The sequence below is a fragment of the Erythrobacter sp. S158 genome (genome assembly GCF_057364915.1).
Map to the genome: position 1 here is coordinate 1,232,587 of NZ_CP200279.1, position 455,517 is coordinate 1,688,103.

A 455,517-nucleotide genomic window follows, 5' to 3' on the forward strand; every position below is an offset into this window, starting at 1 on the left:
ACGTTCAACTTCGCGATGCAGGCAATCGACCACATCGTGAACTCGGCAGCCAAGACCAATTATATGTCAGGCGGCCAGATGCGCTGTCCGATCGTGTTCCGCGGTCCGAACGGCGCTGCAAGCCGCGTCGCGGCGCAGCACTCGCAAAACTACGGCCCCTGGTATGCGAGCGTACCGGGCCTGATCGTGATTGCCCCCTATGACAGCTCGGATGCCAAGGGCCTCATGAAGGCCGCGATCCTTTCAGAGGATCCTGTTGTCTTCCTCGAGAACGAGCTTGTTTACGGGCGCTCATTCGAAGTTCCCGACCTCGACGACCACGTCCTACCGATCGGCAAGGCGCGGATCGTGCGCAAGGGCAAGGATGCGACGATCGTGACCTATTCGATTGGCGTGGGTCTCGCCTTGGACGCAGCGGAAGAGTTGGCAGGGCAGGGGATCGATGCCGAGGTTATCGACCTTCGCACGCTGCGCCCGCTCGACAAGGAGACGGTTCTCAAATCTCTCGCCAAGACAAACCGCCTGGTTGTTGCCGAAGAGGGCTGGCCGACTTGCTCCATCGCGAGCGAGATCATTTCGATCTGCATGGAGGAAGGCTTCGACGATCTCGACGCGCCAGTTCTCCGGGTCTGCAACGAAGACGTGCCGCTTCCCTATGCCGCGAACCTTGAAAAGCTCGCGCTGATTGACGCGCCTCGCATAGTCGAGGCGGTCAAGAAGGTTTGCTACGTTTGAAAGTGATGTGGGGAGGGCGCCTGAAGCGCCCTCTCACCCTCAGCTTGGGCGGTTAGCCGAATAGACGTTGCAACGAGCAACCGGCGCGGGGTCGTCTTCCCGATTATAGATTTGGCTGATGTCGCGCTTGTCGCGGACATTGAACGCAGCCGAATACTCGAGCTCCGTTCCGTCGAACATCTCGAACGGCGTCACAGACTCGTAGGTGTAATACACCTCAACGAAAATCACGGCAGTGCCGGATTCGGCCTTGATCTTGTCACGACGACGCGGACCGCCGCCCATGCCGGGGAAGCTGTTGTCGTCAGCGCCGATGCCCTCTTCGCCATACTGCGAATCGATCACTTTCGCGCCGCGACAGCGTTGCCAGCGGATGGTCTGACCATTCGGGCTGCTGCCGTCGTTCAGTTCATTGTCCTGAAGGCTCGAGATGATGATCCGGCCGTTCTCGTAAATCGAGTAGCGCGCACCCAGTTTTTCCGCGCCGACAAGCGTGCCGTTGATGTCATCCTCAAACACCTTGCGCGCAACGAGCACGTCGTTCTCACCGACGCGCGAGGCGTTATCAGCCACCTGCATGGCGATCTGGCTGACCTGCATATGCGTGATGGTGAAGTATGCGGTTTCGGTACCCATCATGCCGAGACCCAGAACGAGCGGCGCGGTGAAGGCAAACTCGACCATGGCGACAGCCGAATTGTCCTTCCACAAAGAGCGCATGCGGTTCGCGAAGGTCTTGGCGGGTTTCTCAGGGTTCTTTGTCATCACAGGCAATTCCCGGATTCTACACTGGTGTCTTGTTGGTCGTAGGGCTGGTTGCGCAGCACAGTGGAGGCGGTGACCTGCACTTCCTGCGGCAGGCCAGCGAGGCCATACATCGGAAAGACGCGCGGATAGGTCACAATGGCGGTGTAAAGAACCGCATCGCGAGCGCCGCCGATACCTTCCTCACCGCGATCAGCATCCCACTGACCGTTGCGGTTGGCATCGATGAAGACCTCGTTGTTGTCGCAAACGCCGTTGAGGTTGATGTCGTCGTACTCTTCTTCTTCACCGATATCTTCGAAGTCGAAGTGCGACAGCTTGTTGAGTTCGATCGTGGCGGTCGAAGGCACAACGTTGCTGATCTGGGAGATCACGTAGCCGTCAATCGTGCTCTCCTGGCTGCCTGCCGTCTCGAGCGTCAGGTCACGGCCTGCTTTCTGAAGCGCTCCGTTGACGAGCGACGTCGTGTACTGCGTATGCGCGAGGTCGAAGATACCCATGATCATGAGGATCAGGATCGGTGCGACGAGCCCGAACTCGGTCAGCGTCGCACCTGTCTGATCATCACGCAGGTGTCGTGTGAATTTGCTGCGGATCATTGCGTGAGCCTCAGTGCAGCGATTTCCTGCGCGATCTGTTCGAAGCGGGTTTCGAGCGCTGCCGTGTCATTGGCCTGGAAGGCACGGCCCGGCGTTGCACAGTCGATCAGGTTCTGCGTGAGGGTGGTACCAAAGGCGATTACCCATACCGAGATGTTCTCCTGGCGAGCAGCGCGGCAGGCAACCTGGAAACGCGTTGCGTGACGATCGCTTGCCTGGCCGCCAGAGCCGTCATTCGTGATGCGGCGATCCCACCACTCGATACCGTACATCGAGTAAATCTCTTGGTTCGGGACAAGCAGACCGTCGGTCATGAAGACAATGTGACGCGAGATTGCATCGCCGTTCGGAGCCGCTGCGTTCGAAGCAGCGAAAATCCCGTTGGGCGAGACGAAACGCGCACCCCAGATCATACCGAAGTCATGATAGGTGTTGCTGCGCGGCGTCAAGCCATCGACATAAGTCTCCAGATCAGTCCGGGAAATGTCGGTCAGTTTGAAGGCTGCTGCCGGGCAGCTGTAGCCGGGACGGTTTTCGTCGCCCGTCTGAGTGATGTTGCCGAGCACATTTCCGCTGCTGTCTTCACGCTTCCAGGTGGCGTTGCGAAGAACCGGCTTCCAAAACTCGTTTACGTTGGTGGGTGTCAGGTTGATCTTCAGGTCATGTGCGCCCTCAGGGACGGGATCGAAATCTGCGGTCGCAACAGTGTTCGCTTCCTCGACGCAGCCGTCCCATGTGACGTTGGTGTTCGTGCCATTGGTTCCGATTGGGAGGCTGATAACATTGTCATCATAAAGCGACGCAAGGTTGTAGGTAACTGGCTTGTAGGTCCAGTTCTGGAACGTCTCGGATTCGCCTTCTCTGTCTTCGACAATGTCGAAAAACACGTCGCCGCGCAATTCGTAAACCAGCCAGCCATAGCGACAGCGACCGTCCGAAGAACGGTATCCGCGACCACCCTGAAGGCGCCAGAGGATCTCATTACCATCGCGGTAGCGGGTACGCCGCTCGTCGCCGTTGACCGACTGACCGCTTTGGCCTTCGTGTGTACCAAGGTCGCTTCGCACGTCGAATTCGATGTCGTCGGGCTGCAATGCGGCACACTGAGATGAACTCAGTCCATACTGAGTACCATCGATGATGACGCCGAGATATTCCTCGTCGTCGTAATCGTAATCTTCGAAGCGAACGACCTCGACGCGTTCATTGCCCCATTCAGCCGTCGTCTCAAAGTTGGCTTCGCGCGACTGATAGGTGTGCGTCTGCGCCATCCAAGCCGGTTCGGTTGCCATCAGTGCAGCGCCGACATTCACGTTCGACGCATAGGGCACCATACCGTAGCGCACCTGAGCGCTCGGCGAAGTCGAAGTTTCGACCGTGTCGTAGAACTTAAGCACGGCACTACGCAGGCCTTTGATCTTTGCGCCTGGATCTTCGGTGTTGCCGCAGCTACCGCCGCCGGGGTTGTCGGGAGCACAATTCATCGAACCGGTAACGTCGACCACGAACAGCACGTCGGTGTTCGAGATGTTGACGTCGGCCTCGCATGTCACCGAGAGTGAAAACTCATCATACCCGAACGGCGCCATGATCGCGGTCGGCAAGGTTCCCGAGGCCTCGCCATTCACCTGCCCTGACTCAGTAGCTGTGTAGCTACGTTCAAGGTCTTCGAGGCCGAACGTACCGTCGGGATAGTTCTCATCGAAGAATTTCTCGCCGGTTATCCTGTCGGCGCGGCTGAAGTTATCATCGGCCATTGCACGGCGCGCGGCGAGCGCACCGGCGTCACATGCAGCCTGGAGTCGCGTTTCCGCCATGTAGTAGCGGCTAGCATCGACGCCGCCACCGACCATTGCCATCAATGGCACCAGCGAAGCCGCTGATATAACGATGGTATTCGCCGTGACATCCTTCGCCAACCGGCGGAAGAAAGTGGGGTGGGTTTGTGTATACTGGCCCATAGGTTGCGCGTCCTTCAGGTCAATCGAGCACGGGAATAGTGCGGGATTTCTGATATCTTCCCGAAGGTTTAGCGCATCGGTGGTAATCGATTTCCAAAGTGGCGTGGTAAATGAAACCCTAATTCTCGTGCGGAGGTTTAACCCATATCGGTGACCGCGGGCGGGTGGTTCCCCGTGCTTGACAATCCTCGAAAAACTGCGCCTAGCAGCGCCGCAAATGACCCCTCAATCGACCGAAAATCTGCCAGATGAAGCGCAACTTGCGATCGCTCATACCGCGCCAGCGATGCGCCGACCGTTAACCGTGTTTCTTGAACTAGATGCGCGCCTTGCCCGCATTGTAGCGGCCACAAATGAGCCCATGCTCGGACAAATGCGGCTAGCGTGGTGGCGTGATATGCTGGCCAAACCGCGCGAAGAGCGTCCGCAAGGTGATGCTGTTTTGGATGGGATTGGCGATCACTGGGCCGGGCATGAAGCTGCCCTGTCCGCTCTGGTCGATGCTTGGGAGATCATGCTCGCAGAAAATCTTGACGCTGCGGCAGCGCTGGAATTCGGGACCAATCGCGCACGTCCTGCGGAGGCCCTCGCAGAGATGGCTAGCTCCAACGCCGAACAATCGCACGCGGCGGGGCGGGGCATGATCCGCTGGGCATTGGCAGAAGCGGCAGTGAATATCAGCAATTCGGAAGAGCGGGAGATCCTGCTTCAACAGGCAACTGCGCAATTGCGGGAACGTGCGAGCTATCCCAGATCGCTAAAAGGGCTACGTATCCTTTCAGCCTTGGCAGAACGTTCGGTTCGCAAGGGTGGACGCCCACTCATGGAAGGTCGCGGCGCTGCGCTCACCGCCATAAGAGCCGCTATGCTCGGGTGATGAATATGTGTTATCCTCCCGGCACTTATGGGTCGCGGGAAATGACATGCGTCAGACAGTAATCGGGGTTTTCGTCGGTTTGATCCTTGCAGGGGTCGGGGTGTTCTGGTGGCAGGGCCGTGCCCAAGTTGAGCTCTATGCGCCGCCTCCGCCGGAGCCTGAGGAGCTCGTAGAAATGGATCCGAACGAGCTACCCGAAAGCGATCCGGGCGACATGGTTGGTCCCGCACCTCCCGAAGCGAGCGAACTCACACGCGAAGAGAGGCGCTTTTTCCGTTACGACCGCAACCGTGATCGGATCATTACGCGGCAGGAAATGCTCTCAAGTCGCAGCGATGCATTTCGCGCGCTCGATGTCGACGGCAATAATCTGCTCACTTTCGAAGAGTGGGCCGTGACGACGTCCGAGCGGTTTGAGAAGATGGACGAGAACAAAGACCTGGAACTCACGCAGGCCGAATTCGCAACCTCCGCTCCGCGGCGCAGACCGCGAAGAGCGTCGTGCGATTGCTAGGCTGGAACGGCTTCTTCGCTCGCATCTAGCCATTCGCGCAGATCGACCTTGGCGCGCGAGGTGTACGCTTCCTTCCTCTGCTTCTTCTTGACCTCGTGAAGAGGCGGGAAGAGGCCGAAATTGACATTCATTGGCTGGAATGTGTCTGCATCTGCATCGCCAGTAATGTGGCTGAGTAGCGCGCCCAGCGCGGTCGATGGTGGCAGCGGGCGCCAATCGCGGCCAGAGAGTTCTGCTGCCGTCATCATTCCCGAGACAAGACCAATAGCCGCGCTTTCAACATACCCCTCGCAGCCAGTGACCTGCCCGGCGAACCGGATATGCGGTGCAGCACGAAGGCGCAGCTGACGATCCAGAACGCGGGGAGAGTTCAGGAAAGTGTTGCGGTGAAGCCCGCCAAGCCGCGCAAATTCGGCATTCTCAAGGCCAGGAATGGTGCGGAACAGCTCAACCTGTGCGCCATATTTGAGCTTGGTCTGAAAGCCGACCATGTTCCACAGCGTGCCGAGCTTGTTGTCCTGACGCAGCTGGACCACCGCGTATGGCCAACGGCCCTGCGGATGCTCTTCCGTCGTATCGTAAGGGTTATCGAGCCCGACACCTTTCATCGGACCATAGCGCAGCGTTTCGACCCCGCGAGCAGCCATGACTTCGATTGGCATACAGCCGTCGAAATAGGGGGTGTCCTTTTCCCATTCCTTGAACTCGGTTTTTTCACCTTCGACCAAGCCCTTGTGAAAGGCGAGGTACTGCTCTTTGGTCATCGGGCAGTTTATGTAATCGCCATCTTCATTCGATGCCTCGGTCCGTTTGTTCCAGCGAGACTGGATCCAGCATTTCGACATGTCGATGCTGTCGCGGTGGACGATCGGTGCGATCGCGTCGAAGAAGGCAAGGCGTTCTTCGCCGGTTGCTCCCACGATGCTTTGTGCAAGCAACTGCGCGGTTAGGGGGCCGGTGGCGACAATCGTCAGCCCCGCTTCGGGCAACGTATCGACACGCTCGCGGACGATTTCGACATTGGGGTGCTCGCTGAGTGTTTTCTCAACCTCGGCGCTGAACACATCGCGGTCCACGGCCATTGCGCTCCCAGCAGGAACGCGAGCGACTTCACCGGCGCGCATGACGATGGAGTCGAGCTCACGCATTTCGTGGTGAAGCAGCCCGACAGCGTTTTTGGTATCATCGTCCGAGCGGAAGGAATTTGAACACACCAGCTCTGCCAGCCCATCGGTCTGGTGGGCAGGAGTCATCTCCCCGCTGCCGCGCATTTCGGACAGGCGGACTTTTGCGCCGCGACGGGCAAGCTGCCACGCGGCCTCGCTCCCGGCGAGCCCGCCGCCGATAATGTGGACATCATAATTCGAAGTGGTCTTGGTCATGGTCACGCGAGGTAGCCCTGTGCTAGCTCACCTTCAAGGCCGCAAAGGGGGAAGGGAGCACACGATGTCGAAGCGCGCATTGGTGAACCATCGTCCCTGGCTGCTTGCAGGCGTGATTGCGGCGCTGGCTTACTACTTCCTCTGGAACAACCCGATCGGCGGTATCTGGTTGATACTTCTGAAAGGTTCGGCGGTCGGGCTCCTCGCCATCTACGCGTGGCGCCGCGCGCCAGGCCTGGACGGGACGATCCTTACCATTACCCTCGTCCTTTCCGCGGCGGCGGATATGGCCCTGGAATTGTGGTTCGAAATTGGCGGGGCGCTGTTTGCCGCGTCGCATCTGGCAGCGATTGTTCTCTACCTGCGAAACCGCCGTGATCAGACCGCAGGGAGCCAGCGCTTGCTCGCAATCGTATTGCTGATCGGCGTTCCAGCCGTCTCCTATCTGCTGAGCTCAAGAGCAGATATCGCGGCTTACGCGGCGATTCTTGGCGTGATGGCAGCAAGCGCTTGGATGAGCCGTTTCCCGCGTTATCGCGTGGGTCTTGGCGCTGTGCTTTTCGTGTTGAGCGACTGGTTGATCTTTAGCCGTGAAGGCGCATTCAACCTGGCCCCGTTGCCCGACACGCTTATCTGGCCGCTCTATTTCGCAGGCCAGTTGATGATCGCAACCGGGGTCGTCCAGACCTTGCGCGGCGAGCATCCCGTCAGATAGAGCGCCTAGACTGCGGCAATTGTTGAACGGTGCAATTCGCGCCTGTGGCCTTCGTAGCCACCGGTCGCCTTGTGATTGACGCTTCGATTATCCCAGATGACCAGCATGCCGGGTTCCCACTTGTGGCGATAGACAAAGCGGTCCTGCTCGCACCACTGGTGCAATTCCATGATGAGTTGGAGGGCGTCCATGTCGTCCATGCCCTCGATCCCGACCGTATAGCTGATCGAGCAGAAGAGCGCTTCTTCGCCAGTTTCGGGGTGCAGTTTTACGAGCGGGTGTGATTGCCGGGCGAGGGCAGCTTCGCCGGGTCGGATCGACATTGAGCGTCCTTCGTCGTTGTCGCCATACAACCCATCGGGCGCGTAGCCGCGGCTAGCCGAATGGACCGCAGTTACTGCGCGAAGCTCGTCCTTGCGCTTGTCAGGAAGCGCAGCGAATGCAGCAACCTGATCCGAGAAAAGAGTGTCTCCTCCGACGGGCGGAATTTCGACTGCCATCAAGCAAGTGCCGGATGGTGGTTTGCGCAGAAAGCTCCAGTCGCTGTGCCAGTTTTCGGCAAAGAGTGTCGACGTCTCGTCCGCTTCGCGCTTGATCGCGGCGATGTGTTCGTGACCGTAAATTGGATCGAAGAACGGATCTTCGCCAAACCCACCCATTGCTAAGGTGAATCGCTCCAGCGCATCGTCGTCCATCTGCTGATCGGCAATTGCGAGGACCTTGTGCTCAAGCCACGCAGACCGAATGGCAGAAATGTCTGCATCGTCTAGCGCGACTGACAAGTCGATGCCGCTGACCCGCGCCCCGCAGGCCGCACCTGATGCTTCGATATGCATTCCCGACCTCTCCCAAAGTCTGTCTTCCAAACATACTGGAGAGGTCGGGTATGGCAAGTTTCACAACGGTGCTTACTCGGGCGGGTTTTCGCCCAGATTGTCGTCGGAATGGACCGTGGTGTCAGGCGTGGTCTCGTCGCCGCCACCGCGACGTTCGACCATCTCCTCGACAATGGCTTCTTCAGCCTCGTTCTCGGGTTCCTCGGTCTCGTCGATCTTGACGGCGCTGACAACGTGCTCGTTCTTACCGACAGTGAACAGGCGAACACCGGCGGTGTTGCGACCCATTACTCGCAGGGATTCGAGCCCGATGCGGATGAGCTTGGCCTGATCGGTGACGAGCATGAGCTGCTCGCCTTTTTGAACAACGAAACTCGCGACGACTGAGCCGTTGCGGTCGATATTGTCGATATTGACCACACCCTGACCGCCGCGTCCGGTCTTGCGGTATTCGTAAGAGCTTGAAACCTTGCCGTAGCCATTGGCGCAAACGGTGAGGATGAACTGCTCCTTCTCCTTGAGCGCGTCGTAGCGTTCAGGCGTAAGGTCTGGATCGCCTTCCTTCTCACCCTTCCACGGAGCAAACTTGATGTATTGCTCGCGCTCTTCGGGGGTGGTGCCGGTAGCGCCCAGCGTAGAGAGCGAAACGACTTCGTCTCCGTCGGCGAGTTTCATGCCGCGTACGCCGGTCGAAGTGCGGGAGGTGAATTCACGGACATCCTCGGCCGCAAAGCGGATCGCCTTGCCCGACTTGGATGCGAGCATGACATCGTCGCTAGGTGCAACAAGGCGAACGCCGATCAAGCGATCTTCGCTCTCTTCGTCGAACTTCATCGCGAACTTCCCGTTCGACGGGATGTTGGTGAAGGCGTCCATCGAGTTGCGACGCACATTGCCTTTCGCGGTCGCAAATACGACCGACAGTGCGCCCCATTCGTCCTCATCCTCGGGGAGGGGAAGCACGGTCTGGATCGTTTCGTCGGTATCCAAGGCGGGAAGCAGATTGATGATCGGACGACCACGCGTTGCCGGACCGCCTTCTGGGAGCTTCCAGACCTTCAGGCGGTAAACCTTGCCCGCGGTCGAGAAGAACAGCACCGGGTTGTGCGTCGAGGTGACGAACATTTCAGCGATGGCGTCCTCGTCCTTCGTACTCATCCCTGCGCGGCCCTTGCCGCCGCGGTTTTGCGCGCGGAAGGTCGAGAGCGGGGTTCGCTTGATGTAGCCGTCGAGCGTAACCGTCACGACCATGTCGTCGCGTTCAATCAGGTCTTCGTCGTCGAGGCCGTCCCATGCGGGTGCGATTTCGGAGATACGCGGCGTCGCATAGGTCGCACGAATTTCTTCGAGCTCCTCGCGCATGACCTCGTAAAGCTTCACGCGGTCGGCGAGGATGGCGAGGAATTCCTCGATCTTCTCGGCGAGCTCCTTCAGCTCATCACCAATCTCGTCGCGGCCCAGCGCGGTAAGACGGTGGAGGCGCAGGTCGAGAATGGCTTTCACCTGGCGGGTCGAAAGCCGGTAGGTGCCGCCCTCCTGATCCGAGCTCGGCTCGATCGCTTCGATCAGCCGGATATACTGGGCGATGTCGCCGATCGGCCATTCCTTGGTGAGCAGGCGCTCACGAGCGGTGGCCGGGTTGGGTGCGCCGCGAATGATCGCGACCACTTCATCGAGGTTCGATACCGCGACCACGAGGCCGAGCAAGATGTGCGCGCGTTCGCGGGCCTTGTTGAGCTCGAATTTGGTGCGGCGCGTGATGACTTCTTCGCGGAAGGAGATGAAGGCCTGGATGAAGTCACGCAGCATGAGCGTTTCAGGCCGTCCGCCGCGAATGGCGAGCATGTTTGCCGGGAAACCAGATTGCGCTGGCGTGTGCCGCCAGATCTGGTTGAGCACGACTTCGGCGGTGGCATCACGCTTAAGGTCGATGACGATGCGCGTGCCGTCGCGGTTGCTCTCGTCGCGGATGTCGGAAATGCCTTCGATCCGCTTGTCCTTGGCGGCCTCAGCGATCTTCTCGACCAGGCCGGCACGGCCGACTTGGTAGGGGATCGAGGTGAAGACGATGCTTTCGCGGTCGCCGCGTAGCGGCTCGATCTCGTGACGGCAACGCATCAGGATTGAACCGCGCCCGGTAGTGTAAGCAGCTTTCGCGCCGCTCGTGCCGAGGATCAGCGGAGCAGTGGGGAAGTCGGGTCCGGGGATGTATTCAATCAGCTCTTCCGACGTGATCGCCGGGTTTTCCATGAAGGCCAGGCAACCGTCAATCACTTCGCCCAGATTGTGCGGGGGCACATTGGTGGCCATGCCGACAGCGATACCCCCTGCACCGTTGACCAGCAGGTTGGGGAAGCGCGCTGGGAGCACCGAAGGCTCTTGCTTTCGGCCATCGTAATTGTCGACGAAATCGACAGTGTCCTTATCGAGGTCGTCGAGCAGCGTGTCTGACACACGCGCAAGCCGCGCCTCTGTGTAGCGCATCGAGGCGGGCGGATCGGGATCGGGAGAGCCGAAGTTCCCCTGACCGTCGACCAGCGGCACACGCATCGACCATGGCTGCGTCAAGCGAGCGAGCGCATCGTAGATTGCGCCGTCGCCGTGAGGGTGAAAATCACCCATCACGTCGCCGACGATCTTCGCGCTCTTCACGTAAGGCCGTCCGGCGACAAAGTTGCCGAGCTTGGACGCATAAAGGATGCGGCGGTGAACCGGTTTCAAGCCGTCGCGCACATCGGGAAGCGCGCGGCTGACGATCACGCTCATCGCGTAATCGAGGTAGCTGGTCTTCATTTCATCGACGATGTCGATGCGGTCATATCCGTCTGCGGGGGCAGGGGATGCAGGGTCGATAATGTCGGTTTCGTCGCTCAAAGCGAAAGCCCGTTTCTAGTTGTTGTTTTCGGAAAGAAGTTCTGTTGGTCAGATGTAGGTGCTGGGGCGCGGTTTCGCCATGGCCACAGCGGAACACAAAGGGTACAGACACACCTTTTTCCACACTTGGTGACCGACACGCGGTAGCCTGCGCTCACCTTACCGCTTGCTGAACGATTGTTGCGCGCTTCTTTTCTATTCGTGCGATCCATTCAATCGCCGTTCAGCCCGGTTCGTCTAGTTAGAATTGCAAATGTCGAGGCTCTCGCTAAATGAGCGGCGCAGACATTCATAAAGACCGCGACGACTGGAAGCCGCGCGGCAACAACATCACTCGCTGGAGGAACCCCCCAATGCTTACACTTATTTCGCGCAAGCGTGCTTCGTCGTTCGCACTCGCGATTTCGCTTGCGACTGGCACGGCTGTCATCGCAACTGCCGTATTCCCGACCGAAGCAAGCGCTCAGCGCCGCGACCGTGACCGGGATCGCGACCAGCAGCAGGAATCTGATGGTGGCGGCTACAGCGACGCATTCCGCGCTGCCTACGTACCGCTCGACGAAGCCATGAAGGCTGAGGGCGGCGACATCACCAGCATGCGCGCCCAGTTCCAGCAGCTCGCTGGCGTGCTGAATACCAACGACGAGAAGATCGCCGGCGGTGGCCTGATCTTTAACGCAGGCATCCGTCTGCAGGATCGCCCGCTGCAGCTGCTCGGCATGGAAAACATGCTGGCAAGCGGCAAGGTCCCGGCTGAGCAGGTTGGTCGCTACAACTTCATCGCTTATCAGCTTTCGAATGAAGCACGCGACTACGCCAAGGCGCGCCGCTATCTTCAGGGTGCGATTGACAACAACTTCACCACTGAAACGATCAGTGCGTCCTCGCTGCGTATTGCGATGGCCGAGAGCTTCTTTGCCGACAACGATCTGACTTCAGGATTCGATTACCTTCAGCAGGCGATTGCCGATCAGAAGGCGTCGGGCCAGCCGGTCGATGAACAGTGGTATCGTCGCGGTGTCACCGTCGCCTACGAGAATGAAGTCGTGCCGACCGTCTACGATTTTGTCACGATGTGGATTAGCGATTATCCGTCGGCCACAAACTGGCGTGATGCGATCAATGTGGCTCGCAATCTCAATACCTATGAAGGTCCCGAGATTCTCGACCTCTTCCGTCTCAGCCGCCGCGTCGGTGCGCTTAGTGACGCATCGGACTACGACTATTACGTGGAAGCAGCCGACGCACGGCGTCTGCCGCGTGAGGTCAAGGATGTGATCGACGAGGGTATGGCCGCTGGCATCGTCAGCTCGGGCAACCTCTTCATCACCGAGGCTCTTGAAACCGCCACAGGGCGCATTGAAAGCGACCGCGCCGATCTTCCGGCTCTTGAGCGCGATGCACTGGCATCCGATGCTGGCCTTCGCACCGTTGTTGCGGCCGGTAGTGCGTTCCTGAGCTACGATGAATTTGGCAAGGCAGAGACCTTTTACGAAAAGGCGCTCGGTATGGCTGGCGTCAACACCAACGAAGCGCTGACCCGACTGGGCATCGCGAAGCTTGGTCTTGGCAAGTATGACGAGGCACGCAGCACCTTTGCTCGCGTGTCGGGCAACCGCGCATCGATCGCCAAGCTCTGGATCGCTTATGCGAACGAGCTTGAGAAGAACACTGGCGGTGCTGCGGCTCAGTCGGCAGCATCTGTCGAAACGATGTAAGCACCCAAAAACGGGAAAAGAAAAGGGCGCCGGGAGCTGATCCCGGCGCCCTTTTTCGTTCGGCCCTAAGCGCGACAATCAGCGCAGGCGTTTCACATACACCTGGTTGTCATCGCGGTGTTCGAGCACGAAGTTGTCGAAGCTTTCGAACATCTCCTTGAGGCTCTTGAAACCGTGGTTGCGCACATCGAAACTCGAACGGTTGCCGGCAATCTGGCCAACCTGTGAGAGGCGGGCAAAACCGCCGTCTTTCTTGGCCTCGGAATAGGCGGCAAGGATCAGGTCATCGAGTTCATCGTCGACAGAAGATGCGTCTTTCTTGCTGCTCTTTCTTGCATTGGGTGTGTCCGCTGCGTTTGTCGCGATCAGCTGCTTGATATCGATGAAGCGGGTGCACACTGACTTGAATGCTTGCGGAGTTTTCGCCTCGCCGAAGCCATAGACGATGATTCCATCCTGCCGAAGCCGAGTAACGAGCGGAGTGAAGTCGCTGTCCGAGGTCATGATGCCAAAGCCGTCGACCTTGCCCTGATACAGGAGGTCAATCGCGTCGATCGTCATCGCCATGTCTGTCGCGTTCTTGCCTTTGGAGACGTCGAACTGCTGCTGTGGGCGAATGCCGAAACGGTTGGTGATCTTATCCCAACGCGCAAGATTGTCCTTCGCGAAGTTCCCGTAAGCGCGGCGAATATTCACCTGTCCGAGCTCCGCCATCACGGTAAGGACGGGGTCGATACCTTCGGGCGTCGTGTTGTCCGCGTCTATCAGAAGGGCGATATTCTTGAGTTCTGCGTCAGGCATGCAGCGCTCAATGACGGTGCGGCCAAACTAGGGCAAGCGAATATTCTTGCGCTGGATCAGTCTTCAGGCAGGAACTCGCCCGTTTCCTCGTCGAGCGAGTAGAGCACACCTTCCTTGATCGAGAAGTGAGCGCCCCGCAGCTTTATCTCGCCCACTGCTTCCTTGTCCGCGACCCACGGAAAGGTGCGCAAGTTCGCAAGGCTTTGGCGTATCGCGGCAAACTCCATGGCCAACTCAGCCTTGCGGCCCGTCGTTCCGTGTTTGCGCTCTACGGGTAACCGCGCTTCGCTGAGCAGGTCAATCCAGTTGGCGATAAAGCCGCCTTCGCCAGGCTCCTTCTCGAGATAACTGCCGCTCAGCGCCGCCTTGCATCCGCCGCAGCGACCATGCCCCATGACGAGGATCTGCTTCACCTCGAGCATCTGAACCGCAAATTCGACCGCTGCAGAAACGCCGTGAAGACCGGGCTTCTGTTCAAATGGAGGGACGAGCGCAGCCACATTGCGGACAACAAAGATCTCGCCCGGATCAACGTCGAAAATCTGTGCAGGATCGACGCGGCTGTCCGAGCAGCCGATAATCATGAGCTTTGGGTGCTGACCTTCAGCTACGGTCTCATCGAAACGAGCTTTCTGGCGCGGATACGTATCCTCGCGAAAGCGACGATAGCCCTTCAAGAGCTCAGCAAATTCAGGCAACGATGCCTCCCTACGCGTCGGCGCTTTTCTCCCTTAGAAACGCTCGCCGCGGATAACCTGCACGTCCCACATACTCAGGACGAAGCCGAGATGTGTAAGCATGGGAGCAAGCTCTTCTGCAAGCGCCATCGCCTTGTCTTCCGCAGCAATTGTCAGCACCAGCACCTTGTCTGTGCCCATCACGCTCTCTTCGCGCCAGACACCTTCACGGCCTTTGCCGCTCGTGACGGGAACGATTGTCCAACCGGTAATCCCGATCCGGTCGATTGCGTTAGTAACCCGGCGCTGCAGCGCCTTGTCGGCGAGGATTTCTATGCGCTTGCGCGTAACGGTTTCAATCATGGCATCGCTCCATTGGCGCCGGTCAAAGATGCCGCGAGCGCGCTTATCAGGCCGATATTGATCAGCACATTGAACGGAAAGGTGATGCTGAGCGACATGGTGAGGTAGATGCCCGGATCAGCTTCGGGGAGGGCTAGCCTCATCGCGGCAGGGACCGCGATGTAGCTTGCGCTGGCACACAAAACGCCCAGCGCCGCAGCAGAGCCTGCATCGAGTCCAATAACCACGCCAAGAGTCGTGCCGACTGCGCCATTCACGATAGGCAGAAATATGGCGATGGCACCGAGCCTCCATGTGATCGAGCGCGACTCCATGATCCGCCGCATCGCGATCAGGCCCATGTCGAGAAGGAAGATACACAGCACGCCCTTGAACCCTGCCTCGAAGAACGGGCTGACAGGTGCAAAACCTACTTCTCCTCCAACCATCCCAATCACGAAAGCGCCCAGCAGCAACATGATCGAGGAGTTCGTGAAGACTTCATGCAGCATCTCGCCTGTCGACTGGGTGCCCGCCTTGCTCCCCATGCCACGCGCGAGCAGGAGGCCGCTAAGGATTGCTGGCGCTTCCATCGCGGCCATGACAGCAACCATATAGCCTCCGGGCTCGCGCGATTGTCCGGTCAGGATCTCAACCGCTGTGACAAAGGTGACGACGCTGATCGATCCATAGTGCGCTGCGACCGCGCCTGAATTGATGCGGTCCAGCTTGCCGAATGTCTTGAGAACGCCATAGGCAAAGAATGGCAGGATGAAGCCTGCAGCAATGCCTGCTCCGAGTGCGGAGACGACGGTAACATCAACGCCCGACTTCGAAACCGCAACACCGCCTTTCAGGCCGATTGCCGCCATGAGGTAGAGCGACATTGCTTTCGCAATCGGTTCCGGGATCGCAAGGTCGGAGCGCGCGAATGCCGCAAACAGGCCAAGCACGAAGAACAGCACGACCGGCGAAGTGAAGGTCTGAATTGCTGTCTCGAACATGGCGTTGGAGGTAACGGCTTTTCGGTTTTCTGCAAGTCACGCCCGCTCAACGAACTAAGCCGATTGGCTACGCTTGCAGCATCGCCGCGTGGGGCCTAAATGGACCCGCATGAACGACCTGTCCAATCCGCCTGAGGCAGCCAAGAGCGAAGAGCGCCCACAACGTCAGCGCAAGCCTGACTGGATTCGCGTCCGCGCGCCGGTGAGCCAAGGCTACAATGAGACGCGCAAACTCATGCGCGAGCTCAACCTCAACACGGTTTGTGAAGAGGCCGCTTGCCCCAACATTGGTGAGTGCTGGTCGAAGAAGCACGCGACGGTCATGATCCTCGGAGATGTGTGCACCCGCGCCTGCGCGTTCTGCAACGTCAAGACCGGCATGCCACGCCCCGTCGACCCGATGGAGCCCGAGAATACGGCCGCGGCTGCGGCAAAGATGGGCCTTGAACACATCGTCATCACCAGCGTCGATCGCGATGACCTTCCCGACGGAGGGGCAGGGCAGTTCGTTAAAGTGATCGAGGCGCTGCGTCGCAATACGCCCGACACCACCATTGAAATTCTGACACCGGACTTTCGCGGCAAGATGCGCCCTGCAGTTGAGGCAATCTGTGAAGCTGGGCCCGATGTCTACAACCACAACCTCGAAACGGTCCCGAGGCTTTATCCGACGATTAGGCCCGGAGCGCGCTATTACGCATCACTTCGCCTTCTCGAAGAGGTAAAGGCGCACAACCCGCTGATCTTTACAAAGTCAGGCATCATGCTCGGCCTTGGTGAGGAGCGCCTTGAAGTGCACCAGGTTATGGATGACATGCGCAGCGCCGATGTCGATTTCATCACGATGGGCCAGTACCTGCAGCCAACGCCCAGACATGCGAAGGTGGAAGAATTCGTCACGCCAAAGGCGTTCGGAGCGTACGGTTCTATCGCTCGAGCCAAAGGCTTTTTGCAGGTTGCTTCCAGTCCCCTGACGCGTTCGAGCTACCATGCTGGCGATGACTTTGCTCAGATGCGAAAGGCGCGCGAGGAAAAGCTCCGCAAAAAGGATCGGCTGAGCGTCTGATGGTCGGTATCCGCGAAACCCGCAGGTTGCCGTATAGCGCCGAGCAGATGTTCGATCTGGTCGCCGATGTCGCTCGCTATCGTGAGTTCCTGCCATGGGTCATCGCGACACGCGTCCGCTCGAATAGCGAGACCGAAATGGTTGCGGACATGGTGGTCGGCTTCAAATCAATCCGTGAGACATTCACGTCGCGCGTATCCAAGGATCGCCCTCGCGAGATCGCGGTCCACTACGTCGATGGCCCCTTGTCCGATCTCGACAACGTCTGGACCTTCAGGCCGATTGACGAAAACACGTGCGAGATCGACTTTTGCGTTGATTTTGAATTCAAGAACCGGGTGTTTCAGGCGCTTGCTGGCCAGTATTTCGACCGTGCTTTCCGCAAGATGGTCGCGGCTTTCGAAGCGCGCGCGCACGAGCTTTACGGTAACAACAACTCGAGCGCGCAGATCGTCGCCTGATGCCGGATCGCGGCGCGGCCGCCTGGTCCTTCGCCGCCTTCGAAGTGCTTGAGTTCACCCTCGGGCTCACCGTCCTGGTTGCGATAGGCTCTGGCAAAGACCACCGTTCCAACCGGCTTTAGCTGGGTTCCACCGCCGGGGCCTGCTACCCCGCTGATTGCGACCGCGACATCGGCATTTGAGCGTTCCAGCGCGCCGGTGGCCATAGCCCAAACGCATGCAATCGAAACGGCGCCAAAGGTTTCGATGATATCCTGGGCCACACCCAGCGATTCCATTTTCGCTTCGTTCGAATAGGTGATGAAGGCACGGTCGAGCACGGCGGAAGAGCCCGCAATCTCTGTGATCGCGCCAGAGACGAGACCTCCAGTGCAGCTTTCTGCGGTGACGACCTTGCGCCCAGCGGCTTCATTCTCTGCGACCACCCGTGCGGCGAGGTCGGTGATGTCTTCTGGGAGGATGTAATTGCTCACTCTGCCGTGCTTTCGCTCGCAGCCTGTTCTTCATCCTCGCGCGCACCCAGCTCTACGATCAGGCCCACCATCTGTGCGATATTGTCTGCCGGAAGCGGATCAAGGATCTCCAGGCCGCGCTCGATAACCTCGCAGTCGTCCGTCTTGATTTCCTGACCAATCAATCCGCCGACCAGCCCGTCGACGAATGGACGCAGTTCGTCATCTCCCAGCATGGCGAAGACGGCGGTCATCTCACGCGCATCCTCATCACCGCTTGCCATCATGATCATCGCGTCTTTTGCGGCAGGCCACGCATCATCCATTCCATCGGAAAACTTGGCCATAAGCCGGTCAGAATTGCTGAGCGCGTAACCGCCCTGGTCAAGACTGGCCGAGCACTTGGTCACGAAGCTGTCGAACGCAATCGGGAGCGCATAGCGCGATGCCGCCGCAACTGCTGCGGGGTCGAGATTGCTTGGCTGCGCAGCGGCAGGTGAAACGCTGAGAGTGGCGGCTGCGGCGAGCGATACAAAAGCGAGTTTTGTAGCGTTGATGGTGTGTTTCATGTCGAAAGGTCCGTCCTTTTCTCTTCTCAGTTTGCCGCGTGAAGCGCGACAATCGCCTGTGCAGCGATACCTTCACCTCGGCCGGTAAAACCCAGCCTTTCTGTCGTCGTTGCCTTGATACTAACAGCATCTTCACCAAGGCCGGTAATCCTTGCCACTTCAGCCCTCATGGCGGGGCGATGGGGGCCGATCTTCGGGGCCTCACAGATAAGCGTGAGGTCGATGTTTCCGAGCGCGTAACCTGCTTCTTCGGCAAGCTTAACAGCATGTTCTAGGAATTGACCTGAGCGTGCTCCTGCCCATTGGTCATCGCTTGGTGGAAAATGCGTTCCGATATCGCCCTTGCCGATGGCGCCCAGCACCGCATCGGTTATCGCATGAAGCGCCACGTCGGCATCGGAATGGCCAGCCAAGCCATGGGTGTGTTCGAGCTTTACACCGCACAACCACAGCTCTTCGCCTTCTGCCAGGCGGTGGACGTCATATCCTTGTCCGATGCGGAATGGCGCAATACTGGCTGTGTCCATCAGGTCTTCTTCAAAAGTGATCTTCTTGAGGCGTTCATCACCCTGAACCAGTGCGACTGAACCTTGCATGGCTGCGAGGACCTGCGCGTCATCTCCGGCATCGGTTTGTGAATTCCATTCGCGGTGAGCAGCGAGAATGTCCTCAAACCGGAATGCCTGCGGTGTCTGCACTCTTCGAAGCGTCTCCCGATCGGCCTTGCCCGCCATGGTGCTGGCGTCACCGGCGACCGCGAGGCTGTCGACGACGGGAAGGGTCGGGATCGCACCTTGATGCTCATCCAGAGCTGCCAGGAGCCGCTGGATCACTTCCAAGGGCAGGTCCGGGCGAGCTGCATCATGGATGAGGACTTTTGCCGGCGGTTCTTCCGCCAATGCTTCAAGCCCGGCTCGCACGGAATCCTGTCGTGATGCGCCGCCTTCCACAAATCGAAACCCGGTAAGACCCTTCAAAGCGTCTTCGGCATCAACCTCGGCTCCAGCTGCGATCACCACCAAAAGAGGATCCGCACCAGCGGCGCGAAGTGTCTCGACTGAATGGCGGATAAGAGGCTTGCCGCGCCAGCTGCGATATTGCTTGGGAGTGTCTCCGCCGACCCTCAATCCTTTTCCCGCAGCAACGACGATAGCGGCAAATGAGGGGAGGGTGGTGACTTGGTCCATGGTGGCGCCAGCGCTTAAGGTCTGGACGCAAGTTTCGCAATCCACTATGCGGCTGCCCAATATTTAGGCATACTCTCTCCAACCCATGACAGATATACCCACTCCTCCGGCGCTGAAGCCGATCGATATTGGTCCCGTGACGATCGCAGAGCCTGTGCTGCTCGCGCCAATGACTGGTGTGACCGACATGCCGTTTCGCACCTTGGTGCGCCGCTATGGGTCGGGCCTCAACGTTACAGAGATGATCGCGAGCGAGGCCGCGATTCGCGAGACGCGGCAGTCTGTCCAGAAGGCGGAATGGGACAAGATCGAAGAACCCGTTTCCATGCAGCTGGTCGGCTGCGATCCTTCAAGCATGGCTGAGGCAGCCAAGCTTCAGGAAGGCAACGGCGCTGCAATCATCGACATCAATTTCGGCTGTCCGGTGCGCAAGGTTGTCGGCCAGTTCGCCGGTAGCGCGCTGATGCGAGAAGTGCCGCTTGCGACCAAATTGATGGAGGCCACGGTCAAGGCCGTCGATGTGCCCGTGACCGTCAAAATGCGTATGGGCTGGGACCACCAGAGCCTCAACGCACCCGAAATGGCACGCATCGCCGAGGACCTTGGCGTCAAGATGATCACTGTTCACGGGCGCACCCGTAACCAGATGTACAAGGGCAGTGCGGACTGGTCCTTTATCCGGAAGGTGAAAGAGGCGGTAAACATCCCGGTGATCGTCAACGGCGATATCTGCACCATTCAGGATGCGGCCACCGCGCTTGAGCAGTCTGGCGCAGACGGCTTGATGATCGGACGCGGCGCGTACGGCAAGCCATGGCTTCTCGGTCAGGTTATGCATTGGTGGCGCACGGGCGAAAGGATTCCGACGCCCAGCTTTGACGAGCAATATTCGGTCCTGGTTGAACACTATCACCGCATGCTCGATCATTATGGTCGCAATGTTGGCACCAAGATCGCTCGCAAGCATCTTGGCTGGTATACCAAGGGCATGCACGGCTCGGCTGAATTTAGAAACCGTGCAAACTTTATCGATGATCCCGACGAAGTACTGGGCGAGATCGAACGGTTCTACGAGCCCTTCCTTGGCCGCACTGCCAAAGCTGCCTGACATGTCGGTCAAACCTGAGGCGGGCAGGTCCGATATAGCGAGTTTCGATCCTTCCAGGCCTGATGCTCGTGATCAGCTTTCTGGCCTCTTGTTTGCGCTCGTCCTGATCGATCCGACTTCGGCGATTGCCGAGGTCAATCATGCAGCCGAGAACTTGCTTGGCCGCAGCGCCAAGCGTCTAGTGGGCAAACCATTGCTTGAGGCCATTGGGCCGCTTGATCCAAGGGTCGAAAATCGCCTGACAAACACCGACGAGGCGCTTGTTGCTCGCGATATCCTGATCAATGCGAGCGAGGCCGAAAAGCGCGTCAATTTGACCGTCAGTCCGCTTGGCGGCTTTCAGGGCTGGAGAGTGGTGACATTCTCCGAAATTGGCCACGAAGAGACGGGAAGCGACGACGATCTTGGCTCATCGCTCGGTGCGCCTTCTATTTTGGCCCACGAGATCAAGAACCCTCTCGCGGCTATCCGGGGTGCAGGGCAGCTGGCGGCTCGCAAGCTTCCGCTGAAGGACAAAAAGCTGGCGCGGATGATTACGGATGAGGTCGACCGGATCGCGAGGCTGATTGACCGGATGCAGCAGCTCGGCTCGCGCACGGCAGAGGTGGCAGAGGCCTGCAATCCGCACGAGGCGATCCGTTCGGCGATTGCCACGGTCCGCGCAGCTGGCGGCGCGAAGCCGGTGGAAATCAAGGAAGAGTTCGATCCCTCAATTCCACCGGCATACGCCAATCGCGACGCTTTGGAGCAGGTACTGATCAACCTCATCTCGAATGCGCGAGATGCCGCCTGCTCTGGTGCACGCGGCGAGATCACAGTGAGAACCCGGTTCGTATCCGGCCTTGCCTTCAGCGCGATCCGGTTGGGACGAGCGGTGCGCCTGCCGGTTGAGATCACCGTTTCCGACAACGGGCCCGGCATCGATCCGGCTATGCGCGACCATGTGTTCGAGCCGTTTGTATCGTCAAAACAGTCCGGCCAGGGGCTGGGGCTGGCTCTCGTGCGAAAACTTGTTCGCGACATGAACGGATCGATCTCGCATGAGCGTGACGCGAAGCGCGGCCTTACGCATTTCCGGCTTCATCTGCCCTTGGCCAAGACACCACAGGAATAGGAATCCTCTAAAGCAATGTCAGGTACGCTCCTCCTCGTCGAAGATGACAGCGCAATTGCCACGGTGATTACGGCTGCGCTGGAGGATGAAGGCTTCGAAATCCAGCGGTGCTCTTCCATCCGGGAAAGAGATCAGCAGTTGGCGGCGCGCTCTTTCGACCTAATGCTGACCGATGTGATGCTCACCGACGGGGATGGCCTTGCGAGCCTTTCTTCGGTGCGTGAAGCCGCGCCCGACATGCCTGTCATCGTGCTGTCTGCACAGAACACGCTCGATACCGCCGTGCGTGCAAGTGACAGCGATGCCTTCGAATATTTCCCCAAGCCCTTCGACCTCGATGAACTGGTGCGCGCTGTGCTCCAGGCGGTTGGGACCGGAACAAATGTCGCAACCGCGATACCGGATAGCGAAGGCGACGGCATGCCCCTGGTTGGACGCAGCCCTGCCATGCAAGGCGTCTACCGGATGATCACCCGCGTCCTTCGCAATGATCTGACCGTCCTGGTGACCGGCGAGAGCGGGACCGGCAAGGAGCTGGTCGCAGAAGCAATCCACCAGCTCGGAAGCCGTCGAACCGGACCGTTCGTGGCGGTGAACACCGCAGCCATCCCGCATGACCTCGTTGAAAGCGAGCTTTTCGGTCACGAGAAGGGCGCTTTTACCGGGGCAGTTGCGCAAGCCATCGGCAAGTTTGAGCAGGCCAATGGCGGAACTTTGTTTCTCGATGAGATCGGCGACATGCCGGCTGAAGCACAGACCCGGCTTTTGCGCGCGCTCCAGTCGGGAAGAATTCGCCGGGTCGGCGGTCGCCAGGAGATCGCGGTTGACGTTCGCATCATCGCGGCAACCAATCGTGACCTTGCCCCGATGATCACCGCGGGCAAATTTCGAGAGGACCTTTTTTACAGACTCAATGTGGTGCCAATCGAATTGCCGCCGCTGCGTGAAAGGCGTGAGGACGTCGAAGTGCTTTCGCAGCACTTCCTTTCTCAGGCCGTAGAAGATGGCTTGCCTCGTCGCCAGCTCACCACTTCCGCGATCGAGCGGCTTGAAGCGCGAAACTGGCGCGGGAACGTCCGCGAACTTCGCAACGTGATCTACCGGCTTGCCCTTATGAGCCGCGAGGATGCGATCGACGCATCGAGTTTGAGCGACATTCTGGGTGAGGAGGCTCCGTTCTATCCTGCAGAGAGCGCTGGAAGGGGAGGCATTGCCGCGGCCCTCGACGTCTGGCTTGCTCAGGAGGAGCCTGCGCCGGGCTCTGTATACTCCAGTGCGATTGCGGCATTTGAGAAGCCTCTCATCGAGCATGCTCTGGGTGAAACGGGCGGCAACCAGTTACGCGCGGCCAAACTTCTCGGGATCAATCGAAACACTCTGCGCAAGCGTATCAGCGAGCTAGAGATAGAGTCTGATCGCTTCGCAAGACCGCTTTAACGCAGTTATGCGACCAAAATGTCACTTTGGGCTTGCGCAGATACAACACTAGCGTTGTAACTGCGCAACTATGGAAGGCTCAGTCGCCAATCCTGTTGATGATGGCACCGCGCAAGATCGCGCGGCCACCCGCTTGCAACCGCGGCAATCCCCGCGGTGGTGGCGCCAATTCGTGGTGAGTTCGCGGCGAGCCAATGTCTTCCGCTGGTTAGAAGCATTGGCGGTCATCGCGCTGATCATCGCGATTATTGCCAATTACCTCGCGTATTCGAACCAGCCTTCCGACTCAGGCGGGCTCCCATCGCTGCAAGTATCCTTGCTGTTGGTGGCAGTGTTGGTGCCCGCAATGGCACTGTTGGTCATGATCGGGCGCCGAATGGCGTTGAGCCGAGCTGCAGGCAGCACAGCGCGGCTTCACGTGAGGCTCGTGTTCTTCTTCTCGATGGTCGCAGCTGTCCCTACGCTACTCGTGGCCGGATTTGCAGCGTTCCTGTTTCAAACAGGTGTCACGTTCTGGTTCTCTGACGAATCTCGCGGCCTGTTGGAGAATGCAAACGAGCTTGCTCAAAGCTACTACGATTCCAATCAGAGAGACGTCGAACAACAGACCATCACGATGGCGACAGACATGCGGGAAATCCTCTTGCGTGTGCCTATCCCCGATCCCGATTTCCCCGAGCTCTACTTCTACCAGATGCAGGCGCGTGAAATTTCGGAAAGCGTGATCCTGCAGAGAATGGACGACGATTCGCTGCGCACAGCCGCCGCGCTCAACGTAGTGGAAGGCAATGACCCCAGCGTTTTCAGTGAAGCTGCGCTGCCAACGCTGGACACCGGTGAACTGGTGGTGGTGGAGGGGAGCGCAGAGAGGATCGCTGCGGTCGCACCGATTGATCGTGAGGCAGGCATCTACCTCTACAATGCTCGCACCACTGAAGAGACTATGTTCAATGCCTGGTCGCGCGCGCAGGCCATTTCGACCGCTTATGACACGCTGACCAGCGATGCGCGCACGCTGCAACTTCGCTTCAACATCGCTCTGGTTGCAATGAGTCTTTTGCTGGTAGGCATCGCGGTCTGGTTCGCCCTGCGATTTGCAGATCGCCAGGTTGAGCCGCTCACAGACCTCGTAGGCGCCGCGCGAAAAGTGGGGCAGGGCAACTTCGCTCTTAGAGTTGAAGGCAGAACGGGGGCGGATGAAATTGGCCTGCTCAACCGGGCATTCAACCGAATGACGGCGCAACTCGAAAAACAGACCGATGCCTTGGTGAGTGCAAACCGCCAAATCGATGACCGGCGCGCCTTCATGGAAGCTGTGCTGGAATCAGTCACCGCAGGTGTGATTTCAGTCGACGAGAGCAGCCGCGTTCTGCTGATGAACGAGTCTGCATACAGCCTACTGTCAGAAGACAGTGCCGAGAGCGCGGAAGAGGGGCCGGCTGCGCTCGTTGGGAAATCCCTCGACGAATTGTCCCCTGAAATCTGTCAGATGGTGCGAGAAGGTAAGGAGCGCGCAATTGTCACTCAGCCGCGTGGCACTGACCTTTTGACCCTCGCCGTGAAAGTAGCGCCCGGTTCCAGCGGTCACGTCATCACTTTCGAGGACATCACGCGCCAACTGATTGACCAAAGACAAGCGGCTTGGTCCGACGTCGCTCGCCGTATCGCGCATGAAATCAAAAATCCGCTCACCCCGATCCAGCTCGCGACAGAGCGTCTCAAGCGTCGCTATCGCAAACAGGTCGAGGGTGGCGATGCAGAATTGTTCGACGAATTGACCAGTACGATTGTCAGGCAGGTTGGCGATCTGAGGAAGATGGTCGACGAATTTTCATCCTTCGCCCGTTTGCCCAAGCCTGTTTTTCGATCAGAAGACGCGCTTGATCTCGTGCGGCAGGCGGTCTTCCTGCAAGAGGTCGCTCATTCCGATATCGCGTTCGCTGTTTCTGCCGATGATCTTAGCGAGCGCGAAATCCAGTGTGACCGGCATCAGATGGGCCAAGCCCTGACCAACGTGCTCAAGAACGCTGTCGAAGCGGTCGAAGCGCGCGCCTCCAACGCGGACGAGGCGTTTTCAGGACGCATTGGCGTGACGATGGCCGATCAAGGTGAATGGGTCGCGATCGTGGTCGAAGATAACGGGATCGGCCTTCCGACGGACCGCGATCGTATCGTCGAGCCATATGTAACAACCCGCGAGAAAGGCACAGGTCTCGGCCTCGCAATCGTGAACAAGATTGTTGACGAGCACGGCGGGGACATGAGTTTTGCCAACGGCGAGGATGGCGGGACGCGCGTCACGCTGCGTTTCGCGCGTCACCCCGATCCAGATGCGAGCGAGGCCGTATGATGATCTCGCACACACCCCAGTTTCAATCCCCGATGACTACCCCCGTGAGGAGAAGCGCATGGCGCTCGATATCCTGATTGTCGATGATGAACGCGATATTCGCGACCTTGTTGCCGGCGTACTTGGCGATGAAGGCTATGAATGCCGAACCGCTGCCGATTCCACCAGCGCGCTCGCTGCCATAGACGAGCGCCGGCCCAGTCTCGTCCTGCTTGATGTCTGGTTGCACGGAAGCGAGTTGGACGGGCTCGAAACACTGGACGCGATAAAACAGCGGGAACCTGACGTGCCCGTGATCATCTTCTCGGGCCATGGCAACATCGACACCGCAGTCTCGGCGGTCGGTCGCGGGGCAATGGACTTCATCGAAAAGCCGTTTGAAGCTGAGCGATTGCTCCTCCTGGTCGAGCGTGCAACGGAAACCGAGCGTTTGCGCCGCGAGAACACCAATCTTCGCGACGCAAGCTGGGGCGGCACGGACTTCACAGGCAATTCGAGCGCAATCAATGCTGTCCGCGCAACTCTCAAGCGTGTCGCGAACACCGGTAGCCGGGTGCTCATCACTGGCCCGGCGGGAGCTGGCAAGGAAGTCGCGGCGCGCATGCTCCATGCCTGGAGCAGCCGTTCGGACAATGCCTTTGTGCTCGTCAACTCCGCGCGAATTACGCCCGAGCGCTTTGAGCAAGAGCTCTTTGGCGAGGAATCCGACGGAAAGCAGGTCCGACCCGGTCTCCTCGAATTGGCCGATGGTGGCACGCTCTATCTCGACGAAGTCGCAGATATGCCGCTTTCGACACAGGCCCGTATTCTTCGCGTGTTGACAGAGCAGAGCTTCGTCCGGGTCGGGGGCACGCGTCAGATTGGCGTCGATGTACGGGTGGTTTCTTCAACCACGCGCGATCTGGCAGTCGAAATGGAGGAGAAGCGGTTCCGCGAAGACCTGTTCTATCGATTGAACGTTGTGCCAGTATCTATCCCTTCGCTTGCCGACCGGCGCGATGACATTCCTGCACTCGCCGAGCATTTCTTTACGCGTTATTCGACCGATCAGGGACTGCCTCCGCCCGAAATCAGTGAAGAAGCAATGGCTGCCCTCCAGGCGTATGATTGGCCTGGTAACGTGCGCCAGCTTCGCAACGTCGTCGAGCGAACGATCATCATGACGCCGCGTGAACGCCTCAATGTCGTCGAGACTGATATGCTTCCTGGTGAGATCACCGGCGGGAGGCTCGCTGGGTCGGGCCCGGGTCTATCGACCATGATGGGTGTGCCCTTGCGCGAAGCGCGCGAGAGCTTTGAGCGCGAATATCTTGCAATCCAGATACGCCGCTTTTCGGGGAACATCTCGAAAACCGCCACCTTCATCGGGATGGAACGATCTGCGCTCCATCGCAAACTCAAGCTTCTGGGAATGGCGGACCGGCGCGATGCTGAGCGCAAGGGGTAGGGCTGACCACCCGACCCCAAGAACGGCCAGATTTGCGATGTGATGAAATATCCCATTGCGGCAAGGCATTGCAGTCGCCATTATATGAGTTGAGCTGCAAATCAGTCCGGGGGGGCTGGCGGCGTCATGCGGACTGAATGAACGGCCGCCAACAACAGGAGCATAACATGTCCACCGGGCGAACCCTCTCTCCGCGCCCTTCTGCGAGATCCTCCGAGACAAGCGATAGTCAGTCGCGTTCGACTGCAAGCGGGTCTCGTCAAGGCAACCTGCAAGATGCCTTTCTCAACCTGCTGCGCAAGAACAAGACACCGGTCACAATGTTTCTTGTAAAAGGCGTTAAACTTCAAGGGATTGTCACGTGGTTCGATAATTTCTCGATCCTTTTGCGCCGTGATGGCCAATCGCAATTGGTCTATAAGCACGCCATTTCCACGATTATGCCATCGGGCGCGGTTGATGCTGAACAGTTCAGCAATCGCGGTGCCGGCGGCAAGCAGCGCATGCTGCAGGATGTGTTCCTCAGCCGTGTGAGTGATGCCGGCGTTCAGGTGACGATGTTCCTCGTCAATGGCGTGATGCTTCAGGGACGGATCGCGGCATACGATCTGTTCTGCATGCTGCTGGAGCGGGAAGGGGCCGTGCAACTCGCCTATAAGCACGCGGTTTCAACAATCCAGCCTGCAAGCCCAGTCGACCTCTCCGATGATGCCGGCGAGGAAGATGATTACGGGGACGATTACTGAGTTTCGACGATGACCTGATGGATGAAGTCACCCGCGGTGCGCGGGCCCTTGTCTTGTGCCCGGATATCAGGAGTTTCAGCTACGACCTTGACGCCGCCGAGCGTCTCGCGGAGGCCGAAGGCCTTGCGCTGGCAATTGGCGTCGTGATCGAGCATTCGGAAATCTTCCCCGTCCGTCAGATGCAACCCAACACGCTTTTCGGCTCCGGTCAGGTCGAGAACATCAAGATCTTGTGCGAACAGCACGAATGCGAGCTCGTGATTGTTGATGGTGCATTGACGCCGATCCAGCAGCGCAATCTTGAAGACAAGCTCAAGCGCAAGGTAATTGATCGAACGGGATTGATCCTCGAGATCTTCGGTGAGCGTGCTGCGACGGCTGAAGGGCGGCTCCAGGTTGAGCTGGCACACCTCGACTATCAGCAGAGCCGGCTTGTCCGCAGCTGGACCCACCTTGAACGGCAGCGAGGTGGTTTCGGCTTCCTTGGCGGCCCCGGTGAAACCCAGATCGAAGCAGACCGCCGGATGATCCGCCAGCGTATGGGACGATTGCGCCGAGAGCTTGAGCAGGTGCGCAAGACCCGTACGCTTCACCGTGAAAGGCGGGGAAGGGCGCCTTGGCCGGTCATTGCCCTCGTAGGATACACCAATGCCGGGAAATCGACCCTCTTCAATCGCCTCACCGGTGCGGAGGTCATGGCTGAAGACCTCCTTTTCGCCACGCTGGATCCAACGATGCGGGCTATCAGCTTGCCCGGCGTGGAAAAAGCCATCCTTTCTGACACTGTCGGTTTCATTTCAGATCTTCCCACGCAGTTGGTCGCCGCTTTCCGTGCCACCCTCGAAGAGGTGACTGGCGCGGACATCATTTGTCATGTTCGCGACATGGCGAACCCGGCGCATTCCGCGCAGAAAAAACAGGTCATGGAGGTCCTTTCGGATCTGGGTGTCGTCGACGCGGAGAGCGGAGAGAGCGAAATCCCGATCCTTGAAGTGTGGAATAAGGCGGACCTGCTTTCTGAAGACACCCTCACGGAACTGCGCGAGGCAGCAACAGGACAGGACGCGGTACTGCTTTCAGCGTCGAGCGGCGAAGGCGTTGAAGCTTTCGCAGACAAGATCGCCGATATGCTGACCGCGTCGGCCAAAGAAGTGACGATCACGTTGCCTGCATCGGACGGCCGGCGACTTGCATGGCTGCATGCGCACGGAGACGTCCTCGAGGATTGCGATGCCGGGGAAGGGGAGCACGGTCCAGAACGCCGGTTGACGGTTAGGCTCAACCCTAAGGAACTGGGTCAGTACGCATCCTTATAGCGTTGATTTCTCAGCACGTTTGACCTTCTGCCAATACGATTCCTGCTGTTCGAGAGAAAGCTGGTCGAATGCGTGGCCATCGGCTGCTGAAAGCTCTTCCATCTGCCTGAAACGACGCTCAAACTTGGCGTTTGACGCTTTCAACGCGGCTTCCGCATCAACGCCATATCGCCGAATGATGTTCACTGCGACGAAGAGGACATCTCCGGCTTCAACGAGACGCTCATCCTCGCTCGCTTCCTCCAACTCGCGCAGTTCCTCATCGAGCTTTTCCTGAGGACCTTTGATGTCATGCCACTCGAAACCGACGCGAGCGGCTCGCTTCTGCAGTTTTTCGCTGCGCAGCAATGCAGGAAGTGCATTGGCGACGCCGTCCATGGCGCTCTGCATGCCGATATCTTCGCGTTCAGCAGCTTTGAGGTCCTCCCAGCGGGCTGATGTCATAGCGCCGCCTTCGTTTCCGAAGATGTGAGGATGGCGGGCTTCCATCTTGTCGCTGATCGAACGCGCGACATCCTCGAACGTGAAATGTCCGGATTCTTCCGCCATGCGCGCATGAAAGACAACTTGAAGAAGGAGATCGCCAAGTTCTCCTTTGAGGTCAGGCATGTTCTTGCGTTCGATTGCGTCGGCCACTTCGTACGCTTCTTCGATTGTGTACGGAGCGATGGTTTCGAAGTTCTGGGCAAGGTCCCATTCGCATCCGCGCTCTGGATCGCGCAGGCGCGCCATGATCGAGAGAAGGCGGTCGATTTCGGTCGAATTGGGGGCCTTGGTCATTCAGCAAATGGCCTCAATGTCAGAATGATAATATATATTATGTTAAATATGTGATGGTGGCGTTAGGTGGGCAATCGAGCCCCCAACAGATCGGCTGCGACGAACAACCCCGCAAAAATGGCGAGCCACACCAGTGCAAGCTGAGCAATCTTTGCCCAACCCAGCCTGAAACTCGCGATCGCACTCCCGGCTAGGATCAGCCATCCAAGCAAAGCAACAATTGAGATAATGGAACCTTCGCTCATGCCCTCATCTCCAATCCGTCAAAGCCAACGACTACGCCTTCGGGCACTTCGTCGACCAATGTCCGGTAATCCATACTCTTGTCGAGATGGCTTAGCACAAGCTGTCCGGCACCAGAACGTTCGGCCAATTCGATAGCCATTGCTAGGTGAGCATGAGTTGGATGAGGCTCACGCCGCAAACAATCGCTCACCAGGATGTCGACGCCGTCATAAAGCTCAACCATCTCTGTCGAAATGGAACTGAAGTCTGTCGCGTAAGCAATTGATTTACCGTCAGCTTCGAACCGATATCCGGTCGTCTCACCAGGTCCATGTTCCATCTGGCACCATTCGACCCCGAAGCCGGCCACGATCCTCAGCCTGTCTAGCGTTTCCAGCGAGCAAATGGTCGGATAGCCGTCCTGACCGGCAAAAACATATCCAAACCGCTGGCGCAGACGCCTGACGGTTTCCGTACTGGCATAGGCCGGAATTGGGCCACCGCGCCCATATCGGAGCACTCTGAGATCGTCGATGCCGTGGCAGTGGTCCGCGTGGTCGTGCGTCCAGAACACCGCGTCGATCTTGTTGATGCGGTTTGCGAGAAGTTGAGCACGGCAATCAGAGGACGTGTCGATAAGCAGACGCCTGCCTTCATCGCTTTCCACCAGGATCGATACGCGCGTGCGGCGATTGCGTGGTTCGGTCGGGTCGCAGTCGCCCCAGTCGCCCTCGCCATCTTCGCCGCCGATCCGCGGAACGCCGGTGGACGTGCCTGAGCCGAGCATGATGAACTTCACGCCTGTTGCCTCACAGGTCAGCCTTGCTGAACAGTTTCGTGAAGTTGGCGGTGGTTTGCTGCGCCAATTGCTCAGCTTCTATTCCGCGGAGTTCAGCCACGAAACGCGCTGTGTCGGCGACAAATGCAGGTTCACAAACCCTGCCGCGATTGGGCACAGGCGCCAAGAAAGGGCTGTCCGTTTCAACCAGCAGCCGGTCTTCTGGAACTTCGCGAGCTGTGGCCTGCAAGTCCTTGGCATTCTTGAATGTTACGATTCCTGACAGCGAGATCGTCAGACCCAGGTCGAGGACCTTGCGCCCGAATTCTGATGAAGCGGTGAAACAGTGGATGAGCGCCGGAAAAGCCCCCTTTCCCAGCTCGTCTTCGAGAATTTCAAGCGTGTCGCCTTCTGCATCGCGCGTGTGAATGATGACCGGCAGTCCCGTCTCACGTGCCACGTCGATATGCATTCGAAACAGCTTAGCCTGCGTCACCCGATCCGAGTGCTTGTAGAAGTAATCGAGCCCAGTCTCACCGATCCCGATAACCTTGGCATTCTCGGTCGCTTTAAGCAGCACCTCGCGGCCCAAGTCCTCATGACCGTCTGCCTCGTGAGGATGGATGCCCACGCTGGCATAAACATCTGCCTCGCGGTTCGCAGTGCCGACGACCTGCTCCCACTCGCGCTGTTTGGTCGAGATGTTGAGAAAGGCGCCTACGCCAGCCTCACGAGCGCGAGATAGGACGCCTACCTGATCCTCAACCAGTCCTTTGTACTCAAGATGGCAGTGGCTATCGACGAGCATCACGATTTCTCCTCGGCCGCCTCTGGCAATTCAAGGCGTGGGAAGATCGGGGTGGGTTTGCCCACCAAATGACCGCTTGTCGCCAGCCGGTCGAACCACGAACGGTCATTAAGGTGTTCAAACTGGCGCTCGTTTTCCGACACACCGAGTTGGTCGAGAACTGCAGAGGCCTTTTCAGGCACGATGGGCTGAATTGCGATGGCAAGATCGCGAATGGCGCAAAAAAGCGTCTGGAGCACCGCTTTCATGCGCTCCGGATCGGTTTTCTTGAGCGTCCAGGGTGCCTGCTCGTCGACATACTGATTGCAGGCATACACCGCCTTGATCCAAGCCTCGATCCCGACCGAAAAGGCCAGCTGCTCGAATTCTCTCGGAAGATCGGTAGCACAAGCGGTTTTCACGGCGGCGAGCAAAGCGGTGTCAACCTCTGCACGCTCGAACGGTTCAAGCACCCCATCCATATTCTTTGCAATCATCGAGAGCGTGCGCTGCGCGAGGTTGCCAAAGCTGTTGGCCAGTTCCGCATTTGTGCGCGTCACAATCGCTTCAGGTGAATAGGAACCGTCCTGGCCGAACGCGACTTCGCGCATGAGGAAATAGCGCAGGTTGTCGACACCGAACTGTTCCGCAAGCTCAAGCGGATCCGTGACATTGCCAAGCGACTTCAATTCTTTCTGTCCGCGATTGAGAAGGAAGCCGTGGCCGAACACTTTCTGGGGTACAGGAAGGTTCGCGCTCATCAAGAATGCCGGCCAGTAGATCGTGTGGAAGCGCACGATATCCTTGCCGATCAGATGCAAGCTGGCCGGCCAGAACTTCTCCATCTCGGGCGTTTCGTCTGGGAAACCAAGACCGGTGAGGTAATTTGTCAGCGCATCGACCCAGACATACATCACGTGATTGTCAGAACCCGGCACCTTCACGCCCCAGTCGAAGCTGGTTCGGCTTACCGAAAGATCGCGCAGGCCCTGTTCGACGAAAGCGATCATTTCGTTGCGGCGGCTTGCAGGCTCAAGGAAACCGGGCGTCTTGAGCAGCTCCAGAAGCGGTTTTTCGTATTTCGACAGGCGGAAGAACCAGCTTTCTTCAACGGTCCACTCGACCGGAGTACCTTGCGGGGAGAGCTTCTGCTCGCCCTCACCTTCAACCAGTTCACTCTCGTCATAGTACGCTTCGTCGCGCACCGAGTACCAGCCTTCGTAACGATCGAGGTAAAGATCGCCGGCGGCTTCCATCCGCTCCCAGATCGCTTGGCTCGCGCGGTGATGCTCGGGTTCTACTGTGCGGATGAAGCGATCGAAATCGATGTTCAGCGCTTCATCCATCTCGCGGAAGTAGCCGGACATTTCGTCTGCCAGATCACGCGGGGTGCGGCCTTGCTCTTGCGCTTTTCGCGCCATCTTGAGCCCGTGTTCATCCGTACCGGTCTGGAACCGGACCTCGCGCCCTTTGAGACGTTGGAATCGTGCGATGACGTCAGCAGCGATACCCTCGTATGCGTGACCGATATGCGGACGGCCGTTGGGGTAGTTGATCGCAGTGGTGATGTAGTAGGGTGCGTTTTCAGTATCGGACATGGGCGTGCTCGCTAGCCGGGGCAGCGCGTGTGAGCAAGCTGCCGATTTCGACTGACAGCAATCCCGTGTCAAAATTGTAGGTCGGGGCCTTCGCAGCCAGCTTCACCAGATCGCGATGTGTGTCGACGAGCTTTGCGCGCTGAGCGGGATTATCCGAGCTGCGGGCAAGGTCGGCAACCATTGCCTGTGCGAGCTCAAACACCGCATCCAATCGCACCCGATCTGCCCTACCCCCGATGAGACGTGTCAGTTCGGCGCGCCCCGTCATCTGCGGATCGCCCTTCGTAAGCAAGGTACTGATCGCGTTGGCCAGAGGACCAAGATTCTGCTCGGCGAAGCGCAAAGCTGCACCATACGAACCCTCGGCAGCGCGAATTGCCGCAAGGCGCGCATCGCCCCCGCTAGCTATGCCTGAGGCGTCGAGCATTTCTTCCAGCTGGACATCTTTCAGGATCGGAAAGCGCAAGATGCGACAGCGCGACCGGATGGTTGGGAGGAGCCGTGAAGGGCGATGCGTGACAAGCATGAAGAACGTACCTTGCGGAGGCTCCTCAAGACTTTTGAGCAACGCGTTTGCAGCTGCGACTTCCATGTCATCGGCGGGATCGATGATAACGACACGCCGCGAACCAAGGGTTGGCCGTGTGTTCAGTCGCCGCTGCATGGCGCGGACTTGATCAACGCGGATCGATCGCGCTCGTTCGAAATCCTTTCCATCGGCGGCGACGCGCGCTTCCTTGTCGTTCTTGGGACCGTAGGTAAGCACTATGATGTCAGGGTGGTCGCCGGGTGGTTGCGGAATACCTTCCTCCGCCACGAGTTCGCGCGCTGCAGCCGTGGCGAAATCGTGTTTGCCCAGACCACTCTTCCCCGCGAGAAGCCACCCGTGATGCATCCGTGCGCCGGACATGGCGCCTCGCCATTCACGCCATGGCCCCTCGTGATTAGGCCAATTCGTCATTTGCCATCCTGACCGAGCAAGTCGGCCAATGCATCGAGAACGCGATTGTGGACCTCGTCCGGTGTTCCTGTGCCGTCGACTATGCGAAATCCATTCGGGTCGGCTTCGGCGAGCTTTCGAAAACGCGCAGCAACCGCACGATGATAATCGGGGCTTCGCCCGCCGATAGCATCGCTGGTTCCACCGTCACGCTCGGCAAGCCTTTGAGTGAGACGATCCTCGTCAACTTCGAGCAGGAACGTGAGATCAGGCCTCAGGCCATCGCTCCCGAACGCATGAAGCGCAGTAATCGCCTCGTCGCCAAGCCCCCCCGCCCCGCCCTGATAAGCGCGGCTCGAATCGACAAAACGGTCGGTCACGACCCATACACCCTTTTCGAGCGATGGCCTTATGTGCTGCGCCACGTGGTCGCTGCGTGCTGCGGCAAATAGCAGGGCTTCTGCCTGTGCGCCCCATCCATCGCCCGGAGGGTGCAAGAGCAACTGCCGAATGGCCTCGGCACCTGGAGTGCCGCCCGGTTCCCGCGTTACCTCGACCACTTTCCCGCGCGCACGTAGGGCGTCCGCCAGTTTGAGTGTCTGAGTCGATTTTCCAGTGCCTTCACCGCCTTCAAAGGCGATGAATAGCCCCCTAGTCTCGCCTCTCATGAGAACCACCCCGCAATCCCGTTATAGATCCGGGAGAAGAAACCCGCCTCACCCACGCTCTCGGCGGCAAGGAGCGGAAGATGCGCCGGCTCCATACCCGGAACGTCGACGACCAACGTTGCGACTTGGTCTCCGGAGTCAAACGGAGCACGAAGAGGCCCATCATATTCGACGCGCAGGGAAAGCTCGCTCAATCGGCCTTTGGGCACATTCACGAAGACATTGCGCTCTGTCTGCAGAGCAACGGAACGCGAATTGCCGCCCTGCACTCTCGCGCGAGCAACCACGTCGCCGTTTGCGTAAAGTCGCTCGCGGTCGAAAGCGTCGAAACCCCATTCAATCAGATCGCGTGCAGCTCTGGCTCTGATTGACCCGCGCGAGATGCCAGCGACCACCACGACAAGCCGTTGACCATCGCGCTTTGCAGAGCCGACATAGCCGAGACCGGATTCGTTCGTGTAACCAGTTTTGATGCCATCGGCTCCGGCAACGCGACCAATCATCGGGTCGCGGTTGAATTGCTCGATATCGTTGTAGCGGAAGCCGGGCTTCCCGACATAACGCGCATATTTTTGCGGATGACGACTAATCAACGCCTGCGCCAGCTTCACGAGGTCGCTCGCCGTCGTGAAGGTATGCCCTTCGTCTGGCCAGCCATTGGGCGTTCCGAAGTGGCTATTGACCATCTCCAGGCTGCGAGCCCTCAGGTTCATGCCATCGAGCCAGACCGAGATCGATCCGGCCTGTCCTTCGGCGAGCATCGCTGACCCGTCATTGGCAGAGATATTGGCGATACCTGTCAGCAAGTCATCAACGGCCACGCGGTCGCCAGCGTTGATCCACATGGTCGATCCTTCTCCGCCCCATTCTTCCCAGACTTCGTCACTCATTACGAGCGTCTGGCGCGGATCGAGGTCGCCCTCCTCAATTAACTCGAAAGCGTGGAACAAGGTCATGACCTTGGTGATGGATGCAGGCACAAACCGGCGGTCAGCGTTGCGCGAATAGAGCACCTGCCCGCTGGTAACATCCACCAGAAGCGCGATTGGTAATTCAGTCTGTGCCGGAACGGGAGGAGGACCTTGCGCTCGGCTAGCAGGCGAGGCCGCGGCCAATGCAAGGATGACCAGCGACGCTACCGCGCGTTGGATTTTCATAATGTGGTTTCTAGCAAACACGGTGCTGCCATAATCGTGCCCGCTCACCATTGCGAGGGAGCGAAGCGTGCTAGTTCACGATTTCGTCAGCGAGCAGGCCGACGCTCATCGCATAATAGTTCGAGCAATTGTATTCGAGGATCACTCGGTAGTTGCTCGTGAGCAGATAGGCAGGCGCGCCGGGCCCATCGGGCTGAAAGAGTGACGTCAAAGTGTCGTCAGGAAGAAAACGCTGCGGCTGCACACCGAGAGCGCGCCATTCGCCAACTGTTTTCCATTGACTGTGGCGCTCGTGAACACGCGGACACACGGGGGCCACTAGCTCGGTTTTGTAGGCATCGACGTCGAAACCGCGTGGCACTGCGGCCCTTACGCCCCATGGCTGTCCCGATCGCCATCCTGCATCGCGGAAGTAATTTGCGATAGAGGCAAACGTATCGGCGCGGTTATCGAAGATGTCGGCGCGGCCATCGCCATCTCCGTCAGTTGCAAGGCGAAGGTAGACCGAGGGCAAGAACTGCGGATTGCCGAATGCACCAGCATAGCTTCCCACCAAAGTGCTTCGCGAATATCCTTTGTCGGCAACCTTCATCAAGGCGACCCACTCGCCTTCGAAAAGCTCGCGCCTGCGCCCTTCCCATGCAAGCGTCGCAAGGCTCCGTGAAAGATCGAAATTCCCTGTGATCGCGCCGTATGAGGTTTCATGCCCGAAGATCGCGACGATGATTTCGCCGGGGACACCATATTCACGCTCAATCGCACGCAGCTGGCCGCTGTGAGCGCGATAGACACGCTGTCCGCCTGCTATCCGTGTCGGGTTTACATGAGTGCGGATGTAGGGCGCCATGGCCGGATAGCCGCGGCGTGTCGGTGTACCGGGCTGCCCCTGATCAAGCCGGATAACGCGCGGATTGGGAGTAAGGCCGGCGGTCATGCGGTCGATCGTTGACTGACTCACGCCTTCACCGCGTGCGCGCGCCTTGATCCGCTCAAGGTAAGCGTCAAAGTCGATCCCGTCGCGTGCGACTTGAGCCTGGGCAGGTGTAGGGGCACTCGTGCTCGAAAGGCCGAAAGATGCAGCGATCAAAATCGCAAGGGAAGTGAGGTGCTTGAAGGTCATTGCGTAAGGTATCTCACTTTCGAGATTAATCGGGGGTGATTGCGCAGCGATGTCCGCTGCCAAAATCCTGTTCACTCAATCGCATATTTGCGCATGAACTCATAGTCTTCGCGGCACGCATCGGCTGTTTTGCGATACTCTCCGTCGAGACCGGGCAAATCTCCTCGGGGCGCCCCGAAGCCTGTCGACGCATTCACCTTGTCGTACCAATGCTCGCCCCAGACGCCGTCTTCTGGATGAGGGCCTTTTTCCCAGCTGAGCATGGCAGGGTCCCAAGCTATCCCAATTGCGTCGCACAGCGCTTCTAATGTCCGGGAAGGATTGGCGAGGATTGCATCGGAATCGACAACCGGAGGTACCTTGCCAGTCCGGTCTGCCTCGCGTTCGAAGTAGGAACGCACCTGAGCGAACCCCAGCATTTCGGGCGTTCTCAGCTCATTCTTATTGCGGTAGCTCGCGACCACCCGCTCAGGGGCCCGGATCAGAAAGGCGTGAGTATGATCGGGCATGTCGCCGATATCGACGTGTGCGATCATATGATGCGGCATGTGCTTTTGGTACCAGAAAGACTTTCCGTCAGGTGCTTCGCCGGATTGAGAAGCGAGCACGCTGTCCCAATCGCAATCCATGTCGGCGATGGTTTCCGCCGCCATCGGATGAGGTTCGCCGCTATCCTTGAGGAAGGCTCCGTAGAAGGGCTCATCGCTAACCGCGCAATCGGAGCGCGCACCAAAGCTTCGCATCATCGCAGTCGAAATATTGCGAGGCCCACTCCACATGGCGATGCGGATCGTCATTCTTGGGTATCCCTGTCCATGAGACCGCGGTAAAGTCCTTGGAGCCGCTCCACAATGGGGCCGCGCGAAGGCGTGAGAGCTCTTCCGTCCACTTCCGTTACGGGCACTACGCCGGCGAAAGTGCCTGTCACAAAGGCCTCCTGTGCTCCGTAAACATCGGTAAGGGAGAAGTTCTTCTCGAAAACCGGAATGCCCTCCTCGCGGCAAACCTGGATGACGTTCGAGCGCGTGATCCCGCCAAGGCAGTAATCGCCGCTCGATGTCCAGACCTCGCCATTGCGGACGATGAAAAAGTGAGTGGAATTGCAGGTCGCAACGAAGCCATGTGGATCAAGCATCAACGCTTCGTCGGCCCCCGCCTGTGTCGCCTGAATGCATGCAGTGATGCAGTTGAGTTTGCTGTGCGAATTGAGCTTCTGGTCCTGCACGGCAGGATCGCCGCGCCTCACATGGACGGTGAACAGCTTTATGCCGGTCTCGATAGTGGAAGGGAGCGGCGCCTTGAATTCCGGGATGATCACGATCGTCGCGGGAGAGATGACAACGCGCGGGTCTTGATACGGTGTTGAACGTATGCCGCGTGTCACCATCAAACGGATATGAACACCTTCAGCATCGCGCATGGTATTTCCGTCGATGGTTTCATCCAGACGCTGAACAAGTTTATCTCTGGTAAGCCCAATGTCCATCGCGATGGCTTTCGCGCCTTCGTAGAGCCGGTCCAGATGCGCGTTCAGGAACGCGACCTTCCCGCGGTGCACCCTGAGGCCCTCCCAGACGCCATCACCCAGCATGAAACCACTGTCGAAAACCGAGACACTTGCCTCAGCGCGCGGCACCATTTGACCGTTGACGTTGATCAGGATCCGCTCGTTGCGTGGGTCCGGTGCGAAGTCATGAGTGCCTTGAGCCATGAATATCGTTCTTAGCCGCAAGCAAAGGCGTGACAATAGGCGCGCACGTCGCTAGCGAGCATTTCCGCGCGGACAGGTGGCAGAGCGGTTGAATGCACCGGTCTTGAAAACCGGCAAGGGTGCAAGCCCTTCGTGGGTTCGAATCCCACCCTGTCCGCCACTCTTTGCAAGGAGTGTATCATGAGCAAGCAGGTCGTCCTGATGGGTCTTCACCCCGATGTGGTGGACTGGGACAAGTGGCCTGATCTCTCGCCGGAGAAGCTCATGGAAGGGACCGAAAAGACCCGCGAGGCGCTGGAAACAGAAGGCTTCGACATGACTGTCGGCTTCATCAGGACCGGCGACGAAGGCGCTGAAGAGGCTGCCGAAATCCTGGCCAGCAAGCCTTTCGATCTTGTCCTGATCGGCGCGGGGGTTCGCAAGGATGATGACCAGTTCCTCCTGTTCGAGAAACTGATCAACCTCATCCTCGAACACGCCCCGCAAGCCAAGGTCGCCTTCAACTCCTCCCCTTCCGATACAGTCGAGGCGGTCAAGCGCTGGCTCTAGATGTGCAGCGCCTTGCTGTAGGCGCCGAGGACGCTTTCGTGCATCATCTCTGAAAGCGTCGGGTGCGGGAAGACGGTCTGCATAAGCTCTTCCTCGGTGGTTTCCAGCGTCATGCCGACCGTGTAGCCCTGGATCAGTTCGGTGACTTCTGCACCGATCATGTGAGCGCCGAGCAGCTCCCCGGTCTTCGCGTCGAAAACGGTCTTGATGAAGCCTTCCGCTTCTCCGAGCGCGATCGCCTTGCCGTTGCCGATGAAGGGGAAGTTGCCGACCCTCACCTCGTAGCCCGCTTCCTTCGCCTTGGCTTCGGTCATTCCGACGCTGGCGATCTGCGGGTGACAGTAGGTGCAGCCCGGGATCGCATCGCGGTTGAGCGGATGCGGATGGACGTCCGTGTTGCCAAGCTCCTGAGCGATCGTCTCGGCAGCGGTCACCCCTTCATGGCTCGCCTTGTGAGCAAGCCACGGGCCCGGAGTGCAGTCTCCGATCGCCCATAGCCCAGCCGACTTGGTCCGGCCGTAATCGTCGATCTGGATGAAGCCGCGGTCCATCTCGGCAAGACCGTCGAGGCCGATATCCTCGGTGTTGGGCACGATCCCGATAGCGGTGATGCAGTGGCTGAATTCGGTCGTCTCGGTCTTGCCCGCCTTGTCCTTGATCGTCGCGGTAACGCCCTTGTCGGTTACCTTGAGATCTTCGACCCCTGCCCCGGTCATGACCGTGATGCCCTGCTTGGTCAGGCTCTTTTCGAGGAAGGCGGAGACCTCTTCGTCCTCAACCGGGACGATGCGGTCCAGCATCTCGACCACGGTCACATCGACGCCGATGTCGTTGTAGAAGCTCGCGAACTCAATCCCGATGGCTCCCGAACCGATCACCAGCAGCTTGGTCGGCTGTTCGGGCGGAGTCATCGCGTGGCGGTATGTCCAGACGCGCTTTCCGTCAGCGGGAGCGAACGGCAGGTCGCGGGCGCGCGCGCCGGTGGCGACGATGACGTGCTTGGCTGTCAGCTTCTCCTCTGCCCCAGAACCATCGGCGCCGCCTTTCACCGTCAGCGAGGTTGGGCCGGTCAAAACGCCCTCGCCCATGTGGACGGTGATCTTGTTCTTCTTCATCAGGTGCGTGACGCCATGGTTGAGCTGTTTCGCGACCCCCCGGCTACGCTTTACGATGGCGGCAAGGTCAGCCTCGATCTCGCCCGCCACTTTGAGCCCGTACTCGCTGGCGCGGTGCATCTGGTGATAGACCTCCGCCGAACGGAGCATCGCCTTTGTCGGTATGCAGCCCCAGTTGAGGCATATCCCGCCGAGCAGTTCGCGCTCCACGATCGCGGTCTTCAGGCCCAGTTGCGATGCGCGAATTGCCGCCACATAGCCGCCCGGTCCCGAGCCAAGCACGATCACATCGTAGTCTGTATCCGCCATCGATCCCTCATGTAACTGTGTAACATGGACCGCATGTTACACGGTCCAAGAGCAAATATGTGTAGCGTCCCTACACGCTCTGAAAACCGCACAAAAGCGGGAAAAGAAGAGGTTTGAACTCGCCGTATTCATGGCACTCGCGATGCCACAGGACGCCATATGTAGGACAGCCTTTTGTCATTTGGTGCGATCCACTTTGCGCGGGCGGTCATTCTCGTCGAGCAGCACGAATTTGAAGGTCCCGGCGCTCACCTTGGTGGTCGCCTCCGCATCGCGTTCGCGCCCGATCCCTTCAGCCTCGATGGTCAGTGACGTGGTCCCGCGCGCCGTAATCTCGCAATAGACGCTGAGTTCATCGCCCACCACCATTGCGCCCGGAAAGGTGAAGTCGGTTGCGTGGACCACCACCGCCTTGCCCTTCCCCACGCGGCTCGCCAGCGCGCCCGCGCCCAAGGCCATCTGCGCCATCAGCCAGCCGCCGAACACCCCGCCGTACGGATTGAGATCGGTCGGCATTGCGGTGGCGCGGATCATGAGTTCGCGGTCAGCCATGGGCAGCCTCGTTGATGATCGCCTCGCGCTTGGGTTTGAGGATCCAGCACCAGCCCAGAACCGCGAAGGTGATCGCGGCGATTAGGGCGGGCACGCCCAACATGACAATTCCCGCCTCCCCGCCGAGCACAAAGCTTGCAAGGACAAGCATCACGCCGGAGAGCAATCCGGTGATCATCACGGTCGTGGGCGAGTAGATCAGGTGGCGCGATGAGAGGAAATAGGTGAGCAATGCTGTTGGAAGACCGATTGCAAAGCTTCCGAGCAGCGAGAAGCCGAATGTCGCCAATGCCGCCTCTGTGCTGAATTGCTGTTCGCCTGTCATCATGGTGTGCACAAGACCCAGCAAGGCGACATAGCCCCACGCTGCTACCGCAGCGCAAAGTGCAATGATCACCGCCTTGCCGATCAGGGCAAGAACCTTTGCATGGTCTCTATGCATCCTTTCTCTTCCGCCACGCAGGCCGAATGTCCCAAGGTAATACGTCCTCTCCTCCAACACGGAACCTGTTGCCAGCAGCTGTCTGAATTCCCACCCAAACGCATGATCGACTCAGGCGGCCAAGCCACTTTTTGGCCGCGCTGGCCTTTTGGTATTGAGTTCGAACTCTATAGTGATCGAGCTTGAACTTGCGAACTTTTCCCGGTTCCACGACATACGGAAATTGGATGTCGATCGGATCCTCGTAATCTAGCAGTGTACCGTGGACTGGCTCAGGTCTCACCACTCCAACTAGACAATCTATGTCAGTGATGCCGACAGGATGCTCCGATTTGTTCAATACGTGCAAAAAGGGAGCAGAATCCTCTCTGTAACCATTAGGCGGGAACTCGCGCCATTGGATGGTGAGATCAAGAAACTCGCGGTCCTCTCTTCTAAATCTCCAAAACGCGATGAATGGGCTAGCAATTGCAGCGAAAGATGCAGCGGCTAGAGTAAACCAGTCAACGATATTTGGTTCGCCAGCCATCCGATCTCACACCACCAGCCCCATCGGGTTTTCAACCAGCTGCTTGATCGCTTCCATCAGCTGAGCGCCCTCTGCGCCGTCGATGGCGCGGTGGTCGAAGCTGCCGCTTGCGTGGAGCACAGTCGCAGGCTTGATCTCGCCGTCAATTACGTATGGGACTTGCTGGCCTGCACCCACGGCAAGGATCATGCCCTGCGGCGGGTTGATGACCGCATCGAACTGCTTGATCCCGAACATGCCGAGGTTCGACAGGCTTGCTGTGCCTCCCTGGTATTCGTGCGGTTGCAGCTTGCCGTCGCGGGCCTTGCCGGCGAGTTCCTTCATCTCCTTGGATATCTGTGCGAGGCCCTTCGTATCGGCCTCGGTGATGACCGGGGTGATGAGACCCGAAGGCGCTGCCACCGCGACCGAGATATCGGCGCGCGAGTATTTGCGCATCGTATCGCCGTGATAGCTGACATTGCACTGCGGCACGCGGATGAGCGCGCGGGCGAGCGCCTTGATCAGCAGGTCGTTGACCGACAGCTTGACCCCATCGGGTTCGAGACTGGCGTTCAGTTCCTTGCGCAGCTTGAGCAGTGGATCGAGCACGATATCCATGGTGAGATAGTAGTGCGGGACGGTCTGCTTGCTCTCGGTCAGGCGGCGCGCAATGACCTTGCGCACGTTGGAGAGCTTCTCTTCCTCAAACGGAGCACCGTGTTCGGGCACCTGCGGCGCGGGTTTCGCAGTTTTTTCTTCGCTCGCAGCGGGCGCGGGAGCTGGTGCAGCTGCGGGAGCAGGCTCGTAATTGTCGATATCGGCCTTGATGATCCGACCACCCGGACCTGTACCCGACACATCGCCAAGATCGATGCCCTGCTCGCCCGCCATCTTTTTCGCAAGCGGCGAGGCAATGACGCGGTCGCCCGAACGTGGCTGCGATGAAGAACCGCCAGCGGCAGCCTCGACATCGGCTTTCACTATGCGACCCTTGGGGCCAGAGCCTTCGACGGATGCAAGGTCCACGCCTTCGTTGGCAGCAATGCGCTTGGCCAACGGGCTTGCCCTGACGCCTTCACTGGATGCGGGAGCCGGTGTGGGTGCTGGAGCTGGCGCCGGGGCGGGCGTGGGCGCTGGTGCCGCATCGCCGGAGGGCGCGCTGACATCGCTCACGTCTTCGCCTTCTTCAGCAAGCAATGCGATGACCGTGCCGACCGCCACATTCTCTGTGCCTTCCTCGACGAGGATAGCCGCCAGCGTGCCTTCATCGACGGCTTCGAACTCCATCGTCGCCTTGTCGGTCTCGATCTCGGCCATGATATCGCCCGACGCGATCTCGTCTCCGACCTTGACCAACCAGCGGGCAAGCGTCCCCTCCTCCATCGTGGGGGAAAGGGCGGGCATTTTCAGTTCGATTGCCATGTGTGCGTTTTGACTCCCATGCGCCGCGCACGGCCAGCGGTGCCGTAGGGGCGTTCGACCCGTTTAGTGCCTCATGCGCAGGTCGCAAGCCCTGCATGCTCCAGATGCCCCGACTTGCAAATCTGATCGATTGGCCGGATACCACGCCACTTGGAGAGGGTGGGCTTGAGACACGAATGCGTACATTCCTGATCGTGATGGACGAAAGCGACGAAGCGCGCGCGGCGATGCGGTTTGCAGCCCGGCGCGCTGTCCAGGTTGACGGCGCGGTTCATATTCTTGCGCTGGTGGCACAGCAAAACTTCAGCGCCTTCGGAGGCGTTCAGGCAACGATCGAGCAAGAAGCACGCGACCGCGCAGAGGTGCTCGCACACGGTGTAGCGGGCAACCTGCTCGCCGAGAGCGGGATCATGCCGACAATCTCAGTGAAAATCGGCAAGGGCACGCAGATCGTCAGCGAGTTCCTCGAACGACACCGCGAAGTCGCGGCCTTGGTGTTGGGAGCAGCCGCAAACGGAGCGCCGGGTCCGCTGGTGACACACTTCGCAGCCAATGCGGGATCACTCCCCTGCCCCCTTTATGTAATCCCTGAGGGCTATGACGAAACAAAGGCCGATCACGAAGCGTGACCGGCCTTTAGTGATGTTCGATTGAGAGCCTCGCTCAGGTCAGCGTGCCTCGCGTCGGATAATCGTTCTTGGTGATGTAATCGATGCCCTGCAGCAGATCGTCGAGCGGCGGACGGGTGAACGGGGCGTTCTGGATGCTGGCGAAGTAAAGCGTGCCATCGGGCCGCACCAAGAACATTCCGGGTTCTGAGAACTTGTCAGGCTCATCGCTGCCTTCGCGCTTCTCCGAGATATAGAGCCCCCATTCGCGCGCGGTCTCCTCGCTCATATCATAGGCGAGCGGGACATCGCCCGTATCCCATTCCTCGTCGACAACCATCGCGCGCTCCTTCGAATCCATCGAGACGGCGACCACGTTGATGCCGCGCTTGGTGAATTCGTCGAGCTTCGAGGCGAGGTCCTTCAGCTGCCCTTTGCAGATCGGGCAGTGCTTGCCGCGATACATCACGACGAGAGTGAAATGGTCAGGATGTTGCTTCGACAGGTCATAGCGCGCACCGATGGTGAGCGGCAGGTCGATAGCTGGGACTTGGGTTCCGGGCTTGATCATGATGGTTCTCCTTTGCTTCGCTTACGTTTGAACGAGGCAAAGGTTTCGCCATTCATTTCCGCTTTCTTCCCTGATGGCGAATGTTTCCGGGCCTTCCGCGTTTCCCGACCTGGAACTTGCCCGCCTTCTTGGGTGGCTTGCCAGGACGGCCGTAACGCGGTGCGGGCCTGCTCCCCCGCGCTTCGATGACATTGCCATCCTCATCCACCGGCACGAATTTGAGCGCGCCTGTGAGCGGGTTGGCTTCCGCCAGTTGCAGTGTCAGCCGGTCGCCGGCCGAATAGGTCGTGCCGGTCTGCTCTCCGACGAGAGTCTGTGCGGCTTCGTCATGGCGGAAGTGTTCTGCGCCCAGTGTCGAGACGGGCACCAGCCCGTCGCCGCCCAGCCCCACGATTGTCGCGAAGAAGCCGAAGCCCTGCACACCTGTAATCCGGGTCTCGAAGTTCTCGCCCACACGTCCCGATAGCCACGCTGCCACATAGCGGTCGATCGTGTCGCGCTCTGCCTCCATCGCGCGGCGTTCGGTCTGGCTGATCGCGTCGGAGACCTCTTGCAGGCTCTTACGATCCTTGTCCGAAAGCCCCGTCGTATCAGGCAGCGAACCGGGCGGTTTGGGCTGCTCCAGCTTGTAGGCATCGACGAGAGCGCGGTGCACTAGAAGGTCGGCATAGCGTCGGATCGGCGAGGTAAAGTGCGCATAGGACCCAAGCGACAGACCGAAATGCCCCGTATTGGCCGGTCCGTAGTAGGCCTGCATCTGGCTGCGCAGCACCGCTTCCATCACCTGCGCCTTCTCGCTCTCGTCGGTGACGTCCTTGAGCATGCGATTGAACAGACCCGGCGTCACCACCTGCCCCAGAGCCAGCTTCTTGCCCATCGTCGCCATGTAATCACGCAGCGCAATCAGCTTCTCACGGCTCGGCGGTTCGTGGACGCGGTAGACAACGGGTGAGGTCTTCGCCTCCAGCGCCTTTGCAGCAGCGACATTGGCCGCGATCATGAAATCCTCGACAACGCGGTGCGCATCGAGCCTTTCGCGCACGGCGATCTCGGCAATCTGGCCCTCGTCGTTGAGGACCACGCGGCGCTCGGGCAGTTCAAGTTCGAGCGGATCGCGCGCTGCTCGCGCCTTGGCGAGCAACTCCCATGCGCCCCAGAGGTTGGTGAGGAATGCGGGCGCATCCCCAGCGTCCACCGTCGCCTGCGCTTCCTCGTACGGGATCACATGAGCAATCCGCACGAGCGCGCGGGAGAAGCGGACATTTTCGACCCTGCCCTCTCCATCGATGTGGAAGTGGCAGACCATCGCCGCACGGTCTTCGCCTTCGCGCAAAGAGCAGACATCGGCGGACAGAATTTCGGGCAGCATCGGGACCACGCGATCGGGGAAATAAACCGAATTGCCGCGCTTCCTCGCTTCCTTGTCCAGCGCGGAGCCAGGGCGGACATAGAAACTCACATCGGCAATCGCGACCTTCGCGTCAAAACCGCCCCTGCCGTCGGGCTCGGCCCAGATTGCGTCGTCATGATCGCGCGCATCAGCAGGGTCGATGGCGACGATTGGCAGATCGCGCAGGTCCTCGCGATGCTTGTCCGACAGCTTAAGGTTGGCTGCGCGTTGGGCTTCCTCGTGAACGCCTTCCTGAAAGACATGCGGGATGCCGTGTTTGGCAATCGCAATGAGGCTGAAACTCTTGGGTGCGAGCGGATCGCCGATCACCTCGACCACGCGCACGCCAGCGCGCTCCGATCGCCCTGCCCGTTCAGCGAGCACAAGCTGCCCCTCTTCCGCGCCGCCCAGATCGCTGATCGGAGTGGAGCGGCGAATGCGCTTGTCGACGGGCGCGAGCCATGGCTTGCCGGTGCCATCCAATTCGACCACGCCCATTAGGCCTTCGGTCCGAGCAGGCAATTTCTTGATCGGAAAGGCGACCCAGCCCCGCTCGGTTTCTTCGGTGCGCGAGAGCACCCGATCACCGCGTTTGAGCGCCGCAGCACGTTTTCCGCCCCGCCCTTTCAACTCGCGCACGGTAAGGCGCGGAGGCTTGTCCGGCGCATCGGGCGACCAATTGTCCGGTATCGCAATCGCTTCGCCATCCTCGATCTCGACAACGCGCAGAACAGTGACCTTTGGCACGCCTCCCATGCGGTGGTAAGCGGTCTTCTTGCCGTCGATCAGGCCTTCCTCGGCCATGTCCTTAAGCAATTTCTTGAGCGCGATCTTCTCCTGACCCTTGAGCCCGAAAGCGCGCGCAATTTCGCGCTTTCCGGCGGGCGTATCAGAAGTTTGGACGAATTCGAGAACCTGCTTCTTTGTCGGAAGGCCGGGTGCGAATTTAGGGGAGCGTTTTGCCATATGCGCCCCATATGGAGACGCGACTAGTCGCTGTCACCCTCAGGCTGCTCCACGGGCTCGAATGCACCGCCCGGAACCGCGCTCGCTACGGGCGAGCAATAGGGGCCGTTGCAAGCCTGAACCCCGAAGATCCAGTCGTCTCCGCGAAGGTTTTCTATGTGGCTGAAGCGGCGTGCCTCATCAGCAGCCGCTGCGTTCGCTTCGACGGGGCCATCAGCATAGACCAAGGCAGTCTCATCAGAATCCCAGTACGGTTCATCCGTGCGGCGCCTATGAACCACATAGAGTTTTGCCCCCGGCACAGCCTGCCATGATATCTCCGTATCGGTCCTGACCGCCGCATCAGCGGACGCCCTGGGCGGCATCGGAGCCATGGCGAGATTGTGAAGCGCGCGCAAGTTTAGCTGCGCGGCTCTGGTCAGGTAATCGAAGTCCAGCTCGTCCACCGTATCGCCGTATTTGATACCGTCTTCCGTTCGCAGGTCCTGATGCTGATGTTCGTAATCCTCGACTGCGACGGTGATGCGGACAGCCGGGTAGCCCTTGTCGAGGAACGGGATTTGATCCCCGCCCCGACCCATGCGGTCGGTGCGCCAGATTTGCCTGACCTGCATCCCGTCCGGATTGCTTGAGGCGACTTCGCCGAGCCAGCGCGAAAGGTTGCGGCCGGGAGAATCGTTTTCGCCGCCGAACCGGCGTTGCCGAGCGCGCAGGCGAGCGGTGGAGTCGGCGCGCAGCCCCTCGGAAAAGACACGCACATGCTCTGGATCGCAATAGCCATCCGAGCCGCATGAGTTTCCGATCATGTCATTATTGAGGACAGCCTTGACCGTCATGCCCTCGCTCTCGACCCAGTCGGCAAGGATCCGGGCGCCGAACAGCCCCTGTTCCTCGCCGGTGAGCAGCGCGTAGATGATGGTCGAGGGATGCTCGCGCTGGCTCAGGATGCGAGCAGCTTCGAGCACCATGACGCTTCCTGAGCCATCGTCGTTTGCGCCCGGCGCATCCTCGGTCGCGTTGAGGGCATTACTCACGCGGCTGTCGTAATGCGCCTGCACGATGATGACTTCATCGGGCCGCTCGGTGCCTCGCTGGATGGCAACGGCATTGCGAACAAGTGTCGGTGTGGGAATACGGTCGCCCGTTACGGTGTCGCTGACGGCCAAGACTTCAAGACAGTCGTTGCAGGCACTGGAGATGCGGCGGAATTCGTCGAGCGCCCAGTTTACCGCAGCCCCGATTCCGCGCTCCGGATCAGTCTGGGTCGAAAGCGTATGGCGCGTGCCGAAGCCGACGATGGTGTCCATGTCAGCGCGCATGCGATCTTCCGAAACCTGCTCGGCCAGGTGATCTTCCCACTCGACGAGTTCGTCGGCGGTGATTGATGTCGCCGCTGCGGGCGCGGCGAGAACGAGGGCGATTGCGAGGCTGGGCTTGATCATGTGCGAGCTTGTGCCGCGCACGGGCCCGCAGATCAACCGGAAGCGGTCAATAGGCGCGGGCGACCAGCACGCGCTCAACCGCAGGCTCACCGGTGAAGATGCAGATACCATCTGCTGCATCGGCGTCGCGCGGGACGTTGCGAAGCGTGAGCTTTTCGGCCTTCAACTGCTCAACGACCTTTTCAAGCGCAGCGCCGGTAGGCTTGGCCCACTCGACCTCGACCCAGCCCGGATACTTGCCGTTCGACTTGAAGAAGTCCTGCACCTCGCCCCACTGGGTTAGGCCGCGCGTGATGTTGGCATCGCGGCGCTCGCGGGCTTCGGTGAAAAGGCTGTTCTGGATGTCTTCCAAGAGAGCGGCGGCACCGTCGATAAATTCGCCCTTGGGAGTGAAGGCCATGGCGGGTTTGCCGTTGTCCATGTTCCACAGCGCATCGCGGCGCAGAACGGCGACCTTGCCTTCGTCCATGTCACGAGGGCCAACCTCGACGATGACGGGTGCACCCTTGCGCACCCAACTCCAGCGTTTTGCGGCCGCCTTGCCCGGCGTCTTGTCGACCAACACGCGAACGGGCTCACCCATTGACCACTGAGTTGCAAGAGCCGCGCGAACTTCCTCGCAATAGGCCAGCACTGCCTCGTCCTCAGGCTTTTCACGAAGCATCGGCAGAATGATGATCTGGTGCGGTGCGATCCGCGGCGGAACGCGCAGGCCATCGTCGTCGCCGTGGGTCATGACAACGCCGCCGATCATGCGGGTGGAGGTCCCCCAGCTGGTCGTGTGGCACAGCTGCTGCGTGCCTTCCTTGTCCTGATACTGGATGCCAGCAGCGCTGGCGAAACTGGTTCCGAGATAGTGCGACGTGCCGGCTTGCAGTGCCTTGCCGTCCTGCATCATGGCCTCGATCGACCAGGTTTCATCCGCGCCGGGGAAGCGTTCGTTCTCGGGCTTCTCACCTGCGATTACCGGCATGGCGAGGTCTTCCTCGACACAAGCGCGGTACATTTCGAGAGCGCGGTGCGTTTCTTCGAGAGCCTCTTCGCGAGTGGCGTGTGCCGTGTGGCCTTCCTGCCAGAGAAACTCCGAAGTGCGCAGGAACATGCGAGTGCGCATTTCCCAGCGCACCACGTTCGCCCACTGGTTCAGCATCAACGGAAGATCACGCCACGACTGGATCCAGCGCGCCATCGCATCGCCGATAATCGTCTCAGACGTGGGGCGAACCACCAACGGCTCTTCAAGCTTGGCTTCGGGATCGGGGATCAACCCGCCCTTCCCGTCCGCGATCAGGCGGTGATGCGTGACGACGGCCATTTCCTTGGCGAAGCCATCGACGTGGTCAGCCTCACGCTCGAAATTGGCGAGCGGGATGAACAGCGGGAAATAGGCATTGGCGATACCGGCCGCCTTGATCCGGTCATCCATGAGGCGCTGAACACGCTCCCAGATGCCGTAGCCCCACGGCTTGATCACCATGCAGCCGCGCACGCCCGATTCCTCGGCGAGATCGGCTGCCGAAATCACTTCCTGATACCATTTGGCAAAGTCGTCTTCGCGCTTCACGTTGAGCGCGTGCCTGATGTTAGCCACTGATTTTCCTGCTTAGACTTGTACTTTTATAGCCCATGCGGGCTTGTCGCCGGATTGGTGGCCTTATTTGGCGAGATCGTCCAGCTTCTTTTGCATCGCTGCCATCTGCTCGCGCAGCGCGGCGATTTCCTCGGTCGAGCCGTCGTTGGCGGGCTGCTCTGGCTTGGCGGTCTTGCCGAGGCCCTTGGCACCCGGGATCAGCGTTTCGGCCGCTGCGCGCATCATCGCCATATTGGTTTCGTGGATCGCGGTAAGCGGATTGTTGGCCATACCCTTTTCAAACGCTTCGCGGATCTTGGTCTGATTGTCGCGAAAGTTTTGCATGCTCGCTTCGAGATAAGACGGCATCATCGACTGCATCGAATTGCCGTACATCCCGATCAGCTGGCGCAGGAAACTGACCGGCAGCATCTGACCGCCATTCGATTCCTCTTCCATGATGATCTGGGTGAGGATCGAGCGGGTGATGTCCTCTCCGCTCTTCGCATCGAAGACTGCAAAGTCGACATTGTCGCGCACCATTTTGGCTAGGTCATCGAGCGTGATGTAGCTCGAACTCGCCGTGTTGTAGAGGCGGCGGTTTGCGTATTTCTTGATGACGATTGCGCCATCCGCGTTAGCGGCGGCGTCTTCGGTTGCCTTGCGAGCCATATCTCTCAAATCCCAATGCGACGTCTCGTGAAGTCCTCGCCTTAGCATCTGCACAATGTGCAGCGCAATAACAGCGCAAGGAATGTTCGCAGTTGCGAAGAACGCCTACGACCAGTGTCGCAGGCGGCGTCCGAGAACGGTGAGCAATTCATATTGAGAAACAGAGCTTTGCTGCGCAGCATTCGCAAGGTCGAAAGGCACGTCTAGCCAGTCGCCATCTTTCACCTCGGGAGCGTCGCCGAGGTCAACGACGACCATGTCCATCGACACCTTTCCCAGCAGCGGCAGGCGCTTCCCTTCGAACATAAACGCTTCACCAGGCCCGCGAGCGCGCAGGAACCCGTCTGCGTAGCCGATCGAGATCGTACCGACCCGCATCGGCTCGCTCGCTACGAACTCGCCGTTATAGCCCACCGCGTCGCCGGCCTTGAGCGAGCGGGTCTGCAGAACGCATGCTCTGAGGTAAGCGACCTGCTTGATCCTTCCTTCGAGCTCCGGTCGAGCGATACCTCCATAAAGAGCGAGGCCGGGTCGGGTCAGATCGAACGCGTAATCCATGCCGAGGGCGATGCCTGCACTGTTGGCAAGGCTCTCACGCTTGTGTCGCACCGAGCCGAGGCATTCGCGATAGAGCGCAAGTTGCCGTGCATTCATCGGGCCGTCCTCGTCGGCACTCGCCAGATGGCTCATGGCGACGTCGATATCGAGCGCAGTAATCGCGGGATCGGAAATGTCGGATGGAGCGATGCCAAGACGATTGATCCCGGTGTCGATCATCAGATGGCAGGTGCCGCCCCCTGCCTTGGTCCAGAGCTTCGCCTGATGGATCGAGTTTATGACGGGCAAGATGCCCGAGGCTTTCGCAAAACTTGCTTCCTGCAACGTCACCGGGCCTTGCAGGACCGCAATTTGCTCAGGTGCGACATAATGCGAAAGCTCCTCCGCCTCGTCCCAATTGGCAACGAAGAAGCTGCGGCACCCCGCCTCAATGAGTGCGGGGACGCAGATGCTCACGCCGAGACCATAGCAATCAGCTTTGACCGCAGCCCCCGCGCCGGCATCGCCCGACATTTCATCGAGCATGCGCCAATTGTCCTTCAAAGCCTCAGTATCGACCCTGAGCTCATTGCTGCTTGGCGGAAGGCTAGACCTGTCGGCCTTGTCAGGCTGCATTATCTTCAAAGTCCGTGGGTGGTCCGCCCTTCAGCCCGAACCACGCGACTACCAGGCCGAACGCGACAACCACCCAGGTGTACCAAAGGCCCGAATAGACGTTGCCGGTGCTCGCAACGATGATCCCTGAGATCAAGGGCAGGAAGCCGCCGAGATACCCCGCTCCGATGTGATACGGGATCGACATCGAAGAGTAGCGGATCTTGGGCGGAAACATCTCGGAAAGCAGCGCGGCAACCGAACCGTATGTCAGCGCCGACAAAACGCCGAGGCCAAGCAGGATCGCGATGATGCCGATCAGGTTTGCAATCGGTGGCTGTTGCGGAGTGAAGTCGAAACCGTACTGGCTAAGCGCCTCGCGAATACCGGCGCTGCGCGCCGTGCCGCTTTCGATCCACTCATCGGCGATAGGAATATCGTTGCCCGCCGCCGAGAGGCTGAGTTCACCACCCTCGCTGAGAGTGTAAGGCACGCCCGAAGCCGTCAGCGTCTCAAGCACCTTGCCGCAATCGGTCTGCTCGCGGTCGAACAGTTCAGCGAAGGGATCGGTGACACAGCCCGGCCCGCTCACCACCACGGGCGAGCGCTCGGCAGCATCCGAGAGCCCCGGATTAGCGAGAGCGCCCAGGCCCCAGAACGCAGGGAATAGCGCAAGCAAGGTAATCGCAGCGCCAACGGTAATCGGTAGCTTCCGACCAATCGTGTCGGACCATTTACCCACGACGATGTAGAATGACATCGAGATTGCGCCCGCGATCAGCAGCACCCAGTTTACGGTCAGCGGGTCCATGTTCATTGGCCCGCGAAGGAAGCTGAGCGACGAGAAGAACGCGGTGTACCAGATCGTCGTCAGGATGCCGGTCACACCGAACAACGCAATGAAGATACGGCTCTTGTTGCCGGGATAAGTAAAGCTCTCGACAAACGGATTGGAAGAGGTCTCCCCCGCCTCCTTCATCGCCTGGAAGACCGGGCTCTCGGAAAGCATCAAGCGCATCCAAAGCGAGATCGCGAGGAGCGCAATCGAGAGCAGGAAGGGTATGCGCCAGCCCCATGCCTCGAAGCTTTCGGTATCCATCAGCGCGCTCGTTGAAAGCACCACAATGATGGAAAGCACAAAGCCACCAACAACGCTCGCCTGAATGAAGCTGGTGTAGAACCCGCGCTTGTCGGGCGGGGCGTGCTCGGCAACATAGATCGCTGCGCCGCCATATTCTCCGCCAAGCGCGAGGCCCTGCAGGATGCGCAGGAAGATCACGATCAACGGCGCAATCACGACGTAGGATTCGCCGTAATTATCTTCGAGATAACTGACCGTCGGGATGAACCCGACGCCTGCCGTCGCGATCCCCATCAGGGTAACCGTGACAAGAAACGTGTATTTGCGCCCCAGCCTGTCGCCGAGAAAACCGAACAGGATCGCTCCGATTGGCCGGAACGCGAAACCCACTGCAAAGGTGGACCAGACCAGCAGCAGACCGAGCGTGGGGTCATCCACGTCATAGAACGCATCTTTCAGAATGTAAGCCAGCGTTCCATAGATGAAGAAATCGTACCATTCGAAGATCGTACCGGCGCTCGATGCGCCGACGACAAGCCGGATTTCCTTTGCGCTCGGTTCGCGATCCGCAAGTGCGCCGGCTTCGCTGGTGGCGGTGGTTGCTGACATGGTTCCCCGTATTGTTATGTCTGTCGCATCTGCTCCGGCCCCCTCAGACCGGGAAGAAGCTCTGCCTTAGCTTGGGGTTGGTGCTGAGGAAAGCGCATCGACCATAGCCTTCCACGGCAGCAGCAGCGCTCCATGACGCCCCTTGTAATCGAGCGCTGGCTCCAGCGCATCGAAACCAGGCCAAGTTGGGAGCCCGCCCTCGCCAGCAAGCCAAGCCTCTATTTCGTCGAGGGCGGTCGTAAACGCGTCTGCTGTAACTCGCTCAGCAGAAAGAGCCATGATCGCAGCAGAGCTTTGACCCACGGCGCATGCCGTTACCTGCATGCCAGTGTTTGCGACACGTCCGGTTGCGTCCAGATTGGCCCCTACTTCGATGGTGCTCCCGCAAGTGCGCGAACGCGCTTCTGCTTGGTAATCAAATGCCCCCGAAAGCGGAAAGCGCGCAAGCTCAGCCGACAATGCGAGAAGGCGCGGTGTGTAAAGCTTGGTCGAAGAACTCGCCATCACTCGGCGGACGCTTCGTCCTCAGCCTCTTCTTCGCCCAGCAGTTGCGCACGACGATCAGCAATCATCTGGACAAGCTCGCGCGAGAAAGCGTCGGCGGCAGGGTAAGTCCGGGCCTGCGTGATCCAGTCGGGACGGCCTTTGTATCCCCAGACGGTATCGAACCCGAGAACCAGAACCGAGAAAGCAAAAATCACGATGATTGCGCCCTTCAGCGCACCGAACCCGAAGCCGAGCACGCGGTCAATCGGGCCAAGGATTGACCCTCGCGAGGCCTCGCCCACATTGCTCGCAATCACTTTCATCGCTGCGTACGGGATGAGCAGCAACAGTACGAATGCAAGCAGCGGCGTCGCTGGTTCTGCGTCGAGATACTGACGCATCTGTTCGGTGACCGGGGTGTGGAGGTAGTAGACCGAGAAGGCCGCGAGGATCCATGCCGCAAGGCTGAGCACTTCCTGCACAAGCCCGCGCATGAAGCCACCGATCGCCGCAACAGCGACCATAATAAGCACGATGATATCGAACAGCGTCATGGGAAAGACGAGTTATTGGCTGCCCATCACCTGGTCAACGAGGTTCGCGAGTTGTCCCAACCCGGTATATTGCACCGTCGATGAACCGGTCTTAGCGTCCGATGGGCCGTATCCACGAGCAAATCCGAGCTTGCCAGCCTCACGCAATCTAAGTTCGGAGTGAGCAACCGGGCGAATCTCACCGGACAGTGAAACTTCGCCAAACCAGGCGCTCTTGTCGGGCAATGGCTTGTCGGCGAGCGCGGAAACAAGCGCAGCGGCCACCGCCAGATCGGCGGCGGGATCGGACAAGCGATATCCACCTGCGATGTTGAGATAGACTTCGGCACTGGAGAAGTTCAGCCCGCAGCGCAATTCAAGCACGGCAAGCAGCATGGCCATTCGCCCATTATCCCAACCGACGACGGCGCGCCTTGGCGTCGCGCCGGACTGAAGCCGCACAATGAGCGCCTGTATCTCGACCAGCACCGGCCGCGTCCCTTCAAGTGCGGGGAAGACCGAACTGCCGGCCAGAGGCGCGTCGCGACCGGAAAGAAACAGCATCGAGGGGTTGGAAACTTCGTCCAGCCCACTAGTGGCCATTGCAAAGACGCCGATCTCGTCGACTGCACCAAAGCGGTTCTTGAGAGCGCGCAGAATGCGATACTGATGGCTGCGCTCGCCCTCGAAACTCATCACGACATCGACCATGTGTTCGAGCACGCGCGGCCCGGCGATGTTGCCATCTTTCGTGACGTGTCCGACCAACACCAGAGCAGCGCCTGATGACTTCGCATAGCGGATCAATTCGAGCGCGCAGCCACGAACCTGGCTAACCGTGCCCGGCGCGCCTTCGATCGTGTCGGAGTGCATGGTCTGGATCGAATCGATTATCAAAAGCGCAGGTGGATCGCCCTGCCCCAGCGTCGTCAGGATATCGCGGACCGATGTTTCCGAAGCGAGACGGATCGGCGCGTCGGCGACGCCCAACCTTTGAGCGCGCAGCCGGACCTGGCCGGCCGCTTCTTCGCCGCTGACATAGACGACATCATTGCCACCGCGTGCAATGGTTGCCGCAGTTTGAAGTAGCAGAGTGGACTTCCCGATCCCTGGATCGCCGCCCATCAGCACAGCTGAGCCTGGAACGATCCCCCCGCCCAGCGCACGATCGAATTCTGCCAGTCCAGTTGATTTGCGAACCGGCAATTCGGCAGGGCGGTTTAGCGGAACAAACTCGATGCCCCTGCCCCCACTCGATAAGTCATGCTTTTGCGAGAAGACCGTCGCTGGTGCGTCTTCGGTGAGGGTGTTCCACTCCCCGCAATCGGCGCATTGCCCCTGCCAACGCGGGCTCACCGCACCACAATTTGCGCATACATATCGGCGCTTTGTCTTAGCCATGGTGCAATCTGTAACCAGAACATTTGTGGAACGCAATTGCCTTTGTCCGCTATCCACGGCATCAATTAGGCCATGCGGCAAAAGGAACTTCGCCTCGCTCTGGTCTGCTATGGAGGCGTCAGCCTTGCAGTGTACATGCACGGCGTCACGAAGGAGATCTGGCATCTCGCCAGGGCGAGCCGCGCTCATCACTCGAAAGGCGAATTCGAGCAGCCTGACGGTGTCGCGGCTGTCTATCGCGACTTCCTCCAGCAAATCGAAGGCGAACACCAACTGCGCCTGCGCGTTTTGCCCGACATTCTCACCGGGGCGAGCGCTGGCGGGATCAACGCGATTTTTCTCGCGCAGGCGATGCATTCTGGCCATTCGCTTGAGCCGCTTACCGACCTCTGGCTCGAAAATGCCGATGTAAGCGAGCTGACCGATCCTGATGCTCAACCCATGTGGCGCTATGCCAAGTTCTGGGCACAACCGATTGCAAACTGGTTCCTTTCGCGCCCCGGCAACGCGGTCAGCGAAAGTGTTTCGCCTGAAACCCGCGACGAGGTGCGCGACAAGGTTTCCAAACTTGTGCGAGGACGCTGGTTCAGCCCTCCGTTCTCAGGCGACCGGTTCTCCGCGATGCTTTTCGAAGCATTCGAGAGCATGGCGAATCAGGCACCGGGACCGCCATTGCTCCCGCCGGGTCATCCGATCGACCTGCTCGTCACGGCAACCGACTTTCGGGGCCATCCTGAAATGCTCCGGCTCAATTCACCACCGCTGGTCGAAGAGACGGAGCACCGCATGCCGATCGATTTCCGCGCGCTCGCGGTCGAGCATAGCGGTGACGAACTTGCCAATCCGCTTGAGCTTGTTTTCGCTGCCAGAGCGACTGCCAGCTTTCCCGGCGCTTTCCCGCCGCTGATCCTTGATGAGATCGACCGGCTTGCCCTTCAGGAAGGGCGCATGTGGGAAAGCCGTGGCAGCTTCCTTTCTCGGATCATGCCAACGCATGTGCGGCAAAACACCGTCGATAACGTCGCGCTGATCGATGGAGCCGTTCTGGTCAACGCGCCCTTTGGCGCAGCCTTCGAAGCGCTATCAGCGAGGACGTCTCAACGTGAGGTGGACCGCCGTTTCGTTTACATCGAACCGCGTCCCGACCGCCGCAAACCAAGCGCGGCAGACGAACCCCAGCCCATTGGGTGGTTCAGCTCCATCTTCGGCTCGCTTTCAACAATCCCTCGCGAGCAACCAATTCGCGATGACCTTGAACGCATCGAACTGCAGTCCAAGGACGCGGCCAGATTGCGGCGCATTGTCATGGGGCTGCGTCCTGAAATCGATCGCGCGGTCGAAAAGCTATTCGGCCGCACCTTCTTCCTCGATTCCCCGACACCCAAGCGGCTCGGCAACTGGCGGTCAAAGGCGCAGCAGGCTGCAGCCGAGAATGCGGGCTATGCGTTTGGTGCCTATGCGCAGACCAAGTTCAGCGCCATCGTCGACCGCCTTGCACATCTAGCCCATGCAGCTGCCCTCAACCTTGCGCTTCCAGACTGCGGTCCCATCGCCACCGCATTACGGGATGAATTGGCGCGGCGCGGACTGGAAGAACTGACGCAGGAACATGGCGGAGCGCGCGAGGAAGCCATTCGTTTCTTCCGAGCGCACGATATCGGGTTTCGCATCCGGCGGCTGCAATTGCTCGCTAGGCGCCTGTCACGCGATTGGGAGATCGATCCTGAAATCCCGGACGATGCGCTCGATCTGGCGCGAGAGAAAATTTACGACATTCTCGCGCTTTATCGCGCGGCCGACGACAACTCGATGCTGGGCGACCATTTCGAGGAACTGGCAATGGACGTGCTCGAGAAGCCCGGTGCAGTGCTCGATTTCCTCGAAACGCAGCGCTTGCTTCCCGAGACGGATCTGATGGCCGAACACAAGTTCGCCGATGCTCTTACAGAGATGCCGAAGAACCTGAAGCGGCGCATGCTGCTCACCTATTTAGGCTTCCCGTTCTATGATGTTGCGACGCTACCCTTACTCCAGAGTGAGGGGCTGGACGAATACAATCCAGTCAAGATCGATCGCATCTCGCCCGATGATGCGACCTCGATCCGCGACGGCGGCACGCGCGCGACCCTTCGCGGGATCGAGTTCTACAATTTCGGAGCCTTCTTCAGCCGCGCCTATCGCGAAAACGATTACCTTTGGGGGCGCCTGCACGGGGCAGAGCGCATGATCGACCTTGTCGCTTCAACCGTCGATGGCGGTCTGCAGAACAGCACGATCCAGCATGCCAAGCGCGCCGCATTCCTCGCGGTCCTCGACGAGGAGGTCGCGGCCGGTCGATGCCGGGGTCACATGATCGCGAAGATACGCAGCGAGATCGAAGAGCGAATGGGGCCCGCAACCTGATCTGCTTTAGCTGTCGCTGTTCCAGATAGCTGTCACAAAGCCGTCGGCGTCGATGAAACCCTCACCGCGCTCGAAATCGTCAAGCAAGCGTGCGGCAATCGTCTCTTCAAGCGAGTTGCCTTCCTCACGCGAGGCTTCGACACGGGTCACCGCTTCGCCGATCATGGCGCGGTAGGCAGCCAGTTCAACCTTGTTAGACATGGGGCCGTGACCGGGAATGACCTTTGTTTCGTCGTCGATCATCATGATGACGAGGTCGAGCGTGCGCATCGCATTGTGGACGTTTCCGCCAGAGGCCACGTCAATGAAGGGAAAGCCGGGGATCTTGAAATAAAGGTCGCCCATGTGGACGACATTATCCTCCTCCCAGAACACAACGCTGTCGCCGTCGGTGTGGCCGCCGCCGAAATACATGACGTTGATCGTGTCGCCATTGAGGTGGAAGCGCATGCCTTGGGGATAGGTGACGACGGGCAGAGCCTCCTTTGGAGACGGGCCAATCGTGCGCTCACCGCGCTGCTGTGGTTCGGCTAGACGGATGCGGACATTGTCATGGGCGAAGATAGTCGCGCCGGTTTCACCGAAATGCTCGTTTCCGCCGGTATGGTCGCCGTGCCAGTGGGTGTTGACGACGTAGCGCACAGGGCTCGCGCCGAGGCCTTCAATTGCGGCTTCGATCCTTTCGCTGAGCGGTGCGTATTGATCGTCGATGATCAGCGTCGCATCCTCGCCATGGCTGACGCCGATATTGCCGCCTCGCCCGAACAGCACCGCGATACCGGGTGCGACTTCTTCAGCGGTGACTTCGACGCTGTCCCAGTTGGTCTGCGCGGTAAGCGGCGATGCGAGGATGGTGCCAGCGCCGAGTGCGGCGGCGATACGGCCGAGTTTTGTCATGGCATGTCTCCCAATTCCGAGAGAATGCCTAGGCCTGACAGACCTTTGTGTCGAGCGTCAACGACAGCTCGGCAGCATCAGCCGCCGAACGCTTCCTTGATCTTCGAGAAGAAACTGCGGCTTTCAGGACATTCCTCGCCGGTTTCCGTATCACGGAATTGCTCGAGGATCTCGCGCTGCTTGCGGCTCAGCTTGGTTGGAGTTTCGACCTTCACCTCGACCACAAGATCGCCGCGACCTCGCCCTTGCAGGACCGGCATACCGGCACCGCGAACGCGCAGCTGTTTGCCCGACTGAATGCCGACCGGGATGTCGACCGTGTTTGTCGAACCGTCGAGGTCGGGAATATCGACGCTGCCGCCGAGGGCCGCCGTGGTGAAGCTGATCGGCACACGCGTGGCGAGCGTCGTCCCTTCGCGCTCGAAAAGCGGGTGCTCTTTCACATGCACGAAGATGTAGAGATCACCCGGAGGCGCACCGCGCTGGCCTGCCTCTCCCTTGCCGGAAAGGCGGATGCGTGTCCCGGTGTCGACGCCCGGCGGGATATCGACCTGAAGCGCCTGCGCCTTGTCGACGCGACCTTCGCCGCGGCAATCGCCGCACGGATCTTCGATGACCTGGCCGCGCCCGCCGCAGGTTGGACATGGGCGTTCAACGACGAACAGGCCCTGCTTTGCGCGGACCGAACCCTGACCATGGCAAAGGTTGCAGGTGCGCTCGCTCGTGCCGGGAGCCGCGCCTGAACCGTCGCAGGTGTCGCAGCTTTGCGAGACTTCGATCTCTATCTCGGTCGACTTGCCGTGGAAGGCCTCATCGAGCGTGACCTGCATGTCGTAACGCAGGTCTGCGCCGCGACGCTGGCGTTGGCGCTGTGCGCCCATCCCGCCGCCGCCAAAGGCGCTGCCGAAGATCGTTTCAAATATGTCGCCGATATCGGCAAAGCCATCAGGCCCGTGCCCACCGCCGGGGCCGCCACCGCCATTCATGCCTTGCGTGAAGGCTTCATGGCCGAAGCGGTCATAGGCCGCGCGCTTTTGAGGGTCCTTGAGGCATTCATAGGCCTCGTTGCAGGCCTTGAACTTTGCTTCAGCCTCAGCATTGCCCGGATTGCGGTCCGGGTGCCATTTCATCGCGAGCTTGCGGTAGGCGGACTTGATCGTCGAGCCGTCGGCGTCTCGCGATACTTCGAGCAGGGAGTAATAATCTGTTTGGGTAGCCATTAGTTTGCCTTCCAACCGCCCTCGCCCGGCCCGCGCATGGCAGGCTGAGCGAGGGGGTCTAGCGGGTTAATCGCCCAAGGAACTAACTTAGCCCTTCTTGTCTTCGTCGACTTCCGAGAACTCGGCGTCGACGACGTCTTCGTCGCTCTCTTCTTCAGCAGCGGCCTCTTCGCCAGCATCGCCACCTTCAGGTGCAGCGTTTTCCTGCTCCTGCTTGTAGATCTGCTCGCCCATCTTCATCGCAGCTTGCGTCAGTTCCTGGGCCTTGGCGTTGATTTCGTCGGCATCGTCGCCTTCGAGAGCGGTCTTGGTTGCAGCAATCGCTTCCTCAACGGCAGTCTTGGTTTCGGCGTCGATCTTGTCGCCGTTTTCTTCGAGCTGCTTCTCGGTTGCGTGCACAAGGCTGTCGGCCTGGTTGCGGGCCTCGGCGCCAGCGCGGCGCTTCTTGTCTTCTTCGGCAAACTTCTCGGCATCCTGGACCATCTGATCAATGTCGCTGTCGGACAGACCGCCCGAAGCCTGGATCTTGATCGTTTGCTCCTTGCCAGTGCCCTTGTCCTTCGCGCTGACGGACACGATGCCGTTCGCGTCGATGTCGAAGGTCACTTCGATCTGAGGCACGCCGCGCGGTGCAGGCGGGATGCCGACGAGGTCGAAATTGCCGAGCAGCTTGTTGTCTGCTGCCATCTCGCGCTCGCCCTGGAAGACCTTGATCGTCACAGCGTTCTGGTTGTCTTCGGCGGTCGAGTAGGTCTGGGTCTTCTTGGTCGGGATCGTCGTGTTACGATCGATCATCCGAGTGAAGACACCGCCCAGCGTCTCGATACCCAGCGAAAGCGGGGTCACGTCGAGCAGCAGCACGTCCTTGACGTCGCCCTGAAGAACGCCTGCCTGAATGGCAGCACCCATCGCAACAACCTCGTCCGGGTTCACGCCGGTGTGCGGCTTGGCTTCGAAGAATTTCTCGACCACTTCGCGAACCTTGGGCATGCGGGTCATGCCGCCAACCAAGATCACTTCGTCGATCTCGTCCTTCGACACGCCTGCATCGGCAAGCGCCTTCTTGCACGGATCGAGAGTGCGGTTGATCAGGTCGCCGACCATCTTTTCGAGGTCAGCGCGGCTGATCGTCTCGACGAGGTGCAGCGGGGTGGACGAACCACCTTCCATACGAGCGGTGATGAAGGGCAGATTGACTTCGGTCGTGGCCGAGCTCGAAAGCTCGATCTTGGCCTTTTCTGCCGCTTCCTTGAGGCGCTGAAGAGCGAGCTTGTCGGTCTTCAGGTCCATGTTTTCCTTCTTCTTGAAGGCTTCGGCGAGGTGCTCGACAATCGCATTGTCGAAGTCTTCACCGCCAAGGAAGGTGTCACCGTTGGTCGACTTCACTTCGAAGACGCCGTCGCCGATCTCGAGGATCGAGACGTCGAACGTACCGCCGCCAAGGTCGTACACGGCGATGGTCTTGCCGTCTTCCTTGTCCATGCCGTAGGCGAGCGCAGCCGCCGTCGGCTCGTTGATAATGCGGAGGACTTCAAGGCCGGCAATTTGCCCTGCATCCTTGGTTGCCTGACGTTGAGCGTCGTTGAAGTAGGCAGGGACCGTGATGACGGCCTGCTCGACTGTTTCGCCGAGATAGCTTTCAGCGGTTTCCTTCATCTTCTGGAGGATGAAAGCCGAAATCTGCGAAGGCGAATATTCTTCGCCGCCTGCCGAAACCCATGCATCGCCGTTCTTGCCCTTGACGATGTTGTAGGGGACGATGTCCATATCCTTCTTGGTGGTAGGATCGTCAAAGCGGCGGCCGATGAGGCGCTTGATCGCGAAAAGCGTGTTGTCGGGGTTGGTGACGGCCTGGCGCTTCGCAGGCTGGCCAATCAGACGTTCGCCATCCTTTGTGAAGGCGACGATCGAAGGCGTCGTGCGAGCGCCTTCCGAATTCTCGATAACCTTGGGCTTACCGCCATCCATGACAGCAACGCAGCTGTTGGTGGTGCCGAGGTCGATACCGATTACTTTACCCATGTTGTTCCCATCTCTTAGGTCTTGTTGGACACCGCGCCTTGCGCCTCCCAAAAGCGGCGAGACTGCTCGGCGGCTCGAATTATGCTGGCGATATAGGTGCGGTTTCGCTTGGCACAAGAACCGCACCGCTCTAGTTTTTGCACCATCCACAAGGTGGAACAGTTTCACGGGGTATTACAATAATGAGCAATAATATGACGGGAGTAGCGATGAAACGGGCAGCATTCGGGCTTGTACTGGCAGGAAGCATGGCCCTTGCGGCTTGCGGCGGAGAAGCCGAAGTCGTCGAAGAAACCGCGCCCGAAGGCGTTATCGAAGGCGTCACGATTGAAAATCCGCGCATGGTTCTCGCCCCTGTTTCGGGCAATCCTGCAGCGATCTATTTCGATTTTTCCTATGACGGCGACCGTGCCTTCTCGCTTGGTCGCGTGTCGGTCGAAGGGGCCGAAAGCGCAGTCATGCACCAGTTCGGCGAATATGATTTCGAAGTTCAGATGATGGAAGCGCTGCCGATCCCGGTGAAGAACGGGACCACGGTCGAATTCAAACCGGGCGACTATCACGTCATGGCAATGGGCGTATCGCCTGATCTTCAGCCGGGTGACACCACTGAAGTCACTCTTACGGTTTCGGGCGGCAAGACCCATAAGTTCGACGCAGAAGTTCGCGCCGCCGGGGAAGAGCGCTGAACGAACAGCCCTCGCTGGATAACGGAGACGCTCTGCTACCCGCCTGCCCGGTGGGCGGCGAGCGTCACCTGACTTCCGGCGAAGTCGAGATTGCGCGCACCGTTTTTGGTGACGCTATCGACTACGGCTCTGTCCAGATCAGGCGGCGCAAGTGGTTTCCGTTCCAGCCCAGGAAGGTGACGATGGCACCGCGCGGGCACGTGCACTTCCATCCGGAAGGCAGCGCCTATTGCGACGACTTTTCGAGGGTGAACATTCTGCGGCAGGGCCTACTGATCCATGAACTTACGCATGTCTGGCAGACACAGATGCGCGGCGACTGGTACCTGATCCTCAACCGGCACCCGTTTTGCCGCTACGACTACAGTCTGAAGCCAGGACAGCCTTTCAAGAAGTACGGCATCGAACAACAGGCAGAGATTGTGAAGCACGCTTTTTGGCTGCGCCACGGAGTCAAGGTGGCGGGCGTTGCCGACAAGGAAGCTTACGACGTCCTTGTCAAGTTCGATGGGGCTACGCTGCCGAGATAGCAAGTGGCCAACCCCCATTAATCGGGCTAAGATGAACAGGATGACGCTGCGCCCGATTGGCGCGGCTTTGGAGGGGTAATTTCATGAAACGCATTTCCATCGCTCTTGCGACTGTTGCACTTGGCGTGTCCGGCACGGCTCTCGCCCAGAACATCTTCGGCGATCCTAACTCGGGCACGGTCACCTTGTCGGCAAACTTTGAGGACGACCCTCGCACGGTCAGCGTCACGTCGGGCGGCGACATCGACGCAAGCGAAGCGATTGACGGATGCGTCGGTTACATTTCCGAAGATCCCGATGTACGCCTCAGCTTTACCGCAGATGAGAGCCCCAACGCCTTTCCACTCTACATTTCGGCGACTTCCGATGAGGACACCGTCCTCGTGATCAATGCGCCGGACGGCAACTGGTACTGCAACGACGATGGCAGCGAAGGGCAAAACCCCTCGGTCGTCTTCGGACCAGCACAGAGCGGCGATTATGAAATCTGGATCGGCTCATACGAGCAGGGCCAATATCATGATGCGCAGCTCAATATCTCCGAGCTAGGTGGCCAGTAAGCCGTCTGCGCAATAACACGCAGTCAGAACGCAAAACTGAAAATTCTAGCGATGAACGACTTCGAGTTCGTCTTTGTGCTCTACGCGCTCGTGCTTGGCCTCTCGATGGTCGAGTTGCTCGCAGGGCTTGGCCGGGCGATGGAGTACAAGTTTGCGCGGGATGCGGCGCATGAGCGGTTCACTATAGGCTGGCTGACTCCGCTTTTTGCGGTGTTTGTTATGCTCGGCCTCATGAGTTTCTGGATGTTCGCTTGGGCGATCCGCGAACTCATCGATGTCTCGCCGGAAACGATCGTCGGCGTAACGGCTTTTGCATCGTCCTATTATCTTGCAGCGCGGCTCGTCTTCCCCTCGGACCCTGAGGCCTTCACCGACCTCGACGATCACTTTTACCGGGTGCGCCGTGTGGTCCTAGGCATCCTGATCGCGCTGGTCATCGTGCAATGGGCATACATAACCTCACAGACGGGCCTCGCAGCAATTGCTGGCAACCCCGTGAGCATCGTCCTGACTGTAATCCTGCTCGTCCTGATGGCAGCCGGAATATTCTGCAAGAAAGACTGGCAAAACATCGCAATTCTCAGCGCACTCAACATTCGGTACCTGGCGCTTTATCTCGTATTCTGAGCAAATCAAAACCCGCCTCGGCGCCACCTAACGACACGCAGAAAGCACACAGACATGATCACCCATTCCACTCTTGATGGCTCGCACGTCCTGACCATGGACGATGGCAAGGTGAATGCGCTCAACAAGGAAAAGCTTGACGCCCTCGTTGAGGCGCTGGCCGAGTGTGCGCAGGATCAGGCACCGGTTGCCATTCGCGGGCGCGTAGGGATTTTTTCCGCAGGCTTCGACCTGAAGGGTTTCGCTGCTGGACCGGAAGCGGCAACCGCGCAGCTTCAGGCGGGCAAGGACGCTCTGCTTGCGATCTTGCGGCACCCTGCCCCGGTCGTCACCCTTTGCGAGGGGCATGCCTATCCGATGGGCGCCTTCCTGATGCTCGCAAGCGATCGCGCCATCGGGACCGAAGGCGATTTCGTGACCGGCATGAACGAGAGTGCGATCGGGATGGCGCTCCCAATCTATCCGATGATCCTTGGTGCCGCGCGACTGAATTCGACCGGGCGCAAGGCGGTGGCCACATCGCAGATGTTCTCGCCTTCCGAAGCGCGCGAAGTCGGTTACTTCGACCTTGTGGTCGGCCCGGACGAAGTCGAAGAGACCCTCGCCAAAACATTGGCCGAACTGAAAAAGCTCAATCCCGGCGCATTCCACGCCAACAAGTCCGCCATGAACAAGCAGTTGATTGCCGATATCGAGGCAAGCCCGCTGCCGGACTTCGGGTGAGCGAGCCTGCCATCCTGATCCGCGAGTTTCGCTCCACAGATGTTGGAGCGTTTGCGTCGCTCAATCTACGCTGGATTGAGGCGGACTTCGGCGTCGAGGACGAGGATCGTCGCCAGCTGGAGCGTCCGCAAGGAACAATCATCGATCCGGGCGGCGCGATCGCGGTCGCAGAATGCGATGGGAGAGTTGTCGGCACAGGAGCGCTAATTCCCGCGCATCATCCGCCATCCGGCGAGGGCAGTTGGGGAGAAATCATCAAGATGGCGACAGACCCCGACCATCAGGGACGCGGGATTGCCAGCGCGATTATCGACCATCTGATCGAAGCCGCTCGTGAGAGAGGCATGAACCACCTGTGGCTCGAAACGAACGATAAGCTTCAGGCCGCGACCGCGCTGTACAAACGCAAGGGTTTCACCCCGCTTTCGAGCGAGGACAAATGGTCCACGCCCTACTCACGGTGCAATTTGCAGATGGTATTGACGATCTGAGTATCGATCAGTCCGCCTTTTTGGCGACGCCTACCATTGCGGGTCGCAGCAGGCGGTCCTTGATCATCCAACCCGACTGCATTTCCTGGATCACCGTCCCCGGCTCATGGTCAGCCGAGGGGATTTCCATCATCGCCTGATGCTGGTTGGGATCGAGCGGAAGGCCAACAGCGGCAACGCGCTCAACGCCGTGCTGCTTGAAAACCTTTTCAAGCTCGCGCTGAGTCGCCTCGATGCCGGTGACAAGACCCTTCATCTTGCCGTCTTCGCGCAAGCTGTCAGGTATCGCGTCGACCGCGCGGCTTAGATTGTCCCAGACGCTCAGGATATCGCGGGCAAAGCCTGTCGCCGCATAGTTGCGCGCATCGGCAATGTCCTTCTCAGCCCGGCGGCGAACATTCTGCGTTTCAGCGCGCGCGTAAAGGACATCCTGCTTGGCGGCCTCGAGGTCGCCGCGAAGCGCCTCAAGCGCCTCACCCAGAGCGCCCTCGCCCTCGCTCTCATCCTCGCTGCCATCATCGAGGAATTCCTCGGGCACACCCTTCAATTCTTCTTCAGCTGCCGCATCCACCTGCGGCTTATCGTTGTCCATCATGTCTTTTGGTTTTCCTGATTAGGCGATCAGTTTGCCCAGTGAACGGGCCGTTAGGTCCACCATGGGGACCACGCGCGCGTAATTCAAGCGCGTGGGCCCAATCACACCGAGCACGCCGACCACGCGACCTTCCATGTCGCGATAGGGCGAAGCGATGACGGAAGAGCCCGATAGACCAAACAAGCGATTCTCTGCACCAATAAAAATGCGGGTCGCGTCCGCCTCGCGGGCGCTCTCAAGGAGCTGTGCGACCGATTGCTTGTTTTCAAGGTCATCAAGGAGCGAGCGGACACGCTCGATATCACCCATCGCGGCCTCGTCAAGGAGATTGGCTGCGCCGCGAACGATCAATACGGGCCGTTCGTCTGCATCTTCGCTCCACACGGCCAGACCGCGCTCGACCAGGTCGCGGCTGGCGTCATCGAGTTGCGATTTCCCTGACTTGATCTCGGCTCGCATCGCCTGCGCCGCTTCGGCGAGCGTGCGACCGGCAAGGCGTGAAGTAATGTAGTTGCTCGCCGCTTCGAGCGAGCCTGTCGCTGTCGGATCGAGGTCGAGCACACGGTTCTCGACCCCGCCATCCTCGCCCACCAGCACTGCGAGCGCTCTGCCCTGTCCAAGGCTGACGAGGCTGAATTGGGCAAGCCGCTGCTCGCGGGTCGGGACCATCACCATGCCTGCGGCTCCGGACAATTCCGATAGGAGCGCGCTCGTTTTTTGCAGCGCCTGTTCAACCGGCCCGCTTTCGGAGAGGCGGGCTTCGATCTGGGCGCGTTCCTCAGCGCTCGGTTCTGCTACCCGCATCATCCCATCGACAAAGATGCGAAGTCCCGCATCGGTCGGCATCCTGCCCGCACTGGTATGAGGCGCGGCGAGCAAACCTAGCCCCTCAAGCTCGGCCAGCACCGAGCGGATAGAGGCTGGCGACAAGTTGAGCGCTCCATCGCTTGCGAGCGTCTTCGAGCCCACCGGCTGCCCGCTGTCGATGTATCCTTCGACCACGCGCCTGAAAATCTCGCGTGCTCTTTGCGTCAATTCGGTGATCGGTGGGGATGCCATAGGGGTAATCTTAGTCTTTGCGCTTGCGGCGACAAGCCTGCGGTGCCACTTGGCCCGCAACACAGACATACGGAGTACCTAATGCGCCCTTCAGGACGTAGCGCAGACGAAATGCGCACTATCACGATCGAGACCGGCTACACCAAGCATGCGGAAGGATCGTGCCTCATCAGCTTCGGCGACACTAAGGTGCTGTGCACCGCGAGCGTCGAAGAACGGATCCCGCCATGGCTGCGCGGCAAGGGCGAAGGCTGGGTTACGGGCGAGTATTCGATGCTGCCACGCGCCACGCACACCCGCGGATCGCGCGAGGCGGCACGCGGAAAGCAATCGGGCCGCACGCAGGAAATCCAGCGCCTAATCGGACGGAGCTTGCGCGCAGTGGTCGACCTGCAGAAGCTCGGCGAGCGTCAGATCACTCTCGATTGTGACGTGATCCAGGCCGATGGCGGCACGCGCACGGCCTCGATCTCGGGCGCTTGGGTGGCCCTTCGCCTCGCAGTCAGCAAGCTTATGGCTGAAGGTGCGATCAAGGAAGACCCGATCACCGGGCAGGTCGCTGCTATCTCCTGCGGCATCTTCGAAGGCACCCCGGTGCTCGACCTCGATTATGACGAAGACTCGAGCGCCGACGCAGACGCCAACTTCGTACTCATCGATGGCGGCCAGATCGCCGAAGTTCAGGCCACCGCTGAAGGCGCGACCTATGATGAGGAAGGCCTGCTGCGCCTCTTGCGTCTTGCCAATATCGGTTGCGATGCGATCTTCAAGGCGCAGTTGGACGCGGTGAAGTGAGCCGCAAGCTCGGAGGTGGATCGCTCGTCATCGCGACGCACAATTCGGGCAAGCTGAAAGAGATTTCGGCGTTGCTCGATCCGTACGGGATGAAGTGCATATCGGCAGGCTCACTGGGTCTGCCGGAGCCGCCTGAGACGGGCACCACCTTCGCCCAGAACGCGCTGATCAAGGCGCGCTCAGCTGCCGAAGCCTCCGGGCTCGCGGCCTTGGCAGACGACAGCGGCCTCAGCGTCGATGCACTCGGCGGACGCCCCGGCGTTTACACCGCCGATTGGGCCGAGAAGCAATGGTTCGAGGGCGATCCAGGCCGCGACTGGTACATGGCGATGGGGAAGGTCGAGGGAATGTTGCAGCAGCTTGGCCCCGACACAGATCGCACAGCCGCATTCCACTGCGTTTTAGCGGTTGCTTGGCCGGACGGTGAGCATGCTGTCTATGAGGGCAAATGCCCCGGCTCGCTTACTTGGCCTCCGCGCGGCGAAATGGGCTTTGGCTACGATCCGGTCTTCGTTCCGTCGGCACGCGATGGCGATAATACCTTCGCTGAGATCGATCCTTCGGAAAAGCACGCGATCTCTCACCGCGCCGACGCGTTTGCCAAGCTGGTTGCGGATCAGTTCGGCGTCTAGCGCCGGGCAACGTTGCCGCGCGGCACAATACGGGCACCCATCACATTTCCAGCTGGCCAATAGCGGCAAACAAGCACATCGAAACGCGCGCCGCGTGCGGTGGCACAGCCGACCTCGCGCGTGGTGGCCCAGACGATTTGGGTATAGTGCCCTACATCGGCCCAGTTTCCCGTCCGCGAGACCTGCGGGAAGTCGCCCGCCCGGAAATGCTGCTTCTCCGCCGCAAAATGAGCGATCATCTGCTGCGGGGTGAAGTAGCCCGCCGTTCCCATCCAGAGATTCTCGCCTGCGCCGCCCCTCTTGTCCGAAGACGAATGCCGAATCCGCCCTTCTCTTGCGAGCGTTCGAGCCCATTCGAGCGCTTCGCCTTCTAGCCTGCGTGACCATTCGAGCGGCGCGACGCCAAATTCGGCTCGTTCAGCGTTGTGAGCGTCCAGCCAACTGCGTTCATCCGCTTGGGCGGGCACAGAGGCGATAATGCCAAGGCTACTTGCAAGACCGATAATTGTCGCATGAACTCTCATAGCCTAAAGAATGCCCTGCAAGCGTTACGGAAAGACTGACAACACCCTTGGCCCGCGCCCTTTATATCCACTGGCCCTTCTGCGCGAAGAAATGCCCCTATTGCGACTTCAACTCGCATGTTCGCGAGAGCGTGGACATAGACCTGTGGGAACGCGCGCTCATTGCCGACTTGCGCGCTGAGGCGCGTGAAGCAGGCCATGAGACCCTGACTTCGATCTTTTTCGGAGGCGGGACCCCGTCGCTGATGCCGCCAAAGCTTGTCGCAGCTTTGCTGAACGAGGCAGAGAAAATCTGGGGCTTTTCGCCAGAGATTGAGATTACGCTCGAAGCCAACCCCTCATCGGTAGAGGCGGCAAACTTCGCCGCGCTTGCGTCGGCTGGCATCAATCGCGTGTCGCTTGGAGTGCAGTCGCTTGACGACCGGACCCTAAGCTGGCTTGGGCGATTGCATGGCGCGCAGGAGGCGCTCGGCGCGCTTGACGTTGCGCAGGCTCATTTTGCGCGTGTCAGTTTTGACCTGATCTATGCCCTGCCCGATCAATCGGCAAAGCAATGGGAAGCGCAGCTCACGAGGGCACTATCGTTCGGCACCTCGCATATGTCGCTTTATCAGCTCACGATTGAACCCGGCACGCGTTTCGAAACTGACGTTCGCCTTGGGCGATTTGCTCCGCTGGACAATGACGAGGCAGCTGAGCTGTTTATACTCACGCAGTCCCTCACATCGGCTGCAGGATTGCCGGCTTACGAAACCAGCAATCACGCGCGCCCAGGTGACGAAAGCCGCCACAATCTCACTTATTGGCGGTACCAGGATTACGCAGGCGTTGGTCCAGGTGCCCATGGCCGACGTGGCGGGTTCGCAACCGTGAGGCACAAAAAGCCGGAGAATTTTCTCAAGGCGGTGAACGAAAGAGCGCACGGCATTTCGGAGCAGCGTCTTCTGGACCCGAAGGAAGCGGCGTCCGAGGCCTTGATGATGGGGCTAAGGCTCGTTGAAGGGGTCGACCTGTCGGCGTTGGAGGCGCGTTTTCGGCAGGATCGCGGCAAAATAGTCGATGCAGGCAAACTCAAGCACCTGAAGGACATCGGCCTGATCTGGCAGGAAGACGAGCGCATTGGCCTTACCGATGCCGGGCGCCCGGTTCTCGACGCGGTGCTGGGCGAATTGCTTGCCGACGCGCTGGTGCAGGCGTGAGCGAGGCAGATCTAATCGGTCAGTGGCACTCGCACCTTGCTGATGCGAGGCGCAGAAGTCCTCATACTGTGCGAGCTTACGTCAGCGCCGCGCGGCGGTTGCTCAGAGCGAGAGACCTTACCACTTGGCACGACGTCGCGGCGATTGAGGCGCATGACCTGCGCAGCCACCTTGCTAGCCGGCGCGCGCAGGGGCTCTCCAATTCGAGCACAGCGCGAGAACTGTCGGCCCTGAAGGCGCTGATCGCATACGCGCGCTCCGAAGCCGGTGATCCCGACCCTTCGGCACCGCGCCTTCGCGGGCCGCGCCTTAAGAAAGGGCTCCCTCGCCCCGTAACGCCGGATGAAGCGGTCAACATCGCTGATCTCATTGACGGAACCGCTAGTGAAGACTGGATCGGAGCACGCGACCGCGCGGTCCTGCTCCTAATGTATGGAAGCGGCCTGCGCATTGCCGAGGCGTTGTCATTGGAAGGCCGCGATGCTTTGCTGGGCAAAACGTTGCAAGTCACCGGCAAGGGCGGCAAGCAGCGCTTGGTCCCGATCCTACCAATCACGCGTGAGGCGGTGGCAGAGTATGCAAAAGCGTGCCCTTGGCCCCTACCCACGGACGAGCCGCTGTTTCGTGGAGCGAAGGGCGGACCGCTTTCCGCAGGAATGGTGCAGAAAGCGATGGCAAGAGCACGGCGCGCTCTCGGCCTGCCCGACACAGCAACTCCGCACGCGCTACGTCACTCCTTCGCCACCCATCTTTTGGGAGCTGGTGCGGATCTTCGAAGCCTGCAGGAATTGCTCGGCCATGCCTCGCTAGGTTCGACCCAAATCTATACTAAGGTTGACGCGGCCAGCCTGCTGGAAACCTATCGCGGCGCGCACCCGCGCGCGAAAAAAGGCTAGGTGCGCCGGGCCGCCAAGCGCGCTTCAATCGCGTCCCAGATCATTCCGGCGAGATCGGTCCCATCAAAGTTGGAAATTGCGACGATCCCGGTGGGTGAAGTGACGTTGATCTCAGTGAGATACTTGCCGCCGATCACGTCAATGCCAACAAACGTCAGGCCAAGTCGCTTGAGTTCGGGCCCCATGGCTTCGCAAATCTCGACCTCTCGGTCGGTGAGCGTTGTTGCTTCCGCGCTTCCACCCATTGCGAGATTCGAACGGAACTCACCTTCCCCCGGTATCCTGTTGATTGCGCCGGCAATTTCGCCATCGATCAAGACGATACGCTTGTCCCCTTCTGCCACTTCGGGAAGGAAGGGTTGGACCATGTGCGGTTCGGGCCAGGTCTGATTGAAAACTTCGAACAATGCGGTGACATTGTCGCCGCTCTCCGGAACGCGGAAAATGGCCTTGCCGCCATTACCGTGGATTGGCTTCACCACGACCGCTCCGTGTTCCTTCATGAAGCGCTTCACTTCGTCGACTGAGCGAGTGACCAGCGTTGGCGGCATGAAGCGGCGATAGTTGAGGACCATCACCTTTTCGGGGGCGTTGCGAACATTGGCAGGGTCGTTAACGACCAGTGTCTCTGCCTGAATGCGCTCGAGCATGTGTGTCGCGGTGATATAGCCCATGTGGAAGGGCGGATCCTGCCGCATCAGCACCACGTCGATGTCGCGCCCGAGATCAAGGCGCTGGGCCTCGCCCTTTTCGAAGTGGTCGCCTTCGACGCGTTGCACCTTCACAGGAAAGCCTTCAGCGATAAGGCGGTCATTCGCATCAAGCGTCAGGCTTTCGACATGATACTCGAAAACCTCGTACCCGCGCTCCTGTGCCGCAAGCATCAGGGCAAACGAGCTGTCGCCCTTGATGTTGATGTTTTCGATTGGGTCCATCTGGACTGCGATTTTGAGGCTCATAAAACTTCCTAAGGCATCCAGGCGTTTTCGATGTGGCGGGGCTTGCTTCCGGGCGCAAGCAGGATCACGTCAATGCGGATATCGTCTTCTGGCATTGCGTATTCGTGTGCGACCATCTCGACCGCCGCGGCGACCCGCGCGAGGCGGCGTTCATCGATGGCGGTGTCGAGATCACTGCTGCGCTTTCGCCACTTTACCTCGACAAACGCAACCAAGCCCTTCTTTCGGGCGATCAAGTCAATCTCGCCGAGCTTGGTCTTGCGCCTTTCGGCGAGCACTTCGAAGCCTTGCTGCATCAGCCATTGCGCGGCCTGTGCTTCCGCCTCACGCCCCTTTCGGTCGGCAACTACGCGCTTTTCATTCATTCGCCGCGGAGCTCCACAGCGCGGGCGTATAGCGATTGGCGATCAATCCCTGTCGACTTCGAAACCATACCGGCAGCTTTGCTGGCGCTCATGGTCTTCAATGCGTCGCGCAAGAGCTGGTCGGGGTCAGCATCGCTGAGTGTCTCACCGGGCGGCCCCACCAGCAGCACAATTTCGCCCTTCGGAGGATGCGCTTCGTAGTGCTCGGCCAATTCGCCCGAAGTGCCGCTCCGGCATTCTTCATGCAGCTTGGTAAGTTCGCGAGCCACCACCACCTCGCGCGTTGGCCAGACCTCGGCAATCGCACGCAACGACCGCTCAAGCCGAGGCCCGGTTTCATAGAAGATCAAAGTTGCGCTTACGCTTGCGAGGTCTGCAAGCACATCACCCCGCGCTTTCTCTTTGACGGGCAGGAAACCGGCGAAAAGGAAGCGATCGTTAGGCAATCCCGAAAGCGTAAGCCCGGCAATGGCAGCGCAGGCCCCTGGCAGCGTTGTGACCTCGATCTCAGCTTCGCGAGCTTCACGCACAAGCCGATAACCCGGGTCGGAGACCAGAGGCGTTCCCGCATCGCTTACAAGCGCAATCGGTTCACTTCGCGCCAGTTCGATTAATCGCTCCCGCACCTCGGCTGAGGCGTGGTCATCATAGCGCTGCATGCGGGTCTTGATGTCATACGCCTTGAGCAATTTTCCGGTCACCCGCGTGTCTTCGCAGGCGATCACGGCTACCCGGCGCAACACGTCGAGCGCACGCATCGTTATATCGCCAAGATTGCCAATCGGGGTCGCGACTATATAGAGACCGGGATCAAGCAATTCGGTTTTGGCTGATTCAGGATTATGCGTGCTCATGTGGGCCGCATCCTTGGAGAAGCGATGAGGGGTCGGCAAGAATGAAGCGTATGTTTGGCACCAATTTCCTTGCGGATGGATCACGCAAGGTCCTGAAGGCGTTCAACCGTCGCAATGCCGCGATGGTGGCTACAGCGATGCTGCTTGCAGGCTGTCAGGTCATTCCCAAGACCGAGACGGTTTCAACAACGCCATCGACAACTCCGACCCCGCAGCCAAGCCAGACCGCGCTGCCAACCGACGCAACCCGTCACCGTGTCGCTTTGCTGGTGCCAATGGGCGGGTCCGCCTCGGAAGTCGGACAGTCGCTTGCCAACGCAACCACGATGGCTCTGATCGATACCAACGCAAACAATTTGCGCATCACCACGTACGACACCTCTGGCGGTGCGGCAGCCGCTGCGCGCCAGGCGATCGCCGATGGCAATCGCTTGATCCTCGGGCCTCTTCTCGCGGACAACGTGCCCGCAGTCCAGTCTGCAGCGCGGCCAGCCAATGTCCCCGCTATCGCGTTCTCGAACGATTCGAGCGTTGCCAGCGCAGATGTTTTCGTGATGGGACATATTCCCGAACAATCGATCCGTCGCTCGGTTGAATATGCGCGCCGCAATGGATCAAACAGCTTCGCAGCTCTGTTGCCCGAGGGCGATTATGGGCAACGTTCCTACAATGCCTTGCAGAACTCCCTGCGCGAGTACGGCGGCAATCTGGTCAGGTTTGAACGCTATGCTCGCGGTAACACCTCAATTGTCGGCGCTGCACAGCGCCTGCGACAGTCGGGTGGATACGACACCGTCCTGATCGCCGATGGTGCGCGCCTCGCCATTCAGGCCGCAGGTCAGATCCGCAGCCAGGGCGCCGAAGGCACCCGCCTGCTCGGAACTGAATTGTGGAGCGGTGAAGCCGCGATCACTCAGTCATCGACCGTGAACGGAGCCCTATTTTCTGCCGTTTCCGACACGCGGTTCCGCCGATTTGCGGACAGCTACGAAGCGCGCTTCGGGGCAAAACCCTATCGCATCGCGACGCTCGGCTATGATGCCGTGCTGCTTACGCTGCGCATCGCTCAGGATTGGGAAGTGGGCGACGATTTCCCCACCAATCGCCTCTATGATCGCGGTGGCTTCCTCGGCGTCGACGGCCCTTTCCGCTTCGCTCGTAGCGGTGTTGCACAGCGCGCGCTCGAGGTTCGAGAAGTGCGCGGCAACCAGGTTATCGCTGTCGATGCGGCTCCGCGCAGCTTTGGGAACTAAAAGCGGCGCAAAACGGGTGTGCCCCTGCTTGTGAGCGGTGGGCACTCGTCCCTATATCGGAAGCATGTCCGACGACCTGTTTGAAAACACGCCGACCACCTCTGGCGATTACGACTCTTCCTCCATCGAAGTCCTTGAGGGACTGGAGCCCGTGCGGCGCCGTCCTGGCATGTATATCGGCGGCACTGACGACCGCGCCCTGCACCACCTGGCGGCAGAAGTCCTCGACAACTCGATGGACGAAGCGGTCGCAGGCCATGCCTCGCGGATCGAGGTGCGGCTTGAGGAAGGCAATCGCCTCAGCATTTCGGACAATGGTCGCGGTATTCCGGTCGACGAGCACCCCAAGTATCCGGGCAAATCGACCCTCGAAGTGATCCTGACGACCCTTCACTCAGGGGGCAAATTCTCGGGAAAGGCCTACGCCACCAGTGGCGGCCTTCACGGTGTGGGCGTCAGTGTGGTCAACGCGCTGTCCTCACACACCCGCGTCGAAGTCGCCCGCGACAAGCAACTGTACGCCCAGGAATTCGCAAAGGGTCACACGCAAGGTCCCATCGAGGTAGTCGGCGCAGCACCGAACCGCCGCGGGACGACAGTCATATTTACGCCAGACACCGAGATTTTCGGCGACCGCCAGTTCAAACCGCACCGCCTTTTCAAACTCGCTCGCTCCAAGGCATATCTGTTTGCTGGGGTGGAAATCCGTTGGAAATGCGCAGAAAGCCTTACCAGCGACGATGTACCGGCAGAGGCCACCTTCAAGTTTCCTGGCGGGCTCGCCGACCACCTTGCCGAACAGGTCGGACAGCGCGAATGCGTCACCTCCCAGCCCTTTACTGGAAAACAGGAGTTTCCCGAAAAGGACGGCATCAGTCAGGGCAGCGTCGAGTGGGCCATTGCGTGGCCGCTCTACTCGGATGGCTCGACCAGCTGGTATTGTAATACGGTCCCGACGCCTGATGGCGGAACGCATGAGCAGGGCGTTCGCGGGGCCCTGACCAAGGGCCTGCGGGCTTTCGGAGAGCTGACCGGCACCAAGAAAGCCAAGGACATTACGGCTGACGACGTGATGACCGGCGCCGAGGTGATGCTGAGCGTCTTCATCCGCGATCCGCAGTTTCAGTCGCAGACAAAGGACCGCCTGACATCGCCCGAAGCCTCTCGCCTCGTCGAAGCGGCGGTGCGCGATCACTTTGATCACTTCCTCACCGACAATATGGATCGGGGTAAGGCGCTGCTGGGCGAGGTGATGGAGCGCATGGATGAGCGTCTCAAGCGCAAGCAAGAGCGCGAAATCAAGCGCAAGACCGCGACCAATGCGAAGAAGCTGCGCCTGCCCGGAAAGCTAACCGATTGCTCGGGCGAAGGGGAGCGCGAGACCGAACTCTTCATCGTCGAAGGGGACTCGGCAGGCGGCAGCGCCAAGCAAGCACGCGACCGCAAAACGCAGGCGATTCTCCCAATCCGCGGCAAGATCCTGAATGTCGCTTCCGCAACCGCCGACAAGATCCGCGCGAACTCTGAAATCGCCGATCTGACGCTCGCCATGGGATGCGGCACCCGCAAGGACTGCGATGCGGAAAGCCTGCGGTATGACCGTATCATCATCATGACCGACGCCGATGTCGATGGCGCGCATATCGCGACGCTCTTGATGACGTTCTTCTTCCAGGAGATGCCCGAAGTCGTTCGCAAGGGGCACCTTTTCCTCGCTCAGCCTCCGCTTTACCGCCTCACCGCAGGCAAGGAGAGCCGCTACGCTCGCGACGATGCGCACCGCGCGGAGTTGGAAGAGACGGTGTTCAAAGGCAAGAAAGTCGATGTCGCGCGCTTCAAGGGTCTTGGCGAAATGAACCCACAGCAATTGCGCGAAACCACCATGCATCCAGAGACGCGCAGCCTCGTCCGAATCACGCTCCCGCAGGAGTTTGAGGACAGAGCGGGCGTCAAAGTGCTCGTCGACCAACTGATGGGTAAGAACCCCGAACACCGCTTCAATTTCATCCAGAACCGCGCGGGCGAGATGGACCGCGACATGATCGATGCGTGATGGCGGATAAGGGTAAGTATCCCAATCCTCGAGAAGAGGACATTTACGCGGGCGACAGGCGCGTCTCTCGCCCGGATAGCGCCCTTCCCGACTGGCATATTCCCGACGCGAAATATCGGCCAATACCCATCGCTTGGTTCGCGGCCGCATTCTTGATCCAGCTGTTGCTGCTCACAATGGTTTTCGTGGTGCTCGCAGGGCAATCGGGTTGGATCACGATCGCGGTATCTAGCCTGATCACCGGCGCGCTTGGCATGTGGACTTGGGAGCGCGGGATGAAGGATGCGGGCACGGGCTGGAAGGTGGCGACAATCCACGTGCTGGTGGGGCAATTGGCATTCGTTTGCCTGGGGGCAAGCGCGCGGCTCTGACCGGCAATCAGCCAAATCTGCCCCCGGCATGTAAGAAATCCGCGTGCCGCAGGACTAAGGGGGTATGACACAAGACGCAGACACTCTTTACCGGAAAGCAGGCGAAGAATTTGCGCCAGCGCTTGCCCGCCTCGCTCGCGCTGTCGAACGCAATGCGGACAAGGCGCGCGATCTCGAACAAGAGATGCACTGCGCCTTGTGGTCGAGCCTTGCCCGGTTCAATGGCGACTGTACCCTCAAGACCTGGGTCTACCGCGTCGCGCACAATGTCGCTGCCGATCATGTCGCAAAGGCGATGCGCGGACCGACGAAAATCCCGCTCGACGAAATCGACGCTCTCCCGGACGCGGCCAACCCTGAAGCCGATGCCGCTCAAAACCTCGTTCTGGTGCAAGTCGCGGAACTGATCCGGCGGCTCCCTGCGCTTGATGCCCAGGTTATCGTCCTGTGGCTCGAAGGCGAGAGCGCTTCAGACATTTCCGAAATCACCGGCCTGTCCTCAGGCGCGGTCGCAACACGCGTGCATCGCATCAAGACGCTGCTTGCAGGCCATTTTGAACTGGGAGATCCTTCATGACCCGACCACCAATGCCCGGCTGGGACAGCCAGAATAGCGACGCATCTTTCAGCGCGCCTTCCGATTGCGCTGCTCGCATCGGCAAGTTTGAGCGCCGGATCCGGTTTCGCAACATCACCGAATACGCTGCAGGCACGCTGGTGATCCTGCTGTTCGCAGGAATGGCAATCGGCGCATTCATGCGCGATGAATTGCTGATCACGCTTTCAGCCCTACTCACAGTCGGCGGCGCAATCGTGGTTATGGTCGGCCTTACGCGCCGCGCGAGCAATCTGGATCGCCGTCCGGAAGATGCGTGCCTCGTGCACCTGCGCCGCCAGTATCAGCGTCAGTATGAAGCACTACGCGATGTGCCGCGCTGGTATCTCGCGCCACTGATGCCTGGAGTTATCCTGTTCTACTATGCCGTGACATCAAGGGTTGCCGAAGTGACGGGCTGGCTCCGCGCTATCGAAGGGGCTGCGGGACCTGCAGCCATCACCTTCGGGATCTTTGCTCTTGTTGCTCTCGCCAACTGGATCGGCGCACGCGCGCTCAAGAAGAAAGTCGATGAAATAGAGGCGCTAGCCTGACCACTCGATACCGGATGCGTGGACTGCTCGCTGGGCCTGGCAGTCCCCTTCCCCCCTTGCGCGCCGAGGCCACGTCTCTTATCGCGGCGCACAAATAAATGCGTTTTGAAGGGAAACCGATGACCGAAGAGAGCACCGAGCAGCAGCGTTTTGAAGGCACCAGCGACTATATCGCGACCCAAGATCTGAAGGTTGCCGTCAACGCCGCAGTGACGCTGCGCCGTCCGCTGCTGGTCAAAGGTGAACCGGGAACCGGCAAGACCGTTCTCGCGCATGAGATCTCAAAGGCCATCGGTGCCCCGCTTATTGAGTGGAACATCAAGTCGACCACCAAGGCGCAGCAGGGTCTCTACGAATATGATGCGGTTGCACGCCTGCGCGACGGCCAGCTCGGCGAAGAGCGTGTTCACGATATCCGCAACTACATCAAAAAGGGCAAACTCTGGGAAGCCTTCACCTCAGAGGAGCTGCCCGTCCTGCTGATCGACGAGATCGACAAGGCCGACATCGAGTTTCCGAATGACCTTCTACAGGAGCTCGATCGCATGAGCTTCGACGTTTACGAAACGCAGGAACGGATCGAGGCCAAGGAACGCCCGATCGTCGTGATCACTTCGAACAACGAGAAGGAACTGCCCGACGCATTCCTGCGCCGCTGCTTCTTCCACTATATCAAGTTTCCCGATCGCGAGACGATGCAGTCGATCATCGACGTGCACTATCCCGGCATCCAGAAGACGTTGGTCAAGAAGGCGATGGATATCTTCTACGAACTGCGCGAAGTGCCAGGTCTGAAGAAGAAGCCCTCGACCAGCGAGCTGCTCGACTGGCTCAAACTTCTGTTGAACGAAGACATGCCGCTGGAAGTCCTTCAGGACGCGAACCCGAACAGCGCGATCCCGCCGCTGCACGGTGCCCTCCTCAAGAACGAACAGGACGTGATGCTGTTCGAACGCCTTGCATTCATGGCGCGCCGTAACCCGAGCTAAGCTCGGGCCGGAGCTTTACCGAAAACTGTAAGCGACCTCGAAATCGCCCCAGCGGCGGCCGTTGATGATCAGCGGCACATAGACGTTGCGGACCACCTGATATTCACGTCCGTCGCCTTCCTGGCGATAGACAGCCATCATATATGGCGCAGTGCTGACCTTCGCCTTGCGGTCGATCGGGTACATCATCAGGCGCCCGTTGCGGCAGTACTTGGTGTCGTGAACGACATCGCCGGTGGGCTCGCGCGACATTTCGCTTAGGTGCGTCGGAAGATAGCCCTTGGTGTCAGTGCAGGCTGCCGCGATGATGTCGCCGTGCGATGCCTTGGTAGCGTCGAGCTTGGGCTGCCAGTGGCGCATCGCCCAATCAGTGAGGCCGGTGCGGTAGCGCTTGGGATTGCTTCCTTCGATAAGTTCGTAATCCTGGTCAAAGACTTGCGCCATGCTGATTTCGCCAGTGGCGATGGCGTCTTCGGTCGACTTCGCCACCTCGCGCGCGATTTCTTGCGCACGCTCAACCATGATGCTGTCCTGCGGGCTCAGACCGGCCTGAACCAGGCTGTCGAACATATCGCTGGCGGTCATTTCCAGATCTTCCATGCGCTTGTGCGCGCCCTGGAGCTGGCTTTCATTTTCGCGAGCTGCGGTGTCGAAGCTGGTCAGCACCTGCTGCACTGCATCCACGTGGCTCGAAATCGTCCCCGTCGAACGGGCGATGACATCGTTCTGTTTGTCCACCTCTTCAACAAGGTCGCCAACGCTCGAAATCGTGCTCTCGATGCGGGCCACGGAAGCCTTTGCTTCGGAGCTGGCTTTCGAGCCTTCTTCGATGCGCCCGATGACCTGCGATGCTTCATCGCCAAGCGCGTCGATCGTATGCGCGATTTCCTCGGTTGCCTTACGGGTGTCGTTTGCAAGGCTTTTCACTTCGCTCGCAACGACGGCAAATGTACGCCCTGCATCGCCCGCACGCATCGCCTCGATCGTCGCGTTGAGCGCGAGGATGTTGGTGGTCTCGGCGATATCGTCGATATCCTGAGCGCTGCGGCGCACCTGCTCCATTGCGGCCGAAAAGCTGGTCACGTGTTGGCCCAGCGCATCGACAAGGTCGAGGAGCGAACCGATCTGTCCCAGCGACGACTGGATCAACCTAGTACCCTCGCCCAGACGCTCAATCGCACGTTCGGACAGAAGCCGCGCTTCATCGCTTGCTTCGGCAACCTTGGTTTGGTCCGCTTCAAGCGCAGTCACCGTCCCGCGCAAAGCCTCATGCTCGGCGCGAAGAGTTTCAGACGATGTGATGACCTTTTCGACAATGCCTGCAACGTCGGTGCATCCGACGGTGACAGCCCCGCATTTCTCCGGAATCTTGTCCAGCGCAGATGCGGTTGCGGTGTCGAGTTCTACTGGCTTCATAGTGGTGCGGTCCCCTGTATGGACCCGACCTAACTCCCATATGGTTAGCGAAGGTTTAAGGGATCGGCCGAGGATGGCATTCATGGGACTGGAAACGCGGAAAAATCGCGTTTAGACCACGGCCATGTTTTTCAACTTCATGGACGAACTGCGCGAAGCCGGGATCGGCGCGAGCTTCAAGGAACACCTCACGCTGCTTGAGGCGCTCGACAAAGACGTGATTGAGCAGACGCCTGAGGCTTTCTATTACCTGTCGCGCGCAACCTTCGTGAAGGACGAAGGGATGCTCGATAAGTTCGACCAAGTGTTCCACAAAGTCTTCAAGGGCATCATGACCGACTATGGTCAGAACCCTGTCGATGTGCCCGAGGATTGGCTGAAAGCCGTCGCTGAGAAATTCCTGTCCGAGGAAGAGATGGCCGAGATCGAAAAGCTCGGCGACTGGGACGAGCTGATGGAGACGCTGAAAAAGCGGCTCGAGGAACAGGAAAAGCGCCACGAGGGTGGCAACAAGTGGATCGGCACAGGCGGCACGTCACCCTTCGGCAATTCAGGCTACAACCCGGAAGGTGTGCGGATTGGCGGCGAGAGCCGGCATAAGCGCGCGGTCAAGGTCTGGGAAAAGCGCGAGTTCAAGAACCTCGACAACACCAAGGAGCTTGGCACCCGCAACATCAAGATGGCGCTCCGCCGCCTGCGCCGTTTCGCGCGTGAGGGAGCTCAAGATCAACTCGATCTTGATGCGACCATCGAAGGAACCGCAAAGCAGGGCTGGCTCGACATTCATATGCGAGCAGAACGCCGCAACGCGGTAAAGCTGCTGCTGTTTCTCGATGTTGGCGGATCGATGGACCCGTTCATCAAGCTGGTCGAAGAGCTCTTCAGCGCTGCGACGGCGGAGTTCAAGAACCTTGAGTTCTTCTACTTCCACAATTGCCTCTACGAGGGCGTCTGGAAGGACAACAAGCGCCGCTGGCAGGAGCGTACGAAGACCTGGGACGTGCTTCACAAATATGGCCACGATTACAAGGTCGTCTTCGTCGGCGATGCCGCGATGAGCCCATATGAAATCACACATGCCGGTGGCAGCGTTGAGCACATGAACGAGGAAGCTGGCGGCATCTGGATGAAGCGTGTGACCGACACCTATCCGGCGACCGTCTGGCTCAACCCGGTGCCCGAAAAGCAGTGGGGCTATTCGCAGTCGACCAAGATCCTCAAAGAGCTGGTCAACGATCGCATGTTCCCGCTGACGCTTGAGGGGCTGGACGGTGCGATGCGCGAACTCAGCCGCAAGCAGGGTCATTGAGTCGCACTCGCGAGAACGGCTCTTTTCTGCTACAGCACTGGCAGGACAGGGAGATTTGTGATGCGCATCGTGCTTGTTCCGATGGTAGCGGTCGCCTTGATAGGTGCTGGTCAACCCGAATTTGCGGCTCCCAGACCGGCTGCGCTCGACAATCCAGCCTACACAACTCCGCCTGAGCGTTGGCGCACAATTGAGGATGCGCTTGAGGAGGATAACAACCTCGCGCAGATCCTCCAGCGCTCGCAGCGTGACGAAAGCTGCAACGACCGCGTCATTCAGGCGCGTGAGGCTTCGGGGCAGTCGCCATTCTTTTCACGTGAACCTGCGTCCCCTGAAAAACCACTCGCAATCTATGCATTGCACAGGCAGCAGGATGGGTGCTCCGTTATGGTCATGATGGGCGATCCGGACGATATCCGGCCGCTTCCGAAGCCTCAGGACGGCCCCCTCCTTCAGCAAATCCCGGCAAGAGCCGATCAATAAAGCAAGTGTCCGCGCACGGTCTGCACCCATGCCGCTTCATCGTGTGAGGCTGCATTGTCGAGATCGTGCGGCGAGGCGTCGGGGTTGTCGACCCATTCGCGCAAGGCTGGGCCGCCATTGATCACGTCAATTGCTAGACGGTCGAGCTCGTACTCATAGGGGAAATCACGCCATAGGTCGTAGTCGGGGTACAACCGCCGAATGGCTTTGAAGGCGAGTGCCTGCATACGCCAGGGCTTGAAGGCGTCGTGATCGTAGTCAGGCCCTTCGGCGTGCAGCATCAGCGCATTGCACAGCTTGCCCGCATGCTTGTGAAAAGTCGGCTCGAACCAGCAATCGCGCATCCTGACGCCAGTGCACCAGTCAGGCGCGAAGGCGAGCATCTCAGCCGCCACGGCTCTTGCGTCGACGTCCGGCGCTCCAAACAGGACCTCAAGTGGCCGGGTTGTGCCTCGTCCTTCCGACAGCGTCGTGCCTTCAAGCATGACAGTTCCCGCGTAGCAGCGCGCCATATTGACGCTTGCCGCATTGGGAGACGGATTGATCCAGATGCGTGAAGCCGGCCAGCCAAAGCCGCTTGCTACCGAGCAATCGCCGGCGTCAGGCTGCCAGCCTTCCATGGCGATCACCTTGTACGCGACGTCGAGGTTGTAATGCTCCACGAACCAAAGACCCATCTCACCCAGGGTGAGACCATGGCGCATGGGCATGGGTGCGGCACCGACAAAGCTTTCTTGCCCCGGCACCAGCAACGTGCCCTCGACCGGACGGCCCGCTGGATTGGGGCGGTCGAGAACCCACACTTCCTTGCCGTGTCTTTCCGCTTCTTCAAGGAGGTAGAGCAGCGTTGTGACAAAAGTGTAGATGCGGCAGCCAAGGTCCTGAAGATCAAACAGAAATACATCCGCGCTCGACATCATCTGCCCTGTGGGGCGGCGCACTTCTCCGTAAAGGCTGAAGATGGGGATGCCGTATTGTGCATCCATCTCATCGGCAGTCTCGACCATGTTGTCCTGTTTGTCGCCTTTCAGCCCATGCTGCGGCCCGAAGGCGCTGCTGACATTCACTCCTGCCGCTATAAGCGCATCCAGACTGTGCGTGAGATCAGCGGTGACGCTCGCCGGATGTGCGACGAGTGCGACCCGGCGGTCGCCGAGTTGGGCGATCAGGTCAGGAGATGCGAGCAAACGGTCGATGCCGAATTGGACTGAATTGGCCATGGCGAAAGCGTTGGAACAGGCTTCTGTCAAAGGCAAGCGCTCGTAACTCGCTTTGTCTGCGCGGAACGTATCGTCTATCGAAACGCTTGTATCATCATGGACTACACCGCCCTCACCTTCGCAATCCTCTACGGCCTTGGCCTGAACATAGCAGGCGGCCTGCTCACCGAGCTGAGCGAGTGGTATCACAATCTTGACAAGCCTTGGTTTCAGCCACCCGGTTGGGCATTTGGTCCTGCCTGGACGATCATCCTGGGATTAGCCGGTTGGGCGCTGTACATCGGGCTCACCGAAGCGGATAGCGCAGGACAGTATTATACGGTCGCAGCCGCGTTTTCGGTCAACGCGATGCTGCATTTCCTGTGGTCACCGCTTTTCTTCAAGTTCAAGCGTCCCGATTGGTCCTTCTACGAGAACTGGCTGCTGATCGCCTCGTGCATCGCGCTGGCCTTCGTACTACAACCGGTATCGAGTTTCGCTGCCTGGCTGATCCTGCCCTACATCATCTGGACCTGTTTCGCGCAGGCGATCAATTACGAAGTCGTCCGACTGAACGGCCCCTTTGGTGGGCGCGCGGAAGAAGCCTAGTCTCTGTCCACGATCAGTTGGCGACAGGCTTCTGAATGAAACTCGGCCTTCCCAGGTGGGAATGCCAGTGCCCAGAATTGCAATGCGCCATCCTCGTGCTCGACGATAGCGTTAAGTGCCACTTGGGCAGGTGTGGGAAGGTCGCTCGCAATACTCGCTTTGAGTACAAGCTCCCCTACTCCATTTGCGCTTGTCCTCGCATGGCTCAATGAAATCGCATCGACGGGTGCATCTCGCATCCCTTCGCGGAATGCATCGAAGTCATAGGCAGCCCAGCGGCTCGACGGCGACAGGTTGAACTCGCGGTAGTATGTTCCGCCAATTGGCTGCCAGAAGATCTCAAAGCAGGTCGTCTTCCATAGATCATCGGTGCGCACTGACGGCCCCGGTTCAGGAAGACGGATGGCGTCGACGTTCCCTTCGAGCCGGAATTCGGCCTCGCAGCCAACACTGGTCGGCTTGAGATCGGCGGTCACAGCCCGGATCGGGCCAAGGTCGCAGGTACGGTGGAGCATGAGTGGTCGCATGGCTTTTCCATGGCTCACTGCAACCATGCGAGCAAGCCACTTCCAAGCAACCCTCCCCACTGTTAAGCGCGGCGCATGACTTACGAATCCGACCTTCTGCGCCTGCTCGAAGAGCGCGGCCACCTTCATCAGATCACCGATCCCGGCGCGCTGGATCAGCTCGCCACCAAGAAGGTCGTGACGGGGTACGTCGGCTTCGACCCGACGGCATCGTCACTGCATATCGGCAACCTCGCCTCGATCATGCTTTTGAAGCGTCTTCAGCAGGCAGGCCACCGCCCCATCGTCATCATGGGCGGCGGGACTGCGAAGGTCGGTGATCCCTCAGGCAAGGATCAAACCCGGACGATGCTGACCGAGGAACGCCTCGCGAGCAATATCGAGGGGATCAAGGGCAGCTTTGAACGGATCCTCGATTTCGATGACAGCAAGACCGGCGCACTTCTGATCAACAATGACGATTGGCTGAGCGAGCTTGGCTACATTGAAATGCTGCGAGACGTGGGACCGCACTTCACGATCAACCGGATGCTTACATTCAACTCGGTGAAGCTGCGGCTCGATCGCGAGCAGCCCCTCAGCTTCCTCGAATTCAACTACATGATCATGCAGGCTTACGACTTTCTGGTGCTGGCGCGTGACTACGATTGCCAGCTGCAGCTTGGCGGCAGCGATCAGTGGGGCAACATCGTCAATGGAATCGAACTCAATCGCCGGATCGACCAGCGCGAAGTCTACGGTGTCACCGCCCCGCTCATTACGCGCGCTGATGGCGCGAAGATGGGCAAGTCGGTGGATGGCGCGATCTGGCTGAATGAGGACGCGCTGCCCGCCTACGATTTCTGGCAATATTGGCGCAACACCGACGATCGCGACGTTGGTAAATTCCTGCGGCTGTTCACCGATATCTCGCTCGATGAGATCGCACGCCTTGAAAAGCTTGAGGGCGCGGAAATCAACGACGCCAAGGTCGTTCTGGCCAATGCCGTGACCGCGATGATTCGCGGAGATGACGCGGCCAGAACTGCGGAAGAAACGGCGAAGGCAACCTTCGCTGGCGGCGGCGCGGGTGAAGACTTGCCTACCCTCAGCGTCGGCGACGATGGCATGCGCATTGGAGCGATCCTGACGCAGATTGGCTTCACTGCCAGCAATGGCGAAGCCAAGCGCAAGATCGCGGAGGGCGCGGTCAAACTCGATGGCGAGCCAGTCAGCGATCCGGGCTCTCTGATTGAGATAGCCGATGGCGCAAGCGTCAAGCTCAGCCTTGGCAAGAAGAAGCACGGGCTACTCAGCCGCTAACCATCGCTTTGTCAGCCTTCGTTAGTCGCTTTGACAAACCAGAGTTCGACCGCCTTTACCAAATGTCAGCCTTTACCCAGCATTAGGGGTGATGGCTCACGCAGGGTGAGCAGTTGAGAATATGGAGGGCGCCGACTGTGACGGCAGGAGCTAATCTGAGTGTGACTGATCTGCGCCGGGCGGCGCGGCACCCTGTCGACTTTCCAGTCATTGTCGAACATTTCTCAAGCGGCGACCTCAACCTTCATGTCTGCAACATCTCTGCGCACGGCTTTATGGTCGACGATGCGCATTCGCTCAGCCGCGGCGACCGCGTGATAATCCGCCTTCCAGTGGTTGGACGGATTGAGGCCTATGTCATCTGGACTCGCGACGAGCGCGCCGGTTTTCAGTTCGAACGGATCATCCGCCTCGACGATTTTGTCGCGATCATCGACACGCTTCAGCCCAATCCGCGGCTTCGTCGGGGACGTTGAGCTAAACCGCTTCTTCGCGAAACAATAGCAGCCCTCGCTTGGCAGCGAGCGGTGCGCCTGTCATTGGGCGCTTCGTGACTACCGCCGAAACATCGAGCCAGACGCACCCGTTCAAGGTGCACAATTTCCGTTGTTACTGGCTCAGCCGCCTTGCGATGACGCTCGCGCAGTACGCGATGCTGCTCATCATCGGTTGGCAGACGTACAATATTGCACGCGATGGCGGCATGAGCATTGCCGAGGCGTCGGGGCAACTCGCGCTGATTGGCCTGCTGCAATTCCTGCCGCTGTTTGTCCTAACGCCCTTTTCCGGCTTGGCCGCCGACCGGTTTGACCGTCGATCGCTGGCGAGGTTGACGGTGTTCCTGCAGTTGCTCTGTGCCGCGGCGCTTGGCTGGACGACGTGGACGGGAGAGATCGGCCTTCCAGTCCTCTATGGTATTGCCATCGTCCTCGGTGTCGCGCGTGGATTTGCTGGTCCTGCTCTTTCGGCGCTCGCCCCCAATCTCGTGCCCAAGGCGATCCTGCCGACCGCCATCGCCCTGTCATCCATCGCCTGGCAGGTCGGCATGATCGGCGGGCCAGCACTCGGTGGGTACCTCTACGCAATCGAGCCTGCCCTTCCCTATGCCGTTGCAACCGGCCTGTTCGTAATCTCGATGATCGCGCTCACCATGATCGGCAAGGTGCCGCAACCTGCCGTTCGGAAAGACCAGAGACCCATCGGAGCAATCGTTGATGGGATCCGCTACGTGGTGAAGAACAAGATGGTTCTGGGCGCCATTACGCTCGATCTGTTCGCAGTTTTCCTCGCCGGAGCGACTGCGCTTTTTCCAGTTTATGCCCGCGATATCTTGCAAGTTGGCGAAACGGGCCTGAGCCAGCTTGCCATGGCGCCAGCGGTAGGCGCTGCACTTACGGCAGCGTGGTTCTCCTTTCGACCGATTGAGAGCAATGTCGGCCCCAAGATGCTCTGGGCGGTCGCCATCTTTGGGGTCGCCACGATAGTCTTTGGTCTGTCGACCTCCATGCCGCTCAGTCTCGCGATGCTGTTTATCGTGGGCGCGGCTGACATGTTCAGCGTCTATATCCGCCAGTCTCTGATCCAATTGCACACGCCAGACGACAAGCGCGGACGCGTTTCTTCAGTATCGCTCCTCACTATAAGCGCGTCCAATGAAGGCGGTGACTTTTTCTCGGGCACGCTCGCCTTTCTTGTCGGTCCCGTCGCGGCCGTGGTCGCAGGCGGAGTGGGCGCAATTGTAACCGTTGCAGCGTGGAGCCGAATATTCCCCGTACTCAGAACTACGAAAACCTTTGATCCGCCAAATGATCTGACAGACAATTCCGATCTGCTAGAAGAACAAACAGAACAGAAATCCGCAGGAGGCCAGACGACATGAAAGCCACGAGCATTCTCGAGACCATCGGCAACACCCCGCACATTCGCCTGTCGCGCATGTTCCCCGATCACGAAGTCTGGTTGAAATCAGAGCGCGCCAATCCCGGCGGCTCGATCAAGGATCGCATTGCGCTTGCCATGGTGGAGGATGCAGAGGCTTCGGGAGCACTCAAGCCAGGTGGCACCATCGTCGAACCGACCAGCGGCAACACAGGCATCGGTCTTGCGATGGTGGCGGCGGTCAAGGGATACACACTCGTACTCGTCATGCCCGAATCCATGTCGATCGAGCGTCGCCGCCTGATGCTCGCATACGGAGCGACCTTCGACCTCACGCCCAAGGAAAAGGGCATGAAGGGCGCAATCGAGCGCGCGACCGAGATCGTCGAGACAACCGATGGCGCATGGATGCCGAGCCAGTTCGATAACGGCTCGAACCCCGCGGTTCATGCGCGCACAACGGCCAAGGAAATCCTTGGCGACTTCGCCGAAAACCCCATCGATGTGATGATCACCGGGGTCGGAACTGGCGGCCACCTCACCGGCTGCGCAGAGGAGCTCAAGAAAAGCTGGTCCGACTTCAAGGCCTACGCGGTCGAGCCCGTCGGCTCTCCCGTCATCAGCGGCGGAGAGCCTGGCCCCCACCCGATCCAGGGCATTGGCGCTGGCTTCATCCCCGGCAACCTCCACACCAACGCAATCGACGGCGCGATCAAGGTCGATCCCGAAGACGCCAAGGAGATGGCCCGCAGGGCAGCGCGCGAAGAAGGAATGCTGATCGGGATCTCTAGCGGTGCCACGCTCGCGGCAATTGCACAGAAACTGCCTGACCTCGCCGCTGGCACCCGGATCATGGGCTTCAACTACGACACGGGCGAGCGTTACCTGTCCGTACCGGACTTCCTGCCGGTGGAGTAAGTCGAGAAGACTCGCGCCAGCAAGGCCGTCCTATGGGCGTCGTTTCCATATCATAAGAGTCTCGGCATCGCCTGCTGCGGAAGTCTTGCACGGGCCGGCGATGTAGTCGGTCTGGGTCAGATGCCAGTTTCCTAGCACGTCATCATAAGGGTGCAGTGCGTGGCAGACAGTCGGTCTGCTTTCATCGACTTCGAGCACGCCGATACCCCAACGACTGTTCACCACGATCTGATGCTTGTCGTTTCCGCGCATTCGTACCGCGGCGCGAGAATAGTTCTGCGCAGGATTGAATCGCCATCCGCCATAACGCTCGCCCTCGGAAAGCTTCGCAGCCACCGTCAGCCGATCGTTGGACAGTTTCAGGATGAACCAGGCATCGTTCTGTGCGAGGACCATTGCATCCTGGTTTCCGCCAAGAAAACGTCCTGTGTGACGGAACTGGCTTCGGTTGCTCAGGATGCAACCATTTCCAAGATCACTATCCCAAGCATGCATGGCGATGGATTTGAGGCCGCCATTTGCGTGTTTCAGAATGCCGATACCCCAGTCGCTCCGGATCATGATTTCGTCGCTGCCATCCCCGTCGAAATCCGCGATGCTAACGACCCGGTTGCGCGAGCTGTCGAGCACCCATGATCCCAATCGGTCACCCGTTTTGTGCATGGCAATGTCGCGATTGTGTTCGAGCGAAAGCAAGCCGATGCCCCAACCGCTTGAGACGAGCACCTCGTCATGACCATCACCGTCGAAATCTCCGATGCCTCGATGAACAGTTTTCGCGACATCATAAACCCAGCCTCCGATCCGAGTGCCCGATTCATAGGTCCGGGTCGACGTCATACTATTACCAGACTGGCTTAAGACGCCCATGCCCCACGAACTCGTCACAAGCAGTTGGTCGCGCCGCCTGTCGGTCAGATGACCGGTAGCTCTGATCGAATCGCGCCCCCGGTTTACTGTCGCATCCCAGCGCCACTGGCCGAACCAAGTATCTCTTTCGGCAACTGTGAGAGCGGTCCATCGCGTGCCATCGTGCTTGACTATCGCTATGCCCCAGTCACTCTGTACGGCTATGCTATCCTGGCCCGAGCCGTCGTAGTTACCTGTGCCTTTGTGGCGATCACGTGAGGAATCGAAGTTCCAGGCACCGATCCACGCCTGAGTCGGGTGGATCACCTCGTCCCTGATCTCGCTTCCTTCGAGAGAAAGTAGACCGAGACCGTTCTTGTTGCTGAGCCGCAAGGTCCAATCGCCCGTGATGCTCCAGAAATACGCGCGCTTATTCTGGACGACCACAGGTGCCAGCGCCGCATCGCCCGCTTGCAAATCGTAATAATGCCGCCAGGCGTTGCCGAAGTTTGCCCGTGTTCCCGTACCAAGCCCGGCGCCCATACCTCTCGGTGCGTCGTTGAAGGTTTTTGCGCGCGACAAAAGCGCAACCGCGCTCGATCCGAACAGGATTCCTTCGGCATTCTGCCACGGCGCGTAATTCTTGCTATAGTGAGTGTGGCTGTGCGTGCCTTCTACGGTATTCACGTCGCAGCCGCCGTAAATCATGAGGCAGCCCGGAGCATCCTTGTTTGTTCCATGTTGGAACAAAGTGCGGTGGATCGTCCAATCGACGATCTTACCCTGGCCTTCGAAGCTGGGTCGAAAAGCGCCGCTTTCGTATTTCCAACGAAAGGGAGTGCCGCCGCATGCGGATTGCAACTCATCAGGTTCGTAGTCCCCATCGAACTCTGATATTTGCCAGTTCGAGTGGGCGATGATGTACTTGAACGCAGGAGGTGTCTTGAGGAAATCGACATAATCCTTGGGACTTGCCTGATCGACCGTAACATCGCGACCGAAGTTTGTTGCCGCCTCTTTAAGAACGCCGAGATAGTTCGCCGCCGAAAAGTCGGAAGTCCCTGAGATGACACCAGCCTGCAATTCATGATGTGACCAACCGCCAATTCGGAAGCGGTGATTTCGATCAAAGTATTGATTGTACAGACGGCGCTCGAGCAATGGATTGAACGAAGTGAACATGGCGCGCTGGTTTGCTGGCACCAAATTGGGATCTGTGCTTGGAACCACATTCGGATCGCCCTGAGGGTCGACGAAACGTTCCCCGTTGGTGCCTTGCTTCTGCTCATTAGGATCATAGGCAATGTTGCTCGCATCGATCCTCGACACGCTGATATCCGGCCTCGCTGTAACATTGACCGAGCTGCGATCCTCGGGCGCCACTTCGGGATGAGGCAGCGGAGTGCGCACTCTCACAATAAGCTGCGGATTGGCATTGTCGTCACGCCTGAGCACCGTGAAGTTCGCATCGTCGACGTAGAAGCAATCCTTGAACGTCAGCTTGCCGGTCTTGTAGTCGTTCGAGGTAAAGGTGCAGTCCAGGATCGTCTCTCCGTTGCGCCAACCGTCTCCCATGTCGCTGGTGGCATTGGCCAGCCAGGCCTCGATCTCAACTTCCTTGTGATACAGCCGCTCCCACTGACCTGTCAGATCCGCAAGAACGATCTCGGAGCGACGCGAAACCAATTCCGGCACGATCGTCAGGTGGGGCGTACCTCCGGTCCAAGGAGGACTGGCATTTCCGTGCGGAGAGGCCCAGGACCACCGGCGGACAAGCGATGCTTCGGGGAAAGAACCAACAAGCACCACGCCCTCAAACCTCGGGAATGCTTCCCGAATATCGATCAGGAAACGGCGCAAGGCGAGAAGTGTCAGACCATCTTCATGATCGTCACCATCGTAGAGATCGGCACGGATGAAGCGGGTATGCATTCCTTCCGCTCGAAGGTCTCCTTTAAACCTTTCGAGCCGCGAGAGCAGATCTTGATCCGGCGTCTCTCCGTCGATCGCATCGAGGATGCGCGATTCCACTAAGACCAGAACAAGACGGCCGCCAGTAGGCGGCTGATCTTCAGGTTCCTCGAAATCAAGATAGCTGAGGGAATTGATGTCAGCATCATCGCCGGGCTTCAAAGAAAAGCCAGCATAGCGGTCCATAATCTGCTTGACGATATCAGCCATAGGTTCCTCCCATCGACCGCAATCGTCGTTTCAAATAGTTTTTCAGTATTGGACGGAGGCGACAACAATTTTGGCAGTCATAATACAGACTTATTAGCCAAATTCATTTGCGAATGGAGCCATTTTTAGCCGTTCTTAACTTACTTGTCTGTTCATAGCCTTTGAATTCATGGCCCTCGGCCTATCACTTGCTAAGGTTAAATCGGTCCTAGAACCCTCGACTCAGCTTCGAGTATTTCGTTCTGCCGACGAGAGCCCGACTATCCTCGCGGTCAGCAACGGACTCGCCAAATCTAGTGGAAGCTCGCCTGCTCAGCGGACAAAAGAAGAGGTCCGGTTCCCCCCAGAACCGGACCTCGGTGACGACTTCAGTAATCCGTCAAGCTGCGGTAGCAAATGCCTCTTCCGGGAGCGCCATCATATTGTCGCTGCCGGCTTCAAGCTTGCGCCGCAGAGCCCCTGCATCGGGCAAAAAGCGCTCTGCGTAATAGGACGCAGACGTCATTTTTGCCTCATAGAACGCTTTATCTTCGGTCCCACCTTCCAAAGTCGCCTGTGCGACCTTGGCCATCTTGAGCCAGAAGAAGCCGAGCGTCACGATGCCCATGATGTGCATGTAGTGGTGCGCGCCCGCGCCGAGGTGGTTCGGGTTCGCCATCGCATTCTGCATGAACCACATGGTCGCCTGCTTCTGCTCACCCAATGCCTTTTCGAGCTTTTCGGCGAGCGGAGCGAGGGCCTCATTGCCCTTGGCTTCCGAAATCTCGTCGTCGAGCATCTTGAAGAAGGCCTGGATTGCGCGGCCACCCTTGCTCGCAAGCTTGCGACCGCAAAGGTCCATCGCCTGCACGCCGTTGGTGCCTTCGTAGATCATCGCGATACGCGCGTCGCGCACGAACTGCTCCATGCCCCACTCGCTAATGTAGCCGTGGCCGCCATAGACTTGTTGCATGTTGTTGGCGATATCGTAGCCCTTGTCGGTGCCGTAGCCTTTGATGACCGGGGTCATCAGGCCGATGAGGTCATCGGCGAGCTGGCGCTCTTCTTCGGTCTGGGCCTTATGCGTCAGGTCAACCTGAAGCGCGCCCCACAGGCACAGTGCACGCATGCCTTCGTTGAATACCTTGGCGTCCATCAGCATCCGGCGAACGTCAGGGTGTACGAAGATCGGGTCGGCTTTTGCATCCTTGTCAGCCGGACCGGTAAGAGCACGGCCCTGACGACGGTCGAGAGCGTAGTTGACGCCGTTCTGATACGAAACCTCTGCCTGCGCGAGACCCTGAATGCCGACGCCGAGGCGCGCGGCGTTCATCATCACGAACATCGCGGCAAGGCCTTTGTTCTCCTCGCCGACCATGTAGCCGGTGGCTTCGTCGTAGTTGAGGACGCAGGTCGAGTTGCCGTGGATGCCCATCTTCTTCTCGATGGAGCCGCAGACAACACCATTACGCTCGCCCGGTTCGCCGTTCTCGTCGAGAATGTACTTCGGCACGATGAAGAGCGAGATGCCCTTTGCACTGTCCGGAGCGCCCGGGGTCTTTGCGAGAACGAGGTGAATGATGTTGCTGGTGAGGTCGTGTTCACCAGCGGAAATGAAGATCTTGGTGCCGGTGATCTTGAAGCTGCCATCGGCCTGCGGTTCGGCCTTGGTGCGGATCATGCCGAGGTCGGTCCCGCAATGCGGCTCGGTCAGGTTCATCGTGCCCGACCACTCGCCCGAGATCATCTTGGGAAGGTAGGTTTCCTTCTGCTCCTGCGAACCGGCAGCTTCGATCGCGGCAGTCGCACCATTGGTTAGGCCGGGATACATGCCGAAAGCCTGGTTGGCAGCAGCTGTGAACTCTTCGACTACAAAGCCAAGCACGTGAGGCAGGTTCTGGCCGCCGAATTCTTCGGGTTTCGCCAGTGTGCCCCAACCCGCTTCGACATAGGCGTCGTAGGCTTCCTTGAAGCCCGGAGGGGTAGTAACGCTGCCGTCCTCGTGACGAGTGCAACCGTGCTCATCCCCAGCCTGGTTGATCGGAGCGAGGACTTCCGAACAGAACTTGCCCGCTTCGTTGACCACGGTGTCGATCATGTCGGTGGTCGCGTTTTCGAAGCCCGGAAGGTTTCCGTAGCTTGCAAGGTCGAGCATTTCATTGACGACGAAGCGCGTGTCGCGAGTGGGTGCTGTATAGGTTGGCATCAGTTGATCCCTTGTGCTGAGCGGTTTTAAAGTAGAAGCGAAGTGTCAGCGAGGTCAGCCTAGATTGAGCTGTTCAATCTCGCTGACGAAGCCGGTGAGTTCCTTGATCGAGCTGTCGATGTCGGCGCGCTGCGCTTTGAGCTTGGCGATGTGCGCCTTGCACTTCTCGACCGTGACACGGCGCTGTTCGACGCGCCCGTCATCAAGGTCATATAGGTCGATCATCTCGCGAATTTCGGTGAGGCTGAACCCCACGTTCTTCGCGCGCATGATCCAAGCGAGGCGTGCGCGGTCCCGCTTTGAATAGACGCGGGTCAAGCCGACGCGTGCAGGACTGATAAGCCCCTCATCCTCGTAAAAGCGGAGAGCGCGTGCTGTGCAGCCAAATTCCGATGTGAGGTCCGAGATCGAGAACTGTTCGCGCTCAAGTTTGTCGGGCCGTTCGAGATGCGCGCCGTTGCGACGCTGCCCCTCGCTCGCGGAATTCGACGAAGCCCCCTTTGAGGTGGCGGCGGTCTTTTGTTCAGGTGCAGAAGCCATTACCGATGGCTACTTTACCTTTACGTGAACGTCAAGACCTCACGCTGACGGGAAGTCACTTCCTAAGCGAGCCGGGACAGAGCAGACTCGTCCGGCGCCGACAAATCGAGCTTTCGGTAAAAGCAGCTGGCCTCACCCGTATGACAGGTCGGACCAGCAGGCGTCGCGTAAATGACCAGCGCGTCCTGATCGCAATCGACCCGAATTTCATCAACCGACAGAACATGCCCTGACGTCTCGCCCTTCATCCAAAGCGAAGATCTCGATCTCGACCAGAAGTGCACTTTGCCGGTCTCCCTCGTCTTTTGAAGCGCATCGGCATTCATGAAGGCGATCACCAACACCTCTTGAGTGCGCGAATCGATGACGACCGAAGCGAGCAATCCTGAGGCGTCGAACTTGGGTGCAAAGCGGCTACCTTGCTCGATCTGCTGGGTGGATAATGCGTCGGGGTCAGGCAAGAATCGTCTCCGAGAAAGTTGGAATGTGCCCATAGCAGCGACAGGCGGTTCGTCCCATGCGACAGAATGTTGCACGATAACAACATAAGCGGATCAAAATAGGACGAAGCTCAGGTTTCGACTTCCGAAAGATGAACTTGAGTGGAACAACGAGGTCATTGAGCGTTTCGGCGCTCTTCCACCGAACACCGGCGCGTAAGTGCCAGGTTCAGGGGGTGGTCGATCAAAGCCAACAGCGGGGTGTTGGACTGGTCGATTGAACGATGAGGGACAAGGTCCTGATAGCGAAGTTAGGGGGTCGCTATCTGAGCTCCTTAGAGCGGATCTGAACCATTTCGTCACGTGGCGCCCGGGGTCTTTATGGCCTCGGGCGTTTCGCTTTTTTGCTCCGGGTTGCGATTCCGGTCTTGCCCCAACCCGCTGCCATCAACCACGCGTGCGAAGCAGCCGATGCGGACCGAAACAGCGCCCGCATCGAGCAGCGCCTTCGTGCAGGCATCGCTCGTCGCTCCGCTTGTTAGGACATCGTCGACCAAGATCACATTCCGACCCCTGATTGATCCTTTCGCGTTTGCACGCACTTCGATGGCCCCACGCAATGCATCGGCGCGTTCCTCGATACCCAGCCCTCCAAGGCTTGGTGTCCGCTTGGAGCGGTTGAGGCCATCTACGAGCAACTCGCCCTTCCCGCGCCTCGACAACTCGGTTGCGAGCAGCGCCGCCTGGTTGAAACCGCGTGACCAGAGTCGCCAGCGATGGAGCGGCACCGGGACAAGTAATGGCAGTTCCCCGTCATTAGGCGCCATCCTCGCTGCGATAAGGCCCGCCAGTAACGGCGCGAGCGCGATCTTGCCGCCGTGTTTGAATGCGAGGATTAGTTTGCGCGAGGCATCATTGTAGAGGCTGGCGGCGATGATCCCGTCGTGCAGCGGAGGCTCGCTAACACAGGCGAAGCAGTGGTCCGACGCACCCGCCGCAGCAGAGCCCATCGGGCGCTGGCAGGCAGAGCAAGCAGGCTCGCCCGGTACCTCGATATCGGCCCAGCATTCGCTGCAGAGCCCACCTTGCGAGGCAAGCGCCGTACCACACAGCGGACATCGCGGCGGGTAGACGAGGTCGACCACCGGGCTCAGCCCTTCTTTCAGACTGGTGCTGAGTTGCGACCTCCACCCCATCGCGATCAGATTGCACCTCTTGCGCACCGGACACAAGCGCGGCAGGGGTCGCGCGATGACTTCGACACAAGTTCCCCGCATCTTCGACCGCAGACAAGCCGCCGCCAAGTGGGCTCGCGCAAGGTCACGTCAGCGCGGCGCGGAGCCGGCCAGTTACATCCTCGACGCGATGTGCGAAGACATTGAGGACCGCCTTGCTTTCATGCGCTTCGAGGCGCAGCGGGCTCTTTTGGTGGGCGACATGACGGGCAGTCTTGCGAGTGCACTCCAAGCTGCAGGGACCAAATGCAAGCTGGCCCTCCTTGGCCAGTACGACGAAGAACGTCCGAGCGCATTTGAAGCCCACGACCTCATCGTCCACTTGCTTGGCCTTGGCACCGTAAACGACCTTCCCGGCGCGCTGATCCATTCGCGCAATGCACTTGCCGACGGCGGCCTTTTGCTCGCTGCCCTCCCTGGAGCTGGCTCTCTAACTTCATTGCGCCGCATTGCCCTTGCAGCTGATGGTGACCGGCCCGCTGCTCGCACGCACCCGCTTGTCGACTTGCGTGGGGCAACCGGCCTGATGGAGCGCGCCATGTTCAAGCGGCAGGTGGTGGACAGCTATCCTCTCAAGGTCCGCTTCGGATCGCTTGAGCGGATGATTGAGGACCTGCGAGACCACGGCCTTACCCGCTCGCTCACGACCCCCGCCCCGCCCCTGACCCGTGACTGGCTGGCCCGTGCAAGGGCGGAGTTCGACGTGATGCGTGACGAGGATGGCAAGGTCACCGAGACCTTCGAAATCCTCGTTCTGACGGGTTGGCGCTAGGCTTTCAGCGCAGCCTGAGCCGCCGCGAGACGAGCAATCGGCACGCGGTATGGTGAGGCGCTGACATAGTCGAGACCGACCTTTTCGCAGAACGCAATCGAAGCCGGGTCGCCGCCATGCTCGCCGCAGATGCCAAGCTTGATGTCGGCCCGGGTCGCCCTGCCCCGCTCTGCCGCAAGCTCGACCAACTGACCAACACCGTCGATGTCGAGACTGACGAACGGATCGCGCGGGAAGATGCCCTTCTCGACATAGGGAGCGAGGAAGCGCGCCGAATCGTCGCGGCTAACGCCCAGCGTGGTTTGGGTCAGATCGTTCGTGCCAAAGCTGAAGAACGCGCCTTCTTCTGCGATCTCGCCAGCCATCAGGGCTGCGCGCGGAAGTTCGATCATGGTGCCCACAAGATACTCAACGCTCGCGCCCTTCTCCTCGAACACCTCGGCCGCAACCTTGTCGACCAGAGCGCGCAGAAGCTGAAGTTCGCGCTTGGTCGCGACCAGCGGGATCATCACTTCGGGGATCGGAGCTTCGCCGCTTGAAGCAGCAACGTCGCATGCCGCCTCGAAGATGGCGCGCGCCTGCATCTCGTAAATCTCGGGATAGGTGATCCCCAAGCGGCACCCGCGGTGGCCGAGCATCGGGTTGAACTCGTGCAGCTCCCCTGCGCGGCGCTTGAGGTGATCGACGCCCAGCCCCGTTGCATCGGCAAGCTCTTCAAACTCAGCGTCCTGCGTCGGCAGGAACTCGTGAAGCGGCGGATCGAGCAGGCGGATCGTACAGGGAAGCCCTGCCATCGCCTCGAAAATCGCGGTGAAGTCCGCGCGCTGTTCGGGCAGCAGCAAGTCGAGCGCCTTGCGACGCCCCCGCTCGTCCTCAGCAAGGATCATCTGGCGCACCGCGCTGATACGCGAAGCGTCGAAGAACATGTGCTCGGTCCGGCACAGGCCAATGCCTTCCGCGCCGAACTGCCGCGCCATCGCGCAGTCGGCGGGCGTTTCGGCGTTGGTGCGCACCTTCATCCGGCGCAGCGCGTCGGCCCATTCCATGAGAGTACCGAAGTCGCCAGCAAGCTCGGGCTCGACGGTGGGGACGATTCCCATCATTACTTGGCCGTTCGCGCCATCAAGGGTGATCTCGTCACCCTCTTTCATCTCGGAATTGCCGATCCGAAGCGTGCGACTCTTGCGGTCGATCGATACGCCGCTCGCGCCTGAAACGCACGGACGGCCCATTCCGCGCGCGACAACCGCAGCGTGTGATGTCATGCCACCGCGCGCCGTCAGGATGCCTTGTGCCGCGTGCATGCCGTGGATGTCTTCGGGGCTGGTCTCGACGCGCACGAGGATGACCTTGTCACCGCGGTTTGCCCACTGCTCCGCCGTGTCAGCGTCGAGCACGATCTTGCCGGCAGCAGCGCCCGGCGACGCAGGCAGGCCGGTGACGAGCACATCGCGCGGTGCTTCGGGGTCAAGCGTTGGGTGGAGCAGTTGATCCAGCGCCATCGGGTCGACGCGCCGCACTGCTTCTTCTCGGTCGATCAGGCCTTCGCCTTCCATATCGACCGCCATCTTTAGGGCTGCTTTCGCCGTGCGTTTGCCCGAGCGAGTTTGAAGCATCCAGAGCTTGCCGCGTTCCACGGTGAACTCGATGTCCTGCATGTCCTTGTAGTGACCCTCAAGCAGGTCGAACACGCGGGCAAGCTCGCCATAAGCGTCTGGCATTGCCTCTTCCATCGACAGCGGCTTTGCCCCTGCCGCATCGCGCGCAGCCTTGGTCAGGTATTGCGGCGTGCGGATGCCGGCGACGACGTCCTCGCCCTGTGCGTTGATGAGGTACTCGCCGTAATAGGCACGCTCGCCGGTTGCCGGGTCGCGTGTGAAGGCAACGCCGGTGGCGCTCGTTTCGCCCATATTGCCGAACACCATCGCCTGCACGTTTACCGCCGTGCCCCAGTCGGCTGGAATGTCGTTCAGGCGGCGATAGACCTTGGCGCGGTCGCTGTCCCAGCTGTCGAACACCGCCCGGATTGCGCCCCAAAGCTGTTCGGTCACATCTTGAGGGAACGGCTTGCCGAGTTCCTCGTCGACGATGCCCTTGAACTGACTCACGATCCCGCGCCAGTCATCGGCGCTCAGTTCGGTGTCGTTGTAGAAGCCGTTGTCTTCCTTGACGATCTCCAGCGCCTCTTCGAACAGGCCGTGATCAAGGCCCAGCACGACGTCCGAGTACATCTGGATGAAGCGGCGATAGCTGTCCCAGGCGAAGCGTTCGTCTTCGCTGGTCTTCGCAAGGCCTTCGACCGTTTCGTCGTTGAGGCCAAGGTTCAACACGGTGTCCATCATCCCCGGCATCGACACACGCGCGCCCGATCGGACCGAGACCAGCAGCGGGTCGGCCGCATTGCCGAAGGTCTTACCCACCGATGCCTCGATATGAGCGAGCGCGTTCGTGACTTCGCCCCGCAGTTCGTCGCGGAACTCCTCACCGCCCTGAAGGTAGCGCACGCTTTCCTCGGTGGTGATTGTAAAACCGGGTGGGACCGGCAGACCGATCGAGGCCATCTCCGCGAGGTTCGCACCCTTGCCTCCCGTGATCGTCTTGTCTCGCTGGCGAGGGTCATCGTGAGCGGCGGCTCCGCCGAAGGGGTACACGGTGGTGGTCATAGAGAGGCCCTTTGTGGGGTCGTGTTACAGGGTAACATGGACCGCATGTTACACGGTCCTGAAGGAAAAACCGGCAGCTTCGCTAAAAGGTCCGAAACCGCCATGGGCTCAGCCTTCAATCCGGCTGAAATCGGCAACTTGGCCAACGGCGGAAGTGAACCGCGCGAGCAAGTCGAGACGAGCGGCGCGCTTGTTCTCGTCATCGTCATTGACCGTCACCTCGTCGAAAAAAGCGTCAATTGGCGCGCGCAGAGTAGCAAGCGCGGCCATGGCATCCTCGAAACGCTCTTCATTGACTGCGGCAGCGGCTTTGGGCGCTGCAGCATCGAGCGCATCGATGAGAGCCTTTTCGGCAGGTTCGGGCATGTAGGAAACCTCTTTCGTCTCCCACTCTTCTTTCTTGAGGATGTTCGCTGCGCGTTTGTAGCCGGCGAGGAGGTTGGTGCCATCGTCGCTGCCCAGGAATCGGGTCAGCGCCCTAGCCCGCGCTTCTACGCGGTCGATGCGCATGTCGATGCTGCCCGACCAGTCACCCGATGCTCGAATGAAGTCGTGCCGCACCCCTTCATCGCGAAGCTGCACCGCGAGGCGGTCGTGCAGGAACTCGGTCAGCTTTTCAGCAAGAGACTGGTTCGGCTGGCTGTCCCAAGCGTGGACCACCTGGTCCAGAGACAGCTTCAAGCCGTTGGCCTGCACAAGCCGGATGTATCCGAGCGCGGCGCGGCGAAGCGCGAAGGGATCCTTCGAACCAGTCGGAAGAATGTCGATCTTAAAAAAGCTCAGCAGGTTGTCGAGCTTATCCGCGAGACTTACCGCGACGGTCGTGGGGGCGGTCGGTACATCGTCGCCCTGCCCTACCGGCTTGTAGTGATCGCGAACAGCGTCTGCGACTTCCTGTGGTTGGCCTTCCTTCTGAGCGTAATAGCCACCCATGAGCCCCTGCAACTCAGGGAATTCGCCGACCATCTCGGTCACGAGATCTGCCTTGCTCAGCTCTGCGGCAGTCCGGGTGAGCTGGTGATCGCCATTCGGCTCCTTAGCGTCGAAAACGAGCCATGAGGCCAGCTTCGCGATCCGGTCCACCTTGTCGGCCACCGTGCCCAGTCTTTCATGGAAGGTGATCCGCTCCAGCCCCTTGGCGTGTTCGGCGAGGGCTTTCTTCTGGTCCAATTCCCAGAAGAACCGCGCATCCGCCAACCGCGCGGCGAGGACCTTGCGGTTGCCGTCGACCACCACCGCAGGATCGACCGAAGCGATATTCGCGGTGCAGATGAAAGCGTTTGCGAGTTTGCCCTCCGCATCCTCGCACACGAAATACTTCTGGTTCACGCGTGCGGTCAGTTGGATGACCTCGGGCGGCACGTCGAGGAAAGCCTCGTCGAAACGGCCCAGCAGCGGAACCGGCCATTCGGTGAGGCCAGCGTTCTCGACCACCAGACCTTCATCCTCGACCAGATTGAGGCCAGCGTCCGCAGCCGCCTTACTCGCGCCATCGCGGATGATGCTCGCGCGCTCTTCGTGGTCGACGATCACGTATTCGTCGCGAAGACGCGGTGCATAGTCGTCGGCGTCGTCGATGGTGATGCCGCCGTCCGAGTGGAAGCGGTGGCCCATCGTGACCCGGCCGCTGGCCATGCCATCGGTGACGCAAGGCACAACCTCGCCATCGAGCAGCGCAACGATGCCGGAAAGCGGGCGGACCCAGCGCGTGCTTTCGCTGCTGATCGAGGCATCGCCCCACCGCATCGACTTGGGCCATGAAAAATCGCCGATGATCGTAGGGATCGCTGCGGCGAGGAGGTCTGCAACCGCCTGACCCGGTTTCTCGATCACCGCGAACCACGTCGCGCGGCCCTTGACCTCGCGTTCTTCGAGGCTCTCGCGGGTGACGCCGTTCTTGCGGCAGAACCCGTCGACGGCTTGATCGGGAGCGCCGACCGGAGGGCCCTTGGCCTCCTCGCGAACGGCTTCGGTTTCTTTCGGTAAGTCCCGCGCAATCAGCGCAAGGCGGCGCGGCGTCGAGAAGATGGTGAGGTCACCAACCGCGACACCGGCGGCTTCCATCTCGCGGCGGAACAGCTTGTCGAGTTCCTTGCGCGCACCGGCTTGCATGCGCGCAGGAATTTCTTCGCAGCGCAATTCGAGCAGGAAATCGGCCATCAGACGAGGCTCCAATCCGGATATTGCGCTTCCCACCGGGGCCGCATGAGTTCGGCGTATTTCTCGCATGAAGAGCGAGCCAGATCGCGTACGCGGCCCATATAGCTCGCGCGCTCCTGAACACTGATCACGCCGCGTGCCTGCAACAGGTTGAAGACGTGGCTCGCCTCGATCGCTTGCTCGTAAGCGGCAATAGGCACGTCATTGTCGAGCGCATTGCGGCACTCAGCCTCGGCCTTGGCAAAGAGATCGAAAAGTCCGTCGGTGTCGGCGACTTCGAAGTTCCACTTCGACATCTGCTTTTCATTTTCGAGGAACACCTCGCCATACGATGTGCCGCGGCCGTTGAAGTTCAGCTCGTACACGTTGTCGACGCCCTGGATGTACATCGCGAGGCGTTCGAGCCCGTAAGTAAGCTCGCCAGCGACCGGTTTGCAGTCAAAACCGCCCATCTGCTGAAAATAGGTGAACTGGGTGACTTCCATCCCGTCGCACCAAACTTCCCAGCCCAGCCCCCAGGCGCCGAGCGTGGGCGATTCCCAGTCGTCCTCGACAAAGCGGATATCATGTTTGAGCGGGTCGATCCCGATTGCCTTGAGGCTGTCGAGATAGAGTTCCTGAATGTCGCTGGGCGATGGCTTCAGGATCACCTGATACTGATAATAGTGCTGGAGCCGATTGGGATTTTCACCGTAGCGCCCGTCGGTCGGGCGGCGACAAGGCTGTACGAAAGCGGCATTCCACGGCTCTGGACCAAGCGCGCGCAGCGTGGTCGCGGTGTGAAACGTGCCCGCCCCCATGCGCATGTCGTAGGGCTGCAAAATGACGCAGCCATTGGCCGACCAGAAGTCGTGCAGCGTCAAGATCATGTCCTGAAAGGACGTGCGCGGATCGCGGGTTCGCGAACCCGATTCGTCCAGCGCCATTTTGGTCTCCGATTCCATGGCGCGGCCATGGCTTAAGGCCCATGCGGGGTCAATGCCGCAGCGCAGCATCAGCCAGTTTTGCACACGTCAAAACCGCTCATTTCTGCGGGTTTCGTAAGGTCAGCATGACCAAATGTAAGGTCATGTTGACATGGTCAGCGAATCGCGACATAAAGTAAGGGCAACCTGACATTCCGGAAGGTTGTTGTGACAAACCAGTTCAACATTTCCTCCCCAGGAGAACATCAAAATGCGCAATTCCATCATCTTCGCCGCCGCTGCTGCAGCTCTCGCCAACCCCGCCGCTGCATCGGCTACCCCTGTCAACTCGACCGAGTTCGAAGAGGTCATCGATCACAAGGATCTCGACCTCACGACCCGCGACGGCGTTACCCGCCTCGACGACCGTGTTCGCACCAAAATCAACCAGATGTGCCGGAACGGTGGCCGCGACAGCGCCTCGATCCGCCTTGAGCGCGAATGCCGCAGCAGCGCTCTCGCCGCAGCTCAAACCGAAGTCCGCGTCGCGGTTGCTCAGGCCAATGCAGAGCGCGCTCGCTTCGCGGCCAACACCTCCAACCCAGCATCGGAAGCGGCAACTCCAGGCGCATGATGCTGGCTAGGCCGCTCTCGCGAAATCCGGGTCGAACCCCGAATTACCGGACGAGCGAGAGCGGCCACCCCCTTTCTCCTCCCCAAACATTCCAATCTTTCCATCAGGATTCGTAAGCAATGAAATCGCTAAACGACACGATCTGCATCAAGCGCTGGCAGGCCTATGCCTTGCTTGCCCTCGCAGGATTTGCCGTTGGCAATATCCTCGCCAAGATCGCGAACACAATCGGAGCCTGATGCACAATGACCGACCGTCAGAAGCAAGTCGATCGATACCTAACTGTCACCAATTTTGGAACGGCAGCGGTCTTGCTCTCCTTTCTTGTCTTCCTACCAATCGGAGGAAATGACACCGACTGGATCGAGCAATTAGACTCCCCAATGCTCTTCCTTCTCTTTTTCGTGATGCTCGCTGTATTTTTGACCGAGGCGTTTGCGGTCTTCTTTGTCTTCTTGCGGCGCAAGACAGACGAATACACCCTTTCGATGTGGCACACGGGCACGTCTTTCGCCTTCTTCGCTGCCATGATCTGGCTGATAGTTGCGCCGTGGATTGAGGCCACTTTCGTTGGCATCGAAGTTTATGAATTGGCATCGGCTGATCCTGAAGTGGATGTTGAAGCGCTCGACATCACCAAGGAATGGGGCTTCGAAAATGGCGTGGTGAACACGCTCGCGACCCCGATCATCTTGAGTGCTTTCTTCCTCGGAATGCAGATCAAGCGTTTCAAGGGGGGCCTGTGATGAACAAAGCAAATATCTTTATTTCGGCAGGCTGGTCCGGGCTCGTTTCGCTGCTTGCCACCATCGCCCTCAGTCTTGCGGGTGCGGCTGATGCGCTCATAACCATTACGGGATCCGTCACGGTCGCGTGTTGCTGGGCGATGCTCTTCACCCGCAATGCCGATGAGTACACGCGCGGTCTGTGGACCTCGGCCGCCAGCCTTGCCTTTGCCGCGCTGCTCTTGCTCGTCTTCGGCCTCCCGTTTTTGGAGGGAGCCTATGACGGCCTCACCGCTGGCGAACGCCACCAGGACTTCGAGCCAATCATGGCTGTCGGCCTCGCAATCGTCGCCTTTTACGTCGGTCTTTTCTGGAAACGCGCGGTGGGAGGTATCTGATGCCCTACGATCCTTATGCAATCGACGAACATCAGCGCAGCTACCAGTACAAGGTGATCTGGTTCGGAGCCGCCTGCTCGATCGTCAATTTCGCGAATGCGTTTATCGGTAGCGACTCCATCGTGTTCGCGTGGGCACTTGGCGGCGCTGTTGGCGGGCTTATTGCCGGTCTGTGGGCGCACCGGGTCGACGACTATTTCCATGGGATGGTCACGGTCGGCTATCGCTGGGCGCTCGCAAGCCTCGCCGTCTACCTTTTTGCGGCTTTCCTGCTCGACATATTAGATGTGTCCTATTCGGCCGGCTTCGCGCTGAGCAACCCCGAGGGTGAGCCTACCCGCGGCACCTTCTCGCTGTTCTTCACCGATGCCCGCACGCTTGCATCCTTCACCGCGCTGGCTTTCCACGCAGGCTACGCCTTCGCTTGGATCACCGACGCAATCGAGGCGCGCCGCGCATGAAGAACCGCCTCAAAGTTCTGCGCGCTGAGCGCGATTGGTCCCAGGCCGAACTTGCCGGTCGTCTCGACGTGTCTCGCCAGGCGGTGAACGCGATCGAGACCGGTAAGCACGACCCTTCCCTGCCCCTGGCATTCCGTATCGCTCGTCTGTTCGAGATGGGCATCGAGGAGATTTTCGATGACGAAGCCTGATGAGATCGAAGACAACGGAGCCGCGCGCCCGTTTCTGGGTCAGGTCCTGTTCTACCTTGGTGTTTGCATCGCCGTTGGTGGCGCTGGCGCTGGAGTCGTCGTCTTCGCCGAACGCGGGATCGACCTTCGCGGAGCGGCCGTCATAGGAACAACGGTTGCTGTTGGTCTTGCGGCGTTGATCTGGTCGCTGCGGATCGGAAACTTCGATCCTCCCTCATTATCAAGCAAAACCGGCAGGTCGCAGCTCGTACTCCTATTATGTGTGATTTTGGGAGCAGCGACGAGCTTCTATTTCGTCACCAACGGAGTGACCGACCGCTTCTTCGAAGGCGACTTTTCGCTGACCCGCTTCGAGGCAGGATTGCTGCTGTTCGTCACCGTCGGCTTGGGTCTTCCGCTGGGCATTCTTCGTGAGCGCGACATCGACGATTTCGAGCGCAAGTCGACCAGAGATGCGGCCTACTGGGCGTTCAACCTGTACATTTATGGGTATCTTGCCTGGGCAATCGCCGCCGCAGGATCGCTCTTGCCGCCTGTCAATCACTTCGCGCTGTTCCTCGTCGTGATGTTCACATTCCTAGGAGTGTGGGCCGCAAAGCGCGCCGGATGAGCAAGCGGCCTCATTCATCCCCGACAGTTGCAATCGCAAATCCCAATGAGAGTTTTTCAATGAACAACCCCGACCAATTCGAAGAAGAAGCGGAATTCTCGCACTCGCGATACTGGCTGCATCTGATTGGCTGGTCAGTCCTTTTGACCGTCGTCTTGATCGGCGGAATTCTGGTCGGCGTAGGGTTGAAAAACCTTTTCAACGGGGGCGACACAAGCGACATCCTCTTCGTCGTCATTGGCACTCCAATCGTCGCGGTTTCGGGCTATCTCTGCTGGCGCTGGGCTCCAGATTTCACGATGGGCGAGCCGCACACCGCTCGGGGCAACCGCATCCGATGGTTGTCGGTCGCTGTCGTCGGAGTGGGCATCGCAACCGCATTTCCGATCATCCTGTCCGACAGCGAACAACGGGCGACGGAGATCCTCTTCAGCAACGGGCCAATGCCCTTCTGGCCCGCCATCACCGCAATTTCGATCTGGGCGATCGCCATGCCTTTCATCATCCTTTTCGGACGCCGCAACTCTGACGAGCATGGCCGTGCTGCTGGTGACTTTGGAATGATGGTCGGTTTTCAGGTCTTCGGCTACGCCGCGCCGATCTGGTGGATGGGCTGGCGCGCCGAAGTCTTCCCGCAGCCCGACGTGATGATCCTCTTTATCGTCACTGGCGTGATTTCCTCCATCGCAACCCTTTGGAAGCGCTCATCATGAATGACAAAACCGAACACAACGCAGATGCTACGCTCGGCCTGCTCACGATACTCAAGCAACAGCTCGGCACTGCCATGATTGCGGGGGCTGGGATTGGCCTTCTTTATGGCGGGCTTGTGGGCCTTGGGGTCGTACTGTTGCGAGAGACGCTTTCGATCCCTGCCTTGCTGGTCTGCATTGTCTGCATCGGTGGCGGCATCCCGATCCTGATTTACGCCTACCGTCGCTCACCAAGCCTGCGCGATGGCGATCCCGACACGCCTCGCGCGCGTCGAATGGGCAAGCTCATGTTTTTCCTCATGACTTTCGTAGTCGTGATCATGCTGCCTTTCGTCATTCGCGGAGACAGCCTTGAGGGGATCGAGTTCTGGTCGAACGGCCCTATCCCGCAATGGATCGCCCTGTTCCTGGGCGCGGTCTGGCTGATTGGAATGCCCGCGCTGGTCTATTTCAACCGCGTCAACATGGACGAGCTTGAGCGCGGCGAGATGGAGTTCGGGGAGACGATCGGCTTCCAGTTCTTCGGCCTTGGCGCACCCCTCTGGTGGATCGCTAACCGCGGCGGTTTCGCGCCCGAGCCTGACCTTATGATCATGTTTGTCGCTACTGTGGCCGTCTCGGTCGCAGCAAACATGTACAGGAAGGTATCATGACGCTGGTAGCTCTGAGCCGCGACGAACCCCTATCACATTCTATCAATTGATAATGCTTCAACTTACCCCACTGAAAGGATCGCATACATGAAACTTGCACATCTCCTACCCACCGCCGCAGCAAGCCTTGCCCTCATCGCCGCATCACCGGCGCTGGCTGATGCTCACATGGAAACCGCGCAAGCGGAGGCTGAAACTGTTCTCCCCGCCGGACCCGAGGGGCCCGCGCTCTGGAAAGTCAGCGACGAAGACACCACGATCTACCTCTTCGGCACGGTCCACATCCTGCCCAAGGAGCTGCAGTGGTACGACGCCGAAATCGACGCAGCGCTTTCTTCGTCGGATCTCGTCGTTACCGAACTGATGGAGTCGCCTGAGAACGAGGCGAGGTCTCAGCAGCTTGCCATGCAGATGGGCATGCTCGAACCGGGCACGACGCTGCGCTCGCTTCTCAATGAAGAGCAAACCGCGCAGTATGAGGCCGCACTCGCGGGGCTCGGCGTTCCCGAGGCGGCGTTCGATCCGTTCAAGCCCTGGATGGCAAGCGTCACGCTCACATTCCTGCCGCTGATGGCGAACGGCTATGACCCCGCTTCCGGTGTCGATAAGGTGATCATCGCCAAGGCGGGTGACACGTCGAAGGACGCCCTCGAAACGGTCGAATTCCAGCTCGGCATTTTCAACTCTCTGCCACAAGACGAACAGCTCAAGCTCCTGATGTCGACCGTTGAAGGCGTCGATGAGGTCAAGACCATGATCGACACCATGGTGGATTCGTGGATCAAAGGTGATGCGGACGGGCTTGCCGAGACCATGAACGAGAGCATGAGCGAAAGCCCGGAGCTTACCGAAGCGCTTTTGTACGAGCGCAACGCCAACTGGGCCGAGTGGATTGACGCACGTATGGACGAGCCCGGTACGGTTTTTGTTGCAGTCGGAGCAGGCCATCTTGCGGGGGAGATGAGTGTGCAGGACTACCTCACCAAATATGACCTGACGGCAGAGCGCATCCAGTAATGCTCTCGCGCATGTTCGCCGCCTTCGCGCTCGGTTTCGCGCTGTCCCTGACAGCGTGTGCCGAGAGCGAAGAAGCGGTCGATTATCCCAGCGTCAATCCGCTGGTTTACGAAATCGCCAATACCGACGGGGAGGTCGAGGGATGGATGCTGGGCACCATTCACGCCCTCCCCGATGGCGTCGCATGGCGTACGCAGACAATTGAACGCCTCGTCGCAGAGGCAGAGTTTCTCTGGGTGGAAGTGGCAGAGCTCGAAAATCGAGCGCAGATTGCGCTCGCGTTTGGGGAGCTCGCTGGCACTGAAGGGCTCGGCCCATTGAGCGACCGAGTGGAAGAGGACCTGCGCGAACCGCTCGCCACGATGATAGCGCGCTCGGATTTCCCTGCTGGCGATTTCGCAGACACCGAGAGCTGGGCTGCCGCTATCATGCTTTCGCGCGTCGATGCACAAGGTGACCCCGGCAATGGCGTGGATCGCGCACTAATCCGTGATTTCGCGCAGCGCGAAGTCCGCGGGTTCGAGACCGCCTCCGGCCAGCTCGGCGTGTTCGACCAGCTTGCCGAAGAGGATCAGCGCGACCTTCTCGAAGGGACCGTGCGTGAATGGGCTGCGAGCCGCGAAGAGCCGGGCAAGCTGATGCGCGCCTGGATCGCGGGTGATCTTGCGGTGCTTGAGGAAGCCACAACCACCGGCATCATGGCAGATCCTGAATTGCGAGACGCCCTGCTGGTGGGCCGCAATGAAGACTGGATCGAACCTCTGGTACAAAGCCTTCAGGCTGACGAAAGGCCGCTGGTTGCAGTTGGCACGGCTCATCTCATTGGTCCTGACGGTCTTGCCGCGATGCTCGAAGCGCGCGGTTACACAGTGACACGCCTTAGCAACTAGGCATTTGGGCTTGTGTTTTGGCCCGCAACCTGTATTTGCGCGGCCTTCGGCGTTCTGGTCATCCCTGGAGGCGGCGCGCCGTAAGACACTTAATCAAACACGTATTCGAAAGGCACTGCTATGAGCGACGCTCTCACATTGCCCGCCGAAGCGCGCGAACGGGCAGGCAAGGGAGCCTCCCGTGCACTTCGCCGCGAAGGTCGGGTCCCCGCTGTTATTTACGGCGGCAAGGAAGAACCAACGACGATCCACGTCGAGGAAAAGGAACTGGTCAAGCAACTGATGACCGGTCACTTCATGAACTCCATCGTGAAGATCGAAGTCGGCGGTGAAACCATCCGCACGCTTCCCAAGGATGTCGCTCTGCATCCCGTCACCGATCGCCCGACGCATGCGGACTTCTTCCGCCTTTCGCGCGACGCGAAGGTCGAGGTTCAGATCCCAGTCGTATTCGTTGGCGAAGAACAGTCGCCGGGCCTCAAGAAGGGCGGCGTGCTCAACGTTGTCCGTCACGAGCTCGACCTGATCTGCGAAGCTGACAAGATCCCTGGCGAGATCGAAATCTCGGTCGAAGGCAAGGAAGTCGGCGACTCGATCCACATCAGCGAAGTCAACCTGCCCGAAGGCAGCGTGAGCGCGATCACCGATCGTGACTTCACCATCGCAACTCTCGTCGCACCGTCGGCTCTCAAGAAGAGCGAAGAAGAAGGTGCCGAGAGCGAAGACGTCGAAGCAGATGCAGTCCCCGCTACCGAGCAGGGTGAAGATGCAGACGCTGCTCAGGAACAGGAAGACAAGAGCGAATAAGCTCCGGTCGAATGAACCAGATCACCAAGGCGCCGGGCTGGGAAACCAGTCCGGCGTTTTGCTTTTTGGGTCAGATGTGCGGGTCAGTCAGTCGCGGCAGACAGATGGGCATCGCACTCGTCCACCCCGGCCTTTACCCCGTTGATGTCGTAAATATCGCGTGCTTCTTCCCAATACGGGCGGGCCTCATGTGACCTTTCCATTCCCTCCATCGCAAGCGCGATCAAACGGGCGGTGTTGGCGAAATTGAGGCTCTTGTCGGTCTCGGTCTGTTCGTAAACCGACATTGCTTCCTCGGCAGCGTCAAGCGCCAGTCGCAATTGGTCATTCTCGATCGAATGTTGCGCGCCGTGCCTGAGGCAGAAAGCCAATTCACCCAGAAGCTCCACGCTGCGAGCCTTGTCGGCGGCTTCGTAATAGCCACGTGCAGCTGCGCGGTGATCTCCCGCTTCACTGGCCGAGCGTGCCCTGGCCAACATGGGTCGAAGACGTTCAGGCATGACGCTGAGATGATTAGCATACAATTTTCGTTTGCCTAGAGGGGTACCCTCCCCTCGCCAAGCCGACGCGAGGGCGCTAGAGGCGCTGACCATGCAGATCTGGACAGGCCTTGGAAATCCCGGACCCAAATACGCGCTCCACCGCCACAATGTCGGCTTCATGGTGCTCGACGTCATCGCGGACATGTACGACTTCGGCCCCATCCAGAAGAAGTTCTCTGGCTGGGTACAGGAAGGCCGTATCGGAACGCAGAAGGTTCTGCTGCTTAAGCCAGCGACTTTCATGAACGAAAGCGGTCGCAGCGTGGGTGAAGCGATCCGCTTCTACAAACTCGACCTCGACGCGCTCACCGTGTTTCATGACGAGCTCGACCTTGCGCCATTCAAGGTCAAGGTCAAACAAGGCGGCGGGACGGCGGGCCACAATGGCCTTCGCTCAATCGACAAGCATCTCGGCCCCGATTTTCGCCGCGTGCGTATCGGGATTGGCCATCCGGGTCACAAGGACCGGGTAAGCGGTTATGTGCTGGGCAATTATGCAAAATCCGAGCAGGACGATCTCGCAGCCATGCTAGGTGCTATCGGAGCCGAGGCTGAATGGCTGGCAAAGGGCGATGACCCCCGCTTCATGAGCGATGTTGCGTTGAGACTTCAGGACTAAGAGGGCGAGAAGACGATAATGGAAGGCTTCGACTATGTCGTCCTGTTCCTAGCGATCCCGGTTGGACTGGCGCTGGCAGACATGGCGCAGGGTCTCTCGGTCGCGATGCGGCGCAGGGGAGAATTCACCATCGGATGGCTGACCCCGCTGCTGGTGCTCTTCATCCTGGTTCTTACCTCGATCTTGCTAGAAAGCTTTTATGAGGTCCGTGACATCGTCGGAGCTGATGCTCCGGTGCTGTTCATCGGATTGGTCTACACCTTTGCGTTTTACGTCGCGGCGTCCTTCGTCTTTCCGGAGAGCTTCGAACCGGGAATATCACTCGACGACTGGTTCATGGAAAAGCGGCGCTACTCGCTCGGCGTTACGTCCGTTCTGGTGCTCATCACATTTTTCCTGTTCCTCATGGGAAGAAGCGGCTCGGTCGCTACGCAACCGGTCGTCTTTGCGATCGTGCTTGCCGCATTCTTGCTGATCTTCTTTCTCCCGATCTTCCTCGCGCTTCGGGCAAAGACCAAGCCGGGCGCGCTAATCGCAATGATCGGTCTTAATGGGCTCTATCTTCTTGCTGCTGCATCAATCGTGATCTCCCGATAAGTCTTGCAGGGCGTCGCGGCGGCAGCCTATCGTCGCGAGACAAAGCTTCGGAGAGGACCCCATGACCAATATCAACCGCCGCACCCTTCTTGCCGGAGCCGCCGCAACCGGCGCGCTCACTGCAACAGCCTCTCTGGCGCTTGATGACGTAGTCGAAGGAACGACCGACATGAGCGGCAAGAGTGTGCTCATCACAGGCTGTTCGAGCGGCTTCGGGCGCCTTGCCGCAGAGGATTATGCTCGCAAGGGCGCCAAGGTGTTCGCAACCATGCGCAACCTTCCTCGTGCTGAAGCGGCTGAACTCACGGCGCTCGCCGAAGCGGAGGGCCTCGATCTGCATGTCATCGAGATCGACGTCACCTCCGATGAGCAGGTGGCAGCAGGCGTGGCAGAAGCGATGGAAATCGCAGGAGGCCCGATCGACGTTCTGATCAACAACGCCGGGATTTCCTATGGTGGCCCGGTCGAAGTCCAGGACATGAAGGCAACCCACCATATGTTCGACACGAACGTATATGGTCCACACCGCATGGCGCGCGCCGTCCTGCCCGCAATGCGGGAAGCGAAGAGCGGGCTCATCATCAATGTCACCTCGCAGCTAGGCCGCGTCATCGCGCCTGCAATCGGCCAGTATTCGCCGACGAAATTCGCTCTTGAAGCGATGAGCGAACAGCTCGCTTATGAGCTGGTCCCGCATGGCATTGAGGTCACGATTATCGAACCGGGCGGCTATCCGACCAAAATCTGGGAAAACTCGAACGCAAACACGATGGAGCTGCTCGCCAGGGCCGACGGTGCTCACACGGCAGGCTATGCCGCACTTCTTGCCTCCCTCGCCCAGCGTTCGGGCGGCGGCGGAAACACCGATCCGATGGACGTGCCCAACGCAATGGCAGAGATCATCGCGATGCCCGCAGGCACGCGCCCGATCCGCCGCGCTGTGCATCCCGGCCTCAAACCGCAGCTCGCCATCAATGAAGCATCGGCGCAAGCACAGCTCGGATGGCTTGGCGAATCCGGCTATGGCCCTTGGATCAAGGCCGTGCACAACGCCTGAGCGCGTGTCAGACCACTTGGTTAAGGCGTCGTGAGAAATCGCGCCATAATGAAACATTGTCTCCAAGTGGAGAGACAGCATCGGCGCTATTCGATAACCCGGTTCTCGAAAGAACTTGATGGGGGCCGCGAACGATGCGTCAGTTTAGTTTTATCCATGCTTTGATTGTGTTTGCAGCGCTTGCTCTCGCGGCGGCTCCGGCACACGCCCTGAAATGGCCACCTAAAGATGAGCCCGTAAGCAGCTCGGGCGGATCGTCCGGTGGCACTCCGGTCCCTGAACCTTCGAGCATGATCCTTTTTGGCGCGGGCGCGGCAGCATTCATGCTGACCAAGCGACGCAAAAAGTCTGACTAAGACACACTGAACACTCCTTGTGAGTCTTCGAGGGGCGCATTCCTTTGGTCAGGGATGCGTCCCAACCCGTTTTGTACTCTGGTCAAGCGAGCGCGGCGGCGCTAAGGCGCGGGCCTTCCAACGTCGCTTTTCATGAAAGAGTACCCATGGGTTTCCGTTGCGGGATCGTGGGCCTGCCCAATGTCGGCAAGTCCACTCTATTCAATGCACTCACCGAAACGCAGGCCGCGCAGGCCGCGAACTATCCGTTCTGCACGATCGAGCCGAATGTCGGCCAGGTCGCCGTTCCAGACGAACGGCTCGACAAGATCGCTGCCATCGCAAAGAGCGCGAAGGTGATCGCGACGCAGCTCGCATTCGTTGACATTGCGGGCCTCGTTAAAGGCGCAAGCCAGGGTGAAGGTCTGGGCAACCAGTTCCTCGGCAACATTCGCGAGGTCGATGCCATCGTCCACGTTTTGCGTTGCTTTGAGGATGACGATATCCAGCACGTCTCCAACAAGGTCGACCCGATCGCCGATGCTGAAGTTGTCGAGACAGAACTGATGCTCGCTGACCTCGAAAGCCTCGAGAAGCGCGTGTCGAACGCGGAGAAGCGCGCGACAGCGGGCGACAAGGAAGCCAAGATCATGGCGAGCGTGCTTGGGCAGGCGCTAGAGCTGCTGAAGGACGGCAAACCTGCAAGGCTTGTCGAACCGAAGGATGTCGAGGAAGAGCGCGTACTCAAGCAGGCCCAGCTGCTGACAGCCAAACCTGTTCTTTATGTCTGCAATGTCGCAGAGGACGAGGCGGCAAGCGGCAATGCCTTGTCCCAGGCCGTCTTCGCCAAGGCCGAGGCCGAAGGTGCGCAAGCCGTCGTCGTGTCCGCAGCCATCGAAGCCGAGCTGGTCGAAATGCCCGCCGAAGATCGGGCGGAGTATCTCGAGAGCCTCGGGCTTGAAGAAAGTGGTCTCGCACGCGTCATCCGCGCTGGCTACACGCTGCTTGGCCTCAAGACCTTCTTTACAGCCGGTCCTAAGGAATCGCGCGCCTGGACCTTCCCGGATGGCGCCAAGGCGCCTCAGGCAGCAGGCGAAATCCACACCGACTTCGAAAAAGGCTTCATCCGTGCCGAGACCATTGCCTACGACGACTACATCGCTCTTGGCGGCGAAGCCGGTGCTAAGGAAGCGGGGAAAATGCGCCAGGAAGGCAAGGATTACGACGTGAAGGACGGCGACATCATGCTGTTCAAGTTCAACGTCTGATCAGATAGTGGTCGGCCCCTCGACGAGCGCTGCCATAATCCGGTCCACACCGCTATCCGACCAGAGGAAGAGCCCGATCGCATCGCGCAATTCTTCCTCGTTTGCTTGAGCGAAATCGGCGTTTTTGACAGCGCCGCTTAACAACTGAACCGCCTCATGCTCCGCCCCGCTATGTGTAGAGACTTGTGGACGGTCTGCCAAAAGGCGCGCACTTTCCTCATCCCCGCTGCTGAGGGCTGCGAGCATCAGGTAGATGTGGAGAAGCGGATCGGGCGCGGGATTGCGCAAGACCATGCTGCGTAGTTGGCGAGAAGACAGGTAGTCATCGTCTCTGGTGATCGCGCAGGAGTTCGCTTCTGCTTCCAGCGCCGCAATCATGGCTGGGTACGTGGCCGCCCCTTCAAATGCCCTTTCGATATGTCCTGCGGCTGCCGGGCAATTGTCGTTGGCCAATTGAATCTTTGCTGCAGTGAAGTTGGCAAAAGAGTTGAAGCGATCAATCTCGAGCGCTCGCGAGACATCCGCCCAGCCCTGCCCAGTACGCCGGATCGGCTCGTCCGCTAAGCGTCTCTGTTGAAAATGGGCGTGAGCGCGCCTGGCATATAGGAACGATGAAAACCGATCCTGCGGGAAACGCTCAAGGCATTGGTCTACCAGCCCCGCGAGACTCTCCGAATTTGATCGGCGCGCTTCTATAGCAATGAAGCATTGATAAGCGCTCGCGGGTTCCTCGGTGATGCCCTGCGCCACGTGTTGAGCAATCGCGCCAATCGGCGACGTCACATAGACCAACGCGGCTCTGAAATCGCGCTTGAAGGCGGCCTCGTCATCGGGCTCAATCAATATGCGATCGGTGAACAGCAACTCCCCCTCGCTCGTATAGAGGAGCAAGGACGCAACGCCTTCGCCGCCACTGCGAGCATCAAAGTGGATCTCCAGGTTGTAATCCGCAGGCGTATCGCCGTCTTCGAAGTGACGGTTTGAAACCATCGAGTAGGATAGCTGAATGTCGGCATCGACTTGCGACTGCTCCGCCAGGGCGGCCAAGGATGGGAGTAGGCTTTCGAGCTCAGCCTGATCCATCGATAGCGCCACGCTGGGCACATCGGCATCCACACTCGGTGCTGGCGATCCATTCTGCCAAGCTTGCACACCCACCAACACAAGCGCTGCGGTCGCGAGGACCAGTGCGGCAAGAACAAGAACCCTGTTGTTCCGCACTTGCGGGGCGACGAGTTCGATCGGCTTTGTTTCCGGGCGAGCCAGAATTTCCATCGGCTCCGCGCGCGGCTCGACGACCGGGATTTCTTCCTGCACCACAACAGGAGCCGGTGCGTCTTGCTCCTTTGCTTCGTCCAGAATTGGTATCTCGGAAAACTCGGTCAGCTTCAGCAAGTATTCGCCAAGCTCGATGCTGATGCGACGACCGTCCAGCGGCGCGTTGCGAGAATAATATGTATCAAGGTTCGACCGCAGACGCGAAATCTGCACCCGCGGATAGCTGTCATTGGCTAGGTCGAAGTCCTCATCCTTGCCCAGTCCATCGACCGCGATTTCATATTGGGTCGGCCCCGGACCGCCCCGCGCACTTGCCTCGACCAAAAACCTCAGCAGCCGGCTTTGCACCGGAGAACGCTTGAAGAGAGGGTCTGAAAGCACCTGTGCGGCTTCCAGACGCAACTGTTCTGCAAAGTCAATTCGAGTGATCTGCGATTCACTCATAGTCTGAGACCCCAAAGAATAAAAGTTAACGCGCCGTTAGTATTTGTAGAGCGGCGAATATCTGAGAATGTAACGCCTTACCGAACCCAGGGTTCCCTGCACATGTAACGTTACAATAACGGTAAGAAACTCGTTCATGACGTGAAGTCAAGGCAACATTCGTCGGCATGAAGCGATCATGCACTATTGCCCTGCTTGCCACGTCATTTGCGCTGTTTTCAAACGCAGCGAATGCCCAACAAGCCGATGAACCGAAGTTTTCCCGAGCTTCGACGGCAACCCAAGTGGTCGCTTCGGCGAGGATCCTCTCAGGCGTCAGGATCGAGTGGTCAGACCTGACTTCTGAGAGGATCTCTACCAATTCAGCGGGCCAATCGGTGGCCCGGTCACGCTCCCGGGTCGAGAGCGTCAGCCAATCGGACGGCGAACGGAGGGAAGTTAGATATGTCGATTTTCATTGAGGGTGCTGCGCAACCACAACCGGACACCGCGTTCGCTGATCCGATCGAGGCGCTGGTTGAAAGCAAGCCTCGAGAGCACGCAATCAACACGCGCCAGCCCGAGATCACTGAGCGCCGCGCAAATCGACGCTTTCTCGCCGCTTTCCGGCCAGCCTGTCTGATCATCAACAATCGCATTCGCCTCGGGATGATACGCAACATGTCCGATCTGGGCGTCATGATCGAATGCGACACTCCGCTGAAGAAGGGGGACCGCGTCTCTTATTTCTGGGATGAGAACAAGATCGTCCAAGCGCGGGTCGCCTGGAGCGACGGCAATCGCCACGGGCTTGATAACGACGAGCAGGCCCGCGTTTTTGATCCGGAACACTCATATCGCTCGGTACGAATTCCCTGCTCGCTCCACGCGAAAGTCTGGATTTCCGGTAATTGCCACACGGTCCGTGTGGTCAACCTATCGATGGGAGGTATGCAGATCGATGGTGTTGAGGCCCGTGCGGGCTCCCCGCTCACGATCGCGATCGGCGGACTGGAAATCTACAACGCCTGCGTCAGATGGAGCAATGGCCGGCTCGCTGGCATCCATTTTTCCAAACGCCTCAGCCAGAGCGAATTAGCGCAGCTGATGCTCGAACACCCGGACCATTTCGACAAGGCAGTCGCGGCCTGATCGACAAGAGAGTTTGGCTTTCGCAGCCCCGCACGGAACGTTCTTGGCCGCAGTCACTGGCCGAGATCGGGAACTATTTGCCCTTCCCATGGGTAGAGTTTTCAGACGCTAACCTTGGGAATTCATGATGGTCGACAAATCCGAGAAGTTTAACTGGCTGGTCCGGGCAGGCTACCTGTCGCGGGCCATTCTGTATTCGATGCTGTGCCTTATCGCCCTCTCTAGCGCTGGTGCGATCAGCAAAGGCACCGACGGAATCTTCAAGGCGATCGAAGACTTTCCCGCAAGTGCGGCGATCCTGTGGCTGATGGTCATCGGCCTGTTCGGCTACTCGCTATTCCGCTTTGCATCGCCGATTTTCGACATCGAGAATAATGGTTCAGACGGCAAAGGCTGGGCCAAGCGCATCGGCCACGCAGGCTCGGGCGTAGGCCACGCGGCGCTTGCCCTCTCCGCTTATCAGTTCGCTACCACGTCAGGTGGCACTTCCGGTGGCGGAGGCGCGGAGGCCGCCGCATCGGGCGTCCTTAGTATGGCCTTTGGCGGAACCGTTCTTGGCGTGCTCGGACTGATCTTCTTCATCGTTGCAGCGGTTCAATTCAAGAAGGGCATCAGCGGGGATTTCATGCAGCGCATTTCAGGGTCTGCACCGGATTTCACTCGCACGCTCGGCGGCATCGGATTCAGCGCACGCGGCGTAGTCTACGGTGTCGTCGGCTGGTCGCTGATCCAGGCTGGTTTCATGTCGGGCGGCGCAGAAGAAGTGCGCACGTTGGGTGATGCGCTTGCCGACCTTGCTGGTCAGGGCGCGATCTTCACCATCACGGCGGCAGGCCTTCTGATCTTCGGCATCTTCAGCCTGATCCTTGCACGCTATCGGATTATTCCTGAGTTGGATCGTGACCAGGGCGTGCCGCAGTTCCGCACTGCATAAGCAGGCAACAACCTACATTTTTTCGGGCGGCGCTGGCTTCGGGTCAGTGCCGCCCGAACAGTTTCTCGACGTCTTCCATCGAAAGTTTCACCCAGGTCGGCCTGCCGTGATTGCACTGCCCGGAGCGCGGCGTTGCTTCCATTTCGCGCAGCAGCGCATTCATCTCCGCAACGCTGAGCACCCGCCCCGCCCTCACCGAACCGTGACAGGCCATCGTGGCGAGAACGTATTCAAGCCGCTCCGCCAGGAGCAGTGAGCCGCTGTCCTCTTGCTTGCCGTGCTTGGCGATATCGTCAGCCAGATCGCGCAGCAGTCTGCCCGTATCCGCTTTCGCAATCGCCGAAGGAACGCTTCGAACAAGCATGGCCGCAGGTCCGAAGCGCTCGACCGTCAGACCAAAGCGAGCCAGACCTTCTGCCGCGTCTTCGAGCCGGTCGCAGTCAGCTTCATCCATTTCGACGACGTCCGGCACGAGCAACGCTTGAGAACGCTGCGTCGCCTCCCCCGCCCCTGCCCGCTTGAGCCGCTCAAGCACCAAGCGCTCATGTGCCGCGTGCTGGTCGACGAGGATAAGGCCGTCCTTGCTCTCGGCGACGATATAGGTGTTCGCGACCTGCCCGCGAGCGATACCCAGCGGGTATTCGGCGACTTCATTCTCGATCGGAGCGGCCTCTTCCGCTCGCCCTTGTGGCAGAGCAGCATCCGGACGCGGCGTGTAATCTACGCGCGGTTCGGCCACGCGCTGTTGCGACGCCGCCCAATCCCGGCTCTCGAAGATCGAGCGCATCGCTGGTGCAGGTTCGTGAACCGGCTCAGCTTGCCATCGCTCCATCGCCGCACGGTCTGGTCCCTGCGCGCTACGCCGGTCTCCTGTAGCAAGCGCTTGCCTCAATCCTGAAACGATGAAGCCGCGAACACCTGTGGCGTCGCGAAACCGCACTTCGGTCTTTGCGGGATGGACGTTCACGTCCACATCTTCAGGAGGCACGTCGAGGAACAGCGCAAGCACAGCATGGCGATCGCGCGCGAGCATGTCGGAATAGGCCCCGCGCACCGCCCCTGTGAGAAGCTTGTCCTTCACCGGCCTGCCGTTGACGAACAGGTACTGGTGATCCGCCACACCGCGGTTGTAGGTTGGCAAACCGGCGAGCCCGCTCAGGCGCATCGGACCATGCGGGCCGTCACGCTCAAGCTCAATCTCGACAGCATTGTCTTTCAATTCGCGCGCGACGATCTGTGCCACGCGATTGGAAAGGCCCTCATCGGTCTGAGTGGCGAGCGCCTTGCGGGTTCTCCCTTCAGCGCCATTCTCCAGAGTAAAGGCAATATCTGGCCGCGCCATCGCCAAGCGCCGCACGATATCGAGGCAGGCGATGTATTCGCTGCGAGGAGTGCGCAGAAATTTTCGGCGGGCGGGGACTTTGGCGAAGATTTGCTCCACTCTCACCCGCGTTCCCATTGGCAGTGCAGCAGGAGCATCTTCGACCGTCTCGCCATGATCCACGACGCGTCGCCATCCATCTGCGGCGCCTTTCGGTCTGCTTTCCAATGTCAGACGAGCAACACTCGCAATGGAGGGCAATGCTTCGCCTCGAAAACCAAGGGTCGCGACCATCTCGATCGCTTCGTCAGGCAATTTCGATGTTGCATGCCGCTCAAGCGCCAGCCCCATCTCGTCCGGCGTCATCCCACAGCCATCGTCCGTCACTTCGAGCCGCGTTAGGCCGCCATCTGTCAGCACCACACCAATTCGCCGCGCTCCCGCATCGATGGCGTTCTCAACCAACTCCTTGAGCGCCGCCGCAGGCCTCTCAACCACCTCACCAGCGGCAATTCGGTTCACAAGAGCGGTTGGAAGGCGTCGGATTTGGGGCATTTGTCGCAAGCTAGCTGTCACACGCCGCAAATTCGAGGGCTGCGGGGGAAAATACGGGGGTCAGTCAACAAAAATTTTAGCAATTTTGACAAGCTTTCGCTAGGCGCAACGGGTCTCGTCAATTTTGGGATGGATTGCGGACGTTCTGACCTTTCGGGGACCCCATAAGCGGAATGTTCGTTACCCTAATCAAGGCAACGGAAAAACATAAATGAGCTTTTGGAACAACCTGTTCAAATTCGGTTCGCAAAACATGGCCATCGATCTCGGTACGGCCAACACGCTGGTTTACGTGCAAGATCAGGGCATCATCCTCAATGAGCCGTCTGTCGTCGCGATTGAGACAATCAACGGCATCAAGCGCGTTAAGGCGGTAGGCGACGACGCAAAGATGATGATGGGTAAAACGCCCGATACCATCGAGGCCATCCGCCCGCTGCGCGACGGCGTGATCGCCGACATCGAAATCGCGGAAGAAATGATCAAGCACTTCATTCGCAAGGTTCACGGCAAACGCAACCTGTTCCGCTATCCCGAAATCGTGATCTGTGTTCCCTCAGGCTCGACATCAGTTGAAAAGCGCGCAATCCGCGACGCAGCCTCGAATGCGGGTGCTTCAGAAGTTCACCTCATTCTCGAGCCCATGGCAGCAGCCATCGGTGCCGACATGCCTGTTACCGAGCCGGTTGGCTCGATGGTGGTCGATATCGGCGGCGGCACGACCGAGGTTGCAGTCCTTTCGCTGCGTGGTCTTGCTTACACGACGTCGGTCCGCACCGGCGGCGACAAAATGGACGAAGCCATCGTTTCCTACGTGCGCCGACACCACAATCTCCTGATCGGTGACGCCACAGCTGAGCGGATCAAGAAAGACTACGGTATCGCCATGGTCCCCGAAGACGGCGCGGGCGAAAGCATCACTCTCAAGGGCCGCGACCTCGTGAACGGTGTGCCCAAGGAAATCACTATTAATCAGGCGCATGTGGCGGAGGCGCTTTCCGAGCCGATCGGCGCCATCGTTGAAGGCGTGCGCATCGCTCTTGAGAACACCGCACCTGAACTGGCCGCAGACATTGTCGATCAGGGCATCGTGCTGACTGGCGGCGGCGCACTAATCCGCCGCTTGGACGAGCATCTTCGCGAGGAAACCGGTCTCCCGGTGTCAATTGCCGAAGATCCGCTCACCTGCGTTGCGATCGGCACTGGCCGGGCGATGGAAGATCCGATCTATCGCGGCGTGTTGATGACCGCATAAATTCGCTCCTCGCAAACAAGCGGCAGGAGACACGAACAAAGGGACTTGGGGCAAGGTCATGGCGCCGCCATCATCGCGTCGATCGAGCTTTTCGAAAAAGCAGCAATATTCGGTGTTCACCGGATATCTGCTTGCGACGCTTGGCGCACTTGCAGGACTGGGACTTCTCGCCCTTTCGCTGTGGCAGCCTTCGACCTTCCAACCCCTGCGAGGCGGCGCGACCGATATCGCAGCGCCCATAGGAGAAGCGAGCGCGACCGTTCGATCCAGCGGAAGCTCCACCTGGGATACCATCACCGGATATTGGCGCGCCGGCAGCCAGAATGCGCAGCTGCGTGACGAAGTGGAGGTCGCCCGGATCCAGTTAGCTGAAGCCAAGGCGGTCGAAGCCGAGAACAGGCGACTAAAGGCCCTGCTTGGCCTTGCCACTCAACAGGCCGACGCAATCGCGACTACTCGCCTCGTTGGCTCAAGCTCATCCAGCGCACGCCGGTTCGCTTATATTGGCGTCGGACAAAGCGATGGTGTTCAGATCGGCATGCCTGTCCATTCCGAGCGTGGCGTGATCGGGCGGGTGCTTGAGACTTCGCGCGGGTCTTCGCGTGTGCTGCTTCTTACCGACACGGAAAGCGTTCTTCCGGTACGCCGTGCAGCTGACCAAACCGTCGCCTTTGCCGAAGGCCGCGGTGACGGGCTGTTGCGCATCCGTCTTATCAATCTTGGCCTCAATCCTCTTGAAGTGGGTGATGTCTTCGTCACCAGTGGTGCTGGCGGATACTACCGACCCGGCGTTGCGGTCGCGGTATTGAACGAGCTGACCCCAGATGGTGGTATTGCGCAGCTCATTGCAGAGCCTTCAGCGACCAATTTCGTCGTCGTGGAGCCCATCTACGAACCCGCTGCGGTCGAAGCGGCTGGCGTACGTGCGAGCGAGGAACTGAGCGACGAGGAGCTTGCGAATTGATCGACCGGCTCGATCCGCCAGTTCAAAGGCACGCCTATGGTAGCGGCGGTATCAACCGTGTCACCTCGCCCTGGCGGGCAAACTCGGTTCACTACATCTCCATCATGATCGGATCGCTTCTGCCGCTATACGCTTTGGCGGATGTGATGCCGATACTGCCGCCGCTGGGCTTCCTGATCTTTCTCGGCTGGCGGGTCATGCGTCCGGGCCTTATGCCTCTTTGGGTCGGAGTACCACTCGGCGCTTTCGACGATCTGTTCAGCGGTCAGCCCTTCGGCAGCGCAATCCTGCTATGGTCTTTGACCATGATCGTGCTCGAACTCATCGAAACGCGCTTTCCCTGGCGCGGCTTTTGGCAGGACTGGTTCACCGCCGGTCTAGCGATCGTGCTCTACATCATCGCAGCCATGGTGGTTTCCGGTGCAACAATCCAATTGACGGTGCTTATCGCGATCCTTCCGCAGATCGCGCTTAGCGTGCTGATTTATCCATTGGTCGCGCGCTTGATCGCGTGGCTTGATCGCTTCCGTCTTTCCCGTTCGCGCAGGATCGGATGATGGGCATTTTCAATCGTCGCAAAACTGGTTTCAAGACAACGGCGGTGGTCAACGCATCGACCCTGCGCAACACATTCGACCGGCGCGCCATTGTTATTGGGGGCCTGCAAGGCGGCATCGGTATCCTGCTCGCCGCTCGCATGGGCTATCTCGCGATTGCCGAGAACGAGAAATACCGGCTGGAGTCCGAAAGTAACCGGGTCAACCTGACACTGATCCCGCCGCGCCGTGGCTGGATCCTTGATCGCAACGGAGCCCCCCTCGCCTCCAACCGCGCTGACTTTCGCGTCGACGTGATCCCGGAGCGCCTGGCCGATGCCGACGCGACGATCGACCAGATCGGCAACTTGCTCGATCTCGAGGCTGACCGCATTGCAGACTTGAAGACAGAAGTGGCCGCAGCACGCGGATTTGCTCCTGTGGAAGTGGCAAGCGGCCTCGATTACGAGCAGTTCGCTGCGCTCAGCGTACGCCTGCCTGACATGCAAGGTGTCATCCCGCAGAGGGGCTTTTCGCGCTTCTATCCCACCGCGTCTTCGGTCGGTCACCTGATCGGTTATGTCGGTCCCGCTTCGTCCGAGGAGTATGACGAGGCACCTGACCCGCTGCTCCTTACGCCGGGCTACAAGATCGGGAAGGACGGACTGGAAAAGCAGTTCGAGCAGGATTTGCGCGGCGTTCCCGGTGCGCGGCGGGTCGAAGTCACTGCGGGCGGTCGCATCGTACGCGACCTTGAAACCCGCGACGACATTCAGGGCGACCCGGTTCGCCTCACGATCGACGGGCCTTTGCAAGACTACGCCGCTCGCAGGATCGGGCTGGAAAGCGGTTCGGTCGTGGTGATGGATTGCGAAACCGGCGACCTGTTGTGCATGGCTTCCATGCCCAGCTTCGACCCCAATTCCTTCTCTGACGGCATCGGCAGCGTCGAATACGCCATGCTGCGCGAAGATCCCCGCGTCCCGCTGCGCAACAAGGTGCTGAAGGGCCTCTATCCGCCTGGTTCGACGGTCAAGCCGATGCACTGCATGGCTTTCCTGAAAGCCGGCATCAGCCCGGATGAGGCCATTACCTGTGGCGGTGGACGGCGGATCGGCAATCGCTTCTTCAATTGCTGGTCGAACCATGGCCGCGTCGACATGGCCAAGGCGATCTACCAGTCGTGCGACAGCTATTTCTATCACTTCGCTCAGCAGATCGGTTTCGACGCCGTCGCAGACATGGCGCGCACCTGCGGGATGGGTGAAGAATTTCCGCTCCCGGTGATGAGCCAGTTCTACGGCACGGTGCCCACGCCTGACTGGAAATTCAACAAGTTCGGCCGCGAATGGCAGCCGTTCGACACCGTCAACGCGTCGATCGGACAGGGATATTACCTTGCAAGCCCGCTGCAATTGGCGGTCACTTCGGCGCGCCTAGCAACCGGGCGTCACGTCATGCCGCGCCTTACGCTCGATACGCCGCCCAAGGGGTTCAATCAGGTCGACTTTCCCGCTGACCACGTGAGCTACGTGCGGCAGGCGATGAGCGATGTCGTCAACGGCCCCGGCACCGCGGGCCGCGGGCGCTTGCCGTTCGAAGATATCAAGATGGCAGGCAAGACCGGGACCGCACAGGTCGTGAGCCTCAGCGTTTCGGACGGACGCAGCGGCCCATGGAAATATCGCGACCACGGTCTGTTCACGTTCTTCGCGCCCACCGACAAACCCAAATATGCAGGCGCGGTGGTCATTGAGCACGGTGGCGGTTCTGGTGCCGCTTACCCGATTGCCCGCGACGTTATGACGTTCCTGTTCGATCCCGCAAAAGGGCTCGAGGCTTTGCGCGCACTTGAAGAACAATGGGGCGGAACCGCTCAAGAGCGCCTCGACCGCCGGTATGCAGCCTACGCCGCCGAGCGCGGGGCAACGGTGCAGCCCACGCCGCGGCGCGATGAGGACATCTTCGACCGCGTGGAAGCTGAGGCAAGACTCGAAGCAGAGCAGACACAGGAAGAGATCGGCGACGCATTCGTGGCGCCTCGCGAGAACCAGACCGCGGCAGGCACACCTCTTGTCGATACCTTGACGCCCGTTACCGAGCGCGGGGCTCAACCATGAGCGCGCGCGGCGGCATAATTCCCTATCCGATTGCGCGTCAGCCGTGGGGGATGCTGATCCCCTTGTTTTTGCTCGTCGCATTCGGAGCTGCGGTTCTTTACTCTGCAGCCGGCGGATCAATGGATCCGTACGCGTCTTCGCATCTCGTTCGGTTTGGCGTTTTCCTAGTCATGGCATCAGTGATCGCGTCGCTCCCGCGCGAGTTGGTGCGACTCCTGACTTATCCAGCTTATGCTATTGTTCTAGCACTTCTTTTGCTGGTTGAGATTATTGGGCAAGTAAACGGGGGGAGCCAACGTTGGCTCAACCTTGGCTTCATGGTCCTGCAGCCTTCAGAGATCATGAAACCGGTGATCGTGGTAACGCTCGCGCTGTTCTACTCATCGTTACCCGTTGGACTAATCACCGGGTGGCGCGCGCTTCTGATCCCTGCCGCGCTAATAGGCCTGCCCGTTTCTTTCGTCTTGCTTCAACCGGACCTTGGCACCTCGTTAGCGATCCTGTTCGGTGGCGCTGTGGTGATGCTCCTCGCCGGATTGCCACTCAAATGGTTCATCGGCGGAGGACTGGCAGCGGCAGCGGTGGCCCCGGTCGTGTTCTTCTTTGGACTCCAGGATTACCAGCAGCGGCGCATCCTCACGATGTTTGATCCGGAAGCAGATCCCCAGGGCGATGGCTATCACATCATCCAGTCGCAAATCGCGATCGGTTCAGGCGGCATATTCGGCAAAGGCTTCAATAACGGCTCGCAAAGCCACCTGCAGTATCTGCCAGAGCCGCACACGGATTTCGTGTTTGCAACCATGGCCGAAGAGTGGGGCCTGATCGGTGGCCTGTTCGTGCTCGGCGTGTTCGCCGTCATCATGCGGTGGGGTCTGAGCGTCGCGCGCGCATCGAAGGACAGGTTCGCCAGCTTGCTGGCCGGGGGAATGACCGCGACCATATTCTTTTACGTCGCAGTCAATCTACTGATGGTGATGGGTTTTGCCCCCGTGGTTGGCATCCCGTTGCCGTTTATGAGCCATGGCGGCTCCTCGATGCTCACCAACATGATCTGCATCGGCGCGCTGATGATGGTCAATCGCTGGAACCGGAACGCCCCGCGCGGTGGTCTAAGCAGCCAATAGGCGTGCTCAGACCTTCACGAGCCCCATCCTAAGGGCTTTGACAACTGCTCCAACCCGATCAGACACGTCGAGCTTCGCGTAGATGCGTTTGGAGTAGGTCTTCGCTGTATCTGGCGAAATATCGAGGATTGTTGCGATAGCACTGAGCGACTTGCCGCGTGCCGCCCATGTCAGCACTTCCACTTCCCGCTCGGACAAGGCCGGTGCATCAAGCTTGTGTTCGACAAGGATCACCACACGCTGGTGGGCGACCTGCGACAGGCTTCTGATCATTCCGATCAATTCGGGCGCGACGTCGTCGACATGCTTCAGGAAATCGAAGCTGGCATAGGCATCTCTGGCATTGCGTCCGTAAAGCGGGATGCCGAAGCCATGGATGAGGTCATACTCCTTCATCTTGGCGAAATAGGCTTCCTGATCCGGAGTATTGTGCTGCCAGGACATCGCATCCTGCCAAGTCATCAAAGAGCCAAACTGCATGACACGACCAGGGATCGGATCGGTCAGCCGAAACTCTTCTTTCGCATAAAGTGCCATCCATTCGTCGCCGAAGCCGTGCGCATAAACAGCAGCTGTCCGCGAAGTCTGTTGATCGAATGCAGGAGTGACATGGTAGCTCATCCGAGCAGCGCCAGCCTTGATCGCCTGATCGCGGACATAGGTGAGCACTTCGCTTATCTCTACCAGAGTTTCGATATGATCGAAGTGCCGCTGCATTGTTACAAGATATCACACGTCACCCAACTAGGCGACTTTCCGTATACGTAAAGATACCCGATAAAGCATCAAGCTCTGAGGAGCTGGGCGTTCGGGTCGCACCCGCCGATTCGTCGGCCAAGTAGTGAGCGCTCAAGTCCTGGCGGCAGGGGTGTCGTTCCCCCCATTACATGCGGCACCAACTGTCGTCAGGCATCTGTTTTTCTGCAATTCGACCATCGAGGCGTTTTATGTCACCTTCGAGAGTGCCTGTATTGCTGTCGCGGTTCGCAAACCGCTTCGCTAACCGCTCCTGTTTTCAGGAGAAATCTGCTGACAAGATGGCGGTCATGATGTCCGCCATCCATCTTCGCGAGATGAGCGGACAGAGCACCACGCTTCGTCAATTGCATCAAATCTCGGAAATGCCGCAACCCGAGGCACTCAACGTCATCGACCGCCTGCAGAAGGCCGGGATCGTCGAGATCACCACAAACCTCGGCGACGCTTTTGAATCGCAAATTACGCTCAATGATGCCACGCGCAGGCGTCTAGATCGCGCTTCGATGCGAGAGGCGGCATAGAAGTTCGCGATTAAACCTTTTCATCCGCGAACGGCGCGCTATATGCAGCGCCTCGCGTGATTCGGGACGCGGTCACAGACGCTCCCAGATACGTTTCCGATACAATGATCGGATGTGGACGCATAGCTCAGTTGGTAGAGCAGCTGACTCTTAATCAGCGGGTCCTAGGTTCGAACCCTAGTGCGTCCACCACCACCCTTCCCCATCCTTCGCATCGCCAGATTAGGCCCAACGAGCCTTTTCATGCTATCTCAATGCTGCATTGCAGCATTACTGCTGTGTTCAAGGATCGGTTCGCGCTTTCAAGGCCGCACCAAAAAGGAATTCAACGATGCGGCTCGACAAATCCAGCCTCGAAAAAGCGATGAAGCAAGCTGAGAGTTACGATCAGTGGGCCGACTACGCCAAGCTCCACGACGAGGTCACCGGGCGGGATAAATGGCGCCGCTTTGAGCAGAGCGAACGTTACGACTTCGCAGCAATCCGCTCTCGCCTGAACGAGTTGCGCCTTTTGCGGGAGCGCGGCGACAATCATGAACTTCTGTTTGCGCTTCACGAAGGCATTCACGGCAACCTTGGCGGCATGGGTAAGCCTTCGATGTATGGTCATGCCAAGTTCGGCACCAAAAACCTGATCGAGGACTATATCGAAGAGCTCGCGCTTGCCCTTGAGCACTTGGCCTCGCCAGCTGCCGACGACATCGATCTCAACGAGCGCATCGATTTCTTCCACCGCGCCAGCGACTGTTTCGGCCACGCGGCCTTCATGATGAGCGGGTCAGGCTCGCTGCTGTTCTTCCATATTGGCGTCGTCAAATGCCTTCTGGAACAGGACCTGTTGCCGCGCGTGATATCGGGCTCCAGCGGTGGAGCAATCGTATCGACACTCATCGGCACTCGATCGCGCGAGGATGCTCTCAAGCTCCTCAACGCTGAGGAGTTATTCGCACTCGGAGACGCTCTGCCATCCATCAACCGTGATGCTGGTTCACGAAGGCTGATGCCGCCGGAAGAATTGGACGAATACATCAACGCTGGCATCCCGGACCTGACGTTCGAGGAGGCGATGAAAGTGTCAGGACGCGAGATCAGCCTTTCGATTGCGCCTGCCGAGCCGCGCCAATCATCCCGCCTTCTCAATGCGATCACCACACCCAACGTCTACGTTCGCGAGGCTGCAAAAGCCTCGGCGGCCTTGCCCGGGGTTTACCCGCCAGTGGTCTTGGCAGCCAAGAATGTCCAAGGGATGCGGCAGCCCTACCTGCCGGGCAGCCGTTGGGTCGATGGGTCGCTTAGCCAGGATCTGCCTGCCAAGCGTCTCACGCGGCTTTATGGCGTCAACTACTTCATCGTAAGCCAGACCAACCCTGTCGCCATGCCATTCGTCAACACCGACAAGGGTACCGGCACGCTGCGCTCGAAACTGTTCGACATCAATTTGCAGGGGTTCAAGCTAGCATCCAATGCGTGGTTCAACCTGCTCGAAAGACCTTTATCTTTAGTGAGCAAGCAACTCTACAATATGGCAAAAACGGCAAACGGAGTGGTTCAGCAGAACTACACGGGCGATATCAACATCGTCCCCGCCTCGCGCGTGCTCAACCCCCTTTCTGCTTTGTCGCAGCCATCGCTCGATCGAGCGGAGAAGCTTATTCGCGAGGGCGAGCTGGCGACATGGCCTCTCGTAGAGAGAATCCGCACTACAACCCGCATCAGCAGGCTGCTTGAAACCATTATCGCTGACCTCGAAGCCGAACGTGCGAGCCTTGGCAGAACGCGCCGCAAGCAAGTTGCCGCATCGACCAAAGCGCGCCTGAAAGCGGCGAATGGTTAGCGCTTTGAGCTGCAAATGGGTTACTCCAGGGTAAAGCTGGTGTTACGTCAGTAACCCCTTAACTTCTGGCCGCTTACGCCAGAAATTATGGGGCGCTGGCTGGCAATCTGGAACATCCTATTTGTGATGTCCTTTCTCGGGGGCGCTGCCCCGAGCCAAGCGCAATCAGTGCCTACCCCGTACAGTGCCGCTAACATACCGCACTTCGGACCATTCGCAGCCGACCCCCGTTCGTCCATTGGCCGGGACTTGCAGACCAGGAACAAGGTGCGGTCCGCCATATGGGCGGCATCTCAGCATACGGGAGTCGATTACCGCTACCTTCTTGCTAAGGCCCAAATAGAATCTGGCCTCAATCCAGATGCAAAGGCGCGCGGATCGACCGCTAACGGGTTGTATCAGTTCATCGAGACCACCTGGCTCGTCAGCCTTGATCGTTATGAGGCACAGCTTTTCACTTCACTTCCGATACGCGGACCGAACGGCCAGGCTGGACTGTCGCGGCGAGCGAAGCTTGCGCTTAGAGACGATCCGCGCATGTCGGCCATGATGGCTGCGGCCTACACCCTTGAGAACGGGCGCGCCCTACGGGCCGTCTTGGGACGTGAAGCGGTCTCGAGAGAACTCTATCTCGCTCACTTCCTCGGAACAGGAGGAGCGGAGAGGTTTCTGTCCGCATGGCTCCGCAATCCACACGCTTCGGCTGCATCGCTTTTCCCGCGAGCTGCACGATCAAACCGTCCAATCTTCAGCGACCGACGCGGGCGAGTACGCTCGCTCGATCAGGTGCTGCGATATATTGACGTCAAATTGATGGACGCCAGCAAGCTCACTATGGGCGAGATCGGAGCAGGGCTGATAAAGCTTAGTGATTGCCAGATTATTGGTTTGATAGAGGGTTTTAAACGGGTAACTGGAGAAACTGCCGGAACCTGTGATGGTGAGACACCCGCGAGCTATACCGCACCGCGATCAATCGGTAGAGCAACACTCGCTGTGAGCGGGGATCACATTGCACTCCCTTGCCATCACATCGAAATGTGCTACTTGTCGGGAATGAGCACATCAACAATCACACAGGTCCGCGAGCTCGTTGAGACGGGCGCTTACACGAAGGCAGGAATTGCCCGGGCTGCCGGGCTTCACGCCAACACGCTACGCGATGCGAGCGAGCCTGACTGGAACCCGACAGCCGAAACCCTCGCCAAACTCCAGCGTTTCCTGGACGCAAATGACGACAGTCCTGTGCTCGTCGGGATCGAAGAGATCATCGACGAAGCGCGCAATGGCCGCATGTACATTCTCGTTGATGACGAAGATCGCGAGAATGAAGGCGATCTCATCATTCCTGCGCAAATGGCGACCCCTGCCGCTATCAATTTCATGGCGACGCATGGCCGTGGCTTGATCTGCCTGGCGCTCGACAAAGGCCGTGTGGACCAGCTTGGCCTTGATCCGATGAGCCGGAACAACAAGGAAAGCATGCAGACCGCCTTCACTGTCTCGATTGAGGCAAAAGAAGGCGTGACCACCGGGATTTCCGCCGCGGACCGCGCTCGCACGGTGTCGGTGGCGATCGACGCAACCAAGGGGTCCGATGATATCGTCACCCCGGGCCATGTCTTCCCATTGATGGCACGCGACGGCGGGACGTTAGTAAGGGCAGGACACACCGAAGCCGCCGTCGACATCTCACGATTGGCGGGGCTCAACCCGTCCGGTGTGATTTGCGAGATCATGAACGAGGACGGGTCGATGGCGCGGCTCGACGATCTTGTCGACTTTGCACGCAAGCACAGCCTCAAGATTGGCACGATCCGGGATCTGATCGCATATCGCATGCGAAACGATCATCTGGTCGAACGCATCGACGAGCGGAGCTTCGAGAGCGATTATGGCGGCCAATGGCGCCTCATCACCTACGCGAACAAGGTTTCGGGTGGCGAAGCTTACGTGCTTCAAAAAGGCCATGTCGTGCCCGGAGAGCCCACCCTCGCCCGCGTGCACCCGATCTCGGTGTTTGACGACGTCCTGGGCCAGCCCGGGCCACGCAAACGTACCTTGCAGCGGGCAATGGGTGCAATCGGTGAACATGGATCCGGTGTCATCGTCATCCTGACCAATCGCATCGGAGGCGATGAATGGACCCGGGACGAGCAGGATCGCAACATCGGTATCGGCTCGCAGATTCTTGCCGATCTTGGCGTTCACGATATGGTTTTGCTCAGCAATACGCGGCCCGAACTCGTAGCTCTCGACGGTTACGGCCTTACCATCACCGACCACATGCCGATCCCGGAGTAAGCCCACATGGCCAAGTTTCTCATCGTAGAAGCGCGTTTCTACGCGCATCTCAACGACATGCTCATTTCTGGCGCGCGGAGCGCCCTGGAAGCTGCCGGGCATGATGTCGAAGTCATCACCGTTCCCGGCGCGCTCGAAATTCCCGGCGCGATCGCAATGGCTGCGGAGTCGGGAGAGTTCGACGGTTTTGTAGCCATCGGCGTCGTCATCAGGGGCGAGACCTACCACTTCGAGATCGTGGCCGGTGAAAGCGCGCGCGCGATCATGGCATTGACGATGGACGGTATTGCGATTGGCAATGGCATTCTGACCGTCGAAAACGACGACCAGGCGCTGGTGCGCGCCGATCCTGATCAGAAGGACAAAGGCGGCGAAGCTGCGAAGGCAGCCATCGCTCTGCTCGATCTCGCCGCACGCTTCGGCTAGGTATTAAAACGGATACAGTTTTAGAGAAGGCGCAAGTATTTCCGAAAAAGTCGCCGGGTCGCCACCGGTGGGCCTGTTCGTTCAGGCCCGCATGACAAATGGGATACTACCGTGCTTCATTTAACACTGAACGAACTGGACGAGCTGAAAGATAGCATCGTCACCCTGGAAGATGTCTTGCGCGCGCTTGATCGGATTGGCGCTGGGATCGCTGCCATCCACGTCGATGCTGCGATCAATCAGCTCAAGAACAATTTGGAGATCGTGGCCGAGGACATAGGCTGCGTTGACTTCGATCTTGAGGGGTGCCCCAGCGAACACCGACTGAGCTCACGATAAGCCTGCAGACTCGATCGCCCGTAGATTTTCCAACCATTAAAACTACTTACGGGCTAATCCGTAATGAAACCCCGGCGTGGTTAATCTAGATCGTTGCGCGGGGGCATTTGGTCATGACGATCAGCCAGTCTTGGTAAGCGCCCCCTGGGAGGTCTTGATGGCGCTTTCACGCACTAGTGTGCTCGACCTAAATCGCCGACTGATGCGGGCCGTTAGGCGCAACACTGCTCGGACTTTGCAAACTCACTGCATTGAGCTGTTTGGCGTGCAGTGGCTGCGCCTGGCAAAGAGCGGCGCATGAAGGAGGGCACTGACAATCGCTTCCTGGCTAAGCTAACCCCTCGCGAACGAACGCAGATGATCCGGCAGGAAGCCAATCTCAGCGAACTCGCTCGCCAGCTTCGGGCCATTGCTGAAACGCTATCCGCGGCTGACGGCGGCGGTATTGCTGAGACTTCCACCACCAGCCTTCGCAGTATCTCACTCGCTCAACCTGCTCGAGTGACGGACCCGCTCTATGACACTGCCTACGGTCCGTCCAACAGTCTGCGAGATATTCAGCACTTGCGAACGATCTATGCCGAGTTCGCCCGTGAAGCCTACACGATGCGCCGTCGGCGTGGGACGATATTCGACAATCAGGAACTCTTTGGAGAGCCCGCGTGGGACATATTGCTCGACCTCTACATTGCCCATGTAGAGAGAAAGACCGTCTCTGTATCGAGCGCATGCATCGGATCGGCAGCCCCTCCAACAACCGGACTGCGCTGGCTTGGCGTGCTGACCGAAGAAGGACTAATCGTGCGGGAGCATGATCCGGAAGATCAACGCCGGGTCCTGGTGCGCCTGACGGAGCGAGGCCTTGCAGCGATGGACGAACACTTTGCGAGCGCGGGTCCGTCTGCTTGACGACCCGCTAACTTGAGCGCCCGGACCTCCTACCCTCACCCCTGAAACAGGAGCGTCCGGGCGCATCTTTCGTAAATCAGGCGGAAAGCGACCCGAAACACGCGCGTCCGGCATATTCAGCGCTGTCTCCGAGCTCTTCCTCAATGCGGATGAGTTGGTTGTACTTCGCAAGCCTGTCGGAACGGGCCAGCGAGCCGGTTTTGATCTGACCGCAATTGGTAGCAACGGCCAGATCCGCGATGGTCGCGTCCTCGGTCTCGCCCGACCGGTGGCTCATGACGCTGGTGTAGCGTGCGCGGGTCGCCATATCGACCGCAGCCAGCGTCTCGGTCAAAGTCCCAATCTGGTTCACCTTGACCAACAGGGAGTTTGCCAGCCCCTTTGCGATCCCGTCGGAAAGGCGGTCAGGGTTCGTCACGAACAGATCGTCGCCGACCAATTGGACGCGATCGCCGATAGCTTGGGTTACAGCTGCCCAACCTTCAAAGTCGTCCTCGCTCATGCCATCCTCGATCGAGCGGATGGGATAATCGTCGCACAGTTTGGCGAGATAGTCAGCCATGCCCTGGCCATCGAGGCTGAGGCCTTCGCCAGAGATTTCATATTTGCCGTCACGGAAGAACTCGGTCGCAGCGCAATCCAGCGCCAGAACAATGTCTTCGCCCGGTTTGAACCCGGCCTGCTCGATCGAAGCCATGATGAAGTCCAGCGCTGCCCGAGTGCTCGCAAGGTCGGGCGCAAAGCCTCCTTCGTCGCCAACGCTCGTCGCGAGCCCCTTGTCCGAAAGCCTTTTTTTGAGCGTGTGGAACACCTCGGAACCCCACCGCACGGCTTCGGCAATCGATTCCGCGCCAACCGGCATGACCATGAATTCCTGAATGTCGATCGGATTGTCGGCATGCTCACCGCCGTTGATGATGTTCATCATAGGCACCGGGAGAACATGCGCGGCGACACCGCCGAGATAGGAATAGAGCGGAAGGCCCCTCGCATTGGCCGCCGCTTTCGAAACGGCAAGACTCGTCCCCAGGATCGCGTTCGCACCAAGACGACCCTTGTTGGCAGTCCCATCAAGCGCAATGAGGGAAAGGTCGATATCGCGCTGATCCTCGGCATCGAACGGCCCCATCAGAAGGTCGCGTATCTCGGTATTCACGGCCTCAACTGCCTTGAGGACGCCTTTGCCCTTATACCGGTCCTTGTCACCATCGCGCAGCTCGACCGCTTCGTGGGCGCCCGTCGACGCGCCGGAAGGTACTGCGGCCCTTCCGAAACTGCCGTCGTCGAGTAGAACATCCACTTCCACCGTGGGATTGCCCCGGCTATCGAGAATTTCGCGTCCGTGGATGTCAATAATGGCGGTCATGTTTGCGCTCCGGGTCGAAAGTGTTGTATAAGCATAAGACACCCGGAGAGCTGTATTTCCGGGCGGCCACTACGATTTTCCCGGCAACCCCTATGCGCCGGAGGAAGAGCGTGCAAGCGGCCTCGGAACACAACGAGCATTTGCGTGTATTCTCTATGGAATTACGCGCAAAGGAAGGGCAAAAGACATTCATGGCTGAGAGCAAAACCACAAAAACCCCCGCCAAGACCCCGGCAAAGGGGTCAACCCGCAAGAGCACCGGAACCAAGAAGGCTGCACCGAAGAAAACAGGTGCGACCGCTGCGAAGGCGGCACAGCCTGAAACAACAACCGGCACTGCAGAAGCCAAGAGCCGTTTCAACGCTGCTCTTGAGGAAGCCAAGGCAGGCGCCGCGGCCCTTCGTGCCGAAGCCGGCTCACGCGCTGGCGAATACCGGGATCAGGCAAGAACCAAAGGAGACGGTCTCGTGAGCGACGCCAAGGCATATGGCGACAAGGCGCGCACCCGCGCAGGCGAACTCGCCGGTGAAGCAAAGTCGGGCGCGAGTGACGCCATCTCTTCACTCGGTAAGGTCGTTGGCGAAACGGCCGAACAGATCGATGAGCGCTTTGGCGAGCAGTACGGCGACTACGCCCGCTCCGCTTCGCGCAGTCTTGCTGAGACTTCGGCAAAGCTCGAATCCAAGAGCGTGGAAGAACTCGGGGACGACGCGCGCGAGATGGTGCGTAAGAGCCCAGGAGTCGCTGTCGGCATCGCCGCTGTCGCAGGCTTCTTGCTGGCCCGCCTTTTCCGCAGGTCGCGTTGATCAACTGCGAGCGCATTTTGCGTACTTGGAACATTGAGGGGGCGCTGAATGGATGACGCAGACCGGCACCCGGGCGCGGGGCACTCAGACGATGCCGCGCCCGATCCGGCAGGCGACATCGAGGCTCCACAATCAGGCGATGGCGAGATCGAAGACACCCTGATCGAGGAAGCTTCCGCTATCATCGACGATGCGCGCACTTACGCTGAAGCAGAAATCGCGTTTCAGAAGACGCGCGCGAAGCTGGCTGGTCGATTGGTCGGTGCATCGGCTGGCCTTGTCATCGTCGCACTTATCCTGCTGCACATCGCGCTCCTAGCATTGGCGGTAGGTCTGGTCATCGCGCTTGAGCCAGTCGTGACGATCTGGGGAGCGATTGCAATCGTGGTGGGCGGATTGTTGCTCATCACGGGACTGCTAGGATGGATGGCGATGAAGCGCGCCCAGAAATTGAGCGCTCTGTTCTCATCTTCGGAAAAGATCGAAGACCAATGAGCAAACTCGAACAACGCCTGATTGAAGACCGCGAGCTGCGCGATGCGGCTCGCGCGAACCTGATGGCCGAAATCGAGCATGCCAAGGAGGCCTTCTCCGCGAAGGGAGTGTTTGGCAGGGTCGGCGGGCGCATTGGCGACGGGGCAAAAGACGTGCTTGAGGTTGCCAAGTTCCAGGCAGAGGACAAGCGCGGTATCCTCGCCCTCCTGATCGGCGCGATCCTTCTTTGGCTTGGACGCCAGCCTCTCCTCGAAGCCCTCAGCCTCGACGAAGAAACGGACACCGCCCTTCCCCAGACGGCGGAGAGCGAAGATGCGCCCTCTGCTCCACTTACCCCCGATGAAGACGACACACTCGGAGACAACAATGAGCGATGACCCCACGCCTCCTGCCCTTAGCGAAGACACTCGCCGCGACGAACTTCGGATGAAGATCGAGGCCAGCGAGCGCCGCATTGCCGAACGCGATGCAACAGATCAGATCAAGGAAGCAGCTCAGGCCGCGGCAAACTATACGCGCGAGAATCCACTTACCGTGATCGGCGGCGCAGTCGTTGCTGGCGTACTGATCGGGTTGATGACGGCGCCAGGTCGGCGCGTTGCAAGCCGAGCAGCAACCGGCGCGGCAAGCGCCATTGGAACCGCCGCAACCCGTTCGCGCCGCGCTGCTGAAGACCTGGGTGATGACGCCGCGCACGTTGCGCGCGAAACGAAGGCTGAAGCGTCGCGCATCAGCAGCTTTCTGCAAGACGCCGTCATTGCATTCGGTATCAAGCTGATCGACGACGTCACCGGTGCAGCACAATCGGGTCAAGACGCGATCGAAGACATCAGCGAAAGCGCTGGCGCAAAGGCAAGGCGTCTGCGACGCGAAGCACGGCATCTGGCTGCGAATGTAGCGGACAGCTCGCTTACAACGGGCCGTCGGACGCGCCGCCGTGCTGAACGAGCCGTTCGAGACCTTACCGGTCGAGGTCGCGGCTGATCGCAATTCTGGCCTGCGGGTTGAATTGCAGGCGCGGTCCGGTAAAGGGGCGCGCATCGGCGCGGTTCACGCGCCACCACTCCCCAGGGATAACGTAAATGGAAGAAACAACTCCAGGCCAGAAGCTCCACCTCGTGATGGGTGGACGCGTCACCGATCCGCGCGGCCATGAATTTGCCGATCCGGAAAGCGTTCACGTTGTCGGCGTTTACAGCTCGTACGACGCGGCAGTCGACGCCTGGCGCGCACAGGCCCAGCGCACTGTTGACGATGCCGAGATGAAGTACGTGGTGGTGCACATTCACAAGCTTCTGACCCCGGACGCCTGATCGGCGCGGCGAGAGGATCATGGCATACGCTATCCGTGATTACCGCGATGGCGACGCCCCAGCCCTCGCCGATTTGACCCTCGCGGCAATCCGCAGCATCGGATCACACGGCTATTCAGAAAAGCAGGTGGAGGCATGGGCTGCGCGCCATCCCGGTGCCCAGCGCTTCAGAGCGCGTGTCGAAGAAGGTCACCGCATCTTTGTCGCGGCAGACGCCGACGATTGCCCGGTAGCTTACACGCTACTCGAGCCCGACGGCCATTTGGACATGCTGTATTGCCACCCTGAACACACCCGCCGGGGGCTGGCGAATGAATTGTTGGCCCAAAGCGAAGCTTACGCGCGCAGCGTCGCGATCACTCGCCTTTACACCGAGGCGAGCGAACTTGCTCGGCCAGCCTTCGAACGCGCGGGATATGAGGTCATGCACCGGCGCGACTTCGACATCGCTTATGGGGACGAGGCCGTGCCGATCCACAACTACGCAATGGAAAAGTGCCTCGGTTGAGGCACTTATCAGCGTTTGATCAGATGAACTCGATCTTTTCGACGAGGTAGAACTTGTCGCCCGAAGGAACGGTTACCTCGATCTCTTCTTCGACTTGCTTGCCGATCATCGCACGTGCGAGCGGCGAGGAATAGGAGATCCGGCCCTTCGCAGCATCCGCTTCGGTCTCGCCGACGATCTGGTACTTGATCGGCTTGTCGTCTTCGTCGAGCAACGTCACCGTTGCGCCGAAGATGATCCGGTCACCCGAAAGCGTCTTGGGATCGATGATCTGCGCGCGGCTGATCTTGCCTTCGAGATCGCCGATCTGCGCCTCGACCTGGCCCTGGCGCTCCTTGGCAGCGTGATATTCGGCATTTTCCGACAGGTCGCCATGCGCGCGAGCTTCCTCGATCGCATCAACGATCCGGGGGCGTTCTTCCCGAAGCGCCTTCAGGTCGGTGGTCAGACGCTCGTAACCCTCCGCGAGCATCGGAACCTTTTCCATCGTAGCCATTCCCGTTTCTTTCTACCTTGCGCCCCTCTTCGACAATTCCACCGAGGAAATTTCGACCGTGGCCGCTCGCTCTTGAGCGGTTGATGTGCAGTCGAAATGTCGGGAGGGACGTACGTTTAGCTCAGCTATAATAGTCTTGCAGCGAACGGACTTCAAGTTGCGAAGGTTTTATCGCCGCAATTGCGGCTGCTGCCGCCTTGGATGCTGCAGCTGTCGTGTAATACGGAACCTTCTTTTCGAGCGCGGTCGCGCGGATCGATTTCGAATCGAGCAGCGACTGCCATCCTTCCGTCGTGTTGAAGATCAGCGCCACTTCTCCGTCGATGATTTTGTCGACGATATGCGGCTGACCTTCTGCAACCTTGTTCACCGGTTCAACCGCAAGGCCCTGTTCCGAAAGATACTTCTGAGTCCCAGAAGTCGCGATGATATGGAAACCGTGCTCGATCAACTGCTTGACCGCAGGCACGATCGCGGACTTGTCCGAATTTTTGACCGATACGAAGACAGTGCCCTCGGATGGAGGGACCATCCCTGCCCCGATTTGCGACTTGAAGAAGGCCGCCTCGAAATTGTTGTCGATGCCCATGACTTCGCCGGTCGATTTCATCTCGGGGGAAAGGACCGGGTCCGCTCCGGGGAAACGGCTGAAGGGGAAGACGGCTTCCTTGATCGCCATGTAATCGAGATCGCGCTTGAACGGCTCGAAATCTGCAAGCATTTCGCCCGCCATCACGCGCGCCGCGATCTTTGCGACGGGTTGTCCGATCGCCTTGGCGACGAATGGTACCGTCCGGCTCGCGCGCGGGTTGACTTCGATTAGGTAGACCTCGCCATCCTTTACGGCGAACTGCACATTCATCAGGCCTCGCACGCCAAGAGCGCGAGCAAGCGCTTCGGCCTGACGCTCCATCTCTTCGATTATGTCGGCAGACAGTGAATAGGGTGGCAAAGTGCAGGCACTGTCGCCCGAGTGAACGCCCGCTTCCTCGATATGCTGCATCACGCCGGCAATGCGCACTTCCTTGCCATCGCAAAGCGCATCGACATCGCACTCAATCGCGTCGCGCAGATATTGGTCGACCAGCACCGGGCTCTCGCCCGATACGGTCACAGCAGTGTTGATGTAGTCATCGAGCTGCGCTTCAGAATCGACGATCTCCATCGCGCGCCCGCCGAGCACGAATGACGGACGCAGCAGCACCGGATAGCCGATCCGCGCTGCGACAGCTGCGGCTTCGTCGCGGGTATAGGCGATGCCGTTATCGGGTTGCTTCAGTTTGAGCTTGTTGACCAGCTTGGCGAAGCGTTCGCGATCTTCGGCGTGGTCGATTGCGTCGGGACTGGTGCCAAGGATGGGAATGCCCGCATCCTCCAGTGCCTGCGCAAGCTTGAGCGGAGTTTGGCCGCCGAACTGCACGATGACGCCGACAAGCTCGCCTGCCTCCTGCTCAACCCGCAGGATTTCGAGCACGTCTTCGGCAGTGAGCGGCTCGAAGTAGAGACGGTCCGAGGTGTCGTAATCGGTCGAAACGGTCTCGGGGTTGCAATTGACCATGATCGTCTCGAAGCCCTGCTCGGCGAGTGCGAAGCAAGCGTGGACGCAGCAATAGTCGAACTCGATCCCCTGCCCGATACGATTGGGCCCGCCACCAAGGATGACGATCTTGCGCCGGTCCGAAGGCATCGCCTCATCTTCGGGCTCGCCAAAACTCGGTGTCTCATATGTCGAGTACATATACGGTGTGATCGCCTCGAATTCGGCGGCGCAGCTGTCGATCCTCTTGAACACTGGCGTAACGCCGAGCTTGTGCCGAAGCTTTCGCACTTCGTCCTCGCTTGTCGCACCAGCCATCGCCTGAAGAGCATCATGCAAGAGGCCAGAACGCTTGGCCTGCGTCTCCCCAAGCCCGCCGGCCACCCCGACCGAACGCACGGCGAGCGTCGCAAGGCGTTTATCCGAGAAGCCCATTGCTTTTAGCCGCCGCAGCGACGCAGCATCGCGCGGCAAGCCATCGGCCTGCACTTCGCGCTCGGCCAGAACAATACCATCGATCTGGCGCAGGAACCACGGGTCGTAGCCGGTCACATTGTTAATATCCTCGACGCTCAGCCCCTCACGCATCGCTTGCGCTACTTTGAGCAGGCGATCGGGCGTGCGGCGAGAGATCGCGGCGGTGATTACGTCGCGAGCTACGCCTTCGAGCTCGGGAACGCGGTTGAACCCATCGAGGCCCGTTTCAAGGCCGCGCAATGCTTTCTGTACGCTCTCCTGAAAATTGCGCCCGATCGCCATGACCTCGCCTACCGACTTCATCGCGGTGGCCAGAAGCGGTTCGGCGCCCTTGAATTTCTCGAATGCGAAGCGGGGGATCTTGGTGACGACATAGTCGATCGTCGGCTCAAAGCTCGCAGGGGTCGCGCCGGTGATCTCGTTGGTGATTTCATCGAGTGTGTAACCCACCGCCAACTTCGCTGCGACGCGGGCGATCGGGAAGCCGGTAGCCTTGGATGCGAGCGCTGAAGAGCGCGACACGCGCGGGTTCATCTCGATCACGATCAGGCGACCGTCCGCCGGATTCACAGCGAACTGCACGTTCGACCCGCCCGTCTCGACACCGATCTCGCGCAGCACTTCGATGCTGGCGGTGCGCATGATCTGGTATTCTTTGTCGGTCAGCGTCAGCGCCGGTGCGACCGTGATGGAATCGCCCGTGTGCACTCCCATCGGGTCAACGTTCTCGATTGAGCAAATGATGATGGCATTGTCCGCGCGGTCGCGCACGACCTCCATCTCATACTCTTTCCATCCGAGGAGCGACTCCTCGATTAGAACTTCTGTCGTCGGCGATGCGTCGAGGCCTTCGCGGACGATCCGATCGAACTCTTCCTTATTGTACGCAATGCCACCGCCCGTACCGCCAAGCGTGAAGCTGGGACGGATAATCGCCGGGAGGCCTGTGCGCTCGAGCACTTCACGCGCTTCGTCGACCGTGTTCGCGACCCCGCTGCGCGCGCTTTCGAGGCCGATCTTGTCCATTGCCTCGCGAAAGCGCTGGCGGTTTTCGGCCTTGTCGATCGCGTCGGCCTTAGCACCGATCATCTCCACACCGTGCTCTGCCAGAACGCCCATTTCATCGAGCTTGAGCGCGCAGTTCAGCGCGGTCTGCCCGCCCATCGTCGGCAGGAGAGCGTCGGGCTTTTCCTTGGCGATGATCTTCGCGACGATCTCCGGCGTGATCGGCTCGACATAGGTCGCATCGGCAAATTCCGGGTCGGTCATGATCGTCGCCGGATTGGAGTTCACCAGGACTACCCGGTAGCCCTCCTCCTTCAGCGCCTTGATCGCCTGCGTGCCCGAATAGTCGAACTCGCACGCCTGGCCGATGATGATCGGACCAGCGCCAATGACAAGGATGGAGGAAATGTCGGTGCGTTTGGGCATCAGCTATCGTTCTCTTCTGTGCTGGCGTCTTCTGGTCCATCCGCCTCAGGCGGGGCGGCTGAATGTCTGGAAAATTCAACTTCGATCAGGCGCATGTTCGGCAGTTGCCGCTCGCAACCTGAAGTTATCACGTCGCTTAGTTGAACAGGCGCACCCCTAACGCGGTAAAGCGCTGGGTCTCGCCCCATGAAGAACGCGCCATCCTCATCGACAGGCTGCTGCATGAACTGAGCGACAGCGGTCGAGGTTTCATTGGTGGTTTGATTGATCCGGGTACCTGACGTCTCGTCATTGTAAGAGACCGAAAGCTCCTGGATCGCCTCTAGCTCGAGCTTCGTCACGTCATAGGTATAGGTCGGTACCCACAAGGGCCCATCATCGAGGGCATCGAATTCCTCGGAGCGCGATTTGTTCGCAACGCGCTTGACGCAGGCCTCGACTCCCTCCGCTCCCACGCGGGGATCCTCGTCGTTGAACAGCTCACAGCCCGACAAGGCTGCGAGCGAAACCATAGCTGCTGCGACCCGCATCATCCCTCTTCTCCCGTGTTCGGTTCGAATGCGTAGGTGATCTTGGTGTAGCGATAGACGTAGGGCAGCGGATCGATCGTCGCGATAGAGCTGCCATAGATGAATGTGCAATTGCGGCGAATGTCGATCAGCCGCTCGCCATCGCGCACCAGGATGTAGCTGAGCACATAATGCTCACGCTCACGCGGTCGGCGTCCGACGACGTCGAGCTGGCGCATCGTGTCGGAGTAATCGCGCAAACGGTCCTGATCGCGGTAACCCTGCTGCGAGCGAGTGTCGGCGACTGTCGCGTGGCGCGCATCAGGATCGAAGTCCGCCTCGCTGAAGGACCCATCCGCAGCGACAATCCGGCAATCCATGCGGCCTGCAACCGGCTCGCTGGTGTCCTCGCGAAACAGGATTGGCCGCCAGAATGCGAGCACAGGCAGACCGCTCTCGCCCGCTTCAATCGTGATGCCGCCATCGCCTTGGAACGCCACGCCATCGACGATCTCAGCGCCGGGCCATTCCGAAGATGGCGGCGGCGTCATCGCCGGGTTTTGAGCGGCCGTGTGAGCCGCTAGAAAAACAAATGTGGCGAACAGGGCTCTCACCCCAGCCCCCCCACGAACTTCTCGAAGAGGTAGAAACTATCCTGCGGTCCCGGCGAGGCTTCCGGGTGATACTGCACCCCGAACGCGTTCTTACCCTTGACCGCGATCCCGCAATTCGAGCCATCGAACAGGCTTACATGCGTCTGTTCGACCGTGTCGGGCAAGGTCTGCGCATCAACCGCGAATCCGTGGTTCATGCTGGTGATCTCGACGAGGCCGCTCGTCTCACCCCAGCTCTCACCAACGCGCTGCACGGGATGGTTCGCGCCGCGGTGGCCCTGGTGCATCTTGGTTGTCTTCGCGCCCGCCGCCAGTGCGAGCATCTGGTGGCCGAGGCAGATGCCGAAGATCGGCATGTCCGCATCAAGCAGCGCCTTGATCACGGGCACCGCGTATTCGCCGGTCGCCGCCGGGTCGCCGGGACCGTTGGAGAGGAACACGCCATCGGGCTTCAAGGCCATGATGTCATCAAAGCTGGTGCGAGCGGGCACGACTGTCACCTTTGCCCCCGCCTTCACAAGGTTGCGGAAGATGTTGTCCTTCGCGCCGTAATCGATCGCCACCACATGCGGTCGATCCGACGTGCCCTCGACATAGCCAAAGCCGAGTTGCCAGTGACCGCCCTTCCAGTCCTCTGCCGCCTCGCGTGAGACGTTGGGGACGAGGTCCAGCCCCTCAAGCCCGCTCCAGTCCTGCGCCTTGGCCAGCAAGGCGTCGATGTCGAACTCACCCGACGGCGAATGCGCGATGACCGCATTGGGCGCACCATTCAGGCGAATACGGCGGGTAAGCGCACGGGTGTCGACGCCCGACAGGCCGATCTTGCCGTGTCCCGCCATCCACTGGACAAATTCGTCGCGCGCGCGGAAATTGGAATGCGGGGTCACTTCCTCGCGAACGATACATCCCACTGCGCCAAGCCCGCGGCTCTCCACGTCTTCCTCGTTCGCGCCGACATTGCCGATATGCGGGAAAGTGAAGGTGACGATCTGGCTGTCGTAAGAGGGATCGGTCATCACTTCTTGGTAGCCGGTCATCGCGGTGTTGAAACAAACCTCGCCCACCGCATCGCCGACAGCGCCAAAGCCCTTGCCCCAGACGACCGTTCCGTCGGCCAGAACAAGACAACCCGTCGCACCTTTTGGCTGCGCAGGACGAGAGGGAGCAGAAGCCATTCGGGGCTCTCCGTTGAAGGTGTTTCCAGCAATGTCGCTAAGTCTCATCCGCTAGGCTTGCGCATCCCCTGCGTCAACCTATCTCGCGGGGGATAGTTGAGCTATTGCGCCGACACCGACAAACCATCCACAAGAAAGACCATTTGCCATGATCCGGGACGACATCAAGGCCGCCACCATCACCGCCATGAAGGCGAAGGAAAAGGATCGCACCGCGACGCTCCGCCAGATCAGCGCCAAGATCAAGGATCGCGACATCGAAGAGCGCACAAGCGGCAAGGACGTGCCAGACGACGAACTTGTCACCAGCGTTCTGCAAAAAATGGCGAAGCAGCGGCGCGAATCGATAACCATGTATGTTGACGGTGGTCGTGAAGAATTGGCCGAGAACGAACGCACCGAACTCGCAATAATCGAGGAGTTTCTGCCTCAGATGATGAGCGAGGAAGAAACCAAGGCCGCTATCGCCGAGGTCAAGGCAAGCATTGGTGCCGATTCCATTAAGGATATGGGCCGCGTCATGGCGGAACTAAAGGCTCGTCACGGAAGTAAAATGGACATGAGCACCGCGAGTGCTCTCGTCAAAAACAGCTTCTAGGAGCCTCAAATGTCCACCCACCGTTTCGCTAGCGCCCTTGTCGGGGCATCTTTGCTCGTCCTCGCTGCCTGCGGTGGTGAGAACGGGGACACCGCCGAGCTCGAAGTCGCCACCACGGACGGTGAAGCGGCAGCGTTGCCCGATGCTATCGATCCGGGCGACTTCGGCGAACTCGTGCTGGGCGCGAAGATTGTCGGACCGCAGGGACCGGAGGTGAAGACCTCGCTTTCGAATGAAGCTGGCATCCTTGCCGACATCACATCCTATGTCGCCTGCCCAGCTGGAATGGAACAATGCGATCCGGCCAGTGCACCCGAAGGCACGGTCTACACCTATGTCCACACGGTCTATCCGGGCGAAGACATGGACCCGGCCACGGGCGCAGGCGACGGACCTGACGATATCGACGTCGAGATGGCGACGGCCTTCAAGATGATCGCGCCCGCTCTCGGTTTCACCGGTAATGCGGGCTTCTCGAAGGCCGGTGCGGTCGCAGCCGCGGGTGATAGCGTTCAGGTCGTCATCACATGCGACGACACAGGCGCGCTCATCTGGACAGTGAATGCAGGTGATGGCGGAAACCAATGGGAAGACGCTGAACCGCTTACCTTCTACTGGCAATCGACCCTTCCACCGGCTGGCCCAGCCCCGCACTACGAAATCCGCGCAAATGGGGTTAGCGGTACCGGCAACGGTCCCTATCCCGGCGTCGATCCCGAAGCCACTAATGCATGCACGGCTATCAATGCACAGGCTGCTCCACAAAGCTGAGGCGCATGCGTCTTGAATGATGCTCGCGCTGGGCGCACAGTCCAACAATGGCAATCACCCCGCAATGGAAGGACGAGCTGCGCGCGCGCATTACGCTGTCGAGCGTCATTATGCGCACGACCAAGCTCACCCGCGCGGGGCGCGAGTGGAAGGCCTGCTGCCCCTTTCATGACGAGAAATCGCCGAGCTTCTACGTCAACGATCAGAAGAGCTTCTATCATTGCTTTGGCTGCGGCGCGCATGGCGACGTCATCAGCTGGATGACTGAACAGCGCGGGCTGTCCTTCATCGATGCTTGCAAGGAACTGGCGTCCGAAGCAGGCATGGAAGTCCCCGCGCCTGACCCTGTCGCAGCGAAACGCGCGGAAAAGCGGGCCGAACTGGTGGACGTCACCACCGAAGCGCAGGAATGGTTCGTTCAAAACTTGCGTGAGGAAGTCGGGCGAGAGGCGCTCGACTATCTCAAGAAGCGTGGGCTGAAACCGGAAACGCTGCGCGAATTCGGCTTTGGTTTCGCGCCAGAGAGCAAGCAGGCTCTCCCCAATGCCCTGCCCCGTTTCGAAGATCAGATGCTTGTCGAAACGGGCATGCGCATCCGCACCGATGACGGCACGACCTACGACCGCTTTCGCGGCCGCGTCATGCTGCCAATCCAGGATACTCGCGGCAGGGTGATCGCGTTTGGCGGGCGTATCCTCGGTAAGCGCGAGGGCGTGGCGAAATACCTGAACTCGCCCGACACGCCGCTCTTCGACAAGGGGCGCAACCTCTACAACATTCACCGCGCCGCGCCTGCTTCGCGCCAATCGGGCCGGGTCATCGTCGTCGAAGGCTATATGGACGTCGTCGCGCTGGCCCAAGCCGGGTTCGAGGACGCGGTCGCGCCGATGGGCACCGCGCTCACCGAGATGCAGCTCGAGATGCTGTGGCGAATGGTCGAAGTGCCGGTGCTTTGCTTCGATGGCGATGCAGCGGGACAGAAGGCGGCGATGCGGGCGATCGGGCGCGCTCTGCCTTTGCTGGCGCCGATGCGATCACTCGGTATCGTAACGCTTCCGACCGGCCTCGATCCAGACGATCTGATCAATGAACAAGGTCCGGGTGCGATGGAAAAGCTCCTCGCTCAGCCGATGAGCCTTCTTGATTTCCTGTGGCAGGCAGAGCGCGATGCGCAACGGCTCGCAAGCCCCGAGGCAAAGGCCGGGCTCAAGGCAAGGCTGATGGCGCATGTCGATACGATCGAGGATCGCGACATCCAGGCGCTGTATCGACGCGAGTTGCTAGACCGTTTCTCAGCTTTTGCTTTCCCACCGCGCGAACCTCGGCAACGCCAGCAGAAGGGCGCATGGCAAAGCTTCAAGGCTGTACCAAAGGGCCTCTCTCCGGAGGCAAGATCCACGCTTCAACGCGCCATGGGTGGCGGTCAGCGCGCGGGTTTCCAGTCTGCGGTAATTGCTGGCCTTATCCGTTTTCCGGAAGAGATCGAACGCCATTCAGAAGCGCTCACTCGTCTCGCCCGGCTTGACCCAGATGCCGCACCTGCAATCGAATCGTTGATTGAATTGTCAGAAACGCTTGATTCGCAGGCGCCAAGCGCCATATCTGACCGACAAGGCCATCCTGCCCCACCGGAAGACCAACGTTTCGCCTTTCTCAGAAAAGGCACACCACCCGGTGAAGCGCGCGAGGAATTGGCCGAAGCTGTGTCGCTTTTGGCGCAAAAACCGGCGCTCGAAGCCGCTATGGCGGCGACGATAGCCCGGTTTGACGAGGATCCGGAGGGTTCTTTTGCTGAACAGGCGCGCTTGCGAGAACAGCTCACAACAGTTGAAGAGCGTTTGAAGGCATTCGGGCGCAAAAAGGCCGGTAGTCCGGCTGAACAGGATTGGGCCAGCGACTGACGCTGGTGTGGGATTAAACATCGCGCGGCCTCACCGACATGAGGTTGCCGGACAATGGATTGACAGATTCGTATGGCCTCGACTGCTAAAGCCGCCGACAAAGACGACGCACCGCTTATCGATCTCAATGAAGCTTCCGTGAAGAAGCTGATGACCAAGGCCAAGAAGAAGGGCTACATCACGTATGATGAGCTCAACGCGGCCTTGCCATCGGGCGAAATGAGCCCCGACCAGATCGAAGACATCCAGACCGCGCTTTCCGAAATGGGCGTCCAGATCGTCGAAAATGACGAGGAAGCCGAGGCCGAGGCTGAACAGGAAGCCGAAGTCGAGGAAATGTCGGTCGAAGGCGAGGCCGAGAAGAAGAAAGACACCAAGGCTGCTGCCAAGCCCGCCGCGAAGAAAACGGGCACCGGTGAGCGCACCGATGACCCGGTTCGCATGTACCTTCGAGAAATGGGCGCAGTCGAGCTGCTCAGCCGCGAAGGCGAAATCGCTATCGCCAAGCGTATCGAAGCTGGCCGCGACATGATGATCATGGGCTTGTGCGAAAGCCCGATCACCTTCCACGCTATCATTCAGTGGTCCGAAGCGCTCAACTCCGAAGACATGCAGCTGCGTGAGATTCTCGATCTCGACGCGATGCTTTCGAAGGAACCTCCCCCTGACAAGATGGAGGAGGAGAACGAAGAAGACGACGGCGAAATCTCAGAAGAGACCGCCGGGCCGACCATTCGCGACGATGACGACGACGATTCCGACGAGAGCGAAGACGGCGAAGACGGCGAAGAAGGCTCCTCCAAGAAGGATGACGAGGAAGAGGAAGACAACACCCTTAGCCTTGCCCAGATGGAAGCAGCCCTAAAGCCCGACGCGATCGAGCGTTTTGCCCGCATCACCAAGCTGTTCAAGACCTTCGAGAAACTTCAGGCGGAGCGCGTAGAAACGCTCGCAGCGGGTAATGAATTCCCGAAGGCGAAGGAAAACAAGTACGAGAAGCTCTCGGAAGAGTTGACCGCCGAAGTCGAAAGCGTCCAGTTCCACGCGACCAAGATCGAATTCCTGGTCGACAACCTCTACGCTTTCAACCGTCGCCTGACCGCTCTCGGCGGTCAGATGCTGCGTCTTGCCGAGCGTCACAAGATCAAGCGCATCGACTTCCTCAAGTCCTATGTAGGCAACGAGCTCGACGATAGCTGGATTGCTGCCAACGCCAAGAAGGACAAGAAGTGGGCCGCCTTCGCCGAGAAGGAAGAGGCCGCGATCGAACGCATCCGGACCGAGATCACCGACATCGCCGCACAGACCGGCATGGCTCTTCCCGAATTCCGCCGCATCGTCAACATGGTGCAGAAGGGCGAGCGCGAGGCGCGTATCGCGAAGAAAGAAATGGTCGAGGCGAACCTGCGTCTCGTGATCTCCATCGCCAAGAAATACACCAATCGCGGGCTGCAATTCCTTGATCTTATTCAGGAAGGCAACATCGGCCTGATGAAGGCCGTCGACAAGTTCGAGTACCGTCGCGGATACAAGTTCAGCACTTACGCAACGTGGTGGATCCGTCAGGCGATCACCCGCTCAATTGCCGACCAGGCGCGCACTATCCGCATCCCGGTCCACATGATCGAGACGATCAACAAGCTCGTGCGCACTTCGCGCCAGTTCCTCCACGAGGAAGGCCGCGAGCCCACGCCGGAAGAAATGGCAGCGCGCCTCTCGATGCCTCTCGAAAAGGTTCGCAAGGTGATGAAGATTGCCAAGGAGCCGATCAGCCTCGAAACGCCCATAGGCGACGAGGAAGATTCGCATCTCGGCGATTTCATCGAGGACAAGAACGCCGTGATCCCGGTCGATGCCGCGATCCAGGCGAACCTCAAGGAAACCGTCACCCGCGTCCTAGCCAGCCTCACCCCGCGCGAAGAGCGCGTGCTGCGCATGCGTTTCGGCATCGGCATGAACACCGACCACACTCTCGAAGAGGTCGGCCAGCAGTTCTCGGTGACGCGCGAACGTATCCGTCAGATCGAGGCGAAGGCACTGCGCAAGCTCAAGCACCCGAGCCGCAGTCGCAAGATGCGCTCCTTCCTCGACCAGTAGTGCTGGGCGAAGAAGTGGGCTTAAAAGCTAGTTGTCCTTACGCAGTCGGTCAACGAGTTCGGCAATGGTCTCATCACCTGACACGGAATACCTTGCACAAGCATCAACAAGCTTTTCAAAATCCTCGTTGTCGTTTTCAACAATGCGTGTCCTATGCGTTGAGAGCCAACCCTTCGCCTCGTTGAGTGTGAGGTTGCTGGTGTCTTTCTTTAGACCTCGCTCCAGAGTGATGCGCTTAGGTATCTTGCCGAACCCGCCAAAAAGATCTCCTTGAGAACCATTGGCATTTAGTCGTGTCCTCTTTTGGCAAACTTCATTCAATAGCTTCGTCAACGCCATGTCAGTCAATTGAGGTGCAAAGAGGTCTAAAAGCGACTTCCTCTCCGTCTTGAGTTCGAGCTATCACCTCATCATTCGGCGCAACGCCATTTCCGGACTCTTGCATCACGACAATCATCGTGTCTTCAATGGCTGCACGCAGATCGCCTAAATTGTTCCTTCTGGTCACGACGTTCTCCTGGGTTTTGTGGGGGAGGAGGACCGCTGAGAGTTGAACAAATGAGGATCAAGCACAAGGTGCAGTGCCTCTTTGCCCTTACGTTTTCCACGATTCGCAAGCGATCTCTATGAAGTCATTTCCAACCACAGGATTTTAACGCCATGCCCACCGTCATCGCAATCGCCAGCCAGAAAGGCGGGTCGGGTAAGACCACGCTCGCAGTCCATCTTGCGACGCGCGCGGCGGTGGCGAAGCATGAAAGTTGCGTGATCGACACCGATCCTCAGGCAACCGCAGCCACATGGAGCGACTGGCGCGGCGACTTTCTGCCCGTGGTGGTGACAGCGCCCCCAGCCCGCCTTATTCGAACAATCGAGAGCGCGAAGAAGAACGGCGTCGACTTTATCGTCATCGACACCCCTCCCCATGCCGATGCTGCCGCACGCGAAGCGATCAAGGCGGCCGACATCGTGCTCGTGCCGACCAAGCCTCGCGCTTTTGACCTGGCCGCGCTCGAGCCCATTGCTGATCTGGTCAACTTTGCAAAGACACCCGCTTACGTGGTGCTGAACGCGGTCCCTTCAGGGGCGACAGTCTTGGCGGAGGAAGCCAAGGGCACCGCAAAGGAAATGAAGCTCGACGTCTGCCCGGTCGAATTGGGCGACCGTGCCGCGTTCCACCGCTCGTCGGCCAAAGGCGAAACTGCGGCAGAGATTGACCCTGAGGGCAAGGCAGCAAAGGAGATCGAGGCTTTGTGGGAGTGGCTGAACAAAACCGTCAAGAAAGCCAAGAAGAAGAAGTGATTGGACCGCTTTAATAGCGCCGGTTCAAATCATCCTCGTAGCTTCGCGGAAATAGCCCGTATTTTAGCTTGAACTCGTCGGGAATGACCGGCTCAGGAGCACGCGCAAGGCGCGCGAGACGACGCTCTGTCTGACGCAACTCTTCGTGCGGGACTTCGGACCATTCGATCGTGTTGCGCGAAGTGAGCGCGAAATCGCCAGCATAGGTAACCGCGCCCGCCCGAACCTCGAATGTCGGCGCTTTCTCGCCGTAGCCGCGACTGGGACGTGATATCTCTTCGCGTCCAAACAGACCGGGCGCATCTATCAGGCAGCGCTCGTCCTCGGCTGGCACCTTCGGGCACTCCATGCCGTGGCCGACAAGGCGATATGTGCCTGGTCGCAGCTGATAGGAGCGGACCTTGTATTTGAGTGTATCGTTGCCGAAGGCGATCAGCCCCTGCTTGCGCTCGAAACGCACGACATCGGCGTCGTTGGCTACATCCCCGCCCTCTCGCAGGAAAAAGACGTCCAGCGGCTCGTCGAGGTAAATCTCGCTGCGGATTGAGATTACAACCGCGCCAAATCCATCATCAAGCGCGGACGCGCGTGACACCCGCTCGGCTTCGACCCCAGGCTCAGCGGCCAGCTTTTCCCACGCAGGCATGGCGAGCGCGAGGCAAAGTCCGATGGCTAGTTTTGACTGCATGGTCACGAAATGACTCACAATTTCTCGCGGCACAAGTGACCGATTTGCCCATCTGGGGCTCCGAAACTGCATTTCCGCTCCCTGATACGTCGAAAAGCGTCCCGCCCGGGGTGGAGTCGCGCGGCTGCCACGTTTATGTAGCGGCCATGCGTATTGCCATTGCATCAGATCACGCCGCCACCGACCTCAAGGCAAGCCTGGCCGAATGGTTGATGGACGAAGGCCATGAAGTCGCCGATCTTGGCCCCGATCAGGGCGAGAGCGTCGACTACCCCGATTACGGCTACAAACTGGCCGAAGTGGTCGCAGACGGGACCGCTCAGTTCGGTATTGCGCTGTGCGGCTCGGGGATCGGAATATCGATCAGCGTTAATCGCCATCCTGCGCTTCGCTGCGCTTTGGTATCTGAGCCGCTGTCGGCCGCTCTTGCACGCGAACACAACAATGCGAACTGCATCGCCCTTGGTGCGCGGCTCATCGGCATCGAAATGGCGAAGTCTTGCGTAGCTACATTTCTCAACACCGAATTTGCCGACGAAGGCGATCCCGCCGGGCGTCACCAACGCCGCGTTGCCAAACTTGGTAATCCGCCGACCTCTCCCGATCACATCGAGACACATCAATGAGCACGCAGCCTAATCACACCACCGACCCGATGCACGGTTTCTGGCACGACGATCTTGCGACTTCCGATCCGGAGATCGCGGAGGCCATCAGCAAGGAGCTAAAGCGCCAGCAGGACAAGATCGAGCTGATCGCGTCAGAGAATATCGCGTCAAAAGCGGTGCTCGAGGCGACCGGCAGCGTCTTCACCAACAAGTATGCCGAAGGTTATCCTGGCAAGCGCTATTACGGCGGTTGCGACTATGCGGATGTGGTCGAAACGCTCGCGATCGAGCGTGCGAAGCAACTGTTCGGATGCAATTTCGCCAATGTGCAGCCCAACAGCGGCAGCCAGATGAACCAGGCGGTGTTCCTCGGCCTTCTGCAGCCCGGCGACACTTTCATGGGTCTCGACCTCAATTCGGGTGGCCACCTTACGCACGGCTCGCCCGTCAACATGAGCGGCAAGTGGTTCAACCCGGTCAGCTATGGCGTGACCGAAGGTGACGAGCTCATCGACATGGACGCGGTCGCCGCGACCGCTCGCGAGCATAAGCCCAAGCTGATCATTTGCGGCGGCACGGCCTATTCACGCGTCTGGGACTTCGCAGCCTTCCGCGAAATCGCCGACGAAGTGGGCGCGATCCTGCTGTGCGACATGAGCCACATTTCAGGCCTCGTTGCCGGCGGCGCCCACCCCTCGCCCTTCCCGCATTGCGACATCGTCACCTCGACTACCCACAAGAGCCTGCGCGGCCCGCGTTCAGGGATCATCCTGTGGAATGACGAGAAGTTCACCAAGCCGCTCAACATGGCGGTCTTCCCCGGCTTGCAGGGCGGTCCGCTGATGCATGTCATCGCTGCCAAAGCAGTAGCCTTCCGCGAAGCTCTCCAGCCTGAGTTCAAGACTTATGCTCACCGCATCGTCGAGAACGCCCGCGCGCTGGCGGCGAGCCTTGAAGAAAACGGCCTGCGCATCGTCTCGGGCGGGACCGACAACCACTCGATGCTCGTTGATCTCACCGCAAAGGACGTGACCGGCAAGGCAGCCGAGGCAGGTCTCGACCGCGCATGGCTGACCTGCAACAAGAACGGCATTCCCTTCGACACTCGCTCGCCTTTCGTCACGAGTGGCATCCGTCTGGGTACGCCTGCGGGCACCACTCGCGGTTTCGGCCCGGTCGAATTCCGCAAGGTGGGCGAACTGATCGCGCGCGTTGTCGATGGTCTTTCGAAGAACGGCCCTGAAGGCGATGCGCAGATCGAGCAGCAGGTCCGCGGCGAAGTCGCGAAGCTCTGCGCCGATTTCCCGGTTTATCCGGGCCAGTAACTCGAAACGGCCTACCTGGTGAGCGACGAGCCCGAAAAGCAAGACCTCGACGAAAGGTTCAAGGCCGAGATCGAGGAAATGGAAAAGGTCGGCTGGGATCATCCGACCGTTCCATATGCACTTGGCGGCGCTGCAATCGGCGGTGTCTTCGGTTGGCTGATTTTCGATGGGTGGCTCTGGATTATGCTCGGTGCTTTTCTGGGTTTCGTCATCGCCGTTTACGCAAAAATCGAAGAACAAGAGTAACTCATGCGCTGCCCCTTTTGCGCTCACGAAGACACCCAAGTGAAAGACAGCCGCCCGACAGAGGACAACACCTCGATCAGGCGGCGTCGCCAGTGTTCGTCGTGCGGCGCGCGCTTCACTACGTTTGAACGCGTCCAGTTGCGCGAGGTCACGATCGTCAAATCGGGCGAAAAGGGCGAGGAGCGGCGCGAGGCATTCGACCGCTCAAAACTCGAGCGTTCGGTCGCTCTTGCCTGCCGCAAGCGCGATGTCTCGCAGGAGCGCATCGACCAGCTCGTTTCGGGAATCCAGCGCCAGGTGGAGACCGCTGGCGAGCCCGAAGTGCCTTCCGCTCGCATCGGCGAAATGGTGATGGAGGGCCTGAAACAGATCGACTCGGTGGCCTACATCCGCTTCGCCAGCGTCTACCGGGACTTCTCCGAGGCCCGCGATTTCGAGGAATTTGCGAGCACGGTGCAAGAGGCCGCGAAGGACTGATTATGGCGAACAAGCCCGTTATCGTCCTCGTGCGCCCGCAACTTGGCGAGAATATCGGCAAGGCAGCGCGCGCAATGCTCAATTTCGGCCTTACCGAAATGCGCATCGTGAACCCGCGCGACGGGTGGCCCAATCCTTCAGCCGGGCCTGCCGCCGCAGGTGCGGACATCGTGCTGGACGAAGCGAAGGTCTATTCGAGCACAGCTGAGGCGGTCGCTGATTGTGAGCATGTCTATGCCACCACGGTCCGTAAACGCGGCGTCACCAAACCAGTAGTTGGTCCCGATGGTGCAGCACGACTGATCCATGCCGAGCCTGGACGCCACGCCATCCTCTTCGGGCGCGAGGCATCGGGCCTCGAGACCGAAGATGTAGCGCTCGCCCGGCATATCCTGACAGTTCCGATCAATCCCGAGTTCGGCTCACTCAACCTCGCTCAGGCGGTGATCTTGTGCGCATATGAATGGTCACGCATAGGGCGAGAAGCTGAAGATGCGTCGAGCGACCTGGTACAGCCAACCGCCGAAGGCGAAGCTCTTCCTCCCGCTCCTCAGGACGACCTTGAGGGCCTTATCGGGCACTTTGAGAAGCTGCTCGATCCCCGAGGTTACTTCCTCCCTGAGAGCCGCCGCGAGGCGACTGCGCGTACTTTGCGCAGCGTGCTGACGAAGCCGGGATGGAATCATCTCGAGGTCCGCACCCTGCGCGGGATTCTGAGCACACTTGAGCGCCCTCCTCGCGATCCTGAGTAAGTGAACGCTAACACTGCAGCGCAGAGAGGCGATTGGCAGTGGACAAGCAAGCGGCGCGCCGTTAGCCAATGCGAACCCTCTAAAACTTCAGCGAGAATTTTGATGAAGCTCACCCTCCCGCTCGCCGCGGCAGCCCTCGTTTTTGCTGTGTCCGCTTCTGCCGATGAACCGGCGCAGGAAACCGCGCCCTCAGTGACCGAAACGCAGGTTGAGCAGCAGGAGAGCGAGCCCGCCGAAGAACCTGCTCAGGCAACCCAGGCGGAAGCGGCTGCGGCCGAAGCGCCGCAGATCGATGAAGAGCCGGAAGAGGCCGAGCGCATTTGCCGCCGAGTCCGTCTCGACGCCGCAAGCCGTCGTCCGACCCGCGTTTGCATGACCAAGGCCGAATGGCGCCGGTTCAATTCCGGCAACTGATCGCGGGCGGCACTTTGCTGCTCCACAATAGCTTGACTGGCGCGCCGATAATGCTATTGGCGCGCCTTCGCATTTTGGCCTCGCACCCCGGTGAAGCGGTGGCCGCGTCGAACTTCATGATCGACGGAGCGATGCCGGGTTGAATGGCCAGCACAAGGCTGGTCCAGCTAAATTGAAGGAAAGACTTATGTCGAAGCGCAAGAGCGCCAAGTACAAACTCGACCGCCGGATGGGTGAAAACATCTGGGGTCGCCCCAACAGCCCGGTCAACAAGCGTTCCTACGGCCCGGGCCAGCACGGTCAGCGTCGCAAGAGCAAGATGAGCGACTTTGGTCTGCAGCTTCGCGCCAAGCAGAAGCTCAAGGGCTATTACGGCGACGTCACCGAGAAGCAGTTCCGCTCGACCTACAAGGACGCCACCCGCATGAAGGGTGACACCGGTCAGAACCTGATCGGCCTGCTCGAGCGTCGCCTCGACATGATCGTGTACCGCGCCAAGTTCGCTCCGACGATCTTCGCCGCACGTCAGATCGTCTCGCACGGCCACATCTATGTGAACGGCGTGAAGTGCAACATCGCATCGCGTCGCTGCGACGTGGGCGACGTCATCAGCCTCGGCAACAAGGCTAAGGAAATGGCCCTCGTCATCGAAGCGCAGAGCCTGCCCGAGCGTGAAATCCCCGACTATGTCGCTCCCGATGGTAACGACAAGGTTCAGTTCACCCGCGTGCCCAAGCTCGACGAAGTGCCCTACCCGGTCACCATGGAACCGAACCTCGTGGTCGAGTTCTACTCGCGCTAAGAACCGCTGGTTCATACACAACGAAAGAGGGCGGTCCGGTTGGGCCGCCCTTTTCTTTTGCGCAATCGAGGGACAGGATGGCGCCCGCATCAGGGGGAGATCGCGATTTCATGAATGTTTTGCTGGTTGATGGACACCCGGACGAGGGCCGTTTCGCATCGCACCTTCTTGACCTGTATCGGACTGCGCTGCCTGAAGACTGCTGCGTCGAGAGGATTGCGATCCGCGATCTGAATTTCAATCCCAACCTCAGTCATGGCTATGCCAAGCGGACCGAATGGGAACCCGATCTCCGCATGCTCGCTGAGCGGATCGACGATTGCGATCATCTGGTCGTTGCATTTCCAATGTGGTGGGGTGCCGAACCGGCACAGTTGAAAGGGCTGCTCGACCGACTTTTCCTGCCCGGCTTCATGTTTGCTTATCGTGAAAGGAGCGCTTTGTGGGACGAGCTGATGGGAGGTCGGTCGGCCGATGTGATCGCCACCATGGATACCCCTCCTGTCTTTCTCCGTCTGCTTTACGGCAATGCCCTGATCAAGCGCTGGAAGAGGCAGGTGCTCGGCTTTGTCGGGTTCAAACCGGTGCGCATTCTAGCCTGCGGACCAATCAAGGATGGCGGCGCGGAAAAAGGTCTGAGCAAGTGGCAAACGAAGATTGAACGCATGGCGCGCTCAATCAGGCCGAAAGCTCCAGAGAAAAAGCAGAAACGGCTGGAGAGATTCCTCGCCCCTCGCAGCTAAATCCGCCATCGTGGCGGCGAGCACGACAGGTCAGTCCCTGATGCGATCCCATTCTACGAATTCGTAAGCGATTGAACCCTCGACAAGCCGCTCCCAGATGTCGGCGATCACGTCGCCGGGTATCCCTCGGCTTTCGGCATCGGCGACAGCTGCATCGATGACGCTCGCTTTGCGCTCCTCGTCACGCACGGCATCGCGCGTTGGCTTAATCCGGGCAGCTGCGCGCATATAGCCGAACCGGCGATCCAGCAGCTCGACCAGTGCGCGATCGGTAGCGTCGACGCCTTCGCGGACGTCGATCATCGTTTCGCAATCGTCGGGAAGTTTCGCAGTGAAATCACTCATGCAAGCGCCATTGGCCCGAAGCGCAGCGTTTGTCGAGGCCGCCGGCCCAAGAATTTAGCTGCGCAGGTAGTTTCGCCTGAAGTCCGCAGCGAAAGTGGCAAATCGCCCTTCGGAAATGGCATCGCGCATCGCCTGCATGAGCGACTGATAGAAAGCCAGATTGTGCTCGGTCAAAAGCATCGCGCCCAGCATCTCTCCCGACTTGATGAGGTGGTGCAAGTACGCCTTGGAATAATCGCGGGAGGCCGAGCAATTCGACGTCGGATCGAGCGGCTCCTGATCTTCCGCGAAACGCGCATTGCGGAGATTTAACGGGCCGTTCCAAGTGAAGGCTTGCCCATTGCGCCCTGACCGGGTCGGGAGGACGCAGTCGAACATATCGATGCCGCGTTCAACCGCACCGACGAGGTCGTCTGGCTTGCCTACACCCATGAGATATCGGGGCCGATCAACCGGCAGCATGTCAGGGGCATAGTCGAGGACGCCGAACATGGCCTCCTGACCCTCGCCTACGGCAAGCCCGCCCACCGCATATCCGTCGAACCCGATGTCGGTGAGCTTGTCGGCGCTGATTTTTCTCAGGTCTTCGTCAAGCGCGCCTTGCTGAATGCCGAACAGGGCAGAGCGCTTTGCGTGTTCCTCCCCGCTGTCAAAGCCGTCCCGGCTGCGCTTGGCCCAACGCATGGAAAGCTCCATCGATGAGGCAATCTCGTCGCGTGGGCGGTCGGCGCGCGGACATTCGTCGAAGGCCATGACGATATCCGAGCCGAGCAGACGCTGGATTTCCATCGACCGCTCCGGCGTAAGCATGTGCTTCGATCCGTCGATGTGGCTGCGAAACTCTACGCCCTTCTCGGTGAGCTTGCGCAGCTCCGATAGGCTCATCACCTGATAGCCGCCGCTATCGGTCAGGATCGGGCGGTCCCAGCGCATGAATTTGTGGAGCCCTCCAAGCCGTGCAACACGCTCGGCGCCAGGACGCAGCATCAGGTGGTAGGTGTTGCCAAGGATAATGTCCGCGCCAAGCGCGCGAACCGCCTCGGGTTTCATGGCCTTGACTGTCGCAGCAGTGCCAACCGGCATGAAAGCCGGCGTGCGGATGTCGCCGCGCAGCATCTCGATCTTGCCGGTGCGCGCCTTGCCGTCAGTTGCATCGAGGGTAAATTTGAAGCGAGAGGTCATTCTCTGAGGCGCCAGCCTGTCTTGAAGATGAAAGCGATGATCCCGGTGCAAAGGGCGAGGAAGCCCAGCGTCAGGCCGAGCGATACCCAGATCGATACGTCCGATGTCCCGTAGAAAGTCCAGCGCAGCCCGCTCACGAGAAACGCGATCGGGTTCGCATAGGCGATAGTGGACCAAATGCCTGGAAGGTCGTCGATCGAATAGAATGTGCCGCCCAGAAATGTAAGCGGGGTGAGGATGAGCAACGGGATGATGCCGAGCTTCTCGAAACTGTCAGCCCAGATACCGAGGATGAAGCCGAACAGCGAGAAACTCGCGGCGACCAGCATGATATAACCGATTGCGGCCAGCGGGTACTTGATCTCATAGTCGACGAAAAGCGTTGCTGTGCCGAGGATGATTGCTGCGAGTATCAACCCCTTGGTTGCCGCTGCGCCCACGAAACCGATCAGCGTTTCCGCCACCCCGACGGGGGCCGAGAGCAGCTCATAGATGGTTCCGGTGAAGCGCGGCATATAGATGCCGAAAGAGGAGTTGCTGGTCGTCTCGCCCAGTAGGGTCAGCATCAAGAGGCCTGGGATGATGAAAGCGCCATAAGCGACGCCGTCCACCGGCTCCATGCGTCCGCCAATAACGGTCCCGAACACCACGAAATAGAGCGAGGTGGTCAGAACCGGTGAGAGGATCGACTGAAATGCGGTGCGAAGCGCGCGCATGAGTTCGCGCTGGTAAATCGACCACGCCCCGCGAATATTGAATGCCATCACGCGGTCTCCTCTTCGCGCGCGGAGACGAGGCCGACGAAGATATCCTCAAGCGAAGAATCATGGATGTCGATCCCGCGATAGTCGATCCCTGCTGCGATCAGCGCCTTGGTCAGCGCCGCGACTTGCTCGCTGCCGCTCCCTGTCCCGTCACCGCCTCGATAGCATAGCTCTTTGCCATCCTCGGTGAGCGAAACAGGAAATTCGGCGATGCTCGCGGGAAGTGCGCTCAACGGCTCGGCGAGCTCGAACACGGCCTCTGTGGTCCCCATTCGCTGCATCATCGCGGCCTTGTCATCTACCATCAGGATCTTGCCGCCCCGGATAATCCCGACGCGGTCGGCCATGAGTTCGGCTTCTTCGATGTAGTGAGTTGTGAGAATGATGGTGGTGCCGCGTTCGCGAAGGGCGGAGATCTGTTCCCACATGCCCTTGCGCAGTTCCACGTCAACGCCGGCAGTGGGCTCATCAAGGAAAAGCAATTCGGGCTCATGCGCCAAAGCCTTTGCGATCAGCACGCGGCGCTTCATCCCGCCAGACAGTTCGCGGATTTGACTGTCCTTCTTCTCCCAGAGCGACAGCGATCGAAGAATCTCCTCGATCCGCACTTTGTCAGGAGGGTGGCCAAACAGGCCGCGCGAATACGATACCGCACGCCAGACAGTCTCGAACATGTCGGTCGAAAGTTCCTGAGGGACCAGGCCAATACGTGCCCTCGCCTTGCGCCAATCATTCGAAAGGTCATGCCCAAAGGCGGTGATCGTGCCGCTGCTTGGCCGCACTATGCCACACACCGCGCCGATAAGCGTCGTCTTGCCCGCGCCATTGGGGCCGAGCAGCGCGAATATCTCACCCTTCCGGATCGACAGATCAACGTTGTCGAGCGCCTTGGTGCCGCCCGCGTAGACCTTGGTAAGGCCGCTCATCTCAAGGATCGTATCGCTCATCATGCGCGATGTGGCACAGCGCGCCGCGATTGCAAGCACGTCGGCCAGTCCCTCAGGGGAGAAGCAGCGAAGAATCTCCATAGGAGTAGAAACGATAATTTTGCGCGATGGCATGCTCGTAGGCTTCCATCATGCGCTCGCGGCCCATGAGGGCACTGACAAGCATCATCAAAGTCGATTTGGGCAAATGGAAGTTTGTCATCAATCCGTCGACCACGCGGAACGGGTAGCCGGGGGTGATGAAAATGTCCGTGTCACCTGCAAATTCGCGGAGCTTACCATCCTCGCCCGCTGCACTTTCAAGCAGGCGCAGCGAAGTCGTACCCACGGCAATCACGCGGCCACCTGCGGCTCGGGCCTCGTTGATGCGTGAAGCCGTGCCCGCGTTGATGCGCCCGAATTCGGAGTGCATCTGATGGTCCTTGGTGTCTTCGGCCTTGACCGGCAAGAACGTACCCGCGCCAACGTGGAGCGTCAGCATCTCGCGCTTGATCCCGGCGTGGTCGAGGGCTGACACCAGTCTGGTCGTAAAATGGAGGCTGGCCGTAGGAGCAGCAACCGCGCCGTCTTCTGCGGCGAACATGGTCTGATAATCGCTCTGGTCCTGGTCATCGACCCCGCGTCGCTGGGCGATGTAGGGAGGAAGCGGCATAGTGCCTGCGCGGTCGAGCAGGACTTCCACCGGCTCGGTCCCTTCGAAGAGCAGGGTCATCGACCCGTCGCGGTGACGCTTCTCTGCAATGGCCGTTACGCCGCCACCAAAGACCAGATGGTCACCTTCTTTCACGCGCTTGGCGTTGCGGATGAAGGCCTGCCAGCGGCGAAGGTCAATGCGCTTGTGCAATGTCGCGCCGATTTTGGCCTCACCGCCCGAACGACGGCCTTCAAGCTGCGCGGGAATGACCCGCGTGTCATTAAAGACGAGCACATCGCCGGGGCGAAGCAGGCTGGGCAGGTCGCTCACACCGTGATCGGCGAGCGGACCTTGCGAGCCTTCCACGACCAGCATGCGCGCAGCATCGCGCGGCCGCACTGGGCGCAGGGCTATCCTTTCTTGGGGAAGCTCGAAGTCAAACAGGTCAACGCGCATGGCCCGCGCCCATAGTCGCTTAGCTTATGGTTGGCAAAGCCTGTGCGCGGCCTAGGCCGCTTGGCACTCCGGCCCAAGCTTAACGCTGCGCCGCTTACTAAAGCGGAGCGTTCAACAGATCGGCAGTGATATCCTGTTCAGGCTGAGCCGTGGGAGCAGCTGCCACCGGAGGCTTGTTGTCGCTGGCAAGCGATGCCTGCAAAATGCGGGTCGGATTCTGCGGCGGCTCTCCGCGATTGATATCATCGACCGCCTTCATGTTCTCGATCACACGGCCAAGATTGGTGTAGCGCTTATCGAGGCTGAAGCGCGGATAGAACACGATGAAGAACTGGCTGTTCGCGCTGTCTTCATCCGTCGCGCGGGCCATAGAAAGAGTGCCACGAACATGCGGCATCGGATTGAATTCTTCCTCAAGGTCAGGAAGCTGCGAGCCGCCCTGCCCCGTACCGGTCGGATCGCCGCCCTGTGCCATAAAGCCATCGATCACGCGGTGGAACACCACGCCGTCGTAAAAGCCTTCCTTGGTCAGCGTCTTGATGCGCTCGACATGCTTGGGCGCCCATTCTTCCATAAGGCGGATCTTCACCCGCTCGCCATTCGACAGGTCGAGCACCCAGATATTATCGGGCTTTACACTAGCGTCGAATTCAACCGGTGGGAAAGTGCGCGAGTTGACTTCATCGGCAATGGCACCTTCGTCGCGGTTGTCCTTGAGCGCTTCGTCCACTTCCTGTGCGAAAGCAGCGGATGAGGCCGAAAGAACGGCGAGTGCGGCGAGCGAGCCGAGGGTCTTCTTGAACATGGGTGTCTTCACGGGTCCGAACGGTCTTGTTGCAATGAGAAAAGTCAGGTTGAAGCGTCTAACGGTCGCAGGCTGACACTTCAATGAATGAGTGCGCTGCCGTCACCAGCTCTAGTAATCGCCTTTGCGCCCGATCTTGTCGACGCGGGCGATCACCTCGTCTTTTACTGGCGCGCTGACAAAGGGGGTGATGTCGCCCCCATAAAGAGCGATCTCCTTCACCAGCTTGGATGCGATCGGCTGAAGCGAGACATCCGCCATGAGGAATACGGTCTCGATATCCTCATCCAGCTGCTGGTTCATGCCAGCCATCTGATACTCGTATTCGAAGTCGGCAACGGCGCGCAGACCACGGATGATGACATTTGCACCTTGTTTCTGCGCGAATTTCACGAGAAGCGCGTTGAATCCGACCACCTGCACATTGTCTAGGCCGAGCGCGGCCACCTCGCGTTCAACCATCGCGAAGCGTTCATCAGTCGAAAACATCGGATTCTTCGACGGATTGGTCGTCACACCGATGATGAGCTCGTCCACCAGCTTGGACCCGCGCCGGATGATATCGGCATGGCCAAGCGTGATCGGGTCGAAGGTGCCCGGATAGATTCCGATGCGGCTGGTCATAGCTACGTCCTCATGAAACGCCGGATTCTGTCGACCGGCTTCGTGCTCCTATCGGTCCCGCTCGACAATGAACCGTGCCAGCGCGCGCAACGTGTCCGCCTCGCTACCGTGGCTGGAAAGATGCGCGACCGCCTGATCGACCAGAGCGCGGGCCTGTTCGCGGGCCTTGTCGACGCCCATCAGCGTGACGAAGGTTTGCTTGCCCTGCTCGTCGTCCTTGCGCAGCGCCTTGCCTGCCTTGTCGGCGTCACCTTCGACATCGAGCAGATCGTCCGCGATCTGGAACGCGAGCCCGATATCGCGTGAATAGGCCCTAAGATGGGCGCGGCCTTCCGGGGCAACCTTGCCGAGGATGGCGCCCATCTCGACGCTTGCTGCCAGCAATGCGCCAGTCTTTAACTGTTGCAAACGGGTGATGGTCCGAAGGTCGTATTCGACGCCCTCCTCATCAGCGACCATGTCCATCATCTGGCCGCCCGCCATACCGCCCATACCGCTCGCCTTGCCAAGCGTTGCGATCAACTCGCTGCGAACGAAGGGATCGGCGCTGGTCTGGCTGTCAGCGAGGATTTCGAAAGCGAGCGCATGGAGCGCATCGCCAGCAAGAACCGCTGTCGCGTCGTCATAGACCTTGTGGACCGTAGGCTTACCATGGCGAAGGTCGTCATCATCCATGCACGGCAAGTCGTCGTGGATCAGCGAGTAAACGTGGATCGCTTCGACAGCAGCTGCTGCACAAAGAGCGGCAGTCCGATCAACTCCGTACAATTCCGCGGTGCTGACGAGCAACAGCGGGCGGACCCGTTTGCCGCCGCCCATTGCGGCGTAGCGCATCGCCTCGACCAGCCTCGCGCTTGTGTCATGTGGGACCGGCAGAAAGGCGTCGAAAACGGAATCGATCTCGACCTGTACCCTTTTGAGCGCATCACCCAGCACGTCATTCTCGACACTTGCGAGAGCCATATCAGTTGCCCCCGTCGAGCGGCGCTGTGCCTGTGGGCTTACCATCAGCACCCGCTACGATCTTTTCAATTCTGGCCTGCGCGGCATCGAGCCGATCCTGACAGGCGGCACGAAGTCGCTCGCCGCGTTCGTAAAGGTCGATAGACTTGTCGAGCGGCACGTCGCCGCGCTCAAGCTGCGTGACGATCTCTTCGAGCGCCTGAAGCGCTTGCTCGAAACTCATGTCGCTGATTTGCATCTGTTCCGATCCGGAACTCGTTCCCTCATCCATGGGTTCTTGCATTGACGCTGCGCGTGGGCGCGGTCAAGGCCACCTTCGAATGAGAGATTTCTAATGACCAAGTTTCTGATCGCCTATGCTTGCGCAGCCGTCGTTTTTGGCGCGCTCGATGCCGTCTGGCTGCGTTGGGCCGGCGACAATTTCTACCGCCCTGTGATCGGCGAGATCATGGCAGACGAATTCCGCGCTGCACCGGCAGTGGCATTCTACTTCCTTTACCTCGCGGGGATGACATATTTTGCGATCAAGCCGGGTCTGGAGAGCGGACAGGTTGCCACCGCTCTGATCAATGGCGTCCTTCTCGGCGCACTTTGTTACGCGACGTATGATCTAACCAGCCAAGCGGTGCTAAAGGTTTGGGCGACCAAGATCAGCGTCATAGACATCATGTGGGGAGCATTTGCGACAGGCACTGCAAGCGCTGTTGCAACTTGGGCGACTTTGCGCTTCACGAGCTAGGAAAAAATCGGGGGCAAGATTTTCCAATGTTCATCGGGCATTTCGCACCGGCTTTCATTGCCGCAGCAGCCTATTCTCGTGGGCCAAAGCTGGGCACATATTTCGTGGCTGCACAGCTTGTTGACTGGGCTTTTTTCACGCTTGCGATTGTCGGGGTGGAGAAAATGCGAGTCGATCCCACGGCCACCGCTATGGTTCCGCTTGACCTGTACTATTACCCGTTCACACACAGTTTGGCGGGGACCGGCGTGTGGGCGCTTGGCTTTGCGCTGATTGTCGCGATCTGGCACCGAAGCGCGGCGGGGGGATTGCTCGCCGGACTGGTCGTCGCGTCGCACTGGGCGCTCGATTGGCTTGTCCACGCGCCTGATCTGACAATTGCTGGCGGTGAAAAGACCTATGGTCTTGGCCTGTGGAATTTCCCTGAGGTCGCAATACCGCTTGAGATCGGGATCACACTTGCCGCCTTCTTCTACTATTGCAGCAAATCGCGTGGCCCGGTGGCGCAACCGATCCTGTTGATCCTGGTGATGCTGGCGATGCAGATGGTGAACTGGTTTGGACCTCATCCGGAACAAGCAGGATTGTTCTTCTATCTACAAGCGCTCACAGCCTTTGCGGTGATCACCGGTTTCGCGGTCTGGGTGGGGGAGAATCGATATTTCATGCAGAGAGGTGGCTTGGCTGCGGCGGGGCTCTAGCCTATGCGCCCCAGACATGACCGACATCACTCCTGAAATCGTCGAACAGCACGGCCTGTCACCCGAAGAATATGAACGCGTGCTTTCAGGCCTCGGCCGCGAACCCAACCTTGTCGAGCTCGGCATTTTCTCGGTCATGTGGTCCGAGCATTGCTCCTACAAAAGCTCGCGCCTTCACCTGAAGAAACTGCCGACCGAGGCAGATTGGGTCATCTGCGGTCCGGGTGAGAATGCTGGTGTCATCGACATTGGAGATGGTCAGGCGGCGATCTTCAAGATGGAGAGCCATAACCACCCTTCGTACATTGAACCGTATCAGGGCGCAGCGACCGGAGTTGGCGGAATCCTGCGCGATGTCTTCACGATGGGCGCGCGTCCGGTCGCAAACATGAATGCGCTGCGCTTTGGGCGGCCCGACCACCCCAAGATGAAGCACCTTGTGCAAGGCGTGGTCGCGGGCATTGGCGGTTACGGCAATTGTGTTGGTGTTCCGACCGTGGGCGGTGAAACTAACTTTCACCCGGCTTATGACGGCAACATACTCGTGAATGCGATGACGGTCGGCATCGCAGACGCCGACAAGATTTTCTACAGCGCCGCCACCGGCGTCGGGAACCCCATCGTCTATGTAGGCTCCAAGACCGGGCGCGACGGAATTCACGGCGCGACAATGGCGAGCGCGGACTTCGAGGAAGATGCCGAAGCCAAGCGCCCGACGGTGCAGGTCGGCGATCCCTTTACCGAGAAATTGCTCATCGAAGCGTGTCTCGAGCTCATGGCGACCGACGCTATCGTCGCGATCCAGGACATGGGCGCAGCGGGCCTCACCTCCTCGAGCGTCGAAATGGCGACGAATGGCAAGGCGGGCATCCGGCTCGACATGGACAAGGTGCCGTGCCGCGAAGAGGGAATGACGCCTTACGAGATGATGCTGTCGGAGAGCCAGGAGCGCATGCTCATGGTGCTGAAGCCCGGCAAGGAGGCGATGGCCGCCGCGATCTTCGAAAAGTGGGAGCTCGATTTCGCAGTCATCGGCGAGGTCACCGATACGCAGCATATGGTGCTCGAATGGAACGGCGAGGTTGTGTGCGACATTCCGCTTGGCCCTCTCGCTGCTGACGCGCCCGAGTATGATCGCCCTTACTTATCGAAGGAGGAATATGCCGAGTGGGCGCAGATAGCGCCGATGCAGGATGTGCCCGATACCGACGATCCCGGAGCGGACCTGCTCAAGATGCTCGCTAGCCCCAACCTTTCCTCGCGCAGCTGGATTGCCGAGCAATATGACAGCCAGGTCATGGCCGACACGATCCAGACCGGTGGCGATGCAAGCGTCGTGCGTGTCCACGGCACCGAAAAGGCAATCGCGATCAGCACCGATTGCACGCCGCGCTATGTCTTTGCCGACCCCTATGAGGGCGGGAAGCAGGCGATCGCCGAAGCCTATCGCAATCTTTGTTCTGTCGGTGCGCGCCCGCTCGCCGTCACCAACTGCCTCAACTTCGCCAACCCGCAGCGGCCAGAGATCATGAGCCAGTTCGTCCATGCTCTCGAAGGCATGGGCGATGCCTGCCGCACGCTCGATTTCCCGATCGTGTCGGGCAATGTGAGCCTCTACAACGAGAGCAAAGCGACAGGCGGCGGCTCGGCGATCCTTCCCACTCCCGCGATCGGCGGCGTGGGTATACTCGAAGATGCATCGAAGATGGCAACGTCCGCCTTCAAGAGCGAAGGCGACGCGATCTATCTGCTTGCACCTGAATTCTGGGCCAAGCCCGATCCGACCCGCTCGCATCTCGGCAAGTCGATGTGGCTCGATGTTGTCAAAGGCCGCGATGAAGGCCGCGCGCCGCCAGTAAATCTCGCAGCCGAGTATGGCGCCGGACAGATCGTGCGCAAATTGATCGGCGCTGGCTTGCTATCTGCAGTTCATGACCTTTCTGATGGCGGCCTTGCCGTGGCACTTGCCGAAATGGCGCTTGCCGGTGACCTTGGTGCTGACCTCGTCGATGGCTACGAAGGCTACACCTCTGCACAATGGTGGTTCGGTGAAGATCAGGCTCGCTATGTCCTTACCGTCTCTCCAGAAGATGCCGAAGCCTTCAATCGCATGGTCGCCGAAGGGCCTGACATTCCTGAAGCCGAAATGGTCGGATTCCACCGGATCGGCACGGTCGGCGGCGACCGCTTGCTCGGCGTCAGCGTCGCTGACCTTCGCGCCGCGCATCTGAGCTTCTTCGCCAAGTGGATGGAAGCATAGAGCTACTCCAGCCCGCGCTGCACTATGGCGGGCATTTCCTTGCCCCGTTTCTGATCGCCGCCGTCATATGGCGTATCGAATGGAAACGGGCGGGCCTTGTGATGGTTGTGGCGAACCTGATCGACCTCGACCATTTGCTCGCCGATCCGATTTTCGATCCGGGACGCTGCTCGGTCGGCTTTCACCTGCTCCACGGCTGGGAAGCGGCGCTCGCATATGCGTTGATGCTTCTGATCCACAGATGGTGGGCGCGCGCGTTCGGGCTTGGTGCGCTGTGGCACCTTTGTGTTGACGCGGGCGACTGTTTGGCGATGACTGCGCTTTGATGAGCGAGCAAGCCGCCCAACCTCCTGCAAACACGACGACTTTGTTCTTCGTCGCGCTGATCGTGTTCATCGACATGGTCGGGATCGGGCTGATTGTACCGGTGCTTCCGGGCTTGCTTCAGGAAGTGACGGGCGAGACGCTCGACCAGACGGCGCAGATTGGCGGGTGGCTTCTGTTCGCCTACGCCATCATGCAGTTCACCTTCGCACCCATAATCGGAGGGCTGTCGGACCGGTTCGGACGGCGGCCCGTGCTGTTGTTCACGCTATTCATGCTCGGCGTCGATTACGCGATCATGGCGTGGGCTCCGACCCTGTTCTGGCTGTTCGTGGGGCGAATCCTATCGGGCATCATGGGAGCAAGCTGGGCCGCCGCAAACTCTGCCATCGCCGACGTTGCGAAGCCGGAAGAGCGCGGCAAGTTCTTCGGGATCATGGGCGCGGCAGGCGCTGCCGGATTCGTCATCGGGCCCGGTATCGGTGGGTTGCTCGGATCGATTGACGTGCGGTTACCATTCATCGCGGCCTCCTTGCTCGCCATTGGTGGCGCGATCGCCGGATATTGGCTGCTGAAGGAAACGCTGCCCTCAGATCGCCGCCGTGGCTTCTCAATCACGCGCGCCAATCCCCTCGGTACTCTGATCCAGATGGCACGCCATCCGGTCGTGTTCGGCTTTCTGACGGTGATATTCTTCATGCAGATGGCCGCTCAATCGCACCAATCCGTGTGGGCCTATCACACCGAACTGGTTTTTGGCTGGAGCACGCTACAGATCGGCCTTAGCGTCGCGCTGTACGGCGTGATGGTTGCGGTTACGCAGGGCGCGCTGACGGGAATGGTGATCGCGCGGATCGGCGCAGCGCGAACTGTACTGATCGGCTTCATCATTTCGCTCCCAGCGAACCTGATGTTCGCATTCGCGCCTGCTGGCTATTTCATGATTATCGGCATCGTCATTGGCAGCCTCGGCGCTATGGCATTTCCGGCGATCCAGCAGATGATGAGCGAGCGGATCGCCGACGACGCCCAAGGCGAATTGCAGGGCGCGGTTGCGAGCACCATGAGCATAACCAGCATCATAGGCCCGCTGATCATGACGCGCGCATTTGGCACATTCGCTGATTCTGAAGGGCTCTATTTCCCGGGCGCGCCTTACCTGCTGGCGGCTCTGTTTGGAGCGACCGCGCTTGGAATCGCTGCCTGGAACATATCCCGGATCAAGGCAGCGCCCGAACCCGCCGAAACCTAGGCCGCTTCGGCGCTTACCAGCGTGAGCTCAGCCGTGACGTTGCCCTCGGCTTCGAGGATGCGAAGGCATTCGCGGTAGATTTCGGGCTTTCCGATCCCAAGCCGCGCCCGCGCTTCCCCGATGTCTTCACGCATGACTGCCTCGACATCCATATGTGCGATCTTCTTCGCGGCGCGCCCAAGTCGCTGGCCTTCGCGTACCGCCGCATAGAGCGGTGCCTTGGTGCCAGAGACCTTCTTGATCTGACGCGCGCCTGCAAAAGCGATGAACTGCACGCCGCGATTGTGGTTCTGCGCATAGGAGAAGCCAAGCAGGCACGCCTCGCCCAGCGCATCGCGGCCATAGCCAGTCAGGACATGGAACAGGTCATGAGTATCGCGCAGGCGGTCGAAGTACCACTGGGTCAGGTCTTGCGGCAGTTCCGCTGGCGGCGCCCATTTGTGGCTCTCTGCGACAAGGCCCGCTGCGGTAAGGCCCTCGCGCTTCATGAATGCCATGTAGTGCTTGCCCACCGAGTTCTCGGGCAGGTCCGCCCAGCGGTCGTGGTCGTCGAGCATGGAGGGAATATCGACTTCGGTTTTGAGGAAGTGCTGGCCTTCGGGCGACTGGATGAAGTCCCACGCCTGGCGCACGCTCTTCTTGCCCTTGGTCGCCTCGATAATGTGGAAGACCTGTTCGGTGTCCTCCTTGTCCTCGACCAGCTTACCGAAGTGATAGAGTACCTTGCGCGGCTGAAACCCGGTAAGCTCGCGGGTGTCGGCAACGAGGGGACGATCGATCAGGGCCATTTGAACTTCCTCCTGAAATGCAACTTACATTCATGTCAGTTAAAAGTCCACTTCCATCGGGGCGCGGAAACGGGAATAGGGATATTATGAGAGAGCACGACACAGTCCCCTATTTGCTGGAAGCCCTGCCCGATGACGAAAGCGTTTCCCGCGCACAGGCATTGCGCGACCGGCTGAAAGAGCGCCGCACCTGCCGATATTTCTCCGAAGAGCCCGTTCCGCGCGAGGCAATCGAAGCGGCGATCGAAGCGGCGGGAACGGCTCCTAACGGTGCCAACCACCAGCCCTGGCATTTCGCCGTCGTATCCTCGCCGGAAAAGAAGCGCGCGATCCGCAAAGCTGCCGAAGCTGAGGAGCGACGGTTTTATGGTGTTGATGGCGATGATCCCAAGGCAAGCGATGAGTGGCTTGGCGCGCTCAAGGATCTCGGCACGGATGAGGACAAACCCTTCCTCGAAACCGCGCCCTACCTGATCGTCGTCTTCGCCCAACGAAAGGGCGGTATCGAGGAAGATGGCAAGACGCAGAATTACTACGTCAACGAAAGCGTTGGTATTGCCTGCGGCATGCTGATTGCAACGCTGCATGAGGCGGGGCTCGCGACGCTCACGCACACGCCCTCACCCATGGGTTTCCTGCGCGAAGCGTGCGACCGGCCAGAGTGGGAAAAGCCGCTGATGATTGTGGTGGTGGGCCGCCCGACCGAAGATGCGACCGTGCCCGCGCATGCGCTAAAGAAAAAGCCGCTGAGCCAGATTGCAAGCTGGCTCTAGCGGCTGTTTCTCTGCCTGCGTCCTAACGCAGATCAGGCGGAAGCGAGTTCCTGCGGCGTGTTCTCGCTGGCGAGCAGGTTGTACGGGTCGATGCCTTCTTCGCGCCAGATGCGGTGGCATTCGCGATATTGCGTCGGCTCTGGAATGTTCAGCGCCTTGCGCACGCTTTCAACTGGTTGCTTCAGCAGTTCGCGAATAGGTTGATCGATCAGGCGCGGTGCTCCGCGACCAGTGGCCTTCGCCTGACGCACAGCGCCCATCACCGGAGCTTTTGAACCCCAGACCATTTTCTTGATGTTCGCAGCGCCGGCATAGCCGATCAGCAGGTGCCCCTGTGTTGGCGACTGACCGTGCGTGAACAGCAAAACGCACTGCTCGCCAAGCGCGTCGCGACCGTAGCCGGTGAGCACGTGGAAGAGGTCATGCGTGTCGCGCGAGCGGTCGCCGAACCACTGAACAAGATCGTCGTACTTCGGTCGACCAAGCTTGTCGGCTTCGGCAACGAGACCCGCAGCGGTAAGCCCTTCGGCTTCCATAAAATCGCAGTAAGCGTGAGCGAGCGAACCCTTCGGCGTTTTGCGAAGCTCTGCGTGATTGTCGAGGATTTCGGGCAAGTTCGGTTCGGTCTCGCGCAGATACTCGCCATGCTGCGACAGCGTCAGCTTCTGTACGCGCGGCATGAACTGCTTCGAAGGAAGCGATTCATAGATCTTGAAGACAAGGCTCGTATCTTCCTTGTCTTTCATCAGAAGGCGAAAATTCTTGATCGCGCGCGGCAGGGAATAGCGCGGCGCAGGACGGTTCGGGTCGCGCAGGACGGTGCCGTCGGCGGCGAACTGGTCGGAATAGTCGGTCATGGCGTCTTGCCTTCTCGCGTGCTCGGTGCGGGATTTAGCGATCGAGGATTCGCTAGCACCTGTTACTTACACTTGTGTAAATAGCAGAATTAGGTTCTCAATCAAGACCCATATTCACCCGCCCCACCGCATCAGACCCTCACCTCACGGCGCGGACCAAGGCAGGGTGCTCAATCTGCCGCGCAAAAACTGAACTTGCTTCGGTCGTGAAGTGGCTGTTGTCGACAACGAGTGGAACTCCGCGGGGCGTGAGATACGCGCAATCGGTCGGACATTGCATTGAGTAGATCGAAATATAATCGACGCCCGAATTGTATGCGACTGCACTCATTTCCGCGTCTAATTCGGCGCGCTCCGCGAGCAGCATCCGATCGGCAAGTTGCGCTTGCTCTCCGCGCTCATGTGCCAAAGTCAGAAGACGCGGGACAAACTGTGACCACTCAGCGACGGGACCAACAAGAAGAACGGCCCTGCCCTTTTGCACAAGCTGATCAAGCGTCGCTGCGAGCGGCGGCAGGTCGTTCTGCTCCCAACGGCCGGCAAGTACGATCAAGTCCGAGCCGTGTTCGTCCGCGTATTGGGAGAAGGCCTTGGTCATGAGCGCGCCGCAAAATGGGTAAGGCCCGCTCTCTTGCCCCATGACCGGGCGGCACCCAGCGGCAGTGACCTGGCTGACTGCGCTGCCCGGAAAGCTTGTGACAAGTCCCGGTGTCAGATGCGCTGCGTGACTGTCGCCCATCAGGAGGACGCGAGGCTTGCTTTCGCTTTGCGCAAGGCAGGCCTCTTCATCAAAACTCTGGCTTCGATGGTGAATGAAGCATTCGCCCGAGCGAAACACTTCATCGAGCGGATACTCCATGTAAGAAGACAGCTCCTGCCCGCGCTCTGAAAGCCGCTGCGGCCAACCCGAAGAGAACGATAAAGCGAGCGCGACCGCAACCAGACCGGCCGTGACTGCCGCGCTTCCTCGCAAGATCACTGCCTTTCCAACGCCGCCCTTGCGAAACGGTTCTTCGACATACTTCCAGCTCAAAAAGGCCAGAACTACCGAAATGCTCGCTGCGATCAGTTGAAGTACCAGATCAAGTTCGCTTGCCGGAATGCCTAGGAGGAGCAGGACCATCACGGGCCAGTGCCACAGATACAGGGAGTAAGAGATCCGCCCAAGGAAACGGACCGGCGGCAGCTGGAGAGCTTTGCCGACCAGCGAGTCCCCGCCCGAACCCGCTGCAATGATAGCCGCCGCCCCGAGACACGGTATCGCCGCCCGCCAACCGGGAAATGGCGTGTCGACATGAAAGGCGAGTGCCGCGTATGCGATGCAAGCCATTCCCAGGACGCCGAGCACCTCCCTCACCCAGCGCAAATGCACCAGCGGCAGTGGCGCGACCGCGATCATTATCCCGAGAATGAATTCCCAAAGCCGCGCTGGCAGTATGTAAAAGCTTGCCGCCGGATACAGCAGCGACGCAGCCGCCGACGCAAACGCCAATGCGACGAGACCACCCAGCACACCCACACGCCCGAAGCGGATCAGGCCAAGGATGATCAACGGCAGGATCAGGTAAAACTGCCCCTCAACCCCCAGGGTCCACATGTGGAGCAGCACTTCATGCTCGCTCTCCGCATATGCGCCGCGGTGGAGCCAGAAATGGAAGTTGGCGAGGAACAGCGCCGAAAACCCCAGGCTCCACGCATAGCCTTCGAGCTCGCTGGGCAGGAGCAGCGCACAAGCCGCGATGGTCACGGTTGCGAGCACCACGAGCATGACCGGCACAATCCTGCGCACGCGGCGCGTCAGGTAAGCGCCAAGGCTGAACTCACCTGACCCAATCTCGCGAAAGACTATGCCGCCAATCAGAAAGCCTGAGATGACGAAGAAAATGTCGACCCCGATGAAACCGCCGCTGACAGTCTCGAAGCCTAGATGGAAGAGCAGCACGGCCCCAACCGCAACCGCGCGCAGCCCTTCGATGTCAGGGCGATAGTCGCTGCGTTGTGGAGCAGCCGAGATCAATCCTCGACCCAGTCCTTACGGTCGATGCCAAGGAGCGAAAGGATCGCGGTCAGGTCTTCGCTGTCGACCCGTCCATTCGCGGCGGAGCGCGCCTTCGGCTTGGCGCGATAGGCGAAGCCGTAATGCGCCGCCTCCAGCATCGGAATGTCGTTCGCCCCGTCGCCGCTTGCGAGGATCGTTGCTCCAACCGGGAGGTGCTCAGCCTCTTGCCTAAGCGCCGCTAGCTTGGTGCTCGCATCCGAGATTGGCCCGGCGAGCTTTCCGGTCAACTTGCCGTCCGCGACCTCAAGGCGGTTGCCGACCACACGGTCGAAGCCGAGCCATTCAGCCACACGGTCGCCGAAATGGTGGAAACCGCCCGTCACCAGAACGCAGCGACAGCCCAGCGACTTGAGCGTTGAAACAAGTGTTTTGGCTCCGGGTGTGGGCGCAATCCGTTCGGCAAGGCAGCGATCTATCGCGCTCTCATCGAGCCCCTGAAGCAATGCTACCCGTTCGCGGAGGGCGCTTTCGAAGTCCAGCTCACCTTGCATCGCACGTTCGGTAATCTCTGCAATCTGAGGCTTGAGCCCAGCATAGTCGGCAAGCTCATCGATGCATTCCTGACCAATCATGGTCGAATCCATGTCGGATATGAAAAGACTTGGGACCCTGATGCGTTCATCGCTGTACAGAAAGTCTGTGGGCGCGAAATGCGTCTTGATTATCTTGTGAGCGAGGCCAGCATCATCGAACGGGAACTGCATCTCCAGAACGGTTGGTGAAATCGGCAACTTTACGAGAGAGTCGGGCCGCAACTGAGCCGGCGCTATCGCTCTACCGATAGCGTGAATGCGACCGACGCCGTTCGGCAAGGCGCGGTCCATTTCATCACGCTGTGTTTCCCATTTCGATTGGTCTGCTATCAGACGCGCGATGAGCACCAAGAAATCTCCTAACACCACCGCTGACGCGCGGCCTCTCGCGCTCATTGCAGGGCCAACCGCGAGCGGCAAGAGCGCGAATGCGCTGGACCTTGCCCAAAAGCTGGAAAAGTCAGGCCGGACCGGCGTCATCATCAATGCCGACAGCATGCAGGTCTATGCCGACATCCCGATCCTTTCAGCCGCCCCAAGCGAGGAAGAGCGCGAGGTTTGCGAGCATCGTCTTTACGGCGCATGGGATGGCGCAGACGCCTGTTCAGCAGCTGACTGGGCCGCGCGCGCCAAGGCCGAGATTAAGAATTGTCACGCAAACGACCTCGTCCCGATCCTCGTCGGCGGAACCGGCATGTACTTGAAGGTTTTGCTCGAAGGCATCGCGCCGATCCCCGAAATCGAGCCAGAGGTTCGCGAAGTCGTGCGGGCGATGGAGACGCAGACTGCCTACGCCGCGCTCCAGATCGAAGATCCCGTACGCGCCGCTGAGCTCGAACCGGGTGACAGCCAACGGATTGCGCGGGCGCTTGAAGTGAAGCGATCAACCGGGGTGACCCTCGGGGATTGGCAGCAGGCCAAGACCGGAGGGATCGGTGACGAAGTCGCGCTCACCGCCGTTGCAATGATGCCAGAGCGCCAGTGGGTCTATGATCGCTGCGATGCTCGCTTTGCCGCAATGGTCGAAGGCGGCGCGTTGGAGGAGGTTCAAGCGCTTCTCGCTCGCGACCTCTCTCCTGAACTGCCTGTCATGCGCGCCATCGGCGTTCCGGAGATCGCCGCATTGATCCGCGGCGAGGCCACCAAAGATGAGGCCATCGAGGCAGGCGCACAATCGACCCGGCAATACGCCAAGCGCCAGTTCACGTGGCTCCGCAATCAGTGCCCGGAAGATTGGAAGCGGATCGAGTCTCAAAATATCGACGTAGAAGCGCTTTTCGCAGGATTATTTCAACCTTAACTGTTGACGCGATATATTCGAACCTATAGCGACACTTCTCAAGAGAGCCCTTCGGGCCGCGAAAGGCATCTCACTTGGGTTTGTCACAAAAAACCGCTACCCGGCGTAGCGCACAACATTTTTGAGGTTTCGGTCATGCTTATTGTCATTCTTGTAGGGGTAACGGGCTGACCGGGAATTTGTGAACACGAATATCCTGACCGGCCCGATGCGAATATCCGCCTCGGGCCGTTTTCATTTCTAGGAGAATTAAAGTGGCGCAGCGCTCAGGAGCCGCCTTGTTGATGGAATGCCTGGTCGATCAGGGGGTCGAATTCGTCTTCGGCTATCCCGGCGGCGCAGTGCTGCCCATTTATGACGAACTTTTTGGTGATGAGCGCATCCGTCACATCCTCGTGCGCCATGAAGCGGGCGCAGGGCATGCCGCAGAGGGCTATGCACGCGCAACCGGTAAGCCAGGCGTCGTGCTGGTCACCAGCGGACCGGGCGCGACCAATGCGGTCACGGCGATTGCCGATGCCTACATGGATTCGATCCCCATGGTTGTCATCACTGGACAGGTTCCCACTGCCCTGATCGGGACAGACGCGTTTCAGGAAGCGGACACTGTCGGCATCACCCGCCACTGCACCAAGCACAATTACCTCGTCAAAGATCCCGCCGATCTTGTTGCCACGGTCGAGGAAGCTTTTCGCATCGCAACCACGGGCCGCCCCGGCCCTGTCGTTGTCGATATCCCGAAAGACGTCCAAATCGCGGTGCCATCGCAAAGCAGCGCTTACGTCGCACCCGGCTCGCACCGATATGCTCCGCAGATGGTTGCTCCCGCCGAACAAATTGCGGAGGCCATCGAGCTGATCGAAAACGCTCAGGCGCCGATCCTCTACACCGGCGGCGGCGTCATCAATTCAGGGTCGGAAGCAAGCGAATTGCTTCGCAAATTTCAGGACCTGACCAACGCTCCGGTAACCTCGACGTTGATGGGGCTTGGCGCATTCCCGAACACGCATCCCGACTGGCTCGGCATGCTGGGAATGCACGGAACTTACGAAGCCAACATGGCGATGAACAAGTGCGACGTAATGATCTGCGTCGGTGCGCGCTTTGATGACCGGGTTACCGGCAGGCTCGACGCATTTTCGCCTGACAGCAAGAAGATCCACATCGACATCGACCGCAGCTCGATCAACAAGACGGTTCCCGTCGACATCGGGATCGTCGGCGACTGCGCGACCGTGCTCGGCCAATTGGTTGAGGCATGGGGCGCACGCAAACCGCAAGATCTCGGCGAATGGAAAGCCCGGATCGCAGGCTGGCGCGCTCGCGAATGTCTCGCTTACCCAGAGCGTTCGAAGAAGAACCCCGAAGCAATCATGCCGCAAAAGGCGGTCGAGCGGCTCTATGCGCTGACCAAGGACAGAAAGCCCATCGTCTCGACCGAAGTCGGCCAGCACCAGATGTGGGCAGCGCAATATTTCGGCTTCGATGAACCCAACAAGTGGCTCACCAGCGGCGGGCTCGGCACCATGGGCTACGGCATGCCTGCGGCCATCGGTGCGCAGCTGGGTTGCCCAGATGCGTTGGTGATCGACATTGCCGGAGAAGCCTCGATCCAGATGAATATTCAGGAGCTTGGCACGGCGTCGCAATACCGCCTGCCGATCAAGGTCTTCATTCTCAACAACGAATATATGGGCATGGTCCGCCAGTGGCAGGAACTGACCTATGAAAGCCGTTATTCGAACTCCTACAGCGACAGCCTGCCCGACTTCGTCGCTCTCGCAGAAGCCTATGGCTGGAAAGGCATCCGCATCACCGAGGAAGCCGGGCTTGGTGCCGGGATCAAGGCGATGATCGACCATGATGGCCCTGTGATCGTCGACTGCTGCGTTGCCAAGGATGCCAATTGCCTTCCGATGATCCCGTCGGGGGCTGCGCATACCGACATGCTGCTCTATGGCGACAGCGTCGATGGGACCATGGACGACGAAGCGAAGGCCCTGGTTTAGGAGTGGGGGACTGATGAAAATCCAGAGCGCCGAAAGCGAGCGGCACGTCTTGACCGTTACGGTCGATAACGAGCCGGGTATCCTTGCGAAGATCACAGGCCTGTTTACCGCGCGCGGCTATAATATCGACAGCCTGACTGTCGCCGACATCACCGAGGATCACGCGGTCAGCCGGATCACGATCGTCACCAACGGCCCGCCTGCGGTGATCGACCAGATCGAGGCGCAGCTTGAGCGATTGGTGCCCGTCCACAAGGTGACCGACCTGACGACGGCGGGCCCGCACGTCGAACGCGAACTCGCTCTCATCAAGGTTGCGGGCAAAGGCGACGCGCGGGTGGAGGCACTGCGTATTGCGGAGCTTTTCCGAGCCAATGTCGTGGACACGACCACGCACAGCTTCGTCTTCGAACTCACCGGAGCGCCCGACAAGATCGACAGCTTCATCACCCTTATGCGCGAGCTTGGCCTCGTCAGCGTCGGCCGCTCGGGCGTGGTCGGGATGATGCGCGGGGCCGAAGAGGTCTGAGCGCCCTTCCCCGCCAAAACAGTTTCAACTCATTCAGGAATAATCAGAGGGAACCTTCATGAAAGTCTACTACGACGCCGATGCCGATCTTGGCCTTATCAAATCCAAGAAAATCGCCGTGCTCGGCTATGGCTCGCAGGGCCACGCTCACGCCCAGAACCTGCGCGACAGCGGTGTCGCAGAAGTGGCAATTGCCCTTCGCGAAGGCTCGGCCACGGCAAAGAAGGCGGAAGATGCAGGCTTCAAGGTCCTTTCAAACACCGAGGCTGCCAAGTGGGCCGATGTCGTGATGATCCTCGCGCCTGACGAGCATCAGGCAGCGATCTGGGAAAATGATCTCGCCGGCCACATGAAGCCAGGCAGCGCGATTGCCTTTGCCCACGGCCTCAACATTCACTTCGGCCTCATCGAAGCGCCGCAGGATATCGACGTCATCATGATCGCGCCAAAGGGTCCGGGCCACACCGTGCGCTCCGAATACCAACGCGGCGGCGGCGTGCCTTGCCTTATCGCTGTCCATCAGGACGCGAGCGGCAGCGCGAAGGAAATCGCCCTCGCCTATGCATCAGGCGTCGGAGGCGGCCGCTCCGGCATCATCGAAACCAACTTCCGCGAGGAATGCGAGACCGATCTGTTCGGTGAGCAGGCCGTGCTGTGCGGCGGGATCACCCACCTGATCCAGGCCGGTTTCGAAACCCTGACCGAAGCCGGATACGCGCCCGAAATGGCCTATTTCGAGTGCCTCCACGAAACCAAGCTGATCGTCGATCTTCTCTACGAAGGCGGCATTGCGAATATGCGCTATTCCATCTCGAACACGGCTGAATATGGGGACATCACCACCGGCCCCCGCATCATCACCGATGAGACCAAGGCCGAGATGAAGCGCGTGCTCGACGACATCCAATCGGGCCGCTTCGTGAAGAACTTCGTCCTCGACAACCGCGCTGGTCAGCCCGAACTCAAGGCAGCCCGCAAGCGCGCCGAAGCTCACCCGATCGAGAAAACCGGCGCAGAGCTGCGTGCCATGATGCCGTGGATCAGCGCCAACAAGCTGGTCGACAAGACCAAGAACTAAAGGCACGGGTGGTGGGCGTATGAACTCGTCCACCACCCGCATTATCTATGCCATCTGCGCGCTCGCATTCGTTGTGATCGTGGCGCGGGCCTACATGAATGTGAAAGGCACGGACGGGCTGGTTGCGACCATCCCCCAAGCGCAAGTGCAGTCCTTCGCGAAAGAACAACTCAACGCGCTCCAGCCTCAAAGCTTTGGACGCGACATCGAGCTTTGCGGCATCGTTTTCGAGACCCGCGACGGAGAGCTGGGCGCAACGAATTCGCAACCTGGTGAGCAGGCAAGCTGCAATATCGCCTATTTCGACGAACCCGGCATGGTTCCGGTCGCCAGCTTCCACACGCATGGCAAACACTCGGAAGCCTATGACGGCGAAGTCCCCTCAACCATCGACATCCGCAGCGATGTTGCCAGCGGAATGGACGGATATGTCGCGACACCCGGTGGGCGGTTGTGGCATATCGACCATGACACGGCGACCGCTCGCATGGTTTGCGGCGAAGGATGCCTCACGCAGGATCCCTCTTATGTTCCCTGCCCGGGTGACATGATCGCAAACACCTATACACTCGCCCAATTGGAGGAGCGGTTTTCGTTTGCTCGATCAGAGTGCTGATCTGGAACTTTGCTCTATCTCAGGAATTGCTAGGAAAATGACTATGAAAACCCCCACCCTTATCGCCCTCGCCGCGCTCCCGCTTTCCCTCGCAGCTTGCGGAGAGGCAACCAGTGCCGACGCCGATCCAATGCCCGATGCGCCGGTTGATGTTGCCGCTGTAGAACGGTCCCTCCCCGAACCCGAAGTCACTGCTGAAGAAGTGGGTGAGGTCGACAGCGCCTGCCGCGCCAATCTGGCGCAGCCTTTTGTGGGTCAGACGCTGAACCTTGAAAGCCGCACCGCTCTGCTTGACGCGGTCGAACCGCAAGCGATCGTGCGTTTCATCGAGCCGGGTGAAGAGGTCGATGTCGAAGCGGAATCCGAAGCAGGCTCTACCAATCCAGACCGTCTGAACATCCGCGCCGATGCGGACAGCACCATCACCGAGGTGTTCTGCGGCTGATTGACCTGAGGATAAAAGCGACGCGGTGCCGACCTGAGGTTCCAGCGTTCGCAGGAGGAAACGCCCGCGAGACTCTAACAGTCCCGCGGGCGTTTTCTGTTTGCGGTCGGGCCCGTTCCTCTGGCCCTCACGCGATGCCTGTTGGCGCTTTGTCAAAAAGGGTGTGACCGAGGCATTAGGAGGAACGTCCCCCGGCCACACCCAAGCGCGCACCCGTCAGGCAGCGGGTGCACAACCTTCAGCTTCACATGCGCTCGCTGCGCAGGCTGAAGCGGCACAAGCCGATGCGGCGCAGGCGCTGGCGTCGCATGCAGCAGCGCAGGCCGAGGCTTCGCAAGCTGCTGCGCAAGCCGACGCGTCACATGCGGCTGCACATGCCGAAGGGGCACAGGCGGACGCATCACATGCTGCAGCGCATGCATTGGCGGCGCATGCCGCAGCCGCGCATGCAGCTTCGCGAGCAGCCTTGCGCTCAGCGCGAGCCTGGCGACGCTCTTCGCGAGCGGCGCGGCGTTCAGTAGCGCTCGAATAGCTGCCGCTGCTCGACGAAAAGCCGCTCGGACCGCATGGCGCATCGGCCATTGCCGGGGCACCAGCTGTCGCCGCGGCAAGACCGCCGGCAACCATCAGCATCTTTGCGAAACTTGTTGTCTTGCTCATCTTGTATTTCCTCTCTGATATTCGTCACGTTGTGTTCTGGGGGCGGCACCCGGCCTGTGGGTCAAAGGGGTAAGACAGGCCGGGCACCACGGGGGGGCTTCAGGGCTAGCAGGGGGTTACTGGCCGAAGCGCTTTCCATCGGGGATCGCCGCCCATGCAGGGTCGGATTTCGCGATGAAACCGTCGATATCGCCGAGCCACGTCTGCTGAACTTGCTCGTTGAAGTTAAGGTACAGCTTGCCGTCGACGATCTTGTAGAGCGTCGGGTCACCCGGTGCGAGCGAGCCGCGGCTCATCGCCCAGGCGCAGTGGCCGCCATATTGCGGTGCGTATGCGTCAGGGTTGGCAGCGAAGAGGTCGGCGTTGGCCTGACTCGAGAAGTGGAACTCGGCGCCGTTATGCTCGACCATGAAGCGCGAGCTGCCGACTACGGGCACGCCGTCGCCCTGGAAGTAGCTGACGGTGTCATAGCCGCTGAGGGCTACGTTTTCGCCGGATACGCCGACAAACACGCCGCCATCAGCGAATGCGGGGGCAACCGCAGCAACCGGCGCGACAAGCGCGGCTGCGGCGATCATGAGGTACTTGCGATACATCGGGGGTTCTCCTGAAGGGAATTCTGTTCGTGCGCGGCCAACAAGATGCCGGGAGCCGGGAGGGGTCGTCAGGGGCTAGCCAGCTAGGGGGAACTGGCATTTGGTCCGGCTGGGCAACCTCATTGGCCGCGCACATCTGTTCATTCGCGGGGTCACCCGGATTGGTGACACCTGCCGCACAAAAAATTCGAAAAAGATTTGCAAGGCCGCATCTTTCGGCATGCTCTCGACACCGGGCGCGCAAAGGCTAAGACGCGAGGCGAGGCTAGAACAGAACGGGGCGCCCATGCGGCTTAGCGATTGCCACAATATCGATGACTTTCGGAAACTGGCGAAAGCGCGGCTGCCCTTCCCTGTGTTCGATTACATCGACGGCGCTGCCGATGACGAGCTGACCAAAGCGCGCAACACGGCCAGCTATGATGCGGTCGACCTCGTCCCCGACGTGCTCGCGGGAGTGGCGGAGATCGATACGTCGTGCACCATCCTTGGCCGAAAGAGCGCCTTGCCGCTGATGCTTTCGCCAACCGCGGTCCAGCGCGCATTTCACTGGCAAGGCGAAACAGCGGTCGCGAAAGCGGCGGAAAAGCACGGCCTCTGGTTCGGTATCTCCAGTCTTGCCACGCGCAGTATCGAGGAGATCGCCGCACTCACCTCCGGGCCAAAGATGTTTCAACTTTATGTCCACAAGGACAAAGGGCTGAACACTCACATGATCGAACGATGCCAGGCGGCAAAGTTCGATGCGATGGCTCTGACGGTCGACACAATCGTCTCGGGCAAGCGCGAACGGTGTCTGAGAAGCGGTTTCACCACCCCTCCCCGCTTTACGCCCGCGAGCGTTTGGAGCTATGCGACGCGCCCTCGCTGGACATTGGACTACCTGTTCCGAGAAAAATTCCGCCTCCCCAACCTCGACACGCATGTGAGCGAAGGGTCGAGCGAGGCGGTCAGTATCGCGGAATACTTCAACACGATGCTCGACACCTCGATGGACTGGTCGACCGCCGCCGCGATCCGGGAGCAATGGGGTGGGACATTCGTGCTGAAAGGCGTGATGAGCGCGGGCGATGCGCGCCGTGCGGTCGAGATCGGGGCTGACGCAATCATGATCTCGAACCACGGCGGCAGGCAATTGGACGGCAGCCGCGCGCCTTTCGACCAGCTGCCCGAGATCGTCGATGCGGTCGGCGGCGAGATCGAAATCATCTGTGACGGCGGCGTCAGGCGCGGCACCCATGTCCTGAAGGCGATAAGCAGCGGGGCGACCGCGGCTTCGGGTGGCAGGCTCTACCTCTTCGCGCTCGCTGCTGCGGGCGAAGAAGGCGTGACGCGCGCGCTCGACATCCTCAAGGACGAGATCGAGCGCGGGATGCGGCTAATGGGTGTCACCAGCGTCGATCAGCTGACGCAGGAACGATTGCGCGCGCGTTCGCTGTCATGATGTTGTAAAAGAAGAAGCGCCTTAGCGCTGCCACGGATTTTCACTCGAGAGACACGCAATGAACAAGCTCTCTGCCATGATCGCCCTTCCCGCCCTGCTCGCGCTTGCCGCTTGTGGGGAGCCCGAAGCCGACACCTCGAACAGCGCCGACGACTTCGCCGCGCGCATCAATGGCGGCAAACCAAGCGGTGATGCGACGGTGGCACCCACTGTCGCCGCTCCGCTCGAAGGCGCTGCGCAGGGCGCCTATTCACCCGGCACCGCAACCGACCCGCAAAGCGCAACCTGCGGAGCAAACGCGATGGGCCCCTTCATCGGAGAGCCCGCCGACGATGCCACGCGTGCTCAGATCATGACCGTGGCTGCGGGCGCAAGCGAAGTGCGCTTCATTCCCGCGGGGAGCCCCTATGTCCGGCCCGACCCCACCAATCCGCGCCTCAACCTGATGCTCGACAATCTGGGAGTGATCCGCGACGCGCGGTGTGGTTGATCGCGGCGGCCATCGCGACGGAATTCTTGACGTAATCCCAACATGAAAAACCCCGCCACTCGTGCGAGCAGCGGGGTCTCTCTCCAGCCCGATCGGGCTTTATCTCTTACGAGTCCTGATAGTGCTCATCAGGCGAGTGGGTCGGATAATTCACGTCCGCGCTCTCGATGAAGCCAGGAATGTCGGCCTGCCAGCGGCCCTGAACATCTTCGTTGAAGTTCAGGTAGAGCGTACCGTCGACGATCTCGTAGACGTTAGGGTCACCCGGTGCGAGCGCATCGTTGGCACCCAGCGCCCATGCGCAGTAGCCGCCATAGGCCGGGGCAAACTTCGCCGGATCTTCGATGAAGGTGTTGGCGTTCTCTTCGCTTGCGAAGCGATAGTCATATCCTTCGTAACGAACGGTGATGTCTTCGGCACCTTCGACCGGGACGCCGTCGCCGGTGAAGTAGCTGACCACGTCGTAACCCGAAACGGCAAGCGTATCGCCCTTGGTTTCGCGATAGACGGGGCCGGTGGGATCTCCGCCGAGATCGGCGTAGAGGCCGGTTTCAGCGCTAGCTTCGGTTGCAGCGACAGTGTCGCCTTCGGTGGCGGGAGCTTCCGCAGCACCGCCGCAAGCGGCAGTGGTAGCAAGCAGGGCGAGTGCAAAAAGGGACTTTTTCATTGGGGTATCCTCCTACGGGGTAATTCAAAACTCGTGTCAGCCAGCTGCCTGTTTGCCGGTGACATGGTGCTATTCGCCTCGCGCCGCCTGGAAGTTACAAAGAATTTTCGAGCGATGCGAAAAATGGCACAATCTGGAGCATCTCGCCGCTTGCAAGGCGGCTCAAGATCGGCAACACAGTGTGTATGACATTCGGCAACCCGGCCCTTCTCCTACGACTTACGCGCCCCTGGGCGCGATAGGGCCGGCGCGCGCAAGACGTAAGCGTGCGGCCCAGCGCTTCAGGGGCCAGCACCAGCCTTACGATCCGAGACGAGAGCCGAAGCCAATCCCATGTTGAAAAATCCCGCGAACAAGTACCGCCCGTTCACACCGATTAATCTGCCCGACCGTCAGTGGCCCTCGCGCGTTATCGAAGGCCCGCCGCGCTGGCTCTCGACCGATCTTCGCGACGGCAACCAGTCGATCATCGACCCGATGGACGGGGTGAAGAAAGCGCGCTTTTTCGATCTGCTCGTCGAGATCGGAGTGAAGGAAATCGAAGTCGGCTTTCCCAGCGCCGGCGCGACCGAATTCACTTTCATCAAGCATCTGGTGGAATCGGGCACGATCCCCGACGACGTGATTGTGCAGGTGCTTACTCAAAGCCGCGAAGACCTCATACGCACCAGTTTCGAAAGCCTCGAAGGCGCGCGCGCAGCCATCGTTCACCTCTATAACGCGGTCAGCCCCGCCTGGCGCGATATCGTGTTCCGAATGTCGAAGGACGAGGTGCGCGAGATCGCGAAGCAGGGCGCCAAGGTCATGCGCGACGAAGCCGCCAAGCGGCCCGACACTGACTGGCATTTCCAATATTCGCCCGAAACATTCTCCACTGCTGAGATCGATTTCAGCATCGAGGTTTGCGAGGCGGTGATGCAGGTGCTCGCTCCGACGCCCGAACATCCGATCATCCTCAACCTGCCCGCCACGGTGGAAGCATCGACGCCCAATATCTACGCCGACCAGATCGAGTATTTCTGCCGCAATCTCCCGAACCGCGACCGCGCCGTGATCTCGCTTCACACGCACAATGATCGCGGAACCGGTGTCGCAGCGGCCGAGCTTGGCCTGATGGCTGGCGCAGACCGTGTCGAAGGCTGTCTGTTCGGCAATGGCGAGCGCACGGGCAATTGCTGCCTCGTGACGATGGCGCTCAACATGTACACACAGGGCGTCGATCCGGGGCTAGACTTCTCCGACATCGACCGCGTGATCGAGACGGTTGAGTACTGCAATGATCTGCCCGTCCACCAGCGCCATCCCTATGGCGGCGAGCTGGTCTACACCGCCTTCTCCGGCAGTCATCAGGACGCGATCAAGAAGGGCTTCGAAGCCCATGACCAGCAAAATGATGAGCTCTGGCGCGTACCCTACCTGCCGATCGATCCGGCTGATCTCGGGCGCGATTACGAGGCCGTCATCCGTGTCAACTCGCAGAGCGGCAAAGGCGGCTTTGCGTGGGTGCTCGAACAGCGCGAGGGTCTGAAATTGCCCAAGGCCATGCAGCGCGATTTTTCCAAGCATGTCCAGCGCCTTGCCGATGAAAGCTCGCGCGAACTCAACGCCGAGGACATCTGGCAGGCATTCAAAGGCGCCTACCACGTGCAGACGCCAGACAAGCACTTCCAACTGGTCGATTACAATGAAACCCGTGCTAGCGACGGAACGCGGGTATTCAGCGGAAAGATCGCGGTCGAAGGACGCGAGCAAAGTGTATCGGGCCGCGGCAAGGGTCTGATCTCCAGCGTCATGGCGACCATTCGCGACGTATTCGGCGTGGAGCTCGAAGTGGTGGACTACACCCAGCAATCGCTGGGCAGCGGCACCGATGCAAATGCGGCGACATATCTCGAATGCGTCGATCCGGACGGACGGACCGTCTGGGGCTGCGGCATCGACGAGGACGTTGCCACCGCAAGCGTCCGCGCCGTGCTCAGTGCTGCTAACTCAGCTGTTTCCGTCGGCTAAGGACGCTCTCAGCGCTCCGATTTGGAACCGGCCACCGCGCGCAACACCGGAGTGTGCGGAGTGATCGACTGCACGTATTCCACGTGTTCGATGGCGTGCGACAGGTAATCTGTCGCAATGCCCAGCTTCAATCGCGCTGCTTCCAGCTCACATTTGCGAAGATCTTCGCGCAGTCGCCGCAACTCATCGTGTTTGCTCATACCTCAACCCATATTCTGGTTTTTTGGCGACCCTACTTACCGTTAGGTAAAACCCTTGAACGTCAATCGAAGCTTTAAGTCAACAATATCACATTTTTAGGCCTTGGCCATGGCCTTGCGAAACGGCCTGTGCAACGTTTGAATTTTACAGCGCAAGGGATAGGAACAAGCCCCCGTGACACGCTCACCAGTCATCACCGAGTTGCCCGAAGGTGCGATGGAAGTGCTGCAATTCTGGTTTCTCGATTTGCTGCCCGAACACTGGTTCGGCTCGTCGCCCGATATTGACGCAGTCATCAAGGAACGCTTTGGGGCGACCTGGTCGCAGGCCGCGGCAGGCGAGCTCGATCACTGGGCGCAAACCCCAAGAAGCCTGCTCGCCCTCGTAATCGTGCTCGACCAGTTCTCCCGCAACTTGCACCGCGAAAGCGCGCAGGCCTATTCGCAGGATGAAAGGGCGCAAGCGCTTGTTCGTGATGCTATCGAAAACGGGTGGGACGAAAAGCTCGGCATGGATGAACGCCAGTTCCTCTACATGCCCTTGATGCATGCCGAGGATCTCGCCTTGCAGAAAATGGGCGTCGAACGGTTTGAGGCGCTTGCACAAACCGCCTCGAGCGTCATCGAATATGCCGAGAGGCACCGCGAGATAATCGAGCGGTTCGGTCGCTTCCCCTATCGCAACCTTGTGATGGATCGCGAGACCACGAAGCTAGAGGCGGATTGGATCAAGGAGCACGGCAATCCCTTCGGATAGGCCGGACCGCGCAAGCAATCAGAATGCACCGGGCGTTTTCCTACTCGCCCGACAACCGCTAGCATCAGTGTCATGAGGTCTCGCCAGTTTACTCGCGCCCGGACGCACCTTCTGAAGGTCACACTTCGACGTGAATGGTTACGCTTTGGCAGCGAAGGTGACACTTCGCAGGCCCAAGTTGACACAATGCAGTTTTTTGCCCTGGACCGTGTAACATGCGGTCCACTTCTCAAGTAAGTACCTGTAATTCAATGACCCTCAATCTCGGATCAGGAGACATCTGACGCAATGACCGAAGCGATCCTTGAACCCGATCTGCCGATCATCGACCCCCACCATCACCTGTGGGATTTGCGGCCCATGCTCCCGATGTTCCCGGAGCCGCATCATCGCTTCATCGAGACGCTCGTGCCAGTCGCGCACTACACCTTCGACCAGTTCAATGAGGAGGTGGCGTCGAGCGGTCACAATGTAATCGCAACCGTCTTCATGGAGTGCGGCGCGTTCTACAACGGCGCCTATGGCGAGGCGAAGAAGGTCGTGGGCGAAGTCGAATACGTGAACGGCGTCGCCGCCCAAAGTGCGAGCGGGCTATACGGTCCTGCAAAGCTGTGCGCCGGGATCGTCGGGCACGCTGACCTGATGCTTGGCGAGGAAGCCGGCGAGGTCCTCGATGCATTGCAGGCCGCAGCACCGGGTCGGTTCCGCGGCATCCGGCATGCAGGAGCCTGGGACGCTGACCCCGCTGTGCTCGGCCCTCCATTCGCTCACCCACCCGAGCGCTATCTGGATAAAGGCTTCCGCAAAGGCTTTGCTGAACTTGGCAGGCGGGGCCTCAGTTTCGATGCATGGATCCTTGAGCCACAAATCCCCGATGTGATCGACCTTGCTCGGGCCTTCCCGGACACACCGATCTGTCTCGACCATTGCGGCACCCCTCTCGGCATGGCGAGCTATACTGGAAAGCTTGAGGAGCGCTTCGGCATCTGGCGCGACAACATCATCCAGCTTGGCAAATGCGAAAACGTGACGATCAAGCTGGGCGGCCTCGCCATGCACAATTGCGCCTTGCCCGCAGAAGGCCCAGCAGCGGGGATCGGCTCCGAAGAGCTTGCTCGCCTCTGGAATCCCTACATCGAGACCTGCATCGAGGCGTTCGGCACCAAGCGAGCGATGTTCGAAAGTAACTATCCCGTCGACCGCTGGGGCGCGACCTACCCCGTTCTGTGGAACAGCTTCAAGCGGATCACCGCCGATGCGAGCGCAGATGAGAAGGCTGACCTCTACGCGGGGAACGCCGCACGCTTCTACCGCATCGAAGAGGTGCTTGCGTAGTTGCAAATCGCAACCTACCGCGTGGACAAAGCTTCAGGAGAGAACGCAATGACCCTGCCCGCCCCTTTCGATCGCCTGCGTCTGCCGCTCATCGGCTCGCCACTGTTCATCGTCTCCGGCCCCGAACTGGTGATCGCTCAGTGCAAGGCGGGGATCATCGGCAGCTTCCCCGCCCTGAACGCGCGCCCGCAATCGCTTCTCGATGAATGGCTGCACCAGATTACCGAGGAGCTTGCGAAGCACAATCGCGAGAACCCGGATCGTCCCGCTGCCCCGTTTGCGGTCAACCAGATCGTACATAAGTCGAACGACCGCGTGATGCAGGACATGGCGACTTGCGAAAAATGGCAGGTGCCGCTGGTCATCACGTCGCTGGGCGCGCGCACCGAGATCTTCGATGCGATCCGCAATTGGGGCGGGATCAGCATGCACGATGTCATCAACAACCGCTTCGCCAACAAGGCAATCGAGAAAGGCGCGGACGGCCTCATCCCTGTGGCAGCCGGCGCTGGTGGCCACGCCGGCACGCAGTCACCATTTGCCCTGATGCGCGAAATCCGTGAATGGTTCGACGGTCTGGTCGCCCTCTCAGGCTCAATTGCACACGGCTCCTCGATCCTTGCAGCGCAGGCCATGGGCGCAGACTTCGGCTATACTGGAAGCGCGTTCATCGCGACCGAAGAAGCCAACGCCGATCAGAACTACAAGCAAGGCATCGTCGATGGCAGCGCCGAGGGGATTGTCTATTCCAACCTCTTCACCGGTGTTCACGGCAACTATCTGCGTTCGTCGATCGAGAATGCGGGGCTCGACCCCGACGATCTTCCGACGAGCGATCCTTCCAAGATGAACTTCGGGTCGGGCGGCAACACCAAGGCCAAGGCCTGGAAGGACATCTGGGGATCGGGTCAGGGTATCGGCACGGTCAAGTCGGTTGGCACTGTCGAGGACATGGTCGCTCGGTTCGAGCGCGAGTACCACGCTGCCAAAGCAGATCTCGCCGCGAAGTCGGATTACTCGCCATGGACGGCCCTCGCAGAAGCAGCGGAGTAAGCCAGCACCACCTGCTCAGGTTGCGTCCCAAAGCGCCTCCGCCATCGCGTCGAGCTCGGCAAAATCGAAGCCATGACCAAGCGGATCCTTGTGGTTCAGGATCATCCGCCGTCGCTCGCTGAGCAAGCGGTTGCGGAGTGCTGACTGAAGCAATGCGAGGCGCTCGAGGGCTTCAGTCAGAGCCTGTTCGGTGTCTTGTGGTTGCGCAGCAGACCAACTCTCTTCGATCCGCCCTACCCGCTCAATCACAAGCTCGTTGTATTGACGGTGCGGTCCACGATGAAGCGGCATACCCGTGCGCAAGGTTGCATCATCGGTTGCCGGCAGCAGCAGGCCATTGCGCCTGAAGTCGTCAAACCCGACGCGCTTGCGACCGATCGCCTGAAACAGAGCTCCGAAACAACGCTGTCCCAAGAGCTGTCGGGGTAAGAGATGGTGCCGCTGTAGGCCTGGATCATGACCGGGTGATCCGCGGCGGTTGACGGAACGAAACGATATCGCGGCGCGCGGCAAGGTTGATCGACCGGCTCGGCGGTCGAATGATCGAACCCTCCACGCGACACGGCTTCTCGTCATGCTGACTATTCGCGCCAGACCCGAATGAACTTGCCATTCCTCGAAGGTCGAAGAACCAGCCGATTGCCATCAGGCGCGACGATGCGTTCGCTTCCCTCGACGCCGCCAACAATCATCAGCTGATTGATCAGGCGAACGCCAAGCCGCGTCGCTGCCACTTTATCGGTCGAAAGCGGCGGCTCGATACGAAGCTCCTGATCCAGCCAGAAATCGAGGCCTACGCTTTGCAACGCGCCATCGAATGTCTGCCGGAAGGCCGTCAGGCCAAGCGCCGGGAACGGGCCACCGCCAAGCCAGGCAGTTGTTACCGACTCGAAGTATTGTCGGCTGCTCGCACTCTTCGAAGGCGGCCACGCAATCGCCTCGATGCCCGCGAAATGCTGAACAAGGTCGCAAGCAAGAGCAATCAGGCCTCTCGCGACCGGCATTGTCCGTTCGCCACCAGCCAGGTGATGGCCTGGAGTAAGGTGGAGCGCTTCAAAACGAGCAGTGCCAGGTTGTTCCTTAAGGTCGAACAGATGTTCAACGTCCGGCACAGCAAATCCATCCCCAGGTGCAAGCCCGTTCAGATCAAATGCAAGGCCCTCGCGAAGAAGCTCCACCCAGGAAACCTCATTTGCCGATTGGTCAAGCAAGCCTTCTTCAGCGACTGGCTCACCGTGATCGGACGCCAACCTGATCGGCGCACCGGCGCTAGGGTCGTGAACCAACGACACGACCGGGTTGCTCGCTACGAAATCCTTGATGTCACCGACCGATGGCCGCTTGCCTTTGGCAAACAGCAGAAACACTCCATGAGGCATTGGCTTGGAAGACTCTGTGATCGTCCAAATCCCTTCGCTCGTCAGCCCTTCGGCGTAACGTCTTACCACAAGTCCGCGCCCCCCCCGATGCTCTGCGCAATCAGCCTGGGCTCTTGCGCTTGATCATGCACGCTCGCAATTTGCTTGGCGCGTCCGATACTGTCGTGAAGTCAAAAGACTCCCACGACAATTCCTTCAGCTAGCCCAATTCCAAGATCACGGCAATCACGCAAGACCCTGTCTGGAACCGACTTTGTCGCCCAGATCTCTTCTGGAGTTTGAGCGCCAAGGACAGCAATTATCGGTTCGGCAACGCGCTTTAGCCGCCATCCCGTTGCAATGCGGTCCAATTGCTTTTGAGCGCCCTCCCCATCTGTGCCAGCGGCAATAATCGAAGCGTATGGTCGGCCCTCGATTTTGCCCAAGACGCTGTAGTAGTTGGCGTCGAACATCTCCTTCATCTCGCCGCTCATCGACGCAAGGTTCTCCGGACAAACGAACAGATATCCCGACGCTTGCATGAGGTCATCGCTCGTCACCTCGTTCGCTCGCATCAACTTCGAAGCCTCATGCTCCGCAGCAGCGCGCGCCATCTGCTCGCTGGCAGTAGTTCGGCTGTGCCAAACTATCAGAAGGTGAGGATCGATGCTCATTTAGCTTGCCTCGCCAATAGGCCTGTCGATTGTCAATGCCCCTGCTCTGTCAGCTGGGCCGCGCTTCGGGTAAAGAATGACCAATGAGTACGCGTTCGCTTTCCCACGTTCTTGGAGTCTCTCAATCGCTCGCCGGCAAAGCATGGCTGTGGCGAGGTGGGAACATGGAGCTTGGCACAGGTTCAACCGCAGCCTCGCAAGATCTTGATAAGAGCATAGTGACACAGCTCCTGATGACCCGCGGCGTAACGGCGGACGAGGTCGCTAAGCATGCCAAGCCGACCATGCGCGAATTCCTGCCAGATCCTTCCGAGTTCCGCGACATGGAGCAGGCAGCTGAACGGATCGCTCAAGCGGTGCTCAACGAGGAGCACATCACAATCTACGGTGACTACGATGTCGACGGTGCCACCAGTTCGGCATTGCTGGTCGACCTGCTGCGATCGCTTGGCGTGGAAGCCGGGTATTACATCCCGGACAGGCTTCTTGAAGGATACGGCCCAAGCGGTGAGGCATTGGTGAAGCTCGCAGAGGACGGGTCGAGCCTGATCGTTACTGTCGATTGCGGCGCGATGGCGCACGAAGCGCTAACCATGGCGCGCGATGCAGGGGTCGATGTGATTGTTGTCGACCACCACAAATGCGCGGCCGAGCTTCCACCAACGGCTGCTCTGGTCAATCCAAACCGGCTTGATGAAAGCGACCTTGCAGCCTCGCACGGTCATCTTGCCGCAGTTGGCGTTGCCTTTCTATTGGCGATCGCTTTGGTCCGGACATTGCGGGCCAAAGGCTTTTTCGAGAGCCGTCGCGAACCTGACTTGATGAGCCTGCTGGACCTCGTCGCCTTGGGAACAGTGGCCGATGTGGCCGCATTGCACGGCCTTAATCGCGCGTTCGTTTCGCAAGGATTGAAAGTGCTGGCCCGAAGAGATCGCATAGGGATGGCAGCCCTTATCGATGCGAGCCGGTTGAAACGTGCGCCCATTGCCTCCGACCTTGGCTTTGCTCTCGGCCCGCGGATCAACGCAGGAGGAAGGATCGGCGAATTGACACTTGGTGTGCGCCTCCTGACGACGAGTGATGCGGAAGAGGCCCGTGAAATCGCAGAGCAGCTGTCGGCCCTGAACGAAGAGCGGCGAGCAATAGAGGCTGAAGTGCAGGAAGCTGCCGAAGCTCAACTCGAAGGACAGCACAACATGGCTGTTCAGGTCCTTGCTGCGGACGGGTGGCATCCGGGCGTGATCGGCATTGTCGCGGGGCGCATCAAGGAAAAGACCGGCAAACCATCAATCGTGATCGCTCTTGATCCGGCCGACGGCACAGGCAAGGGATCAGGGCGGTCGATCAGCGGCGTAGATCTGGGCGCTGCCATCATCGCAGCGCGCGAAGAAGGCCTGCTCGTTGCTGGAGGCGGTCATGCCATGGCTGCTGGCCTTACCATTGCACAGGACAAGCTGTCGGCCTTCACCGAATTCCTGGATGAGCGGCTCGCTCGCGATGTAGAACGCGCGAGAATTTCACAAGTTATGCAACTCGACCTGAGCCTTGCGCCCGGCGGTCTGACTCCTGACTTGGTGAACACATTGGAAGCGGCAGGCCCCTACGGTGTCGGTTGGCCTGCGCCGCGCGTGGCGGTGGGGCCCGTTCGCATCGTCAAGGCTGACATCGTCGGAAAGGATCACCTGCGGGTGATTGCGAGCGGCGGTGATGGCCGCTCATTCAAAGCCATTGCCTTCAGAGCTGCCGAAACGGAGATGGCGCAGACACTGATTCACCGCAGCAAGGGCCGACAATTCCACTTTGCTGGTCGTGTGAAAATCGATGATTGGGGCCCCCGTCCGGCAGCCGAACTTCACCTAGAAGACGCTGCTTTCGCCGACTGACGTAACGGAAAATTGTGCGGTCGCGAAATTTTTCTACAAACCAGCGCACACAGGGCTTGACCCATCCGAATTGCCCCCCTAGATGCGCGCTCTCGCAACGAGCGTGGCCCGTTCGTCTAGCGGTTAGGACGCGGCCCTTTCACGGCTGAAACACGGGTTCGATTCCCGTACGGGTCACCACTTCTTCGTTGCGACGCTCCCTGCAGAATTGTTCTGGAAAGCGTGCAATTTGCACGCGCGGGGTTTCGCGCCCTTGCGCTGCGCTGTAGAGCCAGCTCGCCATGGGCCGTAAACAGACCTTTCCAATCGCTGGTATTCTTCTCGCATTGGCAGCGCTTGTGGCGATGCTCTTGCAAGGGCTGGATGCTGCAATCGCATTTGCTGTCACTATCGTTTGGATCGGTTCGCTCTTGCTGGCATCCGGTCGACCTCCTGAGCCGGAGAAGGTCGTCGTTGAAGCGCCCTTCAGCACACAATCGATGCGAAAGCTGATCGAGAACTCGTCAGTTCCCCTCCTCGTGACCGAGCGCAACACGATCGCCATCGCAAATCGTTCAGCCCGCAGGATGCTGGGGCAGCATATTATCGGCCAGGATGCACGAGTAGCCTTCAGGCAGCCGGAAGCGATCTCGCTTCTGAGCGAGAACCGCAACGGGCAGGCAATCGTCAGAGGGCTCGTGCGACGTCAGGACATCTGGCAAATCAATCATCAGTCCGTGGATAAAGACCTCGCGGTTATCGAACTCATCAACCAGACGACCGAAGCCGACATTAGCCGAGCTCACACGGACTTCGTTGCAAATGCCAGCCACGAGCTGCGCACCCCGCTCGCAGCGATTCTCGGTTATGTCGAAACTTTGCGCGAAAGCGGCGACAGTCTCGATTCTCCCACATCGCAGAAGTTCCTCGGCATTATTGAACGCGAAGGCCAGCGTCTTCAGAACCTGATCAGCGATCTTATGAGCCTTTCGCGCGTTGAGGCGGAAAAGCACGATCTTCCCGAAACACGGCTCGAACTTGCAGCGCTGACAGAGCGCGCTGCACGCGACGCGGCGGGAACGCACAGGATTGACCGGCTGAAGCTCGAAATTCTGAGTGCCCCCTTGGTCAAAGGCGACCTTCAGCAGCTCGAACAGGTCGTGAGGAATCTTGTCGACAATGCGCTGAAATACGGTTCGGCCGACACTTCAGTAACGGTTCGCCTTGATCGTTCTCAAGATGGGATGGCGCGAATTGCAGTTACCGATCAAGGCGATGGCATCGCGCCAGAACAGCTTCCGCACCTCACTCGCCGGTTCTATCGGACCGATCCCGGCCGCAGTCGCGCCTCGGGTGGGACGGGCCTTGGACTTGCCATCGTCAAGCACATCGTGGAGCGCCACCGCGGACAACTCAACATCGATAGTGATCTGGGTAAAGGCACGCGCGTGGTGGTGCGCCTCCCGGTTGCGAAGGCTAGAAGGAATGCATCTGATCAGTCCTCTGACACAATTGCGGCTGCAAACGGAACTGAAGATCGAGAACCGGAAAGCCCGTCATTGTCTTAGTGGTGTCTTATTTTGTCTACATGCGGCTCCGAGTGCCCCTAACAGGGATTCGCTCGGGCGCAATTCACACAGGAAATTCGCGGCTAGCCTGACCGCGTGATCATCCTTCAAGGGAACCCAGGTCTAGTTCATGTCGCCAATCACACTCCTCTTGATAGCTATCGGGTTGGGGCTCGCCGGATGGCTCGCGGGTCGGGCCAAGGCGTGGAGCTTCCAAAAAGCGGACCCTGAAACACGCGCAGCGGCACGTCCGACCTATTACGCATGGTATGTGGCGATATGGATCGTCCTGCCAGTTCTCGCCTTCGTTGTTCTTTGGACCCAGATCGCGCCTTACCTAGTAACGCAGTCGGTTCTCGCCTCGCCAGCAGGGGAAAACCTCCCGAGCTTCGGATTTGAGCGCGAAGCATGGTTGTCCGAAGCGCGCGCTGTTGCGAGCGGGTACGCGCCCGGTGTCTTCAACGATGGAGCACAGGCGCTGGTGGAGCCATTTCGCAATGCGATCCAGCGATACTCACTCATCGGCTATGCGTTGACGGTTCTTATCGCGTTTGCTGGCGGTGCGTTTGCCTTCATGCGTGTTCGCCCCGATTTTCGTGCGCGCACCAAGGTCGAACGCACTGTGATGGGTATTTTGCTTGCCGCTTCTCTCGTCGCCATCCTTACGACCTTCGGCATTGTCGCGAGCTTGGTGTTCGAAACCATCCGCTTCTTTGGAATGGTCTCTCCGATAGACTTCCTGTTCGGGACGTTCTGGGGTCCAGATCCGATGAGCAATCCGGACAATCCGGATGGCTCGCGCTTTGGAGCGATCCCGCTCTTCTGGGGCACGATCTTCATTGGCGCGATCATTGCGATGATCGTCGCCATTCCGCTTGGTCTGATGAGCGCGATCTACCTCACACAGTACGCTGCTCCCTCGCTTCGCGCCTGGGTTAAGCCCGCTCTCGAGATACTCGCCGGTATCCCGACCGTCGTTTACGGCTATTTCGCCGCCCTGACTGTCGCGCCCGCCGTGCGTGATCTTGCAGTATCCGTTGGCATTTCCGGCGCATCAAGCGAGAGCGCGCTCGCCGCTGGTGTCGTCATGGGCGTGATGATCATTCCGTTCGTCTCTTCGATGGCCGACGATTCGATGGCAGCTGTTCCCAGCGCGATGCGCGATGGCAGTCTCGCGATGGGGGCAACGCAGTCGGAAACGATCAAGCGCGTTCTCTTTCCCGCCGCCTTGCCGGGCATCGTCGCCGGGATCATGCTCGCAGTCAGCCGCGCTATCGGCGAGACCATGATCGTCGTGATGGCCGCCGGTGCATCGTCGAACCTCACAGCAAACCCGCTCGAGACTATGACGACGGTTACGTACCAGATCGTCGCTATGCTGACGGGCGAAGGCAGTTTCGACCACCCGGCCACACTCAGCGCTTTCGCGCTCGGCTTTGTCCTGTTCCTTGTGACGCTTGTGCTGAACATCATCGCACTGCGCGTCGTAAAACGCTTCCGTGAGGCCTATGAATAAGCAGAGCGCCAATATGGCAGGCGGCCCGACCCGCACCGAAGCCTTCGCAAAACGCCTGAACCAGCGATACCGCGCTGAGCGCCGCTTCCGTGCACTTGGCCTTGGCGCGATCGTCTTTTCGATCGCGGTGCTGATTTTCCTCCTTGGCAACATGCTTGCCAACGGCATCGGCGGGTTTCAGCGCGCCGAGCTTGCTGTCGAGATAAACATGCCGGAAAGCGGCGTGACCGGGGACGAAGTCTCATTGACAGCGCCGAGTTCGACGCAAGTTCTCGAGATGCAGGGCCTGCCTGACATCGTGGAATTCTATGCCGAGCAATCGCTTGGCGAAGCAGGCGCCGCACAGATCAGCCGGGATGCGTGGCGCGACGTTGCCGATGCTTTGAAAGAAGATCCCTCGCTGATCGAACGCACCGAGACATTCCAGCTCGCAGCATCGTCCGACCTTGCAGCTGGCCTTGCCGGCGAAGGATCTGAAGAGATGCAGGCTCTCGCAGAGCAGCTCGCAAGCGAGGGCAAACTGGCCGAGAATTGGGACTGGGGTTTCCTTGCCCGCTCTGACGCAACCAGCCCTCAGCAGGTCGGAATTTGGGGCGCATTGAAGGGCTCGATCCTCACGATGATCGTCACCTTCCTCCTTGCCTTCCCTATCGGCGTTCTCGCTGCACTGTATCTTGAGGAATATGCGCCAAAGAATCGTTGGACCGATCTGATCGAGGTTTCGATCAACAATCTCGCTGCAGTCCCATCGATCATCTTCGGTCTTCTTGGCCTTGCAGTATTTCTGACGCTGTTCCCGAACCTGCGCTCTGCACCCGTCATCGGGGGCATGACACTCGCACTGATGACGATGCCTGTGATCGTCATATCGGGACGCAATGCGATCAAGTCGGTTCCCCCCTCGATCCGTGACGGAGCCCTGGCTGTTGGTGCCTCACCCGTGCAGGTCGTGTTCCATCACGTCCTTCCGCTCGCCCTTCCCGGCATGCTGACGGGAACGATTATCGGCATGGCCCGCGCGCTGGGAGAAACCGCACCGCTACTGTTGATCGGCATGCGAGCATTCGTCGCGACACCTCCTGATGGCTTTACCGCGCCTGCCACGGTTCTGCCGATGCAGATTTTCCTTTGGTCGGACGAAATCGACCGCGGCTTCGTCGAGCGCACCAGCGCTGCGATCATTGTCCTCCTGCTGTTCCTCCTTCTGATGAACGGCCTCGCCATTTACCTGCGTAACAAGTTCGAGAAAACCTGGTGACCCTAGTCCACGAAAGCATTCAGCAAGACAAAGGCGCGAAGATGATCGCGCGTGATGTCTCGGTCTACTATGGGGCGAAGAAGGCCATCGACGAGGTGTCGATCGACATCTCGCCCGACTATGTGACCGCCTTTATCGGCCCGTCCGGCTGCGGAAAATCGACCTTCCTGCGGTGCTTTAACCGTATGAATGACACCATTCCGGTTGCCCGTGTTGAAGGCCTGATCGAACTCGAAGGTGAAGACATCCATTCCGACGCGATGGACGTCGTGCAGCTGCGTGCTCGCGTGGGGATGGTGTTCCAGAAGCCAAACCCCTTCCCCAAGTCGATCTACGAGAACATCGCATACGGCCCGAAGATCCATGGCCTCGGAGAAAAGAAGGCCGACCTTGATGTAATCGTGGAACGATCGCTCACTCGTGCTGGCCTATGGGACGAGGTGAAAGACCGTCTGGAAGACTCCGGTACCGCTCTCTCGGGAGGCCAGCAACAACGCCTTTGTATCGCTCGCGCAATCGCCGTCGATCCTGAAGTAATCCTGATGGACGAACCAGCATCCGCACTCGACCCGATTGCGACTGCCAAAATCGAAGAGTTGATCGACGAGCTTTCGGGGCGTTATGCTATCGTAATCGTGACGCACTCGATGCAACAAGCTGCGCGCGTTTCACAGCGCACCGCCTTTTTCCACCTGGGGAAGATGGTCGAATACGGCCCTACCTCGGACATCTTCACCAATCCGATTGAAGAGCGGACCAAGGACTACATTACAGGGCGCTATGGCTAATGGCAGACCATACGGTCAAGGCATTTGATGAAGACATCACCCGGCTTCGCGGCCTGATCGCGGAGATGGGCGGTCTTGCCGAAGTTGCGATCCAGGAAGCTCTGGAAGCGATGGTTCGGGGCGACGAAGAGCTTGGCGATCGCGTGGTTGCGCGCGACAAGAAGATCGACGCACTTGAAACCGAGGTCGACAAGCTCGCTGTGCGGATTATCGCCCTGCGTGCACCTATGGCCGACGACCTGCGCGAAGTTATCGCTGCCTTGAAGATCGCCGGCGTCGTTGAACGCATCGGCGATTATTCGAAGAATATTGCGAAACGCGTCAGCATGATCGAGGGGCGAGAGCGTTTCGAGCCGCTCACCCTTCTGCCGGCGATGGGAGAACTCGCCGGCGAGATGGTGCACGACGTGCTGACCGCTTATGCCGCACGCGACCCCGGCCTCGCGCGCGAGGTCATCAGCACCGACGCCAAGGTCGATGCATTCTACAACAGCATTTTTCGCAACCTTGTGAGCCACATGGTCGAGAACCCTGCTACCATTTCTAGCGCTGCACAGCTGTTGTTCGTGGCCCGAAATCTTGAGCGGATCGGTGACCACGCGACCAATGTGGCTGAGATGGTTCACTTCGCTGCGACCGGTTCATATCCCCCGGAAGACGACCGCTAGGCGTCTCGCGTGCGTTGTAAGTTAGTGTCGCTCTCACTGGTTGTGGAAAAGTTGGCACCGTGAGATTCATCAAACTGTAGCCAAAGTGAAACATGTGGATTGCGATTGCCCTTGTGTGAATCTGGGCCTCGCGTGGGAGACATTTGATGTCCGCTGCCAAGCTGCTTCTCGTCGAAGACGATCCGGCTCTTTCGGAACTGCTCGAGTATCGCTTCCAGAACGAAGGCTACAATGTCCGCTGCACTGGCGATGGCGATGAGGCCATGGTTCTTGCGAGTGAAGACGTGCCCGATCTGATCATTCTGGACTGGATGATCGAAGGCACGAGCGGAATCGAGGTTTGTCGCAGGCTGCGCCGGGACAAGGAAACCGCGCACGTTCCCATCATCATGCTGACCGCGCGCGAAGCGGAAGACGATCGCGTTCGCGGTCTCGAGACGGGTGCGGACGACTATCTCACCAAACCTTTCAGTCCGCGCGAGCTTCTTGCCCGTGTCGCCGCTGTCATGCGCCGTATTCGCCCCGCTCTTGCTGGCGAGACGATCGAAGTGGGCGATATCAAGCTCGATCCGGTCGCTCACAAGGTTCAGCGTCGCGGCCGCGCCCTGCAGCTGGGCCCAACCGAGTACCGCCTTCTCAAGTTCTTCATGGAAAGCCCGGGCCGCGTTTTCAGCCGCGGACAGTTGCTCGATGGAGTGTGGGGCACGGGCTCGGATATTGAGCTTCGCACGGTCGATGTGCATATCCGGCGCCTGCGCAAGGCCATCGGACTTGAAGGCGCAAAAGACCCGATCCGCACGGTTCGATCAGCAGGTTACGCTCTCGAACCGGCTTAGCGGCAAACACCGGTCCACCGACCATCCTGATCGAAATGGAAGTGGTCGGCGTGTGCCTCGTTATAGTCAGGTGAAAGGACGGTGGCGAACACGCCGCACGCTCCGTCGCGCACCTGTCTCAAGAATCTCGCCTCGTCAGCGTCGCCGTTCCAATCGCTGATCAGACTGATCCGGCGCCCATCCTCGAACACGAATGCCGAAATGTCGATCGCGTTGCCGGTCGCATGCTCGCTCCACGCCCCTTCGCTGCGGCCGTAGAGCCGCCGACAGGAATAGACGCCTAGGTGCTCGATCCGTGCAATTGCGCTCCCGAAGATATTGAGCGCGGCAGGCTCAACGGTCTTGGTACGCCATAGCTCCATCGCTGCTGCAACCGGGCACGTCATCGGAGGAGAATTTGGCGCGAATGGGTAGTCTGTGAGCCGTGTCCGGTCGGGCCGCGCGCATGGCCCCTCGCCGGTTGGATCAAGTACGGCATATCCGACCTCGCTGCGATCAATGACGGCGCGGCATTCCGGCACGTCGTCCTTCAGCGCGACAAGCTTCGTAGCGGTCGCCATTCCGACCGGATGCCTCAGATCAAGCGGGGCCGAAGGATTATGCTCGGGGTGAGCTTCAACCCAGATGTATCCGGAATAGGCAAGGATACCCAGCATCGCGAGCAACAGAAGTCTGCGCTCAGCGTGGAATTTTCCGACCTTGCGGGAGATGCGAAAAGGCTTGGGTTTTTTGGCCATTATCAATGAAAGTCGCGAGAGTTCGGAAGTATCCTTACATTCCTAGGATGCACACGCGTATTGGGCATTTTGCGGCGTCCTCGCCGTGGAGCGCCATTGGCATCGGGCAGTTCATCGATCAGATCGCGCGGACGGATCGCCTCGGCGTTGCTGTCGATCAAGTCATCCCTCGGATTCATCACCCGCTTGCCACCGACTTGGCTTGGAAGCGGGGAATTGACGTGATCCGCACGCGCGACCGGTGCGTTGAGCATGTCGTCCGAGAGCGAATAGAGCTGATCCGTTGCATCATCCATATGGTGAGCAATGACGTGGATCACCTCGTCATCATATTCAACGCGGCCCCGCACCTCCATCAGTCGCGCTCCCATCACGACGCGGCGCTGTTTCTCCTTGAGATCGGGCCATACGACGAGGTTAATCACGCCTGTCTCGTCCTCAAGCGTGATAAAGCAAACACCCTTCGCGCTCCCCGGCCTCTGACGGATCAGCACCACGCCTGCGACCTTGACCATGGAGCGGAACTTGCGGTTCCTGAGGTCGCAAGCGCGCACAAAGCCACGCTCCGCCAACCCTGCGCGCAGGAAGGACATAGGGTGCGCTTTGAGGCTGAGCCGGGTGGTCTGGTAATCGGCGACCACCTCTTCGGACAGCGGCATGGCGGGTAACTGAGTCCGGGCGCGCTCTGCCCCCTCGTCCCGCTCCGCCGCCGCGCGGAATAGCGGCAGGTCTGGCCCAGCGATCAGGCTGCGCGCATCCCATAAGGCTTGCCTGCGCGAAAGACCCAGCGATGTGAACGCGTCGGCGCTTGCGAGCCGCTCGATATACGCCGGACCAAGCCCGCCCCGCTCACGCAGCTCTGCAACATCGCGGTAACCCCCGCCCTCCTCGCGCGCAGCAATCAGTTGCGCAGCGATATGCTCGGGCAATCCATCGATCTGGCGAAGGCCCATGCGCATCGCGATATGCTTGTCGAGGCGCCCCGTCTCGCCGTCACCAGCCTCGCCGATCTCTTCCAAGGTGCAGTCCCATTGCGATGCGTTCACATCGGGCGGCAATACCTCAACCCCATGCTCGCGCGCATCGCGCACGATCTGCGCCGGCGCGTAAAAGCCCATGGGCTGGGAATTGAGCAAGGCAGCCGCAAAGGCCGCAGGGAAATGGCATTTGAGCCAGCTCGACACGTAGACCAGATGCGCGAACGAAGCGGCATGGCTTTCGGGAAAACCATACTCGCCAAAGCCTCTGATCTGATTGAAGCACCGCTCGGCAAAGTCGGGATCATAGCCGCGCGTCACCATGCGCCCGACCATCATGTCCTGAAGCTCATCCACCATCCCGCGCGAGCGGAAGGTCGCCATCGCCTTGCGCAAGCGATTGGCCTCAAGCGACGAGAACTTTGCCGCATCGAGAGCAATCTTCATCGCCTGTTCCTGAAAGATCGGAACGCCGAGCGTGCGCTCAAGGATGCTTGAAAGCTCGTCAGGCGGACCATGCTGCGGCGATGGCGCGGGGATCTGTACCGGCTCTGCACCCCGGCGGCGTTTCAGGTAAGGGTGTACCATGTCGCCCTGAATCGGACCGGGCCTGACAATCGCGACCTGAATGACGAGATCATAGAATTCACGCGGGCGTAGGCGCGGGAGCATGTTCATCTGCGCGCGGCTTTCGACCTGGAACACCCCGAGCGAATCTCCCTTGCGCAGCATCGCGTAGGTCTCAGGGTCTTCGCGCGGGACCGTCGCAAGCGTGAGTGCACGGTCGTGGTGCGCTTCGAGCAGGTCGAGACATTTCTTGATGCAGGTCAGCATGCCAAGCGCCAGCACATCGACCTTGAGGATACCGAGCGCCTCGATATCGTCCTTGTCCCACTCAATGAAACTGCGTTCCGGCATCGCGCCATTGCCGATCGGAACCGTTTCGGTGAGTGCGCCCTCAGTGAGGATAAACCCGCCTACATGTTGCGATAGGTGGCGCGGCATGCCGATCATCTGCTCGGTCAGCTTGAGGACGCGGCGAAGGTGCGGGTCGGTGATGTCCATGCCGGTTTCGGCAGCGTGCTTTTCGCTGATCTCGCGGCCCCACCCGCCCCAGACGGTCTTGGCCAGGCTCGCAGTCACGTCTTCGGATAGGCCCATCGCCTTGCCCACTTCGCGGATCGCCATACGTGGGCGATAGTGGATGACGGTCGCGGTGAGCCCGGCACGCTCGCGGCCATACTTTTTGTAGATGTATTGGATCACCTCCTCGCGCCGCTCATGCTCGAAATCGACGTCGATATCGGGCGGCTCCTTGCGCTCTTCGGAGATAAACCGATCGAATAGCAGTTGGTGCTTGGCCGGATCGACCGATGTGATTTCGAGGCAATAACACACGGCAGAATTGGCCGCCGACCCGCGCCCCTGACACAGGATCGGCGGCTCAACGCTGCGGGCGAAATCGACGATATCCTTGATGGTGAGAAAGTAGCGCGCAAGGTCGAGCCTCGCGATCAGCGCAAGTTCGCGTTCGAGCGTCTGCTCCACGCTGTCAGGAACGCCATGTGGATAGCGTCGCTCTGCCCCCGCCCATGTCTCGATCTCGAGATATTCCTGCGGAGACATGCCATCGGGATAAATCTCTTCGGGGTATTCGTAGCGCAGTTCCTCGAGGCTGAAATCGCAATTGTCGGCAACCTCGCGGGCAGCGTGGATCGCGTGCGGCCAGCGGGCGAACAGGTGCTGCATTTCCTGCGGGGATTTCAGGTGCCGCTCGGCATTGGCGTGAAGCAGGTGCCCGGCCTGCGCGACCGTGGTCTTGTTCGCAATCGCGGTCATCACGTCCTGCAACGGACGGCGCTCGGGCGCGTGATAGTGAACATCGTTCGTCGCAAGCAACGTCAGGCCGTTCTCATGGGCCAGCGCATCGAGCCGGTCGATCCTCGCGGTGTCGCCGCCGCGGTAGAGATACGAGGCCGCGATATGGCCCAGTGAGGGAAGCTGGCGGGTCAGATGAGGGAGGATTTCAGCGAATGAGGCAACGACCTCAACCACCTCTGCCTCGTCACCTTGCGGACGCAGCGGCACGACGTTGCTCGGCACCTGGATCGTGAATTCGGTCTCAAGATCTTCGGGCGGCAACAGGATGAGCTGTATGCCCTCACCGTACTGGGCCAGCATTGCGAGGTCGATCTCGCACACGCCCTTTTCCTGCCATTCGCCCGACAAGGTCTGCATCCGGCCAGCGCTGATAAGCCGTGAGAGACGACCATAAGCGGCGCGGTCCTTCGGATAGGCTAGGAAGGCGAGCCCCTCGACCGTTTCGATCCGGCAGCCGATCACGGGCCGCAGTTTGAGCGTCGTCGCCTCGGTGTGGATGCGCACCACGCCCGCAAACGAGTTCGCATCGGCAATCCCGATCGCGTCGTAACCAAGGCTGCGCGCCGTCATCGCAAGGTCAACCGCGTCCGAAGCTCCGCGAAGGAAGCTGAAACAGCTGACCAGGCCGAGCTCGACGAAGGGCGCGCGTTCAGGACGATCGATCAGGTCAGGGTCGATCTCCAGCGTACGTTTGTCCGGGGTAAGCGGGGCGTCGGGCATCGGCTCACAACCCTATTCCGTCAGCTCGGCTAGCCGCGCGCGCACCACCGCGAGATCGCGCGCAAACAGCTGTCCTTGCTCATCGCAAGCCTCCCCCTCTAGCCGCAACAGGTAGGAGGGGTGGACCGTGACCCACAATTCGCTGCCATCCTCAAGCGGGATCGGGCGACCGCGTTCCTTGCCGACGCTCACCGTGCGGCCCAACAGTCCGCGCGCTGCGCTTGCCCCCAGTGCAAGGACCACGCGCGGTTTAACGAGGCTGCGTTCGGCCTCAAGCCACCAACGGCACGTATCGACCTCCTTTGCGGTCGGGGTCTGGTGGATGCGGCGTTTGCCCTTCCACTTGAACTTGAAGTGCTTGACCGCATTGGTGACGTAGGCCGTGCTGCGATCGATCCCGGCGTGGTCGAGGCACTGGTCGAGCAACTGCCCGGCAGGCCCGACAAAAGGTCTTCCCTGTTGGTCTTCCTGATCGCCAGGTTGTTCACCTACGATCATCAAGGGCGCATCAGCAGCCCCCTCGCCCATCACTGCACGCGTGCCGCAATCGGCGATCGGGCAATCGCGGCAGGCGGCAATGCCCTGTTCGACAGCGGCGAGGCTTTCGGGAATCGCCTTTACCTCGCGCTCGCCCGCGGCGACCATGCCCGCCTCGCGCGCCTGTGCCCCTGCGATCAGATCGGGGATCAGCTCGGCCTCTGGCATGTTCTTCCAGTATTTCTTGGGCATCTCGGAGAGCATCGCCCCGACCTTCAAACGCGCCGGATTGAAGATTGAGGCGTAATAGGACTTCCACAGCTCCTCGGTCGGGTCGCCTTGTGGAGCGTCTTCGCGGCGCGCGGGGCCGCTTTCGCGCATCGTCTCACCATCCCAGTGAATGCAGCCGCGCGGGGTCAGGATCGACCACTGCATGTTGGCAAAGCGGCGCATGAAAAATCCGGCATTGGCGCGCACGATGTGATGATCGGGCTCGAACCACGCGACGTAGTGGTCATCTCCCACTTCGCGAAAGCGCACGAAGGCGTGCATCTTGTGGCTGTCGCGGCGCACCTCCTTGTCGAGTTCCTCGATCCGGCGCACGTCGGGATCGGCGCTGTCTTCCATCGCACGCGGGTTCGACTGGAGACGCCACAGCACTCGGTACAGGAGGCCGAAACGCTGCGGATCGGAATGGAGCGCGGCGTTGCGGGCAAGCTTGAGAAAGCGTTTGCTCGCGCGCACGGGCCGCGCGTTGGAGCTGGGCACCGGCAAACGCTTCTCGCTGCGTGCCGGTCCTTCGAGCGCAAAGAGATCGCCTGTTCCGCCCGGCTCGACCCAACTCACCCGGTCAGGCGGCACGTCGCACTGGATGAGCCCACGCGCACGCTCTCGCCAGAAGGCGAAATCATCTGGCGCGGGCAGATGCACGGCATAATGCGCACCGAGCGAGACATTCTGCATCGCGGTCATCAGAACAGCTCCAGCTGCTCTTGCTTGGGCGCGAGTAGCGCGCGCAGGTCCGCGCGATCGGTCAGCATGGTCGGCCGCCAGTCGACGGTGCACAGGAAGGGTCGCACCTTGGCGATCGACTGAGTGAGCCTGGCGACGTCATCAAGCCGCAGGGTCCGATGCCGCCGGGCCTTGAGGATGCGCGCTACCGCCGTCGTTCCTAGCCCCGGAACGCGCAACAATTGCTCCTTCGACGCGCGGTTCACATCGACCGGGAACTGGCCCCTGAATTTCAGCGCCCATGCCAGCTTGGGGTCGATGTCGAGCGGCAGGTTGCCATCAGCCTCGGTCGCCTGTGCGACTTCTCCGGGAGCGTAGCCATAGAAACGCATCAGCCAGTCGGACTGATACAGACGGTGCTCACGCATCAATGGAGGGCGCTTCAAAGGCAGCACTGCGCTCGCATCGGGGATTGGAGAGAAAGCGCTGTAATAGACGCGGCATAGACCGAATGCCTTGTAGAGCGTGCTCGCCTTGCCCACGATATCGACATCGCGCGCCGCATCCGCGCCGACAATCATCTGGGTCGACTGACCAGCAGGCGCGAAGCGCGGCGCGTGCTTGAAACGCTTGCGCTCGTCCTTTGCCTGAATGATCCGCGCCTTGGTCTTGCCCATTGCGCCTTCGATCTGCGCCTCGTTCTTGTCAGGCGCGAGGCGCGAGAGGCCTGAACGGGTCGGCAGTTCGACATTGATCGAAACGCGGTCGGCGAACAGGCCCGCCTGATCGATCAGTTCAGGATCGGCCTCAGGGATCGACTTGAGGTGAATGTAGCCGCGAAAATCGTGTTCCTCGCGCAGGATCCGCGCAGCCTCGACCAACTGCTCCATCGTGTGATTGGCGCTTTTGACAATGCCGGAGGACAGAAACAGCCCCTCGATATAATTGCGCTTGTAGAAATTGAGCGTGAGGTCCGCGACCTCCTGCGGTGTGAAGCGCGCGCGGCGTACATTCGAGCTCTTGCGATTCACGCAGTAATGGCAGTCGAAAATGCAGTGGTTGGTCAGCAGGATCTTGAGCAGCGAGATGCAGCGACCGTCCGGGGCGTAAGCGTGGCAAATTCCCATGCCTTCGGTCGAACCGATGCCTTTTCCGCCAAGCGAGTTCTTGCGCGCAGTCCCCGACGACGCGCACGAAGCATCGTATTTCGCCGCATCGGCAAGGATTTCGAGCTTTTCGCGGAGCGTTTCACTGGACATATGTTCTTTATATGTTCCAGAGCGGGTTTTGCCAAATGCAAAGGATGCAATTCAGCTATGTGAGGCTAGACTATAGTCTGCGCGACTGATCGTCTTTCTCAACCGCTACGTCCGGCACTTGTGCTGCGCAGAGATGATCGAGCACCGCGGGGTGAACCTCTCCTTCGAAAGAAATGCCCGCCACCCGGTCCTCCATCCATGCAACTTTGCCTACGGGGACGTAAATGTTCGACACTTTCATGGTGATGCGATCACCCACATTGGCAAACCCGCGTGAGCCACTGACCTTGCAGCCGCCTTCGGAGATATCGATCATTTCGACATAGACGGGGCGCGACTCAACACGGCTCTTCACCGTCAGGCGCAACGGGCGGCGCTGCGAGTCGCGTGGAGTAGCGTGTAGGCTCATGGTTTCCAGATCGCATATTTCCGTAAAGGAAAGTTTAGTCTGGCGGTAAGGCCCGCTTAGGACATTCAAGCGGACAAGCCCTGAAGAAACCAGTCGGGCATTCCGCCCCGACCATCTCCGACAATACCATGCCGGTAGATCCAGTAGCGGGCACCATCGGCATCTTCGATCCGGTAATAATCGCGCAGCCGCACGGTAGAGCGCACTCGCCACCATTCCGGCGCAATACGTTCCGGTCCTTCGACCCGCGTCACTTCGTGCACCTGCCCACGCCAGCGAAAACGCTGCGGATAGCCGTCGGGCGACGCATAAAGGACGGCGATTCGTTCGGGCTGATCGAGCAGTTTCAGTGGCCTGTCGCGCAAAGGCTCAGTCTGAACCGGCCATGCGCCTTCAAGCGGCGGGTGCCAGCTTTGCGCTCGCTCGGGCAAATGGCTGGCATGCGGAACCGGGCGACGCACTGCGTCAGGTCCAAGCCGCACGCTCAACCTGTCGATACAGGCCGCAAGCGAAGTGCCATGGCGCTCTGCCGCTGCCTCGACGTCCCCCTGCTCCGCATCAAGCGGTTCAGCCCAGCTGGCACGCAGCCGGACAGTCTCTATCCCGAAACCGGCGTCGATATTATCGAGCTTTTCCTCGAACAGACGAGTGATGTGCGTTGCATCGCGGGTTGCGGCGGCGAGTTCGAGTCGCCGCACGATGACTTCGCCGTCGACCCGCCACAGACCGAGTTCGAGGCGCCTCGCCCCTTCTCCCCGTCCCTCGAGCTCGCGGGCCATGTCCTCGGCAAGATCTGCAAGCACGCGGTCCAGCAGCGAACGATGGCGCAGAGGTTCCATCAGGCGGCGCTGCACAAGCGGCATTTGCTGCGGGATGACCGGCAGCAGCGGCTCGGGCACTCGACCGAGCAGCTGGTCAAGCCGAATAAGCGGGTTTGCGCTGGGCGATTTGCGGTTGCGGAACCGGCGATGGAGAGCATCGCGCGCAGCCTCCTCGCTGCGGTTCACGGCGCCGGTCGCGATGTCAGCAAGGTCGCCAAGCCGCTTGAGACCCAAACGCCGCAAGACGGTGAGCACGTCGTCATCAAGCCGCAGCGCTGCAACCGGCAGTTCGGCAAGCGCGCGGTTCATATTGTCGTTTGCTGACAGGATTGAACGTGGCGGCCCGTAGTGAGCCAAGGCCCATGCTGCACCTGCGGTCGGCGCAATGCTGGTGCGCACGGCGTAACCGCGCGCGGCAAACGCGGCTTCAACGTCAGCCAGCAAGCGCGCCTCACCGCCGAACAGGTGCGCGGCGGCGGTAGTATCGACCAGCACACCGTCGGGTGGGTCAAGCGCGCTCCATGGACCCCAGCGCTGCGCCCACACGGCAAGCTTTTCAAGGCACGCAAGATCACCCGCCGGATCAGCGGGAGCCGTCTGTATCGACGGACACACCGTGCGCGCATCGGCAAGCATCATCCCGGCCATCGCACCGGCCTCTTGCCCCGCGCGGTTTACGGCGTGGATGCGTGGCCCGTGCGCGGTTTCCGTGATGAGGACGGTAGGGTCAGCATCCGCGCCCTCACCAGGCATGCAGACCTTTGCCTCAGGCCCTTCAGGCGCGAGCGACAGCCGCCAGCGATCGACCGACAGTCGGGCGCACCAGACGGCCAGGATACGGCGGGGCGGCGTGCTCGAGTGTGCCGGGGACTTGCGAGGCGCTGCGGGCAGAGAGGCGTCCTTTGTCATAAGTGAGTGTCCATTGTCCGGGAGCATGGCTGCGCGCTCGGAAGAGCTCGGCCTGCCAGGCAGGCACACCGGGAGCGTCTGTATTCCAGAGCGGCGGCTTCGAAACGGCAGGCCGGGCCCGCCAGCGCATCCGCGCCGAGGATAGGTCCGCCTCCGCCTCGATCCGCACCAGCCACAAGGCGATGCCATGCTTTTCAGCAGCAAGGCTGAGCCTGCGCGAGGCGGTGAAATCGAGCACGCGCGGATTGCCCGCGATCTCACCGATGACGCAGGCAAGGTCGCGGCACTTGAGCCCCTCCTCCAGCGCGAACAGCGCATCTTCGGGCTTGTGAGCCTCAACATGGATCAGGCGCTCGCGAAACTCTTCCGGCAGGCCGTGAACGTAAGGCCGCCCACCCATTTGCACCGCACGCGCATCCTGAACCCACAACACGTGTCGGCGATCATCGGCCTCAGCGAGCGGGTCTTCAGGCTGCGCGGTTGCTTGCAGTGCATCGCGTGCCAGAGCCAGCGCCAGTCCTGCCCCACTTGCATCACGGGCGCTGGCGAAAATCTCGCTATGAAGCGGCTGATCGCGAAGGCCCGGTTGCCAGCGCCCTTCCCTCGCCTTCGAGATCGCCGCGATTTCCTCCGCCGACAGAGTATGAGCCGACAAGTGCGGCGCTGCGCCGCCTGCCGGGCGAACCGGAGGACGTGATGGCACGGACAGATCGCGCAGGGCTTTCGCCCCGGAAGGAAGAGCAGGACTGGTCATAGGAACATGTAAAAGACTCGCCCGAGTCTCATTTGTTCCTAATATGTTCTCATTTACCTGTCAGTGCAACGGTTTTTCGAACCGCCTGACCGCAACCGCCAACTCAAATGGAACGTTGCCCCCTGCCCGCGCATTGGATGGATAGACAAAGGAGATACAACAATGCGTTACAATCAAGGCAAAGCCGACGAACTCAAGACCCAATTCTGGAAAGCTCTGGCGGATTCGCCATTCCTGTTCCTCCAACTGGACGGACAGCCTGAAACCGCAGTCCCCATGAGCCCGCAGCTCGACAAGGACGCCGATAGCGCGATCTGGTTCTTCACCCACGCGCACAGCGACTTCAACAAGCTTGGCGCAGCGACCGCAACCTTTCAGGGCAAGGGCCACGACATGTACGCCCGCTTCAATGGCACGCTGACCCGCGAGACGAGCCAGGAGCGTTTCGACCAGTTCTGGAACAACTTCGTCGAGGCCTGGTACGAAGGCGGCAAGGACGATCCCAACATCGTCTTTCTGCGCATGGACCTGGGCGACGCCGAAATCTGGAGTGGCGATCTCGGCCTACTCAACACCGCCAAGATGGCGCTCGGCATGAACGTCCACGACGAAGCCGAGAAGGAGCACGTCGAAGAAGTCGCGCTCTAAAACCCGACCAAAACGAAGAAGGGCCGCTCCTTATCGGGCGGCCCTTTCGATTCAGAGCTTAGCCGAAGAGGCCAACATAGAGGATCACGGTCAGCACGATCGGACAAACATAGCGAACCAGCGCTCTCCACGTCTTGTGCAGCAAACCGTCCAGACCGTTCTCGCTGTCGATCAGCTTCGCATCCGCAATCCAACCGACAAAGATGCAGGTCAGGATCGCACCGATGGGCATGAACAATTTCGCCGTCACACCATCAAGCGTGTCGAAGAAGTTCGTTTCCGCAAAGATCGGGATGAAGCTGAGCGGATAGAAACCTGCCAGATCGTTGAAAGAGAGCGCCGACAGCACCCCAAGAACCGCGGCACCTGCGCCGACGATGACGGTCGCAACCGAACGCGAGATATTGAACTTCTCGAAAACGTAGGCGGTCGGTGCTTCCAGTAGCGAGACCGAGCTGGTCAGCGCAGCGAAGAACACCATCACGAAGAACGCGAGGCCAATCAGCGATCCGAACGGCATGGCCTGAAACGCGATCGGGAGCGACTGGAACATAAGGCCCGGTCCAGCGCTCGCCGAGAGACCCGCAGCAAACACGATCGGGAAAATTGCAAGGCCAGCCAGCAACGCAACGCCAGTGTCGGCGCTAGCGATGATGCCCGAGGTTTCACCCAAGTTTGTATCGCGGTTGGCATATGCGCCGTAGGTCATCATCCCGGCCACGCCGAGCGACAACGAGAAGAATGCCTGCCCCACAGCTGCGAGCATCACTTCGCCGGTCAGCTTCGAGAAGTCGAAGGTGAACAGGTAGCTTACCGCATCACTGAAATTGCCCGTGAAGGCGCCGTAGATGGTGATAGCAAGGAACAGCAGGAAAAAGAGCGGCATCAGGTAAACGGCAACCCACTCAATCCCGCTAGAAACACCGCGCGCCACGAAGAACATAGTCACAACTAGGAACCCGAGGTTGAGGCCAACCATCAGGCCGCCATTGCCGAACAGGCCGGGAAGCAGTCCTTCGATATCTTCGGGAGCACGGCCCTCGAAAGCGCCGCCAGCCAGACCCGTTTGCACCAGATCGTTCGCGAAGACGCCGATATAATAGACCACCCAGCCGCCTACGACGCAGTAAAAGCTGAGGATCAGAAACGCCGCAAATACGCCCATCGAAGCAAGAACGCTCCACCCTTCGGGAGCGTTTAAATCGCGCGCAACACGCCGCACGCTCTCAGGCGCATTGGCCTGACCGTGACGCCCGATCAGCACCTCCGACAGGAGTACCGGCAGGCCAATGAGCAGAACGCAAAAGATGTAGAACAGCACGAAGGCGCCGCCGCCATTCTCGCCGGCTTCTGCTGGAAACCGCCACATGTTGCCAAGGCCCACCGCTGAACCGACCGCTGCGAGAATGAACGCGCTGCGTGAAGACCAATTCTCGTGGCCTGAACCTGCTGCTGCCATGTGTAGAAAAATCCCTCTTGGATCGCGCTTCCCCAAGCGCGTTGTCTTGTGTGGACGCCTATCTGCAATGATTCTGCGCTCTCGCCAAGGGGGGAGAGCAATATCCTTGTTTGTCGTTTGTCGCATGCGGCGCTAAATGAGCGCCCATGTCGACCACATTTCAGCTCGATACGAGCACCAGCCGAGCCCATCCCACCCCTCAGCCGATGAAACGGCTCACTGTCCCGCGCATCCGTGCGAAGAAAAAGGACGGCGTTACCGAAGAGCCGCTGGTGATGCTGACCGCCTACACGGCGCGTCAGGCGCAGCTACTCGACGCACATTGCGACATTCTGCTGGTTGGAGATTCGCTTGGGCAAGTGATCTACGGGCTGGATTCGACCATCCCGGTCAGCCTCGAAATGATGGCCAATCACGGCGCTGCGGTGGTGCGCGGGAGCTATCATTCGGTCGTAGTCGTGGACATGCCTTTCGGTTCTTATGAGGCCTCAAAAGAACAGGCATTCGAAAGCGCCGCTTTCCTACTGAAGCAAACGGGCGCAGCGGCGGTGAAGCTCGAAGGCGGCGAAGCGATGGCCGAGACGATCGAGTTCCTCAATTCGCGCGGCATCCCTGTCATGGGCCATGTGGGCCTCACCCCGCAGGCTGTGAACGTACTCGGAGGCTACATGGCGCGCGGTCGGTCTGACGCCGAAGCGGACAAGATTGTCAGTGACGCCGTAGCCCTCGACAAGGCGGGTGCCTTTGCCATCGTTATCGAAGGCGTCGTTGAACCGATCGCGATTGAAGCCACGCAAGCGGTTGCCTGCCCAACTATCGGGATCGGTGCATCGGCACAATGCGATGGACAGGTGCTAGTCACCGAAGACATGCTCGGCATGTTCGAACGCGTCCCGCGCTTTGTGAAGAAGTACGAGGATATTGCGAGCGTTATTGAGAAAACCGTCGCATCCTATGCCCAGGAAGTGCGTGAGCGTTCATTCCCGAGTGAGGACCAGACTTATCAGCCCAAGGCCTGATCGTCGGAGAGCAGCGTTGCGACTGGCGCCGCAATCATCAACTGCAGCAAGTGGTAGAGGAGCAGCGGCGCGATCACGAATCCTGCTATCTCGGCAGGAAACAGAATCGCGGCCAGCGGGGCACCGATTGCCACGCTCTTTTGCGCACCGGCAAACAAGAAGGCGATACGATCCTCTCTCGAAATCTTGAGCATACCGCCAGTAAGCCAGGCACCGCCGGAAGCCGCGATCAGATAGGCTACCACCAGCGCGATCAGGATCGTCCAGCCAGTGGCACCGAAAAGCGATGCGAGACCCTGCTCGACCGCGCCGGAGAACGCGACATACACCGCGATACCGATAACCAATCGGTCGAGCCATGCGACCTGCGACTTGCGGTCCTGCAGCCATTTGATCGTCCACCCCTGCACCGCTTGTCCAATCATGAAAGGCAAGATGAGTATCAGGCCAATCCGGATGATCGTCTCAGTTCCAATATCTGCCGCCTCACTCCCGGCGAGCAGCGCGAACAACGGCGCAGTTATGAATACGCCCGCAATGTTGATGAGCGCTGCTCCAACGACCGATAGCGCCACATTGCCGCCAGCAAGGCTCGTGTAGGAGGTCGCTGACTGGATCGTCGAGGGCAGCGTCCCGAGATAGAGAAAGCCCAGCGCGACCATTGGCGGCAAAGCAGTGAGCGCCAGATTGGACAGCCCCAAGCCGATCAGCGGCATGGCTCCGAAAACGAATGCAAAGAGCGGCCCGAAGAACCGCCAATTGGTGAACCCGCGTGCGATTTCGCCGCGAGCGATCCTCATTCCGTTCACCAAGAACAGGACGAATATTGCGACATTGGAGACCAATTGAGCGCTTTGCCGACCTTCGCCACTCGCGGGCATCATGAACGCAAATGCAGTCGCTAAGAGAAGCACTGCAATCATTGGGTCAGCGAGAATGGAAAAGCGTTTGCCCATGTGCAATGCGCCAGTGCCCGGTCGGCTGCAGATTGTCGAGTTATGGGGTCAGAAATTCGCTTGGCTTGAGATCGCTCAGCAATTGATCGAACTTCGCCGCATCATCTTGCTGCCCCAGTGCACGCGCAGTTTCTGCGCGCAAGGCAAGGACGTCGAGATCGTTGCCCGCGCCAAGCTCGATCGCTGTGTCAAGCAGCACGGTCGCTCTCAACCAATCCTCATTCCCGGCGCTTCGCTGCGCCAAGAGGAACAGCGCCTCGGTGTTATGCGGGTCGCCTGCAACATGGCGAGCGTGCAGGACCTCGGCGGAAATCTCGTCACCATTGGCGATGAATGCCTCTACCATTTTTCGCGTTAGCGGCCACGACCGACGTACACGAGCAGAGACTTCATAAAACTGAAGCGCTTTCTCAGCGTCACCACTCGCAAGGTAGGTGTCACCGGCAAGCGAATGAATGTCTCCCGACAGCGGGGCCCTATCTATCAGGATGTTTGCCAGCCGACGTGCAGGAGCGAGATTGCCCGCACCGACGAAGTCTCGGAGTTCGGCAGTGGCAATCGGCAGTTGGCCACTTTGACGCGCGGATCCCTGGAGTACGACTTGTTCATCGGCGCGTCCCTCCAGCGCTCGTTCGATGAACGGGATCGCACGCTTACGCTCACCCATACGTTCGAGACTGCGCCCGACCAGCATCACGAGATAGGGTGAAGCGGAAGGACGGGATGCCAATGCCTCGAACCGATCAATGAGAGCACGATCGCGCCCACCCAGCCAAAGGGCTCGTGCGAGCAGTTCGTTCACACGCACATTCGCTGGCTGACGTTCTGCGAGTTCTACCAGAGTTTCTGCCGCAGTGTCGAAAGTGCCTTGCTGTAGATTGACAATGGCATCGAGCATCATGGCCGAAGCCACTCCGCGCTGAACAAGTCCGCTTCGATTAAGTAATGTGCCCGCCAAGACCGGATCGCCCCCGCGTGCCGCAAGAACGGCCTGGAGAAAATGCACCTGCGGATGGTCGGGCGCTACCACAGCCAATTGCCGGACAACTGTCAGCATGTCGGTGTACCGGCCCAGATCGCCAAGCGTGGCCGCGTAATCCGCGAGGATCTCCGGGTCTGAAGGGGCTGCTGCCGCAGCGGCCTCGAACCAGGGCAGCGATTCCAAAAGGCCGTTGGCATCGCGCACCAATTGCGCCCGCATCAGCAGGGCTGAAGGATACTGCGGGTCAAGCTCGAGAGCATAGTCCGCCGCCTCAATTGCAGTCAGATGCTCGCCTCCACGGAAACGCAGGCGCGCGATCTCCACCCACAGACCCGGATTTTCAGGCTCAAGTTCGCGCGCCTCGTCATAGTACTGACCCGCTTCACTCAGATTGCCAGCATTCACCGCCACTCGGGCATCGTCGATCAATTCGAGAAAGTCGGGACCTCCCGAGATGGCGGTCGAGGCGGCGGTCTCACTGTCTCCTGAACAGGAGCAGAGAGCGATTGCACCTAAGATCGCGAACAATCTACGCATGAAGGTCGTACTGTTTGAGCAGGTCGTAAAGTGTTGGACGGCTGATCCCGAGCAGCTTGGCGGTACTGGAGATGTTGCCTTCGCTTCGGGCCAGCGCATGGCGGATCACCCGGCGATCGGCCTGTTCACGAGCAGCCTTGAGGTTGAGGACGTCAGAACTCTCTTCTTCTTCGCCGTCAAAATCGAGGTCGGCAGCACCAACCAATTTGCCTTCTGCCATGATCACCGCGCGCTTCACGCGGTTTTCCAGTTCGCGCACATTGCCCGGCCAATCATGCGCATCAATTGCAGCCAGCGCATCGGGCGCAAAGCCAGATACGGCAGGGTTCATCTCTGTCGCAAATCTCTTCAGAAAGGCCTTGGCGAGAAGGACTGCGTCTCCGTGCCGTTCTGCCAGGCCGGGGATGCGCACTACGATCTCGGCCAGTCGGTAGAACAAGTCTTCGCGGAAGGTTCCGTCCCGGATCATTTGCTCAAGATCCTGATGGGTAGCGCACACAATTCGCGTATCGACCGCAATCGTCTTTCGCCCACCGATCCGCTCAATCGTCCGCTCCTGAAGAAAGCGCAGCAGCTTCACCTGAAGAGGGAGCGGAATGTCACCGACCTCGTCGAGGAACAGCGTGCCTCCGTTTGCGCTTTCAATCTTGCCCTCAGTTGTCTTCACTGCACCAGTGAACGCACCCTTTTCGTGACCGAATAGCTCGCTTTCCAACAGGTTCTCGGGGATCGCTGCGCAATTGATGGCGACGAAGGGCTTGTCCGCGCGGTTGCTCGTCTCGTGCAAGCCTTGCGCAAGCAGCTCCTTGCCCGTCCCACTCGCGCCAAGCAGCATCACGGAAACCGAAGTCGATGCAACGCGCTCGATTGTCCTTGCAACTTTCACCATCTCCGGCGCGCCCGTAATCAAACGGCCAAGCACAGTCTTGTCCTCGCTGGCATTGGCTACAAGCCGGCGGTTCTCGCTCTCAATTGCATGAAGGTTGAACGCGCGGCGCACGATGAGACCGAGAGCGTCGATATCGACCGGCTTCTGATAGAAGTCATAGGCTCCGCGTTCGATTGCACGCAGCGCACTCTCACGTGCGCCATGTCCGCTGGCGACGATGACCTTGGTGTCAGGTTTGAGCTCCATTATCGCATCGAGCACGGCGAAGCCTTCGGTGGTGCCGTCTGGGTCGGGCGGCAATCCAAGATCAAGCGTCACGACCGCTGGGGCCTCGCTTCGAAGCGCCGCGATCGCGCTGTCGCGGTCACCGGCGATGACGACCTCAAAGTCCTCATACGCCCATTTGAGTTGCGCCTGGAGGCCTTCGTCGTCCTCGATGACAAGCAGGGTTGGTTTCTTATCAGCCATCATGCGACCTTTTCGTTCTTGGGCTGGGGTACTATTGACCCGGCATTCGCGCGGGAAAGCAGGCTTGCCGTTTCGGCGACGGGCAAGGTGGCGGCGAAACGGGTCCCAATTCCTTCTCGGGATTCGACTGACAGACGGCCGCCCATCGATTTGATCATCTCGCGGGCCTCAAGAGCGCCAATTCCAAAACCGCCCTGTTTTGATGAGACGAAGGGTTTAAACAGGCCCGTGCGTACGAATTCAGGCGACATTCCCTCGCCTGAATCGATGATCTCAATCTGTCCGGTGATGCCGTCGCTGCTGACGCTGATATGGACAGCATCTTTCGGCCCGCTCGCATCGACCGCGTTCTGAACAATGTGCACAAGAGCTTGCTCAAGGCTTTCCGCATCCGCCAGTACTTCAACCGTTTCCGCTTGCGTCACCTGGACCGGGTGAGCGCTCTTGAAACGCTGCTCAAGGTCGCGGGCCAAGACACTCAAATCGACGGGTCGGAGCGTATTTACCGACTGGCCGCCATATCGACCCAGCCTCGCCAAAAGCGCGTTAAGCTTGTCCGAGGAATTGCGCAGCGTCACTAACATGTCTGCCCGAAATGCCGGATTGTCTGCGTGCTTTTGGGCATTCCCGGAAAGCAGTGATAGCTGGCTCGCCAGATTTTTGATGTCATGCATCACGAACGCCATTCGCCGATTGAATTCGTCAAATCGGCTTGCGTCCATCAGAGCCTGTTGCCCCGCCTGCTCGGCAAGATAGCTGGCCAATTGCTGACCTACGACGCGCAACAGATCGAAGTCTTCCCAGTCTAGACGACGTTCGATCCGTGGTCGCGCGAGCACGATCGCGCCTACCAGTCTGTCGAAGTGAATGAGCGGTACGACCGCCCATGCATCTTCGGCTTCGATCAACCATTGAGGGACATGCTCAAGCTCGCCGACGTGGTCGATCCCAGCTCGAGCCTCTCCGAGATCCAGGATATGATTGTGCTGCTCCAACAAACCAGCGAGCGCGAAATCGGTTGCTTGTGCAGGGACTTCCAGAGTTGCCCAGTTCCAGCGAGCGGAGAGTTCTAAGCGTGCTTCCTCATCGGGTACGAGCAAAAGGCCCGCCGGACTGTCGGTGATGTCTGCGATCGCCTTCACCGCGCGTTGGTGGAAACTGGAATTGCCGCTCGACTTCTGGCTGATCGTTTGTGTGAAGCGCAGCCACTCTTCGCGGTAGTCATAGCGATGCTGAAATAGATGCTTTGCAGCGGTGACCCTCAACCAACCGCGCATGCGTTCCGACGGAAGCCAAAGAATTGCGGCAACCACCGCAAGCACAAGGAACAAAGCCTGGCTCGCCCGGGCGATATCGCCGCCCAGCAGCGCCAACCCTCGCGTAACGACAATCATCATCGACAAGTAACTGCCGATCACAAGCAGCGAGAGTGTCTGGAAAGTCACCGCCCGCGATGGGCTGAACTGCAGACCCGCGCTGGTGGCATTCGCCCCTAGCGCAAGCGCAATAGCAAAGAGGCCAGTAGCAATTCCGCGCGCGGCCATCAGGAATGCCGGCGTTTCTCCAGCGAGATAGGCTACGGTGAATAGATTGAGATCATAGGCAAATATTCCGGCAAGCGCGATGCCGCTCCACCGGATGATCTGGCGCGAAACGTTGGCGGCGCTTGCATAAAGGTTATGCAACAGCACCAGAGCGCCAACTGCCACAAGCATGTTCAGGAGCGTGCCGATCTCAAAGATCATCAATTGGATCTGCTCATATTCGGCAGTTTGCGAACTTACGAAGAGCAGAACCGGTTGAAGAAATTGAACAGCAACTAGCGAAGCGATTACCGGGCGGATCGGCTTCAGGCTTTCATCGCGGCCGTCGGCGGCAAAGAGCCGGGAGATCACCGCGATCAATGCGAGGTTGCGTGCCGTCGCTGCGAGTTCCGCCTCAGCGGCATTCGGCCCGAATACGACGCTTATGACGCACCAGATTGCGGTGAGAGTGGAGGCAGCGATGGCGGCCCTGCGATCAGGCCGCGCTTCATCGCCCGAGCGCGCAATCCACAAGCCAGCGCCACCCGCCAGGAACGCCCCAGCGAGATAGCACAGCATTGTCGCGCTGTTCAGAAGAGCGGTCAGCCATTCCATTAGCGTGCACCCTCAGGCCACAGGATCACGCGCACCGTCTGCAAAAGGATTACGAAATCGAGGAAAGGCGTGTAGTTCTTGGCGTAGTAAAGGTCATATTCGAGCTTCTTGCGGCTATCTTCAGTCGAAGCGCCATAAGGGTAATTGATCTGCGCCCACCCCGTAATGCCCGGTTTGACCATGTGGCGCTCGCCAAAGAAAGGGATCTCTTCCTGGAGTTCATCGACAAAGGTGGGCACTTCGGGACGAGGGCCTACAAAGCTCATCTCGCCTTTGAGCACGCTCCATGTCTGCGGCAGTTCGTCGATGCGAACCTTTCGAATGAAGCGGCCCACGCGCGTGATCCGGCTGTCATTTTTCTCAGCCCACTTTGCTCCGTCTTTTTCGGCATCAACCCGCATTGAACGAAGCTTGATGAGGTGGAATGTTTGTCCAAATAGACCCACGCGCTCCTGCCGGAAGAAGGCGGGGCCACTGCTGTCCAGCTTCACGATGATCGCGAACACAGCGATGATTGGGGCAGTGAGCAAGAGCAGGACCAAGCTTGCCACAATGTCGAACACGCGTTTGACTGCGCTCGAGAACATCCGCCCGCTTGAGAAGCCGTCAGAGAAGATCAGCCAACTCGGGTTGACCGTATCAAGATCGACCCGGCCGGTCTCTCGTTCTAGGAAGCTGGAGAAGTCGTTGACGTGCACGCCCTTGGTCTTGATGCGCAACAGGTCATTGAGAGGCAGCGAGTTGCGGCGCTCTTGCAGGGCGAGAACCACTTCGCTCACGCCGAGGTTCTCAACAAAGCGGCCAAGATCATGGATCGCCTCACGCGCGATCGCTTCTTCGACCACGCGTTCAGGTTCACCCATCGCGATGTAAGAGACAATCGCGAAGCCGGCCTCTGGCTTTTCGGACAGTTTGCGAAGCCGCTGTGCCCTGTCTCCCGCGCCAAGAACCATGACCCGTCGGCGAAATGCACTCGAACCTAGGAAGCTGTTGAGCAGAAGACGGTCGGCAACCAGCACCAAAACCGTAAAGCCCATCGCGTAGAGCAGTGTCGAACGCCAAAAGGTTTCGCCGGGCAAAATCCAGTCGATGGTAGCAAGTGCGATGATGCCAAGGCTGATCGCAACCAGCAACCGAGCCCCTGCAAACCTCAACGATCGCAGGGCATAGGGCCCGTAAACTCCGACAGAGATCATCGCGAGCCAGACAATAGCGGCGGATCCAAGCAGCGGTATCCAGCGCGACTCGATCGGGTCCAGGTCCATCCCGATCTGCGACGCGCGAACCTGCCACGCCAGCTCGCCAGCCAGCACCAGCAGGGCAAAGTCCAACAAGCCGAGCAAAATCACGGCATGGGGGATGTAGTGCTTGAACAAGCGGATCATCGCGTGGCGAAACCTTTGAATACGGTTTTGTGCGATGATCTCTGTAAGCGCCAAGGCTTAAGTGTCGGTAAACTTTACAGTGCAGTTGGAAGCCGCGCATTTCCTTGGGTGGCGGCGGTTAACAGCGTGTAAGCCTCATGGCTTAGCTTCCCTTCTGGAGCGACAGTCTGGCGGGTGCAGGCGTCAGGCAATCGGCACGGCCGCATCGAGGGCATCCCACGCCAAGAGGTACCGCGTCGAGCGGGTCAAGCGATACACCGCGGGCCTGCGCCAATTCGCCCGCGAACCGTGCTTCCAGTCCAAGGACGATAGCGCGGCGCGCTGAACAGGCCGCGCCGTCGACTTCGACGGTTCGGACGATTGTGAACCAATGCCGGGGTACCGCCTCTCCTTCCCCAAACGTGACCGCTTGTGTCAGCATAGTCCCGCGGCTCTCGAACGCAGCATATGGCGCCCATGCAGGCCAGCGTGCTCCTTCGAGCGGATAGGCTGCACCGCTAGCGCCCGCTGTGAAATGGACCATTCGCCCGGTTCGCCCAAACCGGGCGCTGAAGAATGGAAGGCCGCGCTCTCCGACGCGTTGAAGGGTCGTCAATCGCTGTGCCAACTGGTCGAAGCTGACCGAGAAGCGTCGCCCGAGGATCGGCAAATCGTACCCCGTCTGCTCGCAGGCTCTCAGGAAACGACTGTAAGGCATGAGAAGTGCCGATGCGACGTAGTCGGTCACATGCTCACGAAACCGCTCACGAGCCTCCGGCGATGTCAGATTGGCGCCCGCGACCACGGTCTCGATACCATCGCGTTGTTCCAGAGTCGCAATCTGGCGTGCGATCTGAAAACGCCGCGCAGCACCGCCCAGCATCTCGGAAAGCTGCAGTTGGCGCGCATGCAGATCGAGGCGATGGACAAGGCCGGGCACAACCTCCGAAGGCAAGACGCGCACGCTGAGACGATGTTGTTCGCGCAGCCGCTCAATCAACGCAGCGCTTATGTCACCGCGCGACAGACGCAGCTCGTCCGCGAGATCTTCCGCGGCGTGATCGAGGTCGGCGAAATGGTTTTGCCAACGCTCCACTGCACGGCGCGCTTCGCCAATCGGATCCTCACCGCGTTCCGCATCCGGATGGGAGTTGTCGTAAAGTCGTGCAAAGGCAGCAGCCGCCTGCGGTGCTGCGGCAAGAAACTCCTGTACCTCTTCTCGATCAATCCCAAGGTCATTGAACCGCTTGTCTGCCATGCGCCGTGCAAGCCCATCAACGCCGCCGATTGCCTCATCCTCACGCAGGTCGCGCGGATCAAAGTCGTACCGCTCAATCACCTGCACCAGCACGCGCGCAGAGAGCGGTCGCTGGTTTCGTTCGATCAGATTCAGATAGCTCGGCGAGATCCCGAGAGATGCGGCCATTGCCGCCTGGGTCAAGCCTTCGCGCTTGCGCAAACGACGCAGCGACGGGCCAGCAAGAAGTGTGCTCTCAGCCATACGCGATCTGTAAATATCTTTACATCGTTACACAAGAATTACCTGATCTGGTGCCATACAGACACGAAATTCTGTAACTTTTCCTGTCGCGCTGCACTGCACCATGGCATCGCTCCGCTCGTCACATTCCTCCCCTCGGACACAGGAGACCTCTCATGACCTATCAGAATACCGTCGCCCAAATGCAGAGCGTTATCGAAGCCAATGGCCCAAGCTGGGGTGCAATCGACGCCGAAGCGACTGCACGCATGGCCATCCAGAACCGCTTCCCCACCGGTCTCGATATCGCGAAGTACACCGCGAAGATCATGCGCGCCGACATGGACGCGTATGACGCTGATCCGGCCAACTACACCCAATCGCTTGGCTGCTGGCACGGTTTCATCGCGCAGCAGAAGATGATCTCGATCAAAAAGCACTTCGGCACCACCAAGCAGCGTTACCTCTACCTTTCGGGCTGGATGGTCGCCGCTCTGCGTAGCGAGTTCGGCCCTCTCCCCGACCAGTCGATGCACGAGAAGACCACCGTGCCTGAGACCATCGAAGAGCTCTACACGTTCCTCAAGCAGGCCGACGCCCGTGAACTCGGTATGATGTTCCGCGAGCTCGACGCAGCGCGCGACGCGGGTGACGAGGTGAAGGCCAAGGACATCGAGAACCAGATCGACAACTACGAAACCCACGTCGTTCCGATCATCGCCGACATCGACGCAGGCTTCGGTAACGCCGAGGCGACCTACCTGCTCGCCAAGAAGATGATCGAAGCAGGCGCTTGCGCACTTCAGATCGAGAACCAGGTTTCGGATGAGAAGCAGTGCGGTCACCAGGACGGCAAGGTCACCGTCCCGCACGAAGACTTCCTTCAGAAGATCCGCGCGATCCGTCACGCCTTCCTCGAGATGGGCGTTGAAGATGGCGTCATCGTTGCGCGCACCGACTCGCTGGGTGCCGGCCTTACCAAGCAGATCGCTTACTCGACGCAAGCTGGCGACCTTGGTGACCAGTACAACAGCTTCCTCGATTGCGACGAAGTCGATCCGGCCAACATCACCAACGGTCAGGTCTTCATCAGCCGCGACGGCAAGCTGATGGCTCCCAAGCGCCTCCCCTCGAACCTCTTCCAGTTCCGTTCGGGCACTGGCGAAGACCGCTGCGTTCTCGATTGCATCACCTCGCTTCAGAACGGCGCGGACCTGCTTTGGATCGAGACCGAGAAGCCTCACGTCGAGCAGATCGCAGGCATGGTTGATCGCGTCCGCGAAGTGATCCCGAACGCCAAGCTCGTCTACAACAACTCGCCTTCGTTCAACTGGACGCTGAACTTCCGTCAGCAGGTCTATGATGCCTATGCCGAAGCGGGCAAAGACGTGTCGGCTTACGATCGCGACAGGCTGATGAGCATCGACTATGACGGCACCGAACTCGCCATCGAAGCCGACGAGAAGATCCGCACCTTCCAGGCCGACGCTGCGAAGCGCGCTGGCATCTTCCACCACCTCATCACGCTGCCGACCTACCACACCGCGGCGCTCAGCACGGACAACCTTGCCAAGCGTTACTTCGGTGAGGAAGGCATGCTTGGCTACGTCCTCAACGTTCAGCGCGAAGAGATCCGCCAGGGCATCGCCTGCGTCAAGCACCAGAACATGGCCGGTTCCGACATCGGCGATGATCACAAGGAGTACTTCGCCGGTGAAGCCGCTCTCAAGGCAGGCGGCAAGGACAACACCATGAACCAGTTCGAGGCTGCATAAGCAGCGGCGAAGAGAGGGATCCCGCGAGGTCGGCAAACACTGGCCTTGCGGGAACCGAACACAACCTTCATTAGCTGTATCACCATCACCCGGATCAAACCGGGCAAGCGAGAGAGACTAGATGAGCGATACCGATACCCCGAGCAAAGAACCCTCACGCGCTCGTGCGCTGCTTTCGACCGCCGACATGAAGCTTCTTCGTCGCGCGCTTGAAAGCCACGCTCGCGGCACCGAGGACCGTGACGAGCTCGCCAAGATCAACGCGCTGCACCACCGTCTTGGGACCTACGTACCCAACGCCGAGTAGGAAAGCGCTTTCGGCCCCTTGCGCCACAGCGCGCCGCGCCGACCTAACACCTTCACCAATTCTCCTGGGGAGGAGAACACGGCCACCGAGAGGGATTCGTCCCGCTTGGTGGCCGTAATGATTTGGGAGCGGGTGTTAGCCGCCGCTCCTCGGCATCAGGTCCAGCGTGGCTGCCGTCAGAGCTTCGGTTGCGGTGGCGATCACCACTTCGGCGTCAGGCGCCCAGAAGGGTGAGTGAAGGCTCGGCAACTCGACTTCGCCGCGTTCTGAGGCGAGGTATTGCTCCATTGGCACACCGCCGACCCAGAAGATCAGCGATTCCACCGTTTCGGGATCAGCACGGTAGAACTGGCCGAAGTCCTCCCCGCCCATGACGCTGGGCGTCTCGCGCACGCGGTCGCCAAAGCGCTCTTTCAGGCCCGCCATCACGTTCTCGGTGAATTCGGGCGTGTTGTAGGTCGATGGCGTATACGGATCCTGCACCGTCACGCTCGGCAGCTTGTCTTCGGGCATGCCCGCAGCCATCGCCTCGCCACGAGCAATCCGCTCAATCCCTTCGAGCAATGCAGCGCGCACTTCGTCGGTGTAGCTGCGCACCGTGATTTGCAGGCGCGCTTCGTCGCTGATGATGTTGTGCTTGGAGCCAGCGCGGAAGCTGCCAACTGTCACCACCGCCGGGTCGAGCGGGCTGATCTCGCGGCTGACCAGCGTTTGCAGGCGCGTCACCACATTCGCGCCGATCACCACCGGGTCGACCGTCGTGTGTGGGTAGGCGCCGTGTCCGCCAATGCCCGGAATCACCACATCGACACTGTCGACATTGGCGAGCGCGTAGCCTTTCGAATAGCCGATGAAGCCCGCAGGCGCCTGCGCGGCATCGTGGAAGGCGAGCACGTAGTCGGGTTTGGGGAAGCGTTCGTAGAGGCCGTCTTGCAGCATGGCGAGAGCGCCCTCGCCCGTTTCCTCTGCCGGCTGGAGGATCATGACCAGCGTGCCCGACCAGTCATCCTTGCGCTCGGCCAGCAGCTGCGCCGCGCCGACCCACGCGGCCATGTGAGTATCGTGGCCGCAGGCGTGCATGACACCGGTCTCAACGCCCGTTGCCGGAACCGCCGTGCGTTTCGAGGCGTATGGCAGGCCGGTCTGTTCGATAACCGGAAGGCCGTCCATGTCGGCGCGCAGCATCACCACCGGGCCAGGGCCGTTCTCCATCACAGCAACGACGCCGGTCTGGCCAACACCCTCAGTCACTTCAAAGCCGAGCGCCCTTGCCCGCTCTGCCAACTTGGCGGCGGTTTCGAACTCCTGAAAGCTCAGCTCGGGGTTGGCATGCAAGTCCTTGTAGAGCTCAAACAGGCCCGGCATTTCTTCCATCACGGCCGTGCGCAGTTCGTCAGCGCCAGCTTCCACGTGCGCTTCGGCGAGTGCCGGAGTGGCGCTCATCGAAAGCGCCATTGCCATTGCTGCGCCTGCCATCAGGTGCTTCATCATGTCGGTCTTTCCCCTCTTTTGAGCCATTTCCTATAAACCAAGCGTTTTGAGGCACTTGGTTGAGAAGTGGACCGCATGTTACACGGTCCTGGCGGTAAAAACTGTCCCTCGCCTCTCGGTCCGAAAATCCCCTTCGGAACACCCCTCGAAACGCGTGCGATCAGCATGCTTTGACGCTGCCACAATCCCACCCGGTAGGAAAGCGGTCCACGCGGCCAGCCGCCTACAATCCGTAACTGAGCACCAGCAGGATCGACAAAGTCGTCACCATGATCATCACCAGCGGCACACCCGTTCGAATATAGTCGCCGAACTCGTACTTGCCCTCAGCCATGATCAGCATGTTCGTCTGGTATGCGATCGGCGTCGCGTAACACAGGTTGCAGCCGAACAGCACGGCAAGCACCAGCGGCTCAGGCGGCAGGCCGAGCTGCGCAGCGATGCTAAATGCGATGGGAGTGCCCACGGTCGCTGCGGTCGCATTCGAAGCAAAATTGGTGAGCACCGTCACGAAGGCCATGATCGCTGCGAGAACGAGTGCGGGCGGCAGATATGCAAGGCCGAGCGACAAGGCCTCTCCCAACCATGCCGCCGCGCCGCTTTCGTCGATAAAGCGCCCGATAGTGATACTGGCCGCGACGAGCACGATCACCTGGCCGGACAGCGCCCTTCCCACCCGGTCAAATTTAACACAGCCGGTCACGAACATCAGGATCGCACCAGCCAACGCAGAGATCGCAATCGGGAAGATCCCGACGGCGGCAGTGGTGACCGAGAAGCCCATGATCGCGGCCGAGAGCAACGCCTTTGAGCGGCGAGGCAGTTCACGTGCGCCTTCGAGCATCAGGAGGCTGTCCGCGCGGGCAAAGGATTGCAGGTCTTCTTCGATCCCCATCACCAGCAGGACGTCGCCTTCAGTGATGCGGAGGTCGCCGCCGTCGGAATATTGCTCTTTCTCGCCAAGCAGCCGCTCAGGACGGTGGATGCCGAGGACCGCGACCGAATAGAGGTCGGCGATGCCCGATGAGGGCAGCGTGCGGCTGATGAGGCGCGAATCCGCCGTGACAGTCATCTCGACCACCATCACGTCCTCACCCTTGGCAGACGATGTGCGCTTGATCCGGTCTAGCACCCAACTCGGCGCCAGTTCGCCTTTCAATTCGCGCGTGGCGTCTTCGAGAGCCTCGTGAGTGCCGGAAATGTGGATGCGCTGCTGCGGCTGCATCGGGCCTACCGGCGGATTGTGGAAGGTGATCCCTGCAGGCAGCTTGTCGCGCACCTCGGAAAGCTCGACGCCCGCGAGCATCGACTGACTGCCGACGCGAAGGCGGGTGTGGAACATGCGGGCACCGGCCTGCGCCTGTGCGGTGTTGTCCTTGAGCAGGCGCGGCATGACCAGCCACATATATGGCAGCGCCACAAGGCAGGCGATCAGCACGATGGGCGTGAAATCGAACACCCCGATCTCGCGCATGCCAAGGTCCATCGCGATCGAGACGACGAGGATATTGGTCGAGGTGCCGATAGTCGTCGCGAGCCCGCCGATAAGCGAGGCTGCGTTCAAGGGCATGAGCGTCTTCGAAGTCGGCAAAGCGCCCCTGCTGGCCAAAGCTGCAAAGATCGGGATCATCAACACCAGAACCGGCGTGTTGTTGACGAACATCGACAGGACCAGCGCAATGATGAGCGAGACCAAGAGGCCGAGTTGCAGGTTGAACTTGAACACCCGCTCCAAAACACGCGCGGCGGGTTCGAGAGCGCCGGTCACGACCAGCCCCCTGCCCATGATCATGAGCGCGCAGATGGTGATCAGCGCATAATGCCCGAAGCCTCCGAATGCGAGCGCGAGGCCATCAATCGGGCGCGCATCGCCAATGGGGAAGAAATAGAGGCCAACCGCGATGACCGCGATGGTGAGCAATGAGACGATCTCGATGCTCATGCGACCGCGTACAAAGCCGATAAACATCAGGATGGTGACGGCCATTGCCGCCATGGCGTGATAGGATGGTGCTTCCAGCATGGCGTCGTTGCCGCTGACTTCTCAATAAGCGGGCAAGTTTGCAAGTGTTTTGATGACTGGCGGACCTGCTATCATTTGTCGGACAGCCCGAAACCGAACAGGCTAAGTTGCTGACCGTTCACCTGTTTGGCGAGTTTGGCATCCTCGCGATCACGCGGATCGTTGAACGGTGCGAGCGCGCGGCCCTGAACCAACCAGGACGCGCCGAATGCTCCAAGGATCATCGCCTCGGCCCAAAATGTCATATTGTTGTCGAACCACCACGGCACGCCAAGCAGGCCTGCAACGGCAATGCTGATCGCGCCCAGAGCGATGAGGATGCCCGACGTGACGTAGATCGCATTTCTGCGCATCTTTGCCGGGCTCATGATTTTCTGGCCGCTCGCATCGTCGACCGGGATCTTGGTGAAGACAAACAGGCAGAAGAAGGAGAGGATCGCAAAAAGCAGACCGGCAGCGCCGGCGTGAACCCAGTATCCGATCACCGGATACCGCACCGCCTGCACCGCGCAGGTGCCATCGTCGGCCAGTTCTTTGCAGCCCATGATCCAGCCATTCATCGGGACAAAGGCGACCAGCAAAGCCGCAATTCCCGCCAGCGTTGCCAATTGCGCGACTTTGGGCGTCCACCCGCGATAGGCCATCAGCAATGCGCCGATGGCGACGAGGCATCCGACGAAGAAGTCGCCCAGCAGGATCACTTCGTAGTAATATTCGGAAAGCGCCACCCGAAATCGCCCAAGCGCATAACCCCCGAAACCAAGCACGACCGGCATGGCGAAGGCGATGAAACCGACAACACGTGCAAGCCGTCGCTGGTCAAAGCGTAGCTTGGGATCGCGCGCATAGGGGTAATTGGCAGGAGGCTGATAGCGCGCCGGTCCTGTTTCGAATGGGGTTTCCATGCGGGTCAACTCCCAAGACCAATCCCGCGCTCAAGCAGCAAGGCGGTAGCGCAACAAGCTACGCGCTCAAGCAGCGAAGCGGTAGCGCAAAGAAAAATGGTGCCCCTGGCCCGACTCGAACGGGCACTCCCGAAGGAAAGCGATTTTGAGTCGCTCGCGTCTACCAATTCCACCACAGGGGCACCCGCGCTTTCGCGGAATGCGGGCTGTTAGCCGCGCAGCGCCTTTATCGCAAGCTCCCCGCGAGGATCTTGTGCAGCTTGGAGTGAAGCGTGTCGTTTGCAGCGAGAATCTGCTTCGAATGGATCGCTTCGGAACGCCCGCGGAAGTCGCTGACGAAGCCGCCTGCTTCACGCACCAGAAGGCATCCGGCAGCGGTGTCCCAGTCGTTGAGCCCGCTTTCCCAGAACCCGTCAAAGCGACCTTGCGCAAGGAATGCCAGATCGAGCGAGGCTGCGCCAAAGCGGCGGATACCGGCAACTTCGGGACCGATCGCGCCGAAGATGCGGCTCCATTCGGCAAAGTCGCCATGCCCCTGGAACGGGATGCCGGTCGCGACCAGAGCGTCCGAAAGACTGCGGCGCGAGGAAACGCGCAGACGCGCATCCTGAAGCCATGCACCGCGCGTCTTCTCCGCCCAGTAGGTCGCGTCCTGAATAACGTCATAGACAATGCCAGCGGTCACTTCGCCCCAGCCTTTGCCATCAAGGCGCGGTTCCTGCACCGCGATGCTGATTGCAAAATGCGGGATGCCGTGGAGGAAGTTCGACGTGCCGTCCAAGGGATCGATGATCCAGCGCGGCTTGCCTTCATCGCCTTCGATGATGCCTGCCTCTTCCAGAACGAAGCCCCAACCCGGGCGCGCGTTGAGCAGCTCGTCGTAGAGCGTGCGCTCAGCGCGCATGTCGGCTTTGGATACGAAGTCGGCAGGGCCCTTGCGGCTCACCTGCAGATGTTCAACTTCGCCGAAATCGCGGCGCAGACGCCCGCCCGCCTTGCGCGCGGCGCGTTCCATGACGCGGATAAGACCTGAAAACATGCTCATGAGAAGTTAGCCGGCCTTCCCGACATAGGTCTGCTCGTAAACATCGACGACGATGCGAGTGCCGCTTTCGATATGCGGCGGGACCATGATGCGAACGCCATTGTCGAGCACGGCAGGCTTGTAGCTGGAAGATGCCGTCTGGCCCTTCACCACTGCGTCGGCTTCGACGATTTCCGCTTCGATCTGCTGCGGCAACTGCACGCTGATCGGCTTTTCTTCCCAAAGCTCAAGCTGCACTTGCATACCGTCCTGAAGGAATGGGCGCGCATCGCCGAGAAGGTCGTTCGGCAGGTTGATCTGCTCGTAGGTGTTGGTGTCCATGAACACCAGCATGTCGCCGTCTTCGTAGAGGAACTGGTATTCAGCCGTGTCGAGCCGCACCTTTTCAACCGTGTCTGCGCTGCGGAAGCGCACGTTGGTCTTGCGGCCATCCTGCAGGTTCTTCATTTCGACCTGCATGTAGGCGCCGCCCTTGCCGGGCTGGGTGTGCTGGATCTTCGCGACCTTCCAGATGCCGCCTTCATATTCGAGGATGTTGCCGGGGCGAATGTCGACGCCGCTGATCTTCATGGGAATAACTCTTTTGTAGGTGGGAGGCGCGAGCGCATATGGGCAGGCGCTGCCGGAAATCAAAGCGCGCCAATAGCCGCTTGCGCCAGACTCGGCAAGCGCGCCACTGCTGATGGCGGCCTATGCGAGGATTGCTATGGTTAATCGCGTGGTAAAGCGCGCGTCCCGATGGTAAAGCTTGCGCTTAAAGGGATCCCTCGAAACCATGAAAACCTCTCACGTTCTCATCCTGACTGCGACTGCGGTGATCGTCGCCGCGTCCGTGCCTGCGACCGGGCGTCAGGAAAATGCGCCGCCAGCGACCGACGCCGCGCCGCTGCCTTCGGGCGGAATGCTGCGCACCATGCCGCTTGGCGATTACCAGTGTGCGATGCCTGGCGATGCCGGAGGCCAGGCGTTTGTCGAAGTCTCGGACGAAAACTTCCGTATTTCGACCGCTTCTCGCTATTTTAGCTCCGATGGCGACGGCACCTATATCATGCGCGGGACCAACCTGACCTTCACGCGCGGCCCGAAGAAGGGCGAGCGTTTCCTGAGGGTCGGTGACAATCAGCTGCGCAAGCTCACTGATGCAGGAGAGCGCAGCAAGCTCCTTTGCACGCGGCTTCAGGATCGGCGCTAAGCTTTTTCGATTGCCTCGGCGAAGGCTTTGACGGCTGCGGCCTCGTCGCCGTTCCAAATCCCGCCTGAAACCGCGAGAAAATCTGCGCCTGCTTTGACCAGCGGCGCGCAATTTTCAGGCGTGATGCCGCCAATGGCGACTACCGGGATTTCGAACAGCTTGACCCACCATTCGATGGTGTCGAGCGTAGGGCGCTGATCGTCGCCCTTGTCCTTGGTCGTGCTCTCGAAGAACGCGCCAAATGCGACATAGTCCGCCCCCGCCTCGCCGGCTTCCATCGCGAGATGCTTCGACGCGTGGCATGTCACCCCGATCTGTGCATCGCGGCCCAGCACTTCGCGCGCCTCTTTCGGGTCGCCGTCGTCCTGTCCCAGATGAACGCCATCGGCCTTCAGTCGTTTTGCCAGCGGGACCGAATCGTTGACGATGAAAGCGACTTCGTGGCGCGCGCAGATCGCCATCAAGGGTTCCGCGAGCCGAGCCGCTTCGTGCTGATCAACGCCTTTCACCCGAAATTGGAACGCGGTGACCAGCCCCTCGCCCGCAGCCAGAGCGCGCTCGAGCCTGTCGGGGAAATCGCCATCAACCTGCGTGGGTGAAATGAGGTAAAGCTGCGTGGTCGGATCAGTCATGGCGCGCCTGATAGCGACCTAACGAGCCCGCGCCAATCCGCCTAACTGTCCATGTGCGGCACAGGCCGATTTTGCCATCCGTCTCCAAAGCAGAATCGTGGTAATCGAAAGGTTAAAGGAGACCACTCATGATGCGGTTAAAAACGGCCCTTGCCCGGTTACCGATTGTTGCGCTCACGATCCTCGCGGTCAGCGCCGTGCCGGTTCAGGCGCAGGTCTCTCGCGTCGATGACGTCGCGTTTTTCGAACGCGCACAGGTCGGCCCCATCGAGCTCACACCATTCGGCATCGTCCGCGATCAGCGCTGCGCTGACGCGCGTTTCTGTTATCGCCCCAACGACATGCGCGTGTCCGTGATCGTGCGCGAACGCGGCATTCCTTACGAGATTGTGCTCAGGCTCGGACAGCAGGTCGAGGCACCCGGTGGGTTCCTCGTGTTGCGCGATACAGGCACGCGGCCGCGCGCGCGAGGCGCGCTTCCGCTCAGCGAATATGCGCTCGATATCGAGTTCATACCTGTGCCGCGCCGCGACGACAGGCAGGCTGGGCCGGCGCCTCTGCCCCGGCCCTGACCTCAAATCAGACCAGCACGCTGGCTTTCTGAATCTTGTCGATCGCACCGCTGAGTGCGGAATTGAACTCGTCGTCTGACTGGTCTTTGCGAAGGTCCTGAAGGAGACCGCGGCTAAAGCTCGCAATCATTCCGGGGTTCTTGGCGAGTTGGTCGCACGCATCATCCGTCGAGTAACCGCCCGACAGAGCGACCACGCGCAGCACCTTGGGATGCTCGATCAACGTCGTGTAGTGGCCCGGGCGCTTGGGGATCGATAGCTTGAGCATGACCTGACGACCTTCGGGAAGTGCATCGAGACCCTTCTGGATTTCGGCTATTAGAATGTCCTCGCCCTCGGCGCGGTCGTCGGCGTTGATGTCATATTCCGGCTCGAGCATCGGCATCAGGCCAGCCTCGGCAATCTGGTTGCCGACCGAGAATTGCTGCGCGACGATAGCGGCGATGCCTTCGGCGTCAGCCGCCTTGATGACCGAGCGCATCTTGGTCCCGAACATGCCCTTTGCGACCGACTTTTCGAGCAGCGCGGGAAGCTTGTCCAAGGGCTTCATCATCTGGACGCCGTTGGCTTCGTCCATCAGGCCCTGATCGACCTTGATGAAGGGGACGATGCCGCGCGCCTTTAGCGCATCGGCAGTGGGCTTGCCATCGACTTCGCCGTCCATGGTCTTTTCGAACAGGATTGCCCCGATCACCTTGCCGCTGGAAAAGCACGGCGAGGTGATTACGCGCGAACGCATGTCGTGGATACGGGAGAACATTTCCTCGTCACCCGACCATTCGCTGTCTTCCACGCCATAGCCGCGCAGCGCCTTGGGAGTGGAGCCGCCCGACTGATCGAGCGCTGCGATAAAGCCTTCGCTAGTGGCGATCTTGGCGGTCATTTCCTGGGTATTCATGGCGTGAGGGCGCCTTTCCTGCTGGTTGTTTTTGCTGCTCTCAGCGGGCCTTAACGCTCGCTCGCACGAGCCGCAACCGGCCCCCGATCAACGTTTGGTGAACTTGCGAATAATGCCTGTGAAACTGAAAACGGGATGGCCATCGGCAGTGATCATGCCGCGCACGAAAATGGTCTTGCCGCCACCGCGCGTGACCTCGCCGCGCGCTTCCATCAGCGCGCCGGGCCCAGCCGAGCCGAGGAAATCGCCCGACAGGTTCATGGTCACGCCATTGCTTCCGGCGAGTTCATCCGTGGCGATGGCAAACAGGGCGAAATCGGCAAAAGTCATCAGGCAACCGCCGTGCATGAAGCCAGCCCCGTTCATGTGGCGATCCTCTGCGCGGAATGCGGAGACGAAGGAGCCGTCTTCCCCGCGCTTCATGAAGAAGGGGCCGGAGCGGGTCTCGAACGGGTCGGAGTTCCAGTGATGCCACCCGGCAAATTCGCCCTCTTCATTGAGGACGGCGCTGCCATAGGCCTCGGTTCCCCGGATCGTTTCGCTCATCGCTCAGTTTCCGCCGCGAGCCTTGGCGCCAGCGACCAGATTGATCGCAATCGAGATGCGCGTGCCACGCCCGTAAAAGGCGCGCACCGAATGCTGGAGCCAGCTGGGGAACATGACGATCAGACCAGTGTGAGGGCGGACCATCGGCTCGTTGTTCTGCAAACCGCCGTCCACGTCCTTGAAGCGCAGATCCGGCACGGTCATTCGCACCATCGGCATGCGCGGGTCCAGAAGCTGCAATTCTCCGCCGAGCCCTGCATCGGGATCGCCTTCATATCCATCGTCGATATAGGCGACCGCGGACCAGAAACTGCCGGGATGCGTGTGGTACTGGTTGGCGTTGCCCTTGGTCGACACGTTGGCCCACATCTCGGGAACCCAGCCATATTCGCGGCCCTGATCGGCACCGACATTGATCATCGCCGCATCGGCCATGTCCATCGCCTTCAGAGCCAGCGCACGTGCCGCTTCGCCGCCCCATTCGAGCATCTGCGTGTTCGAATGCCAGCCGCCGATATTGGAAATCTGCACCCCGTCCTGATCACGCGCTTTCTCCGCCATGATCAGGCTCTTGAGATGCGCGATCCCTTCCGCGCTGCGCAGGGTGTCGATGACGAAAGGGGTCGAGAAGAGATGCCGTGTTTCTGCCATATCGTGTGCCCCTTACCTGATCAGCGCCACAATTGCAGAGCGAGGATAGCATCGGACAGCTGGCTGTTGTTCTCCGCCATAGCAATGCTACGTTCGGCAAGCTTCCAACGCCGGCGAACCGTGCCCTTGCGCCACATATCCGTGATCAGGAAGTTTCCGGTCCAGCGCCGGGCGCCGATCGACAGGTCAAGTTCCGCGTGGCCGGTGAACCACGCCGTCTTGCCGTAAGCGCGCGCGGTGACTTCGTGAAAACGGAAAGCGTCGCATCGAAGGCCCCGTTCAAGCCCGGCGATAAAGCTTGGCCGATCGAGCAAAACCGGCGGCGCGGTGCCGAACATCATAAGGCAATCCGCCTGCACGAGGTTCCTGATCTCTCGTGCCGACTGATGCAGCCACGCGCGCATCAAGCGGTTCTCAAGAACCTCGATCTTATCCTGGATGTCAGCCATGGGCGCGTTCAAGTGCCGCGACGCCGGGCAGTTCCTTGCCTTCCATCCATTCGAGGAAAGCGCCGCCTGCCGTCGAGATATACGTCACGTCTTCAGTCACACCCGCCTGCGCAAGTGCAGCAACGGTATCCCCGCCGCCAGCAACGCTGGTGAGCGATCCTTCTTGGGTCAACGCCGCCGCATGGCGTGCAAGCGCGACGGTCGCGGTATCAAAAGGCTCGGTCTCGAATGCGCCAAGCGGGCCGTTCCAGACAAGCGTGCGGCAAGTCTTCAGGACATCCGCGAGCGCCTCGGTTGCCTGCGGTCCGATGTCGAGGATCATCTCATCGCTCGAAACCTCATGGACGTTGCAGGTGCGCAAGGACGCAGGGTTGGCAGCGAATTCCTGTGCGACGACCACATCGTAGGGCAGGTGCACGGTGCAACCCGAATGGTCGGCTTCATCCATGATCTTCGAAGCGGTGTCTGTAAGGTCATGTTCGCACAGAGACTTGCCCACATCGACCCCGCGCGCCGCAAGGAAGGTGTTGGCCATGCCGCCGCCGATGATGAGATGCTGCACGCGGCCAACGAGGTTTTCGAGCACCGCAAGCTTGGTCGAAACCTTCGCTCCGCCGACGACCGCAGCAACCGGCGCTTCAGGATTGCCGAGCGCTGCGTCGAGGGCCTTCAGCTCCTTCTCCATTGCGCGGCCTGCATAGGACGGCAGGAAATGGGTGATACCTTCGGTCGACGCATGCGCACGGTGCGCGGCGGAGAAGGCGTCGTTCACATAGAAATCGCCATGCGCCGCGATGGCCTGCGCGAAGTTCGGGTCGTTGCCCTCCTCACCCGGCCAGAAGCGGGTGTTGTCGAGCAGGCCAATATCGCCGTTGCGCAAGATACCGATGCTCTGCTCCACGACTGGTCCGTGGACCTCGGGAATGAACATCAGCTCCTTGTCGAGCACCTTTTCGACATCGCCCACGACCATGCTGGTCGAAAGCACGCTCGATCGCTGACCCTTGGGACGCCCGAAATGGGCGAGCAGCAGCACCTTTGCGCCCTTGTCGGCGAGTTCGAGAATGGTCGGTTTGACCGCCTCGACACGGGTCAGGTCGGTGGCTGAGCCATCCTTCATCGGAAGGTTCAAATCGACTCGGACGAGCGCGACCTGGCCGGTCACGTCACCAAGATCATCGAGTGTCTTGAATGCCGTCATGTCGCGCTCATCCCGTCAGTTCGTTTCAATCAGAGAAACTTTGCCATCACGCCCGCAGTGTCGATCATGCGGTTCGAGAAGCCCCATTCGTTGTCGTACCAGCTGACCACGCGGGCAAGCTTGCCTTCCATGACGCTGGTCTCGAGGCTGTCGACAGTCGAGCTTGCAGGCTGGTGGTTGAAGTCGCTGCTGACCAGCGGCTGGTCAGTGTATTCGAGAACGCCCTTCATCGGGCCTTCTGCGGCCGCCTTGAGCGCGGCGTTCAGTTCTTCGGCGCTGGTGTCGCGGCCCGGCGTGAAGACCAGGTCAACGAGGCTGACATTGGGCGTCGGCACGCGGACACTCGATCCGTCGAGCTTGCCAGCGAGTTCTGGCAGAACCAGACCAACCGCGCGCGCTGCGCCGGTGGTGGTCGGGATCATGTTCTGCGCCCCTCCGCGAGCACGGCGCATGTCGCTGTGCATCTGGTCGAGCATGCGCTGATCGTTGGTGTAAGAGTGGATGGTGGTCATGAAACCGCGCTCGATACCGACCGTGTCGTTCAGCACCTTGGCAACCGGTGACAGGCAGTTGGTGGTGCAGCTTGCGTTCGAGACGATCATATCTTCGGCGGTCAGCGTCTCATGGTTCACACCGTAAACGATGGTGGCCGACACGTTCTTTGCCGGAGCCGAGATCAGAACGCGCTTTGCACCCGCCTTGAGGTGCGGTTCAGCGGCTTCGTGGCTCTGGAAGAAACCGGTGCATTCCAGCACGATGTCGACGCCCTGATCGCCATGCGGAAGGTTGCCCGGATCGCGCTCGGAAGTAACCGCGATGCTCTTGCCGTTCACCACCATTGCGCCGTCAGCGACTTCGACCGTGCCGGGGAAACGGCCATGGGTGGAATCGTACTGAAACAGCAACGCGTTTGACTTGGTGTCGGCAAGATCGTTGATCGAAACGAGTTCAAGATCGTGGTCGTCACGCTCGAGAATTGCACGCGCGACAAGGCGTCCGATACGGCCGAAACCGTTTATGGCGACTTTGGTAGCCATGTGAGAAACTCCTGCTTAGTTGTTCAATTTGTTCTGGATTTGGGGGACGATTGCGTCCGCCGTGAAACCGAAATGGGCAAAGAGATCGCTTGCCGGGGCCGAGGCGCCGAAGCTTTCCATGCCGATGTTGAGACCGCCGCGCCCGGTATAGCGCTCCCAGCCCAGGGTCGAACCCGCCTCGATCGAGACGATTAGCGTATCGTGTGGCAGCAGGTCGGCTTTGTAGGCATCGTCCTGCGCATCGAAGAGCTCGGTACACGGCATCGAGACCACATCCGCGCCGACGCCCGCTTCTTCAAGCTGATCCGCACATTCCATCGCAAGAGCGACTTCGCTGCCGCTTGCAACGATCACGACGCGCCGGTCCGCGCTCGCGCTGCGCAGGCGATAACCACCCTTGGCGCAGCGATTGCCTTCGCCCGTCCATGCTTCGTCACCCTCGCCGCGCAGCTGCGGGAGACCCTGACGAGTAAGAGCCAGAACCGAAGGCGTTTCCTCGGCCTTGAGCGCCAGCGCCCAGCATTCCGCCGTCTCGATCGTGTCGCACGGGCGGAAGGTGTAGAGGTTCGGTATCAGGCGCAGGCTCATGACTTGCTCGACCGGCTGGTGCGTGGGTCCGTCTTCGCCAAGGCCGATGCTGTCATGGGTCATGACGTAGATCGCCTGCGTTTTCTGGAGCGCCGACAGACGGATCGCGTTGCGGCAATAATCGGAGAAGATCAGGAAGGTGCCGCCGTAGGGGACAACACCTCCATGCAGCGCCATGCCATTCATCGCGGCAGCCATGCCGAACTCGCGAATGCCGTAATAGACGTAGCGGCCCGAATAATCGTCCGCGCTCATCGGCAATGTCGATGGCGTCTTGGTGTTGTTCGATCCCGTCAGGTCAGCTGAACCACCGATCAGCTGCGGCAGGTTCTCGGTCAGCGGACCAAGCGCCATCTCGCTTGCCTTGCGGGTCGCGGCCTTCTGCGGTTCTGCTGCGAGCGTGCGAATGTGTTGCTGGATCGCGGTGTCTGCGCCTTCGGCAACGCCCGCGAGCTGCTTTTCAAAAGCATCGCTGTTGGGCGACTCGTTCAAACGCCGCTCCCATTCGCCATGATCATGACGTCCGCGCTCGGCCGTCTTGCGCCACTCGACGAGGATATCTTGCGGAACGTTGAATGGCTCAGCTTCCCAACCAAGCGCTTCGCGGGCCGCAGCAACTTCGTCGGGACCGAGGGGCGCGCCGTGCGTGGCGCTGGTGCCCTGCTTGTTGGGAGCGCCTTTGCCGATGATAGTCTTGCACGCGACCAGAGATGGGCGCGGGTCAGCCTTGGCTTCTTCGATCGCGCGCTCGATATCGTCGAAATCGTGACCGTCGCAGGATACGACATGCCACCCGGTCGCCTCGTAACGCGCCTTGACGTTCTCGCTGGTCGAAAGGTCGGTTGCGCCGTCGATTGTGATCGCGTTGTCGTCCCACAGCACGATCAGGCGGCCCAGGTTCAGGTGTCCGGCCAGTCCGATTGCTTCGTGGTTGATCCCTTCCATCAGGCACCCGTCGCCTGCGACCACCCATGTGCGGTGATCGACAAGCTCATCGCCGAACTGCGCATTGAGGTGCCGCTCTGCCATCGCCATACCGACAGCCATCGCGAGCCCCTGCCCAAGAGGACCGGTGGTGCATTCGACCCCTTCGAGAAGGAAGTTTTCCGGATGCCCGGCGCACGGGCTGCCCAACTGGCGGAAATTCGCGATCTCATCCATCGTCGGGCGCGCATAGCCTGACAGGTGAAGAAGCGAGTAAATCAGCATTGAGCCATGGCCTGCCGACAGCACGAAACGGTCGCGGTCTGCCCAGTCGGGGCGGCTTGGATCGAATTTCAGGTGCCGGTCGAACAGCACGGTGGCGACATCGGCCATGCCCATTGGCATACCGGGGTGCCCCGAATTTGCGGCCTGCACCGCGTCCATGGAAAGCGCGCGGATGGCGTTTGCCATCGGCTGAAGGCGGGCGGCGTCGAGGGTCATGCTCGGTCAGGCTCCTGCTGGCGCGAGTTTGAAGGCGCGCTCTTTAGCTTTTGGGCGCTGTTCTATGGGCAGCGATTCGGGCCCTTGTCCCAGCGCGAATTGCCATTGCCGAGCCATGTGGTGAGGTCAACACTTGCTGCCTTGCGCTCCCCAAAGTGTTTGTTTGCACAATGGACTCAAGAGCACTTATCAACAGGGGACCCCAAGGCTTTGCGAATGTGGGCAATCTTGGTAAATTCTTGTCCACCATGAGTGCAGCCCGGATCGAACAGGCGATGACACGCCTCAATGTCGCGATGGAGCGGATCGAAGCCGCGCGCGCGGATATCGGACAAAAGGCGGGCGACAGAACCGGCGATGGCGCAAGTGACGCTGGCGGCTCGCAGCGTGTCATGGCGCTCGTCAACGCGCATGAGAAACTTCGTGAGGAGGTTGCAGATACGATCGGTCAGATCGACAATCTGATCGAGGAGCTTGAGGCGTGACCCAGGTGAAGATCAAGGTCGGACCGCGCACCTACTCGATTGCCTGCGGACCGGGCGAAGAGGAAAAAGTCGAAGCTTTTGGAAAGCTTATCGACGAAAACTACGCAAAGCTTGGTACTGCGCGCGCGCCGCAGGAGGCCGACAACCTAGTCTTCGCCGCCCTGTTCATGGCCGATGAACTGGATGAGGCGAAAGAGAAGGCAGCCAGCGCTCAGGGCGAGCTTGCTGAACTTCGGATCGAGCTGCAACGCGCACATGACGATGCTGCAAATGCACTGAAAAAGGCCGCGTCGGCCAGCGAGAATGACAAAGAGCGCAGCGGGTCGGCGAAGGCCGAATTGCGCGCCGAGATCGCCACGCTTCGCAAGGCCGAGGAACGCGCTCGAAAGGAAAATGTAGCTCTCAAAGCGAAGGTTGCCGATTTCGAAGATCGCGAAAGGCATCAACACGACCTGTTCGGCGGCCCAGCGGAAGATGCTGCCCATTCTGCCGCCCTTGCAGAAAAGCTTGAGGCATTGGCTGCGCGTGCCGAAGCAACTGCAAGCGCGCTTGAAGGCCAGTCGACCACGCACTAAATGACGCGGTGGCGGGGCTGCCCGGCACGAGCCACAGAAAATCCCTGAGGCTATAAGCAATCCAAGGGAGCTGTCCCTGCTCTGGTCCACCAGTTCGGCTGTGGGACCGGAGTATACGGCGCCCACCTGACGTTTTAGGCGTCAGAGGATTTCCCGGCACCGACCCATGGTGGTCCCGTCATTTTCTTTTGTGCCTCAAGCGCCGGCGCGCGCTTCCGCGCGCTTGGCTTTCCTACGGGGGCCCGACGCCTTCGGCGCCACCCCTCCGGACGCGCAGTCGCGCTTGCGGTCCTCGCGGGCCGTTTCTTTTTCGTCATTGCGAGCGTAGCGATGCATTCCATGGATCAAACGACCGACAAGAACGAACTTCGCAAGATTCTTCGCAAAGCGCGCCGTGACCATGTCGCGGCGCAGCCTGATGCCGTTCGCGCCTTGCTGTTTCATCGGCCCCCTGCGCCGCTGCTGGCGAAGCTCGGCAACGAGGCGGTAATCGGGCTGTACCACGCGACAGGAGCCGAAGCGCCTGCGGCTGACTATGCCCGCTTTTTCCACGAGGCCGGTCACACGGTTGCCCTGCCTCATTTCGCGTCCGAAACGTCACTCATGGAGTTTCGCGTTCACACCGAGCCCCATGGTGAGAGCGATCTTGTGGAGGGACCGTTTGGTATCAAGCAGCCCGCGCCAGATGCGCCCCTCATCTCGCCCGACGTTCTTTTCGTACCTCTGGTAGGCTTTACCGAAGACCTTGCACGCCTAGGTCAAGGCGGAGGGCATTACGATCGCTGGCTTGCCGCAAACCCCGGCAGGATCGCAATCGGCCTCGCCTGGGACGTGCAATTGTGCGAGGCGCTGCCAAACGAGCCGCACGATATTGCATTGGACGCGGTCGTGACCCCAACTCGAATTTATGGACTGAATTGATGCGTGAGACCCCGACCTGGCGAATTCCGATTGGTATCATCGGCCTGTTTGTCGCGCTCATCATCTATGGCGTCCTTATTGCGGTCTATCTCGCGGATATCCTCGCGACATGGCCGGGATGGGCGCAAACAATCACTTACGTGACCCTCGGCGTCATCTGGCTCTTGCCGCTCAAGCGCTTCCTGATCTGGATGGAGACCGGGAAATGGGGCGAGAGCCGCGAGATCGATCAGGACGCAGCTTAAGCCTTCATACATAGGCCCTGCGCTTTGACACCGTTTGCGACGAGCAATATCCTCGCCGCCAGCCACGGGAGAAGCATTGATGCGGGCAACTGCTACCTCACTCATTTCTATCGGCCTCGTCACCGCGGCTGTTCCCGCATCGGCCCAGTCGGAGGCTCAAAAAGCGCTCGCGCATATCGAGGAAATTGCGCTTGAGCGTACATATTTCTGCCGTGTGAAACCCCGTACAAGCGCCACTAGTGAAGCTTTTATCTCGCTGCGCCTGAAATTCGAATCCGAGTCTCAGGTCGATGCCCGCATGTTAGTCACCGGCCGCGTGTCGGGCGCGCCAGTCAGTGCGCGCATGAGTTGGCGTGGTGAGACAAGCACCGAAGGCAATCAGGCGGTGATCAGCCTCACCGAAATCTACGAGTATGACGCCGACCCACTACCGGGCGATGCTGAATGGAGCGATCCCGAGGGCGATCTCATTACTCTTAATGTTGTCGAGACCGACCGCAGGGGCAGCCTCGCTTACGTCCTTTCAGGAACGCAAGAGACCGAACTTGGCACCAACGATTTGAACTGTCTTCCTCGAAGACCGCGCAGATAGGGCTTCGATCCCGGCCATTGCCAGCGTGATGGCAACCGCTTAGCTTTCTCTCTTGAGAGAGGAAACTTAATGGCATCAACCGCTGAGGGCGTAGCGCCGGCACCTGCCGACAAGCCGCCTGTCGCGCTCAAACTGGCGCATGGTTTCGGCTCGGTCGCGTTCGGGGTGAAGGATGGCGGCTTCAACTATTTCCTTCTGCTGTTCTACGGCACCGTCATCGGCGTAGAGCCGGGACTTGTCGGGCTCGCCATCTTTATCGCGCTCGTGTTCGATGCGGTTTCCGATCCGGTCGTTGGTTATTGGTCGGACAATCTGCGGTCGCGCTGGGGGCGAAGGCATCCATTCATGTACGCAGCCGCACTGCCCGTGGGCCTCAGCTATTTCCTGTTGTGGAGCCCGCCGGAATGGTCGCAAACCGGTCTTTTCATCTACCTGACAGTGCTTGCGGTCACGATACGGACTTTCATCACCTTCTACGAGACGCCCTCAAGCGCGCTACTGCCAGAGCTTTCGCGCGACTATGAAGAGCGCACGAGTATTCAAGCCTACCGCCTGTTTTTCGGCTGGGTGGGCGGCAATGCGATGAGCGTGTTGATGTTCGGCGTCTTGCTGACCGGCCCGCTTGGCATGCGCGATCCCGATGGTTTTCGCACGTATGGGGTCGTGGCGAGTGTGCTCATGGTGACCGCTATTCTTGTGTCAGCGATAGGCACACATCACCGCATTCCCACCTTCAGCAAACCCAGCCCCAGTCCCGAACGCTTCAGCCTCAGGCGGATATTGCGCGAAATGTTCGAGATCCTGAGCGAGCGCAGCTTCATTGCGCTGTTCATTGCAACCGTGATCTTCTCAATCGCGCTAGGCGTAAACACCTCGCTCGCTTTCCTGATGCTCAACTATTTCTGGGGCTTCAGCGAGTTTCAGATCTTCATCTGGACGACGACCGTCTTCATTTCAGCGGCGATGTCCTTCTTCATTGCGCCTTTCGCCGTGCGCAAATTGGGCAAAAAGCACGCGACCATCGCGCTCGGGTTGCTTGCTTTCACGATTCAGCCTCTGCCCGTCCTGCTGCGGCTCGTGGACCTGATGCCGGAGAACGGGGACCCGATCCTGTTCCCGATCATGCTGGCGGTGAATATCTTTGATCTTGCGCTGATCATCGCAGTGCAGACCGTGTCCTACTCGATGATCGCAGACCTCGTTGAATCCAATCAGGTGAGGACCGGACGCCGAAACGAGGGCGTCTACTACGCAGCGATGACATTCACGCGGAAGACAACCCAGGGGCTCGGCGTGCTCGCAGCGGGCCTAATCCTGTCGCTGATCGCATTTCCCGAGGGCGCGGAGCCTTCTGCCGTTCCTCAAGACACGCTTTGGCAGCTCGGCGCATTCTACGCGCCGACGCTGCTCATTTTATGGATGGCTGCCCTCTACTGCTTGTCACGTTACAAGATCGACAAGGCGCAGCATGAAGCCAACCTTGCCGCGCTGGCGGAGGTAAAATCGGACTGATCGGTCCTAGGTGATACGCTGTTCGTACTCGGCCTCGAGCCGTTGGTCGACCACCCAGAAGTCGCTCCTGCGAGGACCAGTGAGCACCTCGGCGAGCAGGTCGAAATGGCCGTGCCAGCCTGCGAAAACGCCCACCAGCATGTCACGGCCGACGATGCCGTCATGCGTAAGCCTCAATCGCGTGGAGGCATCGTCGATTGCAGACAGCGAAATTTCAACCCTGCTCGATCCCCCTCCGGCCAATTCAAACCACGTAAATGCGAGGCGCTTTGGCGGATCGTACTCGAGGATCTCGCCGCGATGCGTTGCAGTCTCTTCCGAGGCGTATTTTTCCGGCGGCGAGCTTTCGGCAAGGCGGCGGTGGTCGAATTCGAACACGATCTCGCCCCCGACCCTGTCATCGGTCGAACCACCACAGAACCAGAGCTTGCGCTTCTCTGGGTCGACTAGAAACTGCCAGACCTTCTCGATCGGAGCGTCGAATATGCGTTCGAACTCGAGGCTTTGCGGCCCCGTCTGCCTTCCATAGTCACTCATCGCCATCCTCCCTCAAAGCTGTGTCGAGCGCATCAAGCCGCTCGCTCCAGAATAGCGCGTACCGCTCGACCCAATCGCGTGCAGCCAGCAGAGAGTTGGGCTGCAAAGTGCAGACCCGTTCGCGCCCGCGCTTTTGCCGCGCAACAATCCCGGCCCTTTCAAGCACGCCGACATGTTTGGATGCGCCCGCCATGCTCATCGCGAGCGGTTCGGCCAGCTCGCTCACCGTCAGTGGCCTCTGCGACAATCGCTCGACCATCAAGCGCCGCGTCGGGTCGCTCAGAGCGTGAAACACCAGATCGGCTTGCGATTTATGTTCAACCATATGGTTAAGTAATCATCGCGAGCCGTGAAAGTCAACCAATTGGTTGAACATCTCGCACAGACACAGCTAAACCCCCGCGCAAAACACGAGAGGATAGACTGCCATTTTCTGGAAATGTCCCAAGTGGCGCGAGTGACGGGACTCGAACCCGCGACCCTCGGCGTGACAGGCCGATACTCTAACCAACTGAGCTACACCCGCGCATCTTTGCGGCGTCAGCGCCCTTGGGAGACGCGCAGATAGGGCCGTGCGCGAACCCTGTCAACAAAGCATCGCACCTTTTTTCACGCGCGATGAAAAAGTCTCAGCAGTTCTCGTATTTCCAGTTCCGACGCTTGCCCTCACCGATCCATTCAGCCGCCTGAGCCACGCGCTTTTCGCGGGTCGCTTCGCGTTTCGCAGAGGTGATCCAGTCGATGTAGTCACGTCGCTGGGCGTCGGTGAATTGATCGAACACCGCACGGGCGCCAGCAGTCGAATCGATCGCGCTGGCAAGATCGCTGGGCGTATCGAGCGCCGCCTTGGGCTTTGGTTTAGAGGTCTTTAGCGATTGGACCGCGACCGCAGAATTGCGGAATTGCTGCATCAGGTCTTCATCGCCCGGCAATTCGTCGATGGCGGTGAGTTTGCCGAAATTACCCATCCCGCCGCCTGCGGTGACGGTGCTGCAGACCATGACCGACGCATGCTCCTTGAACGCCGCCATTCCGACCGCATTCTTCCCGTTCACTGTGAAGTACGGCATGCCCCATTTCAGCGCTTCCTCGCCATCAGGAAGCGCCGCGTGAGCCAGGTCGCGCACATGGTTGAGTATCGGCTGAGCGAAGTCGGCCTGCCGCGCGATATATGCGTCGACTTTCGGATTGCGCTGCATGAACTCCTCCCTCCTTCAGGGAGCAGACTACACCTCAATCTGACAGCAGCAAAACCGGTGTTTCGATGAGCTTCTTCACGTCCTGAATGAAGCTTGCCGCGTCGTATCCGTCGACCACGCGGTGATCGCAGGAAATCGAGATGTTCATGAGCTTACGTTTCTCGATTCGCTCACCGCCCTGCCCATCAGTGACGAACATGGGGCGTTCGATGATACGGTTAGGTCCGATGATGGCGACTTCGGGACGGTTGATGACCGGAGTGGTCGCAACACCGCCCAGCGGGCCGAGCGACGTGACCGTGATGGTCGAGCCCGAAAGCTCTTCCGACTTCGCCGAACCATCGCGCGCAGCATTTGCAAGACGCCCGATCTCGGTCGCCAGCTGCCACAAATTGCGCGACTGCGCGTCGCGAATGACCGGGACCATCAGGCCGTTGTCGGTCTGCGTCGCCATGCCCATGTGCACGCTGCCGTGGCGCGTGACGACATTCGCCTCGTCATCGTAGCGCGCATTGATCATCGGATAATCCGGGATCAGCTTGCAGAAAGCGGTGATCAGCAGCGGCAGCATCGTAAGTTTCGGCTTGTCGCCGCGCGCGCTGTTGAGGTCGGCTCGCATCGCTTCCAATGCGCTGACGTCGCATTCTTCGACATAGGTGAAGTGCGGGATGTTACGCTTGGCCGCGCTCATGTTCTGAGCGATGCGTTTGCGCAGGCCGATGACCTTGATCGGCTCGTCCTCGCGGGAGCGACCAGCGGGCGAATATCCACCGCCCGAATTGTATGAAATGAACTGATCGAGGTCGCCATGACGCACGCGGCCATCTTCGGCAGGCTTCACCTGCGAAAGATCGACACCGAGATCCTTTGCACGCTGGCGCACGGCAGGCGATGCGAGAACCTTGGCTGCTGGTGCAGCAGGCTCGGGTGCGGGCGTCGGGCTAGGAGTTGGAGCCGGTGCAGGCTCGAGTTCAGGCTCAGGCGTGATCGTGGGATCGGGCATCGGCGTCGACGCTTCTTTCGGCTCTGCCGCAGGTTCAGGAGTGGGCGCTGGTGCGGCCTCCTCTTCAACCTCGTCAGAAACTTCGCCTTCGACCTCGACCACCAGTAGCATCGAGCCAACCGCGACCACGTCGCCGACTTCGCCTGCCACTTCGAGGACCTTGCCATCGACCGGGCTCTCGATGTCGATCGTCGCCTTGTCGGTCATTACGTCGACGAGGTGCTGGTCCTCGGCAACAGTATCGCCGACCTTGACCATCCACTCGACGATTTCCGCCTCGGCCACGCCTTCGCCCACATCGGGCATGTTGAAAGTGAACTTCGCCATATGCGCTTAGTCCTTCAGAATCTTGTCGATGGCCTCGCCGATGCGGACGGGACCGGGGAAATAGGCCCATTCGAGGCTGTGCGGATAGGGAGTGTCGAAGCCGGTCACACGTTCGACCGGGGCTTCGAGGTGATAGAAGCAACGTTCTGTAACCAGAGCAGAGAGTTCGGAGCCGAAGCCGCTGGTGCGGGTCGCTTCGTGAACGATCAGACAGCGCCCGGTCTTCTTCACTGAGGCCTCAATTGCCTCGATGTCGAGCGGGACCAGCGTGCGCAGGTCGAGAATGTCAGCGTCCACGCCCTTCTCGCGGCACACGGCCTCTGCGACGTGAACCATTGTGCCATAGGCCAGCACGGTCAGCGCCTCGCCCTCTTGCACAGTGCGCGCCTTGCCGAGCGGGATCTTGTAGTAGCCTTCCGGCACCACCGAATCCTTGTGCTTTTTCCACGGCTCGACCGGCTTGTCGTAAAAACCTGAGAACGGGCCATTATAGATACGCTTGGGCTCAAAGAAGATCACCGGATCGTTGTCTTCGATGCAGCTGATGAGCAGGCCCTTCGCATCATAAGGCGTAGACGGGATCACGGTCTTGAGGCCCGATACGTGCGTGAAAATGCTCTCCGGCGATTGCGAGTGTGTCTGCCCACCAAAAATGCCGCCGCCGAAAGGCGAGCGCACCGTCATCGGAGCGATATACTCGGTCGCCGAGCGATAGCGCAGGCGCGCGGCTTCGGAGATCAGCTGGTCTAGGCCCGGATAGATGTAGTCCGCGAACTGGATTTCAGGGACCGGGCGAAGGCCGTAAGCACCCATTCCCACTGCCACACCGATAATCCCGCATTCGCTGATCGGCGTGTCGAAGACGCGGGTCTTGCCGTGCTTTTCCTGCAAGCCAGCAGTGCAGCGGAATACGCCGCCGAAATAGCCGACATCTTCGCCCATCACGATTACGTCATCGTCACGCTCAAGCATGATGTCGAGCGCTTCGTTGATCGCCTCGATCATGTTGATCCGGCGTTCGGCCCGCGCCTCTGCTGGCGCGTCGGTTTTCACATCGGTGCTCATGCGTCGGGCCTTTCCGAACCGAATTTCGTTATCCGCTCGCGCGTTGCCTGCTCGGCCTGCTCCTTGAGGTGCCAGGGCAGCTCTTCGAATACGTCTTCGAACATAGTGTGGAACGGATGGTGAAGGCCGTGGCCGAGGATGCCGTTTTTCTCGGCTTCCTTGGTGGTCTTCTTGACCAGCTCGGCAGCTTCGAGGTCCATCTTCTCCTGGCGATCCTCGTCCCACTCACCGATTGCGATCAGGTGGTTCTTGAGGCGCATCACCGGATCGCCGAGAGGCCATTCCTCGCGCTCTTGCGCCGAGCGGTAGCCGGAAGGATCGTCCGAAGTGGAATGCCCTTCGGCGCGGTAGGTGAAGTATTCGATCAGGGTCGGGCCCTGATTGGCTCTCGCCCGATTGGCCGCCCACTGCTGCGCTGCGAAGCATGCGAGCGCATCGTTGCCGTCGACGCGCAGGCCCGCAAGACCATATCCAAGTGCGCGTGCAGCAAAGGTGGTGCGTTCGGACCCTGCGAAACCCGAAAAGCTCGAAATCGCCCATTGATTGTTGATCACGTTGAGGATCACAGGAGCGTTGTAGACAGTCGCGAAGGTGCAGGCTGAGTGGAAGTCACCTTCCGCAGTAGAGCCCTCGCCCACCCAGGTTGCCGCGATCCGGCTGTCGCCCTTGATCGCGCTCGCCATCGCCCAGCCCACGGCCTGCGGCGTCTGCGTGGCAAGGTTGCCCGAGATCGAGAAGAAGGAGTGCTCGCGGCTCGAATACATGATCGGCAGCTGGCGACCCTTCAGTTTGTCGCCTTTGTTCGAATAGATCTGGTTGATCATCTCGATCAGCGGGTAACCGCGCGCGATCAGAATGCCCTGCTGGCGGTAGCTCGGGAATACCATGTCGTCCGATGCCAGCGCCATCGAAGCAGAAATGCTGGTCGCCTCTTCGCCGGTGCACTTCATGTAGAACGATGTCTTGCCCTGGCGCTGACCACGAAACATGCGCTCATCGAAAGCGCGGGTCAGAGCCATATGGCCAAGCATCGTGCGCAGGGTTTCGGGGTCCAGCTTGGGATCCCAGGGCCCATGCGCCTTGTTGTCATCGCCCAATACGCGGACGAGGCCATAGGCCAGGTCCTTCATTTCCTCAGGCTTTGTGCCTTCGTCGGGGCGCGGCTGCGAGCCCGCTTCGGGGATGTCGAGTTCGGAAAAGTCGACCGGATCGCCGGGACGCGACTTGGGCTCTGGTACGTGCAGAGCGAGCGCCGGGCGATTGTCGCCTTTGGGGGACGGATTGTCGGCCGCATCGGCCATAGATTTGCTCTCCCAAGAACAGGTTCATGAGGGCAGCTATGTCAGCAAAATGCGGCGGTCAAGCGGCGGTAGTCAGACCGCAACAGGAGCCTTGATAGGAGGCAGCGGCGCGTAATCATCGACCCGGAAATCCTCGATTTTGTAGTCGAAAATTGTTTCGGGCTTTCTGGTGATTTCGAGACGCGGGTTGCCGGTTGGCTCGCGGGTCAGCTGTTCCTCGATCAGATGGGCGTGGTTCAGGTAGAGGTGGACGTCCCCGCCCATCCAGACCAATTCTCCCGGCTCAAGACCCGTCTGCTGCGCCATCATCCGGGTCAGCAACGCGGCCGACCACAGGTTGAACGGCAGGCCGAGCGCAACATCGCAGCTGCGCTGATAAAGGAGACAGTTGAGCCGATCTCCTGCAACATGGAACTGGTAGGTCTTGTGGCACGGCGGCAGCGCCATGCGGTCGAGTTCGGCGACGTTCCATCCTTCGATGATGTGGCGGCGGCTGCCGGGACTGTTGCGCAGGCTTTCGACCACTTCGGCGACTTGGTTGATCCCCTCGCCCTTCTCGTAAAGGCCGTCCTTGCGATAGCGATAGGTCGGCCAATCGACCCACTGCTTGCCGTAAACGGGACCAAGATCGCCCCATCTTTGCGCAAAGCCCTCATCATCGGCGATGCGTTGGACGAAGTTCTCTAACGCGATCTCGTCGCCGGTCTCGCGCACGTAATTGGCGTGCGGCCACTCGTTCCAGATCTTCACGCCCTGAAGCACAAGCGGGCGAATATTCGTCTCACCCGTCAGGAACCACAGCATCTCGCGCGTCGCGGTCTTCCAGTAGACTCGCTTCGTCGTGAGCAGCGGCATTGCACCGTCGGCAAGATCGTATCGCAGCATCGCCCCTGCAATCGAGCGCGTACCAGTGCCTGTACGATCCATGCGCTCGCTCCCCCTCTCCCAAATCCCGCGCATGAGATTGAGGTATTGCCATTCGGGATGAGCGGGCTCGGTAAGCTGGGTTGGAATTGACTGAGAGGCCATGGGGCAAACTATAAGGTGCAAAAGTGCGCTTGCCACCTGCGCTATCCACACTTATAGGCGCGCCCCTACCGCATGAACGCGCTCGCGCTCATGCCATCTGAGTCGGGAAGTAGCTCAGCCTGGTAGAGCACCGTCTTCGGGAGGCGGGGGCCGGAGGTTCGAATCCTCTCTTCCCGACCAATAAAATCAAGCACGTACGCTGACATCCTATCCTCAGACTTGGGTGCAACTTGGGTGCGCCCGAAAATCGTATATGCGCCGATGTATAGCAGATAACACCTATAACCTTATGGTTTTTAGGTGAATTTCTTCACTGCCAACGCTTCTTCGAGCCCATCACGACGATTGCAGACAGCAACTGGGTCAAATCCAGACACTTTTTCCACTTCTCCCAATGCACTCTAAGACAGGGGCTGCACTCGGTCGCGGGTGCCCGTAGAGCGCCTAGTTCAAGCAGTCTTCAAGCCCGCCACGATCAATAAAAGCAACCGAGTCATCGACCCCAACTTAACGCCATGCGTTAAGTCGCTCATTGACACTGAAGAGAACCTGCCCTAGATCGATCGAAATGAAGGTTGAGTTCGCCGACAAACGCCTCGCGCAGATACCGACAGACGAGGCGCATAAGCTCGGTTTGCCGATCGCTGTCATCAAGGCTGCCCGGAAGAAAATACACTATCTGGCTCAGGCTCCAGACGAGCGAACGCTCCGTAATCTCGCCTCATTGAACTATAAGAAGCTGCAAGGAGAGAAGGACGGGATACGATCGATCAGGATCAACAACCAATATCGAATCGAGTTCACACTGGACAACGAAGAGCATCCACCGATCATCCGCATTACGGAGATCGGGGATACTCACTAGAGAAAGAGAGATATGAGTATCGCAACGAGCATGATCGAAGTCCCCCATCCTGGCGAGTTTCTCGCTGAGGAGCTAGAGGCTCGTGGTTGGTCGCAGCGTGATCTTGCCTATATTTTGGGCGTCTCGGAGCAGGGCATTACCCAGATTGTAAATGCTCGGCGCGGGATCAGTCCAGAAATGGCGAAGGCGCTAGGGGACGCCTTCGACGTGAACCCCGAATTTTTCACCAACCTGCAAAAGTCGTATGATCTTTCCAAGGCGAAGGAACCTGACCCAGGGGTCGCCACACGCGCCCGTTTTCAGGGTGTTTATCCCATCCGCGAGATGATCCGAAGGGAATGGCTGGAGGACACTGATGTACCGTTGCTGGAGGGTCAGCTTATGCGGTTCTTCCATACCAATGACGTAAACGACATCCCTCATTTGGCACATGCCGCGAAGAAAAAAAGCTACGAGAGCGAGACGCCTGAACAGCTCGCTTGGCTTTATCGGGTTCGTCAGATCTGCTCGGAGATGGTGGTCCCCCGCTATTCTAAGAAAGCGCTGAAGGAAGTCGTTGAGAACGAGCTCCCTGCCCTGATGGTAGCTCCTGAAGAAGCTAGGCATGTTCCACGGATACTTTCCGAATGTGGGATTCGTTTCGCAATCGTCGAGACTTTGCCGAAAGCGAACATCGATGGTGTTTGCTTCTGGGATAGCGGCCAGCCTGCAGTCGGAATGACTACTCGTTTTGATCGGATCGACAATTTTTGGTTCGTCTTGCGACATGAGTTGGAACACGTGCTCAATGAAGATGGCAAAAAGAAGGGAAGCCACGAGCACGTTGATGTTGATCTCAAATACGATGTTTCTTCGGAACTACCTGAGGAGGAAGTAAAGGCGAACAAGGCAGCGGCAGATGCTTGTGTGCCCAAGTCTGAACTTGACTCCTTCTTCAGTCGGAAGGCGCCTTACATTTCCGAAAAAGACGTGATTGGATTTGCTCGCAGAATTCAACGGCATCCCGGCATCGTTGTTGGCCAACTTCAGTACCGTATGGACAGGTACAATTGGTTAGCTCGTCACAAAGTCGCCGTCAGGAAGTACCTGGCGCAAAGTGCGGTGATCGACGGCTGGGGAAATCCTGCGCCAGTAAGTCTGTAAGGAGTTAAAGATGGCATCCTACAATGAACAATTGCAAAACGTGTGGCACGAGTTCGAGAAGTCGAAAGGGTTCGTTCCAGCAACGGCGCGTGAAGCATGCCAGTGGGGTGTCCAGGATGGGCTAATCGAGATGCCGGTACTCGACCCCTTTGACGAACTCGCAAAGGATATGTCTCGTGCACTGCGCGAAGAGTACGGTACTGATCGGTTGGGGCGTCGCTACCGAAAAAACCACGCTGTGCGGATAACCAAAGGTGGCGTACAATACACGATGTGGGCCATAATCGGCAGCGCGCCGCTTGAACATATGCGCAAGGCTTTCGTCCAGCGTCGACAACAGATTGTGGGTGACTGTGTTCAGCTCGATACCGATGTTCGCGTCTACAATGATCTGAATCCCGAACAAGAAGCAATCCAGATTCCATTCGACTTCACACCAGACGTTGAGGAAAGTCGTCTTTGGGATGAGGACGAAGCTGCTTAGGTAGAACAGCTATCGCGCGCCCGACCCGTATGGTGTCCATGATGCATACGCCACGCCAGAAATCTTGAGTTCTAACGAGAGGTCTTGGGTGTAAGTTGGGTGCAAGATGCGCGCTTTGATCGCCAAAACGCTGCATTTTTTTGGTTTGGTCCGATCAAAGAAGCGCAGAAACGCGACGTTTCATCGGTAAGCCGTTGCTTCGGGAGGCGGGGGCCGGAGATTCGAATCCTCTCTTCCCGACCAACACATGTGGGACGTCACAAGTGTTTGGACAACGTCCAAGAAGCTTGGATTGTCGTTGTCCCTTCAAGTGCCTCAACGGAAGCTATTAATCCATTGAAATTTAGCCGAATGTCGGCTTTGCGCCCCAATCCAAGACGGGGTCATTCGAGATCTTAGTTCCCGATAGCGGACATTCTCCAAGGCCATTTCGGCGTTTGATTACAACAATAAAACAATCATTTGATAAATGATTCGGCCAGCATGTAACGAATGCCGCCAGCCTTGCGAACAACAGTTACGGAGGCAAAAGTATGAACTTACGCGATCTGGAATATGTGGCCGCGATTGATCGATACCGCAATTTTGGGCGTGCGGCAGAAGCGTGCCATGTCAGTCAGCCGTCGCTGTCAGCACAAGTGAAAAAACTCGAAGAACGGCTCGGCGTTGAGTTGTTCGCTCGCACCAATACGGGTGTCCATACGACCGAAGCTGGCTCACGGATCGTGACCACGGCGAAAGAAGTTCTTCGGCAGGCTCAGCGTATTACGGATACTGCTGCCGAATATCACGACCCGCTCGCTGCGCCCCTGCGAATTGGCATCATCCCGACATTGGCTCCGTTTGTCCTACCGTTTCTCAACGACTCGGCGCGGGCGATCACGGATCAGCTAAACCTGATCTTCCGCGAGCTGCCGACCGACACATTGCTGTCGGAACTGGACGCGCGCTCGATTGATGTTGCCCTGTTGAGCGGCCCGGTTGATTTGACCGGCTACAAGTTCTCTCCGGTGTTTCGAGAGCCCTTGAAGCTTATGGTCTCAAAGAATCACCGTTTGGCCAACACTCAGTCGATCTCAGCTTGCGAGATCCCACGAGAGGAAATGTTCCTGCTTACGCAGGAGCATTGCCTGCGGGCCGAGACGATGATGCTGTGTCAGGACAAAAATATCGGCATCGACGTCCCCGATGGCATGCACGCCACCAACTTTCTGACCATGTCGCATTATCTGAAGCCCGAACTTGGCTGCAGTCTAGTCCCTAGTCTCGCATGCGCCATAGTCGCCCGCGCAAACCCATCAGTGGCTTTTGTCGCAATCGAGGAGGATGCCTACGGCCGGGACATTGGCTTTGTCTCTCGTGTCGGCTGTCCACGAGAGCACATTTTGCGCAAGTTTTGCGGAGAAATTCGCAGCAATCCGCCTGAAGCTGTAACCGCACTGAATTAACCTGCGAACACCGTACATAACGGTACTATTATCCGAAGAAGCGGGCTCGGTAAGAGCTTGCTCTTTTGTCATGCCCGCCATTAAATTTGCACAATATTATCAGTAGGTTGTGCGATAGTCAGCGCCTATCACCTCCATTGAAACCTTGTATTATACGCGGTGAAAATCCGGCCATATCAGCCTAGCTCGGAAGGCGGGAATATCCCTGACCCCTTAGGCCCGCCTTCCATCCGAAAATGGACTGAAAGGCAGCACAATGAAAAAATCAATTACACGTTCGGTAGCAACGACCTCGGGTCGCTTGCTGCTTGGCACTTCAACTCTAGCCATGCTGGTCTCCGGAGCAGCGCAAGCGCAGCAAGTCATCAATGACGGCGACAACATGACCGTCACATCTGCCGCGGATGGAGAGACAATCTCTGCAGCAGCAGGCGTGACCAGCACCGTGGATGGTGCTCCCGTTGTCGTGGTCGACACCAATGATGTCACGGTGGACAATGCCGGCACACTGGCGACCACCGGAGTCACCCAAACCGTGCAGGTGAATCAGGGAACGACCGGCACCGTCATCAACAACGCGGCCACCGGAACGCTTGAAGGCGAATCGCGGGTGATCAACGTTGATGGAACTGACGTAACAATCAACAATGATGGCATTATTCGTGGGACCGGTGATCAGCGCAACGGCGCAGTTTATGCCAACCGCACATCGAACAACATCACGATCAACAACAGCGCCACTGGCGTTATTGACGCTGGCGTTGAAGGCGCTGGAATCTCGATTGAAGTCGGCGGTGGCGGCAACCCGATTGGCGGCGCAATCACCAATGACGGCATCATCTCAGGCCGTGGCCAAGCTTCTGCAATGGACGGCACAGCCGGTGAAGGCATCCGCTTTTTCGGACCGGGCGTTGCTCCCGCTTACATCTATGAAGGTACGATCACCAATAACGGCCTGATCGAATCCGATAGCGCCCAGGGAACTGTTGCGGCCATCCGTTTCGCCGATCGCATCGGTTTCCAGGGTGAGCTCAATAACAACGGCGATCTCATTGGCGAGCAAAACGGACTCTACTTTGGCAATGCGGACCACACTGGCGGCGTTGTCAACAATGACGGTCAGATCTTGTCGGCAAGCCGCGCTCTGAACATCGACGGCGTAGGCTTGGTCATCAACAACCGTAGCGTGATTGCCGGTCTCGGAAACCAGCGCAACGGTACCATCTATGCAGATAGCACTGCGCAGAACTTCACGCTTAACAATGACGGCGCAATCGATGTCGGTCTGGGCAACAATGGCGCAGGCTTTTCGGCCGAATTGTCAGCCGAGGGAAATGATTTCACGATCAACAACACCGGCATCATTCTTGGTGATGGCAATGCCGGTGCGGGATCCGCGCTTGCAGGCGACGGTATTCGCTTTGAACGCGGGCGCGTCAACGGCGTGCTGGATGGATCCACAACCGGATTGTTCACGGGCACGATCAACAACGCCGAAACCGGCGCGATCGCAGCGCTTGGAACAGGTGGTGGAACCACCGCTGGTATCCGTTTTGTGAACGGCGTCAGCTTCTCCGGCACGATCAACAATGATGGGTTTATCGGAGGCACTTCGAACGGCCTATACTTTGGCAATGCCACGCCTGCGGGTGGCGGTGACTTCACCGGCGCCGTCGTCAACAACAACGGAACCATCGAATCCGAAAGCCGCGCGGTAAACATCGACGGGCTTGGCCTGACGATCAACAATGCAGGGTCAATCGTTGGTGCAGGCAACCAGCGAAATGGTACCGTCTACGCCGACAGCACAGCGCAAGGCTTCACACTCAACAACCTTGAAACCGGCGTGATCGACGCTGGCATGGGCAACGAAGGCGCAGGCTTTTCGGTCGAACTTTCGGCGGAGGGCAACGACTTTACCATCGTCAACGCTGGCATCATCCAAGGCCGCGGTCAGGCAGATGCCGGTGCAGCAACCGCTGGAGACGGCCTTCGTTTCGAACGCGAGCGCGTCGGCGGCGTCCTTGAAGGATCGACCACGGGCCTGTTCACGGGAACCATCGAAAACTCGGGCACCATTGCCTCTGAAAGCATACAGGGAACCGCAGCGGGCATCCGTTTCGTGAACGGCGTGTCGTTTCGGGGAACGCTAACCAATTCGGGCGTGATCTCCGGTGTCCAGAACGGTGTCTATTTTGGCAACCCGGTCCCGGCTGGCGGCGCAGACCACACTGGCGGCGTTGTCGACAACCTCGAAGGCGGTGTGATCTCTTCGGACAGCCGCGCATTCAACATCGACGGGCTTGGCTTGACGCTGAACAATGCAGGTTCGATCCTCGGCACTGGAAACCAGCGTAACGGAACCGTCTATGCCGACGGAACCGCCGACAACTTCACCCTCAACAACAGCGGTCTGATCGACGCTGGCGAAGGCAATGAGGGTTCGGGCTTCGGCGCGGAAATCGGCGGCGCGGCTGATGGAGCCAACACCTTCGATCTGACCAATAGCGGCTCCATTCAGGGCCGTGGCCAGGCAAGCGCTGCCGTCGGCGGTGCAGGCGACGGTGTTCGCATCGGCAATGTCGGCAATATTGGAGTATTTGACGGAACGATCACCAATAGCGGCCTGATCGCTTCTGAAAGCATGCAGGGAACGACGGCGGGCATCCGCTTCGTCAATGGCATCAGCTTCCAGGGCACGCTCAACAACGAAGAAGGTGGCGTTATCTCGGGTGTCCAGAACGGTCTTTACTTCGGTAATCCGGTCATGGGCATGGGCGCTGATCACACAGGCGGTGTGGTCAACAACGCTGGCACGATCAGCTCGGCAAGCCGCGCGCTGAACATCGACGGAATTGGTCTGACGATCAACAACTCCGGCTCGATCCTCGGCACCGGCAACCAGCGCAACGGCACTGTCTATGCTGACAGCACCGCCCAAGACTTCACGCTCAACAACACCGGCACAATCGATGCTGGCATGGGCAATGAAGGTGCTAGCTTCTCGGTCGAGCTCGAAAATGCAGCCAACGGTGGCAGCAACTTCGACATCACCAATGATGGCGTGATCCAGGGCCGCGGAAACGCTGCTGCTGGCGCAACCACCGCGGGTGATGGCCTTCGTTTCGAGCGTTCGCGCAACATGGGCGTTCTCGACGGCACAACCGATGGACTGTTTGTCGGCAACATCACCAACACCGGCATGATCGATAGCGAAGCCGCCAACGGCACCGCCGCTGGTATTCGCTTCGTCAACGGGGTGAGCTTCCAAGGCGTTCTTGATAACTCGGGCACAATCTCGGGCGTTCAGAACGGTCTGTATTTCGGCAACCCGACCCCGGCGGGTGGCGGTGATTTCACCCAAGCCATCGTCAACAACTCGGGCGTAATCAGCTCGGGCAGTCGCGCGCTCAACATCGATGGCAACGGCCTGACAGTGAACAACCTTGCCAGCGGCCAAATCCTTGGCACAGGAAATCAGCGCAACGGCACGGTCTACGCCGATGGCACGGCCGATGACTTCACCTTCAACAACGCCGGTGTCGTGGATGCGGGTGCGGGCAACCAAGGTTCCGGCTTCGGCGCCGAAATCGGTGGAGCTGTCGACGGTGCAAACACCTTCGACCTGACCAACAGCGGCACCATTCAGGGCCGTGGGCAGGCCGGGCCAATGGATGCGCTGGCAGGAGACGGCGTGCGTATCGGCAATGTTGGCAATATGGGCACCTTTGACGGCACCATCACCAACTCCGGTACGATCAACTCGGAAGCGATGCAGGGTCCGGTCGCGGGTCTGCGCGTGGTCAATGGAGTGAACTTCTCCGGCACGATCAACAACTCGGGAACCATCTCGGGAGCAAATCAGGGCCTTTATCTGGGCGCTGGTGATCACACCGGTTCGCTCATCGCCAACTCGGGCACCCTGTCGGGCGGCGTGAATGCCTTCTTCGCAGGCAATGCTCTGAGCGCGGTGACCTTCGTTAATGATGGCGGTACTCTGATTGGTAACTTTGTCGGATCGAGCGCGTTCGAAGACACACTTTCGATCACCGGCTTGGCCAACTCGATCCAAGGCGATGTCCTGAATTCGGTTGCCGTCAGCACAGCTGAAGGAAGCACAACCAGCTTTGTGGGCACGCGTTCTATCAACGGAAGCCTGATCCATGCCGGTACTCTCGCCTTTGATCTTGGTGTTGATAGCCTTGCTGTTGACGGTGACGTCACTCTTGAAAACGGCAGCGTCGTGAACGTCGCGACGTCACAGATCACTTCGGCTGATGTCGGCTCGACTGTCGATGTAATCACCGAAACCGGTGCGTTCGCCAACAACGGTGTGACGGTCAATGTGATCGAAGACGATTTCCTGATCGACTATCTCGTCAATCTCGGATCTGTTTCAGTGACGATCGGCGCAACCGACCTTGCCAATGTTTCGGCTGACGCAAACATCAGCAGCTTTGGCGGGGCGCTTACCTCGGCTGTAGTTAACAACCGTTTGCCCGCAGATGTGTTCGCAGTGTTGAACGCTTCGACTTCGGCTTCGGAGTTCGAAAACACGGCTCTCGCCTTGCTTCCCGCCATCAATGACGGTCTGACCCGCGAAATCTATGAAACCCAGCGTTTCGCCAGTGCGCAGGTTCAGGATCGTCTGAGCGGTGAAGGAGTGGGACTGTGGGGCGCGGCATTCGTGCGCGGTGCCGATGCAGATGCAAGCAGCCTCAGTTCGCTTGGCTACGATGCTGACGCGACCGGTTTCACCCTCGGTCTTGATGGCAAAGTCGGAGACAATGCGACTGTCGGTGTCCTGCTCAACTATTCGGATATCAACGTCGATGCGAACGGACCGGCTAATGCTGAAAACGAGATCGATGCTTTCCAAATTGGCGCCTATGCCGGCGTCAATCTTGGTCAGGCCTATCTGAATGGTGAACTCGGTTACTCGACCTCGTCGATTGAAAACCGTCGTACCGCCATCGGTGCGCCAATCGCTGGCGAAAGCGATGTTGACGGCGTCTATGCCAGCCTCAATCTCGGCTACGACATTGATCTTGGCGGCGTGCTGGCCACTCCCAATGGCGGCCTGCGTTACGCAGAGCTTTCGCGGGATACCTTCACCGAAACCGGTGGCCTGGGCCTCACGCTCGACAGTGGCACCGCCGAATTCTTCGAGGCGCGTGTTGGTCTGAAGGTGGCAGGAAGCGCCGATAGCGGCATCATCCCGTTCGTCAGCGTCGACTACGCCTATGATCTCAGCAGTGACCCCCTTGCAGTGGCAGGCTCTTTCAACGGCGGTGCAGACAGCTTTGTGCTGGTTACAGACGAGGCCTCTGAGAGCCGTTTCGACATCGCAGCCGGTCTCGACCTTGTGAATGAAGGCAGGTTCTCCATCGGTGCCGAATATCGCGGGCGCTTTGCCTCCGGTTATCAGTCACACGCTGGTGGCATCAACATCCGCTTTGAATTCTAAGTAGCACCACGCTTGGGCTGCCTAGGCCAAGGGAAGCCAGTCGGGGTCCTCCATCCCGGCTGGTTTCTTTGGTATTCACGCACAGCCAAGACACGTAATCATGATTTAAGTTTTTCTGTTCTCAAATAGTCATCGCGGGCCCCGATTGTTGGGCGTAAGAGTAGCGTCAGCTTTGTGAACCCGCTCACTTGAGAGCAGACATTCCGCAAACGGCCCAGTCTCAGCGTTCATCGAGCGGATGATACATGACTGGTGATAGACATTGGTTCGAATGGAAGCGACTTACCGTGACAGGAGCTCGTCCGACTTCGCAGCTGGACTCGCGTCAACTGGAGTTAGTGCTCTGATGGGCCGAAGAGGACGTTAGTAGCGCATCCATCGCATCGGCCAAGTGTTCGTGCGTATCCGTGCCAGTTCGCATCCCATGCAGGGCGGCTTGCGCAACGAGCGAGTTGATGAAGGCGGCTACGAGGTCGATATCGGCAAATGATGCCGCGCCCTCCTCTCTAGCTTCTTCGAGCAATCCTCGAATTTGAGCGATGCCGTGTTGATCTTCAATTTGCCGAGCGCGGTCGGAGCCAAGCGCGTTGGGCCCGATCTCAAAGAGGATAGCCGCAACCGCAGGATCTTTGATTTGTTCCAACCATGCAATGCATCCGGCCTTCAACCGGTCGAGCGCAGGGCAGCCAAGGTTGCTCTGATCGAAAGCTCGTCCGATCGTGTCGCGCGATTCCTTTTCATAAAGCGCCTCGATGATTTCGTTCTTGCTGCAGAAATGATGATACATAGCGCCTTTGCTGAGCCCTGCCTCCTTAAGGACGAGGTCGGTCGTCGTCGCATACAAGCCGCGCGTTAGCAGCGACTTGCGATAAGCAGCGAGCAAAGCGCTGCGCGTTGTGGTGGATCGGTCCTGTTGTCTGGCCATAGCCGCTCTCTTTACATGCAATGAGAAAGCTGCAAAACAGACCGCTAGTCTGCTTTTGAGAATGCACTGTCATGACAACTCGAATTGAGAAGCTCGATACCATGTTCGGCGTATGGAACACGACAGATAAGGATGAGCAGGAGCGGCTTGCGAAGGCGGCGCTCGAACACAACGTCCACTTCGTCGATCCGAACCACAACATCATCGGACGCGAGCCGTTTCTTGCAATGGTACGCGAGACACAAACCAAGTTTCCCGGACTACGCTACGGCCGGTCTTGCGAGCCGGACTGGCAAAACAGTTTCTGCCGCTATCACTGGGCAATCCACAAGGACGACAATCAGGTGATGACCGGGTTCGACGCCGCCGAAGTCAACGATGCTGGAAAGATCGTGAAAGTGATCGGATTTTTCGGCGAATTGGCGCGCGCCACTGAGGCTTCAGAGGGCTGATTGACAGCAGCGCCACGCCACATTCCCACTATTCAGTGTTGACCGAATGCTCGAAAAACAGTGCAAGGATCGCATCGGCATGGCGTTCAACCCATTCCGGCGTAGTTGGATCAACGCCGTAGATTTCCTGAATTTCCTGGGCCAACATGAACGGCATCTGGGACGCTGCGACCAAGATGTAAGTGATCGATATCTCCTCAATCTTTGGCCACAGTCCTTGCGCCACATGTTTGTCGCGTGAGCGATGGCCAGCGCGGTGCTGCGGCGCGATAAAGTTCTCGATCATCCATCTAAACCGATCGCTGCCGTGGATAGATTGCTGCACCATGATGCGCGCATGCTCCGGGTGGCGCGCGCAGTAGCGGACATATCGCCGGATGCCGTTCTTGAGCCGGTCGAACTCGCTTAAGTGGTCCTCGCTGCCTGGCTCGATCGCCAATTCGGCTTCCATTCGTTCGAAAAGAAAGGCCACCGCTTCTTTCCAAAGTTCTTCCTTGTTTGTGAAATGATGCCGGATAAGCCCATGATTTACGCCGACACTGCCTGCGATCTCGCGCACGCTTGTCGCGTCAAAGCCTTTTTCGGCAAAGATCTGCAGCGCCGCGTCGAGAATTTGACCACGGGTCTTGAGGCGTTGCTTCTCACGCTGATTCAAAGGAGGCTCTGCGTTCATGTTCAAAGCCTAGCTTGGCGCTCTGCGCGAGGCAACTAGGCCGACCGTACAGCAGCCAGCTCGGCTACAATCTCGCGGTGGCGCACCGAGGTGAGCGGGTAAAACCAAAGCAAAGCGATCGCACCGGCAAGAAAGCCTGCAGGCAATAGCGTCATGATGATTTTGATGGACGACAGTGTATCTGCTCCCTGCTCGGCATTAGGGGTGTAGCCGACCCAATCTAGCAAAAAGCCAAGCAGCGCCGCCGCAATACCAAAGCTGACCTTCTGGACAAATGACATGAGGCCAAAGGACAGCGATTCCACGCGCTTACCTGTTTGCCATTCGCCGTATTCGACTGTGTCAGGCAGCATCGACCAGAACGACAGGTAACTTGCTGCGGTTCCGGCAGCGCCAAGCGCGAAGAGCGCAGTCACGACTGGGACAGTCTCCACCGAATTGACATAGATCGCGAGTGACACGAGCAACGAAATCGTGAGGCCCGAAATCCAGATGGTCCGCTTTTCTATACGCGTAGCTAGCCACGCCCAAGCGGGGATGAGAATTGCAGCGCCGCCGGTCATCAGAGCCAGAGCCGTACCCGAGGCGGCTTCGTCTCCCAAAGTATATTTGTAGTAATAGATCAGTGTCTTACTCGTCATTACGCCGCCCATGAAAAGCAACGCGGTGGCAAGCCAGACAAGCACAAAAGCACGATTGCGCGCCAAGGCGCCGAGCGCATCCCAGAGGCCGATGGCTTGCTCGCTCATTTCAGCTTCGTCCAGTGCTACCGGCTCCTGCGTCGTGGCGAACAGAAAGATGAAGATCGGCAGGGACAACGTTGCGAAGCAGACTGCTGTCCAGAAAAACCCCGTCGCCAAATCGCCCTGTCCGAAATACTCGACAAGTCGCAAGGTGGTGAAGGCGACGAGAAAGCCACCTGAAGTGGCTGAAACCATCCGCCAAGCGGAAAGCTCGTTGCGGACCGAAGAACTGCGTGTGATGCGTGCCGATAGCGATGAATAGGGTATCGACATGACCGTATAGAACGTGCGGAACAGCACATGTGTCGCCGCAGCATAGACCACCAACGCTGTATCCTCGAACGCGGGCCGATAGAACATCAGCACCATAGTGACCGCGAGCAACGGTCCTCCGAAAAGGAGATAGGGCCGGTAGATTCCCCATCGTGAGCGCGTGCGCTCAGCAAGATAGCCCATGACGGGATCGCTGACCCCATCCCATACCATCGCGACCAGAAATATCAGACCGGCAGTTGTCGCAGACAGCAGTAGCACGTCGGTGTAGTAATAGAGCAAGAACATGCTGGCGGTCGACCAGTATAGGTTGAACCCGAAATCACCGAAGCCATAAGCCGCTCGTCGCCAGCGCGGCAGTTCGCCGGTCTGCACGTTACTCATCGGATGCAAGAGCCTGATTCAATCGCTCGATCAGCGCCTGCTTTTCCGGTCCGTCCGGAATGACATGCTCAAGCCGGTCGAAGGCGCCCGGCTGCCGCAGCCAGCGTTCAGGAAATTCGGCCGCGCGGCTTCCATCCTGAAGGCGGAAGACGGCCCCCTGGTTAAACTTGCGGCTAAACGTGATGCTGCGCGCTCCGTCGCGAGAAGCAAGGCCAGCAAAGAGGCGCAGCCGCATGTCGATCAGCACGACCTCATAGTCCGCGTTGGCTACGAGATTGCGCGTTTCGTGAGGATCGGCTGAGAGGTCGAACAGCTCCTCTGTGTCCCACACCCCGTGATACTGGATGTATTTGAAACGATCATCACGCAGCGCGAATGTCGTGGGAGTCTGGGGATAGTTGAACTCCCAGTAATACTCATAGACGAGTTCGCTTCGAGGAGACGTCGCTTCTCCACGAAGTGCGGGGGCAAAACTGATCCCATCAGCAGCTTCCAGTGGCTCCGCTCCCGCAAGGTCAAGGACCGTCGGTGCGAGATCGATGTTTGCGACCAGCGTCTCAAGCTCGCCTTCCGCAACGAGGTGTCGCGGACCCCACACAATCATCGGCACGCGCATAGAGGCTTCGTACGCGTTGCGCTTGTCGATCAGGCCATGCTCACCAAGCAGGAAGCCATTATCGCTGGTTATGAAAACAATCGTATTTTCCAGCTCACCCAGACTCGCCAGCGTCTCCCTCAGGCTGCCGATGCTGTCATCGACGCTTCGCAAGGTCTCGCGATAATCGCGGCGAAATTCACCCATGGCGAGCACATCATGATAGGCGAATTCCACACCGTGCCAGCTGTTGCGCTGATTGGTGACCCACATGGGCGTACCCAGCTCGTCGCCGGTGCGCGAGGCAGAGAGGTCCGGAGAACTCGGCATCAAAGTTCCCGCATGGCGATCTGCTGGAGTAAACGGTGCGTGCACACCTTTGTGCGCGACGTAGAGCAGGAACGGGCGATCACGCTCCAGACCACTTAGCCATTCTGCCGAGTATTGGGTCAGCTCGTCGGTGACGTATCCTTTTTGCGGCACAACCTCGCCATTAATGTTGAGCATCGCCGGGCGGCCCAGAAGATCGCGCGGACGATAACTTCCCTGTCCAGGAAAGCTCACCCAATGGTCGAACCCCCGCCTCGGGTCGGCTCGCGTTCCCATATGCCATTTGCCAATCAGCGCCGTTTGATATCCCACCTGCTGCAATCGCTCAGGAAAGATTGTGAGATCATCAGCCAGAGGCACATTGTTGTCGACCACGCCGTGATTGCGCATGGCCATGCCGGTCAGAAACGAAGCGCGGCTTGGTGAGCATAGAGATGTTGTGACAAAAGCGTTGCGCATCACAACACCTTCCGCTGCCAAGCGGTCCATAGCCGGGGTCGGCACAGTCGCGCCCATGTATCCCAGCTCATCAAAGCGCAGGTCATCGACCAAGACGACGACAATATTTGGCGGTGATTTACTCGTCTCGGCACGAGCAGCTGAGATTGATGATAGCAAAACTGCAGCGAATGCGAGGCTCAAACCGAGCATTTTTTGCCCGACAGAAACCGAGTGATTTCTAGAGGTCATTGTAGATTTCTGTTTCCCTCCGCTTTGGAGAATTGACAGTGATGAGCCGCGCGGGAGAATTTACTAGGCCCGTTAGCCGCGCTTGGCGCTACCGCTCCCGCTTATTAGAAAAAATGGTGGCACCAGCCCGAATACGGACCGGCGCCACCAGGGAGAGGCTCGTTGCATCAAAATGAGAACCGTGCGCGAGCTCCGATGTAGCGCGCGAAATCCCGGGGGACATACTGGCTCAGAACTCCTCCGAACAGCGGGTCGGCGAAGACATTGGTGGCGTAGAACTGATCAAATACGTTGTTGGCGAAAAGAGATACGGCATAAGAACCGTCCTCGGCTTCGATGCCTGCTTCCAGATTGATCACTGCGAAGTCACCTTGGACTGTTCGTGGATCGCCGACCAAACTGAAATTGACTTCACTTTGCCAGCGCCCGGTGACCTGAACAAATGGCGCAAAGGCCTCGCCGATCGGGATGGATTGACGGACCACGCCCGTCAGTCGCCATTCTGGCGCGTTGGGCAAGTCTCCGCCCGATAGGTTCTGAAGGTTGGCAGTGATATCATCGGTCGGATCGGTCGGCGTACCGCCATCATTCAAAGTGACGGGGACGCAGCCTTGCTCAACAGTCTGGCCGAAGAAGCACGAAGCGTTTTCAAATTCGCGAATGGACGCGTCGGTGTATGAGACCCCCCCCTGGATGAAGGTGTATTCACTCGGCTTGTATAGCGCTTCGAGTTCAACTCCTCGTGTGCGAACCGAGCCGACATTTGTCAGGCGCGTTTCGGCGGTCAAGAGGTTGTTTGGATCCTCAACAAGCACGGCAGCCTGCTCTTGGAAATTCTCAAAGTCAGTCTGGAACAGCGCGAGGTTGAGGATCAAATCGCCGTCGAGAAGTTCCGATTTGATGCCAAATTCGTAAGCATCTGAGGTTTCTGCCTCAATCGGCTCAACATCGGGCGGCGCGCCAAAGCCAACATCTATTCCACGCCCCTTATATCCGCGAGCGTAACGTGCATAAGCGTTGAGGCCTGGCGTGAACTCGTGACGCAGCCCGATTTCTCCAGTGAACGCGGTATCTTCCGTCTCACCAAAAATCTGCGCGAACACGCCGGTTGCGCCGCCAAAAGGGCGATCGCCGGGTTCGAGAACATTGGCTGGGTCGCGATCAATCCGATATTCCAAGGTCTCATTAATCAGGCGCGCTCCGCCAAACAGAACGGTCTCATCGGTAAGGTAGACGTTGGCACTGCCGAACAAGGCTAAATTCGTGGTGGTCACGGCAGAGCTGAACTGTCCGCTTTGGTTGAGGCGGAAGATATTGCCTCCACCAATTGGAACAGCAATCTCAAAACGCCGCCTAAACGTACGATCAAGGTCAAGAATGAAGGCAAAGCCACCAAGCACAAAGTCAACTGGCGGCCCTTGCGGAGACGTAATGCGGACCTCCTGTGACATCTGAGTGATGTCGGTCGTGCCGCTGTTCAGATCGAACGTGATGATGCCAGGCTGCGGCTCTTCGAGCGGCAGCAGGTCCACGTCGATGTTGTTCTCAAATTCATATCCGCGATACGCTGAGATTGATGTCAGTGTGTAGCCGCCCCCAAGGTCGAGTTCAGCCTTGCCGGAAACGCCCCACTGATCGCTGTCGTTGAACACCGGCGCATTGACATTACTCTGGGCGTTTTCGTCCGAAGCGACGACGGGAAGCAAGAGGCTGTCGAGGCGTCCGTTCGCCCCTGCGCCGACGACACCGCTCGTATCGCGCGCGACGTAGATACAGCAATCCTGGCGGGACTCCCGATAATCTCCAATGAGAGTGAAGCGGAAGTCTGGATCGGGTTCGAACAGGATCTTGCCGCGCAGCCCCCAATTTTCGTAGCCATTGAGGTCACGGCCGTCAGCTGCATTGTCGATATGGCCATCAAAACTGCGATAGAACCCTGTTAGCCTTCCGCTGAAATCTCCGCCGATCGGCCCAGAGACTGTACCGCGAACCTGATATTCACCGCCCTCGGCAATCGCCGCATCGACATTGCCCGACACGTAGTCGGTCGGTTCTTTCGTTGTAACCGAAATCACACCTGCCGAAGCGTTTTTACCAAAAAGTGTAGATTGCGGTCCGCGCAAAATTTCGACGCGATCAATATCAGCCAAGTCCTGAAAGCCCATGGCTTGCCGCGCCATCACCACATCATCGACCACGACTGAAACGCTCAATTCAACCCCTTGCGAAAACACCGAAGTGCCGACGCCGCGGATATTGATGGAGTTGTTCTGATCGTTCGTGGACTGCGTGAAGGTTACGCTTGGCGCAATTGCAGTCAGCGTCTCTACTGACGCAACGCCTGTGTTATCGAGAACCTCACCGCTGAGCGCGGAAACGGCAACAGGCACTTCTTGAAGGCTCTGCTCACGGCGGGTTGCCGTAACAATAATGACGTTGCCAACTTCTGCTTCTGAACTCTCGGTTTCGTCCGCCTGCTGGGCGTACCCCGGCACCGCCACGCAGAATGTCAGGCATGATGCCCCCGTGAGTAACAAAGTACGTGTCATTTCCTCTCTCCCCAGAGACGGTTTTCGTTATCCAATCGGTTATCGAATTGAAATTTGCCTGCGTCAAGTCATTATCCGATCGTATCATCATTACTCTTGACTTGACCGCCTGCTCCCGTAGCTATCCGTGTGGATAACGAGTTCAGGGCTGCAGAGCGCCTGTACCAAGCCGATAAGGGAGAAAAGCGTGCAGGACCTTTCGCCGCGTAAAGGCATGAGTGCCACACAAATTGCGCGAACCGTCGAGCAAATCATCGCGGAAGCATCGCTAGAAGAAAAAGTGGCGATGATGAGCGGCAAGGGCTTCCTAACCCAGATCCGCGAGGATGAAGGTGAATGGGGCAAGCGTCCCTACCGTGCAGGAGCCGGGCTCGATCGGCTGAAAGTGCCCTATCTCTGGTTTACGGATGGCCCTCGCGGTGTCGCCCGCGGCCAGTCGACTTGCTTTCCTTGTTCGATGTCACGCGGCGCGAGTTTCGACACGGATCTCGAACGGCGAATCGGCGAAGTCATTGGCATCGAAGCGCGCGCGCAGGGCTGCAATCTCTCAGGCGCTGTCTGTATCAATCTGCTTCGCCATCCAGCCTGGGGCCGCGCGCAGGAGACGTATGGCGAAGACCCGCATCATCTGGGCGAAATGGGGGCCGCGCTCGCAATGGGCATTCAAACGCACAATGTGATCGCCACAGTCAAGCACTTCGCGCTCAATTCGGTCGAAAACACCCGTTTCTCGATCGACGTCAGCATCGAGGGTGACGTGCTCCACGAAGTCTACCTGCCGCATTTCAAACGCGTGCTCGACGCCGGATGCGCGAGCGTGATGAGCGCCTACAACAAGATGAACGGAGAATACTGCGGGCAACACTATGAATTGCTCACTGATATTTTACGCGGGGAATGGGGCTTTGATGGGTTCGTCCACTCGGACTGGCTCCTCGGCGTCTACAAACCCTATGGTGCGAGCGCCGGCCTCGACATCGAAAACCCCGAACCAGTCGTTTATGGCGAGAACCTCGTGAAGGCCGTCGAAACGGGGCAGATCGCGCCCGATGTGATCGACACCGCCTGTCGCAGAATCCTGACCACGCTGTACAAATACCTGGCAGATCAAGACCCGCTACCTGAATACACGGACGATTTGGTCGCTTGCGCAGACCATCGCGCTGTTGCACTTGAAGCTGCAGAGAAGGGCGCTGTACTGCTGGAGAATGATGGCACGCTTCCTTTGTCCCAAGACATTGGCAAACTCGCTGTCGTCGGGCCACTCTCCGATCTTGAGAATACGGGCGATTTCGGATCGAGCAGGGTGAACGCGCCTTACGTCATTACACCGTTTCAGGGCCTCCGAGACTATCTTGGTGAAGAGCATGTCATTCAAGCCGATGGTGCCGATGCCAAAACTTTGGAGCAGGTTTTCAACCAAGCAGACGCAATTGTAGCAGTTGTTGGCTACACAGCTGATGACGAAGGGGAATACATCCCCGGCGATCTCGTTCCGCAAATGCCGGACGCGGCCAAAGAGATGATGGAAGACCGGCATGGCGACCGCGAACCGCGCGGCGGCGACCGTGCTTCGCTTTCGTTGCCTGATGATCAGATAGCCTTAATCGAAAAAGCCAAGGCCACCGGCAAGCCAGTGATCGTCGTGATCGTTGCCGGGTCGGCAGTTATGGTCGAGGAATGGCGCGAGGGGACTGCCGCCATCCTCCAGACATTCTACTCAGGGATGGAAGGCGGAACCGCCCTCGCCCGATTGCTGTTTGGGCTGGTCAATCCATCGGGTCGGCTTCCGTTTACCGTTGCAAAGGACGCGGAAGACTATCCGTTCTTCGACCGCACGGCGACCGCAATCACCTATGACCGCTGGCATGGATACACGAAATTCGAACATGAAGGCCGGGAGCCGCGCTATCCGTTCGGTCATGGCCTGAGCTACAGCCAGTTCGAAACACGAGCACTCAAGATCGTCGACCGCGGCATCGATCTTCAACTGACCGCCTCGGTTACAAACGCAGGCTCGGTTGCTGGCAGCCAAGTGACCTTGATCTTTGTTCGGTCTCCCAAGACCAGCGATCAAGATACCGAACGCCTGCTCAAAAGCTTTGCCCGCGTACATTTGGAGCCGGGGGAGACGAAGAGTGTGGTCGTAACTATCAACAAGACCGACCTGCGCCGTTATGACTCCGCAACTCGTGAGTGGTTCTTGCCCAAGGGCGTGTTCCGCTTCGAAACAGACGAAATCTTCCAAGAAATCATGCTGTAGTCACCGCCCAGAAAAGCGGAAACCGTACGTTAACCATTCAATCCGATAAGGAGTTATCCAGACGGATAGCGAGAGGGATGGGCAACGTGTCGCGGTTCAGCAAGATCGAAGTCGAAGGCGCCCCGCCCTTTGCGAACGAGGGCATTTCCATAAACTCATCTGCTCGCTCAAATGCCTTCAACCTTGGCTCCGATGTCGACGACCTTCGGCAGGAGATGCGAGAACTTATCGCGCCTCACATCGACGAGATCATGGCAGCGATAGCGGAGAAGCTTTTTGCGCATGCTCCCGTTCGCGAGGCGCTGTCCGCGTCCGACAATTCCGATGCAACCGAACACGGCAAGGAGCACTTCCTTGCAAAGCTGGCCAAACCGATTGATGCGGATTGGATGACAATGTGCGGAGAGTTCGGCAACTTTGCTGTCTCAGTGGGAATGCCGACATACGTCGCGCTGTCGACAATACATGCTGGATATGAAAAATGCCTCGAGCTTGTAATCCGCGAAGGGCATCCCGACCCAGACCGTTTCGTTCTCATTGCGCAGGTCGTACACCGCCTAACGTCGCTTGAATGCGAGACGGTTGTCGCCGTCATGCATGAGCAGGTCAAACGGCAGCAGGATGATCGAATTTCGCATCTCTCCAGCGGCTTCAACTCCGAAGTCGGGCAGTCAGTCAACGACATTGACAACTCAATGGAACGCACTCGAACCACTTTAGGCCAGGTCGTTGCCAAAGGATCAGAAATGCAAACGACGTGCAATGAAGTGGCAGCATCTGTTCATCAAAGCGCAAGCGCAATGGAAGAGGCAGCCAAAGCTTCAGGAAGTATTTCAAATGCAGTTTCCGTGCTTCGCCATAAAACCGAGCAGGGCAAAGTTCGAGCGAGCGAGGGCTCAGAGCGATCACACTCGGCTTTAGTGGGCATTGAGCAACTTAAGGAAGCCACTAGCGATATTGGGCAGATCGTAAAGCTCATCAGTGACATTGCCGAGCAAACCAACATCTTGGCCCTGAACGCCACAATCGAGGCGGCCCGCGCCGGAGCTGAAGGCGCAGGCTTTGGCGTCGTGGCAAAAGAAGTGAAAGAACTGGCCCAGCGCGTATCCGAAGCCACGGCCCGGGTCAGTTCGAAGGTCGAAGTAATTCGGGATGTAGCCCATGAGATCGATGACAGCGGTCGCCAGAGCGCTATGATCCTCCAAGATCTTTCAGGCCAGAGTTCGGATATCTTCGAAGAGCTCGACACTCAAAGCCAAGCGCTGTCGAGCATCGCAGCGGCCATCGATGAAACCGCGGCGGTTGCCCGTCACTCGACCGAGAACCTTTCCCACATGACGCAAAGTGTTGCTGTGGTGGGTCAAGAGATCACTGAGGTTCAGCGTGTCATTGGCGATGTCAGCAACAAGGTCGAGGGCCTCAAATCGGGCGCCGATCGATTTGTCGAGGAGCTTGAATCGCAGCTCCGCGTCCGCGCCTGACGGAACCACCAGGAGGCGTGCGATTGCTCCGGCCCTACCGCAGAACCTCGAGTGCCTCCGGTGGTGCGTCATAGACCAAACGAAATCCGACATTGCTAGTGCCCAGCCCCGGGTCTCTGCCCTGCCGGGACTGCGGACGATAGCGCTGGCAGTAGTTGGGCGCACAAAGAAATGATCCCCCTTTCATAACGCGAGTTACGAGGCCCGGGTTGAGCGGATCGTAGGCATCGGTTTCGCTTGGCCCACTGGGACGGTCGCGGTCAGCGGGATCATGCCCGGGGCGATAGAAATCGCCGGTGACTTCCCAGACGTTGCCGGTCATGTCGTAAAGACCGAAAGCGTTAGGCAAGAAGCATCCCACCGGCGCAGCGCCATAGAAGCCGTCTGCCTCCTCATTGACGACAGGAAACACTCCCTGCCAACTGTTGGCCTGTTCACCAGATGGCTGCTCGGCACTGGCGGATTGGCCGGCGCTCGCTGCGTATTCCCATTCCGCTTCGGTGGGCAGCCGCCCACCTCGCCAATCGGCATATGCCAGCATATCCGCATGTGCGAGGTGCACCACGGGCTGTTTCGGTTCGTATGCTGGTCCGCGAGGCCCATCGGGTCTTTTCCAGGAAGCCCCTGGAACATATTGCCACCAGTCTTGATACCGGTTTGACGGCCTATCTGGCGGAACGAAGACGGCAGAACCCGGCTTCAGCAGGTCCTGGGGGATGCTCTCACGCGGCACGCCCAACACTTCCACGTCGACCGGTTTTTCAGCTACGGTGACATAGCCCGTCGCTTGCACGAAGGCTGCGAATTGCGCGTTGGTCACTTCGTGCGGATCGATCCAGAAACCGTCCACCGTGGTTTCGCGTTCAGGGCCTTCTTCAGCGTACACCAGTTGCGAGCCCATCATGAAGGTGCCGCCTTCTACGCGAACAGGTTTAGAAGGCACCGGAGCGCAAACGCGCGTCTGAACGACTTTCGGCTGATCCGCTTCGCTTCGCTCGCAGGCGCTCAACGTCGCAAAAGTTGCGCAGGCTGTTATGGCTATTGGAATGCGCATTCGCATGGTTCTCACCGAACGGACTTGGTGACTGTCTCACTTGGCGCGTAACCATATCGAATAGCTTTGGCAGTCACCACTACCCCCGCGTCAACATCGAACGGACCGGAATAAACTGTGCCGGGTGAAGGCTCGTCCTCGCCGAAAGCATAAGCAATGCTAGCTCCCGGCGTCGCGCTGGTAAGCGTGACGCGGCCATCCTGCACCAAGATTGATGGGGCCGCTGTTACTGGCTGCACCATTCCCGGCCACATCGCCTCAATCATTTCGGCTTCTGGGATGGCACTCAAATCGCCCGTCCGCTCGATCCACGCATCCATTGCTCCGCGCATACGGATAAGCACTTCCTGATAAGCGGGGTCGTCTGCCAGATTGTAAATCTCATCCGGATCAGCCTGCGTGTCATAAAGCTCTTCAGCTGCGCTCGGTGAGTTGATTAGGCGCTGCGCTGCGGGCGGAAGCGCACCCTCCCCCGCAACCCGCCAGAATTCTTGCATTGCAGGCTGAGCATCACGAAAGGCAAGCGGGCGCAAGATCGCAAGTTCAGGCCTGTAATTGCGTATGTATTTAAATCGATCGTCGCGCGCAGCCTTCACCCGGCCTTCAACGCTATCGTGGCGATCTGCCGCTGCAAAAACGTAGTCGCGCTGCGCTCCAGACACGAAGTTTCGCCCCTGGATGAATGACGGTCGGTCTACACCCGCCCATTCCAGAATTGTGGGTGCGAGATCGACGAAGCTGACAAGTCGGGTGTCCACCTCTCCGGCGCGGCGCTCATCAGGAAAGCGAACCATAAGAGGAACCTGAAGCCCGCTGTCATAAAGCGTGCGCTTCATACGCGGCAGGCCATCGCCATGATCGGTTGTAACGATTATGATGGTTTCGTCGAGCAACTCGTCGGCATCCAATCGCGCGATGATCTCGGCCACCTTGCGTTCGGCGAAGGCAATGTTGTCGTAATGCGTGGCAATGTCCCGGCGGACGACGGGCGTGTCTGGCAGATAGGGCGGAACCTCGACATCGGCAGGATCAGTCAGCCTTTCTTTGCCAGCAAGGTCGCGCTGATTGCGCTGCGTCACCGCGTTGAGCAGCGGATTGTCGCTCTCGCGATCCTCCGGCCAGATGTAACTCTCATGCGTCTCATAGATGTTGATCATGGCAAAGAAGGGTTGGCTATCCGCCCGACCCCGCCAGTCCGCATCGGGCGCATTCGTGTCCCAGATCGTGAACGGATCGCCAAACTGGTAGTCCGTCTTGACATTGTTTGAGGTGTAGTAGCCCGCCGCTCTCAAAAGCTCGGGAAAGGCTTTCACTTCTGGCGGAGGCACGGCTTCGTACTCGATCGGACCACCACCAGTCATGCCGGGAACGGGCGAGTTGGTGCGCATCTGGTGCGTACCGAGCGTCTGCTGGTGCACTCCTGTGATCAACGCGGAACGGCTAGGCGCGCACACCCCTGCAGTTGTAAACGAGTTGGGATAGCGAACCGACTGCCTCGCCAGCGTATCAATACTGGGTGTCCGAGCAAGCTCGTCGCCGAATGCACCCCAGCGCGGGCTCAAATCTTCAAACACGATCAGCACAATGTTGGGGCGTGAGTTTTGCGGTGCGTCTGCCAAGCTGGGTCGTTCGGGAGCCATGCAACCAGCGACACCCAGAACGGCAAGGAACAGAACCATGCTTCTTACAAACGCCACTTGCAAATCTCCTCACCCTTCGTCAACTTACTCTCCAAACGTATAACGAAGTAAGCGCCAGCCGCAAGCGAGCGCTACATCGGCGACTGGGAGAGTGGAATGAAAGCGAAAATCATCGACCGCCTGCTTGTGGCATGTGTCGGCTTGCTGGCTTTCACACAAGCTGTCGTTCCCGCCCATGCTTCCGGGCGACCCAATATCGTGCTCATCTACGCCGATGACTTGGGATATGGCGACGTCTCGATCTACAATCCGCAATCGCGCATTCCAACGCCGCATATTGACGCGCTCGCCCGAAACGGGACGTGGCTTCGCGATGGCCATTCGGCCAGCACCGTTTGCACGCCGTCGCGCTATGCCCTCCTGACCGGTCAGTACGCATGGCGGACAGAACTTCGCACCGGCGTGCTCATGCCATGGGGACGCCCGGTCATTTCCCCTGACCTCGTTACGCTTCCCGAGTATCTGCAGGATGCCGGTTACGACACCGCCCTGATCGGCAAATGGCATCTCGGGTTTGAATGGCCGTGGAAGAACGGCAATCGCCCGCCCGATGACGAAATCTTGCAACAAGGCTGGATCAGCATCGCCCGAAATGAGCAATTCGATTGGTCGCGGCCGCTGAAAGGCGGCCCGACCGACCACGGCTTCGAATATTATTTCGGCGACGACATTCCGAATATGCCGCCTTATGCCTGGATCGAGAATGATCGTGTTGTTGCGGACCGTCTGATCGACGTCTCGCGCTCTGCATTGATCAGCGTCGGTTTCACGGCAGGCATCCACGGAAGCGGCCCAGGAGAGCCGGGATGGCAACTCGATCAAGTCATGCCGCAGCTAGTTTCAAGCTCAGTTGACTACATCGCCGATCCCATGCGCGAGCAGACACCCTTCTTCCTGATGGTCTCGCTCACTGCACCCCACACACCGGTCGTCCCACTGCCGGAATTCGATGGGAAGAGCAGTGCAGGCACTTACGGCGATTTCGTCGTGCAGACTGATGCGGCTGTCGGATCAGTCATGGAAGCGTTGGACAACGCAGGATTACGCGAGAACACGATGGTGATTGTGACGAGCGACAATGGACCGGAGTTCACGGCCTATCGCCAGTGGCGCCGCTTCGGCCACGACTCGGTCGCAGGTCTGCGGGGCGTCAAGTCCGATACATGGGAGGGTGGTCACCGCGTGCCATTCGTCGTCTCGTGGCCTGCGGGTGGTATCAAGAGAGGCAACCCCAACGATGCCCTTATCTCGCAAATTGACCTCTACGCGATGATGTCTGCGATTCTGTCCCGGCCCATGGGCGAGAACGCGGCTCCTGACAGCGTCAACGTTTTGGAGGCTCTTTTGGGAAGAGACTACCAGGGGCGCAAAGAGCTCGTCTATCACGGATCACGCGGCATTCTGGGGCTGCGAGAAGGACGCTGGGCTTTTTTACGAGGGGGCGGTTTCGGGCGTTCGCCCGTTCCCGTCTGGTCCGAACCTCAATGGGTACGTACGGAACGCGGTGTGCGCGTCGACGGCGCCACAGAGGATGCGCTCTATGACCTGACGAACGATCCCGGACAGCTTGAAAACGTCATCGCTAGATATCCGGGCATCGCCAATAGGATGAATGCGAGGCTGGCCGAGATCGAGCAGCCCTGACCCGCATGCAACCTGATGCGTTAAGTTAGATACGTCCGCAGGATCATACTGACTAACCGTCTTCACAACTGTGATATGCCGCCAACCGGATCTTGCCGCCTATTCCTCATCCTTGAATGATCGTCCAACGATCCTGTCTAGCGCTCATTGATTCCTTTGGGCCTTTAGTGCGAGCCGGATCAGTGCTTCACGAAGGGCAGCTTTTAGTATTAAGGCGCCCAATAGCGGACTGGCCGCTTCCGGCCCAACTCCGGTCATAACCTTTTCCAAGCGCTAAATGGGCCGGTAGCGGAATGTCTGTTGCAAGCTGATTTGAGCGAGAAACCAGACGTTCCGCTCGCTACCGCTTGATTTACACTGCTGCTTCAAGGCCCGCTGTACCGTGGAGTACGTTGCAGTTCATGTTCCACCATGTAACTAGAGCAGTCTCGGTTCGGTCCAGTAAAGGTGCACATTTTCCGGATAGCCAGGACAGAATCTTAGCATTCTCAGAACCGAATTTGCGCTCGCATTTGTAGAGAGGTCTCACTCACCGCGTCCCCTGATCTATCAGGCGTGAGTTCGGAGTGGATCACGTTTATCCCGAACCGGAGTTTGTAGTTCAGATACCAGTTCAGCACCGCACCATAGTTCGTCTCTTCTCCGCCTGTGACGTTCTCATCGGCCAAGTCGAGATAGCTTGCTCTCACGCCGATCTCGAATGCTCCAATTCGGCCATTGGGACGGATCGCTGTGGGGACGCCTCTGCTTCGAGAGTAACCCCGACGTGCATCGCCGATTAGCCATGCCGCCTGTACAAATCCTCCGTCAAAAGATGCGGAACCTGTTTCGGTATCGACTGATCGATGAACGCCTTGAGCCTGCAGTAAGAGGGGTCCGTCAATGTAGAGGCCTTCAAGCGCGAGCCCGGTCGTATTCGTTGCGTCAGCAATGCGGCGTGTGTCGAGGCGCGATCTTGCAAGGGACAGCTCCTGACGCGATCGGAAACGAGGCTCGGCCTCACTGACAAGATCGCGATGCTCCACAGCTGCACCGAAATGCAGAATCCGATCCCTCTGACCAATCGGCAGATAGACAGCGCGTCCAACATAGCTTGTCCCTTCTCCGGAAGGGTCGCTGCCATCGATGGGGTCAAAGAAAACGCCAGCTTGGATGGACCAATCGCCGGGTGAAGCGCTCAGAGCAGCGCCCGCGTTAAAGCCCGGTGCGAGTGCCCCGGGCAGAGCGCGCTCCATAAATAGCAGATCGTTCGATTCCATCATCTCTTCGATGCTGAAGGGCACGACCATTTGCCCTGCACGAATGCCGATACCGTCGATGCCGCGATAATCGATCCAGAAATTGCGGATGCCCTCGCGGCTTGGCGCAAAATCATAGTCTGCGCGTAAGCGCAAATCGCCGGGCAGCTTCACGCCCACCTCGATACGGGCGCGGCGAAAGGCGGTTTCGTTTCCCCCGAACTCATCCGCAGTGATTACGGTGTCGAGGTGCAAGCGGCCGCCGACGGTGACTTCAACCTCGTCCAGGTCAAACGACAAACCGCGTTCATCGAAGTCTATCTTCGGGTCGTCCTGCGCCAACGCTGGTGAATTCAGGCACAGCGCGGCCATGAGGCCAAAGGCCCCTAGTGTGCGAATTGTCATGAGAACTATCCTTGATTGCCGCCAAAAAAGCGGAAGCCGACACCGCGCACGGTCACCAATTGCTCGCGCTTCATATCGAGTTTTTTGCGCAGCCTGCCGATATAAACATCGACCACATTAGTCAGCGGATCAGCGTGCGCGCCCCATACGGAATTGAGTATCCGTTCACGCGACAAAACCCGGTTCGGGTTAGAGAGAAGCAGAATAAGGATCTCGCGCTCCTTCTCTGTCACCTCCACCTCTTTCCCGTGAGCGAAGACCTGCATGGAATCCCGGTCAATTTCGATATGCCCGCCCGCCAGTCTGTTCGAGCTTGTCTCCCGATAATTCTCTGACTTGCCAGAGCGGCGATGCAACGCCTCAAGTCGTGCAACCAGTTCATCAAAATCAAAAGGTTTAACCAGATAGTCGTCTGCTCCGGTTTTCAGCCCTTTGACGCGCTGGTCCGTCTCGTCGAGAGCCGACAGGATCAGGATGGGAGTGTAGTTGCCATTCTCCCGCAGCGAACGACAAAACTCTATCCCATTCATTCCCGGGAGCATTACGTCGAGCAAGATCGCATCGAAGTTCTCATCTTCGAGGATTTCTCCCGCGAGCTCTGCCGAAGAGGCAGAAACCGTTGAGATGCCCTCGGCGCGAAGGCCGCGCGAGACAAAATCGGCGACCCGCGCCTCATCCTCAACCACAAGCACGTTCACGCGACGACCCTCACAGGAGCACGGAACGGCAGCGATATGACAAACCGTGAGCCAGATCCCTCTGTTCCTTCATAGGTGAGGGTTCCTCCATGGGCTTCGACAATCGATCGCGCCACGGGCAAGCCCAGGCCGCTACCGGCGCCATAGCGTTCGCTGGCGTTGGAGCCTCGGAAGAACCGCGAGAAGACATCGTCCACCTCATTCGTCGGAATACCTTCACCTTCATCCGCGACGGAGATCTCGTAACCGGATCGTGTGCGCGACAGCCCGACGGTAACAGGCGAAGCTCCATAAAGATGCGCATTCTCAAGCAGCACCAGAAGCACCTGGTGGATGCGCTTGTCGTCGAAACGAGCGGGCGCCTCATCCAGTTCACTAATAAACTCGAGTTTAAAGCCATCCTCGGAATAGATGTTTTGAAAGCGCTCCGTCGCGCTTTGAACCGCATCCGCCAGATCATTGTCCTGGAGGTCAAGGCGGCTTTCACCCGACTCCTGACGGGCCACGAACAGCAGGTCATCGACCAGCGATGCCGTGTGCTCGGCTGCCTCCTTCGCCTTGACCAGCGCCTCGCGATACTCGCCCGCGCTTTTCTCGCCGCCGCGCAATGCAACACCGGTTTCACCGCGAATGATGGTCAGCGGTGTGCGAAGCTCATGGCTCACATCCGCAAGCAGCTGACGACGCATCTCGACTTCACGATTGAGACGATCAAGCGCGACCTGAAGGTCAGCTGTGCGCTCGTTCACCAATCCCTCGAGTTCGTCTTTCGCTGCCCTTGCGCTTCGCTCGCGTGCGCCTGCGCGAATGGCCGCCTCGTTAAGCGCCTCGGACACGGAAGCTAGTTCATTTGGCAGATCGGTGGGCACTCTGTGATCCCAGTTGCCCGCGGCGATTTCCTTGGCGCCTCGCTCCAGCAGTCTCACTGGCCGATTGAGGTCACGGTTGATGAGAACGATGGCCAGAAGACCAACAATCAACGAGATCAATCCAATCAGGATCGAAACGATGGTGTAAGTGGCCATCAACTCGCGCGCTTCAGCCTTTGTTTCCTCAACCTCTTCAAGCTCCTCCAAGAGAGCTTCCTGGATCATTCGATTAAACTGACCGTCAATATCCGCGTCGATTGCGGAGGCGATTTCTCGCAATTGCGCTATGTCGGTCGCACCCTCATTCTGGGATAAACCAGTTTCATAGCGCTCAACCAGCACATCAAGACGGCGTTCGAGGTCGGCAAAGAACTGGAGCTCCTCAACCTCTTCGCTCCCGACGAGCTGTATCTCCGCGCCGATAATCCTGCGGATTTCCGCTATACTGGCGCGAATGCCAGCGACCAGGCGCGTCTGCTTGACTGAACCATCGGGCTGGCCCAGCACAAGATTATCGCCGAACTCTTTGAACAACTGATAAGTCTCGTTCGAGAGCCGCAAGTGGGCTTGATACGAACGGTTGGCCAGTTCCATCCGGTCGATATGGAAGCGGGCCTGGTTGCTGGTCCACACCGCCGCCCCAGCGCCCGCCGCTGCCATGGCCAGCAGCGCTCCATATGCCATCGTTGCCTTTGTAGTCAGTCTCATCGCGAATACCTGTCTTTCCACCAATATCGCAGGTTATGCGAATTGTTCCTGAACCCGTGTCAGGCTGCGCTTCGCATTCGCTTCACGGAACCATCGAGGATGTCTGCGAGCATGGTGCCTGCAAAGGCGCCATCCATCAATTGTTCGCGCGACACGATCTCAAAACCGCCCGCTGCACTCGCCTCGGCCGATGCCATGGGCGACAAGGAAATCATGCCAGATACAGCTGCCGGTTCGATGCCAATTTCACGCAGGTGCTTCACGCCGCCGACAGCGCTTACAGCATCGCCGCAAGCGTAGAAGTAGGCTGATGCTGCGTCGCGAAATGCGTTCGGCTCACAGAGCAGCTTGGCCGTTTCGGCCTGGTAGATGCCGTCTGCCAGTTCGACGACAGCAACTTCGGCTCCGCTCTTTTCGGCATCGCCTAAAAGATCAAGGAATGCTTCTTCTATGCGTGCGATCGGCTGCATGTAAGTCGAGGCAAGACCGGCATCGGTGAAGTCGGCCACGTAGTGAAGCCCCGCATCGGACATCGAGTTGTAGTCGCCAAAAGCGCCGGTGCCCGTGACCTTGATCCCGGCAACGTTGAAGCCTGCCTGGCGCAAGCCAAATGCGAGCGCTGCTGTCATGGTGGTCTTGCCGGCATTCATGGAAGAGCCAGTGACAACCAGAACCGGAATGCTTGGGCGGGTGCGGCTTTCGGCAATCGCGTATTGATTGACGTTGACCGGCTGACCATCGGCGCGCAGCAGGCGACCAACCGGGCGCAGACGGGTCGGCGCAGCGCGCAGTTGGTTTACATGACGCATCTTTCCGGCAACACCGCCACCTGCAAGAAGGTCGCAACTCTCTGCGCCGATTTCGGCAAGCCCTTCGAACTGATCGGGTGCATATCGCGCTGCGCACGCAACGACACCATAATCGCCGACATAGATTTCGGAAGGACGGCCGGTCGTCAGCTGAAAGCGCTTGTGATTGCCGATCTTCTCAACCTGCACCAGCAAGAGATCGCCGGGAGCCATTGCGCCAAAGTCTTGGTCCATTGTCGCAACATCGTTGCGATCGACGCGGCGCGTCGTGAAGGTCCATTTGGCATTGCCGGGGACCGGATTGGCATCCTCGCTTCTATTCGTATTCACCTTAATTACCTCCTGATGGACGGGGTTGTTTGACATCCCCTGATCTAGGCCATCAGCGTGAACCTGAATTGTCTGATCTCTGAACGAACGCCTTCGGAATCGTGAAAATTCTCTAAATTCAGGCAGTATTTTAATGCAGGAAAAACAGGCTGTTAATCTTCTTGAAATTTATGAGAGAACTCTAAATCGATCATGAAAATTGTCTTTGTGTCGTTGCGCAAAACGAGAGGGTGGATGCATCTCTTTGCTGTCAAATACGGAGGCAGCAATGCAACACTTCAATCGTCTCAGCGCCGCAATCGATACACAAGCGCTGCTCGAAGAGATCGCATCGGTCGATAACGCTTGGGGCCTTTCGACAGGGCGTCAGGAGAAAATCGCTGTGCAGCGCGAGGCGTTGGCAATTCCGATCCGGGGGCTTCGCAAGTCGGCCATGGCTGGACGCGAACGGCGCGATGTTCAGGAAAGCCGCTGGACCACAGGATCAACCAGTTTTCCGCAGGTGCGCAAACTGATCGAGTATTGGGCCCGCCGCACCGAATCTTTTCCGGGCCGCGCGAAGATCGTCTGTCTGCCTGCTGGCAGACGCGTATATCCGCACATTGACCGCGGTGAGTATTACCGCCTCCACAACCGCTATCACGCTGTTCTCAAGTCCTCCCAAGGCTCCTGGCTGAAGGCCGGAGAAGAAGAAATTCGTATGCGCGAAGGAGAGCTGTGGTGGTTCGACAACAAGCAGGTGCACGAAGCTCACAATGATGGAACGGAAGACCGGATCCATATCATTTTCGACCTGCTTCCCTCGCGTCTTGCAAGCGAGGCCTTTTCCTACACTGGTATGGAGGCAGCCTAATGTTCCTCGACCTCGATTTTCCGATTGCCCGCCCATCCCGGCTTCCTGAAACACTGCGAGCTGCCAATGCGGTTGATCGCATTCGTTTCCGCCCCCGCAGCGGGCCTGAAGAACTCGATTGCTGGATCTTCCAACCCCTGCATCGCGATGTTGCGGCGGCGCCAGTCATTGCCGTGCATGGCATTCAGCGTAAGGCGCGCGAGCAGGTCGAGCTGCTGACCGAACGCGCTCGCATGCAAGGCCGGGTCGTGATCGCACCATTGTTCGATAAAGCGCGCTGGCCGCGTTACCAGCAAGCGGTCGTGCGCGGTCGCGCTGACAAGGCGTTGCTTCGGCTCATCGCAGAGTTGGAGGCGGAAGGGGTTATGGTGTCACAAAGCTTCATATTCTCTGGCTTTTCCGGAGGAGCGCAATTCGTGCACCGTTTCGCAATGCTCTATCCGCAGCTCGTTGAACGGCTGATTGTCTCATCGCCTGGCTGGTACACGATGCCCGATAACAAGCTTTACCCGTATGGGCTTTCTGCGCCTGAGAACCGCCGCGCAGTGGACAGGCTTAAAGATAATCTGACATTGTTTCTGCAGCTTCCGATCACCGTCACTATTGGCGAGCGTGACGATAAGATCGACCCAAACGTGCGCAGCAACGAGCTCGTTGACGCACAGCAAGGTAAAACCCGGATGGAGCGAGCTCGATCTTGGACGCTCGACTTGCTTCAGCGGGCTGAGGGGCTTGGCATCGATGCAAATGTAAGGCTGGTTACGCTGGCGCGCTGTGGACACAGCTTCAAACGCTGCGTTCGACGCGGTGGCTTGGATGCGCTGATCCTTCCAAATCGTGCTTCCAGCACCCTAAGGCGTCCCGCACGAAAGCAATTCTGCGAGCTCGCCGCGTGAAGCCTCATCAGCCAATGCCACCCATAGCTGGAGCGAAGCGGGGGCGCAGGATCGCGCTCGTAGCGCTGTTTGCGCTCGGCCAGGCCGTCTGTTCCGCGATCGCCGCTTTTGCGACCCGCGATGTATTCCTTGCTCTGCGCAGCGATGTGCCCATGCCGATGATGGCGCTCATAGCCATCGCTCTCTCAGGCTTAGGGATCGCCGCCATGCGCATTGGTGAGCGAGTCATCGCCGAAAGCGTTGGTCAGCACTACGCAGCCGAACTGCGAAAAGAGCTGTTCACTCACCTTTCAAGCATCCCGGCAAGCATCGTGCGTGAGAAGCGTAGTGGCGGGCTCGCCTTGCGCTTTGTCGGCGATCTAAGTGCTGTGAAAGGCTGGGTCTCGCTTGGCCTCGCGCGGCTGATCTCCGCATCGATCGTTTTGCCCAGTGCTGCACTCGTTCTTTACCTCCTCGAGCCAGAGTTGGCCCTTGCTGCGATTGTTCCAATCGCGGTCGGGCTTGGCATCATGTCGATTCTCGGTTCCCGTCTGACCCCGCTTCACAAGAGGTTGCGAAGTCGGCGCGCGCGGCTGGCTGCGGACATGAGCGAACGCGTGCCCGTAGCTGCGGAATTGCGTCTTTTGGGAAGGCTCGAGATTGAGCAAAATAACCTGGCCAAGCGCACTGATCGTCTTGTCGAAGCCGCATTGCAACGCGCATTTTCTTCAGCGACTTTGCGCGCCATCCCCGATATCGCATCAGGGTGCGCCGGCGCAGCACTGCTGTTCTTCGCAATACGCTCGCAAACACCTGCACCGATTGTCGCAGGTGCGCTCGCTGCCCTGGGACTCATGGTGCAGCCGATGCGCTCTCTCGCTGGTGTCTGGGACAAGAACCGCGCATGGCAAGCGGCTCGCATAAAATGTGAACGCTTGCTCGCAATACCGCGCTACGCCGACGAGCAGCATGCCCCGTTCGCCAACAACGACGTCGAGCCCGAACTTGCATTCCGGGATGTATCCGCAGGGCGCTTGAAGAACGTCACTGTAGGCGTTGCCGCTGGCACGAGTGTTGCCATCGTCGGTGGGAACGGCGCAGGCAAATCGACACTGCTGCATCTTGCGGCCGGCATCGATAGGCCGGAGCGTGGACGTGTCACCATTGCAGGGGAAGAGCCTCAAAAGCTGCCTTCGGTAGATCGCCGAAACCTCATCGCCTTGATGAGCAAATCCTCACCGATCCTCGCGGGCAGTTTGCGACGAGCGCTGACGATGGGATCTGCAAAGCGTCCGAACGACGGAACCATCACCGCGATAGCTCACCAATTCGGACTTGGCAGCGTGATCGAGCGTCTTGGCGGGCTCGACGGCAAGGTTGCCGAGGGAGGACGTAACCTTTCATCGGGTGAGGTTCGCCGATTGTTGCTTGCGCGTGTGGCGCTGAGTAAAGCTCGATTTCTGTTGCTGGACGAGCCAGACGATGCGGTCGACGCGCGTGGCATTGAGCTGATCGCGAACCTTATCGAAGGCTCGTCTCAAGGAGCCCTGGTAATCACCCACAGCCTCACCTTGGCGCGACGCTGCGATGAGGTATGGGTGATCGAAGATGGTGAAATCTCTCTTCAAGGGTCACCTGGTCAAATACTGGCTCCGGGCAGCAGATGGGCCTGCCTGATGGGCGAAGGGAAAGCAGCCTGACAATGAGTAAAACTGGGGGCTCGCGCGCATTTTGCGCGAAATGGCCGTTAGCCTGTGCCGCGGCGATCGCATGCGTGTCACAACCGGCTCTGGCATCGGACGATGATGACGATAACGATGAGCCAGAACAGCAAGAAGTGCTGTTCGTGCTCGAGGAGGCATTTACACAAGAGAAAGGCGAATGGCAGATCGGCTTTGCCCTTTCGCAATCCCTTGAGGAAGGCAGCGAGCGCGAATGGGAAGCCGAGATCGAATACGGTCTCACCGAAAGACTCCAGATCGAAGCCGAGTTTGAATTCGAGCAGGAAAGCGGCGAGAACGAGATCGGCGATATTGAGCTTGGCCTTGCCTATGCCATCGTTGAATCGGAGGCCTCAGGCGAGCCCGAAGTCACCTTGGGCGCAGCAGTCTTGATCCCGTCCGGAGATGGTGAGGGGGACGCCAGCGGAGTGGGCTTTGAGCTCTCGCTTGCAGCCAGCCAAGAGGTGACCGAAGGTCTCTTCGCGCACGCCAACTTCGGGTATTCCGAAGCTGCAACAAGGGATTTCGGCGCCTTTCGTCTGGAGCAGAACGAATGGAGCGCGGGTGCAGCTCTTGCTTACAGTTTTGCAGACGAGTGGTTCGTGATTGGCGAGTATGAATTCGCACGAGAAGCCGAGAATGTCGGTGTCGGTGTAGAACGTGCATCGTCTCACACAGCCGCGTTAGGCGTTACAGGAGAAGTTGCCGAGGAATTCACCATCGGCTTGGGCGGTGCGTTCGTCAGTAACGGTGGTGAGGACTCCGCGCAGGTGCGGTTCCTGATGCAGGTCGAGTTTTAGGTTCTGTGCTGATCAATCATCGCACCAAAGCTCCAAGACGCCCGCTTTTGAGCTGCAGGGCTGAAATATAAATAAGTCATTATCGTTCTTCGTGGCCGAAATGGCTACGAAGAACGCCCGCTTACAGAAACAAGATCTCGGGTCGCTACGTCTTGGATTGGGGCGCGAAGCGGACGCGCGATTGAGCGTACGTAACTGGGTTGTGAGCCGAAAGGAGCTCTTGTTTGGTGAGGATCATAGGTGGCTGACCCAAAAGCGCCAAACTGCGCAGACGCGGCAATTCAGCGTAGTGCATGACGGTATTGATGCACTAGGGTGCTCAGCGAGCTCTCGCCTTTCACCAAGTTGCAGAAAAGGCATGCTGATGCCCCCGCGACGGCAACCGGTCTTCTCTCGCCCGACGCCCTCTTAGCTTCGCCACGATAACTACATCCTGATTGGGCTTGGGCATTTCCATCCCAACACCGTGCGATTTGTGCGATCATCCAGTGGCCACCCACAACAGAATCGATTGCGCCTCGACCTTCTGGAAAGCAATGGCAAACACGTTGGGCGACGAAAGCCATTCAAAAACGACCAATCTGGAGTTGTGAGTTATGCACCGCGCAGAGACCAGCTCAGGCCTTAATCGACTAACATTCTGCGCTGAAAAGCCAATCAAAGTTTGCGACGGCCGTATTGGCTAGCGAGGTTGCCACAATCACGGATCTCGGAACTCCATATTCAGCCTGAGTTTCGCCAAAATCCAGACGTTCAATTCGCGGTCCATCATAAAAGCGCCATTCGGCGATAGTCTTATCACCTACCAACTTCAATTTCTCGCGCGCGACACGAAGCTTGCTCGGATAATCGTTGGGATTTAGCCAATCGAACCAATCGATGCGATCCCGCATTTCTCCAGTAACATTCCACGCCTGACGCTTCGTTCCAGAAATGATCCTAGCGGCTCGAGCAATTGACGGCGCATCCGTAAGGACCGTTCTCAATTCGATCCCTCCGTGTTGTGCACGCGCCAAACACATGCATGTGAGCGCTTGCTGCAACGTCAGAGCTTCTCGACTAACGACCGCAGTCGGATTCTGAACAATGCCGATGATTTCCGTGAATTCGTGATTGGTGGCCGAGACCAGATTCTGGCATTCCGAACGCGAGATTTGCCTCTCAATAATGCGAGTGTTCTTCATCAAATTGTCCACGGGAAAAAGCACCCAGCACGGGCGCAGGAAAAATGTCTTAAGAGTGAGATCGGATCGTAGCGAAACACGAACCTAGTCTTTAGGATCGGCCCGCTAGTCTAAAGTCGCCAACCGACGGGTGCGCCCTGTGCCGCAACCCACCATGTGTTCAATTTCGCCAATAGCACTTTGGCCGTCGACACAAATCACGCTACCGGAGTATTTTACAGGTCCGAAAGTATACAACGAAAGCCGGAATTTGTCAAGAACAAATATAGAACAATTATCCAGACGGCAGAGCAATTCTCGCTACTTATCGCTGTGGTGGTCGATGTAGGGTAGAGCGAACGCCTTCCTCCTCAGGGCCGCAATCGAACTGCAGCATCATCACAGGTGTCTTGGCCATAACCTGGAATCTCGCTGCATAGCCCTCCAAGTTGAATGCGAGCGCCGTTCGATAGTCGTGCGAGTCAAAGTATCCTGTGTCGGTTGGCACGAACTCGAACCTGCGCGCATCTTTCTTCACCAAGAGCTGTTCACACCTTCCCTCTCCAAATAAGAAATTTGTCAGTCTTTGAGAGTTGGCGTGGACGTCGATGATCCATTCGACCGCTTCGGCCGGCCCATGGACCACGCAGACCGCTGGATTATTTGTCAGTGCGAGTTGCATGATCTTTTCGGCGCATGATTGCCCGAGCTCAGAGCTATGTTTGGGCGCCAACCCAAAGCGAGAAAGATCATAGCGCACCATTATCTCTGCCGCCTCGATCGCGAGGTAGGTTCCGCCGCGATCTGAGATCGAGCGGATGTGCCCCCTCGACCGCCAAAGACGGACAAGATCTTGCGACATGCCAGCCAGTTGGGCGACCTCCGATGTGGTGAACTGGCCATAAGACATAGATGGTAGGTGAAATGCCATAGGTTCCTCGCTGCGTCAGCGCTATCAGTCGACCAACTCCGCGCCAATGATACGGAAAGTAGTTCTTTCGCGCACTTTTTGTCGTGCCGAGTACGGAGAATTGCCGCTTTACCCCTTCAAGCAAGTGATCCGATTCGGGACAGAACTTCGATTTGTTCGGCTCTTACTCTTGATAGAGCACCTACTCTCTAGCATTTGCGTATCACTGATACGTTAAAGTGGAAAAGGAGAGTGAAATTGGCAAAAGACTCATGTCAGCGGAGCGAGAGTTCTGGTTTGAAGGCAAGCTCATCCGTCGAAGAGATGCCGCTGAATATCCGTGACGGAGGGGATCATGCCTTGCAGTCGAATGCCGAACGCCTGAGTCTCATCCCTGACGCACGCCCAACTCGGACGTGGCATCCGGGCGAAGTTTGGGTTGGGAGGGATGGCATTTTCCCAAAGAATTCGAAGTGTCTCAACATCTTCGCACCATTCGAGAGCACCCTCGAAGCGATAGCGCACCAATTGCTCGCGACCGATTATCGCATCAAAAGGTACGTGTGTCAGCCGCCCCCACTTCAGTACTGGATGCCGGATGGACAGGACGGACAACGGCCTCACAGTTACACGCCAGATTTCGTAGCCGAGACTCGCAACAACCGTCTGATCGTCATCGATGCAAAGGCGAAGCGGTTTGCCGAAAGTGAAACTTGGGTGCGGCGCGAGCCATACATTCGCGCCGCTTACAAAAACGATCACAGCGCAGACTTTATCGTTTGGACCGAGATCGTACTTTATGCGCAGCCTCGTCTCGCGAACGCGCGTAGTCTTTATCGTCACCGTTTCGCTGAGCCAGATTGCAATCTTGGCGTCTACCTAACCTGCTTGTTGAGCAAACTCGGCGGATCTTCAACGATCGGAGAGCTTTGCGCGGAGTTTCATATTGAACACGGCGGCCAGGAGAAGGATGCATTCGGAGCGATCATGAAGCTCGCCATGGACGGAGTGATCGAGCTTGATGCTTCCCGTAAGTATGACCGTAGGACCACGGTCGCGTTCCGGAGTGTCGCTGAATGAGCCTGGCGCACACTCCTGAAGACACAAGAGCGATTGTCCCGCTACAGCCTCGCCTACGCATTGAGATTGGCGACTTTATCGAGATCGAAGGCGGCACGTTCCTCGTACAGCAACGTCAGCGCAACAGTCTTGTGCTCATCGACACATCGAATAATGAAGTGCAAGTCTTGACTGATACCAAGCTCCGCCGGCTCCTTGGCGAACGCCTACTGGCGTATCGCTCGCGGCATCAAAAGCGGGCACCGCTTTCTCCGCTCGCGCCCGCGGTGTTCGACCAAAAGCATCGCAACGCACTCGAACGCAAGCATGCATACGTCAAATATGCGATCAACCATCCGGAGGGATATAGGAATATCAAACCCTGGTTGGCGAAGCGTATCGCTGAAATCGCAGAGCAACTTGCAGATCAGCACCCTCCTTCACCTGGGGCTCTTATCAATTGGAAGAAGCTTCGTGACGCAGACTATGAATCAATTGGCATCGCTGCGTATTCTCCGCGGCACGACCTGAAAGGCAAACGTGGCTCAAGGCTCCTCGAACCACAAATGAGAGCGATCGAAGCTGGTATCGATCGCTATCTGCAGGGCGGGACTGCCAAAGCCGCCTACGTAGAAGTCGAGCAATGGATCCGCGAGTTTAATGAATCGCGTGAAGGGCATGCGTATTGCGAGAAAGCGCCGGAGAAGTTTCTGAAACGGTGCGGCAAGCTCATAGCGCCTAGTTTGAGCACCTTCGAACGAGAGATCAACAAGGTTTCGCCTGCCGTTCGCGATTCAGGTCGGGTTGGCATCTACTATGCGCGGAAAAAATATGGCACCTTCCAAAAGCGGGTGTTGCCCAACCGCCCCTACGAGGAAGTAGAGGTCGATTTTACCCCCATCGATCTCATTTTGGTTGGCTAGAACGCGACCGTTTTGGGGAGGCCACATCTTATCGTATTCCTAGATCGTGCGACGTGTATGATCCTAGGCTTCTCAGTATCCTTCGAAGTGCCAAGCTACGCTGCCGTCTTGGAGGGATTACGACATACCATCTACCCGAAGGAAATTGCTCACATCGATGGCCTTCTGAATGAGCACTGGCCCTGCATGGGCCGTGTCGAACGGCTCTACATCGACAATGGCCGCGAATTCGCGAATGGGCACCTTTTGCATGCCGCACCAGAGCTCGGGTTCGAAATCCATCGTCTCCCGCCGCGCACGCCTTGGTTGAAAGGGGCTGTCGAGCGCTTCTTCAGGGAGGTGGCAGGATTCTCACATATGTTCCCTGGTACCACTCACTCCAACGCAGTGGAGCATCGAAAGTACGAGGAGAATGAGGAACCTGTCTTCACGCTTGCAGAATTTCGGGATCTGCTGACGAAATGGATTGTCGAAGTCTACCATCGTCAGCGCAACAGAATGCTGGGACGTGTGCCTGGTGTTGGACGAGCACCACTCGATGCTTGGCGTGACAAACTTGATGCGTGGGATTGTCCACGCCTCCCCAGTAAGGATCTTTTTGTTGCCCTTGCTGGGGAGCGTGAGCAACGCACCGTTCAAAAGGACGGGGTGACTTGGGATCATATTCAGTATTGGGCACCGACGCTGGACCAGATCATGGCCCATCCACAACACTCGCTTAAATCCCGCTCCGGCATCTCGGCGAAATATGATGTTCATCGGGATCCGTACGACCTCTCCAGGATCTATCTTTTCGATCGCCACAATGGCGAGACATTGGAGCTTCCCGCTGTTGAAAGATGGGCGGAGTACACCGTCGGGCTGACAGCCTTCCAACATCGGCTTTGTCGTGAGGACGAGCTCATCCGCGAAGAGAATCGGAGCGACCCTGAAGCTCTCTCGAAAACGCGCGCGAAACTTATTGAAGCTGCGCGCGGCATTCTCCGCTCAGGTGGAAGAAAGAAGATCGAACGACGCGTTACGCGGCTTATGTATGGAAGATCCGCTAAACCGATGATGAGTGAAATCAGGGCCGAAGCGCTAGTGTCTGGTGTGGGAACTGAACCACTGCCGCTCAGCAGTGTCGTGCCGGAGCAAAAGAGGGTCGCCGGTAGAGGGACACCCAGTTCAATCGATATGGATCATCCTGACCAGGCATCAGGCGAACATTCGCTCGTCGGAAATCAAGATGATGACCTCGACGAGATTAGAAACCTTGCATCGAAGGTAAAGGCAGGAAGGAGGAACCATGGCTGATCACGAAGTTCTGGAACGGCAAAGGTCGATCGAACAGATCTTCGTCGACCATGCGACGCATCAAGAGGCCACGACGGCGATCGAGCGATTTTATCGCCCCGTCATCGGCGGCGAGCATTCGCGCGGGAAAATTTGCGCACTTATTGGACAAAGCCGTGCTGGCAAGACGTTTGCCGCCAAGGAGGTGCTGGACCGCTATCCGTCTACGATCGGTGATGGGGGAGTAAAACACAGAATTTTGCTGGTCGACTGTCCCATCGAAGGAGGCAATCGCGCCATAATCGAAAGTGTCGCTTCTGCTCTCTCAATGAAGACGTCGCTCAGGGTGACGAATTCCAATCTCATCGAAGCCGTCTTGCGCCGGTTGAAGGACGCTGAGGTCGAATTCATCATTTTCGACGAAGCCCAAGAGCTTTTCCCCGACAACAACGAAAGGGTTCTCAGTTTTGCCCGCAAGTTCCTGCGCAAGATGCTCAATCCCAACCAATTGAGTATTCTTTGCATCGGCCTGCCCGAAACTTACAACGTCATTGCAAATGACCCGCAGCTCATCGGTCGCGGCGGTCTGCCGCACAAGTGGCTTTCCTTCTACGATTGGTCGGAGCCGGATGGCCGGAAGCAATTCCGGGTGTTGTGTCAGAAATTTGACGATGAAATGCCGTTTGACGCGTCTGGCTTCGCCGAGATGGACTTTGCTCATCGACTTTTCAAAGCCACCAAGGGCTGTGTTGGCGCGCTAAAGGATTACATGGTTGCTGCTGGTCACTTCGCATTGAACGAGCAGTCGGATTCCATTTCGCTCGAGCATTTCGCAGATGCTTACGACCAAAGAAGGAGGCCTTCGGATACATCCAATCCATTCCGGGCGACTGGTGCGTGATGTTGGCGACCTGTCAAATCAATTCGGAAACGAAGCTCCAAGATCCCACAGATCTTCCAATGTCCGTGTGGCCTTCGGAAATCCTGAGCGACGAGCCAGTTTATGGATGGATGCAACGTGCAGCGGCGCTGAATGGCGTGTGCAGCACGAAGAGTTTCTATGAGAGCCTCGGACTGAATGGAAAAAATCTTGATCACTCGGAGATGCTCGAATTAGCCGAACAATTGCCGATACGTAATCTTCAAGAGTTGAGACCTAACACCCCAATCCAGAATGCAGATGGTATCACGTTAAGGGGTCATGAGCTGGCTTTGAACACGGCATTGAAAAGTCAGCGGCGCGTGTGTCCTAAGTGTCTCAGCGAGAGCCGGCACATCCGGTTTTGGTTTGACATTATGCCGATTGTCTCATGTCCAATCCACGACGTCGAATTGATTGAGGGTCTCCGAGAGGATCCGCTGGATTTTCGTTGTTCTGAGATCGGATGGACGAAGAGTGGAGTCCAGATATCTCGAGAGCATGCAAAATCACGGCAAGCCTCGGACCTCGATCGCTGGGTCGCAGACAGATTGGGCGTTCAACGGTGGGAGAATAGCAAGCGATTTCGCGGAGCGTCGGTGCGCGACGTGCTCTACACAGCGACATGTATCGGGCGCACATTCGCGGGCAGGCAACTCACCTCAAGAAATGCAGCTAGTTTCAGAAGGTACGCTCAGCTTGGGTTCTCTCCCCTTATCGGGGGGTGCGACGCCCTCATCGAGTTTTTCGCTTCGGCAGAATGGTTGCGTGCGGGAGCAGATCGCGCAGAAATACGATCGCAGAGTTCTAACGCCTCCTATCGGCTAAGGCACACTCGTTCTAAGTATCTGCGCGAAATGGTTGCAAAAGCTTTCGCTGAAGCGAGGATTAAAGCCGGGGTCGCCATTCCAACAGGTCATCTTGCTGACTACGACGGCTCAGACGGGGCATTGACGCTTAAGACAGCAAGTCAGGTTATCGAAATGAACCCTAAGACGCTCAAGCAGCTTTTGGAAGAGATTGCCGACGGTGTCATCCAATGTCCACGCTCCAAGGTTATGAGGGTCCCTGTGGAGGATATTGAAGCCGTGCGCCGCCATATCGCGATGACATTGAGCGAAGATGAGGCTGCATCATCGCTGGGCTGCACCGTCAGAGATCTTGATTTCGAGGTTAGCGCCAAGCGTTTGCGAGTTTTGTACCGTGTTAATGGAAAACGCCATTACTCACCTTCAAGCATCAAGAAAATCCAACCTTTTTTGGCTAGAATCAACAGGGCCGGAGTCGCGCTTTGAGTTGTGAACGATCAATGCCCGCCGGGAACTCTCGGGCCGTTGATTCTACCAGTTAGCCAAGCTCTACTGCAGCTTTCAGATCGTGCTAAAGATGCTTCTAGCATCCGGAATTTTGCAAATAACCAACTCTTCAGCGGCAGATTTCGGAACAGTTGGATGAACCACTGCGCATCGCGAACTTATCCAAGCTCAGCAACATTCATATGCTCTCGCGTCAACAAGCCCTGAGCCATTTGGCAAGTTAATCTTTCTCGACCAGCTGCGAATAAATTGTCCATCTATCTTTGGCTTTGTCGGACCATTATCCAACATTCTCTGACCGCGAAGCCAAGCAACTTTGAAGTTCCTTAATCTAAACCCTTGTTTTAATTGACCCCCTATCCAAACAGCTTTGACGTCCTACAACACATCCTGCCAGAACCTAGACGATCCGATCGGCAACGAGGCCGAGCGCGATCGTCAACAATCCCAAACCGACCGACAATTGCACTCTTAGCTGCATGAAATCCTTCGCAGCAAAATCGAGCCAGCGGTCGACCAAGGGAGAAAGCACGATCAGCGCGCCGAGGTAGAGCAGCGCCGGTCCCGGCCAATCCCATCCGAAGCTCCACGGTAGAAACAGCGCCACCGCAATCAGGCTGGGCATGACCGAGACCAGGTATGCTCCAGCTCCGCCCTTGCCGCTCGCGATGGATTGTCCCCACCACACTCCGCCAAGAAAGCTGAAGATCGCCGCTGCATAAGCAAATCCGCCAGCCAGAGCTGTGTAGGCGTATTCATGGCCCGTAGCAGCCAGCGTCACGCAGATGATCTGCGGCAACAGGCCTGCATAGCCGAGCCAACGTGATGCGGGGGTTAGCGAAGTGGTGCTGTCCATAGTCTTGTCCGATTACTCAGTCTTGCGGCCCTAAGCCAATTGGGTCACTCCTGTGAACCATGGATATGTTTGATCTTTCAGGCCGCACGGCTGTCGTCACCGGCGGCAATTCCGGGATCGGTCTTTCGATGGCCAGAGGCCTCGCCAAAGCAGGAGCCGATGTAGCCATCTGGGCACGAGATACGCAGATGAATGCCTCTGCGGTTTCAGAGCTCGATGCTTTGGGTTCCGGAGAGGTGATCGCGTGCGCCTGCGATGTCACTGATGAGACGACGATTGAAACTGCCACTCAAGACACGCTCGACGCGTTAGGCCGGATAGATGCAGTCTTCGCCAATGCGGGACGTTCAGGTGCCGGAACGCGGATTCCCGACATCACTGCCGAAGGTTGGGACACCACGATGGCGGTCAACACACGGGGCGCAGCGCTCACCTACAAGCACGTATCGCGTCACATGATCGAGCGGGCGGAAAGGGGCGACCCCGGCGGTAAACTCATCGTCACCTCCTCGGATCAGTCGATCATGGGAGTGAACAAAAGTTCCGATTACGCGGCATCGAAGGCTGCGGTGAATGGTCTCACGCGTGGCGCCGCTTTCGAACTCGCTCGATATGGCATCACCGCCAATGCGCTTCTTTTCGGATTTTACGAAACGCCGCTGACGGCGGTTGCCAATCCGAAGTTCGGCGAGTGGATTGCAAAACGCGTCCCTCTTGGCCGGTTCGGCGATCACGATGGACTGGAAGGCTTGGCAGTCTTCTTCGCCTCATCGCACAGCGACTACATTACTGGGCAGAGTCTACCGGTCGACGGGGGCTTGTGCATCAGCTGAGCCCCTATTTACACTTAGCTAGGCGATTGGTTCCACTTGAGATTTCTCGGAACGAAGCCGGGTTCCAAAGAGTAAGATAGGCGTAACCAAGGCGAGGCAATCGCCGCAAACGCAAATCTAGGAGCCCCACCCATGATGGAACTTATCGCACTTATCGCTACTATCCTTCTTCCGCCGCTTGGCGTCGCAATCAAGAAGGGTCTCGGCACTGATTTTCTGATCAACCTCGTGCTGACCCTGCTGTTCTTTATTCCGGGTCTCATCCACGCGATTTATGTGAACTATGTCGCAGGCGGAACGCGCGCATCGCTCGCCTAATCCGGTACTGAGTTCGGTCAGTGACCTGACCTGATAGAAACGGCCCCGCCATCCTTTATGGCGGGGCCGTTCTTGCATCTGGCGCAACCTTCATCTCGAGGGTCGCGTATCTAACCTCGATTGTTTTTCTGGGCTTTCCACCCACACACCCTATCTAGAGCGCCATGCCTGACGACAGCTTCGACAAATCGCCAAAAGATCGTGGTGACAGGAACCGGGAACGTGCCGTGCCCTCGGGCCGGATCGCACGCTTCGGGACCTTTGGAAGACTCGTCGGCGGTGTCGCTGGCGGGATGGCTGCGGAGGGCGCACGCCGGCTCACGAGCGGAGAGTCGATCAATCCGCGCGACCTGATCCTGACGCCGGGCAACGTAAAGCGTATGACCGATCGCCTCTCGCATCTTCGGGGTGCGGCGATGAAAATGGGCCAGATGATCAGCATGGATGCGGGCGATTTTCTCCCGCCGGAATTGTCTGAAATTCTCGCTCGCCTGCGCGATCAGGCCAATTTCATGCCCACCAAGCAGCTCGATAGCGTGCTGAAGGCCGAATGGGGGAACGATTGGCGCCGCCAGTTCAAATGGTTCAACCCGCGCCCGATTGCGGCGGCCAGCATCGGTCAGGTGCACAAGGCCATGACCCGCGATGGCGAGGAACTGGCGATCAAGGTCCAGTATCCCGGCATTGCCAAAAGCATCGATAGCGATGTCGACAACGTGATGACGCTGCTCAAGGTTGCAGGGTTCGCCCCGCCGGAGCTTGAAATCGACAAGCTGCTCGCGGTGGCGAAAAAGCAGCTTCACGAGGAAGCAGACTATCAGCGCGAAGGCGAACAGATGGAGCTCTATCGCCGCACGCTTGAAGGCGAAGAAGGCTTTGTCGTCCCCCGTCTCCACGAAGGGCTTACGCGCGGGTCGATCCTCGCGATGAGCTTCGAGGATGGCGTTTCAATCGAGCGGCTCGATGAAGAGGCGCCAGAACGCCGGGACGAGGTGATGACCCGCCTCATGAAACTGGTCGCGCGCGAATTGTTCGATTTCGGGATAATGCAGACCGACCCCAACTTCGCAAACTACCGCTTCCGCCGCGACACAGGCGAGATCGTCCTGCTCGATTTCGGTGCTTGTCGCCCGGTCGATCCCACTGTCGCAAATGGCTACCGCAACATGCTCAAAGCCGGGCTTGCTGGCGATCGCGATGAGGTCATCAAGGCGACGATCGAATCCGGTTTCATGATGCCGATCGTCTACGAAAAGCACCCCGAGCGCGTGGGACGCATGGTCGACATCGTCATTGGCGAGATGCGCGAGGACAAGCCGTTCGACTTCGGCGACCGCGCGTTCGTCCCACTGCTGCGCGACGAAGGTTGGGAAATCGCGCAGGACAAGGACACTTGGGCCTTCCCTCCAATCGAGACGTTATTCGTTCAGCGCAAGGTATCTGGCACAGCCCTGCTCGGCGCGCGGCTTAAGGCGCAGGTCAATGTCAGAAGGATGGTCGAGGAAGTGCTCGGCTCGACCGAGCCCTTCCCCGTTTCAGCCTGACTACTCAGCGAGCTGTGCCGCGATCCACCGATCAACGTGCCCTTCGAGCACGTCGAGCGGGATCGATCCGTTTTCCAGCACGGTATCGTGGAAGTCACGCAGCGAGAATTCCGCGCCCAGAGCTTCCTCTGCCCGCGTGCGCAGTTCGCGGATCTTGAGTTCGCCGACCTTGTAAGCAAGCGCCTGGCCCGGCCATGTCATGTACCGGTTGACCTCTGCGTCGATGTTACCAGGTGAAAGCGCGGTGTTGTCGAGCATGTAGTCGACCGCCTGCTGTTTGCTCCATCCTTTCGAGTGGAGCCCCGTATCGACGACCAAGCGCGTCGCGCGCCACATCTCGTAGGACAGGCGCCCCATCTGCTTGGCCGGTGTGTCGTATAGACCCATTTCGATACCGAGCCGTTCGGAATAAAGCCCCCAGCCCTCAACAAAAGCAGTGAAGAATGTACCGTTGGCGCGCAGCGGGTGGATATCGAGTTCCTGCTGGATCGCGATCTGCAGGTGGTGCCCAGGAACTGCCTCATGTACGCCAAGTGCAGGCAATTCCCAGAGCGGTCGTTGGTCCAACTCGGTCGTGTTGATGCGATAGATGCCGGCCGAACCTGTCTCCAGCGAACCCGGCTCGTAGTACGCGGTCGTATTGCCCGGTGCCTGCGCGGCGGGAATGGGCGACACCGTGTAAGGATTGCGCGGCAAGCGCCCGAAAAGCTCAGGCATGAAGCCGTCAATATGCTTGGCGAGCGCAGCGACGTAGCGGACATACTCGTCCTCGTCGGTCATGTAATATTGCGGATCAGTGCGCAGGTGCTCGATATAGGTCTCACGGCTATCGAAGCCTGCTTTTGCCGCGACCTCTTCCATTTCGGCACGAATACGCGCGACCTCGGACAGTCCAAGATTGTGCACCTCGTCCGCAGTCATATCTGTCGTGGTGAAACTACGCACGCGGTAGTCGTAGTAATCTTCGCCTCCCGGCGTTGCGGAAACACCGGGTACTCCCTCACGACAATTGGAGGCGTACTCCTCGGTGTAGAAGCTCAGGAACTCGCGGTATGCCGGAATGACTGTACCGGTGATTGCCTCGCGCGCGCGGTCTTTCAGTCCTGACCAGACTTCGTCGCTGAAAGCTGCTGGCCTGTCGCCCGCGAATGGCCCCCAGAACGGCGTCTGTGTCGGGTCGTCCACGATTAACTGCCCGATGCGGGCATCGAGGCCTTCCATTGGTTCGCACGGTTGGGTCAGCCCTTTTTCCACAGCGATCCGGCTGCGCGCGATCCCGTCATCGTTGACTTCGCCATAGGCACCCAGCCGCGAAATGTAGCTTTCGTAATCGGCCAGCGTGAAAAACGGCGAGCCATTCGGCAGCGAGGCAAATCCGCTGAACCAGCCGCCGCGATTGGTGAAAAGGATGTAATAGTCGTGCTCATGTTCGCCTGCTGCCACTGCATCGGCGAGGCTTGAGCGGATCACGCCAAAGTCGACCATCATCTCGGGCGAAAACCCACTGGTATCAATGGCATCGAGGCGTTCGATAAATGCGCGCGCCTCCTCGATCGAGCGGATATGCGCCTCCAGCGACCAGTCACCAAGCTTGCCGTCGCCGCGTCGATCGCCGACGCTGGTGGCAAGCTGCGGATTGTTGTCGAGCCGCCATTCCCACACTTCTTCGCGCACGGCCTCATAGTCTTCGACCGGACCTGCAAGAACAGGCCAAAGGGGTAAAGCTGCAGCGATCAGGCCGATCAAGAATTTGGAGGACATTATCTTAACCTCTTTTTTAGCACGGTAATTATTGCGTTGTCGGAAAGTCTTACACTACACAGCCACCATGACACGGGTCGATAATAACGTTCCCAAGGTGCTCTTTGTGTGCCTAGGGAATATTTGCCGCTCTCCCATGGCGGAAGGCGCTTTGCGAGAAGCAGCGGCGTCGGCTGGGATCAAGCTGCAAGTGGATTCGGTTGGGACTGCCGCCTACCACATCGGCGAAAACCCCGATCCGCGAGCCATCGCCACGGCGCGCTCGCATGGGGTCGATATTTCGAAGGCTCTTGGTCGGCAGCTGACCGAGGCAGATTTCCACGACTTCACCCATATCCTTGCTCTCGATAAAGCTAATTTGGCCGGGATCAAGGCGCGCAAACCCAAGCACGGAACGGCGAAGGTCGATCTTTTGCTTGACCTTGTTCCGGGACATGAGGGAGAGTCTGTGCCCGATCCCTATTACGGCGATGAAGACGGTTTCGAGCAATGCTGGCAGACGATCAGTGAGGCGGTCGAAGCGCTGATTGAGAAGCTTGGATATCACACCGCCTGAGGCTTTTGGGATCCGCGCGTTCGTCCCGCGAACCGATATTGCGCGTAAAAAAGCATGACCGCGCCAAGCAGCACCGGCCCAGCCACCAGCAAGGGATCGGGCAAGTCGTAAAACCCGGCGGTTTCAAACTCGACCAACGGCGCGCGCAGCACGATGACAAATGCCCAGATCATTCGAGCAAGATGCCGCCTTACCCGCAGTTTGGCACGATCTCGCTGGCGAAGGTGCCAATGAATGTCCCCGCCGAGCAGGATCAACGGGACGAGCAGCACAACGACCGGGCCGATAGGAGGTACGAGGCCGGACATCACGTTTGGTAGGGCGATAACCAGAAAAGCGGCCACAGCGGCCGCCTCGATCACACAAAGAGCAACTTCCGCGCTGCGCACGTTTGCGCTCGACGGCTTGAGCGCCAGCCAGGCCGTGATCACAGCGTAGGCCGACGTCACCGCATTGAGAGCGAGCGGTGCAATAAACTCCCTTGCCAGCATCACCAACGCCGTCACGCCGATCAGCAAGACCGAGACGATGCAGACCTGTCCCGCGCGAACATGAAGTCGGCTGCCCTTGGTCGCGAAAAATGCGACCAATGCCGCCACGAACCAGATCGCGCCAACGATCATGTGTCCCTGATACTCAACAAGCGAGTATGGCACCGGATCGAAAAAATCGATCGGATCGGGCGCGAACAATTGAGTAGCCATGCCTACCCCTTCCACCACCCAAGGTTGCGACAGTCTACCACTCTAGCAGACCGTGGACAAATGCAGGCGTTCCGCCGCCTATCCTCCGCGCAGCAATTGCACGCCCCAGTCGCGCTCGAACAGGTAGAGCAGCACCCGTGCCGCCTCACCGCGCTGCGATGTCAGACCTCCGTCCCGGTCTATCAGCAAGCGCGCGTCGGCGTGCGCTGCGGGCAGGAGCTTTTGCACTTGCTCCAAATTAGCGATCCGGAACGCTGCCTCGCCCGACTGGCGTGTGCCGAGGAGCTCTCCACCGCCGCGCAATTCGAGATCTTCCTCGGCGATGCGAAAGCCGTCCTGCGTCTCGCGCATGAGAGCAAGCCGCTTGCGACCTGTCTCGCTGAGTTCGCCGCCGCGCAGCAGCAGGCAGACAGATTTTTCGCTCCCCCGCCCCACGCGGCCGCGCAATTGGTGAAGCTGCGCTAACCCAAATCGTTCAGCCTGTTCGATGACCATCAAAGTTGCCGAAGGCACATCGACGCCTACCTCGATCACGGTGGTCGCGATGAGGAGCTTGGACCCGCCGCTGGCGAACCTCTCCATGTTCGCATCCTTGATTTCGGGGCGAAGCTGCCCGTGGACCAGGACAACATCATCCCCGAACCGCTCCTTGAGTGAGGCATAGCGCGCCTCTGCGGCGGCGATGTCGGCCGTTTCGTTATCCCGAACCATTGGGCACACCCAATACGCCTGCTGACCGGTCGCGAGATGGCGCTCGACGCCCGAAACGATATCTTCCATCCGCTCTTGCGCAACCACGCGAGTATCAATCGCCTGTCGTCCCGGCGGAAGCTCGTCGAGACGGCTCACGTCCATCTCGCCATATTGGGCGAGCGTCAGACTGCGCGGAATGGGAGTGGCTGTCATGGCAAGTGTGTGCGGCGCGCGCTTGCCCTTCGCGGCGAGTGCAAGGCGCTGCTGCACGCCGAACCGGTGCTGCTCGTCAATCACCACCAGCGCCAGGTCCTTGTAGGTCACGCTGTCCTGAAAGATGGCATGAGTGCCGACGAGGATATCGATATCGCCGTTGAGCAAGCTCATCAGCAGCCCTTCACGCTCGCGCCCTTTCGCCCGGCCGGTGAGGATCGCGACTTCGGCGCCGGTCGGAGCGGCCATCTTGCGCAGGGTTTCAAAGTGCTGCCGCGCGAGGATTTCGGTTGGTGCCAGCAATGCCGCCTGCTTGCCCGCTTCGACTGCGATCAACATCGCTTCGAGCGCTACCACGGTCTTGCCTGCGCCCACGTCTCCCTGCAGCAAACGGAGCATCGGCGCTTCCTGCTGAAGATCGCCTTCGATCTCGCTTACGGATCGTTTCTGTGCGCCGGTCATCTCGAATGGCAGATCGAGGCGGTCGCGCAAACTTTGATCGCCCTTGAGCGGTTGCCCGCGTTTTCGCCGACCGTCCGCCCGTACCAGCAGCAGGGCGAGGCTGTTCGCGAGCAACTCGTCATAGGCGAGCCGGTCGCGCGCTTTTTCGTGCTGGTCCTTGTGCGCGAGGTGGAGCGCGTCATGCCAGTTGGGCCAGCCCTCGCGCTCGAATTGTCCCGGCTCGATCCATTCGGGCAGCTCTGGCAAACGCTCAAGCGACTGCGCCACCAGGCCAGCGACCCGTGGCTGCGTGAGCCCTTCAGAGAGTGCATAGACCGGCTCGTTCATCCGCGCGAGATGCGTTGCAGAATCCTTCTCGACATGGTCGGGGTGCACAATCTGGAGCATGTCCCCGTACCGATCGAGCCGCCCGGCGATCCAGCGCTTCTCTCCAACGGGCAGCTGCTTTTTCGCCGTGTAGGACGCCCGCCCGAAATAGGTGAGCGCGCAGATATTGCCAACTTCGTCCTGAGCCATCACCCGGTACGGCCCGCGACCCGGATTGCGCGCGGCGCGATGCTCCGTTGCGGTCAGCGCGACAATGACCTGCTCGCCTTCCGCGCCTTCATCGAGGTTGGCAATCGCGCGGCGCGTCACGAAGCGTTCGGGCAGGTGGTAGGCCAGATCCTTGACCCGCGTCAGTCCCAGCTTCTCAAGCGGCTTTGCGAGCTTTGGCCCCACTCCATCGAGCGTCTGGCTTTCAGCAAACAGCGGATTGAGAACGTCGGGGCGCATGCACAAAGCCTATACGATCTTGAACGCGCCTTGCGAGTGCCTTACTTCACTCGCATGCCTGATATGCCCACCTTAGAAACCCGCCTCGCTCGCGCCAAATTCCGTGCCTGGCACCGCGGCACGCGCGAAGCGGATTACATGATCGGTGGCTATTTCGATCGCTATCACGCCGAATGGGGTGAGAAGGAAATGGACTGGTTCGAGGACCTGCTCGCCGAAGACGACGTCGATGTCATGGCATGGGGCCTCAAGACACAGCCCGTCCCGGAGCGGTTTCAGGGCGAGATGATCGAGAAAATGCAGCGTCTCGACTACGTCGACATCCCGAGCTAGGGCCGCGGCGTATCTGAATTCCTGCGGCAGCGCAGGAACTCCCGCCAACCCGAACGCTTTAAACTCACATGCCCGATCTCAACCGCATCCTTGCGGCCCAAGTCCCGCTGACCCTGTCGTCGCTTCCCCGCGGCGCGCAGCCGCTTGTCATGAGCGACCTCGCGCGCGCGGCGAAAAAGCGTGCCGTTTTCATCGCACCCGACGATGCAGCGATGCGTTCGGTTGCCGAGGCTGCGCGATTCTTCGCGCCAGAGGTTGAGGTGCTCGAGTTTCCGGCATGGGATTGCCTCCCTTACGACCGCGCCAGCCCCGCGCTTTCGGTGAGTGCTGCGCGCCTGTCCGCGCTGTTCCGATTGCAGCACCCCTCAACCGGTTCGCAGTTGCTTGTCACTACGATCAACGCGGTGCTTCAGCGTGTACTGACCCCGTTTCGCATCAGAGAGAGCGTGAGGGGTTTCAAACCGGGAACCACCATTGGCCACGAGAGCCTCGCAGCACTGCTCACACGGCAGGGCTATACGCGCACAGATACGGTCGTCGATCACGGCGAGTTTGCGGTGCGCGGATCGATCGTCGACATCTTTCCGTCCTCGCTCGATGAAGGCCTTCGGCTCGACTTCTTCGGCGATGAGCTTGAAAGCCTTCGTCTGTTCGATCCGTCGACGCAGCGCTCGACCGGGCGGCTTAAGGATCACTTGCTCCTGCCCGCATCCGAAGCGCTTATCGACGAGGATTCCATCAGGCGTTTCCGCAGCCGATACCGCGAGAAATTCGGCGCCGCTGCCACGCAGGACCCGCTATACGAAGCGGTAAGCGACGGGCGGCGCTTGGCGGGAATGGAGCATTGGCTGCCGTTGTTCGAAGAACGGCTGGCTACGTTGTTCGACCACCTCGCCGACGATGACGTCGTTGTGATCGACCAGGCGGCGCTCGGAGCAGCCGAAGAACGGCTATCCGACATACAGGACTACCACGACCAGCGCGGACGCGTGGCGAGCGACAAGACCGGGTCTTACCGACCGCTTGCGACCGATGCGCTGTATCTGGCCAATGACGAATTCCAGAGCGCCTTGGCAAAAGCGCCCGCGCACCGTGCCAGCGTCTTCGCTGCGCCCGAAGCGGAGGCGGTGCTGGACTTCGGCTTCAAGGCAGCGCGCGACTTCACGCCGGAGCGCGCTCGCGGCGACAATGTCTACGAGGCCGCTGCCAAGCACTTCAAGGCGATCGCGAAAGACGAGCGCAAGCCTCTTTTCGCGGCCTACTCAATCGGCAGCGCGAAACGTATCTCTTCGATCCTCGAAGAAGCAGGCGCGCCTACCGTGCTCGCAGAGAGCTGGCAGGAGGCGCAGGGTCTTGCGGCCAAGTGCCAGACTGCGGCGATGATCCTGCCGCTCGACACCGGGTTCGCGAACGACAATCTGGAAGTCCTGACCGAGCAGGACGTGCTCGGTGATCGGCTCGTCCGGCGCAAAAAGAAGCGCAAGGATTCCGACGCTTTCCTCGCCGAACTTCAGGCACTCTCACGCGGCGATTTGGTCGTCCATGTCGAGCACGGCATCGGCAAGTATTTGGGCCTAGAACCGGTTCCCGTCGGCAAGAGCCAGCACGATTGTGTCACGCTCCAATACAAAGGCGGCGACAAGCTCTACATTCCGGTCGAGAACCTTGAGGTTCTCTCGCGCTATGGCTCATCGGAAGAGACGGTACCGCTGGATCGCTTGGGCGGTGAGGCATGGCAGAAACGCCGCGCCAAACTGAAGGAGCGCATCACCGCCATCGCCGGCGAATTGATGAAGGTTGCCGCCGAGCGCGCGCTCAAGAAAGCGCCGCGCTTCGATGCAGAGGACGCAAGCTTCAACCAGTTCGTCGATCGCTTCCCTTGGGAAGAAACCGACGATCAGGACGCCGCCATCGCCGATGTCCTGCGCGACCTTGAAAGCGGCAAACCGATGGACCGGCTGGTCTGCGGCGACGTCGGCTTTGGAAAGACCGAAGTCGCTTTGCGCGCCGCTTTTGTCGCGGCGATGAGCGGCAAGCAGGTCGCAGTGGTCGCCCCCACCACCCTGCTCGCCCGCCAGCATTACGAGAACTTCAAACAGCGCTTCGAAGGGTTCCCTCTCAAGCTTGGCCGCTTGTCGCGTCTTGTGTCGTCCAAGGAGGCAGCGGAAACTCGTGAAGGCCTCGCCAACGGAACGGTCGACCTCGTGGTTGGCACCCATGCCATCCTTTCGAAGTCGACCGAGTTCAAGGATCTCGGCCTCGTTATCGTCGACGAGGAACAGCGCTTTGGCGTGACGCATAAGGAGAAGCTGAAGCAGTTACGCGCCGACGTGCACATGCTCACGCTGACCGCCACGCCGATCCCGCGCACCTTGCAGATGGCCATGACCGGCCTGCGCGAGCTTTCCACTATCCAGACTCCGCCGGTCGACCGCCTCGCGGTGCGGACTTATGTGATGGAGTGGGACGACATGGTGATGCGCGAGGCGTTGCTGCGCGAACATCACCGCGGTGGACAAAGCTTCATTGTCGTTCCGCGCATCTCGGACATGGCCGATGTCGAGGAGTGGCTGCGCGAGAACGTACCAGAGGTCAAAGCTATCAGCGCGCACGGCCAGATGGGAGCTGCCGAAATAGAACAGCGCATGAGCGCATTCTACGACCGCAAGTACGAAGTGCTGCTGTCGACGACCATCGTCGAGTCCGGCCTCGACCTGCCGAGCGCCAACACTATCATCATTCACCGCGCCGACCGCTTTGGCCTCGCCCAGCTTTACCAGCTGCGTGGGCGCGTGGGCCGGTCGAAGCTGCGCGCTTACGCTTATCTCACCTACGAAAAGGACGTGCAGCTTTCCGAAGTGGCGGAAAAGCGCCTCAAGGTATTGGGCGATCTCGACAGCCTTGGTGCAGGCTTCCAGCTTGCCAGCCACGACCTCGACATTCGCGGTGCCGGCAACCTGCTGGGCGACGAGCAATCAGGCCACATTCGCGAGGTCGGATTCGAACTCTACCAATCGATGCTCGAAGACGCGATCCTTGCCGCGAAGGCTGGCGAGATGGGGCTCGAGAAAGCGCAGGACGCATTCTCACCGCAGATCACCGTCGATGCGCCGATCATGATCCCCGAGGATTACGTCCCCGACCTCGCTGTGCGCATGGCGCTCTATCGCCGCCTTAACCAGGCGCAGGACAAGGCCGAGATCGAGAGCTTGGCGGCGGAAATGATCGACCGCTTCGGCGACCTGCCGCAACCCACCAAGAACCTCGTGCGGCTCATCGAGATCAAGCATCAGGCCATCGAGGCGAACATCGCCAAGATCGATGTGGGTGCGCGCGGCACGCTGGTAACGTTCCACAAGGACGACTTCCCCGACGGGCCTGGGCTTATCGCCTATGTCGATCGGCTCAAGGATACAGCCAAGCTGCGCCCGGACATGAAGCTTGTCATCAACCGCGCATGGGGCGACCCGGAAAGCCGTCTCAACGGATTGTTTCAGCTGACCAAGGGCCTGAGTGGAATCGTACGCAAAGCGAAGAAGCGCGAAAAGCAGGCCGCCTAGCTGAACAGGTGAGAGATCAGGTTGTAACGCACACCCGATGTCGTCTCCTGAACCTCGTGCAAGAGTGAAGACGAGAAGACCATCGTCGTGCCTGCGGGCACGCGGTAACCTTTCGGGCTGAACTACTCGAAGGTAATTTCGCCGCCTTCATATTCATCATTGAGGCTCATCGAGAGTGCAAACCGACGATGTGCACCGGGTGGATCGACATTGTCGCGGTGCCCCATCGCGATGCCTTCACGCTTTCCGACATAACGCGCAATATGCAGGTCCTCGCGCCGGGTCACATCGTAGGCGAAAGCTTTCTTGATCATCGGAGTGACGCGTCCGAAGATCCTTTCGTCAAGAAATCTCAGCGTATTGGGATCCTTGATAATGAGGTCGATCCGGTCCTGCCGATTGTGATCGTAAACGGGCACCTTGTAATTGCCCGAGATCTCCCCCGGCTGAGGCTTGCGCACCATGAAGGGCGTGTCTGTTTCGACCGATTTGACAAGGTTTCCGCACTCTTCCGGCGAAAGTACGTTGGGCACGATCAGGATAGGCGCGTGAGGCGGGCTCCAGCGCATTTCCTCGGCTGCTTGCGAATTTTCCAAAACACTCATGATCGTATCCAGCGTTGGGCCTGCGTCGTTGTCGATGTCGAAATAGACGCGAATTTGACGGAACGGCGTGATCAAGACCAGCCGCGTTGTCTGGTCTTCTCCCTTGTGAAGTCCGTATGAGGCAAAGAACGCTCCCGACGGATCGCTTGCGATAGGCCATGGAAAGTTCGCCTCGCGCTTCATTTGCTTGTTTGCACTTGCATCCGCCGAAGCGCTGACCGCAATCACGGTCGCATTAGCGTCCTCAAATTGCGCATTTAGATCAGCAAGCGCCCGTAGAAACGCAGCAGATTGCTCCGAATGAGGATCGCTCAGGAATGCGAGCAACAGATAGTGGCCCGACAGATAATCGTCGGCGAGGTTGATTTTCCTGCCCTGCTCATCGCGCGTCTCGAAGGGCATCGCCAGGGCACCGGGCCAGAGCGGTTGCACATAAGGCCGGATAGACGGCGCGGCGATCTCATATGTCGGGCGATTATCGGACATTGCTTTGCAGCTTCACGTAAACATGCAGCAGGTCAATGGCAGTGTAGAGGGGCTTGCGAAATTATGCCCACGCAGCGCACGCAGTCAGCCGTGGCCCTGCCCTCTTGCCGTGCGCGACAAGGCAATCACGTCGTCGCTCTTCATTGGCTGAGCACGCAGGAAGCCCTGCCAATAGTCGCATCCTTCCGCCTTGATCGTTGCGCGCTGAACGTCGCTCTCAATACCCTCGGCGTAGATTGCAAGGTCCAGCGCCTTGGCGAGCGCCATGATGGCCCGTAACACCGCCAGCGCCTTGGTGTCGCCAGGAATGCCATCGACCATGATCTTGTCGAGCTTGATCGCATCGAGCGGCAGCGCCCGCAAATAGTGGAAGTTGCAGAAGCCAGCCCCGAAGTCATCAAGCGCGGTACGAAAGCCAAGTGTACGCAGAGCATTGAGAGCCGCCGAAGCCTGTTCGATATTGCGAACAAGCAGATCCTCAGTGATCTCGAGCATAAGGCGCTCAGGTTCGATCTGGCTTTTCGCGATGCTCTCGGCGAAATCGGCGGCAAAGCGCGGATCGCCCAGCTCCTCGGGCGTGATATTGAGCGAAATGGTGAGATCGTGAGGCCAACTCGCTGCATCTTCAAGCGCCCTTGCAACGACATGCCGTGACAAGGGCGCCACGAGAGCAGCACGCTCAGCAATCGCAAAAAGGTCGCGCGCTCCGATCTCTCCGAGCGAGGGATGCTGCCAGCGTGACAGTGCTTCGGCCCCGACCACCGCGCCTGTGCGACAACTGAATTGCGGCTGGAACAGCACTTCGATCTCGCGCCGGTCGAGCGCGCGCAAGAGGTCCTGTTCGAGCGCCGATGCCTTTACCCCGGGCAGATTGCCCGGTGCACCGCCTCGCAGCGAGCCGGCTCCTGTCGTTCCTGTCGATGTGCGCCCGTTATTCATGCGGCTCCCTTATTCCCGCATTTCGCCAAAATCGCTCCCCAATTGCAATCCGCCCAAAATTGGAACATCAGGATAACTCATTAGTGCCTGTGGGGGGCGCGCTGCCAGCGTAGCATGGACAAGTAAACGCTTAGGCAAGGCGGATTTTTCGCGAAATTGTGCGGAGTGCGTGAATGGGGACTGCAGTGGACACCGACACCAATGGCAGCCGCTCGGGCGATGGTCCGGTGCGAGGCAATTTCGAGAAGGTTGCCCTCGTCGCTTCCGATTCGCCGCGCGCACAGGAAGCCTATTCCATGCTTTGGGCTCAGCGTGACTGGTGCGCGATGGAGGACGCCGATGCGGTGGTCGTTCTGGGCGGCGACGGCTTCATGCTACAGACGCTTCACTCGATGATGGACACAGGCCGCATTGTTCCCGCCTATGGCATGAACCGCGGCACGGTCGGGTTCCTGATGAACCGATATGACATGACGAAGCCGGTTATGGAGCGCCTGAATATCTCGCGTGCCAAGACGATCACACCCCTGTGCATCACCGCGGTCACGCAAGCCGGCGAAAAGCACGAGATGTACGCGATCAACGAACTGTCCCTGCTGCGTGAAACCCGCCAGACAGCGAAGCTTGAGGTCACTGTGGGTAGCCGCGTGCGTATCCAACAGCTGGTGGGCGACGGGGTGCTTGTCGCGACCCCTGCTGGATCGACCGCTTACAACCTGTCAGCGAACGGCCCGATCCTGCCGCTCGACAGCGGAATGCTCGCCCTCACCCCGATCAGCCCATTTCGCCCGCGTCGTTGGCGCGGAGCCGTTCTACCGGACGAGATGCGAATCAAGTTTCGCGTGCTCGAGCCGGTCAAAAGGCCGGTTGCAGCCGTCGCCGACCAGAAAGAGCTGCGCGATATCGCCGAAGTCACGATCGAGATCGCGCATGACTGCGACCTGGAACTGCTCTTTGATCCCGGACAATCACTAGCCGAGCGCATAGTCGCTGAACAATTCGCAGTGGATTAGGCTGATCGCGCAAGCGGGGCACGAAAACACGAATTCACCCCTTGCATTGCTCGCCGCGCCTGCATATAGGCTCGCCTCCGCTTCCCTCCATACCGCTTGGGAAGCTGCTCCCCGATAGCTCAGCGGTAGAGTAGGTGACTGTTAATCACTTGGTCGTTGGTTCGAATCCAACTCGGGGAGCCATTTTCCACCCACCTTCGATCGCCAGGCCTTAGACAGGGCCATTTCCACCGTGCTAGCACGCGTCTGGAACGTTTCGTTTTGGGAGGAATACATGGGGATTTTTGGACTTGTCGCGGCCTCGCCGATCTTTGTCATGCTGATGGCAGGCGATCTTGACCGTGACACGCGTGACCACTTCGACAAGATCGCAGAATCGGTCTCGATGGCGCCCACTTGCCGCCAGCATGATTTCGTCGTCGACGATGCCGGCATCAGCGATTGGAAAATACGTGCGGTCGCGATGGCTGTCGCAGCCGGCATGGCCGAGCCCGACGCACAGGCTTTGCTCGATCAAACCATCGACGAAGAATACGAAGATACCAAAGCGATGTTCGAGGAAGCGCGTCGCACCGTTCGCACGCGCGACCAGTCCGAGCGCTTTAACCGCCGCATGAAGAAGACGTGCGAGCGTCTCGCCAACCACGAACTTTCAGGCGGCTACTTCACCGAGGAATGATGCGCACTTTGCCGGGGTGGGCGCTCAGACGCGTCAGACCCCGGCCAAGAGCCTCACGCCGACCAATCCGACTAGCGCTGCGGTAAGCCAGCGTATCCATTTGAGCGGAAGCACTCGCACGGCCATCAGGCTACCGATCTGGCCGCCGATGACCACTGCGATAAGCAGCGGCAGTGCATCGACCATCGCGCCGCCGAACGTGGCGGGTCCGTTCTTGGCGAGTTGACCGGCCAGACCAAACAGCGAGTTTACGAGTATGAAAAGGCTCGCGGTCGCGGCAATCGCGCGCGCATCGCGCCACCGTGTCAGGTGAAGAAGCGGTGCGAGAAATATGCCTCCTCCGATGCCGACCAGCCCTGCCAGAAACCCTATAGGCGCGGCCACGAAAGGCATGGCCTTGGCGAAGCGGGTCGGCACGCTCGTATCGTCCTCCTTCACCGGGATCAGCATCGTCAGCGCTGTCAGAACGAGGCTAGCCCCAAGCAGAAGCAGGAACGAGTTGCGGTCGATCGGCATGAGCCCGCCGATAAACGCCGCCGGAGCCGCAAGAGCGGTCAACGCAATGGCTCCCTTCCACGGGGTAACGCTCGAGCGAGCAAAGCGAATGCTCGCACCGGTCACCACCACGATGTTGCAAGCAAGGCTGACGAGCGGGAGAACCCGGTAATCCAGCCCTGCCAGCGCGAGCAGCGCCGAATAGGTCGAGCCGCCGCCGAAACCGACGCTTGCATAAAGCAGCGCGGTGACGAAAAAGCCTCCAGCGAGCAGAAGGATCAATGGCACTGTGCCCTAACCTTCCTGCCCGCCAGTTGCCGGTACTGAAATCCCTACCTTATGCAGTGCGAACAGCACCCGCATTCGCCGCACCGTGGCAGTGCTTGTACTTGTTGCCAGAGCCGCAAGGGCACGGTGCGTTTCGGCTGATCTCCATGCCTGCATAGGGGTTGTCGGTCTGAGAACCGCCCGGTCCAAATGCAGCCTTGGACGAACCCGCAAGCGAACCAAAAAGCTCAGCGCGCTCGGCAGAACCGTCGCCGTCATCCGAGTTCTCGAGGCCCGTCAACGGATCGATGTGGCCGGTCAGGAAATCAGGCAGATCGGGCAGTGCTGCAGGCTCGGGCTGCTGAATGCGCAGTTCTGACTTGAATAGCAGCTTGGTCACGTCCTCGCGAAGGGTTTCGAGCATCGTTTCGAACAGCGCGAAGGCTTCCTGCTTGTATTCGTTGATCGGTTGCTTTTGAGCAATTCCACGCATCCAGATCACCTGCCGCAGCGCATCGAGCGTGGCGAGGTGTTCTTTCCAGTGATAATCAAGCTGTTCGAGAAGCAGCTGCTTCTCAACCCGGCGCCAGATTTCAGCGTCATACTTCTCGACTTTCGCCGCCATCATCTCGTCGGTTTGAGCGCGAATACGCTCTTCCATGATCTCCTGCTCGACCTGGTCTTCCTCAAGCCACTCATCGATCGGAGGCGTGATGCCGAAGACCTCTTCGAGCTTCTCCTTGAGCCCTTCGACGTTCCATTGTTCGGGGTACGAGCCGACCGGGCAGTTTGCATAGATGATTGAGCTGATGGAATCGTGGCGCATATCGACAACGACATCGTCGACCGCTTCTGAGTCCATGATTTCGGCGCGCTGTTCGTAGATGACCTTGCGCTGGTCGTTCATGACATCATCGTACTGCACGACCTGCTTACGGGTATCGTAGTTCCGCGCCTCGACCTTCTTCTGTGCCGTCTCAATGGCCTTTGAGAGCCATTTGGACCCGATCGCCTCGCCATCTTCGAGGTTCGAATTCATCATCTTGGCAAACAGGGTGTCTGGGCCGAAGATGCGCAGAAGGTCGTCCTCGAGGCAGAGGTAGAAGCGCGAAAGGCCAGGATCGCCCTGACGGCCCGAGCGACCGCGTAACTGGTTGTCAATACGGCGTGATTCGTGGCGCTCGGTGCCGAGCACGAACAACCCGCCTGCTTCGAGCACCTTGGCTTTCTCAGCTGCGACTTCTTCCTTGATTCGGGTGATTTCGGCTTCTTTTCGAAGGCCGTCTTCCATTTCACCCAGCTCATCCTCGATCAGGAAATCGACGTTACCGCCAAGCTGAATGTCGGTACCGCGACCCGCCATGTTGGTCGCGATGGTCACAGCGCCAAGCCGGCCCGCCTGCGCCACGATATGCGCCTCGCGCTCGTGCTGGCGGGCGTTGAGCACCTCGTGCTTCACGCCTTCCTTGTCGAGGAACTGGCTGAGCAATTCGGACTTTTCGATCGAAACAGTGCCGACCAGGATCGGTTGACCGCGCTCGGAATGTTCCTTGATCGTCTTCGCGATAGCCGCGAACTTGTCCAATGTATTCTTGTAGAACTCGTCTTCCTCATCGATGCGCTGGACCGGCACATTGGTCGGGATCTCGACGACGTTGACCTTGTAGATGTCCCAGAATTCTGCCGCTTCGGTCGCAGCCGTGCCGGTCATACCAGACAGCTTGGGGTACATGCGGAAATAGTTCTGGAAAGTTATCGAGGCCATGGTCTGGTTCTCAGGCTCGATCTTCACGCCTTCCTTGGCTTCGACCGCCTGGTGAAGACCATTTGACCAGCGGCGGCCATCCATCATGCGGCCCGTGAATTCGTCGATGATGACGACCTTGTCATCCTTCACGATGTAATGATCGTCGCGTTTGAACATGTGGACCGCGCGAAGCGCCTGGTCGAGGTGGTGTACGACTTGCGTGTTCTCGACATCGTAGAGGTTGTCGGTTTCCAACAGGCCCTTGTCGATGAGCAGCTGCTCGACCTGGTCCAGTCCGTCCTCGTTGAGCTGGATGTTCTTGGACTTCTCGTCCTTCTCGTACCAATCTTCCGGAATCTCCTTCGCGACGGCATCGAGTGCGGCGTAGAGGTCCGACTTGTCCTCAGTCGGGCCGGAGATGATCAGCGGGGTACGAGCCTCATCGATCAGGATCGAGTCCACCTCATCGACGATGGCGAAGTTGAACGGGCGCTGCACCATTGCGTTGCGCTCATGCTTCATGTTGTCGCGCAGATAGTCGAAGCCGAACTCGTTGTTCGTCCCGTACGTGATGTCTGCGTTGTAAGCGTCGCGCTTGGCCGCCTCAGTCATGTTGGGGACGATCACGCCGACCGTCAGGCCGAGCCATGTGTAAAGCTGTCCCATCCATTCCGCGTCGCGGCGGGCGAGGTAATCGTTGACGGTGACGACATGGACGCCCTTGCCCTCAATCGCGTTGAGGTAGACGCCGAGCGTCGCCATCAGGGTCTTACCCTCACCCGTGCGCATTTCGGCGATTTCGCCGCGCTGGAGCACGATGCCGCCGATCAGCTGCACATCAAAGTGGCGCATTCCCAGCACGCGTACCGACGCTTCGCGAACGGTCGCGAAGGCTTCGGGCAGGATGTCCTCAAGCGTCGATCCGCTGTCGAGCTGCTCGCGGAACTTGTCGGTCTGCGCCTTGAGCGCGTCGTCCGAAAGCTCTTGGATCATCGGCTCTAGCGCGTTGATCTTGTCGACGATTTTGCCGAGCGATTTGACGTACCGATCGTTCGAAGAGCCGAAGACGGATTTAGCGATTTTGTTGAACATGGGAGAGGTCTTGCCTTTGACGTTTTGTTCTTGAGGCTCGCATCCCGCAGCAGGGCGGGACCGGGCGCAAATGCGGATATGTCAGGGAGTTTCGCACGCACAGACGGCGCGCGTTACGATAGAATTTCTTGGGGGCGCGCTATTCGAGCGCGCGGTCTCCGCCGAGGAAAATGCTCGGGCGCAGCCAGCTTGGGAACCACGTCCAGGTGCGCTTGCGCTCACGCTTGGGACGGGCAGCCTCGCGGTTTTCTGCTTCGGAGGCGCATGAACAGTTTTCGCTCGCTTGGGTTTCAGAAGTATTGGCGACTGAGCGCGAATTCTGAACGTTCGACTGCACTTCGCCCGCATGCGCAGGCGCGGAAAGCGCGGCGATGCCGGTGAACAAGGCGAACAACGCAATAAGATGACGAGCCATCATGCGCCGCAAGACATAATGCATCTGTCGCAATGCGTCCACCGTCAGGCCGGATTTTTACTACCGCATGCATGAAGATTGAGACGTTTACTCGGCATGGGCGCGGTCCTAAGGCTTCGGCCTATGGAACTTGACCCCTCTCCACTCGCTCTGCCCTTCCCCGAAATGCCAGCCATAGATGGCGTAACTTTGCGCGTTGCGAGGGCGTGTTACAAGGATTGGGACCGCTGTGATCTGACCTTCGTAGAGCTCGCTGAAGGCACTGCGCTTGCAGGAGTATTCACTCAAAGCGCGTGTGCCTCGACCGAGGTCGAAATGGGACGTGAGCAGGTAAAGTCGGGCAAGGCTCGCGCACTTATCGTCAACGCCGGAAACTCCAACGCCTTCACAGGCCATCGGGGACGCGAGACGGTTGAGCAAATCATGTCGCAGGTGGCCGAAGGGCTGGCTTGCAATCTGGATGAAGTGCTCGTTTCGTCAACCGGCGTAATCGGCGTGCCGCTTCCCAAGGACCGGGCAAGAGCAGGCGTCGGTGCGGCGCTCAAGGCTGGCGAATGCAGCTGGGAGGAGGCCGCAGACGCGATCGGTACAACAGACACTTTTGCCAAAGGTGCGCATGCCTCTGCGATGATTGGCGAGACACGTGTCGAGATCGCCGGGATCATCAAGGGTTCGGGCATGATTGCGCCCGACATGGCGACCATGCTCGGATATGTGTTCACCGACGCTGATGTGGCGCCCTCATTCTTGCAGGAGCTGTTAGAACAGGCGAACGCACAGACCTACAGTTGCATCACGGTCGACGGTGACACCTCGACCAGCGACACGGTGTTTTCCTTCGCGACCGCCAAAGCCGGCAATGCTCGTATCGAGAATTGGGAAAGCCCGGGTGCGGATGCTTTTGCTGCGGCGTTCAAAGACGTTCATCGCCAGCTAGCGCAACTTGTCGTGCGTGATGGTGAAGGAGCGACCAAATTCATAAATGTACGCGTAAGCGGTGCGGTCAGCGACGACAGCGCGCGGCGTGTCGGCCTCTCGATTGCAAATTCGCCCTTGGTGAAGACCGCCATTGCTGGTGAAGATGCCAATTGGGGCCGCGTCGTCATGGCTGTTGGGAAAGCTGGCGAACCGGCTGACCGTGACAAGCTTTCGATAGGCTTCGGGGGCGTCTGGGCTGCACGCAATGGTCTGCCGGTCGACGACTATGACGAAGCGCCGGTGTCCAAGCACCTCAAGGGCGATGAGATCGATATCGAAGTCGATCTCGGCATGGGTGGCGGACGCGCCACTGTTTGGACCTGCGACCTCACCCACGGTTACATTTCGATCAACGCGGATTACCGTTCATGACCCAATTCTCACCCTTGGATGCTGAAATACGCGACCTCCTGCGCTTCGCCGCGCAGCGTTCGATGTTGCCTAGATACCGTGAGCTGCGCGACGACGAGATCGAGATGAAGGGCGAAGATGACCCGGTGACGGTTGTCGACCGCGAGGTTGAAGAGTTTCTGACCGAAGCGCTCACAAGGCTTGCTCCCGATGTCGCGGTCGTGGGTGAAGAAGCCGTCGCAGCGGACCCCAGCGTCATGGATCGCTTGTCCGGTGCATGTTGGATCATCGACCCGCTTGATGGCACTGCCAATTTCGCGAACGGCGAGGGTCATTTCGGAATAATGATTGCGCTTGCCGACGCAGGCGAAGCTGTTGCGGGCTGGATCTACGATCCGGTTCGCGACCGGCTTTGCCACGCAAAGAAGGGCGAAGGTGCCTTTATTGACGGCGAAAAGGTCGCAGCATCGGCTTCCGGCGACACGCCGCCAAACCTTGCCGCGATGAAGGGTTTCATGCCCGATGCGCAGCGTTCCATATTCGAAGCCGAGATCGAGCCGCATTATTCGATCGTCAAAGCGCCGCGCGCAGCGTGCGAGCAATATCCGCTCACCGTGTTTGGCGGTCATGACCTCGCAATCTACGAACGCACCCTGCCTTGGGATCACGCAGCCGGTTGCCTGTTTCTGAACGAAGCTGGCGGATCGTGCCTGCGGCCGGATGGGTCGCCCTACCGCGTTGATGATGGCCGAAAAGGGATGATCGGAGGCGCAAATCGTGCTTTGTTCGATGATCTGGCCGAAAGGCTCATCAAGGCTGGCTACATGCCCGCGGACGCCTGACGCGATTTCAGGTTTCCTAAATCAGCAAGGCGCAGGTTCCGGCCTTCGCTAGAACCTGCGCCTCGTTGTTTGCCTGCCGCCAAAATCGGCAGACTGCCTGAACTTCAGATCTCGCTTTCGAGCCAGTCCTTGAGCTGGCTTTTGGGAGCAGCTCCGACCTTGCGAGCAACCGCTTCGCCATTCTTGAATAGGACCATCAGCGGGATCGACTGAACACCCATTTCAGCGGGGATTCCGGTGTTTTCCATAATGTCCATCTTGGCGATGGTGACCTGCTCGCCGAGTTCGTTGCTGATCTCTTCGAGTGCGGGTGCAATCATCTTGCACGGGCCGCACCAATCGGCCCAGAAATCGACCAGAACGGGCTTGTCGCTCTCGAGCACGTCGCTCTTGAAGCTCTCATCGGTGACGTTGACGGTTGCCATAACGGCTTCTCCTGAAAGTGGGTCTTCGCCCTTCATACGTACGGGCTCAGCGTTGAGTTCAATTTAAGCCGGTTTGTAGCTCACTCAAGAGCAAGCGGGGCATAGTTATCCTGTGTCTCACCCAAAGATCGCTTGTGATCGGCGAGTGTAACTTTCGGAATCTCGATCAGCTTCGTATTTTGAGTGTAAAGCACTGCCGCACGCACCTCGCGTCCGGGATAGATTGCTTCGAGTGCACTGACGTAGGCGGCCATCTGGCGAAGCGTTGCACGCGGTATGTCATCTAGGCTTTCGGGCGGGCGGCGGGTCGTCTTGAAGTCAACGACGGTGACGACTTCTTCGGTCACGTGCAGGCGGTCTGCTGTCCCCGCGACCACGATCCCATCCACCTGCGCTGCAAGCGGAACTTCCGCAAGCGCATCGGCACTGAACAATTCAGCGAAACCAGGCTCCACCAACACTGCAAGAGAGCTCGAAAGCATTTCTTCTCTCGTTTTTTCATCAAGATCGCCGGCCTGCCGCGCCAACCAACTGCGCGCGGCGGCTTCGCGTTCAGCAACAGCGAGATCGGGCAGACGTTCGAGCAACCTGTGCATTAGCGTCCCGCGCCGTGCGGCAATTGCGGCAATTTCGGGTGCAAGTGGAGGGTCAGCGCTCTGATCTTCCGCAGCACTGCTCGGGGCGAGCGGTTTGGGGGGACGTGGCTCGGGCCCGATGGGTTTTGTCGCCCACATTGGCAGCGGCTCGGTCCCTGTCGTCGCGGCCGGAGTATCGCTCCCCACCAGCGGATCTGCTCGCACGCCCCACTCGCGCCTCTCCCCCCAGATCGAATCTTGCTGAGGAGGCGCGTCGAAAACCGGGGCGAGCCGCGCGTACCAGCTATCTTCGTGCGGTTCGCCTTTCTTGGCCTGTCTCGGACCAAGCGATCCACCGATGAACACTGCTTCTTCTGCGCGCGTCATCGCCACGTAGAGCAAGCGCCAATGCTCTTGCATTTGGGCAACGCTTGCCTTTTCCTCGGCTGAACGCACGGGGCCGACTCGCTCGTCTTTTGCAAGCGATGGCAGCGGGACTTTGCGCGCGCCATCTCCAGCATTGCCTATTGGATCGTCTGCAAGTTCAAGCGTCCCGCCCTGCCCCGGCTCACCGGTCGCATCGGCAAGGATCACGATTGGGGCTTGCAATCCCTTGGAGCCGTGAACCGTCATCACGCGGACCTGGCCTGTGGCCTCATCCGCATCACGCTTGAGCTCGCCGTCCCCAGCATCGAACCACTCGATGAACCCCGCCAGACTGGGCGTGTGAGCGGCTTCAAACGCGAAGGCCGCGTTCAGCAATTCGTCAATCGGATCATTCGCCTCGCGTCCATGTCGCGCAGCCAAAGCCCGGCGTGCCTGCCATGGACCTGTCAGCAACCATGCCAGCAGTGTCTGAGGCGTCTCGAAATCGGCCCTCGCCAGCAATTCGCGCAGCTTCGAGATCGTCTCTTGAACCCGTGGCGCCTCATGCTTGCGGAGATGGTCCCACAGGCGCTTGCCAGGATCGCGAGGCAAATATTCAAGCAGGTCGTCCTGCGTCCAACCAATGAGCGGCGAAGCGAGAAGGTTTGCAAGGCTTAGGTCATCAAGAGGTTGCGCTGCGAATCTTAGGGCTGCCATCAAGTCCTTGACCGCGAGCGGAGCGCCCAGCCTCAGCCGGTCGACCCCGGCGACGGCAACACCCTTCGCATGAAGCTTTGCCACGATCTGTGCGGCGAGTTCCTTTCGCCGCCGGACCAGCACCATGATGTCGCCGGCACTCGCATGCCGCCGCTTGCCTTTTTCGAGCACGAACGGCTCTTCCTCGCTCACCCAACGGCGAACCTGTTCTGCGATCTTTTCCGCAAGGCGCGTGTCATGTGCTGGCAGCCAATCGCGGTCATCCTCCTCGTCAGGATCATCAGCTGCACCCATCACAGGGTCCCAAAGCGCGACAAGTCCTGGCCGATCAGCGCCGACATGGTCGGCGGGCGCCTTGCTCAATCCAAATGCCTCGTACCCGAGCGTCTCGATCACGCGATTGACGAAATCGAGCACTGGTAATGAGGTGCGATATGAACGTCCGAGATCTAGATCATTCCAAGTCGGCAGCCGGCGATTCTCACGCAGCTCACCAGCGTTCGCTTTCGCATCGTCGATGTGGGCCTTCACCTTCTGCTTGGCGCGCTCGAAATTGTCGGGGCTCGTACCCTGAAAGCCGAAGATCGCCTGTTTGTAATCGCCCACGGTGAAGATCGTGCGGACCTTGTCGCCGCGCGCACCCTCCCCTGCGAAGAAATCGTCGATCAGGGCGAAAACGATGTCCCATTGCGCTGAGTTCGTGTCCTGAGCCTCGTCGATCAGAACATGATCGAAGCTGCGGTCGAGCTTGTAGCGGATCCAGTCGGACGCCTCGCTTTTGCCGAGCAAGGTCGCCGCCTTGCGGATCAAATTGTCGAAATCGAGGAAGCCTTCGCGCGCTTTCGCTTCTTCCCAACGCAGCGCGAAACTGCGCCCCATTTCGAGCGAAGAGGTGAGGAAATCCGCAAGTGCCAAGAGCGCTTGGCGCTCGAAGTACATGGCGACACCATCGGCGATTTCAGCCTGCCGCTCAGGCAGCGATGGATCAACCTTTGTAGGGTTCGCCATTTTGCGCGGCTCGCCCTTCTTGGTGAGCACGGTTTCAGAAAACCGCCCGATCAAGTCGGACCGCTCTTCCACTGAAGCGCCTAGCCACGACGGTATAAAGTCCGCACAAGCCTGCCCAGCCTGCGCTTTCCAATCCCGCATAAGCGGCAACATTGCTGTGAGATGGTGATCGGGGAAGGTGTCAGGGTGAAGCACCTCCTGCGCCCAGGCCGCGTCTGCATCCGCTGGCATATCGAGCATGCGAAGCACGCGCGCACGCATCGGCGGTGCCCAAGAGGCTGTTCCTTCCCACAAGTCCGCAGCCGAAGCGCATCGCATTAGCCAACCACGCAGCGCATCGGGGTCCTTTGTCTTTGTGAAGTGACTGACGGCAGCGGTGAAAGCTTGATCGCCCTTCGCCTCTGCCTCCGAAAGCATCTCGGCAAGCACCTCCCTTGCCAAGAGCTCGCGCTCGCGATCCTCCATCGGGCGCGAACCAGGCGTGAGATCGGCTTCCTCCGGGAAATTACCAAGCAGCCATTGCGAAAAGGCGTGGATCGTATCGATCCTGAGGCCTCCGCCGGGGCAATCGAGCACGCTTGCAAACAGGGTGCGCGCCCTTGCCAGCGTTTCAGGGTCGAAATCAGCGCCAAGGTGTTTGAGCTCTCTCGCGAGCGCGCCTGCCTCAAGCCTCACCCATCGCGCCAGAACCGCGTTGATGCGGTTGGCCATCTCGGCAGCGCCCGCCTTGGTGAAAGTCAAACACAAGATTTGCGAAGGTTCGACGCCGGGCGTCAGCAGCAATCGGAGAACGCGTGCCGACAAGACCTGTGTCTTACCGGTTCCAGCCGAGGCCGAAAGCCAGACATTGTCGCGCGGATTGGCCGCCCCAAGCTGATTGTCTGCGAGAGGGAATACTTCACCGCTCATGGCGCCCCCTCCCCGCCATCGCCGAGGCGCACGATCCATTCCTCGAGCCGCATCAGCTGGTCGTAATCCGAATAACCCGGATAATCGGGGTTCTCCTTGGCGGTGAATGGTGCATCACCGAGGAGATATTTGCTGATGGCGATGTTCAGGAACTCCTCGTGCCTTGGCAGAAATTCCTCAGGCGTCAGCCCTTTCTGGCGCGGGGTCATTTTCAATGGGACGGTTTGATAGCCGAATTCGCCATCGTCCTTTGAGCGTCCCAGTGACCAGTATTCATAGGTTGCGACCTCTCCGGAAAGCTTGCCCTGTTCGAAGGCTCCATGGCGCGCAATCAGGCCAAGAATGCCCATCTGCAGCGCGTAACCCGCCTCGACTTGCGAGGCAGAAGCGGGGCCGCCGGTTTTGTAGTCGACAACCACCAGACGCCCGTCGCCAAGCCTGTCGATCCGGTCGGCACGGCCGCTGACTGGGATGCCATCGACCGACATTTCGCCTCTCGTCTCTGTGACGAGAACGGTGCGACCATCCTTGGCAGCTTCGTCGACCCATTGCTCGAACCGCTCCATCGCCGCAATGAGCCGCGGCTGCCATAAGCCTTTGAACAGAGGATGGACTTTCGCCTCAGCGAACATGCGCTCGGCAAAGGGTGCGATCTTGAGCGTCGGGTGTGCTTCACGCGCCTTATGCCAAGCATCGAGGATGTCGTGCACCAGCGTTCCCCGCAATGCGGGATCGCCAAATGGATCGGCAGCGAGCGGATCGAGGCGCCGAAGGCCAAGGATTTCTTGCGCATAGAATTGGTAGGGATCGCCCAGCAATCGGTCGAGGGCGGTCGCACTGATGCGCACCTTTCGCTGGTCGGCAGTCGGCCTGGGTTGAGGGCGCGGGTAAGCGGGTGCTGGCTCTGGCTCGCGATCGAGCAGCGGCAGCATCGCGGGCGTTCGTTCGTCCCGATGCCTACCAGCCAACTCGCCCAAAAGCGCCTCGACACGAAGGACAAAGCGCGAAGGTAACGTCGGCCCCTCCGCGTCGCGTTGCGATCGGCTCAGAACAACCTCCGGCGCGCCCATTGCACCGGCGAGATCGTGAGCCGCCAGACCAATTCGGAATTCAGCGCCGGGTACGCCCAGCGCCCGCAGCACACCCGGCGCTAGCAGGGCATCCGAGCCGGGAGCCTGCGGCCAGCTGCCCTCATTCAGCCCGCCACAGATCACCAGATCCGCGCGCGCCATTCGCAATTCGAGCAAACCGAGAATCGCAACTCGCGGGTGGCCACCGTAAGGCGGGCGAACAGCCACTTCATCCATTCGGTCGCGCAGAATGCTCGCGATGTCAGAAGGCGAAACCGTTGTAGCGATCTCGCGGGCGTGGAGGCGTAAGTCTTCGAGCAGTCGGGAGAGAGCGCGCCCATCCTCGGCTGCCCACACAGCTTCGGCGGCAAGTCGTTCAGCGCTGGATGCCAACATATCGAGCGACTGTGCCAGAGTGATGGCCTCAGGAAGATCGACGAGAGGCGAGAGGATGTCTTCCACCTCTTCAAACCATTCAGAAACGCCAGCTTCACGCGCAATTTGACGCAAGGGTTCGAAACCCGGAGCGGGCGATGGTCCTCGCAAGGCACGATCAAACTTTCGCACGTTGCGAAGCCATTGTCGGCGCGCTTCTCCATCGCCGCGCTTGACCAAGGGATGCGCGATCAAAGCGACAAGGCCAGCAGGTGCAAGGCCATGCGACATGATATCCGCGAGCAGGCCTAGCAGCCGTCCAGCCGGAGTGAGCGACAGCGCTCGACCAGCAGAATCGTCAGCCATGATATTCCAGCGCTCAAGGTGCTGCGTGACCCGGTGAGCGAGACTTCGATCTGCAGTGACCACCGCGATCCGCTTGGCTGGTTCTTCAAGCGCCTCTCGAACCAGAAGCGCGATCGCCTGCGCCTCTTCTTCGGACGTTGCACTGGTCATCAATTTCACACCGGATAGCCTGCGCTTTTCTGGGCCGAGTTCGACCCAAGAGCGGCTCGCTTTGGGCGGCAGGAAGAGCGAACTGATGGCATGGCTGCGCGCTGGATCGGCTGCGGTCATGCCACTTCGATGCCATGCTCTCACTTCAGCGCGGGCAATTCCCATACGCTCCAGCAGAAGCTTTAGGTGGTATTGCGGGTGAGTGAGCGCATCGGAATGTCCAAAAACCTCTCCTCCTGGCTCTGGCGTTGCGCCAGCACGCCCGAGTTCATCCCACGCTTCATCGGAAAGCGACAAATCGAGGTCGGGAAGGATCACTGCACCGCTTGGCAGATGAGCGATCACGCGCAGCATCCGGGCGAGAGCGGGAGAGGCGCTCGTCACCCCGGCCGCGATGATTGGGGTCTCTGGCGGGATCTCTCTCCAACGCTTACTTGCTCTTTCGAACAGGAGATTGCGCCGCGTCGCAGCGTCCACTTCGCTGTTCTCGTCGAGCCGTGATCGCCAGCGCGCCTGCACCCGGGCAAACAGCCGCAGCGAACCCTTCCAATGCTCGGACAGATCGCCAAGCATATCGAGCACCGCATCGCTGGTCAGGTCCTCCGGCTCTTTGTCCTCAACCAGCAAGCGATCCATCGTGCGCGCAATTTCGCTTGCGAGGCGCATCCGCGCTGCCCCAGGCAGTGGGGGCTTGCCCAGGTCTGCACGCTCCTCTTCGACAAGCTGCGCGAGTTCGAGCAGTCGCCTCGTCGGTTCGACCGCTGGCGGGATTTCGCTCGCACCCAAGGGATCGAGCAGGGCTCCAAGGCTTTCGTCTAGGTCGAGATCGCCAACTGTCACCATTCGCGGCATCAACATTCCAGCGCGATCGTTGTCACCGCACCAACGAATGAATGCCTCGCTCATAGTGCGGGCCGCGCGGCTGCTGGGAACGAGCAGGGTCACTCGCGCCAGACCGAACCCTTCGTCCTCGTAACGAGGGACCAGTCCCGCAACCAGCGCATCGGCAAAGCCGCGATGCGCCGCGATTGAGTAAACCTTCGGCTTGCTCGCCTCACCCACGCCTGAGCGCATCTTCGGTTGGCGCGATCGCCTGCGGGGTTCCGACTTCGAACCATAGTCCTGTGAAGGAAAGCCCGAACAACCGTCCTTCTTCTATGGCGCGATTCCACAGGATGTTCGTGGAGAACTTGCCTTCGGGCGCATCGCGAAGGAGGCGGTGCGAGACAAGCTGGATGCCGGTGTAAATGAACGGTGCGATCCGCCCTTGTGTACGCCGCGACAGCCGACCGATGGGGTCCATATAGAAGTCCCCAGCCCCTGTGAAATTGACTGCCCTTGCGTGGCTCACAACCAGCAGCAAAGCGTCCATCTCGTCCGGACTCCAGCGGGCCGACAAATCGGCAAAGGCATCGCGCGGGCCGTCGATCCAGATGTTGTCGGCGTTAAGGCAGAAAAACGGGTCGGGCAGGTCCTCCCGAGCCTTGACCATTCCGCCGCCGGTTTCGAGCAGTTCTTCGCGTTCATCGGAGATCGAGACCTTCGGCGAAGAGCGCTCTACGACATGCGCTTCGAGCGCATCGGCAAGATAGTGAACATTGACGACCGCTCTTGCGACGCCGTTTTCGGCAAGTCGATCAAGCGCGTGGTCAACCAATGGCTTTCCAGCCACCCTGACAAGCGGTTTCGGCTGTGAAGCAGTGAGCGGGCGCATCCGCTTGCCAAGCCCGGCGGCCATAACCATTGCCGTGTCGCTTGCGAGGGCCGGCTTGTCGCTCATGCTATTGTTCCCCCGCCCTTTTCACGCAGATCGTCAGGGATATTGGATGCAAACCATTTTGCAACCGGTTCGAGCGCGGGATGCTTCAGATCGCGCTCCATCGCATCCCATACGCGCGGGATCATGGCGAGATAGCGCGGTTTGCCGTCCCGCTTGTAAAGGCGCGTGAAAATGCCAACGATCTTGGCATTCCGCTGAGCGCCGAGCAGCGCGTAATCGGCGAGGAAATCTGCGCTCCCTCCCGCTTTGTCCAGATATCGCTCGAGCATCGCGGCTTCGAGCTCTTCCGACACGTCGCGCCGAGCATCCTGCAGCAGCGACACAAGATCGTAAGCCCTATGCCCGGCAAGCGCGTCCTGAAAATCGATCAGACCCTGAGGCGCACGATCGAAGGGGCTTCCCAGAAGCATGATGTTTTCGGCATGGTAATCGCGCAGGACCGTCACCCCGTCGCCCTGTCGCGCAATCAAGGGCGCAAGAGCCGTCTGCCAAGCTGCATCGTAGCCATCGGTGTCGACCCCAAGCCCGGCCGCCGGAGCATACCACTCAGTCAGCAGGCCAGATTCGCGCAGGTAGACCGGCAAATCGTATGCCGGGAACGGACCGGGTGGAAGATCATGCAGCGCAACAAGTGCATCAATGGCCTGCTCGTATGCTGCCTGCTCACCCTCGGGATGATCGTCGAGCCAATCGCGCATCCGATCATTGCCGAAATCCTCGGTAAGTACCCAGCCTTGGCCAGCATCATCGGCAAGAATCTCTGGCGCGCGCATTCCATGCTTGGTCAACCAGGAGGCGACTTTGAGAAAGGGCTCCGGGTCTTCTTCCGGCGGGGGGGCGTGCATCAGCATCGCAGTCTCGCCGCTCGTGCGCCGCAAACGGAAATAACGGCGGAAAGAAGCATCGCCCGGTATCGGTTCGACGGCTGCATCGCCCCAACCTGCGTCCGCGACAAAATCCTCAAAACCCTCAGGCAAGTCAGTCATGGCATCCGCCCTAGCCAATCCGCTCCAGCGCGAGCAATCGCAATCCTGCCCGATCCTTGGGTTTCCAACAGGATAGAGAGGCAGGCTCGCTCGTGCGCAAATCCTCCCGCATGAGACGGCCATTCGGCGATCAGGACGGCCCCATCGCGGTAATCGTCGAGGCCAATTTCCTCCACTTCGTTTGGGTCTTCGAGCCGGTAAAAGTCGGCGTGAGCAATCGGAAGGCGCACAGCTGGTGGATCGTAGGTCTCGATTATCGTAAAAGTCGGCGAAGGCACCTCGCCTTCATATCCAAGCGCTGCAATGACGGCGCGCGCAAGCGTCGTTTTGCCGGCGCCAAGGCCACCTTCCAGCGCAATGACGTCGCCCGACTTGAGCTTGGCAGCGATACGCGCGCCGAACGCGGCCATCGCTGCAAGGTCCGGGAGTTGGAGGCGTCGTTCGTCGGTCATGGCAGCACTATCACAGCGCTTGTGCCGACATCTTTCCTGCTGGTCAGATCAAGCGTGCCACCATGCGCTTCGATCAACTGACGCGCCAACCGGATGCCAAGCCCGCTTCCTTCGCTCATTTCAGAATCATCGGAGTTCAAAGTGCCTTCAGCGCGGGCCAGTTCGTCGGGCGTCATGCCCTTGCCGGTGTCGCTGATTGAAACCTTACCTCTCCAGGCGTCATCATCAGTGGGCTTGGGCAGCTCGATGGTGATCTTCCCACCCTCTGGCGTTGCCTCGATTGCATTGTCGAGCAGATGGCCGAGCGCACGCCCCAATTGACGCGGATCGGCCTCTACCACGCGGCCACGCCTACCCTTGAGATCAAGACCGAGCCCTGCACCGATAATCGCCTGCTCACGCTCGCGCACGAGCTTTGTAAGGAAGGCCAGCAGGTCGATTTCCTCTTTCTCGATCGGAAGCAGGCCAGCCTCGCTTTGTGAAAGGTCGAGCACGTTCTCTACCTGCTCAGTGAGGCGTTCGACTGATGAGAGGATCGCATCAACATACTCACTCGCCCCCTCTCCCAATTCACCTGCAGCACCGCTCTTGAGCAATTCGGCAAATCCGCCGATCGAAGTGAGCGGCGTGCGGAACTCGTAAGACATGTTGGCAAGGAACCGCGCCTTGACCGCGTCAGCCTCTTCAAGCGCGACCGCCCTCTCCCGCAGGGCTTGCTCGGCCTTTTGAGAGTCCGTGATATCGAGGACGGTGAGCAATCCGTTTCCGTCTGGCAGCGGAACACCAGCAAAGCGCAGCGTTCTCCCGTCGGCGAGCACGACTTGCCCTTCCTTCTCGCGCCGATCGAGTGTCGCCGCGCGCACGATCGCGCCGATCTTTTCCGCCTCCCCCGGCCTGCGCAGGTTCTTCCCGATGGCTTCCAGCAGAACCTCGGCACTTGGGTGGGTGTCGAGGAATTCGCTTTCCAGACCCCACATCCCGCCAAAACTGCGGTTCCAGAGTTGGACGGACCCATCCGGCGCAAAGATCGCAAGCGCTTCGAAAAGGCTATCAAGCGTTGCCGTGCGCGTGCGAAGCAGCGTGTCACGCGTCGCCGATAGGGCAAGGCTCTCGGTGCGATCCTCCGCGATCATTACAAGTCCACCATCTGGCATCGGCTGTGCCACGATGCGTAAATGGACCCCGCCCGTAAGCGGCCAATTCTCTTCAACTGCCTCCGATGCGTCGAACCAGGCTCGGTGTTCGCGTCGCCATTCGGGGAAGTCGCGAACCTCAGGGGTGCTGCCATGCTCGCGCGCATCGGACAGGAATTGCTCAAACGAAACGCGGCCCTCAGCCACTTCCGCTGTGATCCCGAACAATCGGCGGAATGGGCGGTTTGCGAAAGCCAGTTTTTCTTCGGAGGTGAACTGGGCCACACCAACCGAGAGCTGGTCGAGCATCGCACGCTGCGCATCGCGAAAGGCGCGGAATTCGCGCGTGACCTGCTGTTGCTCCTCTATGTCCATAGCGTAGCCAGCGACGCCATCGCGTCCGAGCGGAAGATCGGTAACACGCACACTGCGACGCGAGCCATCTATCGTGACGGCAGCATCTCGCTGCGTTTCCTTCTGAGCCTCGAAGGCTTTCCTTGCGATTTGCGCTGGCGATTCACCGCCGCTCGCCTCGAGAAGCTCGATTTGATCCTCAACCACCGCTTCGAGGCTGCCCGCGCCCACCGCCTCGACATATGCGTGATTGACCAACATGAGCCTCATCTCGGGATCGCGGAACCACATCGGCATTGGAGCAGCTTCGATAAGGCCGATCAGTGCCGCAAAGTCGGCCCGAGCCGCGCTGGCGCTTTCCCGAAATTGGGCGAGCTGCGTTTCGCTATTGGTGAAATCGAAAACCCATACGATCGCCGCCCCGCCCGGAGAAACCTGTGGGTCAGCAAGCGTTCCCTGCAAGGCCAACGTCTTGCGCGATCCCGGCGGAGCAAGTGCCATTTCGAAGGGTGCTGCACTCTTCTGCGTCAGCCGCACCTTCTCCCAGAGTTGATCGACCTGTGCCTTCGTTAATCCTGCATCCCCCTCGCCTTCGAGTTCGCTCAGGTAGTTGGGCATCGCTTCAAGCCCAAGCCAGCGCGCCAGCCGTTCCGGTGCCTCAATCCTTCCATCGACCCGCACAAGCAACGGGATCGATGGCGCCGCATCGAGAAGGCTCTGCATCCGCTTGAGCGAGGTTTGCAGCGCTTTGGTTCGCCGCGTCTTTGCTCCTGCGCGCAGGACCAGGACGGCAGCCGCCACCGTCCAGGCAGCCAGCACCAGCGCGATTCCAACAAGAGCAAGCGGGGAAAATTCCATTACATGCAGCTATGACGGAGCACGTCTCCATGCAACCGCACCGGATACGAAAAGCCCCCGCAATTTCGCCGAATTGCAGGGGCTTTCGCGATCAGTCGGTTCTGGATCAGTAGCGGTAGTGATCCGGCTTGAACGGACCTTCTGCCGGAACGCCAATATAGTCGGCCTGCTTCTGGCTCAGCTTGGTCAGTTCGACACCCAGCTTTTCGAGGTGAAGCGCTGCAACCTTTTCGTCCAGATGCTTGGGCAGAACGTAGACGTCGTTCTCGTACTCGTCCGACTTGGTGAACAGTTCGATCTGAGCGAGAGTCTGGTTGGTGAAGCTCGCGCTCATCACGAAGCTCGGGTGGCCGGTGGCGCAGCCAAGGTTCACGAGGCGACCTTTGGCGAGGATCAGCAAATTCTTGCCGTCTGGCAGCGTCACCATATCGGTGCCTTCCTTGATTTCTTTCCACTCGTAATTGTCGAGCGCGGAAATCTGGATCTCGCTATCGAAGTGGCCGATGTTGCACACGATCGCCATGTTTTTCATGTTCTTCATATGCTCGCCGGTGATGACGTCTTCATTGCCGGTGGCCGTCACGAAGATATCGGCACGTTTCGTCGCTTCTTCCATCGATACGACTTCATAGCCGTCCATCGCAGCCTGGAGCGCACAGATCGGGTCGATCTCAGTCACCATCACGCGCGCACCGCCATCGCGAAGCGAGGCAGCCGAACCTTTGCCGACATCGCCGTAGCCAGCAACACAGGCGACCTTGCCGGCCAACATCACGTCGGTCGCGCGGCGGATTGCGTCGACGAGGCTTTCCTTACAACCGTAAAGATTGTCGAACTTCGACTTGGTCACGCTGTCGTTCACGTTGATCGCCGGGAACGGCAGCTTGCCCTGCTTGGCAATCTGGTAGAGGCGCATAACGCCCGTGGTGGTCTCTTCGGAAACGCCCTTGATGTTCTGGACGCTCTTGGTGAGGTAGCCGGGCTTTTCCGCAACGTAAGCCTTGAGCGCGCGCTGGAATTCGATTTCCTCGGCATTGGCTGGGGCGGGAAGCTCTTCGCCCGCTTCAATGCGTGCGCCCCAAAGCGCAAACATGGTGGCATCGCCGCCATCGTCGAGGATGATGTTCGCGGTGAGATCCGGGTCAGCTTCAGTCGACCAGTCAAAGATGCGGCCAACGTAGTCCCAGTAATCAGCCAGCGTTTCGCCCTTGATGGCGAACACCGGAATGCCCTGATCGGCGATCGCCGCAGCGGCGTGGTCCTGCGTCGAGAAGATATTGCATGTCGCCCAGCGTACTTCCGCGCCCAGAGCCACCAGCGTCTCGATCAGAACTGCGGTCTGGATCGTCATGTGAAGCGAACCGGTGATCCGCGCGCCCTTGAGCGGCTGCGATGCGCCGTACTCTTCACGCAAAGCCATAAGGCCCGGCATTTCGGTTTCAGCGATGGCGATCTCGTCGCGGCCGTACTGGGCGAGCGAAATATCCTTGATAATGTATTCCTGAGCAGGGGCGAGCGTTGCCATATCTAATCGTCCTGTATTCGAGTGTCGTCGCGGGCAATCGCCCACCTTGTCGTTATGGCGCAGGCCATAGCGATCTCGATTAAACTGGGCAACTCAATATAAAGTTTTCTTTATATCCTGATATCGCTCGCACCGGCTGGCTTCAGAAAGCAGGCTCACCGATAGCGAGCGTTGGAGATGCTTCCATAAGGCCGGCCATCGAATAGGTGATCCGGATGGACGGCGCCTGCTCCTGAGTAATCGGAGGCTTGGGGGAAGCGAACTCGTCCCCCAACGCAAGGTCGGCTGCCGCTGCAAGCAGTCGCGCATCGGCGTGCTTGCCAAGGCTGCGCGTGAGTGCGGCCAGCTGCGCGCAGGACATCCAGGGATGCCCATCTCCAAAACGGTTTGCGATCTGCACGCCCATCCGGTCGAGCGATCTTGCACTGCCTCCAAGCGAACGCTGCAATGTCGCCCCCGCCCTGTTCAAGGTGGCAAGGTGCGATGAGGCAAAACGCTCATATTCGGCGCGGAAATCGTCGCTACCGTTTCGACAGCGAAGCGATGACACCATCAACATGATGTCGAGCGAGCGAAGTTTGTGCGCCTCACTCGTCTGCGACTGCGCCATGGCGGGCGCGCTTGCCATGCCGAGCAGCATCGCAGCAGGACCACCAATTCCCCTCATCGAACACAAATGCATCGCTATTCTCCTGCTACCTTGCCCGTCCGCACAGAAGAAGATTGAGCGAGACGTTTACCCTCTTCCAAACACGCTTGGTAAACCGATCCTAACCATCGCATGTCCCGGAAAATCAGGCGTTGTGGTGGGCTATGAAGCGCCTATATCGGGCCTCTAATCATCCCCCGACTTCGCCCTAGGGGCGAGTCCGTAAACCATGATGGAGACTACAATGACGATTTCGGTTGGCGATAAGATCCCTGAGGTCACCATGGTCAAAGCGACCGCCGAAGGGCCTCAGCAGGTCTCCTCTTCCGATTATTTCGCAGGCAAGAAAGTCGCCCTGTTCTCGGTGCCCGGTGCCTTCACCCCGACCTGTTCGGCCAAGCACCTTCCCGGCTTCGTTGAGAAAGCCGATGATCTCAAAGCAAAGGGCGTCGACGAAATCGTCGGCACTGCAGTCAACGACGCTTTTGTAATGGGCGCGTGGAACAGCGCGGCTGGTTCTGACGACATCACAATGCTCGCCGATGGCAACGCTGATTTTGCCGAAGCGGTTGGCCTGACAATGGACGGATCAGGTTTCGGCATGGGCAAGCGCGGTCAGCGCTTCTCGATGGTGATCGAAGACGGCACCGTCACCCAGCTCAACGTCGAAGAGCCCGGCGACTTCAAGGTTTCAAGCGCCGAACACATGCTCGGCCAACTCTGATTAGAATGGGGCAGGCGCTGGCGGGCGCCTGCCTATTTTTGCGAGGGAAGCGCGTAGGTCACTGTGGATTGCGCGGCGATATTCGCTTCCTCATCCTGCCAGACGCGCACATCCACCGTCGCCAGCCTCCGACCGAGCTTGATGATCTGCGCATCGGCATAGAAATCGTGCGCCGCCAATCCGCGCAGAAAACTCATGTTGAGATTGCTGGTCACCGCCATCGGCACGATCCCGATATGCGCGAGGATTACCGCGTAGGCAGCCCTGTCGGCGAACGCCATTTGCGTCGGACCTGAGACAATGCCCCCGGGCCTCAGCATCGCCGAGCTGGCGGCATGCCTCAATCGCATGAAGCCAGCGCGCAACTCGACGAAATCGTGAAAGCTGCGATCCTGCCCAGGAAAGGCCTCTACGAAAAAATCAGCGAGTTCGTCAGCGGTAAGAACGGGTTCGGGAAAGGGCGATGCCATGCACTAGCCATCGCGCGATTTCTCAAGGTGCTCAAGCCCGCTGATCAAAAGCCCATAAGGCTGAGCACTTCCTTGCGGCTGCGCGGGTCCTCGAGGAAACAGCCCATCATGCGGCTGGTAAGCATTTCCACCTCATGAACTTTCACGCCGCGCCCGGTCATGCAGCCATGCTCCGCCTCGATCACGACAGCGACGCCGCGCGGCTCGAGGTTGTTCCAGATGCACTCTGCGACTTCTGCCGTGAGACGCTCCTGCACTTGAAGGCGATTGGCAAAGCCGTGCAGCACGCGGGCGAGCTTTGAAATGCCGACGACTTTCTGGTCAGGAATATATGCGATGTGTGCTTTGCCCGTGATCGGGGCCATATGGTGCTCGCAGTGTGACTGGAACGGAATGTCCTTCAACAGCACGATCTCATCATAGCCGCCAACTTCCTCGAAGATGCGGCTCAGGTGGACTGCCGGGTCTTCCTTGTTGCCAGCGCAATACTCAAGCCAGGCGCGTCCGACGCGCTTGGGCGTATCGAGCAGTCCTTCGCGAGTGGGATCATCGCCAGTCCAGCGGATCAGAGTGCGAATGGCCTCCTGCACATCTTCGGGGACTTCAGGCTTGTTCAATGGGTTCTCCGGGTCAAACTCAGCGTGATCATGCACGTTCACATAGTTCATGGCTATTCGCTTTCTGCGCAAGCGGGCTGACCCGGTGCTTGGCCGACCCTTGTTCCAACATGATCCCAGACGAACGAGCAGTGCCCTGAGACACCCACTCAACATAGATACGATGGCACAATGCTAAGGGATTAACCCAGGAGTGCATCAATCTGCGGACCATGTAGGTACCCATCGCGCGATTGACCACCTTTACCGCAAAAAACAAGGCGCCCCCTGCCAACCGGCAGAGGGCGCCTTTGTAATAGTGGTCTGATTATTCCTTGGCGTTTTCGGCTTTTTCAGGGGTCACATCTGCATCGGCCTTCTCGGCTTCTTTGCGCTCGTCGAAAGTCTTGGTCATTTCCTTATCCATCTTTTCGTCGATCTGCTCGGCGAAGTCGGGGAAGTGGTCGTCTTCTTCTTCGGTGATGTGGTGACGGTAGCGTTCGTCGAATGACTTGAACTTGAGCATCCAGCCTGGCGAACTCATGTCAGTTGCGGCGAGGTCGTTCAGCATTTCGTCGATTTCATGGTGCTCGGCCACCGAGTGGCGCGTTTCGCCGCTCACTTCGGGATCGGCGAGCATCTCAGAATAGACAGCCTGCTCTTCGGCGGCCGCGTGGCTCTTGAGTTCCTTGGTCAGCTCAGTGAACAGATGGCGGCGCTCTTCGCTGTCACCTTCGGTCTTGGCGATCTTGTCTAGCAGGTCGCGTTGACGGTTATGATCGGTTTCGAGGCGTTCGAGGACAGTCGTCTGAGTGTTCATGATGTTTCCTTTCGTTCTTACCCGACCTACACTCAGACCCAGGTGATCGTTCCCAATTCTTGTCCCGGCGACCAACAATCACCACATCAGCCCTATGAGCTGGTCGGAACCCACTGCCGCCGAATTCGAAATCGCTGCGCGCGACATCATTGCCCGCCTGCCAGACGACTTTCGCGATCCGCTGACGGGCGTTGTGCTTCAGGTGAAGGAGTTCGCAGACGCCGATCAGCTTTCTTCTGTCGACATACAGAATCGCTGGCACCTCACTGGCCTATATGAAGGCACGCCCCTTACTGAACAAAGCCAGTGGTCACCTTCCGAGATGCCGCCCGTAATCAGCCTTTTCCGCCAGCCCTTGCTTCGCGAAATGCGCGAGACAGGTGTCGGATTTGCAGACTTGGTCCGGCACGTGGTCATCCACGAGGCAGGCCATCACTTCGGCTTCTCCGACGAAGATATGCATGCGCTCGAGGATATGGCTGACGACTAGGGTGAGGCCGGGCCAAAACCAAAAAAGGGACCGACCCATTGGGCCAGTCCCTTTTTTGGCGCGCCAGGAAGGATTCGAACCTCCGACCGCCTGATTCGTAGTCAGGTACTCTATCCAGCTGAGCTACTGGCGCGCGGTGAGGGGCGGCAGATAAGGGGGTCAGCGCGGCTTGGCAACCCTTAGTTTCATGCAAATGTTGATCGATACGCTCAGCTACCGAAAAGTCGTTCGAAAAGCAGACTATCCAACGGCGGCTTGTCGAGTTGGCCGATCCCATCACGATCAAACCAGTCGACAGCTCCGCCCTCCAACGCTTGCGGATCACCCTCCCAGGACGTGATCCTGTAAAGCAGTATTACAATCGGATCTGCGAGGCTGCATCCTCTCTCGTCAGCAAAAGCTACAGGCTCACAGGCGCTTTCGCTGACGATGATCCCCAATTCCTCCTGAAGCTCTCGAATTAGTGCTTTCACTGGAATTTCAGTGGCTTCAACCTTGCCACCAGGGAATTCCCATAAGCCGCCATGGTGCTTTTCATAAGGTCGCCGATGCATAAGGCACATCCCATCCGGACGCATCAACGCACCCGCGACGACCCAGATAACTCGTTCACTCATGTCGGATTTTTTTCCATCTGCGCCGCTTGTTTCAACCTTTTCTTAACCCGTCGGCCCGATTTTGAGAGCATCAGAAACGTATGGGTGGGTGACCTCATGAAATTGACGAACTTCCTCAAGCACATCGGAAACGACAATTCGGGTGCCACCGCCGTTGAATACGGACTGATCGTATCGCTGATCGTGGTTGCCATGATTGCTGCTCTCAATGGCGTGGCCAATGAGACCATCAATATGTGGAGCGACGTAAGCGACACGGCTGAGGAACGGATGGGCGGATAATAATTTTTGAGAAAGGTCCGAAGTTAGGAATTTCTCAACTGCTGCATCTTAGACCTCAAATGTCCGTCCGGGAAACCAGACGAACAACGGGTACCGAAGACCAAACCAGGAGACTACACATGAAGTTCTTTAACAAGCTCGCTCGCGACGAACAGGGCGCCACCGCAATTGAATACGGCCTCATCGCTGCACTGATCGCAGTTGCTGCCGTTGCTGCCATGGGCACCCTCGGTAACACGCTGGCTGACACCTTCTCGCAGGTCGAGTCGGACATGGCTGGCTAAGTCGCAAGACTTACCTAACAAGAAAGCGGCGGGGTCTTCCCCGCCGCTTTTTTTTGTGTGTGCAATCCGCGACAGATCGCCAATGCTCAAGAGCGATTAGCGTCCTCGCACGACGATCTTCACCTTCTGCCCGGCGACCAGACCTTCGTTCGAACCCAACGCGTTCAAGACGCGGAAGCGTTCGACCTGAGCTAAGTCGTAAGCCATGCGGCGCGAGAGCGATGCGACGCTGTCTCCGCGCTGGACGGTCACAACATCAATCTGCCGCGGGATAACCTGCGAGGCTTCCGACTGACTGATGCGACGCATCGATTGATACATCGACGTAAACGTAGCTGAGCGGCCAGCCGGTGTGATCGCGGCAAAGTGGTAAGCTCTGTCGCGCGAGAATTCGTATGCGAATACGACGACATCCACTTGGCTATTGCCATTGTTCACGCGCGCAGTGCCGTATGCGGCCGGGATCCCATTGACAGTGGTGCGCTGGATGTCCTGCGGGGCAAGGTTGTTGTTCTGCCCGCCAAGTGCAGAAAACTGCTGCCGGATGTAGGTGTTGAGATCACCCGAATACGGAGCGAGGGTAAGCTGTGCTTGCCCGCTCTGGCCATTGATGCTGACCGCTCGCGTCGAGTTGACCATGAAAAAGCCCTGCGGCGCCGTGAAAGACAGCCTGAGTTCTGGGTGGATGAACTGGCGTCCTTCAATGACGCCCTGTTCAGGGTCATCTCCGTAAAGCAACCCATCAATACGGGTCAGGAAAGTGTCGCGGTTGGTCACCGACCCCGGAAGACCCTGCGCGGCGCTGGCAGCGCGGCGCACCCGGCTAGCGGGGTCAGGGTGCGTCGAAGCCCATTCCGGGACGCTCGCGTCGCCCTGCCCTCGCAAACGCGCGTCGAGGTTGTTTTGTGCAGCGAGGCTCGCGAGGACAGTCGACATCGCATTGGGATCGTAACCCGCGCGGGTCAGATACTGAATGCCCAGATCGTCTGCTTCAATCTCCTGCGAGCGCGAAAAGCTCAGAGTGAGCAATTGCGAACCTTGCAGGAATGTCCGGGATAGCGTGTCGCCGATCGCGCTGTCTCCCAAAAGTACGCCGGACAGAATTGCTCCAAGCCCACCCAATAGTGAATTGCGCTGAGCAGCCTGTTGCCGGCGTTGCGAATGACGAGCAGCTACGTGCCCGACTTCGTGGCCGAGTACGCCAGCCAATTCTGCTTCATTGTTCATCAGAGTGACGAGCTGACGAGTGGTGTAAATGTATCCGCCAGGAACCGCGAATGCGTTGTTAACGGGCGAATTGAGGAGGCTGACCGTGAAGCTCTCACGTGCGTTTCCGAGACCGGACTGCACCGCGATATTCTTGCCCACCTGCTCGACGTAAGCAGCTTGCGGGCCGCCCATCGCGCCCCCGAACTGAGCGAGCAATTGCGGATGGTATTGTGCGCCCTGCTGCGCTTCGCTGGTCGTGATCGGTGTTGAGGCTGATGGGATCGAGCCTCCTCCCATACAACCCGTCAATGCGAGCGCGAGCGCAGATGTCACTGCGGCGCGTGCGAGAAAGTTGGCGGTTTTCATAGCTATGGCTCCTTCGCGACCAGTCGCTCAAATTTTCAAACGTATGCCACTACAATACGTCCGAAGGCGGGTTGGTTCCGAGAAGGTCGAGACTATCCGCCGAGCTGCAGGAACCGTTCCTCGCGCATCTGGATAAGTGCGGCGCTGTCTTTCTTCGAAAGCGCGTCGAGCTCCTCGCTGATTGCCTTGCCAAGCGCCTCGGCCGTCCCGACAGGATCGCGGTGCGCACCGCCGACCGGCTCCTTCACGATCCGATCAATAACGCCAAGGCGTTTGAGGTGCTGCGCGGTAATCTTCATCGCCTGCGCTGCTTCCGATGCCTTTTCGGCGGTGCGCCAAAGGATCGAGGCACACCCTTCGGGCGAAATCACAGAGTAAACGGCGTGCTCCAACATTAAGACGCGCTCAGCACTGGCAAGCGCGACAGCACCGCCCGATCCGCCCTCGCCAACGACGACCGAGACCATTGGCACCGGCAATGCGAGGCAAGCTTCAGTAGAACGCGCGATCGCTTCAGCCTGCCCGCGCTCTTCTGCCTCGATCCCGGGAAAGGCTCCCGACGTATCGACCAGCGTGACGACCGGCAGTCCAAATCGCCCGGCGAGTTCCATCAACCGGATCGCCTTGCGATAGCCTTCAGGCTTACCCATCCCGAAATTGTGACGAATACGGCTTTGCGTATCATGGCCTTTTTCGTGCCCGACCAACATCACCCGGCGACCATTCAATGTCGCAAAACCGCCCATGATTGCTTCATCGTCGGCGTAGTAGCGATCCCCGCCAAGCGGCATGAAATCGGAAAAGGCATGCTCGACATAATCGCGGAAATGCGGTCGCTGGGGATGCCGTGCGACCTGAGTCTTTTGCCATGGGCTGAGCGACGCATAGGTGCTTGCCAGTAGATCGCTGGCCTTCTCTTCGAGACGCTCAATCTCTGAAGCGACATCAACTTCATGATTTACATCGAGATTGCGCATCTCACTGATGCGCTGCTCGAGGCTTGCGACGGGTTTTTCAAACTCGAGATAGGAAATCTTACTGTTTGCCATTGCTGTGGGCGCTAGTCCCTAGTCGTCGGGCGGGCAAGAGGGTGCCGCGAATTTACAAGTTCGACAAGTCGGGCTGCATCGACGTGAGTATAGATCTGCGTTGTCGCGATATCCGCATGCCCAAGTAATGTTTGAAGTACGCGCAAATCAGCGCCTCCCTCCAGCAAATGGGTCGCAAAAGCGTGACGCAAAACATGCGGGCTAATCCCCGCCGGGTCCAAATCTGCGCGCACCGCAAGCTCTTTCAGGATCTGAAACAGGCGAACCCGTGAGAGATGTTTTCCACCGCGCGATGGAAAGAGGTGGCCGGTCGGCGGGTCACTCGGGCGGACCTTGACCCACTCGGCAAGCGCCTCTTTTGCGCGCTCACTGACTGGGACCATTCGTGCCTGCCCTCCCTTCCCCTTGACCGTGATAAGCGGCGCATCGCGTGGGACCGAAACAAGGGGTAAGCTTACAAGTTCGGTCGCACGCAGGCCCGATCCGTAGAGCATTTCAAGGAGTGCAAGCTGTCGCAAGGCAGTTGGCTTGCCAGAGTTCGCTTCGAGTTCCGCGCGCTGGAGCAGTGTTTCCACCGCCTCATGGCTAAGTATTTTTGGCAAGGGACGGCGCGTTCGTGGTTTCGGCAGTGCACCAGAAGGATCATCCTCGCGCCAGCCTTCATCCACGGCAAATCCGAAGAACTGACGAAGGGCCGACGCTTTGCGCGCGACAGTCGATGGAGCGAGTGACGCCCACTGAGCAGAAAGCTTCGCCACCGCTGCGCGAGGTGCCTTGTCGAGATCTCCGAGAGCTTCTTCCGCGCCATCAAGATCGCGTCGATAGGCAGCCAGCGTATTCGCCGCCGCGCCTCGCTCGGCAGCAAGCATGTCGAGAAACGCCCGCGTCGCAGCCGACACTGCTTCTCGCCTCAGCCGCGGGCGACCGCCTCTGCGGCGATCATCCTGGCTTCTGCTTCAAGCCCAACGCGGGTAAGCGCGGAAGTGATGTGATAGAGGTGTAAGGGCGTCATCTGTGCCCAACTTTCGCCCTGCATTCCTAGCCCCACCAGAAACGCGACAAGAGCCGCATTTTCGACTTCCGCAGCGCGAGAGATCACGCGGCTCCAGCGGTTCTCGCGAGAAAAGTCGACATCTACCTGACGCCCAAGGCTCGCCAAATTGTTTTCTGGGAGGCGGCCAACCCCGCCAAGGCCAGCGACCAGGAATGCGGATTTGCGAGCATCTTCGCTCTCGTCAGCTGCAAGAAAGCTCTCGATACCCTGCGTTGTGGCTGCGCCGCTCTGAGGATCAGCAAGCGAGACCAAAGCCCATGCCAAGGAGCCTTCCTCAACCAGCCCGCTCCATGCGGCAGCGTCCCGGTCGAGACCGGCAGTCAGCATCGAGGCTATCAGGTCATCCGCGGCGTAAGCGCTCTGCCGGGCCGGCGTGATACGCGCAGCTGCATAAGCAGTCGTGATCATGCCAGCAAAGCCGAGATCGCCTTCTCCCCAAAGACCGCGCATTGCGTTGATCCGGTTGGCTGGGTCGGTCGCCACATAGGCATCACGCAGCCTCGCTGCTCGGCCCGCTGCATCGCCGCCGATTGCCTCGTTCGAGTAGATCTGCGCGTACAGATCGACCATCGCGCTTGATGAAAGCACACCCTTGCTGGCGGCTTGTTCCGCGTATCGCGCTCTTTCTGCCAGCGGCAGCATAGGCGCTGAGGCAGATGCCAGCTGATAGTAGTTTGCCCGCTCTCCCGCGAAGGCGTCGTCGATGATGCCCTGAGGAATATCCTCGCCCACTGCGATCGCGAGGGAAAAGCGCCACGGCGTCAGCTCTTCGACGCCGTCCCATGAAACCGTTGTGCCGCCGCGTCCCCGTCCGGCAGCACCTGCGTAGCGTTGAGCCAGCAGCAGGTCGATTTCGGGCGCTATCTCGCGCGATTGCGCACTGTTCAGCTGCGATGCGGCAAGAGCCCCCTCCCCTGCATAAGCGTTGCAGATCGCCTGGAGCATGACCCATTGCGGGTCTTCACGTACTGACCCTTGCAAACGGACTGCTGGGCAAGCACCCACGACATCGCTAGTCGCGATATAGGCCGTGAGAGCCTGCGAGGTCATCGCAGTGTTCCAGTTCCCGGTATCAACGTCCTGCGCGATCGCACGAGCGACAGCGAACTCGCCCATTCGATTGAGAACTCCTGCTCGCAATGCTGCGAATTCGACTGGGTCCATGCCTTCCGGGGCTGCAAGCCGGCTGGCAAGAGCGCGCCGCATCAGGATATGACCCCAGCGCGAAACCAATGGGCCTTTGGTCCCGGCAAGCACCGCCCTCACAAGGCTTTCAGGCTGGCGCGCGAATGACGCGACCTGAAAGCCGCCTTCCTTTGGGGAAAGCACGCCCACTTGGCTTAGAGCGCGGCGCGCGGCAGGCGGGATATCGTATTGCGGTTTAAGACCGAGCAAATCGTCGAGTTGGTCGGTCGAGAGTTCTTCGAGTTCCTCGAGCGTTGGAATGCCCGCCAACTCGTCATTCGAAAGCTGCGGCACGAACGGCAAGTCGCCGGGAACCTGAGGCGGCGCGACGCCAGGTGGCGGTGCGGTCACTGGTGCCGCCGGAACAGCTGGCGCTGGCGCTGCGGTCGGCAAAGCGCTTGGCCGCGCAATTGGCGTAGGCGTCGGTGCCGGATCGTCGAAACCAGGAGGCAGCAGCGATTCAGGCGCTTCCTGTGCTCCGGCCATAGTGACTGCCATCAGGCCTCCGGCAGCCCCAGTGAGTGCAAGCGCGGCAATCCAGGTGCCTGTTCCGATACGCTTTGCCATTCTCACTGTCCGCCATCCCTTGCATCGCTCAACGGCGAGGTGATCGGCTGACTAATAGGATGAAGCGGCTCCTCTCCGCCGTCGACGTAAGCGATACCGAGTAAAAGCAAGATCACGGCCACCGCGTAAAAAGGCGCGCGACGCGACAAACCAGAAGGTCGATCTGTAGACTTGAAATGCGCCGATTGGACCGGCTGATTGGCGCTGCCCATCGCTTTGCTCGAATATTCAGACATATTGCGTGCGCTCTACCCCAAGTATAGGCCTGCTCGCAATGACTGCTGATACCGCCCTCACCAACAGCGAGATTGCCCGGATCGCTCGCACAATCGATAAGCCGATTGTGCTGGTTGGTTTGATGGGGGCTGGCAAATCAACGGTAGGAAGGCGTTTGTCTAGTATGCTCAGGCGCGACTTTGTCGATGCCGACGACGCGATTGAGGAAGCCGCGCAGAGGTCCATCCCGGAAATCTTCGACGAGTTCGGCGAAGCCTATTTCCGCGACGGTGAGCGGCGCGTTATTGCGCGGCTGATAGAGGAGAACCACGGCGTCATCGCAACCGGCGGTGGCGCATTTGTCGATTCTGAAACGCGGGCCCTCATTCTCGAGCAGGCCATTGCGGTCTGGATCGACTGCGATATCGACACGCTCGTTGAGCGTACATCCCGCCGAAATACGCGTCCTCTGTTGCGCCAGGGCGACCCAAAACAAATCCTGAGCGACCTGTTTTCCAAGCGTGAGCCCTTCTACAAACAGGCACAGGTTCGCGTGCTGAGCGAAGATGGCCCGCACAAGGACACCGCTCGCGCAATTATCGAGGCAATAGACGAATGGCTCTGACAACTCCGACTGCTATCCGAGTGGAGCTTGGCGGTCGTTCCTACGACGTGCTGGTGGGACGCGGGCTGCTCGACGACATCGTTGTACAGGCTCGGCCATTTCTCGAACCCTATGCCGGTCGCAAGGTGCCAATCGTCGCGGACGTAAACGCACGCAAACATCATGGAGAGCGCCTCGCCCGCTCGCTCGCAAGCGATGGGTACGAAATCGCATGGTACGATGTCACGCCGGGTGAAGGCTCGAAAAGCTGGGAGAGCCTGGAGCGATTGACCGACTGGCTTCTCGACCTCGGCATTACGCGCTCTGACCATGTATTCGCGCTTGGCGGAGGCGTCGTCGGCGATCTGGTCGGCTTTGCCTGCGCCATCCTCAAGCGCGGTTGCGGATTTGTGCAATTGCCGACCACATTATTGTCGCAAGTCGACAGTTCGGTTGGCGGCAAGACTGCAATCAACACCCGGTCCGGCAAGAATTTGATCGGCGCATTCCATCAGCCGTCACTGGTTCTGGCCGACACGCAGACGCTCGACACGTTGCCTGATCGCGAAATGCGCACGGGCTACGCCGAAGTGCTCAAATACGGACTGCTCGGCGACGAGACATTCTTCGCATGGCTCGAATCCAACGGTGCCGATGTGCTCGCCCGAAATCGCGAAGCGCTCACACACGCCGTTGCGACCAGTATCGAGGCCAAGGCACGGATTGTCGCCGAAGACGAGCGCGAAACCTCAGGCAGGCGCGCCCTGCTCAATCTCGGGCACACATTTGGACATGCGCTTGAGGCTGAGACCGGTTTTTCGGATAGGCTGCTCCATGGGGAGGCGGTTGCACTCGGAATGGTGCTCGCCGCGCGCTATTCGGCGCGGCGGGGTGAGCTAGCGGCTGCGGCCGCTGAGCGTGCTGCGCTAGCGATTGCGGACTCGGGATTGCCCTCCGAGATCGCGAACCTCGACATGAAATGCGACGGCAAACGTCTCGTCGATCACATGCGCCACGACAAGAAAATGGAAGCCGCGGGAACGCTGCCCTTCCTTCTTCTCAAGGGTTTGGGCGAAGCTTACATGGCCAGAGACGTCGATCTGGGCGATGTCGCCGCGTTTCTGGATGAACAGCTCGAAGTGCCCGCATGACCCGTTTCATCGACCTCTCGATCCCGATCACCAATGACGTGATTTCCGATCCAGAGGTGATGCGGCCCAAGGTCACGTACATGACCCACGAACATACGTGGGAACAGATCGCGATGTTCTTCCCGGGCCTTGAGCAAGACGATCTGCCCGATGGCGAAGGCTGGGCGGTCGAGATGCTGGAGCTGTCGACGCATAACGGCACGCACATGGACGCGCCGTGGCACTACCATTCGACGACCGACGCGGGCGCAAAACCCGCGCCCAGTATCGACGAAGCGCCGCTGGACCAATTCCTGCGCCCGGGCGTGAAGCTTGATTTCTCGCACTTACCTCACGGCCATGTCGTGAGCGCGGCCGAAGTCGAGGAAGCCTTCGCCAAGATCGGATACGAGGTGCACCCCCTGGACATCGTCCTCGTTCAGTCGGGCGCAGTCTATGGCACGGACAACTTCACCGATCAGGGCGTCGGGCTAGGCGCAGAAGCAACGCTTTGGCTGACCGAGCGCGGGGTCGAGGTAGTTGGAACCGACGCATGGAGCTGGGACGCACCCTTCAGCCACACGGCTCGCCGTTGGGCGGAGAACCGCGATCCTTCGATTATTTGGGAAGGACACAAGGCGGGCCGTATCCGTCCCTACTATCAGATCGAAAAGCTCACCAATCTGGAAAACCTTCCAGCACATGGCTTCACGTTCAGCTGCTTTCCAGTGAAGATCGAGCGGGCTAGCGCTGGCTGGATTCGCGCGGTCGCCATAATCGAGGACTGATGGCCCGCATCATCATCCTCAACGGGGTTAGCAGCGCCGGCAAGTCGTCACTGGCGCGCGCAATTCAGGAGAAAGCGGATCGGACTCTCCTCCACATAGAAATGGACGCGTTTATTTCGTTTCTGCCGAATGGTCATGAATTCAGGCCGGAATGGTTTGAGGTGCAGAAAATTCCAGGCGAGCGCTCGCCTCTCCCGCGCATCATCAACGGCCCGCGCGGCGAAGCATTGATGAGCGTCATGCGCCAATTCGTCTTCAATGCCGCAGACAGGCGGCTCGACATGATCGTCGACGAAGTTTGCCACGCGAGAGAGGTGCGCGATTATCGCGATGGATTGGTCGATAACGATTTGATTGTCGTGAAGGTCCATGCACCATTGGACGTCGTGGAGGCACGTGAGAAAGCGCGCGGCGACCGCCTGATCGGGCTGGGACAAGAACAATTAACCCATCTGCACGACGGCATCGACTACGATGAAGTAATAGACACGAGCTCAGGCTCTGCGCACGAGCTAGCCGCGCTTCTTCTGAACCGGATCGCGACCTGACCTAGCTGGCCGTGCGTTCTGGCAGCTTAGTCACCTTCGGCGCGACTTTTACCACGTTCGAGCCGTCGCTTTCGATCATCACGTCATGCTCGGCAAACAGGCGCTCGATTTCCGCCCGGTTTTCTAGGATCGAGTGTGCAATGCCTGGGGCAAGACTCTCGCCATCGCCAATCTGACCGAGCATCGCTGCAAGATCGCTTTCGGTCGCTTCGCGCGCCGATTTAAAGAAATGGCCCCTACGATCGAAGTAGCCAGTGCCTTTTTTTGCCACAACAATTCCCCTCAAAATGCGAAATTGCGGATCACGGTCGAATTGGAGAGCCCGACCCGACACACAATATCGTCCCTGAAGAGGCTACGATGCGCCAGCTTGTTAAGCTTAATAATCTCTCAAAAAGCAAAATTCGTTGGATCGGTACAAAAACTTCGAACGAATAGAATGCCTTGCAAGAAGAAAGTTACTCGAAGCTCTTAGATTGTGAGCCAGCCATCGGCCCACATCACTTCATTCGAGTTCGAGAATCACTGCGTCAACTGCCAGGCTTTCGCCTTCCGATGCATTGATCTTGGCAATTTTGCCTTCCTTCTCGGCGCGTAGGATGTTCTCCATCTTCATCGCCTCAACCGTAGCAAGCGGTTGGCCGGGCTGGACTTCCTCACCTTCCCCGACATGCAGCTTCACCAGCATTCCGGGCATCGGGCAAATAAGCATCTTGGAAAGATCTGGCGGCTCTTTCTCGATCATGCGGCTTTCGTGTTCAGCAAGCCTTGCGGGGAGTACGAGCGCCTCGTGAGAAGCGCCGCGCGTCGTTATCCTCCAGCGAACGCCGACGCGCTCGATCTGCAGGACCATCTCGTTTTCGCCGGTGACGTTTGCGAAGGTCTCACCGACCTCCCAATCCCAGGTTCCGTTTAAACGCTGGCCATCGACCGTTGCCCCGCCCTCTTCGAGCATGACGTCAAAGGTCTGGCCGCCGATCTTCACCATCCAGTGCGATGGCGGGTTGTCGGTGCCGTTCAGCTGACCCGAGATCCGCCGGGCGCGCACCTGCTGCGTAAATTCTGCTCCTGCGAACAGCCCGGCCAGCTGGCGTAGCCATTCTTCGCTTGCTGGAGCGCCCTCGAAGCCTTCGGGATACTCCTCCGCGATGAAGCCGGTCGTCAGTTCGCCGGATCGGAAGCGCGGGTGCTGCATGATCGCCGACAGGAAGTCGACATTGTGGCCCAGCCCCTTGATCCGGAAACGATCGAGCGCTTCGATCTGCAAGTCGGCAGCCTGCTCGCGTGTCGGAGCCCATGTGATCAGCTTGGCGATCATGGGGTCGTAGAACATCGACACCTCACCGCCTTCGAACACGCCGTCATCGACGCGCACGCTGCCTACGCCCCTCGCCACACCCCGGCGCGGTTTTCCTGCGACCTCGCCATCATCCGTCCAGCCGGGGACGCTGGGCGAATATTCGATCAGGCGACCTGTCGAAGGGAGGAACCCGCGATAGGGGTCTTCGGCATAAACGCGGTTCTCGATTGACCAGCCGTCGATCCCGATATCATCCTGAGTAAGCTCTAGCTTTTCGCCTGCCGCAACGCGGATCATCTGTTCGACCAGATCGACCCCGGTGATCGCCTCGGTCACGGGATGCTCGACCTGCAGGCGCGTGTTCATTTCGAGGAAGTAAAAGCTCTCTCCGGTCTTGTCCGCACCGCTGACGATCAACTCGACCGTACCGGCGGAGTGATAATCCACAGCGCGCGCCAGAGCGACGCATTGCTCACCCATGGCCTTGCGCATCTTCTCGGTCACGAAGGGGGACGGAGCCTCCTCGACAACCTTCTGGTGGCGTCGCTGGATCGAGCATTCGCGCTCGTTCAGATAAAGGATGGTGCCGTGCTTATCGCCGAGGATCTGGATCTCGATGTGGCGCGGGTTCTCGATGAACTTCTCGATGAAGACACGGTCGTCGCCGAACGAATTGAGGCCTTCGCGCTTCGTGGCGTCAAACCCTTCGCGCACGTCCTTTTCAGACCACGCTAGACGCATACCTTTGCCCCCGCCGCCAGCGGAGGCCTTCATCATCACCGGGTAGCCGATACCGTTGGAAATCTCGACCGCATGCTCGGTGTCGCGGATTTCGCCGATATGTCCGGGCACAACATTGACGCCCGCCTTCTCGGCCAGTTTCTTGGATTCAATCTTGTCGCCCATCGCGGCAATAGCGCCTGCGGGCGGACCGATGAAAGCAATGTTCTCCGCCTCGAGTGCCTCCACGAAGCTCGCGCGTTCGGAGAGGAAGCCATAGCCGGGATGGACCGCCTCGGCGCCCGTTTCCTTGCACGCCGCGATGATCTTTTCAGGGATCAGATAGCTCTCGGCCGCTGGCGAAGGTCCGATATGCACCGCCTCATCCGCCATGCGCACAAACGGCGCGTTGCGGTCGGCATCGGAGTACACCGCGACGGTTGCGATCCCCATCTTGCGAGCGGTCTGAATGACGCGGCAGGCAATCTCGCCGCGATTGGCAATCAGGATTTTCGAAAACAAACGGGCCTCCGTGGGCGGTAAAGCGTTGCAACGCCTATGCCGCTCCCGAAGGCCCGTATCAACCTGCCTTGTGTGGGTAAGGTCGGTGTCGCTGCGTCAGTCGAGGTCGATGTGACCGATATGGTTCTGCGATCGGTCGACCGTGGCCATGTACTTGGCCCAGTGGGCGGCAACCGCTTCCTCGCCGCCCAACTGACGCGCGAGCTCGGCGTTCCATTCCTCGTTGCGTGGATTGTTCTCCCATCCCATCGAAGCGATGCCGTCTTCCATCTTGAAGGCGACGACCATGTCCCATTCGCCTGTGTCCATGTGCAGCGCCATCGGACCATCGCGGCCAAGCGCTTCATCGACTTTCACGAAAGCCTCGATCAGCTTCATCGCTTCCTGCATCTTGCCGGGATGAAACTTGAAGAAGACGACGCTGTACCAGTCCTTCTTCGCAAGTTCCGGTTCAACCGCATCCATGTGTGCCTCTGCCATCGCAGGCGCGGCTGCAAACGGAACCGCAAGAGCGGCAGCACCCGCCAGTAAAATACGCATGATTGTTTTCCCCCAATCGATCCCAATCCATGCGACCCTGTTTTCGAGGCTAATCCCGAAAAAAGGCCAACAAAAGGCATGCGCTTGTAGGAAAGCGTCAATCTTTAGAGGGCGCTGAACGCTCTCAAGCGAGCGGTTTTAAGCGGCGCAGTGATCAGATTTGCGCGATCCGGGCGGCGTATTGAATCAAGGCCTCAGCGTAGGCGGGAGCGCCGCGCCTGTCGCCTTCGCCCGCAACGAGGCTTTGCGCCGCCTCAGCCAGCCGCTCACGGTTCTCAGTCGAAAGCGCTGCCAGCGGTTCAATATAGATGCCGATCGTGAACAGAATTGCGCCTGTTCGGGGGAGCCTTCGCAGTGTTTGTCGCTCAGAACGCACGAACAGGGTTTCGCCTGCATTTTCTGGCGTGACATGCGCAAACGCCTCAGCCGCAGGGCGCGCCTCAATCCAACGTTTGTCGCCGGTTGCCGCAATGAACCAGTTGCAGCGGCCATAGATTGCGCCGGGTTTCAGCGTCTCCATGAAGCGATCGACCCCAGTGGCGAGTTGCTCCTCATACCCGGCGATCGGCGCGTGAAGCGCACGCAAAGGAAGGCCAATCTTGTCTTTGGGGTGCCAGTCCGAGGGCCACGCAACCGCAGCGCCGATCAATCGATACTGATCGTCGCCCTCGCGCTTGGTCAGGAGGCACATGTCTTCATGTGACCCCATTGCGGCTTCAGGAAGACCACCGTTTAGACCAACGAGAGCAGCAAGTTCGTGCCCTGGCTCGTCGACCTGAGGTGTCATTTGCATGCCTTCGGGCCAATCGGCGAAAGCTTTACGCCTCGCTTCAAGGTCCGGATCGGGCTGAAGCCAATCTTCCTCAGCGAGGCGAACCAGCCCCATCCGCAACTGCCCTCCCCCGCGCGCTCGCGGAAGAAGCGAATTGACGGAGAAACCGAGCGACATGGGCCTATGCCGGTTCGCTAACCTTGCAGGCGCGCGCTGGCTCGTCGCCCTGAAGGGATGTGAGGCCAAGCTTGGCGAAGAGTGCGCCGTCGCTGTCATCGCCAGCATTGGGAGCGGTCAGCAGCTTGTCGCCTGTGAAAATCGAGTTCGCGCCCGCAAAGAAACACAGCGCCTGCGTCGCCTCGCTCATGCTTTCTCGTCCAGCTGATAGGCGCACCATGCTCATCGGCATCGTGATGCGAGCCACCGCCACCGTGCGGACAAACTCAATGTCGTCGATCTTCGCCATCGGCGTATCTGCGAGCATATCGCCCAGCACCGTGCCCTTCACCGGCACGAGCGCATTCACCGGCACGCTTTCGGGATGCTCGGGCAGCGTCGCGAGCGTGTGGACGAACCCCACGCGATCCTCGCGCGTTTCACCCATCCCCACAATTCCTCCGCTGCAAACATTGATGCCAGCTGTGCGCACATGATCGAGCGTATCAAGGCGGCACTGAAAATCGCGCGTCGAGATCACCCGCTCGTAATACTCCGGGCTGCTGTCGATGTTGTGGTTGTAATAATCGAGGCCAGCTTCGGCGAGCATGTCGGCCTGATGCGGCTCGAGCATGCCAAGCGTCATGCACGTCTCAAGTCCCATGTCGCGCACGCCTTTAACGATCTCGACGATCTTGGGCATGTCGCGGTCCTTCGGATTGCGCCAGGCTGCGCCCATGCAGAAGCGCTGAGAGCCTGCATCCTTCGCCTGCGCGGCGCGTTGAAGCACCGCCTGCACGTCCATCAGTTTGGTCGCTTCGACACCGCTGTCAGCCTTTACGCTTTGCGAGCAGTAACCGCAGTCCTCAGGACAACCGCCAGTTTTGATGCTCAGCAGCGTGCAAAGCTGGATCTGCTCTGGCGGATGATTTTCACGGTGAACGCTGGCCGCACGAAAAAGCAGTTCGGTGAAAGGAAGGTCGAACAGGTCCGCAATCTCTTCGCGGGTCCAGTCGGTGCGCAAAGTCGTCATTCATCTTCTCCCACTTCGCTGCATTCGACAACGAAGCCATATTCTTCGAGCCAGTCGGCCTTAGTAGGCAACAAGAACTGGAGCGCCTCGGCAAGAAGCTGATGCATCGCGTTCGCGTGGCGTACGTGACTATCGCGCCGATCCGCAAAACAGAGTGCATCCCCCGCTTCGCTAACGAAACGCAGCGCCCCTTCTTCAGTCGCGCCGCCTTCATCGGCTAGCGACAAGAAAATCGGAGGCCGTTCGACAGGACGCTCGCCGGATAGCCTGTGCGAAAGGCTTTGGTTGTCCCATTGCAAGCTCGGCGAGAGCGCCGCGTATCCATCAAACGCACTGGGCGCCGTGATCCATGTTTCGGCCACGAAATGCCCTGCGGCACTTTCGCCAACGAGGATCGCGGTGCCATTGTCCCGATAACGCGCCCGGATCATGGGCATGACATCTTCAATCAGCCATCGACGAAAGCTTTGAGCCTCGCCTGCGGTCGGATAGCGCTCGCGTTCTTCAACAGATTTTGTGGGAGGCAGCAACTCGCGTTGGCGGTCGACTGTCTCGATACCGACAATAATCGCAGGCTGGCTACGCCCCCAAAGTTGGTTCCAGCTGTGGATGCCGTGCGCCAGATAAAGGTCCTGTCGCTCGCCACCGTCCAGAACGACAATAAGCGAGTATTCCCTGTCGCCTTCATCGTAATCGAGCGGAAGCAGGACATTGATCCGCCGGTCGGCTTCGTGAGTGGTCACCGCATACGACTCGCCCAACGAAATGGGCGCTGGCTCCTCAGCGTAGGCCGGGCTTGCGATCAATAGCGCGGCGAGTGCCGCAACGCAGCCAAGTCTCACTCCGCAGCCTCGTCCAGCCCTTCGCCGAGTGGCGGCATGTTATGGCCGAGAAGCGTAAGGATGTCCGCAGCGCACTCGACCACGTTCGAACCGGGCCCGTAGATCCCTTGAACGCCGGCCTCGCGGAGGAAGTCGTAATCTTGCGGCGGGATGACGCCGCCTGCGGTGACCTTGATATCTGCCCGCCCTGCCTCTTTGAGCAAGCGGATCAGCTCGGGGATCAGGGTCTTGTGCCCGGCTGCGAGGCTAGACGCACCGACGATGTCGACCTGCTTGTCGAGCGCCATCTGGCAGGTTTCTTCGGGCGTCTGGAACAGCGGGCCGGAAACAACCTCAAAGCCCATGTCCGAAAAGGCGCTGGCAATAACATTCGCACCGCGATCGTGCCCGTCCTGGCCCATTTTGGCGACCATGATTCGTGGCTTGCGACCAAGACGGCGCTCAACCGCGTCGACGCCCTCAGTTACTTGTGCCCAGCGGCGGTCGAATTCGTAGGCGCTTTTGTAAACACCGCTTACCGGCTCAGGCGTCGCTTCGTGGCGCCCGAAGGCAGCTTCCATGGCTGCAGATATTTCGCCCAAGGTCGCATCGTGGCGTGCCGCCTCGACCGCCCTGCCCAGCAAGTTCACATCGGCTTGCTTTTCAAGTTCTGCAATCTTTGAGGGCGGAAGCGGGATGTCGTTCTCGTCGCGGCCTGTCAGGATTGCCGCACGGTGTGTCGTCGGATCGGCTTGAGCAGCTTCGGTCAGCGCCTTGAGCGCCGCCTGGCATGCAGCCTCATCGCGGCCCGCGCGCACCTTCTCGATCCGCGCGATCTGGCTCTTGCGGACCTTCGCATTGTCGATGTCGAGGGTGTCGATCGGGTCTTCTTCATCCTTGCGGTACTTGTTGACGCCAACGATCACGGTCTCGCCCTGATCGACCATGGTCTGCTTCTCCGCAGCAGCACGCTCGATCGCCGCCTTGGGAGCGCCGGTCGCAACATAGGCGGTCATGCCGTCAGCTTCGTCGACCTCGGCGATCAGCTTTTCAGCCTCTGCAACGAGCGTCGCGGTCAACGCTTCGATGTAATGCGAGCCGCCGAGAGGATCGACAACGTTCGTGATGCCGCTTTCTTCCTGCAGCACCAGCTGCGTGTTGCGCGCAATGCGTGCAGAGAAATCGGTAGGTAGCGCGATGGCTTCGTCGAGCGCGTTGGTGTGCAGGCTCTGCGTACCACCCAGCGTCGCCGCCATCGCCTCGATCGTGGTGCGGATGACATTGTTGTAGGGGTCTTGCTCCTGCAAGCTCACACCACTCGTCTGGCAATGCGTGCGCAGCATCTTCGAACGCTCGCTCTTCGCACCCAGCCCGTCCATCACGCGGTACCAGAGGGTACGAGCGGCGCGCAGCTTGGCGATCTCCATGAAGAAGTTCATGCCGATGCCAAAGAAGAACGACAGGCGCCCCGCAAACGCATCGATATCGAGCCCTGTCTCCATCGCGCGCACGGCATATTCTTTGCCGTCAGCGATGGTGAAAGCCAGCTCCTGCACCGCCGTCGCCCCGGCTTCGTGCATGTGATAGCCGCTAATCGAAATGCTGTTGAATTTCGGCATGTTGGCTGAGGTATAAGCGATGATATCGGACACAATCCGCATGCTCGGCTCAGGCGGATAGATGTAGGTGTTGCGGACCATGAACTCTTTGAGGATGTCGTTCTGGATGGTCCCCGAGAGCTTGTCCTGCGAAACGCCCGAACGCTCAGCCGCAACGATGTAGAAAGCGAGCACCGGGATCACCGCGCCATTCATGGTCATCGAGACGCTCATCGTGTCGAGCGGGATCTGGTCGAACAGGATCTCCATGTCCGCAACCGTGTCGATGGCAACGCCTGCCTTGCCGACATCGCCGACAACACGGGGGTGATCGGAATCGTAACCGCGATGGGTGGCGAGGTCGAAAGCGACGCTTAAACCCTTTTGTCCCATCGCAAGGTTGCGGCGATAAAAGGCGTTCGATTCTTCGGCGGTCGAGAAGCCGGCATACTGCCGGATCGTCCATGGGCGCCCGGCATACATGCTTGCCTTCACACCGCGCGTGAACGGAGCGAAGCCAGGGAGGCCGGGATCGAATTCCGCGTGGTCTTCTGCCGTGTAGAGCGGCTTGATCTCGAAGCCTTCTGGCGTCTGCCAGGTGAGATCGCGGCCCTTGCTTTCCTTGTCAGCGAGAGCCTTCCAGTCGGCGGGGGTTGGCCGGGAGTCGTTCGTGTCAGTCATGAGGGATGCCTATACACCAATCGCGACCCCCGCCAACGCGCGAGGGTGCACCAGATTGCGAATATGATTGTCTCGGGGCCCTGCATGAGCCCCAGAAATTGAAGTCGCTTACTTGCCTGTAAAAGCAGCCTTGCGCTTCTCGAGGAAAGCCATGCCACCTTCCTTGGCATCGTCCGACGCACCTGCGATACGCTGAGCTTCGGCCTCCGCCAGCAGCACATCGTTCAACCCGCCATCGAGCGCGGTCATGATGTTGCGTTTGATATTGCGATACGAAACGGTCGGACCATTCGCGAGCTTGTCGGCCAGCGCGCGTGCTTCGTCCATGAGCAATTCGTCGTCGACGCATTTGTAGACGAGGCCCCATTCCTCTGCTTGCGCTGCGCCGATCTTTTCGCCCAGCATCATCATGCGGGTTGCCCGAGCGCGGCCGATGGCGCGCGCCAGCATCCAAGTAGAGCCACCATCGGGCACAAGGCCGATATTGACAAAGGCTTGGAGGAAATAGGCGCTCTTTCCCGCAATGGTGAAATCCGCTGCGAGTGCGAGCGAGCACCCGACGCCAGCCGCCGGGCCGTTCACCGCGCAGATCACGGGAACTTCGGCGCGCAGCAATTGATTGATTGCCGGGTTGTAATGATGAAGCAGAGCCTCGTGGCTACCGCCCTTGGAATCCATCGAGCGAGCCGAAAGATCCGCGCCCGAGCAAAAGCCCTTGCCCTCGCCCGTGATCAGCACGCAGCGCGCGTCACCCAGGTCGTAGAACACCTGCGTGATCTCGTCCGCCATCTGCGGGGGCATGGCGTTGAGGCGATCGGGACGGTTGAGCGTGATCGTGGTCAGCGGGCCGTCAGCTTCGACGCGGATGGTTTCATAGGTCACTTGTCTCTCTCCCAAGCGAAATGGTTTGCGTTTCGATTGGCAACGCTTTGCCCAAACGTGGCGCTTGAGACAAGTCCGCTACGACGCGGCACGTAAAGCGTGATCAGTGAGCGCCGTCCTTGGGCGTCTCCATGATCTCGGTAAGCATGCCCTGCATGTCCTTTGGGTGAAGGAAGAAGATCGGTGTTCCGTGCGCGCCGATACGCGTCGGTCCGAGGACGCGCTTGCCCATTGCCTCGAATTCTGAGCGCGCTTTCTCGATATCGGTCACTTCGAAGCAGACATGATGCTGCCCGCCCAGCGGGTTCTTCGCGAGGAAGCCGTTGATAGGCGAATTCTCGTCCAGCGGCTCGATCAGTTCGACCTGCGTTCCGTCCATCCCTGAATGGGTCGGCGTGTCCACGAAGCAGACCTTAACGCCCTGCTCCTCAAAATCGAGAGGCTCGGTGATCGAGGTCGCTCCCATTACGTCGCGGTAGTGCGCGATGGCTTCCTCCATCGAGGGCACCGCGTATCCGACGTGGTTCATGCGGCCTAGTTTCATCGATCTTTTCCCTATTTCAGAATGTCAGAAATGTGAGGACGGCAAACGCCACGCCAAACACGGCAGTCATCGCCAATTGAGGCCACGCATGAAAGCTCAGCCTCTTCGTCTCGTCATCGATATGCCACGAATTCGGACTGCGCCAGACTTTGAAGGCGACAAACACACTTACGGCTGCTCCAGCGGCGAGGAGAGCAACAATGGCGTCTCCCGAGAAAAACTCACGCAGCGCGTGAGGCATCAACTGTTGGGATCATTTGAATGCAATCTGATCTCATCTCGATCCCTATTTGAGTGCCAGGATCAAAATCCCAGCCACAGCCACTAACGCAAACGCGACGGTGACGCACGTGTGTTCCAACGGGTTTTGGCTTCGATCGACGACTTTCAAGCCTAAAGGAAACACCGAGCGAAAGTAGCTCTTCGAATAGCCAAAGTAGAGGCTTTGCCCACCGAAAATCACAATGATCAGCCAAATCGCCCAGTCGGGTGCTGCGAGTACTTCAGCCATTAGAGCGGGATGTTATCATGCTTCTTCCAGGGGTTCTCCAGCTGCTTAGTGCGCAGTTTTCTTAGCCCCAGCGCAACCCTCCGCCGCGTCGCGTGCGGGTGAATCACTTCGTCGATGTAGCCACGGCTCGCCGCCACAAACGGATTGGCAAAGCGCTCTTCGTATTCCTTGGTTTTCTCGGCGATCTTCTCGGGGTCGTCGCGGTCCTGGCGGAAGATGATCTCCACCGCGCCTTTCGCGCCCATCACCGCGATCTCTGCTGTGGGCCAAGCATAGTTCAAGTCGCCGCGCAGGTGCTTTGACGCCATCACGTCGTAGGCGCCGCCATAGGCCTTGCGGGTGATGACGGTGATCTTGGGCACGGTCGCCTCGGCATAGGCGAAGAGCAGTTTCGCGCCGTGCTTGATGATGCCGCCCAGTTCCTGCGCGGTGCCGGGGAGGAAGCCGGGGACATCGACGAAGGTGACGATCGGGATCTCGAACGCATCGCAGAACCGCACGAAGCGCGCCGCTTTCTTCGACGACGCAATATCGAGCACACCCGCGAGCACCATCGGCTGGTTCGCGACCACGCCTACCGTTCGCCCTTCGACCCGGCCGAAGCCGCAGATGATGTTGGCGGCATGCGCAGGCTGGATCTCGAAGAAGTCACCCTCGTCGAGCGTCTTTCGGATCACCTCGTGCATGTCATAGGGCTGGTTGGCGTTGTCGGGGATGATCGTGTCGAGGCTCGGCTCCTCGCGGTCCCACGGGTCGTTCGTGGGAAGTTCGGGCACTTCTTCGCGGTTCGACAGCGGCAGGTAATTGAAGAAATCGCGCGTCGCGAGCAGAGTCTCGACGTCGTTTTCGTAAGCTACATCGGCAACGCTGGTCTTGGTCGTGTGCGTGATTGCGCCGCCCAGTTCCTCCTGCGTCACGACTTCGTTCGTGACGGTCTTCACCACGTCCGGCCCGGTGACGAACATGTAGGAGCTGTCCTTCACCATGAAGATGAAGTCGGTCATCGCAGGCGAATAGACCGCCCCGCCCGCGCAAGGCCCCATGATGAGGCTGATCTGAGGGATGACGCCGCTCGCCAGCACGTTGCGCTGGAAGACCTCGGCATAGCCGCCCAGCGACGCGACGCCTTCCTGAATGCGCGCACCGCCGGAATCGTTGAGACCGATCACCGGTGCGCCGACCTTCATCGCAGTGTCCATTACCTTGCAGATTTTTTCCGCATGGCGCTTCGACAGCGAGCCGCCGAAGACGGTGAAATCCTGACTGAAAACATAGACGAGGCGGCCGTTGATCGTGCCCGATCCGGTGACGACGCCGTCGCCGGGAATCTTCTGCTTCTCCATGCCGAAATCGACGCAATCGTGTTCGACATAGGTGTCGATTTCTTCAAAGCTGCCTTCGTCCAGCAGGACGTCGAGCCGTTCGCGCGCGGTCAGCTTGCCCTTGGCGTGCTGCGCGTCGATCCGCTTTTGCCCGCCGCCCATGCGAGCGGCTTCACGGCGGCGTTCCATTTCGGCGATATTGGCTGACATTCAAAAAAGCCCCTGATCACAAGTCGCATAGCGCCTAGCGATCAGACCACGCCAACGTCAATCGTCACTCGCTCGCCTCGGTGCCGTCGCTTTGATCTTGCGCACGGTATTCGAGGATATCGCCGGGTTGGCAGTCAAGCTCGCGACAAATTGCCTCGAGCGTCTTGTAGCGGACGCCTTGAACTTTGCCTGTCTTCAAGAGCGACAGATTGGTGTTCGAAATGCCAATGCGCTCGGCCAGTTCCTTCAAACTGACCTTGCGCTTGGCCATCATCACATCGAGGTTGGTGATGATAGGCATCAGACCACGCTTTCGCTGTCTTCGCGGAATTGCTGGCCGGATCGGAAAGCTCCTGCCGCGAGGAATGCAAGGAGAGAGAGCAGCAGGCTGGAGATCGGCGGGCTGTATTCGAGCCAGATGTTCTCGACCCCATCCTTGTCCCAGCTGATCGAGGGATGGATCGCCCGCCCCTCAATCGCGGGCAGCGCGTTGATGATGACGCTCTGGACAATGATTGTTGCCACTACCGAAAGCGCCGCCCCGAACAGCAGGATCTGGCCGATCCGCTTGAGGCTTGTGACGTTGCGATCGGTGAACACCTCGCCCGCGCCGATCCGCGAGAGAAGCCCGCGCAGGTAAACGAGGCTCGCAGCGAACAGGCCGAGAAAGGTGAACTGAAGCGTCAGCCGCAGAGCGCGCAGCCATGCATGATCGTCGATGCGGATCGTACCTTCCTTCAATTGCCAGAAGGCGGTCCCCTCTTCGTCGAGATATTCCATACGGATGTTCTCGCTCGAGGCCGGATAGCTCACCATGTGAAACTTGCCCTCAGCAATCGCGCCGCCCGCTTTCAGGATCGCCCCCAACGCCGCAAGCGCGACCAGCACGATCAACATATCAACCAGGCGGCGTGTCCAGACTGCACTCATCGTCTTCCCTCCAAAACTGTCCTGGACAGCCTAATGACAGCGAAGGAAACGATTCGCAATAGATATTTTATGTCTTACGTAAATTATATGTCGCCTTGCGTTTTGGCGAATTTGACCAAAAAGTCGTTCAAACCTTCACGACACCGTGTTCGATCAGGCTCTTAGCGCAATCGATCACGCTTTCCTCTGCAGGGCGCGTCTCCCATCCGAGCCGCTCCTTCGCATGGCTAGTATCGCAATGGCGGCTCTTCCCAAGCTCGCTCTTGATCGAGCGGATGCCTTCGTTGAACAGGCTGAGAATGTGCACGAGGAAGTTGGGCATGACCTTGGTCGGCACCTTCTTCGTGTGCTCAGGTGGCAGACCGTCCTTGAGCATCTTCGCCACGTCGATGAACTTGTAGAAGTCGCCGGCTGCGAGAAAACGCTCTCCCGCAAGTCCTGGCTCTTCGAGGCATTTGACATGCAGTTCGGCGGTGTCGCGCGTGTCGACGATTGCAAAGCCAAGGTCGGGTGCCATCGGCACATCGCCTGCGAGAAATTGGCGCACAGCCTCCACCGATGGTGAGAAATCGGGATCGTCGACAGGGCCAAGCACCATGGACGGATTGACCGAGACGAATTCCATGTCGCCACCGTGCTCGGCCACCCAATCGCGCGCGGTGCGCTCTGCAATGGTCTTGGACTTGATGTACGGATAAACATCCGGGTGAGTGATGTCGGTCCAGTCGCTCTCATCGACCGTGTAGACCTTGTCGCTGCGACCATATGCGACCGCTGCCATTGAGCTGGTCTGGACAAACCGCGTGACCCCCGCCTCCTTCGCAAATCGCAGCGCGCGCAGCGTACCTTCGCGGGCGGGGACAATCATCTCGTTCTCGTCCTTCGGGGTCGATGCTGCGATGGGAGACGCGACGTGCGCGACATGCGTGCACCCGGCAACCGCCTCTGCCCAGCCATCGTCGGACATAAGCTCTGCCTCGAAAACCTTGACCTTGTCTTCGCCTGGATTGCCGAGGCGATTGCGCAGCAGCGCCTCGCTGTTCGCCTTGATGCGGACGGTGGTGTGAACGGTCCAGTCGCGCGCCAGCAACTGGCGGATCAATTCGCCTGCGATGTAGCCGGTTCCCCCGGTTACGAGTACGGTCTTGCTCATGGCGAATGCTCTCCCTTTGTGGTGTTTTGAAGGAGGCTACTCACTTGCGTTTCGACCTGCAACTTTGTGAGCCGACATGACGCATTACGACATCTGCGTGATCGGCGCCGGGATTGCCGGGCTGTCGCTTGCTGCAAGGCTTGCCAGGCGCGCCAACGTCCTGGTGGTCGAGGCAGAAAGCGCGCCCGGCTATCACGCATCCGGCCGCAGCGTCGCCTTTGCCCATTTCGGCCTTGGCGAGCGGGTGGTGCGCACTTTGACAGCGCTCAGCCTCAAAGAATTGGCAGCGGATCCGACCGATGACCGAGCGCGCCCGGCCGAGGTGCACAGCGCTCTGCACATAGCCAGCAGGGATGAATTGCCCGCGCTCGACGCCTTGGAGAAAGTGCACCGGGACTTTGGCTGCGACTTCGAGCGGCTTTCAGGTGAAGAAGCCGCCGAGATCGCGCCCGCATTGAGGATTGGACCGGAACACTGCCACTCGGCCATCCTCGACCATGGCTCGCTAAAACTGGACGCCGACGCGATGCTGCAGGGCCATGTCCGAGATATCAGGGCGCATGGTGGTCGCCTCGAATTCTCCAGCGCCGTGCGTAAGATCGCGCGCGCGGGCGAAGACTGGGTGATTGATACTGAGGGCGACAGCTTCAGCGCACCAATCCTGATTAACGCAGCTGGTGCATGGGCAGACGCCGTCGCCGGGATGATAGGGGCCCGACCCATCGGCATCGAACCACGCAGGCGAACGGTCATATCCTTCTCAGGTCCTGAGGGCTCGGACGTTTCGCACTGGCCGTTCGTTAAGACCGTAGGTGCCGGTTTCTACATGCTGCCCGAAGGCGCAGGGCAATTGCTGGCCTCCCCGATGGACGAAGGCGCGAGCGAACCATGCGATGCCGCTCCTGAGGAGTTCGACATCGCGACCATCGCCCATCGCATCGAGGAGGCGACCCGCTTGAAGGTGGCCCGGATCACTCATTCTTGGGCTGGCCTGCGCAGCTTCGCCCGCGACGAATTGCCCGTGGTGGGCTTTGCAAGGGACGCGCCCGGCTTTTTCTGGTGCGCAGGCCAAGGGGGCGCAGGCTTCCAGACCTCGCCCGCGCTTTCACGCATCGGCGAGGTTCTGGTGCGAGGCGAGGAGTGGCCTGGGGAGCTGGCAGCGCAAGGGCTTACCCCTGCGCTGTTCTCCCCTGCCCGGCTCAGCGCCTGACATTACCTCAGGAGAACGAGCTCTTCCGCAACGGTCGGGTGGATCGCCGTCGTCGCGTCGAAATCCGCCTTGGTCATCCCGGCTTTCACTGCAACCGCAGCCGCCTGCATGATCTCGGGCGAGTCCGGGCCAATCATGTGGATGCCCAGGATCTTCCCATTTGCATCGTCGCAGATCATCTTGATGAGACTACGCTCATTACGGTTGGCGACCACGTTTTTCATTGGGCGGAAGTCGGAGGTGTAAACCGCGACCTTGCCGTATTGATCCTTGGCCTCGCGTTCGTTCAGACCGACCGAGCAGATCGGCGGATGGCTGAAGACCGCGCTCGGAATGCAGGAATGATCGACGCTGTATGGCTCGCCCGGGCCGAACACGCTGTCGGCAAAGGCCTGACCCTCGCGGATTGCCACAGGGGTCAGTTGCACCCGGTCGGTCACGTCACCCACGGCGTAGATGTAGTCGACATTGGTCTTAGAAAACTCATCGACCTTGATTTCACCCTTGTCGCCCAGCTCGACGCCGACATTTTCAAGACCGAGACCTTTGGTGTTCGGCACGCGGCCCGTCGCAACCATGACGAGATCAAACTCGCGCTCTTCGTGATTGGTCATCTTGACCGCGAAGGTGCCGTCCTCGTTTTTCTTCACGTATTCGAATTCTGCGTGGAAGCAGAATTCGATCCCCTTGGTCATCGAGATTTGCATCAGACGGTCGCGGAGGGCGAAGTCATATTGGCGAAGGATAACATCGGATCGGTTCGCAACGACCACCTTGCATCCAAACTCGTTGAAGATACCGGCAAATTCATTGGCTATATAGCCGCCGCCTGCGATCAATATACGCGGTGGGATCTCGTCTAAATGAAATGCCTCGTTCGAGGTGATGCAATGCTCGCTGCCCTCAAACTCGGGAACATGCGGCCACGCGCCAGTCGCGATCAGGATATGCTTGGCGGTGACGACCTTGCCACTGGAAAGCGTGATCTCATGGTCGCCGGTAATTTCAGCGCGCTCATGAAAGATGGTGACGTCGTGCTTGTCGAGCGTATCGGTGTAGACGCTTTCAATGCGCGATACGTCCTTCATCACGTGGTCGCGTAGCTTGATCCAGTCGAAGCTCTTGCCCTCGATGGTCCAGCCGAAATGAGTCGCGTCCTCGAGGTCCTCGGCGAACTGTGCGCCATAGACCAGCATCTTCTTGGGGACGCATCCGCGAATGACGCAGGTACCGCCGACGCGGTGCTCTTCTGCAGCCGCTACGCGGGCGCCATGAGCCGCAGCAACACGGCTGGCACGGGTGCCGCCTGAACCGATGCCGATTGTAAAAAGGTCGAAGTCGTAATCCTGGTCAGCCATGCTCGCTCCTATCGCATAACGGGTGCCTATGACTGCGTTCGATCAAGGCTGCAACCGCGTTACTCGCGAATGGACGCGTACTGCTTTGTAGCGAGAAAGCTCAGCTTTCGAGAAAGCGCCCGTAGTCGCGCAGGAGCTCGAAAGCCTTCATGTTCTCAAGAGTGATCCGGCTTTCATCGGCGATACCGGTCAGGCGATAAATGAGCCTCAGGATCGCCTTTTGCTGCGTTTCTGATACGTCGACGAGACTGATCAGCATGTCGGGATTGTCGTGCTCAAGCTCGTCGAACAGCATTGCGACATTCATCGGATCGAAGCCGAAGCCCAGGAAACCAAGCCGCTTGCCACGAGACATTTCGGCGCGCAGGTATGACTGGAACTGGCGCGAAGACCCTCGTTGGCTTGCAGTGAAGATCCGCTTCGAAAGGCCGACAATGTTCTCGGGCCGCTCAATGCCCCATCCCACGCTCTTGTCCTCATCGCCTTGCCAAGGCAGGCGCCCTGCGACGCCGTAGGGGTGAACAATGCGGAGCCGGCCTGCGACAAGCTCGCAGGCCTCCTCGTAAGTCATTCCGAAGGCGCGCTGCACCACCCATGGCAGGTAATGTTCGATCGCTCGGTCGTAATTGAAGCAGACGATCGAGAGCTTCTCAAAGCACTCCTCCGCTTTCGCGCGAGGGACGCCCTTCACGATTAACTGCCCAAGCTGGAACAGCCAGTTCTCGGTTCCTCGAAGCGGCAGTTCGTCGGCAGCGCGCGGTGCAGCGGCAAGCGTCGACTTCGATTCCGCCTGCAAGGTGTAATAGACGATCGCGAGCTTTCCCGCGGCCAGAACCGCAGGGTCATGGCCATATTGCTCCAGGATCGCATCAATCGATGTCGAGACAAGCGTCGCTTCGCGAATTGCGGTCGCGCCTGCGACCAGTTCGTCATAGCTCAGTCCGATCTCATTCGAGACCTGTTCGAAAAGGTTGGCGAGACTGATGAGGTCGCGGGACTTCACCTCCGATTCGAGCCGCTCGAACTCGTAACCCGCAGCGATCTTCGCGAGGAGGTCAGGCCCATCGGGCATCTCGATCTCGCGATTCGCTCCGGCGCCGATGATCAAGGTGGTATCGGTACGGATCATTGCGCGCGCGGTTTCCTATCTAGCGGTGAGCCGCCAGTTAGGAGCCGCATGCTTAATTTTCGCTTAGGTTAGCAGGCGTGTTGTCGATTTTTCGCGAATATCGACAGGCTTAGACATTTGCAGAACGCGCATGTCCGCCGCCACCGCCCGGTGAACCGCCCTTACCGCGACGACCACGACGACCCGGGCCACCGCTGCGACGCGAATTGCCCTTGGGATTGCCTCCGCCCGGGCGACCTGAAGGCCGACCTTTGCGCGATGGGTGCTTGCCGCCTGGCTTCTTGGGCTTGGAAGAACCGTCATCCGCAGGCTTTCCTGCCGATGCGCCAGCGGGCTTCGGCTTGATCTTCTTTGCTGAAACACGTGTCGCGCCGCGAGGAGCAGGCTTGGTCGGGCCAACCCCTTCGACCACGGCACGGAAGTTTTCCGGCAGGCTCAGACGATCGAGTTCTGCACCAGTTGTCTTGCGAATATCCTTGAGATACGCGCGCTCGTCTTCGGCGCAGAACGCGATCGCGACCCCGTCCTTACCTGCACGCGCGGTGCGACCGATGCGGTGGACGTATTGTTCCGGCACGTTGGGCAGCTCGTAATTGAGAACGTGACTAACGCCAGGAATGTCGATCCCGCGCGCCGCAACATCGGTCGCGACGAGGATCATCGTCTTGCCCCGGCGAAACTCGTCCAGAGCGCGTTGGCGCTGAGGCTGAGACTTGTTGCCGTGAATCGCGTTGGCCGGGATACCGGCGCGGCTCAGCTTCTTCACGACGCGGTCGGCGCCGTGCTTGGTGCGGGTGAAGATCAGAATACGCTCAAACTCGCCAGGCACCTTGTGACGGCCCGACAGGATCAGTTCGAGCAGCGATTGCTTCTCGTCCTGTTGTACCATGAAAAGGTACTGGTCGATCCGTTCAGCGGTCGTGCTTTCGGGCGTGACGGAGACCTGCACCGGGTTGTTGCAATAGCCGCTGACGAGTTCCTTGATCGCCTTGGGCATGGTCGCGCTGAAGAACAGCGTCTGCCGTTCTTTGGGCACCAGCTGGCTGATGCGGCGCAGCGCATGGACGAAGCCCAGGTCGAGCATCTGGTCAGCCTCGTCGAGAACGAGCACTTCGACCGAGCCGAGGTTAAACGCCTTCTGGTCGATCAGATCGAGCAAACGACCCGGCGTCGCGATCAGGATATCGGTGCCGCGGTGCAGCTTGTTGCGATCTTTGTTGACGCTGGTCCCGCCGACAATCGACTGAACCTTGAGACCGGCAAGCGCGCCATAATCCTTGGCGCTTGCGGCGATCTGCGAGACGAGTTCGCGTGTGGGCGCAAGCACCAGCATGCGGCACGACTTGAACGGGATGCGGTTATCGGCTTCGCGCAGACGGTCAATGCTCGGAAGCATGAAAGCGGCCGTCTTGCCGGTGCCGGTCTGCGCGATGCCGAGCAGGTCGCGCCCTTCGAGAACAGGCGGAATGGCCTGCTCCTGAATGGGAGTGGGAGTGGAATAGCCCTTGAGGTCAAGAGCCTGGAGTACGGGCTGTGAAAGCCCGAGATCGGAAAACTGGGTCATTGTGACTCGCAATAATATGCGACGCGCACGCCAAACGGGCATGCGGGAGCGCGGGGTTGATAACCACCCGCGTGAATTGGGAAGCTGTAAGAAGTTTGTTCGAGGCGCTGCCGGGGCGGGTGTTTTCAGAGCCGCCGCTTCACGCTGGCACAATCGCGCCTCGTCTTGGCGCGCCAGATGGGGGCGCACCGGTCAAATGTCAAAAGAATAGTGTTTTCGGGACGCTCACTCAGCTTCGAGACGGTCCCGCACATCCATGTACGAAATGCGCGAAACGTAGCTGCCTTCGACCGGAGTGCCCGAGGCATCATGAGCCGGTTCGAACATGTGATGCGCGCTAAGCACATCGCAAAGCCTGTCGCTAACCCGGCGCATACGAAACTGTTCGGTGATCTCGCATCCCGTCACTTCGCCGGCCGCATCTACGGTGAGCTTATATGCGAGGTGCGAGCGCCACACACGCATCCGGCGCGAGGTCTTCATCAGTTCCCAGTCGCCCGTCCATTCTTTCAAACGTACGGGAGTTGCTTCACCGGTCGCTGCTGCAGCGACCTGTGCGCCGGTTTCATCGCCGTCGGTCTTCGCGAGCGCTGCAGGTGTGAGTGTAAGAGCAGCGGTTGCTGCGGACAGCGCGAGGAGACGGTTCATGAAGTGGACCTTTGGTTAAGGGGAAAGGGGTTGCGACGGCGCTGCGAAAATACGCAGAATTTATGAAAGTGCAAATATGACTCGGATGCTGCGCTGCAGCGTAATAAGTGTGCTGCGAGCAGGCATACTCGCAAATTTTCAATCCATCGCTTGATTTATAGCGTCGTGAATCGGCGTAATCGTGCCAAGGCTTTGGTCATTTGTGACGCGCGGGTGACAGGCGTGATGTAGCGGAGCCACACTCGGCGCTCCGCCTTTCAATATGTTCAGCAATAGAAGCTCCAACCTGAACAAGGCTTGAAGCCAGATCCGCGCCGACGAAACGCTATCCGCCGAGCCCTGCAGCCTGCATGAGCGACTTGGTGCTCGCATCGAATTCGCCCTCGCCGCTGTCGATTGCTTTCGCCATCGCCTTGCCGAGTTCGACCCCGAACTGGTCGAACGGATTGATGCCCATCAGCACCGCATTCGCAAAGGTTCGGTGTTCGTGAAACGCGATGAGCGCGCCCAGGGTCGCTGCATCGAGATCATCCACAAGGAACATCGCACTCGGACGGTCGCCGGGATAGTTGCGCGCGGGATCGTCCGAGGTCTTGCCAGCCATCAGCGCTGCCCCTTGCGCAAGGCAATTCATCAGCAGGCTCGAGTGATGCGCCGGGTCGAGCTCATCACCCGGAGCAATCGAGGCGATGAAATCGACGGGTACAAGGTGCGTGCCCTGATGCAGAAGCTGGAACACCGCGTGCTGCGCATCGGTCCCCACACCGCCCCATGTGATCGGTGCGGTTGGACCGTTCACAGGCTTGCCATCGGCAGTGACGCTCTTCCCGTTCGATTCCATCTCAAGCTGCTGTAGATAGTCCGGGAACAGAGCCAGCCTCTCGTCATAGGCAAAGACTGCACGCGTCTGGCATCCGCGAACGCGCGTGTAATACAGGTCGCCAAAAGCTGCGAGAAGAGGGCCATTGGCCCGGCCCTCGCTCTCACGAAAGTGCGCGTCCATGGCTTGCGCACCGGCCAGCATGGCACTGAAATCGTCCATCCCCACGGCAAGCGCGACAGGGAAGCCGATGCTCGACCACAGCGAATAGCGCCCGCCCACGCTTTCGGGGAAAGGCAGGATGCGCGTTTCATCGACACCCCATTCCACCGCCTTTTCCGGGTTCGCGGTCAGCGCGACCACACGGCCACTGGGGTCGCTCACACCATTGTCCGCGAGCCACTTGAGCGCGCTTGAGGCATTGGTCATCGTTTCGGTTGTGGTGAAAGTCTTCGATGCCACTGCAATCAAGGTCGTCGCCGGGTCGCATGCAGCGAAGGCCTGTTCAAGCGCGAGACCGTCGATATTCGAGACGACATGGACGTCGACAAGCTTGAGGTCGCGGGTCAACGCGTCGACCGCCAGATCCGGGCCAAGTGCGGATCCGCCGATGCCGATATGGATCAGGTGCTTGATCTCACCCAGCGCGCCCTGATGGATCGCTTCGACCAACATGCCCATGCGCGCGAGCAGCGCCTCGGCTTCCTCTACATCGCTCTCCCGACCGCTGCCGCGCATCGCACCGTGTGTAGCGGGCCGTCCTTCGGTCGGGTTGACGATCCCGCCATCGAACAGCGCATCGCGCGCCGCGCCGAATTGGGTTGCCTCGGCAAGCTCCTCGAATGCGTCGAGCGCCGCGTCGTTCAAATGGGTCTTCGACCAATCAAGAAGCATGCCGACCTCGCCAAGCTCGCCAAGATCAAATTTGAGCCGCTGGCTGAGCTTTGCAACGCGGTCCTCATCTGCATCGAATAAACCCGCGAGCGTTTCGGTCGGCAAGGCCGATAGTCTCTCCCAAGCGTCTGCGATACGCGATTGATCAGTCATCGAGAGGAATTCCTTCGCTAGTCGTTTGCACTCTAGGTTGCGTTTCTTCGCACACACCCCCTAGGCGGGACAGAACCTCGCGAGTAAGGGGGTCCGTAATGGATGTTAAGACCCAATCTGACGGCAGCGCCGCAATGCAGTCTCAAAGCAACTCTTCTCAAGAAGAACGCAAGGAGACACCGGCGAGTTTTGCCCTTTTCCTTTTGAAGCTTCTGCTTGCGGTACTGATGTTCCGCATCTTCGTGTTTTCACCTTTCTCGATTCCTTCCGAAAGCATGGTGCCGCGCCTGATCAACGGCGATTACCTGCTCGCCGCGAAATGGTCTTACGGCTATTCGAACAATTCGCTGCCCATGGATGTCGAGATCTTCCCGGGGCGCATTTTCGCCAGCGAGCCCGAGCGCGGCGATATTGCGATCTTCAAGCACCCTGTCGATGGCACCGACTACATCAAACGCGTCATTGCCCTACCCGGCGATTCTGTGGCGGTCGTAGACGGACAAATCCTCCTGAACGGCGAGCTCGTCCCGCGCGAACCTCTGGCCGATTTCGAGATTGAAATCTCGCCCAATACGGGCTGCGCCTGGGGCGGCGAACAACGCGTCAACGAAGAGGGCGCGGCGATTTGCAGCTACACGAGGTTCCGCGAAACCCTTCCCGGTGGCCCCAGCTACGAAGTGCTCGATTTCGGGACCACACCGGCTGACGATTTCGCGCCCAAGATCATTCCCGAAGGGCACATGTTCGTCCTAGGCGATAACCGTGACAATTCACGCGACAGCCGTTTCGAAGCGCGCGCCGGTGACGCTGTTGGCATCGTCCCTCAAGAGAACCTCGTCGGAGAAGCCAGCATCATCATGTGGTCGACCGATGGAAGCGCCGAATGGATCAAACCGTGGACCTGGTTCACATCCGCACGCTGGAGCCGGATCGGCGGTACCCTGTGAGCGCGCTTCCCCCCGAGACCCGCGACTGGCTCGGCACGATTGGCTTTGAGGTGAAGGACGGCTCGATGTGGCTCGAGGCGCTCACCCATGGCAGCTTCAATTCCACACACACCGCGACCGGTCAGCCCGAGGCCGATTATCAGCGCCTCGAATTTCTCGGCGATCGCGTGCTTGGCCTCTCTGTCGCAAGCTGGCTTTTTCGATCGAGCGATCGGAGCAAGGAAGGCCAGCTTTCGCAGCGCCTTAATGCGCTCGTGAGTGGAGCGACCTGTGCGCGCATCGCCCGGACAATCGGACTATCCGATCACATCCGGCTCGGCAAACAGGCGCGCGAGGATGGCGGTTCGGACAGCGACAACATCCTTGGCGATGTGATGGAAGCGATTATCGGCGCGAGTTTTCTCGACAACGGTTTCGATACGACGCGCGCGATTATCCTAGAGCTATGGGAGCGGGAGCTTGCGGGCGATGCCGGCAAAGCCAAGCATCCCAAGAGCGCATTGCAGGAATGGGCCGCAGGAAACCGCCGCGCCATGCCGCAATACGATGTGATCGACCGCTCAGGCCCAGATCACGCCGCGCGCTTCACCGTGCGCGTCAGCATTCACAAGGTAGGCGAAGCAGAAGGCGTCGCCACCAGCAAACACGAGGCGGAAAAACTCGCCGCCGCAGAATTCCTGGAGAAATACGGGTGAGCGACACGCAGACCCCTACCCGCTGCGGCGTCGTCGCCGTTATCGGCGCGCCCAACGCGGGCAAGTCCACATTGGTGAACCAGCTGGTCGGCCAGAAGGTCGCGATCACCAGCGCCAAAGCGCAGACGACGCGCGCACGGATGCTCGGGATCGCTTTGCACGGTCCGGTACAGATGATCCTCGTCGACACGCCGGGTATCTTCGCGCCCAAGCGCCGCCTCGACCGGGCGATGGTCAGCGCGGCTTGGGAAGGCGCGGAGAGCGCGGACGCTGTTCTGCTGATCGTCGACCCGATCAAGCAACGCCGGCACGAGCTTGAGCCTCTGCTCGAGGCGCTCGAACAACGTCCCGAACGCAAAATCCTTGTCCTCAACAAGGTCGATAAGGCGAAGAAAGAGCCGCTCCTCGAACTCGCGCAGGAAATGTCGCAGCGTATCGACTTCGAAGAGATTTTCTTCGTGTCGGCACTCAGCGGAGACGGCGTTGCCGAGATGAAAGAGGCTCTGGCAGAGCAGATGCCCGAAGGCGTGTGGATGTATCCGGAAGACCAGGTTTCCGACGCTTCGGAACGTCTGCTGGCCGCAGAAATCACGCGCGAACAGCTTTATCAGCAGCTTCACGAAGAACTGCCCTATGACAGCGCGGTCCGGCCTGAACAGTACAAGACGCGCCCCGATGGCAGCCTCGAAATCCACCAGCAAATCGTTGTCGCCCGCGAAACCCAGCGCGGCATCGTGCTCGGCAAGGGCGGACAGAAGATCAAGGCGATCGGCGAAGCGGCGCGCAAGGAACTCGCGGAGATCCTCGGCGTAAAAGTCCATCTGTTCCTGCACGTAAAGGTGCTGGAGAATTGGTCCGAGGACAAGGAAGTGTTCGAGGAAATGGGGCTCGACTGGGGGCGATGACCGCAAACCCGTTCTAGCGGTTCAGAAGCACCTTGATCATCCGTACATAAGGTACAGCGGTCTGATCCGATCCGTTCATTGTGCCCAGCGGGACCGAGCTTAGAAAATCGCAAACCAGAGCGGTGTCCTGTTGTGTCGGATTGTCGAATGATGCGGCGCCTACGCATCCGGTGACGCGTCCTGTCTCGTCGACCTCCACAAGCGCATTGACCATTCCCGAGAACTCCGTGCTCGGGAGGGCGAACGCGATGTCAGGCGTTTCCCGAATTACTCCGGCTTGATCTTTACCGGGGTCTAGATTGACCTTTGTCGACGTGACGCCATGGACAGGCGCGCCGTCTTTTGCGGTCGCCGGTTGTGCATCGACACGTTCAAGCAGGCGACACAGCTGGCGTGCGAGTATTGCCGATCCCTCGGTGCGCTGAGGCGTGCATTCAATTACGTCGCCTTCGTCATCGACGAACAGCAACATCTCCGTCGAGAATCCCAAATCGCGATGCGCTATCGGCAGTTCGTCCGTCGCTCGCAAAACGTCGACAGGGTTGATTTGCGGAAGCGCAATCGCGCCAACCGCGGCAAGGAGGCTAAAACTCATGCGGAGCGCTTCGCGCAGTAGAAATCGAGAATGAAGCGTGATTGGCCTAGGATCAGCCCCGCTCCAGTTTCTCCAGCTTCGCCTTGAGCCCTGCCTCGTCGAACGGCTTCACGATGTAGTCGTCCGCGCCAGCCTTGATGCCGGCGTGTACGTCGGCTGCCTTGTTCTTCGAGGTACAGAAGATCACCACCGGAGCCTTGGGCGTGGGGATAGCGCGCAGGTTCTTCACGAATTCCAGCCCGTCCATTTCAGGCATGTCCCAATCGGTCAGCACCACATGCGGCATCGATTTCTTGCAGCGGGCGAGTGCTTCAAGGCCATCCTGCGCTTCGACAGGGACGTAGCCGAGGCTCTTGGCGATCTTGCTCGATACCTTGCGGATGACCCGGCTGTCATCGACGATCAGGCAGACCTTTTGCACAGCGCGCTGGGCCTGTTGGGGAGCCGAGCCGTCGCGCATCGCTTTGGCCGCGCGAACAACTGCATCGATGTCGTTCGGATCTCCATTATCCTCACGAGCACCGTCCAGCGGATCGACCAGTTCCTTCACGTCTTCAGGCGTCTCAATAGGTTCGCCATCGGGAACATTGGTCCCGCGCGCTTCCTCGGCTTTCGCCTTGGCTTCTTCGCGTGCCTGCTGCTTGTGCGGGCCGGTCGTGCGTTTGATCAGATTTTGAATGGTTCTGCCTCCCGTGCGAGCGAGGCGAATGCGTCTTCGCCTTGCAGGTCGTGGGAAGCGTCTTCGTCGAACGCCCCCTGAGTGTTGCCGGCATCATCGCCGCCAACGGCTTCGCCGGGAGTCATGCAGACATGCAAGTAAGGCATCCAGATGTCGCCGTATTCGGCCTTCTGATACCATACGTCGAGTACATCGTAGCTCGCCCACATTCCGTCGGGTTCGCGCAGGCGCAGCCCTTCGCCGATCCGCGGCACCGCAGCAAAGCGGAGGCGTTCCTGAGTTTGGTGAGTTTCGTTCTGGACTTCGATTTCGATCACAGCATTGGTCCCTGGTCTAGGGACCCGTGATAGGCAGCAATGTTAAAGGATTTACCAACGCGGGCTTCAATTATGCTTTCAATGCCCGCGTCGGTTCAAATCCTTGAATTCAGCTGTCGCTTTTCGCTGCCGCCTTTTTCTTGGCTGGAGCCTTTTTCGCAGCCGTTTTCTTTGGGGCTGCCTTCTTCTTTGGCGCGGCTTTCTTGCGGCCCTTCTTCTTGGCGGGCCCCTTGGCTGCGCGGGCATCGATCAGCTCGATGGCCTTGGCGGCCTCGATATCTTCAGGCTTGATGTCCTTGGGGATCGTGGCGTTGGTGGTGCCGTCGGTCACGTAAGGGCCATAGCGGCCCGGCATGACCTTGATCTCGCCGCCGCTAGTGGGATGTTCACCCAGCGTCTTGATCGGCTCGGCCTTGGCCCGCCCTCGCCCTTTGCGCTCAGCCGCTTCGGCGAGCAGCGTCACAGCGGCGTTCATGCCGGTGTCGAAGACGTCCTGCGTGGTCTTGAGATTGGCGTACTTGCCATCGTGGCGCAGATAGGGACCATAGCGCCCGATTGCGGCCTCGATCTCCTTGCCGGTCTCGGGGTGAGCGCCGATGATGCGCGGCAAGTCAAGCAGTTTGATCGCCCATTCGAGGTCGAAGTCGTCGACATCCTTTGGGATCGAGGCGCGCTTCTTTTTCTCGTCGACTTCCATCTCGACATATGGCCCGAAGCGGCCCGACTTGCGGTGGATATCCGCCCCGGTTTCCGGGTGCTGGCCCATTACGCCGTCCTGCACCGCCTCGTCACCGTCCTCTCGCGGAGGGCCGAAACTGCGGGTAAACTTGCACTCGGGATAGTTTGCGCAGGCGATAAAGGCGCCATTGCGGCCACCGCGAAGCGCGAGCCTGCCGCCCGAGCGCCCCTCGGCATCGCAGAGCGGGCAATAGCGCGCGTCCTTACCGTCCTCGCGCGGCGGGAAGAGATAGTCGGAAAGGTATTCGTCGAGCACTTCGGTCACTTCCGAAGGCATCTTCTCCAGGACCTCGTCAGCCTTGGGCTTGAAGTCCTGCCAGAACTTGGCGAGCAGTTCCTTGTAATCTTCGCGCCCGTCGGAAACCGTGTCGAGTTCGTCCTCCATGCCCGCCGTGAAGTCGTAGGCGACATAGGTCGGGAAGAAACGTTCGAGGAATGCGGTCAGCAGACGCCCCGATTCCTCGGCGAAGAAGCGGTTCTTTTCCATGCGGACATAATTGCGGTCGCGCAGGGTCTGGATGGTCGAGGCGTAGGTCGACGGGCGGCCAATGCCGAGTTCTTCAAGGCGCTTGACCAGTGAGGCCTCGGAGAAGCGCGGCGGCGGCTGGGTGAAGTGCTGCGTTGCCTCGACGCCGGTCTTGGCAGGGACATCGCCATTCTTGAGAGCGGGCAGAATGCCGTCCTCGTCATCGTCCTGATCGTCGAGGCCTTCCTGGTAGATCGCGAAGTAGCCCGGGAAGACGACGACCTGACCGGTTGCGCGCAATTCGTGCTGCCCTGTTGCATCACGAAGCGTGACGGTCGTGCGCTCCAACTGCGCAGTCGACATCTGGCTCGCCATCGCGCGCTTCCAGATCAGTGAATAGAGCTTGGCCTCATCGCCGCTGCCTGCGCGGTCGCGGCTGAAATTAGTCGGGCGGATCGCCTCGTGCGCTTCCTGAGCGTTCTTGGCCTTCGTGCTGTAAAAGCGCGGCTTTTCGGGAAGGTAGGCGGCGTCGAACTTCTCGCCGATTGCCTCGCGGCAGGCGTTGATCGCGCCGGGGTCCATCTGCACCCCGTCGGTACGCATGTAGGTGATCGCGCCCGCTTCGTAGAGCGACTGGGCGAGCCGCATGGTGTGGCTGGCGGAAAAGCCGAGCTTGCGCGCGGCTTCCTGCTGCATGGTCGACGTGGTGAACGGAGGCGCTGGGTTGCGCTTGAGCGGCTTTTTCTCGACGTCCTCGACCGTGAAGCGCCCGCCTTCGACGGCGGCTTTCGCTTCCATCGCGATGCCTTCGGCGCCAAGCGAGAGCTTCTCCAGCTTCTCTCCCTTGTAGCGCACGAGGCGCGCATCGAATGTCGTTCCGTCTTGCTCCAGATGAGCGAGCACCGACCAGTATTCGTCAGGCTTGAAAGCCTCGATCTCGCGCTCGCGGTCGACGATTAGGCGCAGTGCCACGGATTGCACGCGGCCAGCCGACTTTGCTCCGGGCAGCTTGCGCCACAGGACGGGCGAGAGGGTGAATCCGAATAGGTAATCGAGCGCGCGGCGGCCAAGATAGGCGTCGATCAGCGGCTGATCGAGTTCGCGCGGAGACTTCATCGCCTCTGTGACGGCCGACTTGGTGATCGAGTTGAAGGTGACGCGGTCCACCTTGGTCGGCAGCGCCTTGCGCTTCTTCAAAAGTTCCTGGACGTGCCAGCTGATTGCTTCGCCTTCGCGGTCAGGGTCGGTCGCGAGCACGAGACGCGATGCGCCCTTGGCGGCATCGGCAATCTCTTTGAAGCGGCTCTGCTTGTCGCGGTACAGCTCCCAATCCATGGCGAAGTCTTCGTCCGGGCGCACGCTGCCATCCTTGGGCGGCAGGTCGCGGACGTGACCGTAGCTTGCGAGCACCTTGAAGTCGGAGCCCAGATATTTCTCGATGGTCTTCGCCTTGGCGGGCGATTCAACAATGACGAGTTGCATGAGAGAGGTCGAATTTCCTTACACGTGTACGTACGCGCGAGAGTGGGGTCGGCATTTGGGCCGCGTCAAGTAGGTTTGGATGCAAAGCGCGGCAAGCCTTCCCCGGCGATTGTCACACTTCATGTGAGGCGGACCATTCCGCCATCGCCGCGCTCGACCTCACCGCCAAGCTCCAATTCGAGCAGCGTCATGTGCACCGCCGCCGGGTCTGCGCCTGACTGACGGATCAATTCGTCGACGCCAATGGGCGCGGTTGTGAGCAAACGGGTGATCGCCTCACCCTCGTCGCCCGCTGCCAGCCCCTCGCCCCATTGCAGCTTGCTAAGTTCGGCAAAGTCGAAACGGGTCATGTCCTCTGCGACGCTGTAGGTCGAGCGCGGCGCGCCGGTGAAAGTCTGCAACAACTCGGCGACCTCTTCCGGAGACGACACCAGCACTGCCCCGTCGCGGATCAGCTGGTTGCAACCGTGGGAGCGTGTATCGAGCGGGGAGCCGGGGATCGCCATGACCTCCCTGCCTGCTTCGCCCGCTAATCGCGCGGTGATGAGCGTGCCGGATTTGGGCGCGGCCTCAACCACCAAAGTTCCCGAAGCAAGGCCCGCGATGATGCGGTTGCGGCTTGGGAAGTGGCGACCGCGTGGCTCGGTACCGGGCGGCTGTTCGGCGATGAGAAGGCCTTCTGCGGCGATCCGCTCCTGCAGGTCGGTGTGTTGCGGCGGATAGGCGATGTCGATCCCGCTCGCGATGACGCCGATGGTGCGCGGAAAGGCACCATCATGTGCCGCTCCGTCAATGCCGCGTGCGAGGCCACTGACAACGGTGAACCCTGCGTCCGCGAGAGCCTGGCTGAAGTCACGCGCTAGGCGTGTCGCCGCAGCGGACGCGTTGCGAGCGCCGACGATTGCGACGCAGGGCTGCGAGGCCAGTTCGAGCCGGCCCCTGGCAGGTCAGTATCGGCGGCGCGCTTTCCAGTTCGCCGAGTAGCTCGGGGTAGTCGGGCTGGTCGTGAAAGAGGTATTGTGCGCCCGCCTTTCGCACACTTTCGATTTCTCGGTCGATCCGTTCGGCAGCAGCGGGGCGGAAGGTCTTGTTGCCGCGAAGCTGCACGTTTGGCAGCTGGTCTAGCGCCGCTTCAGCCGACCCGAAGCGCGCCAGGACCTGACGATAGGTGACCGGCCCGACATTGGGCGAACGAAGCAGGCGGATGCGCGCGAAGGCTTCTGTCTGGCTGAGCCTCGGCTTGGACTGTTGCGGCTGCGACCCCGTGTTTTCCATCAGATGATCCGCGCCTTCATTTCTTGCCACCGATCTTGGGCTCTTCGCCCTTCATCAGCCGCCCGATGTTTTCTCGGTGGAGATAGATGATGAGACCCGCAATCGCGGCCAAGACAGGGAAAAATTCCGGATATCCGAACAAAGGCGCGGCGGCAGCCGCGGCGACCACAGCGCTCATCCCGGCGAGCGAGGAGATACGGAAGATCGCCAGCATCGAGAGCCAGATCAGCGCGTAGGCCCCGCCTATCGCCCAAGCGAGGCCGAAACTTACGCCTGCATTGGTGGCCACGCCCTTGCCGCCCTTGAACTTGAGCCAGATCGGGAAACAGTGACCGAGAACCGCGCCCCCTGCGGCGAAGGCCTTGGCCACGTCTCCCGTTTCGCCCGCCCAGATTATCCCGGCAGCAAACACTGGCGCAAAGCCCTTGAGCAGGTCGAGCAGCAGTGTGCCTGCAGCCAGCCCCTTGTTGCCAGTGCGCAGGACGTTGGTCGCGCCGATATTGCCGCTGCCGATGTTGCGCACATCGCCAAGCCCAGCCGCGCGCGTCAGCAAAAGGCCGAAGGGAATCGAGCCCGATAAGTAACCGAGCAAGGCGGCAAAAAGCGGTTCCACGTTCTTCTCCCGGCGCCACGATCCCAGCGCCCGCATGATCTATGTCGTTTGACCTTGCTCTAAAAGTAAGTAGGTCGCGTGGGCAAGCACTGCGACGCTAATGGGCGAACGGAAAACGTCATTTTGAACCCATCCTCCCCTATCCTGCTGTTCGACAGCGGCGTCGGCGGGCTGACGGTGCATGCCGCCGTGCGCAAGCTGTTACCTGATGCGCCGATCATCTACGCCGCCGATCTTGCGGGGCTGCCCTATGGCACGAAATCGGAAGCCGAGATCGCGGCGCGGGTTGCCGGATTGCTCGGGCGGATGAGCGAGCGTTACCAACCTCGCCTTGTCTGCATCGCCTGCAATACGGCCTCCACGATCGCGCTGGGCATGGTGCGCGACGTGCTCGAAGTGCCGATCGTCGGGACGGTCCCCGCGATCAAGCCGGCCTCAGCGATCACGAAGACCGGTACGATTGGCCTGCTCGGTACGCAGGCGACCGTGCGTCAGGCCTATGTCGACAATCTCGAAGCCGAGTTCGCCGCTGACAAGCGCCTGCTGCGCCACGGGGCGAGTGGCCTCGTCCGCGCAGCAGAGGCCAAGCTTCGCGGCGAGGAGGTCGACCGCAGCGCAATCCAGTCGGCGGTAGCAACCTTGCGCGCAATGGATGGCGGGCACCAGATCGACACGGTTGTGCTCGCCTGCACTCACTTCCCTCTACTAACCGAGGAACTTGGCGCAGAATTCGGTGACGGCGTCAGTTTCGTTGACGGCGCAGACGGGATCGCGCGGCGCATTACCCACCTCACGAAGGGCCAGGCTTTCGATTCGGCAGCACCAAGTTTCGCGGTCAGCACCGGCGATCTGGCACAATTCGAGAGGCTCTCTCAAACGCTTCACAACTATGGATTCGACGATCTGCGAGCGTTTTAGCGTTACTTAAAACTGCAAATCGCTCGCAAAGATCGCGGTTTTCTTGTGAGCAGGGCTTGCTACATAGGCCTCTCAGAAACATTTGCGCCATTGGGGGGTTGTATGGCCTGCAGGTGTTTGGGTTTTGGACGTCAAGAGCCCGGTCCAACGGGTCGTCCTGAAATTCTGGGGGCTGTTCACCAGTCCCTTCAAAGAGCAGAGCGACAGTGAACTACGACCAGATCTTCGATTCCGCGATCGACCGCCTTCACGAGGAAGGCCGCTACCGCGTCTTCATCGACATCATGCGCAACAAGGGTGCCTACCCAAATGCGCGGTGCTTCCACGGTCACAATGGGCCCAAGCCCATCACCGTGTGGTGTTCGAACGACTATCTGTGCATGGGCCAGCACGATGTCGTGATCGGTGCGATGGAAGATGCACTGCACGATGTCGGCGCCGGTTCCGGCGGCACGCGCAATATCGGCGGCAACACGCACCTGCATGTCGAGCTCGAAAAAGAACTCGCCGAGCTTCACGGCAAGGACGCCGCACTGCTGTTCACCAGCGGTTACGTTTCGAACGATGCGACGCTCTCGACGCTGGCGAAGCTGCTACCCGGTTGCGTCATCTTCTCCGACGAGTTGAACCACGCCAGCATGATCGCAGGCATCCGCAATTCCGGCTGCGAAAAGCGCGTGTTCCGTCACAACGATCTGCGGCACCTTGAAGAGCTGCTGGCCGCCGAAGACGCCGATACGCCCAAGGTCATCGCTTTCGAGAGCGTCTATTCGATGGACGGCGACGTCGCACCCATCCACGCGATCTGCGACCTGGCAGAGAAGTACAACGCCCTCACCTACATCGACGAAGTCCACGCGGTAGGCATGTATGGCGACCACGGTGGCGGCATTTCAGAGCGCGACAACGCGGCAGACCGGATCGACATCATCGAAGGGACCCTGGGCAAGGCATTCGGCGTGATGGGCGGCTATATCGCAGCCGACACCCGAGTGATCGACTGCATCCGCTCCTACGCGCCAGGCTTCATCTTCACGACCTCGCTTTCGCCGGTTCTTGTCGCAGGCGTGCTCGCATCGGTGAAGCATCTCAAGAACTCGAACGTCGAACGCAATGCTCAGCAGCAGGCAGCAGCAACGCTCAAGCTGAAGTTCGCCGAGGCAGGCCTACCTGTCATGGACAGCGTAACCCACATTGTCCCGCTGATGGTCGGCGATCCGGTGCGTGCCAAGAAGATCAGCGACATCCTGCTCGCCGAATACGGCGTCTACGTACAGCCGATCAACTTCCCCACCGTGCCGCGCGGCACCGAACGCCTGCGCTTCACGCCCGGCCCTCATCACACCGAAGAGATGATGAGCGAACTGACCGATGCGCTGGTGGAAATCTGGGACCGGCTCGAAATGGACCTGCGCGAAGCGGCGTAAGGGCTCTCCCGCCTTTGTGAAATCCGGCGTCACACGCTTCAAAGTCCTCTTTTTGAACGTCCTCGGCTAGCTCGCCAACGCGTCTTGAAACGTTTCGGCAGCGTAGCTGTACGCGAACCGAAACCAACAGGAGCATTGCCCATCTCGATGATTAGCCGCCGCTCGATGCGAAACCCCGTCTCTCTCGCCGCCGCCGCTGCCTTGCTTGCAAGTCCCGTTATCGGGCCCGCAAGCGCACAGGAAAGCGAAGCAGCAGCTACGCAAGAACTGAGCCCACAAGCCGCCGCGCTGAAACGGCTCGACTTCGCCTTCTTCACCGAAAGAGAAACGGACGACGCGCTGACTTCGGCTTTGACCGCGATCATCGAGCGAGAGCCCCAAAGCGGCTCTCTCCTTGCATCCGCAATCCCCGACAGTGCGAGTGACGAAGCCCGCGACGCATACAAGGCACTTGCACTAAACCAGTTTCGCCACCGGCTCGACTTTCCCGGTTACGTCAACGCCGCTCGGACGCTTGGCGAAGAGATCGATTCGCAGATCCGCTTTTTCGCCGAGGCCGAACCACCCAGCGCCGAGATCGGCTCCGATGTGATCGAGGTCGATTTTGCGAACCGCAAGTTCAGCGCGTCAATCAGCGGCCAGCCGATTACGATCGTTTTTGACACAGGAGCGCCCGGAGTTTCGGTCGACTACGACATCGCCACGCGCGAAGGCTTTGCGATCGAGACGGAAGGCGGAGGCTATTCCTACATCCCTGCATTCGACATTCGCGCGAAACAGGACGCGACCATCATCCGCGAGCTGACGATCGGTGATGCAGTGCTGCGCAACATTCCCGCCACCACCAGCCGAAACACCGCCGAGGACAAAGCAAAGCTCGAGGCGGCTGGGCTGGCAAGCGACATGATCTTCGGTCTCGACCTGTTTGCTAGGTTCTTCGCTGGGGTCGAGATTGACCAGGTGGAAGGCAAGCTGCGCCTCTACCGCGATACACCGCCAGCTGACCTGCCGGGCCGCTTCCTGATGGGGACTTCGCGCTATCCGCTGGTGCGGGCCAACATTTTTGGCATCGGGCGCAACGTGATCATCGACACCGGATCGGGAAACAACAACCTGCCGCCAGAATGGCTTGAAGGCATTTCCTGCGGATCGGTTCGCACGTTCGAGCGAAGCTGGGGCTCTTTCAGCGAACAAAGTGTGCCGGTAGCATTCGGCGGACAGACGTTCGATCTGTGGGTGACAGCGCGCGGTTTTGGAAAGGATGAGTTCTTCGAATCCAACGGGGTGCTCGGCGCAGTCAATCGCGGGCGCATGATCTTCGATCTGCAAAATGGCCGCTTTGGCTTGCTCGACTACGACCCCGCCCTCGCCAAATATGACTTCGATGCTGTGAGCGTGACGAATACATGTGAATAGCCGCGCGACCGAGCGATCATTGCCTCTCTCGCGATTTGGCTGCACACTCTCCAGCGAGGGAGAGAAAGAGATATGGCCACCACATTCGATCGGACGAAACTCGACACAGGCACGCTCGACATCCGACCGCTCACCCCGGCGATTGGGGCAGAGATTCATGGCATCGACCTAGGCGCTCCCAATGTTGCTGAACGCATTGCAGAGGTGCGCGCGGCTTTGCTCAAATATGGCGTCATATTCTTCCGTGATCAGGACCTGACGCAGGAAGCGCACATCGCCTTTGCGCGCCATTTCGGCGAACTCGAGATCCATCCGGCGACACCCAAGGACCAGGCAAACCCCGAAGTTCTGCGCATCGCTCACGGGCCCAAAAGCCGTGGGCAGGAGAACAACTGGCATTCCGACGTCACCTGGCGTGAGGAACCCTCGCTCGGCTCGATCCTGCTGGCTCGCGAAGTCCCTGAATGCGGCGGCGATACGCTGTTTGCGAACATGCACCTCGCTTACGAGCGTCTCAGCGAACAGATGCAGCGCTTTTGCGAAAGCCTCACCGCCGTTCACGATATCAGCCGCGTCTTCGCCAAACGGCTTGGAAAGGCACCAGAGGACCTGCACGAAAAGTATCCGCCCATGCGCCATCCGGTGATCCGCACCCACCCTGAAACGGGCGAGCGAGTCATCTACGTCAACACCGCCTTCACCAGCCATATCGAGGGGCTGTCGGCCAAGGAAAGCGCGTGGCTGCTCGACCATCTTTACGCGACCGCCAAGGATGTCGAGATCCAGTGCCGATTTCGCTGGCAAGCTGGCTCAGTGGCATTCTGGGACAACCGCGTGTGCCAGCACCTCGCAGTATCGGACTATTTCCCCGCGCGCCGCGTGATGGAGCGAGTGACGATTGCTGGCGACAAGCCCTTCTTCACTCCCTGAGAGCGCGCTGACGTAGCGGACTTTGCGCCAGACGCCGGCTGCGCTAGCTCTCTCGCAAACAGATTCGGGAGAGAGAAGTGGGCGGTAACGTCGATCAGACATATGATGAAGTCGTGCTCGGGCGGCGCTCGATCCGCGGGTATCTCGACAAGCCTGTTCCGCGCGAACTGATCGAGGAAGTGCTGACGATGGCGATGCGCTCGCCCTCGTCAATGAACACCCAGCCCTATCACTTCCACGTCATCAGCGGCGAACCGCTCGACCGGATCCGCAAGGGCAACACCGAGCGCATTCTGGCAGGCGAGCCCGACAGCCGCGAGTTTCGCAAGGGCCACCCCTTTCAGGGCGTCCACCGCGACCGCCAAGTCGGCTGTGCGATCCAGCTTTTCGAAGCGATGGGCATTGGCCGCGATGACAAGGAAAAGCGCCAGGACTGGGTCCTGCGCGGCTTTCGCCAGTTCGATGCGCCCGTGTGCGTGATCGTTACCTATGACAAGGAACTCTCCGACGCCGACGACACCGTGTTCGATTGCGGAGCGGTCACTACCGCGCTCGTCAACGCCGCGTGGTCGCGCGGGCTTGGCTGCGTGATCAACTCGCAAGGCATCATGCAGTCGCCGGTCGTGCGCGAACACGCGAACATACCTGACGATCAGGTGATCATGAAAGCTATCGCGATGGGCTGGCCAGATGAGGATTTCCCGGCAAACCCGGTCAAGATCACGCGGCGCAGCGTGGACGAAGCGGCACGGTTTGTGGGCTTCGACTAAACGCTATTCGCTGCCACTTGTGCGCTCGAGCCGCATTTCGAGGAATTTCGCCGGCGGTGCTTCTCCGAAGGCCATGAAGCCTTCTTCGGACCAGACGCCGTCGTCATAGGCAGCGATGTATGAAATCTTCACCGGACCGGTTTCGAAGCCCCATTCAAAGCCGTTGTCGGTCTTCTTGAACCAGGGCTGTGTTGCGCGACCTCGGGCGCTGGCGATCATGCCGTACTCGTCATTTTCGGCATCGTAGACGATCATGGCGGCTGCGTTGAACTTCAACTCGCCCGCTTCATCGAAGCCGCGCCCCTCAATCACGCGGACAGTGCCGCCAGCGATCGGGCCGATATTTTCTGTCTGCCTGTAGGTGACCGGACCCTCGGGCGTTTGGGTGGTGACGGTGCCTTCCCATGTCCCATCCATCCATGACAGCGCTTCCATCGCTTCCCGCTGTTCGGCGATCATGGCGCCTTCGTCAGGCATCTGGGCCGAAAGCGGGGTCGCAATTGCGAGCGATGCTGCGGCGAGAAGATAGCTGGGTTTCATCTCATACTCCTTCTGATCTCGTAGAGGCTATCCTGGGACACGCCTCGTGAGGACCGGGACTTTAGCGGAGTTCGATTATTCAAGCTCTTGAAAGCCAAGTCTAGGCCGCCTAGTGTATGAGATAGTGTAACGTCTCATGAGTTTACATCTGGATGCCCCAACTCCTCGAACGCAGCGCTCGTTTCTCTGACGAGGCGAACATCCTCGGCGATATCCGCGAGAACGACTGCAATCTCGCTGTCTGGAGGCGCGAGCCGCTGCCCTGCGCAGAGGCGTTCATGCGCGAGATGAAGGACGACATTCGCGTCACAGAGAAGCTTCCTTCGCTTGAGCAGACACTGACCGACAATATGATTTCTACCGGAGCGACCCGAAGCCCTACCCTCGAAGCAATGGTCGAGGATGTTGGCATGCTGACTCGCAAATTCAGTGCGATCGCCGATGTCGACGCGGTGGACTTGCGGCTGGCGGTGGTGACCACCAATTCCTGCCGCAAGTTCCACGCGGACTACGTGCCAATGCGGCTAATCACGACCTATGTCGGCACAGGAACCCAGTGGCTTGACGGTCAGGAGGTTGAGCGACTTCGGGCCGGCGAAGAGCCGCGAACCATCAACACCTTGGCGACAGGCGATGTCGGCATCTTCAAGGGAAAACTCGCGAGCGACAATCCGGCGATCCACCGCTCGCCGCCCATCGGCACGACCGGGGAAAAGCGCCTCCTGCTGGTCCTGAACCCGGCCGAAGAAGACTGAAGTGTCTGCCACTGCCTCTTATGACCGCGCGGCTGCGGCTCTCAGTCTCGCTTGCATCGTGCATTGCGTCGCGCTTCCGATCGTCGCGATCACTTTGCCGTTCCTGGCGGGTTTTGCTGAGACCGAATGGGTGCACTGGCTGCTGACCGGACTAGCCATCGCGGCATCAGGCACTGTCATTGCGAAAGCCCCGTCCGCGCGCACCCTCACGTTCCTGATACCTGTTCTTTCGGGCATGGGCCTGATAGCGGCAGCACTCTTTGCAGAGCCGTTCGGCGTCGACGAAACCATACCCACGCTCGCAGGCGGCTTGCTGATGGCTTCAGCACATGTCTGGCGGCTCAGGCAGCACGCCTGAGCCTTCGCAATCAGCGGAGATTGACCACATTGTCGGTGGCTTCGCGCTGCCGGCTGCCGTCGAAGAGGCTCATCATCGGTTCGTCTTCGACAATCACGATTTCTGCATCGCCAAAGCCGTTGAAGCCGGTTTTCATGGCAGCGCCGTAAGCTCCGAGCACACCGATCTCGATAAAGTCGCCTGCCTGAATGTCTCCGGGCAGCGGAAACGGACCGGCCATGTAGTCGGCATCGTCGCAGGTCGGACCGTAGAATGCGAAGTCCTCGACCGCATCGCGCAGGTCGTCTTCGAGCGCGTTCACGGGGAAGCGCCACGAGACATGCGCTGCATCGTAGAGCGCGCCGTATGCGCCGTCGTTGATGTAGAGCTCGTTCCCGCGGCGTTTTTCGACGCGCACGATCATGCTCGAATATTCCGCGCACAACGCCCGGCCCGGCTCGCACCAAAGCTCTGCGTTGTAGGCGATGGGAAGCGCATAGAAGTGCTGGTGAATGATCGCGAAATAGTCTTCGAGCGGGGGCGGCTCCATGCCCGGATAAATGCTCGGGAAACCGCCGCCCACGTCGATCATGTCGATCACGACCGACGCCTCTGCGATGGCAGCGCGGGTCCGGTCGAGCGCTTGCACGAAAGCAAACGGCGTCATCGCCTGGCTGCCCACATGGAAGCATACTCCCAGCCAGTCACAATGCTGGCGACAGGCCTGAAGTAGCTGCGGCGCTTCGAGCAGGTCGCAGCCGAATTTGCTCGCCAGTGACAGCTCGGAATATTCCGACGACACGCGCAGGCGCACACACAGGCGCAAGTCGGTTGCAGGTTCGCCCGTCTCGGGGTCGGAGCAAGCTTCGACGATCTTCTCAAGCTCTTCGAAAGTATCGAGGCTGAAGGTCTTTACGCCGTGCTCGTGATAGGCCTCGGCAATGGCGCGGCGGCGCTTGATCGGGTGCATGAAGCACAGGTTTGCATCAGGCAGCAGCCCTCGCACAAGACGCACCTCGGCAATCGACGCAACATCGTAATGCGTCACGCCTGCATCCCACAGGACTTCGATCAGATCAGGAGCGGGGTTCGCCTTGACGGCATATAGAACCTTGCCGGGAAACTTTTCGACAAAGTACTTCGCCGCTCGCCGCGCAGCGTGCGGGCGGTTTAGGATGACTGGTTCTTCGGGCTCAAGCGCCCGTGCTACAGCCTTGGCGTCAGGAAATGTGCGCAACTCAAGGGACCCCCTAAGGTTCAGTGTTCAACCAAACGGTTCGAGGCTGCCTTGCGGTACGTCCCTTGGGGCAGCGGAAGCGCGCATATAGTCACGATGCGCAGATTCGCAAACAAAATGTGTGAGACGGGCGAAGGTTCCCCGCGGCCTCAAAAAGCGACGTTAGGCACCTGATCGACGGTTCCGCGCTCGGAATCGTCGAGCTTGTTGAAGTCAGCTTCCTGAAAACCAAGGGCGCCCGCGAACAGCACCGCCGGAAAGCTTTCGCGCGCCGTGTTAAAGCGCGAAACAGCCGCGTTGAGCGCGCGCCGAGCGGCGGCAAGCTTGTCTTCTATGTCAGCCAGCTCTCGCTGCAGCTCCTGAAAGTTGGTTGAAGCCTTCAGGTCAGGATAGGCCTCACCCAGCGCAAGGAGATTGTCGAGCGCGACGCGCAAGCCCTGTTCGCTACCGCTGTCGGGATTGCCTTTGGCTGCGACATTGCGCGCGCTGATCACCGCTTCGAGCGTCTCGCTCTCATGGCCGGCATAGCCTTTGACCGCCTCAACGAGATTGGGAATGAGATCATGACGCTGGCGCAACTGGGCGTCGATATCGGCGGTACCCTGACGCACATTCTGCCTCAGGCCCACGAGATTGTTGTAAATCCCGACGATCAGCACCGCGATCAGCGCCAATACGCCTAAAACAACCCAACCAAACATTCCCATTGTCCACCCCTCCTTTACCGGGCAGGACTATAGTAGCGAGGGAAGGTTAAAGAAAAGGGCAGATTTCTGCCGTTTGAGGGGGTTATGCAGGCGGACATCGATCGACTTCTTGGTGGCGAACTCGGTCGATGGCTGGCCGAGCAGGAAGAAGTGCGCGCTGCGGCCAAGGCAAAAGCCAGGGAGCGCTGGTTTTACGGCGCCCTGATCTGCCTGCCGCTATTCGGCTTCATGTGGTTCCTCCCCGCGATTGCGTGGAACTTCAAACTGTTCATCGCCTTTGCCGCTGGCGGCGCAGCCTATGCCTGGGGCTATGCGGTCATCGCGGAGGCCAAGAAAAACGTGAAGGTCGGGATCAATTCCGCGATCGCGGCGGATCTTGGCATTCAATACAATGACGAAGTCTCCCCAGGATGGGAGTACGACACCGCCCGCAAATTCTCGCTTCTGCCGTCAAGCGACCGAAGGAATTTCGAAGACCGCTGGCATGGCGAACTCTCCGGCCACCGCTTCAACCTTTACGAAGCGCATCTCGAAGAGCGGCGCGGATCTGGCAAGAACCGGCGCTGGGTGACGGTGTTTCGCGGCGCAATCATCGACATGGGGTTCGGGCGCGATTTCCATTCGACCACCCTCCTCCAACGCAAGGGAAAGCACAAGAAATGGTGGGGCTTTGGAGGCCGGGCGGACCATGTGACATTCGACGGCCACCGGCTCGATTTCGTCGACCAGGTCCATCCCGATTTTGAAGACGTGTTCGAAGTCTACAGCGACGATCAGGTCGAAGCGCGCGTCCTCATCCACCCGTCCTATATCGAACATCTCCTCGAACTCGAGCGCGTATTCGGCGGCGATGCGGTACGAGCGGTGTTCAGCGCGGGCGAAGTGGTGATCGTGGTCGAAAGCGGCAATCTGTTCGAAAGCGGCACGATGAACGCGCGCGATGATCACGCCAAGGTCGCGCAGGCTGCCGAACAATTCGGCGCGATGGCGCGCCTTGCGCTTGCGATCAACCAGAACGAACGCGGGCGAGCGCTCGGGTCAGAGCCGAGAGCAGATAAACCCCGCATCACCGATCACACTCGCGAAACGAGCCAGCCCCGCGCTGGCGGTTTCGGGCGCAAGGGCCTCTAAGCCGTCAGCTCAGGCGGTCGCGGAAATCCTCGTATTCGAAGCGCTTCACGCAATCGAGCGCATCGGTTTCGCTGTCCCAAAGCCAGATGCTCGGCAGCGGGACGCCGTTGAAAGTGTTGGTCTTCACCATCGAATAATGCGCTTGGTCGAGAAAAGCGAAACGCGCGCCCGGATCGGCAGGAACCGGTAAGCGATAATCGCCGATCACGTCACCCGCGAGGCAGGATGGCCCGCCCAGACGGATCGGGATCTTGTCCTCGTCGGTAAGTTCTCCCAGCATTGCCGGTCGATATGGCGCTTCGAGAACGTCGGGCATGTGGCACGTCGCGCTGATATCGGTGATGCCGATTGGCACGTCGTTGAAGCCAGTATCGAGCAGCGTGCCGACGAGGATGCCCGCATCGAGCGCCACCGCTTCGCCCGGCTCGATGATGATTTCAGCGCCCGTGTCCTCGGCGGCGTCACGCAGGAATTCTACCAGCTTGTCGCGCTCGTAGTCGGCGCGGGTGATGTGGTGGCCCCCGCCCATGTTGATCCACTTGAGTTGTCCGAACCACGGCTCAATCACGTCGAAGACGCGGTCCCATGTTTGGCGCAGCGGCTCAAAGGTCTGCTCGCATAGATTGTGGAAGTGAATGCCCTCGACGCCTTCCATGTGCTCTTCGGTCAGCTGGTCGATCGGAAAGCCGAGGCGCGAGCCGGGGGCCGAGGGGTCGTATTTAGGCACCTCTCCGGTCGCGACCATCGGGTTGAGCCTGAGGCCCACCGACACGTCGCCGCCCGTCACTTGCGCCTGGTCAAGGATAAGCGCGGCGCGCTGCGTCTGGGCGGGTGAGTTGAAGATGACGTGCTCGGACAATCGGCAGATTTCTTCGAGGTCTTCAGGCTTGAACGCTGCTGAGTAGGTCGCGATTTCGCCGTCGTAGAATTCGCTCGCCAGCCGCGCTTCCCACAGCCCGCTGGTCGATACGCCGTCAAGATACTCGCCCATGATCGGTGCGACCGACCACATCGAAAATGCCTTCAAAGCCGCAAACACCTTGATCGAAGCGCCATCGCTCGCCGCTGCGTCGCGAATGTCGGCGAGCATTTGGCAGTTTTCGCGGATCTTGGCAGCGTCGACGACGAAGGACGGACTATCGACGCGGGAGAGATCGAAATGGGCGAACGCGCCCGGATTGCCGGCTTTAGTTTCCATGGCCGCCCAGATAGGCGCGCGCAGCCTCTCGCGCTAGTCGGTTAGCGCGAGCGATGTGGCTTGCTTGAACGCAGCCTCCACGCCCTCGCCAAAGCAGACAAGCGCGATGCGGTCGAAATCGCCGGGGCGGTTGCGCACTTCCTCGATCACGGTCGCCACTGCGATTTCGGCTGCCATGCTGACGGGATAGCCGAAAATGCCGGTCGAGATTGCCGGGATTGCCACGTCGCGAGCGCCAAGCTTGCTCGCCTGATTCAGAGATTCTCGATAGCAACTCGCGAGCAATTGCGGCTCGCCCTTCTCGCCGCCATTCCAGACAGGTCCAACTGTGTGAATGATGTGCTTTGCCGGTAGATTGTATCCCTTGGTTGTTTTGGCCTGACCGGTCTTGCAGCCGCCCAGCAAGCGGCACTCATGCACCAGATCGCGCCCTGCAGCACGGTGGATCGCGCCGTCGACGCCTCCACCGCCCAGTAATGAGGAATTCGCAGCGTTGACGATGGCATCGCAGGCCATCTTGGTGATGTCCCCCACCACCACTTCAATCACTGTCGACCCTATTTGCGGCATCGCCCACCCCTTGCTGCCAGCCTTACCGCCTAACGCAAACAAGTGCTGCGGTCCAACGTGTAATAGGCAGCCCAAGATTGACTAATCGTTGCCCTGCACGGCTCCCATATCCAACGCCTCGAGACCTGAAAGCACGTCCTGGCGGCAGGGGGTTTCGCCGCGATGGACTGTGCGGATGCGGTTCGGCTGGGGCTCGGCTCCGATTTGCCTCATCAGCCTGAGCGTTGTCGCTGGTGCGCGTTCCCAGCCCTCATAGGCGTGGAGCAGGTTGTTCGCGGCAAGCAAGACCTGCGTGCGCCCGGCGTCGCCGAGGCGCGACGCATCGCTGCGCGCAAGGGCAAGCGTTGCCCAATCGGTTTCCTCGCGTTGCGCAGCATTGCGCAGGTCGCCTGCGACAAGGCCGAGAAACTCGTAGGATTCCGCAAGCTGCGCTGGCAGGTATTTGCGCGTTTGCGCCGCCAGCGCCCCGTCCCACGCGGTCAATTCGCCCGCGCCCTTGGGTGGATGGCTGGTGAAGACACCCTCGCGAAGCGGCCGACCTGCCTCAACCGAAGCGATAATCTCGCGAAGATTAGCGGTTATGCACTCCGCTTGCAGACCGCGCTGGATCAGGCTGGTTCCGACATTGTCGAGCTGTCGGTTCAGCGCTGTCCGGCTCGCCTCGAAATTCGCGCGCGCCTGCTGCGCCTGAAAGCGCTCTTGCAGCATTTGCGCCGCGAGAACGCCTAGCAGCACGACGATGAATTCGAATACGAAGATTGCGGCCCATTTCGGGCCATCGAGTTCGCCGAGACGATGTCGCAGGAGTGTGAACACGTAATGCGGCCTGCGATCAGAAGTCGACCGGCCCGTCCATTTCCTTCACCTGCCACGGCAGACCGTGTTCGTTCAGCATGTCCATGACAGGGTCGGGGTCCATTTCTTCCATGTTGAAGACGCCGTCTCCTTCCCACTTGCCGGTCACCATCATCGCAGCGCCAATCATGGCAGGCACGCCGGTCGTGTAGCTCACCGCCTGGTTGCCGGTTTCCTCATACGCGGCCTCATGGCTGCAGATATTGTTGATGTAGAACGTCTTCTCGCCCGACCCGTCGAGCGCTTCGCCGGTGGCGATGACGCCGATATTGGTGTTGCCCTTGGTCGTTTCGCCCAGCGTCTCGGGCTTAGGAAGGACGGCGGCGAGGAACTGCAGCGGAATGATTTCCTTGCCCTGATACTTGACCGGATCAATCCGGGTCATGCCGACATTCTGAAGCACGGTGAGGTGCTTGATGTATTCATCGCCGAAGGTCATCCAGAAACGCGCACGCTCAATCTCGGGATTGAACTTGGTGAGGCTTTCGAGCTCCTCATGATACATCATGTAGGCGTTTTTCTCGCCCACCTGCTCAAAGTCGAAGGTGATCTTCTTGCCCATCGCCGGGGTCTCGACGAATTCGCCGTTTTCCCAGTGGCGCGCGGGCGCGGTGACTTCGCGGATGTTGATTTCAGGGTTGAAGTTGGTCGCGAACGCCTGACCATGATCGCCGCCATTGCAATCGAGAATGTCGAGCTGGCGGATCGTCTTGAGCTTGTGCTTCTTGAGCCACATCGTGAAAACGGATGTCACGCCCGGATCAAAGCCCGATCCCAGAAGCGCCATCAGTCCGGCTTCCTTGAAGCGGTCGTGATAGGCCCACTGCCACTTGTATTCGAACTTCGCCTCGTCCTTGGGCTCGTAATTGGCGGTGTCGAGATAATCGACACCTGCGGCAAGGCAGGCATCCATGATCGGCAGGTCCTGATACGGAAGCGCGAGGTTCACGACGAGGCTCGCTTCGACCTTCTTGATAAGGTTGATCATCGCCGGGACTTCTTCGGCATCGATCTCGTAGGTTGTGATGTCGACCCCGGTGCGGTCCTTCACGCTGGCCGCGATGGCGTCGCATTTAGACTTCGTGCGGCTGGCAAGGTGGATCTCAGGGAATATATCCGCGTTCATCGCCATCTTGTGAACGCACACGCTGCTGACGCCGCCAGCGCCGATTACCAGGACTTTGGACATGAGAGTTTCGCCTCTTGGAATTGATTCTTGGATGGCTCCTTAGGGCAATGCGGGCGCGCCCTCAACGAAGGCACCCATTTCCTACAGGGCCGCTATCAGGCATAGCGCTGGCATGGCGTTACAGTTCCCAACAATCTCGAAAACCGCACAGCTGCAATCGCCCGGAATTCCGGGAGTTTTATTAGCCTCTGGACCGTGTAACATGCGGTCCATGTTAGGGTGTATCATGGGGGTGCCGAGCCGATGAACGCTGGCCGCAAACCGACTCGCGAAGGGGTGCTAGAAGCGGCGAAGAGCATCGGGGCGATCCTGCCGCCGACCCCGCTGCTCGCGGTCGAGATCGCGGGCACGCGCGCTTTCGTGAAAGCAGAGAACCTGCAACCCATCGGCGCCTTCAAGATCAGGGGAGGCTGGTGGCGGCTCTCCTCGCTTTCGGAAGAAGAGCGCGCTGGCGGCGTGGTCGCGGTCTCTTCGGGCAACCACGCGCAAGGCGTCGCTTGGGCGGCGAAGCGATTGAGGATCAAGGCCACAATAGTCATGCCGCGCGATGCGCCCGAGGTGAAGCTCGCGAACACCCGCGCACTCGGGGCCGAGGTCGTGCTCTACAACCGCCCCGGCGAAGATCGCGACGAAGTGGCAGCACGGCTGATCGCCGACCAGGGCGGCACGCTCGTCCACGCGTTCGGCGATCCGTGGGTCATCGAAGGGCAAGGAAGCGCCGGGGTAGAGGCGCAGGCCCAACTTCGCCGCCAGCCTTCGCGCTTCATCGTGTGCTGCGGCGGTGGCGGGCTTGCCGCAGGCCATGCCCTCGCCTGCCCGAACGCTGCGATCCACGTCGTCGAACCGGCAGGTTGGGACATGGTGGGACAGGCGCTCGCAACCGGCGCGATCGTGAGCGCAGCCGACGATGCGCCGCGCACGATCTGCGATGCGCTCCAACCCACGGCCACGAAGCAGCTCAATCTCGACGTCCTCAAAGAACGCGCCGAGCCCGGCGTCACCGTCACAGACGACGAGGTTCGCGAGGCGCAGCGCTGGGCCTTTGCCAACTTGCGCATGGTGATCGAGCCGGGCGGCGCAGCTGCCCTCGCCGCTGCACTCGCTGGCAAGGTTGCGGTCGACGAAGACACAGTCATCATGCTCACCGGCGGCAATGCGGACCCTGCGCGATTTGCGCAGACCATCCTTGCCGGAGTATAGGATGCCGTAGCGGCCAAGCGATCTGTGGAAACCGTCACACAAGCGACATGCGCCGATCATAAACACCCCTCACCATCCCTCACGAGGCCAATTCCCATGAACGCTCAACCCAAACGGATCATCGAAGACGCGGTGGTGCGAAAGGACGCAAGCACAAAGGACAAGCTGCTCGACAAGGCCTTCGCGCTCGCCTTCAACGGCCTTGTCTACGCGCAGATCTGGGAAGACCCAGTGTGCGACATGGAAGGCCTCGCGATCGAACCCGACAGCCGCGTGATGAGCATTGCGAGCGGCAGCTGCAATGCGCTCTCCTACCTCACCGCGAACCCCGCAAGCGTGACGGCAGTCGACCTCAACCGCGCTCACGTCGCGCTGGGTCAGCTCAAGATCACGGCGATCAAGCACCTGCCCAATTACGAACGCTTCCACCGCTTCTTCGCGCATGCCGACCACAAGGAGAACAAGGCGGTCTACAAGGAGATGATAGCCCCGCATCTCGACGAGGAAAGCCGCAAATACTGGGAGAAGCGCGACATCCGTGGGCGTCGGCGGATCAGCTACTTCACCAAGGGACTGTATCGCCGCGGCCTGCTCGGCAACTTCATCGGCCTCGCTCACCTGTTCGCCAAGCTCTACAAGATCGACCTCACCAAGCTGCTCAAAGCCGAGACGTTGGAAGACCAGCGCGCGGTGTTCGAGACCGAGCTCGCGCCGGTCTTCGACAAGCGCTTCATCCGCTGGCTGACCGATCAGCCCGCCTCGCTGTTCGGCCTCGGCATTCCCCCCGCGCAGTTCGACGAGCTTGCAGGCGATGAACGCATGGCGGAGGTCCTGCGCCGCCGGTTGGAGAAGCTCGCCTGCGACTTCGAGATCAAGGACAACTACTTCGCCTGGCAAGCCTTCGGTCGCGGCTATGACCGCGCCGAGGACGCGCCGCTGCCTCCATACCTTCAGCGGAAGAACTGGGAAGCGATGCGCGAACGGATCGACCGCCTCGACGTCGTGCGCGCCAACATGGTCCATTGGATCGGCGACCGCGAGAAAGCTTCGATGGACCGCTTCGTGCTGCTCGATGCGCAGGACTGGATGAACAACGCGCAGCTCGACGATCTGTGGGGCCGGATCACACGCGCCTCTCGCCCCGGCGCTCGCGTTCTGTTCCGCACTGCGGCCGAACCGACGATGCTTCCGGGCCGTCTCGACGATGCGATCCTGTCGAAATGGCGCTATCTTGATGAGCTGTCGGCGGACCTCACCGCACATGACCGCTCTTCGATCTACGGCGGCGTGCACGTCTACGAGCTCGCCTGATGGACGCGCAGACCGCAAACACCTCTCATGGGGCGCTGATGGACAGCGTCTACAAGGGGCAGCGCCACATCTACGACCTGACGCGCAAGTACTACCTCTTCGGACGCGACACGCTGATCGAGGGGCTTGATGCGAGGCCGGGGATGCGGGTGCTGGAGGTCGCCTGTGGGACAGGACGAAACCTCGCCAAGATCGGCAAAGCGTGGCCGGGGGTGCAGCTTTATGGGCTCGATATCTCGTCAGAGATGCTGAAGAACGCGCGCAAGGCCGTTGGGAAAAACGCAAAGCTCGGCCTTGGCGATGCCTGCGCCTTCGATGCTGACGAGACGTTCGGCGAGCCGGGTCTGCGCGAGAAAGGCTTCGACCGGATCGCGTTGTCCTATTCGCTCTCGATGATCCCGGACTGGGAGGGTGCCCTCGCTCACACAGCTTACCAGCTAGCCCCCGGCGGTGAGTTGCATATCGTCGATTTCGGTGATCTCAGCGGTCTGCCTGGACCGCTTGAAAGACTGCTCCACAAATGGCTCGCGAAGTTCCACGTCCGGACCCGCAGCGACCTGCCCGAAGCGGCGCGCCGGATTGCGAAAGCGCATGGCACGGAACTCACTTCAACGCGCGGCAAGCTCGGCTACTTCCAGCTTCACGTCCTGAAGGCACCGCGCACAGGCTCCTGACCAGTTGCATTTGACAATCGAACCCGCCTCTCGCAGTTAGGCGTCAATTAGGAGAGGAAGGGGATCGCTCGCAATGCAAGCCCAAATGCTCGCGCCTGCCGCTGTGCTGGTGGTGTGGACGCTGATCGTACTGTTCTGGATCATCCCGTACCGCTTCGGCGCAATAGCGAAGGTCGAAGACAAGTCGAAACTGCCCCGTAAGGAAGGCGTGCGCGGCGCGGACCTGGAGGGCGTCATCCCTGACAAGGCCAACTGGCCGGCGCACAACCATACGCACCTTCATGAGCAACCGACGTTGTTCTACGCGGTGAGCCTAATCCTCGCGGTGGTAGGTGCAGGCGCGTTCGATGTGATGCTGGCATGGATCTATGTCGGTATCCGCGTGGTGCATTCGCTGTGGCAGATCTTCGTCAACAAGATCCCGGTGCGGATCGTGCTGTTCTTCACAAGCACATTCGTCCTGATCATCCTCGCCGTTCGCGCAGTGATGGCGACAGCATTCGCCGACCCAAGCCTCGCGCCTCAATAAGACCTGATCGGAAGACACGACATGATCGGAATAGAAATCCTGCAGCCCGTTATCGCACTGATGATCTGGACGATGATCATTTGGGCGTGGATGTATGCGTCGCGCATCCCTGCCATGGCGAAGGCCGAAATCGCGCCCGACGATGCGCAGATCGTGGGGCTGCTCGACCAGAAGCTTCCGCGCGAGGTTCAATGGAAAGCGCACAACTACAACCACCTGCACGAACAGCCGACGGTGTTCTACGCGGTCGCCATTGTCCTGGCGCTTCTCGACCAAGGGGGCGGAGCCAACGCGTTCCTGGCGTGGATCTATGTCGGGCTGCGCGTAGTGCACAGCCTCGTTCAAGTCACCGCTAACAAGGTGATGGTGCGGTTTGTGCTGTTCGCATTGTCGAGCGTCGTGCTGATCACGCTGATCGCGAAAGCGGCCTTCGTCGCCTTCGCCTGACGCCGGATGGCGGAGTAGGCTCTACTCCGCCGCTTCGGCCTCTTGCTTGGCGTCGTCCATGGTCGCAAGGAAACGCTCGCCGTCGAGTGCGGCCATGCAGCCCATGCCTGCTGCCGTGACAGCCTGACGATAAACGTGGTCGGTTACGTCACCGGCTGCAAACACGCCAGGGATGACAGTCTTGGGCGTGCCAGGCTCGGTATCGAGATAGCCGCTCTCATCCATTGGCAGCTTGCCCTTGAACAGCTCGGTCGCGGGGGCGTGACCGATCGCGACGAAAGCACCGTCCACTTCGAGAGTCGAAGTCTCGCCGGTTTGCGTGTCCTTGAGGACGAGGTGCGAAAGCGTGCCGTTTTCCCCTGCCTCGAAGCTCTCGACAGTCTTGTTCCAGAGCGTCGAAACCTTGGGGCTCTTGAACAGGCGATCCTGCAGGATCTTCTCCGAGCGCAATTCGTCGCGGCGGTGGATCAGGGTCACGTCGTCGGAGTGGTTGGTGAGGTAGAGCGCCTCTTCCACAGCGGTGTTTCCGCCGCCGATCACCGCGACCTTCTTACCGCGATAAAAGAAGCCGTCGCAGGTTGCACAGGCCGAAACGCCCTTGCCGCCGAGCTCCTGCTCACCGGGAACGCCAAGCCACTTGGCCTGAGCGCCCGTCGCAATCACGATCGTGTCGGCGATGTATTCGTCGCCGCTGTCACCGACTGCGCGGAAAGGCGAGCCGCCTTCGAGATCAACGCTGGTGATGATGTCGTACATCATGCGCGTGCCGACATGCTCGGCCTGCGCCTTCATCTCTTCCATGAGCCAAGGCCCCTGCACCACGTCGCGAAAGCCGGGATAGTTCTCGACATCGGTGGTGATGGTAAGCTGGCCGCCGGGTTGCAGGCCCTGAACCACGATCGGCTCAAGCATGGCGCGCGCGGCGTAGATCGCTGCGGAATAGCCAGCAGGGCCGGAGCCGATGATGAGCATCTTGGTGTGATGAGTAGCCATGGGTCGTCTCTTCAAATCTGGTCAGTCGTTACCGTGCGATATGGGGTCGCAGCGCAGCCTTGTCACGTCAGGAACCGCTCCCTGAGGCGAGCTTTCCTTGTGTCATCCACACCTAAGCTATTTGCAAGGTATGCATCGACGCTGCCGTGGTCGCGGGTGACCTCGGACCAGTAGCGCTCGATATACTCCTCGCGCACTCCCATGAGGTTGCGGATCGCCTCGGGCTCTATCTCGCCGTAATGCGCCTCCATGCGCGGTAGCGACTGGCGCTCGAGAATATGCTGGGTCGGTGCATCGTTGGTGCGCATGAATTCGGCGACAACGTCATCCTTGTGAGCACCGAGCACATGAAGAAGCAGGCTTGCTGCGATCCCGGTGCGGTCCTTGCCCGCAAAGCAATGGACAAGGCTACCGCCCTCGCGCGTTTCCAGCGCCTTGAAATATCGGGAGAACATCTCGATCATCGCGGGATTTACGGGCATGCGGGTGTAGACTGAGAGCATGCGCTGACGCGCCCTTTCGGCAGTCATGTCCTCCTTGTCCCATCCGCCTTCATGTGGCGGTGAGCTTGTGGTCTCGCCGTCGAACGCGATGACATCGGCACCGAACTCATCGTGCCGCCGACAGGGAAAGCTCGTCCGCTCGCTCAGGCCGCGAAGGTCGACGATTGTACGGATATCGAGGCTCTGGATCGTGTCGAGATCCTCGTCGGAGGCTTCCATGTGCTGGCCTGAGCGAAACAGCAGGCCGCTCCTGACGCGGGCACCATCAGCAGCCGCGTAGCCACCGTAATCGCGCAGATTGTGTATGCCATCGGTTGGCAGGAAGGGTTCGAGCTTGGTCTCGCGAATCATGATGCGTCCCGTCTGACAGCGCGCCCGCCATCGGGCAACAGCGCGCACGCGCCGATTGTAGGTAGTGGAACGGAGGCGACGCCAAAGGCGAATTTGTGTCACCGTGCCTATTGCAAACCGACCCTTTCAGCGCGGTCGCATAGCGACCCGAAGCAACAATGGCCCCTTGATAATGGCGTTCATACTTATCGCAGATGACGACGAACTGATTGCCGAACTCGCCTCGCAGGTCCTGATCGATGCCGGACACGCCTGCGGCTGGGTGACGAGCGGTGAGGAATGCTGGACGCTCCTGCAACGACGACGGCCCGACATTCTCTTGCTTGACCAGAACATGCCGGGCATTTCGGGCGTGAGCCTGCTGCGCAAGCTGCGACAATCCGAGAACTTCTACGACCTGCCGGTTATCATGTTCACCGCGATGAGCGGAGCAGATGACGAGAACCAGGCGATCTATGCAGGCGCGCAGGACTATATCCGCAAGCCCTTCGACCCACGAAGCCTCACCAGCCGTATTCAGCGTATCCTGTCAAAACGCGGCGACCAGCCACAGCACACCGATCTCAAGACGTATCTGGCACAAAGCTCTGGACAGGTGGAGGAAGAACGCCGACCCGCGCGCCGCGCTATCTGAAATCAGTCAGCCGCGAGATCAGTGCAGAAATTCTGGGTCCAGTCGCGAACATCATCGTCGCGCACCGTCGCAATCATCGCCTCGTAGCGCGACTTGCGCTCTTCAAGCGGCATGTCGAGCGCCTTGCGGATCGCTCCCGCCAGCGCGTCGGGGCTGTGGGGATTGACCAGCACGGCGCCCTTGCCATCGCATCCTAGCTGATGCGCTGCGCCCGCGAATTCCGAGAGGACCAGTACGCCCGGATCTTCCGGGTCTTGAGCTGCAACATATTCCTTGGCGACCAGGTTCATCCCGTCACGCAGAGGGGTGACGAGCCCGATCTTGGCTGCGCGGAAAAACCCGAATAGCTGGGCATGAGTGTAGCCTCGGTTCACGTAGCGGATCGGAACGATATCAACCTCGCTGCGCGCGCCGTTGATCTGTCCGGTCTTCTGCTCAAGCAACCCGCGGATCTGCTGGTAGCTTTCCACGTCTTCGCGGCTCGGCGGAGCGATCTGGATGAAAACCAGGTCGCGTGTGCGCTCAGGATGCTCGTCGAAGAAGCGCCCGATGCCGTCGATCCGTTCAGGCAGTCCCTTGGAATAGTCGAGCCGGTCAACCCCAATCATTGCGGTCCTGTGCCGTGTCGATGCGAGGAGGCGCTGGCTAGCATTGCGCGCTTCGCCTGTGTCGCCCTGCGCCTGAAAGTGTTTCCAATCGATCCCGATGGGATAAGCGCGCGCGGTGGTCGTCCGGCCTTCATGCGTGATGCGCCCGGTATCGTGATCGACCTTCGCGCCTAGCTCGGTCTCGCAATAGTGGACGAAGCTTGAGAGCCACTCCTTCGTCTGAAAGCCGATCAGATCGTACGAAAGCATCGTGCGCACCAGCCGCTCATGAAACGGCAGCGAGGTCAGCAATCGCGTCGGAGGCCACGGTGTGTGCAGGAAGAAACCGATGCGGTTCTTGATCCCGCGTGAACGAAGCCGCTCGCCAAGCGGGATCAGGTGATAATCGTGCACCCATACCAGGTCGTCTTCTTCGATCAGCGGGAGCGCGCTCTCGGCAAAACGGTCGTTGACCCTTTCATAGCCCTCGCCGGTGCGGTTCTCGAACCGGGCAAGATCAATGCGGTAATGAAAAAGTGGCCACAGCGTCGAATTGGCATAACCGTTGTAGTACTCACCCACGTCGCGGGTTGAGAGGTCGATTGTTGCCGTCGTCACACCGTCATTGCGTTGCAGGTCCATGTTGCCGGTGCGGTCTTCGCTCTCCTGCCCGGACCATCCGAACCATACCCCGCCCCGATCCTTTAGCGCTGCGTTAAGCGCGCCTGCGAGCCCTCCCTGAGCACCCGCCACCCCGCGCGCCTTTGGAACGGCGACGCGATTGGAGATAACCACCAGTCGGGATTGGGCATTCGCTATCGGACTTCACTCCATGGTTTGGACAACAGCCCAGCGCAATTGATTACTCCAACCAGCGAATAGGTCTGCGGAAAGTTCCCCCAAAGCTCGCCGGTTTCGTAATCGAGGTCTTCGCTCAGGAGCCCCGATTTGGTCGTGTGGCTGAGCATGGTTCGGAACAGGCTGCACGCTTCTTCGTCGCGGCCCGCGAGATGCAACGCCTCAATCAACCAGAACGTGCAGACGTTGAACGCGGTTTCGGGAGCGCCGAAGTCGTCTTCAGCGGCATATCGCAGCATGTGATCACCGCGCCGCAGATGCTCTTCCACTGCGGCAAAGGTTTGTTGGAAACGCTCATTGTCAGGAGAGAGAAAGCGCAGCTCGACCATCTGGAGAAGGCTCGCATCGAGATAGTCAGATTCGAAGCTGGCGCCGTAGTGGCTCCCTTTTCCGTTCTCTTTCCAAGCCTTGTCTTCGATCTTTGCACGGATGGCCTCGGCGCGGTCGCTCCAGACCTTCGCGCGGTCTTCTTTACCGATATGGCGCGCAACATTGGCGAGCCTGTCGCACGCGGCCCAGCACATCACCGCGGAATAGGTGTGCACTTCCTGCCGAGTGCGGAATTCCCAGAGCCCGGCATCAGGCTGATCGTGCATCGCCCATGCCATCTTGCCGACCTGTTCGAGGTTCTCGAAATCGTGCTCGGTCGCGGGGCGCAGGAGTTGCTGGTCGAAGAAGCCCTGAACGCTCGGCAGCACGATCTGGCCGTAGCAGTCGTACTGAACCTGCTTGTACGCGGCATTGCCGCGCCGCACAGGCCCCATGCCGCGATATCCGGCGAGATAGGACGCGGTCGTCTCATCGAGCTCGCTTTCGCCCATCACAGAGTACAGCGGCTGGATCTGGCCGCCCTTCGCGCCGTCCACGATATTGCGCAGATAGGCGAGATACTTCTCCATCACATCCAGCGCACCAAGGCGGTTGAGTGCCTGGATCGTGTAATAGGAGTCTCGGATCCAGCAGTAGCGATAGTCCCAGTTGCGCTCCGAATGCGCGGCCTCCGGGATCGACGTCGTAAGCGCCGCGACAATCGCTCCGGTTTCTTCATGCTGGCACAGCTTGAGAGTGATTGCGCAGCGGATCACCTCTTCCTGCCACTCAAGCGGAATGGCGAGCATGCGCACCCAGTTCTGCCAGTATTTGCGCGTCGATTGCTCCATTGAGCGGATCTGTTCGCGCAGGTTTCCAACAAATGGCTCATCCGGGCCGAGGAAAAAGTGCGTGTCATCCTCGATCCGGAAGGTGCGGCCTTCCTGGATGTAACCAACCGGTGCATCGGTCGAGAGGCGTAGGCAAGTCGCTCCTGTAAGATAGCGGATGTGGTTCGTGCCGTGAGTGGTGTCAGCAACGCCCGCGCCGTAATTCTTGGTCGGGTTCAGCACCACCTTGATACGCGGCGTGCCGCTGATTGGGCGGACGATGCGGACATAGGCAACCGGGCGATACATCCGACCCGACCGCTCGAAACGGGGACAGAAATCGAGGATTTCAACAGCGCTGCCATCCGTCGCTTCAAGCGTGGTCAGAAGGTGAGGCGTGTTGCGGATGTAGCGTTGGCTCGCCGAACACTGCCCTTCGAGCTCGAAGCGCCAGATCCCTGCATCACGCTGCTCTCCATTGAGAAGCGCGGAGAACACCGGGTCGCCGTCGACGCGCGGGACGCAGCCCCAGACCAGCGCCCCGGTCTCGTCGATCAGGCCGGAAACCTGGCAATTTCCGATTGGCCAAAGTTCAAGAGAGGGTGTGTGTGCCAAACGTCAAAGCTCCAGCCATGAATGGACCATCGAAACCGTCTTTAGGCGATACTTCGCGCGCGTTTCCTCGCGCTCGCCAACAAGGATGCCTGCTCCGCCCATCTCATCGCAGGCCCGAAAGCCTGCTTCGTCGGTGAGGTCGTCGCCTATGAAGAAAGGGCGTGCGCCTGAGAATGCTTCCGTCTGCATCAAGGAGGAGACGGCAGCGCCCTTATTCGCATCGCCTGCCACAAGCTCCACCACGCATTTCCCACCCTGCGCAGCCCAGCCATGCTCCGCCGCGAGCGCCTCGGCAAAATCATGAGCGCTCGGCCCTTTGTGAGGGTTCCGCCTGTAGTGAAGTGCGCCGCCGTGGGGCTTGTGTTCGTATTCGAGTCCCTCGCTCGCGGCGAACTCTCGAAGGCGCTGTTCGATCGAGGCGGGGATTTCTGCAGGCCCGTTACCGATAGCTGAACCATCAGCGCCTCTGATATCGGATCCGTGCGACCCAGCCATCGCCAGAGATAGTGGCCCGGTATGCCGTTCGATATCGTCGATGCCCCGCCCGCTCACGATGGCGCAGCGCCCTTCGAGACGATGCGCGAGATGGGCGAGCCGCTCGGCGAGATCGGGCAATGGTGCGATGGCGTCCGGCCCCTCGGCCAATTCTACCAGCGTCCCGTCGAAATCCAGAAAAAGCGCGATGTCTTGCCCTTCGAGCAGGGTCGCAAGCGACGGCGGCGCTCCTGGAGCAAGGGCTGACTGCATGGCGACTTGTGTAGTGGCTCAGACCGCGCGGTCAACATGCCTGCTGCACTGCAGCAAATCACACCCAGCTATCTGACCTCAAACCTCACAGTAAGCGTGAAATCTCCGCCCGCTGCAAAAGCGCCTCCGGGTCGAACGCGGAAGTCGGTGATTGCACCATCGCATCCGAAGCCATCATCGACAGGCGTATAGGTAAAGCTCGCTCCGTCATCGTTCGAGAACTCAAGATTGTCGGTCGTCGCGGCGAGGCTTGAGAATGAATACGTGAGATTGGAATTGCTGCCCGGATCGTTGAAGATCACCGGCCCACCCGCCCGGTTGATCAGGCACAATTTCGCATCTGCTGGACCATCATCCCAAACGGTTACGGTATCGGCATCAGTTGCGCTTCCGCCGGTGTTAGCAACGGTGATGAGATACTCGATCGTAGCGCCGGGAATGGCCTTGGGATTGGTTGTTCCGTTGATGGGGTCGGCGATGACAGAGCTAACCTTGCTCACGCTGAGTGTCGTGAACGGATCGCAGACGCTGATATCGTGAATGCCAATGCCCTGCTGGCCTGGATCGGCAGGGGCAGTCGAATGGTTGCCGTAGCGCAGGATGACGGTGTCGACAGTGCCGGTGAAGGTCACAACGACGTTGCCGAGTGCTTCGGCAGAGCCGGAAGCAAGATCGCCAATGGCGACGTTGCCGCTGATGAAGTTCGCGTTGCCGTTTGTCAGCTCTGCGGTGACAGTCGCTCCGCCGTTTGAGCCTACGACTTCGAGCCGGTCCGCGAACTGGTTGGTGCCGAAGTCGACATCGAACACAGTAAACTGTAATCCGGTGAACGCACGGGGCAAGGTGATGACGACCTCGACTTCTCCGGCTCTGTTCGCCTGGTTCGCGAGGATTGTAAGGCTATCCTCCGCCGGAACGAGGCCGCCCTCGAACGTGTCCGTCACGGTCGGCGACTGACCACCGAAAGTCCCATTGTTGACGTAAGCGCCGTCGTTGCTGAGCTGGAAGCGGATGTCTCCGTAGCTTGCAAACGCGTACGTGTTGTCGGTCGAACCAGCAACCCAACCGGAAATACCGTCCCAGTCAAAAATCGACTGTCCCGCCGGGCACGAGAGCACCGGAGGGATGCCGGGTGAGCGGCCGCTTTGCACGGTAAAGCTCGCGCTGGCGTAATCGTCCTCGGACGTGACCCCGTTGTTGGGCGTTGAATCCAGGTCGACTGCGCTGGAAGCGATGATCTCCGCTACATTTGTCAGCGTCGATCCTGCAGCCGCCGATACTGTCCCCGTAACTGTCAGCGTCGCGCTTTCACCCGGAGCAAGCGTTCCCACGTTCCACTGATTGCTTCCCGTATCGAAGGAACCATCGCCCGATGCGCTGGAGAAAGTGAACCCAGACGGAAAGGTCTCCTGAACCACCACATTGTCCGCGGTGAGAATAGATGCGGAATTGTTGGTCGCGATCAGACGCCAGACGGCAGTGCCGCCCTGCACCGGCGGTGAGCCAATCAGAGCTTTCGTGAGTGAAAGGTCGGCGTCCGGCGCCGAATATTGCCAGTCCGAAATACCCATGAACTGGCCAACCGGGTCGCCCGATCCGGTGTAGCTGAAATAGACGATCTGGATGCGCTGAACGGCCTGCAATCCGAAATCGAAATTGATATTGCCATCGGTCGCAGCGGTCGCCGACCCGCCCGTGCCGCGCCAGCCGTTTACGGTCGCATCATTGGTGCGACTGACAGAGGCACCAAGAGCCCAGAAGGCGTTGTTGGTGGCGGCGTTCGTGAACGTGCCGCTTCCATTGTCATCGTAATAAACCTCGACCGCATCGGCGAAGCTGCCCAAGTCGATATCGCCGAGCGAAAATGTGAGGTTGCTCACCGCCTCGGTCAGAGAGATGGTGATGACAATTCGGTCATTGGGATCATACTGCGAGTTGTCGAAGCTTACCAACAGCGGCGACGCTGCACCGCCAATCGTGCCGTTGAAATAGCTCACGAATGTTGGCGAGAAAGCCGGATCGAACGTACTCGGTGCGACCGACTGGCTCGACCACGTGATTGTTGCAACATTGCCATCAGATCCCGTCGCGCTCGTCCCGCTCGGCAGCGAGCCCTGGCTGGCTATCCCGGCGTCGGCCCAATCGATATCGGCATTCTGAGCGTGAGCAGGAGCCGCAATTGCAAGGCTAGCCGCCAACATGGCGAGCGCGAGCAATACAATTTTGCGGTTTGCGGCAAGCACGGCTCCAAGCATGCGCAGGATGTACCTAGAGATGGTAAATACGGCGTTTACCATGGGGCGATGAGAGATGACGCTCATACTCATCGGCCAAGCCCCAGGAAGTCGAACGTATCGGTGTCGAACTTGAAGCGAACGGCGGCGAAAACGCCCTCGTCGGTGTTCCGGGCAGCCGAGAAGTCGCCGTCGCGGAAACCTTCGACATTGTAGCCGACCGTGAGCAGAATCCCGTCGACCGGTACGAAACCGATAGTCGGGCCATAGGCAAAGCTGGTTACATCATCATCGAGATTGGTCCGCACGGTAGCGCTGGCCCCGATTTCGAACCGCTCGCCGATACCGATGCGCGCATCCGCACCGACAAGCACGGTTGTGCCGGAGAACTCCGTCCCTTCGAACTCGTCGAAGTTGTAGCGACCTCCGATAAAGAGCGTGTACTCGTCGCGGCGGGTTTCTTCTTCGATGCCGAATTCGTTGAGGTCAAAGCCGCGCGGGCTCCAGTTGGTGCTCCAGCTGGCGACCAGACGGCGCGAAGTGGCATCGCCGTCGACGATCAGAGCGGTGCGCCCTGCACCGGCTCCGCCAAGGCCGCTGGCCTGTCCTGCGATACCGCCGGTGATCTCATCGCTGCGGAATTCGAGCTTGCCGAGCATGGCGAATTCCGAGGCGTCGGGGCGATGGGCAAATGCGATGGCCGCGTCGACGATCTGCGTCGTCGCTCCAAACTCGTCTTCTGCACGCGTCCACGTCGCGCCTGACCCAACGATGCTGCCCTCGCCAAGTTGGCGGATTGCGCCGATGGTAGCTCCCATGCGCTCGGCCAGTTCGCCATCGCGATACTCGCCGCGCCCGGTGACGCTCCAGCGATCCTTGCGCCATGCGCCGCCGAAAGTGACAGCGGTGAAGTCCTCGAAATCGAGGTTGCCGGTGATCTGTCCCCCGGTCGCAAGCGGCTGTTGCGGATTGACGAGGTCGCTTGTGGGAGGTGCGCCATTGAGGGTGCGGTTGCCGTCAATTGTCGCGTCCAGCGTGAATTCCGGGCTGACCTGCCATGTCTGCGCGAGGCCGAATGCCGCGAAGGTGCGATTGCCGAGTTCGTTAATGCTTTCTTGGCCGACCGAGGTCACGATCTGTCCACCCTGCCACGGCGTGACTTCAAGACCGCCGCGAAGCTGGCGCGCGTTGAATTCCGCGCCATCGGCAATCTCGTATGTCCCGACAAGGCGGACGTTGCGGGTCACGGCATAACGGGCACTCAAACGATGGCGCGCGGGCAGGTCAGCGCTCTCCGCGTCGTCGAGCGCGAGCGCGGTGGCTGCTGAAAGTTCGAGCGTATTGTTGATCAGTCGCTGCGTCACGCCCGCCTCGACCACGGTCGAAGTGTTGGTGCTGCCGTCCGCAAGGCGGTCGTTGAAATGGCTAAGACCAAGACGAAGATCGGTGCGCTGACGTGTCAGATTGACCTGCCCCTGAGCAGCGCGGCGGCGAGACGTGTCAGTCAGGCTGTCATCCTGCCATGCGCTGCCTAGCAGGCTGAGATTGTCGTTGAGGAGCACGCGTCCGTCGACACCGATCTTGCGGCGACCAAGCTCAGCGCCGTTCTGCTGGCCGAGGCCATAGTCGGCGTCGAGTTGGTGAGCGTAGGCGAGAATGTCGAGCTTGCCGGTCTGGTGCTGTACCTCGGCGAGCCAGCCGGTTGCGCTTTCGCCTTCGCGGCGGCTCATGGCGACTTCGCCGCGAACCTCTGTACCAGCGCCAATGCGAGCGCGCAGGTCCAGCGTACCGATATCGGTGCGCTCACCCTCGCCCTTGTCGGTGATTGCGTTGGCGCCGACGCGGATCGCGCCATCATTGCTGGTCCAATCGGCGCGCACGCCGGCATTGAGTTCAGCCTCACCCAATCCGTCAGTTTCGTATTCGACAACGATGAACTGCGGATTGAGGTTGTCGTCGCGACTCAGAACGGGACGCGAGAACGTGATGGTGCCCGAAAGCAGGTCGATATCGTAATCGATGAAGCGCGTGAGGCGCGTGCTCGAGACGATCAACTCGGACCGGAAACGGTCGCGCACTTCGAGCGTCACGCGTTCGCTGTTGGCGAGGATCCGGCGGCTACCGAGTTGGTAAGGCCCTGTGATGCCCTGCCCCTGGATTTCATCGCGCTGGAGGCGGGTCGAGATTTCGGCGGCGAAGGCGTTGGCCTTGACCTGTCCGAAACGCGCTTCGCCGCGCACGCCGGTTGCCGTGCGGTTGTAGCGAGCCAGGCGGGTCTGGTCGAAAGCGGTCTCGAAGTCGCCGTAAAGCGCATAGAAGGTCGCCGTTTCGATGCGCACGTAGAGCTTTTCGCGGCTCGCAGCATCGAAGCGGCGCGAGGACGCGTCGGCGAAGACAGTGTAGTACGCCTGCGGGTCAATTGTCCCAAGAACGCGCTGGTCTTCGCGCTGCTTGGCGCTGTCATAGGCGAGCGTCATCAGGAACTTACCGAGCACGCGGCCCTTGGCGTAAAGAGCAACGCGAGCATCATCGCCAAGGTCGCTGTCGAAGCGACCTGTGCGCTGCATATTGTCCGCAACGCTGCGAGCGCCGGCCGTGCCTTCGGCAAGACCAACGATGGTCCAGTCGATATCGCCCGGCTCAATCCACGCATCGAGTTGCTGTGCGCGAACAAGCTCACCGTCGTTGAATTCAAAATCGAGGCGCAGCGAACCGCTGACCATCGTCGGTGCGAGCTCGATCTTCGCGATGCCCTCGGTGCCCTCAACGACCCAGCGCGCTGCGGTGGGTGCAAAGCCGGTGAGTTGGTTTAGCTGCTGACGGTCGAGTGCCTCTGCGCTTTCATAGGGCGCGTTCAGCTGGAAGTTGCCCGAAACGCCTTCGCGAAGAGGACGGTTGTTGCGGTCGAGGACGCGGATAGCGACCACGGGCCGGGTACGACCATCAGCAATCAGGTTGGATTGCTCAGGCACCAGTTCAACGCGCGTCGGCGTCGTGGTGAAGAACACTTCGCGCGTGAATGTCTTCGATATCTCGCCGAAGGAATTGATGATGTCGGCTTCGAGAACTGTGCGCTCGTCTTCGAGCACGATCCCGCGCCAGGTGCTGACCGCGAACCGGCCTGTGTCTGGGGTCAGCGTGCCGTCGAAAGCAAGCGGGCTGACTTCCTTGCCATCGACTTTCAGCACCACCGTCTGGCCGCGGCGGTGGCGGATCGCGACGCGGATGGCAGGCGCGCGTGGGTTTGCCGTCAGACCCGGCGTCAGGAACCCATCCTCGCCATCACCGAGAGCGATCCAGTCGGTGTTTGGATCATAGTCAGCCGGTAAGCTGCCGGCCGCCTCTGCGGTGCTTTCTGGCAGACCGGCTTCGACCAGAATGTCCGCATCGAGCGCAGGTTCATTGTCATCGAGGCCGCCCGCAATGGAGTTGATTGCGCGGGCGGTCGCCGCGTCAGGGCGCGTCTCGGCGAACTGCGCGTTTTCCTCGATGCCGCCCTCCGGGACGATGGCATGGAACTCCGCGACGACGAGGCTGCCGCCCTGCCCGATGACAAAACGCGACATCGCGCTGCCAGCGTTGCGGGTCGAGCGGTGGCAATCGACAAGCTCAGCGCCCTCCGGCAACGTCATGCGCGAAACGGCGACGACATGCGTGCCCGGCACAACCCCTTCGAAGTGGTAGCGGCCATCCGCGTCGGTGATGGCGTAGCTGCCGTCTTCCATGACGACGCGAACGCCAGGGATGCCGCGACGCGGATTGTCGCGCGTGTCGCGAACAGAGCAAGGTCCGGCGGTGATGCGACCAATAACCGTCATGCGGTCAGCAATGCTGTCGCGCTCGATATCGACGACCGCGCTTGCCCGCGCGGTGCGACCGAGTGAGTCCGTAGTCACGGCATCGTTCAATGCGCGGCCCGGAGGCGCATCGGGCAGCACAGACATGGCATAGGTCACGCGGCGCGAGGTCCCACCTTCAAGGTCGCCGAGTGCAATTCGCAAAGAGCGTCCGTCGGAGGCAATCTCGACCTGCTCAGGAGCCTCTGCTCCGTCGATGCGGATCGTGTCTGGGCGGAGACGCAGAAAACGCGAAGGAGTGTCGTTCAGCACGACATTGCGCTTGGGGCGCGATGGGTCAGCGTTGCTCGCGGTGATCGCGTAGAACACAACATCGCCGGGCTGCACGCGATCGCGCGAGGCGACCTTGTCGAGACCAATTTCGAGGCTCGGACGGTCGACGGGGATGTCAACCTGAACCGGCGTTGGGTCGTCCAGGACGAAATTGCCACCGAACGAAGCATCAAGAATGATGTAGTTGCCCCCATCAGGAGCGGTGAGCTGGCTGAGATCAGCAGTGCTCACGACAGATGGCGCGGTGTAAGGCTCCGGCGGTTCGATCTGGAGCCGGTATGTGCCAAGGAAGGTGAGCGGGAACCAGAATTCGCCCGGCCCCATATCGGTAATCCGGCCAGCCCCGTCGATAATCGGGTCGCCCGAAATAACGCTGGAAGGCCATTCGGTTACGCCGTCCTCTGCAAAAACGGTCGCAGGTTGACCCGTAAGCGCATCGACGAGGGTTACACGCGCACCGTTGACCGGCTCGCCCGTCTCGCTGTCGAATACCGTTCCGAACGGATCGGCCAAAACTTCGACGGCGGTCTCGATGATGACCTCGTCCTGGCCCGGCAGGCTTGCCGCCACAGAGATCGACGCCCCATCGGCAATGCTCAGCCTACAATCGCCTTCGGTCGGAGCAGGCGGCATGCGCACGGTGTCGATCTGACCCACAAACACGCCCGTGTTGAGACCGGTTTCGAAGATTGTCTCAACCTCGCGATCGCCGGTCGAAGTCGTGATTGTGATGGAAAGCTGGTCGACTTCGTTCGGATCGCGGTTTGCAGCCAGTGCAGTCACCTCGAACAGCAATGTTTGCCCTGCCCGAAGGGTGTCCGTTACCTCGACCATCCCTTCACGCGGAGCAAGCGGGACATTCGAAGTGTTGTTGCCAGCGCCGCCTTGGGCCGATTGGCCGATCGCACTGCACAAAGGTGCCCGGAAATTGAGCTCGACGCTGCCCTGAGGCGCCGGGCGAAATGCGCGAATTTCCGGGGGCGGAAGGGTGACGTCGAATGTCACCTCGTTCGAGGAGGTCTGGGCTGACCTCCCGCGCAAAAGCCAACTGGCCTCTGCGATATTGGTGACCGTGCCGATGATCTCGGCTTCGGTCTCGGTTTCCTGTGCGAATGCCCCCTCTCCAGACACGCCGAAAGGCAGCAGCACCAATAGGAGTGCTGCTGCCAGACGCCTCATGAGAGAGGGGGCTACACGCAAAGTCAGATTTCCGGGTCGATCTTAGTTGATCGTCACACGGAAATAGACGGCACGCGTTTCGCCAGCTGCGATATCGAGCAGGTCGCCCGAGATCAGGTCGAGACCGCCAGTACCGCCGGTCGCGGTGAAGGTCGCATCCCCGGTTGCTTCGCCGTCGGTGCCGCTGGGGACCGTGCAGGTTGCAACGTCATCAGCCGTGCTCGCGGTGCCCTGGTCGTCGACCGTTGCTGTCGCGTTCACGAAGATGCCAAAATCGTTCTCGGTGAACGTCACGTCCGCAGGCAGGTCATCGGCCACGTTGACTGCCGAAGCAGTCGCAGCACCCGAGGCGTTCGAAACCGCGATGCAATACTGGATCACGGCACCGGGAATTGCCTTGGGATTGGTCGTGTTGTTGACCGGATCGCTGATGATCGAGCTCGACTTGACGACAGTGATGTTCGCCCCTGCGACCAGGATCTGTGCCTCGTCAGAGAATGCGCCATCGCCGTCGATCTCTTCGCCCGTTCCACCATTGCCATCGGCAAGGACAGTGTCGATGCCATCTGTGTTGGCGCCATCATCGTTATCGATGTTCGCGCCAAGCGCGCCGGCAGTGCCAGCTTCGTGAGCATCGGCAACGAGAGCAACATCAAAGGTGTTCGTGTTGATCGCATCGAGCGAGATGTCAGTTACGACGAGAACCGAGATGGTCTCGGTACCGCTGCCATCGTCTGCGGCAACCTCATCAAGGAAGGTTACGGTGCCAGCAGTGATCTCGTCTGCGTCGAGCTGACCATCGCCATCGGCGTCGATGTAGATTTCGAATGCCGAGATGTCGCCCGCATCGCCTGTGCCGCCGGTCAGAATGGCGGAGAGGTCGAGGTCGACCGTAGCGTTCGACAGGTTGGTCACATCGAACGCAAGAACGACGTCATCCTCACCCGGTGAAACCGAGGTCGGCGAAACGCCGTTGAAGTTGACATTGACGTCAATCCGGCGGTCGACCGTGAAGGTGTCGCTGGCGGTGACTTCGGTTTGCGGCTCGTCGCCGACTTCAAACGTCACCGTGACGTTGTTGGTAATGCTGTTGCCAGCATTAGTTCCGACCGCCAGGGCCGGTGTACTGGACATGGCAATAAGCGCCGATGCGCTTACAGCCCCCAGCAGCTGGGTGCTTCTTTTCATGGTTGTGGTCCTTTGCGTGTGCCCCGCGACATTCACGCCGCCCGCGGGACGTGGCGGCTATCTTCCGTTTCCCGACGGAAGAAACTGAATGTCGCGCGTCAGCGGATGATGGCGGGGTATTCGACCCGGCCGTTGTCACCCGGAGCAACGCTTTCAAGCGTCCAGCGCACATGAGTCACGTCTGCATGAGCGGCAGCGCGCATGGTCCCGTTCTCGCCTGCGACCGTCAGTGCGCTGAGCGCTCCCCAAGTCTCGCCGCCATCGACCGATATGATAAGCGCAGGGTCGGCGTCGCCAGCGAGACGAACGGCATCAGGGACAGCGTTGGTCACGACGAAGTTATCAACCGCTTCAGCGCCATTGTTGGCGTAGTCGGTGGTGAAAATCAGACGGTCGCCGGGGACGATGACGTCCGGCTCGACCAGGCGAGTGACGGTGTTGCCAGCTGCGTCAACCGAAGTTTCGACAGCTTTCACATCGCCGCTAAGCGTGATCGGGCTCTGGCTCTGCGCTACCGCAGATCCCGCCGCAGGAACTGCGGCAAAAGCCAGGAGAGCGGCGACCATTTTGGTGATGTTTTTCATTGCTCTGTTTCCTCAACCCTAAGTTGAATCAGTCGATCGTTACGTCGAACGTGATCTGGTGAATTGCGCCCCCAGCGACGGTGCCGAGATCGACAGTGATCCCATCCGCGTCCGAGGCCTCGCCCGCGTCATCGCCGGCTGCGTCAGTGAGAGCGTCTCCGTCGAGCGCGAGCGTTCCGTCTGCGTAAGTCGTGCCGTCAGGAATGATGTCGGTGACGACCAGCGCGTCGACCGATCCGCTTCCAGAGACAACGGCAGTGATCGTGAAGGTCGCGACAGTGCCTGGCACCGCGCTGTCACCGCCGAACGGGTCAACAAGGCTCACGGCCTTGTCGAGGTCGACCGTGGTGATCCCCGCGATGAGCGAACCGGTTGCGGTGTCGTCCGCTCCGGTTGCACCGACGATCGCGTCGCCACCATTGACGCCCTGTCCATCGAAGCTCGTGCCCGGAGCGCCCGTGCCGGTGACGGCCTCTGCGGTCAGTTCGACATTGCTTTCTTCGGTGTCGGCGACGCCATCGGGAACGGTCACGATCACGAAAACCGTGATTGCCTCGTCTGCGGCAAGTTCTGCCGTGGTTTCAGGAGCCGTCAGGATTTCGTCAACGCCAGGATCGTAGGTGCCGTTGCCGTTCGTATCGACAGCAATGGTTTCGACCACTGTTTCAAAATCATTGCCGGTCACAACCGGGTTTGCCGTCAGCACGAAGGCTTCGGGTCCGTTGCCTTGGTTTGTGACCTCGAACGTGAGCACGGCTTCGCCGGGCGAAGCGCCCACGGCGCCGCTGTCGAGAGAGGTGACGGTCACGTCGAGCAACTCGTCCACGCGCACCTGCACGGTGTTCGAGTCCACCGTCTTGGTGCCCTCGCCGTCCTCGTAAGTCGCGCTTGCGGTGTTCTCGATCAACGTACCCGCGCTGACACCTTCAGCGAGCGCAGGAGACGAAATGGTAAACGCAGCCACGATGCTTGTGGCCAAGAGCGGTTTGATGATTGTCTGCGTATTCATGGCTAGGGCGAATACGAAGGAATGGTTATCAAGCCGTTAGCAAACCGCTCAAAAATCCTAGATTTCCGCCAGATTGCCGAGGTTTTTTGCAAAGCGGCTAATTGCTTACGCTACGGCATGCTGACCAATTGGTAAGGGGCGGCAATCCTCATGATTAACCACGCGCCACTTCATCAGCCTTTTTGCCAAAGCCCAATGAACTACTCGCCATTGCGGATTTGACAGGGTCTCCGCGATGTCCGCATAGCTTCTTGCGAAATGAGTGAGAGGGATTTTTAGGCAACATGCAGAATAGGCTCATCACATCGGGGAAGTCGCTCGTTAGCGCAGTCGCCCTGGCTGCTTTCGCTTCAGCCCCCGCGAAGGCCAGCAACGCAGTCGAGATGAGCGAAACTGAGCAAGCAGCCCCGCAGTTGCCCGAACTTCTCTCCGCTCGTGAACGCTCCGAAGTCATAGATCGCATTCTTGCCGAACGCCTAGACACGGTGATCCCGCAAATCATGCGGGAGCAAGGCGTGGATCTCTGGCTACTGATGGCGCGCGAGTACTTCGAGGAGCCCGTCATTGCGACCATGCTCGATGCTCAGAGCATGGCAGCGCGGCGCCGTACAATCCTGATTTTCCACGATCCGGGCGAAGGCCAACCCATCGAGCGCCTGACGGTGAGCCGTTACGGGCTTGGTGGATTGTTCAATCCTTCGTGGATACCAAAAGAACAACCAGACCAATGGCAAGCGGTTGCCGACATCATCGAGGAGCGCGATCCAGACACGATCGCGCTCAATTACTCGGACTTGAGCGCTTTCGGCGATGGCATGACACTCAGCCAATATCGTCTATTTATGAGTGCATTACCCGGCAAACTTCATGACCGCGTGATGTCCGGAGAAACGTTAGCGGTGCGCTGGCTGGAGACGCGCATTCCGTCCGAGATGGAAATCTATCCCGGCATTGTTCACACAGCGCACGCCTTGATTGCCCAGGCTTTTTCCCGCGAGGTCATTACACCCGGCGTTACGACCGCCGACGACGTTCGATGGTGGTATCGCGATCGCTTGCTTGAGCTTGGCCTTACACCATGGTTCCATCCATCGGTTGCGATCCAGCGCGAGGGCGAAGAAGGCATGCTGCGCGGCGAGGTTGTCATCGAGCCTGGCGATCTGCTCTGGACCGATTTCGGCATCACCTATCTGCGCCTCAACACCGACACGCAGCACCTGGCTTACGTCCTCAAGCCCGACGAGACACAGGCGCCCGCGGGTCTTCGCAAGGGCCTTGCTAACAGCAACCGAGTGCAGGACATTTTGCGCTCGCATTTCAAGGTCGGCCTTTCGGGCAATGAGGTTCTTGCGAGGGCTCGCGCTGAGGCGATCAACGAGGGGCTGGATCCATCCATCTATACGCATCCAATCGGATATCACGGGCACGGCGCAGGGACCGCGATTGGCTTCTGGGACAACCAGAACGGCGACCCGCGCGGAGATTACACCATCCATCCGAACACTGCGTGGTCGATCGAGCTCACTTCTTACGCCCAAGTTCCTGAGTGGGGCGGACAAAGGGTTGATTACAGGACCGAGGAAGATGCCTATTTTGACGGCGAGAGCGTTCGCTTCCTCGATGGGCGGCAGACAGAGATAACCCTGATCCCTTCGGGCTAGCGGGCCTCAAGCAGAGCGAGGAGCGCAAAACTCGCAAGCCAGTGTTCGCCCATATAGTCGCCCGACACATGCGGCATCGCCGCGTCCATATGCTCGCGCGCCAGTTCGCGCAGAATAGGCGGCGCCCCCTCGCCCAGCGCTTTGGCCAGACCGAGAAGGCACCATGCCCGGCTCAGATTGAGCCCATCGAGATGAGCGATTTTTCCGTCACTTCGATCGGAAACCGTGACTGGATGGCATTCGCGCTCAATCCATCCGTTTTCTAGCACAAGCCGATCCAGCCAACCGGCAAATTCACTGGAAGGCATTACGCGGCTCATCAGAAGTGCAGCGGTCAGGACCGGCGAAAGGAATTCATCTCCGCCAGGCTCCCACCCACTATAATCTGTCCGTTTTTCAAATGCATGTACCGACCACTTATCAATCAGTGAGAGCAATTCCTGCTCGCGGTCGCTTGCCCATTCCCTAGCGAGCAGTAAGGAAAAGGCCGTGTTGGCATGCGTCCCGACAGTTATCGGGTATGTCAGCAATGGGAGGTAATCATCGAAGCGCGCTGCAAACGCATTTGCCAGTCCTGACAGCCTGCCGCCCCAGGGCCGATCTGTGTGTCGCTCCGCTTCGAGATGAAGGTACAGAAGCCAGCCCCAGCCATATGGCCGCTCAAACCCGCGCGAGCTCGGTCGATCAAGATAAGCGAGCTCAACGGAGAGCTTTTCTTCGGTAAAGGTTGCGTCGGCCAGAGCCTCGATTTCGCGCGCCTCCGGCATATCAGGAAAGAGCCGCCTCAAGGTGAGTAGCGTCCACCATGAATGGACGCAGGAATGCCAATCGAAACTGCCGAAGAATACAGGGTGGAGATCGCGCGGCGTGCGAGCATCGCCGTCCCCATCCATCACATGATCGAGCTTGTTGGGATATTCCTGCCCCACGTGGCCAAGGGCGATGCGGGCAAATTGGCGGGCTATCGCTTCGGTCAGTTCCACAGCAGGAAGGCTCCCACGTAGATGATTATGACGTTGCAGACCCATAACGGTATCGCGGTGCCGATCTGCTGACGAATGACCGCGTTCTGGTCTTTCAGTTCAAGCAGAGCCGCTGGAACGATATTGAAGTTCGCCGCCATCGGGGTGAGCAAGGTTCCGCAGAACCCCGCCAGCATTCCAACCGCACCGATAACCGCAGGATCGCCCCCATAGCCTTCGACGAGGAGCGGGATTCCGATCGCTGCGGCCATGACCGGAAAGGCCGCAAAGGCGTTGCCCATGATCATCGTGAAGAGCGCCATCCCAAGCGCGAACACGACCACTGTCAAAAAGATGCTGCCCTCCGGGATCGCGCCGCCTGCAAATCCGCCGATGATCTCGCCCACTCCTGCAAGCGCAAACACAGCCCCCAAGGCTGCGAGCATCTGTGGAAGGATCGCAGCCCATCCGATGGAATCGAGCAATCTGCGCCCCTCCTCTGCCGGGGCCGCAAGGGGGGCTCTGAGCCAGATCATTGCGGCGATGAGTGCGATGACCACGCCAATGCCGAAGAGGATCAAGGTCTCGCGCCGAGCTTCGAACAGGCCTGTCGCCGACAGAGGTGTGTAATTGTAGAGCAGAGTGCCTGCGACAGCTGTAACGGGAACGATCAGTGCCGGAATAAACAATCTGTTTCCGAGCCTTACTGAATATTCCTCACGTTCAGTCTGAGAAGTGGTCTCGGGCGCACTGCGTGATAATCGCCCCGTTCCTGCAATCGCGACAAGGGCAAGCACCAAAACCCCGTTGGCAAAGTCGCTCAGGTGGCTTCCGGCGAAGAAGCTCACCGAAAGAAGGCCCCAGAACGCTGCGTTGCCATAGCGACCATCCTTCAGGCTTAGGAACGCCCACACGGCAAAGAACGTACCTGCAAGCCAGTAGAGCCATTCGTAGGTAATCATGTGCGCACCCTCCCTAGCCGCCGGTCAAGCGCCCTGATCCGCCATGAGTGAATGAAGAACGCGCATATCGCGGTCGGTATGGCCCAAACTGACAACTCGAGCGGTGTCAGCGGGTATCCATAGCTTTCAAAAACCCCTTGGATCAGCAGGATAGAGGCGATTGCGAAGAAGATATCTTCGCCGAAGAACAAGCCGACATTGTCTGTCGCAGCCGACATCGCGAGGACTTTCTGGCGATCATCCTCGCTCAGATCACCGTGCGACTTTTCAGCGGCTGCTTCTGCCATGGGGGCCACTAGCGGACGTACGGCCTGTGGGTGTCCGCCGATATCCTTCATTCCAAGAGCTGCGGTTATCTGGCGAAAGCCGAGATAGATCGTGAGCAACTTGCCCATCGTTGCCCCGCGCACACTTTCGATTACGGCCCGTGCGCGCTGCTGCAAGCCATGTCGCTCCAACAATCCGATTACGGGGAGAATGATCCATGTGACCGAGATATAGCGATTGTCGTTGAACGCCTTCCCCAGCGCTTCGACCACAGCGACAATATCGAGGCCAGCGAGCAGCCCAGTTGTCACCGCAGCCCCTACGACCACGAGAAGCGGATTAAAGCGTAACGCGAAGCCGATCACGACCAGCGCGATGCCCAGCAAGGGCCAATAGTTCACTCGACAAGCTCCCCGAAGCCGCCCCCGCCGGGCGTCTGGATCACAAAGGCATCCCCTCGCTCCATCTGCGCCGAACCGGTTGCTGACAACTCCTCGCGGGTCCCGTCGACCCGTTCAACCCAATTTCGCCCCGGCTGCGCATCCCCTCCCCCGCAAATGCCGCGCGGCGGCACCGCCCGCCGATTGGCGAGCATGTTGGCGCGCATGGCTTCCAAGAAGGTTACGCGCCGCTCTACGCCGTCACCGCCGCAATGCTTACCCGTCCCTCCCGAACCCGTTCGAATGGAGAAGCGGTCGAGCCGCACTGGCAATCGGCTTTCGAGAATCTCGGGATCGGTCAGGCGGCTGTTAGTCATGTGCGTCTGTACGGCGCTTGTGCCGTCATGGTCTGGCCCCGCGCCAGAGCCCCCGCAAATCGTCTCGTAATATTGGTGCTGCGCATTCCCGAATGTGAAGTTGTTCATCGTGCCCTGGCTCGCAGCAAGCTTGCCCGTGGCCGCGAACAGGGCATCGGTGACAGCCTGGCTCGTCTCGACATTGCCTGCAACCACGGCTGCCCCCGGCTGTGGATTCAGCATCGAGCCCTCGGGGACGACCAGGTCGACCGGTCTCAAACAACCGTCATTCATCGGAATTGTGTCGTCGATAAGGGTGCGCAGTACATAAAGCGCTGCAGCACGAGTGATTGAGCGAGGCGCGTTGAAATTATCGGGTAGCTGATCGGATGTCCCGGTGAAGTCGAAGACAGCGGAGCGAGCCTCGCGGTCGATCCGGATCGCCACCTCGATCGCGGCGCCATTGTCCATCGGATAGCGGAAGTGCCCATCCTCAAGCCTATCGAGTAATCGCCTCACGCTTTCCTCTGCATTGGCAATCACGTGACCCATGTAAGCTGCAACGACCTGCGCACCTTGATCATTGGCAGCTGCGGACAACAGTTCCGACCCGCGCGTACACGCAGCCAGCTGCGCGCGGAGATCCGATAAGTTGCGATCGGGATTGCGCGCGGGATACTTCGCGCTTGCGAGCACCATGCGCACCTCTTCTTCGCGGAATGTGCCTTCGTCGACCATGAGGAGGTTGTCGATCATGACGCCTTCTTCCTCGATCGTTCGGCTCTCCGGAGGCATGGATCCGGGCGCGATCCCGCCAATGTCAGAATGGTGCCCGCGTGCGGCCACGAAGGCATCGGGCTCGTCACCCGCACCGTAGAACACTGGCACAATGACCGTGATGTCGGGCAGGTGCGTGCCTCCGCGATAGGGATCGTTCAGGACATAAGCATCGCCGCGCTTGAAACCGCGTCCGTCGCGCGATTGCCCGCGCGCCTCGATCACGCGCGCGATGCTGTCACCCATGCTTCCCAGATGGACCGGAATATGCGGCGCATTGGCGATCAAGGCACCTTCGGCATCGAACAGCGCACAAGAGAAATCGAGGCGCTCCTTGATGTTGACCGAGGTCGCAGTGGACTGCAGGACCACACCCATCTCTTCGGCGATCGCCATGAAGAGATTGTTGAAGATTTCGAGCCGAACCGGATCGACCGCGGCGTCTTTCGCAGTCCCGGCTGCGTGCTCGCGCTCAAGTGGTGACACGCGCGAAAGGACAAGGCTTCCATCCTCGGAGAGACGCGCCTGCCATCCCTCCTCAACAACCGTTGTCGAACCCGGATCGATGATCAGCGCCGGCCCATCAACCGTATCGTCAACGCCTAGCGCAGCACGCTCAACTGTCCGCCACGTCCCCGAAGCTGTGCCGCTGGCAGCGACCGGTTCAGCGACAGCCGCTCCAAGCCCCCCTGACACGCCGCTTGCCTCGACGCTCAACGCTTCGACGATGATCTGAGCGGTGTCGTCGGAATAGCCAAAGCGCTGACGATGAAGCTTGCGAAAGCCCGCATCCATCGCTGACACATCCTCACAAGAAACAGTGAGCATGGAATCGCTGCCTTCGAAACGCAGGCGCGCCCTCTGTTCCAAAGTGATCGCAGGCTCTTCGATATCCTGAGAAAGCAACGCATCGCGGGCCTCAGTCTCAAGTTCAGCCAATTGCTCAGCAAAATCCTCGCCAAGCGGTTTCACAAGGCTGACCTCACGAATTGCCTTCACGGGCGCAATGCCAATCCCGAATGCAGACAGGATTCCGGCAAGCGGATGGACGAGCACCGTTTCCATGCCGAGTTCATCTGCGACCTTGCAGGCATGCTGTCCTCCCGCCCCTCCGAAGCAGGCCAAGGCATACGTCGTCACATCATGCCCGCGAGCGACCGAAATCTTGCGAATTGCGTTGGCCATATTGTCGACCGCGATAGCGAGAAAACCTTCTGCGATATCCTCGATCGATTGAGGCTCAGGCATTGAAGCCGCGATGTCTTCGAGAGCTGTTCTTGCTGCCACCGGGTCGAGCGGTTCGTTGCCGCCGGGACCGAAAACGCTTGGGAAGAAAGCAGGGTCGATCCTGCCCAGGGCAAGATTGCAGTCTGTGAGGGTCAGCGGACCGCCCTTGCGATAGCACGCGGGGCCCGGATCGGCCCCAGCGCTTTCAGGACCGACGCGAAAACGCGCACCATCGAAGCTGCAGATTGAACCGCCTCCCGCAGCGACTGTGTGGATCTGCATCATCGGCGCGGCAACTCGAACCCCTGCGACCACACTGTCGCCGGTCAGCTCGTACTCACCGGCATAGTGGGCGACGTCAGTGCTGGTCCCGCCCATGTCAAAACCGATCAGCTTGTTGTGCCCCAGAGGCTGGGACGCAGCCACCATGCCGACAACTCCGCCAGCGGGCCCGGAAAGAATTGCATCCTTGCCCCGAAAAGCACCGACCTCTGCCAGCCCTCCGTTCGATTGCATGAAACGAAGCCTGTCTGCGCCGGGCAGTTCTGCCTGCAGCGTGTCAGTGTAGCGCCTCAGGACCGGCGAAAGGTAAGCGTCGACGACCGTAGTATCGCCGCGCGGGACGAGCTTTATGAGCGGAGCGACTTCGTGGCTGGTTGAAATCTGTGAGAAGCCCTGTTTGCGAGCGATCTCGGAAAGTCGTATCTCGTGATCGCGATACTTCCATCCGTGAAGCAAGACGATTGCAATCGCGTCGAAACCTTCCTCGCGCAGCTTGGCGAATTGGTTTCGCGCATTTTCCTCGTCCAGTGTACTCAGAACTTCGCCGTCAACAGCAACGCGCTCGTCAATCTCAATCACGGCCTGTGACAATTGCTCTGGCAGCACGATGTGACGAGCGAAAATCTCAGGCCGCGCTTGTGTCCCGATCCGAAGCGCGTCTGCGAAACCCTTGGTGATCGCCAATGCCAGCCGTTCGCCCTTGCGCTCCAACAGTGCATTTGTCGCAACCGTTGTCCCGATCCGAAGCTCAGCGATAGGCCCAGCGCCGTGCTCGAGCATCAACCTGCGGACCGCCTCACTGGCCGCGTCAGGATAGTGATCGGCGTTCTCCGACAGCAGCTTGTCGGTCACCAACCGACCGTCAGGCGTCAACGCGACGACGTCAGTGAAAGTGCCGCCACGATCTATCGCGAAGCGCCAAGCGGTCATGCGAGTGGGAATCCCCTTTAGAATGGGCAGCCAGAACTAAGTTCTTTTGCAGAGGCCAGATCAACGGGTCAAATCAACGCTGGCTCAACCCATGAAAGATGTTGCAGCTTTCGGGTTTGACGGTGACTTGAACGGCGTCGCCCAAGCTCTCGTGCTTCAATCCGAAAGTCGATCACGTATCTGAAAAAATGGAACGAAGAACGTCCCCAATCCTATTTCAGTCAGAACCCACAGGGTCACTCACTTGCCCTCCTTGGCTCTCTGAAACGGAGCCCGTGCGAGCGCGATCCCAAGTGTTTGGCCTAGTCGAAACTAGGAAGGAAACGCACATGACTTCGGCCCCAATCTACTCCAGCAAACCAGACCGTTGGAGCCATCCTCGTCCCCATCGCGATGCAAGCACAAGGTTGAGGAAATACGGTCGGATTCAGCCGCTTCACGAGCCGAACTTCGTAGAACGCTTGTTGGGCATCGACTGAGCCGAGACATAGCGCTGCCGCACCAATGCTGCGCGCTTCCCCCTAGCCAAAGAACAGAGAATTCACCTTGGATTATGGACTCATTGGCCTTCTTGTCCTCGTACTCAACATCTGGGCGCTCTTCAGCGTCTGGAACTCGGGCGCTTCTATCGCCGCAAAGCTGGTGTGGACCATTGTCATCTTCGCGCTGCCTGTGATCGGCGTGATCCTGTGGCTGGTATTCGGTCCACGCACTGGTCTGCAGACCGCCTGACACGAAGGACTCGCTCAAAAAAAAGAGAAGCGCCGCGCCCCATCAATTGGAGCGCGGCGTTTTAATTTCTATTCGTTCAATGAGAGATAGCCTCACCGCTTGAGGTTGATGACATCCTCGATGTTTCCGCCCTGCTCGATTGTCTCGATGGCCTCGACGAAGACCTCGGCGATTTCGGTCGTATCCTCGGTGTTTTCGATCGGCATTTTGAGCTTACCATCCTCGATGATGTCACCGAGAACCGACCGTGCACGCGATACGCGGCTCTTCACTGTACCCGGAGCGCAACCGAGGATCTCTGCAGCTTCCTCATAGGTGTGGTCACCCGGCCCGACCAGCATCACGGCTTCAAGCTGATCGGTAGGCAACTCGGACATTGCGCGTTGCAGGTCGGCCAATGCCATTGACGCATTTTGCGATGCGGGCATCGAAAGAATGTTCTCAGCTGCCCGCTCATCGTATTCACCCACGAACTTTTTGTTGCGCCGGATCTGATTCAGCCACGTATTGCGAAGGATCGTGAATGCCCAGCTCAGAAAGTTGCTGCCTGGTTTGAACTGATTGCGCGCCGCCCACGCTTTCATAAGCGTTTCCTGCATCAAATCCTCTGCCAGATCTTCCCTCTTGCAGAGACGCACAGCAAAGCGCTTGAGCGGCACCTGAGCTTCCACCATCTGCTTCTTGAAGGAGCGCGTAGAAACCGATTTCTTGCGCTTCGATTTCGCTTCCGGCCATGGGTTGCGTGGCTTTTCGCTAGCCGAGCCATTGGCGTTCGGCAAAGTGCCGTGGCTGCGTACTGGAATGTTGACTGGCGGATTATTTGGCATTGCGATTTGCCCGCTGGCTTGGACTGACATGGGTATCCCTTGAGTTGCGAGGCCGAGGGGGATGGCGCTCACATACACAACGGCGACAACCCTTTGCTGTTCCTGACTTTTCGCTGCGTTGGGGGGACCAAGGGTAATGCAATCTCGGACATGATTGCGATAAAGTGCCATACGAATTGAATTTCTTTGCAGCGGCCTGTTTTCGGGAGACGGCCCGAGCCACGCGTTCGCGCTAACTTGAATTCGGCCAAGGACGCAGCTAGTCGACACGCAACGCAAACGGAGTGAAATCGCATGAACAACTAAGCTGATCGTTCGTCGTACAGACAACTTTTGCTCGGATGTTCTCATGTCTCATATTCATCTCAACGGCGTTTGCGTTGGCGCCGACCCTCTCAATCCACTCTTCCCGCCGCTTTCCGAGACGATCTCGCACGAGGCTGTTGGACTGTTCGGCCGCAATGGATGCGGGAAAAGCACTCTGCTGACTGCCATAGCCACAGGTAGCGGCTTGGTTTCCGGCTTCGTCACGGCTGACGGCACGATTGGTCTCATGAAGCAAGGGGCATTGGAAAAGGGCGTCAGCGTTGCTGAGGCTTTGGGCGTTGAGTGCCAGCTATCAATCCTTGCCCGGATCGAACGAGGAGAGGCGCAAGGCACCGACCTTGAAGATGCCGATTGGGACCTTCCTTCACGCCTTGAACATGCGCTCTCGCAGGTGGGATTGCCTGATATCGCGCTCGAACGTCCTGCACATAGTCTGAGTGGAGGCCAGCAATGCCGTGTGAAGATCGCAGGCTTGCAGATCGCACGGCCTGACATCCTGTTGCTCGATGAGCCCACCAATGACCTCGACGACGAGGGGCGTACGATGGTCGCGAAACTTTTGAAGGATTGGGACGGTCCGGTGCTCGTTGCCAGCCATGATCGCGAACTGCTCGAAGGCATGGATCGCATTATCGAGCTGTCTCCTGCCGGTGCCTTGAGCGTCAGCGGAGGCTGGTCGACTTTCAAGGCTCAGCGTGATGCGATCAGAGAGCAAGCGAAAGACGCGCTGGACCAGGCCGAGCGCGATGCAAGCCAGGCTCGCGCGGCCCAGCAAGCCCGCACCGAACGACAGGCTCAGCGCAGCAGGCAGGGGAGGCAAGGAGCCGCCCGCCGCGATGATTCAAAGCTCGAAATCAATGTCCAGAAGGGCCGCGCCGAGAAGACATCGGCGCGCAACCTCGCAACCGGCAAGGAGCAGGTCGAGGATAGAATCGAGGCAGTCTCCAAGGCAGCCGCGCAGGTCGAACGCGTGGTTCCAGTTCGTATAGAGCTGCCGAGTTCTCGGCTATTGAATGGCCACGTGCTGCTGGATGCGTCGGCCATCTGCTGCAAGTTTTCCGGACAACATGTGTTTGGCCCACTTGATCTGCGCATCACCGGCCCGGAGCGCATCGCGCTCAACGGCCCAAATGGCAGCGGCAAGACATCCCTATTGCGTATCATTTCGGGTGAAATTACGCCGAGCGCGGGCTCGTTGGATTGCGATCGGGACGCAATTGCTGTCCTCGATCAGCATCTTTCGCTTCTGAAGCAAACCGAGACCGCACTGGAGGCGATCAGAAGGCACAATCCGGCTCTCGACAGGCAGTCGGCCCACGCAGCCCTTGCACAATACGGCTTCCGATCTGAGTGGGGCCAGCGCGAGGTTCAGACCTTATCAGGGGGAGAGCGAGTGCGGCTCGCATTTGCCTGTCTCTTTAGCGCGCCGGAACCACCCAAATTGCTGATCCTGGACGAGCCGACCAACCATCTCGACATCTATGCGATCGAACTGCTCGAACGGGCGCTGATCGATTATGACGGCGCTATTCTGTGCGTTTCGCACGACCTTGCCTTTCGTCGGGCTCTTGGCTTGGAAAAGGTCATCGACATGACACACTGAGCCATTGGCGCCGGCAGCCTCCCATCAACACGATCAGATACGCGACTATTGTCGGCTTTGACCAAGCCCAAAGGATGTGTAGAGCGAAGGGAGAGCCAAGCCAGCCCAAGTCCCTCTCCGCTTGAAAGCTGCTCCCGCCTGGCTCTTGCATTAAGGTGGTGGAACCTATGCAGATTAAACGGTGGATGCTGGCCGCGATCCTCTCACTCGGCATGGCTTCATGTGCTGACGATGTAGAGATCGCAGTCGAAGAACCGGCAGTCCCGGCAAAATTGCTGACATTGGTGCAGGCTTCGAACCAACGCGCCAACAGCCTTCCAGCCGTCGTGCGCTCGGTGCGGACGACCGATCTAGCCTTTCAGGTTGGCGGCCAGATCGTCGAATGGAATGCCATCGACGGGGAAGAATTCCAGCGCGGCGATGTGATCGCCCGGCTTGACGCGCGAAGCTTTCAAGCCGCAGTTGCACAGGCGGAGGCGCAGTATTCGAACGCGGACAGCGAGTATCGACGTGCACTTCGCCTGATCGAAGAGGATGCGATTTCTCGCAGCGTGGTGGAGAGCCGCGAGGCGCAGCGACAGGTTGCCAAGGCAAATCTCGACACCGCGAAAAAGAACCTGTCGGACACTGTCCTTCGCGCTCCGTTCAGCGGTTTCGTTGGCGTCACCTATGTCGAGCAATTTCAGAACGTCGCTCCCCAACAGGCCGTTCTTGTCCTTCAGAGCCGCGCGGTTGAAGCCGTGGTCAATGTCCCTGCGAGTTTCGTGCTCAACTCCAACCGGGTCAGATACTTCAATGTCTTCGTTGAGCTCGATGCAGCCCCCGATCGCCAGTTTCCAGCCACATTCCGCGAAGCGACTGGACAAGCCGACAGTTCAACGCAGACTTTTGAGGGACACTTTCGCTTTGAACCGCCGGCAGACCTCGTCGTCCTGACAGGCATGACGGCAACGATGTTCTTCGACACCGAAATCATCGACGTTCCTGAGGAGATGCTCGGCGTTGCTGTCCCGCTGGCTGCCGTCATGGCCGAAGGGGAACAGCGATATGTATGGGTGGTGAAAGGACCTGATCGCGCTCTGGAACGGCGCGACGTGACGATTGCTCAGGAAGTGGGCGAGTACCTTACGGTCACGGACGGGCTACAGACTGGGGAGACAATCGTCGCAGCGGGCGGTACCTATTTGAATGAAGGCGACAAGGTTCGCCCCTGGGCGCAGTAAGGCAGCGGCCCGCTCAATGGATATCGCCGCGTATAGCATCAAAAACCGCCTCATCATGTGGCTGGTCATTATACTGTCTTTGTTCGCGGGCTGGTTCGCCTATGGCAATATGCCGCGTTTCGAGGACCCCGAGTTCACCATCCGCACCGCGCAGGTATTTACCCCCTACCCCGGCGGAACCCCGGAAGAAGTCGCGCGCGAAGTCTCAGCCCCCCTCGAAGAAGCACTGCAGGACATGGCCGAAGTGGACGAGATCCGCTCGGTGTCGTCGGCGGGTTTCTCCGAGATTTCCGTCGACATCAAATTCTCCGCCTCGCCAAGCAAGGAAGATCTCCAGATCATCTGGACCAAGCTGCGCAACAAGGTTCGTGACGCGGCCGGCGACCTGCCGCCCGGCAGTGGATCAAGCATGGTCTTCGACGAGTTCGGCGACGTTTTCGGCATCTACTATGTGCTGACGGGTGACGGCTTCTCGATGGCTGAGCTGCGCAACTACGCCAAGCGATTGCGGCAGGATCTTCTCGCGGTCGATGGCGTCGGCAAAGTCAATATCGCCGCCGACCAGCAGGAAGTCATCTATGTCGAAATCACCCGCCAGAATGCAGCGGCGCTGGGCACGACGGTGGACGCGATCTTCCAACAATTGTCGACACAAAACACAGTGGTCGCCGGAGGCAGTGCGGAGGTCGACGGGCTGCGTCTGACGATCACTCCCACCGGCGACATCGATTCCGTAGAGGCGATTTCGAACCTGCTCGTTTCCCCCGGCGATGGGCGGACCGTACAGCTCAGCGATATCGCCGAGGTATCACGCGGATATCAGGACCCGCCCGAGTTTCTCGCCTATTTCGACGGCAAGCCAGCAATTGTACTTGGCGTAGCGGCTGTCGCAGGATCGAACATTGTTGCGGTGGAAGAACGGCTATCGCAAAGGCTCGCTGAAATTGAAGGCGAGCGGCCTGCGGGCATCGTGCTGCAGGAGTTCTACAACCAGGGCGAGATTGTCGATGCGTCGGTCTCGAACTTCGTCATCAATGTCCTCATCGCCCTCGCCATTGTGATCGGCACGCTGTTCATCTTCATGGGGTGGAAATCAGGCCTCGTCATCGGAATTGGCCTGCTTCTCACGATATCGGCGACGCTCGGCACGATGTATCTGGCCGATATTCCCATGCACCGCATTTCGCTCGGTGCGCTCATAATCGCGCTCGGTATGTTGGTCGATAACGCCATCGTCGTCGCAGATGGTATCTTGACCGGTTGTCAGCGCGGACGGCGGTTGATCGACATCGCAAGCGTTGTGGTGAAGCGCTCAATCTGGCCCCTGCTCGGCGGCACAATTGTCGGAATTCTCGCTTTCGCGCCAATTGGGCTGGCGCCAGGCGATACCGCCGAATTCACGGGTGACTTGTTCCGGGTGATCTTGATCTCGCTGATGTTCAGCTGGATCTTCGCGATAACCCTCACGCCGTTTCTTTGCTCGATCCTTTTCAAGTCGGTCGAGGATCAGTGCCACGAAGGATCGGGCGGCACTCCGATGGAAGAAAAGGGCGACGGAAAGGCGATGGCCGCGTTCAGACGAGTTGTGACCGCTGCCATTCATCGGCGGTTCGTGACCCTGGGCGCGGCGGTAGCGCTGTTCGTCGCATCGCTTGCCGGATTCTCTCTCGTCACGCCGGGCTTCTTCCCAGCTTCGACCACGCCGCAACTGGTGGTCGATTACTGGCTTCCGGAAGGGACGGATATCAAGCAGACAGATGCCGACATAAAGGAGCTGGAGACGTATCTTGCTGGCCTTGACGGGGTCGAGCATGTCCATTCGCTCGTCGGGCGAGGAACGCTGCGATATATGCTTGTCTATCAGTTCGAGAGCTCGAACTCGGCTTACGGGCAGGTTCTGGTCAAGGTCGATGATTATACGCGCCTCGATGACATGATCCCCGAGGTGCAGGCCCATCTCGATGCGAACTTCCCGCAAGCGCAAGGCAAAGTCTGGCGATTTATCCTTGGCCCTGGAGGGGGATCAAAGATCGAGGCAACCTTCAGCGGGCCAGACCCCGAAGTCCTGCGCAGGCTCGCGCGGGAAGCGCAAGATATCTACCGCGAGGATGGCGGTGCGATCGCGATCAAGGACAATTGGCGCCAGCCTGTCCCCGCGATCGAACCTGTCTATTCGGAAGTGAAAGGCCGTCGCGCAGGCGTGAGCCGATCGGATGTGGGCGCTGCCCTCGCCCGCAATTACTCGGGCCAGCAGGTCGGAGTATATCGTGAGAACGACGACCTCATCCCGATCATGTCGCGCGCGCCTGAGAACGAGCGCCAGGACGTGTCGGACATGGGCACGATCCAGGTGATCTCTCCAACTGGCGCCGCTGTTCCAATTGAGCAAGTCACCGATGGCATCGCCACCATCTATCGAGACAGCCGCCTTCGCCGAACCGACAATCTCTGGTCGATCAAGGCGCAAGCCGACCCCGCTCCCGGCGTGCTCGCTGGCGACCTTCAGGCGAGAATTCAGGGGCCCGTCGAGGCAATCGAGCTTCCGCCGGGATACGCTCTGAAATGGGATGGCGAGTCTGGTAATTCCGAAGAAGCGAACGGCAACCTGATGACCGCCATACCATTTGGCTTCGGAGCGATGATCCTTGTCGTGATCTTCCTATTCAATGCTTTGCGGCAACCATTGGTGATCTGGTCGGTGGTTCCGCTGTCGCTCGTCGGCGTGGTGCTCGGGTTGGTGCTGATGGGTGTGCCGTTTGAATTTATGGCGATCCTTGGCGTGCTGTCGCTCGCAGGCCTGCTGATCAAGAATGCCATTGTTCTGGTGGATCAGATCGACCTCGAAATCTCGGAAGGCAAGCCGCGCTTTACGGCACTGGTCGATAGCGCGGCCAGCCGTGTGCGTCCGGTGCTCCTTGGGTCAGGCACAACCGTCCTCGGCGTTCTCCCGCTCTTTTTCGATGCATTCTTCAAGTCGATGGCTGTTGTGCTGGTCTTTGGTCTCAGCTTCGCGACCGCGCTTACGCTGGTCATTGTTCCCGTTGTCTATGCTGTCGTTTTTGGCATCTCCAATGATGAGACCGGTGAGGAGCAAACAACGTGAACCGAAGCACCCTCGCCCCGCTCTTAGCCTTCAGCGTGATGCTTGGAGGGTGCGCGACGCTGAGCACAGACAGCGACGTTGCGGAGGCCGTGAGCGAAAGCCTGCCCACGCTCCCGGACCAATGGGTGGTTGACGGTAGCGTTCCCGGAGAAATTCGTGTCGGCTGGATTGAAGCCATTGGCGATCCGGTGTTGACCGAACTTGTTTTCGAAGCGCAGGCCAACAACCGCGACATTCGCGCAGCTGCAGCCAACCTCGACGCGGCCCGCGCGCTGGTTCGACAAGCCCGTGCGCCGCTCTTCCCGCAGTTGAACGGAAACTTCAGCGTCGATCGCACTGACAGTCCGCAACCTTTTGCGATCCAGGACCCGGTTTACACGCTCACTGCACAGGCGCAGTGGGAAGTTGATCTCTGGGGCCGTGTGCGCGCCGGGCGAAACGCTGCCTATGCCAGCGCGCAGGCCGTCGAAGCGGATCTCAGATTTGCGCAGTATGCGCTCGCTCAAGGTGTCGCGAGCGCGTATTTCGCGACGATCGAGGCGGAACAGCAGGTCGGCGTTGCTCAGCGGACGGTCGACGCATTGGCGGAGATCGACCGGATCGTTCGCGTGCGATACCGCGAAGGTTTTGCCTCTCGGCAGGATACAGCAACAGCCGGGACCGATCTCGAAACAGCGCGCGACAGCCTTGAACAAGCACAAGTCAGCGCACGAATTGCCAAGCGCGCTCTTGAGGTGTTGCTTGGTCGCTATCCGGCCGACCGCGCCATCGTGTCGGTGCGACTCCCCGAAACGCCGCCGCCCCCTCCTGCCGGCGTTCCGTCGCAGCTTCTGGAAAGGCGGCCTGATATAATCGCGGCAGAGCGCCAGGTCGCAGCGGCCTTTGCAAATCTTGATCAGGCGCGCGCGGCTCAGCTTCCACTCGTGTCACTAACCGCCAGCGGGGGTGGAACCTCTACCGACCTCACCAACATACTCGACGGCCCCAGCCTTCTTTGGTCGGTGGTCGGCAGCGTGCTTCAGCCGATATTCGATGGTGGATTGCGCGGAGCACAAGAGGAAGAGGCGGACGCGAACCGTCGTGCCGCAATAGAGCTGTACGCATCAACAGCCCTATCCGCGTTTCAGGATGTCGAAAACAATCTCGACCAAGTGCAAGTTCTTGCAAGACGAGAACTGATACTCGAAACCGCCGCAGAGGAATTGAGCACCGCTTATATTCTCGCTCAATTGCAGTACCAGGAAGGCGAGATCGCGCTGATTGACGTCCTCAACATTCAACAGCGCCTCTTCGCCGCCGAGCGCAATCTGGTGTCAATAAGGCGAGCCCGCATCGACCAGTGGGTCGCCCTCAATCTTGCCCTCGGCGGCACCTGGATTTCAGCCGAGTAAGCGCAAATCTCTTAGCCCTGTCAAATTCAGGGACCCTTGACGATTGGTCGGTAATTGCATATTTTATGAATTATGCAATTACAGGAAATGGAGAAGACTGCGTCAAAGGTGAGCGCGCTGCTCAAGCTGCTTTCTCATCGCGATCGGCTGATGGCGCTTTGCCATCTGGCTCAAGGTGAGATGGCCGCTGGCGATCTTGCAGAGGCGCTGGATCGAAAGGCACCGGCAATGTCGCAGCAACTGGCGGTCCTACGCCGAGAGGGCATCATCGAGGCCCGCCGCGATGGACAGTCGATCTTCTATCGCATCGTTGATGAAGATGCGGTCGCCATCATGGAGTTTCTCTATCACCGTTTCTGCGGCGACGAAGCACAAGGCCCGCTTGTCGCTAGTCTGGCCGAAGAGGGAGCCGGGTCATGAACACCCCAGACGTCACATCTTTCCTCGACACTGAAACCAACAACATCAGCCATATCGCGGCTGATCCCGACACAGGTCGCTGCGCGATCATCGATCCGCTGCTTGACTACGATCAGGCCTCAGGACGAAGTTCGACCAAATCCGCTGACAAGATTGCCGAGCATGTGAGGGCACATGGGCTGACGGTCGAATGGATCATCGATACGCACATCCATGCCGACCACCTTTCGGCGGGCCATTATCTGAGGTCCGAATTGGGCGGAAAGCTCGCCATTGGTGAGCATATTTCCGAAGTCCAGAAGGTCTTTGGAAAGCTCTTCAATGCCGATGAGGACTTCCGCCTCGACGGCTCGCAATTCGACCATCTCTTTCGCGATGGCGAAACCTACAAGGTTGGCAACATCGACGCGCGAGCCATTCACACGCCCGGTCACACGCCGGCTTGCATGACCCACCTCATCGGCGATGCTGCCTTTGTCGGTGATACCCTGTTCATGCCCGACTACGGGACCGCGCGATGCGACTTTCCGGGCGGTGATGCGCGCACGCTCTACCGCTCTATTCACCGCATTTTCGAGCTACCCGACGACGCGCGGATGTTTCTTAATCACGATTACCTTCCCAAAGGCCGAGACGAATTGCGATGGATATCAAGTGTTGGCGAGCAGCGGCTTGGCAACATCCATGTGCGCGAAGGGATCAGCGAGGATGACTTCGTCGCCATGAGAACGAAACGGGACGCAACTCTGGCAACCCCCAAGCTGATGATCCCCTCCGTACAGGTGAACATACGCGCCGGAAGCTTCCCCGCTCCGGAAAGCAACGGGATCCGCTACATCAAGGTACCGGTGGACACGCTATGACACTGCCCGGATTTCCGAACGCCATGCCCTTGGAAGGCTTCATCGGCGGTCTGCTGATCGGATTTGCTGCTGCACTTTTGTTGCTCGGTTCTGGAAGGATCGCGGGGATCAGTGGGATCGCTGCACGCGCCTTGGACCTCAACAAGTCAAGCCTGCCCCTTCTCGCTGCCTGGCTGTTCTTGGGAGGGCTCTTGATCGGCGCTCTGTTTGTGAATGCGTTTGTTGCGCCAATCCAATCTGACTTTCCCCCATCCGTGGCTCTGTTGGTGATTGGCGGGATCATCGTTGGGTTCGGCACGCGCTTGGGAAGCGGCTGCACCAGCGGGCATGGCGTGTGCGGAATGTCGCGGTTATCGCCTCGTTCATTGGTCGCGACTTGCACATTCATCGTCAGCGGCATGATAACAGTGGCGCTCGCAAACGCTGCAGGATGGGGCTGGTGATGCGCGAAGGATTGATTTCACTCGCTTCAGGATCCCTGTTTGGCGCAGGATTGGCGATTTCGGGAATGATGGACCCAAGCAGGGTTCGAGGCTTTCTGGATGTTCTTGGAGATTGGGACCCAACGCTCGCCTTCGTCATGGGCGGCGCTATCCTGGTCATGGCCGCTGCGTGGTTGATCCAGGCACGCATGACAAGGCCAGCCATCACGGGTCAGTTCAATCTTCCCCAGACCCGAAAAATTGACCGCAATCTGGTCATGGGAGCAGCTTTGTTCGGCGTCGGATGGGGACTTGCTGGCTTGTGCCCTGGTCCTGCAATCGGCGCGCTAGTCGTCGAACCTGTCTCTGCCGGTATTTTCGTCGTCAGCATGATAGCTGGGATGGCAATCCATCGAGCGGCAAAGCTCTAAGCGGCCGTGACCATCCTACGAGAGCCAAGCGCTGTGCGATCGAAATTATCGCGCTATCTCCCGATCCTCGAGTGGGGCCGCGAATACAATCGATCAATCCTCGCCGATGACCTGATGGCCGCGGTGATCGTGACGATCATGCTGATCCCGCAGAGCCTTGCCTATGCCTTGCTTGCGGGGCTCCCTCCGGTGGTTGGGCTGTACGCTTCGATCCTGCCTCTCATGCTGTATGCGATCTTTGGCACAAGCCGGACTCTGGCTGTTGGACCCGTCGCGGTCATTTCCCTCATGACCGCCAGCGCTGCCGGATCAGTTGCTGCTCAAGGCACTGCCGAGTACTTGGAAGCCGCGATCACTCTGGCAATGCTATCGGGAGCAATGCTGGCAATTCTTGGCCTCCTGCGCGCCGGATTTCTTGCCAATCTGCTGTCCCACCCGGTCATCAGCGGATTTATCACCGCCTCGGGCATCCTTATCGCCACAAGCCAGATAAAGCACATTCTCGGCGTAGATGCGGGCGGCGATACCTGGCCCGCAATGCTCGGCTCATTGGCGGTGGCTGTTGGCGATACGAATGTCTGGACGCTCGCAATAGGCGTCCCGGCAACCCTTTTCTTGTTTTGGGTGCGCAAAGGCGGATCGTCAGCCTTGCAGGCAATCGGCTTACGCAAGAGGCCTGCTGAGCTCATCACCAAAGCCAGCCCGATCCTCGCTGTTGCCCTTTCGATAATCGCTGTGATCGCGCTCGACCTGGGAGACAGAGATGTCCGCCTGGTCGGAACGATACCACAAGGCCTGCCGCCATTCGCCCTCCCCGGCACTGATATCTCGCTCATTGAGCAGCTCTGGGTCCCAGCCTTGCTCATTTCGATCATCGGCTTTGTCGAAAGCGTATCGGTCGCACAAACTCTTGCGGCCAAGCGTCGGCAGCGTATCTCTCCCGATCAGGAGCTAATCGGCTTGGGATCGGCGAATATCGCAAGTGCCCTGTCAGGCGGATATCCGGTGACCGGCGGGTTCGCCCGTTCGGCAGTGAACTTCGACGCAGGCGCGCAGACGCCAGCGGCAGGAGCTTTTACCGCTGTCGGAATCGCGTTCGCGACGCTCTTTCTGACACCGCTTCTGTTTAACCTGCCCATTGCCACCTTGGCAGCGACCATAATCGTAGCGGTCCTCAGTCTCGTCGACCTCAAGACGCCCGGTCAGTTGTGGCGCTATTCCAAAACCGATTTCACAGCGCATGTCGTGACCATCGCAATAACCCTTATCGCGGGGGTCGAGATGGGTGTAATTGCGGGGGTCGGGGTTGGATTGGTCCTTTTCCTGTGGCGCGCCAGTCGGCCCCACGCAGCGATTGTCGGCCGCATTCCGGAGACCGAGCATTTCCGCAATGTAGCGCGTCACAAGGTGTTCACGGTACCGCACGTCCTCTCGATCCGCATCGACGAGGCGCTGACCTATCTCAATGCACGTTGGCTTGAGGAATATGTGCTGGAGGAGGTGGCTGACCGGCCTTCGGTTCGGCATGTCATTTTGATGTGCAGCGCGGTCAACGAGGTCGATGCTTCCGGTCTCGAAAGCCTGGAGGCGATCAACCACAGGCTCGGCGACGGAGGGATCGGCCTCCACCTTTCCGAGGTCAAAGGCCCGGTGATGGATCGGCTCAAACGCACGCATTTTATCGAGGAGCTGAACGGGAAAGTCTTCCTCACACAGGACAAGGCTTTTGCCGAGGTGTCCCTCGATACCGGCGAGCCCCCTGCCCCGGTTGACCACTACATGGCGCGAGGATTGATTTGATCGCCGGGCATGGTCGGCTCCGGTGATACGCGCGCTAAGAACAGCAATAGTTGCCGCTCGACAATCGAGTCCCAGTGAACCAGTGTCCGCGCAATGAATGCCAGTGCCCATGCCCATCCCCCGGTGCTTCCGTCGCTAGCTTGGGCTTGTACCGCTCTGGTTGGCATTGTGGTGCCCTTGGCAGCGATGATTTCGGTCCATGAGCTCGGCGGGCAAGCGACATTGATCTCGGCAGCCGCGCCAATTCTTGCCGTTGGTCTCATGGGCTCAGGCATGATTGGTGCCGCTACCGCCACTCGGCTTTGGGTCGGGATGCTGCTCGCCTTGCTGGCAGGGGTGAGCCTGCTCGTCGTTGGAGCCGTAGTAGGCATGGCGCCCGCAGCGAGCACCCTTGCTACCGCCTTGGCCATCTCTGCTGCCAGCTTCAGTTTCGCAGCGCGCGGCGCCTTGTTCGCCAGGTCAGCGTCGAACAAGGGCTGGCTGGTTGCTCTCGCAATTGTCGCGGGTGAGGCTGCCATCGTGCTGACCGCAGTTGCGGAGCCGGGATTGCTTCCAAATTGGCTCCTCGCCCTTTTGCCAGCTCAATGGACCAGCATCGCAATCCAGTCCTCGCTCACGGGCGAGGCAACGGTCGCTGCTCGCAGTGCGCTGATCGCGCTAACCGGTACAGGAGCGGCCACGCTGGTCGTCATATGGTTTTGGCCGCGTCGATGGACCTATTCGATCATGTTCACGGTCTGGATCGGCTTGTCAGCGCTCGTATATCATTCCACCTGAACGCGATGCCTGAATGGATTGCGGCAATGGGGCTCGCAATCGTGGTGCGAGAATGACTGGCCACGCGTAAGAGCATGATATTGGTAGCGGAGGAGGAACATATAAGGAACTAGTAAAGTCCTGAAATAGTTCAGACAATTCTCTCAGCTTTTTGCTAATACCCCCAGCGATACCCCCACCAACTTGATTTTGCGTCGGGACGTTGCGAGTGCGCGGCTACCTGTTTCTGTGCTCGACGAAAATTCAACCGCGAGTCGCCAACTAGGCAGAAATTGGGCCGTAAGCAGACTGTCCGCTTTAGGTCTCGAAGCATCGGAGAGCGGACCTTCGCCTAACGACCCATTTGTGGACCGAACCCACTCTGCGGTCGGCTCGTTCCTTGCGTTAGCAGGGACGGTAATTGCGCAAGCAAGAGAAACTAAGCAGGCCAAATTGGCTTGCCAGAGAGTGCTTGCAGGAAGAGCAGGGCTGCGAGCGCCAACTGGACCACAGCGGTGCCTGTGACCAGCTTCACCGCCGACCAACCTTTCCGGTCGGCGATGTAACCGACAAGCGGCAGCGTCTGCATCAAATGGAGCGAAACGAAGTGCGCAGGGCGCAGGTCTCCAATCTCGCGTGACCATCCAAAGAACGGCACGACAGACCCGACATGGTCAAGGTCTCCGCCGACATACCGCCCATTGGACGACATGTAGAAGGCGAAGATAAGTGTCGAAACAAAGCCAAGCGCCAGTCCCAGAATTGAGCCCCAGCGCAAACCGGCCATGGACTTATCGCCTTTGCGCCAGATTTGGACTGCCAGAGCCATCGCAACTGCGATCAGCAAGAACGCGCCGAGCCCCATCAAGAGGTACATCAGCGCTTCGAACTGGGTCTCAAAATTGTAGTGAGATCGCCTTGCCTGCGCGGCTTGAAGGCTGACGTATCCCCATTCGAAAATCAGTGCGACGGCCGCAGCATAAGAGAAGCCGATCAAGACCGGGCCCCGTCTGATGTCCCTTGGCAATTGCTGTGCCAAGATCGCCAGAGTTACAAAGTGAAGTGCCAGCGAGACATGGAACTTTTGCGGCTTGGTCCAGACGGCGGCACCATCCAGAACGCGCGGATCAAGCACCCACGCAGGCAGGAAGACGACAAAATTCGCCAGCATGAACAGGCCCAGCACTAGCAGAAGCCGCGTCACATGGTCATCATCCAGTTGCGGGATAAGCGGCATTCGAAAGGCAGTTTTGTTCTCGATCATGCGCTGGCGTCCTGCTTGCGGGAATAGCCTGCGCGCATGGTCAGGAACAATGCCAGCCCGACCGGTCCGAATAGGAAAGTCGCGACCAGAATTGGCGCCTGAATCAGGCGGTTGAGGCCCAGCTTGTCCGCTTCAACCGCGATCCAGCCGCCAATAAAGAGATCGAATGCGAGGTAGTGCACCCAGCCGGCAAGCAGCATCTCGTCCTTGGAAAGCAGGGTTCTCACCTGGTCGAGCGAGGAGTAGCCCCGCCTTCGACAGTGAAGAAATGCGCAAAGGCAAGGCCAGCATAGAGCAGGCTTAATCCGAATGGGATGAGGTAGCGCGGGATGAAAAGAAGCTGGGGCCAGCGTCTCGGCAAGCAAATCAGGATGATCCAGCCGAGCATTGCGGCCTGGCTCGCCCAGCTGAACATCGCTTCCAGTGCAACCATGATTGCCTCCCCCCAAAAAAAGTATCTCAGCGGTCCAACGAAAACTCCGGATAGGGTTCGCGACCGACGCATTCCAAGGCACCTGGGTTCTCGCCGAAATCTTCGGGTGCCGTAATGAACGCAGCGGCGATCGACATGGCACACCCGGTGCCTCCCCAGTTGGTTGTTACCCCGTGGAAGCCTGCCGGAATCGTGATGACCTGCGCGTTGGGGTGTTCCGGGAGCAGCCTGGCACCCCATTCTGGCGGAGTGGTTACATCGTACTCGCCCGCAAAGATGAGCATGGGATAATCGCCTGAGGGGTCGATCAACTCTTCCTGCGGCCTTTGGGGAACGTCCCAGGCGTCGCAAAGTTGTGGGTCAAAAGTCGGCGCACGAATGCCCGCAAAGGGCTGGCCGGGTTCCTTGGAGGGTTCGCTCCCCGTTTCGCTGCACCAGACAGAGAGCCGCATCCCCCAGGCAAAATTGCTGGGCCGGATGGGACCGGGCTCGCTCACAAATGGAGTGACATCGCCAGCTGCCGCAGCAGCCATCAATTGGGGCGCCATGGCGATATCGGCAGCAGACCCCGGCGCAATGGTGAACGCCACTTGTGAAGCGGTGGGCTCTTCGCCCTGGGCATCGGCACGATCAAGCCGCTCTATTGCTGCTACAAAACCAGTCCACAAATCCGGAAAGCGCGAGGCGCAATCGCTCTGCTCGGCACATCTGTCTGCAATGGCGCGCAAAACGTTTTCGACATTGGTCGCAAGCTCGTTGTCGTAGTCAGCGCTGAACGGCAGCGGAGAATCCAGAACGAGGGCTTCCACGTGTTCGGAAAATTGGCGCGCATAGGCGAGCGCAAGTCTGGTCCCATAGGAGCCACCGTATAGGATCAGCTTGTCCGCCCCCAACGCAAGCCGCAGATCCTCGATATCTCGCGCGCTCTCGGCAGAGTTGTAAGCGGCGAGGTTCACACCTTCCGCCTGGAGAGCATCACGGCAAGATTTCACCGCTTCGACTTGCGCGGAAAGCGGCAAACCTGCCCTCAAAGCGTCTGGGAATTGCGGACACATGAGCGCGGGGCTGGCGTAGTGCGTCCCTCTTTGGCCGAACACCACAAATTCGCGCTCCCCCACCCACGGATATGCGCCGGGGAAACGGGCCGTTGATAATCCATCAGTCCCAGGGCCGCCTGAGAGCTTCACGACTGGCGAGCTATCCTTTGCGGAGGAGGCGTTGAAGACGACGACGGGAAGCTCAATCCGCCTTCCGGACGGATTGGAACGCAGCTCGGGGACCGAGAGATAGAAACGCTCCATTGGAAATCTGGTCGATTGATCAATTGGGAACGTATCGGTGGCTTGCACGACCCCCACACCGCGCTGTTCCGATGCCAGAATCGGCGCTGCCAATGCCAGGCCTAGCCAGAGCAAAACCGACTTTGAAGCGACTGATAGTTGGATTTGCATTTTCATTCCGATCCGTTCGCCGCTTTTGTGTAGGTCGATCCCCTGCGAACGACCGAAACTTCGCCGTCCTCGGTGCGCTGAACTGTCAGCTCATTCGCAAAACGTGTGTTTGTGAAGGTGTTCGTGCCTGTTTTCACAAGCTCGAAAGAACCATTGTAGGAATAGATGCTATTAGCGGGCTGATCGGTTGTCAGGATGATTTTCCCGTCTCGATCGATGGAAATGTCAAACGCCGGCTCACCAGTTTCGGGGTGGACATACCACCCTCGAAGCTCGTCGCGATCTTCGATTGATAACGCCATACGCTCGCGCTCGATGAGAGGAAGGGCGGGCCAGTTGTAAGCTTCGGCGGCCGTCCGGTTGATATCTCCCATCAAGATGAAACCGCCCGGGCCACTGGTCATGACCACGATCACGTCACCACGCGCTGGGAAGGACATCGTATGGTTCCAATAGCCGCGATTGTCTCCGGAGTTGCTCAGCCGCACTTGGCCCTGGCGGATCTGGAACCCGACTGCGAGGCCCGTAAATCCAATCGCTGGGGTGAGGACTTCGCGCCCAACATCGGGATGGACACCGCGATCTTCATCTTTCGTAACGCTCGCAATAAGAGCCGACATGAACAGGCCATAGTCGCTGGGCGTAGACCACATTCCAGCCGCTGCGCCTTGCGGGTAGAGCAGCCATCCACCCTCGGCAGGCAGACCTTCCTCTCCAAAACCTAGCGCCAGATTTGCAGCGCGCTCGTCGCCGGGCGTGATCAGATCAAAAGTGCTGCGCTTCATGCCGACGGGCTCAAGCACGAGCCGCTCCATCAGGTCCGGGAAGGGCTCGCCAGACACCGTTTCCGCCCACAGCTGCGCCAGATGGAAGCCGCCGCCAGAGTATATGCGCTGCCCGATGCGGGCCGGGTCGATCTGGATACCGGGCGTGGTCGAGCCGTTCCTGCCCAGCGCAATGTCGAGGGCGCTCGGAATATCATCATCGGGGTCGTATCCCGGAAAACCGGAGATGCTTGTGCCAGCAGAATGGGACAGAAGCTGCCTCAGTGTAATCGAAGCACCTTCGGGATTCACTCGCGGGTCCTGCAAGATAGCAAAGGAGGGCGTCAGATCTTCGTCGAGGTCCATTCCAACTTCGCGTGCGAGAGCGACAATACCGACCGCAGCCACTGCTTTCGAGAGCGAAGCGGCCTGGAACAGCGTGTCCACATTTTCCGCCTCGCCATAGGCAGATGCCCAGTGAAGCTCGGCACCCCTGTAAATCGCGACCGACGCTGACCTCACCTCGAGCTGCTCCATGCGCTCCTCGATCGTTGGGCGCTGCGCTTCTTCGCCTTGAAAGGACACAATGCCGATCATCGAGTTCTCAAGCATGGTCTGCTCGGCAGGCGTGTTGATCGTCGCTTGGTTTTCACCTGATGGTGATTGCGCCCAGATCGCGGCAGTGGGCAGCCCTGCGAGAGCCAACGCGAAAATGCCGATGGGTGATCTGATCATGTTGCTGAGTTCCCGATGCCGGAGAGTGGATGGGCGATTTTGAAAGACAGTCTGCTCTATTCGAGGCCGCTGTCATTCGAATAGAGCAGTGGGAGCAGGAGCGTTTCGTAAAGCCGCTCGCTTTTCTGGTGGGCGTCGCGCTGGCCAAAATTGGTCGTCGTGATCACTGTCACAGAGTTTGTTTCGGGCTGGATGATGACCTTGTTGCCGCCATTCCCATTCATCATGCGAGCCGTCACCGATTGGCCCCCCGATTCAAACGGCTGCAGCCAGAGCAGGTAGCCATATTCAAAGCCTCGGCCGTCGGGCACCTGGGCATGGGGCCGCAAGGCATCGCGCACCCATTGTTCTGACAGGATCTGCGTTTCGCCCGCCCGTCCTTGATCGAGCAAAAGGTTGCCAAGTGAGGCAAGGCTGCGGCTCGTCAATTCCAGACCCCCGCCTGCCATGGCGTGCTGCAATGGGGTGAACTGCCAGTTGGCCTGCTCGATCCCCAAAGGCGAGAAAAGACGCGCCTGCGCGAAGTCTTCAAGCCGCCGACCCGTGGACTTTTCGATCATGGTTCCCAGAGTAACCACGCCAGCGGTGCAATAAGAAAAGGCGCGTCCGTAGGGGCTGTCTTCGGGTCTATCCATCCACGCCGGAAATCCGCGCATCGGCAGATCCAGATAGAAGCCAACCCAATCCTCAACCAGGTACATGCGCTCTTCATTTCCGCGCGAGAACATGTTGGAATCATTGCATTCCAGCCGCGAGCTCATAGTCAGCAGGTCTTCGACCGTGGTCTCCAGCTTGCGCGGATCGGGGTTTTGGAATGCGTGAGCGGGAAAGAAAGAGCCGATCGTCGAACCAAGCTCGAGATCACCGTCCGATATCGCGATCCCTGCAAGCAGCGCGGTGACAGTTTTGGTCACCGAACGTGTGTTGCGCAGCGCCTCCCGCCCGCCATCATCAAAGTAACGCTCAGCGATAACTTGGCCATCCTGCATCACGACGATGCTGGTCGTTCCCGCATAATCACCGGTTTCAACGGCGGAGAAAGCTGCTTCGAAATCCTTTCCTGACTGTCCGGCGCATGGCACCGCGGTGGCGCAGAGGCCAACACCGACAAGTGTGAGAAACAGCTTCATGATTGCTCCTTAGACGTTGCATAGCCCAATCTAAGGATCCCGCCGGAGCGATTCTTGTACAAATCAAACCTTGGCTGCGCTTTTCCGGAACCGTGCAGGGGATTGGCCGGCGTAACGGCGGAAAAACCGGGTGAAGTGGGCCTGGTCATAGAAGCCCAGCTGTAAAGACAGGTCAGCAAGAGGTTGATCCGTGTTCGCCAAGAGCTCTATCGCGACTTCGAACTGGCGGTCTCTCACCAATTGGCCTGCGGTCCGGCCAAACGCCTTGCGAAACATTCGGGCCAAATGGCCCGGATGAATGTCCGCCTCCTCAGCCAATCGCGTGAGAGTGACGGCCTGAGCCGGCTCATCCATGACCATCTCGAACACTCTATCGACCCATGCCGGATAGCTTTCCGAGCGTTCGGGAGTGTCCTGCCCCGTAACAGCTTGCGCGACTTCTTCGAGGATGACGGTAGATGTTCCAAACTCAAGCTCTTCGACCACCTCTTTCATGCGCGCGATATCGGCAGGGCACTGCGACGCAAATGCCTGCCCTTCGCGAGAATGCTCGACCGCAACGTTGATCGCGAGAAAGCGGCCCTTTGAACCCAGAAAGTGATCACGATAGGCTGTTCCAGCCGGATTGTTCACTAGCAACGGGACCGCGCTGGCCAATGGAGCGGCCGCTGCATCGGTTACATAGGAGCCTTCAAACACAAAGATGAGATGGCTGTCATCGTGGACATGCGGCTCAATCTCAACGTCCACCGCCTCATAAACAGCAAAGCACACGCCTTCCACTTCACATGTCTTGGACTGCGTGCCCCAGATGCCGTTCGATCCGCGTTCAATCACGGCTGCTGCCATAGCACTAAGGGCATACCAAGGGCGTCCGATGAACTGGGCATACAAAGACACTAACCCACTTAAGAGTAATGGCAATCTAATTCAGACGTTGAGATAGACTCTCCGCTTTCACCCCCAGAAGCGGACGCTGGCAAGACTTAGGCCAGCGCCCAACTCCCGTCAGATCTCGGTCTTCTCAGCGAGCGTGAGTGCGTCCTCTATGTCGACGCCAAGGTATCGAACCGTATTCTCAATCTTGGAATGACCGAGCAAAATTTGGATCGCTCGGATGTTACCTGTGGCCTTGTAGATGATCGAGGCCTTCGTTCGACGAAGCGAATGTGTGCCATACTCCTCCGGACGCAGGCCAATCGCTTCAACCCACTCGTCGACAAGCCGAGCGTATTGCCGCGTGCTCAAATGCCGGGTGTAATCCACTCGGCTTGGAAAGACGAAGTCCTCGACGTCACCTCCTCTGAGCTCTAGCCAGGCGAAAAGGCTTGAACGCGCGTCTGCGGCAATCTCGAACTGTACAGGTCGTCCGGTCTTGCGCTGCGTGATCGTCGCGCGCGTCCTTATTTCCGGACCACTCACTAGGTCACCAATCTTGAGCTCAACGAGATCACAACCTCGAAGCTTGCTATCGATCGCCAAATCAAACAGCGCTCTGTCCCTGATGCGCTCCTCCCGATCTAGGAAGAAACGGATCGCCCAGATCTGCTTCTGATTGAATGGCCGTTTTGGGCCGATCTTCGCGCCGAAATTCCAAGGTACTCGGTTTTGAGCGGCAGGATCAAAATGTGAATACGTCATTGTCATTCTCCTTGGCCGGAATGGCCGCAGAGAGTGTCCGCTTTCGGGAACTAAGATCTCGGACGGCTACGTCTTGGACTGGGGCAAATCCGGTCAATCCGAACGAGAAACGGTCGCCCTCCCCTGTCCCCACACGCCTGTTTGTGTTCGGAACCCGGGCAGGGACTCGAACGTAGCCGTGAATTTGCGACCTTTGCGAAGGATCTCCTAAGAGAAGGTCCGCCACAAGCGTTGCGCTCGCGCGAAAATCCGCTGTTCGCCCCGAGTTCGCGGTTGGGGGTATCACCTGATTTCATTCGTTCCTCAAATACCCTCAGAATACCCCCAAATTGCCCCGGCTTCAGGCAAACACAAGCGGACGCGTGCGGCCCTTGGCGAACTGGCGTGGTAGCACATCTGGCATTGAAATCAGCAGTCTGGCTCAAAAATCCGGACCCATGCGAACACGAGCGAACCAATGCGGACGCTATTTCCTGGTAGCGGAGGAGGAACATATAGTAAACGCATAACTATCTGAACCGCAACGATAAATTGGGCCATGGAGAGGAAAATACCCCCACCGATACCCCCATGCTCGAGACTTTGCGCCAAGTCGTTTCCTCTGAGCGGCCAACTGACCCAGGAGCCAGCGGATGACCACCGCTCACCTCTCGATTAGGTGAGATCTTGAGTGGGAATTGAAGTCAGAAACAGCGTCCGGCCGCCATGACCCCCATGCCGCCTTGTTCATAAAGCTTGACCAGAGATCGCCCCAAAATTGAGGAGACCAGCTTCGTCACCCGGTCTCAAGGCCGCCGCGTTTTTTGGGTTTAAGTGCGAAAGTATCCACGATCGCCGGGTTCTTCGACGCGTGATAGGTCCTCCGCGCATTCCAGATCTTGAGGTACCGATAGAACGGCACGGTCGGGTAAAGATGGTGGACGAGATGGTAGTTCTGCGAGAGCAGCGCAGGCGTCAGGAACCACTCCATGCCCACCCGGTTTGACGTAGACCGATAGCGGTCCTCCTTCGCACTGACCTCATGTGGGTGGTGAGGAAGGAAATCGAACACGAACACGATGAATAGCTTGGCGAGCCGCGTCGGCAGGAAGAACAGTAGCAGGTACAGTTCCAGCCACCCAAGCAGCGTCATCATTGTGACGACTCCAATCGCAAAGACCAGCGACAGGGCAAACTCGACTTTCTCCCTCTTTGGCCTTTTGCGGAAGTTTTCCCGTTTCAGATAATTGCTGAAATAGACGAAATCGATGGTCAGCCATCGGAGTGGCAGAAGCCATACCGGACCGCGAGCACAATAGGTGTCCGGGTCCTTTTCGTGATCGTTCGTGAATTTGTGGTGCTGCATATGGATATAGCGAAACACCGCGAAGAACGGACCTGGTTCGAGCAGCAACATCCCGGCCCGACCCGCCCAGTCGTTGACCCTCTGGTTGGAACTCACCGAGCTGTGGGTCGCTTCGTGAGCCACGGTGAAAGCCATGTACGAAGCGCCCGCGTTGAACAGGATTGTCCAGAGCAGAGACCATGCTTCCTCGAAATAAGCGAAGGTCGAAATGCCGAAGATCGCATACGCGCCAAGCAGAAGCAGGATGGTGGGCCACGCGACTTTGGGTCGCTTGATGAGCGCTTTGAACAGCGCGGGATCATCCGCCTGCAAGACGCTGGTGGGGTTCTAAGTCATTTCCAAGGTCCATCGCGATGTTTGGCCAAAGTCACTCATTGACTGAAGCAATCTATTTGCACTATTAGTGCCATAACATGCAAGATTGGCAATAGCCAGAAGAGACTGAAACTTGACCTACACGCTCTATGGAATGGCCGGATCGCTCTACACAGCAAGGGCGCGGTCTTACATGCGCATGCACGCTGTGCCCTTTACAGAAGTGAAGGCCGGCAGCGAGGAGTTCACTGGCGAGATCGTGCCGCAGATCGGTCGCTGGATCATACCAGTGATCAAAACGCCTGAAGGGTCGATCATTCAGGACGGCGCAGACATTATCGATCATCTGGATGATGCAGGATTCAGCAAGAATCCGATCTATCCCTCAGATCCCAAGCTGCTGGTCATCGCGCACCTGTTCGAGCTATTTGGATCGCACGGTCTCCTTCGCCCTGCGATGCATTATCGCTGGAACTTCGACGAAGTGAACCTGCCGTTCCTGCGGGAGACATTCCGCGATGTGCTCCCATCGGGCCTATCCAAGGAGGCAGAAGATGCAACTTTCGTGCACGCCAGTGGCCGCATGAGAAAGGCGGCCGAAGTGTTCGGCGTAAACACCGACACCTACAAACTCGTCGAGGAGAGCTACGCCCAATTCCTGTTGCTCATGGAGCGACATCTGAGAGAACATCCTTTCATCCTCGGGGGGCACGCTACAATTGCCGACTACGGCTTGATCGGCGCGATGTATGCTCACCTTGCCCGTGACCCTGTTCCATTACGGTTGATGCAAGTCAGTGCTCCCAATGTGTTCCGCTGGGTCGAGCGAATGAACATGGCCGAAGTCTTCGTGGACGAGGCGATGGCAGGCTCCAAAGGTCAATTGGTAACAGGCGACGACCTGCCAGAGAGCCTGCTTCAGCTCATGCGCTTCATCGCTGACGATTATCTCCCTGAGATCACCGCGCATTTAGAGCGTGCCAACAGCTGGCTGGAGCGTCATCCGAAGGTTGAAACAGGGTCGCCAACCAACAACAAGTCGATGAAGAGCGGCATGGGATTGGCGCCGTTTGAATGGAGAGGCGCTTCAATCGAAACGGTCGTTATCCCTTATCGCTTCTACCTCCTGCAACGCCTCCAGGATGCGTTTGATCGCCAGCCGCAGAACGACCAGACTGCAATCCGCACCGTGTTTGAAAGCACTGGGCTCGAAATGCTGTTCGACCAGCGCACTGGCCGCCGGATGGAACGGCAGGACAATCAGGAAGTCTGGGGAGACATCCAAGAATAAGCGGCGACCGCTCTCTCTAATGGGGAAGACAGCGCCTAATTTCGTCTAGCCGCTGCAAGCTCGCGTGCTGTCACGAAGCCATCTGCATTCTTGTCCACCCTCCTAAATGCAGTTTCATAGGCGCCAAAGCGGCGAACCATGCCTGCACGACCCAATCCATCGTCAGCATTTGCATCGATGAAGTTTCGAAACTCGGCTGGGGTCAGCTTCCTGTCATTGTCCGCGTCCGCCTGCTGGAAATTTTCCCGCGCCTTGGCTTGGTCGTCAGCCTCTTCGTTCGCAAGCACCGGTGCGGTGACAAGAAGGGCGGAGGCAGCAACGATTCTAGAGATTTTCATCAGGCCATCTCCTGCATAGGGGGTATATCAAAGCGAAATCATGATCCCACGATTGGGCGAGACCTTGTTGTCGAGCATATCGCACCAGATTTGAGCGACTTCGTCTGAACCTGAGATGGCTTCAACCGCAATCTGGTCGGAGATCGATTTGGCAATCGCTGCGCCTGCCTCAGAGCCGCGCCGCCATATCTCACCGTGGCCCCATTCTAAGTCACGCTTCGCAATGTGGCCGGGTGCAAAAAAGAATTTCGGCTTGGCGCCGGGTAAGTCTTTTGCGCGTCCCCGCTCGGCCTCCCAATGAGTCGCCCCAACGATGCAGCTTTCGACCATGTTCTCGCCAAACAAATGATGCAGCTTGCCGGTGAGCGGTCCGTCTCCGGACATGTCGATCCAAGCGGTAGGCGCGCTCGCGTCGATCGCGGCTTCATCTCCATAGGTCACGATCTGATCGCAGCAATCGAGGCTTTCGACAAAACCAACGCTACGCGGTGAAGTCAGTCCCACGATAGTCTTTGCGAGCGCCGGATCGTTCTTGAGCAGATGCGCGAGGCCAAAGCCGGTTTTGGACGACACCGAGCCGATCACAACCTGCTTCGCACCGAAAAACTCGTTGTCGATCAGATAGTCATAGAGAACAAAGGACGTCACGAAGAGCGGGAAAAGAAGGCAACGCTCGTTCTCAAGAGATTTCAGATAATCTGGTTCTCCCGCAGTGCGAAGATATTGGTTGTAGAGCGCGGGCAGCCCAGCGCGATGTAGGCTTGCGTCCATAAAGAAGTCGGCGGCCACGTGACCGGGTTGCAGAACGACCTCGCTAGCCATCGGGAAAAAGCCATAGAGCCGCTCACCCTCTGCGATCGCGTCACTGCGCGATTCCACCACATCTGCCATGGCCCAGCCCGGAACTTTGCCCCACTCGCCCTCGGCCGGAAAATACTTCCAATAACCGATCATCTCGCCCGACACGGCGTAGCTGACGTTGTTGGCCGTCAGCCCCATTTTATCGACGCGAACGCGGATTTCACCGTCGGCTAGCGGCGCTTGCTCTGCTTGGACAACTTTCGTCCGCCGAAGATCCTTTCGATCAACCCAAAGCTCAGTCATTGTGGTCATGGGAGTTTCCTTTGATTGCTTGCAGGAACGCGATGACTTCGCGGCCATACGCCTCGGGCACATCCTCAAGCAGGAAGTGCGAGCCCCCTTCGAGAATAACTGGTTCATAATCGCGCGTTCCGGGGATGACTGGACGAACGCTGTGATAACCTTTGGGCGCGACCTGATCCTTGTCTGAAAAGAGTGTCAGGAATGGTTTGTCGAAGCTCTTGAGCTTTTGCAGCGCATGCCAGTTCTCAACCAGCATCGGATTGTCGTTGCGCGTCGGCAGCATCTGCGCGAACTGGCGATTGCCTGTAAGGTATCTTGGGTCTGGATAGGGTGCAGCAAATCCTGCAACATCCTCCGGTGGCATGTCTTTGAGGGTTATCCGGCTAAGCGTTTTCCAATGCTGCCAGTTCTTCCGAAGGCGAACATAGAGCTGGAAGGCCCGAAGCATACCGGCGCCCTTTCGCGCCATCTTTTTGATCGGCTGATCTGGGTCGCGCACTGGGAGACCAGTGTTGGACATGATGACGCTTCGGGCGCGATCCTGATAGTCAGCAATTGCGCGCAGGCCGATGATGCCGCCCCAATCGTGCAGGATGAAATGCACGCCTTTGAGGTTAAGTTTTTCGAACAAGGCTTCCTTCACCCAAGCCTCGTGCCGAGCGATTGTGTAGTCACTCATTTTCGTAGGCTTGTCTGATCGCCCCATCCCGATAAGGTCGATGGCGATGGCGCGATAACCGTTTTCCGTCAGGACCGGGATAAGCTTTCGCCACATAAAGCTCCAGGTCGGATTGCCGTGTATCATCACCACGGGCGGTCCATTTTTGGGGCCCTCTTCGACATAGCCCATCCGCAAGGTCCCGCCTTCGTGATCGAATACGTCGACGTAATTCGCTGGATAAGGAAAATCGGCGAGGTTCTCAAAGCACGCGTCCGGTGTGCGCAAGCGGTTCATGAGGGTGCACCCACCTTGAGAAGCAGTTTGCCGTGGTTCTCCCCACGGAAGATCATCTCGTAGGCGTCGGGAAAATTCTCGATCCCCTCAACCACGTGCTCGCGCATTTTTAGACGCCCCTCATTCCAAGCCGGAATAAGCCACTCGAGGGCCTCGGGTATGCGGTGCATGTAATCGCGCATCGTGAAACCGCGGATGGTCAGGCTGTGCGTGACCACCGACATGAAGTTCGAAGGCCCCTTGGCTCCTGCAAAGTCGTCATACTGAGAGATGGCGCCACAAACGACGATCCGCCCTTGATACTTCATCAAGCCCAATACGGCCTCGAGCGTCTCTCCGCCGACATTATCGAAATAGAGGTCGATCTCATCGGGACAGGCTTTCGCCAGCGCATCACCTACATTGCAATTCTTGTAGTCAATCGCGTGATCGACGCCGAGCTCACCTTGCAAGAAAGCGCATTTCTCCGGCCCACCGGCAATGCCGATCACGCGCGCCCCAGCCGCCTTTGCTACCTGCGCAGCGATCGAACCGACCGCGCCGGATGCGGCCGAAACGACCACAGTCTCGCCCTCCTTCGGCTGACCGATATCGCTCATACCGAAGAAGCCGGTGTATCCCGTCATCCCAAAGCCGCTGAGGAATTTCTGGGGTGGAGCAAGCGATGCGTCGATCTTGCGCAGATGCTCACCACGGTACACTCCATACGTCTGCACACCAGTGAAGCCTGTGACCCAGTCTCCGGTCGAAAAGTGGTCTGATTTGCTTTCAATCACCTTGCCGACGCCAAAGGCGCGCATGACGCCGCCCGGTTTTACAGGAGGCATGTAGCTACGCTTGCTCGTTATCCATCCGCTCATCCCGGGATCAATCGAGATAGTGTCGAGAGCAACGGCAACTTCGCCATCCGCCAGCTCACGCAAGGAGTCATGCGTCAACCGCCAGACGGCACGTGCTGGCCCCGCCCCCGGATAGTCCTGCATTCGGATCTGCGTCGCTTCCATACCGCCCTCTTTTGACACTCTCCGTGCCACTTTGCATTACGCTGTAACGATTGGCAATTGCTTTCCGACAGTTATAGTGCCATTTCTTTGAGCGGAGTTGGGAGAGCGGGCGTGGCCAAGAAAATCGCAATTGGGTTAGGCACCCTGTTCATTGCCGCATTCGTCGTAGCAATTGGCTTTCAAAAGCCGATTGGCGGCTGGCTATTCCAGCGCGCCGTCGAGCAAAATGCGGGTCGGGACATTATCGCGAGCCTTGATGACGGGCTGCACTTGGGTCTTTGTGGCACCGGCTCTCCGATGCCGAACCCAGAGCGCGCTGGGCCTTGCAACGTAATCATCGCGGGAGATCAGATTTTCCTTGTCGATATTGGCGAAGGAGGAAACAGAGTCCTCAATCTCATGGGCATCAATCCTGCACGGCTTGATGGACTGCTGCTCACCCATTTCCATTCTGACCATATCGATGGCCTCGGGCCTTTGATGCTGTTTCATTGGACCCGCGGGGCAACCACAACGCCGCTGCCTGTTCACGGCCCAACCGGCGTCCAAACGATCATTGATGGGTTCAACGCTGCCTACGCGACTGACGACACCTATCGTATCGCGCATCACGGCGAGGAAGTGGTTCCTCCATCGGGAGGTGGCGCAATTGCTCTTCCTTTTGAGATGATAGGCTTGCAGCAAATTGTCCTTGAGCAGGATGGGCTAACCATCACGGCATTCCAGGTTGATCACGCGCCCATCGATCCGGCGATCGGTTACCGTTTCGACTATAAAGGGCGTGCGATCTGTATCAGCGGTGACACCTCGAAATCTGCCATTCTTGAATCCACTTGTGAGGACGTAGACATCCTTGTCCATGATGCCTTGCAACCGGCCCTGGTTGAGGAAATGCGCATGGCCTTGGAAGAACGCGGCAATCCGTTGACTGCGAAGATCATGTTCGACATCCAAGATTATCATGCGTCACCTGAGGAGGCGGCGGAAAGCGCTCAGACCGCTGGAGCAAAGATGCTTGTCCTATCGCATCTCGTCCCGCCGTTGCCTGCTGAATATCTCTATCCAGCTTTCCTTGGCGATGCAGAAAGCCGCTTTGACGGGCCAATCGTTGTTGGCGAAGATGGCATGCTGTTCTCGCTCCCGGCGAGCGATGAAGAAATCACTCAGTCCAACCTACTGTGAGAGCCAGTATGACCTACACAATTCATGGCGCGCTAGGGTCACCCTATTCGATGAAGATGCGCGCCCTTATGCGCTATCGGCGTATCACTCATGTCTGGGCTCACGGGGGCTACGTTCAGCAACTGGCAGCAAGCAGCGGCCTCCCCCCTGTCATCCCGGTTATCGAGTATCCTGACGGCAGCGTCCGTAATGATTCCACGCCAGTACTTTATGATCTGGAAACGCGCCACAAGAGGCGGAGCGTTGTGCCACCGGATCCTGCGACAGCTTTCATCGCACATTTACTGGAAGATTTTGCCGACGAATGGTTGACCAAAGCGATGTTCGGCTATCGCTGGCTCGAAGACATCGACCAAGTGCAAATGAGCCGCTGGCTGTCTTTCGATGCGCTTAAGGGCGGCGGGCTTGATACCAGCCAGGGCATGGCTGAGCAATTCAAGGACCGCCAAGTAGGACGCATGGCCATCGTCGGCTGCACGCGAGAGAACTTCCCCTTGATCGAAGACTCAACCCGCCGCGTACTGCGAGCGCTTGAGACCCACGTGGTGAACGAGCAATGGCTGTTTGGTTCCCGCCCCTCGCTCGCAGAATTTGGTATCTACGGGCAGTTTTCACAGCTCGGCGTAGACCCGACCCCGCAAGCGATGATACGCGCCGACTTTCCCTATACCTTCCGTTGGTTGCTGCATGTCGACGATGCCTCAGGAATTGAGGGCGAATGGGATGCCCCCGACGCGCCGCTCAACTCGGTGGTCGAGCAGATACTGGCCGAAGTCGGACGCGTCTATGTGCCGTTCCTGCTTGCTAATGCCGCCGCAAGTGAAGCAAGTGAGACCACCTTCCGGATCGAAGTTGATGGCATGCCTTACGAGCAAGGCACGTTTAAATATCAGCTCAAATGCTTGCGCGATCTTCGCTCGCGCTATGCCGCCTTGACTGCAGAAACCCAAGAGCGGGTCGACCCCATACTCAGCGAATCCAATTGTCTGGAGTTCCTTCGATGAACCATATCCTTGGCCGGCTGTTCCCTGCCCAGTTCGACAACACATATCGCGGCAATAGGATCGCGCTTTGGCTGTTCTATCCGCTGACCGCCATGACGCTGTGGCGCAGTCAGCACCACATTTTCGCTCCTGATGGCGGGGCGCAGAGCATCGCGACCATCCCGCTAAACACCTACACCGAAGGTGGCGCACAGGGCATAATCACAATCTTTGCTTTGTGGGGCTTGGCTCAGCTCGCAATGGGTCTGGTGATGTTGCTTGCCGCCATCCGCTACAAATCGATGATCCCATTGCTTTGGCTGTTCATCTTCTTGGAATATGGCGGACGCCGGCTGGTCGGGATCTACAAGCCGCTTGAGACCGTCGGCACGGCACCAGGAGCGGTCGCGGGATACGTGCTTCCGATCGTTGCCTTAGTGATGCTGGTCTTCGCCCTTTGGCCGGAGAAGACGGCCGATTAGGTGCCCGATTGGCTGACAAGCACCATCGCTGTGTTGGCCACCTCAGCCCCGGCATTCTGGTTCTGCCCCGTAACGAACCGCTTCTCATCATCAATGACGGTGTGGTTGGCGAACATGTCCCGAAACGCGGTCTGCGATTCAAACAGAGCGCCTGCTTTGCGGAGCTCGGTTTCCGGATGATAGGGCGTGATTTCGATGCCCAGCTCTTTGACCTGTTTATCAGTGACACCGGTCATCCGGCGGCCAGCAATCAGTAAATTGCCTTCCTTGTCGAGCGCGCGGACAAAGCCCAATGGGCCGTGGCAGACGCCTGCAAGGATTGGTCTATGATCTGCGTAATAAGCTTCGCTCACCAAGCTTGCCAGAGTCTCGAACTCAGGAAAATCATAGGCAGGCCCCCAGCCACCAGCGAGAAAGATGACATCGTATTCCGATACGTCGACCGCGCTAATTGGGATTGAGTTTTGAACCTTGGCCTGGAACTGAGCGTCCTGGAGGAAACGTTCATCTGCTTGCGTTCTTATCATATAGAGAAAGCTCTGCGGGTCGATTGGGACTTCGCCGCCATCAATGCTTGCGATATCGACCTGCATCCCTCCTTCAAGAAACTCGTAATAGGGTTCCGTCATCTCAGAGCCGAACACGCCTGTCGGATCGCCCGAGATTTCACCCGGAGCATTGAGCGTTGCGTGGCTGGTCGTAATGATCAGCGCTCGCTTCCCGGTTAGGTCCACCTGCTCTCTCTCATACTCGGGATGAAGGCCGACGGCGTTGAGGATTGAAGGCAGGGCAATTGCGACAACTGAAACAATCGCCAGCAGTCCCGCGATTATGCCAATGAACTTTTTCATCAGTTTGCTCCGAAAATCAGGATTTCAGAAATTCAAGGCAGCTGGTCTCATTCAGGACCGGATCGAGAGCTGCTTTCGAACCGTCTGAAAGCGCCGCATAGCGCTGTTTGAGGGCGGGCAAGCAGCCCAAATGCCGCGGCGATGCCGCACGTTCGAAACGATGGCCATTGATATCGAACGCCATTTTTTTCTCACCCTTTTCCAGCGCTTGATCGTTCGCAAGCAGCAGTGGCAGGTGGTATTTGGCGCTTTGATCAAGGATCTTGCGGATGGGTGAAGACATCAGCTTGTCAGTGTCCGAACTGAGCGGCTCCCAATCACCGTCGATCCCGCTGAGATCGTCGATCATGCCAACCCACCGCATCGTGAATGGCGCAGAATCGCGTATCAGTGATGACGAGGTGAGGTCCTGAACCAATTGCGAAAGAACGCCAAAGATCGCGATTTCCGCCCGCGATGCTCTCGAACCGAAAAAGAACAATCCGTCCTTTGCCGCGTCTTCCATAATCTCCAGAAACTCAGCCAGGCTGTCCTCTAGAACCGTATCGTTCTCAGGGCTGCCGCAGGTAAGTTTGACAAGCCTGGTCTGACGCTCAGCCCAGAAGGCGCTCATCTGAGAGAATTGGTCGCCAGTCCCTCGTCCGTGCAATGCTTCGTAATTGATCCACTCGCTATTGAAGGTTCGATCCGCTTGCGTGTGCCAGCGCAAAAGGAAGAACGGCCACAAAAGCCACTCATCGGCGAAGTCCTCAATCAAAAAAGCAAGAAAGGCGTCTGCCTCATTCTCGGGTTCCGTTCGACGGGTTGGAATGGACTGTTCCAGCTTGTTGATGATCGGGGTGGAATCATTCTCAAAACTGCCATCAGGATATTCGATCACCGGGACCATGTAGGTATTAACCTTGGTCTGGGCGATCTCATTGGCCTTGATGGAGTTGCACCATTGAAACGGGATCCGACGGTAGCGAAGATAGGCGCGCAGTTTCATAGAGAACGGCGACATCAACATGCCGTGAAGCTTGTGCATTTTATGCCTCGCCCAATGCGCCTGGCTTTGCCCGTATGTTCAGCTGGCCCGCGAGGCCAGCCGACCGGTGTACTGCGATCTTCTGATATTCGGGCGACATCATCATGGAGCGGAAGGCATCGAGCGAGGGATATTCGACGAGTGCAACCATATCCCAATTGTCCTCGACTTCGCCGAGCAGCAGCCCTGTAACTTCGCCCGCGAAGCCCGGAGTTCCGCCCACGTCAACAATGCATTTGCCGACCGCTGCGCCATAGATCGCATAGGCCTCAGCGCCAGTGAGGTCGGCCTCGCGACCATCTGCATACTCGGCCCGCTTTTTAAACTTCAGCAGGTTGACCATCACGAATGGGCCGTCTTCTCCAGAGCCGAAGAATTTCGTCATTTGCTCTGGGGACGGTATCGTCTGGTTCACGACCTTCATGCGTCCACTCCATAATATAACACTAATAGTGTCAATATATTTGGTGGGTGGGCTTGTCTAGTTTGAAGGCGGCTCGCGCTGAATGTCGACCAATCGGAAGCCAATGTGATCGGTGCCAAGGTCCCGCTCTTGGAACTGGCGTGCGGCTGGCCGATATCGCGCGCAATAATTGGCCGCGCATAGGAAAGATCCGCCTTTGATCACGTTGACTGGGCCGGGTGCATCGGCCCGCCCTGCACTACTTGTCGTCCATTCCCAGACATTGCCGATCATGTCGTGGAGCCCAAAAGCATTGGGTTCGAAGCAACCAACAGGCGCGCGCGACGTGTAACCGTCTTCACCTAGATCCTTCGCTGGAAAGACGCCTTGGTAATAGTTTGCTTGTGGCGCACCCGAGGAATCCTTGGGCTCTGGCAGACTGTCCGTTCCGGCCCGGGCCGCATACTCCCACTGCTCCTCGCTCGGCAGGCTCATGCCGGCCCATTCTGCATAGGCCTGTGCATCGTCATACGAAATCTGCACCACAGGATCGTTTGCTCGCCCTTCGATCGACGAATCCGGGCCGTTCGGCATTCGCCATTGCGCGCCAACGGTCCAAGCCCACCAGTTAGGATTGTCAGGGGTCGGCACACGGAACGTAGCGGATCCGCGCAGAAGCATTTCAGGCGGGGCGCCTTCAATCTGCGGCGGATTTCGCTCCGCCGTCGTTACATATCCTGTCGCTGATATGAACTCGGCAAATTGCGCATTGGTGACTTCTGTTTGGGAAATCCAAAATCCATCGACACTTACCGTTCGAGGCGGGCCTTCTTCGGGATAGAGCGGATCGTCCCCCATGACGAAACTGCCGCCTTCGACCCAGATTATTTGAGCCTCGGCATTTCCTTCGCACAGTGCTCCGCTTGCAAGATCGCCATTTTCTTCTTCAGCGGCAGAACACCCGGCCAAGAGCAATATTGGCAAGAAAGCCCAACGCCACACGATCAGTCATCCATGCGCGCGAGAACATCTCCAACCATCTGCTTCACGGCTTCAACCGTTTCGCTGGCAGACAGATGCTCATCTTCTCGAAGCATACGCCAGCTATCAAAGCTCATCGCAACAAGTATGGCGCGGCCCGGAGGCGTGTCTGTATGAAATTTACTTGGCAGGATCGAGTTCAGCCGGGCTTTCTCTGTGTCATAAAGACGCTGAAAGTTTTCTTTGAGAAATTGCGAACGCCGACGAGCGGCCGTTGTCGAAATACGATAGGGGGCTATCGCCTCGCTCACTTCGCAGCGACGCTCGATCAGTTCCATAAGACGCTCGCGCCAATCATCAGAGCTGTACGGCGCTTCAATGATCGGCCGGTAAGCCTTGACCAGGATCGCATCAACCTCGCGAAGGATCGCGTCCTTGTCCTCAAAGTGGCGAAACAAAGAGCGCAAGCCCACGCCCGCTTTCTTGGCGACATTAGCAGTGCTGGGGTTCATATCCCCGCTTTCGATCAGGTCCATCATCGCCTGAATAATCTTTGACCGGCTCGCCTGACTGCGGGCACGGCGACCATCGCTCGAAGGTGCTTCGGCTTTCAGCGCGTCAACTATTGCAGTGTTGGTCTGGCTCATGCCTTCCCCTATCTGTTCGGGCTACTCAGTGGCACTCATTGTGCCACAATTCCAGCGCTTTTGCCGCGCTTCCTTATCTCGGCAGCGATGAGCCACAGTCGATCTTGGCCCCAGACGCAAAGATCCTCATGCGCCTCGCTGCCCCGCAAGCGATAGCTTGGCACACCCCAAAGCCCCAACTCTTCGCTCATTTCGATTTGGTGCCTCGCTGTCTCGTCCTTCCAGCCCTCGCTTCCAAGATGCTGCTTTGCATCTTTCCAATCCAGGCCTGCTTGTTCAATCGCCTGCTTGAGACCGGACTTGCAGTGAAGCGCAATACCTTTGCGGAATGCCAGATCCAGAGCCGCCGATAGCAGATGCGTATCGCGCCCTTGCTCGCGCGCCCACGGCAGCAGCGAGTAGATTTGCCGCGTAGGCTCCCCAATAGGGGTCATCACTGGACCGAAACCCACACCGAGATGCTCTGCCTCTCGCTTGGTATCAAACATGATATACATGCCCTTTGCGCGCGTCGCGGGCACTCCGCGCATGATCATCGGCAAGACCGGATTATGATTGAGCGCAATGCCGCACTCAGCCGCCATCGCTAAAGTCTTGTCATAGATGATCGAGGTGTAAGGCGAATTGAGCGAGGGATAGAAATCAAGCGTCAATTTGCTCGCAACGACACCGCTCACATCGATTTCGGGCCTTGGACAGATGTAGGGGAGCGATGGGTCTTGGCACGCGCCAAGATCGCGCAATCGCTGCTCGAGATAGAACAACCGATCGACGCCCCAATACCATTCTCCAGCATAGAAGAACATCGCGCCCGAATAGTGCCCCAAATGTGCCAGTCTTTCGCTTCCTTGGTCGAGCGTATCAGGACGGGCTTCACTGGTGGTTGGTCCAAGCTCAGACGGCGTCACAAGCCCATAATGAGGCGCAATCAGCTCCGCATCGCGGCGCGCCCACGCGTCCAACTTTTCCAACTCAGGCTGGTTCTTGCCGCCACTTGCGCGAACTTCATGGCGCACCAGTTCAATGTCGTAACGTTCGCAGAATGTGTCGAGGATTTGGGCGGCAAGCTGTGAATAGGGATCGTCACTCTGGTGGAAGTATTCAACAATGTGCGGTTGCCCTTCACTTACTCGCTTTCTTTCCGCTTTTTCTCTGGCTTGGGAGCGCTTGTCCAGGTCGATCACGCGGTCAAACATCCGCCGCATCAGATGGCGCAACAAGGCTGGCGGATCGGTCATCATCCGCCCGTTGGGGTTCTTGTCCGGCTCAGGCTGTAGCGGCATTTGCTCTCCGCGCTTGGACCTTGCCAATTACGGCAACACCCGCAATTGCGATCAGTGCCAAGAGCATGCCGACCATCAGCCGCACTTGCACAAGAGTGATGGTCGGGCGGGTAATGAATACTTCGGTATGAGCGAGTGAGGCGTTCTTGAAGGCGTTGCCCTCAACCATCTTCTCATCAGCGATCATATCAAGGAGATCCCGCAAAGAGCGGTAGCGCACCACAGCCACCCTATCCACGTTTTCACCGTATTTGCCGAGCATCAACCCGGCGCGCTCGCTGAGAAAGACGGGGTGCCCACCACGTGCAAGCAGCAACGGCATAACGATTGCCGCATACTTCGCCTCTGCTTCTTGCGCCTCTGGCCCCGTAGCGCGCGTTTCGAGATTGACGGCGTAGAACTCTTTGCCGTCATCATTGGGCAGCATCTCGAGCAGGTTGCGGGTCATGCTCCCTTCAGGAGTATCCTCCAATCGGACGCCGTGGAGCTGTTCGATCTCAGCCAGCATTTCCAATCCCTCTTCCTCGGAAATCGGATCGCCATTGCCACCATACCAGATCCAGAAACTGGCGTAGATCAATCCCAGGCTGGCAAGCCAAATCCACTTCGCACGGTTCATGGGGTTCCCTTTCGATCCGCCAATTAGTTGGGCCAGAAGATCAATTCGTCGCCTTCTTCATACTGATCAGCGAGAGTTTTATCGATCATTGCCGGCATCAATGTCGTCGATGGATAGAGTAGTTTTCTATCCCTATGATGCTCGTTCAGAAGGCCCATAAGGCGCGCAGCCATTTCGGGCTTTTGATCGACCAGATTGACCTGCTCGGTCGGGTCATCGGACAGATTGAACAGCCAGCTCTTGTCCTGGGATTGATCGATCTGGAACTTCCAGTCACCCGCTCGCACAGCCCAGTAGCCGCCACTTTGCCAGTAGATTGCGTCATCGGCTCGCTCGAGCGGCCCGCTTCCGGAAGCGATGGGCAGAAGGTCAACGCCATCGATCTGGCGGTCAGGCAATTGCGCTCCGGTAATCGAGGCGATCGTGCGGAAGATATCGATATGAGTGACCGGTTGGTCGACGGTTCGGCCAGCAGGCAGACCGGCGGGCCAACGCATCATGTAAGGCACGCGCACTCCGCCCTCAAACAGCGTAAGTTTCCAACCGCGATAGGGCGCATTGAGCTCGGGCAAACCGATATATCCAGCCCCGCCATTGTCGCTTGAGAAGATAACGACCGTGTTCTCAGCCAGCCCTTCTTCTTTAAGTTTATCGAGAATTTGGCCAACGCTGCGATCAAGTGCGCGGATCATCGCAGCGTAGACCCGCAGTCGATGCGGCTGAATGTCGCCAACGGCCTCGTAATCCTCGCGCGTCGCTTGCAAAGGCGTGTGCGGAGCCCAGTGCCCAAGATAGAGGAAGAAGGGGCGGTTCTTGTTGGCCTCAATCGCGCGCAAAGATTCCTTGGTCCACCAATCGGTTAAATACCCGCCAGGAGCAAATGGCTCGGAGCGATTGAATGTGCCTGCAAAGCGCTGCGACGCCCAAAGGAACCGATCGATAGGATCGAAGTCGACCTTTGCATTCACAACACCCGGATCATCTTCAGGCAGATAGAGTCCTTCGCTCATAGTGAGGGTCTCATCAAAGCCCTGTCCAAGCGGATCAATTTCTGGGCTGACGCCCATATGCCATTTGCCAATATGGATGCTGTGATAGCCCGCGGGTGCCAGCATTTCGGCAAGAGTTATCTCTTCGGACGGGAGGCCTTGGTCTTCGTATTCCGGACGCTGTGCGTCCGCTTCTGAGTCATAATTGCCGGATGGAAGGTCAGGCCTGAGATCGCCCGCGACTGAATTGACAACGCGCCCCATTCCAGCTGGCGTGGGCGTGAACTCGTAGCCCGTGCTCGTCGCATAGCGCCCGGTCATCAGCATGGCGCGCGAGGGCGCACAGGTGGCGTTCCCTGCATACCCGTTGGTGAAGTTCACACCTTCAGCGGCGAGGCGATCGATGTTTGGCGTGGGCACAAGACCGCCGGCAACCCCGCCACCGAAAGTCGAGATGTCATTGATTCCAAGATCATCGGCGAGGATCAGAATGACGTTGGGAGGTCGCTCCCCAATCGGCTGGGCGGGCTCGGCAGGACCCTGCTCCCAATCGATTTCAGGAGCCTCTGCCGCAATCGCAGGCAAGTCACGGTTCTTAACGCCCCACAGGATGAGGTCGGTCCTGAACGTGTAGGCGAGCGCTCCGAGTGCCACCACGAGTACCAGCACGCCGCCCACGATCTTTTGCCATCTCTTCATCAGTTGACCTCAGCTTTCGAAAACGAAGAAGGGGCAGCCCCATGCGGCCGCCCCTCCCATTTTGACCGGAGTGGAGAGAAGGTCAAAATTCACCCCTGAGGGTAACTCCATACATGCGCGGTTCTTGCGAGATGAAAGCTGATCGCGAACCGCTGCGAAGCGCTGTGTTAAAGGTCACGCCGCGCGCGGTCTCATCAGTGAGGTTGGTGACCCATGCTTCGATACCCCAGCCGCTGTCCACCTGACGTAGGCCCAGTCGAAGATTGACCGTTGTAATTCCGTCTTGGACATCAAAGGGCAGAAGCGGTGTCGAACCAAGCGACGCAGCCGTGGTGGGCACCGCGCGGCCCTGAGTGGATGTCCGACTGTCGCTCACCGTACGGACCTGGCCATTAAGAAACATCTCCATGCTGTCGCTAAGCGCGAAATCGTAGTTTGCTCCTACGATCGCGACGATGTCTGGCGCGTTTGTGAGGCTGAAACCACACAGATTCTGGGTCGCCAGCGGATCTGTCGTAGCAGCGCAATCATCAGGATAACGGGCATCGGTGTAAGCAAGCGATGCGTTGAACGTGAGCCCATCAGTCGGCCGGATAGTCGTTTCCAGCTCGAAGCCCGAACTGATCGCCTTGGGTACGTTGAAGCTCTGGAATTGCGTGCCGGTGAACTCCAGGATCTGGAAGTTGCTGAAGTCCTGATAGAAGAACGCAAGGTTGGCTGTGACGGCCCCATCAAGGAATCGGCCTTTCATGCCAATTTCATAGGCATCGACCACTTCGGATTCGAAGGTTGGGTTTGATGAGCCAACCCCTGCGGTCGCGTCCAGATTGATACCGCCCGACTTAAAGCCATGCGTGAAGCTGGCATAGAGATTCACATTGTCGAGTTCGTAGCCGAGCTTCGTGGTGTAGATCAGCTCATCATCTTCAAAGCGCGCGTTGAACGACTGCGGAAGCGGCAAGAAGGCCGATTGCGGCAAGTCTGCCGGCGCAGTGAGCGGAAAGCACCCAAGACCAATGACCGGCCCCACAAGCGCAGGCGGAAGCGCGCCAGCTGCCGCGCGCCCTGCAAGCGATGCACAAACTGGGTTCGTGACCGAAGGCTGAGCAAAGAACCCGTCCTTGCTCTCATCCGAGTATCGAAGTCCAAGGGTCAAATTGAGCCGGTCAGTGACCGAGATCACGTTGTGAGTGAACACAGAGAAGCTCTCGCTCGATTGGCCAAAAGCATTGTTGGCCACGGTGACGGCAGGATCGAAACCGCCGGACAGGGCCCGCAGCGGGTTTGCACCAAACATACCACCCGTTGGTCCAAACAACGTCGCCCCAACGAGCGCATCGTAATCCACGCCGAGAGACAAGGTCGGCGTACTCAAGATATCTTCGTCGGAGTAGAACGCACCAACCAGCCAATCGAGCCGGCCATCAAAGGCCTCGCCTTGTAAGCGCAGCTCATGCGTCATTGTTTCGATTGCGGTGGTGTTGTCATCCACCTCGAAGACATCAATCGCCGAGAAATCGGAGTCGAACGATTCATTCGCCTCATATTCACGGTAGGAGCCGACATAGATGAGATCGGCATCGCTTCCGATTGGCACCTCGACTTCACCAGTGATACCCCAGTTTTCGACGTCAGCAACCGGCGCGCGACTCAAGGAGACCAGTCGATTGTCGAGCGCCTCTCGCGCAGTCGATTGGTCAAACGGACTATCCGCGACGACCGGAGAGGCCATCCCGCCGCGCGGCCCTAGCCCCACAAGATTGAACAATCCTGCGCCCTCAATCGGCGAACGCAGCAATTCAATCGCGCCGCAGCAAGAACTTTGGTCTTTGGAATAGTCCGCTATGATGCGTCCTTCGATGCCGCCGTCAGTCGCGAAGCCAATCTGACCCCGCACCAAGTAACGATCGACATCATTGGTGGTGTCGAACTGGTTGCCCGCGGCATCAAGAACGCCAATGAAACCGTCGCGCTTGCGGTAAGCGCCAGTCACGCGAAGCGCGAGCGAATCCTCAACCACCGGCACATTTACCGCGCCCTGCAAACTAAGCTGATCAAAGTTACCGTAGGTAGCGTTGACGAAACCTCCGAACTCGCTGAGATCCGGGCGACGATTTGTGATGTTCAGCGCCCCTGCTGATGTGTTGCGGCCAAACAAGGTGCCCTGCGGGCCGCGCAGCACCTCGACACGTTCGACATCAACAAATTCAGCCAGCGCCACACTCGGGCGCGATTGATACGCTCCATCGATGAACACGCCGACTGCGCTTTCAAACCCGATATTGTTGGAAGTGGTGCCAATACCGCGAATACGGAGCACGACACCGTTTGATGCGGCTTGAGCACGCGAGAAATTGAAGCTTGGGGCAACGCTACCAAGATCGGTGACGTCATCGATTGCCTGAGCTTCCAACTGTTGCGAACTCACCGCGGTCACGGCGATAGGAATATCCTGCACGTCCTGCGCCCTGCGTGTTGCGGTAACGATGATAACGCCTTCGTCAGGTTGCAGCGCTTGTTCGTCCGCGTCAGCCCCATCCTGTGCGAGCGCTGGAGCTGCCGCCAGCCCCCAACCCATCGCCGCCATCAATGCAAATTTCGATCCACCACGACCAAGCGCACCTAGCTGAATCCGTGCCACAATACCTCTCCCACATATAAGCATCTATCGTGCCATATTGTTTTGGCATATATAGTGTCGATTTGAGAGTCAATCCGCGACAGCGCGCGTATCGTCGTCAGGCCTTAGATCGCCGAACAAATTCAGGATGCAAGAAGGTGGACACTAAGATGGACACGATCATAACGGGTTTACCGTTCACTCAGCTCCGCCGGGATCGCAGTCACATCTCGGTTTGACCTAATCGATCTTATGGCACTATCGATGCTATGAGATTTGCGCCGGAGCAACTGCACAGATTGTGATGCAGGCGATTGCGCAGCGGGAGAGCGGCATTGGTCAACAAGATACTCAAACTCCTCGTACTGCTGCCAGCGGTGCTCTTCATCTTCACAGGCGTTCGTTGGCTGGTAGCGCCAAGCGATGTCGCCGCCACTCTCGGGCTAGGCCTGAGTGATGGCCTTGGCCGCTCTTCGCTCATCGGAGATATGTCGGGCTTCTTCCTGACCCTTGGGAGCTGCATGCTTATCGCGCTGATAACTCAAAGGCGCGTGTGGTATTACCCGCCGATAATGCTGCTCGGCATTGCCGCCTTGAGCCGCATCATTGCCTGGCTCGTTCATGATGCAGCCTTAGCCGTTCCGCAGATCATGGTTGAACTGGTCGTTGGGTGCATCTTGCTGGCCGCCTCGCGCCGCCTGCCTCTGGAGGAGTGAGCCAATGATGCGCTCTGTCTTCCATCGAGTATTTGGCATCGGTGTGCTGTGTCTTGGCATTGCAGCTGCCGGGATGGTTGGAGGATCATTTCGAGCGGATGCTGTAGAAGCACCTTCACAGCAGCATTCGGCAAAGGCGCCTCGGCCCAATATCGTCTTCATTCTCGCTGACGATCTGGGCTATTCAGATCTCGCTCCTTACGGCAGCGAGATCAGCACACCCAATCTGAGTGTGCTTGCGGACCAGGGAGTAATCTTCACCAATTACCATACTGGGCCCAATTGTGCGCCTTCCAGAGCGATGCTCCTTACCGGCGTCGATAGTCACCTAGCAGGTGTGCCGAACATTCCCGAAATGATTGCCCCCCAGCAGCGTGCTCAGCCCAATTATCAAGGTGTCCTCGGCGATGATGTGGTCACCGTGGCGACCTTGCTTGAGGATGCTGGTTACAACACCTACATGGCAGGGAAGTGGCACTTGGGAATGGAGCCGGACAAACTCCCCAGCCGCCGCGGTTTTCAGCGAACCGTCGCCATGATGGATTCAGGCGCGGACAATTGGGAACAGCGCCCCTATCTGCCCATCTACGACCAAGCCAACTGGTTCGCAGATGGAGAACGATACACGCTTCCTGACGATTTCTATTCCTCGCGTTTTCTGGTCGATAGCATGATCGAGTTCATCGATAGAGGTTCACAGGATGGTGAGCCTTTCTTCGCTTATCTGCCCTTCATGGCCGTGCACACGCCAGTGCAGGCTCCGCAAGAATTCATCGACCGATACATGGGTGTCTACGACACCGGCT

Annotated in this window: 430 protein-coding genes, 8 tRNA genes, 1 other RNA gene and 2 pseudogenes (2 of these 441 cut by a window edge); 204 read left to right on the forward strand and 237 right to left on the reverse strand. The window is 59.3% G+C overall.

Going from position 1 to position 455,517, the window contains the following annotated elements:
• Positions 1-735: the 3' portion of a pyruvate dehydrogenase complex E1 component subunit beta gene (locus AC0V6T_RS06125; RefSeq protein WP_486125216.1), read on the forward strand. Its footprint begins 621 nt before the window's first position; the window shows 735 of its 1,356 coding nt (coding positions 622-1,356); the start codon falls outside the window, past its left edge; the stop codon is at positions 733-735.
• Between the two features lie 39 nt (positions 736-774).
• Here AC0V6T_RS06125 and AC0V6T_RS06130 read toward each other — a convergent pair whose 3' ends face one another.
• The 3 genes from AC0V6T_RS06130 to AC0V6T_RS06140 are packed head-to-tail and all read right to left on the reverse strand — an operon-like array spanning position 775 to position 4,060.
• Entirely contained in the window at positions 775-1,500 is a 726-nt protein-coding gene (locus AC0V6T_RS06130; protein ID WP_486125218.1) for a TadE/TadG family type IV pilus assembly protein, read from the reverse strand.
• A complete protein-coding gene (locus tag AC0V6T_RS06135; protein WP_486125220.1) occupies positions 1,500-2,099 on the reverse strand; it encodes a TadE/TadG family type IV pilus assembly protein in 600 nt (199 codons plus the stop codon). The genes AC0V6T_RS06130 and AC0V6T_RS06135 overlap by 1 nt, the downstream gene beginning before the upstream one ends.
• On the reverse strand, positions 2,096-4,060 hold the full coding sequence (locus AC0V6T_RS06140) for a TadE/TadG family type IV pilus assembly protein (protein WP_486125222.1): 1,965 nt from the start codon (positions 4,058-4,060) through the stop codon (positions 2,096-2,098). Before AC0V6T_RS06140 ends, AC0V6T_RS06135 begins: the two co-directional genes overlap by 4 nt.
• Positions 4,061-4,457: 397 nt before the next feature.
• Between AC0V6T_RS06140 and AC0V6T_RS06145 the strand changes: the two genes are divergently transcribed.
• Positions 4,458-4,937 carry a hypothetical protein gene (locus AC0V6T_RS06145; RefSeq protein WP_486125224.1) on the forward strand — a complete coding sequence of 160 codons (480 nt, stop codon included), beginning with the start codon at positions 4,458-4,460 and terminating at the stop codon, positions 4,935-4,937.
• Positions 4,938-4,983: 46 nt separating this feature from the next.
• Positions 4,984-5,451, forward strand: coding sequence for an EF-hand domain-containing protein (locus tag AC0V6T_RS06150; RefSeq protein WP_486125226.1), 468 nt, complete (start codon positions 4,984-4,986; stop codon positions 5,449-5,451).
• Here AC0V6T_RS06150 and trmFO read toward each other — a convergent pair.
• Entirely contained in the window at positions 5,448-6,833 is a 1,386-nt protein-coding gene (gene trmFO / locus AC0V6T_RS06155) for a methylenetetrahydrofolate--tRNA-(uracil(54)-C(5))-methyltransferase (FADH(2)-oxidizing) TrmFO (protein WP_486125228.1), read from the reverse strand. The genes AC0V6T_RS06150 and trmFO overlap by 4 nt on opposite strands.
• 64 nt (positions 6,834-6,897) lie before the next feature.
• Between trmFO and AC0V6T_RS06160 the strand changes: the two genes are divergently transcribed.
• Positions 6,898-7,548, forward strand: coding sequence for a lysoplasmalogenase family protein (locus tag AC0V6T_RS06160; RefSeq protein WP_486125230.1), 651 nt, complete (start codon positions 6,898-6,900; stop codon positions 7,546-7,548).
• A 5-nt stretch (positions 7,549-7,553) separates the two neighbouring features.
• On the opposite strand, the gene AC0V6T_RS06165 is transcribed toward AC0V6T_RS06160, so the two are convergent.
• Positions 7,554-8,384 (reverse strand): TauD/TfdA dioxygenase family protein, encoded by an 831-nt coding sequence (locus AC0V6T_RS06165; protein WP_486125232.1) that lies wholly within the window; start codon positions 8,382-8,384, stop codon positions 7,554-7,556.
• Positions 8,385-8,456: 72 nt separating this feature from the next.
• Positions 8,457-11,258: a DNA gyrase subunit A gene (gene gyrA, locus AC0V6T_RS06170; protein ID WP_486125234.1), complete on the reverse strand. Its 2,802-nt coding sequence runs from the start codon at positions 11,256-11,258 to the stop codon at positions 8,457-8,459.
• Between the two features lie 353 nt (positions 11,259-11,611).
• Here gyrA and AC0V6T_RS06175 point away from each other — a divergent pair, with 353 nt between their 5' ends.
• Positions 11,612-12,976 (forward strand): hypothetical protein, encoded by a 1,365-nt coding sequence (locus tag AC0V6T_RS06175; RefSeq protein WP_486125236.1) that lies wholly within the window; start codon positions 11,612-11,614, stop codon positions 12,974-12,976.
• A gap of 78 nt (positions 12,977-13,054) precedes the next feature.
• On the opposite strand, the gene AC0V6T_RS06180 is transcribed toward AC0V6T_RS06175, so the two are convergent.
• From AC0V6T_RS06180 to AC0V6T_RS06195, 4 genes are read right to left on the reverse strand one after another with little or no spacing between them, the layout of a single operon-like run.
• Positions 13,055-13,777, reverse strand: coding sequence for an NYN domain-containing protein (locus AC0V6T_RS06180; protein ID WP_007164255.1), 723 nt, complete (start codon positions 13,775-13,777; stop codon positions 13,055-13,057).
• Positions 13,778-13,833: 56 nt separating this feature from the next.
• The gene (locus AC0V6T_RS06185) at positions 13,834-14,475 is read right to left on the reverse strand and encodes a carbonic anhydrase (protein ID WP_486125238.1); all 642 of its coding nucleotides are present in this window, start codon (positions 14,473-14,475) and stop codon (positions 13,834-13,836) included.
• A gap of 33 nt (positions 14,476-14,508) precedes the next feature.
• Positions 14,509-14,817 (reverse strand): P-II family nitrogen regulator, encoded by a 309-nt coding sequence (locus AC0V6T_RS06190; protein ID WP_486125240.1) that lies wholly within the window; start codon positions 14,815-14,817, stop codon positions 14,509-14,511.
• A complete protein-coding gene (locus AC0V6T_RS06195; RefSeq protein WP_486125242.1) occupies positions 14,814-15,800 on the reverse strand; it encodes a sodium-dependent bicarbonate transport family permease in 987 nt (328 codons plus the stop codon). Before AC0V6T_RS06195 ends, AC0V6T_RS06190 begins: the two co-directional genes overlap by 4 nt.
• Before the next feature lie 109 nt (positions 15,801-15,909).
• On the opposite strand from AC0V6T_RS06195, the gene lipA reads away from it, so the two are divergent.
• On the forward strand, positions 15,910-16,866 hold the full coding sequence (gene lipA / locus AC0V6T_RS06200; protein ID WP_486125244.1) for a lipoyl synthase: 957 nt from the start codon (positions 15,910-15,912) through the stop codon (positions 16,864-16,866).
• Positions 16,866-17,327: a type II toxin-antitoxin system RatA family toxin gene (locus AC0V6T_RS06205; RefSeq protein ID WP_486125246.1), complete on the forward strand. Its 462-nt coding sequence runs from the start codon at positions 16,866-16,868 to the stop codon at positions 17,325-17,327. The genes lipA and AC0V6T_RS06205 overlap by 1 nt, the downstream gene beginning before the upstream one ends.
• Here the strand turns inward: AC0V6T_RS06205 and AC0V6T_RS06210 are convergent.
• Genes AC0V6T_RS06210 through AC0V6T_RS06220 form a run of 3 tightly spaced genes read right to left on the reverse strand, consistent with a single transcriptional unit; the run spans position 17,288 to position 19,535 of the window.
• Entirely contained in the window at positions 17,288-17,800 is a 513-nt protein-coding gene (locus AC0V6T_RS06210) for a CinA family protein (RefSeq protein WP_486125248.1), read from the reverse strand. The two genes, AC0V6T_RS06205 and AC0V6T_RS06210, sit on opposite strands and share 40 nt — an antisense overlap.
• Positions 17,797-18,348, reverse strand: coding sequence for a hypothetical protein (locus AC0V6T_RS06215; RefSeq protein WP_486125250.1), 552 nt, complete (start codon positions 18,346-18,348; stop codon positions 17,797-17,799). Before AC0V6T_RS06215 ends, AC0V6T_RS06210 begins: the two co-directional genes overlap by 4 nt.
• 26 nt (positions 18,349-18,374) lie before the next feature.
• Positions 18,375-19,535 (reverse strand): bifunctional 2-C-methyl-D-erythritol 4-phosphate cytidylyltransferase/2-C-methyl-D-erythritol 2,4-cyclodiphosphate synthase, encoded by a 1,161-nt coding sequence (locus AC0V6T_RS06220; protein WP_486125252.1) that lies wholly within the window; start codon positions 19,533-19,535, stop codon positions 18,375-18,377.
• An 85-nt stretch (positions 19,536-19,620) separates the two neighbouring features.
• Here AC0V6T_RS06220 and dusB point away from each other — a divergent pair, with 85 nt between their 5' ends.
• From dusB to hflX, 7 genes are all read left to right on the forward strand, one after another.
• Positions 19,621-20,643, forward strand: a complete 1,023-nt coding sequence (dusB, locus tag AC0V6T_RS06225; RefSeq protein WP_486125254.1) for a tRNA dihydrouridine synthase DusB — start codon at positions 19,621-19,623, stop codon at positions 20,641-20,643.
• Positions 20,618-21,757: a two-component system sensor histidine kinase NtrB gene (locus AC0V6T_RS06230; protein ID WP_486125256.1), complete on the forward strand. Its 1,140-nt coding sequence runs from the start codon at positions 20,618-20,620 to the stop codon at positions 21,755-21,757. The genes dusB and AC0V6T_RS06230 overlap by 26 nt, the downstream gene beginning before the upstream one ends.
• Positions 21,758-21,772: 15 nt before the next feature.
• Positions 21,773-23,194, forward strand: a complete 1,422-nt coding sequence (locus AC0V6T_RS06235; RefSeq protein ID WP_486125258.1) for a sigma-54-dependent transcriptional regulator — start codon at positions 21,773-21,775, stop codon at positions 23,192-23,194.
• A gap of 70 nt (positions 23,195-23,264) precedes the next feature.
• Entirely contained in the window at positions 23,265-25,544 is a 2,280-nt protein-coding gene (locus tag AC0V6T_RS06240; protein ID WP_486125260.1) for a sensor histidine kinase, read from the forward strand.
• A 58-nt stretch (positions 25,545-25,602) separates the two neighbouring features.
• Positions 25,603-26,991 carry a nitrogen assimilation response regulator NtrX gene (ntrX, locus tag AC0V6T_RS06245; protein WP_486125262.1) on the forward strand — a complete coding sequence of 463 codons (1,389 nt, stop codon included), beginning with the start codon at positions 25,603-25,605 and terminating at the stop codon, positions 26,989-26,991.
• A 167-nt stretch (positions 26,992-27,158) separates the two neighbouring features.
• Entirely contained in the window at positions 27,159-27,737 is a 579-nt protein-coding gene (hfq, locus tag AC0V6T_RS06250) for an RNA chaperone Hfq (RefSeq protein WP_486128519.1), read from the forward strand.
• 17 nt (positions 27,738-27,754) lie between these two features.
• Positions 27,755-29,053 carry a GTPase HflX gene (gene hflX, locus AC0V6T_RS06255; protein WP_486125264.1) on the forward strand — a complete coding sequence of 433 codons (1,299 nt, stop codon included), beginning with the start codon at positions 27,755-27,757 and terminating at the stop codon, positions 29,051-29,053.
• Here the strand turns inward: hflX and mazG are convergent.
• The 11 genes from mazG to AC0V6T_RS06310 form a co-directional block, all read right to left on the reverse strand.
• Positions 29,048-29,833 (reverse strand): nucleoside triphosphate pyrophosphohydrolase, encoded by a 786-nt coding sequence (mazG, locus tag AC0V6T_RS06260; protein ID WP_486125266.1) that lies wholly within the window; start codon positions 29,831-29,833, stop codon positions 29,048-29,050. The genes hflX and mazG overlap by 6 nt on opposite strands.
• A 62-nt stretch (positions 29,834-29,895) precedes the next feature.
• On the reverse strand, positions 29,896-30,078 hold the full coding sequence (locus tag AC0V6T_RS06265) for a hypothetical protein (protein ID WP_486125268.1): 183 nt from the start codon (positions 30,076-30,078) through the stop codon (positions 29,896-29,898).
• Positions 30,075-30,857, reverse strand: coding sequence for an MBL fold metallo-hydrolase (locus AC0V6T_RS06270; RefSeq protein WP_486125270.1), 783 nt, complete (start codon positions 30,855-30,857; stop codon positions 30,075-30,077). Before AC0V6T_RS06270 ends, AC0V6T_RS06265 begins: the two co-directional genes overlap by 4 nt.
• Before the next feature lie 10 nt (positions 30,858-30,867).
• Entirely contained in the window at positions 30,868-31,644 is a 777-nt protein-coding gene (locus tag AC0V6T_RS06275) for a TatD family hydrolase (protein WP_486128521.1), read from the reverse strand.
• Positions 31,644-33,221, reverse strand: coding sequence for a methionine--tRNA ligase (metG, locus tag AC0V6T_RS06280; protein WP_486125271.1), 1,578 nt, complete (start codon positions 33,219-33,221; stop codon positions 31,644-31,646). Before metG ends, AC0V6T_RS06275 begins: the two co-directional genes overlap by 1 nt.
• Positions 33,208-34,182, reverse strand: a complete 975-nt coding sequence (locus AC0V6T_RS06285; RefSeq protein WP_486125273.1) for a DNA polymerase III subunit delta' — start codon at positions 34,180-34,182, stop codon at positions 33,208-33,210. The genes metG and AC0V6T_RS06285 overlap by 14 nt, the downstream gene beginning before the upstream one ends.
• A complete protein-coding gene (gene tmk, locus AC0V6T_RS06290; RefSeq protein ID WP_486125275.1) occupies positions 34,179-34,829 on the reverse strand; it encodes a dTMP kinase in 651 nt (216 codons plus the stop codon). The genes AC0V6T_RS06285 and tmk overlap by 4 nt, the downstream gene beginning before the upstream one ends.
• A complete protein-coding gene (locus AC0V6T_RS06295) occupies positions 34,826-35,986 on the reverse strand; it encodes a D-alanyl-D-alanine carboxypeptidase family protein (protein ID WP_486125277.1) in 1,161 nt (386 codons plus the stop codon). The genes tmk and AC0V6T_RS06295 overlap by 4 nt, the downstream gene beginning before the upstream one ends.
• A 70-nt stretch (positions 35,987-36,056) precedes the next feature.
• A complete protein-coding gene (locus AC0V6T_RS06300; RefSeq protein WP_486125279.1) occupies positions 36,057-37,106 on the reverse strand; it encodes a lytic murein transglycosylase in 1,050 nt (349 codons plus the stop codon).
• A gap of 71 nt (positions 37,107-37,177) precedes the next feature.
• Positions 37,178-37,903, reverse strand: a complete 726-nt coding sequence (locus AC0V6T_RS06305) for a sulfotransferase-like domain-containing protein (protein WP_486125281.1) — start codon at positions 37,901-37,903, stop codon at positions 37,178-37,180.
• Positions 37,900-38,817: an aminotransferase class IV gene (locus AC0V6T_RS06310; RefSeq protein ID WP_486125283.1), complete on the reverse strand. Its 918-nt coding sequence runs from the start codon at positions 38,815-38,817 to the stop codon at positions 37,900-37,902. The genes AC0V6T_RS06305 and AC0V6T_RS06310 overlap by 4 nt, the downstream gene beginning before the upstream one ends.
• A gap of 70 nt (positions 38,818-38,887) precedes the next feature.
• On the opposite strand from AC0V6T_RS06310, the gene AC0V6T_RS06315 reads away from it, so the two are divergent.
• Positions 38,888-38,977 (forward strand) — tRNA-Ser (locus AC0V6T_RS06315).
• 20 nt (positions 38,978-38,997) lie between these two features.
• Positions 38,998-39,366 carry a hypothetical protein gene (locus tag AC0V6T_RS06320; protein ID WP_486125285.1) on the forward strand — a complete coding sequence of 123 codons (369 nt, stop codon included), beginning with the start codon at positions 38,998-39,000 and terminating at the stop codon, positions 39,364-39,366.
• Here the strand turns inward: AC0V6T_RS06320 and lpdA are convergent.
• The 4 genes from lpdA to AC0V6T_RS06340 form a co-directional block, all read right to left on the reverse strand.
• Positions 39,363-40,790, reverse strand: a complete 1,428-nt coding sequence (gene lpdA / locus AC0V6T_RS06325; protein WP_486125287.1) for a dihydrolipoyl dehydrogenase — start codon at positions 40,788-40,790, stop codon at positions 39,363-39,365. The two genes, AC0V6T_RS06320 and lpdA, sit on opposite strands and share 4 nt — an antisense overlap.
• 177 nt (positions 40,791-40,967) lie before the next feature.
• On the reverse strand, positions 40,968-41,342 hold the full coding sequence (locus AC0V6T_RS06330; protein ID WP_486125289.1) for an acyl-CoA thioesterase: 375 nt from the start codon (positions 41,340-41,342) through the stop codon (positions 40,968-40,970).
• Complete coding sequence (locus AC0V6T_RS06335) at positions 41,335-41,784, reverse strand: hypothetical protein (protein ID WP_486125291.1); 450 nt, start codon at positions 41,782-41,784, stop codon at positions 41,335-41,337. The genes AC0V6T_RS06330 and AC0V6T_RS06335 overlap by 8 nt, the downstream gene beginning before the upstream one ends.
• Before the next feature lie 535 nt (positions 41,785-42,319).
• The gene (locus AC0V6T_RS06340) at positions 42,320-43,717 is read right to left on the reverse strand and encodes a 2-oxo acid dehydrogenase subunit E2 (protein WP_486125293.1); all 1,398 of its coding nucleotides are present in this window, start codon (positions 43,715-43,717) and stop codon (positions 42,320-42,322) included.
• Positions 43,718-43,893: 176 nt separating this feature from the next.
• On the opposite strand from AC0V6T_RS06340, the gene AC0V6T_RS06345 reads away from it, so the two are divergent.
• The gene (locus tag AC0V6T_RS06345; RefSeq protein WP_007164223.1) at positions 43,894-44,346 is read left to right on the forward strand and encodes a universal stress protein; all 453 of its coding nucleotides are present in this window, start codon (positions 43,894-43,896) and stop codon (positions 44,344-44,346) included.
• Positions 44,347-44,380: 34 nt separating this feature from the next.
• On the opposite strand, the gene AC0V6T_RS06350 is transcribed toward AC0V6T_RS06345, so the two are convergent.
• From AC0V6T_RS06350 to radA, 10 genes are all read right to left on the reverse strand, one after another.
• Complete coding sequence (locus AC0V6T_RS06350) at positions 44,381-44,896, reverse strand: peroxiredoxin-like family protein (protein WP_007164222.1); 516 nt, start codon at positions 44,894-44,896, stop codon at positions 44,381-44,383.
• Between the two features lie 52 nt (positions 44,897-44,948).
• Complete coding sequence (locus AC0V6T_RS06355) at positions 44,949-47,252, reverse strand: ribonuclease R family protein (RefSeq protein ID WP_486125295.1); 2,304 nt, start codon at positions 47,250-47,252, stop codon at positions 44,949-44,951.
• 23 nt (positions 47,253-47,275) lie between these two features.
• Positions 47,276-48,694: a M28 family peptidase gene (locus AC0V6T_RS06360; RefSeq protein WP_486125297.1), complete on the reverse strand. Its 1,419-nt coding sequence runs from the start codon at positions 48,692-48,694 to the stop codon at positions 47,276-47,278.
• A 46-nt stretch (positions 48,695-48,740) separates the two neighbouring features.
• Positions 48,741-50,285 carry a proline--tRNA ligase gene (gene proS / locus AC0V6T_RS06365; RefSeq protein ID WP_486125299.1) on the reverse strand — a complete coding sequence of 515 codons (1,545 nt, stop codon included), beginning with the start codon at positions 50,283-50,285 and terminating at the stop codon, positions 48,741-48,743.
• A 63-nt stretch (positions 50,286-50,348) separates the two neighbouring features.
• A complete protein-coding gene (gene phaR, locus AC0V6T_RS06370) occupies positions 50,349-50,936 on the reverse strand; it encodes a polyhydroxyalkanoate synthesis repressor PhaR (RefSeq protein ID WP_486125301.1) in 588 nt (195 codons plus the stop codon).
• A 105-nt stretch (positions 50,937-51,041) separates the two neighbouring features.
• Positions 51,042-52,109, reverse strand: coding sequence for an alanine racemase (gene alr / locus AC0V6T_RS06375; RefSeq protein WP_486125302.1), 1,068 nt, complete (start codon positions 52,107-52,109; stop codon positions 51,042-51,044).
• Positions 52,099-53,778 (reverse strand): MFS transporter, encoded by a 1,680-nt coding sequence (locus AC0V6T_RS06380; RefSeq protein WP_486125304.1) that lies wholly within the window; start codon positions 53,776-53,778, stop codon positions 52,099-52,101. Before AC0V6T_RS06380 ends, alr begins: the two co-directional genes overlap by 11 nt.
• A 66-nt stretch (positions 53,779-53,844) precedes the next feature.
• Positions 53,845-54,282 (reverse strand): iron-sulfur cluster assembly scaffold protein, encoded by a 438-nt coding sequence (locus tag AC0V6T_RS06385; protein WP_486125306.1) that lies wholly within the window; start codon positions 54,280-54,282, stop codon positions 53,845-53,847.
• The gene (locus AC0V6T_RS06390) at positions 54,282-54,818 is read right to left on the reverse strand and encodes a CvpA family protein (protein WP_486125308.1); all 537 of its coding nucleotides are present in this window, start codon (positions 54,816-54,818) and stop codon (positions 54,282-54,284) included. The genes AC0V6T_RS06385 and AC0V6T_RS06390 overlap by 1 nt, the downstream gene beginning before the upstream one ends.
• A 12-nt stretch (positions 54,819-54,830) precedes the next feature.
• A complete protein-coding gene (radA, locus tag AC0V6T_RS06395; RefSeq protein ID WP_486125310.1) occupies positions 54,831-56,198 on the reverse strand; it encodes a DNA repair protein RadA in 1,368 nt (455 codons plus the stop codon).
• 72 nt (positions 56,199-56,270) lie between these two features.
• Here radA and AC0V6T_RS06400 point away from each other — a divergent pair, with 72 nt between their 5' ends.
• Positions 56,271-58,601, forward strand: coding sequence for a patatin-like protein (locus AC0V6T_RS06400; RefSeq protein WP_486125312.1), 2,331 nt, complete (start codon positions 56,271-56,273; stop codon positions 58,599-58,601).
• 6 nt (positions 58,602-58,607) lie between these two features.
• On the opposite strand, the gene AC0V6T_RS06405 is transcribed toward AC0V6T_RS06400, so the two are convergent.
• The 3 genes from AC0V6T_RS06405 to dnaK all read right to left on the reverse strand — a co-directional run bounded on the left by AC0V6T_RS06405 (position 58,608) and on the right by dnaK (position 62,740).
• The gene (locus tag AC0V6T_RS06405) at positions 58,608-59,498 is read right to left on the reverse strand and encodes an MBL fold metallo-hydrolase (protein WP_486125314.1); all 891 of its coding nucleotides are present in this window, start codon (positions 59,496-59,498) and stop codon (positions 58,608-58,610) included.
• Positions 59,499-59,575: 77 nt separating this feature from the next.
• The gene (gene dnaJ / locus AC0V6T_RS06410) at positions 59,576-60,718 is read right to left on the reverse strand and encodes a molecular chaperone DnaJ (RefSeq protein WP_007164209.1); all 1,143 of its coding nucleotides are present in this window, start codon (positions 60,716-60,718) and stop codon (positions 59,576-59,578) included.
• Between the two features lie 87 nt (positions 60,719-60,805).
• Entirely contained in the window at positions 60,806-62,740 is a 1,935-nt protein-coding gene (dnaK, locus tag AC0V6T_RS06415) for a molecular chaperone DnaK (RefSeq protein ID WP_486125316.1), read from the reverse strand.
• Positions 62,741-62,949: 209 nt separating this feature from the next.
• Between dnaK and AC0V6T_RS06420 the strand changes: the two genes are divergently transcribed.
• The 6 genes from AC0V6T_RS06420 to AC0V6T_RS06445 all read left to right on the forward strand — a co-directional run bounded on the left by AC0V6T_RS06420 (position 62,950) and on the right by AC0V6T_RS06445 (position 66,360).
• Positions 62,950-63,429 carry a copper chaperone PCu(A)C gene (locus AC0V6T_RS06420; RefSeq protein ID WP_007164207.1) on the forward strand — a complete coding sequence of 160 codons (480 nt, stop codon included), beginning with the start codon at positions 62,950-62,952 and terminating at the stop codon, positions 63,427-63,429.
• A gap of 50 nt (positions 63,430-63,479) precedes the next feature.
• Positions 63,480-63,959 (forward strand): vgr related protein, encoded by a 480-nt coding sequence (locus AC0V6T_RS06425; protein ID WP_486125318.1) that lies wholly within the window; start codon positions 63,480-63,482, stop codon positions 63,957-63,959.
• Positions 63,960-64,042: 83 nt separating this feature from the next.
• Positions 64,043-64,519 carry a hypothetical protein gene (locus AC0V6T_RS06430; RefSeq protein WP_007164205.1) on the forward strand — a complete coding sequence of 159 codons (477 nt, stop codon included), beginning with the start codon at positions 64,043-64,045 and terminating at the stop codon, positions 64,517-64,519.
• Positions 64,520-64,570: 51 nt separating this feature from the next.
• A complete protein-coding gene (locus AC0V6T_RS06435) occupies positions 64,571-65,146 on the forward strand; it encodes a hypothetical protein (protein WP_486125320.1) in 576 nt (191 codons plus the stop codon).
• A 54-nt stretch (positions 65,147-65,200) separates the two neighbouring features.
• A complete protein-coding gene (locus AC0V6T_RS06440) occupies positions 65,201-65,869 on the forward strand; it encodes a crotonase/enoyl-CoA hydratase family protein (protein WP_486125322.1) in 669 nt (222 codons plus the stop codon).
• Positions 65,866-66,360, forward strand: coding sequence for a GNAT family N-acetyltransferase (locus AC0V6T_RS06445; RefSeq protein ID WP_486125324.1), 495 nt, complete (start codon positions 65,866-65,868; stop codon positions 66,358-66,360). The genes AC0V6T_RS06440 and AC0V6T_RS06445 overlap by 4 nt, the downstream gene beginning before the upstream one ends.
• A 7-nt stretch (positions 66,361-66,367) precedes the next feature.
• On the opposite strand, the gene grpE is transcribed toward AC0V6T_RS06445, so the two are convergent.
• On the reverse strand, positions 66,368-66,955 hold the full coding sequence (grpE, locus tag AC0V6T_RS06450; protein ID WP_486125326.1) for a nucleotide exchange factor GrpE: 588 nt from the start codon (positions 66,953-66,955) through the stop codon (positions 66,368-66,370).
• Between the two features lie 18 nt (positions 66,956-66,973).
• Positions 66,974-68,014, reverse strand: coding sequence for a heat-inducible transcriptional repressor HrcA (gene hrcA / locus AC0V6T_RS06455; RefSeq protein WP_486125328.1), 1,041 nt, complete (start codon positions 68,012-68,014; stop codon positions 66,974-66,976).
• 81 nt (positions 68,015-68,095) lie between these two features.
• On the opposite strand from hrcA, the gene rph reads away from it, so the two are divergent.
• Both rph and rdgB read left to right on the forward strand, forming a co-directional pair.
• Positions 68,096-68,809, forward strand: coding sequence for a ribonuclease PH (rph, locus tag AC0V6T_RS06460; protein WP_040464263.1), 714 nt, complete (start codon positions 68,096-68,098; stop codon positions 68,807-68,809).
• Complete coding sequence (rdgB, locus tag AC0V6T_RS06465; protein ID WP_486125330.1) at positions 68,806-69,441, forward strand: RdgB/HAM1 family non-canonical purine NTP pyrophosphatase; 636 nt, start codon at positions 68,806-68,808, stop codon at positions 69,439-69,441. Before rph ends, rdgB begins: the two co-directional genes overlap by 4 nt.
• Here the strand turns inward: rdgB and AC0V6T_RS06470 are convergent.
• Positions 69,438-69,965 carry a CAP domain-containing protein gene (locus AC0V6T_RS06470; protein WP_486125332.1) on the reverse strand — a complete coding sequence of 176 codons (528 nt, stop codon included), beginning with the start codon at positions 69,963-69,965 and terminating at the stop codon, positions 69,438-69,440. The genes rdgB and AC0V6T_RS06470 overlap by 4 nt on opposite strands.
• Positions 69,966-70,012: 47 nt before the next feature.
• Between AC0V6T_RS06470 and hemW the strand changes: the two genes are divergently transcribed.
• Together hemW and AC0V6T_RS06480 are read left to right on the forward strand one after the other, a co-directional pair.
• Positions 70,013-71,164, forward strand: coding sequence for a radical SAM family heme chaperone HemW (hemW, locus tag AC0V6T_RS06475; protein ID WP_486125334.1), 1,152 nt, complete (start codon positions 70,013-70,015; stop codon positions 71,162-71,164).
• Entirely contained in the window at positions 71,161-72,060 is a 900-nt protein-coding gene (locus AC0V6T_RS06480) for a tyrosine recombinase XerC (RefSeq protein WP_486125336.1), read from the forward strand. The genes hemW and AC0V6T_RS06480 overlap by 4 nt, the downstream gene beginning before the upstream one ends.
• On the opposite strand, the gene gshB is transcribed toward AC0V6T_RS06480, so the two are convergent.
• The 3 genes from gshB to rsmI are packed head-to-tail and all read right to left on the reverse strand — an operon-like array spanning position 72,057 to position 74,238.
• On the reverse strand, positions 72,057-73,019 hold the full coding sequence (gshB, locus tag AC0V6T_RS06485) for a glutathione synthase (protein WP_486125338.1): 963 nt from the start codon (positions 73,017-73,019) through the stop codon (positions 72,057-72,059). The two genes, AC0V6T_RS06480 and gshB, sit on opposite strands and share 4 nt — an antisense overlap.
• 8 nt (positions 73,020-73,027) lie before the next feature.
• Positions 73,028-73,384 (reverse strand): YraN family protein, encoded by a 357-nt coding sequence (locus AC0V6T_RS06490; RefSeq protein ID WP_007164193.1) that lies wholly within the window; start codon positions 73,382-73,384, stop codon positions 73,028-73,030.
• On the reverse strand, positions 73,381-74,238 hold the full coding sequence (rsmI, locus tag AC0V6T_RS06495; RefSeq protein ID WP_486125340.1) for a 16S rRNA (cytidine(1402)-2'-O)-methyltransferase: 858 nt from the start codon (positions 74,236-74,238) through the stop codon (positions 73,381-73,383). The genes AC0V6T_RS06490 and rsmI overlap by 4 nt, the downstream gene beginning before the upstream one ends.
• 41 nt (positions 74,239-74,279) lie before the next feature.
• Here rsmI and AC0V6T_RS06500 point away from each other — a divergent pair, with 41 nt between their 5' ends.
• The 6 genes from AC0V6T_RS06500 (at position 74,280) to AC0V6T_RS06525 (ending at position 80,053) form a co-directional block, all read left to right on the forward strand.
• Positions 74,280-75,491 carry a penicillin-binding protein activator gene (locus AC0V6T_RS06500; RefSeq protein WP_486125342.1) on the forward strand — a complete coding sequence of 404 codons (1,212 nt, stop codon included), beginning with the start codon at positions 74,280-74,282 and terminating at the stop codon, positions 75,489-75,491.
• Between the two features lie 64 nt (positions 75,492-75,555).
• Positions 75,556-77,544: a DNA topoisomerase IV subunit B gene (gene parE, locus AC0V6T_RS06505; protein WP_486125344.1), complete on the forward strand. Its 1,989-nt coding sequence runs from the start codon at positions 75,556-75,558 to the stop codon at positions 77,542-77,544.
• The gene (locus tag AC0V6T_RS06510; protein WP_486125346.1) at positions 77,544-77,915 is read left to right on the forward strand and encodes a hypothetical protein; all 372 of its coding nucleotides are present in this window, start codon (positions 77,544-77,546) and stop codon (positions 77,913-77,915) included. Before parE ends, AC0V6T_RS06510 begins: the two co-directional genes overlap by 1 nt.
• Before the next feature lie 64 nt (positions 77,916-77,979).
• A complete protein-coding gene (locus AC0V6T_RS06515; protein WP_486125348.1) occupies positions 77,980-78,492 on the forward strand; it encodes an RNA polymerase sigma factor in 513 nt (170 codons plus the stop codon).
• A complete protein-coding gene (locus AC0V6T_RS06520; protein ID WP_486125350.1) occupies positions 78,489-79,064 on the forward strand; it encodes a hypothetical protein in 576 nt (191 codons plus the stop codon). The genes AC0V6T_RS06515 and AC0V6T_RS06520 overlap by 4 nt, the downstream gene beginning before the upstream one ends.
• 119 nt (positions 79,065-79,183) lie before the next feature.
• Positions 79,184-80,053 (forward strand): AAA family ATPase, encoded by an 870-nt coding sequence (locus AC0V6T_RS06525; protein ID WP_486125352.1) that lies wholly within the window; start codon positions 79,184-79,186, stop codon positions 80,051-80,053.
• A 15-nt stretch (positions 80,054-80,068) separates the two neighbouring features.
• Here AC0V6T_RS06525 and AC0V6T_RS06530 read toward each other — a convergent pair whose 3' ends face one another.
• On the reverse strand, positions 80,069-81,469 hold the full coding sequence (locus AC0V6T_RS06530; RefSeq protein WP_486125354.1) for a methyl-accepting chemotaxis protein: 1,401 nt from the start codon (positions 81,467-81,469) through the stop codon (positions 80,069-80,071).
• 124 nt (positions 81,470-81,593) lie between these two features.
• Here AC0V6T_RS06530 and AC0V6T_RS06535 point away from each other — a divergent pair, with 124 nt between their 5' ends.
• Complete coding sequence (locus AC0V6T_RS06535; protein ID WP_007164184.1) at positions 81,594-82,778, forward strand: vWA domain-containing protein; 1,185 nt, start codon at positions 81,594-81,596, stop codon at positions 82,776-82,778.
• A 60-nt stretch (positions 82,779-82,838) separates the two neighbouring features.
• Positions 82,839-83,261, forward strand: a complete 423-nt coding sequence (locus AC0V6T_RS06540; protein WP_486125356.1) for a hypothetical protein — start codon at positions 82,839-82,841, stop codon at positions 83,259-83,261.
• On the opposite strand, the gene AC0V6T_RS06545 is transcribed toward AC0V6T_RS06540, so the two are convergent.
• A complete protein-coding gene (locus AC0V6T_RS06545; protein ID WP_486125358.1) occupies positions 83,255-84,481 on the reverse strand; it encodes an exo-beta-N-acetylmuramidase NamZ family protein in 1,227 nt (408 codons plus the stop codon). The two genes, AC0V6T_RS06540 and AC0V6T_RS06545, sit on opposite strands and share 7 nt — an antisense overlap.
• A 96-nt stretch (positions 84,482-84,577) precedes the next feature.
• Between AC0V6T_RS06545 and AC0V6T_RS06550 the strand changes: the two genes are divergently transcribed.
• Positions 84,578-85,069 carry a TspO/MBR family protein gene (locus AC0V6T_RS06550; protein ID WP_486125360.1) on the forward strand — a complete coding sequence of 164 codons (492 nt, stop codon included), beginning with the start codon at positions 84,578-84,580 and terminating at the stop codon, positions 85,067-85,069.
• Here the strand turns inward: AC0V6T_RS06550 and AC0V6T_RS06555 are convergent.
• The gene (locus AC0V6T_RS06555) at positions 85,066-85,596 is read right to left on the reverse strand and encodes a DOMON domain-containing protein (protein WP_486125362.1); all 531 of its coding nucleotides are present in this window, start codon (positions 85,594-85,596) and stop codon (positions 85,066-85,068) included. The genes AC0V6T_RS06550 and AC0V6T_RS06555 overlap by 4 nt on opposite strands.
• 75 nt (positions 85,597-85,671) lie before the next feature.
• Here AC0V6T_RS06555 and tyrS point away from each other — a divergent pair, with 75 nt between their 5' ends.
• The 4 genes from tyrS (at position 85,672) to cysK (ending at position 89,694) form a co-directional block, all read left to right on the forward strand.
• Positions 85,672-86,898: a tyrosine--tRNA ligase gene (gene tyrS / locus AC0V6T_RS06560; protein WP_486125364.1), complete on the forward strand. Its 1,227-nt coding sequence runs from the start codon at positions 85,672-85,674 to the stop codon at positions 86,896-86,898.
• Positions 86,899-87,035: 137 nt separating this feature from the next.
• Positions 87,036-87,374: a PilZ domain-containing protein gene (locus AC0V6T_RS06565; RefSeq protein WP_486125366.1), complete on the forward strand. Its 339-nt coding sequence runs from the start codon at positions 87,036-87,038 to the stop codon at positions 87,372-87,374.
• A gap of 74 nt (positions 87,375-87,448) precedes the next feature.
• Positions 87,449-88,777: an MFS transporter gene (locus AC0V6T_RS06570; protein WP_486125368.1), complete on the forward strand. Its 1,329-nt coding sequence runs from the start codon at positions 87,449-87,451 to the stop codon at positions 88,775-88,777.
• A complete protein-coding gene (cysK, locus tag AC0V6T_RS06575) occupies positions 88,774-89,694 on the forward strand; it encodes a cysteine synthase A (RefSeq protein WP_486125370.1) in 921 nt (306 codons plus the stop codon). Before AC0V6T_RS06570 ends, cysK begins: the two co-directional genes overlap by 4 nt.
• 30 nt (positions 89,695-89,724) lie before the next feature.
• On the opposite strand, the gene AC0V6T_RS06580 is transcribed toward cysK, so the two are convergent.
• From AC0V6T_RS06580 to AC0V6T_RS06600, 5 genes are all read right to left on the reverse strand, one after another.
• Positions 89,725-92,724, reverse strand: coding sequence for an FG-GAP repeat domain-containing protein (locus AC0V6T_RS06580; RefSeq protein ID WP_486125372.1), 3,000 nt, complete (start codon positions 92,722-92,724; stop codon positions 89,725-89,727).
• Positions 92,725-93,103: 379 nt separating this feature from the next.
• Positions 93,104-94,909 (reverse strand): acyl-CoA dehydrogenase C-terminal domain-containing protein, encoded by a 1,806-nt coding sequence (locus tag AC0V6T_RS06585; protein ID WP_486125374.1) that lies wholly within the window; start codon positions 94,907-94,909, stop codon positions 93,104-93,106.
• A 54-nt stretch (positions 94,910-94,963) separates the two neighbouring features.
• The gene (locus AC0V6T_RS06590; RefSeq protein WP_486125376.1) at positions 94,964-95,449 is read right to left on the reverse strand and encodes a MerR family transcriptional regulator; all 486 of its coding nucleotides are present in this window, start codon (positions 95,447-95,449) and stop codon (positions 94,964-94,966) included.
• A 62-nt stretch (positions 95,450-95,511) separates the two neighbouring features.
• Positions 95,512-95,943: a phosphoribosyl-AMP cyclohydrolase gene (hisI, locus tag AC0V6T_RS06595; RefSeq protein ID WP_486128523.1), complete on the reverse strand. Its 432-nt coding sequence runs from the start codon at positions 95,941-95,943 to the stop codon at positions 95,512-95,514.
• Positions 95,944-96,248: 305 nt separating this feature from the next.
• Positions 96,249-97,085 (reverse strand): double zinc ribbon domain-containing protein, encoded by an 837-nt coding sequence (locus AC0V6T_RS06600; protein ID WP_486125378.1) that lies wholly within the window; start codon positions 97,083-97,085, stop codon positions 96,249-96,251.
• A gap of 55 nt (positions 97,086-97,140) precedes the next feature.
• Here AC0V6T_RS06600 and AC0V6T_RS06605 point away from each other — a divergent pair, with 55 nt between their 5' ends.
• Positions 97,141-97,896 carry a class I SAM-dependent methyltransferase gene (locus AC0V6T_RS06605; RefSeq protein WP_486125380.1) on the forward strand — a complete coding sequence of 252 codons (756 nt, stop codon included), beginning with the start codon at positions 97,141-97,143 and terminating at the stop codon, positions 97,894-97,896.
• Here AC0V6T_RS06605 and ppdK read toward each other — a convergent pair.
• The 3 genes from ppdK to AC0V6T_RS06620 form a co-directional block, all read right to left on the reverse strand.
• Positions 97,893-100,559 carry a pyruvate, phosphate dikinase gene (ppdK, locus tag AC0V6T_RS06610; RefSeq protein WP_486125382.1) on the reverse strand — a complete coding sequence of 889 codons (2,667 nt, stop codon included), beginning with the start codon at positions 100,557-100,559 and terminating at the stop codon, positions 97,893-97,895. The genes AC0V6T_RS06605 and ppdK overlap by 4 nt on opposite strands.
• Before the next feature lie 108 nt (positions 100,560-100,667).
• Positions 100,668-102,719 carry a glycine--tRNA ligase subunit beta gene (glyS, locus tag AC0V6T_RS06615; protein ID WP_486125384.1) on the reverse strand — a complete coding sequence of 684 codons (2,052 nt, stop codon included), beginning with the start codon at positions 102,717-102,719 and terminating at the stop codon, positions 100,668-100,670.
• On the reverse strand, positions 102,719-103,588 hold the full coding sequence (locus AC0V6T_RS06620; RefSeq protein ID WP_486128525.1) for a glycine--tRNA ligase subunit alpha: 870 nt from the start codon (positions 103,586-103,588) through the stop codon (positions 102,719-102,721). The genes glyS and AC0V6T_RS06620 overlap by 1 nt, the downstream gene beginning before the upstream one ends.
• Before the next feature lie 307 nt (positions 103,589-103,895).
• On the opposite strand from AC0V6T_RS06620, the gene AC0V6T_RS06625 reads away from it, so the two are divergent.
• The 11 genes from AC0V6T_RS06625 to AC0V6T_RS06675 all read left to right on the forward strand — a co-directional run bounded on the left by AC0V6T_RS06625 (position 103,896) and on the right by AC0V6T_RS06675 (position 110,723).
• Positions 103,896-104,258: a UrcA family protein gene (locus tag AC0V6T_RS06625; protein ID WP_486125386.1), complete on the forward strand. Its 363-nt coding sequence runs from the start codon at positions 103,896-103,898 to the stop codon at positions 104,256-104,258.
• Positions 104,259-104,503: 245 nt separating this feature from the next.
• Positions 104,504-105,004 (forward strand): hypothetical protein, encoded by a 501-nt coding sequence (locus AC0V6T_RS06630; RefSeq protein ID WP_486125388.1) that lies wholly within the window; start codon positions 104,504-104,506, stop codon positions 105,002-105,004.
• The gene (locus tag AC0V6T_RS06635) at positions 105,004-105,381 is read left to right on the forward strand and encodes a hypothetical protein (RefSeq protein WP_486125390.1); all 378 of its coding nucleotides are present in this window, start codon (positions 105,004-105,006) and stop codon (positions 105,379-105,381) included. The genes AC0V6T_RS06630 and AC0V6T_RS06635 overlap by 1 nt, the downstream gene beginning before the upstream one ends.
• Positions 105,381-105,842: a hypothetical protein gene (locus AC0V6T_RS06640; RefSeq protein WP_486125391.1), complete on the forward strand. Its 462-nt coding sequence runs from the start codon at positions 105,381-105,383 to the stop codon at positions 105,840-105,842. Before AC0V6T_RS06635 ends, AC0V6T_RS06640 begins: the two co-directional genes overlap by 1 nt.
• A complete protein-coding gene (locus tag AC0V6T_RS06645; RefSeq protein WP_007164159.1) occupies positions 105,839-106,033 on the forward strand; it encodes a helix-turn-helix transcriptional regulator in 195 nt (64 codons plus the stop codon). Before AC0V6T_RS06640 ends, AC0V6T_RS06645 begins: the two co-directional genes overlap by 4 nt.
• The gene (locus tag AC0V6T_RS06650; protein ID WP_486125393.1) at positions 106,020-106,643 is read left to right on the forward strand and encodes a hypothetical protein; all 624 of its coding nucleotides are present in this window, start codon (positions 106,020-106,022) and stop codon (positions 106,641-106,643) included. Before AC0V6T_RS06645 ends, AC0V6T_RS06650 begins: the two co-directional genes overlap by 14 nt.
• A 59-nt stretch (positions 106,644-106,702) precedes the next feature.
• Positions 106,703-107,356, forward strand: a complete 654-nt coding sequence (locus tag AC0V6T_RS06655) for a hypothetical protein (RefSeq protein ID WP_486125395.1) — start codon at positions 106,703-106,705, stop codon at positions 107,354-107,356.
• Positions 107,353-108,009 (forward strand): hypothetical protein, encoded by a 657-nt coding sequence (locus AC0V6T_RS06660; RefSeq protein ID WP_486125397.1) that lies wholly within the window; start codon positions 107,353-107,355, stop codon positions 108,007-108,009. The genes AC0V6T_RS06655 and AC0V6T_RS06660 overlap by 4 nt, the downstream gene beginning before the upstream one ends.
• Before the next feature lie 87 nt (positions 108,010-108,096).
• The gene (locus AC0V6T_RS06665) at positions 108,097-109,026 is read left to right on the forward strand and encodes a TraB/GumN family protein (protein ID WP_486125399.1); all 930 of its coding nucleotides are present in this window, start codon (positions 108,097-108,099) and stop codon (positions 109,024-109,026) included.
• Positions 109,026-109,916: a TraB/GumN family protein gene (locus tag AC0V6T_RS06670; protein WP_486125401.1), complete on the forward strand. Its 891-nt coding sequence runs from the start codon at positions 109,026-109,028 to the stop codon at positions 109,914-109,916. Before AC0V6T_RS06665 ends, AC0V6T_RS06670 begins: the two co-directional genes overlap by 1 nt.
• A 120-nt stretch (positions 109,917-110,036) precedes the next feature.
• Positions 110,037-110,723, forward strand: a complete 687-nt coding sequence (locus AC0V6T_RS06675; RefSeq protein ID WP_486125403.1) for a 50S ribosomal protein L25/general stress protein Ctc — start codon at positions 110,037-110,039, stop codon at positions 110,721-110,723.
• An 83-nt stretch (positions 110,724-110,806) separates the two neighbouring features.
• Here AC0V6T_RS06675 and AC0V6T_RS06680 read toward each other — a convergent pair whose 3' ends face one another.
• The gene (locus AC0V6T_RS06680) at positions 110,807-111,202 is read right to left on the reverse strand and encodes a hypothetical protein (protein ID WP_486125405.1); all 396 of its coding nucleotides are present in this window, start codon (positions 111,200-111,202) and stop codon (positions 110,807-110,809) included.
• Positions 111,203-111,314: 112 nt separating this feature from the next.
• Between AC0V6T_RS06680 and pth the strand changes: the two genes are divergently transcribed.
• The 5 genes from pth (at position 111,315) to ychF (ending at position 115,141) form a co-directional block, all read left to right on the forward strand.
• Positions 111,315-111,884: an aminoacyl-tRNA hydrolase gene (gene pth / locus AC0V6T_RS06685; RefSeq protein ID WP_486125407.1), complete on the forward strand. Its 570-nt coding sequence runs from the start codon at positions 111,315-111,317 to the stop codon at positions 111,882-111,884.
• Positions 111,885-111,902: 18 nt separating this feature from the next.
• Entirely contained in the window at positions 111,903-112,481 is a 579-nt protein-coding gene (locus AC0V6T_RS06690; protein WP_486125409.1) for a hypothetical protein, read from the forward strand.
• 61 nt (positions 112,482-112,542) lie between these two features.
• Complete coding sequence (locus AC0V6T_RS06695; protein WP_486125411.1) at positions 112,543-113,538, forward strand: SDR family oxidoreductase; 996 nt, start codon at positions 112,543-112,545, stop codon at positions 113,536-113,538.
• Between the two features lie 134 nt (positions 113,539-113,672).
• Positions 113,673-113,894, forward strand: a complete 222-nt coding sequence (locus tag AC0V6T_RS06700; RefSeq protein ID WP_007164148.1) for a PEP-CTERM sorting domain-containing protein — start codon at positions 113,673-113,675, stop codon at positions 113,892-113,894.
• A gap of 146 nt (positions 113,895-114,040) precedes the next feature.
• Entirely contained in the window at positions 114,041-115,141 is a 1,101-nt protein-coding gene (ychF, locus tag AC0V6T_RS06705; protein ID WP_007164147.1) for a redox-regulated ATPase YchF, read from the forward strand.
• Here ychF and AC0V6T_RS06710 read toward each other — a convergent pair whose 3' ends face one another.
• Complete coding sequence (locus AC0V6T_RS06710; RefSeq protein WP_486125414.1) at positions 115,142-116,863, reverse strand: hypothetical protein; 1,722 nt, start codon at positions 116,861-116,863, stop codon at positions 115,142-115,144. It abuts the gene before it with no gap.
• Between the two features lie 444 nt (positions 116,864-117,307).
• Between AC0V6T_RS06710 and AC0V6T_RS06715 the strand changes: the two genes are divergently transcribed.
• Positions 117,308-117,994, forward strand: coding sequence for a PilZ domain-containing protein (locus tag AC0V6T_RS06715; RefSeq protein WP_486125416.1), 687 nt, complete (start codon positions 117,308-117,310; stop codon positions 117,992-117,994).
• Between the two features lie 127 nt (positions 117,995-118,121).
• Positions 118,122-118,928: a DUF1206 domain-containing protein gene (locus AC0V6T_RS06720; RefSeq protein WP_486125418.1), complete on the forward strand. Its 807-nt coding sequence runs from the start codon at positions 118,122-118,124 to the stop codon at positions 118,926-118,928.
• 43 nt (positions 118,929-118,971) lie between these two features.
• Here AC0V6T_RS06720 and mutL read toward each other — a convergent pair whose 3' ends face one another.
• The gene (gene mutL / locus AC0V6T_RS06725) at positions 118,972-120,804 is read right to left on the reverse strand and encodes a DNA mismatch repair endonuclease MutL (RefSeq protein WP_486125420.1); all 1,833 of its coding nucleotides are present in this window, start codon (positions 120,802-120,804) and stop codon (positions 118,972-118,974) included.
• 211 nt (positions 120,805-121,015) lie between these two features.
• Here mutL and AC0V6T_RS06730 point away from each other — a divergent pair, with 211 nt between their 5' ends.
• Genes AC0V6T_RS06730 through rodA form a run of 5 tightly spaced genes read left to right on the forward strand, consistent with a single transcriptional unit; the run spans position 121,016 to position 126,806 of the window.
• Entirely contained in the window at positions 121,016-122,059 is a 1,044-nt protein-coding gene (locus AC0V6T_RS06730; RefSeq protein ID WP_007164142.1) for a rod shape-determining protein, read from the forward strand.
• A 58-nt stretch (positions 122,060-122,117) separates the two neighbouring features.
• Positions 122,118-123,023 (forward strand): rod shape-determining protein MreC, encoded by a 906-nt coding sequence (locus tag AC0V6T_RS06735; RefSeq protein ID WP_486125422.1) that lies wholly within the window; start codon positions 122,118-122,120, stop codon positions 123,021-123,023.
• Complete coding sequence (locus AC0V6T_RS06740; RefSeq protein ID WP_486125424.1) at positions 123,020-123,580, forward strand: rod shape-determining protein MreD; 561 nt, start codon at positions 123,020-123,022, stop codon at positions 123,578-123,580. Before AC0V6T_RS06735 ends, AC0V6T_RS06740 begins: the two co-directional genes overlap by 4 nt.
• On the forward strand, positions 123,580-125,679 hold the full coding sequence (gene mrdA, locus AC0V6T_RS06745; protein WP_486125426.1) for a penicillin-binding protein 2: 2,100 nt from the start codon (positions 123,580-123,582) through the stop codon (positions 125,677-125,679). Before AC0V6T_RS06740 ends, mrdA begins: the two co-directional genes overlap by 1 nt.
• Positions 125,676-126,806 carry a rod shape-determining protein RodA gene (gene rodA, locus AC0V6T_RS06750; protein ID WP_007164138.1) on the forward strand — a complete coding sequence of 377 codons (1,131 nt, stop codon included), beginning with the start codon at positions 125,676-125,678 and terminating at the stop codon, positions 126,804-126,806. Before mrdA ends, rodA begins: the two co-directional genes overlap by 4 nt.
• A gap of 6 nt (positions 126,807-126,812) precedes the next feature.
• Here rodA and AC0V6T_RS06755 read toward each other — a convergent pair whose 3' ends face one another.
• Positions 126,813-127,523 carry a helix-turn-helix transcriptional regulator gene (locus AC0V6T_RS06755; protein ID WP_486125428.1) on the reverse strand — a complete coding sequence of 237 codons (711 nt, stop codon included), beginning with the start codon at positions 127,521-127,523 and terminating at the stop codon, positions 126,813-126,815.
• A gap of 170 nt (positions 127,524-127,693) precedes the next feature.
• Here AC0V6T_RS06755 and AC0V6T_RS06760 point away from each other — a divergent pair, with 170 nt between their 5' ends.
• From AC0V6T_RS06760 to ribH, 6 genes and pseudogenes are all read left to right on the forward strand, one after another.
• Positions 127,694-128,086 carry a hypothetical protein gene (locus AC0V6T_RS06760; protein ID WP_486125430.1) on the forward strand — a complete coding sequence of 131 codons (393 nt, stop codon included), beginning with the start codon at positions 127,694-127,696 and terminating at the stop codon, positions 128,084-128,086.
• Positions 128,087-128,202: 116 nt separating this feature from the next.
• A tRNA-Lys gene (locus AC0V6T_RS06765) sits at positions 128,203-128,278 on the forward strand.
• A gap of 139 nt (positions 128,279-128,417) precedes the next feature.
• Positions 128,418-129,920: a DUF3336 domain-containing protein gene (locus tag AC0V6T_RS06770; protein ID WP_486125432.1), complete on the forward strand. Its 1,503-nt coding sequence runs from the start codon at positions 128,418-128,420 to the stop codon at positions 129,918-129,920.
• Between the two features lie 126 nt (positions 129,921-130,046).
• Positions 130,047-130,325, forward strand: a pseudogene (locus AC0V6T_RS06775) (transglycosylase SLT domain-containing protein); the annotation flags it as partial.
• A 651-nt stretch (positions 130,326-130,976) separates the two neighbouring features.
• Entirely contained in the window at positions 130,977-132,224 is a 1,248-nt protein-coding gene (gene ribB, locus AC0V6T_RS06780) for a 3,4-dihydroxy-2-butanone-4-phosphate synthase (RefSeq protein ID WP_486128527.1), read from the forward strand.
• A gap of 6 nt (positions 132,225-132,230) precedes the next feature.
• Complete coding sequence (gene ribH / locus AC0V6T_RS06785; protein WP_007164133.1) at positions 132,231-132,650, forward strand: 6,7-dimethyl-8-ribityllumazine synthase; 420 nt, start codon at positions 132,231-132,233, stop codon at positions 132,648-132,650.
• Between the two features lie 120 nt (positions 132,651-132,770).
• On the opposite strand, the gene AC0V6T_RS06790 is transcribed toward ribH, so the two are convergent.
• A complete protein-coding gene (locus AC0V6T_RS06790) occupies positions 132,771-132,971 on the reverse strand; it encodes a hypothetical protein (RefSeq protein ID WP_486125434.1) in 201 nt (66 codons plus the stop codon).
• 315 nt (positions 132,972-133,286) lie between these two features.
• Between AC0V6T_RS06790 and AC0V6T_RS06795 the strand changes: the two genes are divergently transcribed.
• On the forward strand, positions 133,287-133,898 hold the full coding sequence (locus tag AC0V6T_RS06795; RefSeq protein ID WP_486125436.1) for a winged helix DNA-binding protein: 612 nt from the start codon (positions 133,287-133,289) through the stop codon (positions 133,896-133,898).
• Between the two features lie 76 nt (positions 133,899-133,974).
• Here the strand turns inward: AC0V6T_RS06795 and eno are convergent, their stop codons facing one another.
• On the reverse strand, positions 133,975-135,264 hold the full coding sequence (gene eno, locus AC0V6T_RS06800; RefSeq protein WP_486125438.1) for a phosphopyruvate hydratase: 1,290 nt from the start codon (positions 135,262-135,264) through the stop codon (positions 133,975-133,977).
• A 191-nt stretch (positions 135,265-135,455) separates the two neighbouring features.
• Here eno and AC0V6T_RS06805 point away from each other — a divergent pair, with 191 nt between their 5' ends.
• From AC0V6T_RS06805 to AC0V6T_RS06830, 6 genes are all read left to right on the forward strand, one after another.
• A complete protein-coding gene (locus AC0V6T_RS06805) occupies positions 135,456-136,070 on the forward strand; it encodes a hypothetical protein (protein ID WP_486125440.1) in 615 nt (204 codons plus the stop codon).
• Between the two features lie 48 nt (positions 136,071-136,118).
• Positions 136,119-136,565, forward strand: coding sequence for a phage holin family protein (locus AC0V6T_RS06810; protein WP_486125442.1), 447 nt, complete (start codon positions 136,119-136,121; stop codon positions 136,563-136,565).
• Complete coding sequence (locus AC0V6T_RS06815; RefSeq protein WP_486125444.1) at positions 136,562-136,942, forward strand: hypothetical protein; 381 nt, start codon at positions 136,562-136,564, stop codon at positions 136,940-136,942. The genes AC0V6T_RS06810 and AC0V6T_RS06815 overlap by 4 nt, the downstream gene beginning before the upstream one ends.
• Positions 136,932-137,549, forward strand: a complete 618-nt coding sequence (locus tag AC0V6T_RS06820; RefSeq protein WP_486125446.1) for a hypothetical protein — start codon at positions 136,932-136,934, stop codon at positions 137,547-137,549. The genes AC0V6T_RS06815 and AC0V6T_RS06820 overlap by 11 nt, the downstream gene beginning before the upstream one ends.
• Before the next feature lie 98 nt (positions 137,550-137,647).
• Positions 137,648-137,878, forward strand: a complete 231-nt coding sequence (locus tag AC0V6T_RS06825; RefSeq protein ID WP_007164125.1) for a DUF4170 domain-containing protein — start codon at positions 137,648-137,650, stop codon at positions 137,876-137,878.
• Between the two features lie 19 nt (positions 137,879-137,897).
• Positions 137,898-138,386 carry a GNAT family N-acetyltransferase gene (locus tag AC0V6T_RS06830; protein WP_486125448.1) on the forward strand — a complete coding sequence of 163 codons (489 nt, stop codon included), beginning with the start codon at positions 137,898-137,900 and terminating at the stop codon, positions 138,384-138,386.
• 19 nt (positions 138,387-138,405) lie between these two features.
• Here AC0V6T_RS06830 and greA read toward each other — a convergent pair whose 3' ends face one another.
• The 5 genes from greA to carA all read right to left on the reverse strand — a co-directional run bounded on the left by greA (position 138,406) and on the right by carA (position 144,625).
• The gene (gene greA / locus AC0V6T_RS06835) at positions 138,406-138,882 is read right to left on the reverse strand and encodes a transcription elongation factor GreA (RefSeq protein ID WP_007164123.1); all 477 of its coding nucleotides are present in this window, start codon (positions 138,880-138,882) and stop codon (positions 138,406-138,408) included.
• A gap of 121 nt (positions 138,883-139,003) precedes the next feature.
• On the reverse strand, positions 139,004-142,327 hold the full coding sequence (gene carB, locus AC0V6T_RS06840; protein ID WP_486125450.1) for a carbamoyl-phosphate synthase large subunit: 3,324 nt from the start codon (positions 142,325-142,327) through the stop codon (positions 139,004-139,006).
• Positions 142,327-142,860: a hypothetical protein gene (locus AC0V6T_RS06845; protein ID WP_486125452.1), complete on the reverse strand. Its 534-nt coding sequence runs from the start codon at positions 142,858-142,860 to the stop codon at positions 142,327-142,329. The genes carB and AC0V6T_RS06845 overlap by 1 nt, the downstream gene beginning before the upstream one ends.
• Positions 142,857-143,387, reverse strand: a complete 531-nt coding sequence (locus AC0V6T_RS06850; RefSeq protein ID WP_486125454.1) for a carbamoyl-phosphate synthase large subunit — start codon at positions 143,385-143,387, stop codon at positions 142,857-142,859. Before AC0V6T_RS06850 ends, AC0V6T_RS06845 begins: the two co-directional genes overlap by 4 nt.
• Before the next feature lie 59 nt (positions 143,388-143,446).
• Positions 143,447-144,625 (reverse strand): glutamine-hydrolyzing carbamoyl-phosphate synthase small subunit, encoded by a 1,179-nt coding sequence (carA, locus tag AC0V6T_RS06855; RefSeq protein WP_486125456.1) that lies wholly within the window; start codon positions 144,623-144,625, stop codon positions 143,447-143,449.
• 148 nt (positions 144,626-144,773) lie between these two features.
• Here carA and AC0V6T_RS06860 point away from each other — a divergent pair, with 148 nt between their 5' ends.
• The 4 genes from AC0V6T_RS06860 (at position 144,774) to rpoD (ending at position 149,992) form a co-directional block, all read left to right on the forward strand.
• Positions 144,774-145,223 carry a GatB/YqeY domain-containing protein gene (locus AC0V6T_RS06860; RefSeq protein ID WP_486125458.1) on the forward strand — a complete coding sequence of 150 codons (450 nt, stop codon included), beginning with the start codon at positions 144,774-144,776 and terminating at the stop codon, positions 145,221-145,223.
• A 9-nt stretch (positions 145,224-145,232) separates the two neighbouring features.
• Complete coding sequence (locus AC0V6T_RS06865) at positions 145,233-145,994, forward strand: hypothetical protein (protein ID WP_486125460.1); 762 nt, start codon at positions 145,233-145,235, stop codon at positions 145,992-145,994.
• 47 nt (positions 145,995-146,041) lie between these two features.
• Positions 146,042-147,895, forward strand: a complete 1,854-nt coding sequence (gene dnaG / locus AC0V6T_RS06870; protein WP_486125462.1) for a DNA primase — start codon at positions 146,042-146,044, stop codon at positions 147,893-147,895.
• 72 nt (positions 147,896-147,967) lie between these two features.
• Positions 147,968-149,992, forward strand: coding sequence for an RNA polymerase sigma factor RpoD (gene rpoD, locus AC0V6T_RS06875; protein WP_486125464.1), 2,025 nt, complete (start codon positions 147,968-147,970; stop codon positions 149,990-149,992).
• Between the two features lie 27 nt (positions 149,993-150,019).
• On the opposite strand, the gene AC0V6T_RS06880 is transcribed toward rpoD, so the two are convergent.
• Entirely contained in the window at positions 150,020-150,331 is a 312-nt protein-coding gene (locus tag AC0V6T_RS06880; protein WP_486125466.1) for a hypothetical protein, read from the reverse strand.
• Positions 150,332-150,652: 321 nt separating this feature from the next.
• On the opposite strand from AC0V6T_RS06880, the gene parA reads away from it, so the two are divergent.
• A complete protein-coding gene (gene parA / locus AC0V6T_RS06885; protein WP_486125468.1) occupies positions 150,653-151,294 on the forward strand; it encodes a ParA family partition ATPase in 642 nt (213 codons plus the stop codon).
• 10 nt (positions 151,295-151,304) lie between these two features.
• Here parA and AC0V6T_RS06890 read toward each other — a convergent pair whose 3' ends face one another.
• A complete protein-coding gene (locus tag AC0V6T_RS06890) occupies positions 151,305-151,988 on the reverse strand; it encodes a hypothetical protein (protein WP_486125470.1) in 684 nt (227 codons plus the stop codon).
• Positions 151,989-152,128: 140 nt separating this feature from the next.
• Here AC0V6T_RS06890 and AC0V6T_RS06895 point away from each other — a divergent pair, with 140 nt between their 5' ends.
• The 8 genes from AC0V6T_RS06895 to AC0V6T_RS06930 all read left to right on the forward strand — a co-directional run bounded on the left by AC0V6T_RS06895 (position 152,129) and on the right by AC0V6T_RS06930 (position 157,349).
• A complete protein-coding gene (locus AC0V6T_RS06895) occupies positions 152,129-152,608 on the forward strand; it encodes an RpiB/LacA/LacB family sugar-phosphate isomerase (protein WP_486125472.1) in 480 nt (159 codons plus the stop codon).
• Positions 152,605-153,915, forward strand: coding sequence for a serine hydroxymethyltransferase (glyA, locus tag AC0V6T_RS06900; protein WP_486125474.1), 1,311 nt, complete (start codon positions 152,605-152,607; stop codon positions 153,913-153,915). Before AC0V6T_RS06895 ends, glyA begins: the two co-directional genes overlap by 4 nt.
• Before the next feature lie 18 nt (positions 153,916-153,933).
• Positions 153,934-154,161 carry a hypothetical protein gene (locus tag AC0V6T_RS06905; protein ID WP_486125475.1) on the forward strand — a complete coding sequence of 76 codons (228 nt, stop codon included), beginning with the start codon at positions 153,934-153,936 and terminating at the stop codon, positions 154,159-154,161.
• 3 nt (positions 154,162-154,164) lie between these two features.
• The gene (gene nrdR, locus AC0V6T_RS06910; protein ID WP_007164109.1) at positions 154,165-154,638 is read left to right on the forward strand and encodes a transcriptional regulator NrdR; all 474 of its coding nucleotides are present in this window, start codon (positions 154,165-154,167) and stop codon (positions 154,636-154,638) included.
• Positions 154,639-154,640: 2 nt separating this feature from the next.
• A complete protein-coding gene (locus tag AC0V6T_RS06915) occupies positions 154,641-155,390 on the forward strand; it encodes an RNA methyltransferase (protein ID WP_486125478.1) in 750 nt (249 codons plus the stop codon).
• Positions 155,391-155,492: 102 nt separating this feature from the next.
• A complete protein-coding gene (locus AC0V6T_RS06920; RefSeq protein WP_486125480.1) occupies positions 155,493-155,804 on the forward strand; it encodes a hypothetical protein in 312 nt (103 codons plus the stop codon).
• Positions 155,805-155,991: 187 nt separating this feature from the next.
• Complete coding sequence (gene rpsD / locus AC0V6T_RS06925; RefSeq protein WP_007164105.1) at positions 155,992-156,606, forward strand: 30S ribosomal protein S4; 615 nt, start codon at positions 155,992-155,994, stop codon at positions 156,604-156,606.
• Positions 156,607-156,716: 110 nt separating this feature from the next.
• Entirely contained in the window at positions 156,717-157,349 is a 633-nt protein-coding gene (locus tag AC0V6T_RS06930) for an NAD(P)H-dependent oxidoreductase (RefSeq protein WP_486125482.1), read from the forward strand.
• A 30-nt stretch (positions 157,350-157,379) separates the two neighbouring features.
• On the opposite strand, the gene AC0V6T_RS06935 is transcribed toward AC0V6T_RS06930, so the two are convergent.
• From AC0V6T_RS06935 to AC0V6T_RS06975, 9 genes are all read right to left on the reverse strand, one after another.
• Positions 157,380-157,694, reverse strand: a complete 315-nt coding sequence (locus tag AC0V6T_RS06935) for a chorismate mutase (protein WP_486125484.1) — start codon at positions 157,692-157,694, stop codon at positions 157,380-157,382.
• Between the two features lie 54 nt (positions 157,695-157,748).
• Positions 157,749-158,876, reverse strand: a complete 1,128-nt coding sequence (gene tgt, locus AC0V6T_RS06940; protein WP_486125486.1) for a tRNA guanosine(34) transglycosylase Tgt — start codon at positions 158,874-158,876, stop codon at positions 157,749-157,751.
• A complete protein-coding gene (locus AC0V6T_RS06945) occupies positions 158,873-159,640 on the reverse strand; it encodes an ABC transporter permease (protein WP_007164101.1) in 768 nt (255 codons plus the stop codon). Before AC0V6T_RS06945 ends, tgt begins: the two co-directional genes overlap by 4 nt.
• The gene (locus AC0V6T_RS06950) at positions 159,640-160,587 is read right to left on the reverse strand and encodes an ABC transporter ATP-binding protein (RefSeq protein ID WP_486128529.1); all 948 of its coding nucleotides are present in this window, start codon (positions 160,585-160,587) and stop codon (positions 159,640-159,642) included. The genes AC0V6T_RS06945 and AC0V6T_RS06950 overlap by 1 nt, the downstream gene beginning before the upstream one ends.
• Positions 160,588-160,639: 52 nt before the next feature.
• Positions 160,640-161,677, reverse strand: a complete 1,038-nt coding sequence (gene queA, locus AC0V6T_RS06955) for a tRNA preQ1(34) S-adenosylmethionine ribosyltransferase-isomerase QueA (protein ID WP_486125488.1) — start codon at positions 161,675-161,677, stop codon at positions 160,640-160,642.
• A 97-nt stretch (positions 161,678-161,774) separates the two neighbouring features.
• Entirely contained in the window at positions 161,775-162,482 is a 708-nt protein-coding gene (locus AC0V6T_RS06960) for a peptidylprolyl isomerase (RefSeq protein ID WP_486125490.1), read from the reverse strand.
• 111 nt (positions 162,483-162,593) lie between these two features.
• A complete protein-coding gene (coaD, locus tag AC0V6T_RS06965; protein ID WP_007164097.1) occupies positions 162,594-163,106 on the reverse strand; it encodes a pantetheine-phosphate adenylyltransferase in 513 nt (170 codons plus the stop codon).
• A gap of 48 nt (positions 163,107-163,154) precedes the next feature.
• Positions 163,155-164,069 (reverse strand): polyprenyl synthetase family protein, encoded by a 915-nt coding sequence (locus tag AC0V6T_RS06970; RefSeq protein ID WP_486125492.1) that lies wholly within the window; start codon positions 164,067-164,069, stop codon positions 163,155-163,157.
• A gap of 1 nt (position 164,070) precedes the next feature.
• A complete protein-coding gene (locus AC0V6T_RS06975; RefSeq protein WP_486125494.1) occupies positions 164,071-164,340 on the reverse strand; it encodes an exodeoxyribonuclease VII small subunit in 270 nt (89 codons plus the stop codon).
• Positions 164,341-164,403: 63 nt separating this feature from the next.
• Here AC0V6T_RS06975 and AC0V6T_RS06980 point away from each other — a divergent pair, with 63 nt between their 5' ends.
• The 5 genes from AC0V6T_RS06980 to AC0V6T_RS07000 are packed head-to-tail and all read left to right on the forward strand — an operon-like array spanning position 164,404 to position 169,345.
• Positions 164,404-164,808, forward strand: a complete 405-nt coding sequence (locus tag AC0V6T_RS06980) for a DUF2177 family protein (protein ID WP_486125496.1) — start codon at positions 164,404-164,406, stop codon at positions 164,806-164,808.
• A 26-nt stretch (positions 164,809-164,834) separates the two neighbouring features.
• Complete coding sequence (locus AC0V6T_RS06985; protein WP_486125498.1) at positions 164,835-165,509, forward strand: hypothetical protein; 675 nt, start codon at positions 164,835-164,837, stop codon at positions 165,507-165,509.
• Positions 165,510-165,525: 16 nt separating this feature from the next.
• Positions 165,526-167,769, forward strand: a complete 2,244-nt coding sequence (purL, locus tag AC0V6T_RS06990) for a phosphoribosylformylglycinamidine synthase subunit PurL (RefSeq protein ID WP_486125500.1) — start codon at positions 165,526-165,528, stop codon at positions 167,767-167,769.
• The gene (locus AC0V6T_RS06995; RefSeq protein WP_486125502.1) at positions 167,754-168,095 is read left to right on the forward strand and encodes a DUF6122 family protein; all 342 of its coding nucleotides are present in this window, start codon (positions 167,754-167,756) and stop codon (positions 168,093-168,095) included. The genes purL and AC0V6T_RS06995 overlap by 16 nt, the downstream gene beginning before the upstream one ends.
• Entirely contained in the window at positions 168,095-169,345 is a 1,251-nt protein-coding gene (locus tag AC0V6T_RS07000; protein ID WP_486125504.1) for a TCR/Tet family MFS transporter, read from the forward strand. Before AC0V6T_RS06995 ends, AC0V6T_RS07000 begins: the two co-directional genes overlap by 1 nt.
• Here AC0V6T_RS07000 and AC0V6T_RS07005 read toward each other — a convergent pair.
• Entirely contained in the window at positions 169,342-170,133 is a 792-nt protein-coding gene (locus AC0V6T_RS07005) for a Coq4 family protein (RefSeq protein ID WP_486125506.1), read from the reverse strand. The genes AC0V6T_RS07000 and AC0V6T_RS07005 overlap by 4 nt on opposite strands.
• An 86-nt stretch (positions 170,134-170,219) precedes the next feature.
• On the opposite strand from AC0V6T_RS07005, the gene AC0V6T_RS07010 reads away from it, so the two are divergent.
• Positions 170,220-170,906, forward strand: coding sequence for a nitroreductase family protein (locus tag AC0V6T_RS07010; RefSeq protein ID WP_486125508.1), 687 nt, complete (start codon positions 170,220-170,222; stop codon positions 170,904-170,906).
• A gap of 32 nt (positions 170,907-170,938) precedes the next feature.
• On the opposite strand, the gene AC0V6T_RS07015 is transcribed toward AC0V6T_RS07010, so the two are convergent.
• From AC0V6T_RS07015 to serB, 3 genes are all read right to left on the reverse strand, one after another.
• Positions 170,939-171,763, reverse strand: coding sequence for a Coq4 family protein (locus AC0V6T_RS07015; protein ID WP_486125510.1), 825 nt, complete (start codon positions 171,761-171,763; stop codon positions 170,939-170,941).
• A 139-nt stretch (positions 171,764-171,902) separates the two neighbouring features.
• Positions 171,903-173,780, reverse strand: coding sequence for an acyltransferase family protein (locus tag AC0V6T_RS07020; protein WP_486125512.1), 1,878 nt, complete (start codon positions 173,778-173,780; stop codon positions 171,903-171,905).
• Positions 173,777-174,703: a phosphoserine phosphatase SerB gene (gene serB / locus AC0V6T_RS07025; protein WP_486125514.1), complete on the reverse strand. Its 927-nt coding sequence runs from the start codon at positions 174,701-174,703 to the stop codon at positions 173,777-173,779. Before serB ends, AC0V6T_RS07020 begins: the two co-directional genes overlap by 4 nt.
• On the opposite strand from serB, the gene miaA reads away from it, so the two are divergent.
• The 6 genes from miaA (at position 174,696) to AC0V6T_RS07055 (ending at position 180,332) form a co-directional block, all read left to right on the forward strand.
• Positions 174,696-175,655: a tRNA (adenosine(37)-N6)-dimethylallyltransferase MiaA gene (gene miaA / locus AC0V6T_RS07030; protein ID WP_486125516.1), complete on the forward strand. Its 960-nt coding sequence runs from the start codon at positions 174,696-174,698 to the stop codon at positions 175,653-175,655. The genes serB and miaA overlap by 8 nt on opposite strands.
• A gap of 284 nt (positions 175,656-175,939) precedes the next feature.
• Positions 175,940-177,664: a biosynthetic-type acetolactate synthase large subunit gene (gene ilvB, locus AC0V6T_RS07035; protein ID WP_486128531.1), complete on the forward strand. Its 1,725-nt coding sequence runs from the start codon at positions 175,940-175,942 to the stop codon at positions 177,662-177,664.
• Between the two features lie 13 nt (positions 177,665-177,677).
• Positions 177,678-178,193: an acetolactate synthase small subunit gene (gene ilvN / locus AC0V6T_RS07040; protein ID WP_486125518.1), complete on the forward strand. Its 516-nt coding sequence runs from the start codon at positions 177,678-177,680 to the stop codon at positions 178,191-178,193.
• A 58-nt stretch (positions 178,194-178,251) separates the two neighbouring features.
• Positions 178,252-179,271, forward strand: a complete 1,020-nt coding sequence (gene ilvC / locus AC0V6T_RS07045) for a ketol-acid reductoisomerase (RefSeq protein WP_486125520.1) — start codon at positions 178,252-178,254, stop codon at positions 179,269-179,271.
• A gap of 19 nt (positions 179,272-179,290) precedes the next feature.
• Positions 179,291-179,887: a DUF4329 domain-containing protein gene (locus tag AC0V6T_RS07050; protein ID WP_486125522.1), complete on the forward strand. Its 597-nt coding sequence runs from the start codon at positions 179,291-179,293 to the stop codon at positions 179,885-179,887.
• A gap of 43 nt (positions 179,888-179,930) precedes the next feature.
• Positions 179,931-180,332, forward strand: a complete 402-nt coding sequence (locus AC0V6T_RS07055; RefSeq protein WP_486125524.1) for a hypothetical protein — start codon at positions 179,931-179,933, stop codon at positions 180,330-180,332.
• Between the two features lie 216 nt (positions 180,333-180,548).
• On the opposite strand, the gene AC0V6T_RS07060 is transcribed toward AC0V6T_RS07055, so the two are convergent.
• Both AC0V6T_RS07060 and AC0V6T_RS07065 read right to left on the reverse strand, forming a co-directional pair.
• The gene (locus AC0V6T_RS07060) at positions 180,549-180,992 is read right to left on the reverse strand and encodes a hypothetical protein (protein ID WP_486125526.1); all 444 of its coding nucleotides are present in this window, start codon (positions 180,990-180,992) and stop codon (positions 180,549-180,551) included.
• Between the two features lie 116 nt (positions 180,993-181,108).
• Positions 181,109-181,588 (reverse strand): YHS domain-containing (seleno)protein, encoded by a 480-nt coding sequence (locus AC0V6T_RS07065; protein WP_486125528.1) that lies wholly within the window; start codon positions 181,586-181,588, stop codon positions 181,109-181,111.
• A 286-nt stretch (positions 181,589-181,874) separates the two neighbouring features.
• On the opposite strand from AC0V6T_RS07065, the gene AC0V6T_RS07070 reads away from it, so the two are divergent.
• A complete protein-coding gene (locus AC0V6T_RS07070; RefSeq protein WP_486125530.1) occupies positions 181,875-183,032 on the forward strand; it encodes an alpha-hydroxy acid oxidase in 1,158 nt (385 codons plus the stop codon).
• 58 nt (positions 183,033-183,090) lie between these two features.
• On the forward strand, positions 183,091-183,522 hold the full coding sequence (locus tag AC0V6T_RS07075) for a hypothetical protein (protein WP_486125532.1): 432 nt from the start codon (positions 183,091-183,093) through the stop codon (positions 183,520-183,522).
• Positions 183,523-183,628: 106 nt separating this feature from the next.
• Here AC0V6T_RS07075 and AC0V6T_RS07080 read toward each other — a convergent pair whose 3' ends face one another.
• A complete protein-coding gene (locus tag AC0V6T_RS07080) occupies positions 183,629-184,189 on the reverse strand; it encodes a YHS domain-containing (seleno)protein (protein ID WP_486125534.1) in 561 nt (186 codons plus the stop codon).
• 333 nt (positions 184,190-184,522) lie between these two features.
• Here AC0V6T_RS07080 and leuA point away from each other — a divergent pair, with 333 nt between their 5' ends.
• A complete protein-coding gene (gene leuA / locus AC0V6T_RS07085; protein ID WP_486125536.1) occupies positions 184,523-186,199 on the forward strand; it encodes a 2-isopropylmalate synthase in 1,677 nt (558 codons plus the stop codon).
• Between the two features lie 8 nt (positions 186,200-186,207).
• Here leuA and AC0V6T_RS07090 read toward each other — a convergent pair whose 3' ends face one another.
• Entirely contained in the window at positions 186,208-186,399 is a 192-nt protein-coding gene (locus AC0V6T_RS07090; protein WP_007164071.1) for a hypothetical protein, read from the reverse strand.
• A gap of 175 nt (positions 186,400-186,574) precedes the next feature.
• Here AC0V6T_RS07090 and AC0V6T_RS07095 point away from each other — a divergent pair, with 175 nt between their 5' ends.
• The 3 genes from AC0V6T_RS07095 to AC0V6T_RS07105 all read left to right on the forward strand — a co-directional run bounded on the left by AC0V6T_RS07095 (position 186,575) and on the right by AC0V6T_RS07105 (position 189,544).
• Positions 186,575-187,156 carry a DUF924 family protein gene (locus tag AC0V6T_RS07095; RefSeq protein WP_486125538.1) on the forward strand — a complete coding sequence of 194 codons (582 nt, stop codon included), beginning with the start codon at positions 186,575-186,577 and terminating at the stop codon, positions 187,154-187,156.
• A gap of 288 nt (positions 187,157-187,444) precedes the next feature.
• Complete coding sequence (locus tag AC0V6T_RS07100) at positions 187,445-188,491, forward strand: amidohydrolase family protein (RefSeq protein WP_486125540.1); 1,047 nt, start codon at positions 187,445-187,447, stop codon at positions 188,489-188,491.
• A gap of 48 nt (positions 188,492-188,539) precedes the next feature.
• Positions 188,540-189,544: an NAD(P)H-dependent flavin oxidoreductase gene (locus tag AC0V6T_RS07105; protein ID WP_486125542.1), complete on the forward strand. Its 1,005-nt coding sequence runs from the start codon at positions 188,540-188,542 to the stop codon at positions 189,542-189,544.
• A gap of 15 nt (positions 189,545-189,559) precedes the next feature.
• On the opposite strand, the gene AC0V6T_RS07110 is transcribed toward AC0V6T_RS07105, so the two are convergent.
• From AC0V6T_RS07110 to AC0V6T_RS07120, 3 genes are all read right to left on the reverse strand, one after another.
• Positions 189,560-190,057, reverse strand: coding sequence for an AHH domain-containing protein (locus AC0V6T_RS07110; RefSeq protein WP_486128533.1), 498 nt, complete (start codon positions 190,055-190,057; stop codon positions 189,560-189,562).
• A gap of 68 nt (positions 190,058-190,125) precedes the next feature.
• Complete coding sequence (locus AC0V6T_RS07115; protein WP_486125544.1) at positions 190,126-190,992, reverse strand: hypothetical protein; 867 nt, start codon at positions 190,990-190,992, stop codon at positions 190,126-190,128.
• 101 nt (positions 190,993-191,093) lie between these two features.
• Positions 191,094-191,576 (reverse strand): flavodoxin family protein, encoded by a 483-nt coding sequence (locus AC0V6T_RS07120; protein ID WP_486125546.1) that lies wholly within the window; start codon positions 191,574-191,576, stop codon positions 191,094-191,096.
• An 83-nt stretch (positions 191,577-191,659) separates the two neighbouring features.
• Here AC0V6T_RS07120 and recJ point away from each other — a divergent pair, with 83 nt between their 5' ends.
• The 8 genes from recJ to phoB all read left to right on the forward strand — a co-directional run bounded on the left by recJ (position 191,660) and on the right by phoB (position 200,072).
• The gene (recJ, locus tag AC0V6T_RS07125) at positions 191,660-193,459 is read left to right on the forward strand and encodes a single-stranded-DNA-specific exonuclease RecJ (RefSeq protein WP_486125548.1); all 1,800 of its coding nucleotides are present in this window, start codon (positions 191,660-191,662) and stop codon (positions 193,457-193,459) included.
• A 105-nt stretch (positions 193,460-193,564) separates the two neighbouring features.
• A tRNA-Glu gene (locus AC0V6T_RS07130) sits at positions 193,565-193,639 on the forward strand.
• A 101-nt stretch (positions 193,640-193,740) separates the two neighbouring features.
• Complete coding sequence (locus AC0V6T_RS07135; RefSeq protein ID WP_486125550.1) at positions 193,741-195,006, forward strand: ATP-binding protein; 1,266 nt, start codon at positions 193,741-193,743, stop codon at positions 195,004-195,006.
• Between the two features lie 130 nt (positions 195,007-195,136).
• Positions 195,137-196,522, forward strand: a complete 1,386-nt coding sequence (gene pstC / locus AC0V6T_RS07140) for a phosphate ABC transporter permease subunit PstC (protein WP_007164062.1) — start codon at positions 195,137-195,139, stop codon at positions 196,520-196,522.
• Entirely contained in the window at positions 196,515-197,780 is a 1,266-nt protein-coding gene (gene pstA, locus AC0V6T_RS07145; RefSeq protein WP_486125552.1) for a phosphate ABC transporter permease PstA, read from the forward strand. Before pstC ends, pstA begins: the two co-directional genes overlap by 8 nt.
• A gap of 41 nt (positions 197,781-197,821) precedes the next feature.
• A complete protein-coding gene (pstB, locus tag AC0V6T_RS07150) occupies positions 197,822-198,568 on the forward strand; it encodes a phosphate ABC transporter ATP-binding protein PstB (RefSeq protein ID WP_241761239.1) in 747 nt (248 codons plus the stop codon).
• On the forward strand, positions 198,568-199,236 hold the full coding sequence (gene phoU, locus AC0V6T_RS07155; RefSeq protein ID WP_007164059.1) for a phosphate signaling complex protein PhoU: 669 nt from the start codon (positions 198,568-198,570) through the stop codon (positions 199,234-199,236). The genes pstB and phoU overlap by 1 nt, the downstream gene beginning before the upstream one ends.
• 146 nt (positions 199,237-199,382) lie before the next feature.
• On the forward strand, positions 199,383-200,072 hold the full coding sequence (gene phoB, locus AC0V6T_RS07160; RefSeq protein ID WP_486125554.1) for a phosphate regulon transcriptional regulator PhoB: 690 nt from the start codon (positions 199,383-199,385) through the stop codon (positions 200,070-200,072).
• On the opposite strand, the gene AC0V6T_RS07165 is transcribed toward phoB, so the two are convergent.
• The 7 genes from AC0V6T_RS07165 to AC0V6T_RS07195 all read right to left on the reverse strand — a co-directional run bounded on the left by AC0V6T_RS07165 (position 200,069) and on the right by AC0V6T_RS07195 (position 209,967).
• Entirely contained in the window at positions 200,069-200,809 is a 741-nt protein-coding gene (locus AC0V6T_RS07165) for an extensin-like domain-containing protein (RefSeq protein WP_486125556.1), read from the reverse strand. The genes phoB and AC0V6T_RS07165 overlap by 4 nt on opposite strands.
• A gap of 2 nt (positions 200,810-200,811) precedes the next feature.
• Positions 200,812-204,387: an error-prone DNA polymerase gene (locus AC0V6T_RS07170; RefSeq protein WP_486125558.1), complete on the reverse strand. Its 3,576-nt coding sequence runs from the start codon at positions 204,385-204,387 to the stop codon at positions 200,812-200,814.
• 12 nt (positions 204,388-204,399) lie between these two features.
• The gene (locus tag AC0V6T_RS07175; RefSeq protein WP_486125560.1) at positions 204,400-205,836 is read right to left on the reverse strand and encodes a UdgX family uracil-DNA binding protein; all 1,437 of its coding nucleotides are present in this window, start codon (positions 205,834-205,836) and stop codon (positions 204,400-204,402) included.
• A complete protein-coding gene (locus AC0V6T_RS07180) occupies positions 205,836-207,074 on the reverse strand; it encodes a putative DNA modification/repair radical SAM protein (protein WP_486125562.1) in 1,239 nt (412 codons plus the stop codon). Before AC0V6T_RS07180 ends, AC0V6T_RS07175 begins: the two co-directional genes overlap by 1 nt.
• A 70-nt stretch (positions 207,075-207,144) precedes the next feature.
• Positions 207,145-207,483: a PilZ domain-containing protein gene (locus AC0V6T_RS07185; RefSeq protein ID WP_083776254.1), complete on the reverse strand. Its 339-nt coding sequence runs from the start codon at positions 207,481-207,483 to the stop codon at positions 207,145-207,147.
• A 65-nt stretch (positions 207,484-207,548) separates the two neighbouring features.
• Positions 207,549-209,057, reverse strand: a complete 1,509-nt coding sequence (locus tag AC0V6T_RS07190) for a Y-family DNA polymerase (RefSeq protein ID WP_486125564.1) — start codon at positions 209,055-209,057, stop codon at positions 207,549-207,551.
• 22 nt (positions 209,058-209,079) lie between these two features.
• Complete coding sequence (locus AC0V6T_RS07195; protein WP_486125566.1) at positions 209,080-209,967, reverse strand: recA-like protein; 888 nt, start codon at positions 209,965-209,967, stop codon at positions 209,080-209,082.
• A 162-nt stretch (positions 209,968-210,129) separates the two neighbouring features.
• Between AC0V6T_RS07195 and AC0V6T_RS07200 the strand changes: the two genes are divergently transcribed.
• Complete coding sequence (locus AC0V6T_RS07200; RefSeq protein WP_007164050.1) at positions 210,130-210,615, forward strand: pyridoxamine 5'-phosphate oxidase family protein; 486 nt, start codon at positions 210,130-210,132, stop codon at positions 210,613-210,615.
• 58 nt (positions 210,616-210,673) lie between these two features.
• Here AC0V6T_RS07200 and AC0V6T_RS07205 read toward each other — a convergent pair whose 3' ends face one another.
• Positions 210,674-212,074 (reverse strand): sodium-dependent transporter, encoded by a 1,401-nt coding sequence (locus tag AC0V6T_RS07205; protein ID WP_486125569.1) that lies wholly within the window; start codon positions 212,072-212,074, stop codon positions 210,674-210,676.
• A 146-nt stretch (positions 212,075-212,220) separates the two neighbouring features.
• Between AC0V6T_RS07205 and panB the strand changes: the two genes are divergently transcribed.
• The gene (gene panB, locus AC0V6T_RS07210) at positions 212,221-213,093 is read left to right on the forward strand and encodes a 3-methyl-2-oxobutanoate hydroxymethyltransferase (RefSeq protein WP_486125571.1); all 873 of its coding nucleotides are present in this window, start codon (positions 212,221-212,223) and stop codon (positions 213,091-213,093) included.
• On the opposite strand, the gene AC0V6T_RS07215 is transcribed toward panB, so the two are convergent.
• The 6 genes from AC0V6T_RS07215 to AC0V6T_RS07240 all read right to left on the reverse strand — a co-directional run bounded on the left by AC0V6T_RS07215 (position 213,078) and on the right by AC0V6T_RS07240 (position 221,928).
• Positions 213,078-214,049: a bile acid:sodium symporter family protein gene (locus AC0V6T_RS07215; protein WP_486125573.1), complete on the reverse strand. Its 972-nt coding sequence runs from the start codon at positions 214,047-214,049 to the stop codon at positions 213,078-213,080. The two genes, panB and AC0V6T_RS07215, sit on opposite strands and share 16 nt — an antisense overlap.
• Before the next feature lie 40 nt (positions 214,050-214,089).
• A complete protein-coding gene (locus AC0V6T_RS07220) occupies positions 214,090-215,568 on the reverse strand; it encodes a tetratricopeptide repeat protein (protein ID WP_486125575.1) in 1,479 nt (492 codons plus the stop codon).
• Positions 215,561-216,925 carry a PEP-CTERM-box response regulator transcription factor gene (gene prsR / locus AC0V6T_RS07225; RefSeq protein WP_486125577.1) on the reverse strand — a complete coding sequence of 455 codons (1,365 nt, stop codon included), beginning with the start codon at positions 216,923-216,925 and terminating at the stop codon, positions 215,561-215,563. Before prsR ends, AC0V6T_RS07220 begins: the two co-directional genes overlap by 8 nt.
• Positions 216,925-219,063 carry an XrtA/PEP-CTERM system histidine kinase PrsK gene (gene prsK, locus AC0V6T_RS07230; RefSeq protein WP_486125579.1) on the reverse strand — a complete coding sequence of 713 codons (2,139 nt, stop codon included), beginning with the start codon at positions 219,061-219,063 and terminating at the stop codon, positions 216,925-216,927. Before prsK ends, prsR begins: the two co-directional genes overlap by 1 nt.
• On the reverse strand, positions 219,063-220,448 hold the full coding sequence (locus tag AC0V6T_RS07235; RefSeq protein ID WP_486125581.1) for a TIGR03013 family XrtA/PEP-CTERM system glycosyltransferase: 1,386 nt from the start codon (positions 220,446-220,448) through the stop codon (positions 219,063-219,065). Before AC0V6T_RS07235 ends, prsK begins: the two co-directional genes overlap by 1 nt.
• Before the next feature lie 142 nt (positions 220,449-220,590).
• Positions 220,591-221,928, reverse strand: a complete 1,338-nt coding sequence (locus AC0V6T_RS07240) for a helix-turn-helix domain-containing protein (RefSeq protein WP_486125583.1) — start codon at positions 221,926-221,928, stop codon at positions 220,591-220,593.
• Positions 221,929-222,083: 155 nt separating this feature from the next.
• Here AC0V6T_RS07240 and AC0V6T_RS07245 point away from each other — a divergent pair, with 155 nt between their 5' ends.
• Positions 222,084-223,682, forward strand: a complete 1,599-nt coding sequence (locus tag AC0V6T_RS07245; protein ID WP_486125585.1) for an isocitrate lyase — start codon at positions 222,084-222,086, stop codon at positions 223,680-223,682.
• Positions 223,683-223,803: 121 nt separating this feature from the next.
• The gene (locus tag AC0V6T_RS07250) at positions 223,804-223,989 is read left to right on the forward strand and encodes a hypothetical protein (RefSeq protein WP_007164040.1); all 186 of its coding nucleotides are present in this window, start codon (positions 223,804-223,806) and stop codon (positions 223,987-223,989) included.
• Between the two features lie 135 nt (positions 223,990-224,124).
• Here the strand turns inward: AC0V6T_RS07250 and AC0V6T_RS07255 are convergent, their stop codons facing one another.
• The 6 genes from AC0V6T_RS07255 to efp form a co-directional block, all read right to left on the reverse strand.
• Positions 224,125-225,477 carry an amidohydrolase gene (locus tag AC0V6T_RS07255; RefSeq protein ID WP_486128535.1) on the reverse strand — a complete coding sequence of 451 codons (1,353 nt, stop codon included), beginning with the start codon at positions 225,475-225,477 and terminating at the stop codon, positions 224,125-224,127.
• Between the two features lie 226 nt (positions 225,478-225,703).
• A complete protein-coding gene (locus tag AC0V6T_RS07260; RefSeq protein WP_486125587.1) occupies positions 225,704-227,503 on the reverse strand; it encodes an SLC13 family permease in 1,800 nt (599 codons plus the stop codon).
• A 71-nt stretch (positions 227,504-227,574) separates the two neighbouring features.
• Positions 227,575-228,408 (reverse strand): hypothetical protein, encoded by an 834-nt coding sequence (locus AC0V6T_RS07265; protein ID WP_486125589.1) that lies wholly within the window; start codon positions 228,406-228,408, stop codon positions 227,575-227,577.
• Between the two features lie 97 nt (positions 228,409-228,505).
• Positions 228,506-228,590 (reverse strand) — tRNA-Leu (locus AC0V6T_RS07270).
• Positions 228,591-228,634: 44 nt separating this feature from the next.
• Positions 228,635-229,453, reverse strand: coding sequence for an inositol monophosphatase family protein (locus AC0V6T_RS07275; RefSeq protein WP_486125591.1), 819 nt, complete (start codon positions 229,451-229,453; stop codon positions 228,635-228,637).
• A 6-nt stretch (positions 229,454-229,459) separates the two neighbouring features.
• Positions 229,460-230,023 (reverse strand): elongation factor P, encoded by a 564-nt coding sequence (efp, locus tag AC0V6T_RS07280; RefSeq protein ID WP_007164035.1) that lies wholly within the window; start codon positions 230,021-230,023, stop codon positions 229,460-229,462.
• Between the two features lie 205 nt (positions 230,024-230,228).
• On the opposite strand from efp, the gene AC0V6T_RS07285 reads away from it, so the two are divergent.
• Entirely contained in the window at positions 230,229-230,645 is a 417-nt protein-coding gene (locus AC0V6T_RS07285; protein WP_486125593.1) for an elongation factor P, read from the forward strand.
• Here the strand turns inward: AC0V6T_RS07285 and thiE are convergent.
• Positions 230,642-231,277 (reverse strand): thiamine phosphate synthase, encoded by a 636-nt coding sequence (gene thiE / locus AC0V6T_RS07290; protein WP_486125595.1) that lies wholly within the window; start codon positions 231,275-231,277, stop codon positions 230,642-230,644. The genes AC0V6T_RS07285 and thiE overlap by 4 nt on opposite strands.
• Positions 231,278-231,405: 128 nt before the next feature.
• Here thiE and AC0V6T_RS07295 point away from each other — a divergent pair, with 128 nt between their 5' ends.
• On the forward strand, positions 231,406-231,849 hold the full coding sequence (locus AC0V6T_RS07295; RefSeq protein ID WP_486125597.1) for a hypothetical protein: 444 nt from the start codon (positions 231,406-231,408) through the stop codon (positions 231,847-231,849).
• Between the two features lie 7 nt (positions 231,850-231,856).
• On the opposite strand, the gene AC0V6T_RS07300 is transcribed toward AC0V6T_RS07295, so the two are convergent.
• The 7 genes from AC0V6T_RS07300 to tkt all read right to left on the reverse strand — a co-directional run bounded on the left by AC0V6T_RS07300 (position 231,857) and on the right by tkt (position 238,644).
• Positions 231,857-232,747, reverse strand: a complete 891-nt coding sequence (locus AC0V6T_RS07300) for a fructose bisphosphate aldolase (protein ID WP_486125599.1) — start codon at positions 232,745-232,747, stop codon at positions 231,857-231,859.
• A gap of 87 nt (positions 232,748-232,834) precedes the next feature.
• Entirely contained in the window at positions 232,835-233,293 is a 459-nt protein-coding gene (locus AC0V6T_RS07305; protein WP_486125601.1) for a PaaI family thioesterase, read from the reverse strand.
• A gap of 3 nt (positions 233,294-233,296) precedes the next feature.
• Positions 233,297-233,944, reverse strand: a complete 648-nt coding sequence (locus AC0V6T_RS07310; protein ID WP_486125603.1) for a TIGR02466 family protein — start codon at positions 233,942-233,944, stop codon at positions 233,297-233,299.
• 20 nt (positions 233,945-233,964) lie between these two features.
• Positions 233,965-234,393, reverse strand: coding sequence for a nuclear transport factor 2 family protein (locus tag AC0V6T_RS07315; RefSeq protein ID WP_486125605.1), 429 nt, complete (start codon positions 234,391-234,393; stop codon positions 233,965-233,967).
• Positions 234,386-235,594, reverse strand: a complete 1,209-nt coding sequence (locus AC0V6T_RS07320; RefSeq protein ID WP_486125607.1) for a phosphoglycerate kinase — start codon at positions 235,592-235,594, stop codon at positions 234,386-234,388. The genes AC0V6T_RS07315 and AC0V6T_RS07320 overlap by 8 nt, the downstream gene beginning before the upstream one ends.
• A gap of 29 nt (positions 235,595-235,623) precedes the next feature.
• Positions 235,624-236,631: a type I glyceraldehyde-3-phosphate dehydrogenase gene (gap, locus tag AC0V6T_RS07325; protein ID WP_486125609.1), complete on the reverse strand. Its 1,008-nt coding sequence runs from the start codon at positions 236,629-236,631 to the stop codon at positions 235,624-235,626.
• A gap of 15 nt (positions 236,632-236,646) precedes the next feature.
• Positions 236,647-238,644: a transketolase gene (gene tkt, locus AC0V6T_RS07330; protein ID WP_486125611.1), complete on the reverse strand. Its 1,998-nt coding sequence runs from the start codon at positions 238,642-238,644 to the stop codon at positions 236,647-236,649.
• Positions 238,645-238,883: 239 nt separating this feature from the next.
• On the opposite strand from tkt, the gene AC0V6T_RS07335 reads away from it, so the two are divergent.
• The 7 genes from AC0V6T_RS07335 (at position 238,884) to AC0V6T_RS07365 (ending at position 242,974) form a co-directional block, all read left to right on the forward strand.
• Positions 238,884-239,129 (forward strand): hypothetical protein, encoded by a 246-nt coding sequence (locus AC0V6T_RS07335; protein WP_486125613.1) that lies wholly within the window; start codon positions 238,884-238,886, stop codon positions 239,127-239,129.
• A complete protein-coding gene (locus tag AC0V6T_RS07340) occupies positions 239,126-239,704 on the forward strand; it encodes a cell division protein ZapA (protein ID WP_486125615.1) in 579 nt (192 codons plus the stop codon). Before AC0V6T_RS07335 ends, AC0V6T_RS07340 begins: the two co-directional genes overlap by 4 nt.
• Before the next feature lie 11 nt (positions 239,705-239,715).
• A non-coding RNA gene (gene ssrS / locus AC0V6T_RS07345) (6S RNA) lies at positions 239,716-239,884 on the forward strand.
• 159 nt (positions 239,885-240,043) lie between these two features.
• Positions 240,044-240,625, forward strand: coding sequence for a 5-formyltetrahydrofolate cyclo-ligase (locus tag AC0V6T_RS07350; RefSeq protein WP_486125617.1), 582 nt, complete (start codon positions 240,044-240,046; stop codon positions 240,623-240,625).
• Entirely contained in the window at positions 240,625-240,870 is a 246-nt protein-coding gene (locus tag AC0V6T_RS07355; RefSeq protein WP_486125619.1) for a DUF2842 domain-containing protein, read from the forward strand. The genes AC0V6T_RS07350 and AC0V6T_RS07355 overlap by 1 nt, the downstream gene beginning before the upstream one ends.
• A gap of 79 nt (positions 240,871-240,949) precedes the next feature.
• Positions 240,950-241,462 carry a hypothetical protein gene (locus AC0V6T_RS07360; protein WP_486125621.1) on the forward strand — a complete coding sequence of 171 codons (513 nt, stop codon included), beginning with the start codon at positions 240,950-240,952 and terminating at the stop codon, positions 241,460-241,462.
• A 69-nt stretch (positions 241,463-241,531) separates the two neighbouring features.
• Positions 241,532-242,974, forward strand: a complete 1,443-nt coding sequence (locus tag AC0V6T_RS07365; RefSeq protein WP_486125623.1) for an MFS transporter — start codon at positions 241,532-241,534, stop codon at positions 242,972-242,974.
• A 6-nt stretch (positions 242,975-242,980) separates the two neighbouring features.
• On the opposite strand, the gene AC0V6T_RS07370 is transcribed toward AC0V6T_RS07365, so the two are convergent.
• The 8 genes from AC0V6T_RS07370 to thyA all read right to left on the reverse strand — a co-directional run bounded on the left by AC0V6T_RS07370 (position 242,981) and on the right by thyA (position 249,435).
• Positions 242,981-243,511 carry an SRPBCC family protein gene (locus AC0V6T_RS07370; RefSeq protein WP_486125625.1) on the reverse strand — a complete coding sequence of 177 codons (531 nt, stop codon included), beginning with the start codon at positions 243,509-243,511 and terminating at the stop codon, positions 242,981-242,983.
• The gene (locus AC0V6T_RS07375) at positions 243,504-243,836 is read right to left on the reverse strand and encodes an ArsR/SmtB family transcription factor (protein WP_486125627.1); all 333 of its coding nucleotides are present in this window, start codon (positions 243,834-243,836) and stop codon (positions 243,504-243,506) included. Before AC0V6T_RS07375 ends, AC0V6T_RS07370 begins: the two co-directional genes overlap by 8 nt.
• A 124-nt stretch (positions 243,837-243,960) precedes the next feature.
• A tRNA-Asp gene (locus AC0V6T_RS07380) sits at positions 243,961-244,037 on the reverse strand.
• Between the two features lie 103 nt (positions 244,038-244,140).
• A complete protein-coding gene (locus tag AC0V6T_RS07385) occupies positions 244,141-244,710 on the reverse strand; it encodes a YdeI/OmpD-associated family protein (RefSeq protein ID WP_486125629.1) in 570 nt (189 codons plus the stop codon).
• Positions 244,711-244,744: 34 nt separating this feature from the next.
• A complete protein-coding gene (locus tag AC0V6T_RS07390; protein WP_486125631.1) occupies positions 244,745-246,040 on the reverse strand; it encodes a dihydrolipoamide acetyltransferase family protein in 1,296 nt (431 codons plus the stop codon).
• A 6-nt stretch (positions 246,041-246,046) separates the two neighbouring features.
• Complete coding sequence (locus AC0V6T_RS07395; RefSeq protein WP_486125633.1) at positions 246,047-247,105, reverse strand: alpha-ketoacid dehydrogenase subunit beta; 1,059 nt, start codon at positions 247,103-247,105, stop codon at positions 246,047-246,049.
• Positions 247,102-248,406: a thiamine pyrophosphate-dependent enzyme gene (locus AC0V6T_RS07400; RefSeq protein WP_486125635.1), complete on the reverse strand. Its 1,305-nt coding sequence runs from the start codon at positions 248,404-248,406 to the stop codon at positions 247,102-247,104. Before AC0V6T_RS07400 ends, AC0V6T_RS07395 begins: the two co-directional genes overlap by 4 nt.
• A gap of 72 nt (positions 248,407-248,478) precedes the next feature.
• Positions 248,479-249,435 carry a thymidylate synthase gene (gene thyA, locus AC0V6T_RS07405; protein ID WP_486125637.1) on the reverse strand — a complete coding sequence of 319 codons (957 nt, stop codon included), beginning with the start codon at positions 249,433-249,435 and terminating at the stop codon, positions 248,479-248,481.
• 103 nt (positions 249,436-249,538) lie between these two features.
• Between thyA and AC0V6T_RS07410 the strand changes: the two genes are divergently transcribed.
• From AC0V6T_RS07410 to AC0V6T_RS07435, 6 genes are all read left to right on the forward strand, one after another.
• Positions 249,539-249,615, forward strand: a tRNA-Pro gene (locus AC0V6T_RS07410).
• A gap of 388 nt (positions 249,616-250,003) precedes the next feature.
• Positions 250,004-250,300 (forward strand): type II toxin-antitoxin system RelE/ParE family toxin, encoded by a 297-nt coding sequence (locus tag AC0V6T_RS07415; protein ID WP_486125639.1) that lies wholly within the window; start codon positions 250,004-250,006, stop codon positions 250,298-250,300.
• Between the two features lie 12 nt (positions 250,301-250,312).
• Positions 250,313-251,443, forward strand: a complete 1,131-nt coding sequence (locus AC0V6T_RS07420; protein WP_486125641.1) for a HigA family addiction module antitoxin — start codon at positions 250,313-250,315, stop codon at positions 251,441-251,443.
• A 10-nt stretch (positions 251,444-251,453) separates the two neighbouring features.
• Positions 251,454-251,927, forward strand: a complete 474-nt coding sequence (locus AC0V6T_RS07425; RefSeq protein ID WP_486125643.1) for a hypothetical protein — start codon at positions 251,454-251,456, stop codon at positions 251,925-251,927.
• A 533-nt stretch (positions 251,928-252,460) separates the two neighbouring features.
• Positions 252,461-253,375 carry a LysR substrate-binding domain-containing protein gene (locus tag AC0V6T_RS07430; protein ID WP_486125645.1) on the forward strand — a complete coding sequence of 305 codons (915 nt, stop codon included), beginning with the start codon at positions 252,461-252,463 and terminating at the stop codon, positions 253,373-253,375.
• Between the two features lie 256 nt (positions 253,376-253,631).
• Positions 253,632-258,842 (forward strand): autotransporter domain-containing protein, encoded by a 5,211-nt coding sequence (locus tag AC0V6T_RS07435; protein WP_486125647.1) that lies wholly within the window; start codon positions 253,632-253,634, stop codon positions 258,840-258,842.
• Between the two features lie 325 nt (positions 258,843-259,167).
• Here AC0V6T_RS07435 and AC0V6T_RS07440 read toward each other — a convergent pair whose 3' ends face one another.
• Positions 259,168-259,767 (reverse strand): TetR/AcrR family transcriptional regulator, encoded by a 600-nt coding sequence (locus tag AC0V6T_RS07440; protein WP_486125649.1) that lies wholly within the window; start codon positions 259,765-259,767, stop codon positions 259,168-259,170.
• A gap of 71 nt (positions 259,768-259,838) precedes the next feature.
• Between AC0V6T_RS07440 and AC0V6T_RS07445 the strand changes: the two genes are divergently transcribed.
• Positions 259,839-260,219, forward strand: coding sequence for a hypothetical protein (locus tag AC0V6T_RS07445; protein ID WP_486125651.1), 381 nt, complete (start codon positions 259,839-259,841; stop codon positions 260,217-260,219).
• A 28-nt stretch (positions 260,220-260,247) separates the two neighbouring features.
• Here AC0V6T_RS07445 and AC0V6T_RS07450 read toward each other — a convergent pair whose 3' ends face one another.
• The 4 genes from AC0V6T_RS07450 to AC0V6T_RS07465 all read right to left on the reverse strand — a co-directional run bounded on the left by AC0V6T_RS07450 (position 260,248) and on the right by AC0V6T_RS07465 (position 266,456).
• Positions 260,248-260,892: a TetR/AcrR family transcriptional regulator gene (locus tag AC0V6T_RS07450; protein ID WP_486125653.1), complete on the reverse strand. Its 645-nt coding sequence runs from the start codon at positions 260,890-260,892 to the stop codon at positions 260,248-260,250.
• A gap of 35 nt (positions 260,893-260,927) precedes the next feature.
• The gene (locus AC0V6T_RS07455) at positions 260,928-262,292 is read right to left on the reverse strand and encodes an MFS transporter (RefSeq protein WP_486125655.1); all 1,365 of its coding nucleotides are present in this window, start codon (positions 262,290-262,292) and stop codon (positions 260,928-260,930) included.
• A complete protein-coding gene (locus tag AC0V6T_RS07460; RefSeq protein WP_486125657.1) occupies positions 262,285-263,859 on the reverse strand; it encodes a sulfatase family protein in 1,575 nt (524 codons plus the stop codon). Before AC0V6T_RS07460 ends, AC0V6T_RS07455 begins: the two co-directional genes overlap by 8 nt.
• Before the next feature lie 215 nt (positions 263,860-264,074).
• The gene (locus tag AC0V6T_RS07465) at positions 264,075-266,456 is read right to left on the reverse strand and encodes a TonB-dependent receptor (protein ID WP_486125659.1); all 2,382 of its coding nucleotides are present in this window, start codon (positions 266,454-266,456) and stop codon (positions 264,075-264,077) included.
• A 214-nt stretch (positions 266,457-266,670) separates the two neighbouring features.
• Between AC0V6T_RS07465 and AC0V6T_RS07470 the strand changes: the two genes are divergently transcribed.
• Together AC0V6T_RS07470 and AC0V6T_RS07475 are read left to right on the forward strand one after the other, a co-directional pair.
• The gene (locus tag AC0V6T_RS07470; protein ID WP_486125661.1) at positions 266,671-268,719 is read left to right on the forward strand and encodes a beta-glucosidase; all 2,049 of its coding nucleotides are present in this window, start codon (positions 266,671-266,673) and stop codon (positions 268,717-268,719) included.
• Positions 268,653-270,200, forward strand: coding sequence for a methyl-accepting chemotaxis protein (locus AC0V6T_RS07475; protein WP_486125663.1), 1,548 nt, complete (start codon positions 268,653-268,655; stop codon positions 270,198-270,200). The genes AC0V6T_RS07470 and AC0V6T_RS07475 overlap by 67 nt, the downstream gene beginning before the upstream one ends.
• Positions 270,201-270,234: 34 nt before the next feature.
• On the opposite strand, the gene AC0V6T_RS07480 is transcribed toward AC0V6T_RS07475, so the two are convergent.
• Together AC0V6T_RS07480 and AC0V6T_RS07485 are read right to left on the reverse strand one after the other, a co-directional pair.
• Positions 270,235-271,143, reverse strand: coding sequence for a formylglycine-generating enzyme family protein (locus tag AC0V6T_RS07480; protein WP_486125665.1), 909 nt, complete (start codon positions 271,141-271,143; stop codon positions 270,235-270,237).
• A 122-nt stretch (positions 271,144-271,265) separates the two neighbouring features.
• Positions 271,266-272,951, reverse strand: coding sequence for a sulfatase-like hydrolase/transferase (locus AC0V6T_RS07485; protein WP_486125667.1), 1,686 nt, complete (start codon positions 272,949-272,951; stop codon positions 271,266-271,268).
• A 99-nt stretch (positions 272,952-273,050) separates the two neighbouring features.
• On the opposite strand from AC0V6T_RS07485, the gene AC0V6T_RS07490 reads away from it, so the two are divergent.
• The gene (locus AC0V6T_RS07490; protein ID WP_486125669.1) at positions 273,051-274,598 is read left to right on the forward strand and encodes a sulfatase family protein; all 1,548 of its coding nucleotides are present in this window, start codon (positions 273,051-273,053) and stop codon (positions 274,596-274,598) included.
• 488 nt (positions 274,599-275,086) lie between these two features.
• Here AC0V6T_RS07490 and AC0V6T_RS07495 read toward each other — a convergent pair whose 3' ends face one another.
• From AC0V6T_RS07495 to AC0V6T_RS07510, 4 genes are read right to left on the reverse strand one after another with little or no spacing between them, the layout of a single operon-like run.
• Entirely contained in the window at positions 275,087-276,241 is a 1,155-nt protein-coding gene (locus AC0V6T_RS07495; protein ID WP_486125671.1) for an OprO/OprP family phosphate-selective porin, read from the reverse strand.
• 5 nt (positions 276,242-276,246) lie between these two features.
• Positions 276,247-276,939: a response regulator transcription factor gene (locus tag AC0V6T_RS07500; RefSeq protein WP_486125673.1), complete on the reverse strand. Its 693-nt coding sequence runs from the start codon at positions 276,937-276,939 to the stop codon at positions 276,247-276,249.
• Positions 276,936-278,516, reverse strand: coding sequence for a sensor histidine kinase (locus tag AC0V6T_RS07505; RefSeq protein ID WP_486125675.1), 1,581 nt, complete (start codon positions 278,514-278,516; stop codon positions 276,936-276,938). Before AC0V6T_RS07505 ends, AC0V6T_RS07500 begins: the two co-directional genes overlap by 4 nt.
• Before the next feature lie 59 nt (positions 278,517-278,575).
• Positions 278,576-279,655, reverse strand: coding sequence for a P-loop NTPase family protein (locus tag AC0V6T_RS07510; RefSeq protein WP_486125677.1), 1,080 nt, complete (start codon positions 279,653-279,655; stop codon positions 278,576-278,578).
• A gap of 268 nt (positions 279,656-279,923) precedes the next feature.
• Here AC0V6T_RS07510 and AC0V6T_RS07515 point away from each other — a divergent pair, with 268 nt between their 5' ends.
• The 4 genes from AC0V6T_RS07515 to AC0V6T_RS07530 all read left to right on the forward strand — a co-directional run bounded on the left by AC0V6T_RS07515 (position 279,924) and on the right by AC0V6T_RS07530 (position 283,904).
• Positions 279,924-280,508 (forward strand): aspartyl/asparaginyl beta-hydroxylase domain-containing protein, encoded by a 585-nt coding sequence (locus tag AC0V6T_RS07515; protein WP_486125679.1) that lies wholly within the window; start codon positions 279,924-279,926, stop codon positions 280,506-280,508.
• Positions 280,508-281,404: an alpha/beta hydrolase gene (locus tag AC0V6T_RS07520; protein ID WP_486125681.1), complete on the forward strand. Its 897-nt coding sequence runs from the start codon at positions 280,508-280,510 to the stop codon at positions 281,402-281,404. Before AC0V6T_RS07515 ends, AC0V6T_RS07520 begins: the two co-directional genes overlap by 1 nt.
• 14 nt (positions 281,405-281,418) lie before the next feature.
• Positions 281,419-283,083 carry an ATP-binding cassette domain-containing protein gene (locus AC0V6T_RS07525; RefSeq protein WP_486125683.1) on the forward strand — a complete coding sequence of 555 codons (1,665 nt, stop codon included), beginning with the start codon at positions 281,419-281,421 and terminating at the stop codon, positions 283,081-283,083.
• A gap of 74 nt (positions 283,084-283,157) precedes the next feature.
• A complete protein-coding gene (locus AC0V6T_RS07530) occupies positions 283,158-283,904 on the forward strand; it encodes a transporter (RefSeq protein ID WP_486125685.1) in 747 nt (248 codons plus the stop codon).
• 632 nt (positions 283,905-284,536) lie between these two features.
• On the opposite strand, the gene AC0V6T_RS07535 is transcribed toward AC0V6T_RS07530, so the two are convergent.
• Both AC0V6T_RS07535 and AC0V6T_RS07540 read right to left on the reverse strand, forming a co-directional pair.
• Entirely contained in the window at positions 284,537-285,088 is a 552-nt protein-coding gene (locus AC0V6T_RS07535) for a hypothetical protein (RefSeq protein WP_486125687.1), read from the reverse strand.
• A gap of 304 nt (positions 285,089-285,392) precedes the next feature.
• Positions 285,393-285,998, reverse strand: coding sequence for a hypothetical protein (locus AC0V6T_RS07540; protein ID WP_486125689.1), 606 nt, complete (start codon positions 285,996-285,998; stop codon positions 285,393-285,395).
• A gap of 231 nt (positions 285,999-286,229) precedes the next feature.
• On the opposite strand from AC0V6T_RS07540, the gene AC0V6T_RS07545 reads away from it, so the two are divergent.
• From AC0V6T_RS07545 to AC0V6T_RS07565, 5 genes are all read left to right on the forward strand, one after another.
• Positions 286,230-287,057 (forward strand): hypothetical protein, encoded by an 828-nt coding sequence (locus tag AC0V6T_RS07545; protein ID WP_486125691.1) that lies wholly within the window; start codon positions 286,230-286,232, stop codon positions 287,055-287,057.
• A complete protein-coding gene (locus tag AC0V6T_RS07550; RefSeq protein ID WP_486125693.1) occupies positions 287,054-287,959 on the forward strand; it encodes a hypothetical protein in 906 nt (301 codons plus the stop codon). Before AC0V6T_RS07545 ends, AC0V6T_RS07550 begins: the two co-directional genes overlap by 4 nt.
• A gap of 186 nt (positions 287,960-288,145) precedes the next feature.
• A complete protein-coding gene (locus AC0V6T_RS07555; protein ID WP_486125695.1) occupies positions 288,146-289,255 on the forward strand; it encodes a Mu transposase C-terminal domain-containing protein in 1,110 nt (369 codons plus the stop codon).
• Positions 289,248-290,135, forward strand: coding sequence for a TniB family NTP-binding protein (locus AC0V6T_RS07560; RefSeq protein WP_486125697.1), 888 nt, complete (start codon positions 289,248-289,250; stop codon positions 290,133-290,135). The genes AC0V6T_RS07555 and AC0V6T_RS07560 overlap by 8 nt, the downstream gene beginning before the upstream one ends.
• 59 nt (positions 290,136-290,194) lie before the next feature.
• Positions 290,195-291,448: a TniQ family protein gene (locus AC0V6T_RS07565; protein ID WP_486125699.1), complete on the forward strand. Its 1,254-nt coding sequence runs from the start codon at positions 290,195-290,197 to the stop codon at positions 291,446-291,448.
• Positions 291,449-291,869: 421 nt separating this feature from the next.
• Here AC0V6T_RS07565 and AC0V6T_RS07570 read toward each other — a convergent pair whose 3' ends face one another.
• The gene (locus AC0V6T_RS07570) at positions 291,870-292,325 is read right to left on the reverse strand and encodes a DUF3429 domain-containing protein (RefSeq protein ID WP_486125701.1); all 456 of its coding nucleotides are present in this window, start codon (positions 292,323-292,325) and stop codon (positions 291,870-291,872) included.
• Positions 292,326-292,384: 59 nt separating this feature from the next.
• Between AC0V6T_RS07570 and AC0V6T_RS07575 the strand changes: the two genes are divergently transcribed.
• From AC0V6T_RS07575 to AC0V6T_RS07585, 3 genes are all read left to right on the forward strand, one after another.
• Positions 292,385-293,158, forward strand: coding sequence for an SDR family NAD(P)-dependent oxidoreductase (locus AC0V6T_RS07575; RefSeq protein WP_486125703.1), 774 nt, complete (start codon positions 292,385-292,387; stop codon positions 293,156-293,158).
• Between the two features lie 132 nt (positions 293,159-293,290).
• The gene (locus AC0V6T_RS07580) at positions 293,291-293,476 is read left to right on the forward strand and encodes a YqaE/Pmp3 family membrane protein (RefSeq protein ID WP_486125705.1); all 186 of its coding nucleotides are present in this window, start codon (positions 293,291-293,293) and stop codon (positions 293,474-293,476) included.
• Positions 293,477-293,640: 164 nt separating this feature from the next.
• The gene (locus AC0V6T_RS07585; RefSeq protein WP_486125707.1) at positions 293,641-295,020 is read left to right on the forward strand and encodes an ABC1 kinase family protein; all 1,380 of its coding nucleotides are present in this window, start codon (positions 293,641-293,643) and stop codon (positions 295,018-295,020) included.
• On the opposite strand, the gene AC0V6T_RS07590 is transcribed toward AC0V6T_RS07585, so the two are convergent.
• Positions 295,021-296,781, reverse strand: coding sequence for a DUF885 domain-containing protein (locus tag AC0V6T_RS07590; protein ID WP_486125709.1), 1,761 nt, complete (start codon positions 296,779-296,781; stop codon positions 295,021-295,023).
• 67 nt (positions 296,782-296,848) lie between these two features.
• On the opposite strand from AC0V6T_RS07590, the gene AC0V6T_RS07595 reads away from it, so the two are divergent.
• On the forward strand, positions 296,849-297,337 hold the full coding sequence (locus AC0V6T_RS07595; protein ID WP_486125711.1) for a low molecular weight protein-tyrosine-phosphatase: 489 nt from the start codon (positions 296,849-296,851) through the stop codon (positions 297,335-297,337).
• Here the strand turns inward: AC0V6T_RS07595 and AC0V6T_RS07600 are convergent.
• Together AC0V6T_RS07600 and recG are read right to left on the reverse strand one after the other, a co-directional pair.
• Entirely contained in the window at positions 297,325-298,041 is a 717-nt protein-coding gene (locus AC0V6T_RS07600; protein WP_486125713.1) for a hypothetical protein, read from the reverse strand. The two genes, AC0V6T_RS07595 and AC0V6T_RS07600, sit on opposite strands and share 13 nt — an antisense overlap.
• 78 nt (positions 298,042-298,119) lie before the next feature.
• Complete coding sequence (recG, locus tag AC0V6T_RS07605) at positions 298,120-300,183, reverse strand: ATP-dependent DNA helicase RecG (RefSeq protein WP_486125715.1); 2,064 nt, start codon at positions 300,181-300,183, stop codon at positions 298,120-298,122.
• A 54-nt stretch (positions 300,184-300,237) separates the two neighbouring features.
• Here recG and AC0V6T_RS07610 point away from each other — a divergent pair, with 54 nt between their 5' ends.
• Together AC0V6T_RS07610 and mfd are read left to right on the forward strand one after the other, a co-directional pair.
• Complete coding sequence (locus AC0V6T_RS07610) at positions 300,238-300,516, forward strand: FAD assembly factor SdhE (RefSeq protein ID WP_007164003.1); 279 nt, start codon at positions 300,238-300,240, stop codon at positions 300,514-300,516.
• A gap of 68 nt (positions 300,517-300,584) precedes the next feature.
• Positions 300,585-304,076, forward strand: coding sequence for a transcription-repair coupling factor (gene mfd / locus AC0V6T_RS07615; RefSeq protein WP_486125717.1), 3,492 nt, complete (start codon positions 300,585-300,587; stop codon positions 304,074-304,076).
• 122 nt (positions 304,077-304,198) lie between these two features.
• Here the strand turns inward: mfd and AC0V6T_RS07620 are convergent, their stop codons facing one another.
• The gene (locus AC0V6T_RS07620) at positions 304,199-305,167 is read right to left on the reverse strand and encodes a redoxin domain-containing protein (protein ID WP_486125719.1); all 969 of its coding nucleotides are present in this window, start codon (positions 305,165-305,167) and stop codon (positions 304,199-304,201) included.
• A gap of 84 nt (positions 305,168-305,251) precedes the next feature.
• A complete protein-coding gene (locus tag AC0V6T_RS07625; RefSeq protein ID WP_007164000.1) occupies positions 305,252-306,106 on the reverse strand; it encodes an EAL domain-containing protein in 855 nt (284 codons plus the stop codon).
• 173 nt (positions 306,107-306,279) lie between these two features.
• Between AC0V6T_RS07625 and AC0V6T_RS07630 the strand changes: the two genes are divergently transcribed.
• The 3 genes from AC0V6T_RS07630 (at position 306,280) to AC0V6T_RS07640 (ending at position 307,798) form a co-directional block, all read left to right on the forward strand.
• On the forward strand, positions 306,280-307,119 hold the full coding sequence (locus AC0V6T_RS07630) for an NAD kinase (protein ID WP_007163999.1): 840 nt from the start codon (positions 306,280-306,282) through the stop codon (positions 307,117-307,119).
• Between the two features lie 108 nt (positions 307,120-307,227).
• Positions 307,228-307,302, forward strand: a tRNA-Asn gene (locus AC0V6T_RS07635).
• A gap of 91 nt (positions 307,303-307,393) precedes the next feature.
• On the forward strand, positions 307,394-307,798 hold the full coding sequence (locus tag AC0V6T_RS07640; protein ID WP_486125722.1) for a hypothetical protein: 405 nt from the start codon (positions 307,394-307,396) through the stop codon (positions 307,796-307,798).
• Between the two features lie 33 nt (positions 307,799-307,831).
• On the opposite strand, the gene AC0V6T_RS07645 is transcribed toward AC0V6T_RS07640, so the two are convergent.
• The 3 genes from AC0V6T_RS07645 to AC0V6T_RS07655 all read right to left on the reverse strand — a co-directional run bounded on the left by AC0V6T_RS07645 (position 307,832) and on the right by AC0V6T_RS07655 (position 311,817).
• The gene (locus tag AC0V6T_RS07645; RefSeq protein ID WP_486125724.1) at positions 307,832-308,575 is read right to left on the reverse strand and encodes a sulfite exporter TauE/SafE family protein; all 744 of its coding nucleotides are present in this window, start codon (positions 308,573-308,575) and stop codon (positions 307,832-307,834) included.
• 55 nt (positions 308,576-308,630) lie between these two features.
• The gene (gene secA / locus AC0V6T_RS07650) at positions 308,631-311,399 is read right to left on the reverse strand and encodes a preprotein translocase subunit SecA (protein WP_486125726.1); all 2,769 of its coding nucleotides are present in this window, start codon (positions 311,397-311,399) and stop codon (positions 308,631-308,633) included.
• Positions 311,400-311,538: 139 nt separating this feature from the next.
• Complete coding sequence (locus AC0V6T_RS07655; RefSeq protein WP_486125728.1) at positions 311,539-311,817, reverse strand: hypothetical protein; 279 nt, start codon at positions 311,815-311,817, stop codon at positions 311,539-311,541.
• Between the two features lie 120 nt (positions 311,818-311,937).
• Between AC0V6T_RS07655 and argJ the strand changes: the two genes are divergently transcribed.
• Entirely contained in the window at positions 311,938-313,164 is a 1,227-nt protein-coding gene (gene argJ, locus AC0V6T_RS07660) for a bifunctional glutamate N-acetyltransferase/amino-acid acetyltransferase ArgJ (RefSeq protein WP_486125730.1), read from the forward strand.
• Positions 313,161-313,985, forward strand: coding sequence for an inositol monophosphatase family protein (locus AC0V6T_RS07665; protein WP_486125732.1), 825 nt, complete (start codon positions 313,161-313,163; stop codon positions 313,983-313,985). Before argJ ends, AC0V6T_RS07665 begins: the two co-directional genes overlap by 4 nt.
• Positions 313,986-314,089: 104 nt before the next feature.
• Here AC0V6T_RS07665 and trxA read toward each other — a convergent pair whose 3' ends face one another.
• From trxA to AC0V6T_RS07710, 9 genes are all read right to left on the reverse strand, one after another.
• Positions 314,090-314,410 (reverse strand): thioredoxin, encoded by a 321-nt coding sequence (gene trxA / locus AC0V6T_RS07670; protein ID WP_040464708.1) that lies wholly within the window; start codon positions 314,408-314,410, stop codon positions 314,090-314,092.
• Positions 314,411-314,490: 80 nt separating this feature from the next.
• Entirely contained in the window at positions 314,491-317,985 is a 3,495-nt protein-coding gene (gene addA, locus AC0V6T_RS07675; protein WP_486125734.1) for a double-strand break repair helicase AddA, read from the reverse strand.
• Complete coding sequence (gene addB, locus AC0V6T_RS07680; RefSeq protein ID WP_486125736.1) at positions 317,982-321,020, reverse strand: double-strand break repair protein AddB; 3,039 nt, start codon at positions 321,018-321,020, stop codon at positions 317,982-317,984. The genes addA and addB overlap by 4 nt, the downstream gene beginning before the upstream one ends.
• Positions 321,001-321,726, reverse strand: a complete 726-nt coding sequence (locus tag AC0V6T_RS07685) for a nucleotidyltransferase family protein (protein ID WP_486125738.1) — start codon at positions 321,724-321,726, stop codon at positions 321,001-321,003. Before AC0V6T_RS07685 ends, addB begins: the two co-directional genes overlap by 20 nt.
• Positions 321,723-322,712 carry an aminoglycoside phosphotransferase family protein gene (locus AC0V6T_RS07690; protein WP_486125740.1) on the reverse strand — a complete coding sequence of 330 codons (990 nt, stop codon included), beginning with the start codon at positions 322,710-322,712 and terminating at the stop codon, positions 321,723-321,725. The genes AC0V6T_RS07685 and AC0V6T_RS07690 overlap by 4 nt, the downstream gene beginning before the upstream one ends.
• Positions 322,709-323,164: a tRNA (adenosine(37)-N6)-threonylcarbamoyltransferase complex ATPase subunit type 1 TsaE gene (tsaE, locus tag AC0V6T_RS07695; protein ID WP_486125742.1), complete on the reverse strand. Its 456-nt coding sequence runs from the start codon at positions 323,162-323,164 to the stop codon at positions 322,709-322,711. Before tsaE ends, AC0V6T_RS07690 begins: the two co-directional genes overlap by 4 nt.
• Positions 323,161-325,509 carry a PAS domain-containing sensor histidine kinase gene (locus AC0V6T_RS07700; protein WP_486125744.1) on the reverse strand — a complete coding sequence of 783 codons (2,349 nt, stop codon included), beginning with the start codon at positions 325,507-325,509 and terminating at the stop codon, positions 323,161-323,163. The genes tsaE and AC0V6T_RS07700 overlap by 4 nt, the downstream gene beginning before the upstream one ends.
• A gap of 106 nt (positions 325,510-325,615) precedes the next feature.
• Positions 325,616-327,034: an adenosylhomocysteinase gene (ahcY, locus tag AC0V6T_RS07705; protein WP_486125746.1), complete on the reverse strand. Its 1,419-nt coding sequence runs from the start codon at positions 327,032-327,034 to the stop codon at positions 325,616-325,618.
• 142 nt (positions 327,035-327,176) lie between these two features.
• Complete coding sequence (locus AC0V6T_RS07710) at positions 327,177-327,701, reverse strand: S-adenosyl-L-homocysteine hydrolase (RefSeq protein WP_486125748.1); 525 nt, start codon at positions 327,699-327,701, stop codon at positions 327,177-327,179.
• A 226-nt stretch (positions 327,702-327,927) separates the two neighbouring features.
• Here AC0V6T_RS07710 and AC0V6T_RS07715 point away from each other — a divergent pair, with 226 nt between their 5' ends.
• Positions 327,928-328,407: a redoxin family protein gene (locus tag AC0V6T_RS07715; RefSeq protein ID WP_486128538.1), complete on the forward strand. Its 480-nt coding sequence runs from the start codon at positions 327,928-327,930 to the stop codon at positions 328,405-328,407.
• A 32-nt stretch (positions 328,408-328,439) separates the two neighbouring features.
• Here the strand turns inward: AC0V6T_RS07715 and AC0V6T_RS07720 are convergent, their stop codons facing one another.
• From AC0V6T_RS07720 to AC0V6T_RS07730, 3 genes are all read right to left on the reverse strand, one after another.
• Positions 328,440-328,877, reverse strand: a complete 438-nt coding sequence (locus tag AC0V6T_RS07720; protein ID WP_486125750.1) for a PaaI family thioesterase — start codon at positions 328,875-328,877, stop codon at positions 328,440-328,442.
• A 44-nt stretch (positions 328,878-328,921) separates the two neighbouring features.
• Positions 328,922-329,545, reverse strand: coding sequence for a GTP cyclohydrolase I FolE (gene folE / locus AC0V6T_RS07725; RefSeq protein WP_007163968.1), 624 nt, complete (start codon positions 329,543-329,545; stop codon positions 328,922-328,924).
• Positions 329,546-329,801: 256 nt separating this feature from the next.
• Positions 329,802-330,293, reverse strand: a complete 492-nt coding sequence (locus AC0V6T_RS07730) for a hemerythrin domain-containing protein (protein ID WP_486125752.1) — start codon at positions 330,291-330,293, stop codon at positions 329,802-329,804.
• Positions 330,294-330,387: 94 nt separating this feature from the next.
• On the opposite strand from AC0V6T_RS07730, the gene AC0V6T_RS07735 reads away from it, so the two are divergent.
• Positions 330,388-330,783, forward strand: coding sequence for a metallopeptidase family protein (locus AC0V6T_RS07735; protein WP_486125754.1), 396 nt, complete (start codon positions 330,388-330,390; stop codon positions 330,781-330,783).
• A 56-nt stretch (positions 330,784-330,839) separates the two neighbouring features.
• Here the strand turns inward: AC0V6T_RS07735 and AC0V6T_RS07740 are convergent.
• Both AC0V6T_RS07740 and AC0V6T_RS07745 read right to left on the reverse strand, forming a co-directional pair.
• Positions 330,840-330,916 (reverse strand) — tRNA-Arg (locus tag AC0V6T_RS07740).
• Positions 330,917-330,992: 76 nt separating this feature from the next.
• Complete coding sequence (locus tag AC0V6T_RS07745) at positions 330,993-331,400, reverse strand: (deoxy)nucleoside triphosphate pyrophosphohydrolase (RefSeq protein ID WP_486125756.1); 408 nt, start codon at positions 331,398-331,400, stop codon at positions 330,993-330,995.
• A 96-nt stretch (positions 331,401-331,496) separates the two neighbouring features.
• Here AC0V6T_RS07745 and AC0V6T_RS07750 point away from each other — a divergent pair, with 96 nt between their 5' ends.
• Together AC0V6T_RS07750 and AC0V6T_RS07755 are read left to right on the forward strand one after the other, a co-directional pair.
• Positions 331,497-331,682 carry a Flp family type IVb pilin gene (locus AC0V6T_RS07750; protein ID WP_486125758.1) on the forward strand — a complete coding sequence of 62 codons (186 nt, stop codon included), beginning with the start codon at positions 331,497-331,499 and terminating at the stop codon, positions 331,680-331,682.
• Between the two features lie 119 nt (positions 331,683-331,801).
• Entirely contained in the window at positions 331,802-331,966 is a 165-nt protein-coding gene (locus AC0V6T_RS07755; protein ID WP_007163963.1) for a Flp family type IVb pilin, read from the forward strand.
• A 96-nt stretch (positions 331,967-332,062) separates the two neighbouring features.
• On the opposite strand, the gene AC0V6T_RS07760 is transcribed toward AC0V6T_RS07755, so the two are convergent.
• The 5 genes from AC0V6T_RS07760 to AC0V6T_RS07780 form a co-directional block, all read right to left on the reverse strand.
• On the reverse strand, positions 332,063-333,541 hold the full coding sequence (locus AC0V6T_RS07760; protein ID WP_486125760.1) for a M48 family metalloprotease: 1,479 nt from the start codon (positions 333,539-333,541) through the stop codon (positions 332,063-332,065).
• Between the two features lie 92 nt (positions 333,542-333,633).
• On the reverse strand, positions 333,634-334,590 hold the full coding sequence (locus AC0V6T_RS07765; RefSeq protein ID WP_486125762.1) for an acetyl-CoA carboxylase carboxyltransferase subunit alpha: 957 nt from the start codon (positions 334,588-334,590) through the stop codon (positions 333,634-333,636).
• An 11-nt stretch (positions 334,591-334,601) separates the two neighbouring features.
• The gene (locus AC0V6T_RS07770) at positions 334,602-335,489 is read right to left on the reverse strand and encodes a tyrosine recombinase (protein ID WP_486125764.1); all 888 of its coding nucleotides are present in this window, start codon (positions 335,487-335,489) and stop codon (positions 334,602-334,604) included.
• An 11-nt stretch (positions 335,490-335,500) separates the two neighbouring features.
• A complete protein-coding gene (locus AC0V6T_RS07775; protein WP_486125766.1) occupies positions 335,501-337,396 on the reverse strand; it encodes a hypothetical protein in 1,896 nt (631 codons plus the stop codon).
• A gap of 2 nt (positions 337,397-337,398) precedes the next feature.
• A complete protein-coding gene (locus AC0V6T_RS07780) occupies positions 337,399-337,632 on the reverse strand; it encodes a hypothetical protein (protein WP_486125768.1) in 234 nt (77 codons plus the stop codon).
• A 38-nt stretch (positions 337,633-337,670) separates the two neighbouring features.
• Between AC0V6T_RS07780 and AC0V6T_RS07785 the strand changes: the two genes are divergently transcribed.
• The 4 genes from AC0V6T_RS07785 to AC0V6T_RS07800 are packed head-to-tail and all read left to right on the forward strand — an operon-like array spanning position 337,671 to position 340,682.
• Complete coding sequence (locus AC0V6T_RS07785) at positions 337,671-338,237, forward strand: shikimate kinase (protein ID WP_486125770.1); 567 nt, start codon at positions 337,671-337,673, stop codon at positions 338,235-338,237.
• Complete coding sequence (gene aroB / locus AC0V6T_RS07790; RefSeq protein WP_486125772.1) at positions 338,228-339,367, forward strand: 3-dehydroquinate synthase; 1,140 nt, start codon at positions 338,228-338,230, stop codon at positions 339,365-339,367. Before AC0V6T_RS07785 ends, aroB begins: the two co-directional genes overlap by 10 nt.
• Positions 339,364-340,134 carry a cyclase family protein gene (locus tag AC0V6T_RS07795; protein ID WP_486125774.1) on the forward strand — a complete coding sequence of 257 codons (771 nt, stop codon included), beginning with the start codon at positions 339,364-339,366 and terminating at the stop codon, positions 340,132-340,134. Before aroB ends, AC0V6T_RS07795 begins: the two co-directional genes overlap by 4 nt.
• Positions 340,134-340,682 (forward strand): phosphotransferase-like protein, encoded by a 549-nt coding sequence (locus AC0V6T_RS07800; RefSeq protein ID WP_486125776.1) that lies wholly within the window; start codon positions 340,134-340,136, stop codon positions 340,680-340,682. The genes AC0V6T_RS07795 and AC0V6T_RS07800 overlap by 1 nt, the downstream gene beginning before the upstream one ends.
• Before the next feature lies 1 nt (position 340,683).
• On the opposite strand, the gene AC0V6T_RS07805 is transcribed toward AC0V6T_RS07800, so the two are convergent.
• From AC0V6T_RS07805 to AC0V6T_RS07870, 14 genes are all read right to left on the reverse strand, one after another.
• The gene (locus tag AC0V6T_RS07805; protein ID WP_486125778.1) at positions 340,684-340,953 is read right to left on the reverse strand and encodes a hypothetical protein; all 270 of its coding nucleotides are present in this window, start codon (positions 340,951-340,953) and stop codon (positions 340,684-340,686) included.
• Between the two features lie 234 nt (positions 340,954-341,187).
• Positions 341,188-343,224 carry an ATP-binding protein gene (locus AC0V6T_RS07810; protein WP_486125780.1) on the reverse strand — a complete coding sequence of 679 codons (2,037 nt, stop codon included), beginning with the start codon at positions 343,222-343,224 and terminating at the stop codon, positions 341,188-341,190.
• Between the two features lie 96 nt (positions 343,225-343,320).
• Positions 343,321-343,764 carry a hypothetical protein gene (locus tag AC0V6T_RS07815; RefSeq protein WP_486125782.1) on the reverse strand — a complete coding sequence of 148 codons (444 nt, stop codon included), beginning with the start codon at positions 343,762-343,764 and terminating at the stop codon, positions 343,321-343,323.
• 154 nt (positions 343,765-343,918) lie between these two features.
• Positions 343,919-344,713: a heme-dependent oxidative N-demethylase family protein gene (locus AC0V6T_RS07820; protein WP_486125784.1), complete on the reverse strand. Its 795-nt coding sequence runs from the start codon at positions 344,711-344,713 to the stop codon at positions 343,919-343,921.
• A 4-nt stretch (positions 344,714-344,717) separates the two neighbouring features.
• Positions 344,718-345,725, reverse strand: coding sequence for a biotin synthase BioB (bioB, locus tag AC0V6T_RS07825; protein WP_486125786.1), 1,008 nt, complete (start codon positions 345,723-345,725; stop codon positions 344,718-344,720).
• Complete coding sequence (locus AC0V6T_RS07830; RefSeq protein WP_486125788.1) at positions 345,722-346,468, reverse strand: alpha/beta hydrolase; 747 nt, start codon at positions 346,466-346,468, stop codon at positions 345,722-345,724. Before AC0V6T_RS07830 ends, bioB begins: the two co-directional genes overlap by 4 nt.
• Before the next feature lie 95 nt (positions 346,469-346,563).
• Positions 346,564-348,825 carry a methylmalonyl-CoA mutase gene (scpA, locus tag AC0V6T_RS07835; protein WP_486125789.1) on the reverse strand — a complete coding sequence of 754 codons (2,262 nt, stop codon included), beginning with the start codon at positions 348,823-348,825 and terminating at the stop codon, positions 346,564-346,566.
• A gap of 108 nt (positions 348,826-348,933) precedes the next feature.
• A complete protein-coding gene (locus AC0V6T_RS07840) occupies positions 348,934-349,707 on the reverse strand; it encodes an enoyl-CoA hydratase-related protein (RefSeq protein WP_486125790.1) in 774 nt (257 codons plus the stop codon).
• Positions 349,708-349,810: 103 nt separating this feature from the next.
• Positions 349,811-350,251, reverse strand: coding sequence for a methylmalonyl-CoA epimerase (mce, locus tag AC0V6T_RS07845; protein WP_486125791.1), 441 nt, complete (start codon positions 350,249-350,251; stop codon positions 349,811-349,813).
• 286 nt (positions 350,252-350,537) lie between these two features.
• Complete coding sequence (locus AC0V6T_RS07850; protein WP_486125793.1) at positions 350,538-350,762, reverse strand: hypothetical protein; 225 nt, start codon at positions 350,760-350,762, stop codon at positions 350,538-350,540.
• On the reverse strand, positions 350,762-352,294 hold the full coding sequence (locus AC0V6T_RS07855) for an acyl-CoA carboxylase subunit beta (RefSeq protein WP_486125795.1): 1,533 nt from the start codon (positions 352,292-352,294) through the stop codon (positions 350,762-350,764). Before AC0V6T_RS07855 ends, AC0V6T_RS07850 begins: the two co-directional genes overlap by 1 nt.
• A 64-nt stretch (positions 352,295-352,358) precedes the next feature.
• The gene (locus tag AC0V6T_RS07860) at positions 352,359-352,595 is read right to left on the reverse strand and encodes a helix-turn-helix domain-containing protein (protein ID WP_007163944.1); all 237 of its coding nucleotides are present in this window, start codon (positions 352,593-352,595) and stop codon (positions 352,359-352,361) included.
• The gene (locus AC0V6T_RS07865; RefSeq protein WP_486125797.1) at positions 352,595-353,224 is read right to left on the reverse strand and encodes a DUF2975 domain-containing protein; all 630 of its coding nucleotides are present in this window, start codon (positions 353,222-353,224) and stop codon (positions 352,595-352,597) included. The genes AC0V6T_RS07860 and AC0V6T_RS07865 overlap by 1 nt, the downstream gene beginning before the upstream one ends.
• A 127-nt stretch (positions 353,225-353,351) precedes the next feature.
• Entirely contained in the window at positions 353,352-354,377 is a 1,026-nt protein-coding gene (locus AC0V6T_RS07870; RefSeq protein WP_486125799.1) for an NAD-dependent epimerase/dehydratase family protein, read from the reverse strand.
• 76 nt (positions 354,378-354,453) lie between these two features.
• Between AC0V6T_RS07870 and AC0V6T_RS07875 the strand changes: the two genes are divergently transcribed.
• Entirely contained in the window at positions 354,454-355,587 is a 1,134-nt protein-coding gene (locus AC0V6T_RS07875; RefSeq protein WP_486125801.1) for an NAD(P)/FAD-dependent oxidoreductase, read from the forward strand.
• A gap of 2 nt (positions 355,588-355,589) precedes the next feature.
• Here AC0V6T_RS07875 and gorA read toward each other — a convergent pair whose 3' ends face one another.
• The 5 genes from gorA to pgi form a co-directional block, all read right to left on the reverse strand.
• On the reverse strand, positions 355,590-356,945 hold the full coding sequence (gene gorA, locus AC0V6T_RS07880) for a glutathione-disulfide reductase (protein ID WP_486125803.1): 1,356 nt from the start codon (positions 356,943-356,945) through the stop codon (positions 355,590-355,592).
• Positions 356,946-357,045: 100 nt separating this feature from the next.
• Entirely contained in the window at positions 357,046-358,074 is a 1,029-nt protein-coding gene (locus tag AC0V6T_RS07885) for an SIR2 family protein (protein ID WP_486125805.1), read from the reverse strand.
• A gap of 109 nt (positions 358,075-358,183) precedes the next feature.
• A complete protein-coding gene (locus AC0V6T_RS07890; RefSeq protein WP_486125807.1) occupies positions 358,184-359,638 on the reverse strand; it encodes a DEAD/DEAH box helicase in 1,455 nt (484 codons plus the stop codon).
• A gap of 225 nt (positions 359,639-359,863) precedes the next feature.
• Complete coding sequence (locus AC0V6T_RS07895; protein ID WP_486125809.1) at positions 359,864-360,286, reverse strand: hypothetical protein; 423 nt, start codon at positions 360,284-360,286, stop codon at positions 359,864-359,866.
• A 325-nt stretch (positions 360,287-360,611) separates the two neighbouring features.
• Positions 360,612-362,153, reverse strand: coding sequence for a glucose-6-phosphate isomerase (gene pgi / locus AC0V6T_RS07900; protein ID WP_486125811.1), 1,542 nt, complete (start codon positions 362,151-362,153; stop codon positions 360,612-360,614).
• Positions 362,154-362,251: 98 nt separating this feature from the next.
• On the opposite strand from pgi, the gene lepB reads away from it, so the two are divergent.
• Genes lepB through era form a run of 3 tightly spaced genes read left to right on the forward strand, consistent with a single transcriptional unit; the run spans position 362,252 to position 364,700 of the window.
• Positions 362,252-363,100, forward strand: a complete 849-nt coding sequence (gene lepB / locus AC0V6T_RS07905; RefSeq protein ID WP_486125813.1) for a signal peptidase I — start codon at positions 362,252-362,254, stop codon at positions 363,098-363,100.
• The gene (gene rnc, locus AC0V6T_RS07910) at positions 363,037-363,795 is read left to right on the forward strand and encodes a ribonuclease III (RefSeq protein WP_486125815.1); all 759 of its coding nucleotides are present in this window, start codon (positions 363,037-363,039) and stop codon (positions 363,793-363,795) included. The genes lepB and rnc overlap by 64 nt, the downstream gene beginning before the upstream one ends.
• On the forward strand, positions 363,792-364,700 hold the full coding sequence (gene era, locus AC0V6T_RS07915; protein WP_486125817.1) for a GTPase Era: 909 nt from the start codon (positions 363,792-363,794) through the stop codon (positions 364,698-364,700). Before rnc ends, era begins: the two co-directional genes overlap by 4 nt.
• Before the next feature lie 13 nt (positions 364,701-364,713).
• On the opposite strand, the gene AC0V6T_RS07920 is transcribed toward era, so the two are convergent.
• From AC0V6T_RS07920 to plsY, 6 genes and pseudogenes are all read right to left on the reverse strand, one after another.
• Positions 364,714-365,295, reverse strand: a complete 582-nt coding sequence (locus AC0V6T_RS07920) for a hypothetical protein (protein ID WP_486125819.1) — start codon at positions 365,293-365,295, stop codon at positions 364,714-364,716.
• A 52-nt stretch (positions 365,296-365,347) separates the two neighbouring features.
• Positions 365,348-365,845: a response regulator gene (locus AC0V6T_RS07925; RefSeq protein WP_486125821.1), complete on the reverse strand. Its 498-nt coding sequence runs from the start codon at positions 365,843-365,845 to the stop codon at positions 365,348-365,350.
• Between the two features lie 116 nt (positions 365,846-365,961).
• On the reverse strand, positions 365,962-366,291 hold the full coding sequence (locus AC0V6T_RS07930; protein WP_486125823.1) for a hypothetical protein: 330 nt from the start codon (positions 366,289-366,291) through the stop codon (positions 365,962-365,964).
• 109 nt (positions 366,292-366,400) lie between these two features.
• Positions 366,401-368,977 (reverse strand): type I DNA topoisomerase, encoded by a 2,577-nt coding sequence (gene topA / locus AC0V6T_RS07935; protein WP_486125825.1) that lies wholly within the window; start codon positions 368,975-368,977, stop codon positions 366,401-366,403.
• A 119-nt stretch (positions 368,978-369,096) separates the two neighbouring features.
• Positions 369,097-370,252 (reverse strand): annotated as a pseudogene (gene dprA / locus AC0V6T_RS07940) (DNA-processing protein DprA).
• A 16-nt stretch (positions 370,253-370,268) separates the two neighbouring features.
• Complete coding sequence (plsY, locus tag AC0V6T_RS07945) at positions 370,269-370,901, reverse strand: glycerol-3-phosphate 1-O-acyltransferase PlsY (RefSeq protein WP_486125827.1); 633 nt, start codon at positions 370,899-370,901, stop codon at positions 370,269-370,271.
• Between the two features lie 87 nt (positions 370,902-370,988).
• On the opposite strand from plsY, the gene murI reads away from it, so the two are divergent.
• The 5 genes from murI (at position 370,989) to AC0V6T_RS07970 (ending at position 376,326) form a co-directional block, all read left to right on the forward strand.
• Entirely contained in the window at positions 370,989-371,783 is a 795-nt protein-coding gene (gene murI, locus AC0V6T_RS07950) for a glutamate racemase (RefSeq protein ID WP_486125829.1), read from the forward strand.
• Between the two features lie 206 nt (positions 371,784-371,989).
• Complete coding sequence (gene hemA / locus AC0V6T_RS07955; protein WP_007163925.1) at positions 371,990-373,210, forward strand: 5-aminolevulinate synthase; 1,221 nt, start codon at positions 371,990-371,992, stop codon at positions 373,208-373,210.
• A 165-nt stretch (positions 373,211-373,375) separates the two neighbouring features.
• Positions 373,376-374,626, forward strand: a complete 1,251-nt coding sequence (locus tag AC0V6T_RS07960; protein ID WP_486125831.1) for a retropepsin-like aspartic protease — start codon at positions 373,376-373,378, stop codon at positions 374,624-374,626.
• A gap of 72 nt (positions 374,627-374,698) precedes the next feature.
• Positions 374,699-375,556 (forward strand): TauD/TfdA dioxygenase family protein, encoded by an 858-nt coding sequence (locus AC0V6T_RS07965; RefSeq protein ID WP_007163923.1) that lies wholly within the window; start codon positions 374,699-374,701, stop codon positions 375,554-375,556.
• Between the two features lie 77 nt (positions 375,557-375,633).
• Entirely contained in the window at positions 375,634-376,326 is a 693-nt protein-coding gene (locus tag AC0V6T_RS07970) for a nitroreductase (RefSeq protein ID WP_486125833.1), read from the forward strand.
• Positions 376,327-376,329: 3 nt separating this feature from the next.
• Here AC0V6T_RS07970 and AC0V6T_RS07975 read toward each other — a convergent pair whose 3' ends face one another.
• A complete protein-coding gene (locus tag AC0V6T_RS07975) occupies positions 376,330-376,866 on the reverse strand; it encodes a hypothetical protein (RefSeq protein ID WP_486125835.1) in 537 nt (178 codons plus the stop codon).
• A gap of 152 nt (positions 376,867-377,018) precedes the next feature.
• Here AC0V6T_RS07975 and AC0V6T_RS07980 point away from each other — a divergent pair, with 152 nt between their 5' ends.
• The gene (locus tag AC0V6T_RS07980) at positions 377,019-377,621 is read left to right on the forward strand and encodes a DUF1826 domain-containing protein (protein ID WP_486125837.1); all 603 of its coding nucleotides are present in this window, start codon (positions 377,019-377,021) and stop codon (positions 377,619-377,621) included.
• Position 377,622: 1 nt separating this feature from the next.
• A complete protein-coding gene (locus AC0V6T_RS07985) occupies positions 377,623-377,979 on the forward strand; it encodes a MerC domain-containing protein (RefSeq protein ID WP_486125839.1) in 357 nt (118 codons plus the stop codon).
• A gap of 10 nt (positions 377,980-377,989) precedes the next feature.
• Here AC0V6T_RS07985 and AC0V6T_RS07990 read toward each other — a convergent pair whose 3' ends face one another.
• Together AC0V6T_RS07990 and AC0V6T_RS07995 are read right to left on the reverse strand one after the other, a co-directional pair.
• Positions 377,990-379,195, reverse strand: a complete 1,206-nt coding sequence (locus AC0V6T_RS07990; protein WP_486125841.1) for a type III PLP-dependent enzyme — start codon at positions 379,193-379,195, stop codon at positions 377,990-377,992.
• A 149-nt stretch (positions 379,196-379,344) separates the two neighbouring features.
• Complete coding sequence (locus AC0V6T_RS07995) at positions 379,345-379,902, reverse strand: LemA family protein (protein WP_486125843.1); 558 nt, start codon at positions 379,900-379,902, stop codon at positions 379,345-379,347.
• A gap of 84 nt (positions 379,903-379,986) precedes the next feature.
• Between AC0V6T_RS07995 and AC0V6T_RS08000 the strand changes: the two genes are divergently transcribed.
• On the forward strand, positions 379,987-381,033 hold the full coding sequence (locus AC0V6T_RS08000; RefSeq protein WP_486125845.1) for a DUF3137 domain-containing protein: 1,047 nt from the start codon (positions 379,987-379,989) through the stop codon (positions 381,031-381,033).
• Between the two features lie 4 nt (positions 381,034-381,037).
• Here AC0V6T_RS08000 and AC0V6T_RS08005 read toward each other — a convergent pair whose 3' ends face one another.
• From AC0V6T_RS08005 to AC0V6T_RS08020, 4 genes are all read right to left on the reverse strand, one after another.
• Positions 381,038-382,231 carry a carboxynorspermidine decarboxylase gene (locus AC0V6T_RS08005; protein WP_486125847.1) on the reverse strand — a complete coding sequence of 398 codons (1,194 nt, stop codon included), beginning with the start codon at positions 382,229-382,231 and terminating at the stop codon, positions 381,038-381,040.
• A gap of 33 nt (positions 382,232-382,264) precedes the next feature.
• Positions 382,265-382,801: an O-acetyl-ADP-ribose deacetylase gene (locus tag AC0V6T_RS08010; protein WP_486125849.1), complete on the reverse strand. Its 537-nt coding sequence runs from the start codon at positions 382,799-382,801 to the stop codon at positions 382,265-382,267.
• Positions 382,802-382,882: 81 nt separating this feature from the next.
• Positions 382,883-383,617, reverse strand: coding sequence for a hypothetical protein (locus tag AC0V6T_RS08015; RefSeq protein ID WP_486125851.1), 735 nt, complete (start codon positions 383,615-383,617; stop codon positions 382,883-382,885).
• A gap of 16 nt (positions 383,618-383,633) precedes the next feature.
• Entirely contained in the window at positions 383,634-384,845 is a 1,212-nt protein-coding gene (locus AC0V6T_RS08020; protein ID WP_486125853.1) for a saccharopine dehydrogenase family protein, read from the reverse strand.
• 243 nt (positions 384,846-385,088) lie between these two features.
• Between AC0V6T_RS08020 and AC0V6T_RS08025 the strand changes: the two genes are divergently transcribed.
• The 5 genes from AC0V6T_RS08025 (at position 385,089) to AC0V6T_RS08045 (ending at position 389,006) form a co-directional block, all read left to right on the forward strand.
• Positions 385,089-386,045, forward strand: coding sequence for a threonine ammonia-lyase (locus AC0V6T_RS08025; RefSeq protein WP_486125855.1), 957 nt, complete (start codon positions 385,089-385,091; stop codon positions 386,043-386,045).
• Positions 386,046-386,141: 96 nt separating this feature from the next.
• Complete coding sequence (locus AC0V6T_RS08030) at positions 386,142-387,356, forward strand: BtaA family protein (RefSeq protein WP_486125857.1); 1,215 nt, start codon at positions 386,142-386,144, stop codon at positions 387,354-387,356.
• Complete coding sequence (locus tag AC0V6T_RS08035; RefSeq protein WP_486125859.1) at positions 387,356-388,030, forward strand: class I SAM-dependent methyltransferase; 675 nt, start codon at positions 387,356-387,358, stop codon at positions 388,028-388,030. Before AC0V6T_RS08030 ends, AC0V6T_RS08035 begins: the two co-directional genes overlap by 1 nt.
• Before the next feature lie 73 nt (positions 388,031-388,103).
• Positions 388,104-388,559, forward strand: a complete 456-nt coding sequence (locus tag AC0V6T_RS08040; protein ID WP_486125861.1) for an MAPEG family protein — start codon at positions 388,104-388,106, stop codon at positions 388,557-388,559.
• 21 nt (positions 388,560-388,580) lie between these two features.
• Positions 388,581-389,006: an MAPEG family protein gene (locus tag AC0V6T_RS08045; RefSeq protein ID WP_007163908.1), complete on the forward strand. Its 426-nt coding sequence runs from the start codon at positions 388,581-388,583 to the stop codon at positions 389,004-389,006.
• Positions 389,007-389,027: 21 nt separating this feature from the next.
• Here the strand turns inward: AC0V6T_RS08045 and trxB are convergent, their stop codons facing one another.
• On the reverse strand, positions 389,028-389,999 hold the full coding sequence (trxB, locus tag AC0V6T_RS08050; RefSeq protein WP_486125863.1) for a thioredoxin-disulfide reductase: 972 nt from the start codon (positions 389,997-389,999) through the stop codon (positions 389,028-389,030).
• A 62-nt stretch (positions 390,000-390,061) separates the two neighbouring features.
• Positions 390,062-390,853 carry a tyrosine-protein phosphatase gene (locus tag AC0V6T_RS08055; RefSeq protein WP_486125865.1) on the reverse strand — a complete coding sequence of 264 codons (792 nt, stop codon included), beginning with the start codon at positions 390,851-390,853 and terminating at the stop codon, positions 390,062-390,064.
• Positions 390,854-391,025: 172 nt separating this feature from the next.
• Here AC0V6T_RS08055 and AC0V6T_RS08060 point away from each other — a divergent pair, with 172 nt between their 5' ends.
• Positions 391,026-391,487 (forward strand): response regulator, encoded by a 462-nt coding sequence (locus tag AC0V6T_RS08060; protein WP_007163905.1) that lies wholly within the window; start codon positions 391,026-391,028, stop codon positions 391,485-391,487.
• Between the two features lie 2 nt (positions 391,488-391,489).
• Here the strand turns inward: AC0V6T_RS08060 and AC0V6T_RS08065 are convergent, their stop codons facing one another.
• From AC0V6T_RS08065 to AC0V6T_RS08100, 8 genes are all read right to left on the reverse strand, one after another.
• Positions 391,490-392,827: an alpha,alpha-trehalose-phosphate synthase (UDP-forming) gene (locus AC0V6T_RS08065; protein ID WP_241761175.1), complete on the reverse strand. Its 1,338-nt coding sequence runs from the start codon at positions 392,825-392,827 to the stop codon at positions 391,490-391,492.
• Positions 392,828-392,889: 62 nt separating this feature from the next.
• Positions 392,890-394,686 (reverse strand): glycoside hydrolase family 15 protein, encoded by a 1,797-nt coding sequence (locus AC0V6T_RS08070; RefSeq protein ID WP_486125868.1) that lies wholly within the window; start codon positions 394,684-394,686, stop codon positions 392,890-392,892.
• 3 nt (positions 394,687-394,689) lie between these two features.
• Complete coding sequence (gene otsB / locus AC0V6T_RS08075; RefSeq protein ID WP_486125870.1) at positions 394,690-395,433, reverse strand: trehalose-phosphatase; 744 nt, start codon at positions 395,431-395,433, stop codon at positions 394,690-394,692.
• A 68-nt stretch (positions 395,434-395,501) separates the two neighbouring features.
• Positions 395,502-397,760, reverse strand: a complete 2,259-nt coding sequence (locus tag AC0V6T_RS08080) for a DUF11 domain-containing protein (protein WP_486125872.1) — start codon at positions 397,758-397,760, stop codon at positions 395,502-395,504.
• Positions 397,757-402,976 carry a TonB-dependent receptor gene (locus AC0V6T_RS08085; RefSeq protein ID WP_486125874.1) on the reverse strand — a complete coding sequence of 1,740 codons (5,220 nt, stop codon included), beginning with the start codon at positions 402,974-402,976 and terminating at the stop codon, positions 397,757-397,759. The genes AC0V6T_RS08080 and AC0V6T_RS08085 overlap by 4 nt, the downstream gene beginning before the upstream one ends.
• A gap of 42 nt (positions 402,977-403,018) precedes the next feature.
• A complete protein-coding gene (locus AC0V6T_RS08090) occupies positions 403,019-404,164 on the reverse strand; it encodes a hypothetical protein (RefSeq protein ID WP_486125876.1) in 1,146 nt (381 codons plus the stop codon).
• 98 nt (positions 404,165-404,262) lie between these two features.
• On the reverse strand, positions 404,263-404,748 hold the full coding sequence (locus tag AC0V6T_RS08095; RefSeq protein WP_486125878.1) for a hypothetical protein: 486 nt from the start codon (positions 404,746-404,748) through the stop codon (positions 404,263-404,265).
• Between the two features lie 28 nt (positions 404,749-404,776).
• Positions 404,777-405,757, reverse strand: a complete 981-nt coding sequence (locus AC0V6T_RS08100; RefSeq protein WP_486125880.1) for a hypothetical protein — start codon at positions 405,755-405,757, stop codon at positions 404,777-404,779.
• Positions 405,758-406,140: 383 nt separating this feature from the next.
• Between AC0V6T_RS08100 and AC0V6T_RS08105 the strand changes: the two genes are divergently transcribed.
• A complete protein-coding gene (locus AC0V6T_RS08105) occupies positions 406,141-407,418 on the forward strand; it encodes a M24 family metallopeptidase (protein ID WP_486125882.1) in 1,278 nt (425 codons plus the stop codon).
• Here AC0V6T_RS08105 and AC0V6T_RS08110 read toward each other — a convergent pair.
• The 4 genes from AC0V6T_RS08110 to AC0V6T_RS08125 are packed head-to-tail and all read right to left on the reverse strand — an operon-like array spanning position 407,415 to position 413,561.
• Positions 407,415-408,401: a DUF2891 domain-containing protein gene (locus AC0V6T_RS08110; RefSeq protein WP_486125884.1), complete on the reverse strand. Its 987-nt coding sequence runs from the start codon at positions 408,399-408,401 to the stop codon at positions 407,415-407,417. The genes AC0V6T_RS08105 and AC0V6T_RS08110 overlap by 4 nt on opposite strands.
• Positions 408,392-409,342, reverse strand: a complete 951-nt coding sequence (locus AC0V6T_RS08115) for a DUF979 domain-containing protein (protein ID WP_486125886.1) — start codon at positions 409,340-409,342, stop codon at positions 408,392-408,394. The genes AC0V6T_RS08110 and AC0V6T_RS08115 overlap by 10 nt, the downstream gene beginning before the upstream one ends.
• Positions 409,339-410,010: a DUF969 domain-containing protein gene (locus AC0V6T_RS08120; protein WP_486125888.1), complete on the reverse strand. Its 672-nt coding sequence runs from the start codon at positions 410,008-410,010 to the stop codon at positions 409,339-409,341. Before AC0V6T_RS08120 ends, AC0V6T_RS08115 begins: the two co-directional genes overlap by 4 nt.
• Positions 410,007-413,561, reverse strand: coding sequence for a hydantoinase B/oxoprolinase family protein (locus AC0V6T_RS08125; RefSeq protein ID WP_486125890.1), 3,555 nt, complete (start codon positions 413,559-413,561; stop codon positions 410,007-410,009). The genes AC0V6T_RS08120 and AC0V6T_RS08125 overlap by 4 nt, the downstream gene beginning before the upstream one ends.
• Before the next feature lie 546 nt (positions 413,562-414,107).
• On the opposite strand from AC0V6T_RS08125, the gene AC0V6T_RS08130 reads away from it, so the two are divergent.
• Positions 414,108-414,293 carry a PLDc N-terminal domain-containing protein gene (locus tag AC0V6T_RS08130; RefSeq protein WP_486125892.1) on the forward strand — a complete coding sequence of 62 codons (186 nt, stop codon included), beginning with the start codon at positions 414,108-414,110 and terminating at the stop codon, positions 414,291-414,293.
• 92 nt (positions 414,294-414,385) lie between these two features.
• On the opposite strand, the gene AC0V6T_RS08135 is transcribed toward AC0V6T_RS08130, so the two are convergent.
• Positions 414,386-415,471: a sigma-70 family RNA polymerase sigma factor gene (locus AC0V6T_RS08135; RefSeq protein WP_486125894.1), complete on the reverse strand. Its 1,086-nt coding sequence runs from the start codon at positions 415,469-415,471 to the stop codon at positions 414,386-414,388.
• On the opposite strand from AC0V6T_RS08135, the gene AC0V6T_RS08140 reads away from it, so the two are divergent.
• From AC0V6T_RS08140 to AC0V6T_RS08185, 10 genes are all read left to right on the forward strand, one after another.
• The gene (locus AC0V6T_RS08140) at positions 415,470-417,050 is read left to right on the forward strand and encodes an ABC-F family ATP-binding cassette domain-containing protein (RefSeq protein WP_486125896.1); all 1,581 of its coding nucleotides are present in this window, start codon (positions 415,470-415,472) and stop codon (positions 417,048-417,050) included. The two genes, AC0V6T_RS08135 and AC0V6T_RS08140, sit on opposite strands and share 2 nt — an antisense overlap.
• Before the next feature lie 167 nt (positions 417,051-417,217).
• Positions 417,218-418,273, forward strand: coding sequence for an efflux RND transporter periplasmic adaptor subunit (locus AC0V6T_RS08145; RefSeq protein ID WP_486125898.1), 1,056 nt, complete (start codon positions 417,218-417,220; stop codon positions 418,271-418,273).
• A 16-nt stretch (positions 418,274-418,289) separates the two neighbouring features.
• Positions 418,290-421,376, forward strand: coding sequence for an efflux RND transporter permease subunit (locus AC0V6T_RS08150; protein ID WP_486125900.1), 3,087 nt, complete (start codon positions 418,290-418,292; stop codon positions 421,374-421,376).
• On the forward strand, positions 421,373-422,767 hold the full coding sequence (locus AC0V6T_RS08155; protein ID WP_486125902.1) for an efflux transporter outer membrane subunit: 1,395 nt from the start codon (positions 421,373-421,375) through the stop codon (positions 422,765-422,767). The genes AC0V6T_RS08150 and AC0V6T_RS08155 overlap by 4 nt, the downstream gene beginning before the upstream one ends.
• Positions 422,768-422,854: 87 nt before the next feature.
• Positions 422,855-423,187, forward strand: coding sequence for an ArsR/SmtB family transcription factor (locus AC0V6T_RS08160; RefSeq protein WP_486125904.1), 333 nt, complete (start codon positions 422,855-422,857; stop codon positions 423,185-423,187).
• Positions 423,184-424,050 carry an MBL fold metallo-hydrolase gene (locus AC0V6T_RS08165; protein ID WP_486125906.1) on the forward strand — a complete coding sequence of 289 codons (867 nt, stop codon included), beginning with the start codon at positions 423,184-423,186 and terminating at the stop codon, positions 424,048-424,050. The genes AC0V6T_RS08160 and AC0V6T_RS08165 overlap by 4 nt, the downstream gene beginning before the upstream one ends.
• Positions 424,047-424,493 (forward strand): YeeE/YedE family protein, encoded by a 447-nt coding sequence (locus tag AC0V6T_RS08170; protein WP_486125908.1) that lies wholly within the window; start codon positions 424,047-424,049, stop codon positions 424,491-424,493. The genes AC0V6T_RS08165 and AC0V6T_RS08170 overlap by 4 nt, the downstream gene beginning before the upstream one ends.
• Positions 424,493-424,903 carry a DUF6691 family protein gene (locus AC0V6T_RS08175; protein ID WP_486125910.1) on the forward strand — a complete coding sequence of 137 codons (411 nt, stop codon included), beginning with the start codon at positions 424,493-424,495 and terminating at the stop codon, positions 424,901-424,903. The genes AC0V6T_RS08170 and AC0V6T_RS08175 overlap by 1 nt, the downstream gene beginning before the upstream one ends.
• Positions 424,904-424,936: 33 nt before the next feature.
• Complete coding sequence (locus tag AC0V6T_RS08180) at positions 424,937-426,703, forward strand: SulP family inorganic anion transporter (protein ID WP_486125912.1); 1,767 nt, start codon at positions 424,937-424,939, stop codon at positions 426,701-426,703.
• Positions 426,704-426,976: 273 nt separating this feature from the next.
• Positions 426,977-427,480 (forward strand): hypothetical protein, encoded by a 504-nt coding sequence (locus AC0V6T_RS08185; RefSeq protein WP_486125914.1) that lies wholly within the window; start codon positions 426,977-426,979, stop codon positions 427,478-427,480.
• Between the two features lie 418 nt (positions 427,481-427,898).
• Here AC0V6T_RS08185 and AC0V6T_RS08190 read toward each other — a convergent pair whose 3' ends face one another.
• The 9 genes from AC0V6T_RS08190 to AC0V6T_RS08230 form a co-directional block, all read right to left on the reverse strand.
• A complete protein-coding gene (locus tag AC0V6T_RS08190; RefSeq protein WP_486125916.1) occupies positions 427,899-428,723 on the reverse strand; it encodes a hypothetical protein in 825 nt (274 codons plus the stop codon).
• Complete coding sequence (locus tag AC0V6T_RS08195) at positions 428,720-428,950, reverse strand: abscisic acid-deficient protein Aba4 family protein (protein WP_486125918.1); 231 nt, start codon at positions 428,948-428,950, stop codon at positions 428,720-428,722. The genes AC0V6T_RS08190 and AC0V6T_RS08195 overlap by 4 nt, the downstream gene beginning before the upstream one ends.
• Positions 428,947-429,156 carry a hypothetical protein gene (locus tag AC0V6T_RS08200; protein WP_486125920.1) on the reverse strand — a complete coding sequence of 70 codons (210 nt, stop codon included), beginning with the start codon at positions 429,154-429,156 and terminating at the stop codon, positions 428,947-428,949. The genes AC0V6T_RS08195 and AC0V6T_RS08200 overlap by 4 nt, the downstream gene beginning before the upstream one ends.
• Before the next feature lie 26 nt (positions 429,157-429,182).
• Positions 429,183-430,457: an alpha/beta fold hydrolase gene (locus AC0V6T_RS08205; RefSeq protein ID WP_486125922.1), complete on the reverse strand. Its 1,275-nt coding sequence runs from the start codon at positions 430,455-430,457 to the stop codon at positions 429,183-429,185.
• A 152-nt stretch (positions 430,458-430,609) separates the two neighbouring features.
• Positions 430,610-432,106: a serine hydrolase domain-containing protein gene (locus AC0V6T_RS08210; protein WP_486125924.1), complete on the reverse strand. Its 1,497-nt coding sequence runs from the start codon at positions 432,104-432,106 to the stop codon at positions 430,610-430,612.
• A gap of 56 nt (positions 432,107-432,162) precedes the next feature.
• Entirely contained in the window at positions 432,163-433,236 is a 1,074-nt protein-coding gene (locus AC0V6T_RS08215; RefSeq protein ID WP_486125926.1) for a serine hydrolase domain-containing protein, read from the reverse strand.
• Between the two features lie 63 nt (positions 433,237-433,299).
• Positions 433,300-434,073 (reverse strand): helix-turn-helix domain-containing protein, encoded by a 774-nt coding sequence (locus AC0V6T_RS08220; protein ID WP_486125928.1) that lies wholly within the window; start codon positions 434,071-434,073, stop codon positions 433,300-433,302.
• Between the two features lie 171 nt (positions 434,074-434,244).
• Positions 434,245-434,877, reverse strand: coding sequence for a tyrosine-type recombinase/integrase (locus AC0V6T_RS08225; protein WP_486125930.1), 633 nt, complete (start codon positions 434,875-434,877; stop codon positions 434,245-434,247).
• Positions 434,878-435,652: 775 nt separating this feature from the next.
• Positions 435,653-436,534, reverse strand: coding sequence for a fatty acid desaturase (locus AC0V6T_RS08230; RefSeq protein ID WP_486125932.1), 882 nt, complete (start codon positions 436,532-436,534; stop codon positions 435,653-435,655).
• 136 nt (positions 436,535-436,670) lie between these two features.
• On the opposite strand from AC0V6T_RS08230, the gene AC0V6T_RS08235 reads away from it, so the two are divergent.
• Positions 436,671-437,828 (forward strand): glutathione S-transferase family protein, encoded by a 1,158-nt coding sequence (locus AC0V6T_RS08235; protein ID WP_486125934.1) that lies wholly within the window; start codon positions 436,671-436,673, stop codon positions 437,826-437,828.
• A 35-nt stretch (positions 437,829-437,863) separates the two neighbouring features.
• Here the strand turns inward: AC0V6T_RS08235 and AC0V6T_RS08240 are convergent, their stop codons facing one another.
• The 4 genes from AC0V6T_RS08240 to AC0V6T_RS08255 are packed head-to-tail and all read right to left on the reverse strand — an operon-like array spanning position 437,864 to position 441,229.
• On the reverse strand, positions 437,864-438,166 hold the full coding sequence (locus AC0V6T_RS08240) for an EF-hand domain-containing protein (protein ID WP_486125936.1): 303 nt from the start codon (positions 438,164-438,166) through the stop codon (positions 437,864-437,866).
• A 27-nt stretch (positions 438,167-438,193) separates the two neighbouring features.
• Complete coding sequence (locus AC0V6T_RS08245) at positions 438,194-439,279, reverse strand: DUF2855 family protein (RefSeq protein ID WP_486125938.1); 1,086 nt, start codon at positions 439,277-439,279, stop codon at positions 438,194-438,196.
• Positions 439,263-440,225, reverse strand: coding sequence for a haloalkane dehalogenase (locus AC0V6T_RS08250; protein ID WP_486125940.1), 963 nt, complete (start codon positions 440,223-440,225; stop codon positions 439,263-439,265). The genes AC0V6T_RS08245 and AC0V6T_RS08250 overlap by 17 nt, the downstream gene beginning before the upstream one ends.
• Positions 440,222-441,229 carry an NADP-dependent oxidoreductase gene (locus tag AC0V6T_RS08255; RefSeq protein ID WP_486125942.1) on the reverse strand — a complete coding sequence of 336 codons (1,008 nt, stop codon included), beginning with the start codon at positions 441,227-441,229 and terminating at the stop codon, positions 440,222-440,224. Before AC0V6T_RS08255 ends, AC0V6T_RS08250 begins: the two co-directional genes overlap by 4 nt.
• 111 nt (positions 441,230-441,340) lie before the next feature.
• On the opposite strand from AC0V6T_RS08255, the gene AC0V6T_RS08260 reads away from it, so the two are divergent.
• The 3 genes from AC0V6T_RS08260 to AC0V6T_RS08270 are packed head-to-tail and all read left to right on the forward strand — an operon-like array spanning position 441,341 to position 443,876.
• Positions 441,341-442,411: an MBL fold metallo-hydrolase gene (locus AC0V6T_RS08260; protein WP_486125944.1), complete on the forward strand. Its 1,071-nt coding sequence runs from the start codon at positions 441,341-441,343 to the stop codon at positions 442,409-442,411.
• A gap of 8 nt (positions 442,412-442,419) precedes the next feature.
• Positions 442,420-443,415, forward strand: coding sequence for a glutathione S-transferase N-terminal domain-containing protein (locus tag AC0V6T_RS08265; protein ID WP_486125946.1), 996 nt, complete (start codon positions 442,420-442,422; stop codon positions 443,413-443,415).
• On the forward strand, positions 443,412-443,876 hold the full coding sequence (locus AC0V6T_RS08270; RefSeq protein WP_486125948.1) for a hypothetical protein: 465 nt from the start codon (positions 443,412-443,414) through the stop codon (positions 443,874-443,876). The genes AC0V6T_RS08265 and AC0V6T_RS08270 overlap by 4 nt, the downstream gene beginning before the upstream one ends.
• Here the strand turns inward: AC0V6T_RS08270 and AC0V6T_RS08275 are convergent.
• The 9 genes from AC0V6T_RS08275 to AC0V6T_RS08315 all read right to left on the reverse strand — a co-directional run bounded on the left by AC0V6T_RS08275 (position 443,873) and on the right by AC0V6T_RS08315 (position 454,016).
• The gene (locus AC0V6T_RS08275) at positions 443,873-444,727 is read right to left on the reverse strand and encodes a type 1 glutamine amidotransferase domain-containing protein (RefSeq protein WP_486125950.1); all 855 of its coding nucleotides are present in this window, start codon (positions 444,725-444,727) and stop codon (positions 443,873-443,875) included. The two genes, AC0V6T_RS08270 and AC0V6T_RS08275, sit on opposite strands and share 4 nt — an antisense overlap.
• Before the next feature lie 16 nt (positions 444,728-444,743).
• On the reverse strand, positions 444,744-445,754 hold the full coding sequence (locus AC0V6T_RS08280; RefSeq protein ID WP_486125952.1) for a glutathione S-transferase N-terminal domain-containing protein: 1,011 nt from the start codon (positions 445,752-445,754) through the stop codon (positions 444,744-444,746).
• A gap of 1 nt (position 445,755) precedes the next feature.
• Positions 445,756-446,178, reverse strand: coding sequence for a DUF1330 domain-containing protein (locus AC0V6T_RS08285; RefSeq protein WP_486125954.1), 423 nt, complete (start codon positions 446,176-446,178; stop codon positions 445,756-445,758).
• Between the two features lie 57 nt (positions 446,179-446,235).
• Positions 446,236-447,141, reverse strand: coding sequence for a formylglycine-generating enzyme family protein (locus tag AC0V6T_RS08290; protein ID WP_486125956.1), 906 nt, complete (start codon positions 447,139-447,141; stop codon positions 446,236-446,238).
• A gap of 20 nt (positions 447,142-447,161) precedes the next feature.
• Positions 447,162-447,677 (reverse strand): TetR/AcrR family transcriptional regulator, encoded by a 516-nt coding sequence (locus AC0V6T_RS08295; RefSeq protein ID WP_486125958.1) that lies wholly within the window; start codon positions 447,675-447,677, stop codon positions 447,162-447,164.
• Positions 447,678-447,820: 143 nt separating this feature from the next.
• Entirely contained in the window at positions 447,821-449,068 is a 1,248-nt protein-coding gene (locus AC0V6T_RS08300) for a DsbA family protein (protein ID WP_486125960.1), read from the reverse strand.
• On the reverse strand, positions 449,052-449,687 hold the full coding sequence (locus AC0V6T_RS08305; RefSeq protein ID WP_486125962.1) for a hypothetical protein: 636 nt from the start codon (positions 449,685-449,687) through the stop codon (positions 449,052-449,054). Before AC0V6T_RS08305 ends, AC0V6T_RS08300 begins: the two co-directional genes overlap by 17 nt.
• Positions 449,688-449,710: 23 nt before the next feature.
• Complete coding sequence (locus AC0V6T_RS08310) at positions 449,711-451,375, reverse strand: sulfatase-like hydrolase/transferase (RefSeq protein WP_486125964.1); 1,665 nt, start codon at positions 451,373-451,375, stop codon at positions 449,711-449,713.
• 82 nt (positions 451,376-451,457) lie between these two features.
• Positions 451,458-454,016 (reverse strand): TonB-dependent receptor, encoded by a 2,559-nt coding sequence (locus AC0V6T_RS08315; RefSeq protein WP_486125966.1) that lies wholly within the window; start codon positions 454,014-454,016, stop codon positions 451,458-451,460.
• 314 nt (positions 454,017-454,330) lie between these two features.
• Here AC0V6T_RS08315 and AC0V6T_RS08320 point away from each other — a divergent pair, with 314 nt between their 5' ends.
• Entirely contained in the window at positions 454,331-454,711 is a 381-nt protein-coding gene (locus tag AC0V6T_RS08320; RefSeq protein ID WP_486125968.1) for a hypothetical protein, read from the forward strand.
• Positions 454,712-454,715: 4 nt separating this feature from the next.
• Positions 454,716-455,517: the beginning of an arylsulfatase gene (locus AC0V6T_RS08325; protein ID WP_486125970.1), read on the forward strand. 1,031 nt of this gene lie beyond the right edge of the window; only the first 802 of its 1,833 coding nucleotides appear in the window; its start codon is at positions 454,716-454,718; the stop codon falls past the right edge of the window.

Bases quoted from the DNA above. Each gene is read 5' to 3' on its own strand.
- AC0V6T_RS06130 (WP_486125218.1), bottom strand. From the start codon at position 1,500: ATGACAAAGAACCCTGAGAAACCCGCCAAGACCTTCGCGAACCGCATG.
- AC0V6T_RS06135 (WP_486125220.1), bottom strand. From the start codon at position 2,099: ATGATCCGCAGCAAATTCACACGACACCTGCGTGATGATCAGACAGGT.
- AC0V6T_RS06140 (WP_486125222.1), bottom strand. From the start codon at position 4,060: ATGGGCCAGTATACACAAACCCACCCCACTTTCTTCCGCCGGTTGGCG.
- AC0V6T_RS06145 (WP_486125224.1), top strand. From the start codon at position 4,458: ATGCTGGCCAAACCGCGCGAAGAGCGTCCGCAAGGTGATGCTGTTTTG.
- AC0V6T_RS06150 (WP_486125226.1), top strand. From the start codon at position 4,984: ATGCGTCAGACAGTAATCGGGGTTTTCGTCGGTTTGATCCTTGCAGGG.
- trmFO (WP_486125228.1), bottom strand. From the start codon at position 6,833: ATGACCAAGACCACTTCGAATTATGATGTCCACATTATCGGCGGCGGG.
- AC0V6T_RS06160 (WP_486125230.1), top strand. From the start codon at position 6,898: ATGTCGAAGCGCGCATTGGTGAACCATCGTCCCTGGCTGCTTGCAGGC.
- AC0V6T_RS06165 (WP_486125232.1), bottom strand. From the start codon at position 8,384: ATGCATATCGAAGCATCAGGTGCGGCCTGCGGGGCGCGGGTCAGCGGC.
- AC0V6T_RS06175 (WP_486125236.1), top strand. From the start codon at position 11,612: ATGCTTACACTTATTTCGCGCAAGCGTGCTTCGTCGTTCGCACTCGCG.
- AC0V6T_RS06180 (WP_007164255.1), bottom strand. From the start codon at position 13,777: ATGCCTGACGCAGAACTCAAGAATATCGCCCTTCTGATAGACGCGGAC.
- AC0V6T_RS06190 (WP_486125240.1), bottom strand. From the start codon at position 14,817: ATGATTGAAACCGTTACGCGCAAGCGCATAGAAATCCTCGCCGACAAG.
- AC0V6T_RS06195 (WP_486125242.1), bottom strand. From the start codon at position 15,800: ATGTTCGAGACAGCAATTCAGACCTTCACTTCGCCGGTCGTGCTGTTC.
- lipA (WP_486125244.1), top strand. From the start codon at position 15,910: ATGAACGACCTGTCCAATCCGCCTGAGGCAGCCAAGAGCGAAGAGCGC.
- AC0V6T_RS06205 (WP_486125246.1), top strand. From the start codon at position 16,866: ATGGTCGGTATCCGCGAAACCCGCAGGTTGCCGTATAGCGCCGAGCAG.
- AC0V6T_RS06215 (WP_486125250.1), bottom strand. From the start codon at position 18,348: ATGAAACACACCATCAACGCTACAAAACTCGCTTTTGTATCGCTCGCC.
- AC0V6T_RS06220 (WP_486125252.1), bottom strand. From the start codon at position 19,535: ATGGACCAAGTCACCACCCTCCCCTCATTTGCCGCTATCGTCGTTGCT.
- dusB (WP_486125254.1), top strand. From the start codon at position 19,621: ATGACAGATATACCCACTCCTCCGGCGCTGAAGCCGATCGATATTGGT.
- AC0V6T_RS06235 (WP_486125258.1), top strand. From the start codon at position 21,773: ATGTCAGGTACGCTCCTCCTCGTCGAAGATGACAGCGCAATTGCCACG.
- AC0V6T_RS06240 (WP_486125260.1), top strand. From the start codon at position 23,265: ATGGAAGGCTCAGTCGCCAATCCTGTTGATGATGGCACCGCGCAAGAT.
- ntrX (WP_486125262.1), top strand. From the start codon at position 25,603: ATGGCGCTCGATATCCTGATTGTCGATGATGAACGCGATATTCGCGAC.
- hfq (WP_486128519.1), top strand. From the start codon at position 27,159: ATGTCCACCGGGCGAACCCTCTCTCCGCGCCCTTCTGCGAGATCCTCC.
- hflX (WP_486125264.1), top strand. From the start codon at position 27,755: ATGGATGAAGTCACCCGCGGTGCGCGGGCCCTTGTCTTGTGCCCGGAT.
- mazG (WP_486125266.1), bottom strand. From the start codon at position 29,833: ATGACCAAGGCCCCCAATTCGACCGAAATCGACCGCCTTCTCTCGATC.
- AC0V6T_RS06265 (WP_486125268.1), bottom strand. From the start codon at position 30,078: ATGAGCGAAGGTTCCATTATCTCAATTGTTGCTTTGCTTGGATGGCTG.
- AC0V6T_RS06275 (WP_486128521.1), bottom strand. From the start codon at position 31,644: ATGCTCGTCGATAGCCACTGCCATCTTGAGTACAAAGGACTGGTTGAG.
- metG (WP_486125271.1), bottom strand. From the start codon at position 33,221: ATGTCCGATACTGAAAACGCACCCTACTACATCACCACTGCGATCAAC.
- AC0V6T_RS06285 (WP_486125273.1), bottom strand. From the start codon at position 34,182: ATGACGAATTGGCCTAATCACGAGGGGCCATGGCGTGAATGGCGAGGC.
- tmk (WP_486125275.1), bottom strand. From the start codon at position 34,829: ATGAGAGGCGAGACTAGGGGGCTATTCATCGCCTTTGAAGGCGGTGAA.
- AC0V6T_RS06295 (WP_486125277.1), bottom strand. From the start codon at position 35,986: ATGAAAATCCAACGCGCGGTAGCGTCGCTGGTCATCCTTGCATTGGCC.
- AC0V6T_RS06300 (WP_486125279.1), bottom strand. From the start codon at position 37,106: ATGACCTTCAAGCACCTCACTTCCCTTGCGATTTTGATCGCTGCATCT.
- AC0V6T_RS06305 (WP_486125281.1), bottom strand. From the start codon at position 37,903: ATGACGATCCGCATCGCCATGTGGAGTGGGCCTCGCAATATTTCGACT.
- AC0V6T_RS06310 (WP_486125283.1), bottom strand. From the start codon at position 38,817: ATGGCTCAAGGCACTCATGACTTCGCACCGGACCCACGCAACGAGCGG.
- AC0V6T_RS06320 (WP_486125285.1), top strand. From the start codon at position 38,998: ATGAGCAAGCAGGTCGTCCTGATGGGTCTTCACCCCGATGTGGTGGAC.
- lpdA (WP_486125287.1), bottom strand. From the start codon at position 40,790: ATGGCGGATACAGACTACGATGTGATCGTGCTTGGCTCGGGACCGGGC.
- AC0V6T_RS06330 (WP_486125289.1), bottom strand. From the start codon at position 41,342: ATGGCTGACCGCGAACTCATGATCCGCGCCACCGCAATGCCGACCGAT.
- AC0V6T_RS06335 (WP_486125291.1), bottom strand. From the start codon at position 41,784: ATGCATAGAGACCATGCAAAGGTTCTTGCCCTGATCGGCAAGGCGGTG.
- AC0V6T_RS06340 (WP_486125293.1), bottom strand. From the start codon at position 43,717: ATGGCAATCGAACTGAAAATGCCCGCCCTTTCCCCCACGATGGAGGAG.
- AC0V6T_RS06345 (WP_007164223.1), top strand. From the start codon at position 43,894: ATGCGTACATTCCTGATCGTGATGGACGAAAGCGACGAAGCGCGCGCG.
- AC0V6T_RS06350 (WP_007164222.1), bottom strand. From the start codon at position 44,896: ATGATCAAGCCCGGAACCCAAGTCCCAGCTATCGACCTGCCGCTCACC.
- AC0V6T_RS06355 (WP_486125295.1), bottom strand. From the start codon at position 47,252: ATGGCAAAACGCTCCCCTAAATTCGCACCCGGCCTTCCGACAAAGAAG.
- AC0V6T_RS06360 (WP_486125297.1), bottom strand. From the start codon at position 48,694: ATGATCAAGCCCAGCCTCGCAATCGCCCTCGTTCTCGCCGCGCCCGCA.
- phaR (WP_486125301.1), bottom strand. From the start codon at position 50,936: ATGGCTCGCAAGGCAACCGAAGACGCCGCCGCTAACGCGGATGGCGCA.
- alr (WP_486125302.1), bottom strand. From the start codon at position 52,109: ATGCAGCCTGACAAGGCCGACAGGTCTAGCCTTCCGCCAAGCAGCAAT.
- AC0V6T_RS06380 (WP_486125304.1), bottom strand. From the start codon at position 53,778: ATGTCAGCAACCACCGCCACCAGCGAAGCCGGCGCACTTGCGGATCGC.
- AC0V6T_RS06385 (WP_486125306.1), bottom strand. From the start codon at position 54,282: ATGGCGAGTTCTTCGACCAAGCTTTACACACCGCGCCTTCTCGCATTG.
- AC0V6T_RS06390 (WP_486125308.1), bottom strand. From the start codon at position 54,818: ATGACGCTGTTCGATATCATCGTGCTTATTATGGTCGCTGTTGCGGCG.
- radA (WP_486125310.1), bottom strand. From the start codon at position 56,198: ATGGCTAAGACAAAGCGCCGATATGTATGCGCAAATTGTGGTGCGGTG.
- AC0V6T_RS06400 (WP_486125312.1), top strand. From the start codon at position 56,271: ATGCGGCAAAAGGAACTTCGCCTCGCTCTGGTCTGCTATGGAGGCGTC.
- AC0V6T_RS06405 (WP_486125314.1), bottom strand. From the start codon at position 59,498: ATGACAAAACTCGGCCGTATCGCCGCCGCACTCGGCGCTGGCACCATC.
- dnaJ (WP_007164209.1), bottom strand. From the start codon at position 60,718: ATGGCTACCCAAACAGATTATTACTCCCTGCTCGAAGTATCGCGAGAC.
- dnaK (WP_486125316.1), bottom strand. From the start codon at position 62,740: ATGGGTAAAGTAATCGGTATCGACCTCGGCACCACCAACAGCTGCGTT.
- AC0V6T_RS06420 (WP_007164207.1), top strand. From the start codon at position 62,950: ATGAAACGGGCAGCATTCGGGCTTGTACTGGCAGGAAGCATGGCCCTT.
- AC0V6T_RS06430 (WP_007164205.1), top strand. From the start codon at position 64,043: ATGAAACGCATTTCCATCGCTCTTGCGACTGTTGCACTTGGCGTGTCC.
- AC0V6T_RS06435 (WP_486125320.1), top strand. From the start codon at position 64,571: ATGAACGACTTCGAGTTCGTCTTTGTGCTCTACGCGCTCGTGCTTGGC.
- AC0V6T_RS06440 (WP_486125322.1), top strand. From the start codon at position 65,201: ATGATCACCCATTCCACTCTTGATGGCTCGCACGTCCTGACCATGGAC.
- grpE (WP_486125326.1), bottom strand. From the start codon at position 66,955: ATGATGGACAACGATAAGCCGCAGGTGGATGCGGCAGCTGAAGAAGAA.
- hrcA (WP_486125328.1), bottom strand. From the start codon at position 68,014: ATGGCATCCCCACCGATCACCGAATTGACGCAAAGAGCACGCGAGATT.
- rph (WP_040464263.1), top strand. From the start codon at position 68,096: ATGCGCCCTTCAGGACGTAGCGCAGACGAAATGCGCACTATCACGATC.
- AC0V6T_RS06470 (WP_486125332.1), bottom strand. From the start codon at position 69,965: ATGAGAGTTCATGCGACAATTATCGGTCTTGCAAGTAGCCTTGGCATT.
- gshB (WP_486125338.1), bottom strand. From the start codon at position 73,019: ATGAGCCTCAAAATCGCAGTCCAGATGGACCCAATCGAAAACATCAAC.
- AC0V6T_RS06490 (WP_007164193.1), bottom strand. From the start codon at position 73,384: ATGAATGAAAAGCGCGTAGTTGCCGACCGAAAGGGGCGTGAGGCGGAA.
- rsmI (WP_486125340.1), bottom strand. From the start codon at position 74,238: ATGAGCACGCATAATCCTGAATCAGCCAAAACCGAATTGCTTGATCCC.
- AC0V6T_RS06500 (WP_486125342.1), top strand. From the start codon at position 74,280: ATGAAGCGTATGTTTGGCACCAATTTCCTTGCGGATGGATCACGCAAG.
- parE (WP_486125344.1), top strand. From the start codon at position 75,556: ATGTCCGACGACCTGTTTGAAAACACGCCGACCACCTCTGGCGATTAC.
- AC0V6T_RS06510 (WP_486125346.1), top strand. From the start codon at position 77,544: ATGGCGGATAAGGGTAAGTATCCCAATCCTCGAGAAGAGGACATTTAC.
- AC0V6T_RS06515 (WP_486125348.1), top strand. From the start codon at position 77,980: ATGACACAAGACGCAGACACTCTTTACCGGAAAGCAGGCGAAGAATTT.
- AC0V6T_RS06520 (WP_486125350.1), top strand. From the start codon at position 78,489: ATGACCCGACCACCAATGCCCGGCTGGGACAGCCAGAATAGCGACGCA.
- AC0V6T_RS06525 (WP_486125352.1), top strand. From the start codon at position 79,184: ATGACCGAAGAGAGCACCGAGCAGCAGCGTTTTGAAGGCACCAGCGAC.
- AC0V6T_RS06530 (WP_486125354.1), bottom strand. From the start codon at position 81,469: ATGAAGCCAGTAGAACTCGACACCGCAACCGCATCTGCGCTGGACAAG.
- AC0V6T_RS06535 (WP_007164184.1), top strand. From the start codon at position 81,594: ATGTTTTTCAACTTCATGGACGAACTGCGCGAAGCCGGGATCGGCGCG.
- AC0V6T_RS06540 (WP_486125356.1), top strand. From the start codon at position 82,839: ATGCGCATCGTGCTTGTTCCGATGGTAGCGGTCGCCTTGATAGGTGCT.
- AC0V6T_RS06545 (WP_486125358.1), bottom strand. From the start codon at position 84,481: ATGGCCAATTCAGTCCAATTCGGCATCGACCGTTTGCTCGCATCTCCT.
- AC0V6T_RS06550 (WP_486125360.1), top strand. From the start codon at position 84,578: ATGGACTACACCGCCCTCACCTTCGCAATCCTCTACGGCCTTGGCCTG.
- AC0V6T_RS06555 (WP_486125362.1), bottom strand. From the start codon at position 85,596: ATGCGACCACTCATGCTCCACCGTACCTGCGACCTTGGCCCGATCCGG.
- tyrS (WP_486125364.1), top strand. From the start codon at position 85,672: ATGACTTACGAATCCGACCTTCTGCGCCTGCTCGAAGAGCGCGGCCAC.
- cysK (WP_486125370.1), top strand. From the start codon at position 88,774: ATGAAAGCCACGAGCATTCTCGAGACCATCGGCAACACCCCGCACATT.
- AC0V6T_RS06580 (WP_486125372.1), bottom strand. From the start codon at position 92,724: ATGGCTGATATCGTCAAGCAGATTATGGACCGCTATGCTGGCTTTTCT.
- AC0V6T_RS06585 (WP_486125374.1), bottom strand. From the start codon at position 94,909: ATGCCAACCTATACAGCACCCACTCGCGACACGCGCTTCGTCGTCAAT.
- AC0V6T_RS06590 (WP_486125376.1), bottom strand. From the start codon at position 95,449: ATGGCTTCTGCACCTGAACAAAAGACCGCCGCCACCTCAAAGGGGGCT.
- hisI (WP_486128523.1), bottom strand. From the start codon at position 95,943: ATGGGCACATTCCAACTTTCTCGGAGACGATTCTTGCCTGACCCCGAC.
- AC0V6T_RS06600 (WP_486125378.1), bottom strand. From the start codon at position 97,085: ATGGGGTGGAGGTCGCAACTCAGCACCAGTCTGAAAGAAGGGCTGAGC.
- AC0V6T_RS06605 (WP_486125380.1), top strand. From the start codon at position 97,141: ATGACTTCGACACAAGTTCCCCGCATCTTCGACCGCAGACAAGCCGCC.
- ppdK (WP_486125382.1), bottom strand. From the start codon at position 100,559: ATGACCACCACCGTGTACCCCTTCGGCGGAGCCGCCGCTCACGATGAC.
- glyS (WP_486125384.1), bottom strand. From the start codon at position 102,719: ATGGCCGATTTCCTGCTCGAATTGCGCTGCGAAGAAATTCCTGCGCGC.
- AC0V6T_RS06620 (WP_486128525.1), bottom strand. From the start codon at position 103,588: ATGATCTTGACGCTGCACGACTTCTGGTCGGCCAATGGCTGCGTCATT.
- AC0V6T_RS06625 (WP_486125386.1), top strand. From the start codon at position 103,896: ATGCGCAATTCCATCATCTTCGCCGCCGCTGCTGCAGCTCTCGCCAAC.
- AC0V6T_RS06630 (WP_486125388.1), top strand. From the start codon at position 104,504: ATGACCGACCGTCAGAAGCAAGTCGATCGATACCTAACTGTCACCAAT.
- AC0V6T_RS06635 (WP_486125390.1), top strand. From the start codon at position 105,004: ATGAACAAAGCAAATATCTTTATTTCGGCAGGCTGGTCCGGGCTCGTT.
- AC0V6T_RS06640 (WP_486125391.1), top strand. From the start codon at position 105,381: ATGCCCTACGATCCTTATGCAATCGACGAACATCAGCGCAGCTACCAG.
- AC0V6T_RS06645 (WP_007164159.1), top strand. From the start codon at position 105,839: ATGAAGAACCGCCTCAAAGTTCTGCGCGCTGAGCGCGATTGGTCCCAG.
- AC0V6T_RS06650 (WP_486125393.1), top strand. From the start codon at position 106,020: ATGACGAAGCCTGATGAGATCGAAGACAACGGAGCCGCGCGCCCGTTT.
- AC0V6T_RS06655 (WP_486125395.1), top strand. From the start codon at position 106,703: ATGAACAACCCCGACCAATTCGAAGAAGAAGCGGAATTCTCGCACTCG.
- AC0V6T_RS06660 (WP_486125397.1), top strand. From the start codon at position 107,353: ATGAATGACAAAACCGAACACAACGCAGATGCTACGCTCGGCCTGCTC.
- AC0V6T_RS06665 (WP_486125399.1), top strand. From the start codon at position 108,097: ATGAAACTTGCACATCTCCTACCCACCGCCGCAGCAAGCCTTGCCCTC.
- AC0V6T_RS06670 (WP_486125401.1), top strand. From the start codon at position 109,026: ATGCTCTCGCGCATGTTCGCCGCCTTCGCGCTCGGTTTCGCGCTGTCC.
- AC0V6T_RS06675 (WP_486125403.1), top strand. From the start codon at position 110,037: ATGAGCGACGCTCTCACATTGCCCGCCGAAGCGCGCGAACGGGCAGGC.
- AC0V6T_RS06680 (WP_486125405.1), bottom strand. From the start codon at position 111,202: ATGTTGGCCAGGGCACGCTCGGCCAGTGAAGCGGGAGATCACCGCGCA.
- pth (WP_486125407.1), top strand. From the start codon at position 111,315: ATGCAGATCTGGACAGGCCTTGGAAATCCCGGACCCAAATACGCGCTC.
- AC0V6T_RS06690 (WP_486125409.1), top strand. From the start codon at position 111,903: ATGGAAGGCTTCGACTATGTCGTCCTGTTCCTAGCGATCCCGGTTGGA.
- AC0V6T_RS06695 (WP_486125411.1), top strand. From the start codon at position 112,543: ATGACCAATATCAACCGCCGCACCCTTCTTGCCGGAGCCGCCGCAACC.
- AC0V6T_RS06700 (WP_007164148.1), top strand. From the start codon at position 113,673: ATGCGTCAGTTTAGTTTTATCCATGCTTTGATTGTGTTTGCAGCGCTT.
- ychF (WP_007164147.1), top strand. From the start codon at position 114,041: ATGGGTTTCCGTTGCGGGATCGTGGGCCTGCCCAATGTCGGCAAGTCC.
- AC0V6T_RS06710 (WP_486125414.1), bottom strand. From the start codon at position 116,863: ATGAGTGAATCGCAGATCACTCGAATTGACTTTGCAGAACAGTTGCGT.
- AC0V6T_RS06715 (WP_486125416.1), top strand. From the start codon at position 117,308: ATGTCGATTTTCATTGAGGGTGCTGCGCAACCACAACCGGACACCGCG.
- AC0V6T_RS06720 (WP_486125418.1), top strand. From the start codon at position 118,122: ATGGTCGACAAATCCGAGAAGTTTAACTGGCTGGTCCGGGCAGGCTAC.
- mutL (WP_486125420.1), bottom strand. From the start codon at position 120,804: ATGCCCCAAATCCGACGCCTTCCAACCGCTCTTGTGAACCGAATTGCC.
- AC0V6T_RS06730 (WP_007164142.1), top strand. From the start codon at position 121,016: ATGAGCTTTTGGAACAACCTGTTCAAATTCGGTTCGCAAAACATGGCC.
- AC0V6T_RS06735 (WP_486125422.1), top strand. From the start codon at position 122,118: ATGGCGCCGCCATCATCGCGTCGATCGAGCTTTTCGAAAAAGCAGCAA.
- mrdA (WP_486125426.1), top strand. From the start codon at position 123,580: ATGGGCATTTTCAATCGTCGCAAAACTGGTTTCAAGACAACGGCGGTG.
- rodA (WP_007164138.1), top strand. From the start codon at position 125,676: ATGAGCGCGCGCGGCGGCATAATTCCCTATCCGATTGCGCGTCAGCCG.
- AC0V6T_RS06755 (WP_486125428.1), bottom strand. From the start codon at position 127,523: ATGCAGCGGCACTTCGATCATATCGAAACTCTGGTAGAGATAAGCGAA.
- AC0V6T_RS06760 (WP_486125430.1), top strand. From the start codon at position 127,694: ATGCGGCACCAACTGTCGTCAGGCATCTGTTTTTCTGCAATTCGACCA.
- AC0V6T_RS06770 (WP_486125432.1), top strand. From the start codon at position 128,418: ATGCGGCTCGACAAATCCAGCCTCGAAAAAGCGATGAAGCAAGCTGAG.
- ribB (WP_486128527.1), top strand. From the start codon at position 130,977: ATGAGCACATCAACAATCACACAGGTCCGCGAGCTCGTTGAGACGGGC.
- ribH (WP_007164133.1), top strand. From the start codon at position 132,231: ATGGCCAAGTTTCTCATCGTAGAAGCGCGTTTCTACGCGCATCTCAAC.
- AC0V6T_RS06795 (WP_486125436.1), top strand. From the start codon at position 133,287: ATGAAGGAGGGCACTGACAATCGCTTCCTGGCTAAGCTAACCCCTCGC.
- eno (WP_486125438.1), bottom strand. From the start codon at position 135,264: ATGACCGCCATTATTGACATCCACGGACGCGAAATTCTCGATAGCCGG.
- AC0V6T_RS06805 (WP_486125440.1), top strand. From the start codon at position 135,456: ATGGCTGAGAGCAAAACCACAAAAACCCCCGCCAAGACCCCGGCAAAG.
- AC0V6T_RS06810 (WP_486125442.1), top strand. From the start codon at position 136,119: ATGGATGACGCAGACCGGCACCCGGGCGCGGGGCACTCAGACGATGCC.
- AC0V6T_RS06815 (WP_486125444.1), top strand. From the start codon at position 136,562: ATGAGCAAACTCGAACAACGCCTGATTGAAGACCGCGAGCTGCGCGAT.
- AC0V6T_RS06820 (WP_486125446.1), top strand. From the start codon at position 136,932: ATGAGCGATGACCCCACGCCTCCTGCCCTTAGCGAAGACACTCGCCGC.
- AC0V6T_RS06825 (WP_007164125.1), top strand. From the start codon at position 137,648: ATGGAAGAAACAACTCCAGGCCAGAAGCTCCACCTCGTGATGGGTGGA.
- AC0V6T_RS06830 (WP_486125448.1), top strand. From the start codon at position 137,898: ATGGCATACGCTATCCGTGATTACCGCGATGGCGACGCCCCAGCCCTC.
- greA (WP_007164123.1), bottom strand. From the start codon at position 138,882: ATGGCTACGATGGAAAAGGTTCCGATGCTCGCGGAGGGTTACGAGCGT.
- carB (WP_486125450.1), bottom strand. From the start codon at position 142,327: ATGCCCAAACGCACCGACATTTCCTCCATCCTTGTCATTGGCGCTGGT.
- AC0V6T_RS06845 (WP_486125452.1), bottom strand. From the start codon at position 142,860: ATGATGCGGGTCGCAGCAGCTATGGTTTCGCTCGCAGCCTTGTCGGGC.
- AC0V6T_RS06850 (WP_486125454.1), bottom strand. From the start codon at position 143,387: ATGACGCCGCCGCCATCTTCGGAATGGCCCGGCGCTGAGATCGTCGAT.
- carA (WP_486125456.1), bottom strand. From the start codon at position 144,625: ATGGCTTCTGCTCCCTCTCGTCCTGCGCAGCCAAAAGGTGCGACGGGT.
- AC0V6T_RS06860 (WP_486125458.1), top strand. From the start codon at position 144,774: ATGATCCGGGACGACATCAAGGCCGCCACCATCACCGCCATGAAGGCG.
- AC0V6T_RS06865 (WP_486125460.1), top strand. From the start codon at position 145,233: ATGTCCACCCACCGTTTCGCTAGCGCCCTTGTCGGGGCATCTTTGCTC.
- dnaG (WP_486125462.1), top strand. From the start codon at position 146,042: ATGGCAATCACCCCGCAATGGAAGGACGAGCTGCGCGCGCGCATTACG.
- rpoD (WP_486125464.1), top strand. From the start codon at position 147,968: ATGGCCTCGACTGCTAAAGCCGCCGACAAAGACGACGCACCGCTTATC.
- AC0V6T_RS06880 (WP_486125466.1), bottom strand. From the start codon at position 150,331: ATGGCGTTGACGAAGCTATTGAATGAAGTTTGCCAAAAGAGGACACGA.
- parA (WP_486125468.1), top strand. From the start codon at position 150,653: ATGCCCACCGTCATCGCAATCGCCAGCCAGAAAGGCGGGTCGGGTAAG.
- AC0V6T_RS06895 (WP_486125472.1), top strand. From the start codon at position 152,129: ATGCGTATTGCCATTGCATCAGATCACGCCGCCACCGACCTCAAGGCA.
- glyA (WP_486125474.1), top strand. From the start codon at position 152,605: ATGAGCACGCAGCCTAATCACACCACCGACCCGATGCACGGTTTCTGG.
- nrdR (WP_007164109.1), top strand. From the start codon at position 154,165: ATGCGCTGCCCCTTTTGCGCTCACGAAGACACCCAAGTGAAAGACAGC.
- AC0V6T_RS06915 (WP_486125478.1), top strand. From the start codon at position 154,641: ATGGCGAACAAGCCCGTTATCGTCCTCGTGCGCCCGCAACTTGGCGAG.
- AC0V6T_RS06920 (WP_486125480.1), top strand. From the start codon at position 155,493: ATGAAGCTCACCCTCCCGCTCGCCGCGGCAGCCCTCGTTTTTGCTGTG.
- rpsD (WP_007164105.1), top strand. From the start codon at position 155,992: ATGTCGAAGCGCAAGAGCGCCAAGTACAAACTCGACCGCCGGATGGGT.
- AC0V6T_RS06930 (WP_486125482.1), top strand. From the start codon at position 156,717: ATGAATGTTTTGCTGGTTGATGGACACCCGGACGAGGGCCGTTTCGCA.
- AC0V6T_RS06935 (WP_486125484.1), bottom strand. From the start codon at position 157,694: ATGAGTGATTTCACTGCGAAACTTCCCGACGATTGCGAAACGATGATC.
- tgt (WP_486125486.1), bottom strand. From the start codon at position 158,876: ATGACCTCTCGCTTCAAATTTACCCTCGATGCAACTGACGGCAAGGCG.
- AC0V6T_RS06945 (WP_007164101.1), bottom strand. From the start codon at position 159,640: ATGGCATTCAATATTCGCGGGGCGTGGTCGATTTACCAGCGCGAACTC.
- AC0V6T_RS06950 (WP_486128529.1), bottom strand. From the start codon at position 160,587: ATGAGCGATACGATCCTTGAGATGAGCGGCCTTACCAAGGTCTACGCG.
- queA (WP_486125488.1), bottom strand. From the start codon at position 161,677: ATGCGCGTTGACCTGTTTGACTTCGAGCTTCCCCAAGAAAGGATAGCC.
- AC0V6T_RS06960 (WP_486125490.1), bottom strand. From the start codon at position 162,482: ATGTTCAAGAAGACCCTCGGCTCGCTCGCCGCACTCGCCGTTCTTTCG.
- coaD (WP_007164097.1), bottom strand. From the start codon at position 163,106: ATGACCAGCCGCATCGGAATCTATCCGGGCACCTTCGACCCGATCACG.
- AC0V6T_RS06970 (WP_486125492.1), bottom strand. From the start codon at position 164,069: ATGGCTCTCGCAAGTGTCGAGAATGACGTGCTGGGTGATGCGCTCAAA.
- AC0V6T_RS06975 (WP_486125494.1), bottom strand. From the start codon at position 164,340: ATGGATGAGGGAACGAGTTCCGGATCGGAACAGATGCAAATCAGCGAC.
- AC0V6T_RS06980 (WP_486125496.1), top strand. From the start codon at position 164,404: ATGACCAAGTTTCTGATCGCCTATGCTTGCGCAGCCGTCGTTTTTGGC.
- AC0V6T_RS06985 (WP_486125498.1), top strand. From the start codon at position 164,835: ATGTTCATCGGGCATTTCGCACCGGCTTTCATTGCCGCAGCAGCCTAT.
- purL (WP_486125500.1), top strand. From the start codon at position 165,526: ATGACCGACATCACTCCTGAAATCGTCGAACAGCACGGCCTGTCACCC.
- AC0V6T_RS07000 (WP_486125504.1), top strand. From the start codon at position 168,095: ATGAGCGAGCAAGCCGCCCAACCTCCTGCAAACACGACGACTTTGTTC.
- AC0V6T_RS07005 (WP_486125506.1), bottom strand. From the start codon at position 170,133: ATGGCCCTGATCGATCGTCCCCTCGTTGCCGACACCCGCGAGCTTACC.
- AC0V6T_RS07010 (WP_486125508.1), top strand. From the start codon at position 170,220: ATGAGAGAGCACGACACAGTCCCCTATTTGCTGGAAGCCCTGCCCGAT.
- AC0V6T_RS07015 (WP_486125510.1), bottom strand. From the start codon at position 171,763: ATGACCGACTATTCCGACCAGTTCGCCGCCGACGGCACCGTCCTGCGC.
- miaA (WP_486125516.1), top strand. From the start codon at position 174,696: ATGAGCACCAAGAAATCTCCTAACACCACCGCTGACGCGCGGCCTCTC.
- ilvB (WP_486128531.1), top strand. From the start codon at position 175,940: ATGGAATGCCTGGTCGATCAGGGGGTCGAATTCGTCTTCGGCTATCCC.
- ilvN (WP_486125518.1), top strand. From the start codon at position 177,678: ATGAAAATCCAGAGCGCCGAAAGCGAGCGGCACGTCTTGACCGTTACG.
- ilvC (WP_486125520.1), top strand. From the start codon at position 178,252: ATGAAAGTCTACTACGACGCCGATGCCGATCTTGGCCTTATCAAATCC.
- AC0V6T_RS07050 (WP_486125522.1), top strand. From the start codon at position 179,291: ATGAACTCGTCCACCACCCGCATTATCTATGCCATCTGCGCGCTCGCA.
- AC0V6T_RS07055 (WP_486125524.1), top strand. From the start codon at position 179,931: ATGAAAACCCCCACCCTTATCGCCCTCGCCGCGCTCCCGCTTTCCCTC.
- AC0V6T_RS07060 (WP_486125526.1), bottom strand. From the start codon at position 180,992: ATGAGCAAGACAACAAGTTTCGCAAAGATGCTGATGGTTGCCGGCGGT.
- AC0V6T_RS07065 (WP_486125528.1), bottom strand. From the start codon at position 181,588: ATGTATCGCAAGTACCTCATGATCGCCGCAGCCGCGCTTGTCGCGCCG.
- AC0V6T_RS07070 (WP_486125530.1), top strand. From the start codon at position 181,875: ATGCGGCTTAGCGATTGCCACAATATCGATGACTTTCGGAAACTGGCG.
- AC0V6T_RS07075 (WP_486125532.1), top strand. From the start codon at position 183,091: ATGAACAAGCTCTCTGCCATGATCGCCCTTCCCGCCCTGCTCGCGCTT.
- AC0V6T_RS07080 (WP_486125534.1), bottom strand. From the start codon at position 184,189: ATGAAAAAGTCCCTTTTTGCACTCGCCCTGCTTGCTACCACTGCCGCT.
- leuA (WP_486125536.1), top strand. From the start codon at position 184,523: ATGTTGAAAAATCCCGCGAACAAGTACCGCCCGTTCACACCGATTAAT.
- AC0V6T_RS07090 (WP_007164071.1), bottom strand. From the start codon at position 186,399: ATGAGCAAACACGATGAGTTGCGGCGACTGCGCGAAGATCTTCGCAAA.
- AC0V6T_RS07100 (WP_486125540.1), top strand. From the start codon at position 187,445: ATGACCGAAGCGATCCTTGAACCCGATCTGCCGATCATCGACCCCCAC.
- AC0V6T_RS07105 (WP_486125542.1), top strand. From the start codon at position 188,540: ATGACCCTGCCCGCCCCTTTCGATCGCCTGCGTCTGCCGCTCATCGGC.
- AC0V6T_RS07120 (WP_486125546.1), bottom strand. From the start codon at position 191,576: ATGAGCATCGATCCTCACCTTCTGATAGTTTGGCACAGCCGAACTACT.
- recJ (WP_486125548.1), top strand. From the start codon at position 191,660: ATGAGTACGCGTTCGCTTTCCCACGTTCTTGGAGTCTCTCAATCGCTC.
- AC0V6T_RS07135 (WP_486125550.1), top strand. From the start codon at position 193,741: ATGGGCCGTAAACAGACCTTTCCAATCGCTGGTATTCTTCTCGCATTG.
- pstC (WP_007164062.1), top strand. From the start codon at position 195,137: ATGTCGCCAATCACACTCCTCTTGATAGCTATCGGGTTGGGGCTCGCC.
- pstA (WP_486125552.1), top strand. From the start codon at position 196,515: ATGAATAAGCAGAGCGCCAATATGGCAGGCGGCCCGACCCGCACCGAA.
- pstB (WP_241761239.1), top strand. From the start codon at position 197,822: ATGATCGCGCGTGATGTCTCGGTCTACTATGGGGCGAAGAAGGCCATC.
- phoU (WP_007164059.1), top strand. From the start codon at position 198,568: ATGGCAGACCATACGGTCAAGGCATTTGATGAAGACATCACCCGGCTT.
- phoB (WP_486125554.1), top strand. From the start codon at position 199,383: ATGTCCGCTGCCAAGCTGCTTCTCGTCGAAGACGATCCGGCTCTTTCG.
- AC0V6T_RS07165 (WP_486125556.1), bottom strand. From the start codon at position 200,809: ATGGCCAAAAAACCCAAGCCTTTTCGCATCTCCCGCAAGGTCGGAAAA.
- AC0V6T_RS07170 (WP_486125558.1), bottom strand. From the start codon at position 204,387: ATGCCCGACGCCCCGCTTACCCCGGACAAACGTACGCTGGAGATCGAC.
- AC0V6T_RS07175 (WP_486125560.1), bottom strand. From the start codon at position 205,836: ATGACCGCGATGCAGAATGTCTCGCTCGGTGCGCATTATGCCGTGCAT.
- AC0V6T_RS07180 (WP_486125562.1), bottom strand. From the start codon at position 207,074: ATGTCCAGTGAAACGCTCCGCGAAAAGCTCGAAATCCTTGCCGATGCG.
- AC0V6T_RS07185 (WP_083776254.1), bottom strand. From the start codon at position 207,483: ATGAGCCTACACGCTACTCCACGCGACTCGCAGCGCCGCCCGTTGCGC.
- AC0V6T_RS07190 (WP_486125564.1), bottom strand. From the start codon at position 209,057: ATGCCTGGTGAGGGCGCGGATGCTGACCCTACCGTCCTCATCACGGAA.
- AC0V6T_RS07195 (WP_486125566.1), bottom strand. From the start codon at position 209,967: ATGACCAGTCCTGCTCTTCCTTCCGGGGCGAAAGCCCTGCGCGATCTG.
- AC0V6T_RS07200 (WP_007164050.1), top strand. From the start codon at position 210,130: ATGCGTTACAATCAAGGCAAAGCCGACGAACTCAAGACCCAATTCTGG.
- AC0V6T_RS07205 (WP_486125569.1), bottom strand. From the start codon at position 212,074: ATGGCAGCAGCAGGTTCAGGCCACGAGAATTGGTCTTCACGCAGCGCG.
- panB (WP_486125571.1), top strand. From the start codon at position 212,221: ATGTCGACCACATTTCAGCTCGATACGAGCACCAGCCGAGCCCATCCC.
- AC0V6T_RS07215 (WP_486125573.1), bottom strand. From the start codon at position 214,049: ATGGGCAAACGCTTTTCCATTCTCGCTGACCCAATGATTGCAGTGCTT.
- AC0V6T_RS07220 (WP_486125575.1), bottom strand. From the start codon at position 215,568: ATGCGTAGATTGTTCGCGATCTTAGGTGCAATCGCTCTCTGCTCCTGT.
- prsR (WP_486125577.1), bottom strand. From the start codon at position 216,925: ATGGCTGATAAGAAACCAACCCTGCTTGTCATCGAGGACGACGAAGGC.
- prsK (WP_486125579.1), bottom strand. From the start codon at position 219,063: ATGGAATGGCTGACCGCTCTTCTGAACAGCGCGACAATGCTGTGCTAT.
- AC0V6T_RS07235 (WP_486125581.1), bottom strand. From the start codon at position 220,448: ATGATCCGCTTGTTCAAGCACTACATCCCCCATGCCGTGATTTTGCTC.
- AC0V6T_RS07240 (WP_486125583.1), bottom strand. From the start codon at position 221,928: ATGGCTGAGAGCACACTTCTTGCTGGCCCGTCGCTGCGTCGTTTGCGC.
- AC0V6T_RS07245 (WP_486125585.1), top strand. From the start codon at position 222,084: ATGACCTATCAGAATACCGTCGCCCAAATGCAGAGCGTTATCGAAGCC.
- AC0V6T_RS07250 (WP_007164040.1), top strand. From the start codon at position 223,804: ATGAGCGATACCGATACCCCGAGCAAAGAACCCTCACGCGCTCGTGCG.
- AC0V6T_RS07255 (WP_486128535.1), bottom strand. From the start codon at position 225,477: ATGAAGCACCTGATGGCAGGCGCAGCAATGGCAATGGCGCTTTCGATG.
- AC0V6T_RS07260 (WP_486125587.1), bottom strand. From the start codon at position 227,503: ATGCTGGAAGCACCATCCTATCACGCCATGGCGGCAATGGCCGTCACC.
- AC0V6T_RS07265 (WP_486125589.1), bottom strand. From the start codon at position 228,408: ATGGAAACCCCATTCGAAACAGGACCGGCGCGCTATCAGCCTCCTGCC.
- AC0V6T_RS07275 (WP_486125591.1), bottom strand. From the start codon at position 229,453: ATGAGCATGTTTTCAGGTCTTATCCGCGTCATGGAACGCGCCGCGCGC.
- efp (WP_007164035.1), bottom strand. From the start codon at position 230,023: ATGAAGATCAGCGGCGTCGACATTCGCCCCGGCAACATCCTCGAATAT.
- AC0V6T_RS07285 (WP_486125593.1), top strand. From the start codon at position 230,229: ATGAAAACCTCTCACGTTCTCATCCTGACTGCGACTGCGGTGATCGTC.
- thiE (WP_486125595.1), bottom strand. From the start codon at position 231,277: ATGACTGATCCGACCACGCAGCTTTACCTCATTTCACCCACGCAGGTT.
- AC0V6T_RS07295 (WP_486125597.1), top strand. From the start codon at position 231,406: ATGATGCGGTTAAAAACGGCCCTTGCCCGGTTACCGATTGTTGCGCTC.
- AC0V6T_RS07300 (WP_486125599.1), bottom strand. From the start codon at position 232,747: ATGAATACCCAGGAAATGACCGCCAAGATCGCCACTAGCGAAGGCTTT.
- AC0V6T_RS07305 (WP_486125601.1), bottom strand. From the start codon at position 233,293: ATGAGCGAAACGATCCGGGGAACCGAGGCCTATGGCAGCGCCGTCCTC.
- AC0V6T_RS07310 (WP_486125603.1), bottom strand. From the start codon at position 233,944: ATGGCAGAAACACGGCATCTCTTCTCGACCCCTTTCGTCATCGACACC.
- AC0V6T_RS07315 (WP_486125605.1), bottom strand. From the start codon at position 234,393: ATGGCTGACATCCAGGATAAGATCGAGGTTCTTGAGAACCGCTTGATG.
- AC0V6T_RS07320 (WP_486125607.1), bottom strand. From the start codon at position 235,594: ATGACGGCATTCAAGACACTCGATGATCTTGGTGACGTGACCGGCCAG.
- gap (WP_486125609.1), bottom strand. From the start codon at position 236,631: ATGGCTACCAAAGTCGCCATAAACGGTTTCGGCCGTATCGGACGCCTT.
- tkt (WP_486125611.1), bottom strand. From the start codon at position 238,644: ATGACCCTCGACGCCGCCCGCCTTCAGCCGATGGCAAACGCCATCCGC.
- AC0V6T_RS07350 (WP_486125617.1), top strand. From the start codon at position 240,044: ATGGATCAAACGACCGACAAGAACGAACTTCGCAAGATTCTTCGCAAA.
- AC0V6T_RS07355 (WP_486125619.1), top strand. From the start codon at position 240,625: ATGCGTGAGACCCCGACCTGGCGAATTCCGATTGGTATCATCGGCCTG.
- AC0V6T_RS07360 (WP_486125621.1), top strand. From the start codon at position 240,950: ATGCGGGCAACTGCTACCTCACTCATTTCTATCGGCCTCGTCACCGCG.
- AC0V6T_RS07365 (WP_486125623.1), top strand. From the start codon at position 241,532: ATGGCATCAACCGCTGAGGGCGTAGCGCCGGCACCTGCCGACAAGCCG.
- AC0V6T_RS07370 (WP_486125625.1), bottom strand. From the start codon at position 243,511: ATGAGTGACTATGGAAGGCAGACGGGGCCGCAAAGCCTCGAGTTCGAA.
- AC0V6T_RS07375 (WP_486125627.1), bottom strand. From the start codon at position 243,836: ATGGTTGAACATAAATCGCAAGCCGATCTGGTGTTTCACGCTCTGAGC.
- AC0V6T_RS07385 (WP_486125629.1), bottom strand. From the start codon at position 244,710: ATGCAGCGCAATCCGAAAGTCGACGCATATATCGCGCGGCAGGCCGAC.
- AC0V6T_RS07390 (WP_486125631.1), bottom strand. From the start codon at position 246,040: ATGGCGAAGTTCACTTTCAACATGCCCGATGTGGGCGAAGGCGTGGCC.
- AC0V6T_RS07395 (WP_486125633.1), bottom strand. From the start codon at position 247,105: ATGAGCACCGATGTGAAAACCGACGCGCCAGCAGAGGCGCGGGCCGAA.
- AC0V6T_RS07400 (WP_486125635.1), bottom strand. From the start codon at position 248,406: ATGGCCGATGCGGCCGACAATCCGTCCCCCAAAGGCGACAATCGCCCG.
- thyA (WP_486125637.1), bottom strand. From the start codon at position 249,435: ATGGCCTCTCAGTCAATTCCAACCCAGCTTACCGAGCCCGCTCATCCC.
- AC0V6T_RS07415 (WP_486125639.1), top strand. From the start codon at position 250,004: ATGAAGGTTGAGTTCGCCGACAAACGCCTCGCGCAGATACCGACAGAC.
- AC0V6T_RS07420 (WP_486125641.1), top strand. From the start codon at position 250,313: ATGAGTATCGCAACGAGCATGATCGAAGTCCCCCATCCTGGCGAGTTT.
- AC0V6T_RS07425 (WP_486125643.1), top strand. From the start codon at position 251,454: ATGGCATCCTACAATGAACAATTGCAAAACGTGTGGCACGAGTTCGAG.
- AC0V6T_RS07430 (WP_486125645.1), top strand. From the start codon at position 252,461: ATGAACTTACGCGATCTGGAATATGTGGCCGCGATTGATCGATACCGC.
- AC0V6T_RS07435 (WP_486125647.1), top strand. From the start codon at position 253,632: ATGAAAAAATCAATTACACGTTCGGTAGCAACGACCTCGGGTCGCTTG.
- AC0V6T_RS07440 (WP_486125649.1), bottom strand. From the start codon at position 259,767: ATGGCCAGACAACAGGACCGATCCACCACAACGCGCAGCGCTTTGCTC.
- AC0V6T_RS07445 (WP_486125651.1), top strand. From the start codon at position 259,839: ATGACAACTCGAATTGAGAAGCTCGATACCATGTTCGGCGTATGGAAC.
- AC0V6T_RS07450 (WP_486125653.1), bottom strand. From the start codon at position 260,892: ATGAACGCAGAGCCTCCTTTGAATCAGCGTGAGAAGCAACGCCTCAAG.
- AC0V6T_RS07455 (WP_486125655.1), bottom strand. From the start codon at position 262,292: ATGAGTAACGTGCAGACCGGCGAACTGCCGCGCTGGCGACGAGCGGCT.
- AC0V6T_RS07465 (WP_486125659.1), bottom strand. From the start codon at position 266,456: ATGACACGTACTTTGTTACTCACGGGGGCATCATGCCTGACATTCTGC.
- AC0V6T_RS07470 (WP_486125661.1), top strand. From the start codon at position 266,671: ATGAGTGCCACACAAATTGCGCGAACCGTCGAGCAAATCATCGCGGAA.
- AC0V6T_RS07490 (WP_486125669.1), top strand. From the start codon at position 273,051: ATGAAAGCGAAAATCATCGACCGCCTGCTTGTGGCATGTGTCGGCTTG.
- AC0V6T_RS07495 (WP_486125671.1), bottom strand. From the start codon at position 276,241: ATGACAATTCGCACACTAGGGGCCTTTGGCCTCATGGCCGCGCTGTGC.
- AC0V6T_RS07505 (WP_486125675.1), bottom strand. From the start codon at position 278,516: ATGAGACTGACTACAAAGGCAACGATGGCATATGGAGCGCTGCTGGCC.
- AC0V6T_RS07515 (WP_486125679.1), top strand. From the start codon at position 279,924: ATGCAACACTTCAATCGTCTCAGCGCCGCAATCGATACACAAGCGCTG.
- AC0V6T_RS07520 (WP_486125681.1), top strand. From the start codon at position 280,508: ATGTTCCTCGACCTCGATTTTCCGATTGCCCGCCCATCCCGGCTTCCT.
- AC0V6T_RS07525 (WP_486125683.1), top strand. From the start codon at position 281,419: ATGCCACCCATAGCTGGAGCGAAGCGGGGGCGCAGGATCGCGCTCGTA.
- AC0V6T_RS07535 (WP_486125687.1), bottom strand. From the start codon at position 285,088: ATGAAGAACACTCGCATTATTGAGAGGCAAATCTCGCGTTCGGAATGC.
- AC0V6T_RS07540 (WP_486125689.1), bottom strand. From the start codon at position 285,998: ATGGCATTTCACCTACCATCTATGTCTTATGGCCAGTTCACCACATCG.
- AC0V6T_RS07550 (WP_486125693.1), top strand. From the start codon at position 287,054: ATGAGCCTGGCGCACACTCCTGAAGACACAAGAGCGATTGTCCCGCTA.
- AC0V6T_RS07555 (WP_486125695.1), top strand. From the start codon at position 288,146: ATGGGCCGTGTCGAACGGCTCTACATCGACAATGGCCGCGAATTCGCG.
- AC0V6T_RS07560 (WP_486125697.1), top strand. From the start codon at position 289,248: ATGGCTGATCACGAAGTTCTGGAACGGCAAAGGTCGATCGAACAGATC.
- AC0V6T_RS07565 (WP_486125699.1), top strand. From the start codon at position 290,195: ATGTCCGTGTGGCCTTCGGAAATCCTGAGCGACGAGCCAGTTTATGGA.
- AC0V6T_RS07570 (WP_486125701.1), bottom strand. From the start codon at position 292,325: ATGGACAGCACCACTTCGCTAACCCCCGCATCACGTTGGCTCGGCTAT.
- AC0V6T_RS07575 (WP_486125703.1), top strand. From the start codon at position 292,385: ATGGATATGTTTGATCTTTCAGGCCGCACGGCTGTCGTCACCGGCGGC.
- AC0V6T_RS07580 (WP_486125705.1), top strand. From the start codon at position 293,291: ATGATGGAACTTATCGCACTTATCGCTACTATCCTTCTTCCGCCGCTT.
- AC0V6T_RS07585 (WP_486125707.1), top strand. From the start codon at position 293,641: ATGCCTGACGACAGCTTCGACAAATCGCCAAAAGATCGTGGTGACAGG.
- AC0V6T_RS07590 (WP_486125709.1), bottom strand. From the start codon at position 296,781: ATGTCCTCCAAATTCTTGATCGGCCTGATCGCTGCAGCTTTACCCCTT.
- AC0V6T_RS07595 (WP_486125711.1), top strand. From the start codon at position 296,849: ATGACACGGGTCGATAATAACGTTCCCAAGGTGCTCTTTGTGTGCCTA.
- AC0V6T_RS07600 (WP_486125713.1), bottom strand. From the start codon at position 298,041: ATGGCTACTCAATTGTTCGCGCCCGATCCGATCGATTTTTTCGATCCG.
- recG (WP_486125715.1), bottom strand. From the start codon at position 300,183: ATGCGCCCCGACGTTCTCAATCCGCTGTTTGCTGAAAGCCAGACGCTC.
- AC0V6T_RS07610 (WP_007164003.1), top strand. From the start codon at position 300,238: ATGCCTGATATGCCCACCTTAGAAACCCGCCTCGCTCGCGCCAAATTC.
- mfd (WP_486125717.1), top strand. From the start codon at position 300,585: ATGCCCGATCTCAACCGCATCCTTGCGGCCCAAGTCCCGCTGACCCTG.
- AC0V6T_RS07620 (WP_486125719.1), bottom strand. From the start codon at position 305,167: ATGTCCGATAATCGCCCGACATATGAGATCGCCGCGCCGTCTATCCGG.
- AC0V6T_RS07625 (WP_007164000.1), bottom strand. From the start codon at position 306,106: ATGAATAACGGGCGCACATCGACAGGAACGACAGGAGCCGGCTCGCTG.
- AC0V6T_RS07630 (WP_007163999.1), top strand. From the start codon at position 306,280: ATGGGGACTGCAGTGGACACCGACACCAATGGCAGCCGCTCGGGCGAT.
- AC0V6T_RS07640 (WP_486125722.1), top strand. From the start codon at position 307,394: ATGGGGATTTTTGGACTTGTCGCGGCCTCGCCGATCTTTGTCATGCTG.
- secA (WP_486125726.1), bottom strand. From the start codon at position 311,399: ATGTTCAACAAAATCGCTAAATCCGTCTTCGGCTCTTCGAACGATCGG.
- AC0V6T_RS07655 (WP_486125728.1), bottom strand. From the start codon at position 311,817: ATGATGGCTCGTCATCTTATTGCGTTGTTCGCCTTGTTCACCGGCATC.
- argJ (WP_486125730.1), top strand. From the start codon at position 311,938: ATGGAACTTGACCCCTCTCCACTCGCTCTGCCCTTCCCCGAAATGCCA.
- AC0V6T_RS07665 (WP_486125732.1), top strand. From the start codon at position 313,161: ATGACCCAATTCTCACCCTTGGATGCTGAAATACGCGACCTCCTGCGC.
- trxA (WP_040464708.1), bottom strand. From the start codon at position 314,410: ATGGCAACCGTCAACGTCACCGATGAGAGCTTCAAGAGCGACGTGCTC.
- addA (WP_486125734.1), bottom strand. From the start codon at position 317,985: ATGAGCGGTGAAGTATTCCCTCTCGCAGACAATCAGCTTGGGGCGGCC.
- addB (WP_486125736.1), bottom strand. From the start codon at position 321,020: ATGCGCTCAGGCGTGGGTGAGGCGAGCAAGCCGAAGGTTTACTCAATC.
- AC0V6T_RS07685 (WP_486125738.1), bottom strand. From the start codon at position 321,726: ATGAGCGACAAGCCGGCCCTCGCAAGCGACACGGCAATGGTTATGGCC.
- AC0V6T_RS07690 (WP_486125740.1), bottom strand. From the start codon at position 322,712: ATGACTGACTTGCCTGAGGGTTTTGAGGATTTTGTCGCGGACGCAGGT.
- tsaE (WP_486125742.1), bottom strand. From the start codon at position 323,164: ATGACCGACGAACGACGCCTCCAACTCCCGGACCTTGCAGCGATGGCC.
- AC0V6T_RS07700 (WP_486125744.1), bottom strand. From the start codon at position 325,509: ATGGAATTTTCCCCGCTTGCTCTTGTTGGAATCGCGCTGGTGCTGGCT.
- ahcY (WP_486125746.1), bottom strand. From the start codon at position 327,034: ATGGCAACGCTCGCCCCTGCTCAGGAATACATTATCAAGGATATTTCG.
- AC0V6T_RS07710 (WP_486125748.1), bottom strand. From the start codon at position 327,701: ATGAGGGGAATTGGTGGTCCTGCTGCGATGCTGCTCGGCATGGCAAGC.
- AC0V6T_RS07715 (WP_486128538.1), top strand. From the start codon at position 327,928: ATGACGATTTCGGTTGGCGATAAGATCCCTGAGGTCACCATGGTCAAA.
- AC0V6T_RS07720 (WP_486125750.1), bottom strand. From the start codon at position 328,877: ATGGCATCGCCCTTTCCCGAACCCGTTCTTACCGCTGACGAACTCGCT.
- folE (WP_007163968.1), bottom strand. From the start codon at position 329,545: ATGAACTATGTGAACGTGCATGATCACGCTGAGTTTGACCCGGAGAAC.
- AC0V6T_RS07730 (WP_486125752.1), bottom strand. From the start codon at position 330,293: ATGAACACTCAGACGACTGTCCTCGAACGCCTCGAAACCGATCATAAC.
- AC0V6T_RS07735 (WP_486125754.1), top strand. From the start codon at position 330,388: ATGAGCTGGTCGGAACCCACTGCCGCCGAATTCGAAATCGCTGCGCGC.
- AC0V6T_RS07745 (WP_486125756.1), bottom strand. From the start codon at position 331,400: ATGAGTGAACGAGTTATCTGGGTCGTCGCGGGTGCGTTGATGCGTCCG.
- AC0V6T_RS07750 (WP_486125758.1), top strand. From the start codon at position 331,497: ATGAAATTGACGAACTTCCTCAAGCACATCGGAAACGACAATTCGGGT.
- AC0V6T_RS07755 (WP_007163963.1), top strand. From the start codon at position 331,802: ATGAAGTTCTTTAACAAGCTCGCTCGCGACGAACAGGGCGCCACCGCA.
- AC0V6T_RS07760 (WP_486125760.1), bottom strand. From the start codon at position 333,541: ATGAAAACCGCCAACTTTCTCGCACGCGCCGCAGTGACATCTGCGCTC.
- AC0V6T_RS07765 (WP_486125762.1), bottom strand. From the start codon at position 334,590: ATGGCAAACAGTAAGATTTCCTATCTCGAGTTTGAAAAACCCGTCGCA.
- AC0V6T_RS07775 (WP_486125766.1), bottom strand. From the start codon at position 337,396: ATGGCAAAGCGTATCGGAACAGGCACCTGGATTGCCGCGCTTGCACTC.
- AC0V6T_RS07780 (WP_486125768.1), bottom strand. From the start codon at position 337,632: ATGTCTGAATATTCGAGCAAAGCGATGGGCAGCGCCAATCAGCCGGTC.
- AC0V6T_RS07785 (WP_486125770.1), top strand. From the start codon at position 337,671: ATGACTGCTGATACCGCCCTCACCAACAGCGAGATTGCCCGGATCGCT.
- aroB (WP_486125772.1), top strand. From the start codon at position 338,228: ATGGCTCTGACAACTCCGACTGCTATCCGAGTGGAGCTTGGCGGTCGT.
- AC0V6T_RS07795 (WP_486125774.1), top strand. From the start codon at position 339,364: ATGACCCGTTTCATCGACCTCTCGATCCCGATCACCAATGACGTGATT.
- AC0V6T_RS07800 (WP_486125776.1), top strand. From the start codon at position 340,134: ATGGCCCGCATCATCATCCTCAACGGGGTTAGCAGCGCCGGCAAGTCG.
- AC0V6T_RS07815 (WP_486125782.1), bottom strand. From the start codon at position 343,764: ATGCGTATTTTACTGGCGGGTGCTGCCGCTCTTGCGGTTCCGTTTGCA.
- AC0V6T_RS07820 (WP_486125784.1), bottom strand. From the start codon at position 344,713: ATGTCGCTCGGTTTCTCCGTCAATTCGCTTCTTCCGCGAGCGCGCGGG.
- bioB (WP_486125786.1), bottom strand. From the start codon at position 345,725: ATGACGACTTTGCGCACCGACTGGACCCGCGAAGAGATTGCGGACCTG.
- scpA (WP_486125789.1), bottom strand. From the start codon at position 348,825: ATGACTGACACGAACGACTCCCGGCCAACCCCCGCCGACTGGAAGGCT.
- mce (WP_486125791.1), bottom strand. From the start codon at position 350,251: ATGAAACTAGGCCGCATGAACCACGTCGGATACGCGGTGCCCTCGATG.
- AC0V6T_RS07850 (WP_486125793.1), bottom strand. From the start codon at position 350,762: ATGGCTGAAGTACTCGCAGCACCCGACTGGGCGATTTGGCTGATCATT.
- AC0V6T_RS07855 (WP_486125795.1), bottom strand. From the start codon at position 352,294: ATGTCAGCCAATATCGCCGAAATGGAACGCCGCCGTGAAGCCGCTCGC.
- AC0V6T_RS07860 (WP_007163944.1), bottom strand. From the start codon at position 352,595: ATGCCTATCATCACCAACCTCGATGTGATGATGGCCAAGCGCAAGGTC.
- AC0V6T_RS07865 (WP_486125797.1), bottom strand. From the start codon at position 353,224: ATGAGTGCAGTCTGGACACGCCGCCTGGTTGATATGTTGATCGTGCTG.
- AC0V6T_RS07870 (WP_486125799.1), bottom strand. From the start codon at position 354,377: ATGAGCAAGACCGTACTCGTAACCGGGGGAACCGGCTACATCGCAGGC.
- AC0V6T_RS07875 (WP_486125801.1), top strand. From the start codon at position 354,454: ATGACGCATTACGACATCTGCGTGATCGGCGCCGGGATTGCCGGGCTG.
- gorA (WP_486125803.1), bottom strand. From the start codon at position 356,945: ATGGCTGACCAGGATTACGACTTCGACCTTTTTACAATCGGCATCGGT.
- AC0V6T_RS07885 (WP_486125805.1), bottom strand. From the start codon at position 358,074: ATGATCCGTACCGATACCACCTTGATCATCGGCGCCGGAGCGAATCGC.
- AC0V6T_RS07890 (WP_486125807.1), bottom strand. From the start codon at position 359,638: ATGACCCAGTTTTCCGATCTCGGGCTTTCACAGCCCGTACTCCAGGCT.
- AC0V6T_RS07895 (WP_486125809.1), bottom strand. From the start codon at position 360,286: ATGAACCGTCTCCTCGCGCTGTCCGCAGCAACCGCTGCTCTTACACTC.
- pgi (WP_486125811.1), bottom strand. From the start codon at position 362,153: ATGACTGATCAATCGCGTATCGCAGACGCTTGGGAGAGACTATCGGCC.
- lepB (WP_486125813.1), top strand. From the start codon at position 362,252: ATGGATGTTAAGACCCAATCTGACGGCAGCGCCGCAATGCAGTCTCAA.
- rnc (WP_486125815.1), top strand. From the start codon at position 363,037: ATGGATCAAACCGTGGACCTGGTTCACATCCGCACGCTGGAGCCGGAT.
- AC0V6T_RS07920 (WP_486125819.1), bottom strand. From the start codon at position 365,295: ATGAGTTTTAGCCTCCTTGCCGCGGTTGGCGCGATTGCGCTTCCGCAA.
- topA (WP_486125825.1), bottom strand. From the start codon at position 368,977: ATGCAACTCGTCATTGTTGAATCGCCCGCCAAGGCGAAGACCATCGAG.
- plsY (WP_486125827.1), bottom strand. From the start codon at position 370,901: ATGCGGGCGCTGGGATCGTGGCGCCGGGAGAAGAACGTGGAACCGCTT.
- AC0V6T_RS07960 (WP_486125831.1), top strand. From the start codon at position 373,376: ATGCGAAACCCCGTCTCTCTCGCCGCCGCCGCTGCCTTGCTTGCAAGT.
- AC0V6T_RS07965 (WP_007163923.1), top strand. From the start codon at position 374,699: ATGGCCACCACATTCGATCGGACGAAACTCGACACAGGCACGCTCGAC.
- AC0V6T_RS07975 (WP_486125835.1), bottom strand. From the start codon at position 376,866: ATGAAACCCAGCTATCTTCTCGCCGCAGCATCGCTCGCAATTGCGACC.
- AC0V6T_RS07980 (WP_486125837.1), top strand. From the start codon at position 377,019: ATGCCCCAACTCCTCGAACGCAGCGCTCGTTTCTCTGACGAGGCGAAC.
- AC0V6T_RS07995 (WP_486125843.1), bottom strand. From the start codon at position 379,902: ATGGGAATGTTTGGTTGGGTTGTTTTAGGCGTATTGGCGCTGATCGCG.
- AC0V6T_RS08000 (WP_486125845.1), top strand. From the start codon at position 379,987: ATGCAGGCGGACATCGATCGACTTCTTGGTGGCGAACTCGGTCGATGG.
- AC0V6T_RS08005 (WP_486125847.1), bottom strand. From the start codon at position 382,231: ATGGAAACTAAAGCCGGCAATCCGGGCGCGTTCGCCCATTTCGATCTC.
- AC0V6T_RS08010 (WP_486125849.1), bottom strand. From the start codon at position 382,801: ATGCCGCAAATAGGGTCGACAGTGATTGAAGTGGTGGTGGGGGACATC.
- AC0V6T_RS08020 (WP_486125853.1), bottom strand. From the start codon at position 384,845: ATGTCCAAAGTCCTGGTAATCGGCGCTGGCGGCGTCAGCAGCGTGTGC.
- AC0V6T_RS08025 (WP_486125855.1), top strand. From the start codon at position 385,089: ATGAACGCTGGCCGCAAACCGACTCGCGAAGGGGTGCTAGAAGCGGCG.
- AC0V6T_RS08030 (WP_486125857.1), top strand. From the start codon at position 386,142: ATGAACGCTCAACCCAAACGGATCATCGAAGACGCGGTGGTGCGAAAG.
- AC0V6T_RS08035 (WP_486125859.1), top strand. From the start codon at position 387,356: ATGGACGCGCAGACCGCAAACACCTCTCATGGGGCGCTGATGGACAGC.
- AC0V6T_RS08040 (WP_486125861.1), top strand. From the start codon at position 388,104: ATGCAAGCCCAAATGCTCGCGCCTGCCGCTGTGCTGGTGGTGTGGACG.
- AC0V6T_RS08045 (WP_007163908.1), top strand. From the start codon at position 388,581: ATGATCGGAATAGAAATCCTGCAGCCCGTTATCGCACTGATGATCTGG.
- trxB (WP_486125863.1), bottom strand. From the start codon at position 389,999: ATGGCTACTCATCACACCAAGATGCTCATCATCGGCTCCGGCCCTGCT.
- AC0V6T_RS08055 (WP_486125865.1), bottom strand. From the start codon at position 390,853: ATGATTCGCGAGACCAAGCTCGAACCCTTCCTGCCAACCGATGGCATA.
- AC0V6T_RS08060 (WP_007163905.1), top strand. From the start codon at position 391,026: ATGGCGTTCATACTTATCGCAGATGACGACGAACTGATTGCCGAACTC.
- otsB (WP_486125870.1), bottom strand. From the start codon at position 395,433: ATGCAGTCAGCCCTTGCTCCAGGAGCGCCGCCGTCGCTTGCGACCCTG.
- AC0V6T_RS08080 (WP_486125872.1), bottom strand. From the start codon at position 397,760: ATGAGTATGAGCGTCATCTCTCATCGCCCCATGGTAAACGCCGTATTT.
- AC0V6T_RS08085 (WP_486125874.1), bottom strand. From the start codon at position 402,976: ATGAGGCGTCTGGCAGCAGCACTCCTATTGGTGCTGCTGCCTTTCGGC.
- AC0V6T_RS08090 (WP_486125876.1), bottom strand. From the start codon at position 404,164: ATGAAAAGAAGCACCCAGCTGCTGGGGGCTGTAAGCGCATCGGCGCTT.
- AC0V6T_RS08095 (WP_486125878.1), bottom strand. From the start codon at position 404,748: ATGAAAAACATCACCAAAATGGTCGCCGCTCTCCTGGCTTTTGCCGCA.
- AC0V6T_RS08100 (WP_486125880.1), bottom strand. From the start codon at position 405,757: ATGAATACGCAGACAATCATCAAACCGCTCTTGGCCACAAGCATCGTG.
- AC0V6T_RS08105 (WP_486125882.1), top strand. From the start codon at position 406,141: ATGAGCGAAACTGAGCAAGCAGCCCCGCAGTTGCCCGAACTTCTCTCC.
- AC0V6T_RS08115 (WP_486125886.1), bottom strand. From the start codon at position 409,342: ATGATTACCTACGAATGGCTCTACTGGCTTGCAGGTACGTTCTTTGCC.
- AC0V6T_RS08125 (WP_486125890.1), bottom strand. From the start codon at position 413,561: ATGACCGCTTGGCGCTTCGCGATAGATCGTGGCGGCACTTTCACTGAC.
- AC0V6T_RS08140 (WP_486125896.1), top strand. From the start codon at position 415,470: ATGTCTCATATTCATCTCAACGGCGTTTGCGTTGGCGCCGACCCTCTC.
- AC0V6T_RS08135 (WP_486125894.1), bottom strand. From the start codon at position 415,471: ATGAGAACATCCGAGCAAAAGTTGTCTGTACGACGAACGATCAGCTTA.
- AC0V6T_RS08145 (WP_486125898.1), top strand. From the start codon at position 417,218: ATGCAGATTAAACGGTGGATGCTGGCCGCGATCCTCTCACTCGGCATG.
- AC0V6T_RS08150 (WP_486125900.1), top strand. From the start codon at position 418,290: ATGGATATCGCCGCGTATAGCATCAAAAACCGCCTCATCATGTGGCTG.
- AC0V6T_RS08160 (WP_486125904.1), top strand. From the start codon at position 422,855: ATGGAGAAGACTGCGTCAAAGGTGAGCGCGCTGCTCAAGCTGCTTTCT.
- AC0V6T_RS08165 (WP_486125906.1), top strand. From the start codon at position 423,184: ATGAACACCCCAGACGTCACATCTTTCCTCGACACTGAAACCAACAAC.
- AC0V6T_RS08170 (WP_486125908.1), top strand. From the start codon at position 424,047: ATGACACTGCCCGGATTTCCGAACGCCATGCCCTTGGAAGGCTTCATC.
- AC0V6T_RS08175 (WP_486125910.1), top strand. From the start codon at position 424,493: ATGCGCGAAGGATTGATTTCACTCGCTTCAGGATCCCTGTTTGGCGCA.
- AC0V6T_RS08185 (WP_486125914.1), top strand. From the start codon at position 426,977: ATGATTGGTGCCGCTACCGCCACTCGGCTTTGGGTCGGGATGCTGCTC.
- AC0V6T_RS08190 (WP_486125916.1), bottom strand. From the start codon at position 428,723: ATGATCGAGAACAAAACTGCCTTTCGAATGCCGCTTATCCCGCAACTG.
- AC0V6T_RS08200 (WP_486125920.1), bottom strand. From the start codon at position 429,156: ATGGTTGCACTGGAAGCGATGTTCAGCTGGGCGAGCCAGGCCGCAATG.
- AC0V6T_RS08205 (WP_486125922.1), bottom strand. From the start codon at position 430,457: ATGGAGCGTTTCTATCTCTCGGTCCCCGAGCTGCGTTCCAATCCGTCC.
- AC0V6T_RS08210 (WP_486125924.1), bottom strand. From the start codon at position 432,106: ATGATCAGATCACCCATCGGCATTTTCGCGTTGGCTCTCGCAGGGCTG.
- AC0V6T_RS08215 (WP_486125926.1), bottom strand. From the start codon at position 433,236: ATGAAGCTGTTTCTCACACTTGTCGGTGTTGGCCTCTGCGCCACCGCG.
- AC0V6T_RS08225 (WP_486125930.1), bottom strand. From the start codon at position 434,877: ATGACGTATTCACATTTTGATCCTGCCGCTCAAAACCGAGTACCTTGG.
- AC0V6T_RS08240 (WP_486125936.1), bottom strand. From the start codon at position 438,166: ATGAAAATCTCTAGAATCGTTGCTGCCTCCGCCCTTCTTGTCACCGCA.
- AC0V6T_RS08245 (WP_486125938.1), bottom strand. From the start codon at position 439,279: ATGACCACAATGACTGAGCTTTGGGTTGATCGAAAGGATCTTCGGCGG.
- AC0V6T_RS08250 (WP_486125940.1), bottom strand. From the start codon at position 440,225: ATGAACCGCTTGCGCACACCGGACGCGTGCTTTGAGAACCTCGCCGAT.
- AC0V6T_RS08255 (WP_486125942.1), bottom strand. From the start codon at position 441,229: ATGGAAGCGACGCAGATCCGAATGCAGGACTATCCGGGGGCGGGGCCA.
- AC0V6T_RS08265 (WP_486125946.1), top strand. From the start codon at position 442,420: ATGACCTACACAATTCATGGCGCGCTAGGGTCACCCTATTCGATGAAG.
- AC0V6T_RS08270 (WP_486125948.1), top strand. From the start codon at position 443,412: ATGAACCATATCCTTGGCCGGCTGTTCCCTGCCCAGTTCGACAACACA.
- AC0V6T_RS08275 (WP_486125950.1), bottom strand. From the start codon at position 444,727: ATGAAAAAGTTCATTGGCATAATCGCGGGACTGCTGGCGATTGTTTCA.
- AC0V6T_RS08280 (WP_486125952.1), bottom strand. From the start codon at position 445,754: ATGCACAAGCTTCACGGCATGTTGATGTCGCCGTTCTCTATGAAACTG.
- AC0V6T_RS08285 (WP_486125954.1), bottom strand. From the start codon at position 446,178: ATGAAGGTCGTGAACCAGACGATACCGTCCCCAGAGCAAATGACGAAA.
- AC0V6T_RS08295 (WP_486125958.1), bottom strand. From the start codon at position 447,677: ATGATGGACCTGATCGAAAGCGGGGATATGAACCCCAGCACTGCTAAT.
- AC0V6T_RS08300 (WP_486125960.1), bottom strand. From the start codon at position 449,068: ATGCCGCTACAGCCTGAGCCGGACAAGAACCCCAACGGGCGGATGATG.
- AC0V6T_RS08305 (WP_486125962.1), bottom strand. From the start codon at position 449,687: ATGAACCGTGCGAAGTGGATTTGGCTTGCCAGCCTGGGATTGATCTAC.
- AC0V6T_RS08310 (WP_486125964.1), bottom strand. From the start codon at position 451,375: ATGAAGAGATGGCAAAAGATCGTGGGCGGCGTGCTGGTACTCGTGGTG.